The organism is Duganella sp. GW821-FHT07G03, from assembly GCF_059418605.1.
In genome coordinates this window covers 1-332823 of sequence record NZ_JBWKQE010000004.1, presented here as the reverse complement: position 1 = coordinate 332823, position 332823 = coordinate 1, and the positions used below count along the sequence as shown (strand labels likewise).

Here is a 332823-nt window from a genome sequence, read left to right as displayed (position 1 = left end):
CTTCGCCATCCAGTTTGAAGACCGGGTGCCGCAGGCTTAAACGAAAACCCGTTTACACAGAATACAGTACACCCCCGGTCTGCGCGGTCGTCACCGACACATCGTACGTGGCTGTAGTCACAACCTCATTTTCTTCAGTAATGACCCGGATATATACCTTGTGGGCTGTTGAGGCTGCATTAACAGGAACAGTCATATCAAAAAACTGTTCTTTATTAATTGGCTGATTGTGACCATCTCCCCAATTCCCTGGAGATGCCAAGTCATAGTCGACCGATTTGACCATCACCCCATCAACCCACAGCTCAGTGGTTGCAACGGTATCGCCGAGATAGCCGGCAGTTGTCTTTGCATATCCAGACATGCCGATATACATCGTGCCTCCCGCCGCCACTTGGCCTCCGGGGTACACTATCAATTCCCGGAAATTGACCCCGGCCATTGCCGAAGACGCCAGCCCCGACACAAGCAGGACGAGAACTCCTATTTGAAAGAGAAATTTTCTGATCGAAACCCAAAGAGTCGAAATAAAAGAAGTCTTGTTTTGTAGGCAGGAGGTCGTGGCTAGCATGGGTGATGACAAATAGGTGGATGAAAACAGCTTCGCGCGCCATATGGCTTGCAAAGCAAAAACACAAAATTCTTGTTTAAATTATTTCAATGATGCTAACATTGAATTATCGAAAGAAAAAAAATATTTTCTTTTTTAGAATATTAATTAACAACACAAAAAATTAAACTTGCCAAATACTTAATTCTAAAGTATTAACGTGTCGAGTCCCACACAAAGCCCCCATCGAAAGGATGGCTGTATGACGATTGCAAACTGGTGTGTTTTGGCGGCCTGCCTGCTGCCGACCGCGACGGTCGGACTGGCGAAGCTGGCGTCGGCCAAGCTGCCGTCGGGCGGCGGACGCTACAACAACAAGCAGCCGCGCGAATGGGCGGCCGGGCTGAGCGGCTGGCAGGCGCGCGCCAACGCGGCGCAGATGAACGGCTTCGAGATCCTGCCGCTGTTCATCGCGGCAGTCGTGCTGGCGCAGCAGGCGCACGCCGAGCAGGCGCGCGTCGACCTGCTGGCGCTGGGCTTTATCGGCGTTCGGCTGGCCTACATCGGCCTGTATCTGGCCAATGTCGATGCATTGCGCACCGTGGCGTGGTTTGCCGGCGTGGGCGTGGCCATCGCGCTGCTGGCGATGGGCTGACGCCCTCCCCTCACGCGGCCTTGGCCGGTGCTGCGGCGCTGGTGGCCGCCGCCACCGCCGGCTTGCGGATCAGCAGGATGACGCCGGCCGCCACCAGGCAGGCGGCGCCGGCGGCAAACAGCGCCGGGTTGTAGGTCAGCATCAGGGTGCGCACGCGGCCGGCGCCATACGCGGCCACGGCGGCGCCCAGCTGGTGGCCGGCAAACACCCAGCCGAACACCATGCCGGCCTTTTCCTTGCCAAACGTGGCGCCGGCCAGCCGCACCGTCGGCGGCACGGTGGCGATCCAGTCCAGGCCGTAAAACATGGCGAACAGGGACAGCCCGTACAAGGTGAATTCCGAATACGGCAGCCAGAACAGCGACAGCCCGCGCAAGCCGTAGTACATGCACAGCAGCTTGCGGTTGTCGTAGCGGTCCGACAGCCAGCCGGAGGCGATGGTGCCGACCAGGTCGAAGGCGCCCATCATCGCCAGCACCGAGGCGGCCGGCACCGCCGACAGGCCGGCGTCGCCGCACAGCGAGATGAAGTGCGTCTGGATCAGGCCGTTGGTGCTGAGGCCGCAGATGAAGAAGGTGCCGAACAATATCCAGAACACCCGATTATTGGCGACCCCGGCCAGCACCTTGAACGGCGTGGCGAAGGTGATCCGCATCGGCGGCGCCAGCGGCGCGACCGGCGTGCCGACCGCCGCGCCATACGGGGCCAGGCCCACGTCGTTGGGATGGTTGCGCATCAACAGCAACACCAGCACCGCCACCAGCGCGCACGCCAGCAACACCGGGATCACCGCCGTGCGCCAGCCGTAGTGCTCGATCAGCCAGGCGCCGATCGGCAGGAACACCAGCTGGCCGGTGGCCGAGGCGGCCGTCAGCATGCCCACCACCAGGCCGCGGTGGCTGTCGAACCAGCGGGTGGAAACGACGGCGCTGAGCACCAGCGCGGTCATGCCGGAACCGACCCCAAGCATGACGCCCCAGAACAGCACCAGCTGCCAGAACTGCGTCATCTGCGTGGCCAGCGCCAGGCCGCTGGCGACCAGGGTCAACGCGGTGACGACGACGTTGCGCAGGCCGAAACGCTCCATCAGGATGGCGGCGAACGGCCCCATCAGGCCGAACAGCACGAAACGCACCGCCAGCGCCGACGAGATCTGCTCGACGTCCCAGCCGAATTCCTTAGCCAGCGGTTGCAGCAGCGCGCCCGGCAAGCCCAGCGCGGCCGAAGAGCTGAGCCCGGTGAGGAAGGTGATGGCGACGATCACCCAGGAAAAATGCAGGCCGCGGCGTTGCAGCCAGCGGGATAAAGGTAGGGCGAACATGACGGTCCTCGCGTAGTCGGTGCGCGCGGAAGGCACGCTCGCACCGATTTTAAATGACGATCATCATGAATGCAAGCAAAAAAAGGGACCGCTGGCCGGCGGTCCCTGGCGGCCCGGAGGCCGGCGGGAGCAGCTTACTTGATGCGCAGCGAGCTTTGCACCTTGTTCACGCCCTTGACGTTGCGGGCCACGTCGACGGCCTTGTCCACTTCCGCCTGCGAGGGTACGAAGCCGCTCAGCATGACGGTGCCGTTGGTGGTTTCCACGTGCACGTCCAGCGATTTCAGCGCGGGCTCGGCCAGCAGTTCAGTCTTGACCTTGGTGGTGATCACGGAATCGGCCACGGTGTCCTTGGCCATCGCGCTCTTCTGCTTGGTTTCGCAGGAGGCCTTGTCGGTGCCGGTCATGGTGCTGCAATCGATGCCGGTCTGGGCGGTGTCGGCCATTTTCTTGCCGGCCTTGGCGTCATTGATGGCGGCCACGTGGACCGACTTGGCGGTATCGAGGCAGCTGTCCTTGTCGGCGCCGGTCATGGGCGCGCATTTGGCCTTGGCCAGGTTGTAATTGGCGTCCGCCACCTGGGTCTCGGCTTTCTGCACCGAACGCTTATCGTTCTTGTACTGCATGACGGCGTTCGCCTCGGTGTTGGCGCGGGCCACCTTGGCCTGCTCGACGCAGATATCCTTGGCGGTGCCCGATTGGCCGCCGCAAGCCGCCTTGGCACTCTTGTAATCGATCTCGGCCTGCTTGGTCGTGGCCTTGTAGGCCACCGTGTCGTTATTGGGCATGGTGGCGGCGAAGCTGGCGCTGGCGGCCGTTGCCATGACGAAGAGGAGAATTTTATTCATGATGTGTCCCTTTGTGGTGGTTGATGGACACATTAAACGCCCGCCGACGCCCCTGCTCTGTGCGGGAACGTACACAGTTGCGGAATTGGCCCGCGGGGGGCTATTCGCCGCGCAGCAAGCCCTGGCGCCACAGGCTGGCGGCCTGCTCGAACAGGGGCTGGGCGGGATTGAAGGCGGCGCCGGAGGGCGCCAGCTGCAGCCAGGCCAGCGTGCCGTGCGACCCGGCGGCGGACGCCGGCTGGCGCACCTGGCGCATCCAGGCGGCGACGGCGGCGTATTGCTGCGGATGGCGGTGCTGGGTCCAGGCCAGTGCGACCAGGTCGGCAAAGCCTTCCTCGCGCCGGGTCAGGCGCAGCGCCTGGGCTTGCTCCAGCGCCGGCCGGGACGATTCTTCAAAGCCGGCCGGCAGCACGTGCCACACGCCTTGCGCATAACGCCAGCAATGGCCGATCTCGTGCGCCACCATGGCTTCGATCATCAGCGCCTGCTGCTCGGCGGGCACGCCGGCGAGCACATCTTCAGCATTGGGATTGCCGCGCATCGACAGCACCAGCTTGCAGCGGCCGTCCTGGAAGCCCAGCGCCAGCGGCACGTCGGTGGGTCGGGCCTGCGGTTGCACGGTGATATCGATCGGCAGCTTGAGCTCCTGCTTGGCGTAGCCCAGCACGGCGGAGCCGGCGGTGAGCCAGCGGGTTTCCATATCGGTCAGCTGGGCGGCGGAGGCCAGGCCGGCGGACGACAGGAGCAGCAGGAATAAGGCGCGCTTGATCATGATGATCAAACTGTAGCATGGCGTGGGCAATATTTATTGCCATCAAGCAGGTTCTACAACAGATTATTTCTACGTAGAAAAAGATGAATGATTGAGGTTTTGAAACGGCGGCGCACCCGTTGCGGGCGCGCCGCCGGCGGAATTACTTGCCCAGCAGCGTGTTGGCGGTCTTGAATTCAGGACGGATGTCGTTCGGCACCGTCTTCATCTTGTCCAGCGCCTTTTGCACGTCGGGACGGATCACCACGTACTTGGCCATCATCTCCTTGGCGCGGGCGTAGTCGCCGGTCGCTTCGATGGTCAGGAACTCGCGGTCGAGGTCGATCACCGCCTGCTTGATCTTCTTGTAGTCCACCGCGAACGTGCCGTCGCCGTGCGAGATGAAGCCGCCCTTGTCGAGGATGTAGTTCATCTGGATCGCCATGCCGCGCGCGTGCGAATCGGTCAGGCCGAAGTGCAGCGTGCGGAAGGCCGAGGCCAGGAAGGTGGTGTACAGCTTGCGCTCTGCAACCGCGCCCTGTCCCAGCGTGCCGGCCAGCTGGCCCTTGTCCATCATGTAGGCCAGCGCGTACAGGCCGGTGATGTCGGCCTTGGCTTCTTCGATGGTCGAATAGGCTTCCTTCAGGTCCTGGCGCGGCGTCGATTCGGCGCCGTTGTTCCTGGTGATGTGCGGGCCCAGGCCGTGCGTGATTTCATGCGCCAGGATGTGGGTGAAGAAGGAGTCGAAGTCGACATCCTTCTGGTCGGCCGGCTTCAGCACCAGCTTGGAGATCGGCGTCAGCGTCGACTTGAATTTGGCTTGCTGCACGTTCTTCAGCATCACGCGCTTGGAACCGCGCTGGCTGATGATGCGCTCGTCGTTCGGCAGGTTGTAGGCGGCCGTCTGCACGCCCATGTTGCCGTCGCCGGCGCCGTACACCTGGTTGACCACCACCATCGGCGCCAACGCGCCGACCTTCGGATTGCGGTACTTGGCGTCCAGCGGCAGGTTGTCTTCCAGCTCCTGCATGTGCTTGGCGAAGAAGTCCAGCTTCTGCGTTTCCTTCTGGTCGCGGATGTTGACGTAGGCCTCGAACGCGGCCTTGTAGCCGAACAGCTCGTCGTTATAGGTTTCGTAAGGTCCGATGGTGATGTCGACCGGCGCATCCAGGTCCATCCAGGCGAAGTCGGAGGCCAGGTAGTCGTTGCTCAGGAAAGCGTCGGCGCGCAGTTGCAGGAACTTCTTGAGCGAGGCGTTATCGGTATCGGCGGCGGCTTGCTTCAGCAGCGCGGCGGCCTTCTCCAGCTCCGGCTTGTACTCGTCCGAATACTTGACGATGGTGAACTGGCCCGCCGCGTTCTTGCGGATGGTGGTGAAGAACCACTGCGCCTGCTCCTTGTCTTTGGCAGGCAACGCGTTCATCCAGGTTTCCAGGGCTTGCTTGGTCGCGCCTTCGGGATAGAAGTTGCCGGCTTCCGGCTTCTTGGCCGGGATGGCGATGCCGGCCAACTCGGCCGGCAGGAAGCTTTGATGGTCGTCCAGGATCGACCACGGACCTTTGTTAAGCCAGAAGTAGTTCAAGCGCGCCTTGCCCAGCGGCGTTTGATCCTTCTGCAGCGCGGACCACAGCGCCTCGTTGCCGGACCAGCGCTGGCGCAGTTGCAGCACGTCGATGATCTTGGCCGCTTCGATCAGCTTGGCGATGGCCTTCTTGTCGCCGGCCGAGAGTTGGCTGGTGTCGGCAGTCAAGGCGACCGGCGCGAAGCGCTTGGTCATCTTATCCAGATCGGTCACGCTGGCCGGTGCGGCATAAGCGGAGGCGCAGGCGATAGCCAGGGCCAGAGGGAGCAGTATTTTTTTCATTCGAACCTCAGGGTGGAGTGAGATCCGCATTGTAGTACAACGGATATCACTCCCTCCCCACTACCAGGCCCGATAGACCTGTCCCGTTTGAGCGCCATCGACGCTGCGCGCATACGACAACGCGACGCGGCTACCCTTGATCGGCTCAAAGCCGGTGAACAGGTCGCCGAACAAATGCACGGACTCCTGCAACACCGTCGGACTGACGGCATTGATGCGCAAGCCGCGCGGCAGCTCGATCGCGGCGGCCCGCACAAAGCCCTGCACCGCCGCATTGGCCGTCGATGCCGCCACCGCTCCACGGATCGGATGCTCGGTGTCGACGCCGCTGGTCAGCGTGATCGAGCCGCCGTCGTTGAGAAAATCCTGCGCCACCAGCGCCACGTTGACCTGCCCCATCAACTTGCCGTTCAGGCCCACATGGAAATGCTCCGGCGTCAGCTCGGCCAACGGCCCCACATGCAGCGCGCCCGCAGCCACCACCACCGCATCGACGCGGCCAACCTTGTCGAACAAAGCCCGTACCTGCGCGATGTCTTCGATGTCGACCTGATGCTGCCCGCCGCGCGCGCCGACCACCACGATCTCATGTCGCAGTCCCAACTGCTCGACCACGGCGCTGCCGATGGTCCCGGTGCCGCCGATCACGAGCACCTTCACGCCGACGCTCCCCAAGCGTGGTAGACCTGCCCGGTCTGCGCGCCATCGACGCTGCGCGCATACGCCAGCGCGACGCGGTGCGCAGGCAGCGGCTCGAAGCCGATGAAGAACGGGCCGTAGCTGCCCATCGATTCCTCCAGCACCGTCGGGCTGACGGCGTTGATGCGCAATCCACGCGGCAGTTCGATCGCCGCCGCCCGCGCAAAGCCTTCGACGGCGGAATTGACCATGGTGGCGCTGACGCCGTTGCGGATCGGCTCATCGGCCACGATGCCGCTGGTGAGGGTGATCGAACCGCCGTCGTTCAGGTATTCCTGCGCCACCAGCGCCACATTGACCTGCCCCATCAACTTGCTGTTCAAGCCCACATAAAACTGCTCCGGCGTGAAGCTGGCGAGCGGCGCGAAATGCAGCGAACCAGCCGCCACCACCACCGCATCCACGCGACCGATCTTGGCGAACAAGGCGCGCACCTGCGCGATATCGGCGATATCCGCCTGATACTGGCCGCTGGAGGCGCCGACCGTCACGATCTCGTGCCGCTGGCCCAGTTGCTCGACGACTGCCTTGCCGACCGTGCCGGCCGCACCTATGACGACTACTTTCATGCTGCTCTCCCTGTGAGTGAAAACACCAGTATCTGCCACAACGCCACAGGAATAAATGAGCTAAGATGACGATCATTACTAACCCACGATTAGCAATCACATGGACAAGCTGCGCAGCATGGAGATCTTCGTCGCCGTCGTCGACGCCGGCAATTTCACGGCCGCCGCCAGCGCCTTCCAGCTCTCGCCTGTCATGGTGGGCAAGCACATCGCCCACCTGGAGGCCACCTTGGGCGCGCGCCTGCTGACGCGCACCACGCGCCGCCAAAGCCTGACGGAAATCGGCGCCCAGTATGTCGAACAGTGCCGCGCCATCCTGGCGCAGATCGCCGCCGCCGAAACCGGCGCCGAAGCGATGCGCAGCGTGCCGCGCGGGCGGCTGCGCATCACCGCGCCGGTCTCCTTCGGCAGCGAATGGCTGGCGCCCGCGATCAGCGACTACCTGCGCCTGCATCCCGAAGTGGGCGTGGACCTGAACCTCAACGACCGCATGGTCGACATGGTGGAGGAAGGCTACGACGCCGCCGTGCGCATCGGCCCCCTGGACGATTCCGGCATGATCGCGCGCCCGCTGTTCAACTACGGGATGACGATCTGCGCCTCGCCGGCCTACCTGAAAAAGCACGGCACGCCGCTCACGCCGGACGACCTGGCGCGGCACGAATGCCTGGACTTCATGGTGGGGACGGTGGGTGTACGCTGGCGCCTGCAATCAGTACACGACGTCCGCGGCAAGCGCGAACTGCCGGCCAGCCGCTTCCGCACCAACAGCGGCCAGGCACTGCGCATGGCCGCGCTCAAGGATTTCGGCATCGTGATGCAGGCCGAGGTGCTGCTGGCGCAGGACATCGCCGCCGGACGGCTGGTGCCGGTGCTATGCGACTACCTGCCTCCGGCGCGGCCGATGCACCTGGTCTACCAGCGCGATCGCCGGGCCACGCCCAAGCTGACCACCTTCATCGACTTCATCGTGGAACGCTTCGGGCCAGCGGCAGCACTGCCGCTGGCCTCTTCCGCGTAGGGGACTACGCCCGGCATTGCACCGGGCGGAAAACACGTTACTGCGCCAGCGGCTTGATCGCGCCGTTCTGCGCCACCGTCGCCAGCTGCGCCGACGGCTGCCAGCCCGCGCCCAAGGCGCGCGCCACCGACACCGCCGCCAGCAGGCGCTGGGTGTTGATCTGCACCGCCGCGCGGTCGGCCGCCAGCGCGCTGCGCTGCGCATCGGTCACGTCCAGGTAGGTCGACACGCCGCGCTCGTAGCGCGCACGCGCCACCAGGTAGCCGCGCGCCGCCGCCACTTGCGAGGCCGACTGCGCCTCGCCCTGCAACTGGCGCTCCTGCACGTCCGACAATGCGTCTTCCACTTCACGCAGAGCCGTCAACAGCTTGGTCTCGTGATTGGCGATCGCCTCTTCATAGCGCGCTTTCGAAATGGCCAGGTTGGCCTTGTTGCGGCCACCGTCGAAGATCGGCAGCGACAGCGCCAAAGGACCGATGCTGAACTGGCGCGAACCGCCCTTGCCCAGTTCCTTCAAGCTCTCCGACGCGTAGCCGAAATTGCTGGTCAGCGTCAGCGAAGGATAGAACGCGCCTTCGGCCACGCCGATCTGCGCGTTGGTCGAACGCAGGTTGGCCACGCTGCCCGCCAGGTCCGGACGCTGCGCCAGCAGGCTGGCAGGCAGGCCGACCGGAATCGCCGGCGGTTGCGGCAGCACGGCGGCATTCGCTTTCGGCGCCGTCAGCAGCGCCGACGGCGAAGCGCCGACCAGCGTCGCCAGGCTATGTTCCAGCAGGTTGCGTTGGCGCTGCACTTCATGCAGGTCCGCTTGCGCATTGGCGCGCTCGATGCGGGCGCGCGACACGTCCAGCTCATTCGACAGGCCGGCGTTGAAGCGTGCCGTCACCAGGTCTTCGGTTTCGCGGCGGGTGTCCAGCGCGCCGTTCAGGATCGCCATCTCGGCGTCCAGGCCGCGCAGCTGCCAGTAGGTGGTGGCCAGTTGCGACGACAGCAGCAACAGCACGCCGTCGCGGTCGGCCTCGGCCACCAAAGCCTGCGCATCGGAGACTTCGACCAGGCGGCGCACGCGGCCCAGCAAGTCGACTTCATACGACAGCGCAGCGCCCACCGAGTAGTTGTTACCCTTGATCGAACGGCCGCCCAGCGCCAGCCCCTGTGAGGTCTCGGCCGAGGTGCGCGAGTTCGACACCGAGGTGTTGACGCTCAGCGACGGCTGCTGGCTGGAGCGCGACACGCCGGCCTGCTCCAGCGCGATCACCAGCCGCTGTGCGGCGGCCTTGATGCTCGGGTTGTCGCGCAGCGCGGTTTGTTCCAGGCGATTCAGGGTGTCGTCGTTGAACACGGTCCACCACTGCGCGGGCAGGTGTGCCTCGCTGGCGCCGGCTTGCGGCAGGTGGCGGAACGACGCGTCGGCGACGTTCTTCGGCGCGGCGAAATCGCTGCCGACGGTGGCGCAGCCGGTGACGGCCAGCGTTACGGAAACAGCGAGCGTCAGGCGCTTCAAAGCTGAATTCAACATGGTGTTACCTCACTTAAAATTTGATTGAAGACCGACGCTTAGTGCGCGCCGCCGCCACCGCCAGCCGAAGGGGCTTTGACTTTGTCCGAGAACCACAGCACGCCGATGCAACCGAACAGCACCATCGCGACCAGGAAGAAGCCATCGTTATAGGCCATCACATAGGCCTCGCGCCGCACGATGCCGTCGATCGCCTTGAGCGCCATGTCACCGGCGCTGGTGGCATCGAAGCCCTTGCTCATGAACGACTGCGTCAGCGCGGCCAAACGTTCCTGCGTGGCGGCCGCGAAGCCGGTCACCGATTCACCGATGCGCTGCGAGTGGAAATGCTCGCGCGAAGTCAGCGCGGTGGCCAGCAGCGCGATACCGATCGAACCGCCCAGGTTGCGGGTCATGTTGATCAGGCTCGATGCCGACGGCATGTCTTTCGGCGAGATGCCGTTCATCGCGAAGTTCGACAAGGTCAGCATCACGAACGGCTGGCCCAGCGCCCGCACCACCTGCGACAGCAGCAGCTGGTCATAGCCGGTGGTGGCGTCCATGTAGGCGTTCATCAGGCAGGAGCCGCCGAACAGCAGCAGGCCGAAGGAACACAGGATGCGGTTGTCGATCTTGGACGACAGCTTGGCCACGAACGGCATGATGAACAGCTGCGGCAGGCCGACCCACATGATGACTTCCCCGATCTGCATCGGCGAATAGCCGGCGATCTGGCCCAGGTACAGCGGCAGCAGGAACGAGGAACCGTACAGGCCCATGCCCATCGCCATCGACAGCGCGGTGGCGGCGAAGAAGTTGCGGTGGCCGTACAGACCCAGGTTGACAAAGGGCTGCTTGCGCGTCGCCCCCGTCACCATCCAGCCCAGCAGGCCGATGATCGCCATCGCCGCGAAAGTGATGATGAAGGACGAATCGAACCAGTCCTTGCTGTTGCCCTCTTCCAGGAAGATGGTCAGGCTGCCCAGGCCCAGGGCCATGAAGCCGATGCCCAGCCAATCGGCGTTGAACAGCTGCTTGAGCTGGACCTTTTCCTTGTCCAGGCCGATCGCGATGCCGCCGATCAGCAGCAAGCCAGGCACCCAGTTGATGTAGAAGATCGACGGCCAGCCATACAGCTCGCTCAGATAGCCGCCGAAGGTCGGGCCCATCGCCGGCGCCAGCGTCGCCGTCAGGCCGAAGATGGCCATGCCGGTGGCGCGCTTGGATGGCGGCAGTTTGCTCATCACCAGCGTCATCGCCATCGGGATCAGCGCGCCGCCGGTGAAGCCCTGCAGCATGCGGAACACGATCATGCTCGGCAGGTTCCAGGCGAAGCCGCACAAGGTGGAGAAGCCGAGGAACAGCGCGGTGGTGCCCATCATGTAGGCGCGCATGCCGAACACGCGGGTCAGCAGGGCCGTCATCGGAATGACGATGATCTCGGCCACCAGGTAGGCGGTGGCGATCCACGAGCCCTCTTCCTGCGTGGCGGACAAGGTGCCGAGGATGTCCTTCAGCGACGAGTTGGTGATCTGGATGTCGAGCACCGCCATGAAGGCGCCCAGCATGCCGGCGGCCACCGCCATCCAGGTGCGGCCGGAGACCTTCTCGCTCGGCATGATAGGCGCGAGCGCAGGTTTCCCCGCGCCGCCGGCCGGCGTATCGATTGTGGTGCTAGCCATGACAGGGCTCCTTAGTGCGCGGCTTTGGCTTCGGATTGCGAATTGGACTGATTGACGGCCACTTCGGCGATCGCCGACATGCCCGGCACCAGACGGCCGCTCAGGGCCTTGACGTCTTCCGGCTTGAAGGTGATCTTGACCGGCACACGCTGGACGATCTTGGTGAAGTTGCCGGTGGCGTTATCGGCCGGCAGCAGCGCGAACTGGGCGCCGGAAGCCGGTGCGAAGCTGTCGACTTTGCCGACCAGTTCATGGCCCGGAATCGCGTCGATGGAGACTTTGACTTCCTGGCCCGGCTTCAGGTCAGCGAGTTGGGTTTCCTTGAAGTTGGCGGTCAGCCAGACGTTTTCCTGCACGATGGCGGTCAGCTGCTGGCCGGCCGTCACGCGCTGGCCCACTTCGATGCTGCGCTTGCCGATACGGCCGCCCACTGGCGCCAGGATGCGGTTGTAGGCCAGCTGCTGCTGGGCGTCCTTCAATTGCACGCGCAGCACGTTGACCTGCGCCTTGAGCACGTCGCGCGCCGAATGGGCGGCGCTGATCTGGGCCTTGGCGGCCAGCGCGTTGTCCTTGCGGGCGGCCAGATCGGCCACGGCGCTGGCGCGGCCGGCGACGGCGCTGTCCAGCTCCGCTTTCGAGACGGCCTTCATCTGGCTGTTATACAGCTGGCCGTAACGTTCGGCGTCCTGCTTGGCGCGCACCAGCTGCGCTTCCGACTGCGCCACCTGGGCGGCGGCGGCGCTGGCCTGGGCCTGGGTCTGGGCGATCTGCGCGTCCGACTGCGCCACTTGCTGTTCGGCGGTGGCGATCTGCGCCTGGATCTGCTCGACCTTCACGTGCTGGTCGAACGGATCCAGCTCGGCGATGACATCGCCTTCCTTGACGATCTGGTTATCGTCGATCAGCACCTTGGTGACCACGCCGGCGATGCGAGCCGACACCGGATGCACGTGGCCGGCCACATAGGCGTTTTCCGTCTCGACGAAATAATGGCTGCGATACCACATGCGGCCACCGGCGGCCAACGCGGCCAGCGCGACGACGGCGGCGATCACCAGCACGCGGGTATTGGACTTGGCCGGGCCGGCCGGCGCAGCGACGGCGGGCGCCGCAGGCTGGGCAGCGGGTACGGCGCTGAGCACTTTTTGTTCTTGGGTGTGCTGGGTGGACATGTGCAGCTCCAAATAAATGAAATGGGAGAAGTGCATTATTAGCCCGAATTTCGGCAAAGTCAAGAAATGAAACGATTGCATTTCATTTTATTTTGGACTACGATGTCCGCATCCATTACCATGTCAGCCCATGAAGATCACCGCCAACGCCGCCGCCCTGGACGACCCGGATTGCCCGGAAGACGCCGCCAATGACTCCCCCGATTCGCCCTGCTACGGCAAGGCGGCCGGCCGCCCGCGCGCGGCCGACAAGGAAGCCCGCTTGCAATCGCTGCTGCACACGGCGACCAAACTGTTCCTGGAAAAAGGCTACAGCAAGGTCAGCCTGGAGATGATCGCGCGCGAAGCCCATGTCGCGGTGCGCACGATCTATGTCAAGTTTGGTGGCAAGGCCGGGCTGCTGAACGCCGTCATCACCAACGGACGCGCGCATTTCTTCGCCGGCATGTCGGACATGGAGGCGGACCCGCGGCCGTTCCGCGAGGTGATGGATGATTTCGCGCTGCGCTTCCTGGAGCTGGTGACAGCGCCCGCCTTCGTCAGCCTGCACCGCATGGTGGTGGCCGAGGCCAGGACCACGCCGGAGCTGGCCGACACTTTCTTCCAAGCCGGCCCGCTGCGCACCCGCCAGGAATTGATGCGCTTCTTCGGCCGCGCCGACATTCGCGCCGAGCTGCGTCCGGAAATACCGGTGGAGACGCTGGCGGTGCACGTACTGGCCTGCATCATGGGCGACACCATGGTGCGCATGCTGTTCCCGACCGATCATCCGCCCACCGTGGACGAGCTGCGCGCCCGCGCCACGCAAGGGCTGGACCTGTTCTTCCGCGCCGTGCTGCGTTAGAAGCTGTGCATTTTTATCATTTGCTCTATACTGTTTTTTTACCCACGGAGCAGACATGAGCAAATCGAATCGACTAGACTGGAGCAGGCAGGTAACGCTCATGAACGAGCGCATCAAAATGTTCCAGGCCAACCCAGGCCAGGAACAGCTCGACGCCGTCGTCCAGGAAATGCAAGCCTACGCTGAAGCCGCGCGCAACGGCGGCATCGAAATCCCGACCCGCTTCACCGTCAACTGACACACCGGCGCCCTGCGGCGGTCTACTCGGCCGCGTCGATCGCCTTGCGGGCCCAGACCAGCATCTGCTCGGGATCGTCCAGCAGGAACTCCGGCGCCGAATAGTATTTTCGGACCAGCACCGTGCCCTTCTTCGTCTCATAGGAAAACGGCGCCGCGCCTTCGGCCTCGAATTCGGCGCGGGTGGCGTCGCCCACGCGCAGGTACAGCGTGCTGCCGATCACCCACGCGAACTGCAGGCCGTGATATTTGAACGCGCGGCCGCCGAAAAACACCCCATCCGACACGGCCGCGCCCAGCGGCGCGAATTGCTCGCGCATCCAGCTGACAAATTCTGCGCTGGCGGCCAACTTATTTGCGCGACATCGCGACCAGCGCGTCCAGCACCTGCAAGGTCGCCTGGTCCAGCTGCGGACGCGGGATGCCTGGGTTGCTGGTGTCCACCATCGATGGATTGGTCGAGTAGCGGCCGTTGACGATCAGCGTAGGCGTGCTGTTGACTTCATACGTGCTGGCCACGCGGCCGGCGCTTTTCAGCTTGGTGATGACCGAGAACGAGTTATACATGGCCAGGTATTTATCCTTGTCGACGCCGTTCTTGACCGCCCAATCGACATTATCCGCATCGCTCTTCAGGCGGCGACGCTCGACGTGCCAGGTGCTCAGCAGCTTGGCGTGCAGCGACTCTTCCAGCTTCATCGCCTCCAGCGTCAGGAACATATGCGCTTCCGGATCGTTCTCGCCGGTCAGCGGCAGGTGGATGCGACGGAACACGATGCTGTCGCCCTGCTTCTTCACCCATGCCAGCATGGCCGGCTCCAGCGCGTAGCACGCCGGGCAGTGGTACATGAAGAACTCGATCACCTCGACCTTCTTGCCGTCGGCCAGCACCGGTTGCGGCGTTTTCAGGGTGGTGTACTCGGCGCCGTTCTTCGGCGCGGTGGGCGAGGCGAATGCGGAACCGGCCAGCAAGGCGACGGCGGCGACAGCGAGTTTCAGGCGAAGCATGGTTATCCTTTATGAAAAAATCTGCACAGCGAATATAACAGCTTCCATTACTGTGCGGCGGGCGGATTAAGGCTGCATTAAGTCGGCCGCGCCTCCAGGCCGGCGATGTCCTTCATCAGCGCGATCAGGCGCTGCGCGCCCAGGCCCAGCGGACGGTCGTTGAGCCACACCACGTCCACCCACAGGCGCACCTGGTTGCTCATGTGCGCGAAGCCTATGCCCAGCAGTTCGCCGCTATCCAGCAGCGGCGCCGCCAGCCGGTGCGGCAGATAGGCCCAGCCGACGCCGGCGCGCACCAGGCTCAGTGTCGCCAGATGGCTGTCGGTGCGCCACAGCTTGCGCGAGATGAGCACCCGCTCGTCCTCGATCCGCGCGTCGCGGCTGACGATGGCGATCTGGCGCATGTCGACCAAGTCCTCCAGCCGGAACTGGCCATTGCGCTCGCGCGCCTGCGGATGCTGGGGCGAGATCACCGCCACCAGCACCTCGCTGCCCAGCTCCTGGAAGCTTTCGCGCTGGTCGATCTGCGGCCGTTCGTAGATCAGCGCCAGCTGCGCCGAGCCGTCGTGCAGCATGCGCAGCGCGTCGTTCTGCGGGACCGACAACACGTCCACTTCCAACGACGGGAACTCCTCCGCCAGCCGCGCCAGCGGATCGCTCCACGGCGCCGACAGCAGCTCGGGCGCGATGGCCAATGTCAGACGCCGCTCCAGTCCCTGGTGCAGCGACAGCGCGTGCGCCTGCAAGCGGCGCAGCTGGCCGGCCATCTGGCGCGCTTCCGCCTCCAATGCGCGCGCCGATTCGGTGGGTCGCACCTCGCGCGAGGTGCGGTCGAACAGCTGCAAATCGAGTTCCGCCTCCAGGTTGGCGATCGCCATGCTGACGGCCGACGGCACCCTTCCCAGCGCCCGCGCCGCTGCGGAAAAAGAACCGTGATCCAGCACGGCGAGAAAGATGGCGATGTTATCGCTGGAGAAGGCCATATCCCATGCTGTCAGAAAAACTGACAGCTGTCGACTTTTTCAATCAGAAAATTGCTATTAAAATGGTTGCATCGTATTAAGGAGGAAACATCATGCAAGGATTAAAACGCAAAGTCGTCTACGTATCGCTGTTTGAATTGATCGCCGTCGGCCTGACCAGCAGCGTGCTGGTGCTGCTGATGGGGCATGACGCCGGCCACGCCAGCGTCGCCGCCGTCGCTTCGTCGCTGGTCGCGGTGGTGTGGAACTTCGTCTACAACGGCATGTTCGAAGCCTGGGAAGCGCGCCAGGCAGTGCGGGGCCGCAGTTGGATGCGCCGCGCCGCCCACGCGCTGGGCTTTGAGGGCGGCCTGGTAGTGATCCTGGTACCGCTGTTCGCCTGGTGGCTGGGCATCTCGCTGTGGGAAGCCTTTGTGCTGGACTTGGGGCTGGTGTTATTCTTTATGTTTTATACCTTTCTCTTCAGCCTGGCCTTCGACCGCATCTTCGGACTGCCAGCGTCGGCACAAGCTTGATTGATCACCCCGGAGTCCACATGGCATTGAAACCGTTCGCGTTCGCAGCACTGGTGTTGGCAATGAGTAGCGCAGGCGCCGCGGCGCTATCGCCTGTCGAGCAGAAGATCGTCACCGAGGTCAAGGCGCATTCGGAGCAAGGCTTGCAGCTGCTGGAGCGCTCGGTGAACATCAACAGCGGCACCATGAACCATGAGGGCGTGCGCGAAGTCGGCAAAGTGTTTCGCGAACAGTTCGACCAGCTGGGTTTCACCACCCGCTGGATCGACATGCCGCCCGCCGTCAAGCGCGCCGGCCACCTGCTCGCCACGCGCGAGGGCAAGCAAGGCAAGCGCCTGCTGCTGATCGGCCATCTCGATACCGTGTTTGAAAAGGACAGCCCGGTGCAGCTGTGGAAGCGCGACGGCGCCCGCGTGCGCGGCCAGGGCGTCAACGACATGAAGGGCGGCGACGTGATCATCGTCGAAGCGCTGCGCGCCTTGCAGCGCGTGGGCGCGCTCGATAACACCACGATCACCGTCATGTTCAGCGGCGACGAGGAGAGCGCCGGTGATCCGGTCGACATCTCGCGCGCCGACATGGTCGCAGCCGCAAAGCGCAGCGACATCGCGCTGGCCTTCGAGGCCACGGTGCGCGACAAGAGCGGCAAGGACACCGGCACCATCGGCCGCCGCGCCTCGTCGTCGTGGGATCTCGAAGTGAAGGGCAAGCAAGGCCATTCCAGCGGCATCTTCACCGAGAGCGCCGGCTATGGCGCCGTGTACGAAGCGGCGCGCATTGTCGACGGCTTCCGCCAGCAGGTGATCGAGCCTGACCTGACCTTCAGCCCCGGTTTGATTTTGGGCGGTACCGACGTCAGCCTCGATGCCACCGGTTCGAAAGGCCAGGCCGCCGGCAAGGGCAACGTGATCGCGCGCACCGCCACCGTGCACGGCGACTTGCGCTACCTGACCTACGAACAGCGCGACCGCGCGCACGCGAAGATGAAGGCCATCGTCGCGCAGAATCTGCCGAGCACCAGCGCCAGCATCAGCTTCCACGAATCGTATCCGCCGATGTCGCCGACCGCCGGCAACCTGGCCATACTGAAGACCTATTCGCAAGCCAGCAGCGATGCCGGCCTGGGCGAGATCCCTCCCCTGCCGCCAGGCCAGCGCGGCGCCGGCGACGTACAGTTCGTCGCCCCGCTGCTCGACAGCCTGGATGGCCTGGGCGCGACCGGCAACGGCAGCCACTCGCCCGACGAGGACCTGGAAATCGCCTCGATCGAACGCGCCACCATCCGTACCGCAATCCTGCTGTATCGTCTCACGCGCTAAAGATCAAACTGTGCTGACACCATCAGCGTGCCTCGACGGTGCGCTTCATCGCATCCAGCCCCTGCTCTATCATGGCGGCGACGGCGGGCGCCATGCTGTCGGGCAGCAGGTCGGCGATCCACACCAGCCGGCTGCCGTGCGCACCTTCGCCGAAGACCTGTGCGGAGGCGTTGTGATGGCTGAGCCGTCCGCCCGCCGCCGACCAGACCACGCGGTGGTCTTCGTCGCTGACGGTGACGATCACTTCCCGCACCACCATGCCGTTGGCAAAGGTCACCATGCGCGCCGCGCCGTCCGGCTCCAATTTGCAATCGGTGACGAAGCCCTTTACCAGCCGAGTATGCAGCGCGCCCACGTCGCGTAGCGCATCCCACAGCTGCTCCGGTGGGACGTCAATGTCGATTTCCTTGCGTATCGATGCCATATCGTTCTCCGTCATGCAGCGAGCCTCGGACCTGCCAGGGCGACGTCATAAGTGTAGCCCCCTATGTAGAAACTCGTCGCGAGCTTCAGGGGCAGTTCCGGCAAAGTGCCATTTGACGGGCTCCCCAAACTGACCGCCCCCCCTTTCTTGACGTCTGGCCGTACTGATAGGCAGCGATGGCTCGGTGCGCGAAGCCAAAGTAATCGAATCGAGCGGCGACCGCATGCGCGACCGTGCCTCGCTGCACGCCAGCACCAGCTGCAAGTTCACCCCCGCGTCGAAAGATAGCGCTACCCCTGTCTGGGCCGTGGTGCAATACAAGTGGATCCTGAACTGATGTTGGCTTGTCTGGCTGCCCGGCGCTGCGGTGCCGGCAGCTGGCAAAAAAAGTGACTAGAGTCAACTATTTCTTGAGGTTCTACAAATAGCCCCCTGTGCATAGAGGCGATCATGTAGGCAGATAATCCGCCCAACATGCAGGAGCCGCTATGAAACGGGTATCGCTATTCCGGGAAGAGGCCTTATCCGCATCCCGAGTCCAATGGCTGGGCGAGATCGTCCTGATCCGGCCGCTGACGTTCCGCATCCTCACCACTGCCGCGGCCATGATGGCATTGCTAGTCGCGGCCCTGTTCCTCCTCGGTAGTTACACCAGGCACAGCAACGTCAGCGGCCAGCTGATGTCGGACCTCGGTGTGGTGAAAGTCTACCCGCCGCAAGCGGGCATCGTGCTGCAAAAATTGGTGCGCGAAGGACAACCCGTACATCGTGGCGACCTGCTCTACATCGTCTCCAGCGAACGCCAAGCCATCAACCGCAGCGACATCCAGGAAGCCATTAGCCAGCAGGTGGCTCGACGGCAGCAATCGCTGCGCGATGAACTGGCACAGACACAACGCGTGCAGCAGGACGAGCAGACAGCCTTGCGTAAAAAGGCCGAAGCCTTGCAGATGGAGCAGGCCAATGTCGGCCACCAGCTGATGTCCCAGCACAGCCGCGTCGAACTGGCCGAGGACGCATTCAAGCGCGCAACGCAGTTGTGTGAACAAGGCTTTGTTTCCAAAGAGATCAAGCAGCAAAAACAAGCGGAACTGCTGGACCAGCATCTGCGGCTACAGGCGCTGGAGCGCGACGAGATCAGCCTCGGCAGGGAATTGTTAGCCGTCCGCAACGGGGCGGCTATTACGGGGCGATGTGGTTCGATGCCTCAGTTGGGGCGGCAGCCGGTCCAGTCGGGGCGGTTGTTGGCGCTGTGGCTTTCGGCGGCTTCGCATATGCTTATTACAAATGTTGCCTAAAAAAATAAGCTAACCAAACTCAGTTCTAGCCCTATGGCAAAGAGAGGGGATCCCCCCTCTCAATTACTCATTAATATATTTGAGGTAACATATGTCTACAACATCGTCCTCATCAAAATACACAATATCGCCGCTAATTTATCCACGCCCGCGTTGGCGTTATTTTCTTCTTTTCCAATCATGGCAGCAATTTGAATCGTGGTCGATAATTACCATATTAGCCATATTTATTTTATCATCAACACTTTATATATGCGACCCAAACATAGTTCCAATAGAAGGTTTAGCCATCGGGACCGGCATAGGTTCGTTGGTTTCTGTCTTTCTAGTTATTCCGACCAAATTTACGATATCAAATAGCCACCTAAGTCACAGGCAATATCTGAATCAAAAGCTTGAATATTTCGGATACATTAAGGAATCGGATTGCTCAAACGATGTCGTATTTCGTCAAAACCTACCTCGTCTTTTGCGCTGGGACGAGGGGAATATTACCGTTACCAGCGAACCAAAAACAATTACAGTCACTGGCCCTATGTGCATAATAAAAACAATCCGACATGATTTTATAAAGAATTTATTCACATAATTTATAGCTGCATAGCAATATCCGCTTGAACTGTTTCAATCTCAGCAGCTGTCACTTCACATTCACCTTTGCAGCGCCAACATGGCTGCAGCGGCCAGCGGGCCAAGTGCGGCGATCAAGCCATGAACGATCAACGCTAGCATGACGGCGCCCTTGGCCAATAGAGAGGCTCCCTTCCCGCCGTACAGGCGCGCTGTATCAGGGTACCAGGCGCCGATGCCGATCTGGATCACCATGCCGGCGACTATCGATACGGAGGGCTTATAGAAGAACTCGGCTGGCTTCACGAGACTCGCGTACCGCACAATCGACAGCAACAGCGGAAATCGAGACGATTTCTCGGCCGGAAGCCTCCGGCGGTCAAAATAGTTCGCGGACTCCGGGTATCGCCCCGATACAGCTGGCCTAACGCCGACACCGGATGATGAGCATAACCGCTGCCGCTAAGTCAGACCAGCGCTTTGCTTCCAGCTTCCTTCAGATTCGCGGTCGCCCGCGATACCCTTGCCTTCCGCCAATTCTTCCCCTTATCGGGCGAGCAGAGGACTTTCACCTCCAAGTTGGTGCGCCCTGCCGGGCGCACCAATAAAAAAACCGGGAACAAGTCCCGGTTTCGTGGTGTGGCTTTGCTTAGCGCTTGCGTGGCGGAGGCAGGTCGGTGCAGACGCCTTCGTACACTTCGGCGGCCATGCCGATCGACTCGCCCAAGGTCGGGTGAGGGTGGATCGTCTTGCCGATGTCGGTGCCGTCGCAACCCATCTCGATCGCCAGCGCGATCTCGCCGATCATGTCGCCGGCGTGCGTGCCGACGATGGTGCCGCCGATGATGCGGTGCGTTTCAGCGTCGAACAGCAGCTTGGTGAAGCCCTCGGCGCGGCCGTTGGCCACGGCGCGGCCGCTCGCGGCCCAAGGGAAGTGGCCCTTCTCGACCTTGATGCCCTTGGCTTTCGCTTCGTCTTCGGTGATGCCGGCCCATGCCACTTCCGGATCGGTGTAGGCCACCGATGGAATCACCTTCACATCGAAGTGCGACTTCTGGCCCGCTGCGGCTTCCGCCGCCACGTGGCCTTCGTGCACCGCCTTGTGCGCCAGCATAGGCTGGCCCACCAGGTCGCCGATGGCGAAGATGTTCGGCACGTTGGTGCGCATCTGGCTGTCGACCGGGATGAAGCCGCGATCGGACACGATCACGCCAGCCTTGTCGGCGGCGATCTTCTTGCCGTTCGGGCTGCGGCCCACTGCGACCAGCACCAGATCGTAGACCTGCGGGGCTGGCGCTGCGGCGCCGGCTTCCGCCGCTTCGAAGGTGACTTTGATCCCTTCCGGCAGCGCTTCAACGCCAACCGTTTTGGTCTTGGTCATGATGTTGTCGAAGCGCTTCTCGTTGAACTTCTGCCAGACCTTGACCGCATCGCGGTCGGCGCCTTGCATCAAGCCGTCCATCATTTCGACCACGTCGATGCGCGCACCGAAAGTCGAGTAGACGGTGGCCATTTCCAGGCCGATGATGCCGCCGCCGATGACCAGCATGCGCTTCGGGATCTGGCGCAGTTCCAGCGCACCGGTCGAATCGACGATGCGTGGATCTTCCGGCACGAACGGCAGCTTCACCACGGCCGAACCGGCAGCGATGATAGCCTGCTTGAACTGCACCACTTTCTTGGTGCCGTCGGCGGCAGTGACTTCGATGTGGTTCGCGCTCAGGAACTGGCCAACACCGGTGACAACTTGCGTCTTGCGGGCCTTGGCCATGCCGGCCAGACCGCCGGTCATGTTCTTGATGACGCCTTCCTTGTACTTGCGCACTTGGTCAATGTCGATGGTCGGCTTGGCGAAGGTGACGCCGGTGTTGGACATGTGCGAGGTTTCGTCGATCACGGATGCCACGTGCAGCAGCGCTTTCGATGGAATACAACCAACGTTCAGGCACACGCCGCCCAGCGTTTCGTAACGCTCGACGATCACGGTGTTCATGCCCAGGTCCGCAGCGCGGAACGCGGCGGAGTAACCGCCAGGACCGCCGCCCAGCACCATCATGTCGCAGTCGATGTCGACCTTGCCGGCGAAGCTGCTACCGGCTGGTGCGGCGATCGGTGCGGCTGGCGCAGGTGCGGCGGCCGGAGCCGGAGCTGCGGCGGCAGGCGCCGGTGCGGCGGCAGGAGCGGCAGCGGCGGAACCGGCGGCTTCTTCCACCACCAGCATCAGCGAGCCTTCCTTGACCTTGTCGCCAACCTTGACCTTGATCTCCTTGACCACGCCGGCGTGCGAGGATGGAACCTCCATGCTGGCCTTGTCCGACTCAACGGTGATCAGCGACTGGTCGGCCTTGATCGTATCGCCAACCTTGACCATCACCTCGATCACTTCAACTTCTGCGAAGTCGCCGATGTTCGGCACTTTCACTTCTGTGCTCATAGTCGCTCCTTACAGCAGAATTTTGCGCATGTCGCCGAGCACTTCGCTCAGGTACACGGAGAAGCGAGCACCCATCGCGCCGTCGACCACGCGGTGGTCGTAGGACAGCGAGGTACCCATCATCAGGCGAGGCTGGAATGCCTTGCCATCCCACACCGGCTTGATCGACGCCTTGGACAGGCCAAGGATCGCCACTTCCGGCGCGTTGACGATAGGCGTGAAGTGCGTGCCGCCGATGCCGCCCAGCGACGAGATGGTGAAGCTGGCGCCTTGCATGTCGGTCGGTTTCAGCTTGCCTTCGCGCGCTTGCAGCGACAGCTCGGTCATTTCGCGAGCGATCTGCGAGACCGATTTCTGGTCCGCGCCTTTGATCACTGGTACCACCAGGCCGTTCGGCGTGTCGGCCGCGAAGCCGATGTTGTAGTACTGCTTGAGGATCAGGTTTTCACCCTTCTCATCCAGCGACGCGTTAAATGCCGGGAATTTCTTCAGCGCGGCGACCGCAGCCTTGATGACGAAGGCCAGCATGGTCAGCTTGGCCGCGTCCTTGTTCTTGGCATTGGCGTTGTTGGTCTCGACGCGGAACGCTTCCAGGTCGGTGATGTCGGCATCGTCGAACTGCGTGACGTGCGGGATCATGACCCAGTTGCGGTGCAGGTTAGGACCGCTGATTTTCTTGATGCGCGACAGTGGCAGCAGTTCGGTCGGGCCGAATTTGCTGAAGTCGATCACCGGCCATGGCAGCACGCTCATGCCGCCGTTGCCGCCAGCTGGCGCAGATGCGCCGGCAGGTGCTGCGGTGGTACCAGCCATCACGCCCTTGACGTAGTTCTGCACGTCCAGTTGGGTGATGCGGCCTTTAGGACCGGAACCAGGCACCTTGCCCAGATCCACGCCCAGTTCGCGGGCGAACTTGCGGATCGACGGCGATGCGTGCGCCAGCTTGCCGGTTTGGACCGAGCCTTGCGACGCGGCCGCAACGGCGGCAGGAGCAGCAGGCGCCGGCGAAGGCGCAGCGGCAGCGGCGGCTGGAGCAGCGGCAGCAGCAGGTGCGGCGGCGGCAGGAGCCGGAGCGGCAGCACCGCCCGTAGCTTCAACCACCAGCACGACGGTACCCATGGCAACCTTGTCGCCAACCTTGATCTTCACTTCCTTCACCACACCAGCGTGCGACGAAGGGATTTCCATGCTGGCCTTGTCCGATTCAACGGTCAGCAGCGACTGATCGACCTTGATCGTGTCGCCAACCTTGACCATCACTTCGATGACTTCAACTTCCTTGAAGTCGCCGATGTCCGGCACCTTGACTTCGACCGGACCGGCCGAAGCTGCGGGAGCTGGTGCAGGTGCCGGCGCGGCAGCAGCGGCAGGCGCCGGTGCTGGAGCCGCGGCGGCTGGTGCAGCTGCGGCAGCTGCCGGAGCAGCGGCGGCTCCATCAGCTTCCAACAACAGCAGCAGCGAACCCATAGCCACCTTGTCGCCGACCTTGACCTTGATTTCCTTGACCACACCAGCGGCGGACGAAGGAATCTCCATGCTGGCCTTATCCGATTCAACGGTGATCAGCGACTGGTCTACTTTAATCGTATCGCCTACTTTGATCATCAACTCGATGATTTCAACTTCCTTGAAATCACCGATATCCGGGACATTAACTTCCACAATGCTCATAGCGTCTGCTCCGTTCTAATTATTGGGTCACCGGATTTGGCTTGTTGGCGTTCAGGCCGTACTTGACGACTGCCTGCTCCACCACCTTCGCGTCGATCTTGCCTTCTTCCGCCAGCGATTTCAGCGCGGCGACCGTGATGTAGTAACGGTTCACTTCGAAGAATTCACGCAGCGCGGCGCGGGTGTCCGAACGGCCGAAACCATCGGTGCCCAGCACGCGGTAGGTGCGGTCTTTCGGGATGAAGGCGCGGATCTGTTCAGCAAACGCACGCATGTAATCGGTCGTCGCGACGATAGGGCCGCTCGTATCCTTCAGAATCTGCGTCACGTACGGCACGCGTTGTTCCTTGGTCGGGTTGACCAGGTTCCAGCGCTCTGCGTCCTGGCCATCGCGGGCCACCAGCGTCAGCGACGGAGCGGACCACACGTCGGCGGCGATGTTCCAGTCGTTCTTCAGCAGTTCCTGGGCGAAGATCGATTCGCGCAGGATGGTGCCGGAGCCGATCAGCTGCACGCGCTGCTTGGCTTTCTTGTCGCCTTCCTGCAGCAGGTACATGCCCTTCAGGATGCCTGCTTCCTGGCCAGGCTTGATGCCTGGGTGCGGGTAGTTCTCGTTCATGATGGTGATGTAGTAGAACACGTCTTCCTGTTCTTCCACCATGCGGCGCAGGCCATCCTGGATGATCACGGCGATTTCGTGACCGAAGGTCGGATCGTAAGGCATGCAGTTCGGTACAGCCGCTGCGAACAGGTGGCTGTGACCATCTTCGTGCTGCAGACCTTCGCCGTTCAGCGTCGTGCGGCCGGCGGTGCCGCCCATCAGGAAGCCACGGGAGCGCATGTCGGCGGCGGCCCATACCAGATCGCCGATACGCTGCATGCCGAACATCGAGTAGTACGTGTAGAACGGGATCATCACGCGGTTGTTGGTCGAGTACGAGGTCGCCGCGGCGATCCACGAGCTCATGCCACCGGCTTCGTTGATACCCTCTTGCAGGATCTGGCCGGCCTTGTCTTCGCGGTAGTACATGACCTGGTCTTTGTCGACCGGCTCATACAACTGGCCTTGCTGGTTGAAGATACCAACCTGGCGGAACAGGCCTTCCATACCGAAGGTGCGCGACTCGTCGACCAGCACCGGCACGATACGCTGGCCCAGGCTAGGATCTTTCAGCAGCGTGGTCAGGATACGCACGTAGGTCTGGGTGCTCGATACTTCACGGCCTTCGGCGGTCGCATCCAGCACGTTCTGGAAGGCGCTCAGCGGCGGCACAACCAGCTTCTCGTCGGCTTGCATGCGGCGGGCCGGCAGGTAGCCGCCCAGCGCTGCGCGGCGCTCGTGCAGGTACTTGATTTCCGGCGCGTCGTCGGCAGGCTTGTAGAACGGGATGTCGGCCAGCTGGTCGTCCGGAATCGGGATCGAGTAGCGGTCGCGCATTTCGCGCACGGCTTCGTCGGTCAGCTTCTTGGTGTTGTGCGCGGTGTTGCGCGCTTCGCCGTGCTTGCCCATGCCGAAGCCCTTGATGGTTTTCACCAGCAGGACGGTCGGTTGGCCTTTGTGTTCCTGTGCGACCTTGAAGGCGGCGTAGATCTTGTGCGGATCGTGGCCGCCGCGGGTCAGGCGCCAGATGTCGTCGTCGGTCATGTTGGCGACCATCTCCAGCAGCTTTGGATGCTTGCCGAAGAAATGCTTGCGCACGTAGGCGCCGTCCTTGGCCTTGTAGTTCTGGTATTCGCCGTCGATGGTTTCCATCATCACTTTGCGCAGGATGCCGTCTTTGTCCTGCTTCAGCAGCGCGTCCCAACCCGGGCCCCAGATGACTTTGACGACGTTCCAGCCGGCGCCGCGGAAGTCCGCTTCCAGCTCTTGAATGATCTTGCCGTTGCCGCGCACCGGACCGTCCAGGCGTTGCAGGTTGCAGTTGACGACGATGACCAGGTTGTCCAGGTTCTCGCGCGCGGCCATGCCGATGGCGCCCAGCGATTCCGGCTCGTCCATCTCGCCGTCGCCGCAGAATGCCCAGACCTTGCGGTCGGTGGTGTCGGCGATCGAGCGCGCGTGCAGGTACTTCAGGAAGCGCGCCTGGTAGATCGCCATCAACGGGCCCAGGCCCATCGACACGGTCGGGAACTGCCAGAAGTCCGGCATCAGTTTAGGGTGCGGATACGAGGACAGGCCCTTGCCGTCGACTTCGCGACGGTAATGGGTCAGCTGCTCTTCGCTCAGGCGGCCTTCGAGGAAGGCGCGGGCGTACACGCCAGGCGAGGAGTGGCCCTGGATGTACAGCAGGTCGCCGCCGTGGTTTTCGCTCGGCGCTTTCCAGAAGTGGTTGAAGCCGATGCCCAGCATATTAGCCAGCGAGGCGAACGAGGACAGGTGGCCACCGAGGTCGCCGTCGACGCGGTTGGCCTTGACGACCATCGCCATGGCGTTCCAGCGCATCCACGAACGCAGCTTCTCTTCGTATTCCAGATTGCCTGGGCAGTGGGTTTCGAGGTGGGCCGGGATGGTGTTGACGTAAGCGGTATTGGCGGAGAACGGGATATCCGAGCCGCTTTGGCGGGCCAGGTCGATCAGGCGTTCCATCAGGTAGTGAGCACGTTCAGGGCCCTCTTGTTCCAGCACTGCGGCCAGTGCGTCCAACCATTCTTTGGTTTCTTGCGAATCAGGGTCGGTGTGTGCCGTTACCTGGTCAAGTTGAGCTGACATGTATTAAGTCTCCTGAGTTTGAGTGCTGACGGAACGCTGCTTAGCTGCTAATTATTTACCAATACTTCAATGCCGTGTGCGATTCTAACAGCACTTTTAGGCTTTTTCAAATTACGATACGTCATTTCATATTATGAAATCATCCCATGGGAATCTTGTGCGCCGCAGCATGACTAAAGCGCCGGAAACGAGGCGCGGGGCGCGCCGCCGCTTTATAATCCTGCTTTCCTCTCCAACCTGGTTAAATCATGCCTGCTCAACTGATCGACGGAATCGCCCTCTCCCAAAAACTGCGCGCGGAAATTGCTGCACGTGCTGCCGCCCTCACCGCACTAGGCAAACAGCCCGGCCTGGCCGTGATCATCGTCGGCGACGACCCGGCCAGCCACGTGTATGTGCGCAACAAAGTCAAGGGTTGCGAGGATGCCGGTTTCTACTCGCTCAAGGAGCAATATCCCGCCGACCTGAGCGAAGCCGCGCTGCTGGAACGCATCGCCGCGCTGAACGCCGATCCGGCCATCCACGGCATCCTGGTGCAAATGCCGCTGCCCAAGCACATCGACCCGCACAAGGTCATCGAGGCGATCTCCACCAAGAAAGACGTGGACGGCTACTCGGTGCTGAGCGCCGGCGAACTGATGGCCGGCCTGGACGGCTTCCGTCCGTGCACGCCATACGGCTGCATGAAGCTGATCGAAAGCACCGGCGTCAACCTGCGCGGCAAGCACGCGGTGGTCATCGGCCGCAGCAACACCGTCGGCAAGCCGATGGCGCTGCTGCTCTTGCAAGCCAACGCCACCGTCACCATCTGTCATAGTGCGACGCCGGACCTGGGCCTGTACACCCGCCAGGCCGACATCGTTGTGGCCGCAACCGGCCGCCGCAATACGCTGACCGCTGATATGGTGAAGCTGGGCGCGATCGTGATCGACGTCGGCATCAACCGCGACGAAGCGGGCAAGCTGTGCGGCGACGTCGATTTCGCCGGCATCAAGGAAGTGGCATCGCACATCACGCCAGTACCAGGCGGCGTGGGCCCGATGACCATCACCATGCTGCTGATGAACACCGTCGAAGCGGCCGAGCGCACTTAATACAACCGTATCGAACTTATTGGACTCAAGATGACTGATCAAAATCCCCTGCTGGACTTTAGCGGCCTGCCGCGTTTCGATGCGATCAAGCCCGAGCACGTCACCCCGGCCATCGACGAGCTGCTGGCCAAGAGCCGCGCCGTGGTCGAGCAACTGGAAGCGCCGTCCGAGCAGGTGACGTGGGATAACTTCGTCACGCCGCTGGAAAACGCCACCGAACTGCTGGGCCGCGCCTGGGGCATCGTCAGCCATCTGAACAATGTGGTCGATACGCCCGAGCTGCGCGCCGCCTACAACGACAACCAGCCGAAAGTGACCGAGTTCTGGACCGCGCTGGCCCAGAACGAGGCGCTGTTCGGCAAGTACAAGGCGCTGCGCGCGTCGGCCGGCTTCGACCGCCTGTCGCCGGCCCGCAAGCGCATCATCGACAACGCCGTGCGCGATTTCCGCATGGGCGGCGCCGAACTGCCTGCCGATCAAAAAGAACGCTTTGCCGACATCCAGGAAGAGCACGCGTCGGTGTCGACCCGCTTCTCCGAAAACGTGCTCGACGCCACCAACGACTACAAGCTGCTGGTGGCCGACGAAGCCGACCTGGCCGGCCTGCCCGCCGACGTCAAGGCCGCCGCGCGCGCCGCCGCCGAAAAGGAAAACAAGGCAGGCTACGAATTCTCGCTGCACTTCCCGTCCTACTTCCCCATCCTGCAATTCGCCGACAAGCGCGAACTGCGCGAGACCATCTACCGCGCCAACGCCACCAAGGCTTCCGAGCAAGGCGATGTGTTCAGCAAGAAGGAAGACTGGGACAACACCCAAAACATCGTCACGCTGCTGAAGCTGCGCGACGAGGAAGCCAAGCTGCTGGGCTACAAGAACTTCGCCGAGGTTTCTCTGGTGCCGAAGATGGCGCAGTCGCCGGACCAGGTGATCGCCTTCCTGGAAGACCTGGCCAAGCGCGCCCGCCCGTTCGCCGAGCAGGACCTGGCCGAGCTGAAAAAATTCGCGCAGGAAGAGCTGGGCATCGCCGAACTGAAAGCCTGGGACATCCCCTACGCTTCCGAGAAACTGCAGGAGCGCCGCTACGCCTTCTCGGCGCAGGAAGTGAAGCAGTACTTCCCTGAACACAAAGTGGTCGACGGCCTGTTCCGTTTGATCCAGAACCTGTTCACGGTCGAGATCAAACCGGACGACGCGCCGGTATGGCACAAGGACGTGCGCTTCTACCGTATCGAGCGCAACGGCAAGCTGATCGGCCAGTTCTACCTCGACCTGTACGCGCGCGCCGGCAAGAGCGGCGGCGCCTGGATGGACGACGCCCGCGGCCGCCGTGCCGAGGAAGAGAAAATCCAGACCCCGGTCGCCTACCTGACCTGCAACTTCACCGAGCCAGCAGTGGTCGATGGCGTCGCACAACCATCGCTGTTCACGCACGATGAAGTGATCACGCTGTTCCACGAATTCGGCCACGGCCTGCACCACATGCTGACCCAGGTGGACGAGCTGGGCGTGTCCGGCATCTCCGGCGTCGAGTGGGATGCGGTGGAACTGCCGTCGCAATTCATGGAGAACTTCTGCTGGGAATGGGAAGTGCTGGAACACATGACCTCGCACGTAAGCACCGGTGAACCACTGCCGCGCGCGCTGTACGACAAGATGCTGGCCGCGAAGAATTTCCAGTCCGGCCTGCAGACCTTGCGTCAGGTGGAATTCTCGCTGCTGGACATGCACCTGCACTACGACTACGACGCCAGCACCGGCCAGACCGTGCAGCAACTGATCGACGAAGTGCGCGCCAAGTTCGCGCTGATCGTGCCGCCGGCGTTCAACCGTTTCCAGAATTCCTTCGGCCACATCTTCTCCGGCGGCTACGCGGCCGGCTACTACAGCTACAAGTGGGCCGAGGTGCTGTCCGCCGACGCCTACGCGGCGTTCGAGGAAGCCAAGGCGCTGGGCCCGGAGGCCACCACCGCGACCGGCAAGCGCTACCTGCAGGAGATCCTGTCGGTGGGCGGCTCGCGGCCTGCGCTGGAATCGTTCACGGCCTTCCGTGGCCGCGAGCCCAGCATCGACGCGCTGCTGCGTCACAGCGGCATGGCGGCCTGATCATGAAGCGGCTGGCCGTCCTCGCCGCCGCGCTGCTGTGCCTCGGCACGGCCAGCGCCCAGGTGTACAAATGGGTCGATGACAAAGGCGTGACCCATTACAGCGACCAGCCGCCGCCGCCATCGGCGCCGACCAAAACAAAAGTCGAAGTGAAATCGTTTTCCACCGGTGGAGCTTCGGTGGAGTTGCCGCAGGAACTGGCCGACGCGGTGCGCAACCGCCCGGTCACGCTATACACCACGGCCCAGTGCGACGGCTGCAGCAACGCCCGCGCCATGCTGATGGCGCGCGGCATTCCTTTCAATGAAAAAACCGTTACCACCGTGGACGACCAGCTGGCGCTGAAGAAAGCCGGCGGCAACGGCCAGCTGCCCTTGTTGCTTGTGGGCCGCAGCAAGCTGACCGGCTTCGAACAAAACAGCTGGGATGTGTTGTTAAGCGACGCCGCTTATCCGTTGGAAAAACGCTTGCCACCGAATTATCAATACCCGGCGCCGGTTTCCGCCGCGCCGCCGCCACCGCCGGCACCCGAACCGGCACGCCCCGTGGAGGAGCTTGCCAAGCCCCTGCCGCCGGTCAATGCGCCACCCGGTTTCCAGTTCTAACATTGGCGTTCGGTAGCAACATCGGTGCCAGCGCCAAAAATAATTTTCGCATAAACTGGAATCAGGCAGCACCTCGCTGCATGCACTTCCCCTCTACAGAACAGAACAAACAGCTATGACACGCATCGATTTCCACACCAACGTGCCGGACAAAATCGCCTATGCCTGCCGCCTCGTGCGCAAGGCCTGGGGCGCGAACAAACGCGTGGTGCTAATGGCAGACGATGAGGCGCAACTGGCGGAACTTAACGCGGCGATGTGGACATTTTCCCCTGCCGACTTCCTGCCCCATGTGCTCGCTGGCGATGCGCTCGCCGCGCACACGCCAATCATTCTCACGGACAACGATGAGGCAGAATTACCACACAAAGAATTATTGGTAAATTTGTCGCGCCGCGCGCCTTCCGGGGTCGCGCAATTCGAGCGCATGATCGAAGTGATTTCCTCCGATGAGGATGACGCGGCCGCAGGCCGCAAGCGCTATGTCGCATACAAGCAGCAAGACTATCCACTTACCCACTTTGTCACAGGAAAATCATGAGCCAAGCCCAATCGTTTGACGCCAGTATCCCTGTATTGACGGAAGTTCTGAAGGCCGAGCCGCTGGGCGATGAACTGCTGCCCGGCGAGGCCGCTTCCGATACCCGCACCACCTTGTCCAAGCGCGCTGAAATGGCGGCCGAGCTGGAAGCCGACGCCATCGACAACTGGACCGATGCCGAATGGGCGATGATGGAACATCGCCTGTCCGAACGCATCATGCACCAGCTGCAATCGCGCGTCGATTTCGTGCTGGAGCAGCGCATCAAGGATTGCATGGCCGAAGTCCTGACCCACGCCCTGCACGGCCTGACCAACGAAATCCGCATCGGCCTGCACGACACCATCGAGAAAATCGTCGCCCGCGCCGTCTCGCAAGAGCTGACGCATCTGCAGGCCAAAAAGTAACAATCCCCTCCCCGGTCCGTGCCCACTTGGTGCACGGACCGCACTCTTCCAGCGCAGGACCGCCTCAAAACCGGGAAATGCCGACGCCGCACCCTCTCAAAAACTGGAAGCGCCATTTAAAAGTGCGAAACCCTGCGAATCTCCCTTTGCGTTAAGAATAATTTGTTGTACCTTTTGGCCTTGCAGAAAAATTCTGCGGCGCACATGAGACACCGTCGCTTATTCAACCATTGGAGAATGCATATGCTGTTCAAGACCAAATTCATTCCACTCGCCATCGCACTGGCTTTTGCTGGCAGCGCCGGCGCGCAAGAAGTGATCAAGATCGGCCACGTCGCGCCGGTCTCCGGTCCGTCCGCGCACCTGGGCAAGGACAATGAAAACGGCGCCAAGATGGCCGTCGAAGAATTGAACGCCAAAGGCATCAAGATCGGCGGCAAGCCGGTCAAATTCGTGCTGGTGCTGGAAGACGACGGCGGCGATCCGAAGCAGGGCACGGCGGTCGCGCAGAAACTGGTCGACGCCAAAGTCAACGGCGTGATCGGCCACCTGAACTCCGGCACCACCATCCCCGCATCGAAGATCTACTTCGACGCCGGCATCCCGGAAATTTCGCCAGCCACCACCCAGACCAAATATACGCAGCAAGGCTTCAACTCGGTGTTCCGCGTGGTCGCCAACGACGCCAAGCTGGGCGGCTCGCTGGGCAGCTATGCGGTCGGCAAGATGGGCGTGAAGAAGATCGCCGTCATCGACGACCGCACCGCCTACGGCCAGGGCGTGGCGGAAGAGTTTATCAAGGGCGCCAAGAAGGCGCTGCCGGGCGTGCAAATCGTCGGCAAGGAATTCACCACCGACAAGGCGACCGACTTCAACGCCATCCTGACCACCATCAAGGGCAAGAACCCCGACCTGATCTTCTTCGGCGGCATGGACTCGGTAGGCGGCCCGCTGCTGCGCCAGATGAAGGCGCTGGGCATCCAGGCCAAGTACATGGGCGGCGACGGCCTGTGCACCGAATCGCTGCCTAAGCTGGCCGGCGCCGACGCGGTCAAGGTCGTCACCTGCGCCGAAGCCGGCGGTGTGCCGCCTGAGCTGCAAAAGAACATGGATGATTTCCATGCGCGCTACAAGAAGAAGTACAACATGGACGTGCAACTGTACGCGCCGTACGTGTACGACTCGGTGATGACGATGGCTGCCGCGATGCAGGCCGCGAATTCGGCTGAGCCAGCCAAGTACCTGCCGTTCCTGCAGAAAATCAAGTATCAGGGCGTGACCGGCCTGATCGAGTTCGATGCCAAGGGCGACATCAAGGACGGCTCGCTGACCATGTACAACTACAACAACGGCACCAAGACCATCACTTCGGTGATCAAATAAATAAAAAAAGCCCCGTCGGCCTGAACGCGCTCAAGATCGCGCTCAGTGCAGACGGGGCTTTTTTGGCGCTGATTACTTCTGCGCCAGCACCCATTTCACCAGGGTCTTCGCTTCGGCGTCGGTCACTTGCGGATTGGCTGGCATCGGGATCGCGCCCCAGGCGCCGGAACCGCCCTTCATCACTTTGGTGACCAGCTTGGCTTCCGCGTCTTTCTGACCGGCGTACTTGGCGGCGACATCCTTGTAGGCAGGGCCGACCAGCTTGGTGCTCACAGCGTGGCAAGCCAGGCAGTTCTTCGCTTTCGCCAGGTCCATGCCCGCGTCCGCCATAGCGGCTTGCGACGCGAATGCCGATGCGACTACCATGCCAACCATCATCAAATTACGTTTCATTGTCTTCTCCAGGTAAGTGCTACTCAATTCTGCCAACAATTCTACCGTGTTTTGCTATTGAACATTAAACGCCATAGCGCTTATCTTCGTTGACCAATAATAGAATATTGCTGCCCGTAAAGCCGTTTTCTTTGTAAGATGACGTAACTGGAGGAGCACATCATGCCTATCATTTTGGTGATCTTAGTCCTGTGCGGGCTGCGGTATTTTGAAGTGTGGAAGTTCGCCCTGCTGTCCTGGTGGTGGATTATCGGGCTGATGGTGTTCGCCTTCGTGTGGTTCGAGTTCCTGGAACCGATGCTTGGCCTGGACAAACGCAAGGCGCACAACGAAGACGAAAAGCGCCGCAAGGCGCGCGTGAAGCAAAACTTCGACAAGAAGTAAAAAGAACTCCCGCTCCGGGCGGAGCGGGAGTGTGGCAGCCCGGCGCTCGCTTAGCGCTTGATCTGCGACAGATCGCGCACGGCGCCGCGATCGGCCGACGTGGTCAGCGCCGCGTAGGCTTGCAGCGCCTGCGACACGTAGCGCTGACGGTTGACCGGCTTCCACGCCGCATCGCCCTTGACGTCCATGGCCGCGCGACGCGCCGCCAAATCAGCATCGCTGATGCGCAGGTTGATGGTGCGGTTCGGGATATCGATATCGATCATATCGCCCTCTTCCACCAGGCCGATCGCGCCGCCCTCCGCCGCTTCCGGCGAAGCATGGCCGATCACCAGCCCCGACGAACCACCCGAGAAGCGGCCATCGGTCAGCAACGCGCAAGCCTTGCCCAGGCCCTTGGACTTGATGTACGACGTCGGATACAGCATCTCCTGCATGCCAGGGCCGCCCTTCGGACCTTCGTAGCGGATGATGACCACATCGCCTTCATGCACGGTATCGCCAAGGATGCCTTCAACCGCAGCGTCCTGGCTCTCGAACACACGCGCCTTGCCGCTGAATTTCAGGATGCTCTCATCAACGCCGGCCGTCTTCACGATGCAGCCGTTCTGCGCCAGGTTGCCGTACAAGACCGCCAGGCCGCCGTCCTGCGAATAGGCGTGCGCTTTGTCGCGGATGCAGCCGGTGCTGCGGTCGGTGTCGAGTGCATCGTAGCGTTCCGATTGCGAGAACGCCGTCTGCGTCGGCACGCCGCCAGGCGCGGCGCGGAACAGCTGGTGCACGGCAGGATCGTCGCTGCGCTTGATGTCGTTGCGTTCGATCGCATCGCCCAAGGTCGGCGCGTGGATGGTTGGCAGCGAGGTGTCCAGCAAACCGGCGCGCGCCAGTTCGCCCAGGATCGCCACGATGCCGCCGGCGCGGTGCACGTCTTCGATGTGGTACTTGTCGGTCATCGGCGCGACCTTGCACAGGCATGGCACTTTGCGCGAGATGCGGTCGATGTCCTTCATGTCGAAGTCCACTTCCGCTTCATGCGCGGCGGCCAGCAAGTGCAGCACGGTGTTGGTGGAACCGCCCATCGACACATCCAGCGCCATCGCGTTTTCAAACGCGGCCTTGGTGGCGATGGAGCGCGGCAGCACCGAGTAGTCGTCCTGCTCGTAGTGGCGCTTGGCCAGTTCGACGATCAAGCGGCCGGCGCGCAGGAACAGCTGCTCGCGGTCGGAGTGGGTGGCGACGATGGTACCGTTGCCCGGCAGGGCCAGACCCAGCGCCTCGGTCAGGCAGTTCATCGAGTTCGCGGTGAACATGCCGGAGCACGAACCGCAGGTAGGACAGGCCGAACGTTCGATCTCGGCGACGTCCGCATCGCTGACCGACTGGTCGCCGGCCTTGATCATGGCGTCGACCAGATCGAGCTTGATGATCTTCTGCTTGCCGTCGACCACCTTGATTACCTTGCCCGCTTCCATCGGGCCGCCGGAGATGAATACCACCGGAATGTTGAGGCGCATCGCGGCCATCAGCATGCCCGGCGTGATCTTGTCGCAGTTGGAGATGCAGACCATCGCATCGGCGCAGTGGGCGTTGACCATGTACTCGACCGAATCGGCGATCAGGTCGCGCGACGGCAGCGAGTACAGCATGCCGCCGTGGCCCATGGCGATGCCGTCATCGACGGCGATGGTGTTGAATTCCTTGGCCACGCCGCCGGCCTTCTCGATCTCGCGCGCCACCAGCTGGCCCAGGTCCTTCAGGTGCACGTGGCCGGGCACGAACTGCGTGAACGAGTTCACCACGGCGACGATAGGCTTGTCGAAGTCGCCGTCCTTCATGCCGGTCGCGCGCCACAGGGCGCGGGCGCCGGCCATGTTGCGGCCGTGGGTGGTGGTGCGGGAACGGTATTGCGGCATGATGTTTCTCCAGTGATAAAGGCGGGCTTAAGACCGCTGTCGTAGCATGACAGATTGCCTTTCCCCTGCCCCGGTGTCAAATATAGTATTTTCGACTCTGTGAGTCGTATAAAATATCACTGAATAGAATTTCAACAGTAAACAATATGAACATCGAACTGCGGCAACTGCGTTATTTCGTCACCGTCGCCGAGGAACTCCACTTCGGCAAGGCGGCGCTGCGCCTGCACATGACGCAGCCGCCGCTGTCGCAGACGATACAGGCGCTGGAGGAGCTGCTGGGCGCCTCGCTGTTCGAGCGCAACCGCCGCGGCGTGGCACTGACGCCGGCCGGCCTGGCGCTGCTGCCGGAAGCGCGCCGCATGCTGGCGCAATCGCAGGAACTGCCGCAGCTGGTGCAGCGCGCCGCCGCCGGCGAGGTAGGCAGGCTGACGCTGGCCTTCATCTCCTCAGCCGACTACAGCGTGCTGCCGCCCTTCCTGCGCGCCTACCGCGCCGCCTATCCGCAAGTGCAGATCACGCTGCAGGAAGCCACGTCGGACCTGCAACTGGACGATCTGCTCAACAACCGCATCGACGCCGGCCTGCTGATCCCACCGCTGCCGGACAAGGCCAGGCTGGAACTGGACTACCTGCCGGTGCTGAGCGAGCCGCTGGTGCTGGCCCTGCCGGCCGGCCTGCTGAAGAAGCAAGGCAAGCTGACATTGGCCTCCCTGCCGCCGCTACCGTTGATCATCTTCCCGCGCGCGATCTCGCCGGCCCTGTACGACGCCATCCTGTCGGTGTTCCGCGATGCCGGCATCACGCCGGAGATAGGCCAGCAGGCGATCCAGATGCAGACCATCGTCAGCCTGGTATCGGCCGGCATGGGGATGGCGCTGGTGCCGCAGTCCGTGTCCAACCTGATGCGGACCGGGGTAGAATACCGGGCGCTGCGCGACGCCACGCCGCTGGTCGAAACCGGCCTGGCCTGGCGGCGCGACAATGCCTCGCCGGTGCTGCGCGGCTTTTTGGAATTATTGAGAAAGAACACCCTATGCTGATACACCCGATGCCCGATCCGATCGCCCTGCAACTGGGGCCGGTGGCGATCCACTGGTACGGATTGATGTACGTTCTCGCCTTCGCCATGTTCATCACGCTGGGCCGCGTGCGCATCAAGCAGCCGCACATCGCCGCGCAAGGATGGAGGAAGGAAGACCTCGACGACATGCTGTTCTACGGCATGCTGGGCGTAGTGATCGGCGGCCGCATGGGCGAGGTGCTGTTTTACGAACCGGTCAAGTACTTTTCAAATCCGATAGAAATTCTGAAGGTCTGGCATGGCGGCATGTCCTTCCACGGCGGCTTCCTGGGCGTGCTGATCGCCATGGCCGTGTGGGCGCGCAAGAGCGGCCGCAACCTGCTGGACGTGTACGATTTCATCGCGCCGCTGGTGCCGCTGGGTTATGCCGCCGGCCGCCTGGGTAACTTCATCAACGCCGAGCTGCCGGGCAGAGTGGTCGGCGATCAATCGCTGCCGTGGGCGATGCTGTGGCCAGACAACGCCTACCCGCTGCATCCGAATCCCGTCTTCCTGCAAGGGCTGCGCCATCCGTCGCCCATCTATCAACTGCTGATTGATGGCCTGCTGGTGTTCGTCATCCTGTGGCTGTTCTCGCGCAAGGAGCGTCCGCGGCTGGCGGTCGGCGCAACCTACACGCTGCTGTATGGCTGCGCGCGATTCTTCACCGAATACTTCCGCACGCCGGACTGGGAAACCACCTTCCTCGGCATGCCAATCACCTCGGGCCAGGTGCTGTCGCTGCCGATGATCATCGGCGCGCTGGCGATGCTGGTATGGGCCTACACGGTCAAACAGAAGGGCCGCGCACCGGTCTGACAATCGAGCCCCCCAGCGTCATTCCCGCGAAAGCGGGAATCCATGCTGAGTATGAATTCAAGATGCGCGGCCAAAACAAGCTCAGTATGGATTCCCGCTTTCGCGGGAATGACGGCTACGCCAAGGCCTTGCGCAGCATGTAGGCGGCCAGGCCGTAGAGCACGACCGCGAAGATTTTCTTGAGGGTCTGCACCGGCAGCTTGTGCGCGGTGCGTGCACCCAGCGGCGCCAGTGTCACGCTGGCCGCCGCGATCACCAGCAACGCCGGCAGGTAAATGAAGCCCAGCGAATATTCGGGCAGCTCCGGCGTGCCCCAGCCATAGTAGATATTCGACAGCGTGCCCGCCAGCGCGATCGGAAAACCCAGCGCCGCGCTGGTCGCCACCGCGTTCTGCATCCTGACGTTACACCAGGTCATGAACGGAATCGACAGGAAGCCGCCGCCCGCACCCAGCAAGCCCGCCACCAAACCAATCACACCGCCGGCGCCAAACATGCCGACGCTGCCCGGCAGGCCACGCTGCGCAACGCCTTCCACAACGACCGCCTTTTTACCAAACAGTATCTGCGTGGCGGAGAAGCTCAGGAACACGCAGAACAAAATCGCCTGCCCCGCAGGACTCATTTGCTTGGCGATCCAGGGCCCGCACCACGCCCCGAGCAGTATGCCCGGCGACAGCAGCAGCGCCACCCGCCACAGCACCGCGCCATGCAGGTGATGCGCGCGCACCGACGACATCGACGTGAACAGGATCACGCCCAGCGAGGTCGCCACCGCCATATGAATGTTCACGCTCTCGGGAAAGCCCTTGGCGCTGAAGATCATCGTGATGAACGGCACCAGTATCATGCCGCCGCCTATGCCCAGCAAGCCCGCCAGGAAACCGCCCACGGCGCCCATCAGCAGCAGGACCAGCACCAGGCCGATATCCATCAAGCGCCTTTCTTGAGCAGCTTGACGATGGTGTTCCACTGCGCCGCCGTCACCGGCGTGATCGACAAACGGCTGCCTTTTTGCAGCACCACCATATCCTCCAACGCCGGTATGGTACGCATCTCGGCCAGCGACAGCAGCCGCGTTTTCTGCGTGCCCTGCACGTCGACCGAGATCCAGCGCGGCTGCTCCGGCGTGGCCTTGGGATCGTAGTACTTGCTGTCCTTGTCGAATTGCGTGGCGTCGGGATAGGCGCCGCCCACCACCCTCGCCAGTCCGGCGATGCCGGGCTCCGGGCAACTGGAGTGGTAGAACAGCACACCGTCTCCATTCTGCATGCCATCGCGCATGAAGTTGCGCGCCTGGTAGTTGCGCACGCCGAACCACGGCGTGGTCTGATCGGGCGACGCCATCACGTCGTCGATGCTGACTTCATCAGGCTCGGATTTCATCAACCAATATTGCATGGGTTTTCTCCAGACGAAAAAAAGCGGTTGCGCACTCACATGCTTGCAACCGCTTCTTAGTATAAGGCCCCGCCTGTGCCGTCTTTGCCGGCATCCCGAACCAAACGGTTCAAGGTGGTCACAGTTAGTTCAATTTCGGGTTCATCGGACTAGCGACGCTCACGCCCATCGAACAAAATTCCGCAACCGGTGCACATAAATGGTTCAAGGAATATATGGCAATCGCGAACACCGCAGGGTGAAACGAAGTTTACTCTCTTGTCCGCCGCAAAGGAAGGAGTTTAGCGAATTAAAACAGGGTTTCTTGCGGCGTCAGCGCGCTATCGAGCACTTTGTGCATGGCGCTGATCTTCGTCTGCACATCCAGTATAGACATCTCCGACAACGGCCCCACCGGCGATTTCACCGACAGGAACTCCGCCGCCATGCCCAGCGCCGCCATCACGGCGATGCGATCATTGCCCTTGACCTTACCGCCGTCGCGGATCGCCGTCATCTTCTTGTCCAGGAAGGACGCGGCCTCGCGCAGCGCGCGCTCCTCGCCTTCCTTGACGACCAGCCGATACGGTGAACCCATGATGGTGACATCGAGCTGTATCATCGTGCGTCCTCGTTTTCAGGCTGTTCTTCCTCTTCGGCGTCGCCGTCGAGCGCGGGGATTTTTTCCAGCAAGGCCTCGACGCGGCCGGTCGCCTCGCTCAACTTGCGCTGATAGCCCATGTTCTCCACCACCAAGGCGGCATTAGCTTGACGCAATTGTGCATTTTCCCGGCGCAGCGCCTGGGTCATCTCGGCCAGCTGGTCGATTTTGTCGGATAGTTCTTGGAAATCTGGAATCATCCCGCCACTATAGGCAGCGCGCGGAACGCCGTCAACCGAATCGCGCCCCCGGCCCGCATATTTGAAGGGCAAGCGCGCGATTTATTTCTTCACTGTCAACGTCCCGCCCAAAATTGCTACTTTGCCAGCAAGCGTGGCGTAATACTCACATAGCCCTCGATGCCGCTGGCCTGCCCCGGCTCCGCCTCGACGATCACATTGATCTCGCGCTTGCCGGCGCCGGCCGGCAGCGGCAGCTCGAACGCCGCCAGCGCGTAGCTGTCCTTCTTGCCGATCAACTGGCCGTTCAGCCAGACCTCCGCCTTGCCGCGCACGCCGGCGAAGCGGATCATGCCGCTGCCGTCGGCCAGGTCCTTGCGCGGCGTGAAGCTGGCGCGGTACAGGTGATACTTCGCTGCCGCCGGCGCGATCATCGGCGGCGAACCCCAGCCCCAGGTGTTCATGTCGAAGCTGGCCAGCTGCTGGTTCGGGTCGGGACGCTCGGCGCTGTCCGGCGCGATGCGCCAGCTGCGCACGAAGGTCAGCGGCGCTTCGGCCGCCGCCACGAATGGCTGCGCCGGTGTCGCCTTGACCGGAATGCTGATGCGCGCCGGCGCCAGGCCGGGCGCGGTGGCGGTCACGCTGATCGCCTCGGCGCCGTCGTAGTTGGTCTGCACGATCAGCTGCGCCAGGCCGTTGAACAGGCGGCGCGTCGCGCCCTTCTCGTCCTCGTGCGAATTCGGATCGCCGTTGCCATGACCGATGGAGCGGCCGCCGCCCGTCACCGCAAACGTCACCTGCGCATCGGCCAGCGGTACCGCGCGGCCTTGCGCATCCAGCGCGCGCACGGTGATCGGCATCGCATCGCGGCCATCGCCGGCCAGTTGCGCGCGGTCTGGCGCCAGTTCCAGCGCGACGGCGGCGCCGGTGGTCTCGACCGCAGTGCGCGCGACTTCCTTGCCGCCGTTGTAGCCGATCGCCTCCAGCTTGCCGGGCTCGTAGGCGACGTTGAAGCTGTTCATTCGGTAAGGGTCCGCTTTCTGCTCACCCAGCGGGCGGCCGTTCAGCAGCAGCTGCACGCGCTCGACGTTGGCCATCACCATCACGCGGATGTCCTTGCCCTCGCTGCCGCTCCAGTTCCAGTGCGGCGCGATGTGGATCAGCGGACGGTCCTTGATCCACTGTACTTGGTGAATGTAATAGGCGTTCTTCGGGAAGCCGTTCAGGTCCATGATGCCGAACACCGAGCTGACCGACGGCCATTCGTTCGGCGTCGGCTCGCCGCGATAATCGAAGCCGGTCCAGACGAAACCGCCCGCCACGTATGGCCGCGTGGCGATCGCCTCCCATGCGTCGCGATGGGTATTGCCCCATTCCGCCGCATCGTCGTCATAACTGGCGATCAGGTTCTTTTCGCGAACGGTCTTGAACTCGCCGCGCGTCATGTAGGCCGACGTGTCTTCGGAACTGGTGAACGGCTTGTTTGGATTTGCCTTGTGATAGCGGTCGTAATCGGGCACCTGGTAGTTGGAGCCCACCACGTCGACCGCATGCGAGACATTCAACGCCGTCAGGAAGCCGCCGTTCATCGCCGCCGTAACGGGACGGGTATCGTCCAGCGCTTTCACGGTGGCCGACATGCGGCGCACCATTTCGTAGCCAACTTCGGTGGCCTGCTCCGGCTCCTCGTTAAACACCGACCACAGGATCACGCCCGGATGATGGCGGTCGCGCTTGACCATCCACTCCAGCTGCCGCATGTAGTCCGGCGATGGATTGAAGTTGCGGTTCTCGTCCATGACGACGAAGCCCATGCGGTCGACCAGGTCCAGCACCTCGGCCGCCGGCGCGTTGTGCGAGAAGCGGATCGCGTTCACGCCCAGCTCCTTCAGCCGGCGCAAGCGATACGCCCACACCGAATCCGGCACCGCCACGCCTACGCCCGCATGATCCTGGTGGATGCACACGCCCTGCAACTTCACATGCACACCGTTGAGGAAGAAGCCCTGCGCCGCATCGAAGTGTATGGTGCGGAAGCCGGTATTCAGCGACACCTCATCGAGCGCCTTGCCATCCTGAAGAACGCGGGTAGTCACGCGGTACAGATTGGTTTTCTCCAGCGACCAGAGGGCAGGATTGACGACAGCCAGCGGCACTTGCACCGTGTTCGTACCCAGCGCGCCGATGCGGGTGGCGGAGCTCTGACGCGCCACCTGCTTGCCAGACGGGTCGAACACGGCCACTTCCACCGTCACTGCGCTGGTCTGCTTGCCGCTGTTGTTCAGCGTGACCTCGACCGGAATGGTCCAGTCCCTGCCCTTGCCCGCGCGCGGCGTCGCATGCACGCCGTCGGTCACGATATGCACAGGATCGCGCTTGACCAGCCACGCATGGCGATACACGCCCGCCCCCTCGTACCACCAGCCTTCCATGGCCTCGGCATCGGCGCGGATGGCGATGGTGTTCATCGCATCGCCGTAGCGCAGGTAGGGTGTAATGTCGATATAGCTGGAGTTATAGCCGGACCAGTTGCGGTTCACCACATTGCCGTTCACCCAAACGGTGGCGTGGGTGGCAATGGCGTCGAACTGCAATTCGAAGTGCCGGCCGCGATCGGCCGCTTCCACTCGCAGATAGCGCCGGTACCAGCCGATGCCGCGCGGACGATAGCCTTGCGAGACGTTGGCATTGGGATCGAACGGGCCTTCAACCGCCCAGTCGTGCGGCAGGTCCAGGTGGCGCCAATCGGAATCGTCGTATTCAGTACCGGCAGCACCGGCGGCATTGCCGGCCTTGGCGTTGCCATAGGATTCGCCGTGTCCCTTGATCGGCGGCTGGACGATATCGCCCAGGTGGAACAGCCAGCCGCGATCGAGCGACAGCCGCTCACGCCCCGACGTTGCGGCCTGCACGGCCACGCAGGCCGACAGCAGAAGGATGGCGGACCAAAGCCGCCGCCAGTTGAATGTGTACGATTTCAATCCGCGCCTCCGAATAAAAAAAACGGAGCAGCACCATCACGCACCGCTCCGCTAAAACCACGATAAAAACAGATTACAGCTTGAACGACAAACCAAGGTTGAAGCGGCGGCCAAACTCGGTCACTTCCTGCTGCACGGGGATGTTCGAGCTGGTATAGACGGCCTTCTGGTTGGTCAGGTTGTCGATACCGAAGCGCAGTTGCACGTTCGGCGTCAGCTGCTTGGCCAGGTTCAGCGTCAGATAGGTTTCGGCTTCGTTCTCGATCAGCTGGCCGGCGCCCCAGGTCGGATTACGCACGAAAGCACTGTGGTAGTTGGCGGAGATGCGCGCCTCGTAGCCTGCCTTCTCGTACCACAGCGTCACGCCGCCGTTGCTCTTCATCAGACCTTCGATCGGATAAGGATTCACGCTTGGCGTTTTCTCGCGGATGTTACTGGTGGTGTAGGCGTAGTTGCTGGCGATGCCCAGGCCGTCGAACGGCGCAGGCAGCGAAGTAAAGGCCTGCTGGTACACCAGCTCCACGCCGCGGATGTCGCCGCCGTCGCCGTTGACCGAACGGGTAAGAGTCGCAGGACGGCCGTTGACGGTGGTGGTGTCGCTGGTGATGGCGATGTAGCGCGATACCTTCTTGTAGAACGCGCCGGCCGACAGCAACGAACCTTTGCCGAAGTACCACTGGTAGGCCAGGTCGACCTGGTTGGCCATCATCGGCTTCAGTTCCGGATTACCCGCGCTGCCGCTGATCGGCTGGGTGCTATCCGACACCACATTCAGGTTGCGCGAGGCACGCATCTCGTCCAGCGGCGCCCGCGACATGGCGCGCGCCACGCTGAAACGCACCTGGCGTTCCTGTGCTTCGTCCATGTTGAAGATCAGGTTCAGGCTAGGCAGGATCTCGTTGTAGGAAGTGCCGCCTTCCACCGCCGTCGGCGCTGCGCCGTTGAGCGACTGCATGCCGTAGCCGGTCTGCGTGGTGTGCACCAGGCGCACGCCGACGTTGCCGCGATAGGTCTTGCCGAAGGCTTCGCCGTCCAGGTCACCCTGTACAAAGGCCGACGTGCTGCGCTCCTTGACCTTCCAGCCGGACAGCAGGTCGTTCTGCGTCTGCGGGCGGCCGTTCGGGTTAAAGGCGTCCGGGCCGAAGGCCGCGGAGGTCGCAGCGCCGAAGTCCTTCAGCGCGATGTACGAAGGGAAGCCGCTGACGTTGACGGTCTCGTAGGCCGAGGCGGGAATCGTCTTTGAATCGAGCTGCCAGGTGGTCTGGCGATAGCTCTTCTCGCGGTCGGTGGCGCGCACGCCCACCTTCAGGCGGCTGATGATGCGGCCTTCGATGGGACGCGATGCGCTCAGGCTCACCGCATTCAGCAGATCCTTGATATGGCCGTCGGTATCGACGTACAGGCTCGCCGCGCCGAAGTTGGCGGGGTTGCCGGTGTCCATGCCGAAGTTGTAGCTCTGGTGCTCGTTACCGGTGAAGTCCCAGGTGATCGTGGTCGGGTTGTTCGAAAACTGGCGCACGTCGCGCCACTGGCTGCTGCGCATCGCGTGGGACGTCGACAGGTCGCTCTCCACCTTCCAGTCGCCGACGTTGAACTTGCCGTTGATACCGCTGGCGGCAACACTGGTGTCCTGTATCCACAGGTAGTCATTGGTGACCATGCCGACGTTCTTCAGCGTGCCGCCGGCGACGTAGCCGTTGCGGATATCGAGGTTGCTGAAGTTACCCGACTCGTAGCCGTCCCAGTTACCCAGGTCGCCGGTCCAGTGCTGCAGGCCCGGTTCACGGATCGCGGCCTTGGCGTAGTAGCTGTCGGCGGTGATCAGTACATCGTTGGACGGTTTCCATTCGACCTTGCCAAGGACGCTGGTGCGTTTGTCCTTGCCACGTTTGACTTCATCCTGGAAGCCCCAAGGCGTCTTGTCTACCTTGCCGTCGCCGTTCAGGTCCGCCGAATGGTCTTCGTTGAAGCCCCAGTGGCGCACGTTCTTTTGCAGCGAAGGCTGGTCCTGGTAGCTGGCGGCCAGCGCCACGCCCAGCGTCTTGTTGTTGAACTGGTCGATGTAGACGCCACCGAGACGCGGCGCGGTCTTGTCGGCGCCGCCGATGTCCTTGGCCAGCGCGTAGTACAGCGCGTCCGCCTTCAGCGAAACCTGGCGGCCCGAATACTTCAGCGGCGATACGGTTTGCAGGTCGATGGAGGTGGCGATACCGCCTTCCGCCAGCTCGGCGTTCTGGGTCTTGTAGATGGTGGCGCCGCTCAGCGACTCCGATGGGAACTGCTCGAAACGCACAGCGCGGTTGGGCTCCGACGAGGCCAGCTCGCGGCCGTTCAGCGTGGCGCCGATGAAGCGCGGGCCCAGGCCGCGCGCGACGATCTGGCTGGCATTGCCGCGATCCAGGCCGGACGACATGCCCGGCAGGCGCGCCAGCGATTCGGCGATGGTGGTATCGGGCAGCTTGCCGATGTCTTCCGACGAGATCACTTCCACGATGCTGTTCGAAGCTTCCTTCGCGGCCAAGGCGTTGCGCACCGAGGCACGGATGCCGGTGACGTTCACTTGCTGAATATCGGCTGCGGCTTCCTGGGCAAACGCTTGTTGGACCAGCAGAGGGGACGTGAAGAGCGTGGCGATGAGCCAGCTCATTTTCTTGTGCTTCATGTGCATCTCCAGTGTTGTGTAGTTCCGTCTCTGATTAACGACTAGGACGAATAACTGGATGCTAGCGAAACGAAAGAAGCACTTCCAATAGCTTATTGAGTGCGCGCCATACCAAGTTCGTATATCACGCTTGAGTACACCTAAACAGGCCGGCGATAGTGAGGGTAGATGGCGGCTGCGGCATCGCGCAGCGCGAGCAGCATCGCATCGGCGCCAGGCGAGAGCTGGTGTCGTTTGCGCGTCACAATGCCGAACGAATCCATGCTGACGCCCAGGTCGAACGGCAGCACCGTCATCAGGCCTGCTTCCAGATACGGCTTCACGGCGTCCGCCGGCAGCGCGACGATCATGTCGTTGCTCATGAGGAGACTGGCAACGACGGGCAAATCGAGGGTCTCGACGGTTTCCGCCGGCTGCTCCAGGCCATGCGAAAGGAATAGCGCCGTCAGGCGGTCGCGCAGGATGCTGCCGGCGGGCGGCAGTATCCAGCACTGCTCCATCAGGTCTTCCAGTTTCAGGTCGGTGCGTCCGGCCAGCGGATGGCCGGCGCCAGCGATCAGCAGGTGCGGCTCGTCGGTCAGCGGTTCGAAATTGAGTTCATCGGCGGCCTCCGTGTCGAGGATGCGGCCCACCACCAGATCGAGCTCGCCGCCGCGCAGGCGTTCGACCAGCGCTTTACTGGTCGACATGCTGACCGAGACATGCACCCGCGAGTGGCGCGACTTCAGCAGGTTGATCGCCTTCGGCACCAGGCCGGTGGCCGGCGCCAGTACGGTGCCTATGCCCACGCGCCCGCGCAAGCCGGACAACAGCTCCATCACTTCCTGGTGTGCCGCGTCCATCTCCGCCAACGCCGCGCCGGCGCGCCGTATCAGTACTTTTCCGTACCAGGTCGGGGCGACACCGCGCGACAGGCGCTCGAACAGCTGAACGCCGAGCGCGTGTTCAAGCTCGCCCAATAATTTGGACGCACCGGGTTGGGTCAGGTTGGCGGCTTGCGCTGCGTGCGCAATCGATCCGTGCCGGCCCAATTCGACCAACAACACCAAATGGCGGGTTTTCAGGTGGGAGCGGACGAAGCGGTCGGAGCTTGAATCGGTCATAGAGGTGATTTTCTGGATCGCCCATCATAAGGGCGCGCCGGTGCAGCGTCAATCACCGTGGCGCGGACGTTGGGAATCGACGACGGCCGCTGGGCCATCGTCGAACGGGGTATCGGCCACGCCAGGCGCCAGTTCATCTGCCACGCCAGCCGGCAGTCCATACAGGCCACCGCGTGCGCCCAGCAACAGCAACTGCCTCAAGTCAGGGCCGCCGAAGGCCATGCTGGCCACCGGCTCGCGCGCCAGTTCGATCCGCCGGCGTGGATGGCCGTCGGCGTCGTACTGCGCCAACGCCCCGCCCTGCACGCTCCACAGCATGCCGGCGCCGTCGACGATGGCGGCACCGCGCTCCGGCGCCGGCGCAAACATGCGCACATCGCTGACCTTGGCGCGCTCCGCGTCGTAGACGCATTGCATGATGTCGCCCCTGGTGGCGTCGGCGAAGTACATGCGCGCGCCGTCCACGCTGAAGGCGATGCTGCGCGCCGCGACCACCACCGGCAAGGCCAGGCGGCGCAGCCCGTGGCGCGTCGAATACTGATAGAAGCTGCCGATCGGCCGCTGGTCGGCGCCGGTGTTAGCGGTACCAAAGACGAAGTTCCCGTGCCGGTCGGTGCGTCCGTCGCTGATGACGGTGCGCGCTTCGGCGGCGTCGATGGTCGCCAGCACCTGCGCCTGGAGCGGGCGGCCGGACTGGCCGGCGGCCGGCAGCTCCACCAGGCCGAGGCGCTTGCCCAGGCCAAGCAGCACGCGCCCGGAGCGGCAGCAGGCGATCAGCCCCGCGCTTTCCAGCAGGCGCACGCCGCTCGGCATGCTGTCCTGCGCGGGCCAGGCATACAGCTGGCCGCCCTGCGGGTCCGGCCAGCGCCAGCAGGCCGCCTGGGCGTCCCAGCGCAGCGCGCATCCGGCCTGGCCGACGCGTACCAGCATGACTCCGAAGCTGGCAGCGGGCGTAGTGGCGAGTGGCGTACTGAATTGGCTCATGCTGCGGGGGCTCCGGATAGATGACTTGACCGCGCCAGTCTAAGCGCCTCCTTCTCCTGGCAGACATGAATAAATCGCCCGCTGCCATGCCGATTTCGAATACCGGCGAGGCCCCGCCCTAGCTATGCGATATTGATATGCCTACTTACGAATTAATCATATTTCCAGTCTAGCGCGCAGGCTTAGACTGGACGCTGTTCCCGAACTCACTCTCCACACCTATGAAAATCATCAAACTGACGACCTACCGTGTACCACCGCGCTGGATGCTGCTCAAGATCGAAACCGATGAAGGGGTCGTCGGCTGGGGCGAACCGGTCATCGAAGGCCGTGCGCGCACCGTGGAGACGGCGGTGCAGGAAATGGAACCGTACCTGATCGGCCAGGACCCTGCCCGCATCAACGATCTGTGGCAAACCATGTACCGCGCCGGCTTCTATCGCGGCGGCGCGATCACGATGAGCGCCATCGCCGGCATCGACCAGGCGCTGTGGGACATCAAGGGCAAGGTCATGGGCAAGCCGGTCTACGAGCTGCTGGGCGGCCTGGTACGCGACCGCATGAAGATGTACAGCTGGGTGGGTGGCGACCGTCCTTCCGACATCATTGAGCACATCAGCAAGCTGCGCGAAGGCGGCTTCGACACCTTCAAGATGAACGCCACCGAGGAACTGGGCATGCTGGACACCGCCGCCGCCGTCGACAAGGCGGTCGAGCGCGTGGCCGAGATCCGCGCCGCCTTCGGCAACAGCATCGAATTCGGCCTGGACTTCCACGGCCGCGTGGCCGCGCCGATGGCCAAGGTACTGCTGCGCGAGCTGGAGCCGTATCGCCCGCTGTTCGTCGAAGAGCCGGTGCTGGCCGAACAGGCCGAGTATTATCCGCGCCTGGCCGAAACCACTTCGATTCCGCTGGCGGCCGGTGAGCGCATGTACTCGCGCTTCGAATTCAAGAACGTGTTCCATGCCGGTGGCCTGTCCATCGTGCAGCCGGACCTGTCGCACGCGGGCGGCATCACCGAGTGCCTGAAGATCGCCTCGATGGCGGAAGCCTACGACATCGCACTGGCGCCGCACTGCCCGCTCGGCCCTGTCGCGCTGGCGGCCTGCCTGAGCGTGGACTTCGTGTCCTACAACGCGGTGCTGCAGGAGCAGAGCATGGGCATTCATTACAACAAGGGCGGCGAGCTGCTCGACTATGTCCTCAACAAGGAAGACTTCCGCATCACCGACGGCTACATGAAACCGCTGAGCAAACCTGGCCTGGGCGTGGACGTCGATGAAGAACGCGTGATCGCCGCCAGCAAAAATGCGCCGGACTGGCGCAACCCGGTATGGCGTCATGCCGACGGCAGCGTCGCCGAATGGTAAGCGAATAAAGAAACGAGAGATCACATGCCATTTTTGTTACGCCGCCATTCGGGCGCCGCGCTGATCGCGGGCGTCCTGGCGGGCGCCGCCAGCGCCGATACGATGTTGTCCATCGACGCCAGCGCGGCCACGCCTGCGCCAAAAGCGGCAGCGCTGCACATGGGCAGTTCCGTCGCGCCCAACGGCGACAAGCTTGGCGCCAATGCGCGCTACCTGACCCGCAACGGCGCGCCGTGGCTACCGGTGATGGGCGAGTTCCACTACAGTCGCACACCCGCCTCGCAATGGGAAGCGGAGCTGCGCAAGATGAAAGCCGCCGGCATCGACATCGTCACCAGCTATGTGATGTGGAACCACCACGAAGAAGTGGCGGGAAAATTCGACTGGCAGGGCAACCGCGACCTGCGCCGCTACGTGCAGCTGGCCGCCAAGGCCGGGCTGGATGTGGTGGTGCGCGTGGGCCCGTGGGCGCATGCGGAAGTGCGCTACGGCGGCGTGCCGGATTGGGTGGTCAACGCCATGCCGACCCGCTCCAACGATCCGCAATACATGGCCTTGGTGGAGAAGCTGTACGCGCAGATCGGCGCGCAGCTCAAGGGCCAGTTGTGGAAGGATGGCGGCCGCGTGATCGGCATCCAGCTGGAAAACGAATACAACATCGATGGTCCCGGCCAGGGCGCCGCGCACATCGCCGCGCTGAAGAAGCTGGCGCTGAAGGCGGGCATGGATGTGCCCTACTACACCGTCACCGGCTGGGACGGCACCATCTATCCAACGGGCGAAGTGACGCCGGTGTTCGGCGGCTATCCCGACGAGCCCTGGGGCACCAGCACCAGGGAGCTGCCGCCGAAAGAGACCTACGCATTCCGCTTCGACACGCGCGTCAGCGGCGACCTGGGTGCGCAGACCGCCGCCCATGCGCCCGGAACTGCGGAGACGGACAAGGACGTGACACCTTTCCTCGGCGCCGAATATGGCGCCGGTTTGCCGTTCATGTACCGCCGCCGCACGGTGGTGTCGGCGGACGATATCGCGTCGATGCTGCCGGTGCAGCTGGGTTCCGGCGTGAACCTGATGGGCTACTACATGTTCCATGGCGGCCGCAATCCGACTGGCCTGGGCGGCACCTCGATGGAGGAGAGTACCCTCAGCGGCGGCTACAACGACACCACCATGATCAGCTACGACTTCCAGGCTCCGCTTGGGCCGGATGGCCAGCAGCGCAAGGTGCTGGAGAAGCTGCGTCCCTTCCATTTGTTCCTGCACGATTTCGGCTCGCGCCTGGCGCCGATGACGGTGCGTAAGCCGGATGCGTCGCCCGCCACGCCGGACGACCTGAAGACGGCGCGCTTCGCCGTGCGCAGCGAGGGCGATCGCGGCTTCCTGTTCGTGAACAACCATGTGCGCCAGTACCCGATGGCGGCGCAGCAGGCCACCCAGTTCTCGGTCAAGCTGCCCGGCCAGACGATCACATTGCCAGCCACGCCGGTCGATATCGCCGATGGCGCTTACTTCATCTGGCCGTTGAACCTTGATCTCGACGGCGTCAACCTCGCCTACGCCACGGCGCAGCCATTGGCCTTGCTCGACCAGGGCAAGGCCGGTGTGGTGGCGGTGTTCGGCGCCAGCGCCGGCGTGCCGGTGGAGCTGGCGTTCGACGCCGCGCTCGCGCCGCAGATCCACGCGGGCAGCGGGCAGCTTGCCGTCACTGGTAGCCGCGCGCTGCTACGCGGCGTGCAGCCAGGCGCCGGCGCGGCGCTGACCGTGCAGCGCGCCGGCAAGCGACCATTGACCATCGTCGTACTGACGGCCGAACAATCGCAGCAACTGAGCGTGGCGGAGCTGGGCGGCCAGCGCCGTCTGGCGCTGAGCGGCCAGCAAGCCTACATCGCCGACGGCGCGCTGCAAATGCGTTCGGCAGGCAGCAACAAGTTCCGCTTTGCTGTCTACCCTGCGTTAAGCGGCAAGCCAAAGGCAAGCACCACGACCCAGGCCTGGACCACCGCCGGAGCCGCCACGAACGCGAATGTCGCCCTGCGCGCCGCCGGCAACGACGGCATCTTCCAAACCTTCGAAACCGAACTGCCAGTGCGCGATCTGAAGGCAACGGTCACGCCGACGCGCGCGGCGCAAGAAGCGCCGCCGATCGTCATCGGTGGCGGCGCGAAAGCCGCCGTGCAGCCGCTGCCGGAAAACTTCAAGGCCGCAGGCGCCTGGCAGATCAACGTCTCGCGCGAACAGCTGCGCGGACTGGACGATGCCCTGCTGCAAATCGACTTCGTCGGCGACATCGGCCGCCTCTACTCGGGCACCCGCATGCTGGACGACTGGTACTACAGCGGCTACCTATGGCAATTCGGCCTGCGCCAGGCCAGCGCCCTGCTCGACCAGCCGCTGACCGTCTCCGTGCTGCCGCTGCGCGCCGACGCCCCGATCTACGTGCCCAAAGAGGCAAGGCCCGACTTTGCCGGCAAGAGCCAAATAGCCACCGTCCGCAGCGTCAGCGTGATACCCGTGTATCAGCTGCGCGTTACCCCATAATCAAAAAAATATAAACACTGGAGACCCACCATGAAACGTACCCTACTCGCCGCAGTAACCTTATGTCTGATGGCCGCAGCCCACGCCGCCGAACCGGTCAAGATCGGCTTCCTGGTCAAACAGGCCGAGGAGCCCTGGTTCCAGGACGAATGGCGCTACGCCGAACAGGCGGCAAAAGAGAAGGGTTTCGCCTTGGTGAAGATCGGCGTGCCTAACGGCGAGAAGATGATCGCCGCGATCGACAACCTGGCCGCGCAAAAGGCGCAGGGCTTCGTCATCTGCGCGCCGGACGTCAAGCTGGGCACCGCCGTCGAACGCGCCGCCAAGCGCAACAACATGAAAGTGATCTCGGTCGACGACCGCCTGGTCGACGGCAGCGGCAAACCTATCGCCTCGATTCCGCACATGGGCATCTCCGGCTACGCCATCGGCAAGCAGGTGGGCGAAGGCATCGCCGCCGAGATCAAGGCGCGCAAGTGGAATATGGCCGAAGTCGGCGCGATCCGCGTCGCCTACGACCAGCTGCCAACCGCCAAGGAACGCACGATGGGCGCGGTCGATGCGCTGAAAGCCGCCGGCTTCCCGGTGGCGAACATCGTCGACGCGCCGCAATCCAAGACCGATACCGAAAGCGCCTTCAACGCCGCCAACATCGCACTGACCAAGAACGCCCGCTTCAAGCATTGGGTGGCGGTCGGCCTGAATGACGAAGCGGTACTGGGCGCGGTGCGCGCCGCCGAAGGCCGCGGCATCAAGGCGGACAACATGGTCGGCGTCGGCATCGGCGGCGCCAAGGCCGCTGAAAACGAATTGAACAAGCCGGCGCCAACGGGCTTCCATGGCTCGGTAATGATCAGCGCCAAGGAGCATGGCTACCAGACCTCGGTCAATATGTACAACTGGATCACCGGCAAAGGCGTGCCACCGGCGGAAGTGCTAACCAAGGGCATGCTGATGACCCGCGCCAACCAGGCCGACGTACGCAAGCAAATGGGTCAGTGACATGACCGCGTACCTGCAATTTGACCAGGTCAGCAAGGTCTTCCCCGGCGTGAAGGCGCTCAATGGCGTCAGCTTCGCCGCGCACGCCGGCCAGGTCCACGGCCTGCTGGGCGAAAACGGCGCCGGCAAGTCCACGCTGCTGAAGATCCTCGGCGGCCAGTACAAGCCGGATGGCGGCCGCCTGCTGGTCGACGGCAAGGAGTGCCGCTTCACCAGCGCCAAGGACGCGATTGGCGCCGGCATCGCCGTGATCCACCAGGAGCTGCAATACGTTCCCGAACTGACCGTGGCGGAGAATATTCTGTTGGGCCGCATGCCCACCCGTTTCGGCCTGCTGGACAAGCCCAAGGCCCACAAGATGGTGGCCGAGAAGCTGGCCGCCATCGGCGTCGACCTGGCGCCGGACGCCAAGCTGGCCGACCTGTCGATCGCGCAGCGCCAGATGGTCGAGATCTGCAAAGCCATCATGCAGGACGCCCAGGTCATCGCCTTCGACGAGCCGACCTCCAGCCTGTCGCACCGCGAAACCGAGATCCTGTTCCGCCTCGTGAAGGAATTGCGCGCCGACGGCCGCACGCTGATCTACATCTCGCACCGACTGGAAGAGCTGTACGCGCTGTGCGACGCCTGCACCATCTTCCGCGACGGCCGCAAGATCGTCACCCACAACGTGATGGCCGACGTGCCGCGCGAGCGCCTGATCAGCGACATGGTGGGCCGTGAACTGAGCGACATCTACGACTATCGTACCCGCCCGCTCGGCGAAGAACGCCTGAAGATACAAGGCCTGAACGGCAAACACGTGAAAGGCCCGCAGAGCTTTTCCGTGCGCGGCGGCGAGGTGCTGGGCTTCTTTGGCCTGGTCGGCGCCGGCCGCAGCGAATTGATGCGCCTCCTGTACAACGCCGACGCGCGCAGCGCCGGCAGCGTGGTGCTCGACGGCGTGACCGTGTCGACCTCCGGGCCGTCCGCCGCGATCGCGGCCGGCATCGTGCTGTGCCCGGAGGACCGCAAGGAACAAGGCATCCTGGCCACCGCCTCGGTGGCGGAGAACATCAACATCAGCGTGTGCCGCCACGACCTGCTGGGCGGCCTGTTCCTGCGCCACAAGCGCGAAGCGGCGCTGGCCGAGGAGTTCATCGCCCGCCTGCGCATCAAGACGCCCAACCGCCAGCAGGAGATCCGCCTGCTCTCCGGCGGCAACCAGCAGAAGGTGATCCTGGCGCGCTGGCTGGCCGAACCCGGCCTCAAGGTGCTGATCCTCGACGAACCGACGCGCGGCATCGACGTCGGCGCCAAGAACGATATCTACCGCATCATTCACGAAGTCGCGGAGCGCGGCTGCTGTGTCATCGTGGTGTCGAGCGAGCTGCCGGAAGTGCTGGGCATCTCGGACCGCGTGATCGTCATGCGCGAAGGCGAAATCTGCGGCGAACTGTCGCGCGCCGACGCCAGTGAAACCGAAGTGCTGCGCCTGGCGCTGCCCGACTCGATCGCCCCCGCCCCCGCCGCCCCCCACATTGAAACGCCCGCACTTCCCACCCGGAGCATCGCATGAACGTCTCGCAATTGAATCCCGCCGCCAAGCCTGCGGTGTCCCAGGCCCAGCGCCAATGGCTGGTTGAATACAGCATGCCGCTGGCCTACGTGGTGCTGTTCGCGGTGTTGGCAGTCACCGTCGAGAACTTCTACTCGCTGACCAATGTGGTCGGCCTGATGCTGTCGGTGGCGCAGATCGGCATGGTCGCCTGCACCATGATGCTGTGCCTCGCCTCGCGCGATTTCGATCTGTCGGTCGGCTCCACCATCGCCTTCTCCGGCGTGCTGGGCGCCATCGTGCTGGAACAAAGCGGCAGCGTGCTGCTGGCGGTGGGCGCGGGCCTGGTTGCCGGCGCGCTGATCGGCGCCTTGAACGGCGTGCTGATCGCCTACCTGCGCGTGAACGCGCTGATCGCCACGCTGGCCACCATGCTGATGGTGCGCGGCCTGGCCTTCATCGTCTCCAAGGGCCAGGCGGTCGGCATCAGCAACGACGCCTTCATCAACTTCGGCGATACCCGCATCTTCGGCCTGCCGCTGCCGGTGCTGGTGTGCGCCTGCTGCTTCCTGGTGTTCGGCGTGCTGCTGAACCAGACCGTCTTCGGCCGCAACACGCTGGCCATCGGCGGCAATCCGGAAGCGGCACGCCTGGCCGGCGTGCGCGTCGAGCGACTGCGCGTGTGGATCTTCCTGCTGCAAGGCCTGGTCACCGCGATGGCGGGCCTGATCCTGGCCTCGCGCATCACCAGCGGCCAGCCGAATGCGGCGCAGGGGTTTGAACTGGATGTGATTTCGGCCTGCGTGCTGGGTGGTGTGTCGCTCCAGGGCGGCAAAGCGCGCATGTTCGGCGTGTTGATCGGTGTGCTGATCATGGGGACGGTGGAAAACGTCATGAACCTGCTCGACGTCGACGCCTTCTACCAGTATCTGATGCGCGGCGTGATCCTGCTCGCCGCGGTGCTGCTGGACCAGTTGAAGACCCGCGGCGAGCGCCGCTAGTCCTCAACCGTCCATACCGCGTGGCGCTTAGCTCGCCACGCCCACCAACTGCACGCCGGTGCTGCCGCCCGTGATGGACGCGGTCAGCAGATCGACAAAGGTGTGCATGCGGTCCACCGTCCACGTGGCAGCCATATCGTACGGGCTGCTGCCGTGGTCGGCGTGCGCCACCAGATCGTTGAAGTTGATCGCCGCCACCTGCTTGCCGCTGGCATCGACCAGGTCCACCTCGCTGATGTTGACCTTGGCATAATCGGACACCGTGAACTGCGCGTACGACTTGCCGCCGTCGACATAGTTGATGATCAGGTCGGAGCCGTCGATGTTCGCCTTGACGTGATCGGCGGCGATGGTGACGCTGCTGAACAGCTTGTTGCCGGTGAACTTGAGGATGTCGTTGCCGCCAGCCACTTCATGCACCGTATCCTTGCCGTCGCCCATGGACATCACATACGTGTCCTTGCCCGCGCCGCCGTACAGGGCGTCGTTGCCCATGCCGCTGTACAGGGTGTCGTCGCCGGCGCCGCCGAATAGGCGGTTGTTGCCGGCATACTTGTAGCCCAAGGTGTAGGCCAACATGCTGGCGATGAAGAAGTCGGCGCCGTGGAAGTCGCTCAGGTGCAGGTTGACGCCCAGGTATTTTCCCAGCCAGTTCACGCCGTCGCCGCTGGCGTTGGAGGCCGTCTTCAGCGCGCTGCCCATCCAGTCCGTGGCATCGGCCAGCGCCGTGCCGACGTCGGCGTCGGCCACGTAGTTGACGCCGCTGCTGATGCCGTTCACCGCCGTGGTCAGGCCGCTCTTGCCTGTGTCCAGCGCGGACTTGAGCGGCGAGGCGACGTCGATGCCGGAAGTGGACAGGCCGGTGGTGCTGGCGATGCCGGCCAGCGCATCGTTGCCGACGGAATTGAGGCCGTCGGCCAGCTTGCCGCCGCTGGCGGTCGCCTTGGCCAACTCGGCCTTGATGCTGTCGGCCACGCCGGCCCAACCCTTGCTGATCTCATCGGTGAAGGTGGTGTTCAGGTACTTGGTGATGGCGTCGAAGCCCTTGCCCGCATCGCTCCAGGCCGCGTTCAGGGCGTTGGCCTTGCCCACCAGCAGGTGGTCGATCACGCCCCAGCCCAGGCCCATCATGGTGTCGTTGCCGTTGCCGCCGCCGACGTAGGTGCCGGCATTGGTGGCGAAGATGGTGTCGTCGCCGTCGCCGCCCATGATCACATTGCCCACCAGGTTGAGCTTGCCCAGGTCGCCCTTGGCCAGCGCGCCGTACTGCGAGCGGATGAAGTTGGCGTTCATCGCCGCGCCGACCCAGTCGCCGGCCGACTCGTAGTCGTTTTCGACGATGGCTTCGGCCGCGTTGAACACGGTGATCTCGGCCAGGCCGATGATGGTGTCGTTGCCGGCGCCGCCCAGGGCGATGTTGTTCTGGCCTGACGAAACGATCAGGTCGTTGCCGTTGCCGCCCATGCCGATGGTGGTGGTGCCGGCCAGGATCAGGGTGTCGTTGCCGTCGCCGGCGTGCACGAAGTTCATGCCGGTGTCGATGCTGACCTTGGTCGAGCTGGTGGTCTGCGCCGAGTCCGAGCCTTCCACCGCCTCGGTGGTCGTGCTGGAGTAGCTCAGCTTGCTGCCGCTGTTGAGCACGACCAGGAAGTCGTCGCCCGAGTCGGCCAGCACCACGTTGTGGTCGCCGTAGACCACGGCCGTGTCGTTGCCGGCGCCGGTCCAGGCCAGGTTGAACTGGGTGCTGCCCTTGGTGGTGCTGGTGGTGGTCTGGTTCGTGCCTTCGGCTTCGTTGGTGGTGGTGCTGGTGTTGCCGCCGCCGTAGCTGACCATCACCAGCACGTCCTTGCCGCTGCCGCCGATGACGGCGTTGTCCTTGCCGACCACGGTTTCGACGTTGTTGCCGTCGCCGGCCACGATCAGGTTGCCGTTGACGTTGACCGACTTGGCCGCCGTGCCGAAGGCCAGCGCGGTGAGCACGTCGTCGCCGCTGCCGCCTTCGATCAGGTTGCCCTTGCCCAGCGCGGTCACGACGTTGTTGCCCTCGCCGGCCGACACCACGTTGTAGGTGCCGACCACGGTGACAACGTCGTTGCCGGCGCCGGTGACGATGCCGGACTTGCTGCCGATGGCGCTGACCACGTCGTTGCCGGCGCCGGTCAGCACCAGGTTGTTCACGCCCAACGCGGTGGCGACGGTGTCGGCGCTGCCGCCGACCAGCACGTTGTTCTTGCCGAACGCCGTCATCACGTCGTGGCCGCTCTGGCTGGACGCCAGGCCCGACAGGCCGGCCTTCGCCACCAGGTCGGTGGCGGCCACGCCGGAGGTCAGCGAATCGACCAGGCCGACGGCGGTCGCGCCGATCTCGGCGTAGTTGCCGCTGGCCAGCAGGTTGTTGGCGCCCACGGCCGTGATCGTGTCCGCGCCGGCGTCGCCCCACACCACGTTGCGCGCGCCGAACACGGTGACCGTGTCGTTGCCGCTGCCGCTCCAGACCACGTTGTTGGCGCCGATGCCGGTGACGACATCGTTGCCGCCGCCGGTGTAGACCACGTTGGTGGAACCGATGGCGCTGACCACGTCGTTGCCGTCGCCATGCGCCACGTTGCTGCCGATGAAGGAAGCGACGGCCTTGGTGGCGCCGCCGGCCACGCTGCCCAGCTTGGCGGTGACGTCGGCCAGGCCGTCGCCCAGGCCCGTGACGATGACGTTGACCGAGCCGGCCGCCGTCACCACGTTGTTGCCGGCCGTGTTGACGACGATGTTGTTGCCGCCCAGCGCGGTGGTGATGTTGTCGCCGCCGTTGGCCAGCACGATGTTGTTGCCGCCGGCCGCCGTGACCACGTCCTTGCCGGCGCCGGTGTAGATGACGTTGTTGCCGCCCACGGCCACCACGGTGTCGTTGCCGGCGCCGCTGTTGAGGGCGGAAGCGAGCTTGGCACTGGCGTTGTTGATGGCGGTGGCGGCCGCCTTGCTCGGCACGGCGTCGGCCAAGACCTTGGCCAGGCCGCCGGTGGCGGCCTTGACCATGCCGCCCAGTTCGGTCAGCACGACGTTGGCGCCGCCCAGCGCGACCACGGTGTCGCCGCCGACGGTGGTGGCCACCAGGTTGGCGCCGCCCACGCCGACCAGCGTGTTGCCGCTGCCGTTGGCCAGCAGCACGTTGTTCACGCCCACCGCCACGTCGATGTTGCCGCCCTGGTTGCTGACCAGCGCGTTGCTGTCGCCCAGCGCGGCCACCTTGTTGCCGGCGCCGCCGGTGTAGGCGATGTTGAGCAGGCCGCCCAGCACGATGTTGCTGCCGCCGCCGTCGTCGATCACCACGTTGGCGCCGCCGGCGACGACGATGTTGTCCTTGCCGTCGCTGGCGGTGACGCCGTTGGCGCCGCCCAGCGCGACCACCGCGTCGTTGCCGCTGCCGGCGTTGATGACGTTGGCGCCTCCGACCGCCTGGATCTTGTCGTTGCCGGCGCCGGTGCTGATGACGTTGGCGCCACCGGCGGCCGTGACCGTGTCCGCCTCCGTGCCCGAGGTCAGCACATTGGCCGCGCCGTTCAGCGTGACGTTGTTGTTGCCGTTGCCGGCCTTGACTTCGTTGGCGCCGCCGTTGGCCTTGATGGTGTCGTCGCCGGCGCCGGCCGTGATGTGGTTGTTGCCGCCGTCGGCCGTCACCGTGTTGGTGCCCTCGCCGGCGTCGATCACGTTGCTGGCCGCCTTGACGCTGATACGGTCGTCGCCGCCGCCGGTGTTGATGACGTTGCTGGCGCCGTCGGCCGTGACGGTGTCGGCGTCCTTGCCGGTGTTGATGACGTTGGACGCGCCGCCGGCGTTGATGACGTTCCAGCCGTCGCCCGCGTTGACCTTGTTGGCGCCGCCGTTGACGGTGATGTTGTCGTTGCCGCCGTCGGTGCTGATGGTGTTGGCGCCGCCGTTGGCGGTGATGGTGTTGTCGCCGCCGTCGACGTCGATCTTGTTCCAGCCGCCGTTGGCCGTCACGCGGTCGTTGCCGTTGCCGGCGGTGATCTCGTTGTAGGCGCTGTTGATCGACAAGTTATTGTTGCCGTCGCCCAGGTCGACGTCGGCCGCCGCGCCGGCCGCCACGGTGACCGTGTCGTTACCGGCGCCGCCGCTGATCTTGTTGTAGACGCCGACGTCGACGCGGATATTGTCGTCGCCGTTGCCGCCGTCGATGCGGTTGTAGCCGCCCACCCGCACGATGATGGTGTCGTTGCCGTCGTCGCCGTACAGGTTGTTGTAGGCGCCGGCCGTGACGGTGATGGTGTCGTTGCCGCCATCGCCATGAATGATGTTGGCGCCCAGCGAGCTGGCCGTGTAATTGTTGTCGCCGTTGCCCAGACTCTTCTTGGTGTAGCCCAGCTCGCTGATCTTCTTGGCGGCCGCGGCGATGTCGTCGCCCACCACGTCGAACGCATCGCCGATGCCGTTCAGGTCGCCGCCGATGTCCTTGATGGTGTCGCCGACCTTGTCGACCACGCTGACGATGGGCTTCTCTACGTGTTTCTTGAACCAGCTGCCGATACTCATCTTTACCCCTTGTTATGGTTTGGTACGCTTGCATTAAATCAAGGGAAAATGACAGCTTGGCAAACAGAACGATTACAAAGTTGTAATCAAACGCCAGGATTGACGGCGGCCGGGGCAGCGTCGACAATGCCGCCATGAGAGCGCTTTTAGTAGAAGATGAACAACGCATCGCCAGTTTTGTGTGCGCCGGCCTGCGCGAACACGGCTTCCTGGTCGACCATTGCGAAGATGGCAACCTTGGCTATGATTACGCGCTGGCGCGCGACTACGACGTGGTGTTGCTGGACGTGATGGTGCCGGGCCGCGACGGCCTGTCCATCCTCAAGGCCATGCGGCGCAAGGGGCGCAACATGCCCGTCATCCTGCTGACCGCCCGCAACGAACTGGACGATCGCCTGACCGGCCTCAACTTGGGTGCCGACGATTACCTGGCCAAGCCCTTCTACGTGGAGGAGCTGGTGGCGCGCATCCACGCCCTGCTGCGGCGCGTGAGCGGCGAGCGGCAAAACGTGCTGACCCTGGGCCCGCTGCGGCTGGACCGCCTGAGCCGGGTGGCCGAGGTCGACGGCCGCGCCGTCGAGCTGACCGCGCGCGAAATCAACCTGCTGGAATACCTGATGCGCTCGCCGGGCCGGGTGTATACCCGCACCCAGATCCTGGAGCACGTGTGGGGCTACGATTTCGAGCCGCAGACCAATATGGTGGACGTCTGCATCCAGCGCCTGCGCAAGAAGCTGGAGCTGCCCGACAGCGTGGCCATCGAGGCCGTGCGCGGCGTCGGCTACCGGCTGCGCAAGCCGGACGGCCCGGCGTGAGGGCGCGCTGGCCGCGCCTGCGCTCGTTCCGGCTGCGCATCGCCCTCGGCTCCACCCTCACCGCGCTGGCCGCCATCCTGCTGCTGTACGCCATGGCCAGCTACACCATCATCCAGCGCCGTGCCGCCATCATCGACCACATGCTGTCTGCCCACCTGGCCGGGCCCGGCTTCCAGGCCACGCCGCAAGCGCTGTGGCCAGCCACGGACGCCCAACTCAACGCCAGCTTCGGCGGCTTCGCCCCGCCCGACAGCGCGCCGCTGGCCCACGCCCTGCTGCTGGTGGAGGACGCCGGCCACGGCCCGCTGTATCGCAGCCCGGCCTGGCAGCGCGTGTTCGGCGACGCCCCGCTGCCGCGCGGCCCCGGCCTGCATACCGTCGAAGGCGGCGGCCAGAGCTGGCGCATCGGCAGCGCCGTGCACGGCTCCGTCACGATCTGGGTGGCGGTCAACCGCAGCCTGTCGGACGCCCAGGTGCGCGCCAGCCTGGTGCGTTTCGGGGCCGCCATCGGCGTGCTGGCCGTGGCCATGGGCGCGTTGGCCTGGTATCTGGCCGGACGCGCGATGCGGCCGGTGGAGCACCTGACCGGCGTCATGGTGCGGCTCACCGCGAGCGAGCTGGACCAGCGGGTCTCGGCCGCCGAGGAAGACCTGGAATTCGCCCAGATGGTCAGCGTGTTCAACGCCATGCTGGACCGCTTGCAGCGCAGCTTCCTGCAGGCGGCGCGCTTCTCCGGCGACGCCGCCCATGAGCTGAGGACGCCGCTGACCATCCTCCAGGGCGAGCTGGAACGCAGCTTCGCCCAGGCCGGCGCCGCAGCGGATCCTGTGCTGGAACAGGGCCTGGCCAATATGCTCGACGAAGTGCGGCGGCTCGACAGCATCGTGCGCAAGCTGCTGCTGCTGGCGCGGGCCGACGCCGGCCAGCTGGCCATTCCCATGTGCCCGGTCGACCTGCGCCCGACGCTGGACGAACTGGCCGAGGACATCGGCCTGCTCGACGACGAACGCCCGGTGCGCCTGGCCCTGCCCGAACACATCGCCGTGCGCGGCGACGCCGAGCTGCTGTGCCAGGTGTTGCAAAACCTGGTCAGCAACGCCATCAAATACGGCTTGCCGGGCGGCTGGGTCGCGCTGTCGGCCCGGCGCAAGGGCGAGCAATGGCGCATCGACGTCAGCAATGCATCACACGGCATCGCGCCCGAGCACCGGCACCGGCTGTTCGACCGCTTCTACCGCGCCGACCAGGCCCACCAGCGCCGCGTGCCGGGTGTCGGGCTGGGCCTGTCGCTGGCGCGCGACATCGCCGTGGCCCACGGCGGCAGCCTGGCGCTGGCCGAGGCGGAACCGGGCCAGGTGCGCTTCCGGCTGACATTGCCGGCCGCCTGAGCGCTCGCAGCGAACGCCGTCAAGCCGGCAGCGGCGCCTCGGCGCTGTCGGCCAGCTGGGCGCACAAGTCCTGCCAGTTGCCGTCACCGATCATGCCGGACGCTTCCAGCACGCCGTCATGGCCAACCATCAGGTAGGCCGGCGAGGCCTGCATAGCGTTCAGCAAGCGGTAATCGCGCCGCGTCACCCGCAGCACCCGCGACAGCGGCAAGGCGCCGCCCAGGAACTGGCGCAGGCGCCAAGCCGGCTCATAGCTGACGATCCAGATCGCCAACCCAGCCTGCTCGGCCGGCGCCAGCATCTGGCCGATCTCGGCCAGCTTGGTGCGGCACTTGGGGCATTTGCTCGACAGGAACAGCAGCGCCGCCGCCTGGCCGCTAGCGCCCAGGCGATGCGTTGCGCCGACGCCCAAGTCACGCGCCGCCACCTCAGGCACCGGCTCGCCTGGCCGCAGCGGCTCGGGCGTCTCGCGCTCGCGCCGGCTCGTTTGCAGCACTGACAGCGTCAACTTGAGATTCAGTGCCAGGCCGCAGGCCAGCAACGCCAGCGTAAGGTAGAGAATCTGGCTATCCATCGCTGGGGCTCAACAAGTGGACGATTTCATGGAAATGAACCGCGATCACGCACGCGAGCAAGCCCAGCGACGCCGCCAGCAGCGCGACGTGCAGCGGCAGCGCCTTCCCGGCCGGCAGCATCAGGCCAGCGGCTATCGCCGCGATGACCAGCCCATTGCGCAGCAGGTCCAGGCCGGACAGCGAGCGCTCCGCCTCGCCGAAACAGCTGCAGCGGACCACGCTTTGCGTATAAAACTTGTACCCGACCAGCGCCGTGAAGCCGCACAACATCAGCAGCGCGGCCAGCATGCCGACGCGCGCCGGGCCGCCGAGCAGCAGCGCGGCCACCGCCAGCTCCGTCACCGGTATCGCCGGCGCCACCAGCGCGCGCAACGCCGGGCCCATGCCGAACAGGCTGGCCAGATTGTCGCGGAAGCCGGCCATGTCGCGCAACTTGGCAGTTGCGGCGGCCAGCATCAGCAGGACGACGAAATAACGCAGGATCTCGCCCAGGAATTGGTCGACGTTCATCGCGGATAGCGCTCCCACTGTTTGCAACGTAGCAATAGTAGGAGCTTGGATAAACGTTGTCAACTTCGATAGTAAATAAACAAACATTCCATTTAAGGTACATATCTGCAGCATTTTTGCGCTTATTTGCGCACACACCAACCTTGCGCCTTGAAATACGGCAGGGTCGTCCCTATAATTGGCACTCGTTCCAAGGGAGTGCTAACAGCGCTCTCGGCCAAACTTTCCGCCTCAGCAACCCTGTTGGTGTGGCAACAAACTGTCCCATTGTTAATTTAAGGAGTTTTGTATGAACCTTCGCCCTTTGAACGATCGCGTAATCGTCAAACGCCTCGACCAGGAAACCAAAACTGCGTCCGGCCTGATCATCCCTGATGCGGCTGCTGAAAAACCGGATCAAGGCGAAGTACTCGCCGTCGGCAATGGCAAGATTCTGGAAGATGGCAAAGTCCGTCCGCTGGATGTCAAGGTAGGCGACCGCGTCCTGTTCGGCAAATACGCCGGCCAAACCGTCAAAGTCGACGGTCAGGAACTGATGGTCATGCGCGAAGAAGACATCATGGCGATCGTCGTCAAGTAATTGACACGCACGTTTGCAATCGTACTCACCTAATTCTGGAGAAACAACATGGCAGCTAAAGAAGTAATTTTCGGCGACGCAGCGCGCGCCAAAATGGTTGAAGGCGTCAACATCCTGGCTAACGCAGTCAAAGTCACCCTGGGCCCTAAAGGCCGCAACGTGGTGCTGGAACGTTCGTTCGGCGCACCTACCGTCACCAAGGACGGCGTATCGGTCGCTAAAGAAGTCGAACTGAAAGACAAGCTGCAGAACATGGGCGCGCAGATGGTCAAGGAAGTTGCTTCCCGCACCAGCGACAACGCCGGCGACGGCACCACCACCGCGACCGTGCTGGCACAAGCCATCGTGCGCGAAGGCATGAAGTTCGTTGCCGCCGGCATGAACCCGATGGACCTGAAGCGCGGCATCGACAAGGCAGTTGCTGCCACCGTCGAGCAGATCGCCATCCTGGCCCGTCCTTGCACCACCACCAAGGAAATCGCCCAGGTCGGCGCGATCTCGGCCAACTCGGACTACTCGATCGGCGAGCGTATCGCTGAAGCGATGGAAAAAGTCGGCAAAGAAGGCGTCATCACCGTGGAAGACGGCAAGTCGCTGAACGACGAGCTGGACATCGTTGAAGGTATGCAGTTCGACCGCGGCTACCTGTCGCCATACTTCATCAACAACCAGGAAAAGCAAGTCGCCATCCTGGACAATCCATTCGTCCTGCTGTGCGACAAGAAGATCTCGAACATCCGCGATCTGCTGCCGGTACTGGAACAAGTCGCTAAAGCCGGCCGTCCACTGCTGATCATCGCCGAAGACATCGAAGGCGAAGCACTGGCAACCCTGGTGGTGAACAACATCCGCGGCATCCTGAAAACCTGCGCAGTCAAAGCCCCAGGCTTCGGCGACCGTCGCAAGGCCATGCTGGAAGACATCGCAATCCTGACCGGCGGTCAAGTGGTTGCTGAAGAAGTCGGCATGACCCTGGAAAAAATCACGCTGGAAGAGCTGGGCCAAGCCAAGCGCATCGAAATCGGCAAGGAAAACACCATCGTCATCGACGGTGCTGGCCAGGCTGAATCGATCGAAGGCCGCGTCAAGCAAATCCGCGTGCAAATCGAAGAAGCGACCTCGGACTACGACCGTGAAAAACTGCAAGAGCGCGTGGCCAAGCTGGCCGGCGGCGTTGCGGTGATCAAAGTCGGTGCTGCCACCGAAGTTGAAATGAAAGAAAAGAAAGCCCGCGTTGAAGATGCACTGCACGCAACCCGCGCTGCCGTGGAAGAAGGCATCGTTCCTGGCGGCGGCGTAGCCCTGCTGCGCGCTCGCGCTTCGATCACCGTCAAAGGCGACAACCCGGACCAGGACGCAGGTATCAAGATCGTTCTGCGCGCCATGGAAGAGCCACTGCGCATGATCGTGCAAAACGCCGGCGAAGAAGCTTCGGTGGTGGTTGCAGCGGTTCTGGCTGGCAAAGGTAACTACGGTTACAACGCCGCCAACGGCACCTACGGCGACATGGTCGAAATGGGCGTTCTGGATCCAGCCAAAGTCACCCGTTCGGCACTGCAAAACGCAGCATCGATCGCTGGCCTGATGCTGACCACCGACTGCATGATCGCTGAAATCAGCGAAGACAAAGCTGGTGGCGGCATGGGCGGCATGGGTGGTATGGGCGGCATGGGCGGCATGGACGGCATGATGTAATTGCCGGCATAAGCCTCGCTGTACAGAAAAGCCAGCTTCTTCGGAAGCTGGCTTTTTTACATGAGGGCGATACTATCGGCTGGCCGAAAGCCTTTCTTAGTCTCACAAACAAGCTCAATGAACGACGACATTTCGACCGCAGACTTACTCAAAAGGCTAGAAGAGATCAATGTGCCTGACGCAAGGCACACTGTCTATTCGCGATATGACGAGCATGGTTTAAGAGATGCTACGTTACCGGACCATTACGCCGATATCGCTAAATTCCAGCTCTGCCCGGATGTACCAAAGGACGTTGTCATACAGTATGAAACTGCGAAAAACATTTATCTCTATGCTTGGTATGTGTACCGCTTTTATCCAATCGCTGAACAACAAGCACTATCTAGTTTAGAGATGGGGCTGCGTAAGCGACTTCCCGCCAGTTTACGAGATCAACAATTCCTCGATCTACATTCTGAGGATATGGCATACCAAAGAGTATCGCTGATATCGGGCGACTACAGATCCCATCCCCACGACCAAACGATGAGATTGTCCGGCGGGGCCGGCACGATTGAAAAGTTAAGATTGATCTAAAGACAATCCCTGCCTACAATCGACGTTCCTCAACTTTCCTTAGACGGGACCGCCATGCGTGCTTATCGCCTTCTTCCATTGCTGCTGTGTGCCGGCCTTGCCCATGCCCAGAAGATGCCGGCGCAGGATACCGTCAAAGGCGGCAAGGATCATCCGCTGCTGTCGCGCTTTGAAGGGTCGAAGATGGTCGGCTACGGTATCAAGGAATTCGACGAGGTGATGCTGCCAGCCGGTAAGCGCGGCGAGAACAAGGGCGGCCAGATGGCGTTCGACAGCTCGCTGCTGTTGGAAGGCAAATACACCCGCATGGCCTACAACTTCCCGCCTGAACGCTCGGCGCTGGAGGTGATGCGCAACTACCAGGCGGCGCTGGAAAAGGCCGGCCTGAAAACCGTGTTCGCCTGCGCCAAGGAAACCTGCGGCAAGGGCTTCGGCGAATTCTTCCTCGAAAAACGCGTCGGCGATCATTTCATCCAGGGTGCAGAGGCCAGCTGGGATCCGTTCAACTACGGCCGCGACGACGAGCGCTACCTGCTGGCCAAGGGCACGCGCCCGGACGGCTCGCTGGTCCACGTGGGTGTGTATTCGGTGGCGCCGGTGCAGGACAAGCTGGGCGGTATCTACGTCGAGATCGTCGAGGCCAAGGCGATGGAAGGCGGCAAGGTGTCGGTCAACCTGAACGCGGCCGACATGGCCAAGGGCATCGCGGCCGACGGCAAGGTGGCCGTGTACGGCGTCTTCTTCGACACCGACAAGACCGACGTCAAGCTGGAGTCCAAGGCCGCGCTGGCCGAGATGGCCAAGCTGCTGCAGCAGGATGGCAAGCTGAAGCTGTACGTGGTCGGCCATACCGACAGCCAGGGCGCGCTGGCGCACAACCTGGAGCTGTCGCAGAAGCGGGCGGAGTCGGTGATCAAGGTGCTGGCGGCGGACTACAAGGTCGACGCCAAGCGGCTGAGCGCCAAGGGCGTGGCCTCGTACGCGCCGGCGGCCTCGAACGATGCCGATGCCGGACGCGAGAAGAATCGCCGGGTCGAGCTGGTCAAGCAATAAACAAGTCGGCGGCGGAGGCTACAACGAGATCAGCGATGCGGCTTCCATTTTCCGCAATAGTTCTTCGCCCCTGGCCTCGTCGCATCCCGCCATCCGGTCGATCAGTGTATCCATCGCATTGGCGGCATTTCGGATGTAGACTTCGGCTGTCGTCCGGTCCAGATCATCAATGCGCTTATGCTCCGCTTCTTCGATAGCGGCCAAAATAGTCTTGGTAAGCACGATGCCTTCCGGCGTAGCAGGATTGGATGACCCATCGAAAAAGATATCGCGCTGCTGCTCTTCGGGTAAGCCTGCTTGATCCAAAGCTCGAATGCAATAATAAATCACAGAAAAGGCGGTATCTTCAGGTACGCATTCAACATAGGTAAGAATGTCCATGACTCGCTCCGATTCATAGCTCAATCGCATCAAAGAGACTTCTTGGCAATTTCTTGATGATGTACTCCTCAGAGAAAAGGCTAGCCCGCTGTGTCACCGATACCGACTTAAGCAAAGCAGCTACCGGCGCCGCCGGGATCACCAGCATAAGGGGTTTAAAATTGGCGGGATGAGCCCGCCGTATCAGCTTGAGAATTTCCCTGTACTGAGACGTACCAATCATACCTTCATTTAACCGACTAAAAGCGCCACGCTGAATACCAGCCCGGACGTTGTCTACTCTGGATGAATGCAGATCCAACGCATCCACATCCTTCATAAGACCCCAATACAGCATACGTGGGTTTGAGCTTGGCGGTACTGAGTTATACGGGTTCAGTCTCGACTGCGGGTCGAAGTAAGGCGTACACCAGGCATAGTGAATCTCGCCGTAGAAATACTGGCTGATTTCATACGCGATCCAAGTCGAGCAAGAGTAATAGATACTTTTGTTGTTCATTCCGCCGCCTCCTCCATCAAGCTCCACAACGCCTCGATGGCAGGTGTAGCATGCGGTGCGGCGGTACGGCCTGATCGCACTCAAAGGTGTGCTCGCCTGTTCAGGCGTCGCGATACTCCGCTTCCAGCTCCTCGCGGCGCGGGGTGTCGGCGATGTGCACGATCAGCGTCTCGCGCAGTTCGTGCGCGGGGTGCGCGGCGCGGTGCCTGGCGTACCAGAACGCTTCGCTCAGTTCCTCGTCCTCGTGCGCGGTGGTGATCAGCAGCTGTTCGTCCGGCACGTCTTCGTAGTTGACCGCTTCCAGGCTGGCGTCTTCGATCGCTTCGCGCCAGGCTTCGCATTCCTTGCCCCACACAAGCGCCAGCGCACAGCCGGACTCCACCAGCCAGCGGCTGGTTTCCCACATCGTCATCTCCGCCACGTCGGCCTCGACCACCACCACGGCTTTGAAGTGCGACAGGCCTTCCAGCGCGGGAAGATCGCTGTCCGGGGTGAGGTGTAAATAACGGATGACTGGCTTCTGCATGATGGGACCATAAAAAACGAATCCCGGATTCTAACAGGGAGGAGCCCGCCCCTCCCTGCCCTCACGGTTTAAAACGGATCCAGCGCGATGGTGAACTTGCCGCTCGCGTCGAGCGCGCCCATCGTATAGCCCTGCCAGCCCGGATACGCCTGCGGCTCCCAGTAGAACACGCCCAGCCCGTTCGAGCCCAGCGCCTTGGTCTTGCTCAGCAGATCGGCCAGCATGGCTTTGCTGGTGGCGGCCTGGGTCCAGTCCAGGCCCACTTCCGTCACCATCACCGGCTTGGCGTAGCGCGACACCATGTCCCACATATTGGTCGAGATCTTGTTGTTGTAGTTGGCCCAGTCCGACGCCGGCGGATAGTGCGACATGCCGATCACGTCCCACTTGGCGCCCGCGCCCTTCACACCATCGAAGAACCAGCGGAACACGGCGTTGTCATAGCCGTTGGCCAGGTGCAGGATCACCTTGGCGTCGGGATAGACCGCCTTGGTGGCGTTGTAGCCGCTGTTGATCAGCCCGGCCAGGTTGGCGAAGCTGGTGGTCTTCCCTTCCGGCCACAGCATGCCGCTGTTGATCTCGTTGCCGACCTGTACCCACTCGACCGTGATGCCATTGGTCTTCAGGTAGCTGAGGATCCCCTGCGTGTGGCTGTAGACGTCGTTGTTGAGCTGCGCCAGCGTGTGGCTGGCCCAGGCGGCGGGCTTGGTCTGCTGGCCGGGGTCGGCCCAGCCGTCGCTGTAGTGGAAGTCGATCAGGATGCGCTGGCCTTGGGCGGCGGCGCGCTTGGCTTTGTACAGCACGTCGGCGCCGTTGTTCCAGCCGCCGCTGGGGTTGACCCACACGCGCAGCCGGATCGAGTTCACCTGCAAGTTCTTCAGCAGCACAAACGGATCGGTCTTGACGCCGCTGCTGTTGTAGAACGAATAGCCGCTGGACTCCTGCTGGCTGACCCAGCCGACATCGGCGCCGTTGGCGAAGGTGGCGCACTGCGCGCCCAGGCTGAACGCCAGGCCGCAGAACGCGAACAGCAAATGCTTGAGCTTCATTATTTTTGTCTCCAGTTTTTTATAGTTTGAATGACACTCACTGCCGACCACGTGTGCGCACCTCCCCCCGCCGCGTCGCGCGGCATCTCTAAAAAACGGATAACGATGAGTGCCGCCGCTAGCCGAAGCGCGCGGCCGGCACGCCGGCCACGTCCAGCCGCACGGCGAACAAGGCGCCGGTCAGCGGGAACTCCTGCAACTGCTCGGGCGTGTTGTCCTCGCGCGCGGTGGTGATGAACAGCGTCTTCAGGTCGGCGCCGCCGAAGGTGCACGAGGCCGGATTGCGCACCGGCACATGGATGGTGTCCAGCAGTTCGCCGTCGGCCGAGTAGCGGCAGACGCGGCCGCCGCCCCACTGCGCGATCCAGACGCAGCCTTCGCTGTCGACCGTCATGCCGTCCGGCGAACCTTCGCCGTCGCCGAACTGGCGCCACATGCGCGGCGCGCCCAGCGTGCCGTCGACCGCCAGCGGATAGGCATAGGTGCGGCCTTCAAGGCTGTCGGTGTGGTACATGGTGGCGCCGTCCCGGCTGAAGGCTGGGCCGTTGCAGATGTGGTAGCCCTCGTCGGCCACCGTCAGCGACAGGTCGGTATCCAGACGGAACAGCAGGCCGATGGCCTGCGCGTAGTCGGTGTTGTGCATGGAACCGGCCCAGATGCGGCCGGCGCTGTCGGCCTTGGCGTCGTTCATGCGCAGGCCGCTGCCGGCCGGGAACGGACGCGCCAGGTATTCGATGCGCAGTTCCGGCTCCAGCCACACGCGAGCGATGCCGTCGCGCAGGCCGGCCATGAAGCCGTCGCCGTCGCGGCGCGCGACCAGCCAGCAGATGTAGTCGGGCATGGTCCAGCTGTGGCGCTGGCCGCCGTCCACATCCAGCGCGTGCAAGATCTGGTTTTTCAGGTCGACGAAATACAGGCGGTTTTGCTCCGCCACCCACAGCGGGCCTTCGCCCAGCTGCGCGCCGGCTTCCCAGATACATTGCACGTCATGCTTGCTCATCAGTTTTACTCCGAGTGTCGAATCCGCCATCATAAAGCTTAAGCGGTCAAAGCGCGCCATTTGCTCACGTAGGCCGCTGCCCGCTGCCCCAGTTCCTCCAGGCCGACGCCCGGCGTGTACAACTGGCCGCCGATGCCGAAGCCGGTGGCGCCAGCGCGCACCCAGCCTTCCATATTGTCCGGCGTGATGCCGCCGACCGGCCACATCGGCGTGCCGGCGGGCACCACGCTGTTGAACGCCTTCAGGCCGTTGTGGCCGACCATATCGGCCGGGAACAGTTTGAGCGCATGGGCGCCGGCGTCGAGCGCGGCAAACGCTTCGGTCGGCGTGGCGACGCCGGGCGCGCAGTACATGCCCAGCTCGGCCGCTCGGCGGATCACGGCCGGATTGCAGTTCGGCGAAACCAGCAGGCGTCCGCCCGCTTCGTACACGGCCTCGACGTGGCCGACGTTGAGCATGGTGCCGCCGCCGACCAGCGTATCGGGCAGCTGTTCCTTGACCAGCGCGGCGATGCATTCGATGGCGCCGGGACGGTTGAGCGGCACTTCCAGCGCGCGGAAGCCGGCCTGGTGCAGCACCTTGCCGACCGCGACCGCCTCCTCGGGTTGCAGGCCGCGCAGGATGGCGACCAGTGGTACGGTGGGGTGGGATGGAGTCATGTTCAAGCCTGGTGATGGAATTGGGAAATCGCGGCGCAATACACGCGATGCGGATCGAGCACGTCGCACTGCAAGCCGAAGTGGCCGGCGGCCACGGCGTAGCGGGCCGCCAACGCGGTCGAGCCGATGACGGTGATGCCGGCCGCGCCACCGCCCTCGGCCAGCGCGCGGGTGGCGGCGGCGAATTCGGCGCCGATCAGCAAGCCGCTGACCACGGCCGGCGCCTGCGCCTGCGGCGCGCTGCGCGAGACCACGCCGGCACGCACGCGGAACAGGGTATTCGATAGTGGTTCGTTGAGGACGGCCTGCCGCAGGCCGATGGCGTAACCCTCCGCATCCGAGGCGTCGCCGCCCATCATGGACGACAGGGTGCCGCGCGCCGACAGCATGGCGAACAGCTCGCCGGTCATGTAGGTCGACAGCGACTGGATCACGCCGTCGCGCAGCAGCACCCATTTGCTGTGGGTACCGGGCAGCACCAGCCAGCCATCGCGATGGCCGAGCGCCACCGCGCCCAGCAGCTGGGTCTCCTCGCCGCGCATGACGTCGACGGTGACGCCGTTGCGGTAGCAATAGCCGGGCACGATGCGGCAGCGGCCGGCCCAGTCGGCGTCGCTCACCGGCGCCAGGTGCTGCGGCAGGCGCCGCAAGGGCACGGCGCTGTCGAGGTAGGCGACTTCCTGCCAGCCGGAGGCGCTGCCGACCATGCCGGACATGATCACCGGCACCTGGCCGTCTATGCCCATGGCGTCGAGCAGGCCGGCCAGCGAATCGCCGAAGCGCTCGCGTCCGCCGACCGCCAGCATGCCCTGGTCATCCTCGTGTTCGGCCAGGCAGGCGCCGTGTTGATCGACCAGATAGGCCCGACGGTTGCTCGTGCCCCAGTCTATGCCCAGTATATTTTTTTCCACTATGCGATCCCTTTTACGACGCTGCCGCCATGGTACGAAAAAGACCGGCCCGCCTCCAATGAATTATCTCGCGGGAGTAATATCAAAATAGTATAGCCAAGGCCTGTTCAGGCCGGTAAAAGTTGCCCCTTGGATGCCTTTGGTTTAGTATGACCGCAACCAACAATCCAGGCATTCACGTATATGGCATCTCGCACCCCGTCCACCCGAAATCTGTTCATTGCAAGCGCCGTCGCCGGTGCGTTGCTGTTGGGCGGGGGTGTCTATTTCGCCGCCATCAAGCCGGCCGAATCCCAGGTCATGCCGGCGATAGCCAAGCTGCCGGCCAGCGCCAGCGGTTCGGCCTCGGCGTCGGCGTCCGCCAGCGCGACGGCAGCGCCGCGCGCGGCCGTCAATGTGGCGCCGTCGGCCTCGGCCGAAGTCCAGCATGTGCGCAGCAAGGAACAGGCCGCGGCGGCGCTGATGGCGCTGCCGGAACTGCAAGCGTGGTCGGCCATCGTGGAGAAGAATTCGGGTGGCAAATCGCACGGGGCGCTGATCGAGTACGATCCGGCCCCGCGCAAGCTGAACGGCAAGAACTACTGGCAGTTCAGCTTTGTGGAAAACAGCAGCGATGCGGCGCAGCGATGGGAGAGCTTCCTGGTCTCGTCGAGCGACGAAGAAATCCTGGTGGAAGACGCCAGCACCGACGAAGTCATCAGCCTGGCGCGCTGGCGCCGTGAAAAACACCCCGCCAAGCGCACCAGCATCGACGGCTAAGCGAGTTTCCGCTCCGCCTGCGGCGCGGCCTTGGCGGCTGCGCCCACCTGCCCTATCCACCACACCGAGAACAAGGTCAGGCCGGCTGCGATCCAGCCGTTCAGACCGTAGCCGACGATATGGCCGGCCGCATCGGTGTGCAGCATCAATCCCCCCAACAGCGCGCCGACGCCGCTGCCCACTTGCTGGATCGCCGAGTTAGAGCTGAGGAAGGCGCCGCGCTTGGCCGGCTCCGGCACCGTCGTCATCAAGGCCTGCATCGGAATGTTGCGGCCCGACAGAGCCATCATGAAGAACGGGAAGAACAGGATCACCGCCACCAGCGGGATCGCCGGCATGTGCGTCATGAACATGATCGGCAGGATCGAGAACAGCGCGATATAACGGTACACCCGCTGGGCGCCGGCCCGGTCCGACCATTTGCCTATCCTGCGCGCGCTGAACAGCGTGGCCACGCCGCCGGCCAGGTAGACAAAGGTGATCTCCGCCGGCTGCACGCCGATATTCTCCACCAGCACCGGCGAGATAAAGGGAATCACCAGCATGCCCGTCAACATATTCACGCCCGACAGCAGGAAGGCTTTCAGGTGGCCGCGCACGCGGTACAGGCCGATCAGATTGGGCAGCACCTCGGACAGCGGCACGCGGCGCGTCAGATGGCCGTCCAGCGCCGGCAGCACGCGCCAGGCGGCGAACCAGATCAGCAGCGAAAACACCACCAGCAGATAGAACGGCGAGGCCCAGCCGAAGTGCGCGGCCAGCATCACGCCGGTCGGCACGCCGGCCACGGCGGCCAGGCTGAACGAAGTCATCACGATGCCGGTGGCCGCGCCGCGACGGTCGGGCGGGATCAGGTCGCCGATGATGGCCATGATGATGGAGGCCAGCACGCCGCCGGTCAGGCCGGCAAAGGCGCGCGACAGCACCAGCAGGTGGAAGTTGGGCGCCAGCGCGCAGGCCAGGTTCGACAAGGTGAACAACGCGAACATCGCCAGCAGCAGGCGCTTGCGGTCGTAGCGGTCGATATACATGGAGGCCAGCAGGCCGGACAGGCCGGCGCACCAGGCGTAGGCCGACACCGCGCCCGACACGGCGGCCGGCTCGATGGCAAAGGCGCGCATCAGCTGCGGCGCCAGCGGCATCATCACCATGAAGTCCATGATGACGGTGAACTGGGTCAGCGCCAACAGCCAGAGCACGATACGCTCGCGCGCCGGCGGCAGTGGGATGGTTATTGTTGTCATGTGATGTAGGATTAGTCCAGTTGATTCACTTCGCTGACCGCGCGCTGCAGGATGGCGCGGATCTGCGCGGCGCGCTGGTCGCTGGCGCCGGGGCCATGGGCTTTGTCGATCACGGCGGCCTTCAGCTCATGCATCATCATGCGCAGATCGACGCGGCCCTCGGACGGCTCGCCCAGGCGCGCCAGGATGACGTCGACGAACTGGCGGTTCTCGGCCAGGAAAGCCTCGCCTTCGGGCGTGATGGTGTGCAGCTTCTTGTTGCCATCAGCCATGGCCGAGACATGGCCCATATCGAGCAGCAGGGACAGCAACGGATAGATGGCGCCCGGGCTGGGCGTATAGCCGCCGCCGGAAAGCTGTTCGAGCTCCTTGATGAGTTCATAACCGTGGCGCGGCTTTTCAGCGATCAGGTGCAGCACGACATAGCGCATGGCGCCGGCGTCGAACATTTTCGGTCCACGGCCGCGTCCGCCGCCGCCGCGATGGTGGTGATGGTCGCCATGCATGGCGTGATGGCGGTGTTGGTGATGTAAAAATCTAAACATTTTTAAACTCCTTACGATATAACAAGTTAAGATATAACTTATTAAGATATATCTTAACTTGTTTACGGAAGAGTTCAAGGACTTTTTTTATATAATTTACGCTTGACCTACACGCCACGTCAGAGTTCACGATGCTCCCATGCTCACAGTAAAACAACTTTCCAAGCTGGCCGGCGTCACCACCCGGACCCTGCACTATTACGACGAGATCGGCTTGTTGAAGCCATCGCGCGTCGGCGACAACGGTTATCGCTATTACGGCGAGGCGGCGCAGTTGCGCTTGCAGCAGATCCTGTTCTACCGGGAACTGGACGTGCCGCTGGCGGAGATCCGCAAGCTGATGGACCGCGACGATTTCGACGTCATGGCGGCTCTGCTCAGTCACAAGAAAGCGTTGCGCAATCAGGCCGAACGGCTGCAAGGCCTGATCGCGACTGTGGACAACACCATCCTCCACCTACAAGGGAAGCAGATCATGAGCAGCGAAGGTTTATTTTCCGGCTTGAACCAGCCGCAGCAACAGGCATACGCCAAGGAAGCGGAACAGCGCTACGACGCGGCCACGGTAAGGGCATCGACCAAACAATGGGGCGCGTACAGCAAGGCCAAACAGGACGCCATCATGGAGGAAGGGAATACGGTTTATACCGATATGGTCGCGGCCATGCCGCAGGGAGCGGACAGCGCGGCGGTGCAGGCGATCGTGCAGCGCTGGCGCGATCATCTGGAATATTTCTGGGTGCCGCAGGTGGAGCAGCTGACCAGCCTGGCCGCCACCTACTCCGAAGACCCGCGCTTCAAAGCCAACTTCGACAAGATCCACCCCGAGCTGGCGACGTTCATGCTGCACGCGGTGCAGCACTACGTCAGACTTGACCCCGTTGTTTAGCTGTCGAGGTGGGAGATCAGCAGGCGGCGGTTGTCGTCGCCGCCGTTGGCGGTCTTGTGCTCAACTACCAGGCGCGAGTTCTGCGTGTCCAGCGAAATGCCTACCGACAGAATGTCGATCAGCAGCAGTTGCAGGATGCGTGAGATCATCGACAGGAAGGTCGTACTGTCTTCGCTGTGGTCAACCGCCAGGCAGACGCTGGCTTTCTTCGCCAGCGGCGAGTTGCTCGACGTGATGGCGATGACGTCCGCCCCCGCCGCCCGCGCCGCATCGACCGCCGCTAACAGATCCGGCAGCTTGCCGGAATTGGAGATGGCAATCACCACGTCGCCCGGATTCAACAACTCGGCCGCCAGGGTCAGCAAGTGCGAGTCGCCATACGCCGACGTCGGAATGCGGAAGCGGAAGAACTTGTGCTGGCCATCCAGCGCCACCACGCGCGAATTGCCCATCGCGTAGAACTCGACCCGCTTGGCCTTGGCCACCAGCGCGATCGCCTTGTCCAGCGAACGCACGTCCAGCTGGTCGCGGAATTTCAAAATCGCGGAAACCGTATTGTCGATGACCTTGGCGCTCAGGTCGTGCGTGCTGTCGCTGACGCGCACCTGGCTGTGGCGCACCGGAATCGCACCGGTCAGGCTGCTGGCGAACTTCAATTTGAAATCGGCCAGACCGAGGAAACCCAGCGAACGGCAGAAACGGATCACGGTCGGCTGGCTCACTTCGGCCAGGCGCGCGATGTCGGCGATCGGTTCGTTCAACACCAGGCGCGGCTGCTCCAGCACCAGCTGCGCCACGCGCTGCTCGGCCGGCGTCAACTCGTGCTGCAGATGCTGCACGCGCTCCATCAGCGTGTTGGCCCCGCTGCGTCCGCGCAAGTGCTCGGACAAGATCGTCGCCACGCCGTAGAACGCCGGATTCGGCGTGGTAATCACATAAGTCGGAATCTCCGACAGGTAACTGGTGAAACGGCCCTTGGCCTCGAAGCGCGAACGGAACGGCGACGAGGCGAACCACTCGCCCATGCGCGGCACGATGCCGCCGCCGATGAACATGCCGCCGAAGGCGCCCAAGGTCACGGCCAGGTTGGCGGTGGCGCCGCCCAGCATGGCGCAGAAGCATTCCAGCACTTCCAGGCACAGCGGGTCCTTGTCGGTCAGCGCGCCGGCCATGATCTCCTGCGAAGTCAGGTCGCGCACCTGGCGTCCATTGCGCTTGGCGATGGCGCGGTAGATGATCTCCATGCCGGGGCCGGAAATCAGCCGCTCGGTCGATACGTGCGACCAGGTCTGCCAGGCGTACTGCAAAATCGAATATTCGCGCTCGTCGGCCGGCGCGAAGTTGGTGTGGCCGCCTTCCGAACCCAGCGTGACGAAACCGTCCACGGTCGGTATCACGCCCGACACGCCCAGGCCGGTGCCCGGCCCCAGCACGCCGATGACGGAATTGGAGGCCGGCTTGCCGCCGCCCACCTGCATCAGATCGGCCGGCTTCAGGCCCGGCAGCGACATCGCCAGCGCGGTGAAGTCGTTCACCACCAGCAGCGTGTGCAGGCCCAGCGCGCGGCGCACCTCGTCGGTGGAGAATTCCCAGTCGCGGTTGGTCATGCGCACGTGGTCGCCGCTGACCGGATTGGCCACCGCCAGCGCCGCGTGGTTCAGCGTGATATCGGAATGATCCGACAGGTAGGAGCGCAGCATCGCCACGATGTCGGTGTAGTCGTCGCACTTGAGCACGCGCACCGCGCGGAACTCGCCGGGCGCGGTCTGCAAGGCGAAGCGGGCGTGGGTCGCGCCGATGTCGGCCAGCAGGCGCGGGCCGTCGGCGAAGGCGGTGCGGTTCAGTTTTTGATCTACTTCAGCTTGTTTCATCGTCAATTCAGTCAAAACAGTTGGCGGAAGCATACCCGAAATACGTGATGTTAAGAAGGAAACCGGTACAAATACCGCCGTCTTATGCCGCGTAGCCGAACCAGGCGCCGAAGGCCGGCAGTTGCACCTGGCCGTCGACCACCGTGCCCGGCAGGCCGTAGCCGTCCATCTGCTCGGCGCCCACCGCCTGCGGCAGCGCGCAGCTGACCGGCTCCGCACCCAGGTTGAACACGGCGATGATGTCGCGTTCGCCCTCGCCCCCTGTACTGCGGCGCAGCGCCAGCACCGGTTCCGGCGTGTCGAAGAACTGGATCGCGCCGCGCGTCAGCTGCGGCAGCTTGCGGCGCCAGGCGATGAACTGGCGGGTGAATTCCAGCGATGACGCGGCATCGCCCTCCTGCAGCGAGGCCGCCTTGGCCAGGTGGTCCGGCGATACCGGCAGCCATGGTTTGCCTTCGGTGAAGCCGCCGTTGGCGCCGTCGGTCCACGCCATCGGCGTGCGGCAACCGTCACGGCCCTTGAACTCCGGCCAGAAGGTGATGCCGTACGGATCCTGCAGCAGCTCGAACGGCACGTCCGCCTCGGCGAAGGCCAGTTCGTCGCCCTGGTACAGGCACGGCGTGCCCTTCAGCGACAGCTGCATCGCCAGGATCATCTTGGCGAACGCCGCCGGCGCTGCCGGGCCGCCCCAGCGGGTCGCCACGCGCTGCACGTCGTGGTTGCCGACCGACCAGGAAGCCCAGCCGCCCTTGACGCGCGCCTCGAAATTCTCCACCTGCTGGCGGATGTAGTGCGACGAGCAGGTCGGCACCAGCAGGTTGAAGCTGTAGGCCATCTGCAGCTTGTCGCCGTCGGCGGTGTACTCGGCCATCACGGCCAGCGAATCGTCGGCGCCCACTTCGCCGATGGCGACCGCCTTGTATTCATTGAGCAGCGAACGCAGTTTTTGCAGGAAAGGCAGGTTCTCCGGACGGCTCTTGTCGTAGATGTGCGCCTGCATGCCGTAGGGATTGACGTCCGAGACGGTGGCGGTGTCGCGGTTGAGGGCCGGCGGATTGCTGCGCAGCTGCTGGTCGTGGAAGTGGAAGTTGCAGGCGTCCAGGCGGATGCCGTCGACGCCGCGCTCCAGCCAGAAACGCAGCGCGTCCAGGTGGGCCTGCTGCACTTCCGGATTGTGGAAATTGACCTGCGGCTGGCTGACCAGGAAATTATGTAAATAGTATTGACGACGGCGCGTGTCCCACTGCCACGACGAGCCGCCAAATACCGACATCCAGTTGTTCGGCGGATTGCCGTCCGGCGCCGGATCGGACCAGACGTACCAGTCGGCCTTGGGATTGTCGCGGTTGGAGCGGCTCTCCTTGAACCATGCATGCTCCTCGGCCGTGTGGGCCATCACCTGGTCGATCATGATCTTCAGGCCCAGGCTGTGCGCCTTGGCGATCATCACGTCGAAGTCGGCCAAGGTGCCGAACATCGGATCGACGTCGCAGTAATCGGAGATGTCGTAGCCGAAATCCTTCATCGGCGATTTGAAATAAGGCGAAATCCAGACGATGTCCACGCCCAGCGATGCGATATAGTCCAGCTTTGCCGTAATCCCGGGTAAATCGCCGATGCCGTCACCGTTGGTGTCGTTAAAGCTGCGCGGGTAGACCTGGTAAATGATGGCCTCGCGGTACCAGTCCTGGGCGTGCGGGGAAACTTGTGTAAGTTGCTTAGTCATAAGAAAATCCGGGGTTGGCAAAGCTGGATATAGGTTTGTAGACAATATACATCACGAATATGGTTTTTTCAATCCATGAGGCACTTGCGGATTAATACAATTAATCCATAAAAATCATTATCTTACGGATATTTACAAAAATTCGTCGGATAAAAATAGTAGTCAAACTACACAGAATCAGGAGAGAAAATAGTGAGCAACACCGGCAACGGGCCGATGCCCCGGCAAATTCCTTACATCATCGCCAACGAAGGCTGCGAACGCTTCAGCTTCTATGGGATGCGCAACATCCTGACGCCGTTCCTGCTCAGCACCCTGCTGCTGTTCGTGCCGCTGGCCGACCGCGCCAGCGAGGCCAAGCATGTATTCCACACCTTCGTCATCGGCGTGTACTTCTTCCCGCTGCTGGGCGGCTGGCTGGCCGACCGCTGGTTCGGCAAATACAACACGGTGTTCTGGTTCAGCCTGATCTATGTGGCCGGGCATGCCTGCCTGGCGATCTTCGAGGACAACCTCAAGGGCTTCTACTTCGGCCTGTTCCTGATCGCGTTCGGTTCGGGCGGCATCAAGCCGCTGGTGGCGGCCTTCGTCGGCGACCAGTTCGACCAGACCAACAAGAACCGCGCCAAGCTGGTGTACGACGCCTTCTACTGGATCATCAACTTCGGCTCCTTCTTCGCCTCGCTGCTGATGCCGGTGTTCCTGCGCGACTACGGCCCGGCCGTCGCCTTCGGCATTCCCGGCATCCTGATGGCGATCGCCACGCTGGTGTTCTGGCTCGGCAAGCGCAAGTACATCCACGTGCCGCCGGCCGCGCCGAATCCGAATTCCTTCAGCAGCGTGGCCCGCACCGCGCTGATGAGCAAGCAGCCCGGCCAATCGCGCCCCGGCCTGATGATGGCCGGCGTCGGCGCGCTGGGCGCGGTGGCGTCGCTGTGCATGGCGCCGCAGTGGGGCTTCGTCATCGCCGCCTGCCTGGCGCTGGTGCTGGTGCTGGCGTTTGGCGGCATCGGCGTGTCGATGCAGCTGGACCGCGCGCGCGGCCTGCATAGCGACGAGGCGGTGGAAGGCGTGCGCTCGGTGCTGCGCATCCTGATCGTGTTCGCGATGGTGACGCCGTTCCATTCGCTGTTCGATCAGAAGGCGTCGACCTGGATCGTGCAGGCAAATGCGATGAATAGCCCGCTGTTGAACATCTTCGGCTGGGAGTTCACGCTGCTGCCGGCGCAGATGCAGGCCGTCAATCCGATCCTGGTGATGCTGCTGATCCCGTTCAACAACCTGGCCTTGTATCCGATCATGCGCGCCATCGGCATCACGCCGACGCCGCTGCGCCGCATGGGCATGGGCATCGCGCTGGCCGGCGTGTCGTGGATCGTGATCGGCATGATCCAGTTGCAGATGGACGGCGGCGACAAGGTCTCCATCCTGTGGCAGCTGCTGCCGTATGCGCTGCTGACGTTGGGCGAGGTGCTGGTATCGGCGACGGGGCTGGAGTTCGCCTACAGCCAGGCGCCGGTGCCGATGAAGGGCATTATCCTGAGCTTCTGGTATCTGGCCATCACGGTCGGCAACCTGTGGGTGCTGATCGTCAACGCCGGCGTGAAGAACGACGCCGTCAGCGCGTACATCGCCGGCAGCGGCATGGGGGTGATCGCGTTCCAGATGTTCTTCTTCGCCGCCTTCGCCCTGCTGGTCGCAGCGATCTTCGCGCTGTATGCGATACGCTACAAAATGGTGGACAACTACCGCGCCGATACGCAAAAGGCCGCTTAAGAAGTCGCTGGTTTGAGGTCATAATTTGTGACCTCAAACCCCGGAACGGCATTCCTCGTATCAAAACTACAGATTTTGGATTACCATAACCGGCAAATACAGGGGTATTTGCCGGTTTTTTGTAGCCGCACTACCTAAATCTATAGTTTTGGAGGCGGCGATATGGGCGGTATGCATCTTGGGACGTGGCGGCGGATGGCCGGGGTTTCTGTTGGCGGCGCGCTGGCGTTGACTTGTGTGGCGGCCGCGGCCGCCGACGCGACACTGGCGGCATGCGATGGGCCGTTCGCTACCGTCCTGCAGCCAGCCGTCGCTGCCGATGCGCGGGCCTATTGGCTCAATCGCCAGCTGATCAAGTGGCCGGGCGCAGACGCTTCCGGCGGCGCTTTCAAACTCTATTACTCCGCTTCCGCCTCGCTGCATGCGACGCCTGGCGCGCGGGTGTCAGGCGCGGATGGCTCGCTGGCCTTGGCGCGCTTTGATGGCGGCTTGCCGTCCGATGTCGCGCAGCGCTTCAAGTTCGTCGGCAATGGCGCGGTACTGACACTGGCGGCAGCGGATACGGCGCGCCTCGGCGGCGCGCTGACGCAGCAGGTCATGCTGGTGCAGGAGGCCGACGACGGCACCGTGCGCGACGCCACCACGCTGCAAATCGCCGGCGCGCTCGATGACCTGTATGCCAGCGCCGCCAAGGCGCGCGATCTGGGCGTCAGCGTCGGCAAACAAACCGGCTTCAAACTTTGGGCGCCGACCGCGCAACGCGTGGCGCTGTGCACCTACTCCAGCGGTTCCGGCAAAGCCTCCGCCATCACCACCATGCAGCGCGACGACGCCACCGGCATCTGGTCCGCACACCTTGATGGCAATCGCTCCGGCCAGTACTACCAATACCTGGTGGATGTGGTGGCGCCATCGGCGGGCCTGGTACGCAACCTCGTCACCGATCCCTATTCGATCAGCCTGACCACCGACTCCAAGCGCAGCTACATCGCCGACCTGAACGCGGCCAAGCTGAAGCCCGCCGGCTGGGACAAAACCCCCGCCCCGAAAAAAGTGGCCGCCCAATCCGACATGACGGTCTACGAACTGCATGTGCGCGACTTCTCGATCAACGACAGCACCGTCAACACCGCCAACCGCGGCAAGTACACCGCCTTCACCGAAACCGGCTCCAACGGCATGAAGCACCTGGCGGCACTGAGCAAGGCCGGCATGACCGACATCCACCTGCTGCCCGTGTACGACATCGGCAGCGTGCCGGAACAAGGCTGCGTCACGCCAAACATCCCGGCCGGCCTGGCGCCGGACAGCGAAGAGCAACAAGCGCTGGTCGCCAAGACCCAGGCCACCGACTGCTACAACTGGGGCTACGACCCATACCACTACAACGCGCCCGAAGGCAGCTACGCCACCGACCCGGCCGACGGCGCCAAGCGCATCGTCGAATTCCGCCAGATGGTGCAGGCGCTGCACAAGACCGGCCTGCGCGTCGGCATGGACGTGGTGTACAACCACACCTTCATCGCCGGCCAGAATGAGAAGTCCGTGCTGGACCGCGTGGTGCCCGGCTACTACCACCGTCTGAACGCCAAGGGCGCGATCGAACGCTCCACCTGCTGCGACAACACCGCCACCGAAAACCTGATGATGGCCAAGCTGATGATCGACTCGGTCGAACAGTGGGCCGTGCAGTACAAGATCGACTCGTTCCGCTTCGACCTGATGGGCCACCAGCCGCGCGCCGCGATGGAGCAGCTGCAGGCCAGCGCCGACCGCGCCACCGGCCGCCACATCAACCTGATCGGCGAAGGCTGGAACTTCGGCGAAGTGGCCGACGGCGCGCGCTTCGTGCAGGCCTCGCAGCTGTCGCTGAACGGCAGCGGCATCGGCACCTTCAGCGACCGCGCGCGCGATGCGGTGCGCGGTGGCGGCGCCGGCGACAGCGGCGTGCAGATGATCACGCAACAAGGCTACATCAACGGCCTGGTGTACGACGCCAACGCGCAAGCGGGAACACGTCCCGCCAGCGACCTGCTGCAAGCGTCGGACCTGGTCAAGGTCGGCCTGGCCGGTTCGATCCGCAGCTACCCGCTGCAAACCTCGGACGGCAAGACGCAGCCATTGCAGGACATCGTCTACGGCGGCAACCCGCCGGCCGGCTACGCCAGCGAGCCGGGCGAAGTGGTCAACTACGTCGAGAACCATGACAACCAGACGCTGTACGACATCAACGCCTTCAAGCTGCCGCGCACCACCACCAGCGCCGAACGCGCGCAGGTGCAGATGCTGGGCGCCGCCATCAACGCCTTCAGCCAGGGCGTGGCCTACTTCCATGCGGGCTTCGATATCCTGCGCTCCAAATCGCTGGACCGCAACAGCTTCGAATCGGGAGACTGGTTCAATCGCATCGACTGGAGCTACCAGGACAACTACTACGGCACCGGCGCCCCGCGCGCGGAAGACAACGGCAAGGACTACGACCTGATTAAGCCGCTGCTGCGTGACGCCGCCATCAAGCCATCGCCGAAAGACATCGCCTACGCGCGCGACGCCTTCCGCGACTTGCTGGCGATCCGCGCCAGCAGCACGCTGTTCCGCCTGCGCACCGCCGCCGACATCAAGCAGCGCCTGCGCTTCCACAACACCGGCAGCGGCCAGGTGCCGACCGTGATCGTCGCCCACCTGGACGGCGCCGGCTACGCGGGCGCCAATTTCAAGTCCATCACCTACCTGATCAACGTCGACAAAGTGGCGCAGCGCGTGACGGTTGACGCGGAAAAGAACCACCACTACCAACTGCATCCGGCCCACACCAACATGGCCGCAGCGGACAAACGCGTGGCCCCGGAAGCCAAGTACGACGCCGCTTCCGGCACGTTTGCAATTCCGCCACGCAGCGCCGTGGTATTCGTAGAAAAGAAGTAAACACCGTGATATCTTTTCGGCTCACCGTCGAGCCGGAAAGAGATCATCATGAGATGCAACCATATCGCAGCGCTGCTTACGCTGACCTTTACGCTAACCCTGGTCGCATGCGGTGGCGGCGACTACAACGCGCCGGCAAACCATGTGCCGGTCGCCATCGCCGGACCGGCACAAGGCGTGACGGCGGGCAGCTCGGTCAAGCTGGCCGGCAGCGGCACCGATGCGGACCAGGACATCCTCAGCTACTCTTGGACACTGGCCAAACCCGCAGGCAGCACGGCCGCCCTGCTGAACTACCACGTCGCCACGCCAACCTTCTTCGCCGACCTGCCGGGCGTCTACGTCGCCACGCTGACCGTCAACGACGGCAAGCTCGATAGCGCGCCATCTTCCGTCATCATCACCGCGCAGTAGCTGGCGCAGCTTGTTTAGTAATCGGCCAATAAACATGACGGCCGCCCAGGCCTGTTGGTTGGCGGCGATGGCATAGCTGCTACACTGGTTTTCGCCAGTCACCACCGCCAAAATTATGAAACTGCACACGCTTGCGCTGCCCCTCTTCCTGTTCGCGCTGACCGCTTCCGCCGCGCCCGTCGCCGATCCCGTCGAATGGATCAATCCCCTGATGGGCACCGCCAGCAAGCCCGAACTCTCGAACGGCAATACCTATCCGACCATCGCGCTGCCGTGGGGGATGAACTTCTGGACGCCGCAGACCGGCAAGATGGGCAACGGCTGGGCCTACACCTACGACGCCGACAAGATCCGCGGCTTCAAGCAAACGCACCAGCCGTCGCCGTGGATGAACGACTACGGCCAGTTCGCCATCATGCCGGTCACCGGCAAGCCAAAATTCACGCAGGACGACCGCGCCAGCTGGTTCTCGCACAAGGCGGAAGTGGCCAAGCCTTACTACTACAGCGTCTACCTGGCCGACGCCGACGTGACCACCGAAATCGCGCCGACCGAACGCGCCGCGCAGTTCCGCTTCACCTTCCCGAAAACCGACGACGCCTATGTGGTGGTGGACGCCTACGACAAAGGCTCATACATCAAGGTGATCCCGGCGGAGCGCAAGATCGTCGGCTACAGCACCCGTTACGCGCGCGGCCCGCTGCCGAAGAATTTCAAGAACTACTTCGTCATCTACTTCGACAAACCCTTCACCACCACCCGCATCTGGAGCGGCGACAAACTGGTGAGCAACGTGATGGAACTGGCCAGCGACCATAGCGGCGCGGTGGTCGGCTTCAAGACCGCGAAAGGCGAGAAGGTCGGCATGCGCGTGGCCTCCTCCTTCATCAGCGAGGAACAGGCGGAGCTGAACCTGAAGCGCGAACTGGCAACCGACAGCTTCGACGCCACCGCGCAAAAAGGCAAGGAAGTATGGAACAAGACGCTGAGCCGCATCAGCGTGGAAGGCGGCAGCGACGACCAGACGCGCACCTTCTATTCCAGCCTGTATCGCATGCTGTTCTTCCCGAACAAGCTGTATGAGATCGACGCCAACAACCAGATCGTCCACTGGAGTCCCCACAACGGCAAGATCCTGCCCGGCTATATGTACGCCGGCACCGGCTTCTGGGACACCTTCCGCGCGCTGTATCCCTTCCTGAACCTGATGTACCCGTCGATCAACCGCGAGATGCAGGCCGGCCTGGTCAACGACTACATGGAAAGCGGCTGGCTGCCCGAATGGTCCAGCCCCGGCCTGGCCGACGTCATGATCGGCAACAACTCGGCATCGGTGGTGGCGGAAGCCTACATCAAAGGCCTGCGCGGCTACGACATCGACACGCTGTGGCAGGCGCTGAAGCACGGCGCCGACAACGAAGGACCGATGAGCGCCGTCGGCCGCGCCGGCGTCAAGTACTACAACGAACTTGGCTACGTGCCGTATGACGTCAAGATCAATGAGAACGCCGCCCGCACGCTGGAATATGCCTACGACGATTTCGCCATCTACCAGCTGGGCAAGGCGCTCGGCAAGCCGCAGTCGGAGATCGGCATCTACGCGCAGCGGGCGATGAACTACAAAAAGCTGTTCGACCCGGAGACGGGCCTCATGCGCGGCAAGAACAAGGACGGCAGCTTCCAGTCGCCCTTCAACCCGTTCAAATGGGGCGACGCCTTCACCGAAGGGAATAGCTGGCACTACACCTGGTCGGTGTTCCAGGACGTGAACGGCCTGGTGGACCTGATGGGCGGCCGCGAGAAGTTCGTCGCCAAGCTGGATCAGGTGTTCACGCTGCCGCCGACCTTCGACGAAAGCTACTACGGCGAAGTGATACACGAGATCCGCGAAATGCAGATCGCAAACATGGGCCAGTACGCGCACGGCAACCAGCCCATCCAGCACATGATCTACCTGTACGACTACGCGGGCGCGCCGTGGAAGACGCAGTACTGGGCGCGCGAAACCATGAACCGCCTGTACAAGGCCACGCCGGACGGCTACTGCGGCGACGAGGACAACGGCCAGACCTCGGCATGGTATGTGTTCTCGGCGCTGGGCTTCTACCCTGTGACGCCGGTGGTGCCGCAGTACGTGGTCGGCGCGCCGCTGTTCAAGAAGGTCACGCTGCGGCTGGAGAACGGCAAGACGGTGGTCATCAACGCCCCCGCCAACAGCGACAGCAAGCGCTATGTGAACGCGCTCAAGGTCAACGGCAAGCCGTATTCGAAGAACTGGTTGAGCCACGCAGGCCTGATGCAGGGCGCTGTGCTGGACTTCGACATGTCCGAGCAGCCGAACAAACTGCGCGCCACCGCACCGGCCGACGCGCCCTACTCGCTTTCGACCGACCGCTAACGCTTACTCCTGCCCGATCAAGACGACAGCGTTCTTCGTACCGAAGTTGACGCTGCCGCCCTTCACCACGGCGCTCTTGCCGGAGTAGTAGTCCTTGACCTTCTGGCCATTGGCGAACACGCCGTGCAGGTTGATGCTGGCGGCTTTGTCGGTCGGCAGGTCGAGCGCGACGACCACCTTGTCGTGCAGCGCGCCCTTGTCGTAGGTGCGCTTGAAGACGTAAGGCTTGGCTTGCAGCTGCTGGTGCACGCCGGCGCCCACCGACACATGGTCTTTGCGGAACAGTCCGATCTTGGCCCAGTGCGCGCGCACCTCGGCGATCTTGTAGCCGTCGCGCTGCACATTGCGCTCCAGCTCATCCCAGTTCATGAAGGAGCGCAGCTTGGCGTCGCCCACCGCTTCGGCCACGTCCAGCTTGCGCGCGGTTTCATCGCCGTAGTAGATCTGCGCCGCGCCGGGCGCCAGCAACAGCTTGCTCGCGCTTTCGAACGGCTTCTTGCGCGAGGCATCAAACGGCTTGTCGTAGTCGTGCGAGTCCAGGTAGTTCAGCACCGAGTAGCCATCCAGCGCACCGCCATGCAGCATATTCGAATAGCTGCTGAACAGCGGCTCGTAATCCTTCTGCGCGTCGTACACCAAGCCGAAATTGATCAGGCTATTGAAGCCGCTCTGATAGTAGTTGGCGCTCTGGCCGCCTCCCAGGTCGAACACCTGGCCCTGCGCGATGTTGTAGTTGTAGACTTCCGCCGTCGAATAGAACTTGTCGTCGCCGAGCTTCTTGTCCGGGTTGGCGCGCTTCCAGTCTTCGAAGGCGGCAGCGGCCACGGTGTTCAGCTCTTTCCAGACCTTGGCCTCGACGTGCTTGACGGTGTCGGCGCGGAAGCCGTCGACACCGTACTTGCGCACCCAGTCCGAATGCCACTTCATCAGGTAGTAGCGCGGCGCGCGCGGATAGCCGGTGCGGGCGAAGAACTCGTTCAATTCCTTCACCTCGCGCTCGAAGCGGCCTTCACGCTGCCACTTCGCCGCCAGGTTCTCGGGCAGCTCGACCGGCGTATCGCTGTCGGTGCGGAAGTCCGGCAGGTTCTTCACCAGCGTGCATTCGATGGTGGTCTTGGCGTCCTTGTAGGTGCACTGCGGATCGGTGCGCACCCAGTCGTCCGGCCATACGTAGTCGGTCGCCGTCACCGGGCCGGTCTGGTTCATCACCACGTCCAGCAGCACGCGGATGCCGTGCGCGTGGGCGGCGTCGACCAGGTTGCGGAAGTCGTTTTCCGTGCCCAGGTTGGCGTCGACCGCGGTGAAGTCGGCGGCCCAGTATCCGTGAAAGCCGTAGGACTTGCCGGTGCCTTCATCGGTGCCTTCGTGGATCTGCTCCACCGGCGGCGAGACCCAGATCGCGCTCACGCCCAGGCTGTCGAAATAGCCTTCATTGATCTTGTTGGTGATGCCGGCCAGATCGCCGCCCATGTAGCCGCGCAGCGGGCCGGCGTCCGCCTTGCGGCCGTAGGCGAGGTCGTTGCCGACGTAGGCGTTGTTGAAGCGGTCGGTCAGCATGAAATAGATGGTGGCGTTCTCCCACAGGAATGGCTTGCGGGCGGCCTGCTTGGCGGCCGGCGCGGCGATGGCCGAGGTGCAGGCCGTAGCCGCTCCAAGTGCCAGCGCCAGGGTCATTGCAAGGGGAGTCAATTTCATGCTGTCTTCCTTTATGGTGGTTTTATGTGGTGACGGTCGGACGCGCGCGTCCGGTCCATCCGGTGATGCCGCCAACCTGCTCGGCGATGAGTATCAATGCGGATAAGGCCTGCTGGGTTGGCAGGTGGTGGTAAGCCGGATCAGCTTCGTAGCGCTCCAGGTAGACGCGCAGGGTCGCGCCCTCGGTGCCGGTGCCGGACAGGCGGTACACGATGCGCGAGCCGTCGGTCATGACTATCCGTATGCCCTGCTGCGTGGCGTGCGAGCCGTCGACCGGATCGGTGTAGTCGAAATCATCGGCGAAATCGACCACGTAATGGCCCAGGTCCTGCCCCGCCAGCGTGGCCAGCTTGATGCGCAGGGAAGCCATGAGCTCATTGGCACCCTTGATCTCGACCGCCTCGTAATCGTGGCGCGAATAGTAGTTGCGGCCGAAGCGCGCCCAGTGCTCGCCCAACAGCTGTTCCACCGACTTGCCGCTGGCGGCCAGCAGGTTAAGCCAGAACAGCACTGCCCACAGGCCGTCCTTTTCGCGGATGTGGTCCGAGCCGGTGCCGTAGCTCTCCTCGCCGCACAGCGTGGCCTTGCCCGCGTCCAGCAGCGTGCCGAAGAACTTCCAGCCGGTCGGCGTTTCATAGCACGGGATGCCCAGCGCGGCGGCCACGCGGTCGGCCGCGCGCGAGGTCGGCATCGAACGGGCGATGCCTTTCAGGCCGGCGCGGTAGCCCGGCGCCACTGCCGCATGGGCGGCCAGCACGGCCAGGCTGTCGGACGGCGTGACATCGAATTTGCGGCCGACGATCATATTGCGGTCGCCGTCGCCGTCGGAGGCGGCGCCGAAGTCGGGGGCGTCGTCCGCCGCCATGATGGCGATCAGCTGCGCGGCGTTGACGGGATTGGGGTCCGGGTGGTGGCCGCCGAAATCCTCCAGCGGCACGCCGTTGATGACGGTGCCGGCAGGCGCGCCCAGCATGCCTTCGAGGATGGTCTTGGCGTAGGGGCCGGAGACCGCATGCATGCCGTCGAAGCACATGCGGAAGCCGCGCCCGAACAGCGCCTTGATGGCGTCGAAGTCGAACAGCCGCTGCATCAGCTCCGCGTAGTCGGCCACCGGGTCGATGATCTCCACTTCCATCTGCTCGATGCGCGAGACGCCGAGGCGGTCGATATCGATGGCTGGTGCGTCGCTGATGCGGTACTGCCTGATGCTTTCGGTGCGGTGGAAGATCGCCTCGGTCACGCTCTCCGGCGCGGGGCCGCCGGCGGCGATGTTGTACTTGATGCCGAAGTCGCCATCCGGCCCGCCCGGATTGTGGCTGGCCGACAGCACGATGCCGCCCAGCGCGCCGTGCTTGCGGATCACGCAGCTGACGGCGGGCGTCGAGAGGATGCCGCCCTGCCCCACCAGCACCTTGGCGTAGCCGTGCGCCGCCGCCATGTGCAGGATGGTCTGCACCGCCTCGCGGTTGTGGAAGCGGCCATCGCCGCCCAGCACCAGCGTCTTGCCGGCGCAGTCGCCCAGCGTGTCGAACACGCTTTGCACGAAGTTTTCGAGATAGGAAGGCTGCTGGAAGATGGTGACTTTTTTCCGCAAGCCCGAGGTTCCTGGCCGCTGGCCAGGGAACGCCTTGGTCGCTACAGTTTGTATGCTCATGTTCGCTCCGCACAGGTAAAGGACAGTATTCGCAACCCCTGTTGTACCTGTTCCGGCAAACGGGCGGCGCGCGAATACATGGTCAAGCGAACAATCCTACATCAGTGCCCGGCCGGTTCGGCGTTATCGCGGACGGCCAAGGTCAGCACACCCGCCACCATCATGCAGACGCCGCCCAGCATCAGGGTCTTGACGGTGTGGCCAGCGAACCAGTGCTTGGTGACGAAACCCAGCAGCAGGCCGCTGACGATCTGCGGGATGACGATGAAGAAGTTGAACACGCCCATGTAGTAGCCCATGCGCTTGGCGGGCAGCGCGCCGGCCAGGATCGCGTATGGCATGGTCAGGATGCTGGCCCAGGCGATGCCGACGCCGATCATCGGCACGAACAACAGGTTCAGGTCATGGATGGCGTAGACGCTGAACAGGCTGGCGCCGCCGATCAGCAGGCAGCTCATGTGCACGAACTTGCGGCTGGTCTTGCGCGCGAAGATCGGCAGGATGAAGGCGGCCAGCGCGGAAACGCCGCTGTAGACGGCGAACATCACGCCGACCCGGTTACCCGCTTCCTGGAACGCCACCGATTGCGCGTCGGCGGTGCCGAAGACGTTTTCGCCGATGGCGGAGGTGGTGTAGATCCACATCGCGAACAGCGCGATCCAGGTGAAGAACTGCACGGCGGCCAGTTGCACCATGGTCTTCGGCATCTTGGTGAAGCCGCCCATGATCTCCTTGAGCGCGTGACCCAGGCCCTTGGTGCGGCGCTGCTCGGCGCGGAAGGCTTCCATGTCCTCGGGCGGCGTTTCCTTGGCGGTGAGGACGGTCCACAACACAGCCAGGAAGTAGATGGCGCCGCCGGCGTAGAACGAGTAACGTACCGTGTCGGGGATCGCGCCGTTGAGCGGCACGTTGCTCACGCCCAGGAAGTCGGCGAAGATGGTCGGCAGCAGCGAGGCGATCACCGCGCCCCAGCCGATGAAGAAGGTCTGCATCGCGAAGCCGGCGGTCTGCTGCGAGGAACCCAGCTTGTCGCCGACGAAGGCGCGGAACGGCTCCATCGAGACGTTGATGGCGCCATCCATCAGCCACAGGACGACGACGGCCATCCACAGCGCGGTGGAATTGGGCATCAGGAACAGCGCGATCGACGCCAGCAGGGCGCCGATGAAGAAGAACGGACGGCGGCGGCCCCAAGTCGGATGCCAGGTGTTGTCGCTCAGGTAGCCGATAATCGGCTGCACCAGCAGGCCGGTGACCGGCGCCGCCAGCCAGAACAGGGACAGGTCGTCGGGATTGGCGCCGAGCGTGGAAAAAATCCGGCTGGTGTTGGCATTTTGCAGCGCAAAGCCGAACTGGATGCCGAAAAAGCCGAAGCTCATGTTCCATAACTGCCAAAACGACAGTATGGGCTTGCTGCTGGAAGATTGCATGCTGCGTGTCCCCGACTATTTCTGAAATTTGTAGCAAAATAACACGCAGCCCCGCACGTGTCAATTGAAAGAGTTTCCCAGTAAAATAAAGGAAACAAGCCATCCCAAGGGCAGTATTTTGTAGTCAAATGTAGCCAAACAACAAAATCATAACCACCTCCGAGACCATACACACATGAAAAGCAATTCCATCGCCAAACTGGCGGCCGTGTTGCCGCTGCTGGTCGTCAGCCAGGCCGGCCAGGCGCAGAACGCCGACCGCAAATTCGACAGCGCCACCCGCAACGGCGGCCAGCTGGAAGTCCACACCAGCGACGGCCGCTATGTCATCAAGCCCTACTCCGCCGGCATCGTTGAAACCACCTTCGTGCCGAACGGCGAGCAAATCGACCCGGCCTCGCACGCGGTGGTATTGGCGCCGGCCGCCGTCCGCACCACGCTGACCACAAAGGTCAACAGCATCGAATATGCCACACCTGGCATCGTCGTCACGATTACCAAGTCGCCGTTCCAGATTTCGTATGCCTACAAGGGCAAGCGCCTGGTCGCGGAAAAGCATGGCTACGTCAAGATCCAGGACGACCTGACCACCGGCAGCAAGGATATCAACAAGGGCGAGCCGCGCGAACTGGAAGGCATCGAGTTCGCGCTCGATAAGGAAGAAGCCCTGTACGGCGCCGGCGAACGGGCGGTCGGCATGAACCGCCGCGGCCACCGCTTCACCCTGTACAACAAGGCGCACTACGGCTACGACGACAAGTCCAAGCAGATGGGCTACGCGATGCCGGTCGCGCTGTCGTCGAAAATGTACGCGCTCCATTTCGACAATCCGCAAACCGGCTACCTCGATTTCGACAGCAAGAACAACGACAGCCTGACCTACGAAACCATCGGCGGCCGCAAGACCTACCAGGTGATCGCCGGCGACAGCTGGGAAGACGTGGTGGGCAACTACACCAGCCTGACCGGCAAACAACCGCTGCCGCCGCGCTGGGCCTTCGGCAATTTCGCGATGCGTTTCGGCTACCGCAACGAGGCCATCGCGCGCGACACCGTCAACAAATTCATCGCCGACGACATTCCGCTCGACGCCATCGTGTTCGACCTGTTCTGGTTCGGCAAAGAGATCAAGGGCACGATGGGCAACCTGGCCTGGGACAAGGACAGCTTCCCCAACGCCACCGGCATGATCGCCGACTTCCAGAAGAGAGGCGTGCAGACGGTGGTGATCACCGAGCCATTTATTCTCGATACGTCCAGCAAGTGGCAGGAGGCGGTCGACAAGAAGGTGCTGGGCACGGACGCCAACGGCGCGCCGCTGGCCTATGACTTCTACTTCGGTCACACCGGCTTGATCGACATCTTCGGCAAGCCGGGCAAGGACTGGTTCTGGAACATCTACAAGGGCCTGCGCGAACAGGGCGTGACCGGCGTGTGGGGCGACCTGGGCGAACCGGAAGTACACCCAGCCGCCATGCGTCACGCCACCGGCGGCGCCGACCAGGTGCACAATATCTACGGCCATCAATGGGCGCGGCTGGTGGCGGAAGGCTATCAGCAGGACTTCCCGACCGAGCGCCCCTTCATCCTGATGCGCGCCGGTTATTCGGGCACGCAGCGCTACGGCATCATTCCATGGTCCGGCGATGTCAGCCGGGGCTGGGGCGGCTTGCAGGCGCAGCCCGAGATCTCGCTGCAAATGGGGATGCAGGGCGCGGGCTATATGCACTCGGACCTGGGCGGCTTCGCCAATCCGGTGCTGGACAATGAGCTCTACACGCGCTGGCTGCAATACGGCGTGTTCCAGCCGATCTTCCGTCCGCACGCGCAGGACGAGGTGGCGCCGGAGCCGGTCTACCGCGAAGACCGCACCAAGGCGCTGGCGCGCGAGGCGATCCGCCTGCGCTATCGCCTGCTGCCCTACAACTACACGCTGGGCTTCGACAACAACCAGAAAGGCCTGCCGCTGATGCGCCCCATGCTGTACGAGGAGCCGGGCAACGCCAAGGTGCGCGCGATGTCGTCGACCTACTTGTGGGGCAAGGACTTCCTGGTCACTCCGGTGCTCAAGCAGGGCGCGACCACGGCCGACGTCTACTTCCCCGCCCGCAGCGCATGGTTCGATTTCTACAGCGGCGAGAAGTACGCCGGCGGCGCCACCGTATCGGTGAAGCTGAGCGAGGACCACGTGCCGGTCTACGTGCGTGCCGGCGCCTTCATCCCGATGGCGAAGGTGGTGCAGACCACGCGCGACTATTCGACCAAGCATATCGACCTGCACTACTATCACGACGCCTCGGTCAGCGCCGGCGCGGGCAAGCTGTATGATGACGACGGCAGCACCGCGCAAGCCTACGAACAGGGCAAGTACGAGCTGCTGCACTTCGCCAGCAAGCTGCAGGGCCGCAGCCTGTCGCTGCGCATCGAATCCGAAGTGGGCAAGGAGTACCAGCGCCCCGAGCGCAGCATCGCGCTGCAAGTGCATAACCTGACGGCCCACCCGTCGCTGGTGCGCGTGGACGGCAAGCCGGTCATCTTCGTCTGGGACGAAGCGGCCAAGGTGCTGAACATCGCACTGCCGGCCAGCAGCCAGGCCGCCCGGAGCGTCGCCATCACCCTTTAAACGTGTATGATTGCTGGCCATCGAATCGAATGGTTCGATGGCCAACAAGACCATATACGGAGATAGGGAGATGCCAGTGTCACCAAAAATCATCAGCACGCTGTTCGCGCTCAGCGCCATGACAGCCGCCAGCACCACCGTGCTAGCCGCCCCCGCAAAAAAACCCACCGTCGCAGAGGCCGAGCGCTTCCTGACCGACACCGAAGCCCACCTCAATAAGCTGAACAACGAACAGGCCAAGGGCGCCTGGGTCGGCTCCAACTTCATCACCGACGACACGGAAGCCATCGCCTCCTTCTTCGCCGAACGCTATCTGACGGCGGCCGGCGAAGCGGCCATCGCGGCGCGCCGTTTCAACGGCTTGAAGCTGCCGGCCGAATCGGCCCGCAAGATGATGCTGCTGCAGCAGACGCTGGTCTTCGCCGACGCCAAGGAGCGCGAAAACTACGCGCAATTGCAGGCGGCGATGAACGGCGCCTACGGCAAAGCCAAGTACTGCCCGAAGAAACCCGACGGCACGGCCGACGCCTGCATGGCGCTGGGCGAAATGGAAAAGGTCCTGGCCAAGAGCCGCGACGAGGCCAAGCTGAAGGAAATGTGGCTGGGCTGGCACGCGCAATCGCCGTCCTACAAACAGAAATACACCGAATACGTGGCGCTGTCGAACAAGGGCGCCAAGCAGATGGGCTTTGTCGATACCGGCGCCATGTGGCGCGCGCAGTACGACATGCCGCCGGAGGCCTTCTCGGCCGAGATGGAGCGCCTGTGGCAGCAGGTCAAGCCGCTGTACGACGCGCTGCACACCTACACCCGCTACAAGCTGCGCCAGACCTACGGCCCGGACGTGGTGCCGCTGACCGGCCCTATCCCGTCCCACCTGTTCGGGAATATGTGGAGCCAGAACTGGAACAATCTGTATCCGCTGCTGAAGCCTGCGACGGGCGCCAGCAGCTTTGACCTGAGCAAGGTGCTGGAAGACCGCAAGACCGACGCCAAGCAGATGACGCAATACGCCGAGCGCTTCTACACCTCGCTGGGCATGCAGAAGCTGCCGGAATCGTTCTGGGAACGCTCGCTGCTGACCAAGCCGCGCGACCGCGACGTGGTGTGCCACGCCTCCGCCTGGCCGCTGAACGAGAAGGACGACGTGCGCATCAAGATGTGCATCACGCCGACGGCGGAAGACTTCACCACGATCCACCACGAGCTGGGTCACGTCTACTACTTCCTCAACTACACCAAGCAGCCCTACCTGTTCCGCAACGGCGCCAACGACGGCTTCCATGAAGCCATCGGCGACACGGTCGCGCTGTCGATCACGCCGAGCTATCTGCAGAAGGTCGGCCTGATGGACCAGGCGCCGGACGCCGACGCCGACATCGGCCAGCTGCTGGAGCGCGCGCTGAGCAAGGTCGCGATCCTGCCGTTCGCCTACTCGGTGGACAAGTGGCGCTGGGACGTCTACTCCGGCAAGACCAAGCCGGCCGACTACGACAAGAGCTGGTGGCAACTGCGCGAGCAGTACATGGGCATGAAGCGCCCGGCGGCCATCGACGCCAGCGGCGCGGGCTTCGACGCCGGCGCCAAGTACCACGTGGCGGCGGACGTGCCGTACGCGCGCTACTTCCTGGCCGATATGCTGCAGTTCCAGTTCCACCGCGCGCTGTGCCGCGAAGCCGGCTACACCGGTCCGCTGCACCGCTGCTCGGTGTACGACAACGCCAAGGCCGGCGCCAAGCTGCAGCAGATGCTGGCGATGGGCGCGAGCAAGCCATGGCCGGAAGCGCTGAAGGCGATTTCGGGCGAGGACAAGATCGACGGCGGCGCGCTGCTCGACTACTTCGCGCCGCTGAAATCCTGGCTCGACACGCAGAACGCCGCCTTCGCCGCGGCTGAGAAGAAGTAAGCGCTCCTAGCGCACGCCGTAGTTAGGGCGCTTCACATTCATCGCCGTCTGGCAGTGGGCGGCGATGAAGTCTTCATGGTTCGGCATCTTGCCGGCGCAGTTCTCCACCACGGTCTTGATGGTGCGCAGATGCGCCTCGATCTGCTCCTGCGGATACAGATCCACCAGCGGATGATAGGACTGCGGCCGCAAGCCCTGCCCCAGCATCACCTGCAACCAGCTCACCGACGCAAACATCTCATCCTTCTCGCGGTAGAAGCGGCCGTGCTGCTTGAACAAGTCCATCTTCTGCTTCAGGCTTTCCGGCACCTCCATCGTGCGGCAGTAGTTCCAGAACGGCGTGTCGTCGCGCTCCGTCGCGTGGTAGTGCAGCACCAGGAAGTCGCGGATCTTGTCGACTTCGAAGTGCGCCTGGCGATTGAACTCGTCGATATTATCCTGGTTGAAATCGCGGTCCGGGAAAAAGCTCATCAGGCGCGCGATGCTCGACTGGATCAGGTGGATGCTGGTCGATTCCAGCGGCTCCATGAAACCGCTGGCCAGGCCGATCGCCACCACGTTCTTGTTCCAGAATTTCTTGCGCTTGCCGGTGACGAAGCGCAGCGGCTTGGGCTCGGCCAGCGGCTTGCCGTCCAGGTTGGCCAGCAGCTGCGCGGTCGCCTCGTCGTCGCTGATGTATTTGCTCGAATAGACATGGCCGTTGCCGATGCGGTGCTGCAGCGGAATGCGCCACTGCCAGCCGGCCGTGCGCGCGGTGGCGCGCGTGTATGGCGTGATCGGCCCGGTCGACTCGCACGGCACCGCCAGCGCGCGGTCGCACGGCAGCCAGTGGGTCCAGTCCTCGTAGCCGGTTTTCAAAGCGCCTTCGATCAGCAGGCCGCGGAAGCCCGAGCAATCGATGAACAGGTCCGCTTCGATGCGCTCGCCGTTTTCCATCATGATCGCCGCCACATGGCCGTCGCCTTCGCGCAAAATGACGTCGGCCACCTTGCCCTCGGTGCGCACTACGCCGCGCGCCTCGGCGAACTTGCGCAGGTATTTGGCATACAGCCCGGCGTCGAACTGGAAGGCGTGGGCGATGTGCGACACCGGTGAATTGCCGGCCTCGACCGCGCGCATGAACTTGTTCTGCGGCGCCGCCACCGCCGCCAGCGAGTAGGCGCCGAAGTCCGGCGCCAGCCCGGCCTGGTGCAGCTTGAGCCAGTAGTGGTGGAACTCGACCAGCCCCATGTCCAGGCCAATGCTGCCGAAGGTGTGGATGTAGTTCTCGCCCAGCTTGCCCCAGTCGACGAACTGGATGCCCAGCTTGAAGGTGCCCTGGGTCTCGCGCAGGAAGTCGTCTTCGTCGATGCCCAGCGCCTGGTTGAACAATTTGATCTGGGGGATGGTGGCCTCGCCCACGCCGACGGTGGAAATCTCGTCCGATTCGACCAGGCGCACCTGGTAGTGGCCGCCCAGCAGTTTGGACATGGCCGCCGCCGTCATCCAGCCGGCGGTGCCGCCGCCGACGATCAGAATCTGCTTGAGGCGGCGATCCGCCTGGTTTTGCTGCATCATTGTTGGTCTCCAGCTTTGTATGTTGTCCGATATTGTGCACGAAAAAAAACACCCCCTGCCGGCGACTGCTGACAGGGGGTGTTTTGGACCGGACTGAATTACATCTTGTAGTTCAGGCCCAGCAGCATGGTGCGGCCGTACTTGGTGTACTCGCCTGGTACTTTGAGGGTGCCGTTGCTGAGGATGGTCTGGTACGCGGTGTCGTTCGCGTTGATCACCTGGAACAGCAGCGACAGGCCTTTGTACTGGCCTTCCTTGAACTCGTAACCGAGCTGGAAGTCCACTTGCGCCGCGCCCTTGATATCGGTGAAGGTGCGATCGGCGCCGAAGCCGGTCACTTCGCCACGGAAGTTGGAGCGCTCGCTGCGGGTCACACGCGCCGAGTAGCCGGACTTCTCGTAGAACACCTGGACGTTCGACACGGTGCGCGACAGGCCTGGCAGTGCGCCGGTGGTGCCTGGACCGTCAGGAGCGATCTCGCTCTTCGTGCGGGAGATCGAGCCGGTGGCGCCGAAGCCTTCCAGGCCAGTCCACAGGACCTTGCCGTCGATGGAACCGGACAGCTCCACACCCTTGATCGAACCGCCCGTGCCGTTGGCCGGCTGGGTCAGGGTACCGATGTTCGTCTTCGGCGTCACGCCATCGTTAGGATAGCTGGTGAAGTCGAACGGCAGGATCTGGTCGTAGATGTAGGTCTTGAGCTTCTTGTAGAAAGTCGCGGCGCTGAAGTAGGTGCTCTTGTCGAAGTACTTCTCGTACGTCAAGTCGATCGCGTTGGCGCGCCAAGGCTTCAGGTCAGGATTGCCGCCGCTGCCGCTCCACAGCAGCTTGGTGGTGTCCACCGAAGCGCTCGACGATGCGCGCAGCTGGTCCAGACGTGGACGAGCCATCGTCTTGCCCAGGCCGAAGCGCACGTGCTGCTCGCTGCCCAGGTCGAAGTTCAGGTTCAGGCTAGGCAGGAAGTCGTTGTACGACGTGCCTTCTTCCGCGGTCTTCGGCTTGTTCAGGTTGCTGGTGTCGACGTTGAACGCGCTCGAGCTCTGGTTGGTGTGGATCATCTGTACACCGAAGTTACCTTTGACAGGCACACCCCAGGTGTCGTCGATGCCGACCTTGGCGTAGGCGGTCGACACTTTCTCGCTGACCAGCCAGTCCTTGTTGTAGATGTCCTGGTGAATCTTAGGCGTCAGCGTGTACACGCTGTTGAGTGCGCCCAGGATGTCGTAGGACATGATGCCAGGGATGCCGGCGAAGCCCAGCGAGGTCGGATCCTGGATCAGGTTGGCAGGCACGGAGATCGGTGCGCGGCCGTTCTTCAGGTTGACCAGCATCTCTGCCGATTCACGCGTCTTGTCGCGCTTGGTGAAGTTGACGCCCACGTCCAGGTTGCTGAACATGCCGTCCAGGCTGCGCTTGGCCGAGAAACGGGCCGATTTCAGCTTGTCGGTCACTTGCGGGTACTTGACGTAGCCGTCCTGGCCCCAACCGCCCGAATCGCTCAGCTTGACGACGGCCGGATTGGCGTAGTTCAGGCCGGTGGTCACTTGCGGCAGGCCGGTCTGGTTGTCGCGCACGATCTTGGCGCTGTCGGTGGTCGCTGCGCCGGCGTAGGTTTCCAGGATCATGTCCTGACGGTCCGCTTTCGAGTAGCTGAAGTCGGCGATGCCGGTCCAGTCTTCGTTCATGCGCAGCTTGTTGTTCCAGCCGAACGCGAACAGCTTGTCGCGGTTGGTGTTCAGGTCGTTACGCAGCACAGGCTTGATGCCGCCGACGGTCGCGCTCTGCAGCACCTGGGTGCCGCCGTAGCTGGCGAATACCGGGTTGGCGTAGGTCAGGTCGCCCATCCAGTTGCCGGTGCCGAACTGCATGCCACGGATGGTGGTGTCGGAATTGAATTTCGAGTAGTAGGTGTCAACCATCGACTGGAAGTCGCGGGTTGGTTTCCACTGCAGCACTGCCATCAGGCCGTCGCGGGTCTGCTTGGTCGAGCCGGCGTCGATTTCGTTGCCGGAGTTGGCCAGGCCGTTGGCGTTGCCGGTCTTAGGATCGAAGCCGTAGCCCCAGCTGCTCCACTTCTGGTATTGGCCAGGGGAGTCCAGGCGGGCGTAGCCCAGCGCCACACCCAGGGTGCGGTTGGCGAACTGGTCGATGTAGATGCCGCTCAGGCGGTAGCCCTTGTCTTTGTAGCCGGCGTTCTGCTTGCCCAGCGAGTTCTTCTCGCCGCGCACGTTGATCGCCATGGTGCGGCCCGGGAATTCCAGCGGACGCACGGTTTGCAGGTCGACGGTGCCCGACAGGCCCTGGCCAACCAGCGATGCGTCCGGCGTCTTGTAGACCACGGCGCCGTTGATCAGTTCCGATGGATACTGGTCATATTCAACGCTGCGGTTGTCGCCGGTGGACGCCTGCTCACGACCATTGAGGGTGGTGGTCGAGAAATCTGGCGCCAGGCCGCGGATGCTCAGCACCTGGGCACGGCCGGCCACGCGTTGCGCGGCCACACCTGGCAGGCGCGACAGCGATTCGGCGATCGACACGTCCGGCAGCTTGCCGATGTCTTCCGCGGAGATCGCTTCAACGATGGATTCGGAATTCTTCTTGACGGAGATCGCGTCTTCGATACCGCGGCGGATACCGGACACTTTCACCGTTTGGATTACCGGCGCGTCGGCGGCCTGGGCGGCGGTCGCGTCTTGCGCGTAGGACGAGCCGGAAATGGCGGACAGCAGCAATGCACAGCCGGCTGCTACCGGGCTCAACTTAAATGCAACACTAGTCGGAGCCGAGTTGGCGCCGCGCTGGTTGGCGGAATTCATCATCAAATGTCCCCTCACTCATCTAAAAATATACCCGCGACAACTACAGCCTGCTCTCGCTACATCGACTACACGGGTTCCAAGGATTGCAAACGTTCTAAAAGACGTTCTATGAAGAATTTTGTACTAAAACTAGATTCGGTGTCAATCAAACTTCAGTCTTGCTACGTCCACAGAGGGCCGCCAGCCCTTGCCCGCCCTGCGAAAACACCAATCGCGTTGTATTTCGGCTACAGCCAACCACCCATCATCATGTAGTGGAACTACATTTTTTGATCGAATACCACTTTACTTCGTAGCATTTCCAACGTCGGGCCGATGCAAAGCTTATTTCAAGAACAATTTTTAGAAAAAAGCAGCGAGGGATTGTATTAAAACTAGAAGTGCTCATTGGATGCACACCCGATTTCATAGTATTCTCGACGGGAAATTCATAGAAAAGAACCTGTAGTCCGACTACTTAACGGAGACCTCATGCACAAAATCCTCGCCGCCGCGCTGCTGTCCGCACTGCCGTTCATCGCCCACGCCGATAACTACCGCATCGAGCACATGGACCCGCCGCTGTGGTGGGCCGGCATGCACAATAGTTCGCTGCAACTGATGGTGCACGGGCCGCAGATCGCCGACCTGGAGCCCGCTTTGGCCTACCCCGGCGTGCGCATCGCCTCGGTGGCGCGGGTCGCCAACCGCAACTACCTGTTCGTCAACCTGGAAATCGCGCCCGACGCGGCGCCGGGCGCGCTCGACCTGGTGTTCAAGCGCGGCGGCCAGGCGGTGCACTACAACTACCAATTGCTGGCGCGGGCCGCCGGCTCGGCCCAGCGCGTCGGCTTCAACAGCGGCGACGCCATCTATCAGGTGATGCCGGACCGGTTCGCCAACGGCGATACGTCCAACGACAACGCGGCCGGCATGACGGAACGCGCCGACCGCGCGGCCCCCTCCGGCCGCCACGGCGGCGACCTGCGCGGCATGGCCGACCATCTGGACTACATCGCCGGCATGGGCTTCACCATGGTCTGGTCGACACCGCTGCTGGAATCGAACTCGTCGGCCTACTCCTATCACGGCTACGCGACAACCAACCACTACCGCATCGACCCGCGCTACGGCAGCAACGAGGACTTCCGCAGCTTTGTCGCGCAGGCGCGCGCCAAGGGGCTGGGCGTGATCCAGGACGTGGTGCTCAACCACATCGGCGACAAGCACTGGTGGATGCAGGACATGCCGGCGCCGGACTGGCTGACCTACCAGGGCAAGTTCGTGCCGACCGAGCATCACCGGGTGGCGCTGCAAGATCCTTACGCGTCGGACGAGGACAAGCGCAACTTCACCGAGGGCTGGTTTGTCGAGGGCATGCCGGACCTGAACCAGGCCAACCCGTTTGTGGCGACCTACCTGATCCAGAACGATATCTGGTGGATCGAGTACGCCGGTTTGTCCGGCCTGCGGGTCGACACCTACGGCTACTCGAACACCGAGTTCCTCAGCCGCTGGTCCGGCAGCATGATGGCCGAGTATCCGAAATTGAACCTGGTGGGCGAGGAATGGACGCCGCTGATACCGGTGGTGGCGCACTGGCAGGAGGGCAAGCAGAATTTCAACGGCTATCAGTCGCACATGCCGAGCATGATGGACTTCCCGCTGACCTACGCCATGCGCCGCGCGCTGGCCGCGCCGGACGGCGCCGAGCAAAACCTGACCAATCTGTACGAGACGCTGTCGCAAGACTATCTGTATCCGAACGCCGGCAACCTGGTGCTGTTCGAGGGTAACCACGACGTCTCGCGCATCTACAGCGAGCTCAATGCGGACGACAATCTGTTCCGCATGGCGATGGCCTTCGTGGCGACGGCGCCGCGCATCCCGCAGTTCTATGCCGGCAGCGAGATCCAGATGACCAGCACCACCAAGGATCGCGACGATGCCTCCTACCGCCGCGACTTCCCCGGCGGCTGGCGCGGCGACGCCGTCAACGCCTTCACCGGCGCCGGCCTGACGGCGCAGCAGGCGGCCGCGCAGGCGTATGTGAAGAAGCTGTTCAACTGGCGCAAGGGCGCGTCCGTGATCCATCACGGGAAGATGATGCACTACGGTCCCGAGCACAATACCTACGTCTACTTCCGCTACGACGGCGCCAAGAAAGTCATGGTAGCCTTGAACAAGAACAGCACCGACACCGTGCTGAAGACCGCGCGCTTCCACGAGATGCTGAGCGGCGTGCGCGCCGGCGTCGACGTCATCAGCGGCAAGCGCGTGTCGCTCGATGGCGAGCTCACCTTGCTGGCGCGCTCGGCGCTGATACTGGAGATCGAACCATGAGCTTCGCCCGTCGCCGCCTTGGCGCCCTGTCGCTGCTGGCCCTGCCCGCCATGGCGGCCGCCGCCACCACGCTGAGCACCAGCTATCCGACCTGGGACGGCAAGCTGGAGACCGTGCGCTACACCACGCCGGACGCCAGCGCCGCGCTGCGCAGCTACACGCAATCGACCACCATGCGCGTGCGCGACGGCGGCAAGCAGGAAATCAACTACGCCGAAGCGCAGGGACAGCCATCCGTCCGCAGCGGCAACCTGGCCTTCGACGCCCTGTTCACGCTGGCCGGCCTGGAAATGAAGCAGGACTCGGTCGGCGAGATCCGCGACGGCAGCTACAACGGCGGCAACCCCATCTCCTGCAACTGCTTCGAGACCGGCGAGTTGTGGCACTACGTGTGGACGCGCGACCTGTCCTACGCGGCCTCGCTGGGACTGGGCATGCTGGACCCGCGCCGCGTGCGCAATTCGCTGGAGTTCAAGCTGTCCGGCTATCGCGACGGCGTGCAGCCGGGCGCGCATGCCGCCGGCAGCGCCGATGGCTTGCAGATCATCCAGGACACCGGCAGCGGCGGCAGCTGGCCGGTCAGCACGGACCGCGTCAGCTGGGCCTTCGGCGCGGAGGAAGCCTTGAAGGCCTTGGCGCCGGACGAGCGCAAGGCCTTCGCGGCGACCGCATTGCGCGCCCTCTCCAACACGCTGGAGAACGACCGGCTGGCCGCCTACGATGCGGTCGACGGTCTGTACAACGGCGAGGAATCTTTCCTCGACTGGCGCGAGCAAAGCTACGCGGGCTGGATCGCGGGCGACTTGGCCAGCATGGCGACGTCGAAGGCGCTGTCCACCAACGCCGGCCATTACAAGGCGCTGACGCTGGCCGCGCAGCTGGCGAAGGAACAGGGCAACGCGGCGCTGGCCGACAAGTACGCGGCATGGGCGGCGGACTTGAAGCGGGCCATCAACCAGCGCCTGTGGCAGGCCGATGCCGGCATGTACAGCAGTCTGACGGCCGGCCATTTCGACGGCGCGGCAATGTACAAGTACGACTGGCTGGGACAGTCGCTGGCGATCGTCACCGGCATCGCCGACCGTCAGCAGGCCGAGAGCATCCTGGCGCATTATCCGCACGGGCCGCTGGGCGCGCCGGTGATCTATCCACAGCAGCCTGGCGTGGCGATCTATCACAACCGCACCATGTGGCCGTTCGTGACGGCCTACGGTTTGAAGGCGGCGGCGCTGACCGGCAACGTCGCCGTCGCCGACGTGGCCTACGATACGTTGATGCGCGGCGCCGCGCTGAACCTGTCGAACATGGAAAACCTGGAGTGGCTGTCCGGCCAGCCGATGCTGAAGGACCAGCAGGCGCAGGGCGACTTGAGCGGACCGGTGGTGGATTCGCGCCGCCAGCTGTGGTCCGTCGGCGCTTACCTGGGCATGGTGGTCGGCGAGGTGTTTGGCGTGCAGACCACTGGCGACGGCATCGCGCTGCGTCCGTTCGTGACGGCCAAGCTTCGGCGCGAGGCGTTTGCCGGCAGCGACGCCATCACGCTCAACCATCTCGCGCTGCGCGGCAAGCGCCTGCAGGTGCGCCTGTCGCTGCCGCCCGCCGCGCGCGGCGACGGCTACTACGAGGTCGATGCGGTGACCTTGAACGGCAAGCCGGCTGCGGCCACGCTGGCCTGGTCCGAGCTGGCAGCGGACAATGTCATCGAGCTCCGCCTCGGCAAGCTGGTCGCCGGCCAGCAGGCCAAGCGCAGCGTCAGCGCGCAGCCGCTGGCGCTCGACCCTGCGGTGTACTCGCCGCCCGAACCACGCATCGTCAAGCTGGAACGCGGCACCTACGATTTCCCAACCTTGCACCTTGACGGCGCCGGCAAGGGCGTGGTCTACAACATCTACCGCAACGGCAAGCTGGCCACGCAGCGCGTCAACGCCAAGACCTGGGCCGACCGCCGCGCCCCGCTGCTGGGCAAAGGCGAGAACGATAACCTGTGCTACTCGGTGGAGGCGATGTTCATCGGCTCCGGCAACCGCAGCCATCACAGCGCGCCGGTGTGCCTGAACGGCGGCGTGGAAATCGCCGCCGGCGATGCGCGGGTGCAGTCCAGCGTGGCCGCCGTCGATGGCCGCATCGCCGGCTGGGGCGCGCCGTCCGATACCTTCGCGGTGCAGGACATCCAGGTCGAGCGCGAAGGCAGCTACGCCTTGCAGCTCAAGTACCGCAACACCGCGCACCAGGTCAACCTGGGCATCAGCGGCGGCGTGAAGTGGATGACGCTCAAGGATGGCGGCGGCGCCATCGCCGCGCAAGGCGTGGTGCAGTTGCCGCATTCGCCGGCCAGCGCCGGATCGTCGTGGTCGACGCCGTTGAAGGCCGCGCTCAAGGCGGGCAACTACCGCATGGAGCTCAGCGATTTCTACAACATGAGCTACCTGAAAAGTAACACCAGCTACGCCGACGCGGGCGGCGTCAAGGGACCGTCGAACCGCTTCGATATCCACGGCGTCCGCATCATGCCGCTGGCGCGTGGCGCGGCGGCAGCGCCGGCTGCCAATCCGGCCGTCGCGGCCAGCGCGCCCAAACCGCCCATGCCGCCCTTGCCGCCGGCCGGCACGCTGCGCATCGTCGAGCAGTTCGCCTCGCCGCAGCTGGGCAACCAGCGCAGCCTGCGCATCTACCTGCCGCCCGGCTACGACGCCCATCCGCAGCAGCGCTATCCGGTGCTCTACATGCACGACGGCCAGAACCTGTTCGACGCCGCCACCGCGGCCTACGGCGCCGCCTGGGAAATCGGCAGCACCATGGACCGCCTGATCGCCGACGGCGTCGTCGCGCCGGCCATCGTGGTCGGCATCGACAACACCAAGGACCGCATCGCCGAATACACGCCCTGCTGCGATCCGCAATACGGCGGCGGCAAGCTCGACGCCTACATGGCCTTCCTCGTCGATACCGTCAAGCCCTGGGCCGACGCCCATCTGCGCACCTTGCCGGAGCGCGAACACACGGCCATCATGGGTTCCTCGCTGGGCGGCATCGCCTCGGTCTACATCGCCCAGCACCGCCCGCAAGTATTCTCCCGGGCGGCGGGCGTGTCGAGTTCGTTCTGGTGGAATCAGGGCGAGTTCATCGCCAAGGCGCCGGCGCTCCAGCCGGTCAAGTTCTACCTCGACGCCGGCACCGACGACGATGGCCTGGAGCACACGCTGAACATGCGCGACGCCATGCTGGCCCAGGGCTACCGCTTGAATGAAGACCTGCTGTTCTACGCCGCCGATGCCGCCATCCACAACGAGCGCTCGTGGGCGGCGCGCGTGCAGCGGCCGCTGGCCTGGTTCTTCCCCGCTAGCCGGCAGCCCTGACCGGCGCCTCCTGCCGCCAGCTGTGCAGCAGCAGCGCCTCCAGCTCCTCCGGCGCGACGGCGGCGCTCAGGCAGTAGCCGAAGGCCTCGTCGCAGCCCATCTCTGCCAGCTGGGCCAGCTGGTCGCCGGTTTCCACGCCGCCGGCGATCACCTGCATGTTCAGGGTATGGGCCATCGCGATGATGGCGCGCACCATCGCCCCCTCGTCCGCCACCCGGCCGTCGCTGTGACGGTCGGTCGGCTGTTTGGCCGCGCGGCGCAGGTCGTCGACGAAGGATTTGTTGATCTTCACCAGGTCCACCGGGAAGCGCCGCAGGTAGTTCAGCGACGCATAACCGGTGCCGAAATCGCTGATCGAAATGCGCATGCCCATCTGCTTGAACTGGCGCAGCACGGCTTCGCAATTCTGGTTCTTATCGATCAACATGCCCTCGGTGATTTCCAGTTCGATGTAGCGGCCCGGCAGCCCGGCCTGGTGCAGGATCTCGGCAAAGCTGTGGGCGATGTCCTTCTGGTAGAACTGGCGCGGCGACAGGTGCACCGACACCGTCAGCGGATGGCCCAGCTCCATCCAGCGGCGCGCCTGCGCGGCGGCGGTCGCCAGTACCCATGCGCCCACCGGCAGGATCAGCGCGCTGTCCTCCAGCACCGGCAGGAAGTCCGGCGGCATCACCAGGCCCAGCTCCCGATGGCGCCAGCGCAGCAGCGCCTTGACGCCGGTGATCTTCTGCTCATTCAGGTTCAGCTTGGGCTGGTAGGTCAGCACGAACTCGTCGTGCTCGAGCGCGTGGCGCAGCGCGGTCTCCAGCACCACCCGCGAATACGCCTTGGCCTGCATGCTGGGCACGAAGCGCAGCCCGGCGCCCTTGCCGCGCTGCTTGGCCGCGTACATCGCCAGGTCGGCCTTCTCGAGCAGCGCTTCGATATCGTGGTCGTCGTCGGGATAGACGGCGATGCCGATGCTGGCCGCCACCGCCAGCGTCTCGCCATGCACCAGGAACGGCGCGGCGATCGCGGCGTTGATCTTGTCGGCCACCTGCTGCGCATCGGCGGCGCCGCGCAATTCGGTCAGCAGCACGATGAACTCGTCGCCGCCCTGGCGCGCCACCGTGTCCACCTCGCGCACGCACTGGCGCAGGCGCTGCGCGAACTGCACCAGCACCTGGTCGCCGGCGTCATGGCCGAGGTTGTCGTTGATGGACTTGAAGTGGTCGATGTCGACAAACAGCACCGCCAGCAGGCTGCCGTGGCGGCGCGCGTAGGCGATGCCGTGTTCCAGTTGCAGCTGGCATTGCAGGCGATTGGGCAGGCCGGTCAGGCTGTCGTGGTGGGCGATGTGGTCCAGCCGCATTTCCGCGTCGCGGTGGGCTTCCAGCGCCGATTGCAGTTGCGCGCAGCGGCTACGCTGGGTGCGCACCCGCAGTTCGCCGTACCACAGCGCCAGCAGGCTGAGTGCGATGCCGGCCAGTACCGGCAATAGGCTGTTCATGCTGTCCCTCTCCGTCCGGTGCACCGGGGAAGAGGGAAGCATAATCAATTGCTCAACAGTTCCAAGCGTTTTCGCACTTTCAATTGAGCGGCGTCAAACGGCGCCGCGTGGGACGGCTGGCCCTGACCCTGCAACTTGAACACGCTGACCGCCGCCGCCAGGCTGGCCGCCTGCTGTTCCAGCGCATCGGCCGCGGCGGCGGCCTGTTCCACCAGCGCAGAGTTCTGCTGGGTCACGCTGTCCATCTGGCTGATGGCGATGCTGATCTGTTCGATGCCGTCGCGCTGCTCGCCGCTGGCGATCGAGATCTCGCCGATGATGGCGGTCACGCGCTGCACGCTGGCCACCACCTCGCCCATGGTCTCGCCGGCCTGGCCGACCAGGCGACTGCCCGCCTCCACCCGGCCCACCGAATCGCCGATCAACTCCTTGATTTCCTTGGCCGCCGCCGCCGAGCGCTGCGCCAGGTTGCGCACCTCGGAAGCGACCACCGCGAAGCCGCGCCCCTGCTCGCCGGCCCGCGCCGCTTCCACCGCCGCGTTCAGCGCCAGGATATTGGTCTGGAACGCGATCCCGTCAATGACGCCAATGATGTCGACGATCTTGCGCGACGATTCATTGATCGAGCCCATGGTGCGCACCATCTGCTCGACCGCGTCGCCGCCCCTGGCCGCCACGCTGGAGGCAGTATCGGCCAGCTTGCAGGCCTCGGCCGCGTTGATGTTGTTCTGTTGCACGGTGGTGGTCAGCTGCACCATCGCGGCCGCCGTTTGCTCCAGCGAGCTGGCCTGCTCCTCGGTGCGGCCCGACAGGTCCAGGTTGCCAGCGGCGATTTCCACCGCCGCGCCGTGGATGGCGTCGGTGCCCAGGCGGACCTTGCCGACGATGTTGCTGAGGTTGCCCTGCATGCGCTTGAGCGCGCCCAGCAAGGCGCCGATCTCGTCGGTGCTGTTGACGTGCACCTCACTGCTCAGATCGCCGGCGGCCACCGTCTCGGCCATGTCGACCGCCTCGTTCAGCGGCACGGTAATGCTCTTGATCAGCCACAGCACCGTGGCGCAGCCAACCACCAGCGTCACCAGCAGCGTGATGCCCATGGCTAGCATCGCGCGCGCGTGCTCCGCCTTGTTCTCGTCCTCCATCTCGACGATCAGGCGCTGCGTTTCCTTGCCGATGAAGGCGACGATGTCGTCGATTTTTTTGGTCGGCTCCCGGTCCATGCCCTTGACCAGCGCATCGACCACATGGGCGCTGTCCTGGTTGGCGGGATCGTATTTCTGCAAGGCCGACAGATAGCGCTTGACCAGTTCGTTCTGGGTGGCGATGGCGTCTTCCACCAGCGGCGTTTTCAAGTCCAGCCTGGTCAGCAGCGCGTTCAGCTTTTGCAATTCGGCGCGGGTGGTTTCACCGCCTTTGACGAAGGCCTTGCTGTATTTGTCGAAATTGGCCGGATCGTTGCCGCGCAACAGGGTGTTCTTCCACTCCTGCACCTGGATCTTGAATTCGACCTGGGCGCTGCGCGCCATGTCGATGGCCTGGGTCAGCGCTTGCATGCGCTGCATGGCGACGGTATTGCCGGCGTTGCTGGAGTCCAGCGCGCGCCAGCCGCCGATGGCGACCACCAGCAGCGCGACAAAGAAGAAGCCGCCCAGCAAGCCTAGCCGCACGCCTATCTTGAGATTGGCGAGTTTCATAAGTTGCCCTTTCGGTAAAAATTCAATGGGTACAAGATGACTGGCGCGCGCTGCTCGCCGCACGGCCATATGGCTTATAGTTTTGAATTGCTTCCGTTTTTTGGGGAGCTAGCAACTTTTAATTCTTGCTTCCATCATGCGCCCACGCGCAAAAAAATCCAAGCGGACTTGCCGATAAATCTATCGAATTCCCACAGTTGCAACACGCCAAGTAATTAATCCTGGAACTCGATGCGGTAAATATTGGTAGGACGTTCATGCGGCGGCAGATTGCGCAGCTCGACAAACGCCAGCCCCAGCTTTTGCAGCAGGCGGATGGAATTGAGATTGGCCGGCGCGGTCAGGCCCAGCAGGCGCTTCATGCGCAGCTGGTCGCGCGCGTAGGCCACCACGGCGGCGGCGGCCTCGTAGGTATAGCCCTGGCCGAACCAGGCCGGCCGGATCGCGTAGCCGATGTCGACGTCGTCCAGGCCGTCGCGCTTGATCAGGCCGCACAAGCCCAGCGCCAGGCCGTCGCTCTTGCGCTCCATCACGTACAGCGAGTGGCCCAGGCGCTCTTGCATCGCGCACGGCCCTTCGAGGATGGCGTCGCGCGCGCCCTCGATGCTGCGGATGCCTTTGTCGCCGATAAATTCCAGCCAGGTCGGGTCGTTGACCAGTTCGTAGTAAAACGCGGCGTCGTCGGCGCTTATGGTGCGCAGCGTGAGGCGTTCGGTGTCGAGTATCTTCATGCGTCGGGCCAATGGGAGGGATCGTCCAGCAACTGGTACATGACGTAGACGTCGACGTAGCCGAGGTGGGCGTGATAGTAGGCGCGCGGCAAGGTGCCGACGATGGAGAAGCCGAGCTTTTTCCACAGCAGCACGGCCGCGACGTTGGAGCTGACCACATAGTTGAACTGCATCGCCAGGTAACCTTGCGCGCGGGCGCGGTCCAGGCAATCGCCGCCCATCAACTTGCCCACGCCGACGCCCTGCGCCGCCGGGCTGACCATGAACGAGGCATTGGCCACGTGCGCGCCGCGGTCGCGCTGGTTGGCGACCAGGCGGTACATGCCGACCAGGCGGTCGCCGTTCAGCAGCGCCACAAACGACTGCACGCCGGGGCCGAACCAGTAGGCATGGCAATCGTCGCGGCTGGTGTCGGCGGCGAAGTAATAGGTGTCGCCGCTGGCGATGAGTTCCTGGAAGATTTCCCACATGGCGCCGAAGTCGGCTTCCGATGCGGGACGGATGGCGATTTCTTTCAAAGCGGCTCCAGGCGGATTAAACAATATTCAATTGTCATGGATTTCACGTGGCAAGTCCAGCCGGAAGTCGACCGTCTGCGGCCGGCCCGGCAGGCTCAGGCGCGCCCGCGCGCGCGGCGCTTCGGCGATCACCTTGCCGCGCCGCATCACCATGCGCCGCGCCGCGCGCAGGCGGATCGCCTCCACCGGATCGGCCGCGTCCAGCAGCACCAGGTCGGCATGGCAGCCGACCGCCACGCCGTAGCCGGACAGGCCGAGGATGCGGGCCGGCGCCGCCGTCACCGCCTGGTAGCAGGCGCGCATGGCGTCCTGCCCGGTCATCTGCGCCACGTGCAGACCCATGTGCGCCACCTCCAGCATGTCGCCCGAGCCCAGGCTGTACCACGGGTCCATCACGCAGTCGTGGCCGAACGCCACCTCGACGCCGGCCGCCAGCAGCTCCGGCACCCGGGTCATGCCGCGCCGCTTGGGATAGCTGTCGTGCCGGCCCTGCAGCGTGATGTTGATCAGCGGATTGGCGATCGCCGCCACGCCGGCCTCGCGTATCAGCGGCAGCAGCTTGCTGACGTAGTAGTTGTCCATTGAATGCATGGAGGTCAGGTGCGAACCGGCCACGCGGCCGTGTAGGCCGAGGCGGTGGCTGTGGTAGGCCAGCGTTTCGATGTGGCGCGACATAGGGTCGTCCGACTCGTCGCAGTGCATGTCCACCATCAGGCCCTGTTCGGCGGCGAACTCGCACAGGATGCGCACCGACTCGGCGCCGTCGGCCATGGTGCGCTCGAAGTGCGGGATGCCGCCCACCACGTCGACGCCCATGCCGATGGCGCGCTTCAGGTTGGCCAGCGCGGTCGGGCTGCGCAGCACGCCGTCCTGCGGGAAGGCCACCAGCTGCAGGTCGAGGTAGGGCGCGACCTGGCGCTTCACTTGCAGCAGCGCCTCCACCGCCAGCAGGCGGTCGTCGCAGATGTCGACGTGGGAGCGGATCGCCAGCAGGCCGCGCGCGGCGGCCCAGTCGCAGTATTGCAGCGCGCGCTCGACCAGCGCCTGCTGGGTCAGGTCCGGCTTGAGCTCGCCCCACAGCGCTATGCCTTCGAGCAAGGTGCCGGAGGCGTTGACGCGCGGCAGGCCGTAGCTCAAGGTGGCGTCCATGTGGAAATGGGCGTCGACGAACGGCGCGCTGAGCAAGTCGCCGCCGGCGTCGATCTCCTGCGCGCCCCTGAACGGCAGCGAACGACCGATGGCGGTGATGCGTCCGCCGTCGATGGCGACATCGACGCCCCGTTGTCCGTCGGCCAGGTTGGCGTTCCGTATTACCGTCTCGATCACCGCATCCATCCGCGCTCCCGGCTTATTTTTTGGTCCAGTATGAAAATTCCGACTCGTAGCAGATCGTTTCGATCTCCGCGATCTTGTCCTGCATCGCCGCCTGGGCGTCGAGGATGGCCTGATTGTAGACAGACGGGCCGATTTCACGCAAACAATAATCGAGCAGCAGGCGCGCCTTCAGCTCGCCGACCTCCTCGTCCATGTTTTCAGCGCAGTAGCGCTGGATCGACCCCAGCAGGCGTTGCTCGACTTCCTTGTTCAGTTTGATGGCCATGCGTGTCCTTTTTCATAGAATTGAATAACTTGTTGCGGCGCACTAATTCAGACTTTTTTCCCGTCGCGCCTTGCGATGCATCAAGATTCGCGCAGATTGTGTCCGTGCGGCATGTTTCCTTGTTGCGGCCTTTGCGACATGGCAGAAAAAATAACTTTCCAAGCCTAACTTTCACCGCTAGAATGGGCATATTGCAATGCATCATAATGCGCGCAGCGTGCACAGCTTTACCGACATTTTAATCGTCTCAGGAGAAACCATGTCTTCGATCACCGAACAGTTTTCCGCAGCTACGAAGTCCCAGTTGGAAGCCCAATTCAAGATCTTCAACACTTTTGCCAGCACCGCCGTCGACAGCGCGGAAAAGGTCATCGCGCTGAACATCAGCACCACCAAGGCTTCGGTGGAAAAATCGTCGGCCGCCGCGAAGAAGCTGCTCGAAGCCAGGGACCCGCGCGAGTTCTTCAGCCTGAGCTCCGCCGAGCCGGCCAGCTTCGACAATCTGCTGGCCTATGGCCGCGAGCTGTACAGCATCGCCTCCGGCGTCCAGAGCGATCTGATCCAGAGCGCCCAGTCCACCATCAAGCAAGTCTCCGACCTAGCCGCCGCGCCGGTGACCGCGCTCAAGGCCAGCGCCAAGCCTGCGCCTGCCGCTACCGCACCTGTTGCTGTGGCTCCTGCCGCTGCAGCGCCGGCCCCGGTCGCCGCCGCCCCGGTAGTGGTAGCGCCGCCGGTCGTCGTCAGCGCCGCCGCGGCATCGGCCAACGAAGCAGTCGCCACGCCGGAAGCCAAGGCCGCCAAGGCCGCGGTCAAGCCAAAAGCCGCGCCAGTCGAGGAAGCGCCAGCGCCGGTCGAAGTGAAGGTTGCCGCCGCCAAGCCAGCGTTCCCTGCGCCACCGGCCAAACCGGTCGCCGCCGTCGAAACCAAACCGGAATTGAAGTCGGTGCCGTCCGCCAAAGCCAAGCCGACCGGCAAGCAGCTCGACATGCTGAGCAGCACCAAAGCCAAGAAATAAGCAAACCCGTTGGGGGTCAGTTCCGGCATCGTGCCACGCGTGGCACGATGCCGGAACTGACCCCCAATAAAAGCTTGAAGCGAAAAAAAACCGACCCGAAGGCCGGCTTTTTTTCGCAAGCTGATTACTTCGAAGCAGCAGGAGCAGCAGCAGCCGAAGCGGCTGGAGCAGCAGCAGCGTCCGAAGCAGCAGGAGCAGCAGCAGCAGGAGCAGCAGCGTCAGCAGCTGGTGCTGGAGCTGGAGCAGCAGCTGGAGCAGCGGCTTCTGGAGCAGCTACTGGAGCTGGAGCAGCAGGAGCTTCTTCTTTTTTCGAGCAAGCAGCCAGAGCAACAGCCAGCAGGGAAACGATCAGCAGGGATTTTTTCATGGGGTTTTCCTTAATTAATTCAAAATTAAACACAATTGTTGCGATTAATAATTACCGGTAATTATCGCTCATTAGGTCGTCTTCGAAGGCTTTCGTAACCTGAAATGGTGCCTGCCAGACAACGGAAACTTCCTAACCGAATATTATAGCGATTTTTAGTGCGTCGCAATAGGACAAACAGCCGTAAGCACAACTATTTTGCGATATCGCAACATTTCGGTTTCGGCTCTACTTTAGCAGAATCCGCACCAAATACCAGCGTTCGCATCGAACACCGGCATTTTACCTTGAACTGACTCATAATCCAGTTGAGTTTGCGAACAAACCGGGTGTGGATTCTAACCAAATCGTAATAAAACGGTCGCTACTGGTTTGGGTATCTTCCGGCCCGTCAAAAACTGCTTCGCCACGGAAATGATCTGCGTGAAAACGGCGCACGATATCGCGATCGTCGGCGATGCAGAACGAATCGGTCAGCTGGCGCAGTTGCTGGCTGCTGCGGCGCACCTCAATCAGGTGGCCGTAGTCCTTGATCACGCGCAGGAAGCGGGGCGCGTCGCGCTCGACGGCGTGGCCATCGTGCGCCACCAGCTGCAAATGCCCGCCGGCCCTGAGGAAATGGCGCAACAGGGTGTCGGTGGCGCTGCTGCCCAGTTCCCAGATGGCGAAATCCGGGTCGAACATGGTCAGCTTGTGTTCGGCGCGGGTGATGCAGCTGGACACGTGCTGGAGAAACTCCGCCTTCGTGGTGAATGGAAAACTTTGCCGTTCCATGCTGCCTCCCTTTGCCAGTGTTTAGCCCAACTCGATCCAGCCGTCCGTGTACCAGGTGTACAGGGCGTCCATGACGTCGTCCGATGCCTGGCCCAGCGCCGCGCCGTCCAGCGCGCGGTTGTTGGCCAGCTGTTCCAGCGTGATCTTGTCGGCCCGGCTGACGGCGAACGATTCGCCGTTGATGAACACATGCTTGCCGCGGTACAGCATTTGCGTCTTGCGCGAGAGCACCAGGCCCTTTTTCGCTGCACTTTCGGCAAACTTGCCGACCACAAGCGGCTTGGCCGGAGCGGTGAAGAACACATTATGCTTGGGCTCGGACATGTATTCGCCCAGGAAGATGGTGATGTCTTCCTCGGTGAAGCGGACCTTGTTCATTTCCTCGACGATCGTGCTCAGCATGTGGCGCGGGATTTCCGCCGGCTTGGCGGTCGCTTCCAGTTCCGGATCGGCGTAGATGCCCGGCAGGTCGATCGAATCGGCCATGAATTGCAGGAAGCCTTCGCCCAGCTCCTGGTAGGACGGTGCGCGGAAGCCGATCGAATAGGTCTGGCAGTCGCCGATGGCGATGCCGTCGTGCGCGTAGTGCGGCGGCAAGTACAACATGTCGCCCGGATTGAGCACGAACTCCTCGTTCGGCTTGAAATTGGCCAGGATCTTCAGCGGCAGGCCTTCGACCAGGCTCAGGTCCTTCTGCGGTCCGATGCTCCAGCGGCGCTGGCCCTGGGCCTGCAGCAGGAACACGTCATAGGAATCGAAGTGCGGGCCGACGCCGCCGCCGTCGGTGGCGAAGCTGACCATCAGGTCGTCCAGGCGGGCATCGGGAATGAAGCGGAACTGGCGCAGCAGCGCGTCGGCCTTGGCGTCGAACAGGTTGACGCCCTGGACCAGCATGGTCCATTCCTTCTGGTCCATTGGCGGCAGGCTTTCCAGCGGGCCGTGCTGCATATTCCACTGGCCGTCGACATTGGTCACCAGGCGCGATTCCGCGTGGTTGGTCGTGGCCAGCTTGGTCAGCGCCTCCATGTTCAGCAAAGGCTTGAAGCCGGGGATGGCGTTACGGATCAGCAGCGGCTTCTTGTGCCAGTAGTCGCGCAGGAACTGCGCCGGCGTGATATCGCCGAGGAGAGGTAATTTTTTCATGCGCTCATTATAACCATGGCGGCGTCGATTGTCGGGCTGGCGGCGGTCGGCCCGGCGATCCAAGGTATAATTCCGGGGCTTATATACAGAAAGGAATTACAAAATGAAGATTGCCAAGAACACGGTCGTGACTGTGAATTACAAGCTGTCCGATGCCCAGGACAATCTGATCGAAGACGGTCGCCAGCCTATGGTCTACCTGCACGGTGGCTACGAGAACACCCTGCCAAAAATTGAAGAAGAGCTGGACGGCAAGGAAGTCGGTTATTCCTCCATCATCCAGATCGAGCCGGACGATGCGTTCGGCGACTACGACGCAGCGCTGGTCAAGGTCGAACCGCGCAGCCGCCTGCCGGAGCCGCTGGAAGTGGGCATGCAGTTCGAAGGCATGCCGGATGGCGACGAAGGCGAAGAAGCGATGATCTTCACCGTCACCGAAATCGCTGACGACAAAGTGGTCCTGGACGGCAATCACCCGCTGGCCGGCATGGCGCTGCGTTTCGCGCTGAGCGTAGCCGACGTGCGTGAAGCCTCGGAAGAAGAAATCGCCCACGGCCACGTGCACGGCGCCCACGGCCACCACCACGGTGACGAGGACGACGAAGGCGAAGAGGGCGATCACGTCGCCATCCACCCGATCCACTAAGCAGTGTAAGTTACGGCGTCGTCTCGGCGCTGCCGCCCTTGAGCGTGAACAGGGCGGCGGTGCCGGGTGCGACGCGCACCTCGGCCCATTCCGCGGCCAGGCTCATATGCCCCACATTGCCGCGCCAGACGATGGACGGCTCGGTCCCGGCGCCGCCCTGGGTATCGACCAGCAGCACCTTCCCTTTGAATTTTTCCGCCATCGCCCGTATCTGTCGGCGCGGTTCGGCGAAGCCATCCTGTTTCGACTGAAAACTCGGCAGCAGCGAGAAGCCATGCTCCGTCTGCACGCCGACATCGCCGTCCGAGAACAACACCAGGCCGTGCATCTTCTGCCGCTCCGCCAGCGTGAACAGCCGGTGCAGCCAGGCGCGGTTGGCCACCAGCCGGTCTTCATACTCGCTGTTGCGGCCCGCTTCGGCGCGGAAGTGGTTGTTATTGGCCGGCAGATTGATGGTGGCGAACAGCACCTTGCCGTATTCCCAGTGCGCGTTCTCGGCGTAGCTGCGGAACTTGGCGCTGGCCGACAAGCGCGTCAGCGGCAGGCGGCGTTCGCCCAGCGATTCGCCGTCGGCGTAGAACAATTCGCGCAGGCGGTTCAGGCGTTCGATGGCGTTCGAGCGGCCGATGGAATTGACGCAGCCGCTCCAGTCGCTGCCGGCCAGCGAGACGATCATCGGCGGCGCCGCCTCGCTCAGCAGCGCGCGGCGCTGGGCATACAGCTTGTCGCTGCAAGGCTCGGTGCTGGATTTGATGCCGGTGGCGACGATGAAGGCGGGCGCGGTCTGCGTGGCGTCGGCGATGGCGCGCCTGAGCACCGATTCATCCGGGCCACTCTTGAACGAGTGGCCGATCACGCCGAACTGGAAGCCGCGCATGGCCGGCTGCGCGGCCTGCGCATGGCTCGCTGCCAGCGCCGCCAGGCCGGCCGCCATCACGCCCACGGCAGCGCTCACGCGCCGCAGCAGCGATCCAGTGGTGGTGGGGCGGACGCGCCGCGGCATCATGCCTGCGCCGTCTCCGTCAGGCGCTTGAGTTGATACAGGCGTTCCAGCGCTTCGCGCGGGGTCAGCGCGTCGGGATCGAGATCGTCGAGCGCATCGAGCAGCTCGCGCATCGCCGGGCTGGCGGCTGCGGGCGCGCCGTGCGCCGGCGCATCGAGTTCCTCGTCGTCGGCGTCGGTGGTCGGCGCGGCGAACAGGTCCAGCTGCGGCGTGGCGTCCAGCGCCTGCGCTTCCAGGCGCGCCAGGTGCTTGCGCGCGGCCTTGATCACCGGCTGCGGCACGCCGGCCAGCTGCGCCACCTGCAAGCCGTAGCTCTGCGACGCCGGGCCGTCCTGCACCGCGTGCAGGAATACGATGCTGTCCTTGTGCTCGACCGCCGACAAGTGCACGTTGGCCGCCGTCGGATGGTTCTCCGGCAGCTGCGTCAGTTCGAAGTAGTGGGTGGCGAACAGCGAGAAGCTGCGGCTGGTGTCGATCAGGTGGCGCGCGATCGCCCACGCCAGCGCCAGGCCGTCGAAGGTCGAGGTGCCGCGGCCCACTTCATCCATCAGCACCAGCGAATGCTCGGTGGCGCCGTTCAGGATCGCCGCCGATTCTGTCATCTCCACCATAAAGGTCGAGCGGCCGCCGGCCAGGTCGTCGGTGGCGCCGATGCGGGTGAAGATGCGGTCGATCGGGCCGATGGTCGCGCTGGTGGCCGGCACGTAGCTGCCCACGTAGGCCAGCAGCGTGATCAACGCCACCTGGCGCATGAAGGTCGATTTACCGCCCATGTTAGGACCGGTGATCAGCAACAGGCGGCGGTCTTCGACGAAGCGGCAATCGTTGGCGATGAAGCGTTCGATCTGGTTCTCCACCACCGGATGGCGGCCCTCGGCGATGTTGATGCACGGCGTGTCCACCAGCTGCGGCGCGCACCAGTTGTGGCGCAGCGCGTGGTCGGTCAGCGAAGTCAGTGCGTCGAGCTGCGCCAGCGCCTTCGAGATCGTTTGCAGGCAGCCGATGAAGGGCGCCAGGTCGGCCAGCAGCTGGTCGTACAGCATCTTCTCGCGCGCCAGCGCCTTGTCCTGCGCCGACAAGGCCTTGTCTTCGAAGGCCTTCAGTTCCGGCGTGATGTAGCGCTCGGCATTCTTCAAGGTCTGGCGGCGGCGGTAGTCGTCCGGCACCTTGGTGGTCTGGCCGTGCGTGACTTCGATGTAGAAGCCGTGCACCTTGTTGTACTCCACGCGCAGGTTGGCGATGCCGGTGCGGGCCCGCTCGCGCGTCTCCAGGTCGACCAGGAACTGGCCGGCGTTTTCGGACAGCGCGCGCAGTTCATCCAGCTCGGCGTCGAAGCCGCGCGCGAACACGCCGCCGTCGCGCACCATTGCCGCCGGCTCCAATGCCACCGCGCGTTGCAGCAGGTCGAGGCAGGCTTCGGGCGTGGCCATGTCGGCGTGGATCGCGGCCAGCAGGCCGTCGTTATCAGTTAGCGCGCGTTGCATCGCATGGCGCAGCGCCGGCAGTTGCTGCACGCCGTCGCGCAGGCTGGCCAGGTCGCGCGGGCGCGCCGACAGCAGTGCGATGCGGGTGGTGATGCGTTCGATATCCGGCACCTGCGCCAGCGTGTGCGACAGCGTGCCGGTGGCGTCGGCCTGGCCCAGCGCGGCGATGGCCTGGTGGCGTGAGCGGGCGATGGCCTGGTCGCGGCGCGCGTGGTGCAGCCAGTGGCGCAGCAGGCGCGAACCCATCGCGGTGCGGCAGTGGTCCAGCAGCGAGAACAGGGTAGGGGATTCCTGGCCGCGGATGGTCTCGGTCAGTTCCAGGTTGCGGCGGGTGGCCGCGTCGAGGCCGATGAATTCGTTTTCGGTTTCGGTGGTCAGCGTGCGCACGTGTTGCAGGCCGCGTCCCTGCGTCGACTGGGCGTAGCGCAGCAGCGCGCCGGCCGCGCCGAACGCCGCGCCCAGGCCGTCGGCGCCGAAGCCGGTCAGCGTCGCCACGCTCAGTTGGTCGAGCAGCGCCTTGTGGCCGCCGACGACGTCGAAGTGCCAGTCCGGCACGCGGTTGACGTGGCAGCTCAGGGTTTCTTCGAACAGGTCAGCGTTATCGCCGCGCAGCACCTCGGCCGGCGCGATGCGCTCCAGCTCCTGCTGCATGCGGGCGGTGACGGTGCGGCTGTCGCCGGAGAACTCCATCAGCTTCAACGCGCCGCTGGCCAGCGACAGCCACGCCAGGCCGGCCGTGGCGACCTTGCGCTGGCTGATGATGCACATCGCCAGCAGCGGACGTTCGGCCTTTTCCGGCAGCAGGTCGGCGTCGGTCAGCGTGCCCGGCGTGACCACGCGCAGCACCTTGCGTTCGACCGGGCCTTTGCTGGTGGCCGGATCGCCGATCTGTTCGCAGATCGCGCACGACTCGCCGATCTTGACCAGCTTGGCCAGATAGCCTTCGAGCGAATGGAAAGGCACGCCGCACATCTTGATCGGCTGGCCGCCCGAGCTGCCGCGCGCGGTCAGCGTGATGCCCAACACGCGCGCCGCCTTTTCCGCGTCCGAGTGGAACAGCTCATAGAAGTCGCCCATGCGGTAGAACACCAGCATGTCCGGGTATTCGGCCTTGATGCTCAGGTACTGCTGCATCATCGGGGTGACTTTTTCGGTGGGGCTGTTCTTGACGGCGGCGGCGTTGATTTCGGTCGGGACGGTGGTCATTGGTTCTTTTTCGGCGATGCGTGAGTCTGGTTTTGCGACGGCTCAATCAGCCCCCGCGCGTAACCTGTCATTTTACCGCTTTCGGCCGTGCTACTGGTGAATTCGCGCTGCCGTTCTTGGTGGCGTACACTGGACTAACCCAAATGAGTGTCGAAGACTCGTTGAGAGCGGCAGTTGAGGAAGCCCGGGCAGGGCGGGACGGCTTTTTGGACTATGCTTTTCATACACGGGGAGGCGAGGTAAGGGTTTTGGCAGATGTCGTTCTGGAAAAGGACATGATCATCTGCAGAAACCTTTGCGTCTATGCGGCGTCCGACCCTCCTGGCATAAAAAAATCGACAATTGCAAGAGAGCTGCTTGCTGAATTTCGGGCCTTGCTGAAAGTCGGCAATGCCCTTGGATATGATGCGATGACCGTGCAAGGAAAGCGCACTGCCGGTAGTAGTTCTGCAAATGTAGGAAAGGCTGTAGATATCAGACGCAGGAGGAAGAAATGAATAAATCTGAAATCGGTGTCGAACTCGTAAAATCGAAGTGGCAACAGGCTAGCGATGTTGAACGGGAACAGGTCTTGTTGGAGCTGAAGCAGCTAGGGCTATCTATTACCGATGCGATACTGGCGCTGCGAAACTCGGGATTCTATTCGCTAGGCGAGGCGAAAGAATACATCTCGACCAGCCCTGCATGGCATGTTGAAGTCGAAAACGGCAAGGTTCTACATGAGGTAGCTTGGCAAGTCCTTGATAAATTCGTCGCTTCTCAACGTCAAAAGTCACGACAACCGTAACGTTAGCGATTTCCAAGAATGGTCACTGGGCTTTCATATGATTAGACATGCTTTTCTCCAGGCGACATCGGGAGCAGCAGCGCCCGCTGGCTGCCGCGCAGCAGGAACACGCCGTACAGGCAAAGCGGCAGCACCGCCAGCACCGCGGCGAACGGCAGCACCGACCCCTCGCCGGTCTTCGCCGCCGTCAGCGCCGACGTCACCAACGCAAAGTCCCACAGGCCGTGCACCACCACCATCGGCCACACCGAGCGCGTGCGCAGGCGGATGGCCGCATAGCCGACGCCCTGCAGGGAGGCCGCGACCGCTTGCCAGAGCGCGCTGCTGAAGTCACCGGTCGCCAAACCGTTGAGCGTGTGCACCACGCCGAACAGCAACGACGAAATCAGCACGGCCGGCCAGATCGCATGCCGGTCCAGCAGGCTTTGCAGCAGCACCGAACGGAACATCAGCTCTTCCGACACCGCGACCAGCGCCGTATTGCAGCCGACGATCAGCAGCACCTGCGATGGCGGCCAGCCGCCCGCCCACGCCACCAGCAGCATCAGCAGCGCATAGAGCAGCGGCGGCCAGACCAGCCACAGCGATTTCCATGATTCAGGCGCGCGCAGACCGGCGGCGCGGCGTTCGGTCGACGCCAGCGCCACCAGCAAGGAAAACAAGACCGCCAGCACCCAGGTCGGACCGACACCTGCGGCCACCGCATCAAACAACGATAGCTGCCGGCCGCCGCTGAGCAGCCTGCCGACGCCCAGGGTCAGGCCCAGCCACACCGCCAGCGCGGCTAGCGCCAACGGCAAAGTAATGCGGAGTCTTTTCATGTGTCTGGTTTGTGTTTTGTCTGCAGCAATAATACATGAACGCAATTTTGACGGCGGTCAAACGAAAGCCCTGCCAATCTGCCGCCTTCGCTTTCCCGCGTCTTGACTAACAGACAAATGGAAACTGTGTATTAAAGACAACAGTGTTGATGTGTGTTTGCGTCCGAAACGCCCGCGTTTCCGGTCCCCAGCAAAAAAAAATGACGGACAACGGTTGTGACAAAAAATTAATTAAGCAATACTTAAGTTGAAACTTTTGCATGTCTTGTTCGCAACACATGAATGTTTCACTGGGCATATTTTCCTTTAAATTAAGGGTATAGCAGGCATGAAAATTTCAGTGAACCCGTCACCGACTCCCCGCCTCAAAAAGGCCGGGGCAACGCTGCGTCCTACCGCTGGACGCGTGTTATTCGCCTTCATGGCATTGGGCTGGACCATCTCCAGCTCCGCCGCCGTCATCGCCAAGGATGGACCGACCGCCAGCCAGCCGACCGGCGACTTCTGGCAGGACGTGGGCGCCGCCAACGGCAGAACCGCACAGTCCACCAGCACCACCGGCCCGCGCCGCTTCCACGCCGCCAGCCTGAACCGCAAAGGCCTGAAGCAACTGGCCCAGTCGGCGCCGCTGGAGCGCAGCGAGGCCGCCGCCGTCAGTCCGCTGATCATTTCCCTGCCGCACCCGGACGGCGGCTACCAGCGCTTCGCCATCGTCGACTCGCCGATCATGGAAGCCGGCCTGGCCGCCAAGCACCCCGAAATCAAGACCTACGCCGGTAAAGGCATCGACGATCCCAACGCCAGCCTGCGCATGGACATCACCCCGCTGGGCCTGCACGCCTCGGTGCGCACGCCGGCCGGCGCCTGGTATGTCGACCCGCACACCGCGCTGGACGACAGCGTCTACAACAGCTATCACAGCCGCGACCTGGCCAACCGCCACGGCGCGCTGCGCGAAGCACCGTTGACCGAGGCGCAGATCGCCTTGTCGCAGGGCTTCTACCACGCCGACGACCAGGTCGAGGTGCGCGGCGCCGGCTTCACGCCGGGCGCCTCGGTCACCGTGTCGGTGCGCAACGAAGGCGACAGCGGCACGCGCCAGAGCCTGGTCGTCACCGCCGATGCGGAAGGGGTGATCAACAGCTCGTTGGTGGCCGATCCGTCGCGCAACACCGGCGCCTTTGAAGTCAGCGCCACCGACGGCAAGTCGACCAGCACCGTGGCCTACCACGTGGTGGACGACCTGGTCGTGGCCGGTCCGGTTTCCGGCAACCAGCTGCGCACCTACCGCCTGGCGCTGGTCACCGATCCGTCCTACGCCACCTATTTCGGCGGCCCGGCCAATGTCACGGCGGCCAAGGTCACGCTGATCAACCGCGTCACCCAGGTCTATGAAGACGAGACCGCGATCCGCCTGATGTTGATCAACAATACCGACGCCCTGAACCTGGACACGCCGGCGCTGATGACCGGCGCCAACGGCCCGTGCGGCGCCAACGCCTGCTTCACCGCGTCCCAATCGGCCAGCTGCGGCAGCGGCACGCTGTCGCGCAACCGCGTCGTCGCCGGCCTGCTGGCAGGCGCCGGCAATTACGACGTCGGCCATATCGCGCTCGGCCTCAACGGCGGCGGCATCGCCAGCCTGGGCGTGGTCGGCGGCAGCGCCAAGGCCCAGGGTTGCACCGGCATTCCCACCCCGGTCGGCGACTTCTACGCGGTCGACTACGTGGCGCATGAAATGGGCCACCAGTTCTCCGGCAACCACACCTTCAACGGCGTGATCAGCAATTGCTCGGGCGGCAACCGCAACGCCGGCACCTCGGTGGAACCGGGCAGCGGCTCGTCGATCATGGCCTACGCCGGCATTTGCGGCACCGACAACCTGCAAAACCATAGCGACGCTTATTGGTCGCAGCGCAGCTTCGATGAAATCGTCGCCTACACCTCGGGCGCGGAAACCAACGTCAACGAAGTGCAGATGCTGGCGCTGACCAATTTCGGCGGCACCCAGCAATTCACGCTGCGCTACAACGGCAAGGACTCGGCGCCTATCGTCCGCGGCAGCAATTTCAACGTCGGCGGCATCAAGAACGCGATCGAAGGCATCGCTGGCTGGCCTGCGGGCGCCACTGTCAACATCAGTTCCCTGAGCGACAACGCCGCCACGGTGACCTTCACCGGCGCGCTGGCCGGCACCAAGGTCGCGCTGCTCCAACTGGTCAATTGCAGCGGCGGTTGCAGCGGCTATGTCGGCGAGATCGTCGCCGGCGGCCCGACCACCCGGCGCGGTTCGCTGTCGTTCACCGGCAATACCACGCCGGTGGTGACGGTGCCAACCGGCTACACCATCCCGGTACGCACGCCGTTCGCCCTGACCGGCAGCGCCACCGACGGCGAAGGCGATACGCTGACCTACATGTGGGAACAGAACGATCGCGCCAACGGCAACGGCACCGGCTTGATCAGCAACGTCAAGACCAATGGCCCGCTGTTCCGCCAGTTCGGCGTGCGCGCCGTGGTCAGCAACGACGACGCCATCAAGTACGGCTCGCCGGGTGAAAACCACGTCAGCACCAATCCAACCCGCGTGTTCCCGGACCTGTCGCAGATCCTGGCCAACAACACCAACGCCGAAACCGGCGCCTGCCCGGTCGCCGCCACGACGCCGACCCCGGCCGACATCGAGTGCTACTCGGAGTTCCTGCCGACCGCCGACTACGTGGGCTACAGCGCCAACGCCAATCCGGCCGCGCTGAACTTCCGCCTGACGGCGCGTGACGGCCGTGGCGGCGTCGGCAACGCCAGCACCAAGCTGGTACTGGCGCCCAACGCCGGTCCCTTCCTGGTGACGTCGCCGAACACCGCGGTGTCGCTCGATGGCGGCTCTAGCCTGACCGTGACCTGGAACGTGGCCAACACCGACGCGGCGCCGGTCAACACCGCCAATGTGAAGATTTCGCTGTCCACCGACGGCGGCAACATCTATCCGTACACGCTGGCGGCCAGCACGGCCAACACCGGCAGCAAGGTCGTCACGCTGCCGCTGGTGGGCAGCAGCACCGCGCGCATCAAGGTGGAAGCGGTCGACAACATCTTCTTCGATGTGTCGAACGCCAACTTCACGATCCGCCTGGCGGGCGATGTCAACGGCGATGGCGCCGTCAACTGCGACGACCTGGCGATCATCAAGGCCGCGCTGGGCAAACGCACGGGCCAGGCCGGCTACGACGCGCGCGCCGACCTGAACAAGGATGGCGTGGTCGATGCCCGCGACCTGGTCGCCGAGTCGCAACGCATCGCAGGCGGTTGCCGCCTGTAAGCCGCCACACACTAGCGGCGCCGCCGCCGGCCCACAGCCGGCGCGGCGCCGATGCAGAAATCTCAGCCTGATGGGCAAAGGAAAATGAATATGTTGAGTTTGAATAAATGGAAATTCCAGGCCGGCGCCGCACTGCTGGCCGCCGCCTTCGCCGCACCGCCGGCCTACGCGGCCGATCCGGCGTTGAGCATCGTCGCCACGCCATCGAGCGGCGTGGTGGGCTCGACCATCGAGCTGGACATCCGCATCGCCGGCGTGACCGACCTGTATGGCTACAACTTCTCGCTGGCGTTCAATCCGGCTTACCTGCAGGCGACCGGCGCCGGCGAAGGCGGCTTCCTGGGTTCCGACGGCGGCGCCACCGGCTTCGGTGCGGCCGATGTGTCCGGCACGCCGGGGCTGGTGTCCTATGTGTACGGCAACAAGTTCGGCGCCGTGCCAGGCGTCAGCGGCGGCGGCAGTCTGGCGCACCTGCGTTTCAACGTGATCGGCGCCGGCACCAGCACGCTGAGCTTTACCAACGCGCTGTTCCTGAATTCAACGCCAGGCGACATCAACACGCAGCTGGGCACGCTGACGCTGGTGACCACCGCCGTGCCGGAGCCGCAGACCTACCTGATGCTGGGCGTGGGCCTGGCCGGCCTGGCGGCGCTGCGCCGCCGTAAAGTCGGCTAATGTTGCACCGCGCTGCCGCCTTGCCGCGGCAGCGCTTCTTCCTTCTTCAGCGGCAGGGAGCGCTGCGGGAATATTCATAAATTGTGAATGATTGCTTGATATTCAGAGTATTGATGGTCTTAAGTGTGAAGCATATAGTGACTACACGAACCCATCACTCAGGAGCCCAACATGAACACCAGCACCACGATTATCCGCCGCAGCCTGGCAGCCGCCGCCCTCGTACTGAGCACCGGCCTGGCCGCCGCTGCGGCCGCGCCGATCGACGTCAAGGTCGACGGTTTTGCCGACCAATACGCGCAAGTGAACGGCGTCAGGCTGCACTACAAGATCGGCGGCCACGGCAGCCCGGTCGTGCTGCTGCACGGCTATGGCCAGACCGGCCACATGTGGACGCCGGCCATGGCCGAACTGGTCAAGCACCACACCGTCATCGTGCCCGACCTGCGCGGCGCCGGCGGCTCGGAAAAACCGGCCGGCGGCTACGACAAGAAAACCATGGCGGTCGATATCCATGAACTGGTCAAAGGCATCAGCAGCGAGCCGGCCGCCGTGGTCGGCCACGACATCGGCCTGATGGTGGCCTACGGCTACGCCGCGCAGTTCCCGGCCGACACCAGCAAGCTGGTGCTGATGGACGCCTTCATTCCCGGCGTCGGCGACTGGCGCAACGCCTTCCCGGCCAAGGCCGTGTGGCACTTCCACTTCTACGGCGAGACGCCGCTGGCGCTGGTCCAGGGCCGCGAACGCATCTACTTCGAACACTTCTGGAACGACTTCTCGGCCGACAAGACCAAGTCGGTCAAGGAAGCGGACCGTAAGCTGTACACGGCGGCCTATGCGCAGCCGGGCGGCATGCGCGCCGGCTTCGCCTACTTCAGCGACTTCGAGCGTGACGCCGCCGACTTCGGCCCGATGTCGCAGACCAAGCTGACCATGCCGGTGCTGACCCTGGCCGGCCAGTACTCGGCCGGCGAATTCCTCGGCAAGCAGGTCGGCTCCGTGGCCACCAATGTGAAGAGCGTCATCGTCCAGGGCTCGGGCCATTGGCTGATCGACGAAGCGCCGGAACAAGTGGTGCCGGCGCTGGTGGAGTTTATTGATTTGTAATCCGTTTGTAATGCCGGCGTCATGTCCGGGTCAGGGGGCGGTTTCTATACTGGGTTTTTAACCCGAGAGGAAACCGCACCATGATCAAACCTACCCTTCTTGCCGCCGCAGCGATGCTGGCGGCACAAGTCGCACTGGCGGCGCCGCCGGTCCACAACGTCGTGCTGGTGCACGGCGCCTATGCCGACGGCTCCTGCTGGAACGACGTCATCGCCCGCCTGCAAAAGGCCGGCATGCATGTCACGTCGGTGCAAAATCCCCTGACCTCGCTGGCGGACGACGCCGAAGCCACGCGCCGCGTGCTGGCCCTGCAGGATGGCCCGACGATCCTGGTCGGCCACTCGTGGGCCGGCACCGTCATCAGCGAGACCGGCAACGATCCGAAAGTGGCGGCGCTGGTCTACCTGGCCGCGCGCGCGCCGGACGTGGGCGAGGACTACGGCGCACTGGCCGCCAAATTCCCGGCGCCGCCGGCAGCGGCCGGGTTGGTGAAATCGCCGGACGGCTACGCGCAGCTGAGCGAACAGGCTTTTGTGCGCGACTTCGCCGGCGATCTCGATCCGGCCCGGGCGCGCGTGCTGTACGCGTCGCAGGGACGGATCTCGCAAACGCTGTTCGCCGCGCGCACCACGCAGGCGGCATGGAAGAACAAACCCAGCTACTACGTGGTATCGCAGCACGACCGCACCACCTCGCCGGAGCTGGAGCGCTTTGTCGCCAAGCGCATGGGCGCGAAGACCATCGAACTGGCGTCCAGCCATGTGTCGATGATCTCGCACCCGGACGAGATTGCAAACCTCATCCTCGAAGCGGCCAAATAACTACAGCGCGCTGACCAGCACCGCGGTGCTGGCGCCGGCTTCCGTCACGGACAGGCGGTCGGCGCGCACGGCGGCATCGCTGGCCGCTTGCGTGCGCACCGGCCCTATCATCGTACCGTTGGCCATGCCCGCGTCGTTGGTGCGGAAGCTGCCCAGCGGCGCGGCCTGGCTGCCGACGGTAACGTTATAAACCGCATTCGGCTTCAGCTTGTACAGGAACACTTCCATCGCATCGACCACGCCCAGGTTGCGCACCACCGCGAAGCCCTTGCCTTCGCTGGCGGTGGCCTTGAACGGGATGTTGTGCGCATCCTGGTTCACGCGCGGCACCAGGTTGGAGCGGTCGTCCGCCGACGGCGCCACCTTCGACAAATACACCAAAGCCTGCGGCGCCTGCCCGCCCGGCATGGTGGCGACGACCTGGTTGCTGGCGCTGTCGATCACCTGCACGCCGTCGCCGTTTTCCAGTCCGACATAGAGACGGCTGCTGTCGTCCGAGGCCCAGATCCCGTGCGGCAGCGCGCCGGTGGCGATGGTCGCCAGCAGTCTAGCCTCTTTGCCGGTGCTGTAGACCTTGACCACGTTCTCGCCGCCTATCGTCACGTAGGCGCGCACTTCGCCGCCGACGGTGGCGAAGGCCAGGTGGTTGGTGATGAAGCCGGTGTCGATCACGCCCGTCACTTCCAGCGTTTGGGTGCTGATGCGGGTGACCTTGCCGACGTCCTTGTGCGTCATCCATATCTCGCCTTGGTCCGGCGTGAATTGCAGGAAGGGCGAGAACGGGCTGGCCACGCCGATGCGCTTGATGATGGCGTGCGAAGCGACGTCGATCACGTCGACCGTCGGCGTGAAGCTGGAGACCACGAAGGCCAGCTTGCCGTCCGGGTGGAACAGCACCATGCCGGGCCCGAGGTCGGTCTGGATGCGGCGGGTCTCCCTGAACGTGGCCGGGTCGATGACGGAGATGTAGTCCTCGCCGCGCACCACCACCCAGACCTCCTTGCCGTCGGCGCTGAAGAAGCCCTCATGCGGCGAGCGTCCCACGTAGGTCTTGCCTTTGACCTTGTTGGTCGCGGTGTCGATGAAGGTGACCGAGTTGGAGCCGTTGGCAATGGCGATCAGCGTCTTGTGGTCCGGCGAGAAGCCCAGGCCATGCACATTGATCTCGCCGCGATACAGCGGCGACAGCACGTCCGGCCGCGCGTTGCCCAGTTTGATCTGGCCCAGCAGCGTATTGCTGGCGGGGTTGAACACGGAAATCGTGTTGGTGTTCTGGTCCGCCGTGTAGACGCGGTCCAGCGCCGACGGCGCAGCGAAGGCGGATGCCGACAGCAGCGTGGTGATCGCCAAAGCGATGGTTTTCATTGTTTCTCCTTGTTGGTGTGGCGTTGCAGCCAGGCCTGCATCACCTTGATCTCGTTCTGCTGCTCGGCGATGATGCCGAGCGCCAGATTGCGCAGCTCCGGGTCCTGGGTGGTGAGCAGCAGGGCCTTGGCCATGTCGACCGCACCCTGGTGGTGCGGGATCATCATGGTGACAAAGTCATGCTCGCTGACGCCGTTCATCGGCGCCTGCTTCATGCCGGCGTCCATCACCGCCATCGCGTCGTCCATCAAGGCGGCGAAGGACTTGGCGGTGCTGGCAACGAATACCGGCGGCGCCGGGGCGCCGCCGTCGGCATGGTGATGGTGTTCCTGCGCGCCGGCGTGCGTCGCTGCCAGCGTCAAGGCCAGGACGACGGCGCCACGGAATGCATAGGCCATGTTATGTTTCCTCGTTGGGGTATGGAGCGAGCCAGTCTAGCGGCGCGCCGCTGACGGCAGGATGACGTGCAAATGACAGATTTGTAATCCAACCACCTCTGTAAAAAGCCGACAATGCCGCATCTGGAGAACATCATGAAGCTATTGGTTGTGGAGGACGAGCCCAAGGCGGGCGCCTATCTGGTCAAGGGCTTGCAGGAATCGGGCTATGTGGCCGACCTGGCGCGCAACGGCGTCGACGGCCTGGCGCTGGCGCTGGAGCACGACTACGACCTGATCGTGCTGGACGTGATGCTGCCGCAGATGGACGGCTGGGCGGTGCTGGCCAGGCTGCGCGAGCGCAAGCAGACCCCGGTGCTGTTCCTCACCGCGCGCGACGACGTGGCCGACCGCGTCAAGGGCCTGGAGCTGGGCGCCGACGACTACCTGGTCAAGCCCTTCGCCTTCGCCGAGCTGCTGGCCCGCGTCAAGACGCTGATGCGGCGCGGCCCGGTGCGCGAGATGGAGCTGATCCGCATCGCCGACCTGGAGATCGACGTGCTGCGCCGGCGCGTCACGCGCCATGGCGACCGCATCGAACTCACCGCCAAGGAATTCGCGCTGCTGCACCTGCTGGCCAAGCGCCAGGGCGAGGTGCTGTCGCGCACGCAGATCGCGTCGATGGTGTGGGACATGAACTTCGATTCCGACACCAATGTGGTCGACGTGGCGATCCGCCGCCTGCGCGCCAAGGTCGACGATCCCTACGCCGATAAACTGGTGCAGACCGTGCGCGGCATGGGCTACCTGCTGGAACTGCGTTCGTGAGCTGGGGCCGGCGCCCGCTGTCGTTGACCTTGCGGGTGGCGCTGCTGTTGTCGGCGGTTGCCGTGGCGGCCTTCCTGGCGGCCGGCGCCTACCTGTACACCACGCTGGCGCGGCAGATGGCCGGCCGCGACGACGTGGAACTGATCAACAAGGTGACGCAGATCCGCCGCATCATCGCCGGCCTGCCGTCGCCGCAGGCGATCGCACAGGACCAGCGGCCGTTGATGGAAACCCTGTCCGGCCACGATGACTTCATGCTGCGCGTGAACGGGCCCGATGGCGCGGCGCTGCTGCAATCGGCGCGTACCTCGCGGCCGCTGCCGCGCTTCGACAGCGTGCCGGCCCAGCGCGCGCTGACGCTGGACGATATCCACGACTGGACGCCGGAGGCCGGCGTCGGCCGCATGGTCAGCGCGGCCGGGCAGGTGGGCGGCGGCCAGACGGTGCGCATCACGCTGGCGCGCGAGCGCTCCGACCGCCTCAAGATCCTGCGCGGCTACATCGTCGACCTGCTGGTGGCGCTGTGCGGGGGGGCGCTGCTGGCCATCGTGCTCGGTTACGCCATTGTGCGCCACAGCATGCGCCAGCTGCGCGGCGTGATCGCCAAGGCCAACGACATCAACGCCAACCGTCTCAACACCCGGCTGTCGGTGGGTGACGCGCCGGTGGAGTTGCGCGAGATGGGCGAAGCCTTCAACGCCATGCTGGACCGGCTGGAAGACGGCGTGCAGCGCCTGTCCGGCTTTGCCGCCGACCTGGCGCACGACTTGCGCACGCCGGTCAACACGCTGATGGTGGAAACCCAGGTGGCGCTGGCGCGGCCGCGCTCGGCGGAGGAATACCAGGCGCTGCTGGCCTCCAACTCGGAGGAATACGAGCGGTTGGCGCGCATGATCGAAAACACGCTGTTCCTGGCGCGGGTGGACAACGCCCAGCTGGCCGTGCAGCGCGAGCCGCTGGACCTGCGCGCTGAGCTGCTGCGCATCCACGACTATTTCGAGATCCTGGCCGACGACGTCGGCGTGCGGCTGGAGGTCGAGGCCCCGGCTATCGAAGCGCAGCTCGATCCGGTGCTGCTGCAGCGTGCGGTCGGCAACCTGGTCTCGAACGCGCTGCGCTACACGCCGGCCGGCGGCGCGATCCGGCTGACGGCGCGGCGCGGCGGGCAGGGCATCGAGCTGGCGGTCGCCAACACCGGCCCGGGCATCGCGCCGCAGCACTTGCCGCATATCTTCAACCGTTACTACCGCGCCGACGCCGCCCGTTCAGGACAAGCCCATTCGGCCGGACTGGGCCTGTCCATCGTGCGCGCCATCATGGCCTTGCATGGCGGTAGCGTCCGGGTCGAGAGTGTAGAGGGCGCGCTGACCACGTTTTTCCTGCTGTTTAAATAATTTTAAAAAAATCTAAAAATATTTGTCGATTTGATGCGTGCTGCTTCGTCGTAGGGGTAGAGTGAGCGTTTTCACTCGCCCCAACCCATTTAAAGGAGAGCATCATGACTGCAAAAGTAGATCCGATTCCAGAAGGCATGCACAGCGTCACCCCCCACCTGGTGGTCGATGGCGCGTCAGACGCCATAGCGTTCTATAAAAAAGCGTTCAAGGCCGTTGAGACCGCGCGCATCCCCGGCCAGAACGGCAAGTTGATGCATGCCGCCGTCCGGATTGGCGATTCGACCGTCATGCTGGTGGACGAGATGCCCGACTTCGGCAGCGTCGGCCCCAAGAAGCTCAATGGCAGCCCGGTCACGCTGCACATCTACGTGCCCGATGTGGACGCCACCTACGCCCAGGCGATCGCCGCTGGCGCCACCGAGAGGATGCCGCCGGCCGACATGTTCTGGGGCGACCGCTACGGCCAGGTCACCGACCCGTTCGGCCACGTCTGGTCGATCGCCACCCACACCAAGGACATGACGCCGGAGGAGATGAACGCGGCGATGAAACAGCAAATGCCACCGTGCTGATCAAAGGAGAATGACATGCGTTTCATGATTATCGTTAAAGCCACCGAGGATTCCGAGGCGGGCAAGATGCCGAGCGTCGAGCTGCTGACCGCGATGGGCGCGTTCAACGAAGAACTGGTCAACGCCGGCGTGCTGCTGGCCGGCGAGGGCGTGCATCCCAGCTCCAAGGGCGCGCGCATCCTGTACGACGGCCCCAAGCGCACCGTCATCGATGGCCCGTTCGCCGAGACCAAGGAGTTGATCGCCGGCTTCTGGCTGCTGCAGGTGAAGTCGAAGGAGGAGGCCATCGAGTGGATGAAGCGCTGCCCGAATCCGTTCGATACGCCGTCGGAAATCGAAATCCGCCAGGTGTTCGAGATGGAGGATTTCGGCGAGGTGGCCACGCCGGAGCTGGTCGCGCAGGAAGAAGCCTTGCGCGCCCGCATGTGATGCTGCTACCTTAGCGACAAACAAGGAGTACGCGATGGAATTCATGATACTGCGCCGCGCCAATCAGAGCACCGAACGCGGCCAGCAGCCGCCGGCGCTGGAGCCGGGTACCTTTCTCAAACCCAGCACGGAAGCGGTGCGCCTGTTGCGGCGCGACGGCGAGTGGAGCGTGCTGCACGGGCCGTTCGCGCCCAGGGAGCTGGTGGCCGGCTTCACGCTGATCGAGGCCGAATCGAAAGAGGATGCCATCGAACAGGTGCGCTGGTGGCCCTTGTTCGACAGCGGCGCAGTGTATGAAATCCGCGATGCCGGTTGCCCCGGCAATTGCTTCGGCTTCGACGAACGCGGCACGGCGGCCGGCACGCTGCCGCGCCGCGACGAAGCCTTGACGCGCTATGTGATCTTCATCCGTTCCGATGCCGATCTGGAGGCCGACCTGGTGCCGCCGCCGGAAATCATCGACGTGATGAACGCCTACAACGAAGCGGGCGTGCAGCAGGGCGTGCTGCTGGCCGGCGAGGGCCTGATGGCCAGCGCCTCCGCCACCCGTATTCACTTCGCCAATTCGAAGACCTCGGTGGTCGATGGTCCGTTCGCCGAAGTCAAGGAACTGATCGCCGGCTACTGGATGGTGCAGGCGGCCTCGCTCGACGACGCCATCGCCTGGGCCAAGACCTATCCCTATCCGAGCCCCGGCGACCTGACGCTGGAGATCCGCGAAGCCTGCGAGCGCATCGCCCACCAGGAATTTACGCCGGAAATGCGCGTCGCCGAAGAACGCCTGCGCGCCGAGCTGCTGGAGAGCGGCCTGCGCGAAGCCTTCAGGAAGAAAGCCCGTGGCGGCTGACGTCCCCAAGATCGTCGAGGCGGTATGGCGGATGGAGTCCGCCAAGATCATCGCCGTGCTGGCGCGCATGCTGCGCGACGTCGGCCAGGCCGAGGAGCTGGCGCAGGACGCGCTGGTGATGGCGCTGGAGCGCTGGCCGGAAACCGGCGTGCCGGACCAGCCGGCCGCGTGGCTGACCACCGTCGCCAAGAACCGCGCGCTGGACCTGCTGCGGCGCCGCCAGCTGCACCAGGACAAGGAAGCCGAGCTCACCTACGAAATCGAAGGCGTGTTGCAGGACGCCGCGCCCAACCTCGACGCGGCGGTGGCCGACGCCCTGGAAAACGATATCGGCGACGACCTGCTGCGGCTGGTGTTCGTGGCCTGCCACCCGGTGCTGCCGACCGACGGCCGGGTGGCGCTGACCCTGCGCATGCTGGGCGGCCTGAGCACCGAGGAAATCGCCCGCGCCTTCCTGGTGCCGGAAGCGACGGTGGCGCAGCGCATCGTGCGCGCCAAGCGCACGCTGGCCGAGGCCAGGGTGCCGTTCGAGGCGCCGCGCGCGCACGAGCTGGTGGAGCGGCTGGCGTCGGTGCTGCAAGTGGTCTACCTGATCTACAACGAAGGCTATTCCGCCAGCGCCGGCGCCGACTGGATGCGGCCGGCGCTGTGCGAGGAAGCGCTGCGGCTGGGCCGCATCCTGGCCGAGCTGGCGCCGGACGAGGCGGAAGTGCACGGCCTGGTGGCGCTGATGGAAATCCAGTCCTCGCGCGCCCGCGCCCGCGTGGGGCCGAAGGGCGAACCCATCCTGCTGCTGGAGCAGGACCGCGCGCGCTGGGACCAACTGCTGATACGGCGCGGCCTGGCGGCGCTGGCGCGCGCCGAGCAAACCGGGCGCGGACTCGGCTCCTACGGCGTGCAGGCGGCCATCGCGGCCTGCCACGCGCGCGCGCGGTTGGCGGCCGACACCGACTGGCAGCGCATCGCCGCGCTGTACGACGCGCTGGCGCAGCTGACGCCGTCGCCGGTGGTGGAGCTGAACCGCGCGGTGGCGCTGGCGATGGCCTTCGGGCCGGCGGCGGGGTTGGAAGTGGTGGATGGCTTGATGGATGTGGCGGCGCTGAAGAACTACCACCTGCTGCCCAGCGTGCGCGGCGACTTCCTGTCCAAGCTGGGACGGCGCGACGAAGCGCGCCATGAATTCGAGCGGGCCGCGCAGCTGACGCAGAACGAGCGCGAACGCACGCTGCTGCTGGCGCGCGCCGCCGCCCAGTAATACTGTCAGTTCTATTTCGTCGGAGTGGATTGAGGCTGCTGCTGCTGCTGCTGCGCTTTTTTCGCCTGCTCGGCTTCCTTTTCCTGCTTCGCTTTTTGCTTGGCCAGATGGTGGCCGACCACGCACCCGCCGACCGCGCCAACCACGGCATGATGGCCGGCCACGTGGCCGGCAACGGCGCCTACCGCGGCGCCTTTGAGACATCCGGCCGCGTGGGCCGACTCGCTGATCAATGCCAGCGCTGTCACTGCTAATGCGAAATGCTTTTTCATGATATCTCCCGATTGGTCACCTGTGGTGTTTCGCCTGCGCCGGCGAAAGCACCTCCATTCTACAGAATTGTGGAGCGCGAAAAAAAAGCTGGCCCCCACGGGAGTTAAGGGCCAGCAAACCTTGGTACAACAACCTCGTTACAACCCTGCGATTACAGTTTGGCGCGCAGACCCAGGTAGAAGGTGCGGCCGTTAGAATAGAACGCGCGCGGCTGGTCAGGCGTTTCCGCGTACATCTTGATGGTGGTGTTGGTCAGGTTCAGCGCGTCGAAGGTGATCGACAGCTGCTCGTTGATCTTGTAGTTCAACGAGCCTGCCAGGTTGCCCGCGCCCTTCACGTGCTGGCTGGCGCCACGGTCCACGCCGGCCTTGTAGCTGGAGCGGTAGTTGTACGCCAGGCGAGCGCTGAACTTGGCGTCCTCGTAGAAGCCGGTGATGTTGTAGGTGCTCTTCGAGGAGTTCAGCAGCTCGGTGCCGTCGGCCAGCTTGCCGTCGGCGTAGGTGTAGTTGGCCAGCATGCCGAAGCTGCTGAACAAAGGCTGCTGATAGCTCAGCTCCACGCCCTTGTTCTTGCCGCTGGTGTTGAACGGCGACGTGATCTGGTACACGGTCTGCTTGTTTTGCTTGTTGTTGAAGTAGGTGCCGGACGTGGTGCCTTGCGCCACCACCGACACCAGGTCCATGTAGAACAGGCCGGCCGACAGCGAGGACTTCGGTGCGAAGTACCATTCGGCGCTCACTTCCGCATTGTTGGAGCGCACCGGATCGAGCTTGGCGTTGCCGCCGCTGCCGCTGAGCGCGTCGTCGTTCAGCGAGACCGAGCCGCCCAGCGCGCTGTAGTCGGGACGCGACATCGCCCGCGCCACCGCCGCGCGCACCACCAGGTCGCGGTTGACGTCGAACTTGATGTTCGCGCTCGGCAGCACGTCGTTGTAGGTGCGTTCGAACGGGGTCGGCGTGTACGGGCCGAAGGCCGAGCCGGTGATCGGCGCGGAACCGCCGGCCAGGTTGACGATCGAGGTTTGTTTGGTGCGCACGGCGCGCACGCCGGCGTTGCCGCTCCAGCTGTCGCCGGCCAGGTTGGCCATGCCGTAGAGCGCGGTGGTTTTTTCGTTGACCTTGAATTCATCGGTCCAGTTGTGGCGCACCACGAAATCGAGCAGGCGGTTGCCCGGCACCGCGCCCCATGCGCCGAGCGCCGCGCCGTCGTAGCGGAAGTAGGCCGACGACAGATTGCCGCCCAGGTTGGAGGCGAAGTCGCTCGGATATTGCTCGCCGTTCCAGGCCGGACCCGGATTGCTGAAGCCCAGCGGGCCCGGACGGGTTTCCAGCGGATGCTCGGCGCTGCGTTTGTGGTCGGTGAAGCGCGCGCCGAACTTGATCGATTCGAGCACGCCTTCGCCGATGCGCAGGTCGCCGTCGAGCTGGGCGTAGTGTTCCTTGTCGATCGACTGCGCTTCGCCGCCGCCGGCCCAGGCGGTGCTGCCGGGTTTGGTGGTCACGCCGCCAGGGTAGGAGACGTTGGCCGGGCTCAGGCCGTTCAACTGGTAGCTCATGCCGCCGTTGACGTTGTTCTGGTAGTAGACGTCGCCGTGGTCCCAGCCTTCGCCGTGGGTCAGGCCGGCCTTGCCGCTGAGGGTCAGGTCCTGCGTGGCGCGGTAGCGGAAGTTGAAGTCGGTGTAATAGGCTTCGCCGCCAGCGTCGGGACGGTAGATGTTGTCGACCTCGCCCGAGTTGCTGGCGAAGGTGGCGCCGGTGACGGTGCCGCCCTTGGTGGTGACGCCGGTCGGCACCAGGTTGTCGCGGTTGAAGGAGTTGGCCGGCGCCGCCAGCCAGTTGGTGTTCTGGTGCGGTGCGCTCAGCTTGGAGTAGAAACCGTTGACGTCCAGCGTCAGTTCCTTCGACGGCTTGAACTCGACGTCGAAGGCGCCGCCTTCGCGTTTTTTCTTTTGCTCGAACAGCGAGGCGCCGATGAAGGTCGGCACGCTCAGGCCGGCCAGCGCCGGATTGGCCTTGGCGGCCGCGCTGTCCGCGCCCACCTTGGCGTAGCCGAGGATTTCCTGGCCGTCGCGGCGCACGCTGGTCTTTTCGGAGAACGCCTGCACCAGCACGCCGGCGGTGTTGCTGTCGTTCTTCCAGGCGAACAGGCCGGAGAACTGCGGCTCGGTCTTGCTGGACAAGTCGTTGTACACCGCCTGCACCGACGCTTCCAGCGTCAGCGCCTTCTTGAATTCCAGCGGACGGCGGGTGATGACGTCGATCGCGCCGGAGACGCCGCCTTCGACCAGGTCGGCGGTCTGCGACTTGTGCACCACGACCGAGCTGACCAGTTCGGACGGCAGCAGCGAGAAGCTGCTGGAGCGGCCGACGTTGCCGCCGAACTGGTTGAGCACGAACCAGTCGCCGGTGCTGATGGCGTGGCCGTTGAACAGGGTTTGCTGCAGGGACGGGCTGGTGCCGCGCAGGCTGACGCGGTCGTTCTCGCCGAAGCCGCCTTCGCCGCCGGCCGACGACTGGATGTTCACGCCGGGCAGGCGCTGGATGGCGTCGGCGACGTTTTTGTCGGGCATCTTGCCGATGTCTTCGGCGGTCACCACTTCAACCACCGAGTCGGCATTGCGTTTTTGCTTGAGCGACTGCTCCAGGGCGGCGCGTACGCCCGAGACGGTCACGATGGCGGACGGGGTGTCGGCGTTGGCAGGCGGCGTCGCCTGTTGCGCCATGGCCGGCGTTGCGTAGACGGCGGCGGCGATCATCATGCCGACTGCGGCGGCGATCGGTGTCAGGCCGGTGCGGGCCGAGGTGGTGGTGCTTGCTGCGTGCTGTCGAAACGTCATTGCAAATCTCCAAAATTGCCCAGGACGGGCCTGTTCACTTCTTGTGATGATGAATCTCTCGCAAGATTCCCCCTTGCAAACCAAACAACAAAACCAGTTCGATGCCAATATACTGTAAACAATGATACCAAAGCGCTACCAGTTGTGAAAAATTGCGAAATTGTGGTGTTTTTTAGACAAACAATCGCTTAATATTCACCTGTTTGGTGCTAAATGTTAAAAGTACTTAAAGACGACCGTCAATTTTTGGTACTTAATTGGTACTAGTGTATGGCAAAGGGAATCGTATGGTGACATCCGCAGCGGCTGTCGGCCTTGCTGTTGAGCGCGGAGCAGGCGCGCCAGCTGGAGGCGCGCGAGGCGGATGCGGGGCTGGCCATCGAACGGCTGGGTTTCCTGTCCGACGGCCGGGTGGTGGAGTTTTGCCGCTCGTATTTCCGCGGCGATGCCTACGACTTCGTGGCGGAACTCAGCTCGGTCTGAAACCAGGCCAGCGCGTCTTCCCACAGCGGCTGCGCCCTGGCCTTGAAGTAGCCCATGTGGCCGATGGCGCCGATGCCGGCGCGGGCCGGGTCGATGGTGACGCGGGTGACGCGGGCGTTGCGGTAGCCGGCCATGAAGGCGTCGCGCGAGGCCGGGCCGGCCCACAGGTCGTCCAGCGAGTTGATCGCCAATACCGGCGTGCGCACCCGGTCGTAGCTGCCGCGGATGCCCGTCATCTCGGGATCGTCGAAGAAGTAGTGCGGGTAGCGGCACCAACCTTTCCATTGGCGGTAGACGCTGAGCGGCAAGTCTTCGCCCATGCCCAGCTTGCTCCACGCCAGATAGCCGTGCCAGCGCGTCAGCAGCGGGCCGAGCACATTCCAGGTGAACCAGACCTTGACCCGCTCCAGCGGCGGCATCCAGCCGTGCCAGCCGGCGCTGGTGCCGAACAGATAGCTGGCGGCGATCTTGTGCTGGTTGGGCAGCAGCCCGAGCGCGTGGCCGCCATAGGAATGGCCGACCAGCAGCAGCGGCACCTCATCGCTGGCCATGTGCTCGACGGCGGCGGCCAGGTCGAGCCGGCCCCAGTCCAGGAAATCCACGGCGAAGCCCTTCAGCGTGGCCGGCTTGGACAGGCCGATGCCGCGATAGTCCAGGGTCAGCACGCGGTAGCCGCGCGCGGCGGCGAACTCGGCGAAGCGGCGGTAGTAGCCCTGCGGCACGCCGGTGGCGTTGGCCACGACCAGGTGGGCCAGGGTCTCGCCGGCGGCGGGGTAGAGCGTGGCGACGATGGGGTAGCCGTCGGCCGCGTGGAGGGTGAGCTGCTCAGTTGCTTGCTTGGTCATTGCGGTGTCCTTGTAGTTGTGCGCGCAGCAGCGGGAACAGGGTGGCGCTGACCAGTTCCATCGGCGCCACGCTGCCGGCCACGCGCGCTTGCAGCAGCGCGCCTTCGTAGGCGGCCACGATCAGCGCGGCCAGGCCGGCGGCGTTGGCGATCCTGCCCGAGGCTTCGAAGGCGAGCGCCAGCCGGGCGCGGATGGCGGCAAAGCCGTCGGCCAGCGCCTGGCGGATGGCGACGTCTTCCACCGACGATTCCAGCGCCACCGTGGCCAGCGGGCAGCCGCGCTGGAAGCCGCTGGCGGCCAGTCCTTGTTGGGCGCGGGCGATCCACAGTTCCAGCGCCACCACCGGATCGGCGCCGGGCAAGAGTTTGTCGAGCAGGGCGCACAGATCGGCCACCTGCTGTTCGATGGCCGCCACCGCCAACTCGGCCTTGCCGCTGGGGAAGTGGTGGTACAAGCCGCCCTTGGGCGTGCCGGCCGCGGCCAGGATTTCGCTCAGCCCGACGCCGTGCAAGCCCTTGTGCTGCAAGGCGTTGCCCATGGCGCGGATCAGCCGGTCTCGGGTGGGTAGTGTGGTCATCGGTTTACTGTACAGACCGGTCGGTCTGTTGGCAAGTGAAAAAATAGTCCCGGCGGGCCGGGACCATGTCTTGTTAAGCCAGCGTGGCTTCGAGGATCTTGACCAGGGCTTCGATGCCGGCGGCGTCGGTCTGGTCGAAGCGGTTCGGCAGCGGGCTGTCGAGGTCGAACACGCCGACGATCGCGCCGTCCACGCCGCGCACCGGCACCACCAGCTCGGAACGCGAGTTGACGTCGCAGGCGATATGGCCGGGGAAGGCGTGCACGTCCGCCACGACGATGGACTTGCCTTCGACCACGGTGGTGCCGCAGACGCCGCGGCCCTTCTTGATGCGGATGCAGGCCGGCTTGCCCTGGAACGGTCCCAGCACCAGCTCGTCGCCCTTGAGGAAGTAGAAGCCGGCCCAGTTCAGGCCCGGCATGCTGTTGAACACCAGCGAACTGAAGTTGGCGGTGTTGGCGATCAGGTCGCTTTCGCCGTGGACCAGGCCGGTCAGCTGCGAGCGCAGGTCGTCGAACATGGCGCGTTTGGCTGCGGGAGTGTCGGTGCCGTAGGCGGTGTCGCTGAGGGTGAAAGTCATGATGATCTTTTAAAAAAAATTTGCCAGGACGATATGGTAGCCGTTTCAGCGACGACGCGCTGGCGATCAGCCCAAGGTTACGCTCGCCAGCCGGCGAAGCAGGGCGGCGGCCGGGTGGCCCTCGGCGACGATCAGGCCCAGGCCGGCGGCCAGTTCGTCGCCTTCCTTCAGCTTGCGGTAGGCCACGCCGCTGCGGCTGACCGCCGCGAACGAGGCCGGCAGCAGCGCCATGCCCTTGCCGGCCGCGACGTCGCTTAGCAGCACGTGGTGGTCGTGCGGCTCCAGCAGGAAGCGCGGCGCGAAGCCGTGCTTGCGGAACACCGCGTGGCTGTGGTCGAAGAAGGCCGGCTGGCGCGCCCGCTCGAACCAGTACACCGGCTGGTCTTGCAGGTCGGCCAGCGCCAGGCTGCGGCGCTTGGCCAGCGGATGGCGGCTCGACAGCGCCACCAGGGTCGGCTGTTTGCCCAGTTGCAGCACCGGCAGGTCGAAGGTCTTGGTCGGCAGCGCGATGATGGCCGCGTCCAGCCGCCGCGCGCGCAGGCGGGCGACCAGGCGCGGCGAGGCGTCGAACACGGTGTCCAGCGCCGCGCCGGCGCCACCGCCGAGTTCTGCCGAGACGCCGTCGGTAAAGGCGCGGTACAGGTCGGACTCCATCGACGATGTCATGCCCAGCCGCAGCCGCACGGCGGGCTGGCGCGCTTGCAGCGCCTGCTCGGCCTGGTCCAGCAGCGCCAGGATGTGCAGCGCGCGCGGCAGCAGCTCGGCGGCGGCCGGCGTCAGCGCCACGTGCTGGGTGTCGCGCTCGAACAGCTTGACGCCGAGGCGCTCCTCCATCTGCCGCACCGCGCGGCTCAGCGGCGGCTGCGTCATGTGCAGCTGCTCGGCGGCCTGGCGGAAATTCAGGCATTGCGCGACGGCGGCAAACATCTGTAAGGCGTGGGTGTCGAGTTTTCTCATGATACTGAAAAGGTATCACGATTTTGCACATTCCGTCCGCCGCGCACAGTGGCTAGACTCGCTCCCATCGACCAACAATGGAGTTCAGCATGAAGAAATTATCGGGTTTGGGTTTTGGCTGCATGGGCATGTCGGAGTTCTACGGCGCCACCGACGACGCGCAATCGCTGGCCACGCTGGAGGCCGCCTACGAGGCGGGCGTGACGCTGTTTGACACGGCCGATTCCTACGGCGTCGGCCACAACGAAGAGCTGCTGGGCCGCTTCCTGCGCGGCAAGCGCGAGCAGGTGACGCTGGCCACCAAGTTCGGCCTGGTGCGCAAGGCCGGCAACTACGAGCGCCGCATCGACAACTCGCCGGCCTACATCCGCGCAGCCTGCGAGGCCTCGCTGCGCCGGCTCGATATCGAGCATATTGATTTATACTATATACACCGTTTGAACCTGGCTGAAACCCCGCTGGAAGAGTCGATGGAAGCCCTGGCGCAACTGGTCCGCCAGGGCAAGATCGGCGCCATCGGCCTGTGCGAAGTATCGCCGGCCACCTTGCGCCGCGCCGCCGCCGTGCATCCGGTGGCCGCCGTGCAAAGCGAATATTCGCTGTGGACGCGCGACCCGGAAGACGGCGTGCTGCAAGCCTGCCGCGAAGTCGGCGCCGTGTTCTGCGCCTACAGCCCGCTGGGCCGCGGCTTCCTGACCGGCAAGGCGGCGCCGCTGGAAGAGGGCGACTTCCGCAAGCTCAGTCCGCGCTTTGCCGAGGAAAACCGGGCCGCCAACCAGCGCATCGTCGACATCGTGCGCGAGATCGCCGGTGACAAGGGCTGCACGCCGGCCCAGCTGGCGCTGGCCTGGCTGCTGGCGCAGAGCGACGACATCGTCCCCATCCCGGGAACCAAGCGCATCCCTTACATGCTGGAGAACCTGGGCGCGCTGCGCGTGCAGCTCAGCGCGGAGGAACTGGCCCGCATCGGCGCGGCGCTGCCGCCCGGTATCGCCGCCGGTGCGCGCTACCCGCAGGAAGGCATGAAGGGACTCAACTCCTGACGATCGACTCCTAGCCGTTTTCCGTGACACTCCTACGATCGTTGTAGGCAGCCTCCGATGGCGTGCGCGCGCCGCTCGCGCTACTCTTGGAGGCAGTGCGCCGCGGCCCACGCGCCGCGCGCGTTTGTTGACCATCGAAAACGGATAATATATGTCGACCAGAAAAAAGAACGCCGTCTTACCGCGTCAGGGGAAACAGAGAATATCGACCAACGGGGAAAAAGCAGTGCCCTACGGGCCGCCAAGGCTGTCGCCTGAAATCCAGGCCATGCTGATGGTGGGCGAGGAGCAGGTCATCATCAATCAGGAGGTGAACGACAATCTGTGCTTCATGACGGAATTCATCGATGGCGTTTGAACCGGCGCCATTGTGAGGGACATTCGGTTAGGCATACCAACCGGTACACGGAATGGTCCTACGTCGCTGTCTGCAAGCGTCCTATATTGTGCGGCTGGGTCGTGCACTACGATGACTGCTCCTGTGTAGCAAGCAGGATCAGTTAGCGGTAGTTTTCACGAGGAGACCATCATGGCGACTTCCAACCAAGGCAATGACCAAGGCAGCAAGCAAGGCGATAAGACTGGTAGCCAGCAGAAGGACACCAGCAAGCGCGGCTTCGCTTCCATGGATCCGCAACAGCAGCGTGAGATCGCGGCCGAAGGCGGCCGCGCGGCCCACGAGAAAGGCACGGCGCACGAGTTCACTTCGGAAGAAGCGCGCCGCGCAGGCAGCATGAGCCACAAGAACGATGCGCGTAGCAGCCAGAGCAGCACGCCCGGCAGCGCATCGCAGAGCGGCGGCAAGGAAGACGAGGAGGACAACAGCAAAGCCGGGCGTAGCGGTTCCAGCCGTTCGGGATCGTCGGGCGGTTCCAGCTCCAAGTCCTAAGCGCTGATCGGTAGTTGGCCGCCCGCACAGGTTTCCGTGCGGGCGGTTTTCGTCGTCTGCGTTACAGGCAGATCGTCGTATGCGGCCCCGTCTGCTGTGGCGTGCGGCCGCCGATGGCGGCCCTGGCCAGCTCGTACAACTGCTTCATCTTGCTGGCGCCGGCGTCCCAATATTCGGCGGTCTGGATGCGCACCCGCAGCAGCGCCAAGTGCGGATCGTCCAGGCCGCCGGGGAACCAGCTGCGCGTCATCGGGCGCCACAGCTCGCGCGCCTTGGCGCGGTCCTTCACCAGGCTGGCCTGGCCGAACACAGACAAGTACAGCTTGGCCGCCGGATCGCAAAAACTGATGTTGACGCCGGGATGCTGCGGCAGGGCGGTGGTGAAGTCGGCGTCGTCCGCAGTGAAAAACCACAGATTGCCTTCGTTGTCGATCTGCTGCACGGCCAGCGGGCGGCAGCTGAGCACGTTTCCGTCGTCGCAAGTGGTGACCATGCCGAAGCGCACCCCTTTGATCTTGGCGGCGAGTGTGTTGAGTTGTTCCTGGTTATAGAGCGGCATGATGCGCCTCCATGATGATAGTTGTGCTTCACCATAGCCGTCCTGCGACAAGAACACTGTGCGTAACTGCACGTAGCTTTACATTTGCGATACATGATGGCGATTGACTTTGCAAATGATAATCATTATCATCTACTTTTTCCCCATTGAAGGATAGCCCTTGAGCGCCCAAGCAGCAGCCTCCGCCCGCAACGCCAGCCGCGCCGTTTGGCTCAAGCATCTGCACCAATGGCATTGGGTCAGTTCGGCGATGTGCTTGATGGGCATGTTCTTGTTCAGCATTACCGGCATCACGCTCAACCATTCATCGCAGATTGAGGCCAAGCCGGCCGTCGTGCGCCAGCAGGCCAGCGCGCCGGCCGCGTTGACGGCGCAGCTGCGCGCCTACGCCGCCGGGCACGACGGCGCCAAGCAGCCGCTGCCGGCCGCCGCCGAGCAATGGCTGCGCGACACCTGGAAGATACAGGCCGGCGGCCGCGTCGCCGAGTGGGCCGCGGATGAAGTCTACCTGCCGCTGCCCAAGGCCGGCGGCGACGCCTGGGTGCGCATCGCGCTGGAGGACGGCGCCGCCGAATTCGAAAACACCGACCGCGGCTGGATCTCCTGGCTCAACGACGTGCACAAGGGCCGTAATACGGGCACCGCCTGGAACTGGTTCATCGACATCTTTGCCGGCGCCTGCCTGGTGTTCTGCATCACCGGTTTGCTGATCCTGAAATTCCACGCGGCCAACCGGCCGTTCACCTGGCCGATGGTGGGCCTGGGCATTCTGATTCCCTTTGTCATTGCGCTGCTGTTCATTCATTAAACTCACGTCAGGTCCTCCATGAAATTACGCTATTCCATCGCCCTCAGTCTGCCGTTGGCCAGTGCCACAGCCATGGGCGCCGAGCTGGCGCTCAAACTCGAAGTGCCGCAACTGAACGTGGCTGAATACCATCGTCCCTACATCGCCGCGTGGCTGGAGAACGCCGACCAGAAAGTGGTCGCCAACCTGGCCGTGCTGTACGACGTCAAGAAGAAGGACAACGCCGGCACCAAGTGGCTCAAGGACGTGCGCCAGTGGTGGCGCAAGAGCGGCCGCGACGTGGAAATGCCGATGGACGGCGTCAGCGGCGCGACCAGGGCGCCGGGCGAACAGTCGCTGACCTTCCCGGGCGCGAAGGCGGCGCTCGACAAGCTGCCGGCCGGCCAGTACACGCTGGTGGTGGAAGCGGCGCGCGAAGCCGGTGGCCGCGAAGCCGTCAAGGTGCCGCTGCAATGGCCGCCGAAGTCGGCGCAGAACGTGAGCGGCCAGGGCAAGGAAGAACTGGGCGCCGTGGTGGTACAACTCAAACCTTAAGGCCTGTCCATGAAACTGTATAAATCGTTGATCGCCCTGGCGCTGGCCGGCCTGTCGGCCGTGTCGCTGAACGCGCAGGCGCACAAGCCGTGGCTGCTGCCGTCGTCGACCATCGTCGAAGGCAAGGAAGCCTGGCTGACCGTGGACGCCGCCATTTCCGAAGGCCTGTTCGATATCGACCACCAGCCGCTCAAATTGGACGGCATCGTCATCACCGGCCCGGACGGCGGCAAGCTGGCCATGGAAAACGTCAACAACGGCAAGCTGCGCAACACCTTCGACCTCAAGCTGCCGAAGCCCGGCACCTACAAGATCGCGCTGGTGACGCAGGGCGTGTCGGGCAGCTACAAGAACAAGGAAGGCGAGATGAAGCGCTTCCGCGGCAGCGAGGAAACGCTGGCCAAGGATGTGCCGGCCGATGCGAGCGACGTCAAGCTGACGCGCATGCACAGCCGCCTGGAAACCTACGTCTCGACCGGCACGCCGGACCTGGCGGTGTTCAAGCCGACCGGCGTCGGCCTGGAACTGGTGCCGGTGACGCACCCGAACGATATGCGCGCGGGCGAGAAGGCCACCTGGCGCTTTCTGCTGGACGGCAAGCCGGCCGCCAACCAGGGCTTCAGCCTGATCCCCGGCGGCGTGCGCTATCGCGGCACCTTGGGCGAGCTGCGCAAGAACGCCGACGCCAACGGCGAAGTGACGTTCGAGCTGCCGGCGGCCGGCATGTACCTGGTCAGCAGCGCCTGGCCGGCCGCCGCGCCGCAAGCGCCGGGCCAGCCGCCGCAAATGCCGCCACGCCGCGTCAGCTACGCGGCGACGGTGGAAATCCTGCCGCAATAAGGCGCGGTACGCTCGCCATGCGCCGTGTATTGCTGCCCCATGTCGTGGACGACGAGCCGGCCCCCGCCGGCGGCGTGATCCGCGATTTCGGCGGGCGCAGCATGGGCACCAGTTGGTCGGTGCGGCTGGTGGCCGCGCCGGAGGATGGGTGCGCCCATCTGCGGCAAGGACTGCAGCAGCAACTGGACGCGGTGGTGGCGGAGATGAGCCACTGGGAAAGCGATTCCGACCTCGGCCGATTCAACCGCGCCGAGGCCGGCAGCTGGCGGCAGTTGCCGTCGGCGTTTTTCGATGTGCTGGCGTTCGCATTGGACGTGGCCTGCGCGTCGGGCGGCGCCTACGATCCCTGCGCCGGCGCATTGGTCAACCTGTGGGGCTTCGGCCCGCACGGCAGGTTCGACCAGCCGGATTTCGTGCCGCCGTCGGCCGCGCACATCAGCGCGGCGCTGGCGGCGCTGGCGTCGCAACCCGTGCTGCTGGAACGCGAAGGCCGCCGCGCCTTGCAGCCGGGCGGCGTGCAGCTCGATCTGTCGGCCGTGGCCAAGGGCTACGGCGTGGACCGGCTGGCGTATTTTTTGATGACGCAGGGTTACGCGCACTGCCTGGTCGAAGTCGGCGGCGAGCTGCGCGGGACTGGAGTCAAGCCGGACGGCCAGCCGTGGTGGGTGGCGCTGGAGCAGGTGGCCGATGGCGCCGATAGTGCAGCCTTGCAGCCGGACGAATTGGTGCTGGCGCTGCACGGCTTGTCGGTGGCGACCTCGGGCGACTACCGCCGCTATTTCGAGCTGGACGGCCAGCGCTATTCCCACACCATCGACCCGCGCAGCGGCATGCCGATCGCCAACGACCTGGCCTCGGTTACCGTGGTTCATCCGCAATGCATGGCGGCCGACGCCTGGTCCACCGCGCTGACGGTGCTGGGCTGCGAACACGGCCTGCGCCTGGCCGAGCAACAAGGACTGGCGGTGCGCTTCGTCGCCCGCCAGCGCGACGGCGGCTTTACCGAACACATGAGTACCCATTTACGCGGCATGCTCGACGAATGATCTGGACCAAGGACCCCACCCGCTTGATGCTGGTCGCCAGCCTGGCCATGAGCTATGCGCTGGTGTGCCTGGCGCCCTACCTGCGCACGCGCCGCAAGCGCGTGGCCGCGCAGCGCGCCAAGGCCGAAGCGGCCGCCACCCCCGGCTGGATCGTCGCCTACGCCAGCCAGACCGGCAACGCCGAGGAACTGGCCGGGCAAACGCTGGCGACCTTGCGGCTGGCCGGCATCGCCGCGCAGCTGAGCGAGCTGTCCGAGCTGCAGGCCGAGGATTTGCAACGCGCCGAGCGCATCCTGTTCCTGGTCAGCACCTACGGCGAGGGCGATGCGCCGGACGCCGCCGCCGCCTTCGCCGGCCGCCTGATGACCAACGGCCTGGCGCTGCCGCATTTGCACTACGCCGTGCTGGCGCTGGGCGACAGCGCCTACGCCCAGTTCTGCGGCTTCGGCCGCGCGCTGGACCAATGGCTGCAGGCGCAGGGCGCGCAAAGCCTGTTCCCGCGCATCGAGGTCAACCGTAGCTCGGCCGAGGCCATCGGCGCCTGGCGCCAGCAGCTCAGCCATCTGGCCGGTACCAGCGACGCGCCGGACTGGAGCGCGCCCGCGTTCGACCACTGGCGCCTGGCCGCACGCAAGCTGCTCAATCCGGGCAGCGCCGGCGCACCGGTCTACCACCTGGAACTGGAACCGCGGGACGGCGCGCTGCCGGCCTGGGAGTCTGGCGACCTGGTGCAGATATCGGCGCCGTCCGATCCCGAGCGCGCCCGCGAATACTCGATCGCCTCGATGCCGGCCGACGGCCGCGTGCATTTGCTGGTGCGCCTGCACACGCATGCAGACGGCAGCCACGGCGCCGCTTCCGGCTGGTTGACGCAGCAGGCCGCGCTGGGCGAGGCGATCCAGCTGCGTTTGCGCCAGCACCGCCGCTTCCGCCTGGAAGGCAACGCGCAGCGGCCGCTGATCCTGATCGGCAACGGCAGCGGCATCGCCGGCCTGCGCGGCCACCTGAAGGCGCGCGCGGCGAGCGGGAGGGCCCGCAACTGGCTGCTGTTCGGCGAGCGCAACGAAGCCCACGACTACCACTATCGCGACGAACTGGCGACCTGGCAGCTGCACGCCAAGCTGGAAAAACTGGACATGGTGTTCTCGCGCGACCAGCCCGAGCGCCGCTACGTGCAGGACAGTCTGGCCGAGCAGGCGGATGAGGTGCGGGCCTGGGTCGCGGCCGGCGCCGCCATCTATGTCTGCGGCAGCCTGGACGGCATGGCGGCCGGCGTGGACGCCGCGCTGGCCGCCGCCTTGGGCCGCGCAGCGCTGGACCAGCTGGCCGCCGCCGGACGCTATCGGCGCGACGTTTATTGACGTTTTATTACAACGCACCAATGAGGTGCAAATCCGGTTGTTCTGATGGTAATAAAATATTACGTTTTATTCATTGAAATATTTTCCAATATTGAAATTAAATTTTGTAAATTGGCGTAAATTTCGAACTTGTGATGTTTGTTCTAAATTTGTTTCAACTGTGTACCATATTGTACGGACAGGCCCGATAATTCCATTATCGAAGAGCAATGTTGGCCACTTCGACTTATAGCGTTGTTGGTATTGCTCTCGATTTCTATGTTTTTATTCGGGAGTTTGAATGGTATTGCAAGAAAAAATCGGCGTACGCTCCGTGCGCATCGCCCTGAGTGTGCTGACCGGCACCGTACTGATCGCAGGCCAGGCCTTTGCTGACGAGGCCATGCAGAAGGTTGAAATCACCGGCTCGAGCATCAAGCGCATCGCCGTGGAAGGCGCGCTGCCAGTGCAGCGCCTGTCGCAGGAACAAATCGCCAAGACCGGCGCCACCACCGTAGCCGACCTGATCCAATCGCTGCCGGCGATGCAGGGCTTCAGCATCGCCGCCACCGCGGCCGGCTCGAACTCGGGCGGCATCGTCTCGGCCTCGATCCACAACATCGGCGAGAGCTACACCCTGGTCCTGCTGGACGGCCGCCGCATTGCGCCGACCGGCTCGGGCAGCACCATCAACCTGAACTCCATCCCGATGAGCGCGGTTGAGCGCGTCGAGATCCTGACCGACGGCGCCTCCGCCCTGTACGGTTCGGACGCGATCGCCGGCGTGATCAACTTCATCCTGAAGAAAAACGCCCACGGCGGCACCATCGACGCGACCTGGTCACAGCCGACCAGCGGCCGTCCAGGCCAGTCGTACAACACCAACCTGACCTACGGCTTCGGCGACCTGCAGGAAGACCGCTACAACATCCTGGCGACCTATCGCCACGATGAGCAGAGTCCGGTCAAGGCGACCGACCGTTCGTTCGCGTCGACCTCCTACGTCCCGTTCGACTACAACGGCCACCACTACATCTACGACCGCACCAGCTCGGCGGCCGCACCGGCCAACGTCGGCGTGACCTTCAACAAAGGCCTGGCGCCTATCGGTTTCAGCCCGTACCTGATGCAGAACGGCAGCTGCCCGAAGCAGACCTACCTGAGCCTGAACAACACGGCTGACACCCACAACTGCTCGTTCGACTCCACCCCGGCCGTGGAAATCTCGCCGCAGAACAAGCGTGACAGCTTCTTCACCAAGGCCCAGTACAAGGCCAGCGACGACATCACCGTGTTTGCTGAAATGGCCCTGTCGCGCCTGGACCTGACCGCGCGCATCGCGCAGAACATCGCGCCGTTCACCATCACGCCGGGTTCGGAGCGCTACAACAGCTACGTGCTGCCTTACCTGACCGCCGCGCAGGCCGCCAACGTCAAGCAGGTGTCGGGCAGCTACCGCACCTACGACTGGGGCACCCGCGACAGCCAGACCATTACCGACGCCCAGCACCTGGTGGTGGGCGCGGACGGCGACATCGGCGCCTGGAGCTTCGGCACCGGCCTGACCTGGTCGCGCAACAAGCTCGACGAGCGCTATGTCGGCGGCTACGCGATGACCAAGGAATTCAAGGACATGTTGGCCACCAACGCCTTCAATCCGTTCGCGCCGATCGGCAACCAGAGCGACGCCACCAAGACGCAGATCGCCAACTCGATCTACCACGGTTCGGTGCGCGAAGCGTCGACCACCTTGAAGGGTGTGGACGCGCACGGTTCGCGTGAAGTGTTCGCGCTGCCCGGCGGCGCCGCCAACCTGGGTATCGGCGCCGACTACCGCGAGTACGCTTACCAGCAGACCCCGTCCGCTGACGCGGCCGGCGGCAAGATCTACAACCTGACCGCCCAGCCAGCCTTCGACATGAAGCGCGCCTCGTACGGCGTATTTGGCGAACTGCTGGCGCCGCTGACCAAGGAACTGGAAATGACCGTGGCCGGCCGCTACGACAGCATCGCCGGCATCGACAACCTGCTGGCCCACCGCAAGATGGGCGAGACCCAGTCGGCCAGCACCTACAAGGTGTCGGCCCGCTGGCAGCCGGTCAAGACGGTGCTGGTGCGCGGTTCCTACGGTACCGGCTTCAAGGCGCCTAGCATGACCGACATCGGCCAGCCGCTGGTCAGCTCTGGTGTAACGGCGAACAGCTATGCTTGCCCGTTCCCAGGCACCGATCAGTGCCGCCCCGGCAATGCGCAGTACAACATGCTGTCCGGCGGTAACGAGAACCTGAAACCTGAGCGTTCCAAGCAGTATTCGATCGGTTTCCGCGTCGAGCCTAACGCCTCGTTCTCGTTCGGCGCCGACCTGTGGGATGTGAAGATCACCGACGCCGTATCGTCGATCAGCGAGCAGCAGATCTTCGCCAACCCGGCCAAGTTCCGCGAGCTGTTCAGCACCTTCACCGAACCGTCGACCGGCAACACCTACTGGGCGATGAAGCGCCTGTCGATCAACATCGGCAAGACCCACAACCAGGGTATCGACTACGACCTGGTGGGCCGCCAGAAGTTCTCGTTCGGTCAGTTGACGGCCAACCTGAACGGCACCTACCTGATGAAGTCGGACTACACCCGTCCGGGCACCGACGGCGACTGGACCAGCGACCTGAACATCTTCGGCATCGACAACAGCGTAGCCTTCCGCCACATCGTGCGCGCCGCGCTGACGCTCGACACCGGCAAAGTCAGCAATACGCTGAGCGCCAACTACCGCAACGGCTACCAGGACGCGCAAACGACCGTGCGTAACGTCGACAGCGGCAAGGACGAGAGCATCCGTCTGTGGGTGCCGTCGTACCTGACGATCGACTGGCAGGGCAAGCTGGCGCTGACCAAGACCGCGTCGATCCGCATGGGCGTGAAAAACCTGCTGGACCGCGAGCCGCCGCTGTCGCTGCGCGCTTCGTCGGGCCACCAGGTTGGTTTCGACCCACGCTACGCGGACCAGATCGGCCGCACCTTCTACATGACCGGCGCGCTGGCGTTCTAAGCGGTTGATCCTGTAGTGTGATGAAGCCCTGACCGGTAGTATTGGTCAGGGCTTTTTTTATTCGGCGCTGGCTTGTTCGAGGCCGCGCGCCAGGCTGGAGATGCTGGGGTTGTCGATGAACACGCAGCGCTTGCCGGTGCGCTTGCAGTAGTCCTTGACCCGCCAGTAGGCGCTGTGGCTGATGCAGCCGGTCTGGCAGATCACCAGGTCGGCCGCCGCCAGGCTGGCGTCGAGGCGGTTGGCGTTGTCTTCCAGCCCGCCGTCGTGGTGGGCGAACTGCGCGCCTTCGCGTTCGATCAGCTCGCGGTAGGTGGCGACATTGCCGCTGCGCCCGCCCACGCACAGCACCGCGCGGTCGTTCAGGCTGAGCGGCATCCGCATCACATGTTCGACGACCTGGCGCGTTTCCTCCTGTAGCGGCGCCGGTTCCGCCGCCGTCTGCAGCTTCGCCAGTTCCAGCTTCAGCTCGGTGATCTGGTTGCGCATGGCGCGTTCGCGCTCATCCATCTGCAGCAAACGCTCGGCCAGTTTGGCGCGCGTTTCCAGGCCGGGAATGGACTCGCGCAGCTGCTCCAGTTCGGTCTTGAGTGTATCGATCATGCTGTCCTTGCCGACCGCCTGCGCGCGCTGCTGCATCAGCTGGGCCGCGTGTTTTTCGGCGTCCGCGCTCTTGTCGGTCAGCAGCGCGGCGGCGCGTTGCTGGGCCTTGGCCAGGTCGTGCGCCAGGCGCGCGTTGTCGGCCAGCGTGGCGTTGAATTTGTTGATGTCGGCGCGCACGCAGGCGCCGGCCTGGTGCTGCACCATGTGCAGGTCGCGGCACATCTGTTCCTCCAGCTCGGCGTTGCAGCGCGGATGCGTCAGGCCGGCCCAGAAGGCGCCGGCGACGTCGCCGTTGGCGACCGCCGTGTTCCACATCCCGGCGACCTGCGCGGTGCTCTTGGCGGCGCGGAAGCGCAGCAGCACGGCGGCGTAGCGGCGCTCCAATTCCTTTTGCAGCGCCTCCGACAGGCGGTTGCGGCTGCCGCACTCGGTGACGGCGCCGACGTGCACCTCGTAGTCGTCGGCCAGCACCTCGCCCGAGGTGACTTTGTCGACCAGCTTGCGCAGCACGCCCAGCGGGAAGCCGACGCCGACCAGCGGGCAATGGCAGGCATGGCCCAGTTCCCACAGCCGGCGGCGGCGCGAGGCGTGCGTGTCCTCCTGCGGCCGCAGCGCCGCCATGACGCTGGTGATGGCGGGCTTGAGCACCTGCTGTTCGGCGGGGCGCGCCGGCGCGGTGGCGGCGGGTGCCAAGGTGCCGGCCACCTGCGGCATGGCGGCGGCGATGATGGCCGCCAGCGGATCGTGTTTGTCGCACATGGGTGGGGCGCTCCTTAGACCGTGGCCGGCGCGATACGCGCGCGCGCCATGATGCGGCTGAGGAAGTTGCTCTTTTCCTGGGTGGGCAGATTGCGCTCGACCACGCCGGCCCACTGCTCGGACAGCTGCTGGCAGGTGGCGCTGAGCACCGGCGCCAGGTCCGGCAGGCTGGCCAGCGCCTTCAGGTGGCGTTCGATCACCGACGCCAGCTTGACACAGCCGCCCGCATCGTCGCTGCCGGCCGTGTAATGCGACATCAGATGCAGCACGGCGGACAGCATCAGTTCTGGATTGTGTCCGCCATGGGACGGGGCGAGAAAAATCGGATTGCTACGGTCTATGGCCATCAAACGCTCCTGGATGCAGTGAGGAAGTCTGGCTGGCTTGCGGCTGGCTACTCGGACGGGGCGGGCGCGGCGGCGCCCAGAGTGACCTCAGGCGGTCAGGATCAGTTTGTTGAGCTGGGTGATGCGCAAGCGGTAGACGCGGCCCGAATGCTCGATCTCGATTTCGCGGCCGTCGTCCATCAGCTTGGCGCTGGTGATGCGCTTGATCGGCACGATCGCCGGCGCGGCAACAATGGTCGCGGCGTGGGCGGTGATGGCGGGTGGAGTGGCGGGCAGGGCTGTGGTCATCTTGGAGTGCTCCCTAAATAAGAATGATTCGTATTTGCATTCATTATTGTGGAAGCACAGTAGGAATGCAAGTGTTATTTGGGGGGGGGGGGGGAGCAACGCTGGCGGCGGGCATAAAAAAGAGCCCGGCAGGAGTGACCGGGCCCAAGCTGGGTTCGCTAGCGCAGGAAGGCGGGATTGCTTACATCACAGCGCCGCCAGCAGTTGCGCCGGGGCGTCGCTCTCGGCGCCCTTGGTCTTGGCGGCCGCCAGCTGCTTGGCGCGGGTGCGCGAGGGCGGCAGGCGGCGCAGGGTTTTCAGCGCTTCCGGGTCTTTGATGCCGATGGTGCGCTGGTCCACGCTGATCAGACCGATCTCGTTGAAGGCCGACAGCGTGCGGCTGACCGTTTCCAGCGTCAGGCCCAGGTAGCTGCCGATTTCGTGGCGCGTCATGCGCAGGTTGAACAGCTTGCTGGAATAGCCCATCTGGGCGAAGCGCTCGGCCAGCGCCACCAGGAAGCGCGCCACGCGTGCCTCGGCGCTGAGCGCGCCCAGCATGCCGATCATGGCTTGCTCGCGCACCAGTTCGCGGCTCATGACGCCGTACATCATGTTTTCCAGCTCCAGATGGATTCGGCCCAGCGCCGTCAGCTTCTTGAACGGCAGCAGTATCAGGTCGCAGTCGGACAGGGCCACCGCCTCGGACGAGTAGTGGCGGGTGTGGATGCCGTCCACGCCCAGCATGTCGCCCTTCATCGGGAAGCTGAGCACCTGCTCGTTGCCGAACTCGTCGATGAGCACCGTCTTCAGGAAGCCGGAGTTGACGATGTACAAGGTATCGAAGGGCTGGCCGATGGTGTGGATGCGCTGGCCGGTCTTGAACTGCACGTGCTGGAACAGCAACTCCTCGTTGGTGACCGAACAGGCCGCCGGAATGTGCAACAAATCGCAGACTTCCTTCAGGTTCGACCAGAGCCGCCCCTGACGCTGACGGCCTGCCTCCATCGACGAGGACTGCATGGTCGCAGTGGTGGCCGGCCGAATTTCAGACGTTTGCGTAGACAGCATGTTGATCTCCTGTGTACAGGTATTGCTTTTCGAAAGGATGGGAACTGGGCTGTGCCGCGCTGCTTGGTTTCCTGTTGTGGTGTCGCACGGCATCGTGCTGCGTGTCTGTAGCCGTGCAGCATGTATGTATGGTTTCAGTATGCCAACGAGGGGGGGAGATAGATATCAGCAATGGCTGAATATGCGCGTAGGACGCAGCGCAGCAATGTAGGAGTTGTCCTAACGGCGGACGGGGAAATCAGGTCTTGAAGGGAGACAACAGACGATGAGCCACGGCATATTGCACCATCTCTGAGAGCGAGCTCATGCCCATTTTCTGCATGATGCGGGTCTTGTGGGTGCTGACGGTCTTGACGCTCAGGTGCAGGCTGTTGGCGATTTCCGTGATCGACTTGCCGGCCACCAACAGCGAAAAAACCTCGAATTCGCGGTCCGAGAGTTGTTTATGCAACAGGCTTTCGTTGGGCATCATGATGTTCAGCGCCAGTTGCTCGGCCACCTCGGTGCTGATGTAGGGGCGGCCGGACGCGACCTTGCGGATCGCCCCGACCAGCTGGGTGCCGGCGCTTTCCTTGGTCAGGTAGCCCTGGGCGCCGGCGCGGATGGCGCGCACCGCGTACTGTTCTTCTTCATGCATGGTCAGGATCAGGATGGCGAGCTTGGGCGCCTCCGCCTTGATTTGGCGGATCAGGTCGACGCCGCTGCGGCCGGGCATGGACAAGTCCAGCAGCAGCAGGTCGAAACCGCCCTGGCGCACATGGCCCAGGACTTCGAAGCCGTCGATGGCCTCGCCTACGATGTCGATGTCGGGAGCGCCGTCGAGGATGCGCTTGAGACCCTCACGCATGATGGTGTGGTCGTCGGCAATGACAATTCGAATCATAGAGATGCTTGAAGGAAAAAGTAATTAAAAGTAAGTATTATTGTGTTTGAACTAATCTTATGATCTTACTATAAAAAGCATCTCGACTGCTTTTTATTTGCTGCCGGGCTCCTTGATCAGGCGGTGCACCAACACCGGTGTTTTGGCGTGCGACAACACCTTGTTGGTTACACTGCCCAGTAGCAGCTGGCCCCAGCCGCTGCGGCCATGCGAGCCCATGAAGATCAGGTCGCAATGCTGTTTTTCCGCCACATCGACGATCTTCTGCGCCGCGCTTTCCGCAAACACCGTCAGCGCCTCGCACGGCACGCCGCGTTTGGCGCAGGAGTCGACCACGTCCTGCGTATGTTCCTTGCCGGCGCGCAGCATGGCGGCGCGGTATTCATCCTCGCTGGGGTAGCTGGGCGGGATGATTTCGACATAGATAGGGTACTGGTACTCGGGCGCCACGAACAACACTAGCACCTCGGCCTTCATCTGTTCGGCGAAGGCCACCCCGGCGCAGGCGGTTTTACTGGAAACGGCGGAACCGTCGGTGGTAATCAAGATTTTGCGGTACATGATGAACCTCCTTTTAAAACCAGCTGGCTGCTCTTAATTGTAGCCCCGATTCACATTATTGTTAGTATGGAAATACTTGATGATTATCAAATGAAAGCGCTTTACGCTGAGGCGCCCGTGTTGGCTTTCATACTTTTTACCTGCTTTTTTTGCACATGAGCACTACTTTTGTGTCTCAAGGCGTGTTTTGTCTATCTAACCAATGTTAGTATCTCCAAATACAACGAAACTTGGCTTGGACCCGGAGCGCAGGGCAGGCGACCCGACTCTGGGATTGAATAATCTGGCTGCGCCCTGCTACACTCGGGTAAGAGCGTTATATTGCCGAGCGTCATCACAAGCATGCAAGTTTAGGGCAGCAATTTTACAAATTATGGAGAAGCAGGGATTATGACCAACGCCGCTGACGATTTCGACGCACTATTTGATGAAGTGTCTGCTCAGAGCAAGACGGCAGCGCCCGCTCCAGCGCCTGCTTCCGCCGAGGATGACCTGGAAAGCCTGTTCGACGAAGTGGCATCGGCCCGGCCAGCGGATGCAGCGCCCGCCGCTCCCGCCCCGGCTCCGGTGGCAGCCGCACCGGCCGCAACGGCGGCCGAAGCCGGCGCCGACGGCGAAGACAAGCCGATGTTCGAGCGCCTGGGTGGCATCGTGCGCCTGCTGCACGATTCGCTGCGCGAACTGGGCTACGACAAGGCGCTGACCGAGGCGTCGTCGCAGATTAACGACGCCCAGGACCGCCTCGAATACGTCGCCACCCTGACCGAGCAAGCCGCCAACAAGGTGCTCAACACCCTGGACGAAGGCATGCCGGAGCAGGATGTGCTGTCGAAAAAATCCAAGGAAATGGAAAGCCGCTGGGCCGACCTGTTCGCGGGCAAGCTCAGCCTGGACCAGTTCAAGCAGCTGGCCGGCGACTCGCAAGCGTTCGCCGCCGCGGTGTCGGTGGCCACCGAAGCGGAAAAAGCCCGCCTGCTGGAAATCATGATGGCCCAGGACTTCCAGGACATCACCGGCCAGTTGATCAAGAAAGTCGTGACCATCACCAAGACGGTGGAGCACGAACTGGCAGAACTGCTGCGCGACAATGCACCACCGGCGGTACGCGAGAAAATCGCGCAAAAAGAAGTGTCCCTGATGTCCGGCCCTTCGGCTCCAGCCGTAGCGCTGAACCAGGACAATGTCGACGACCTGCTTGCTGACCTGGGATTCTAATGGACGATATGCTCAAGGATTTCGTCGTCGAGGCGATGGATCTTGCGGTCAACGTTGAAGAGCATCTGCTGCGGCTCGAACGCGACCCGGACAATAAAGAAACATTGAATGCGGTGTTCCGCTCCTTCCACACCATCAAGGGTGGCGCCGGTTTCATGGGCCTGCCGGCGATGGTGGCGGCATGTCACTTGACCGAGAACCTGTTCGACGCGCTGCGCACCGGCGCCGCGCCGGTGACGCCGATCGCGATCGAGGCGGCGCTGCAGGCGTCGGGCTTCGTGGCCGACCAGCTGGCCGAACTGAATAACGGCGCCGAGCCGGACAGCCTGTCGGCCATGCCCAAGGATCTGGAAGTCATCCTGACCGACGCCATCGAAGGCAAAACCACCGCTGCTCCGGCCAAGGCCGCCGCGCCGGCCCCGGCCGCCGCCGCAGCAGCAGCCGTCGCGGCCCCAGCCGCAGCACCAGCCTCCGCGCCGTCGCCCGATGGCCTGGACTGGGAAGGCATGTACGAAGCCGTGATGCCGGCCGGTAGTTACACCAAACCTGCCGCAGCGGCAGCGGCCCCGGCTCCGGCCGCAGCAGCAGAAACGCGTGCGCCGTCGGCCCCGTTGCCGGCCGCCGAGCTGGCCGCCGTGGTGGCCGCCGTGCACGCCGCCGGCCCGACCTCCAGCCCCGCCAAGCGCGAGGCCGCCGAAAAACGCGAAGAGCGTCCGCACGCCGCGCCGGCCAAGGAAGAATCGATCCGGGTCGACGCCGTCAAGCTGGACGCGCTGCTGGAAGTGGCCGGCGAATCGGTGCAGGCCGCCAACCAGGCCGCCGTGCTGCTGGAGCGCCTGCTGCAATTCAAGTTTGAGGGCCAGGCCCAGACCCTGATGGCGACGCTGGCGGAAACGCTGGAACGCGCCTCGCGCTACTCCACCGAACTGCAGCGCGCCACGCTGGCGACCCGCATGCAGCCGGTCGGCCGCCTGTTCCAGAAGTTCCCGCGCCTGGTGCGCGAACTGGCGAAAGACCTGGGCAAGGACGTCGAGCTGACCATCGAGGGCGCCGAGACCGAAGTCGACCGCGTGGTGGTGGACAGCCTGTACGATCCGCTGGTGCACATGCTGCGCAATTCGCTGGATCACGGCGTCGAATCGCCGGAAGACCGCCTTGCCGCCGGCAAGCCGGCCAAGGCCTATATTTCGCTCAAAGCATGGCAAGAAGCAAATAGCGTTATGATTGTGCTTCAGGACGACGGCAAGGGCATGGATCCGGTGGTGCTGCGCACCAAGGCCCAGCAAAAAGGCCTGATCTCGGAATCGGTGCAGCTGACCAACGACGAATGCTTCCAGCTGGTATTCTTGCCGGGTTTCTCGACCAAGGAAGTCGCGTCCAGCGTGTCCGGCCGCGGCGTCGGCATGGACGTGGTGAAGACCGCCGTGGAGAAGAACCGCGGCGCCATCCACATCGAATCGGCGCTGGGCAAGGGCACCAAGTTCGCCATCCGCCTGCCGATCGAGCTGTCGATCGTGCCGACCATGCTGGTCTCGACCTCGGGCGCCGCGCTGGCGTTGCCGATGGCCGTGGTGCAGCGCGTGGTCGAGTTGCCGGAAGTGTTCATGGAAGTGGGCGGCGCGCCGGTGCTGAAAGACCAGGGTCGTCCGTTGCCGGTCCGTTCGCTGGCCGATTCGCTGGGCTACGAGAGCTGCCGCGAGAAGGTGGGCATTGTTGTCGCTGCACCACAGCCGTATATTCTGGCGGTGGAAGCGGTCGACGGTACCGCCGACCTGGTGATTAAACCGATGACCGCGATTAGTGTCGAAGGCATTACCGGCACCGCGCGTTCGGCCGAAGGCGAACTGGTGCTAGTGGTGGGCCTATCGTTCCTAATGGACGGATGTCGAGGTAGTGTACGCATGGCGGCTTAGTCTCAGCACTAGGCCAGAAAGTCCAAAAGCCTGCGTTCACGCAGGCTTTTTTTTATTTGTATTTCCGAATTTGGCAAAAGGAGTCATAAAAAGTGTATCAGTAGGCGGAACTGCATCGGCTCACGAGGCCTGACAGCGGCGGCCGCTACCGCATTGCACAATATGGCATAATCGAAGTGGATCACTCACACAGGCAGCAGCGGTACTTATAACGAGTACTCATAAATTATGATGAAGACGCTTTACGACAAACTCTGGGAATCCCACGTGGTCAAGGCCGAAGAAGACGGCACCACGATCCTGTACATCGACCGCCACCTGGTGCACGAAGTCACCAGCCCGCAGGCCTTCGACGGCCTGCGCGAAGCCGGCCGCGCGCCGTGGCGCGTGTCCGCCAACCTGGCGGTGGCCGACCACAACGTGCCGACCACCGGCCGCGCCGACGGCATCGCCGATCCGGTCTCGCGCCTGCAGGTGGAAACGCTGGACAAGAACGCCAAGTCCTACGGCCTGACCTACTTCAACATGAACGACAAGCGCCAGGGCATCGTCCACGTGATCGGACCGGAACAGGGCGCGACCCTGCCGGGCATGACCGTGGTCTGCGGCGACTCGCACACCTCGACCCACGGCGCCTTCGGCGCGCTGGCGCACGGCATCGGCACCTCGGAAGTGGAGCACGTGCTGGCGACCCAGACGCTGCTGCAAAAGAAATCCAAGGCCATGCTGGTGCAGGTCGACGGCGCGCTGCCGGCCGGCGTCACCGCCAAGGACGTGGTGCTGGCCATCATCGGCAAGATCGGCACTGCCGGCGGTACCGGCTACTGTATCGAGTTCGGCGGTTCGACCATCCGCGCGCTGTCGATGGAAGGCCGGATGACGGTCTGTAATATGGCGATCGAAGCGGGCGCGCGCGCCGGCATCATCGGCGTCGACGACGTCACCATCAACTACGTCAAGGGCCGGCCGTTTTCGCCGGCCGGTCCGCACTGGGACCGCGCGGTCGATTACTGGCGCACGCTGCACAGCGACGCCGGCGCCAGGTTCGACCTGGTGGTCACGCTCAACGCCGCCGAGATCAAGCCGCAGGTGACCTGGGGCACGTCGCCGGAAATGGTGGTGGCGATCGACGGCCGCGTGCCGGATCCGGATTTGGAAAAAGACAGCGTCAAACGCGATGCGATGGAAAAGGCGCTGGTCTACATGAACCTGAAGCCGAACACCGCGATCGAGGACATCCGCATCGACAAGGTCTTCATCGGCTCCTGCACCAACTCGCGCATCGAGGATTTGCGCGCCGCCGCCGACGTGGTGCGCGGCAAGCACCGCGCCTCCAACGTCAAGCTGGCGATGGTGGTGCCGGGCTCCGGACTGGTCAAAGACCAGGCCGAGAAGGAAGGCCTGGACCGCATCTTCAAGGACGCCGGTTTCGAATGGCGCGACCCGGGCTGCTCGATGTGCCTGGCGATGAACGCCGACCGCCTGGAACCGGGCGAGCGCTGCGCCTCCACCTCGAACCGCAATTTTGAAGGACGCCAAGGCCAGGGCGGACGCACCCATCTGGTGTCTCCCGCCATGGCGGCGGCAGCCGGTATCGCCGGCCACTTTGTCGACGTGCGCACGCTGCGTTGATGTCTTAACCATCCCTAGAGACCCAACATGAAAAAACTATTCGCCCTGTCCATCATCGCGCTGATCCTGACCGGTTGCAACACCGTCAACGGCTTCGGCAAGGACGTCAAAAAGGTCGGTGAGTCGCTGGAAGGCGCCTCGACCAAAAAATAAACCGCAGCACGGCGGGCCGCGACGGTCCGCCGTCGCACAACCCGAACGAGAATCATGGATAAATTTACGATCTACGAAGGACTGGTGGCCCCGCTGGACCGCGCCAATGTCGACACCGACGCCATCATTCCGAAGCAATTTTTGAAGTCGATTCATCGCACCGGCTTCGGTCCCAACCTGTTCGACGAATGGCGCTACCTGGACCACGGCGAGCCGGGCCAGGACAACAGCGTGCGTCCGCTCAATCCGGAGTTCGTGCTCAACGAGGCGCGCTACCAGGGCGCCTCGATCCTGCTGACCCGCAAGAACTTCGGCTGCGGCTCCTCGCGCGAGCACGCGCCGTGGGCGCTGGACCAGTACGGCTTCCGCGCCATCGTCGCGCCGTCGTTCGCCGACATCTTCTTCAACAACTGCTACAAAAGCGGCTTGCTGCCCATCGTTTTATCCGAAACGCAGATCGACCATCTGTTCAATGAAGTCAAGGCCTTCCCCGGTTACCGTCTGGTGGTCGACCTTGAACAGCAGCGCATCTCCACCAGCAATGGCAGCGTCTCCTATCCCTTCGAGATCGACGCCTTCCGCAAATACTGCCTGATGAACGGGCTCGACGATATTGGCCTGACCCTGCGTCACGCCGACGCTATCCGCGGCTTCGAAGAGCGCCATCTGGCAACCCAACCTTGGTTGGCCAACGTCATCTAATCTCGAAAACTACTCATGAAAATCGCTATCCTCCCGGGCGACGGTATCGGCCCGGAAATCATCGCGCAAGCCGTCAAAGTCCTGAACGTACTGGGCGAACAATTTGAGCTGGAAAGCGCGCCGGTCGGCGGCGCCGGCTACGCGGCCCACGGCCACCCGCTGCCGGAAGGCACGCTGGCGCTGGCCAAGGCGGCCGACGCGGTGCTGTTCGGCGCCGTCGGCGACTACCAGTACGACACGCTGGAACGCGCGCTGCGTCCCGAGCAGGCCATTCTCGGCCTGCGCAAGCAGCTGGGCCTGTTCGCCAACCTGCGTCCGGCCATCCTGTACCCGCAGCTGGCCAACGCCTCGACCTTGAAACCTGAAGTGGTGTCCGGCCTGGACATCCTGATCATCCGCGAACTGACCGGCGACATCTACTTCGGCCAGCCGCGCGGCGTGCGCGAGTGCCCGGACGGCGCCTTCAAGGGCCAGCGCGAAGGTTTCGACACCATGCGCTACGCCGAAGGCGAAATCCGCCGCATCGCCCACGTGGCGTTCCAGGCGGCGCAGAAGCGCGGCAAGCGCCTGACCAGCGTCGACAAGGCCAACGTGCTGGAGACCTTCCAGTTCTGGAAGGACATCGTCACCGACGTCCACAAGGAATACCCGGACGTCGCGCTCGAGCACATGTACGTCGACAACGCCGCGATGCAGCTGGTGCGCGCGCCGAAGAAGTTCGACGTCATCGTCACCGGCAATATGTTCGGCGACATCCTGTCCGACCAGGCTTCGATGCTGACCGGTTCGATCGGCATGCTGCCGTCGGCCTCGCTGGACGCCAACAACAAGGGCCTGTACGAGCCATCGCACGGTTCCGCGCCCGACATCGCCGGCAAGGGCATCGCCAATCCGCTGGCGACGATCCTGTCGGCCGCGATGATGCTGCGCTACTCGCTGAACAAGGCCGAACAGGCCGACCGCATCGAGAACGCCGTCAAGCACGTGCTGTCGCAAGGCCTGCGCACCGCCGACATCTACGAAGCCGGCACCACCAAGGTGGGCACGGAACAGATGGGCGACGCGGTGGTCAAGGCTTTGGTATAAATCGTATAAATCATTCGAAGGAAAGAAAATGAAACTCGTAGGCTTGGTAGGTTGGCGCGGCATGGTTGGTTCGGTCCTGATGCAGCGCATGCAGGAAGAGGGCGATTTCGCCCACATCGAACCGGTGTTTTTCACCACCTCGAACCCGGGCGGCGACGCCCCGGCGATGGCGAAGAATGAAACCAAACTGAAAAGCGCGACCGACATCGACGAACTGAAAAAGTGCGAGATCATCATCTCGTGCCAGGGCGGCGACTACACCACCGAAGTGTTCCCCAAGCTGCGCGCGGCCGGCTGGAACGGCTACTGGATCGACGCCGCCTCCACGCTGCGCATGGAGAAGGACGCCGTCATCGTGCTGGACCCGGTCAACCTGCACGTCATCAAGGACGCGCTGGGCAAGGGCGTGAAGAACTACGTCGGCGGCAATTGCACCGTGTCGTGCATGCTGATGGGCCTGGGCGGCCTGTTCCAGCACAACCTGGTCGAGTGGATGACCTCCATGACCTACCAGGCGGCATCGGGCGGCGGCGCCCAGCACATGCGTGAGCTGCTGACCCAGTTCGGCACCATCAATTCGTCGGTGAAAGCGCTGCTGGACAATCCAGCTTCCGCCATCCTGGAAATCGACCGCCAGGTGCTGGCCACCCAGCACGGCCTGAGCGCCGAAGAGACCAAGCAGTTCGGCGCGCCGCTGGCCGGCAACCTGATCCCGTGGATCGACAAGGACCTGGGCAACGGCCAGTCGAAGGAAGAATGGAAGGGCGGCGCCGAGACCAACAAGATCCTGGGCCTGGGCGCGGACTTCGGTTCCAAAGCCATCCCGGTCGACGGCCTGTGCGTGCGCATCGGCGCCATGCGCAGCCATTCGCAGGCGCTGACCATCAAGCTGAAGAAGGACGTACCGATCGACGAGATCCACGACATCATCGCCGCCAACAACCAGTGGGTCAAAGTGGTGCCGAACACCCGTGAAGCGTCGGTCAAGGACCTGTCGCCGGCCGCCGCCACCGGCAGCCTGACGATCCCGGTCGGCCGCCTGCGCAAGATGAGCATGGGCGACGACTACCTGTCGGCCTTCACCGTCGGCGACCAGCTGCTGTGGGGCGCGGCCGAACCGCTGCGCCGCATGCTGCGCATCGTGCTGGATAAGTAAGCTTCCGCGCAATTGTTAAAGCAGAAGGGGTTTTCTCTATGAGCTCTCATAGGGAAAACCCCTTTTTTTAGTTTAAAGTATGCATAGACGTTACACATCCTCATGTATCACTAGAGAAACATCGTGCAAAGCTTGCATGCTCTGGAGCATGATGATATGTTGATATATCTGGGAAAGTAACATTTTCCCTCTGACAACCAGATGCCGCCCACTATGCACGTACCCACTCGCTCCAGCATTGTTTCCTTCGCGTTGAAGACGCTCACTGGGGCTGTCGCCAGTGCGGTGTTAGTGGCTTCCGCCAACGCCGCCGGGCTAGGCAAGCTGACGGTTTTATCGTCGCTGGGGCAGCCGCTGCGGGCGGAGATCGAACTGACCGCGGTCTCGGCGGACGAAGCGGGCGCGCTGGTCGCCAAGCTGGCGCCGGCCGAAGCTTTCCGCACCGCCAATATCGATTTCAATCCGACGCTGCTGTCGCTGCGTTTCGACATCGAGCAGCGCAATGGCCGCCAGTTGATACGCATAACGTCCAGCCAGCCGGTCAACGAACCCTTCGTTGACATGCTGCTGGAGCTGAACTGGACCGGCGGCCGCATGGTCCGCGAATACACCTTCCTGCTGGACCCGGCAGACATGCGCGCGACGCAAGCGCCGCAAGTGGCCGCGCCGGTGGACCTGGGCCGCACGGCCGCTCCTCCGGCACCCGCCGCCGCGCCGGTCGCGACAGCGCCGGCCGCCGCGCCGGTGGCGCCGAGCACGCCGGCGCCAGTGCGCCAGCCGGCCGCGCCGGCCAAGCCTGCCGTCAATGAATACACCGTCAAGTCCGGCGATAACCTGACCCGCATCGCCAACCAGGTCAAACCGGTCGACGTGTCGCTGGACATGATGCTGGTGGCGCTGTACCGCGCCAATCCGGAAGCGTTCTCCGGCAACAATATGAACCGCCTGAAGTCGGGCCAGATCCTGGCCGTGCCGGACGCCGACACGATCCGCAACAGCGCGCCGGAAGGCGAAGCGCGCGGCGTGGTGGTCGCGCACGCGGCCGACTTCAACGCCTACCGCGCCAAGCTGGCCGGGCAGGTGGCCAACAGCACGCCGGCCAAGGAGCCGGATACCACCCAGAACGTGTCGGGCAAGATCACCGCCAAGGTCGAGGAAAAGCCGAACGCCGTCAACGCCGCCAAGGACAAGCTGACCCTGTCGAAAACCACGTCCGGCGCGCCGGTCGCCGGCAAGACTGGCATGGCGGTGGAAGACAAGATCGCCCACCAGAAGGAACTCGACGAAGCCGCCGCCCGCACCAAGGAACTGGAAAAGAACGTCCACGACCTGGAAAACCTGATGGCGGTGAAGAACAAGGCCGGCGCGGACGCCGCGAAACCTTCCGCTTCCGCTTCGGCTTCCGCCTCGGCCTCGGCCTCGGCCTCGATGCCGGCATCGGCCCAGGTCGAAGCCTCGGCGCCGGCCAAGCCCAAGCGCTCGCTGGTGATCCCGCCGAAGAAACTCGAGCCTAGCCTGTTCGAACAGATGATGGACAACCTGCAATACGTCGGCCTGGCGGCTGCGGCCCTGCTGGCCGGCGCCGGCGCGGTGATCGCTTCGCGCCGCCGCAAGAAGTTCGAGGTGCCGAAGGAAGAGGGCAGCATCCTCGGCGACACCGCGATCCCATCGCAGGCGTTGATCGCCGAAGCGGGCGGCCAGAGCGTCGACACCAACAACAGCGTGTTCAATTCCAACTTTGCGCCATCGGCCAGCCAGCTCGACACCAATGAAGTCGATCCGGTGGCGGAAGCCGACGTCTACATCGCCTACGGCCGCGACGCCCAGGCCGAGGAAATTCTGAAGGAAGCGCTGCGCAGCCATCCTGAGCGCCACGCCGTGCGCCTGAAGCTGCTGGAAATCTACGTCACCCGCAAGGACGCGCGCGCGTTCGAGAGCCAGGCTTCCGAGCTGTATTCGATGACCCGCGGCCAGGGCGATGAGTGGGCGCAAGCCGCCGCCATGGGCCGCACCCTCGATGCCGGCAATCCGCTGTACGCCGAAGGCGGCGCTGCCGATGACGGCGCCGGCATGTTTGCCGCCGCGCCGGTCGTGGCCGCCGCCGGTGTCGCCGCCGGCGCAGCCGCGTTCAGCGCATCGGACTTCAGCAACGATTTCAGCGCACCGGCCCCCGCCCCGGCGCCGGACGCCGCTGGCCTGGACCTGGACCTGGGCTTCGAAGCGCCGCCTGCCGCCGGCGACAGCAATCTGATGGACTTCGGCAGCGAGATGGAAACCGCCTTGCCGCAGGCAGCCGATGCCTCGGTGTCGCCAGCCTCGGTGGCGGCGGAAACCGACAACATGATGGACTTCGACCTGGGCGGCCTGAGTTTCGAGCCAGCCGCGGCCGCACCAGCGCCGGCCCCTGCGGCCGAGGCGGAAGCCTCGCCGGAAGACGCCTTCAACCTGGCCTTCGATGCGCCGGCCGCGCCAGCCCCGGCACCCGCGCCCGCGCCGGCGGAGGACCTGAGCATGGACTTCGGCCTGGACCTGCCGGCCGAGACGGTGGCGCCTGGCTTGCCATCGGCCAGCACCGATCCGCTGGACCTCGACCTGATGAATTTTGAAATTCCGGAACTGCCGGCCGTGCCGGCACCCTCGCCAGCCCCGGCGCCGGCCGCCGAGTTCGACGCCGGCGACTTCAGCGATGCGCTGCAAGGCGCGGAAGAAATCACGCCGGCACCGGCGCCGGCCGCCCAGGAGTTCGACCTGTCCGGCATCGATCTCGACCTGGATACCGCGCTGGGCGCCCCGGCCGCGGCCGACGCCGCGCCAGCCCCCGCGCGCGACGACACGCTGTCGGCGCACCACATGGAAATGGACACCAAGCTGGACCTGGCGATCGCCTATCAGGAAATCGGCGACAAGGAAGGCGCACGCGAGCTGCTGGACGAGGTGCTGCGCGGCGGCAGCGACGACCAGATCGCCAAGGCCAACGCCATGCGCGCCCAATTGGGGTAAGGCCGCTCCGTATATAATGGCTGACTCTGACACGACATCGGGCAGCAATTGAAACGGATAGCAATCGGCGTCCAGTACGACGGAACCGCGTGGAACGGCTACCAGAAACAGGTGGACGGCCACACGGTCCAGGATAAGCTGGAACAGGCACTGGAGAAGTTCGCCAGGGTGCCGCTGGCCACCACCTGCGCCGGCCGCACCGACACCGGCGTGCACGCGCTCGAACAAGTGGTGCACTTCGACACCGAACTGGTGCGCGACACCCATTCCTGGGTGCGCGGCGTCAACGCCTTCCTGCCGCCGTCGATCGCGGTGCGCTGGGCCAAGCAGCTCGACGGCGACCCCGGCGTCAACGACTTCTTCCACGCCCGCTTCAGCGCCCGCGCCCGCACCTACCACTACGTGCTGTACAACAATCCGACCCGCTCGCCGCTGCTGGAAGGGCGCGCCGGCTTCTGCTTCCGTCCGCTGGACGTGGCGCTGATGCAGCAGGCCATCCCGCCGCTGCTGGGCTGGCACGACTTCACCGCCTTCCGCGCCGCGCAATGTCAGGCCAAGTCGCCGGTCAAGCTGATGCACGATATCCAGATCAAGCGCCACGGCGAGCTGGTGGTGTTCACCATCACCGCCAACGCCTTCCTGCATCATATGGTGCGCAATCTGGTCGGCTCGCTGGTCTACATCGGCACCGGGCGCGAGCAGCCGGAGTGGCTGGGCCAGCTGCTGGAAACCAAGGACCGCCACGCCGCCGCGCCGACCTTCATGCCGGACGGCTTGTACCTGGCCAAAATCGACTACGACCCCAAATGGGAACTGCCGCTGGAGACCACCAGCGCGCTCCCTTGGTTTTAAAGGATGAACATGGCACGCACGCGTATCAAGATCTGCGGTTTGACCCGCTTGGAAGATGTGCAAGCCGTGGTGGCGGCCGGCGCCGATGCGATCGGCTTCGTGTTCTACCCCAAGAGCCCGCGCTACGTGACGCCCGAACAGGCCGCCGAGCTGATCCGCGCCGTGCCGCCCTTCATCACCTGCACCGGCCTGTTCGTCAACGCCACACCGGACGAGGTGGCGGCCACTTGCAAGGTGGCGCCGATTGCGCTGATCCAGCTGCACGGCGACGAGACGGTGGAACAGTCCGCCGCCATCGCCGCGGCGGCCGGGCGACAGTTCATGCGGGTGTTCCGCGTCAAACCCGACACACTTCCGTCCGATTTGCTAGAATACGAGCAGCTATGCCGCGCCGCCAGTCCCTTGTTCACCAGCCTGTTGCTGGATACCTATGTGGATGCCTATGGCGGTGCAGGAAAGGGTTTTGATTGGTCTCTCATTCCAAAAGATCTCGCGCCTCGGGTCGTTTTAAGTGGTGGCTTGAGCGTACACAACGCGACTGACGCGGTGGTCGGTGTACGCCCCTACGCCGTCGACATCAGCAGTGGTGTCGAAGCGTCCAAGGGGATCAAGGACGCCCGCAAGATCGCCGACTTTGTCGCGGCGGTGCGGGCCGGAGATACCATGAACGAAAGCGAAATCCATCATGATGAACGCCCCAGCGAAGCCGTTGTTCCACGCTAAAGATTACAACCTCCCCGATACCAAAGGCCATTTCGGCCCCTACGGCGGCGCCTTCGTCGCCGAAACGCTGACCTACGCCCTTGCCGAGCTCAACGAAGCCTATGAGCGCTACAGCAAGGATCCGGAGTTCCTCGACGAATTCCGTTACGAGCTCAAGCACTTTGTCGGCCGGCCGTCGCCGATCTACTACGCCAAGCGCTGGTCCGAGCTGGCCGGCGGCGCGCAGATCTACTTCAAGCGCGAAGACCTGAACCACACCGGCGCCCACAAGATCAACAACGTCATCGGCCAGGCCTTGCTGGCCAAGCGCATGGGCAAGCCGCGCATCATCGCCGAGACCGGCGCCGGCCAGCACGGCGTCGCCACGGCCACCATCTGCGCCCGTTTCGGGCTGCAGTGCGTGGTCTACATGGGCAGCGAGGACGTCAAGCGCCAGGCGCAGAACGTCTACCGCATGAAACTGCTGGGCGCGACCGTGGTGCCGGTGGAGTCCGGCTCCAAGACCTTGAAGGATGCGCTCAACGAAGCCATGCGCGACTGGGTCACCAATATTGAAAACACCTTCTACATCATCGGCACCGTGGCCGGCCCGCATCCCTATCCGATGCTGGTGCGCGACTTCCAGTCGGTGATCGGCGAGGAGTGCCTGGTGCAGATGCCGGAAATGACCGGCCGCCAGCCGGACTGCGTGGTGGCCTGCATCGGCGGCGGCTCCAACGCCATGGGCATCTTCTACCCGTATATCGACCAGAAACAGGTGCGCCTGATCGGCGTCGAGGCGGCGGGCGAAGGGCTGGACGGCGACAAGCATGCCGCTTCGCTGACCAAGGGCTACCCGGGCGTCCTGCACGGCAACCGCACCTATCTGCTGCAGGATGAGAACGGCCAGATCATCGAGACCCATTCGGTGTCGGCTGGCCTCGACTATCCGGGCGTCGGACCGGAGCACGCCTACCTGAAGGACATCGGCCGCGCGGAATACGTGTCGATCACGGACGAGGAGGCGTTGCAGGCTTTCCACGATTGTTGTCATATCGAAGGCATCATCCCGGCGCTGGAATCGTCGCACGCGCTGGCCTACGCGGCCAAGCTGGCGGCAACCTTGCCTAAAGATCAAATCATATTGGCCAACCTGTCGGGCCGGGGCGACAAGGACATGCATACGGTAGCAGAACGTATGGGTTTGAACTTCAACTAAGGAAAACGACATGTCCAAAATCGCAGCAACTTTCAGCGCCCTGAAGGCGCACAACAAGACCGCGCTCGTCACCTTCATCACCGCCGGCGATCCGTCGCCGGAATCGACGGTGCCGCTGATGCACGCCATGGTGGCGGGCGGCGCCGACATCCTGGAACTCGGCGTGCCGTTTTCCGATCCGATGGCCGAAGGCCCGGTGATCCAGCGCGCCTGCGAGCGGGCGCTGGCCAACGGCGTCGGCATCCACGACGTGTTCGGCTACGTGGCGGAGTTCCGCAAGACCAACCAGACCACGCCGGTGGTGCTGATGGGCTACGCCAATCCGATCGAGCGCATCGGCGCGGCCACCTTCATCGCCAAGTCCAAGGCGGCGGGGGCGGACGGCGCCATCGTGGTCGATTACCCGCCGGAAGAGTGTGAGGAGTTCGCGGCCGCCATGCGCGCCGCCGAGCTGGACCTGATCTTCCTGCTGGCGCCGACTTCGACCGAGGCCCGCATCGCGCAGGTGGCCAAGGTTGGCGGCGGCTTCAGCTACTACGTTTCGCTCAAGGGCGTGACCGGCGCCGGCAATATCGACACGGTGGAAGTGGCGGAGCGCCTGACGGCGATCCGCAAGCACGTGCAGCTGCCGATCGGCGTAGGCTTCGGCATCCGCGACGGCGCCACCGCGCGCGCCGTGGCCGAGGTGGCCGACGCGGTCGTCATCGGCAGCCGCATCATCCAGGAAATTGAAAACGCCGGCAAGGACGGCGCCGTCGCCGCTGTGCAAACCTTCGTCAGCGGCATCCGCGCCGCGCTCGACGCATAAAACCGCGCCGGCACCCTTAGCCGGCATCAAGTCCCGACCGTTCACCTTGATACATAGTTAAGTACTGGCTATGTTGAAGGAGAGCGGTCGTGCGCTTCGAGTGGGATGTCCGCAAAGCCCAAATCAATCTCCGCAAACACGGAGTGAGTTTTGATGAGGCTAAAGATGCGTTCCGAGATCCGTATGCCCAATCATGGTTGGATTCTGAGCATGCCGAGTTTGAAGACCGCTACCAGCTATTGGCCCAAAGCCGGCGCCGCGATGTTTTATTAGTGATTAGCTATTGTTTCCCAAACGATGACAGGGTTCGCATCATTTCCGCTCGAAGAGCATCAAAATTGGAGCGGAAACAATATTCCGAGGAGCGATAAATGCGTAAAGAATATGATTTTTCTAAGATGAAACGTGTCCCCAACCCTTTTTTTGAAAAGCTGAGCAAAGAAGTCACGTTTCGCTTGGACTTCGATTCGCTGGCTTACTTTCAAAAAGTCGGCGACGCCTATGGCTTTCCTGTTGAAAAGGTAATGCAGCTATATTTGCAGAAGCTGGCGAGCGCTGGCGGGATACTCAACATCGGATTTCCCACGCTGGAAGAGCGGAAAGACATAGATGCGTACATAGAACGGCAGATCGAATGTGAGACGAGGGTGTAGTGGTTTACCTCTAAAACCCCGCCAATTTCATGACGAACCTTAAAAATTGTTGTACTGCAAAGTTCGACAGAGGGGCGAGAAACGGCTACACTTCGGCCACAAGTTAGCTGCAAGGAGAATTTATGAGTTGGTTGGAAAAACTGCTGCCCCCACGTATCCAGCGTTCCGACGCTGCCGCACGCAAGACCATGCCCGAGGGCCTGTGGGTCAAATGCCCGTCCTGCGAGGCCGTGCTGTACCGCACCGATCTGGAATCGAACCTGCACGTTTGCCCGAAATGCGACCATCACATGCGCATCCGCGCCCGTGAGCGCCTCGACAGCCTGTTCGACGCCGGCGGCCGCTATGAAATCGGCATGGACACCCTGCCGGTCGATACGCTGAAGTTCAAGGACAGCAAGAAATACCCTGACCGCCTCAAGCAGGCCATGGAAGCCACCGGCGAGACCGATGCGCTGATCGTCATGGGCGGCGCCATCATGAGCCTGCCGTGCGTGGTGGCCTGCTTTGAATTCGAATTCATGGGCGGCTCGATGGGCTCCGTGGTCGGCGAGCGCTTCGTGCGCGGCGCGCAAGTGGCGCTGGAGCAGAAAGTACCGTTCATCTGCATCACCGCCACCGGCGGCGCCCGCATGCAAGAGGGCCTGCTGTCGCTGATGCAGATGGCCAAGACCACCGCCATGCTGACCAAGCTGTCCGACAAGAAGCTGCCGTTCATCAGCGTGCTGACCGATCCGACCATGGGCGGCGTGTCCGCTTCGTTCGCCTTCATGGGCGACGTCGTCATCGCCGAGCCGAAAGCGCTGATCGGCTTCGCCGGCCCGCGCGTGATCGAAAACACCGTGCGCGAGAAACTGCCGGAAGGCTTCCAGCGCGCCGAGTTCCTGGTCACCAAGGGCGCCGTCGACATGATCGTCGACCGCCGCAAGATGCGCGAAGAAATCGCCCGTCTGATGGCACTGCTGCAGAATCAAGCTGTAGAGGTACTGGCCTAAGATTCGGCCAGTTCCCCACGCTACGGCGCGCAATCGGCTATCATGCCGGCCTGCGCGCCGTTTTTCATTTCTGAGCCCCCATCATGCCGAATCTCCCAACTACTTTGCCCGCCTGGCTTGCACTGCTTGAGTCGCGCCACGCCGAAACCGTCATCAATATGGGCCTGGACCGCGTGCTCGCCGTCAAGGAGCGTTTGCAGCTGAGCTTCAGCTGCCCGGTCATCATGGTGGCCGGCACCAACGGCAAGGGCTCGACCTGCGCCATGCTGGAATCGGTGCTGCTGCGCGCCGGCTACAAGGTCGGCCTGTACATCAAGCCGCACTTCCTGGACTTCAACGAGCGCGCCCGCATCAACGGCGAGCTGGCCAGCGACGACGTGCTGGTGGCCGCCTTCAACGCGGTCGAGGCGGTGCGCGGCGAGACGCCGCTGACCTACTTCGAATTCACCACGCTGGCCATCATGCACCTGCTGGCGGGCGCCGGCATGGATGTGGCGATCCTGGAAGTGGGCCTGGGCGGCCGCCTGGACGCGGTCAACATCGTCGACGCCGACGTCGCCATCGTCACCAGCGTCGATATCGACCATACCGATTATCTGGGCGACACGCGCGAGGCGATCGGCTTCGAGAAGGCCGGCATTTTCCGCGCCGGCAAGACCGCGATCTGCTCGGACCCGGTGCCGCCGCAATCGCTGATCGACCACGCCGCCGCCATCGGCGCCGACCTGTGGCTGATGGGGCGCGACTTCAACTATTCCGGCGACAAGCAGCAGTGGAACTACGGCGGCCGCTCGCAGCGCCGCAATTCGCTGGCCTATCCCAGCCTGCGCGGCGCCAACCAGATCCTCAACGCCGCCGCCGTGCTGGCCGCGCTGGAGGCGCTGAAGATGGAATTGCCGGTCGGCGCGCAGGAAGTGCGCACCGGCCTGGTGACGGTGGAGCTGCCGGGCCGCTTCCAGGTGCTGCCTGGCCGCCCGACCGTGATCCTGGACGTGGCACACAATCCGCACGCGGCCTCGGCGCTGAACCAGAACCTCGGCAATATGGGCTTCCACCCCTACACCTACGCCGTGTTCGGCTCCATGCACGACAAGGATATCGACGGCGTGATCGCCGCCATGTCCGAGCACGTGGACCACTGGTGCCTGGCCAACCTGCCGTCGCCGCGCGCGGCCAGCGCCTCGGAACTGGCGGCCAAGGTGCAAATCGTGCAGGAAGAAAAAGCCGAACGCACCATCAATATCTTCGACGATCCGGCCGCTGCCTATGCAAATGCGATCAGCCGAGCCGGGGAGAATGATAGAATTGTGGTCTTTGGATCTTTCCTCACGGTCGCCGGCGTCATGGCGGCACGAAAATCCGCATTCCATTGAACGCACAGGACTGAAATCACGCATGGGCTTGTTCTCGAAACTCGGTAAAAACAAGCAAGAGACCGCTGGTCAGGACAGCGGCTATTACACCAGCGCAGATGACCAGGCCGCGACGGAGCGCGCACGCGCCAAGCGCGCCTCGTCGGCGGATGGTTCCGCCAATTCCCGCCGCGGCAAAGACCGCGAAGCGGATGATCCGGTGTTGCCTGAAAAGAAACGCGCGCGCCGCCGCCTGGTGGGCGCCATCGCGCTGGCGCTGGGCGTCGCCATCGGCTTGCCGATGGTGCTCGATTCCGAACCGAAGCCGCTGGCGTCCGATATCGAAATCAAGATTCCCGCCAAGGACAAGCTGGCCGAGGCCGCTCCTGCGCCGGCCGCCGCGCCGGTAGCGCAGAGCGCCGCGCTGGATAGCCGGGAAGAAATCGTCGACGACGTCAAGCCGGCCAAGCCCGCCGCCGCGCCGGCCGCGCCGCTGGTGGTCGCACCGGTCAAGGTCGATACCGCCAAGCGCGACGCCGAACTGAAGGCCGAAGCCAAGGCCAAGGCTGAGACGATCGCCAAACTCAAGGCCGACAACGAAGCCAAGGCCCGCCAGGACGCCGACTACAAGCTGGAAATCGAACGCAAGCAAGCCGAAGTGAAGGCCGAGGCCAAGGCCAAGGCGGAAGCCGAGCGCAAGCTGGCCGAAGCCAAGGCCGCCAAGCAGGCCGACAGCGCCAAGCCGGCGGCGACGTCGGAAGACGCCCGCGCCCTGGCCATCCTGGAAGGCAAGGCCGCCGCCAAGCCGGCCGCCGCCGCCGCCGAAACCGGCCAGAAATTCGTGCTGCAAGTGGCCGCGCTGAGCGACCAGGCCAAGGTCGACGAGCTGCGCGAAAAATTGAAGAAAGCCGGCATCAGCTCCTTCACGCAAAAGACGCCGTCCGGTGACATCACCCGCGTGCGCGTGGGGCCGTTCACCAACAAGGACGAGGCCGAAAAAGTGCGGGCCAAGCTGAGCGCCATGGGCCTGAGCGGCCGTCTCGAAACCGTCTGATCCAGCAGGCGCCCGACGTGACGATATTTGATTATCTGGTGATGTTTGTATTGGTCGCATCGGTCATCATCGGCATGGCGCGCGGCCTGGTGAAGGAAGTGTTGTCGCTGGCGGGCTGGGTGGTGGCCTTCGTGGTCGCCAACGCCTACGCCGCCGTGCTGGCGCCCATGCTGCCGCCGGTGGTGCCGGGCGAGGTGTTGCGGCTGATTCTTGCCTTTATCGCACTGTTTATCGGTGTGAAGATTTTGACGGGCCTGTTGGCCATGGCGCTGGCCGCCTTGCTCGATGCCGGCGGCCTCAGCCTGGTTGACCGCGCGCTGGGCATGGTGTTCGGCTTCGGTCGCGGCCTTGTAATTGTGCTGGCCGGTGTCATCCTGTGTGGGATGACCTCGATACCGCAACAAGCATTCTGGAAGGATGCGCTATTGAGTCCGTTCGCGGAGACCGGAGCGCATACGGTGAAAGCCTTTCTTCCCGCTGCCATGGCGCAGCATGTGAATTTTTGAATTCTTTAAATCAGTAGCACCCAGTCCAGGAGCAACATCATGTGTGGCATCGTCGGCGTCGTTTCTCATCAACCTGTCAACCAACTGCTGTATGACGCATTGCTGCTGCTGCAGCACCGCGGCCAGGATGCGGCAGGTATCGCGACCAATCACAGCAGCATGTTCGCCATGCACAAGGCCAACGGCCTGGTTCGTGACGTTTTCCGTACCCGTAACATGCGTACGCTGCAAGGCAATTCCGGCATCGGTCACTGCCGCTATCCAACCGCCGGTTCGTCGAGCGAGGAAGAAGCGCAACCGTTCTACGTCAACGCCCCGTTCGGCATCACCCTGGCGCACAACGGCAACCTGACCAACTGGGAACAGCTCAAAAAAGAAATGTTCCAGAACGACCGCCGCCACATCAACACCGATTCCGATTCGGAAGTGTTGCTCAACGTGCTGGCCCACGAGATCCAGAAAGCCACCACCGGCATCTCGATCGACGCTGAAACCATCTTCAACGCCGTGACCGTGCTGCATCGTCGCGTGCGCGGCGGCTACGCTGCCGTGGCGCAGATCGCCGGCGTCGGCCTGCTGGCCTTCCGCGATCCGTTCGGCATCCGTCCGCTGTGCCTGGGCATCAACGAAACCGAGCTGGGCGCAGAGTACCTGATCGCTTCCGAGTCCGTGGCGCTGGAAGGCATGGGCTTCCGCTTCGTGCGCGACATCGCGCCGGGCGAGGCGGTCTTTATCGACGCCGACAAGCAGCTGCATTCGCGCCAATGCGCGGACAATCCGTCGCTGAACCCTTGCGTGTTCGAGTTCGTCTACCTGGCGCGTCCGGATTCCGTCATCGACGGCGCCTCCGTCTACGCCACCCGCCTGAAAATGGGCGAGTACCTGGCCGAGAAGATCAAGCGCGAATTCAAGGATGGCGAGATCGACGTCGTCATGCCGATTCCGGATTCGTCGCGTCCCGCCGCGATCCAGCTGGCGCTGGCGCTGAACGTGGAATATCGCGAAGGCTTCATCAAGAACCGCTACATCGGCCGCACCTTCATCATGCCGGGCCAGGCCGCGCGCAAGAAGTCCGTGCGCCAGAAGCTGAACGCCATCGCTTCCGAGTTCAAGGACAAGGTCGTGCTGCTGGTGGACGACTCCATCGTGCGCGGCACCACCAGCCGCGAGATCGTGCAGATGGCGCGCGAAGCCGGCGCCAAGAAGGTGATCTTCGCTTCGGCGGCGCCACCGGTGATCTTCCCTAACGTGTACGGCATCGACATGCCTACCCGCGACGAGCTGATCGCCTACGGCCGCAGCACCGAGGAAGTCTGCCGCGAGATCACCGCCGATCACCTGGTGTACCAGGATATCGACGCGTTGAAGCGCGCCATCTCCGACGTCAACCCGGCGCTGAAGAACTTCGAGGCTTCGTGCTTCGACGGCGTCTACGTCACTGGCGACATCTCCAAGGACTACCTGGACAAGCTGGAATACGCGCGCCACCACCCGAAGGCCGCCGGCCCCGAGGATGCTGGGCGCTCGCAACTGAATCTGAATCTCGCGACCGCCGAAGGCTGATGTCGCGCCCGGTGCGGATCATTCCGCACCGGGCTTTTTTTTTGACTGCTTGAACATGAACGACAAGAAAAACTACGGCTTCACCACCACCATCCTGCACAACGATCGCCAGAAGGGCATCGAGCACGGTTCGCTGCACAAGCCCATCCACACTTCGGTCGCCTTCGGTTACGCCGACGCGCGCCAGCTGGCGTCTGTGTTCCAGGGCAAGGAGCCGGGCTTCCGCTACGGCCGCCAGGGCAACCCGACCATCTCCGCGCTGGAGGACAAGGTCAACCAGATGGAGCAGGGCGTCGGCACGATCTGCTTCGCCACCGGCATGGGCGCGATCGGCGCCGTGTTCCAGTCGCTGCTGCGCGCGGGCGACCATGTGGTGTCGTCGTCTTTCCTGTTCGGTAACACCAACAGCCTGTGGCAGACCACCATGGCGCAGGGCGTGGCGGTGTCCTTCGTCGACGCCACCGACGTCGCCAACGTGGCCGCCGCCATCACCGAGCAGACCCGCGTGGTGTTCGTCGAGACCATCGCCAATCCGCGCACGCAAGTGGCCGACCTCAAGCGCATCGGCGAGCTGTGCCAGCAGCGCGGCATCCTCTACATCGTCGACAACACGATGACCACGCCTTACCTGTTCCGTCCGAAATCGGTCGGCGCCGGGCTGGTGGTCAACGCGCTGACCAAGTCGATCGGCGGCCACGGCAACGCGCTGGGCGGCAGCCTGACCGACACCGGCGCCTACGACTGGACCCGCTACCCGAACATCTACGAGAACTACAAGAAGGCCGCGCCGCTGCAATGGGGGCTGGCGCAGATCCGCGCCAAGGGCTTGCGCGACTTCGGCGCCTCGCTGGCGCCGGAGGCGGCGCACCACATCGCCGTCGGCGCCGAGACGCTGGCGTTGCGCATGGAGCGCACCAGCGCCAATGCGCTGGCGCTGGCCCGGCTGCTGGAAGCGGACGAGCGCGTGGCCGCCGTCTACTACCCAGGCCTGGCGTCGCATCCGCAGCACGCCATCTCCAGCGAACTGTTCCGCAGCTTCGGCTCGCTGCTGAGCTTTGAGCTGAAGGACGGCATCGACTGCTTCGACTTCCTGAACCGCTTGAAACTGGCGATTCCAGCCTCCAACCTGGGCGACACGCGCACGCTGATCATCCCGGTGGCGCACACCATCTTCTTCGAGATGGGCGCGGAACGGCGGGCGTCGATGGGCATCGCGGAATCGCTGATACGGGTGTCGGTCGGCATCGAAGATACCGACGATCTGTTGGACGATTTCACGTGCGCACTGGAAGCTTGCTGAGCATCGCGCCGAGTTGTGATAATCTAAGCTTTCAATTTTGCTAAGCGGGAGGAGGCGTTATGAGAGCAGCATGGGTATTTGCCTTGACCGTGCTGTCGACCAACGCCTGCGCCGACGAGCAGGCCCGCCGCCTGGCCCGCCAGGCCGAGATCGAGTACTACACCAGCCGCTACGACGGCGCCGATATTTCGCTGGCCCGTTTCAACTGCCAGCCTCCCAACATGCCGATGCGCCCGGCGCAGGCCGGCGGCCCTGCCATGACGCGGGCGCTGGCCGCGTGGCGCAGCTGCTACGACCAGTTCCTTGCGAATTACAATGCCGCACTCCCGGTGGGCAAGAGCATCCCCCCCGACCTGGCCGACCTGATGACGGATGATGAAATCGACGCCGCCCAGGCCTTGATGAGCGAGGTGTTCGTGCGCGTGGCGGACGAGGCCAAGCGCCAGGCGGACGCGGTCACCTTGTCGCAGGCGGCGTGGGAGGGCCGGCGCGGCGACATCGCCTTGAGCGCGCGCGAGCTGTCGCACCTGCCGGAGACCGCAGGCAAGCGCTAAGCTGCCGTTTGGCAGGAATTGATGCAATATTGTCTTTTGCGCACCGGCGTCGATTATGAAACCCTGGTTCGCCAGCGCATCACCGGCGCGCTGGGCATGGGCAGCACGGCGATCGCATTGACGCCGGCCATGCGCCAGCACCTGGCGACCGGCTACGACATGCCGGGCAGGGTGGCGTCCAACTGGGATATGCCGGCGCTGGCCGGCATGGGCGCGCTGCGCTCGTCGACGGCGGACCTGTTGAAGTTTGTGGGCGCGAATATGGGATTGCTGAAGACGCCGCTGTACGGCGCGATGCAGGCGGCGCACCGGCCGCGTCACGCGGTCGAGGGCAAGCCGGAGTTGTCGGTGGGGCTGGGGTGGCATGTGCTGGAGCAGCACGGCTCGCACATTGTCTGGCATAAGGGCGGCACGGGCGGCTACCGCACTTATATCGGCTTCGACACCAGTGCGCAGCGCGGCGTGGTGCTGATGTCGAACTCGCACATGGGCTCGGACGACATCGCCAGGCGGGCGCTGAACAGCGCCTTCCCGCTCATCGTGCCCAAGCCGATGGCGATGTAGAGCTTAGTGCCAGCTGCGCATCAGGCCGACCGCCAGGCCTTCCAGCGCGAACTCGTCCGCTTCAGGATCGACCTTGATGATCTTGAAGTCCGGGTTTTCCGGCAGCAGTTCGACCAGCGAGCCGGTCTTGCGGTAGCGCTTGACGGTGACGTCGTTGCCGATGCGGGCCACGACGATCTGGCCGTTCTTGGCACTGTCCACTTTTTTGACGGCCAGCAGGTCGCCGTCCATGATGCCGGCGTCGCGCATCGATTCGCCGCGCACCTTCAGCAGATAGTCGGGGCGGGACGAGAACATGGCCGGATCGACGCTGTAGCTGGTTTCCAGGTTTTCCTGCGCCAGGATGGGCGAGCCGGCGGCCACGCGGCCGATCAGCGGCAGCGACATCATCAGCGACACCGGCACCTTGGACGCGGCCGGCTCGGCGTGCACGCCCAGCAGGCGGATGCCGCGCGAAGTGCCGGCGGCGATCTCGATCGCGCCCTTGCGCGCCAATGCCTGCAAATGCTCCTCGGCCGCGTTGGCGGACTTGAAGCCCAGCTCATTGGCGATTTCGGCACGGGTCGGCGGGAAGCCGGTGTTTTCGATGGCATCCTTGATCAGATTGAGAATTTGTTCCTGTCTTGCGGTGAGCTTGATCATAGAGTGCTTTAGGCCTGTGTATATAGACAGTCTGTATTTTTGTACAGTGTGAAGCGAAATGCAAGGGAATTTGTTGCTTAGCACGAAATAATTTCATGGAGGCTCGCAAGGGATGGGATTTTGCGTCCGCCCCGGGGCTGGTCTTTTGGCGGAAAAGCTGATATAGTCGCGGGCTTACCTCTTCCCACACCTGTCTTGACGCCAGGGTGGGCTATATTCACAGTCCTTAAGGGAGTTTGCATGCGTCACTATGAAATAGTATTTATCGTCCATCCGGACCAGAGCGAGCAAGTGCCCGCCATGATCGAGCGTTACAAAGCCTCGGTAACCACCCGCGGCGGCGCCGTGCACCGTGTTGAAGATTGGGGCCGTCGTCAGATGGCTTACTCGATCCAGAAACTGGCTAAAGCACACTACATCTGCCTGAACATCGAATGCGACAACGAGACCCTGGTCGAGCTGGAAACCGCCTTCAAATTCAATGATGCCGTGCTGCGTCACCTGACCGTCAAGATGAAGAAAGCGGAAACCGCTCCTTCGCCGATGATGAAGTCGGTACAACGTGAAGATGCAGCGAAATCGCATCGCACCGAAGCTCCAGCAGTTGCTGCTGCTCCTGCGGCCTAATTGTTGCCAGGAACCGAGCTGAATCAGCTCCAGTTTATTGCTCTCATCGCCGAACGGGACGCCTTGCGCTACACCCCGGCCGGCATGCCGATCGTGAATGCTGTACTCCAGCACCGATCCCAGCAGATGGAGGCAGGCATCGCCCGATTGAGCGAGTTTGAAATTTCCGCGGTTGCCGCGGGCGAGATTTCAGGCCGCTTCAGTCAGGCGCCACTGGCAGGCATGTATCAGTTCACCGGTTTTCTGAACAAGAAGAATCGCAATAGCAAAAGCCTGGTGTTTCACATCATTGATTTTAGTGCTGTCCCAGACAGCTCAATTTAGATACAGGAGCCTAAAATGGCATTCGGTAAAAAGTTCGACAAAAACAAGCTCAAGCTGAAAGAAAAGCGCAAGCAACAGAATCCTTTGTTCAAGCGTAAGAAATTCTGCCGCTTCACCGCAGCAAACGTAGAACAAGTTGACTACAAAGACGTCGACACCCTGAAAGACTTCGTCCAGGAAAACGGCAAAATCATGCCAGCACGTCTGACCGGTACCAAGGCGCACTACCAGCGTCAAGTTGACACCGCAATCAAGCGCGCTCGCTACCTCGCGCTGCTGCCTTACACCGATCTGCACCACGCTTAATTGCGTCGTCTAGATAAGATCCTGGAGAAGAACTATGCAAATCATTCTGTTAGAAAAAGTCGTCAACCTGGGCAACCTGGGTGAAGTCGTTAAAGTTAAAGACGGTTACGCACGTAACTTCCTGATTCCGCAAAAAATGGCTCGCCGCGCTACCGCGTCCGCCGTTGCTGAATTCGAAGTCAAGCGCGCTGAACTGGAAAAAGCTGCTGCTGAAAAGCTGGCTGCTGCTCAAGCCCAAGGCGAGAAACTGAACGGCATGACCGTGAACGTTTCGCAAAAAGCTGGTGTTGACGGCCGTCTGTTCGGCTCCGTCACCAACTTCGACATCGCTGAAGCGCTGACCAAAGCTGGTTTCGCTGTTGAAAAAGCTGCCGTGCGCATGCCTACCGGTCCTCTGAAGACCGTTGGCGAGCACCCAGTGAGCGTCGCTCTGCACACCGACGTGGTGGTGGAAGTGACTGTTGCTGTCGTAGGCGAAGCTGCCTAATACTTTTCCAGACGGAAACGTCTGGTAAGTGTTGCAACACATTGAAAAAGCCGGGCTTGCCCGGCTTTTTTCTCGTCATAAATTTGTAATACGGCCCAAGCAAGCAGGTATAATTCGCGCCATGAACGCCCCCTCCGATCCGCAAGTAGATTCACTCCGCGTCCCGCCGCATTCCATCGAAGCAGAACAGTCCGTCATCGGCGGCCTGCTGCGCGATAATGCGGCGTTCGACCGCATTGCGGATATGATGCATCCGGAAGACTTTTACCGCTACGACCACCGCATCATCTTCGAGCAGATCGTCAAGATGATCAACAGCTCGCGGCCGGCGGACGTCATCACCGTGTTTGAAACCCTGACCCAGCTGGGCAAGGCGGAAGACGTGGGCGGCCTGGCCTACCTGAACGCGATGGCACAAAACACGCCATCGGCCGCCAACATCCGCCGCTACGCCGAGATCGTCCGCGATCGCTCCGTGCTGCGCCAGCTGATCACGGTCGCCGACGAAATCTCCGGACAAGCCTTCAGCCCGCAGGGCAAGGAAGTCAAGCAGATGCTCGACGAGGCCGAATCGAAGATCTTCGCGATCGCCGAGCAGGGCGCCCGCGGCTCGGCCGGCTGGACCGCCGTGCAGCCGCTGCTGACCCAGGTGGTCGAGCGCATCGACGAGCTGTACTCGCGCGAGAACCAGTCCGAGATCACCGGCGTGCCGACCGGCTTCATCGACCTCGACCGCATGACCTCGGGCCTGCAGGCGGGCGACCTAGTCATCGTGGCCGGCCGTCCCTCCATGGGCAAGACCGCATTCTCGGTCAACATCGGCGAAAACGTCGCGATCGAAGCCGGCCTGCCGGTGGCGATCTTCTCGATGGAGATGGGCGGCGCCCAGCTGGCGATGCGTATGCTGGGCTCGGTCGGCCAGCTCGACCAGCACCGCCTGCGCACCGGCCGCCTGAACGACGAGGATTGGCCGCGCCTGACGCACGCCATCCAGAAGATGAACGACGCCCAGTTGTTCATCGACGAAACCCCGGCACTGAACCCGATCGAGATGCGCGCCCGCGCGCGCCGATTGTCGCGCCAGTGCGGCAAGCTGGGCCTGATCATCGTCGACTACTTGCAGCTGATGACAGGCTCGACCCAGGGCGACAACCGCGCCTCCGAGATCTCGGAGATTTCCCGCTCGCTCAAAGGCCTGGCCAAGGAATTGCAGTGCCCGGTGATCGCGCTGTCGCAGCTGAACCGCTCGCTGGAGCAACGCCCCAACAAACGTCCCGTCATGTCCGACTTGCGCGAATCCGGCGCTATCGAGCAGGATGCGGACGTCATCATCTTCTTGTATCGCGACGAGGTCTACAACCCCGACTCGCCCGATAAAGGAACGGCCGAGATCATCATCGGTAAGCAGCGTAACGGCCCGATCGGCGCGGTGCGCCTGACCTGGATCGGCCAATACACCAAGTTTGGCAACTACACCGGTAACCTGGCGCTGTACCAAGGCGACTAAGCCGGCATCACTAATCTTTACGCCGTCCTTACCCGGGGCGGCGATCTGCAGTAATCAATGGAACGGAGAATAAAATGTTTGGACGTTTGATGCCCACCGAGGGCAAATTTTTTGACCTGTTTAACCAACACGCCGAGCTGTGCGTCAAAGGTGCAAAAGAAATGCTGGGCCTGATGTCCAATTTCGACGATCTGGAAAATCGCGTGCACGCGATCGAGAGCATCGAAAAGCAGGCCGACAAGATCACCTACGCCACCGTCGACCTGTTGCACAAGACCTTCATCACGCCGATCGACCGCGACGACATCCACAAGCTGATCACCCGCATGGACGACATCCTCGACCTGCTGGAAGACGCGGCCCAGACCGTCTCGCTGTACGACCTGCATTCGGTCACGCCGGAAGCCAAGCGCCTGGCCGAGCTGGTGCTGGCCTGCGCCGAGAAAGTGCGCGACGCCGTGGCCCTGCTGCACAATATGGACAACTCGCGCAAGATCGTCGCCATCTGCGAAGAGATCGACCGCCTGGAATCGGACGCCGACCACGTGATGCGCGCCGCCATGTCCAAGCTGTTCCGCGACGAACCGGACGTGCGCAACCTGATCAAGATGAAGGCCATCTACGAGATCCTGGAAACCGTGACCGACCGTTGCGAAGATGTGGCCAACATCATCGAAGGCATCATCGTCGAGAACGCATAAGCATAATCACTACACAAAAGAATAGTCCAACATGCATACCCTACAAATCAGCATCTACGTGCTGGGCATCCTGATCGCCCTGGCGCTGGTGTTTGACTTCATGAACGGCTTCCATGACGCCGCCAACGCGATCGCGACCGTGGTCTCGACCGGCGTGCTCAAGCCGCAGACGGCGGTGGCCATGGCCGCGTTCTTCAATTTCACCGCGATCTTCGTGGTCGGCCTGCACGTCGCGTCGACGGTGGGCAAGGGCACCATCGATCCCGGCATCGTCGATCAGTACGTGATCTTCGGCGCGCTGGTCGGCGCCATTGCGTGGAATCTGTTCACCTGGTACTACGGCATTCCCTCGTCGTCCTCGCACGCGCTGATCGGCGGCCTGGTCGGCGCCGCGGTGGCCAAGTCCGGCACCAGCGCGCTGGTCGGCGGCGGCCTGCTGAAGACGGTGCAGTGGATCATCCTGTCGCCGCTGATGGGCTTTGTGTTCGGCTCCATCATCATGCTGATCGTGTCGTGGATCTTCGTGCGCTCGACGCCGCGCCGGGTCGACAAGTGGTTCCGCCGCCTGCAACTGGCGTCGGCCGCCGCCTACAGCCTGGGCCACGGCGGCAACGACGCGCAGAAAACCATCGGCATCATCTGGATGCTGCTGATCGCGGTCGGCCAGGTGCCGGTCGGCGACACCGCGCCGCCGCTGTGGGTGGTCATTTCGTGCTACACGGCGATCTCGTTCGGCACGCTGTTCGGCGGCTGGCGCATCGTCAAGACCATGGGCCAGAAGATCACCAAGCTCAAACCGGTGGGCGGCTTCTGCGCCGAGACCGGCGGCGCGCTGACCTTGCTGATCGCCTCGCACTTCGGCGTGCCGGTGTCGACGACGCACACCATCACCGGCGCGATCGTCGGCGTCGGTTCGGCGCAGAAGATGTCGGCGGTGCGCTGGGGCGTGGCGGGCAATATCGTGTGGGCCTGGGTGTTCACGATCCCGGCCTCGGCGTTTGTCGCCGCGCTGGCCTGGTGGGTCGGTCACCACATCATGTAAAAAGCAAGGGAGCCTCGGCTCCCTTTTTTGATGTCAGGATTCCGGCGCGATGCCGAGCCGCTGGTAGGCCTCGGCCATGATTTGCTTGCGTTCAGCCTCGGTCAAGTCCGGCGGCAAGACCACGACGGTTTTCTTGCCGCTGCTTTTGCTCTTGATGACGTAGGTGTAATCGTCTTCCGGTTTGCGCGGGAAGAATCTTGGAATTGCCCATGCGCAGAAAATTGCTGCCGCCATGGAGCCGCCCATCCACGCGCCAATGTACAGCAAGCCGTCAACGACGTCTGTCCAATTCATTTTTTGAGTCCCCGCAAGATATCCAGGGTCACCGCGATTAACCACAGTATAGCGCCGATTAAATTGGACGTCGCCTCGTTACTGGTATCGGCAAAGGAAGATGCGCCCCGTGCCAGGCTCAGATAAAGGGCAGCTGCCCATGCCGTTAGGCCGATCCATACCGCGAGATTGGCTCTTTGCGCCCAACGGTCTTCATTGCGATCAAAGGAAATGGTCTCTGTTTTTTTGTCGCCTTGAATCTCTCTTGCTCGCGTAAATGGCAACATCATGCCAAGGGCCGCGCCACCGACGGTCGGCCCGATGAATGCGGTTGCGCTGATGTCGTGCGTACTTTGGCGTAGTAGAAATTCGAGAATTGCCATTAACCATGGGAATGCCCAGTTAAGAAGTCTAGTTTCCATGTCATCACCGCCGGAATTGGAGCAGTCAATGTAGGTTTTTTATCGCGTCGGCAGATTGATTTGGATTGCGTTAGAATCGCAAATTCTCCTGATGGGCATGCCATGTTGAAAATCGATTTTGCGCAGTTGATGCAATTGGCGCAGGCTTCGGCCGAGGTGACGGCGCCGTGTAGTTGCAGTACCGTGGCGCTGACGGCGTGGCAGCGCTTGCCGACGTCGCTGGAGCTGGACCGCTTCGAGGAAGTCGGCACCTTGATGGACGATCCGTACGACGAGCCGACCTTCGCCGAATATCACCCGCACGGCACGCGCTACGACAGCGAGGACGCGCCCATCGCGCCGCGCTACTACCCCTGCAACCTGAGCCAGGTTGCGCGCTGCCTGAACTGTGGCCGCCACTACCTGCGCTACAACGAGGCGGGCGGCTACTTCACCGAGCTGCGCATCCGCGCCTTGCAGCCGCAGCTACTGGTCGACGCCGCCCTGTAGTCCCAGCATGCGCGCCGCCATCGCCCGCGCCAGCACGGCCGGCGCGGGGACGGCTATCGGCAGATCCGTGAACGCCTCGTCGATCGCCAGGTTGGCCAGTCCGTGCGCCAGGCTCCATCCGGTCAAGGCCAGCTCCGGCCCGCGCGCCGCGTCGAAAGCGGTGGCCGCTACGACCAGCACATTGAACGCGCGCTCGGCCGCCTGCTTCAAATCCGGGTGGTGGGACTTCTGCGCCAGCATCGGGCCGAACATCAGGCGGAACTGCGCCGGCCGTGCGCGCGCAAATTCCACATACACCTCGCAGATATCCATCAGCCGCTCGCCCTGGGGGCGCGCATGGTCGCTGTCCGCCGTTGTCATGGCGGCAGCCAGTCCGGCGAAGGCGCGCGCCGCCACCGCCGCCAGCAGCTGCTCGCGGCTGGCGAAGTGATGATAGGGCGCCGCGTGCGACACGCCCGCCGCCTTGGCGACCTCGCGCAAGGTGAGTGCCTGCGCGCCTTCCTGGGCGAGCAGGGCGTCGGCGGCGTCGAGCAGGCTGTCGCGCAGATTGCCGTGGTGGTAGGGTTTGGTAGCCATCAAGTTATCTTGACACGAGAAAGATGTCATTGCACTATACAGATCTTTCCAGTGTAAAGATTGGAGTCTGTCATGTACCACTTGATCGTTGGCCGCAAGCTGCGGCGTGCTTTTGGGGATATCAACGCCGGCGCCTACGAGCGGGTGCTGCCGCAGTTCGCGCCCGCGCACCGCCATGTGATGCACGGCCATCATCCGCTGGCCGGCGAGCGCCGCACGATGGCGTCGACCGCGCAGTGGTATGCGCGCCTGGCGCGGCTGCTGCCGGGCTTGCGCTTCGAGATCGACGCCGTCGCCGTCACCGGCTGGCCGTGGCGCACGGTCGCCACGGTGACGTGGAAGGACCGCTTCACGCTGCCCGACGGCAGCACAGGGACCAACCAGGGCGTGCATGAATTCGAGCTGCGCTGGGGCCGCGTGCACAAGCTGGAGGTCCACTGCGACACGGCCAAACTGGAGCACTACTGCCGCGCCATGGTCGCCAGCGGCATCGCCGAGGCCGCCGCCGCGCCGATCAGCGACGCCTAGGAAATGTGCGGCAGCCACATGGTCATGCTGGCGCCGAAAATGCCCACCGCCATCGCCAAGGTCAGCAGCGCCAGGCCGGTCGCCGCGGCCAGCTTGCGGGTGGAACTGCCGCTGTCGCGCGCGCGCAGGTAGAGTTCCAGCAGCGCCAGCGGCAGCAGCGATTCGCCGAACACCAGGATGTTGAGCGCCGGGCCGGTGAAGGTCTTGGGATCGAAACCGACCGGGCCGCCGTTGACCAGGATCCAGAACAGCAGGCCGACGCGGAAAAACCAGCTGCCGCTCACCACCAGAAACAGCCGCAGCGCCCAGCGCCGGTGCAGGTCCAGCCGGCGCGCGAGCGCGTGCCGCACCGCCAGCGCGGCGCACAGCGTGATCAGCACCGCGTTCAGCGTGGTGCCCCAGTGCTGGGTCATGTCGCCGGCCGCGTTGCGGGTCCAGACCATGTAGGCGCCGGCGATGCCGGTGGCGACAGCGACCGTCACATAGATGCGTCCGTTCCAGCGGTGGAACACGGGGAAGCGCGCGCGCAGCGCCGGGATCAGCTGCAACGGTCCGGCCAGCGTGACGAGGGCGGCGATCGCCAGATGCGCGGCCAGCGCGGCATTGCCCACCCGGTCGCCGGGAACGTAGCCGACCGGCAGCACCTTGTTCCAGCGCATCCAGTCGCCCGCCACGGCCGCGCCGCCGTAGAACGACACGATATACGTCACGAAGATCGCCTGGCCGGCAACCATCACCGCGAACCAGAACGCGGCGGCGGCCTTCAGTGCCTGGCCGGCGCGCACGCGCAGCTTGCGGCCGTGGGGCATGGCGCCGTTCATCATCAGGGTATCCGACATCTCACTTCTCCTAGGTTGTGCTTCGCCGCACGCCGGCGCCGCAGCGGAATATCGCCGAAGGCGCCGGCGCCCGCCAGCCGTATCCGACCGGCGACGTGCTGTGCGCGACGAAGCACGGCCGATGCCGACGAGCGGCGCAGCGCTGCGGCGCCGGCAAGTGTTGCGGCTTAGCCGCAGCGACATGCATTTATTTCCACAGATGTAAGTCCGCTGCCTGCGGATGTACAATGGCTTGCAGGCTGAAAGGCCGTCAACCAAGGTGGAGGATGCATGACGGAGACGTCGCCGGCAGCAAGTTTGCCATTGTTGCCATTGATGGCAGCCGACCGCTCGGCGCGCAAGCGCGCGCTGGTGCTGACGCTGATTTCGGCGCTGGTGTTTTGCGCGCTGCTGCCTTACACCCAAGCGCCGTTGCCGGCGCTGGGCGCCTTCATCCCCATCTACGAATCGAGCCTGCTGCTCAACGACCTGATCACCGCCGCCATGCTGTTCGGGCACTTCAGCACCCTGCGCTCGAAATCGCTGCTGGTGCTGGCCGGCGCCTACCTGTTCACCGCCCTGCTCACCGTGCCGCACATGCTGACCTTCCCGGGAGTGTTCTCGCCGGACGGCTTGCTGGGCGGGCACAGCCAGGCCACCGCCTGGCTGTACGTCTTCTGGCACGCCGGCTTCCCCGCCTGCGTGGTCGTCTACACGCTGCTGGGCCATCGTGAACGCCAGCGGCCGCACGACCAGGCGCCGTCCCGGCTGGCGGCGCTGTGGGCGATCGCCGCCGCGTTGCTGGCCGCCGCCGCCTTCACCGTGCTGGCCACGGCCGGCCACGACTTGCTGCCGCCCATCCTGGTGGCGGGCCACTACACGCTGGCCGGCCGCATCGTACTGGCCAGCACCTGGGGCGCCAGCGTGGTCGCGCTGGCGGTGTTGTGGCGCTATTCGAGCCGTTCGCTGCTGGACTTGTGGCTGGGCGTGGTGATGGCCGCCTGGCTGTGCGACATCGGCCTGTCGGCGGTGCTCAACGCCGGCCGCTACGACGTCGGCTGGTACGCCGGCCGCATCTACGGCCTGTTTGCCGCCAGCTGCGTGCTGATCGTGCTGCTATTGGAAAGCAACAAGCTGTTTGCCCGCCTGGTGGTATCCCATGAGCACGCGCTGCAGCGCAGCGCCGACCTGCAACGCCTGAACCTGCAAAACGAGCAGCGCGCCACGCAGTACGCGCAAGCGCTGGACGAGCTGCACTTCAAGGAGGAGGAAATCCGCGCGGTGGTGCACAACATCGCCGATTGCGTGCTCACCACCGACGCCGCCGGCGTGGTGATCAGCGCCAACCCGGCGCTCGAGCGGGTGTTCGGCTACACCGCGGCGGACGTGGTGGGGCGCCACATCTCGCTGCTGCTACCGGAACTGGCGGCCGACAGCGACCATGCCTTCATCCGCGACGGCGAGGTCGAAGGCCTGCACCGCGACGGCCGCCAGCTGCCGCTGGAACTGGCGATGAACGATTTCGAGGTGCATGGCGTGCGGCAGTCGGTGGTGGTGCTGGCCGATATCAGCGAACGCAAGCAGTTCGTCGCCGAGCTGCGGCGCGCGCAGATCAACGCCGAGCAGGCCAACCAGGCCAAGTCGACCTTCCTGGCCAATATGAGCCACGAACTGCGCACGCCGCTCAACGCCATCCTCGGCTTCGCGCAGATCCTGGCGGCGGACAAGATGCCGGTGACGCCGGAAAAGCGGCGCGAATTCATCCAGCACATCCTCAAGGCCGGCAAGCATTTGTTGGTGCTGATCAACGAGGTGCTGGACCTGGCCAAGGTCGAGTCGGGCACGTTGTCGCTGTCGCTGGAGGCGGTCGAACTCGACGAGATCATGAGCACCTGCCAGCAGATGATGGCGCCGCTGGCCGACCAACGCGACCTGCGCCTGCGCTTCGTGCTCGAGCCCGGCGTGTATGTGCGGGCCGACCACACGCGCCTGAAGCAGGTGCTGCTCAACCTGCTGAGCAATGCGGTCAAGTACAACCGCAAGGGCGGGCTGGTCAGCGTGACCTGCATCGCCCTGTCGCCCGAGCGCATCCGGATCGCGATCCAGGACGACGGCGAGGGCCTCGCGCCCGCCCAGCTTGCCCAGCTGTTCCAACCCTTCAACCGGCTGGGCCGCGAAGCGTCGAGCGAGGAGGGCACCGGCATCGGCCTGGTGATGACCCGGCGCCTGGTGGAAATGATGGGCGGCACCATCGGCGTCAGCAGCACGGTCGGCGTCGGCAGCGTGTTCTGGATCGAGTTGAAGGCGGCCGCGGCGGTCCACGTCGCGCCAGGGTTCAGCCAGATCATGCCGGTGGGTCAGCTGGCCGCCGCCGGGGGCGGCCAGCGCACCCTGCTGTACGTGGAAGACAATCCGGCCAACCTGCTGCTGGTGCGGGAACTGATCGGCTTGCGCGGCGACCTCACGCTGTTGACCGCCAGCGAGGCCACCAGCGGCCTGCGGCAGGCGCGCGAGCAGCGGCCGGACGTGATCCTGATGGACATCAACCTGCCCGGCATGAGCGGCAACGAAGCGATGCAGCTGCTGCGCGCCGATCCGGCCACGCAGGACATCCCGGTGATCGCGTTGTCGGCCAATGCGATGGCGCACGATGTCGCGCGCAGCCGGCAGCAAGGCTTCCTGTGCTACCTGACCAAGCCGCTGAACCTGGACGAGTTTACCGAAGCGCTGAACGCGGCGCTGCGCGCGGAGCAGCGCGCCAGCCGCAGCCTGTAGCCGCGGCGCCGCGAGCGCTTGCCGGACGGTGGCGCGCAAATAGGCTATCATGCCGCCTCCTTACCCGTTGGATAGTCGTTATCATGAAAGTTCCCCGCAGCAAGCATTTTTCACCGCACCGGAGCAAGCTGGAAGCGTTGGTCAATGCCGTCCTGATGGGGGGCGTGGTGAGCGCGCTGAGCTACCGCTGCCGCCTGCACGGCCGCCTCGGCGTGACCCGCCACACGCTTACGCTGGCGCGCGACCGGCGCCTGCCGCGCCCGCTCAAGATCGCGTTTGCCTCCGATTTCCATGCCGGCCCGCCCACCCACGCCGGCATCTTCGACGATTTGTTCGCCAGCATCGCCGTCGAGCAGCCTGACGTGCTGCTGCTGGGCGGCGACTACGTGTCCGGCCCGGCCGCCAATGTCGCCGTGCTGTGCCCGGCGCTGGCGGCCTGCCGTCCGCCGCTGGGCAAGTTTGCCGTGCTGGGCAATCACGACCTGTCGACCGACGACGGCGAGATCTGCCGCCGCTTCGAGGCGGCCGGCGTGCAGATGCTGGTCAACCGCGCGCAGGCGCTGCCGGCGCCGTTCGACCGGGTGTCGATCTGCGGCATGGACGAACCCTGGACCGGCGAGCCGGACGCCGCCGCCACCTTTGCCGGCGTCGCCGACGCCGATGTGCGGGTGCTGCTGATGCATGCGCCGGAAGGCTTGCTGGAGCTGGCCGGCCAGCGCTACGACATCGCTTTTGCCGGCCACACGCACGGCGGCCAGATCGCCTTGCCCGACGGCACGCCGCTGGTGCTGCCTATGGGGCCGCTGTCGCGTCCCTTTCATTATGGACGCTTCCCGGTGGCCGGCAATGGCGAGCTGATCGTTAGTCGCGGCGTGGGGTGCAGCCGGATTCCAGTGCGCATCAACGCCGATCCGGAACTGGTGATCTGTACTGTGCAATAATTTGCCCACCATGCATACCGACATCCAACTCCAAATTGAAGATCCCACCGCCCGCGACTCCCTGCTGTTGATGGAGGAATTGTCGACCGCGCTCGAATCGATCACGGGCGACAGCGGCCGTTCCTCCTTCGACATCGACGACGTGGTCGGCCCGACGGGCCGCTTCGTGGTGGCGCGCGACGGCGCCGGCCTGGCGCTGGGCTGCGGCGCGCTGCGGCCGCTGGAGCCGGGCGTGGCCGAGATCAAGCGCATGTACGCGCGCCACGGCACCAGCGGCGTCGGCAGCGCGGTGCTGCGCTTCCTGGAGGACCAGGCGCTGGCGCTGGGCTACCAGGCGTTGTGGCTGGAGACGCGCCTGGTCAACCGTCGCGCCGTCGACTTCTACGAGGCGCGCGGCTACCACCGCATCGCCAATTACGGCAAGTACATCGGCAACCCGCTGGCGGTGTGCTTTGAAAAACAATTGCCTACTTGATGCAGACCGCCCGCACCATCTTGATGTCGGTGATGCCCAGCAGGACCTTCTCGATGCCGTCCATCTTCAAGGTCAGCATGCCGTCCTCCAGCGCGGCCGCCAGCAGCTGGGCGACGCGGGCGTGCTCCTGTAGCAGCTTCTTGACCTTGTCGCTGCCTATCATCAGCTCGTGCAGGCCGACGCGGCCCTTGTAGCCCTTGTTGCACTCGTCGCAGCCGAGCGCGCGGTACAGCGTGAACTTGCCGTCCTTGGCGTAGCGCTGGCGCCAGCCGGCCAGCACGGCGGCGCGGCCGGCGGCGCCGTCCTTGATGAAGTTTTCCGTATTGAGCAACTCCTCGCAGAACTCCGTCAGCAGCAGGTTCAGTTCCTCGTCGCCCGGCTGGTAGGCCTGCTTGCAGTTGCCGCACAGGCGCTTGGCCAGCCGCTGCGCCAGGATGCCTAGCAGCGCGTCGGCGAAGTTGAACGGGTCCATGCCCATGTCCAGCAGCCGCACGATCGATTCCGGCGCGCTGTTGGTGTGCAAGGTGGCGAACACCAGGTGGCCGGTCAGCGAGGCCTCGATGCCCATGCCGACGGTCTCCTTGTCGCGCATCTCGCCGACCATGATGATGTCCGGGTCGGCGCGCAGGAAGGCTCGCATCACGGTGGCGAAGTCCAGCCCCGCCTTGCGGTTGACCTGCACTTGGCGCAAGCCCTTTTGCGTGATCTCGACCGGGTCCTCGGCGGTCCAGATCTTGGTGTCCGGCGTGTTCAGGTAGTTCAGCACCGAGTGCAGCGTGGTGGTCTTGCCGGAACCGGTCGGGCCGCAGACGAAAAACAGGCCATACGGTTTCTCGATGGTGGCGCGCAGGCGCTCCAGGTTGAACGGCAGCACGCCCAGCTTGTCGAGCGGGATCGGTTCGCCGGCCGCCAGGATGCGCATGACGATGTCCTCAACCCCGCCGGCCGAGGGGATGGTCGCCACCCGCAGCTCGATGTCGAGCGGGCCGTATTTCTTGAACTTGATCTTGCCGTCCTGCGGCTTGCGCCGTTCGGAGATGTCGAGGTCGCACATGATCTTGACCCGCGCCACCAGCGCGCTGCGGTAGGAGGCCGGGATCTCGATGTAGGGCACCAGCGTGCCGTCCTTGCGGAAGCGGATGCCGGTCTTGCCCTTGCCGGGCAGCGGCTCGATGTGGATGTCCGACACGCCCTGGCGGTAGGCGTCGACGATGATCTTGTTGAGCAGCTTGACCAGCTCGTTCTCGACCGCTTCCGACACCTCGACCGAGCCGCCTTCGCTGTCGCCGTCATCGTCGTCCATGCCCGACAGCAGCTCACCGACGCTGCCGCTGTCGCCGGCGGCGCCGAAGAAGTGCTCGGTCATCATGTGGAATTCGCGGTTGCTGGTGACGCGGAACACCGGCTTGGCCTTGGGGAAGATCTGGTTGACGATGTGGGTGTTGGCCACCCGCTCCGGGTCCAGCGCCACCACCAGCATGCCGTCCTTGCTGTCCTCCAGCGGCATCCAGCCGGATTCCTCGATGTACTGGCGCTTCAGGTTACGCAGCAGTTCGACCGGCTTGATGCGGTCTGCCTTGAAGTGCTCGTACGGCACGCCGAAGTGCCGCTCCAGCGAGGCGCCGATGGCCGCCAGCTTGACCTGGAATTCATCGATCAGCACGTCCTCGATATCGTGGTCCTTCTTGCGGGCCGAACGGGTGGCCAGCTCCAGCTCGGGCGCCGACAGCACCGCGTCCGTCACCAGCCCGTCATATTTGGTGCGTACCATTTGCGGCGGCTTCAGGCGCTGGCTGAAGGCCACCGACAGGGTCTCGCACAGTTCCTTGACGCCGGCCTCGGCGATGGAAGAGAAGGGCGCGCGGTCGCGGTTGTTGATGAACTGGACCACGCCCAGCAGCTCGCGCGACTGCACCGCGATCAGCGGCGCCACCAGCATCTGCTTGGTGCGGTAGCCGGTGCGCTGGTCCACGCCCTGCTGGAAGCGCAGCTCCGGCGAGTAGCGCGACAGCTCGGCCTGGTCGTAGACGTCGGCGATATTGACGGTCCTGCGGGTCAGCGCGACGTAGCCGGCGATCGAGGCCGGCGTGACCGCCAGCTTGAGGTCGCGGAACGAGGTCAGCCCGGTCTTGACCTTGGAGACGATGTAGTCTTTTTCATGGTCCATCGCGTACAGCGTGAAGCGGTCGCAGTTGAACAGGTCGCAGAATTCCATGCCCAGGTCGAGCATGATCTCGTCCAGGTTGCTGGTGGCGTGGATCTTGGTGGTGACCGTTTGCAGCTTCTGGAAAAACGCCAGCCGCAGGTCGACATCGCTGGGGTGTGGACTGGGGTTGCCGGCGTCGTTCATGATCGCTTTCGCTAGGTCAGTGGAACTTCCATGCCTTCATACGCGAGGAAGACCTTCAGGTCGCCCAGCAGCGGCGCGTGGCGCGCCATCACATCGGCGAACACGGCTTCGAGTTCGTCGTCGCTGCGGGTCGGTTCATGATGGGTGCAGTATAGCGCTTTGGCGCCGGTGCGCAGCGCCATGGCGAACGCGGAATCGAAGGTGCCGTGGCCCCAGCCCCGCTTGGCCGGGTATTCCTCGCGGGTGTAGGAGCAGTCGACGATCAGCGCGTCGACCCCTTGCACCACGGCGTCGATGGCGGCGTTGCGCTCGTCCATCCATTGCTGGTAGGCGGCGTGTTGCGGATGGCCGGGCGGATGGATGTTGTAGTGCGGCTCGTGGTCGCCGGTGAAGAACACCGACTTGCCATGGCACTCGATGCGGTAGCCGAGGTCGGTCACCGGGTGGTTCATCACGACGTTGTGCACGGTGGCGTCGCCAACCTGGATCGGCTCGCCGATGGTCAGGGTCTGGTATTCGATGGTGGCGTCCATCTGGGTTTCGCTGACCGGGAAATAGCTGTTTTGCAACTGCACGCCCATCACATGCTCGATGCCGTTGCCGGTCACCGGGTCGGTCACGCCGTGCAGGCGCACGCGGCTGTCGCGCACGAACAGCGGCGTGAAGAAGGGCAGGCCGTGGATGTGGTCCCAGTGGCTGTGGGTGATGAAGATGTTGGCGTGGACCGGTGTTCTTTTGTTTTGCAACAGGGACTGGGCCAGCGAGAAGATGCCGGTGCCGCCGTCGATGACGATCAGGGTGTCGTCGTCGGTGCGTACTTCGATGCACGTGGTGTTGCCGCCATAGCGCGCCGTGCGCGGGCCGGGGGAGGGAATGGAACCGCGCACTCCCCAAAAGATAAATTTCATACTCAGTCCCTGTTCTTTTTTTGCTCGATACTCTGGTCGATGATAGCTTTTTTTTTCGACAACAGGGAAAAACCCGACACTGCCGGGGCTAATTTTGTGTCCTGCGTCATTTGCCGATGTACAACAGCTTATGCTAGCTATACACTTCGAAAGTGCGCCCAAGCGCCTGACAACCAGCGCAAGCCCATACAACAGGTATTGAAAAAACAACCATGCAAGAGTTGAATCAAACGCAGATCTCACAGCGGCTCGACCAGCTGACGGAACTGAGCGTCCAGCTGGGCAGCAGCCATGACACCGATACGCTGCTCGAGCGCATCCTGATCGTTGCGAAAAGCATGACCAACGCCGATGGCGGCACCTTGTACCGCCCCAGCGAGGACAAGCGTTATCTCGATTTTACGATCCTGATCAACGACACGCTCAAGACCCATCAAGGCGGCATCAACGGCGAGCCGATCAGCGCGCCCGGCGTGCCGCTGTTCGACGAGAACGGCGAGAAAAACCTGGCCTCGGTGGCGGCCTACGCGGCGCACTTCGGCCTGTCGGTCAACATCGAGGACGTCTACAAGGCGGACGTGTTCAATTTCTCCGGCATGGTCAAGTTCGACCAGCTGCGCCACTACCATTCGCAGTCGTTCCTGACGGTGCCGATGAGCGACCACGAGGGCGAGCTGGTCGGCGTGCTGCAACTGATCAACGCCAAGGACAGCGACACCGGCGCCATCCGCGCCTTCAGCCAGACCGACCAGCGCTTCATCGAGGCGCTGGCGGCGCAGGCCGCCGTGGCGCTGACCCACCAGCGCCTGATCGCCCAGCTGGAAGAGCTGCTCGAATCGCTGGTCAACCTGATCAACATCGGCATCGATGAAAAATCGCCCTACACCGGCCGCCACTGCCAGTTCGTGCCGGAGCTGACGATGATGCTGGCCGAGGCCGTGCACAGCACCGAGACCGGCCCGCTGGCCGACTTCCGCATGACCGAGCAGGACCGCAAGGAACTGTGGCTGGCCGGCCTGCTGCACGATTGCGGCAAGATCACCACGCCGGTGCATGTGGTCGACAAGGCCACCAAGTTGGAAACCATCTTCGACCGCATCGCTGTCATCGACACCCGCTTCGAAGTGCTGCTGCGCGACGCCGAGATCGATGCCCTGCGACGCAAGCTGGCCGGCGGCGACCACGCCGCCATCGATGCGGAACTGGCGCAGCTGCAGGCCACGCTGCGCGAGGAGCGCGACTTCATCCGCTACGCCAACGTCGGCGGCGAGGGCATGAAGACTGAGGACCAGGAGCGCGTGCGCCGCATCGGCCAGCACCGCTGGGTCGGCGTGGATGGCGCCGAGCAGGACTTCTTCAGCGACGACGAGCTGACCAATCTGACCGTCAAGTTCGGCACCTTGACCGACACCGAGCGCAAGATCATCAACAACCACATCTCGATGTCGATCCGCATGCTGGAGGCGCTGCCGTGGCCCAAGCACCTGAAGAACGTGCCGGAATACGCCGGCGGCCACCACGAGCGCATGGACGGCAAGGGCTATCCGCGCGGGCTGACCAAGGAGCAGATGTCGATCCAGGCGCGGGTGATGGCGATCGCCGACATCTTCGAGGCGCTGACCGCCAAGGACCGGCCTTATAAGAAAGGTAAGATGCTGTCGGAGTCGCTGCGCATCCTCGGCAACTTCTCGCTCAACGGCCACATCGATCCCGACCTGTTCGACATCTTCATCCGCAGCAAGATCTATCTGGTGTTCGCCCAAAAGAACATGGACGAAAAACAGATCGACGACATCGACGAATCCAAGATCCCCGGTTACACCCCCTGACGCCCAGACGCCCTAACCCCCGGAAGGAGCGCGCGTGCGCCTGATCCCCGCCAAGTGGACCAAGACCCTGCTGAAGTACGGCCCGCGCTGGCTGCTGGGCGTGCTCATCACGGCGGCCGGCGTGCTGTACACGCTCAGCATCTGGGACAGCGAGGCCGTGGCCCGCTTCGACAACCTGCTGGCCGGCGAGCGCATGAAGCTGGCGGCGCCGGTGCTGGACCCGCGCATCGTCATCGTTGACATCGACGGCAAGGCGCTGACCGAGTTCGGCCGCTTCCCGTGGAGCCGCAACGTGCAGGCGCGGCTGATCTCGCAGCTGACCGGCCACTACCAGGTCAAGGCGGTCGGCTACGATATTTCCTTCCCCGAGCCGGACACCAGTTCCGGCTACGGCGTGCTGGAGAAACTGTCCAAGCAGGAGTTGAGCGACGTGCCGGCGCTCAGGCAAAAGCTGGCGGAGTTGAAGCCCTCGCTGGACTACGACGGCCTGTTCGCCGCCGCGCTGGCCGGGCAGCCGGTGATCCTGGGCTTCAACCTGTCGCCGGACCAGGTCAAGGGCGAACTGCCCAAGCCGCTGTTCAGCGAACAGGACTTGAACGGCCGCGAACTGACGGCCTACAACGCCCCCGGCTACGAGGCCAACGTGCCGGTGCTGCAACGGGCGGCGGCCGGCGGCGGCAGTTTTTCCGTCTCCACCGATCCGGACGGCATCGTCCGCTCGGCCTACCTGATCCAGCAGGTCGGCGACAAATACTATCCTTCGCTGTCGGTGGCCACGGCCGGGCTCTACCTGGGCGCGCTGGCGATCAAGCCGCTGCTGACGGAATCGGTGGACCAGCTGTCGCAGAACCAGCTCGACAGCGGCGGCTACGATGGGCTGACGTTTTTGCTGCCGGACCATAAGCAGCGCGTGATCCCGGTCGGCGAGGCGATGACCACGGTGGTGCAGTTCCGCGGCACCGGCGGCCCGGCCGGCGGCGCCTTCCGCTACGTGTCGGCGGCGGACGTGCTGACCGGGCGCGCGCCGATGGCACTGCTGAAGGGCACGGTCGTGCTGATCGGCACCACCGCGCCCGGCCTGGTCGACTTGCGCGCCACGCCGGTCAAGGCCGAATATCCGGGGGTGGAAATCCACGCCAACATCATCAAGTCCATCCTGGACAACCGCTTCAAATCGCGGCCCTACTATGCTTTTGCGGTCGAGGCCGGGCAAATCCTGGCGATCGGCCTGGTACTCAGCTTTGCGCTGGCCGCCTTGTCGCCGCTGCGCTCCATCCTGCTGGGCGTGCTGGTGCTGGCCGCCAGCTTCGGCCTGAACTACTACGAATACGCCTCGCTCGACCTGATCTACAACCTGGCGATGCAGCTGATCGTGGTCGCCGCCGTGTTCGTGCTCAACGTGGCCTGGGGCTATTTCTTCGAGGTGCGCAAGGGGCAGGCGCTGGTGTCGCGCTTCGGCGAATACGTGGCGCCCGAGCTGGTGGCCGAGATGGCCGACGATCCCGAGAAATACAATATGGACGGCGAAAGCCGCGAGCTGACCGTGCTGTTCGTCGACGTGCGCGGCTTCACCACCATCTCCGAGGGGCTGACACCCAAGGCGCTGCGCGAATACATCAACCTGTACCTGACGGCGATGTCGGAAGACATCCGCGACAGCCACCGCGGCACACTGGACAAGTACATCGGCGACGCCGTCATGGCCTTCTGGGGCGCGCCGGTGGCGTTTGCCGACCACGCCAGCCGCGCGGTCGCCACCTCGCTGCTGATGCAGGCTTCCGCCCACCGCCTCAACGACGAGTTCATCGCGCGCGGCTGGCCGCCGCTGAAGATCGGCATCGGCCTGAATACCGGCTTGATGCACGTGGGCGACATGGGCTCGAAAATCCGCCGCGCCTACACCGTCATGGGCGACGCCGTGAACCTGGGCTCGCGGCTGGAAGGCATCACCAAGGTGTACGGGGTCGGCATCACGGTCGGCGAAGCCACCCGCGCCGCCGCGCCGGAATACGCCTACCGCGAGCTGGACCTGGTGCGGGTCAAGGGCAAGCACGAACCGGTGGCGATTTTCGAGCCTATTGTGCTGGACAAAGATCTCGATCCGGCCACCCGCAGCGAGCTGGAACGCTGGCATGCGGCGCTCGCTGCCGTGCGCGCGCAACAGTGGGATCAAGCAATGGCGATAATTGTTGATTTAAAGACATTATTGCCTGACCGCAGCCTGTATTCCTTATATACTGAGCGCATCGCCTATTATCGAACTCATCCTCCCGGCGTGGACTGGGACGGCGTCACCACGTTTGAAACCAAATAGTAAAAAAAGCGCAATCATGAAGGCGAAATAACTAAGCGCAATCTAGCCACAAGCAGGGAAAAAACTGTCCTCCAGACGGGAAAAAAAGTGGCGGCCTGAGCAAAGACGGCTACACTGAGAGGAATATTAGTTTCCTTGTGGCTATGCTTTGCAGGCGCTTTTCAGCCCTTCGGACCACCAACAATTCTGAATGACCGACTCGCGGCGCTCCGGGGCGCGCGGGCCCAGATCCACACCGGATAGAGGATGCCGTTATGAAAGCCGAGACCAGCCGCTCCCCACAACGCCGCGCGCACACCGCGCCGCTGCGCCGCAAACTGATCGCCGTGCTGGTGGCCGCCTGTTACACCGGCGCCCAGGCCGCGCCGGTCAGCCCGACCGTGGTGGCCGGGCAGGCCAGCTTCAACCTGCAGGGCAAGACTTATTCGATCACCAACACGCCCAACACCATCATCAACTGGCAAAGTTTTTCGGTGGCGGCGGACGAGATCACCCGCTTCATCCAGCAGAGCGCGGACAGCAAGGTGCTGAACCGCATCACCGGCCAGAGTCCGACTCAGATCCTCGGTTCGCTGCAATCGAACGGCAAGGTGTTCCTGATTAATCCGAACGGCGTGCTGTTCGGCGCCGGCTCGCGGGTCGATGTGAACGGCCTGGTGGCCTCCAGCCTGGCGATCTCGAACGCCGACTTCCTGGCCGGCAAAAACAACTTCAGCGGCGACGCCGCAGCGGGCAAGGTCAGCAACGCCGGCACGATCACCACGCCGGCCGGCGGCCAGATCTTCCTGGTCGCGCCGGCGGTGGAGAACAGCGGCGTGATCTCGGCGCCCAACGGCGACGTGGTGCTGGCGGCCGGCCACAGCGTGCAGCTGTTCGATTCCAGGGATCCGAATGTGCAGGTGGTGGTGTCGGCGCCGGTGGACCAGGCGCTGAACCTGGGGCAGATCGTGGCGCAGGGCGGGCGGGTCGGCGTGTATGGCGCGCTGGTGAGCCAGCGCGGCGGCATCAACGCCAACAGCGCGGTGCGCGGCGCCAACGGCCAGATCATCCTGAAATCCAGCGGCACCACGCTGCTGGAGGCGGGCAGCAGCACCAGCGCCACCGGCAGCAACCTGAACACCGGCGGCGATATCCAAGTGCTGGGTCCGCTGGTGGGCCTGACCGGCAACGCCGTGGTCGACGCCAGCGGCGCGGCCGGCGGCGGCACGGTGCTGGTCGGCGGCGATTACCAGGGCAAGAACCCGGCGGTGCAGAACGCCCAGCAAGCGTATGTGGGCAAGGACAGCGTCATCAGGGCCGACGCCACGGTGAACGGCGACGGCGGCAAGGTGATCGTCTGGAGCGACCAGGCCACGCAGATGTTCGGCAGCATATCGGCGCGCGGCGGCGCCAACGGCGGCAACGGCGGCTTTGTCGAAACCTCCGGCCACTATCTCGACATGCAGGGCACGGTCGACACCCGCGCGCCGAATGGCGCGACCGGCAAGCTGTTGCTGGATCCTAGCGATGTCTACATCGCCGCCGCCGCCGATTCGCCCGGAATGCCTAATTCGGTCGGCAATCTTAATCTGGTGCCGGGGGCAGGGGCCTTCCTGGAATCGGGCACCGTGCAGGATTCCCTGCTGCTGACCAGCGTGCTGCAAACGGCGCTGCTGGCCAGCGACGTGACGGTCAGCACGGGGAATGTGCATGGCAGCAGCGGCGGCGATATCTCGGTGCTGAGCGCGATCACTTTACCATCTAGCCGTACCCTGTCGCTGACCGCCGATCACGACATCATGGTCAAGGCCGCCGTCACCGGCACCGGCGGCAACCTGAATCTGACGGCCACCGGCAACATCGCGCTGCAAGCGGCGCTTAGCACAGGTGGTCTGGCGCTCAGTGCCGGTAGCAACAGCAGCATCACCGCCACCGACAGCGTGACCGTCAACGGCATCTTCAACCTGCAAGCCGGCAACTGGTCGCAAGTCGGCACGCTGCCGAACTTCAGCGCTACCGATTTCCGCATCGCCGGCAGCAGTCATTTCGTGCGTGCCATCAGCGGCGACGGCGCGACCGCGCCTTACCATCTGGTCGATATCTACGGCCTGCAAGGGGCGGGATCATTGTTGGGCAGCTATTCCTACGTGCTCGACAACGATATCGACGCCAGCCAGACGGCGCACTGGAATCTGGTCAGCGGCAGCACCTACTCCGGCTTCAAGCCGTTCGGCGGCATCGATTACGTCTATACCGGCACGTTCGACGGCAACCACAAGACCATTAGCGGCCTCTACATCAATCGCCCGACCACCAGCCAGGTCGGCCTGATCTCCAACATGGGCGCGGGCACCATCAAGGACGTCAAACTCAGCGGCGGTTCGGTCGAGGGTAACGACAACACCGGCGCGTTGGTGGGTAACATTAACCCGTATGCCACCGTCAGCGGCGTGGCGATCGAGACCGACGTCAGCGGTAACGGCGCCAATGTCGGCGGCCTGGCAGGTTACTCGAACGGCGCCATCAGCAATTCCTACGCGCTGGGCAATGTGACCGGCAAGACCTCCAGCAGCACCGGTAACACCGGCGGTCTGCTGGGCGGCATGGGGACGTGCGGGACCTTGAACGCGACGTACAGCAGCGGCGCCGTCAAGTCCAATAGCACCGCCGTCGTCAACGCGCTGGTCGGCGACGGCGCCAACCACGGCTCTGTGACCGCCAGCTTCTTCAAGACCGCCGGTGATACCAGCGACAGCGCCGGCGCGGTCGGCCTGACGGCGGAACACATGATGCAGCAGGCCAGCTTCAGCGGCTTTGACTTCGATGGCAGTTCGTCGGTATGGCGCATGTATGAAGGCCACACGATGCCGCTGTTGCGGGGTTTCCTGACGCCGATCACCATCACCGGCGGTGGCGCCAACAAGGTGTATGACGCCATCCCGTTCGTCTACTCGCCGGCGTTTAGCCACGCCGACATTTACGGTACGCTGAGCTACGCCGACGGAGTGAATTTCGGCACCCACAAGGTCGACGGCTTGTACTCGACCAAGTACGATGTTATCTATGATTCCTCGACGTCGTTGATCATTACCCCGCGCCACATCACCGCCACCGTGACCAGCGCCAGCAAGACCTACGACCGCCTGACCAGCCTGGTACAGGGCACGTCCGACGGCACCTACAGCATCAGCTACGGCAACACGGTGAACGGCGACACGCCCGGCATCAGCGGCACCTTTAACTTTGCCAGCAAGACCGCCGGCACCGGAAAGACCATCACCGTCACCAGTCCGACGCTGACCAATAACCCGCACGGCAACTACGCGCTGGATACGAACGAGGGCGGCAACGTCACCGGCACCGGCACCATCAATCAGGCCAAGCTGCCACTCAGCGGCCTGAGCGCCACTGGCCGCACCTACGACGGCACCACCGGCAACATCACGCTCAACGGCACCGCATCGGTGACCCCGATCTACGGTGACGACGTGACGCTGACCGGTACCATCGGCACCGCCACGCTCGAGAACAAGAGCGCCGGCGCGAGCAAGCTGGTGATCGTTGGGTTGGGGAACTTCGCCCTGAGCGGCGACGATGCCAGCAACTACCTGCTGGTCTCGCCGAGCAATCTGATGACCGAGATCGCCAAAGCCCCGCTCACCGTCGGCAACGTTACGGCCAACAACCGCGTGTACAACATGGACTGGAATCCGGCCGCCAGCCAGTACGGCACGCTGGCGACACTGAATGTGGCCAATGGCGCGCTGACCGGCGTGCTCGGCAGCGATGTGGTGACCGTGACCGCCGGCAGCGGCACCTTCGATAGCCGCAACGTTGGCACCGGCAAGAACGTGATGGCCACCGGCTTCACGCTGGGCGGCACCGACGGCGGCAACTACATGGTGACCGGCATGCCGAGCGGGCTGACCGCCAACATCACGCCGGCCACGCTGACGGTGACACTGGCCAGCCGCCAGTACAACAACAGCGCCAGCGCCACCTTGTCCGGCGCCACGCTGGGCGGCGTGCTGGGTATACCGGAGGGCCCGCTCAATGCGGTCTCGCTGTTCATCAACGAAGGCAGCAGCGTCAGCTATGCCGACAAGAATGTCGGCGTCAACAAAACCGTCACCATCGGCGGCAGCCCGCTCAGCCTGACCGGCGCCGACGCCGGCAACTACACGTTCGCCGGCGTCAAAGGCACGATCACCGCGCGTCCGGTATCGACCTGGACCGGCAGCGGCGGCGGCTTGTGGAGCGCCGCCGGCAACTGGTTGGACAACATCGCACCGGACGGCGCCAATGTACTGATGGCCGCCATCGGCAGCGGCGCCGGCACCATCACCTACGACGCCAGCGCCGGCAACACGACGCTGGCGAACATGGCGGTCGGCAGCGGCAGCCAGTTGGCGCTGACCGGCGGCGCGCTGACCGTCACCGGCAGCGGCGGCAAGTCCTACCTGACCGGCGCCACGCTCAACCTGAACGGCGGCAGCCTGGTGCTCAACGGCCTCATGGACGCCAGCTACCTGACCTTGGCCAGCGGCGTGCTGAGCGGCACCAACAGCGCCGCCAACCTCACCGTCAGCAACCTGACGCAAACCAACGGCAGCATCGACATGAGCGGTTCGCTCAACGTCTACAGCAGCGGCAACATCGCGATCGGCGCCGTGCGGGCGCAAAACGGCATCACCCTCATCGCGGGCGAGGGCGGCGGGGCGATCACGCAGACCGGCCCGCTGGTGACCGACAGTCTGCACGCGACGGCCTACAACGGCATCACGCTGACCAACACCGGCAACCATGTCGGCGCGTTCACGGCCTACAACGGCTCGGGCAGCATCCAGCTCAACAACACCGTCAGCAGCGGCGAGCTGGCGCTCGGTGTGCTGACCACCACCAACGGCAACATCATCATCGACAACCACGGCGGCATCCATACCGGCGGCACCATCCACGCCTACAACGGCAAAGTGTCGCTCACCGCGCACAGCCCGATCACCATCAACGACAGCCTGATCGGCACCGACATCGCGCTGTTGGCCAGCACCGATATCACCTTGGCCGGCGCAGCGGTGCTGAACGCGGCCAACTCGATCAATCTGGTGGCGACCAATAACATCGTGCTGGGCGGCCTGTTGAACGTGAGCTCGCCGACTGGCAGCATCTCGGCGGTCGCCACCAACGGCAGCATCAGCGTCGGTAGCGCCACCACGATCAACAGCAACGGCGCGCAAGTGGTGCTGGCTGCGCCTTTCGGCTCGGTGAGTGCCTCGTCCGTCACCCTGGGCAGCAACACCTCGCCGAGCATAGACTCCGGCAGTGCCGCCACAGCCGCCGCCCAAGCCTCCGCCGCCGCTGCCGCCAAGGCCGCGGCCGATGCCAAGGCTGCCGCCGACGCCGCCGCCGCCAAGGCCGCGGCCGACGCTGCCGCCAAAGCCGCCGCCGATGCCGCTGCCAAAGCCGCCGCCGACGCCGCTGCTGCGGACGCCGCCGCCAAGGCCGCCGCCGACGCCGCCGCCAAGGCCGCAGCGGATGCCGCCGCCAAAGCCGCAGCCGACGCTGCCGCCAAGGCCGCTGCCGCCCAGGCCGCTGCCGACGCCGCCGCCAAGGCTGCCGCCGATGCCGCCGCCGCCCAAGCCGCCTCCCAGGCCGCCGCCGATGCTGCCGCCAAGGCCGCCGCCGATGCCGCCGCCAAGGCTGCCACCGACGCCGCCAATGCCGCCGCCAATGCCGCTGCGGAGGCCGCCGCCAAGGCTGCCGCCGCTGCCGCCGCCAAGGCCGCCGCCGACGCCGCCGCTGCGGCAGCCGCCAACCAGACCTCGACGCCGGTGGCGCAGGCGTTGAACTCCACGGTCAACATCATCAACACGGTCACCCAGGTCCAGGGGGGCGTCCTCAAGGCGCCAGCCGTCACCACGCCGCCGGACACCAGCACCGCGTCCACCAGCACCACCAGCACCGGCAGCAGCGGTGGCACGACCAAACCGGACGACAAAGTGCCCGATGAAAAGGATAAGTCCGCCAACAAGGTCGACGTGCTCGCCAGCAAGAGCGAGCCGACCAAGAAGATGTATTGCAACTGATGCCGCGCCGGGCCGTTTGTGCGCCGAAATCCAACACTCGGCCCCGGCACTATCAATTTCAATCTTTCAAATAGGCATTGTATATAAGGGCTATGCTAGCATCGAAAGTGCGTGGCAAATTCCACGCGCCCCATACTACGAGCGAACCCATGAGATATAGCTTAACGCGCCTATTAGCAGGTTCCCTTCTTGCCGCCGCCGTGACATCGGCCTGGGCGGCCCAGCCGGCGGACGACAATGCCGTCATCCGTTTCGAGATCACCCGTTTCGAGGTCAAGGGCAACACCCTGTTGCCGCCGGCGCAGGTCGATGCGCTGCTGGCCAAGTTCGCCGGCAAGGAGCGCGATTTCGGCGACGTGCAAAGGGCGCTCGAAGCGCTGGAAGCGGTCTACCACGAGCGCGGCTACAACGTCGTGACGATCGAGCTGCCGGAGCAGGAACTGAACCGCGGCGTGGTGCTGCTGCGGGTGGTGGAAACGCGCATCGGCCGCATCAGTGTGAAGAACAATCGGTATGTCGACGAGAACAATATCCGCCGCAGCCTGCCCGCCTTGCAGGAGGGCCGGACGCCGGACCTGAAGGCGGTCTCGGCCAATCTGAAGCAGGGCAACGAGAGTCCGGCCAAGGAAGTCACCCTCAAGCTGCAAAGCGGTGAAAAGGACGACGAGGTCGACGCCGTGCTGGAGGTCAAGGATCAGTCCATCTGGAAAGCCATGGCCAACGTCGACAACACCGGCACCCAGCAGACCGGCAAGACCCACGTCGGCTTCATCCTGCAAAACGCCAACCTGTTCAACCGCGATCACCTGGCCTCGCTGCAGTACACCACCTCGGCCGAGGAACCGGGCCGCGTCAAGGTGTATGGCGCCGGCTATCACATCCCGCTGTACGCGCTGGGCGACTCGCTGGACTTCTTCGCCAGCTATTCCAACGTCGATTCCGGCACCGTGTCGGCCGGCGCGGTCAACCTGGCCGTCAGCGGCAAGGGCGCGGTGTACGGCGCGCGCTACAACCAGAGCCTGGCCAAGCGCGGCGAGCTCGAATCCAAGCTGAGCTACGGCGTCGACTACAAGGCCTTCAAGAACAGCGTGCAGTTGCAGGGCCAGGAGCTGGGCAACGATGTGACCGTGCATCCGCTGAGCATCGCTTACCAGGCCACGCTGCCGATCAAGCAGGGCGAGCTGAGCGGCCAGCTGACCTTGCTGCGCAATATCGCCGGCGGCGCCAAGGGCGACCAGGCCGCGTTCACGCTGGCCCGCGCCGGCGCCAAGGCCGACTACACCATGCTGCGCGTGGCCGGCAGCCTGACCCGCGCGCTGGCCAAGGACTGGCAGCTGCGCGCCATCCTCAACGGCCAGTACAGCAGCGATGCGCTGATCCCCGGCGAACAGTTCGGCGCCGGCGGCGCGACCTCGGTGCGCGGCTTCGTCGAACGCGAGATTTCCAACGACTCCGGCCTGGGCGTCAACCTGGAAGCCTACACGCCCAATCTGTGCACCCACGCCGACTGGAATTGCCGCCTGCTGGCGTTTTACGACACCGCTTACGCCAGGCGCAACCACGCGTTGCCCGAGGAGCTCACCAGCACCACCATCGCCAGCACCGGCGTCGGCGCGCGTTTCGTGCTGTCCACCTACGTCAACCTGCAACTCGATTTCGGCCACGTGGTCCGCGCCGGCGTGACCGGCCGCGACAACGCCAGCCGCCTGCACCTGCGTCTGGGGCTGGCGTACTGACCGCGTGCGGTTCACCCTGAAATGTACTGGAAATGAAAATGCCACAGCCAAATAACTCCCACCTCGTCCGGGCCTTGTTCCAGGGTTTGCTGTTGCTGGCGCTGTGCGGCGCGGCCGGCGCGGGCTGGGCCGCGCAAGTGGCGGGCACCATCGTGCAGCTGAGCGGGCCGCTGCTGGCCAAGAAGGCCGGCGGCGTGGTGCGCATCCTGTCGATGCGCTCCGAAGTCGAAAGCGGCGACACGCTGGTGACCGAGAAGAACACCTACGCCATGGTCAAATTCATCGACAACAGCGAGATCACGCTCAAGCCGGGCACCACCTTCAAGGTCGAGGACTTCAGCTACGACGCCGGCAAGCCCGACGCCGACAGCGCCTCGTTCAACCTGGTCAAGGGCGGCCTGCGCTCGGTCACCGGCCTGCTGGGCAAGCGCAACAAGGAGAAGTTCGCCATGAAGACGCCGAGCGCCACCATCGGCATCCGCGGCACCACCTTCATCGCCGACATCGTCGAGCCGAGCGAGGAGGCGCTGGCCTCGCGCCTGGCCTACAACCTGGCCAGCACCGCCGCGCTGGACCAGCTGGCCGCGCCGGTGCGGCCGCTGATGCTGGCGCAGCTGACACCACCGCCGCCGCCGGGCGGTGTGCGCCCCCCGGGCCTGTACGTGCAGGTGCTCGACGGCTTGATCCATGTGACCAACCCTTCCGGATCGAGCAACTTCAGCACCGGCCAGTTCGGCTACACGCCGAGCCTGAGGATACCGCCGGCCCTGCTGCCGGCCAATCCGGGCATCCCGTTCGCGCCGCCGCCGGCGTTCAACCAGAGCACCGGTCCCGCGGGCGGCGGCAACGCCCCGAACAAGTCGAACACCATCGATTGCGAAGTGCGCTGAACCGCCGCAGCGCAGCATCAGGGCCAGGTCTGCGACCTGGCCTTTTTTTTTTGTGCGCGCGGCATGGGCGCAGCCGGTCCCACCCCGTGCTGTGCCGATTTCCAGCCCCGCACGATATTTATCGGCATAGACGCAATGTTGTCCATAAATTAAATTCATGCCTCACTTGCATGACTGAAGAAATATGTAGTAACGATGCAAAATACGCAAGTTCGGCGGCGGAGGATGTTGCTCGTCAGCACGGTATTGATCGCGGACCAGTCGCGCAACAAGTGGTTTTAAGAAATAAACCTACCATCCGAACCGCAAGGAAAACAAGCATGAACTGTGAGACTGGTTTGCTCGACACCCTCAACCGTGTCCTGGTCGTATCGCCCTTCGAACTGCCCGACTACCGCCTGGTGTGCGACTTCATGCGCGCGGGCGCATTCGCCTTCCTCGATGCCGGCCGCGACTGGGAGCAGGCGCGCGGCGCGCTCGACAGGGTGATGCGCGCGGCCGACGGCCCGTTCGGCTTGCGCATCCCCGAAGGCGTGCGCTTGCCGGAGTCGGCGCTGGCGCCGTTGCGCGGGCGCGTCACGGTGCTGATGCACGCCTCGCCGGCCGCTTTCCATGCCGTGCCCGGTTTCCTCCACCTGGTGCAGGTGGTGTCGCTGGAGGAGGCCGAGCAGGCCGCGCGCCTGGGGGCCGACGGCCTGGTGCTCAAGGGCGCCGAGAGCGGCGGCCGGGTGGGCGCCTTCAACAGTTTCATCCTGCTGCAGCAGACCAGCGGCCGCCTGGCGCTGCCTTACTGGGCCCAGGGCGGCATGGGGCCGCATGGCGCGGCCGCGGCCGTGCTGGCCGGCGCGCAAGGCGTGCTGTACGACGCACAACTGGCGCTGATGGCCTCGACGCCACGCCAGCCCGAATGGCGCGCGATCTTCAGCGCCGTCAACGGCTCGGAGACGGCGGTGACGGGCGGTTACCGCCTGCTGCGCCACAAGCTGCTGCCCGACGTGCCCGAGGACGCCGACCGCGCACAGGTGCTGGCGCTGCTGGACGGCCCGGCCCCACCGCTGCCGGCCGGCGAGGACCTGGCGCTGGCCCGCTTGTTCCAGTCGCTGTACGGCGACGCCGCCGCGCTGGTGCAGGCCACCGAGCAAGCCATCGACGGCCACTTGCGGCAGGCCGGGCGTGAACCGCTGTTCGGCCGCGATTCCGCCTTTGCCCGCGAGTATGGCTTGCAGTATCCGCTGGTGCAGGGGCCGATGGCGCAGGTGTCGGACCGGCCCGGCTTCGCGGCGGCGGTGGCGGAGGCCGGCGCCCTGCCATCGATCGCGCTGGCCCTGCTGCCGCCCGAGCGCGCCCGGCCGCTGCTGGAGGAGGCGCGCGAACGCCTGCGCGGCAAGCGCTGGTGCGTCGGCCTGCTCGGTTTCCTGCCGCCGGAGCTGTACCAGGCGCAGGCCGAGCTGGTGCGCGCCGTGGCGCCGTCCTATGTGATCCTGGCCGGCGGAAGGCCGGACCAGGCCCGCGCCTTCGAGCAGCAGGGCATCGCGGTGTTCCTGCATTGCCCGACCGTGGGCCTGTTCGAGCGTTTCCTCGACAGCGGCATGCGCCGCTTTGTCTTCGAGGGACGCGAGTGCGGCGGCCACGTCGGGCCGCTGTCGTCGATGACCTTGTGGGAAGGGCAGATCTCGCGCGCGCTGGAATTCGAGGGCACGGCCGAACTGTCGCTGCTGTTCGCCGGCGGCCTGCACGACGGCCTGTCCGGCGCGCTCTTGGCCGCGATGTGCGCGCCGCTGGCGGCGCTGGGCGCCAAGCTCGGCATCTCGATGGGCACGGCCTATCTGTTCACCGACGAGGCGGTGCGCGAGGGCGCGATCCTGGCCGCCTACCAGGAGCTGGCCGTGGCCAGCAAGGAAACCGCGCTGGTGCAGACCAAGCCGGGCCATGTCACGCGCTGCCTGCGCACGCCCTACATCGATTTCCTGGAGGGCGAGCGGCTGCGCCTGCGGCACGCGGGCCATGACCGCGACGCCATCTTCCTGGCGCTGGAACAGCTCAACGCCGGCCACCTGCGCATCGCCTCCAAGGGCAGGAAACGCATCGACGGCGCGGTCGCCGAGGTCGGCGCCGAGACCCAGCTGCGCGAAGGCATGTACATGATCGGCGACGTCGCCTGCCTGCGCCAGCAAGTGCTCAGCATCGCCGAGCTGCACGCCGACATCGCGGCCGGCGCGCAGCTGCTGCGCGACTACCAGCCGCGGCCGGCGCCGCGCCGGCGCCGCGCCAGTCCGTCCTGCAACATCGCCATCGTCGGCATGGCCGGCATCTTCCCCGGCGCGCTGACGGCGCAGCAATTGTGGGCCAACATCATCGAGGGCAAGGACAGCGTCACCGAAGTGCCGGAGCAGCGCTGGAGCAAGGAGCTGTACTACGACCCCAAGTCGAGCGGCGCCGCCGGCGAGAAAACCAATTCGAAGTGGGGCGGCTTCATCCCCGACTTCCATTTTGACCCGGCCCAGTTCGGCATTCCGCCGCAAAGCCTGGGCTCGATCGATCCGGCCCAGCTGGCCGGCCTGCTGGTGGCCCAGCAGGCCCTGCAGGACGCCGGCTACGGCGAGCGCGCCTTCAACCGCGAGCGCACCTCGGTCATCTTCGGCGTCGAGCCGGGCGCCGACATCGCCGGCGCCTACGGCCTGCGCATCGCGCTGCCGCAATTGCTGCCGGAACCGGCGCTGGGCCAGGCGCTGGCGGCGTTGCCGCGCCTGACGGAAGACAGTTTTTCCGGCGTGCTGGGCAACGTGGTGTCGGGCCGGATCAGCAACCGGCTCGACCTGGGCGGCCAGAACTTCACCGTCGATGCCGCCTGCGCCTCGTCGCTGGCGGCGGTCGACGCGGCCATCAAGGAATTGCGCTACGGCGAAAGCGACATGGCCATCGCCGGCGGCGTCGATTTCCACAACGGCATCCATGACTACCTGATGTTTTCCAGCACCCACGCGCTGTCGGGCAGCGGCAAGTGCCGCAGTTTTTCCGCCACGGCCGACGGCATCGCGCTGGGCGAGGGCGCCGGCGCCGTGGTGCTCAAGCGCTACGAGGACGCGCTGGCCGACGGCGACTATGTGTATGCGGTGATCCGCGGCATCGGCGGCGCCAGCGACGGCAAGTCGCTGGGCCTGACCGCGCCGCGCCAGCAGGGACAGCAGCGCGCGCTGAACCGGGCCTACCGGCGCGCCGGCGTCTCGCCGGCCGAGGTCGGCCTGCTCGAAGCGCACGGCACCGGCACCGTGGTGGGCGACCGCACCGAGCTGGCGTCGATGGAGAGCGTGTTTGCCGGCGCCGGCAGCGCCCCCGCCAGTTGCGCGCTGGGTTCGGTCAAGACCCAGATCGGCCACACCAAATGCGCCGCCGGGATCGCCAGCCTGATCAAGGCGGCGTATGCCGTCGACCAGGGCTTGCTGCCGCCCACCTTGCACCTGCAGCAGCCCAACGCGTACTACCGCCAGGAGCGCAGCGCCTTTTATTTCCTGTCGCGTACCACGCCCTGGTTGGCGCCGGCGCGCGCGGCCGGCGTCAGCGCCTTCGGCTTCGGCGGCACCAACTACCACCTGGTGATCGACCGCGGCGACGCCGATCAGGTCGCGGCCACGCCGGCCGCGCCGCAGGTCTGGCCTTGCGAGCTGTTCCTGTTCCGTGGCGACAGCGCCGCCCAGGCCGCCCAGCAGGTCGCGCGCTTGCAGGCATGCCTGGCCGCCGGCCGCCAGCAGCGTCTGTGCGACCTGGCCTATAGCCACCATCTGGACAACGAGGGCGAGGGACCTGTGCGGCTGGCCGTGGTTGCCGCCAGCGTCGACGAGCTGGCGGCCCGGCTGGTCCGCGCCGCCCAGGGACAGGCCGATCCGCTCGGCGTCCATGTCGGCGGCGGTGCGCCGCTGGCCGGCCCGTTGGCCTTCCTGTTCCCCGGCCAGGGCAGCCAGTTCGCCGGCATGGGCGCCGACCTGTTCACCTACTTCCCCGCCACCCGCGCGCACCTGGCCGGGCAGGCGGCGCTGTGCGCGGCGATGTATCCGCCGAGCGCATTTTCCGATGAGCAGCGCGCCGCCCAGGCCAGCGCGCTGACCGACACCCGCATGGCGCAGCCGGCGCTGGCCGCCGTCAGCCTGGCGGCGGCGCAGGTGTTGCGCTCGCTGGGCATCGAGGCCGACCATCTGGCCGGCCACAGTTTCGGCGAAGTGAGCGCGCTGTGCCATGCAGGCAGCCTGGCCGCCGGCAGCTTGCTGCAAGTGAGCCGCCAGCGCGCCGACAGCATCCTGGGCAGCTTCGACGGCGACGACCGCGGCGCCATGCTGGCGGTCGAGGGCGACCAGGCGCTGGTGCAGGCGGTGCTGGGCCAGCTGGGCGAACTGGACATCGCCAACCTGAACGCGCCGCGCCAGACCGTGCTGGCCGGGCCGAGCGCCGCCATCGAGGCGGCCCTGGGCGCCTTCCAGCGGGACGGCGTGCGCGCGCGCCTGCTGCCGGTCGCCTGCGCCTTCCACAGCCGCGCGCTGGCCGGTGCGGCCGCGCATTTTTCCGCCTGCCTGGGGCAGTTGCCGCTGGCCGCGCCGGACCGGACCGTGTGGTCCAACCAACACGCCGCCCCGTATCCGCAGGACATCGCGCCGGCCGACCTGGCCGACCGCCTGGGCCGCCAGATCGCCGCGCCGGTGCGCTTCGACGCGATGATACGCGCCATGCATGAGCAGGGCGGCGTGCGGACCTTTGTCGAAGTGGGCGCCGGCGGCGCGCTGTGTGCGCTGGTCGGCAGCATACTCGATGGCGCCGCGGTCCAGACCGTGCCGCTGCTGCTGCGCGACGCGCCGCCGCTCAAGGGCCTGATGCAGGCGCTGGCCCGGTTGGCCACGCTGGGCGTGCCGCTGTCGCTGGGCGCGCTGTTCGCGCAGCGCCGCCTGCGCCGGCTCGAGCTGGCCGCGCCCAAGGCCTTGCCGGCCACGTTGTGGGCGGTCAACGGCCAGCATGCCTGGCCGCTTCAAGGCAAGCTGCCGGCCCATGCCTACGATCCGGCGCTGAGCAAACCGCTGGCGCTGGTGGGCGCGGCGCCGGCGCCGCTCGACGCGGACGAGCGCGCGGCGGTGATGCGCAGCTATTTCGACAGTCTCGATCACTACGTCCAGCAGCAGCGCGACGTGATGCTGGGCTACCTGGGCGCGGCCCCGGCGCCGCAGGCCGCGCCGCGTGCGCGCGCCAGCGCGGCGGCCGGCCCCGCCGCGCCTGCTGCGCCAGCCACCGCCAGCGCCATTGCCACGGCCGCGCCGCTGGCCGACCGCGCCAGCATCGAAGCCAGGCTCAGGCGCCTGATCTGCGAGCGCACCGGTTATCCCGAGGACATGATCGAAGCCGGTCTCGACCTGGAGGCCGATCTCGGCATCGACTCGATCAAGCGGGTCGAGCTATTGGCTGAAATCGGCCAGACCCTGGGCGTGGCCGATGCCGCGTCGTCCGGCCAGTTGGGCGACGGCGCAGCGCAGTTCCTGGAAGAAGTGTCCAAGCTCAAGACCTTGAGCGGCATCAGCGACTGGCTGGCCGCTTACGTGCAGCGCAACGCCGCGGCGGCGCCGCCGGCGGCGCAACCGGTCGCGTCCGCGCCGCAGTCCTGCGAGCCGGCCGCGATCGAAGCCCGGCTCAAGCTGCTGATCTGCCAGCGCACCGGCTATCCCGAAGAGATGATCGACGCCGATCTGGACCTGGAGGCCGATCTCGGCATCGACTCGATCAAGCGGGTTGAATTGCTGTCCGAGATAGGCCAGCAGCTCGGCCTGGCCAACGCCGGCGCGGCCGACCAGGCCGGCGAGGACGCGGCCCGCTTCCTGGAACAGGTCTCGAAGATCAAGACGCTGCGCGGCATCAGCGCATGGCTGGCCGCCCAGTTGACGCCGGCCGCCGCCCCGGCGGCCGCAGTCACCCCGGTCGCCGCAGTCGCCCCGGCCGCGCCGGCGGTGCCGCTGCGGGTGCTGGAGGTCAGCTATGCGGCCAAGCCGCTGCTGCCGTCGCCGCCCGTCAGCCTCGACGGCAAGACCTTGCATTGCGTGGGCGCCACGCCGGCGCAGTTCGAGGCCTTGCGCGCGCGGCTGGCCGCGCGCGGCGCGCGCCTGGAGCCGCTGGAGCGGGCCACGCTGGCGGCCGGGCTGGAGCTCGACACCAACGGCCTGCTGTATTTCAACCGCGACGACGACGCCTATCAGGACGTGCTGGAGCTGTTCCATGCCTTGCGCGCCTGCGACGCCAGCCGCATCGATACGGTGCTGGCGATCCAGCTCGACCCGGCGCCGCTGCGCCACGCCGATGGCCGCTACCACGCGCCCTCGGCCGGCAGCGGCGCCAGCGGCATGCTGGTGAGCCTGCGCTGGGAATGGCCCAAGGTGCGCATGATCCGTCCGCTGATCCTGCACGACGCCGCGCCGCTCGGCGCCGCGGCGCTGGCCGAGCGCGTGCTGGACGAAATCCTCAGCGAGGCCGAGATCCTGGCCCAGCCGGTGGCCTATTGCGACCAGCTGCGCCATGTGCGCCAGGCCTTGCCGCGCCGGCCCGAGCCCGAACCCGCGCTGCCGGCGGCCCTGCGGCTCGATGCCGAGGCCGTGGTCGTCATCGTCGGCGGCGCCAAGGGCATCACCAGCTGGTTCGCGTCCGCCTTTGCCGAGCGTTACCGTTGCCGCATCGTGCTGCTGGGGCGCTCGCCGCTGCCGGCCGGTCCCGATCCCTTCCCCGGCCTCGATACGGCGCGCCAGTTGCGCGCGGCCCTGCTGGCACAGCGGGGCGATGCGGCGCCGGCGCGCGCCATCGAAGCAGCGGTCCAGCAACTGCTGGCGGAAAAACAGATGCGGGCGACGCTGGCGGAACTCGAGGGCCATGGCAGCGAGGTCATGTACCGCAGCGTCGACGTCATCGAGCCGCAGCAGGTCGACGCCGCGCTGCGCGAGGTGATGGCGCGCTACGGCCGCATCGACGGCGTGCTGTTCGGCGCCGGCGTGCTCGACGACCGCTTCCTCAAGGACAAGCAGGAAGCCTCGGTGGCGCGGGTGTACCGGACCAAGGCGGCCGGCCTGGAAAACCTGCTCGACAGCCTGGACCGCTTGACGGAGCCGCAGTTCTTCGTGTTCTTCTCCAGCATTTCGGCGACGCTGGGCAATCGCGGCCAGACCGATTATTCGGCCGCCAACGCCTATCTGGACAAGCGCGCGATGGCGCTCAACGCCAGCCGGGACGGCCACTACCTGTCGGTCAACTGGGGGCCGTGGGAGGGCGCCGGCATGATCGACGCGACGCTGCAAAAGCACCTGGAGGGCATGGGCATCCACGCCATCCGCCGCCGCGAAGGCGTGGACTTCCTGTTCGACGAGCTGGCCGCCGGCAAGCGCTCGGGCCGGGTGATCGTCACCTGCGCCAGGGACGAGGCCTTGTTCTGGAACGAGGAAGCCGGGCCGGGTGCGCTGGCCGATATGGAGGGCGTGCACCATGGCGTTTAAGGCGGCCATCGTCGGCATGGCCTGCCGCTTTCCCCAGGCGCCCGACCTGGAATCGTTCTGGCGCAATATCCGCGACGGCGTGGACGCCATCGGCGCCTATCCGATGGCGCAGCGCTGGGGCACGCAGTCCGCCTTCTACGCGGCGGGCAGCGCGCCCTCGCTGGAACGCACGTATTGCGGGCGCGGCGGCGTGGTGACGGACCTGAGTTTCGATCCGCTCGCCTACGGCATCGTCCCGCGCGAGGTCGAGGAGGCCGAGGCGGACCAGTTCCTGATGCTCGACCTGGCCAGGCGCGCGCTGGCCGACGCCGGCATTGCGCGCAGCGGCCACGAGCAGCTGGCGCTGCCGATCGGCGTGATCCTGGGCCGGACCATGCCGATCGGCCCGGTGACGATGCGCTATCTGGACCGCATCAAGCTGCTGCCGCAACTGCGCCAGAGCCTGCGCGACAGCTTTCCGGGCCTGGCGCCGGACCAGCTGGACGCGTTCGCCGAGCGCTTCGTGCAGCAGCGCCAGGCCGGCTTCCAGAACAGCCTGACGCGCAACCTGGTGCCGGGCTTTGCCGCCTCGCGCCTGGCCAACCGGCTCAATCTGTGCGGGCCGAGCTACATCCTCGACGCCGCCTGCGCCTCGTCGCTGGTGGCGATCGAGAACGCCATGCTGCAGCTGGAGCAGGGGCGCTGCGAACTGATGTTGGCCGGCGGCGTGCACCTGCCGCTGACCCAGGGCTACTGGTCGATGTTTACCAATATCGGCGCGCTGTCGCGCCAGGAACAGATACGGCCGTTCGACCGCGGCGCCGACGGCCTGCTGCTGGGCGAGGGCGCCGGCCTGGTGGTGCTCAAGCCGCTGGCGGCGGCGCTGGCCCAGGGCGACCGCATCCACGCCGTCATCGAAGGCGTCGGCAGCCGCAGCGACGGTCGCGCCGAAAGCCTGCTGGCGCCGTCGTCCGACGGCCAGGTCGCGGCGTTCGCGGCGGCCTGGCGCCAGGCCGGCATCGATCCCGGCCAGGCCGGCTATATCGAATGCCACGGCACCGGCATGCCGCGCGGCGACGAGGTCGAAAGCGCCTCGCTGCTGCGCTTTTTCGGACCGTCGATGCAGGGGCGTCGCGTCGCGCTCGGCTCGGTCAAGTCGATGATCGGCCACACGCTGGGCGCGGCCGGCATCGCCAGCGTGATCAAGACCGCCTGCGCGCTGCGCGACGGCGTGCTGCCGCCGTCCCTACATTGCCGCGAGCTGCGGGCCGACCTGGCCGCCCAGGGCTTCCATGTGCCGGCGCACAGCCTGCCGTGGGCCGACGGCGCACCCCGCGTGGCCGGGGTGAGCGCCTTCGGCTTTGGCGGCATCAATGCCCATCTGGTGTTGAGCGGACCGCCGGCGCGGCCGGCGCGGGTCAGCGCGGCCGTCGCGCTGGAGCTGCGCACCTTGGCGTCGGAGGAGCTGGCGCTGGTGATGTCGCGGCCCGATCCGGCCAGCATGCTGGCGGACTTGGAGCGCGGCGCGTTGCATGCGGGCGCCGGCCCGTGCCGGCTGGTGCTGTTCGCGCCCACGCCCGAGCGGTTGGCCAAGGCCGGCCGCATCGTCGCCGCCGGCCTGGCCTGGCGCGGCAAGCAGGATATCTTCTTCACGCCCGAGGGCCTGCTCGGCGCCGGTGGCAAGCTGGCTTTCCTGTTTCCCGGCCTGGGCAACCAGGTCAACCCCGACTTTTGCGACCTGGCGCGGCGCTTCGGCCTCGATCTGCGCCAGCTGTCGGCCAAGCAGGGGGACGCGCTGGTCAGCAGCAGCCTGCAGACCGTGTTTTCCGCCCATACCCTGTACCAGGCGTTCGGCGTGCTCGATGTCGTGCCCGATGCGATCGCCGGGCATTCGCTGGGCGAATGGATCGCCTGCGTGTCGAGCGGCATGATCGGCGCGGCCGAGCTGGAAGTGCTGGTCGAGCGCCTGCTGGCCTTGCAGGACGGGGTGATGGGCAAGGGTTACTTCCTGGTCGCCGCCTGGTGCGGCGCCGATCGCCTGCGCACCTTGCTGGACGGCGTGGATGGCGTGGCCGTCGCGGTCGATAACTGCCCGGGACACAGCGTCATCTGCGGCACCGCCGCCGGCCTGGAACTGGCGCAATTGCGCCTGCGCGAGCAGGGCATCCTGTCGGTCAATATGGGCATTGAAGCGGCGTCCCACACGCCCTTCATCCGTGCCACGCTGCACAGCATCCGGCCGCTGGTCGAGGGCATCACGCTGTCCGAACCGGCGGTGCCGCTGTGGTCTTCCAGCCTGGCCGGGCCTTACCCGAGCGAGGCCGCAGGGATCAAGGAAGTCATCATCGACAACATGGCCTCGCCGGTGCGCTTCCGGGAGTTGATCGACCGGATGCATGGCGACGGTTTCCGCGTCTTCCTGCAACTCGGCAATGCCGGCCTGAGCGGCTTCGTCGCCGACACCCTCAAGGGCGGCGATTTCATGACGCTCGACGCCGCCGGCGCCGACAAGAGCACCGAGCAGATGATGCGCAGGGCGGCGGCCGGGCTGTTTGCGGAAGGGCGGGCGGTCGATTTCGAGCGCTTCGGCCTGCGCTGCCAGCCGGCGTACGCCAGCGGCCCGGCCGCGCCGGCGTCGCGCAGCGCGCCGATGTCGTTGGAACCGGGCCTGTGCGAACTGTCCGGCATGCCCGACCTGGGCTTCCTGGCCGCCGGGCTGAGCACGGCCGCGCCGGATGCGCCGGATACACAAGGCTATGGCGGCCTGCATGCGGCCAGCATGGAGCTGTTCCGCGCTGCGCAGCGCGACGTCATGACGGCCTTCGGCGCGGCCGCGCCGCCGTTGCCGCCAGCGGTCGCGGCGGCGGGGCCGGACGAGGTGGTCTATCGCCAGACCATAGCGATCGATCACGACCGCTACCCTGAGCTGTATGACCACGAGATCTACCAGTCCCACGTTGGCCGCCCGATCGCCGAGCGTTCAGCCGTGGTGCCGATGACGATGATGATCGAACTGGCGTGCGCGCTGATCGCCGAGTATCTGCCGGCCTGCAGCATCAGCGCGGTCCACAAGGTGTTTTCCTTCCGCTTCGTGGAGGTGCGCGGCCCGCTGGCGCTGGAGGCGCGCGTGTACCGCAAGGCGGCGAACCTGTATGCGGTGGTGGTCGAAGACCGCTTCTCCTGCCAGGTGGAAGTGAGCGAGCGGCCGGCGGCGCCGCCAGCGGCGGCCATGCCGGCCGCGCGCCCAGCCCACGTTCCGCCTTTCCCCTTGCAGCTCGACGAGATCTACCGGGACCGCTGGTTGTTCCACGGTCCGATGTACCAGGGCGTCAAGCACCTGGGGGCGATGGATGCGGCGGGCATCGACGGCGTGGTGATGGCGGCCGGCGGCCTGGGCGCGCTGGTCGACAGCGCCTTCCAGGTGGCCGGCGTGTGGTTCTGCTCGCACTACGATGTGGACAATGTGGTGCTGCCGCTCAAGATCGGCAAGCTGGAATTCTTTGCGCCGCTGGCGGCGTTGCGCGACCCGTCGCAGCGTTACGACTGCCGGGTCGCCACCCGCGCGATCAGCGAGACCGAGTTCGTGTACGACCTTGAACTGATACGGGATGGACGGGTCATGGTGCGTGTCAGCGCATTCACCGGCCGCCGCTTCAGCGCCGATCCCTCGCTGTTTGCCATCTTCCGCACGCCGGAGCGCCTGAACCCGATCAGCGAGCAGCTCGACGACGGCCTGTTTGTCTTCGATCTGGCGTTCCGCTCCAACTGGACGCGGGTGATGCTGACCAAGAGCTATCTGACCGGGAAGGAAATCGAGCGGGTCGAGTCCAGCAAGACGATCGCGCAGCGCAACGCGCTGCTGCGCGGCATGGTCGCGGCCAAGGACGGCCTCAAGCAATGGCTGGCCGAGCACCGCGACATTGCCACGCTGTTCCCGTCGGAGATAGAGATCGGCCATGACGAGCGGGGCGTCCCGCTGGGCCTGGTGGCGGGCCAGGCCGCGCCGCTGGCGCTGTCGATCAGCCACAAGCCCGACATCGCCGTGGTGCTGGTCGGCGGCGATCGGCGCGTGGGGGTCGACGTCGAGTTGATCGAGCCGCGCAGCGCGGCATTTGAACAGCTGAACTACGACGCCGAGGAAATCGCCTTCTTCGCGGCGCAACCGGCGGCGGAGCGCGCTTTCTGGCAAACCTTGTTCTGGACCGCGAAGGAAGCCTGGGGCAAATGCCAGGGGCATGGTCTGGCCGGCGCACCGCGCAGGATACGGGTGCGCGCGGTCGACCGCAGCGGCGCCGGCTGGAGCGGGCAGGTGGAGGGGGCACGCTTCAGCGCGCGCCGCCACAAGGACGGGTACGTCATCAGCTGGGTGCGCGAAGCAATGGAACACTAACAAAGGAACACTATGTCAAACAGCAAAGCATGGGCCGTGCAGGAAATCCGGGCCGCCGTCCACCAGGTCGTCGGCGAGCAATGGGCCGCCGAGATGGTGATTGAAAGCGACACCACCTTCAGCGGCGGCATGGAGCTCGACAGTATTGAAATCGCTAAGGTGATCGAGATCATGCTGAGGAAGTTTCCCGACGTTGATTTCGAGTCCTGGTTCGCCGGCATGGACATGGGCAAGATCGTCGGCCTGACGGTGGGCGATATCGCCGCCTTCATCGCCGACTCCAGCCAGGCGCGGGCCGCGTGAGCGACGCCGTGGCGGTGCCGCTGAACACCATATCGCTGGGGGATGCCAAGCGGCGGCCGATTCTGTTTGTGCATGGCATGGCCGGCAGCGCCGGCTTGTGGGTGCTCAGCTACGCGTTCAGGCTGATGAAGGACTATCACGTCGTCGCCTACGACCAGCGCGGCCATGGCCTGTCGCCGGCGACGCCGGGCGGCTACCGCCTGGCCGATCATGCGGACGACCTGGAACGGGTGCGCCTGCGCCATGCCGGCGACGTGCCGGCGCTGGTGGTTGGCTACAGTTACGGCGGCCATATCGCGGCGCAATGGGCGATGCGCTACCCGCGCTCGGCGGCCGGACTGGTGATCATCGACACGCCGCCGCTGCCGGTGTCGGCGCACGACATCGACCAGATGCTCGATGGCCTCAGCGCCGTGCTGGGCGGCGATTTTTCGCCCAGTGGCGGATTCATCGATCCAGTCAAGCAAACGCTGCGCGCGGACATACTGGGGCGCAGGCGCGCGGTGCTGAACGCCAAGTCGCGCCTGGATAATCTGAAAGCCACGCGCTTCCGGCAAGAGGTGCTGAGCGACCCGCCGTTCAGCGACGCGGCGTTGCGCGCCATCGGCTGCAAGACTGGCTTGATCTACTCCAGCCGCGCCGGACATCATGCGTATGCGCAGCGCCAGTGCGCCCTGATCGGCGATTGTGATGTGACCATCCTGGAAGGCGGGCATGACTTTGTCATCGAGCAGGCCGGCGCCGTGCTGGCGGCGCTGCAAGGCTTCCTGGCCGCGCTGCCGGACGCGGCATGGGAGCGCGAGGCCGCTCCAGTGCGCACGGCGAGCTAGCGATGGCCAGGATCGTTTGCGCGGCGCCGCCGCTGTTTGGCCACATGACGCCGCTGGTGGCGCTGGCCGATGGCTTGCGGGCGCGCGGCCATGAGGTGCTGGTGATCGACTATTTTGCGCGGCCGTTCCGGCTGCCCGAGGGACTGCGGCGGGCGGCGCTGCCCTCGACGGCCATCGAGCAGACGCTGGGCGGCGCCGTCGGCGGCAATCTGGTGGGCGACGCGCTGGACGCCTTGCAGGCATTCTGCCTGGCCGTCTTTGCGGACACGCTGCGCCTGTGCCAGGCGTTTGCGCCCGAGCTGCTGGTGTTCGATCAACTGCTGCCGCTGGCGCCGCTCCTGAGCCGGCAGCTTGGCTGTCCGTATCTGTACACGATCAGCTCGCCATTGGAATTCTTGCCGAAAGACGCTGCGGCGGCCTGCGTCAGCAAGGGGATGGCGGATGCCTTCAATAAGCTGTTCGCCGGGCTGGGCGCGACCTTGGCGAGCGCTTTGCTGGGCGGTGCGGACACGGTGAGCCCGCCGCTACACTACCTGTGCTTTGCGACGCCGGGATTTTGCGCGCCTGCCGGCGGCGGGGGCACCACCGGCCAGGTGCCGGTTTCCTTCATCGGCCCCGCCTTTTTGCCGCGCGAGCCGGACGCGGCCGACCGGACGCTGGCGACACGCATCGCCGCCTTCAAGGGGCGGAAGCTGTTCGTTTCGCTGGGCTCGGTGCTGGCTGGCATGGAACACAACCGCGCAGCGGCGCTCAAAATCTTCCGCAACATCGTGCTGTCCCACGACGAGGCCGATTGCCTGCTGCTGTTTTCCGCGCCCGACGCTCTGTTGGCCGAGGCGCTGGCCGGCCTGGAATGCCGGGCGACCATACTGAGCCGGCCGTTCGTCCATCAGTTCTATCTGATGGGGCTGTTCGACCTGGTGTTTGCCCACGGCGGCTACAACACCGTCGCCGAAGCCCTGTATCACGGGGTGCCGGTGATCGCCTTGCCCTTTGTGTTCGACCAGACCTGGATTGCGCAGCGGCTGGAGGCGCTGGGGGCCGGGACGCGGATCTCGCGCAGCCGCCATACGCCGCACATGCTGCGCGAGCACGCCGATCGCCTGCTGGGCGCGGTGGAGGTGCGCTCCGCGCTGGCCGCCTTGCAGGGCGACGTCCGGCATTGCGACGGCGCCGTGCGTGGCGCGGACGTGATCGACACGGTGCTCGCTTCGCTTGAAAAAAGCGCTTGACCTTCCCATCGTGGGATACTTGATGCTGTTGTCATCAAGTCGTCCATAGGGTTAGCCATGTCCACTTCCGCTGTTCCCGTTGCGCTGTCGTTCAACATCGAGGGCATGAGCTGCGCCTCGTGCGTCGGCCGCGTCGAACGCGTGCTGGCCGCCGTGCCGGGCGTGGACAAGGTCAGCGTCAACCTGGCCACCGAATCGGCGCGGGTGGAGTCGTCGCAGCCGCTCGATTTCGCGCTGCTGGCGCAAGCGGTCGACCAGGCCGGCTACCACGCCACGCCGGAACGCACGCCGTCGTCTCCCGCGCCCGCAGCGCCGGCGGCTACGCTGGCCCATCCGGGCGGCGGTCGCGCGGTGCTGCTGGCGGCCGTGCTGTCGCTGCCCCTGCTGTTGCCGATGCTGCTGGAACTGGCCGGCGTGCACTGGATGCTGGACGGCCGCGTGCAGCTGCTGCTGGCGACGCCGGTGCAGTTCTGGCTCGGCGCCCGATTCTATCGCGCCGGCTGGCTGGCGCTGCGCGCCCGCAGCGGCAATATGGACCTGCTGGTGGCGCTGGGCACCAGCGCCGCGTATGGCCTGAGCGTCTACCAGCTGCTGGCGTCGACCTCCGCCATGCCGCATCTGTATTTTGAAGCGTCGGCCGTGGTGATCACCCTGATCTTGCTGGGCAAATGGCTGGAGGCGCGCGCCAAGCGCCAGACCACGTCGGCCATCCGCGCCTTGCAGGTGCTGCGGCCCGAAGCTGCGCGGGTGCGGCGCGGCGCGCAGGATGTCGAAGTGCCGATCGCCGAGGTGCGTCCGGGCGAGCTGGTGGTGGTGCGGCCGGGCGAGCGGGTGGCGGCGGACGGTGTGGTGGTGGAGGGCGCCAGCCATGTCGACGAAGCGCTCATCACCGGCGAAAGCCTGCCCGTGGCGCGCCACGCCGGCGACCATGTGACGGGCGGCGCCATCAACGGCGAAGGCCTGCTGCTGGTGCGGGTGACGGCGGTGGGCGCCGAGAGCACGCTGGCGCGCATCATCCGCCTGGTGGAGGATGCGCAGGCGGCCAAGGCGCCGGTGCAGCATCTGGTGGACCGCGTCAGCGCGGTGTTCGTGCCGGTGGTGCTGGTGCTGGCGCTGGCGACCTTCGCCGGTTGGTGGCTGGCGAGCGGCGATGCCGAGCGGGCCATCATCAATGCGGTGGCGGTGATGGTGATCGCCTGTCCCTGCGCGCTGGGACTGGCGACGCCGGCCGCGATCATGGCCGGCACCGGCGTGGCGGCGCGTTATGGAATCCTGATCAAGGATGCGGAAGCGCTGGAGCTGGCGCACCGCATCACCACCGTGGCGTTCGACAAGACCGGCACGCTCACCGAGGGCAAGCCGTCGCTGGCGGCGCTGGAGCCGGTTGGCGTCGATGAAGGAAGGCTGCTGCAACTGGCCGCCGCCATCCAGCGCGGCAGCGAGCATGCGCTGGCACGCGCAGTCACCGATGCCGCCGCCGCGCGCGTCGCCACAGCCACCGCTGCGCCAACCGCCACCGGCGTTACCGCCTTGCCCGGCCGCGGCGTGGCGGCCATGGTCGACGGCGCACGCCTGATCCTGGGCAGCACGCGGCTGATGCAGGAGGAGGGCGTCGCACTCGACGCGTTGAGCGTCCGCGCCGCGGAACTGGAACGGCAAGGCCTGACGATATCCTGGCTGGCCGCTACAAACGCGCCGCAGCCGCCGCAGCTATTGGGCCTGCTGGCCTTCGGCGACCGCGTCAAACCGCAAGCCCGCGCCGCGCTCGAAGCGCTGCATGCGATGCACATCCAGACCATCCTGCTCACCGGCGACAACCAGGGCAGCGCCGACGCCGTCGGCAAGGAACTGGGCATAGGCCGCATCATCGCCAACATGCTCCCCGCCGACAAGGCGGCCGCCGTCGCCGGCCTGAAGACCGGCGACGCCTGCATCGCCATGGTCGGCGACGGCATCAACGACGCGCCCGCGCTGGCCGCCGCCGATGTCGGCATCGCCATGTCGAGCGGCACCGACGTCGCCATGCACGCCGCCGGCATCACGCTGATGCGCGGCGATCCGGCGCTGGTGGCCGCCGCCATCTCGATCTCGCGCCGCAGCTACAGCAAGATACGCCAGAACCTGTTCTGGGCCTTCATCTACAACCTGGTCGGCATACCGCTGGCCGCCTTCGGCCTGCTCAACCCCATGGTTGCCGGCGCCGCGATGGCGCTCAGCTCCGTCAGCGTGATCAGCAACGCCTTGCTGCTGCGCCGCTGGAAGCCGGACCATCAGAAAGGACCAGCATGAACATCGGACAAGCGGCAGCGGCCAGCGGCGTCTCGGCCAAGATGATCCGCTACTACGAAAGCATCGCCCTGATCCCGCCGGGCAAGCGCAGCGAGGCCGGCTACCGCATCTACGGCGACAGCGACCTGCACGCGCTGCGCTTCGTCAAGCGCGGGCGGTCGCTGGGATTTTCGCTGGACCAGATCCGCGAGCTGCTGTCGCTGTGGCAGAACAAGGAGCGCGCCAGCGCCGACGTCAAGATCATCGCCATGGGCCACGTGGCGGAGCTGAACCAGCGCATCGCCGAGCTGACCGAAATGCGCGACACCCTGCAAACACTGGCCGGATGCTGCCACGGCGACCATCGCCCCGACTGTCCTATTCTCCAATCGCTGGCCAACTAAAGTATAATCGCCCGGTTTTGGTGCCCGCGCGTCTGTCCAGACGCGCAGTTAAACGGGAAACATGGAGCTGGCCACGCCAGCCAACATGTGCTGCCCCCGCAACGGTAAACAAGCGTCGTCGTTGACGACAAATCCGCCTCTTCAAACCACTGTGCAGTCGCATGGGAAGGTCAGGCGGTGTCGCTTGCCAGCCCGGATACCGGCCAGGACAGGTGGAAATGCCCAGGCATTTCTTTTCAATCCGCTCACGGGGAAGTGAGCGGCTTGCATCTGTTGCGATCTACATCTATGCATCGATTTTGCGCGCCACGGCCTTGCCGACTGGCGGCCGTGCCTTGCGCACGCGCCGTCCAGGTACACCTGCGCCTGCGCCCCGATTTTTCCTCTCTGCCTACAGGACCCGCCTATGTTTAACCTGCCCGCCGACGCGGCCGTGCACTCCATCGAGACACTGCTGTATTCCATTTCCACCATCCTGTACCTGCCCGTGCTGCTGGGGATCGCGGCGCTAGTGCTGCATATGCTGGTGTGCTTCGGCACCTTCGGCGCCGAATGGCTGGAACGCCGCCGCGGCGTACGTGTGCTGGTCGCCACCGCCAAGCAGGAGATGGCCGCCGTGCTGACCGCGCAGGAAGGCGAGCCAGGACTGGACGCCCGCCTTGAACGACTGGTGCAGCGCGCCGACGTCAATGGCGTGCGCCGCCTGGACGGGGTACGCTTCGTGGTGCGCGTCGGCCCGGCGCTGGGGCTGATGGGTACCCTGATCCCGATGGGCATCTCGCTGGCCGGCCTGGCGCAGGGCAACCTGCCGAAGATGGCCGAGTCGATGACCACCGCCTTTACCGCCACCGTGGTCGGCCTGGCGTGCAGCGTCAGCGCCTATGTCCTGAGCCTGGTGCGCGAGCACTGGCTGCGCAGCGACCTGACCGAGATCGCCTACGCGGCCGAATCCCACCTCGCGGCGCAAGACCACAAGCCGCACCTGGTGCGCGCGGGAGCCTGAGATGCGCTATATGAACCGCCACCGCTACAGCCGCATCGGCGAGCATAACGAAGACCCGCTGGCCGGCGTCGCCAACCTGTTCGACGCCAGCATCGTCTTCATCGTCGCCATGATGCTGGCGCTGTTCTCGGCCTGGAACATGATGGACCTGCTGGACCCGAACTCCGAAGTCACCATCGCCAAGAAAAGCGCCGACGGCCATGTCGAGGTGCTGACCAAGAAGGGCGCCGAAATCAAGGTGAGCAAAGTGAGCGACAAGCCGCTGTCGGGTTCCGGCAAACGCCTGGGCACCGCGTATCAACTGCCGGATGGGAAGGTCGTGTATGTACCTGAATAAAAAATTGTGGGCGCTGCTGCTGTTGCTGGCGTCCTTGTGCGTCGGCGGTTATGTGCACTCGGCGCAGGCGCCGCGCACCTTGGCGCTGATGCTGGGCGATATCGAATCGCGCCCGGCGGTGCTGGCGGTGCGCGGCCTGCAGGCCGAGTTGAAAGAGCTGAACGTCGCCGTGCGCATCATCCCCGCCAACGGCATGACGCCGGCCGACCGCGCGGCCCTGACCAGCGCCGACGTGGCGATCGTCAATACCAAGGGCCGCCAGGCCATGGTGGCGCTGGGCGCCGAACTGCAGGCCTTGCAGAAGGCGCGCCGTCCTGTGTTCGCGGTCGGCGGCGCCATCGACGACAGCCTGCGCGAGCAGGGTGTGCGCGACGATAAAACCATACAGTCCTACCACAGCGAAGGCGGCGTGGAGAACATGGGCAACCTGCTGCGCTACATCCTGCGCAACCACTTCGGTGCCAGGCTGTCCGTCGCGCCGGTGCATGCGATGCCGGAAGTGGGCCTGTACGACGTGGCGGCCAACCGCACGTCCGGCAGCTACGAGCAGTACCTGCAAGGCTACGCCAGCTACAAGCCCGGCGCGCCATGGATCGCGGTGCCGTTCTATCGCGCCAGCCTGGTGGCGGGACAAACGCTGCCGCTGGCCGCCATCGTCGCGCGCCTTGAGGCCAGCGGCTACAACGTGCTGCCAGTGTTCGGCTATCCCTACGACGTGCCGCTGCGCTTCCTGCTGGACGAAAACGGCAAGAGCCGCGTCGAGCTGATTGTCGCATTGGGCATGAAGGTGGGCGGCACCGCCAACACCGGCGCGCTGCTGGACAAGATCGGCGTCCCGGCGATCAATGCCATCACCCTGAGCCAGCAGTCGTTGGCGCAGTGGCAGGAATCGAAGATCGGCCTCGATATCATCGAACGCACCTGGCAGCTGGCCGGCGCCGAAGTGGCAGGCCTGATCCAGCCGACCGTGGTCGCCAGCCGTGAACGCATCAGCGATGCGCAGACCGGCCTGGCCTACGTCGAAGAGACGCCGATCCCCGAGCGCATCGAACGCTTGAATGAGCGCGTCGCCAGTTGGATGGCCTTGCGTCTCAAAGCCAACGGCGACAAGCGCATTGCCATGCTGTACTTTAACTATCCGCACGGTTCCGAGACCATCGGCGCGGCCTACCTGAACGTGCTGCCGGAGAGCCTGTGGCAGATCGTCCAGCGCCTGAAGCAGGAAGGCTACCAGACCGGGAACGCGCTGCCGCCATCGCAGCAAGAGCTGCAAGGCGAGATCCAGCAGTGGGGCAACTACCCCGGCAAATCCAAGGGCGATTACATGGCGGGCCTGAAGCATCTGGCCGAAAGCGGCCAGGCGCTGCTGGTGCCGTTGGCCGACTACCAGAAGTGGTTCGCCACGCTGGCGCAGCCGCTGCGCGCGTCGATCGAAAAATCCTGGGGCAAGCCGGAGAACGCGCCGGTCCTGTGGCGTAACGCCAAGGGCGAGCCGTTCTTCGTCTATCCGGCGCGCCGCTTCGGCAATGTGCTGATGGCGCCGCAGCCCGGCCGCGCCTGGGAGCAGAACCTGGAGAAGCTGCACAATGAAGTCAGCATGCCGCCGTCGCACGAATACATCGCGTTCTATCTGTGGCTGCAAAAAGGCTTCCAGGCCAACGCCGTCATGCACATCGGTACGCACGGCACGCAGGAATGGCTGACCGGTAAAGAAGCCGGCCTGTCCGCAAGCGATCCGACCGAGGCGCTGATCGGCGCCATGCCCAACATCTATCCCTATGTGATGGACGACGTGGGCGAGGGCATACAGGCCAAGCACCGTGGCATGGCCGTCATCATCGACCACATGACGCCACCGTTCGACGTGGCCGGCCTGAATCCCGACCTGCGCGAACTGGGCGCGCTGCTGAACGACTACCGCGTGGCCGAGCAAAAAAGCCCGCTGCTGGCGCGCAGCCACCTGACGGCGATCAACCGCCTGGCGGCCAAGAGCGGCGTGTTGAAGGACATGAAAAAGACCGAACTCAAAACCGAAGCCGACATGGAAGGCCTGGAGGAATACCTGGACGATACCGGTAGCAAGCTGACGCCGTTCGGCCTGCACACCTTCGGCGTGGCGCCGAAGCCGGAGCTGCGCAATGCCACCGCGCGCGCCGTGGTCAGCCTCGACACCACGTCGACGGCGGAACAGAAAACCAAGCGTATCGCCCAGCTGGAAAACGACATCGAACGCAGCGCCGGGCTGGAACTGGAGCGCTTGATGCAGGCGCTGTCCGGCCGCTACATCCCGACCGGCGCCAGCGCCGACCTGGTACGCAATCCCGATGCACTGCCGACCGGCCGCAATTTCTTCGGCCTCGATCCGTCGCGCATCCCGAGCAAGACCACCTATGAAGCCGGCTACAAACTGGCGCAGCAGCTGGCGGAGGACTATCGCAAGCGCCACGGCGTCTGGCCGGACAAGTTGAGCATGAACCTGTGGGGCGTCGAAACCTCGCGCCACGAGGGCATCATGGAAGCGCAGGCGATGGCGTTGATGGGCGTGCGTCCGACCTGGGACGAGCGTGGCCGCGTGACCGGCGTGGAAGCGCTGACGCGCAAGCAGCTGGGCCGCCCGCGCGTGGACGTGACGCTGATCTCGTCCGGCCTGTTCCGCGACCTGTTCGGCAACCTGCTGACGCTGATGGACCAGGCGGCGCAGCTGGCGCAGAAGCAGGACGACAACGCTCCCGGCGAAGACGGCAACGTGATGCAGGCGCACAGCCGCAGGACCGTCGCCGCCTTGCAGGCCAGCGGCATCGGCGCCGAGGAGGCGCAGCGCATGGCGTCCGTGCGCATCTTCGGCCTGCCGAGCGGCGCCTACGGCACGCAGATCGAGAAGCTGATCCCGCTGACCAACGCCTGGCAGAACGAGAAGGAAGTGGCGGACGTCTTCATCAACCGCATGAGCCATCCGTTCGGCGCCGGCTACTGGGGCGACGACAAGGCCGATCCCGGCCAGCGCCGCGAGTTGTTCAGGCAGGCCATCAGCGGCAGCAAGATCGCGCTGCACAGCCGCTCCAGCAACCTGTTCGCGACGTTGGACAACGACGACTTCTTCCAGTACCTGGGCGGCACCGCGATGGCGATCCGCAGCGTGGACGGCAAGACGCCGGAGGTGATGGTCAGCGACCTGTCCAACCCGCGCAAGCCGGGCCACAAGACGCTGGAGCAGTACATGGGCCAGGAGATGCAGGCCCGCTACCTGAATCCGCGCTGGGCCGACAGCATGCTGAAGGAAGGCTATTCCGGCGCGCGCTACATCAACCGTGTGGTCGACTACCTGTGGGCCTGGCAGGTCACCGTGCCGGAAGTGGTGGACGGCGGCAAATGGCAGCGCATGTACGACACCTATGTGGAAGACCGCCACGGCCTGAAGGTGCGCGAGCGCTTCGCCAGCAGCGGCAACCTGCGCGCCTTCCAGGCCATCACCGACCGCATGCTGAGCGCGATCGAACGCGGTTACTGGAAGCCGAGCGACGCGGTGCGCGAAAAGCTGGTGCAGCAAAACGCGCAGGCGATCAAGGATGCCGGCGTGTCGTGCAGCGCCGATTCGTGCAGCAAGGCGACGATGAAAATCGCGCCGCAGTTCAGCGGCCAGTTCGTGCCCAACGTGGGCACCAACGCGGCGGTCGCGCGCGGTGCTGCGGCTGCCGGCCGTGCCGGCGGATCTGCATCATCGGCGCCAGCCGCGCAACCTCCGGCGCCAACGGCCACGCAGCAGCAGACCGACGCCGCCATGCAGAACGCGGTGGCGGACTTGCAGGCGTTGCAGGCCAAGGCACAGGAGCTGCCGCCGCCCACGCCCACGCCCGCGCACGCGAAGAACAAACCGGCCGAGCCGGCGCCGAAGGCCAAGGCAGATGCCGCCGACGCCAAGGTCAATGGCTTTGAAATGCAAACGCTGGCCAACCTGACGCCGGTGCAGAAGACCGTCGGCACGCTGGCGCTGCTGGCGCTGGCCGCCGCGCTGATCGGCGTCGGCTACGTCGGCCGCCGGAATAAATTGAGTAAATTGAAGGGGTACTTATGATCGTCAAATCCATCGTCGCGCTGGTGGCGGGCCTGCCGCTTGCATCGCATGCCGACGAGCAGGCCGCAGCCGCTGCGACCACCATGGCTGCGGTGGAAGTGCGTGGCCACTACGACAACGGCGTCGGCACCTCCAGCGCCGCCAGCCAGGGCTCGGTGACGGCGGCGCTGATCGCCAACCGTCCGGCGCTGCGTCCCGGCGAGCTGCTGGAGTTCGTGCCCGGCGTGATCGTCACGCAGCACAGCGGCGACGGCAAGGCCAATCAGTACTTCCTGCGCGGCTTCAACCTCGATCACGGCACCGACTTCGCCACCTTCATCGACGGCATGCCGGTCAATATGCGCACCCACGCGCACGGCCAGGGCTACACCGACCTGAATTTCCTGATGCCGGAGCTGGTGGACCGCATCAACTACAAAAAGGGCCCGTACTACGCGGACGAAGGCGACTTCGCCTCCGCCGGCGCGGCGCACCTGGGGCTGGCGAACAAGCTGAAGGAAAACACCGCCAGCGCGACGGTGGGCGGGCACCAGTACTACCGCGCCAACCTGACCGGTTCGACGCCGCTGGGCGAGGGCAACCTGGTCTACGGCGCGGAGCTGGGCCACAACAACGGTCCGTGGGTCAGCCCGGAAGCCTTCCACAAAAGCCTGGGCGTGCTGCGCTACAGCCAGGGCGGCGGCGACAAGCAGTTCAGCGTCACCGGCATGTTCTACCGGGGCGCCTGGTACGCCAGCAACCAGATCCCGCTGCGCGCGGTGCGGAGCGGCGAGATCAGTCCCTACGGCGCCATCGACACCAGCGACGGCGGCATCACCTCGCGTTACAGCCTGTCCGCCACACTGCGCCAGCGCACCAGCGACACGCTGTTGCAGGCCAATGCCTACGTGGTGCAATCGAGCCTGGACCTGTACAACGACTTTACCTACTTCCTCAATGATCCGGTCGACGGCGACCAGTCGCGCCAGACCGAGAAGCGCCGCATGGCGGGCTTCGACGTGGCGCAAACCTGGTTCGGAAAATGGGGCGGACTGGAAGTGAACAACAAGGTGGGCCTGCAAGGGCGTTACGATTACCTGTCGCCGCTGGCGCTGTACAGCACCGTCAAGCGCCAGATCACCGGCACCATTACGCAGTCGAAGGTCAAGGAGGCGAATGCGTCGGTCTACTTCGAGAACACGGTGCAGTGGCGCGAGTGGCTGCGCACCACGGCCGGTCTGCGCTACGACCGTTACCGCTTCGATGTCAGCAGCAATATCGCCGAGAATACCGGCAAGGTAGGCGAGGGCATGACGTCGCCGAAGATGTCTGTGGTGCTGGGTCCATGGGCCAAGACGGAATTCTTCATCAACTACGGCGAGGGCTTCCACAGCAACGACGCGCGCGGCACCACCGTGCACCTGACGCCGAAGGAACGCGAGCCGATCGACCCAGTCACGCCGCTGGTCAAGACGCGCGGCGCGGAACTGGGCATGCGTACCGAGATCGTGCCCGGCTTGCAAAGTTCGATGGCCTTGTGGAAGCTGCGTTCGGCGTCCGAGCTGGTGTTCTCCGGCGACGCCGGCGATACGGCGGCCAGCCGTGGCAGCTATCGTTCGGGCATCGAGTGGAACAACCACTACATCGCCACGCCATGGCTGTTGTTCGACCTGGACCTGGCCTACTCGCGCGCTCACTACACCGAGCATGACGATGTGGGCGACTACATTCCGGGCGCGATCGGCAAGGTGGCGTCGTTCGGCGCCACCATCACCGATATCGGTCCGTGGTCCGGCGCGTTCCAGATGCGTTACTTTGGTCCGCGTCCGCTGATCGAGGATAACAGCCAGCGTTCGGCGACGACGGCGATTGCGTATGCGCGGGTGGGCTACAAGATCGACCGGCGCTGGGCGGTGTCGTTGGATGCCTTCAATCTGTTCGACCGCAAGTCCAGCGATGTGGACTACTACTACCCCTCGCGCTTGCAGGGCGAGCCGGCCGAAGGCGTCAACGACATCCACTACCATCCGGTGGAGCCGCGCACCTTGCGCCTGACGTTGAAGGCTATGTTCTGACGAACATCCAGATGGTCAGCACGGCGCCGACGATCACGACGAAGCCGCGCATGACCTTTTCCGGCAGGCGGTGAACCAGCCATCCGCCGCACAAGCCGCCGGCGATGCCGCCCGCGCACAACGCCAGCGCGGCCGGCCAGCTGATCAAGCTGGAGGTGGCGAAGATCAGCGTGGCGGCGGCGTTCATCGCCATCGCCAGCACGTTCTTGGTGGCGGCGGCGGTGCGCACCTGCTGGCCGGCGATGGTCAGCGCGGCCAGCATCAGGAAGCCGATGCCGCCACCGAAGTAGCCGCCGTAGACGGCGATGCAGCTTTGCACCAGCACCAGCGTCCAGCGCGGCATGCTGCCGGCGGCGTGCAGCGGTTTCTTGCGGAAGCTGCCCCACGCGAACACGCTGGTGGCGAACAGCACCAGCCACGGCACCAGCCGCGCGAAGAACGACGGCGGCGTATTCAATAGCAGGATGGCGCCGAAGATGCCGCCGATGGCGCTGATGATCAGCATCTGCTTGAACGTCAGCGGTCCGACATCGCCTGCCAGATTGCGGCCGGCGTAGGCGGAGGTGATCTGGCTGGGGAATAGCGCGATGGTGGACGTCATGTTGGCGGCCAGCGGATTCAGGCCGGCCAGCAGCAGCGCGGGGAAGGTGATGAACGAGCCGCCTCCGGCCAGTGCATTCTGCACGCCGGCCATGAGACCGGCGGCGGCGACCATCAGGACGATGTGGATTTCAAGTGGCGGGACAGGCGGCATGGGGGCTCGAAAGTGTTCGGGTAAACGATTAATTATAACCGTGTACTGAATATCGTTCCTGGCGCTGTACGGATGTTGTTAATGCTACTATCTTGGCATGACAACACCCTATCAACTCTATTACTGGGACGGCCTGCAAGGCCGCGGCGAATTCGTGCGGCTGGTGCTGGAGGAAGCGGCGGCGCCGTATGTGGACGTGGCGCGGCACAAGCAGGGCATGCCGGCGCTGCTGTCCTGCCTTGATGGTGAACAGGTCGAGCATCCATCGTTCGCGCCGCCGGTGCTGCGCGCGGGCGAGCTGCTGATCGGGCAGACGGCCAACATCCTGATGTACCTCGGCCCCCGCCACGGCTTGGCGCCGCGCGCGGAGGCGGGGCGGCTGTGGGCCAACCAGCTGCAACTGACCATCGCCGACATGGTCAACGAGGTGCACGATACCCATCATCCGATCGCGGTCAGCAAATACTACGAAGAACAGAAGAAGGAAGCGAAGGCGCGCACCAAAGGCTTCCGCGAGGAGCGCATACCGAAGTTCCTCGATTACTTCGAGGGGGTAGTGGCGCGCAATCCGGGACGGGGCGGTTATGCGGTCGGCTCGAAGCTGACGTATGTGGACCTGTCGCTGTTCCAGCTGGTGGAGGGCTTGCGCTATGCGTTCCCGAAGACGATGGCGCGGCTGGAGCCGTCGTATCCGGCGCTGGTCGCCTTGCGCGACAAGGTGGCGCTGCGGCCCAACATCGCGGCCTACCTCAAGTCCAAGCGGCGGATAGCGTTCAATGAGGACGGCATCTTCCGCCGCTATCCGGAGCTGGACAAATAATCAGGCCGCGCTGGTGACGGGATAGCCCGCATCGGCGATGGCTGATTTCAACGGCGCCAGCAGGCTGGCGCTGTCTATCCTGACGGTCTTGCTGGCCAGGTCGATCTGCACTTTTGCGGCCGCATCGACCGCCTGCACCGCCTTGGTCACCGCGCCCACGCAATGGCCGCAGCTCATGTTTTCCACTTGCAGCTGATACATCGTCGTACTCCTCAAACTGTTTCGATGATCATACTGTAGCCCTTCCCGTCGTGGGAAGGTCAAGGATTACTTCGTCGTAGGGAAAGATCACGCGCTCTTCCCCGCAGGATTCAAGAACACCGGCCAGTACTAGCGCACGGATATCGGCTTCTACTTCATCCGCATCACGCCCCACGCGCCTTGCTGTTTCGCTGGCGGTCGCCGCCCCCGCGCCACAAAGTATCCTGACAATACTCCGACGATTTGGCGTCAGGACTTCATCCATCAATTCCTGTGTGACAAACGCCATTCTGGCCGACGTTTGCGGTACGCCTGCGTCCCATGCTTGAGAAAAATCTTCCAGGCAGTCCTCCAACGATCTGACTTCAAAGATAACCGTTTTCATGGTTCCACCTCGCAATATCCAGGTAAAAATCCTTTTTCAACTGCCCCAGCGTAGTGAATTTGTATGGTGTTTCTGTGGAGCCGAAATGGCGGTGGTCGCCTTTGGTTACTTCGTTGTCAAAGCGAACCACGCATTTGCTACCTACCACATATGCCAGTCGATATTTATAGGAGTGGAAGGTATTTGCTTGCCCGGAGCCGGGCAAGCTCCAAATGGCCAGTTCTGCGAATGCGGATGGCGACAGGTGGACGCGGTTTTTTAGAATTAGGGTTGCCTTCTTCGCGCCCATGGTGCCCCCGTAAATTGGGATTGTCAATTGAGCTAAACAGTAGCGCAATGTAGACAATTCGTATGAACTTTGATCAGCTATTCCGATCGCATGTCCAAGGGAGCGATATTTTTTTTGGGGGGGGCGCCTCAATCCTCGGGCGGATCGTTCAGTTTGGCCAGGTCCAGGCTGACCAGCGCCCAGATGCCGCCGGCGTAGTCCGGCTCGCGGGAGAGGAATTCCACTTCGGAGGGTTTGATTTCAAACGCCTTGCCCTGCTCGACCAGTTGGCCGACGTGGCCGTAGATGGCCTTGGTGGCGTTGCTCATGGCCTTGTCCACCGTGTCGCCGGTGGTGACGCAGCCGGGGATGTCCGGCACGGTGACACCGTACTTGGTGTTGCCTTTTTTTCGGATCAGGATAGGGATGTCCATGGTCTTACCTCGGGTGTGGTCCGAAAGTCTGGCGAAATCAATGACTTGCAGTGTCTAGTGTCATACAGGTTGCTGCCGGTTTCAAGCACTTTCGTGGCTGACGCCGCCATTATTGTGCAATGCATTAAAGATTGACATCAGAATCCGCCTACGATACTATTTAAATAATTCTTAAGAACATCTTAAGTTACTATAATGCAATTGTCCTTCCGGCCCCTCACCCCTGTGCCAGGCTTGCATTTCGCTTCGATCATCTCCACCTCTAGACAGGGATACGCATGAAATCCATCAAATTCGCCGCAGTTGCACTCGCTTTGGCCGCCTTTGGCAGCTCCAACGCCGCCGTCATCACTTTCCAGACCGGCAGCTCCAGCGCCGGCCCGCTGGCCACCGCGCAGGACTACAGTTCGGTGGTTGACGCGGCAGTCTTCGGCGGCCACTCGACCGTCCTCAGCAGCTACGACAACGTGTCCAATAATGGGCTGTTCGGCGCCGGCACGACCAATATCGCCTTCAAGTCGACCATCGATTTCGGCCTGAGCGCCGCCGGCACCTATTCGTTCCGCGCCGGCGTCGACTTCGGCCGCGGCGGCGCCGTGTTCCTGGACGGCCAGGCCGTCGCGTTGAACACCAATGACATGTGGTGGAACTACAGTTACAGCACCACCAATGGCTCGTTCCTGATCAACAACCAGGCCCTGTCGGCTGGCAACCACACGCTGACCATCTACGGCCTGGAAGGCTGCTGCGATGGCGGCCAGCAGGTGCAATACGCTGCCGCCAACGGCAATTTCCAGAGCTTCAGCGCCACCACGCTGGCCCCGGTGCCGGAACCTGAAACCTATGCCATGCTGCTGGGCGGCCTGGCCCTGGTAGGCGGCTACGCCCGTCGCCGCAACAACAAAGCCTGATAGAAAAAAGAAGCCCCGCCGGCATTGCTGCGGGCGGGGCTAACAGGTACGAGTTTATTCTACTACAGTTACAACACCTCGCTGGCGTGGTCGGCCAGGCGCGAGCGTTCGCCGCGCGCCAGGGTCACGTGACCGCTGTGCGACCAGCCCTTGAAGCGATCCACCACATACGTCAGGCCGCTCGAGCCTTCGGTCAGGTAAGGCGTGTCGATCTGCGCGATATTGCCCAGGCAAAGAATCTTGGTGCCCGGACCGGCACGCGTGACCAGGGTCTTGACCTGCTTGGGCGTCAAGTTCTGCGCTTCGTCAATGATCAGGAACTTGTTGACGAAGGTGCGGCCGCGCATGAAGTTGAGCGACTTGATCTTGATGCGCGAGCGGATCAGGTCTTGCGTCGCCGCGCGGCCCCATTCGCCACCGTCCGAATCGGACTTGTTGAGCACCTCGAGGTTGTCGTCGAAGGCGCCCATCCATGGCGACATCTTCTCTTCCTCGGTGCCCGGCAGGAAACCGATGTCTTCACCGACCGGCACCGTCACGCGGGTGACGATGATTTCGTTGTAGAGCTTGGTTTCCAGCACTTGCGCCAGGCCTGCGGCCAGGGCCAGCAGGGTCTTGCCGGTACCGGCCTGGCCCAGCAGGGTGACGAAGTCGCATTCCGGATTCATCAGCAAGTTCAAGGCGAAGTTCTGCTCGCGGTTGCGGGCGGTGACACCCCACACATTGTTCTTGTTGTGGCTGAAGTCGCGCAAGGTCTGCAGCACGGCGGTCTTGCCGTTGATCTGCTTGACCTGGCCGTAGAACGGCGTTTCGCCATTCTTAGGCTCGAGGAAGATGAACTGGTTGACCAGCAGCGAAGGCACGAACGGACCGGTGACGCGATAGAACGTCGCGCTCTGGCCGTTCTTGTTTTCCTGCCACGATTCCAGGTCCTTGCCGTGCTTGGTCCAGAAATCGTCCGGCAGCTGGACGATGCCCGAGTACAGCAGGTCGGTGTCTTCCAGCACGTGGTCGTTGAAGTAGTCCTCGGCCGGCAGGCCCAGCGCGCGCGCCTTGATGCGCATGTTGATGTCCTTCGACACCAGCACCACAGGGCGGCCTTCCTGTTCCGCTTCCAGCGAGCGGACCACGGACAGGATCTGGTTGTCGGCTTTACCAACCGGCAGTCCGACCGGCAGGTCTGCCGTTTGCAGGCGCGTCTGGAAGTACAGGCGGCCCTTGGCGTCCTTGTTGCCCAGCTTGGATAGCGGGATGCCGTTCTCGATGGCGTCGTCGTCGGTGTTGGAGACCAGCGCGTCCAAAGTGCGCGACACCTGGCGGGCATTGCGCGCCACCTCGGTCATGCCCTTCTTGTGGTTGTCCAGCTCTTCCAGCGTCATCATCGGCAGGTAGACGTCGTGCTCTTCAAAGCGGAACAGCGACGATGGATCGTGCATCAGCACGTTGGTGTCGAGCACGAACAGCTTGGTGGTGCCGGTCTGGTCGGCGTGACGGCTGGTCGACGACTTGATCGCCACTTCATGCGGCTTGTGCTTGGCCGGGTGCGGCGCCTCGGCGGTGATCGGCGTGACCTTGCCGCGTGCGGCAGGTACGGGCTTGGCCTTGGCGGCCGGCTTGGCCACGGCTGGCGCGATGCCGGCGGCGGCGTTCTTCAGTACGGCAGGCGCGGCCTTCAGTACGGCGGCCACGGCTTTGGACTTGGTGCTGGTTTTAGGGGTTTCTACTTTGGCTTTTGCTACAGGCACTGCTTTGACAGGCGCCGCTTTCTTCGGCGCGGGCGCGACTTCAGCCACCGCTGCTATAGCGGGAACTGGACGCGGCCCTGTCGCTTTTGGATAATCTTTCGCCAGAAGTAAAGTCGCTGGCTTACTAGGTAATTTTGGCAGTGGCATCAGGATCTCATTTGAAGAATATCTGGAGGAATCCGCCCATAGGCGCAGCGCGCTTCCTGGTGTGGGAAGCGTTGGGACCGGATGGGGTGGATGCTGGGTAAAACAGGTTTAAAGACTGCCGACGGGCGCTCATCATGCCCGGAGAAAGTACCGCGTGGTGGCCGGCTGGCCACCATGTAGGGTGGAGGTGTGAAATACAGTGATGACTCAAAATGACTGGATACGCTTGGTTCGGTTGAGCAACTCTGGAAGCTGCAACACGCATCCTGTAACTAAGCCTGACGCGCTACAAATTCCAGCACTTCATCGACGTGACCCGCTACCTTCACGCCTCTCCATTCTTTCACCAATTGACCATGAGCGTCAATCACAAACGTACTACGTTCGATGCCGCGCACCGTCTTGCCGTACATTTGCTTCATCTTCATGACGCCAAACTGCAGGCAAACCGCTTCGTCGGGGTCGGAAATCAGTTCGAAGGGCAGGCCCAGCTTGGTTTTGAAGCTTTCGTGCGAGCGCAGGCTATCGCGGCTGACGCCATAGATTTCGGCGCCGGCGGCCTGGAATTGCTCGTACAGGTCGCGGAAAGCCATGTTTTCGGTGGTGCAGCCGGGAGTGTTGTCCTTGGGGTAGAAGAACAGCACGGTATGGCGCGCCGGGCGGCCCGACAGCTGGAAGGTCTGGCCGCTGGTCATGGCGGCGGAGAAATCGGTTACAACGGTAGGGCTATCAGCCACAGGCAGTCTCCTGAACGGTAGGCATTAAGAACGGGCGGCGCCCTGTACGATCAGCTGTCCGGAACGACCCGGCAGCTCGCCCCAGGTGATCGGGCAAACCGGCAGGGTCTGATGCCGGACCTTCTGATGGTAATCGGCCATCGACGCCAGTTGGTAACCCTGCGCCTTCCATCCGGCCAACAACTGCTCGAATATGGGGGCGAGTTTTTGCCCTTCAAGCTCGGAATGCAAAGTATATACGTGGTCGCGGGTGGCGCCGGCCGTCAGCTTGAGCAGGAAGGCGGCGATGTTGCCGGTGCCGATGGTGACGCCGTCGATCTCGCGGCCCAGCAGCTCATCCAAGGTCGGCAGCGTGGTCGGTAGCTGGATGTGGGACAGCACCTTGTCGCCGTCGGACAGGCGGTGCGGACCGTCGGCCGGATTGGCCAAGGTGCCGTTCTCGTTGAGCACGCAGCGGCCGTCGGATGCGTAGGCGTAGCCGGCGGTGTCGTGCTCGGCGAAGGCGGCGTTGTTCATCTGCCAGCCGGCCGCGCCGTGGGTGCGCGGCGCGCTGCCGAACACCTGCGTGTAGCGGGCGGCGGCCTTGCGCATCATGTTGGTGGACCAGGCGCCGTCGCGCTTGGCGACGTTGTCCTGCCACAGCACGTGGTCCCAGGTGTGGATGCCGCATTCGAAGCCGGCGTCGCGCACGGAGTGCATCTGCCCGGCGCATTCCCTGCCGATGTCCGGACCCGGCAGCAGGGTGCCGTACATCAGCGTCTTGATGCCGTAATGCTCGACCACGGAAGTGCGCGAGACTTTGCTGAAGAAGCCCGGACGCAGTGCGCGGCGCAGCGCCCAGCCGGTGTGGTCCGGTCCCAGCGAAAACAGGAAGGTGGCCTGGGCGTTGTGCGCCTTGAGCATGGTCACCAGGTGCATGGTGCCTTCACGGGTGCCGCGGTAGGTGTCGACGTCTATCTTCAACACCATCAACGGCGCTTGCGGTTGCAAAGTCTCGGTCAAATCTTAGTCCATCAGTTTTTGTGCTTCGGCCACCTGGCCACGGTAGGCGTCGAAGATTTTCTTCAGCGCGTCAGCCATGGTGGTGGTCGGTTGCCAGTTCAGCTCTTCGCAGGTGTTGGTGATCTTCGGCACGCGGTTCTGCACGTCCTGGTAGCCGGTGCCGTAGTAGGCGCCCGACGTGGTCTCGACGATCTTGACCTTGGCGGCGCCTTCGGCGTACTCCGGGTACTGCGGCGCCAGCGCCAGCATCATGGTGGCCAGTTCGCGGATCGAGTAGTTGTTGACCGGGTTGCCGATGTTGTAGATCTTGCCCGAAGCGGCGCCATCCTTGTTGTCGATGATCTTCATCAGCGCGTCGATGCCGTCGTCGATGTCGGTGAACGCGCGTTTCTGCGCGCCGCCGTCGACCAGCGAGATGTTCTCGCCGCGCACGATGTGGCCGAAGAACTGCGTCACCACGCGCGACGAGCCTTCTTTCGGCGTGTGGATGGAATCGAGGCCGGCGCCGATCCAGTTGAACGGACGGAACAGCGTGAAGTTCAGGCCTTCCATGCCGTAGCCCCAGATCACGCGGTCCATCAGCTGCTTGGCGTTGGAATAGATCCAGCGCGGCTTGTTGATCGGGCCGCAGACCAGTTCCGAATTCTCGGGATCGAACTCGGCGTCGTGGCACATGCCATACACTTCCGAGGTCGACGGGAACACCAGGTGCTTGCCGTACTTGGCGGCCGAGCGCACGATGGGCAGGTTGGCCTCGAAGTCCAGTTCGAACACGCGCAGCGGCGCCTTGACGTAGGTCGACGGCGTGGCGATGGCCACCAGCGGCAGGATCACGTCGCATTTCTTGACGTGGTACTCGACCCATTCCTTGTTGATGGTGATGTCGCCTTCGAAGAAGTGCATGCGCGACTTGTAGGCCTCGTTCTCCAGCACGTCGGTGATGCGGTCGGTGCTCATGTCCATGCCGTAGACATGCCAGTCGGTCGTTTCCAGGATGCGTTTCGACAGGTGATGGCCGATGAAGCCGTTGACGCCGAGGATGAGGACTTTTTTCATGTGATAGTTACCCAGGTAATGTTCATTGTCCGCCGGCGGACAGGTCCGCCAGGCGGGATTGCAACTGCTCAGCCGTTACGGGTTCGCCGTCGGCCGTCAAGGCGGAAATCGTCAGCATGCGGCCATCGCCGCACACGCCAAAGATGCAATTATCCACTACTGTCAAGCCCGGTGGCAAACTTAGCGATACAACATTGCCGAAATTGCCAGACAATCGCGCCCGTTGCAGCACGTATCGTACACCGCCGATATCGGTGAAGGCGCCGGGGTAGGGCGGGGCCACGGCACGGTGCAGATTGTACACATCCTGCGCCGGCAGCAGCCAGTTGATGCGGCCGTCCTCGGGCTTGCGGCCGCCGAAATAGCCGCCCTTGGCCAGGTCGTTCTTCAGGCGCGGCGCCGTGCCGTCCAGCAGCGACGGCAGCACGCGCCACAGCGCCTGCTCGGCCGCCACGGTGACCTTGCCGAACACCTCGAAGGCGGTGTCGTCCGGCAGCACCGGCACTTCCATCTGCGCCACGATGGCGCCGGCGTCCGGCTTGACGGTCATCTCGTGCAGCGTGGCGCCGGTGACGGTGGCGCCGTGCAGCACCGCCCAGTTGACCGGCGCGCGGCCGCGGAACTCCGGCAGCAGCGAGCCGTGCATATTGAACGCGGGGGCCACCGCCAGCAGCTCGGCCGGCAGCATGTTGCGGTAGTAGAAGCTGAACATCAGGTCGGGCTTGATCGCCTTGACCTGCTCCAGCAGCTCGGGCGACTTGGCGTCGGCCGGCGTGATGTAGGGGATGCCTTCGGCCTGGCACAGCGAAATCACCGATTCGAACCAGATGTTTTCGTTGGCGCTGTCCTCGTGCGTGACCACCAGCGCGACATCGACGCCGCCGGCCAGCAGCACCTTCAGGCAGCGCACGCCGACGTTGTGGTAGCCGAAGACGACGGCGCGTTGCGGTTTGTTGAAATCAGTCATGGCCTCGGCCTACGGTACGTTTTTCCACACCGGCCGGCACGTCGAGCGACTGGCCGGGTTTTTGTTCCAGTATCGTTTGTACCACGTAGCGCGGGCGCGCGCGCACTTGCTGGAAGATGCGGCCGACGTATTCGCCCAGCAGGCCGATGCCGAACAGGATGGTGCCCATGAAGAAGAAGGCGATCGCGAACAGCGTGAACAGGCCTTCCGCTTCCGCGCCCAGGAACAGGCGGCGCACCAGCAGCACGAACACCAGCAGGCCCGAGGCCAGCGACAGCAGGATGCCGAACATCGAGAAGAATTGCAGCGGCACCAGCGAGAAGCCGGTGACCAGGTCGAAATTCAGGCGGATCAGGCTGTACAAGGAGTACTTCGATTCGCCGGCCGCGCGTTCCTCGTGCTCGACGATGATCTCGGTCGGCTTGCGGGAGAAGCGGTAGGCCAGCGCCGGCACGAAGGTGTTGACCTCGCCGCACTGGTTGACCAGGTCGATCACATTGCGGCCGTAGGCGCGCAGCATATTGCCCTGGTCGGTGATCTTGATGTTGGTGATCTTCTCGCGCAGCTGGTTCATGGCCTTGGAGGCGTAGGTGCGCCAGGCCGAATCCTGGCGCTTGCGGCGGATCGAGCCGACGTAGTCGTAGCCTTCGCGGATCTTGGCCACCAGGTTGCCGATTTCCTCGGGCGGGTTCTGCAGGTCGGCGTCGAGCGTGATCATGATGTCGCCGCGCGAGGCTTCGAAGCCCGCCAGGATCGCCATGTGCTGGCCGTAGTTACCATTGAACAGCACCACGCGGGTGACGTCGGGACGCAGGCGGAACTGCTCGGCCAGGATGGAGACCGAGTTGTCGCGGCTGCCGTCGTTGACGAACACGATCTCGTAGGTCGTGCCGAGCTTGTCGAGCGCCGGATACAGGCGGTCGAACAAGGACTGCAGGCCGGCCTGCTCGTTGTAGATGGGGATGACGACGGTAATTTCAGGTTTCATCAACGACACGCTCATTTGATCAAGATCGCTTTCACGGCGGCGACGGCACGGTCGACGTCGGCCGTGGTCATGGCATAGAACATCGGCAGGGTCACGGTCAGGCGGCCGATTTTTTCCGATACGGGGAACATGCCCTCCTTGAAGCCGCGCTCGCGGTACATGGTGAACAGGTGGATGGGCGCGTAGTGGTAGCCGGTGCCGATGTTGAACCGTTCCTGCATCGCGCGCATGAAGTCGGCGCGGGTGGTCGGGCCGTGATCGGGCAGCACGATCTGGAACAGGTGGTAATTGCTGGTCTCGAAGGCCTGCAGCGGCAGCTGGGCGCCGGACTGCGCTTCGAATTCGGGGCCGAACGCCTGGTAGTAGTGGCGCGCCAGGTTGCGGCGGTGCGCGGTGATGTTGTCGATGTTGGCGAACTGGCCCAGGCCGATGGCGGCCATGATGTCGCTCATATTGTACTTGCCGCCGAGGACGTCGACATCGATGCCGTCGACGCCGCTGCGGGTCACGCCCTGCAGGCGGTATTTCTCGGCCAGCTTGGCCTCTTCCATGTTGTTGAGCACCAGCGCGCCGCCTTCGCCGGTGGTGATGTTCTTGTTGGCCTGGAAGCTGAACGAGACGAAGTCGCCGAACGAGCCGATGCGCTTGCCGTTCCACTCGGAACCGAAAGCCTGGGCCGCGTCTTCGATCACGCGCAGATTGTGTTTCTTGGCGATGGCGTACAGGCGGTCCATGTCGACGGGCAGGCCGGACAGGTAGACCGGGATGATGGCCTTGGTACGCGGGGTGATCGCGGCTTCGACCTGGTCCAGGTCGATGTTGCGGGTGACCGGGTCGATGTCGGCGAACACCGGCGTGGCGCCCACCTCGATGATGACGTTGGCGGTGGCGACCCAGGAAATGGAGGTGGTGATGACTTCATCGCCGGCGCCGATGCCGGCGATGCGCAGCGCGATCTCCATGGTGCAGGTGCCGGAATTGAAGGTGCGCACAGGGCGGCCGCCAAAATACTCGGACATCTGGGCTTCGAAGGCGGCCACTTTGGGGCCGCTGGTGATCCAGCCGGAACGCAGCACGTCGCTGACGGCGGCGATGGTGGCCTCATCGATCGTAGGTTTCGAAAAAGGCAAGAAAGGTAAGGCAGAGGTCATGGGGGTCACTCTCGTTATTGATACGGCTGATGGCCGCATTCTAAATTGTTCGTCAGGTCCGCGCCAGCAAGGCGACGCCCACCAGGATGATGCCGATGGCGACCATGCGCTGCACCGTCAGCGCTTCGCCGAACATATACCAGGCGCCGACCGCGGCGACCACGTAGCCCAGCGACAGCATCGGATAGGCGATCGTCACGTCGACCCGCGACAGCGCGATGATCCACACCACCACCGACAGCACATAGCAGGTCAGGCCGCCGATGATGGGCAGCTGCATCGCCACCTTGAGGCCGACCGAGAACAGATTGTCCATGGTCAGATGGATCGCGCCGACGTTGTTGGCGCCCGCCTTGAGCAGCAGTTGGGCGAGGGCGTTCAGCAGCACGCCGGCGAAGATAAAACCGAAAGTTGCAATATTCATGAGTACTCTTGATAAGTTACAGGTTGGCCACGACAACGCGGCGTGTATCTTCAGCCACCACGCGCATGGCCAGGCCGTCGTCCTTCAGCTCTTCGTACTTCTCCGGGCTGAGGATGGCCAGTACTTTGACGCCTTGCTTGATGTGTTCATTCCACAGCACCACGAAGGCATCGACGGTCGGGATCGACAGCTCCGGCTGCTGGCGCAGGCCGAAGGTGAACTCATCCCAATAGTCGACCAGCACCACGGTGCGTTGCAGGTAGAAGGTCATCGACTGCTCGTAGGTGTTGACCGAATAGATCCTGGTGTCGGGCTTGAGCTCCGGCAGCATCTTCAGCGCCACCGCTTTGCCGGAGCGCATTTTGCCATAGGGTTCGAAGCCGGTCAGTATCAATTGGGTGGCGACGAAGCCGGCGATGGCCATGGTGAGCACGGTCAGGTCGCGGCGCAGGTGGCGCGCATGCAGCAGCGCCAGCGCGCCGCCGGCGGCGGCGACGATGCCGGCCATCAGCACCCACGGCTGGTAGGCTTCCAACAGCGCGGTTTCCTCGGGATGGCGCACCGCCATGGTGACCATCTGCGGCACGGCGGCCACGCCGGCCACGCCGATCAGCACCAGCAGGCCGGCGGCGATCATGCGGCTGCGGCGCGAGGCCTGCTCCAGGTCGACCGCGATCAGCAGGGCCAGCGCCGGGAAGATCGGCAGGATGTAGCCGGGCAGCTTGGAGCTGGAATAGCTGAAGAAGAAGAAAATGAACACGGCCCAGATCAAGAGCAGCAGCTTGGGCTGGAACACACCGTTGCGTTCGCGCCGCACGGCGCCCCACAACGCCTGCGGCAGCAGGCCCAGCCACGGCACGATGCCGGGCACCAGCATCACGAAGAAGTAGTACCACGCGCCTTCGCGGTGGTGGGTCTTGAGGAAGAAGCGTTCCCAGTGCTCGTGCACGAAGAAGAAGTAGGGCTGCTCGGGGTTGCGCAGCGCCACCAGCACGAACCACGGCGCGGCGACGGCGAAGAACAGCAGCAGGCCCTTGCCCAGGTGCAGGCGCTTCCAGATGGCGAGATCGCCCGACAGCGCCGAGTACAGCACCAGCACCGCGCCCGGCAACACCAGGCCGATCAGGCCCTTGGCCAGCACCGCCAGCGCCATGCCGGCCCAGCAGACCAGCATCCAGTTGCGGCGTTCGGCCGCGCCGGCGCCGTCGCGCTGGGCGACCATGACCGCGCACAGCACCACGGTCATCATGCCCGACAGGCTCATGTCGAGCGAATCGATCTGGCCGGAGGCGACCCAGAACAGGCTGGAGCCGAGCGCCAGCGCGGCGTAGAAGCCGGCGCGGGCGCCGAACACGCGGTTGCCGGCGTAGCCGGTCAGCAGCACGCCGCCCAGGCCGCACAGGCCGGTCCACAGGCGCGCCTGCCACTCGCCCAGGCCGAACACGGCGAACGAGGCCGCGTTCATCCAGGTTTGCAGCGGCGGCTTTTCAAAATACTTGATGCCGTTCAGGCGGGTGGTGATCCAGTCGCCGGTGCTGAACATCTCGCGCGCCATTTCGGCGTAGCGGCCCTCGTCGGGCGGCACCAGCGTGCGCACGCCCAGCACGTACAGCCAGACGATGACGAACGCGGCCAGCAGCGACCAGACGATTTTCTTGGAGTTGTACAGGTCGTTCATCAGGCGGGGTTGCCCTCGTGGTCGATCGAGTTGTCAATGATCAGGGCCAGCGTGACCTTGCGGCCTTCGCCCATCAGGATGTTGTAGGTGCGGCAGGCGGCCTGGCTGTCCATGCATTCGACGCCGATGCGGCGCATGGTCAGCGCGGCCGTCAGGCGCGGGTGGATGAAGCGCTGTTTGGCGCCGGTGCCGAGGATGACCACGTCCGGGCTGTCGGCGCCGATGGTGTCGAAATGCTCTGCGGTAATAGATTCGAAGGTGGGGGCGTCCCAGGCGCGCGGCGGGATTTCCGGCAGCACGATCAGGCTGTAGTTGTAGCGCTGGGCGTTGATTTCGACGCCGGTTTCATCGTAACCGGTCACAGTCTGGTATTTTTGAGTATCGCTGGCGTGGAGCTTCATGACAGAAATCGTGGGTTTAGTCGGCAAAAGAAGCGCCATTGTAGCGTTTTTCCGGGGTGATCCTGCGCTTTCCACCCCTTACAGGTTGATTAAATGGGATGCTTTCGGCAGAATGGATCTTTTCGCATTGCAGCACGGGCCGCCGGGGCGTTTTGGCAGTCCTGAGCGGTTTGCCTCACCTAGACAGGATTTTATTTTGCGACCGATTCAAAAATCGAACAAATTAGCGGAAGTCTGCTACGAGATCCGCGGCCCGGTGCCGGAAAAAGCCCGGCAAATGGAAGAAGAAGGCCATAAGATCACGAAGTTGAATATCGGCAACCTTGCCGTGTTCGGTTTCGATCCGCCCGATGAAATCGTCCAGGACATGAAGATCAACCTGCACAATGCTGCGGGCTACACCGATTCCAAGGGCATGTTCGCGCCGCGCAAGGCCGTGGTGCACTACACCCAGGGCAAGAATATTGCCAATGTGAACATCGAGGATGTGTACCTGGGCAACGGCGCGTCCGAGCTGATCGTCATGTCGATGAACGCGCTGCTCAACACCGGCGACGAAGTGCTGGTGCCGGCGCCCGACTATCCGCTGTGGACGGCGGCGGTGTCGCTGTCGGGCGGCACGCCGGTGCACTATGTGTGCGACGAGATGCAGGACTGGTTCCCGGACATCGAAGACATGCGCCGCAAGATCAATTCCAACACGCGCGCCATCGTCGTCATCAACCCCAATAATCCGACCGGCGCGCTGTACCCGGTCGAGCTGCTGCTGCAGATCATCGAACTGGCGCGCCAGCACCAGTTGATCATCTACGCCGACGAGATCTACGACAAGGTGCTGTACGACGGCGCCGAACACGTCTCTATCGCCTCGCTGGCCGACGACGTGCTGTTCGTCACCTTCAACGGCCTGTCGAAGAACTACCGCGCCTGCGGCTACCGCGCCGGCTGGATGGTGGTGTCGGGCCAGAAAGACCATGCGAAAGATTACATCGAGGGCCTGAACATGCTGGCCTCGATGCGCCTGTGCGCCAACGCGCCGGGCCAGTTTGCCATCCAGACCGCGCTCGGCGGCTACCAGTCGATCCAGGACCTGGTGGGGCCGGGCGGGCGCCTGCTCAAGCAGCGCGACCTGGCCTACAAGCTGCTCACCGATATTCCAGGCGTAACTTGCGTCAAGCCGAAAGCTGCGCTGTACATGTTCCCACGCCTCGATCCGAAGATCTACCCGATCGCGGACGACCAGCAGTTCGCCTACGAGCTGCTGGCCGAAACCAAAGTGCTGATCGTCCAGGGCAGCGGCTTCAACTGGATCGCGCCGGATCACTTCCGCGTCGTGTTCCTGCCGAATTCGGACGATATGATCGAAGCCTTCGGTCGTATCGCCAAGTTCATGGAAGGCTACCGGAAACGTCACGGCGCCAGCTTCTAACAAACAAGTGAAACGATTTATATGAAACCCATCAAAGTAGGTTTGCTCGGCGTCGGTAACGTCGGCGGCGGCACGTTCGACGTGTTGTTGCGCAATCAGGAAGAAATCCGCCGCCGCGCCGGCCGCGGCATCGAAATCGTCGCCGTCTCGGCCCGCAACCTGGAGCGCGCCAAGCTGCGCACCGGCGGCCAGGTCAAGGTGGTGGCCAGCCCGTTCGACATCGTCAACGATCCCGAGATCGACATCGTCGTCGAGCTGATCGGCGGCTACGACCAGGCCAAGGCGCTGGTGCTGCAAGCGATCGCCAACGGCAAGCACGTGGTCACCGCCAACAAGGCGCTGCTGGCCGTGCACGGCAACGAGATCTTCGCCGCCGCGCAAGCGAAGGGCGTGATGGTGGCGTTCGAGGCGGCCGTGGCCGGCGGCATCCCCATCATCAAGGCGCTGCGCGAAGGCCTGACCGCCAACCGCATCGAATGGTTCGCCGGCATCATCAACGGCACCACCAACTTCATCCTGTCCGAGATGCGCGACAAGGGCCTGGACTTCGCCACCGTGCTCAAGCAGGCTCAGGAGCTGGGCTACGCCGAGGCCGACCCGACCTTCGACATCGAAGGCGTGGACGCCGCGCACAAGGCCACCATCATGTCGGCGATCGCCTTCGGCATCCCGGTGCAGTTCGACAAGGCGCACGTCGAGGGCATCTCCAAGCTCAACGCCATCGACATCCGCTACGCCGAGCAGCTGGGCTACCGCATCAAGCTGCTGGGCATCGCCAAGCGCGCCAAGGTCAACGGCGTGGAAGGCGTGGAGCTGCGCGTGCATCCGACCTTGATTCCGGCCAAGCGCCTGATCGCCAACGTCGAAGGCGCGATGAACGCCGTGCTGGTGCATGGCGACGCCGTCGGCGCCACGCTGTACTACGGCAAGGGCGCCGGTTCCGAGCCGACCGCTTCGGCCGTGATCGCCGACCTGGTCGACATCACCCGCCTGGCCACGGCCGACGCCGTGCACCGCGTGCCGCACCTGGCCTTCCAGCCGAACGCGATGACCGATATCGAGATCTTGCCGATGGCGGAAATCACCACCAGCTACTATCTGCGGATGAACGTCAGCGACCAGCCGGGCGTGCTGGCCGACCTGACCCGCATCCTGGCCGACGCCACCATCTCGATCGACGCCATGATGCAGAAGGAGCCGGCGGAAGGCGAAACCCGCACCGACATCATCTTCCTGACGCACCAGACGCAGGAGAAGAACGTGATGGCGGCGATCGCCAAGATCGAAGGCCTGGCCACCGTGTGCGGCAACGTCACCAAGATCCGCCTGGAAAACCTGAGCTGATTCTAGCGGGGTTGGACGAAAAAAAACCGGGCAGCGTCTACGCACGCTGTCCGGTAAAGTCTTGCTCCTATTAACGGGGTACTACTTCCTGGTTACTGCTTACTTCGAAGCGACGGTCAGTTCGCTTTTCACTTCCTTCACGCCCGGCACGGCCGAGGCGACCTGGATCGCCTTGGTGCCGATGTCGGTGCTCGCTACCGAGCCGCTCAGCACAACCACGCCGTCGGTGGTGGTCACGCCGATTTGTTTTTGATCTGCCAGGGAAGCCTTGATTTTGCTGGTGATGGCGTCGTCATTGGTGGCGGTGCCGGTCTTGGCGGCGCCGGCCATCGCGGCTTCGGTCTGGGCGAAAGCGGTGCCGGTGGCGGCAGCGGCGCTCAGGGTGGCGGCAACCAGCAGGCGGGCGATCAGTTTGGTAGTCATCATGATTTGCTTCCTTTTTCAGTTTGAGGGTAAAACGTCAGTGACGTTATCCTCTCCTTCGCAAGCCCCGTGCCAGCTGCAATAAACTGTTTAAAATCAAACGCTTAAATGCGATTTTTCTGCTGAGCTCGGATCGGCCGTGGCATTTGCGCCCATATTGCCCCGGTTTTGTCGGGAGATGGCGACAAGCTTCCGCCGCCATTTCGTAAGTGCTTGATACGTCAGCGTTTATTCCTGTCGCTCTGCGGCGACAGCGGCGCCGTCGCCGCGGAACAGGCTGGCGTCCAGATCGTATTTTTGCAGCAGGCGGTAGAACTCCGTGCGGTTGCGCTCGGCCAGGCGGGCGGCGTCGGCGACGTTGCCATCGGTGAGTTTGAGCAGCTGGACCAGGTAGTTGCGCTCGAAGCGCTGCTTGGCTTCGGTGTAGCTCAGCACTTCCAGCGACGGCACCCGCAGCGCCCGCTGCACCAGCGACAAGGGCACCAGCGGCGCGGTGGCCAGCGCGCACACGTGCTCGACCACGTTGTACAGCTGCCGCACATTGCCCGGCCAGGCGGCCGTGGTCAGCGCCTCCAGCGCGCCGGGCGCGTAGCCGCGCACCGTCTTGCCGTACTTGGCGGCCAGCGATTGCAGGAACTGGGTCGCCATCGGCGCGATGTCTTCGCGCCGCTGCGACAGCGGCGGCAAGGTCAGCGTGATGACATTCAGCCGGTAGTACAGGTCTTCGCGGAACTGGCCTTCCTGCATCGCCGCGTCGAGGTCGCGGTGGGTGGCCGACAGGATGCGCACATCGACCGGCCGCGCCAGGTCCGAACCGAGCTGGCGCACCACGCGCTCCTGCAGCACGCGCAGCAGCTTCACTTGCAGCAGCAGCGGCATGTCGCCGATCTCGTCGAGGAACAAGGTGCCGCCGTCGGCCGCCTGCAGCAAACCCTCGCGGCTGGCCACGGCGCCGGTGTAGGCGCCCTTGACGTGGCCGAACAGTTCCGACTCCAGCAAGGCCTCGGGGATCGCGCCGCAGTTGACGGCGATGAACGGCGCCTTGCTGCGCCGGCTGGCGCGGTGGATGGCGTTGGCCAGCAGCTCCTTGCCGGTGCCGCTCTCGCCGCGGATCAGGATGCTGGCGTCGGAGGCGGCCACCAGCCGCGCTTCGGCCAGCAGCTCGTCCATGCACTGGCTGCGGCTGATCAGGCCGGCGCGCCAGGCGTGGTCGCCGCTGGCGGGGCCGGCCTCCGGCGCGGACAGGCTCAGCGCCTGCACGATGCGCTCCAGCAGCGTCTTGGCGTCGAACGGCTTGGTCAGGTAGGCGTAGGCGCCCAAGGTGGTGGCCTCGACCGCGTCGGGGATGGTGCCGTGCGCGGTCAGCAGGATCACCGGCAGCGCCGGCCAGGCGCCGCGGATTTCCTGGAACAGCGACATGCCGTCGCGGTCCGGCAGGCGGATGTCGCTGATGACCAGGCGCGGCAGCTCGATCGCCAGGCGCGCCAGCGCCGCCTCCGCGCTGCCGACGGCCGTCACGCGGTAGCCGTTGGCGCTCAGGCGCATGGAGAGCAGGCGCAGCAGGTCGGCGTCGTCGTCCACCAGCAGCAGATGGGCGCCCTGGCCGGCGGCGGCGCTGCGCGGGGCGCCGTTGTCGCCGGCCCGGGTCAGCGCGCCGGGTTCGCGCAGCGGTTTCAGGGCGTCGGCCGGCGCGCTCATTTGATCACCGCCTGCGGACCCGGCGCCGGACGGACCGGCAGCGTGCGCTCGATGGTCTTCAAGCCTTCCAACATCTCGTTGAGCTGGTCGATGCGGCGCAGGCTGTCCTTCTGCTGCACGGCCAGCTTGTCGGCATGCTCGGCCAGGCGGCGCGTCTCCGCGCAATTGCTCGACAACAGCTGGGCCAGCGCCTTGAACGGCTGCGCCTCGGTCTCGGCCGAGGTGGCCACGCTGTCGAGCAGCGCCTGCGCGCGCGCCAGGTCGCCGCCGCCGCGCGTCAGCATCAGCACCATGCCCATCTGGACCGCCACGCGCGGGCTGCGCTGTTGCAGGCCCAGTCCGCTCAACTCCTTGAGCATGTCGCCCTGGGTCATCTTGCGCAGCTGCTGATGGTAGCCGAGCAGCGGCCCGACTTCATCCGGCGGCGGTGGCGGCGGCAGTTCGACGATGGCCGGAGGTGGCGGCAGCGTCACTTCGGCCGGCGTCGGCAAGTTCGGCCGGGGCGAGCTCAGCGTGCAGGCGGCCAGCGACAGGCTGAGCACCAGCAACAGCAGGGGGGAAGCTACGTCATGTTTCATAAGCCAGTTCGATCCGGAAGTGCGCGCCCTGGTCGGAGGGCAGCAGTTGCAAGGCGCCGCCATGGGCGGCGATGTATTCGTGGACGATGGACAGGCCGATGCCATTGCCCCGGCGCGCGCCGCCCGGCTGGCGCGAGCCCTGGTAAAACGGCTCGAAGATGCGCGCCGCGTCGGCCGGCGCCACGCCCGGTCCCTGGTCGATGCAGTCGAGCAGCAGCTTGCCGTCCGACTGGGCCAGGCGGAACACGATCTGTCCGCCGGGCGGGCTGAAGCGCAGCGCGTTCGACAGCAGGTTGCCGGCGACCACCGCCAGCTTGTCGGCGTCGACGGCGATCGTCGCGGCCTGGCCTTCGATCGCCACGCTCAGCCCGGCCGCCTGCCATTGCAGGCGCTGGCCGGCGACCGACTGCGCCAGCAGCGCCGCCATGTCGGTCGGTTCGCGCTGCAGGTGGTGGGCGTCGAAGGTGGCGGCGTTGTAGCGCAGCAGCGCCTCGATCTGCGACTGCAGCGCCGCCGTGTTCTGGTTGAGGATGCCGGCGATCTCGCGCTGGTTGGGCGACAGCGCGCCGGCCACGCCATCCTCCAGCAGCGCCACGCCTTCGCGCAGCGCCGCCAACGGCGTCTTCAGTTCGTGCGAGATGTGGCGCAGGAAGCGCGCCTTGTCGGCCTCCAGGTCCGACAGCCGCTGGCGCAGCCAGTTCAGCTGCTGGCCCACGTGCTGCAGGTCGCTGGGGCCGCGCACCACGATGGTCTGGTCGTAGCGGTTCTCGCCCAGCCGGTCGATGGCCGATTCGATTTGCGCGAGCGGGCGCGACAGCCACAGGCCGAAGCCGCCCGCCAGCAGCGCCGCCAGCACGATGGATGCCATCACTTGTCCCTTCAACACGCCGCGCCGCTGGTCCAGCTCGCTGAGCAGCGCGCTGTTGCGGCGCTCCACTTCCAGTTTGACTTCGTCGGCCAGTTCGGCGTTCACCGCCGGCAGCGGCGCCAGCACTTTTTCCAGCGCCCGCTGGCGCGCGCCGGAACGCGGCCGCGCCGGCGCCTGCAGGATGTCCCACGCCTGTTCGCCGGCGTGGCGCCAGCGCTCGAAGGTGCCGGGCGGCGTGTAGGGCAGGGCGGTGGCCACCGCGTCCAGCGCGGTGCGCGCCTCGCGCCAGGCGTCGGCGTAACGCTTGCGGAAGGCGGGATCGTCCAGCACCAGGAACTGGCGCGCGCTGCGCGCCATCGCCACGCTGCGCTCGGCCAGTTGTTGGGTGTTTTCGGTCAGTGCCAGGGCGTGGCGTCCGCTGTCGCGGCTGTGGGCGGCGAGCCGGTCGAGGGTCCACAACGCGTGCAGCGAAGCGGCGCTCAGCAGCACGGCGATCAACAGGAAGACGCCCAGCAGCAGCTGGCGAAACGAAAGTTTCGTAAGCATCGTCGTTAAATAGTCTCTATATTGGCTGAATGATATGACCAAAGCGGCCCTACAGCCCGTTCGATTGGCTGCGTTGTTGTTCGGCACGGACGCGGAATTTTAGGTTGCGCATGGCAACACTATTCGATTACGCTGATTTGCAAATATGCTTGTGCCGATTGAACCTTTGGGGAGTGTCATGGCTAGTCTTCTGCGCCGTTTGTCTATTCAGCAAAAACTGATGCTCAGCATGGCGGCCTGCCTGTTGCTCTTTCTGGTGGTCTCGGCCACGCTCAGCGTGGTCATGACGGGCAACAGCATCCGCGAGCGCGTGGTGAACCAGGAGCTGCCGGCCGAGGTGGGCGAAATCCGCAACGACATCCTGCGCCAGATCGGCGAGCCGCTGGCGGCCACGCTGTCGGTCAGCGCCAACACCTTCCTGCTGGACTGGGAAAAAGCCGGCCTGCCGGACAGCGGCCTGCCGGCCTGGATCGCCTACGCGGCCAGCGTGCGCAAGGCCGCGAAGGCGGCGGCGGTGTCGTGGGTCTCCGGCAGCACCGGCAAGTATTTCGACGAAAAGGGCTACAGCCGCACGCTGGACAAGGGCGCCGCGGCCGACCAGTGGTTCTACAGCTTCCTGGCCAGCGGCAAGCCGTATTCGCTGAACCTGGACAAGGAACCGGGCGCCACCACCTACAACGTGTTCATCAATACCCGCTTCGACACCGGCGACGGCAAGATCGGCGTGGCCAGCCTGGGGCTGTCGGTCAACAAGCTGGCGGAAAACATCCGCAGCTACAAGGTCGGTGCCTCCGGCTTCGTGTACCTGGTGCGGCCGAACGGCATGCTGATCGTGCACCGCGATACCGCGCTGGCGGACGGCCAGCATTTCATGAAGGACCTGCCGGGCTTTAACGCCGAGTTGACGACCAGGCTGCTCGGCGGCCAGAACTACGCCAGCGCCAGCTACTCGCCGCCGGGCGGCAAGCGCCTAGTGGCGTCGTCCTTCGTGCCGGAGCTGAATATGTACGTGATCGCCGAAGTGCCGGAGTCCGAAGTGTTGGGCGCGGTCACGCGTTCGGTGACGGTGTCGGCGCTGGTGGGCGGCCTGGTGGGCGGCGGCATCGGCATGTTCGTGGTGTTCCTGGTCAGCCGGGCGATCGCCGCACCGGTGGCGCGCGCCGCGCACATGCTGGGCGAGATCGCCGACGGCAATGGCGACCTGAGCCGCCGCATGACGGTCGAGAGCGAGGATGAGGTCGGCGCATTGGCCGATGGCTTCAACCGCTTCGTGTCGTCGTTGAACGTGACGATACGCAAGGTGCGCGACAGTACGGAGACCATCGCCACCGCATCGAGCGAGATCGCCAGCGGCAATCACGACCTGTCGGCGCGCACCGAGGCGCAGGCGTCCAGCCTGGAGGAGACGGCGTCGGCGATGGAGCAGTTGACCGCGACCGTGACCCAGAACGCCGACAGCGCCAAGCAGGCCAACCAGCTGGTGCAGTCGGCCTCCGGTTATGCGACCGAGGGCGGCGAGGTGGTGGGCCGCGTGGTGCAGACCATGGTGTCGATCAAGGACAGCTCGCGCAAGATCGTCGACATCATCGGCGTCATTGATGGGATCGCGTTCCAGACCAACATCCTGGCCTTGAACGCGGCGGTGGAGGCGGCCCGTGCCGGTGAACAGGGGCGTGGTTTCGCGGTGGTGGCGTCCGAGGTGCGCAACCTGGCGCAGCGCTCGGCCAGCGCGGCCAAGGAGATCAAGGAACTGATCGGCGATTCGGTGACGAAGGTCGACGCCGGCAGCGTGCTGGTCGATGAAGCCGGCGTCACGATGAGCAAGATCGTGTCCTCGGTGGAGCAGGTGACCAGCATCATGGGCGAGATCGTCGCCGCCAGCCACGAGCAGAGCGAAGGCATCGCCCAGGTCAACCTGGCGGTGACGGAAATCGACAGCACCACGCAGCAGAATGCGGCGCTGGTGGAGCAGGCCGCAGCCGCGGCCAGTTCCTTGCAGGAACAGGCCGCGCATCTGGCGGAAGTGGTCAGCGTGTTCAAGCTGGAAGAGGAGCCGCGCGCCGGCGCCAGGCACCTGGCGCTGCGCTAGCGTTTAATGCCGGCCGCCACGCAGCAGTAGCTGGACGATGGACAGGCCGCATGTCGCCGCCAAATCTTTCGATTATGCAGCAACGTACCGTAAAGCGTCCGCAGGCCGTGGAAGGCCGCCGCAAAAACCTGGCGACAGCCGAGCAGGCGTTGGCCCGGTGATATATGATGCCCAGGTTTCCCAATGAGGCCACTTGAACATGTACATCGTTAATCTGACTTATCTGAAACCGCTGGCGGAATTAGAAGCGCACCTCGCCGCGCATCGCGCCTTCCTCGACGCGCAGTATGCACGCGAGGTATTTCTGGCGTCGGGCCCGAAGAACCCGCGCGACGGCGGCGTGATTATCGTGAGTGGACGCCTGTCGCGCGCGGAGCTCGACGGCTTGCTGGCACAGGACCCGTTCGCGCAGAACGGGATCGCCAGCTATCAGGTGACGGAGTTCGAGGCCACCAAGCACCATCCGGCGCTGGCGGCCTTGCTGTAATCAGGCGACTGGACCGACGTCCATGCCGTCGTACGATTCGAGCTGGTGTTCTTCGGCGAAGACGTAGAATTCCTGGTTGCGGGCATGCAGCGTGTCGGCCGTGTGCATCTCGGCTTTTTCAACATGCAGCCACCACAGCGCAGGCACGCTGGCTTCCGGCTTGGAGTCGTAGATGCCGACGATCTGATAGCCCTTGGCCTTCAACTGCTCGGCGGCGACTTCCAGTTTGCCCTTGACCGGGTCGGCGAAAAAATAGCCCCACAACAGCGGCTTGGAAATGTCCCACGGCGCGTTCTGCTTCATGTCGGCAAACAGCTCGACCATGTCTTCTTTGGTGATCATGTACTCATTCCTTATTGCGGTGATAGAACGACACGCCCACTCTTTCGATATGGGCCAGTAGCTCCGGGTTGTCGATCCGATCGCGGATCGACAAATCTATTTTGTAGGGCAGCAGCAGATCGTCCAGTTGATTCTCTATCTTGAGCAGCAGCGGCATGTTCAGGCCCGCTCCGGTCAAGCACAGATCAATGTCCGAGCCGCGCTTGAAATTGCCTTTGGCGCGTGAGCCATACAGAATTGCCTGTTCGACTTCGGGGTGTGCAGAAAAAACAGCACCCATGTTGTGCACAACACTGGCCTTCAACCCAAACACGAGCGGTTCCAGTTCAATCGACATCGGCGAGCTCCGTCATTTTCCGTTCGAACTCTGTGAACAGCACGAAGTAATGCTTCAATATCAGGCCGGCGATCTCGTCGGCGGTTTCCTTGTTATAGGTATGTGCCGATTGGTTGCGGCTTTTAATCATCTCCATCCAGGTTTCGCCGTCGCTGAGCAAGTTGTATTGAAACGCCTCACGCGTCGCGTCGCGGGAGCCGCTGATGTTGCTGTTGCCCTGATAGTGAAAATAATCCTTCATAACGTTCCACGCGAGTTCGTGAGTGAACTCAAACGCCTTGATCAGCCCCTGCTGCTCAAGCTCGTTCAAATTGCCGTGGTCTATGAATTTTTTCAGCTGCGCCAACGCGCGCCGGTAATTCGACAGGCGTTGCAGCCAGCGGATGTCCTGCTCGCTCATGATTTGCCCCGCACGCTACGTTATAGCGGGTATTTTACCGCAGCGGCGTTGGAGAGGTCAGTTGCGGGGGAAGGCTACCGTGACTTTCAATCCCTGGCCGCTGCCGGCGTCGTCCAGCGTGATGCTGGCGCCGTGCAGGGTGGCGATGTCGCGCACGATGGCCAGGCCCAGGCCGGCGCCGCCGGGATTGCGCTCCAGCGTCGCGGCGGCGCGGTAGAAGGGCGCGAACACCCGTTCGCGCTCGGCGGCGGCGATGCCGTGGCCGCTGTCCTCCACCTCCAGCACCACGCCGCCCGTGCCGGTGCCTGGCCGCACCCGCAGCGTCACCGTGCCGCCCTGCGGCGTGTAGCGCAAGGCGTTGTCCACCAGGTTGGCGATCATCTCGTGCAGCAGCAGGGCCTGGCCCTGGACCACGCATTCGCTGTCCGCCTCCAGCGCCAGGTCGATCTGCTTGGCCACCGCCGCCATCGCCATCTCCAGCCCGACCTGGCGCGCGATGTCGCGCAGCGAGGCGGGCTCCGACTGGGCCGCCGCGCCGTCGGCGTCGCCGCCGTGTTCGATGCGCGCCAACGTCAGCAGGCGGTTGGCCAGGTTGACCGTCGAATCGGTGGTGGCGGCGATGCTGTGGACGATCTCGCGCAGCGCCGCCCGCGTGGCCTGCGGATCGACGCCGGGACGGTCGCATTCGCGCAGCGCCAGTTCGGCCTGGGTTTTCAATACGGTCAGCGGTGTGCGCAACTGGTGCGAGGCGTCGGCGATGAAGCGGCGCTGGCTGCTGATCAGGATCTGCAGGCGCGAGCGCGAGCTGTTCATCGCCGCCACCAGCGGCCGGACTTCCTTGTGCACCAGCGTCGGATCGACATCGGACGAATCATTGAGGCTGCGCGTCTCCACCGCGATCTTCAGGCGCATCAGCGGTTGCAGCACCAGCCGCACCGCGAACCACACCAGCAGCGCCACCGCCAGCAGCAGCAAGGCTTGCCAGGCCAGCGTGTCGAACAGGATCTGGTTGGACAGGCCGCGCCGCGCCTCCAGCGTTTCGCCAACCTGGATCAGGGCGATGCCGCGCATCGAATCGTCGTACACCGGTTGCAGCAGCGCGGCGATGCGTACCGGCTGGCCGTTGTAGTTGGCATGATAGAAGCGCACCAGCGCCGGATAGGCCTCCGAGCGCGGAACGTTGGCCGGCACCGGCGGCAGATCGGCGTAGCCGGACACGGTCTCGCCGGTGATGCCGGTGACCTTGTAGTAGATGCGGCCCAGCGTATCGGTCTCGAAGCTGTCCAGCGCCACGTAGGGCACGTCCGCCACCACCTTACCGTCGACGATGGAGACGCGTTCCGCCAGCGCGCGCGTGGAGGCCAGCAGCGATCGGTCGTAGGCCACGTCGGCCGCGTCCAGCGCGTTGTGGTAGACCGACAGGGTGTTCAGCGCCACCAGCACCAGCAAGGGGCCGAGCAGCCAGCGCAGCAACTGGCCGCGCAGGCTGCCCAGCGGGGGGGCGCCCGGACCGAAGCGGCGCACCAGCTGGTCCAGCAGCGGCAGGCGGCGGCCCATTCCGGTCAAGGTTAGCCGCCCTTGGCGCCGCCGGCCGGCGCAGGGACGGGAGCGGTGGCGGGGCGGGGTTGCAGCAGGTAGCCGATGCCGCGCAGCGTAGTGATGACGGCGGCATCGGGCGCGGCGATGTCGAGCTTCTTGCGCACGCGGTGGATATACAGCTCGATCGCATCGAGGTTGGCATCGTCGGCCAGCGCGAACACTTCATCGAACAGCTTCTCCTTGGAGACGGCGCGTCCGGAGCGGGTGATCAGCGTTTCCAGCACCGCGTGTTCGCGCGGGGTCAGCGCCAGCGGGGCGCCGGCGTAGCTGAACATGCGGGTGACGGTGTCGAAACTGAGCGCGCCGCAGCTATGCACCAGCGCCTCGTTGCCGACGCTGCGCCGCAGCAGCGCCTTCACGCGCGCTTCCAGTTCGGCCAGTTCGAAGGGCTTGGCCAGGTAATCGTCGGCACCCAGGTTCAGGCCCTGCACGCGGTCTTCCAGGCCGCCGCGCGCGGTCAGTATCAGCACCGGAGTCTGGCCGCGCGGTCCGCCGCGCGCGCGCAGGCGCTTGAGCACTTCCAGCCCGTCCATGCGCGGCAAGGTCAGGTCGAGGATCAGCAGCGCGTAGTCCTGGGTGTGCAGCAGGGCGTCGGCGTCGGCGCCGTTGTCGGCACATTCCACCGTCAGGTTGGCGTCGCGCAGGGCTTTGGACAGCCAATGTGATAACTCGGTGTGGTCTTCAACTAACAGAATACGCATAAATTCTTGCCAACCATATGAAATAAGTTCAGTGTAAGGCCAGAATCATGGTCTCCGCCGCCCCAAAAGGGAAGCCCTTACCTGATTTGTGGTGCATGGACGACAGGTATCCATGCCGCGCTGTGGCAATGAGCGCAATGAAAGGCAATTGAAAGGAAGTGACTCCTATAGTGACAGCCTGATTGTAAAAATCAGGCGCCACAAATAACTATATCCTCTGGAGACCTACATGAAAAAATCCTCGTTGACCCTCGCTATCATGGCACTCGCGGCAGCCGCTGGCGGCGCCGCTCACGCCCAATCGAACGTGCAGGTCTACGGTTTGCTGGACGTTGGCGTTGAAACCGCCAACAACAAGTCGGCCACTGGCGGCAGCCAGACCAGCGTTATCTCGGGCGGCATGAACACTTCGCGTTGGGGCCTGCGTGGCACGGAAGACCTGGGCGGCGGACTGAAAGCCATCTTCAATCTCGAAGGCGGCATCCTGATGGACACCGGCGCACAGGACGGTGTTCTGTTCAAGCGCCAGGCCACCGTCGGCCTGGAAGGCGCTTTCGGCCGCGTGGTACTGGGCCGTTCGTTCAGCACCGTGTACGACACCGTGATCGCCTACGATCCGATGGGCTTCGCCCCGTACTACTCGTGGGCGACCTCGGGTCCGGCCACCGGCCCTAGCAAATACGGCTTCACCACCGCCTACGACAACATCATCAAGTACGCCGGCTCCACCGGCGACTTCAAGTTCGGCGCCAACTATGCCGCCGGCGAGCAGACCACCGGTGCGCAGGACAGCGCCAAATACGGCTTCACCGGCGCCTACAAACTCGGTGCCGTGAACATGATGGCCACCTGGGAACGCAACAACGGCAACACCGTCCCAGCCACCGGCGCGCGCGACAAAAACACCGTCTGGCACCTGGGTGTGAACTACGAAGACGGCCCGGTCAAGCTGTGGGGCGTGGTCCGCGACTACAAGCTGGTCGCCGGCAAGGCGCTCACCGCCGACGTCGACGCCACCACCACCTGGGCCGGCATCGCCTACAAGACCAACGACGTGACCACGCTGACCGGCGCGATCTACCACGTCAACGTCAAGAATGTCGCCGCCGGCAAGGACGCCGATCCAACCATGTACGTGGCGCGCTATCGCTACGCACTGTCCAAGCGCACCGACCTGCATGTGTCGGCTGCCTACGTCAAGGCCAAGAACGGCCAGCTGACCGGCCTGTCGCGCGACGATGCCGCTTTCGGCACCAGCCAGCACGGCCTGACCGTCGGCATGCAGCACCGCTTCTAAGCCAAGGATGGACCGCGGCATTTTGTGAAAAATGCCGCGGTCTGAAAGCGCTTTGAAAGCTTCACCGTTCTAAGATACCTACCAAGATGACTAAAGTTTTGCTGGCTTTGATTGCCGCGCTCTCACTGTGCGCGGCAGCGCAAGCTGCAAGCCTGGAGTGCATCGTGCCGTCCAAGCCGGGCGGCGCGATGGACCTCACTTGCAAGTTGGCGCAAAAGGGTTTGCAGGGCTTGAGCGGCGCGCCGAAGCCGCCGCCGTCGGATATGCACATCAGCTATCTGCCGGGCGGGATCGGCGCGGTGGCCTGGCATTCGCTGGTGTCGCAGCGGCGCGCGGAACCGAACACGCTGGTGGCTTTTTCGGGCGGCTCGCTGCTCAATCTGGCGCAGGGCAAGTTCGGCAAGGCCAAGTCTTCCGATGTGCGCTGGGTGGCGGCGCTGGGCGCCGACTACGGCATGATCGCGGTGCGCGCCGATTCGCCCTACAAGACGCTGGGCCAGCTGGTGGCGGCGCTGAAGGATCATCCTGGGAAGGTGCTGATCGGCGTCTCCGGCACCATCGGCAGCCAGGACTGGCTGAAGATGGCGCTGGTGGTCAAGACCGCCGGCGTCGATCCGAAGGTGCTGCGTTTCGTGGCGCTGGAGGGCGGCGGCGAAGCCTTCGCCGCCATGCACGCCAACCTGGTGCAGGCGGTATCGGGCGACGCCAGCGAAGCGACGCTGTATGCGGCCGGCGGCAATACCAGGGTGCTGGCGATTTTGGCCGAGCACCGGCTGCCGGGCGTGTTGGCCAATGTGCCAACGGCGCGCGAGCAGGGCATCGACGTGGTGTGGCCGATCATCCGCGGCGTCTGGATGGGGCCACAGGTGTCGGACGCGGATTACCAGCACTGGGTCGCCAATTTCGACCGTGTGCTGGCCAGTCCGCAGTTCGCGCAAATGCGCGCGGCGTCGGGTCTGTTCCCGTTTGGGTTGACCGGCGATGCGTTGACAGCATACGTAAAAAAGGCCGTAGACGATTACGGCAGGCGCGCCGCCGAACTCGGTCTGGTGCGCTGATGACCACTACATATAAAACGACGGAGACAAACATGATGTTGAAAACCACTTTGGCCGCTGCCTGCGCCACCCTGTTCGCCAGCGCTGCTTTCGCGCAGGTGCCGGCCGGCTATCCCGCCGACTACCAGAAGATCATCGACGGCGCCAAGAAAGAGGGCAAGCTGGTGATCTACGGCGCCACCGACAGCAAGGCCACCCAGCCGCTGATCAAGGATTTCAACGCGCTCTACCCAGGCATCACCGTCGAATACAACGACATGAATTCCACCGAGGTGTACAACCGCTTCATCTCCGAAGTGGCGGCCGGCGGCAACACCGCCGACGCCATGTGGTCGTCCGCGATGGACCTGCAAATGCGCCTGGCCTCCGACGGCTACGCGCTCAAATACAAATCGGTTGAAGCGTCCAAGATCCCCGGCTGGGCGGTCTGGGACGACCAGGCCTACGGCACCACGTTCGAGCCGGCCGCCATCGTCTACAACAAGCGCCTGGTGGACGCCAAGGAAGTGCCGCAGACGCACGCCGAATTCGCCAAGCTGATCACGCAGCCCAAGTTCAAGGACAAGGTCACCACCTACGACATCGAGAAATCCGGCGTCGGCTTCATGTTCATGACCCAGGACGCGCGCGAGAATCCGAAGTTCCTGGAACTGGAAAACGCCTTCGGCGAAGCCAAGGTGCGGGTGCAGTCGTCCACCGGCACCATGATGGAGCGTATCTCGTCGGGCGAGAACCTGATCGGCTACAACGTGCTGGGCTCCTACGCGCTGGTGCGCGCCAAGGCCGATCCGTCGATCGGCGTGGTGCTGCCGAAGGATTACACGCTGATCCTGTCGCGCGTCCTGTTCATCAACAAGGCCGCCAAGAACGTCAACGCCGCCAAGCTGTGGCTGGACTATATGCTGTCGCACCGCGGCCAGGTCGTCATCGCCAACGACTCCAAGCTGTTCGCGATCCGCGCCGACGTCACCGGCGAGACCACCTCGGCGGACCTGATCAAGACGATCGGCAAGGACAACGTCAAGCCGGTGCCGGTCCATCCTATCGTGCTGCAGTTCCTGGGGCCGGCCAAGCGCATGGCTTTCCTCAAGCAGTGGAAAGAAACCGCAGGCAAGAAGTAAATACTGACAGGCCAGCCTGCACGCCGCGCGCATTCGCCGCGCCGCGTGCCGGCCGCAACATCCCATCCGCCTCATCGGAATCACTATGCAAACTCTCACTCTCCCTGGCTCCGGCCGGCGCAGCATCAACTGGGCGCGCGGCGTCGTGGTGACGCTGGCGGCCATCGCCATCTTCCTGCCGCTGCTGCTGATCTTTTACCAGAGCTTTTTGAACGCGCCATTCTTCATGCCCGTCAAGGAGCTGGGCCTGGACGCCTACCGCTTCATCTTCGACGATCCCGACTTCACGGTGGCGTTCCGCAACGCCTTCCTGCTGGCCGCCGGCCTGACCGCCATCGCCGTGCCGCTGGGCGGCATGCTGGCCTTCCTGATGATACGCACCGACCTGCCGGGCCGCGGCTTCATCGCGCCGATGCTGCTGGTGCCGATCTTCGTCTCGCCGATGGTGATGGGCTTCGGCTACGTGGTGTCGATGGGACCCGTGGGCTTCTACTCGCTGTGGGCCAAGGACATCCTCGGCTTCATCCCGTGGAATATCTACTCCTTCACCAGCATCGTGGTGATCGCCGGCCTGACGCACGTGCCGCACGTCTACCTGTACGCGTCGTCGGCGCTGAAAAGCCTGGGTTCCGACGTCGAGGAAGCGGCCCGCGTGGCCGGCGCCTCGCCGCTGCAGGTGATGTTCAACGTCTCGCTGCCGATGATTACGCCGGCGCTGGCCTATGCCGCCGTGCTGGTGTTCTTCCTCGGCTTCGAGGTGTTCGGCCTGGTGCTGGTGCTGGGCGATCCGGAAGGTCACCTGGTGCTGGCGACCTATCTGTACAAGCTGACCAACAAACTGGGTACGCCGTCCTACCACCTGATGGCCGCCGTCGCCGTCTGCCTGGTGATGGTGACGATGCCGCTGGTGATGATACAGCGCTGGCTGCTCAAGTCGGCCAACAAGTTCGTCTCGATCAAGGGCAAGGGCGCGCGCTCGAAGTCCATGCCGCTCGGTAAATGGAAATGGCTGGCCTTCGCGCTGATCTTCGCCTGGCTGATGTTCACCATCATCATGCCGATGTCGGGCATCGTGCTGCGCTCCTTCGTGCAGTACTGGGGCGAGGGCGTCAACCTGCGCGACGTGCTGACGTTGCAGCACTTCCGCGAGATCATGGAACAGCCGGCGCTGATGCGCGGCATCCTCAACACCATCCTGATCGGCGTGATCGGCGGCGCCTTCGCGGTGATCTGCTACTGCGCCATCGCGCTGGCCATGCACCGCAAGCCGGACGGCGTCACCCGCTTCCTCGACTACAGCGTGCTGGTGCCGCGCGCCATTCCTGGCCTGCTGGCCGGCCTGTCCTTCCTGTGGGTGTTCCTGTTCGTGCCGAGCTGGCTCGATGGCATGTTGAAGGGGATGGACAACGGCGCGGCGCTGTGGCTGAGCGAGAACGCGATACCGCTGCTGCGCTCCGTGCGCTCGACCATCTTCGCCCTGTGGCTGGCGTATTCGGTGGTGTGGCTGGCCTACGGCATGCGTTTGATTTCCACCGCGCTGCTGCAAGTAGGCCCGGAACTGGAAGAGGCGGCGCGCGCGGTCGGCGCATCGCGCGGCCAGGTGACGCGCGACGTCACCATCCCGCTGGTCAAATACGGCCTGCTGGGCGCGTGGCTGATGGTGTTCCTGATCTTCGAGCGCGAGTACTCGACCGGCGTGTACCTGCTGTCGCCGGGCACCGAGGTGATCGGCGCGATGCTGGTGTCGCTGTGGGCCACCGGCTCCACCGACCTGGTGGCGGCGCTATCGTTCATCAATATTTCGCTGGTGGCCATCGGCCTGGGCGTGGCCCTGCGCTTCGGCGTGAAGTTACACAACTAAGTGCACAATTAAGTCAAAATAAAATGAAACGAGACCTCATCATGAATGAACTGACCGTCAACGACCTGCACCTGGACTACGGCACCGGCGCCCACGCCAACCAGATTCTGAAGGGCGTGTCCATGCACCTGCAAAAGGGCGAAGTGGTGGCGTTGCTGGGCCCTTCGGGCAGCGGCAAGACCACCTTGCTGCGCGCGGTGGCCGGGCTGGAAAGCCCGAAGCAGGGCACCATCGCCATCGGCGACCGCAATGTGTTCGACGGCGCGAAGAACTTTGAAATGGCGGCCGAACACCGCAACCTGGGCCTGGTGTTCCAGTCCTACGCGCTGTGGCCGCACAAGACCGTGTTCGACAACGTCGCCTACGGCCTCAAACTGCGCAAGATGGGCAGCAGCGAGATCAAGGACAAGGTCAGCGACGTGTTGAAGAACCTGGGCCTGGGCCATCTGGCCGAGCGCTTCCCGCACCAGCTGTCGGGCGGCCAGCAGCAACGCGTGGCGATCGCGCGCGCGCTGGTGTACAACCCGCCGGTGATCTTGCTGGACGAGCCGCTGTCCAACCTGGATGCCAAGCTGCGCGAAGAAGCGCGCGCCTTCCTGCGCGAGTTGATCGTGCGACTGGGCCTGTCGGCGCTGATGGTCACGCACGACCAGGCCGAGGCGATGGCGATCTCGGACCGCATCCTCTTGCTCAACAACGGCAAGATCGAGCAGCAAGGCTCGCCGCAAAGCATGTACGAAACGCCGGACACCCTGTTCACCGCCGAATTCATGGGCAGTAACAACCGCCTGCCGGCCAAGGTGGTGCAGCGCGACGGCGCCCGGGTGATGCTCGATATCGGCGGCAAGCCGTTGCAGGGCACCGCGCGCGGCGCCGGCGGCGGCGAACCGTCGACCATCATCCGCGTGGAGGAAGTGAAGGTCAGCGCGACGCCGGTGGAAAACGCCATCGAACTGCCGCTGCTGACCTGCATGTACCTGGGCGACCGCTTCGAGTGCCTGTTCAAGAGCGAGAGCGGACCGGAAATGAGCTTGCGCGCCTATTCCAAGTACAAGCTGGAAGCGGGCAAGTACTGGCTGCAGCTGCCGGCCGATAAACTCTGGGTGTTCTGACCCCGTCTCTGTCCCGGACCGCCGTTCTGGCGCGTCCGGGGTATACTTCGCTTTCGCGTCCTCTCGCGAAACATGCCCGCTACACTCCTGAAACAATCCGCCGTCTTGCCGCACTCGCTTTGCTCCGCCCAAAAACGTGAACTTTGGAGAGTTTAGCCCCGTGAACTGCACAGAAGCCGGGATTAAATGATAAATTAGTTGCTATAAGGCCATTTTTTTGAATTGAGCGCAAGAACTGTCGCTTATAATTTGAAAAGTACGTCGGCTGGCATTTCTGCGGCATGTGGGCATGAGGTCGTACCTTTTTTTCCTCTCTAAGCTCTGGATGACCAAATAACATGCGTACGAACGGTGTCAGTTTTTCTATTTCGCGCCACGCCGAATGGGCGCCGGGACTCGCTGCGCCCGAGGCCTGGGAGCAGTGGGCGCAGGCGCCGTTTGCGATCCTGGCCGGTGCGGAGCCGGGCGTCAAGGCGATGCCTGCGATGCTGCGCCGCCGCGCCGGGTTTCTCGGCAAGATGGCGCTGGAAGTCGCTTACCAATGCCTCGACGGCCGCAGCGATATCCCCACGGTCTTTTGCTCGCGTCACGGCGAGGTCGCGCGCGCCTTGGATTTGTTGAGCGACCTGGCGCGCGGCGAGCCCTTGTCGCCGACCGCGTTCAGCATGTCGGTGCATAACGCCACCGCCGGGCTGCTGAGCATTGCCCGCAGCGACCGCGCCAATCAACTGGCGCTGGCCGCCGGCGCGGCCACCATCGAACACGCCGTCATCGAGGCCTGCGGCCTGATGGCGGACGGCGCGCCGCAGGTGCTGCTGGTGGCCTGCGAAAGTCCTCTGCCGGAGCTGTTTGCGTCGTTCCAGGATTGCGACGAACAGCCGCATGCCTGGGCGTGGCTGCTGACGCCTGCGGCGGACGACGCGATTTCATTGAGCTGGAGCGCGAGCGCCGAGCCGGCGACGACCGGCATGCCGCCCGGCCTGGAGGTGGCGCGGTTCCAGCTGCGCGGGGCGCGGCGGCTGGATCGTTTCGATGGGCGCCTGCGCTGGCGCTGGAGCCGCGATGCGTGACCGCTTGCCGGCCATGCTGTCGCGGTACTGGCGCGTGTTCGCCACAGGCTTGAGTTTTCTGGTGTTCGGTATCAGCGGACTGCTGTTGCGGGTGCTGGTGTTCCCGGCACTGAACCTGGTCGTGCGGCAGCCGGAAGAACGCGTGAGCGCGGCCCGCACGCTGATACGGTGGGCGTTACGCGGCTATGTGGATTTGATGCGCGCGCTGGGCGTGCTGCGCTACGAAATCCGCGGCGTCGAGAAGCTGGACCGGGGCGGCCTGCTGATACTGGCCAACCATCCGACGCTGATCGATACGGTGTTCCTGATGGCTTTCGTGAAGAACGCCGATTGCATCGTCAAGGGCGCGTTGTGGAACAACCCGTTTCTGCGCGGGCCGTTGCGCGCGGCGGCTTACGTCAGCAACGAGGGCGGGCCGGAGCTGGTGGGCGATTGCATCGCCTCTCTGCGCCGCGGCAATAACCTGATCGTGTTCCCGGAAGGGACGCGCACGCCGGGCAGTGGCGTGATCAACATGAAGCGCGGCGCGGCCAACATCGCGGTGCGTGGCGCGCGCGACATGACGCCGGTGTTGATCCGCTGCGAACCGGCCACGCTGGCCAAGGGCGACAAGTGGTGGCGCGTGCCGCCGCGTCGTGTATTGATCAGCATCGACGTCCAGGATGACCTGGCGGTCGCAGCGTTTACAGAGGACGGCGCCAGCGACGTGATGGCGGCGCGCCATTTGACTGAATTTTTACAGAATTATTTTACCGGGAAGTGCCAAAGCCATGCTTGAACTGGAAGTCAAAGAATTGATCATCGATGTGCTGCAATTGGAGGACATCACCCCTGCCGATATCGATAGTGCGGCGCCGCTGTTCGTCGAAGGCCTGGGCCTGGACTCGATCGACGCGCTGGAGCTGGGCGTGGCCCTGCAGAAGAAGTACGGCATTTCGCTGTCTGCCGATTCGGAGGACACCCGCCGCCATTTCGCCTCGGTCCAGGCGCTGGCGGCGATGATCGATAGCCATAGAAAGAAATAAGGGAGCAGGTCATGATAGCTTTGAACGACATGAGCAAAGACCAGTTGCAGATCCTGGTGATCGATCTGCTGGCCGAGATGTTTGAACTCGACAAGGCCGACCTGAACGCCGGCTCGAAGCTCTACGCCGACCTCGATATCGACAGCATCGACGCGGTCGACCTGGCGGTCAAGCTCAAGCAGCTGACCGGCAAGCGCCTGCAGCCGGAGGTGTTCAAGACCATCCGCACCATCGGCGACGTGGTCGACGCGCTGGCCGGCATGACGGAGCAGGCGGCATAAGCGCGATGCCGATGACAGTCTTGACGGCGGCGCTGACGCTGCTGTATCCGTTGGCGATCTGGTTCGGCCATGGACGGGTGGAGCCGCGCTGGTTGGCCGGCCTGTTGCTGCTGGCCGTGGCCACGCGCCTGCCGGCGTTGAAGCTGAGCGGCGTGGCGCGCTGGTCGGCGGCGGCGGCGCTGGTGCTGGTGGCCTGCGCGGTCTGGAGCAATTTGCTGTTGCCGTTGAAGTTGTATCCGGTGCTGGTCAATGCGGCGTTGCTGGCGGGCTTCGGTTACAGCCTGGCGACGCCGATGTCGGCGGTTGAACGCATGGCGCGCCTGCGCGGCGAGGACTTCCCGCCGGTGGCGCAAGCCTATATGCGCAAGGTGACGCAGGTGTGGTGCGGGTTTTTCGTCATCAACGGCATGATCGCCTTCGCCACCGCAGTGTGGATGTCGGAGGCCGCGTGGTCGTTGTACACCGGCGTGATCTCCTATGGGCTGATGGCATTGCTGTTCGGCGCGGAGTATCTGGTGCGCCTGCGTTTCAAGCGGTTGCACCATGTCTGAGCGGATCGAAAACCTGTACGCCGCCATCACGGCGCGGCCCGCCGACGGTGTGGCCGGCTGGCGCGCCGGCGCGGCTGTCAGCAATGCGCGCCTGCTGGCGCGCGTGCGTGCATGGCATGCGCTGCTGCGCGGCCAGCCGGGCAGCGACTTCGCCCTGTACCTGGACGATAGCCTGGAATTCGGCGCCGCCTTGCTGGGCGCCTGGCATGCCGGCAAGACCATCTGGCTGAGCGCCGATACGCTGGAGGCCAGTTGCGCCGCCTTGCGCGCTTCGGTGGATGGCTTCCTCGGCCAGTTCCCGGCGGCGCTGCGGCCGCTGCAGCCGGCGGAATCGGACGACGTCTCCGACGCCGCGCAGATGGGCGGCGCCTTGCCGGTCGACTTGCCGGCGCTGGTGGTGTTCACCTCCGGCAGCACCGGCGCGGCGCAAGCCATCCCTAAAAAACTGTCGCAGCTGGCGAACGAAGTCGAAACGCTCGAGGTGCTGTTCGGCGCCGCCGCCGGCGACGCCGCCGTGTTGGCGACCGTCTCGCACCAGCATATCTACGGCCTGCTGTTCAAGGTCCTGTGGCCGCTCAGTGCCGGCCGCGCAATCCACGCGCTGAGCATCAGCTATCCGGAAGAACTGGTGGCCGGCATCGCCGCCGGTCCGTGCGTGCTGGTGGCCAGCCCGGCCCACCTGAAGCGCTTGCCGGAGCATCTGGACTGGCGCGGTGTGGCGCGCATGGTGCGGGCGGTGTTCTCGTCCGGAGGTCCGTTGGCGGCGGAGACGGCGCTGGCCGCCGGCGGCCTATTAGGCAAGGTGCCGGTGGAAGTCTACGGCAGCTCGGAGACGGGCGGCGTCGCCTGGCGCCAGCGCAGCGGCATCAGCGACGACGCCTGGCAGCCTTTCCCGACCGTCGCATGGCGCCTTGGCGCGGCGGACGACACGCTGGAAGTGCGCTCGCCGCATCTGGCCGACGACAACTGGCTGGCGCTGGCCGACCGCGCCGCGCGCGTCGGCCAGCAGCGCTTCCTGCTGCTGGGCCGCAGCGACCGCATCGTCAAGATTGAAGAAAAACGCATCTCGCTGAGCGCGATGGAAGCGGCGCTGCTGGCCAGCGGCATGGCTGCCGACGTGCGCGTCTTGCTGTGCGAACCGAGTGCCGGTGAACGCGAGCGGCTGGCGGCGTTCATCGTGCCGACGCCGGCGGGGCGTGCGTTGCTGGATGCCGAAGGCAAGCCCGCGTTCAATACCCGCCTGCGCGCCGTGCTGGCGACGGTGGTGGACGCGGTCGCGCTGCCGCGCCGCTGGCGCTACCTGGAGCAGATGCCGCTCAACGCCCAGGGCAAGACCACGCAAGCCGCCTTGCTGGCGCTGCTGGGGGGCGACGGCGATGACGGCGCGGCCGGCCGTCGTCCGCGCTTGCCGCAGTTGCGCGAGCTGGAACGCGAACTGGATCGCGAACCGCAGCGCATGCTGCTGGAAGTGAGCGCGCCCGCCAACCTGCTGTATTTCGACGGCCACTTCGATGCGGCCCCCGTGCTGCCGGGCGTGGTGCTGGTCGACTGGGCGATCCATTACGGCCGCCAGTATTTCACGCTGCCACCGCGGTTCAAGGCCATCAACGCGCTCAAGTTCCAGCAGGTGATCCAGCCGGAGATCCCGGTGCAGCTGGAACTGTTGCACGAGGTGGCCAAGGGCTGTCTGCAATTTCGCTATGTGTCCGAGGCGGGGCAGCACGCCAGCGGTCGCGTCATGCTGGGAGATTCTGATGTCTGATTTTAAACCCTGCATCGTGGTGCCGGTCTATGACCACGAACACGCGATCGGCACAGTGGTGGCCGGGCTGTTGCGCCACGGCGCGCCGTGCATCCTGGTCGACGACGGCAGCAGCGCCGCCTGCGCCACGGTGCTCGATGGGCTGGTGCGGCAGTATGCTGGCCAGGTTACGCTGGTGCGGCTGGCGCAGAACCAGGGCAAGGGCGTCGCTGTGCTGAGCGGCTTCCGCCGCGCGGCGGAGCTGGGCTACACCCACGTGCTGCAAATCGACGCCGACGGCCAGCACGAAACCGCCGACGTGCCGAAGTTCCTGGCGCAGGCCGCCGCCCGCCCGGACGCCATCATCGCCGGCCATCCGGTCTACGACGAATCGGTACCGAAGGTGCGCCTGTATGGCCGCTACGCCACCCACATCTGGGTGTGGATCAATACGCTGTCGTTCGACATCAAGGATTCGATGTGCGGCTTCCGCGTCTATCCGGTGGCGCCGGTCAACGCGCTGGCGGCGCGCTGCCCGATCGGCGCGCGCATGAACTTCGACACCGACATCCTGGTGCGGCTGTTCTGGGATGGCCTGCAGGTGGTGAACCTGCCGACCCGCGTCTGCTATCCGGCGGACGGCGTGTCGCACTTCCGCATGTGGAGCGACAACGTGCGTATCACGTGGATGCACACCAAACTGTTCTTCGGCATGCTGCCGCGTATTCCCCGCCTGCTGGCGCGCAAAAGGCAGGTCCGATGAGCGCGCGTAGTGTGCATTGGGCCTCCATCAACGAGATCAGTTTCGTGGCGGGCATGCAGCTGCTGTTCTGGATCTGCCGCGTGTTCGGCCGCTGGCCGTTTCGCGTGGTGCTGTATCCGGTGCTGGGCTGGTATGTGCTGACCAAGTCGCGGCCGCGCCGCGCCTCGCAGGCGTATTTGCGCCGCATGGCCGACTACACGTCCACCCCGGCGCCGGGCGTGCTGCGCCACTTCGCAGCGTTCGGCGAGAGCATCCTCGACAAGATGCTGCTGTGGGCCGGCCTGTTCAAGCTCGATACGGTCGACCTGCACGGCAGCGAACTGGTGGTCGACGCGATGGCGGCGGGGCGGGGCGGCCTGCTGATCTGCTCCCACCTGGGCAACCTGGAGCTGTGCCGCGTGCTGTCGCGCCAGCGCCGCGACCTCAAGCTGACGGTGCTGGTGCACACTAAGCACGCGCAGGCTTTCAACGCCATGCTGGCCCGCCTCAACCCGGACAGCCAGCTCAATTTGTTGCAGGTGACCGAGATGTCGCCGGCCACCGCCATCCTGTTGTCCGAGCGCGTGGCGCGCGGCGAGTTCGTGGTCATCGCCGGCGACCGCGTGCCGGTGTCGCACAATCCGCGCGTGGCGCTGGCCGATTTCATGGGCGCGCCGGCGCCGTTCCCGGTCGGCCCTTATGTGCTGGCCAATATCCTGCAATGCCCGGTGTACCTGCTGTTCTCGCTCCGCCATGGACGCCGCTCGGCGCTGTATTTCGAAGCCTTCCGCGACGTCGTGCGCATTCCGCGCCAGGGCCGGGACGCCACCTTCCAGCAATTGGCCGGCGATTATGCGCGGCGGCTGGAGCATCACTGCCTGCGCGCGCCCCTGCAGTGGTTTAACTTTTACGATTTCTGGCACCTACCCCAATTGGAACGACCCGATGCACCTCGCTGACATAGCCGAACTCAATTCCACGCCGCGTACCGTGCGCTTCGACCAGAACCGCCTGACGATCGAAGACATCGTCGACATCGCGCAGGGCCGTGCGGTTGCCGCGCTGTCCGACGATCCGGCCTTTCGCGCCGCCATCGCACGCGGCGCCGACTTCCTCGACCGCCTGCTGCGCGAGGACGGCACCGTCTACGGCGTCACCACCGGCTACGGCGATTCCTGCACCGTGGTGGTGCCGCCGGAACTGATCGCCGAACTGCCGCACCACCTGTACACCTACCACGGCGTCGGCCTGGGCGAGTACTTCACGCCGGCGCAGACGCGGGCCATCCTGGCGTCGCGCCTGGCGTCGCTGAGCAAGGGCTATTCCGGCGTCAGCGTCGAACTGCTGCTGCAGATCACGCGCCTGCTCGACGCCGGCCTGCTGCCGCTGATTCCATCCGAAGGCTCGGTCGGCGCCAGCGGCGACCTGACGCCGCTGTCCTACCTGGCGGCGGTGCTGTGCGGCGAGCGCGAAGTCTGGCGCGACGGCGCGCAGGTGCCGGCCGCGCAGGCCTTGCGGGAAGCCGGCATCACGCCGCTGCGCCTGCGCCCGAAGGAAGGCCTGGCGATCATGAATGGCACCGCCGTCATGACCGCGCTGGCCTGCATGGCCTACGACCGCGCCGCATACCTGGTCCAGCTGAGCACCCGCATCACGGCGATGGCCTCGTTCGCGATGGACGGCAACGCCCACCACTTCGACGAGGTGCTGTTCTCGGTCAAGCCGCACGGCGGTATGCAGCAGGTGGCGGCGTGGCTGCGCAGCGACCTGCCGACCGACCAGTGGGAACGCAACGGCAAGCGCCTGCAGGACCGCTACTCGATCCGCTGCGCGCCGCACGTGATCGGCGTGCTGGCCGACGCCATGCCGTTCTTCCGCTCGTCGATCGAGAACGAACTCAATAGCGCCAACGACAATCCGCTGATCGACGCTGAAAACGAGCGCGTGCTGCACGGCGGCCATTTCTACGGCGGCCACATCGCCTTCGCGATGGACGGCATGAAGAACGCGGTCGCCAACCTGGCCGACCTGCTGGACCGCCAGATGGCGCTGCTGGTCGATAGCCGCTACAACCACGGCCTGCCGGCCAATCTGTCCGGCGCCACCGGCGCGCGCGCACCGATCAACCACGGCCTGAAGGCCTTGCAGATCAGCGCATCGGCGTGGACGGCGGAAGCGCTCAAACTGACCATGCCGGCGTCGGTGTTCTCGCGTTCGACCGAGTGCCACAACCAGGACAAGGTCAGCATGGGCACCATCGCCGCGCGCGACTGCCTGCGCGTGCTGGAACTGACGGAGCAGGTCGTGGCCGCGCTGCTGATCACCGTGCGCCAGGGCGTGTGGCTGCGTTGCCAGGTCAACCCGGAACTGCAACCGCAGGCCGCGCTGGCGGCGATGCAGGAAGCGCTGGGCGCCGACATCAAGCCGGTCGAGGAAGACCGCCGTCTGGAGCCGGACCTGCGCCTGCTGCTGGAACGCATCCGCGCCAAGGCATGGGATCTGTATGCGCCGCACTAACAAGGAAAGCCGCTGGTTCGCGGAAGTCGAGATGCAGGTGCAGTTCTTCGACCTCGATCCGATGGAGATCGTCTGGCACGGCCGCTACGTCAAGTACCTGGAAGTGGTGCGTTGCGCGCTGCTCGACAAGATAGGCTACAACTACCCGCAGATGAAGGCGTCCGGCTACGCGTGGCCGGTGATCGACATGCAGCTGCGCTACGTCGGCTCGGCCACCTTCGGCCAGACGCTCAAGCTGCGCGCCGACATCGTCGAATGGGAAAACCGCCTGAAGATCGACTACCTGATCACCGACGCCGCCACCGGCAAGCGCTTGAACCGCGCCAGCACCACCATGGTCGCCGTCGATCTCGCCACGAAGGAGATGTGCTTCGTGTCGCCTCCCGTGCTGTTTGAAAAATTGGGGATAGAACCTACATGAAACTGACGATGAAATCGATACTGCTGGCGGTCGCTCTGGCAGTTCTGGGCCAGGCCCACGCCGCCGCGCCGGTCGCGAAGATCCAGGCCATGCTGGCCAAGCCGCCGGTCATGTGTGGCCGCTTCGACCAGAGCAAGCAGCTGGCCGGCATGAAGAAACCGCTGGCCTCCAACGGCCGCTTTTGCGTGGTCGCCGGCAAAGGCGTGTTGTGGCACACCTTGCAGCCTTTTCCCAGCACGCTGCGGCTGACGCGCGACGAAATCGTCAACTACCAGGGCGACCGTGTTGCGATGCGCCTGGACGCCAAGACCGAGCCGACCGTCCGCATGATCAACAACGTGCTGTTCTCGCTGCTGTCCGGCGACCTGGGGCAGCTGGAAACGCTGTTCGAGGTGGACGGCACGGTTGACGCCAGCAACTGGAACGTCGTGCTCAAGCCGCGCCAGGCGGGGCTGGAGAAGGCGATCGGCATTATCAAACTCGATGGCGGCGCCTACGTGAAGACCATCGTCATGGGCGACGTCGCCGGCGACCGCACCACCATCGTGTTCTCTGCGATCCAGGCCGGCGACGCCGCGATGACCAAGGAAGAGGCGGCGCTGTTTTGAACCGTACGCGCCAACTTGCGCTGCTGTGGGCCTTTGCGGTCTGCCTGCTGCTGGGGCATAACGCCTATCTGTGGCTGGTGCAGCGCATCGTGCCGGACACCGACATCATGGCGCTGCTGCCGGTGCAGGAGCGCGATCCCCTGTTGCAGCAGTCGTTCAGCCATATGGTCGATGCGGCGCAGCAGCGGGTGGTGGTGCTGGTCGGCGCGGCCGACTGGGAGGACGCCAGGCGCGCCGCCGACGCCTACAGCGCCGTGCTGGCCGCCCACAAGGACATCTTCGCAGCGACGCCGATCAACGAGCAAACCCAGAACGACTGGCTGTCGCTGTTCCAGCGCCATCGCCTGACGTTGATGACGACGCAGCAGGAAGCACAGCTGCGCACGCAGCCGCCGCAGTTCTGGCTCGAAGCGGCGCTGGGCAAACTGTATAGCCCATTCGGCGGCCCGAACCTGGGTACCTGGCAGGACGATCCGTTCGGCCTGTTCGCCGGCTGGCTGCAGGAGCGCGCACAGGAAACCCCGGTGCGTCCGCGCGACGGCCACCTGTTCGTCGCCGACGCGCAGCGCCAGTACGTGCTGCTGCCGTTGACATTGAAGGTGCCGGCGTTGTCGATGACGGCGCAGGAAACCGTGCTGCCCTTGCTGAAGCAGGCCCGCGACGCCGCCCGCAAGGCGGCGCCGCAAGTGGAGCTGATACAGGCCGGCGTGATCCTGCACGCGGCCAACGCCAGCGCCCAGGCCAGCGGCGAGGTGTCCACCATCGGCATCGGCTCGCTGCTGGGCATCGTGCTGCTGATGTGGTTTGCCTTCCATTCGTTCAAGCCGATTTCGCTGATCCTACTGTCGATCGGCATTGGCTGCCTCGGTGCGCTGTCGGTGTGCTGGCTGCTGTTCGGCCGCGTGCACCTGATGACATTGGTGTTCGGCGCAAGCCTGATCGGCGTGGCGCAGGACTACGGCATCTACTTCCTGTGCAACCGTCTCGCGGCCGACGAAAAACTGACGTCGCCGGCGTTGTTGAAACGCCTGCTGCCGGGCCTGGGCCTGACCTTGCTGGCGGCGGTGATCGGCTACATGGGACTGGCGCTGACGCCGTTCCCCGGCCTGCGCCAGATGGCGGTGTTCTCCGCGCTCGGCCTGGTGTTCGCCTGGCTGACGGTGGCGTGCTGGTTCCCGGCGCTGGTCGGCAGCCGCACGCTGAAGAGCGGGGCGCTGGTGCGCGTCTATGGTGCGGCCCTGTCACGCTGGCCGCTGCTACGCATGAACCGCGCCACCTTGCTGGTTGCCGTGGCGTTCGTGCTGGCGGCGGGCTATGGCGTCAGCCGCCTGGGTGCCAACGACGACATCCGCCTGCTGCAAAATCCGTCCAAGCACCTGATCGCCGACCAGCTCAAATTGAGCAAGCTGCTGGACGCGCCAACGCCGGTGCAGTACTTCCTGGTGCGCGGCGACTCCGTTGAGACGGTGCTGCAACGCGAGGAGGCGCTGAAGGCGCGGCTGGACCCGATGGTGGCGGCGCGGCGCATCTCCGGCTATCAGGCGATGTCGAACTGGGTGCCGTCCGCGCGCACGCAGGCCGCGCGTCGCCAGCTGATCGAAGAGAAGCTGCTGGCGGCGAATGGTCCGCTGCACGCGATCGCCGCGCAAACCGGCGAGGACTCGCGATGGGTCGTCGCCACCGCCGCCGGCCTGCGCACCGCCGCCGCGCCGCTGACGCTGGACGATTTCCTGAAGACGCCGGCCAGCGAGCCGTGGCGCCATCTGTGGCTGGGCGACGTCAAAGGCGCCTACGCCAGCATCGTCGCCTTGCGCGGCCTGTCCGGCGCCGCCGTGCCGCAGGTGCAACTGGCCGCCGATGGCTTGCAGGGCGTGCAGTGGGTCGACAAGGTGGCGGAGATTTCATCGGTGCTGGGCCGTTATCGCCAGTATATGAGCTGGGTGGTGCTGGGCGCCTACGTGGTGGTGTTTGCGCTGCTGTTCCCGCGCTACCGGCGCCGGACCTGGCGCGTGCTGGCGCCGACCGCGTTGGCCAGCATCGCCACGCTGGCCTTGCTCGGCTTCGCGTCGCAGAATCTCCAGCTGTTCCACGTGCTGGCGCTGATGCTGCTGCTGGGCGTCGGCGTCGACTACGGCATCTTCATGCAGGAGCATCCCGACCGGCGCGACCGCACGCCGTGGCTGGCGGTCGGCATGTCGGCCGCGAATACGATTTTGTCCTTCGGTTTGCTGGGACTGAGTTCCACTCCGGCGTTGCAGGCGTTTGGCCTGACGATGCTGCTGGGGACCGCGCTGGTCTGGTTGATCGTCCCTTGTTTTGGCTCTACTAACGAAAGCAAACATGACTGACGCATTGAGCATCGAAGCCGTAGAAATCCTGATCGTCGGCGCCGGCCCCGCGGGTTCCGTGGCCGCCGCGCTGCTGCGCCAGCAGGGGCGCCAGGTGCTGGTGCTCGAACGCGAGCAGTTCCCGCGCTTTTCCATCGGCGAGAGCCTGCTGCCGCAAAGTATGGCCTACCTGGAGCAGGCGGGCATGTTGCAGGCCGTGGTCGAAGCGGGCTTCCAGTTCAAGAACGGCGCGGCGTTCATGCGCAACGGCTGCTATACCGATTTCGATTTCCGCGACAAGCATTCGGCTGGATGGGGCACCACCTACCAGGTGCAGCGCGCCGATTTCGATCATGTGCTGGCCAAGGAAGCGGAGCGTTTCGGCGCCGAGGTGCGCTATCGCCACGAAGTGCTGAATATTGAACTGGGCACGGGCGGCGCTCCCGCGCTGGTCACGGTCAAGGGGGCGGACGGCGTGCAGTATCAGGTGAAGGCCGGTTTCATTCTGGACGCCAGCGGTTTCGGCCGCGTCCTGCCACGCTTGCTGGATCTGGAAACGCCATCCAATTTCCCGGTGCGCGGCGCGATCTTCACGCACGTTGAAGACGGCTTCCGTGGTGGCGATTTTGACCGCACCAAGATCCGCGTGACCGTGCATCCCGAGCATTGCAATGTATGGTTCTGGACCATTCCGTTCGCAGGCGGCCGCTGCTCGCTGGGCGTGGTGGCGGAGACCAGTTTCCTCGACCGCTACCAGGGCAGCGCCACCGAGCGCCTGCAAGCCATCGTGGCGGAAGAGCCGTCGCTGTCGGCGCTGCTGGCAAACGCCAAGTGGGATACGCCGGCGCGCCAGATCGTCGGCTACTCGGCCAACGTCGACAAGCTGTGGGGCGAGGGCTATGCCTTGCTGGGCAATGCCGGCGAGTTCCTCGATCCGGTGTTCTCGTCGGGCGTGACCATCGCCTTCAAGTCGGCCAGCCTTGCCGCGGCAGTGCTGGAACGCCAGTTCGCCGGCGAACAGGTGGACTGGCAGGCCGACTACGGCGCGCCGTTGCGCAAGGGCGTCGATACGTTTCGCGCCTTTGTCGAGTCGTGGTATGCCGGCGGCTTCCAGACCATCATCTTCCATGAGAAGCAGCAGCCGGAAGTGCGGCGCATGATTTCGGCGATCCTGGCCGGTTACGCCTGGGACCAGAGCAATCCCTTCGTCAAGGAGACGCCGCGTCGCTTGGCGGCATTGGAGGCCTTGTGCGCGCAAGGTTGATGCGCCGCTGCGCGCCGTTGCTGGCGGCGCTGCTGTTGGCCGCCTGCGCCACGACGCCGCCGCCGCAGGCCCGCCTGGGGTTGAAACTGGCGCCGGCGGCGCTGGGCACATCGATCAGCGTGCAGCAGCACTTGAAGGTGGAGCGCAACGGCCGCACCGATGATCTCGACGTCGCGCTGCAAGTGGAGCCGGACGCGATCGACGTCGTCGGCCTGGCGTTCAGCCAGCGCGTGCTGACCATGCACTACGACGGCAAGGAGCTGACCTCGTGGCGGCACGTGATGCTGCCGGCGCAGGTGCGCGCCGAGGACGTGCTGGAGGACATGCAGCTGACCCTGTGGCCGGCCGAGGCGATCGCCGCCGCGCTGCCGCCGGGCTGGCGCATCGCCGAGCAGGGGGCGCACCGCACCCTGTTCCTGGACGATCAACCGATCATGCAGATTTCCTACAGTGGCACGCCGCGTTGGAGCGGCACCGTGGTGCTGGACAATTTACGATATCGCTATAAGCTGACGATACAGTTTGCGGCCCCTACCGACTGAGAACGATGTATGTTGAAATTTTATTTGAATGCTTGCGGCATAGTCTGTGCGATGGGTGACAGCCCGGCGCAGGTCAAGGCGCGCCTGTACGCGGGCGAGACCGGCGTGGCGGCGACCGACAGCTGCTCGCCCGGCCGCGAGCTGCCGCTGGGCCGCGTGCGCGGGGAACTGCCGTCCGTGGGCCACCTGCCGCCATCGCAGCGCAGCCGCAACAACGCGCTGGCGCTGGCGGCGCTGGCGCAGATCCGTCCCCAGGTCGATGCCGCCATCGCGCGCTACGGCGCCGACCGCGTTGGCGTGGTGCTCGGCACCAGCACCTCCGGCATCGGCGAGACCGAGCTGGCCATCGCCCGCCATGTGGCCGAAGGCGCGCTGCCGCCGGACTTCTGCTACGGCCACCAGACCATGGGATCGCTGGCCGAGATGCTGGCGCGGGAACTGAACCTGGCCGGTCCGGCCTATGTACATTCCAGCGCATGCTCGTCGAGCGCCAAGGCGATGGCCGGCGCCGCGCGCCTGATCAAGATGGGCTTGTGCGACGTCGTGCTGACCGGCGGCGTCGATTCGCTGTGCTCCTTCACGGTGGCCGGCTTCGCCGCGCTGGACTCGGTCAGCGCGGCGCAGTGCAATCCGATGAGCGCCAACCGCGACGGCATCAACATCGGCGAGGGCGCGGCGCTGTTCCTGATGAGCGGCGAGGCCGCGACGCCGACGGCGGTTGCCTTGCTGGGCTGGGGCGAATCGTCGGACGGCCACCACATGTCGGCCCCCGACCCGGCCGGCGTGGGCGCGCGGCTGGCGATGACGCAGGCGCTGGAACGCGCCGGCGTGACGGCGGCGCAGATCGACTACATCAACATGCACGGCACGGCGACCCGGCAGAACGACGCGATGGAGTCGGGCGCGATCGCTGCCTTGTTCGGCCTCGAAGTGCCGGTCAGTTCCACCAAGCCGTTCACCGGCCATACGCTGGGCGCGGCGGCCGCGATCGAAGCGGCGTTGTGCTGGCTCGCCATGCAGGACGATAACCCGCAGGGCCGTCTGCCGCCGCACCTGTGGGACGGCGCGGCCGATCCGGCGCTGCCGGCGCTGAACCTGGCGGCGCCCGGCGCTGCGCTGGGCCGTCCGTTGCGCCATGTGCTGAGCAGCTCATTCGCGTTCGGTGGCTCCAATGCGGCGCTGCTGCTGGGGAGGACCGCATGACGATGCCCGATGTGCGCGAACTGGTGCCGCATACCGGCCAGATGATGCTGCTCGACCGCGTGCTGAGCGCGGACGTCGATGACCTGTGCGCCGAAGTGCGCATCCACGCCGGCAGCGTGCTGGGTGGGGAAGAGGGCGTCGGCGCCTGGGTCGGCATCGAATACATGGCGCAGGCGATCGCCGCGCATGCCGGCTGGCTGGCTTTGCAGCGCGGCGAGGCGGTCAAGGTGGGCTTTCTGCTCGGATCGCGCAAGTATGCCTGCGGCGTGCCGTTGTTCGCCAACGGCAGCGTGCTGCTGGTGCATGTGCATCGGGTGCTTCAAGGCGAGAACGGCCTGGGCGCGTTCGACTGCCGCATCGACGTCGCCGGCGGCGCCAGCGCGGTGGCGACGGCCACGGTGACGGTGTTCCAGCCAGATAATGTCAATCAATTTCTCAACGATGGAAACGCAGTATGAATCAGAATAAGTCCATGAGCGTGCTGGTGACGGGGTCGTCGCGCGGCATCGGCAAGGCGATTGCGCTGCGCCTCGCGCGCGACGGCTACGACGTGGTGCTGCATTGCCGCAGCCAGCGTGCCGAGGCCGACGCGGTCGCGCAGCAGATCGCCGAGATGGGCCGCGCGGTGCGCGTGCTGCAGTTCGATATCGGCGACCGCGCCGCCACCGCCGCCGCGCTGGAGGCGGACATCGCGCAGCACGGCTGCTACTACGGCGTGGTGTGCAATGCCGGGGTCGCGCGCGACAACGCCTTCCCGGCGATGTCCGGCGAGGACTGGGACATCGTGCTGAAGACGAACCTGGACGGTTTTTACAACGTGCTCAATCCGCTGGTGATGCCGTTGGTCCAGCGCCGCAAGCCGGGCCGCATCGTCACGCTGGCGTCGGTGTCGGGATTGATCGGCAATCGCGGCCAGGTCAATTACAGCGCGGCCAAGGCCGGCATCATCGGCGCCACCAAGGCGCTGGCGCTGGAGCTGGCCAAGCGCGCCATCACCGTCAACTGCGTGGCGCCGGGCTTGATCGAAACCGACATGACCAGCGAGGTGCCGATGGAAGAAGCGCTGAAGATGATACCGGCGCGCCGCGTCGGCAAACCGGAGGAGGTGGCCGCCGCCGTCAGCTTCCTGATCGGCGAAGAGGCGGGCTACATCACGCGCCAGGTCATCTCCGTCAACGGCGGCCTGGCATGAGCCGCCGCGTCGCCGTCACCGGCATGGCCGGCATCAGCCCGATCGGCAACGACTGGGCCACGATACGCGAGCGCCTGGGCCAATACCGCAACGCCGTGGTGCGCATGGCGGAGTGGGAGGACTACGAGGGGCTGAACACGCGCCTGGGCGCGCCGGCCGCGCCGTTCTCGCTGACTGAACGTTATAACCGCAAGGCGATTCGCAGCATGGGCCGCGTCGCGCTGATGGCCACGCGCGCCAGCGAATTGGCGTTGGCCGATGCCGGACTGCTGGAGCACCCGCTGCTCAAGGGCGGCGACATGGGCGTGTCCTTCGGTTCGTCGGCGGGCACGCCGAGCGCCATCGGAGACTTCGGCCGCATGATGGAGGAGCGCACCACCAAGGGCATCAACGCCACCACCTACATCAAGATGATGGCGCACACGGCGCCGGTGAATATCGGCGTCTTCTTCGGCATCACCGGGCGCGTGATCACCACGTCCAGCGCCTGTACCTCCGGCAGCCAGGGCATAGGCTACGCCTACGAGGCTATCCGCGGCGGCAAGCAGCTGGCGATGGTGGCCGGCGGCGCCGAGGAGCTGTGCGCCACCGAGGCGGCGGTGTTCGACACCCTGTTCGCCACCAGCACCCGCAACGACGCCGGCCACACCACGCCCCGGCCGTTCGACGGCGGCCGCGACGGCCTGGTGATCGGCGAGGGCGCCGGCTGCCTGATCCTGGAAGACCTGGCGCACGCGCAGGCGCGCGGCGCCGCGATCCACGCGGAGCTGGTCGGCTTCGGCACCAACAGCGACGGCTGCCACGTCACCCAGCCGAATGCGGCCACCATGCAGAAGGCGATGCAGCTGGCTTTGCAGGACGCCGGTTTGCAGCCGTCCGATATCGGCTATATCAACGCGCACGGCACCGGCACCCACCAGGGCGACATCGCCGAGTCGCAGGCGACGCTGGCGGTGTTCGGCGGCCGGACGCCGATCAGTTCCCTCAAGAGCTACACGGGCCACACGCTGGGCGCCTGCGGCGCGCTGGAAGCCTGGATCAGCATCGAGATGATGCGCGAGGGCTGGTTTGCGCCGACCATCAATCTGGACGCAATCGATCCGGCTTGCGCGGCGCTCGACTACATCGTCGGCGAAGGCCGGCAACTGCAGTGCGAGTACGTGATGTCGAATAACTTCGCTTTCGGCGGCATCAACACGTCGCTGATTTTCAAACGCTACGTCAAATAAGATGAGCGTCGCGGCCGCGCTCTGGATGACCGACGTCGACGGCATGGCGGACGGAGATCTGCTGCGCCTGCGCGGTTGGCTGTCGGCCAGCGAGGAGGCGCGCTGCCGGCGCTTTGTCCGCACCCAGCGGCAGCGCCAGTTCGTCGCCGGCCGCGTGCTGTTGCGCATGGCGCTGGGCTCCCTGCTGGGCGTGGCGCCGCGCGACATCGAATTGGAAGACAGGCCCGGAGCCGCGCCGTTGCTGAAGGCGCCCGTGCCGCGAGGACCGCTGCCAGGCTTCAGCATCGCGCACAGCGGCCGCTGGGTGGCATGCGCGGTGAGCGCGCAGACGGCGCTGGGACTGGATATCGAAGTGCGCGATGCGCGGCGCGATCTGGCGGCGCTGGCGGCGCAGGCCTTCGACGCGGACGAGCTGGCGCAGTGGGCGGCCTTGGATGAGGCGCAGCGTGTCGCCGGCTTTTACAGTTTGTGGAGCGGGAAGGAAGCGCGCTTCAAGCTGGGCGAGACGGCGCGGGCGCATCGGCTCGATTTGCCGCATGAGGAATTGTCGGTGGTGTTGTGCAGCGCGTTGCCGTTGAAGGTGCCGCCACGGATAGAGTTGATTACGCTGCCGTGATCAGCGCCACAGCCAGTTCCATATGCCCGGCAAGGGTGGTTTGACGCTGGCGTTGTCGACGGTGCTGGCCAGCGCGGCGCGTTCCAGTTCCTCGCGGTCGTCGTAGAAAGGCTTGGTGGCCAGCGGGACCTCGAGTTCGCGCGCGACGTCGAGCAGGATCTCCATGTACTCCTGGATGTGGCGCGAGGTGTAGGTGTTCACGTCGTGGAAGGTGACGACCACCGGCGTGCTGCCGTCAACCGTGGGCATGGCGCCGGCGGCCCAGCGTTTGCGGGTCTCGGCCAGGTGGGTGAGCATGTTGGAGCGCTTGTGCCAGCTGAAGTTGACGCCGTAGATCTTGCCATCGTTGGCACTGAGGTCGGTCAGCAGCATGCGCATGCCGTGCTGGTGGTAGGAGGCCAGCGTATCGGCATCGTAGGCCCAGAACGGCGGCCGCACCAGCTTGGGCGCGACGCCGGTGACGGTGGTCAGGTCGTCGACGCCGCGCTGCATCGATTCGTCCAGCTCCGCGCGGCTCATGAGGCGGTGGTTCGAATGGAAGGTGGTGGCGCTGTGCAGCGCGACCACATGGCCTTCGTCGTATTCGCGTCGTATCAGGGCCCGGCCGACCGCTGTGCCGCCGCCATGCCAGGCGCGGGTCTGGGTGAAGAAGACCGCCTTGATGTGGTCCTGCAGCGGATTCTTGGCCAGCGTTTCAAGGATATGCACGGTCGGATTGTCGCTGTCGGCCGCCGCCGGGCCGTCGTCGAAGGTCAGCAGGAAGCGTATTGGAGCGAGCGCCGCATCCTGGGGCGCGGCGCAAGGGCTCAACAACATAGCGCAGAGTACAAGCAGCAGGCGGGAAAAATGGTTGGACACGGGCGGTCGGCATGGCGCAAGGAATGGGACCGATATTGTACGTGGATTTCCCGCCGCAGCCGCATTCTTGAGGACAAGTGGCTTAGTCGTCCAGGCTCCACACATACTGCATCCTGGTCCAGGATTGCTGCGGCACGCCGTCCACGGTGCCGGGCTTGAACTTGCACAGGCCCAGGCCGGTCTGGGCCGCGCGGTCCAGTTCGCGGAAGCCGCTGGATTTCTCCACCTTCGAATCGGTCACCCGGCCGTCGGTGCCGATCAGCAGTGCCAGCGTGACGACGCCGGTATCGCCGTTGCGCAGCGCGGACTTGGGATAGTCCGGCTTGGCGCAGGCCTTGGCGTCCACCACCGCCGCCACCAGCAGCGGCGCCGCTTTCACCACTGTCTTCGCGCCCGGTTCGGCGATCCCCGGCTGGGATGGCTGGGAGGGCGGCTGCTCCGTCAGCGGCCGCGCCGTCACCGGCGGCGGGCTGGACGGCAGTACCGGCGTTTCCACCTGCGGCACGAAGATGTCCGGCGGGGCCAGCTTGGGCAGCGGCACCTCGGGCGGCAGCACTTTCGGTGGCGGCGGCACGGGCGCGGTCGGCGTCAGGTCGATCACCGATTCCCTGATTTTGAACACCGTCAGTTTGGAGCCGTGCAGGAAGGCCGCCAGCAACGCCACGTGCAGCAGGGCCACGACGGTGAGACCGGTGAGATTCTTTTTCTGATGCATATGTGCTCCTTGGTGGTGGGTGGGATTGCTATGTCTTGGAAGTATACTATTCCATGTCATAGCAAAATAAAAGGATATTTCTGGAATATTTTGCGCCGGGATGGTGTGGTATGCTTCCACTATCGGGTAGTAAATATTCCAGGAGGTAGCAGTGAAGAAGATACGGGTCATGCTGGCGGACGATCATCCGATCGTGATGACGGGCTTCGCGATGTCGCTCGAAGGGCAGGGGCTGCACGTGGTGGGGCAGGCGCGCACGCCGGAAGAGGCGCTGGAACAGTACCGGCAGCTCAAGCCGGATGTGGCGGTGCTGGACATCCGCTTCGGCGAGCAGCTGACCGGCCTGGACGTGGCCAAGCAGATCCTGGCGCAGGCGCCGGACGCCGCCATCGTCTTCCTCAGCCAGTTCGACCAGGATAGCCTGATCAAGGAAACCTACCGCCTCGGCGGGCGCGCCTTCATGACCAAGGATTGCGACCCGGCCGACCTGGCGGCGGCGGTGCGGCGCGCGCATGACGGCGAGTTGTACTTCCTGCCGCAGATCGCCGAGCGGCTGGCCAACCTGTCGGTGCGCGGCGACGCTTCGCCGCAGTCGCAGCTGGACGAGCGCGCGCTGGAAATCTTCACGCTGATGGCCGAGGGCCTGACCAACGCCGAGATCGCCGAGAAGCTCGACGTCTCCACCAAAACCATCAGCAACATCAGCCAGGCGGTGAAGGAGAAGCTTGGCGTGCACCGGCCGGCCTACATCACGCGGCTGGCCGTCAAGCACGGCCTGATCGAGCCGTAAGGACATGCGTTTCGATTTTTGGCGCCAATGGAGCGTGCGCGCGCGGCTGCTGTGCGTCACCGTCATCCCGCTGGCCTATATGTTCAGCACCTTCGTCTGGTACGCCTACCATTCGCGGCTGTCCGAAGTGCGCGAGGAGATGGCCGAGCGCGGCCCGCTGGTGGCCAAGGTGCTGGCCGAGAGCAGCGAATTCAGCCTGCTGTCGCGCCGCTACGATGATCTGCGGCTGACCATCAACGGCCTGCTGCGCTCGGACGCCAGCATCGATCGCATCGAAGTGCTGGACGCGCAGCGGCATGCGCTGGTGCAGGCCGCCGCGCACGCGCCGGGCCAGCCGGACGCCCGCTACTACGAGGCGCCGGTGCTCAAGCGGCTGATGTTCGTGACCATGCTGGCCGCCGACGGCAAACCTTACCTGAAGAACCAGCCGGCCGGCGCCAGCAGCGTCGCGGTCGAGACGATGGGCTATGTGCGGGTGACGATGTCGCCGTCGGCGCTGCTGCTCAAGCAGACGCGCCGCTTCTACGTCGAGCTGTTGGTGGCCAGCCTGGGCCTGATGGCCTGCGCGCTGCTGGCGTGGCAGCTGTCGACCGGCTTGAACGCGTCCTTGCAGGCGTCGATGCAGGCGCTGCGCGCGGCCGACGCCGAAAAGCGCCGCCTGATCCGCAAGGTCAACACCGCCGTCGAGGATGAGCGCAAGAGCATCGCGCTGGAGATCCACGATGAACTCAACGCCACGCTGATCGCCGCGCGGCTGGAGGCGCAGCGCATCGTCGACGTCAGCGAGCCGGGCGAGGTGCGCGAGCGCGCGCAGTCCATCATCAAGCTGGCGCTGGGACTCTACAACAGCGGCCGCACGCTGGTGCGGCGCCTGCGTCCCGAGGTGCTGGACATGCTGGGCCTGGACGGCGCGGTGGAGGAGATGGTGCGCCACTACGATCGCGCGCACGCCGGCTGCCGCTACAGCTTCCGCGCCGACGGCGACTTTGCGCGGCTGGAAAGCGGCATCGGCATCTCGGCCTACCGCATCATGCAGGAAGCCCTGTCCAACATCGCCAAGCACGCGCGCGCCACGCAGGTGACGGTGAGCCTGTCGCTGGACGGGGCGGGGCTGGGCATGGAGATCGCCGACAACGGCAGCGGCTACGACGCGGCGCTGGCCTCGCCCGGCATCGGCATCGTCGGCATGCGCGAGCGGGTGGCCGCCTTCGACGGCCGCATCGACATCAGCACCGCCATCGGCGCCGGCACGCGCATCGCCATCTTCATTCCGCAGGCATGAGCCCATTCGGTGTATAGTCAAACCGTGACTTCAACGCGAGATTCATTATGGAAACCGCAGTCGTTGCTGATACTGTCCGTCCGCAACTAGAGCAGTTGCTGGCGGCCTATTCGGAGGGCCGAATCAGCCGCAGCGAACTGGAGCAGTCCAGCGGGCTTTGGTTCGGCGAGATATTGAACGAGCTGGCCCGTCACGGCCTGCCTTTGCCGCGCGTTGACACCCGCTTGCATTTCAACGAGGCACAGCGCAATTTGTTCGAACGGGTGTTCGGATGAACATCGCCTTGATCGTGACGGACGCCGGGCCGCTCATTACGCTGGCGGTAGCCGATGCGCTCGACACGCTGACCTTGCTGGGTGTACGTGTCGTCATTCCGGACATGGTGCGGTTCGAGGTCACGCGCCACGCCGGCAAACCGGGCGCGCAGGAGCTGCTTGCGTGGCTGGATCTCAATCTCGACGCCGTGGAAATCGGCGACACCGAGGAGTATGCCGAGTTTTCAGCCTTGCTGGCGCTGAACCCGGCGCTGCGCACGCGCAATCGCGGCGAAATGGCTGCGGCCGAAATTTTGGCCCGCGAACTGGCGGATGGCATCGATGCCGGTCTACTGCTATTTGAAGACTCCGATGTTCGCAAGACCAATTTCCTGGTCCGTATTCCCGACAACGTCTTGATCCTGTCGACATCGACCTTCCTGCACGGCCTTCAGCGGCGGCAGCTGATTCCCGACGCCGAGCTGATCCTCGACCGTGCCACCGCGATACGCGGCCAGACCGCGCGTGCTGCCGGCGCGCTTGCCAGCAGCGGAGCCGAGGATATCCTGAGTGCGTGGTTGGATTGATCTGGCGCTAGCTTGTTGCTTGTCGGCATGTTTGGATCGCGTGGCATGGGGTTATAATCCGTTCAACCTTTCCGTAACACCCACCAGAACGGATGCCGCAGACATGAGCCAGCCCAATCAGTTTTCCCTGTTGACGCAACGCCGCTTCGCGCCGTTTTTCTGGACCCAGTTCCTCGGCGCGTTCAACGACAATCTGTTCAAGACCGCGCTGGTGGTGATGCTGACCTTCGATGCGATGAGCTGGACCACGCTGTCGCCATCGCTGATCACCAACCTGATCCCCGGCCTGTTCATCCTGCCCTACGTGCTGTTCTCGGCCACCGCCGGCCAGCTGGCCGACAAGTTCGAAAAGTCCGGCCTGACCCGCTTCGTCAAATGGCTGGAAGTGGCCATCATGTGCATCGCCGGCCTCGGCTGGATGACCCACACCCTGTGGCTGCTGGTCACCGCCGTGGTCGGCATGGGCGTCCACTCGACCCTGTTCGGCCCCGTCAAGTACGCCTACCTGCCGCAGCAGCTCAAGTCCGAAGAACTGATCGGCGGCAATGGCGTGACCGAGATGGGCACCTTCGTCGGCATCCTGCTGGGCGAGATCCTGGGCGCGGTGCTGGTCGTGCAAAAGCCCAACGGCATCGCCTTCGAAGCCGTCGCCACCATCGCCGTGGCGCTGCTCGGCCTGATCGCCAGCTACCGCATCCCGCTGGCGCCGGCGCCGGCGCCGGAGCTGAAGGTGAGCTGGAACTTCATCGGCGAATCGTTCCGCAACATTAACTTCTCGCGCAAGAACCGCGTGGTGTTCCTGTCCATGCTGGGCAACTCCTGGTTCTGGTTCTACGGCGCGCTGGTGCTGGCGCAGTTCCCGGTGTACGCCAAGGACTACCTGCACGGCGACCACAGCGTGTTCGTGTTGCTGCTGACGGTGTTCTCGCTGGGCGTGGGCAGCGGCTCGCTGCTGTGCGAGCGCCTGTCCGGCCGCAAGGTGGAAATCGGCCTGGTGCCGTTCGGCTCGATCGGCCTGTCCATCTTCGGCGCCGACCTGTATTTCTCCAGCCAGGGTTTCGCCGCCGGCGCCGCCGCGCTGGCGGCCGGCCCGCACCTGGACGCCTTCGCCATCATGGTGCAACACGGCATGTGGCGCATCCTGGGCGACGTGCTGTTGATCGGCATGTTCGGCGGCTTCTTCATCGTGCCGCTGTTCGCGCTGATCCAGACCCGCTGCGATCCGGCCCACATGTCGCGCACCATCGCCGGCATGAACATCCTCAACGCGCTGTTCATGGTGGCCGCGGCCGGCCTGGCCATCGTGCTGCTGGGGCAGGGCTTCACGATCCCGCAGCTGTTCCTGGTGACGGCGCTGCTCAACGCGGTGGTGGCGGTCTACATCTTCTCGCTGGTGCCGGAGTTCCTGATGCGCTTCCTGGCCTGGATGCTGATCCACACCGTGCACCGCGTGCGCCTGATCGACGCCGAGCGCATCCCGGCCGAAGGCGCGGCGGTGCTGGTGTGTAACCATGTCAGCTACGTCGACGCCATCGTCATCGGCGCGGCCAGCCCGCGGCCGATCCGCTTCGTGATGGACCACCGCATCTTCAAGCTGCCGCTGCTGGGCTGGATCTTCCGCACCGCGCGCGCGATCCCGATCGCGCCGGCCAAGGAAGACCCGTGGCTGATGGAGAAGGCCTATGTCGACATCGCCCAGGCACTGCACGAGGGCGACCTGGTGTGCATCTTCCCGGAAGGCCGCCTGACCAGCACCGGCGAGATCAACGAATTCAAGGGCGGCGTGTCCAAGATCGTCGAGCGCACCAAGGTGCCGGTGATCCCGATGGCGCTGCGCGGCTTGTGGGGCCATCTGCTCAGCCGCAGCGGCGCCAATGTGTTCGAGCGCGCCTTCCGCACCGGCCTGCGTTCGCGCCTGGCGCTGGCGGTCGGCGTGCCGGTGCCGCCGCAGGACGTGACGCCGGAAGGCTTGCAGGAACGCGTGCTGGAACTGCGCGGCGACTGGAAGTGAATGCCACTTACTAGTTGTTACAAAGTTATTGCAATTTTATATAGGTTTTCTTTAAACTAAGTATCGATGCCTTGCCAGGGCGTCGACTACTTTAGGGAAAACCATGAGCATACAAAAATATCTGCTGGCCGCGCTGTCCGCGACCGGCGTGCTGACGCTGGCCGCCTGCGGCGGCGGCGACTTCATACCCAACCCGTACCAGTTCCCGGACAAGGGCACGCCGGTAGCGTCGACGGTGACGATCGATTTCAACACCGGCATCGACGGCTGGCGTGCCGACGTCGCCGACTACACCAACAAGGACCGGCCGACCGAGGTCGCTTCCGGCTGGAAGGACTTGCCGGCGCCGCTGAGCGGCAAGGGCTACTACCTGGCCGCGCGCAACAACAGCGACGACGTGCTGAGCTACGTCACGCGCCAGCTGGAAGGCTTCGTGCCGACCACCAAATATTTGCTGAGCTTCGAGCTGCGCTACGCCACCGACGCGGCCACCGGCTGCATGGGCGTGGGCGGTTCACGCGGCGACAACGTGTACATGGTGGTGGCGGCCAACTACTACAACATCAATACGGTGGAAGGGCCGGTCGGCCAGTTCCGCATGAACCTGGACCGCGGCAACCAGGCCGTTTCCGGCAAGGACGGCAAGGTGCTGGGGACGCAGGGCATCCCGGGCCTGGACTGCGCCGGCGGCAAGTGGGCCAGCACCACCCGCAAGTCGAGCGAGGCGATCGTGGTGACCAGCGACAAGGACGGCCGCTTCTGGATCGCGCTGGGCGCCGATTCCGGCTTCGAAGGCAGCAACGCCTTCTACCTGCAGGGCGCGACCATCGACATCAAGCCGCTGTAAGTCAGCGCGCCGCCTGCACCTGTTCGCGGTTCTGGCGCGCGCCGGCCAGGCGCACGATCTGGTCCAGCTCCACCGGCTTGACCAGGTGGTGATCGAAGCCCGCTTCGCCGGAGCGGCGGCGGGCGTCGCCCTGGCCCCAGCCGGTCAGCGCGATCATCAGAATGCCGTCGGCGCCGGGGCGCTGGCGGATCGCCCGCGCGGTTTCGTAGCCGTCCATGCCGGGCATGCCGAGGTCGAGGATGATCAGGTCCGGCGGATGCTCGGCGCTGGCGGCGATGGCGCTGGCGCCGTCGTACACCGCGTGCGCGTCGAAGCCGTCGATCTCCAGCAGCGCCGCCAGCGAATCGGCGGCGTCCTGGTTGTCGTCCACCACCAGCACCTGCAACTTGCGGCCGTCGCCGTCGCCGGCGGCCGCCGGCAGGGCCGTGTCGCGCGCGGCGCCGCCCAGCACCGGCAGGCGGATCGCGAATTCGCTGCCCTGGCCGGGCCCGGCGCTGCTGGCCTCGACCGAGCCGCCGTGCATCTCGGCGAAGCGGCGCGCCAGGCTCAGGCCGATGCCCAGGCCGCTGGAGAACTGGCCGGCCACGGTCTTGCTTTGCTCGAACATGCGGAAGATGCGTGGAATCGATTCGGCGTCGAGGCCGATGCCGTTGTCGCGCACCGTCACCAGCAGCTCGTCGCCGTGGCAGCTGGCGGCCACCGCCACCCGGCCGCCCTGCGGCGTGAACTTGACCGCGTTCGACACGATGTTGGCGACGATCTGCACCACCCGCGCGTAGTCGGCGTCGAGCAGGACGTCGTCGGCCGGCAGCTGCCAGGCGATGGCGATGCGCTTGGCCTCGGCCGCTTGCAGGCACAGCTCGCCGACGTGGTTCATCGCGGCGGCCAGGCTGACCTGCTGGCGCTGCAGCGTGATCTTGCCGCTGGTGATGCGGGCCACGTCGAGCAGGTCGTCCACCAGCCGCGTCAACAGCCGCACCTGGCGCTCGACCATGTCGCGGATGCGCGCCACCGGCGGCGCGTCCGGATACATATGCGTGAGCAGCGAGACCGAGGTGCGGATCGGCGCCAGCGGATTGCGCAGCTCGTGCCCCAGGCTGGCGAGGAACTCGTCCTTGCGGCGCGCCGCCTCGCGCACCTGGTACTGCTTGTGGCGCGCGCGCAGCGTGGCGTGCACGGCCGTGATCAGGGTCAGCGTGCGCACCGGCCGCTCCATCAGGTTCAGGTTGCCCAGGCCGGCCACGGCCTGGCGCACCGTCGGCGAATCGGCGCCGCGGTGGGTCAGCAGGATGATGGGCAGGTCGGACCAGTCGGGCTGGCGCGCCACGTGCTCCTGCAGCAGCTTGTAGCCGCCCGGCGCCAGCGCTTCCTCCACCGTCAGCACCGCGCCCGCGCCCCGTTCCAGCTGCGCCGCCAGCTCGGCCAGCGTGCGGCAGACGTGGCTGTGGATGGCCGCCATCGCCAGCACCTTGGCCGCCAAGGTGGCGTCCTGGCCGGTCGGCGCGTAGATCAGGATGCGCGTTTCCATCGGCGTCAGCCGGCCGGATGCTCGCCGCCCACGGCCAGCGTTCCGTTGTAGGTGGGCACGCCGGTGAGGATGCCGTGGAAGTCGTTCAGCACCGGCCCGACGTCGATGCCGTCCTGGCCGATCCGGAAGCGGCGGATGGTGCGCTCGTGCGCGCTGCCGCGCTTCTTGAACACCGAGATCGCCTGCCGCACCTCGCCCTCGGCTTCGAAGTAGCGCAGCATGATGACGTTGTCGGCGATGTAGCTGGCGTCGATCGCGGTGGTCATGCCGCTGCCCAGCATGCCTTGCTGGACGCCGACCACGATGCTGACCACGCCGCGCTGGCCCAGGTAGGTCAGCAGCTCGTGCAGGTAGATGGTGAGGAAGCGCTCGTCCGGCACCGCGTTCAGGTAGCCGTTCAGGCTGTCGATGACGACCACCCGCACGCCGCGCTCGACCGCCTGCATCACCGCGTGCGAGAACTGGCCGGGCGCCAGCTCGGCCGGGTCGATCTGCTGGATCGTCAGCAAGTTGCGGTCGATGGCGTCGGCCAGCCGCATGCCGACCCCGGCCGCGCGGTTGAGCATATTGTTGCGCGCCTCTTCGAACAGGAACATCGCGCACGGCTCGCCGCGCTGGGTGGCGGCGTGCACGAACTGCGCCGCCAGCGTGGACTTGCCGGTGCCCGGCGGCCCCGAGATCAGCGTGCTCATGCCTTCTTCCAGGCCGCCGCCGATCAGCTGGTCCAGCGCCGGCAGGCCGCTCGAGAGCTGGCGCCGGTCGCTGACCACGCGGCTGGCGGCCGCCTCCAGGCGCGGGAACACGTGCAGGCCGCCGCTGATGATCTTGTAGTCGTGGGCGCCGCCGCGGAAGGCGATGCCGCGGTACTTGACCACGCGCAGCCGGCGCCGCTCGGCGCCGTAGGCCTGGTCGGCCAGCTCCAGGGTCAGCACCGCGTGCGCCACGCTGCGCACCTGCAGGTCGGTGCTGAGGGCGGTGCGGTCGTCGAGGAAGATGGTGGTGCAGCTGCGGCTGCCCAGGTATTGCTTGAGCGCGAGCACCTGGCGCCGGTAGCGCAGCGGGCTTTCCGCCAGCAGCTGCAACTCCGACAGCGAATCGAGCACCACGCGGCGCGGCTGGTGGCGCTCGATGGCGGCGACGATGCGCTGGATGGTGGTGCCCAGTTCGATTTCGGACGGATGGAAGATGGTGTACTGCTGCGCGGGATCGAGCACGTCCTCGCTGGGCAGGATTTCTTCGATGTGGATGCCGTCCATGGTCCAGCCGTGCGACTGCGCCACGCTCAGCAGTTCGACGGCGGTTTCGGCCAGCGTGATGTAGAGCACCGGCTCGCCCTGGCGCGCGCCATCGTTGAGGAACTGCAGCGCCAGCGTGGTCTTGCCCGTGCCCGGTTCGCCTTCGACCAGGTAGAGGCGGTCGCGCGTCAGGCCGCCGGCCAGCACTTCATCCAGGCCGGGCACGCCGGTCGAGAGAAACAGATGCGTAGCGCTGTTCTGTGCTTGCATGGGCGCAGTCCGAAAAATGGACGCCGCGCTCGCAAGGGCGCGGCGGATGTTCGGCTGATACTACCTGAAATGGCGGAAGCGGGATTTTCGATAGCAAACGTGCGCGGCTCGCTCAGCCTTGCAGGCGCTGCTGCGCGCTGTGCTGCTTGTCGATGTACATCGCGCGGTCCGCGCGGCCCAGCAGCATCTCGATATCCTGCGGGTCGTCCGGATGGTGGATGGCGATGCCGATGCTGGCGCTGAGCGAGACGGTGGCGGTCTTCAGGCGGAACGGCTGTTGCAGCGCCGGCCGCAGCTTGTCGGCGGTCTCCTGCGCGGCGTTGTCGCTGTGCAGGTTCTCGAGGATGACGATGAACTCGTCGCCCGCCAGCCGGCCCACGGTGTCGGTCTTGCGCACGATGTGCTGCACCCGCGCGGCGAACTGGCGCAGCAGTTCGTCGCCTTCCTCGTGGCCGTAGCGGTCGTTGATCTGCTTGAAGCGGTCGAGGTCGAGGAAGAACACGGCGCAGCTGTGGCGCAGGCGGCTGGCGCGCTGGATCGCCTCGGTCAGCGCGGCCATCAGCGCGCGCCGGTTGGGCAGGCCGGTGAGCGTGTCGCGCAGCGCCATCGCCTCCATCGATTCGAACAGCGTCTTGCGCTCGCTGATGTCGTGCAGGAAGGCGATGAACAGGTGGCCGCTGCTGCGCGGCACGTAGGCCAGCGACACTTCCACCGGCAGCTCCTGGCCGGCGCGGTTGCACAAGGTCAGTTCGATGCGACGGTTGAGCACGGTGTCGGCGCCGCAGTCGGCCAGCTGGCGCATGTCGCGTTCGTAGGCGCGGCGCAGCAGCGGCGGCAACACCATCGCCGCCAGCGGCTGGCCGATCACCTCGGCGCGGCGCCAGCCGAACAGCTGCTCGGCCTGGCGGTTCCAGTCCAGCACCACGCCGCCCGGATCGAGGGCGATGAAGGCGTCGTGGGCGTTGTCGAGGATGGCGCGCAGCTCGGCCGCGCGTTCCTGCAACAGCAGCTGCGTGCTTTGCTCCTGCGCCAGCGCGCGCTCCAGCAGCAGCGCCTTGCGCGTCATCTCGCGGGTGCGTTCGCCGACCGTCGACTCCAGTTTTTCGTTCATGCCGCGCAAGGTGCCCAGGTGGTCCTGCTCGTTGCGCACCAGCCCGGCCAGCGCCTGCGACAGCACCTGCGCCTCGTGGAAGCTGTCGACCAGCGGGATCGGCGGCAGCGCGCCGGGCGGCGTGTCGGGCGGCGCGGCCGAGCGTTGTTCGATGTTCTTGCTGAGCGCGTTGAGCGGACGCGTGAGCCGGCGCGCCGCCGCCGACGCCGCCAGCGCCATGGCCACGCCGAGGATGGCGCCCAGCAGCAGGATCTGGCGTTCCAGCGCGCGGGCGCCGGCCAGCGCCACGTCCTCCGGCTGGCGCACCAGCACCGACCAGGTCAGCGTGGCGGGATTGTTCAGATCGCCGGTGCGGGAAAAGCCGGTCAGGTAGCTGCGGCCGTCGGGCCAGGTTTCCTTCAGCGAGCCCGGCGCGCCCGATTGCGACAGCGCCAGGCTGGTGCTGCCGATGGTCTTTTCCTCGGTGCCCTTGGGGCCGAGCATGACGGTGCCGTCGCCGCGCACCACGAAGATGTCGGCCGAATACTGCTGGTCGGCCGGCGTCAGGATGGTCTGCACCAGGCGCCGCGCCCAGCTCCAGCTCATGTGCACGCACAGCACGCCGCGGTAGCTGCCGTCCGAACGCCGCACCGGGCCGGCCGCGTCGACGAAGCGCCACGGGTCGGCGCTGTACGGCAGCTTTTTGCCGAGCAGGCTGGCGGGGTGGAAATCGCCGGCGTAGAGCTTGTCGCGGCCGCCCTTGAACCAGGCGCGCATGCTGACGTCCTGGCCTTCGAGCAAGCCCTGGGTGGCGGCGTAGACGCTGCCGTCGGGATTGGCCAGGCCGATCCAGGCGTAGTCGGGGAAGGTTTTTTGCAGGCTTTCGAGCACCTGGCGGATTTCGGCGGGGGACTTGGCGTCGCGGATCTGCGGCAGCTCGGTCAGCAGCTGGACGTCGCCGGTGGCCTTCTGCAACACGCGGTTGAGCGAATCGCGCATCTGCCACGACAGCTGCTGCAAGCGCAGGCCCGCTTCGCGTTCGGCGTAGTCGAAGGCGAAGTGATCGACCAGCACCAGCAGCGACAGCACCGACATCAACACCGTCGCGGCCACACCCACTGTCACCAGCGTGGTGAGGCGCGGCCGGGCCGTGCGTGGGGAGGGCTGCGATGTCATGGCGCGGGCCAAAAAGATGTCTGGGGGAAATGAAATTCATTGTAGCACCGGGCGTGGCGCCTACCTCTATCCCCTGGAGAAATTCACCGCCGCACGCCACGCTTTGTCGTGTCATGGACGAAAAACTTTCTTGACTTAAATAGAATGATCGTTCATTCTACGAACTTATGCACATTTTTTATACAGAAAGTCCCACCATGGAAGCTCTTTTCTGCAGGACCGCAGCCCTGATCACCGCAGCCGTGTTCGTTGCCGGCTGCTCCAAAACCACGACCGAAGCACCTCATATGCAGGTGGCGGAAGTGGGCGTTTTTAAAGTGGCGCCGGAAGCGCTGCACATCACGACCGAACTGCCGGGCCGCACCGCCGCCTTCCAGGTGGCCGAAGTGCGCCCGCAGGTCAGCGGACTGATACAAAAACGCCTGTTTGTCGAAGGCGCCGACGTCAAGGCCGGCGTGGCGCTGTACCAGATCGACGCGGCCAGCTACCAGGCCTCCTACAACTCGGCCAAGGCGGCGCTGGCCAAGGCCAGGGCCAACCTGATGACCAGCGGCCCGAAAGTGGCGCGCTACAAGGACCTGGTGGCGATCGAAGGCGTGAGCCGCCAGGACTACGACGACGCCGTCGCCGCCAACGAGCAGGCCAAGGCCGACGTGGAATCGGCCGCCGCGGCGCTGGAGCAGGCCGCCATCAACCTCAAATACACCCATGTCGACGCGCCGATCAGCGGCCGTATTGGCCGCTCGGCCATCACGCCGGGCGCGCTGGTGACGGCCAACCAGACCGGCGCGCTGACCACCGTGCAGCAGCTGGACCCGATCTACGTCGACGTCACGCAATCGAGCGAGGACCTGCTGCGCCTGAAGCGCGAGCTGGAAAACGGCGGCTTGAAGCAGGCCGGCGGCCAGGCCAAGGTCACGCTGCTGCTGTCGGACGGCAGCAAGTACGCAGAAAGCGGCAAGCTGCAGTTCTCCGATGTGACGGTCGATCCGGGCACCGGCAACGTCACCCTGCGCGCGCTGTTCCCCAACCCCAAGCACGATCTGCTGCCAGGCATGTTCGTGCGCGCGGTGGTGGAATCGGGCGTCAACGAGCAGGCCATCGCCGTGCCGCAGCAGGGCGTGACCCGCAACGCCAAAGGCCAGGCGACCGCGCTGGTACTGAACAAGGAAGGCAAGGTCGAGCAGCGCCTGCTGGTCACCGGCGGCACCATGGGCGACAAGTGGCTGGTCAAGTCGGGCCTCAACGCGGGCGACCTGCTGATCGTCGAAGGCGTGCAGAAGGTCAAGCCGGGCGCGCCGGCCAACGCAGCCAAACCCGCCGCCGCCGTGGCCGTGGGCGGCGCCATGCCGTCCAACGCCAAGAGCGCCCAATAAAGGAGCATCACCATGTCACGTTTCTTTATTGACCGCCCGATCTTCGCGTGGGTCGTCGCTATCGTCATCATGCTTTCGGGCGTGATCGCGATCCTCGGCCTGCCGATCGCGCAGTATCCAAGCATTGCACCGCCGTCGATTTCGATCAGCGGTTCCTACCCGGGCGCCTCCGCCAAGACGGTGGAAGACGCCGTCACCCAGGTCATCGAACAGAAGATGAAGGGCATCGACGGCCTGCGCTACATGTCCTCGTCAAGCGACGGCACCGGCGGCATCGGCATCACGCTGACCTTCAAGAGCGGCACCAACCCGGACATCGCCCAAGTGCAGGTGCAGAACAAGCTGCAGCTGGCGACGCCGCTGTTGCCAACCATCGTTACGCAGCAAGGCCTGGTGGTCGCCAAGGCCACCAAGAACTTCATGATGGTGCTGGGCTTCGTGTCCGAAGACGGCAGCATGAAGCAGGCCGACCTGGGCGACTACGTAGCCGCCAACGTCATCGATCCGCTCAGCCGCGTGGAAGGCGTGGGCGACGTGACGCTGTTCGGCGCCCAGTACGCGATGCGCATCTGGCTCGACCCGGCCAAGCTGCAAAGCTATCAGCTGACGCCGGCCGACGTGACCGCCGCTATCACCGCGCAGAACACCGAAGTCTCGGCCGGTGAGCTGGGTGGCGCGCCCGCCATGCCGGGCCAGCAGCTCAACGCCACCGTGTCGGCGCAGAGCCGCCTGCAGACCGCCGAGCAGTTCGGCGCCATCCTGCTGAAGACCGCCGCCAGCGGCGCCACCGTGCACCTGCGCGACGTGGCCCGCATGGAGCTGGGCAGCGAGAACTACAACGTGCTGGCCCGCTACAACGGCAAGGCCGCCACCGGCGTGGCCATCAAGCTGGCCACCGGCGCCAACGCGCTCGATACCGCCAACGCCGTCAAGGCGCGGATCGCATCGCTGGAGAAGCAGTTCCCGGCCGGGATGAAGGCGGTGATCGCCTTCGACACCACGCCGTTCGTCAAGCTGTCGATCGAGGAAGTGGTCAAGACGCTGGTGGAAGCGGTGATCCTGGTGTTCCTGGTGATGTACCTGTTCCTGCAAAACTTCCGCGCCACGCTGATTCCGACGATGGCGGTGCCGGTGGTGCTGCTGGGGACTTTCGCGATCCTGTCGGCGTTGGGCTATTCGATCAACACGCTGACCATGTTCGCGGTGGTGCTGGCGATTGGCCTGCTGGTCGATGACGCCATCGTGGTGGTGGAAAACGTCGAGCGCGTGATGACGGAGGAGGGCTTGTCCCCGGTCGAAGCGACGCGCAAATCGATGGGCCAGATCAGCGGCGCGCTGGTGGGCATCGCGATGGTGCTGTCGGCGGTGTTCGTGCCGATGGCCTTCTTCAGCGGCTCCACCGGCGTGATCTACCGCCAGTTCTCGGTGACGATTGTTTCGGCGATGGTGCTGTCGGTGCTGGTGGCGATGATCTTCACGCCGGCGCTGTGCGCGACCCTGCTCAAGCCTGTGGCCAAGGGCCATACGGCGATCGACACCGGCTTCTTCGGCTGGTTCAACCGCAGCTTCGACCGCGGCAGCTTGAAGTACCAGGGCTGGGTGGGCGCGCTGCTGAATCGCAGCGGACGTTCGCTGATCATGTACGCGCTGTTGCTGGCGGTGCTGGCCTTCGTGTTCGTGCGCCTGCCGACGTCCTTCCTGCCGGAAGAAGACCAGGGCGTGCTGTTCTCGCAAATCCAGCTGCCGACCGGCGCGACCCAGCAGCGCACGCTGAAGGTGATCGAAAAAGTCGAGCAGCACTTCCTGAACGAGGAGAAGGATTCGGTGGCGTCGGTGTTCGCGGTGGCTGGCTTCAGCTTCAGCGGCAACGGCCAGAACACGGGTATCGCCTTCGTCCGCATGAAGGACTGGTCGGAGCGCAAGGGCGCCGGCCAGCGCGTGAACGCCATTGTCGGCCGCGCCATGGGCAGCTTCTCGCAGATCAAGGATGCGATGGTGTTCGCCTTCGCCCCGCCTGCGGTGCTGGAGCTGGGTAACGCCAGTGGCTTCGATTTGCAGCTGCAGGACCAGGGCGGTGTCGGCCACGAAGCGCTGATGGCTGCGCGCAACCAGATGCTGGGCATGGCGTCCAAGAATCCGGTGCTGATGGGGGTGCGTCCGAACGGACAGGAAGATACGCCGCAGTACAAGATCACCGTCGACCAGCAGAAGGCGACCGCGCTGGGCTTGTCCATCGCCGATGTGAACAAGGTGCTGAGCACCGCCTGGGGTAGCGCCTACGTCAACGACTTCGTCGACCGTGGCCGCGTGAAAAAGGTGTACATGCAGGGCCAGCCCGATTCGCGCATGTCGCCGGAAGACCTGGGCAAATGGTTTGTCCGCAATGCCGACGGTGAGATGGTGCCTTTCTCGGCCTTCTCGACCGGTCAGTGGATCTATGCGTCGCCACGCCTGGAGCGCTACAACGGCCTGCCGTCGACCGAGATTCTCGGCATGCCGGCGCCGGGCCAGAGTTCGGGCGTAGCGATGGCGGCAATTGAAGAGATGGCGGCCAAGCTGCCGCCGGGTATCGGCTTCGAGTGGACCGGCCTGTCGACGGAAGAACGCGACTCGGGTTCGCAGACCACCCAGCTGTATGCGATCTCGATCCTGATCGTGTTCCTGTGCCTGGCCGCGCTGTATGAAAGCTGGTCGATTCCGTTCTCGGTGCTGCTGATCGTGCCGTTGGGCGTGATCGGCACGGTGCTGGCGACGTATGTGTTCAAGCTGTCGAACGACGTGTACTTCCAGGTCGGCCTGCTGACCGTGGTGGGGCTGGCGGCGAAGAACGCGATCCTGATCGTGGAGTTTGCGAAGGAGCTGCAGGAGCAGGGCGTGGAACTGAAACAGGCGACCTTGCAGGCCGTGCGACTGCGACTGCGTCCGATCCTGATGACGTCCATCGCCTTCGGCCTCGGTGTGCTGCCGCTGGCGATCAGCAGCGGCGCCGGCTCCGGCAGCCAGAACGCGATCGGCGTCGGCGTGTTGGGCGGGATGCTGTCGGCTACCTTCCTGGGCATCTTCTTTGTGCCGGTGTTCTTTGTATTGGTGCGGGGCTTCTTCAGCAAGAAGACCGCCGCTCCTGTTGCGGCTGTGGAGGCGCATTGATTGTGGATAAATTCATGAAAAAATCTTTACTCACGATGGTGGCGCTGGCGATGTTGGCCGGTTGCAGCCTGGCGCCGGTGTACGAACGCCCGGCGCAACCGGTGGCGCAAGCCTGGCCGGCCGGCGACGCCTACAAAGGCGTGCCGGCAGCGGCGGCCGATGCCAAGCCGGTATCCGAAATCCAGTGGCGCGAATACTTTGCCGACGAGCGTCTGCGCCAGGTGATCGCACTGGCGCTGGTCAACAACCGCGACCTGCGTGTATCGGTGCTCAACATCGAGAAGGCCAAGGCGCAGTACAACATCGACAGCGCGGCGCTGCTGCCCAAGCTGTCGGCCAATGTCAGCCAGAGCGCATCGCGCACGCCTTCGACCATGACCGGCACCGGCGAAGCGGCCATCAACCGCCAGTACAGCGGCGGTTTGGCGATGGCGTCGTATGAGCTGGACTTCTTCGGCAAGGTTCGCAACCTGTCGGACGCCGGTTTGCAGACCTACCTCGGCACCGAGGAAGCGCGCCGCGCGCAGCAGATCACGCTGGTGGCCGAAGTGGCCAACGCCTACCTGACGTTGATCGCCGACCAGCAGCGCCTGAAGTTGGCGGCGGAAACGCTGCGCAGCCAGCAGACTTCCTATGACCTGAGCAAGAAGCGCTTCGATTCCGGCGTCACCTCCGGCGTGGACATGTACGAGGCGCAGACCAGCGTCGAATCGGCGCGCAGCGACATGGCGGTCTACACCGCGCAAGTGGCGCTGGACCAGAACGCGCTGACGCTGCTGGTCGGCAGCAGCGTGCCTGCGGACTTGCTGCCTGCCGGCGAGCTGGATGCGGTAACGCAGCTGGCCGCGATTCCGGCCGGCTTGCCGTCGGACCTGCTGCAAGCGCGTCCCGATGTGCAGGAGGCCGAGCGCGCGCTGCGCGCTGCCAACGCCAACATCGGCGTGGCGCGCGCCGCCTTCTTCCCCAGCATCTCGCTGACGGCGTCGGGCGGCAGCGCGAGCAGCACCTTGTCCGGTCTGTTCAAGGCGGGATCGTCGACGTGGAGTTTCGTCCCGCAGATCAATTTGCCGATCTTCGATGGCGGCGTCAATCGCGCCAACCTGAATATCGCCAAGGCCAATCGCGACATCTCGGTGGCGCAGTACGAGAAGGCGATCCAGGTGGCGTTCCGCGAAGTGGCCGATGCGCTGGCCCAGCGCGGAACGCTGGACGAACGCATCGCCTCGCAGCAGGCGCTGGTCGACGCGGCCGACAAGAGCTTCCGCATCCACGAGGCGCGCTACCGCAAGGGCGCGGATTCGTACCTGAACGCGCTGGTGTCGCAGCGCGCGCTGTACGCCGCGCAGCAGGGCCTGATCTCGGCGCGGCTGGGCAAATCCAGCAACGCCGTCACCCTGTACAAGGTGCTGGGCGGCGGCTGGCAGCCGGAAGTCGCGCAGCAGCGCGGCTAAGGTGGCCGGAGCGGCGGGCGCAAAGTGTTGCGCGCCCGCCGCCTCCGACTGCTGATAAATTGACAAAAATGGTCTGCTTCGCCACAGTACCGCCTCAGGCAAGTTCGTTACCCAAGGAAGACCCCATGACCGCACCCATCGTAAAACGACGCACCGACCCGGAACGCGCGCAGAACCGGCGCAACCAGGTGCTGGAGGCGGCCGCCGTCTGCTTTGCGCGCAGCGGCTTCCATGGTGCGAGCATGTCCGAGATATCGAAGCAGGCTGGCATGAGCGCCGGCCATATCTACAACTACTTCGACGGCAAGGACGCCATCATCCTGGCCTTTGTCGCGCGCGAGGCCGAACATGTATCGGGACTGTTGCGCGACCTGGCGACGCGCGAAGATCCATTGGAAGCGATACTGGAAGATGCACCCATCCATATCGACGAGTCGCTCGACCCGCAGCCGTGGAGCGTACCGCTGGAGATGTTTGCCGAAGCCTCGCGCAATCCCGTCATCGCCGCCAAGATGCGCGAAAACGAAGAAGTCTCGCGCGCGCAATTGCGCGACCTGGTCAAGCGCGGCCGCGAACAGCGCAACCTGCCGGTGAGCGACGTGCTGCTGGATGGCCGTCTCGACACGCTGATCTCCTACTTCCATGGACTGACGATACGCGCGCTGTACCGGCCCAATATGAACCGCGCCAGCCTGGTGGACGCCTTCCGCGTCGCCATGCGCGCGTTGCTGATGACCTGATTTGTCTCGTATTGTTTCCGTTCGCTGCACGCGGGCGGGGGCTGTTGTACCATGATCGCTCTCCCATTCCAGCCTATCGGAGCATCATGACATCCTACGTAATTCCCGCCCACGACATCGTCGGCCTGCCGGTCGCCGGTACTTCCGATCTGTTCCCGGTACGCCGCGTCTACTGCGTCGGCCGCAACTACGCGGCGCACGCGCGTGAGATGGGCTTTGACCCGGACCGCGAACCACCGTTCTTCTTCTGCAAACCGAACGACGCGCAAGCCGTTATCCCTGTGGCGCCAGGCGCGGTGCTGGACCTGCCGTATCCGCAGGTGACCAGCAACCTGCACTACGAGTGCGAACTGGTGGTCGCCATCGGCAAGGGCGGCAGCAATATCGCGGTGGAAGACGCGGCCGGGCATATCTTTGGCTACGCGGTGGGGCTGGACATGACGCGGCGCGACCTGCAATTTAAAATGCGCGACGCCGGCCGTCCCTGGGAGATCGGCAAGGCCTTCGATTATTCGGCGCCAGTCGGCTTGATCCACCGCGCGGCCGAAGCGGGCGATATCAACCGCGCCGCTATCGAGCTGGCGGTGGATGGCGTAACCAAGCAGTCGGCCACCATCGATCATCTGATCTGGTCGATCAGCGAGACCATCGCCAATTTGTCCACGCTGTTCGCGCTGGCGCCGGGCGACCTGATTTTCAGCGGAACGCCTGAAGGTGTGGGCGCCGTGGTGCGCGGACAGACGCTGGTAGGCAAGGTGGAAGGTCTGTCCGGTATTGCCGTTAAATTGGTGTAAATCGTTTATAGCAGTGCGTCGATCGCCGTCAGGGCGGCGAGGGCGCCCATCGCCAGCCCCACATCGAGCGGATTGGCGACATCCGATTCGCGCGGATTAATCCGTATCATGCGGCCGCCGTGATTCCGAAGCACGCGCTGGCTGAAGTGGCGTACCGACGGGATTACCGCGCCCGCGCCCAATTCGATCACCAGCGGGCGCTGCGCCGCTTGCAGCAGGGATTGCAGGCGCGCTTCCTGCATCACCGTGCGGCGTTCGTTCCATCCCCAATCGCCGAACATCAGGATATTCGGCCGCGCCATGCCGCCGCAGTGCGGGCAGAGTGGAGCCGCGTTCAGCAGACGGCAAGCCTCGGCGTCGACTTCCGGCACGAAGCTGTCGGCGCTCCAGATATCCGGGCCGCAGGGCTCCATGCATTGCAGGTGATGGATGGAGCCGTGGAATTCGTGGATGGGGTGTGTTTCGTATCCTGCGCACTGGAACTGCCCATCCACGTTGCTGGTGAAGACGCCGTAGCCGGCCTCCATGCCTTCGCCCCAGGCCTTGAGCAGGGCGAAGCCGGCGTGCGGCGTGGTGTTGCGGTAGAGCTGGAGGCGATGGCCGTAGAAGCCCCATGCCAGCGTTGGATCGGAGCGGAAGGTGTAGGGCGTGGCGATGCTGGAAAACTCCATGCGCGCGCGGCCGAGGGCTGGGTAGATCTGCCAGAAGCCTTCGTTGCCGCGAAAATCGGGCAGGCCGGAATCGACGCCCATGCCGGCGCCGGCGGCGATGATCAGCGCGTCGGCTTGTTTGACGAGGTCGGCGGCTTGGCTGAGGGCGGCGAGTTCGGCTGGGGAAGGCATGCAGGCTTTCGATGGCGAGCAGAATTACCTATCTTACTCCTGCGCGGGGGAGGCGATGTTGCATCGAAGATGAAAGCAAACATGACAAATACTTAAAGGCGCTGCTATAATTCCAAATTCGTCGGGGCGTAGCGCAGCCTGGTAGCGTACTTGCATGGGGTGCAAGGGGTCGGAAGTTCGAATCTTCTCGCCCCGACCAATAGAATCAACAGCTTAGGCCAGTCTTCGGACTGGCCTTTGTTGTTTTTACAAGTCTGTACCCCAACAAATACCCCAACAAACTTCTTTTAGCGGTCAAACCCCAGTCTCACGATTTTCTGCCGGTGTTGGGGTACAACTGCGGCTGGCCTGGATACGGCTTTCTACCCAGGCCAGCACCTCTTCCCGAACCCATGCCGAAGCGTGCCTGGTTATCTTAACCCGCGCCGGGAATTCGCCGCGCTTGGTGTAGGCGTAGACGGTGCTGCGCGACAGCCCGCAGATCGCCATCACTTCCGGCAGGCGGATCATTCGTGTGGTGCGGGGCAGGGGTGATCGTTTCATGTCTTCCTCCATTGTCCATGTGCTGCCAGTACTGTCCTCCGATTGCCGGGCAAGTGCGACCCGAAATTGGCCCCGTTTTTGGCGTCGATTCTTCGCCAGCTTCGTCGACAAATCAATCGAGGAGAATTTTGAGTTGGTGAAGCCGGCGCGATGCCAGGTGGAGGACAATATGCTTTTCGACGCGAAGGGATCGCCCTTCGCGCAACTTGGCATCACGCCAGGCGTAGCGCTCGTCACGCGCCCTTAGTCTCCACATTTGTTTTTAGATTGGCTTCGCCTTTGAGCTAGCCCGTGATCAGCCTGGATAGGCTGCATCCATATTGCGCATCCTTCCCTCGAGGGAGCTGCGCGTCACATCGTGCGCATTCACGCACCGTCACCACCTCACGCGGCGATCTGCCGCCGCGTGCATGTCCTGTGCGCCGCCCTAGTCCGCGGCGCAAACCGCGCGTCGTTACTGGCGGCCTGCTGCCAGTGACGACGCGCTAGCAACCAAGCGCTATATGGGCTCCTCCACGGATTTCTCAGTGACGGCGGCCAGTGACAGCGGATCTACCGCTATCAGCGCAGCAGAACGCTGCTTGCCAACCTTGCCCCTCGTGGGCCGACAACGTGTGCGAAGCACACCCCATGGACCCTGGGTAACTGGTCCCACCGCGATCAGGCTTCTACAAGGAGCGGATCGCGGCGCCATACGCGCATGCGGCGCGGGCAAGCAGTGAACATACCGCATAAACGGGAGTGGTGTCCCGGGGCCTTTACAAACCGTCCTTGCTGCGGCAAGCACGGTGGCCAGAAACACTCATCGGACTCGATTACACCACGTTTGATTTTAGGAGCATGCGATGCGCGACTTGAACTATCAACTCAAGCAGCTGTGCGACCGCAATCGCGATGGCAGCTATGCCACGCAGTCCGACCGTGCGCGAATACTCTCGCATGTGGCCAACCAGCTGCACGATCTCGGATATCGTCATATGAATGCTGACAGTCTGCGTCCCAAGCATGTGGACGCGCTGGTGCAGCAGTGGAAGGCCGATGGCGTCAGCGCCGGCACGATGAAGAACCGTATGAGCACCATGCGATGGTGGGCGCAGAAGATCGGCAAGGACAACATCATCGCGCGCGACAACGGCAGCTATGACATCGACAAGCGCACGTTTGTCACCAATATCTCCAAGGCCAAGGTGCTTGACGATGCACGCATGGCGAAGATCACGGATCCTTACACGGCGATGTCGCTGCGGCTGCAATCCGCTTTTGGTTTGCGGCGCGAGGAAAGCATCAAGATCGTTCCCGCGTGGGCCGATGGCGGCGATCGACTGAAGCTCAAGGACACCTGGACCAAAGGCGGCAAGTATCGCGAGATCGCCATTCGTACGCCTGAACAGCGCACAGTACTCAATGAGGCCAAGCGGCTTGTTGCTGCCGGTAGTCTCATCATGGCTAACTTGCGCTACCGCGATCAGCTTCAGCGCTTTCGAGCACAGTGCGATAAAGCAGACATCCACGGCGTCCATGGTCTGCGCCACAACTATGCGCAGGAACGCTACCGGCAGCTCACCGGCTGGCACAGCCCGGCGCGAGGCGGCCCCCGGTCATCGCAACTCGGGCCGGAGCAAGGACAACGGGATCTCTCGGCACGCTTGTTACTGTCAGAAGAAATGGGCCACGGTCGCGAACAAATTACGGCGGTGTACTTGGGCCGCTAGAGCAAGACAATGTCCTCAGTTTTGTGTGAACGAGCCTGCTGTGACAAATTGTGATTTTTACTTGATGGCAAGAATGCTATGCTGGCTGCGGAAGTGATATTCACTCGATGCGCCGAGTTCGGGCAGAGGCCGACATTTCGCTAATGAAGAGAACTCAATAAATCAATACTCATGACACCGCGAGAAATTCAAACTGTAATGCGAAAGCTTTTCTACTTCCGTATTTCGACAGTGGATGGGTACCGCCTGCTTACACAAGACAAGGTTCTCGATGTAAGTTTAGTCGATTCCTTGATTCAGGAGTATGCAGGAACGAATGAAGTCATCGTTTATTCAACCGCACGTCAGTGCTCTTTTGTTGCACGGCCTGAAGCGTTCAAAATAATTTGCGAGTATCAACGTAGTGCCCCTTCCACAGCGGTCCAGGTGGTTGCGTCAGACTTTTCCGGGCGGATTCTCGTTGAGCCAATAGGCACTGGAGTGGGAGAGCATCGTAAGGTGTTATCCTGACAGCCGATAGCATCCGGCCATCACCGGACCCTGGCGTAACTTGTGAGAACATGAAACATGGAAGTAATCCACGTTGTATCAGTTGACCCGGTTTCTCCGGGAGATGAAAGTGCGTCTGTGACACTCGATAGCGGCAAGGGGCAACTCGTCGCATTTTGTTGGCCATGTGGACTGCATGTTGGAGACGAGGTTGAGAATCGGCTTTCCACTCTGGAAGGAACCGCTCATGCCGCTTATTTTTCAGACTGACCAGCAGAAGAAATAGAAGCGTTGTCTTCAGAACGGATAGAGCGTACTGGTCATTATTCTTATGAAGGACGAGGCCGCGTCGTTGATGAGGCAGAGGGTCTTGTTGAAGTCAATGGGTTTGTAATCGAGCTAAGTAATGTGCACTGTGATGGCTATGTTGATTTTGAAATAAAGCGCCTTGATGTTCGTGTGTAGATAGGGCTGAAATCGGCCAAAATCGGCCCTTGAAGCCGAGATGTGAACAAGATAACGAACCTTTAAACGAACGCTTCATGCAGCCAACTTTCGAAACCATCAGGGCACTCAGGACGCACTTTGTAGTCGTCAAAAACTCTAGCGACGAATTTACCTTTAATGTAGACGAAGCCAAGTTAGGTAATGTCCGCGGCCCAGCCATACTGAAATTTTTTAGCCCTACACATGCGTGGGCCTCAGTATGGGACGACGCAAGCAGCGAATGGCGAGATGTTCTCGGATTTAAATTGCCTGAACACGGTGAAATTAATGAAGCGTTCGTCAAGGCCGTCGGGCGCCGGTTGAAGGTCAGTTTTACTGACAAGAGAACCCCGTTGCTTCGTTGGGGTTTCACCGCAAAAGATGTGAAAGCGATCGTGAAGGAATAGGCGACCGCTTTGGGGCTTCCACGTTGAGTGAAAATTCGTGAACTTTGCTGACGAGCAAGCTGCTATCCTGAAGAGTATTGGCTGAGTTCGGCCAGCAGCGAACCGTGACCTATAATATTAAAATATGGAAATTCATTTCAAGGATAAGTTCAAGGAAGGGCAATACGACCGCATCATTGCTGTTGGCGGTGATGGGGCTGATACTGCCGTTTCCACAAGTGTTGCCATTCTCGATAATGAAGGTCTACGAACCCGAGTGAACCTGCTATCCAGCGCGGGAGTCTCGTGCTTTCAAGACGTTCGATGTGTAGGCAGCGGTCGATGACGTCCAGCGTGACGCCGAGACTTTGCATCAGTGTGGCACCCGTCCTGCGCAAGTCATGCGCGGTCCACGCGCCGTGTTTTCCACTTTGCAGCACAAGACGATCATCCTGGCGGCGATGCGGCATCTTGGCGCGAGGCCCGCCGTCGCGGCCGTGCTTGAACATGGTTTGCCGGTCGCTGATTTGTTTGGTGATCGCTCGCGGCGAGATGTGGAGCGTGCCCATGTAGTTCGGGAAGCACCAGTCGGTGTCCCCGCTGCAATCGTACAAGCGGCGAAAATGGCGCAGCGCGAAATCGGATAGCGAGATCGTCAGGCTGCTGATGCGGTCCTTCACGTTTTCCTTTGGTATAAACCATTCCGCGCGCTCGAAGCTGACGTGTTCCCAGCGCGCCATGGTCAATTCGCCGACCCGGCACAAGGTCGACAGCATGATCCAGATCGCGCATTCGGTTGTGATTTCGATGGGCTGCACGGCGATGCGCCTGTTTGCCGCCTGCGCATATTCCTTCCGCGCGCGGTCGAGGACGGTGTGCAATTCGTGAATCTCGGCAGGGGAGAGCACCCGCTCGCGCACGCCGCGCGGATCGAAGTCCGGGCTGACGATGCGGCCGATCTCGATCAGATCCATCGGGTTGCCCTCGACCAGCAGGCGGCGCCATGGCTGCCGTTTCTGTGCCCAGTTCAGCATCTGCTTCAGGTTGTTCCTCAGCGAGACGGCGCTGCGGTTGGCGCCACGCGCCACCATGGTACGCAGCACGTGACGCAGATCATGCTCCGTCAGTGCGCGGACGGCGACGCCGCCAATCTTGGGCAAGACGTCGGCATTGAACTGTCGTTTCAATTCTGCGTTATTGTTCCTGCGCCGCACGCCGTCCAGCAGCCAGACGTCGAACATATCGCGCACCGTCAGGCCTGCCTCGCGTTGCGCCTCGACCTGGGCCAGCTTCGCTTCCAGCGCCTCCTGAACCTCGATCTTCTGCACCTTTTTTACCGTGGCAGGATCGGCTCCAGTGGCCGCGCGGTCGCGCGCGGCATCGCGGGCTTCCCTGATTTTCGCCAGGCTGTCATGCGGCCAGGAGCCGCATGAAATGTCGTGCAGCTTGTCGCCATGCCGGTAGCGGTAGTAAAACGGAATCGTGAGTTTGTTGTCGGCCTTCACGCGTACGCGCCCGAACAGTCCACCATCATCCCGGACGACGAGTCCGACTTGTTTCGTCGTAATCGCCAACAATTCCTTCTGTGTGATCCTAGGCATCTTGTATTCCAGAACGTCAGCCCTGCAATAGGCCGGAGTTTTTTACAAGGGGTCGCAAGAGGAGCAAAAAATACCCCAACAAATACCCCAACAAGACGCTCGGCTAGGACTGGATGAGTACGGATGGGTATAGACGCATGGTAGCGCCAAGCCATTGATTTTTAATGATGTTGCTCAATGGATGGACGTTCCTGGATGCTAAAGGAAGAGTTAACTCGGCCATGGGGTGCAAGGGGTCGGAAGTTCGAATCTTCTCGCCCCGACCAAAGAAAACGTAGTAAGAACAAGGACTTACGATTCGTCAGGATCGTAGGTCTTTTTTCTTTCTGTCGTTCGTGCCCTATCGGTGCCCTAGTTTTTTCTTCTGCCCTAGTAGTGCCCTACCACTCGGATGCCGGACTGGGATGCTTTGCTGCCCATGTGCGAAGCTGGGCAATCTGCTCCCGAATTCCCTTAATCCGATAGCGGTGGTGGAGCGTGTCAGTGATCCAGAGTTCGTCGGCTTCTAGTACATCTTCGTTCTCGAAACATATACCTAGCTCTGGGGCTGGGAGCCATTTCTTGTACTTCTGACGTTCAGCCAGCGTGATCCCCGTATCTGGGTTGAGAAGCACCCCAAAGCTTTCCACGATGGTTTGCCTTGCCAGCTTGCTTCGGCCAAGCTTCACGTACACAAGCGATTCAAGAATGATCGGGCGTCGGCCTGTGTTCACTACGGTGATGCTGATACCGGCATCGGATTGCGGCCCGCCTTCGAAGTAGGTGGAAGTCACCTGTAGGCTGGCGCGGTCGCGCCGATAGTTCAGGACGGACAGGGTGAAAGCGGCTATGGAGAGGGTGATAGCAACCCAAGGTGCGATGTCTTTGAGGTCGGCAAACGATGACATGACAGGCGGTGGCAGTGGGGACGATCCATGCTATCACCGGCCCATGAAAAAAGCCGCAGTCATTTCTGATTGCGGCTTCTAGGTCAGTGTAGGGTAGCTGACATCTTCATGCTGATGAAGTTGTTGAGTTGAGTATCTGTCCATCGTGTCTGCTTCGCGGATAATTTGAACGGCTTGGGAAAATCGGCTTCGCTCTGGACCTTGGCCCATACGCCCGATATGCTGATGCTCAAACGGGTACTCGATGCACAGTTCCATTTCCTGACGTCATGTTAGCTTGAAGAGCGAAGGCGCTTTTCAGGCCATTCTAATATAAATCAGGTTCCTGCCTGAGATGCTCTGTAAGCGTCCGTTCAGCCTGCCAATTTGAGCCAGCTCCGCGTTAAATGAGTGAAACGTTCAACGTTTTGCCAAGAGCCTTTGCAGCTTGTTCAACAAATTCAATTTTTGAGGAGTGAGTCAGGTCAAACAATCGATCTACTTGTGGCATGTGCACGTCGAGCCTGCGCGCAAGGTCTGCCTTGCGCATATTTTGTGCGTGCATTTCGTTCCATAGAAGGACCTTCGCAGTTCCTAGCGCTGACAGGCCCACAACGGCGTTACCTGTGTTGTTCGCTGATGGCAGCGGTATTGGGCGGCGTTCGTCGAAGTAGATCGACAGTGCTGATTCCAGCGCGTCACCTGCATTTGCCAGTGCGTCGGCGACGTCGTCACCGACAGAGTTTGCTTCAGGGAAGTCGGGGAAACCTACCAAGTAAGTACCGTTGGAGTCGGGCGTGAGAGTTATGGGGTAGTTCAACATATCATTCTCCGGTTGCTGTCAGACATTTTGGCTTTTTCATTTCAGCCCAAGGTCCTTTTTGATTTTTTCCACGAGTCCGGTTCCAATTTCTTTCGCTCCGTGATCCGGAAAGATGGTCGACTTTCCGTTAAGAGTGACTCTGTGGTGGCTGCCTCTGGCCGGTGTGAAAACCGCCCCTTGTCGGGCCAGCCACCGTCGGAACTCGCTGTACTTCATAGACCCTCTGCCTCGATGGCTGATAACTTCAATATACAACATATTTGTTGTGTCATGTGGATGCAAATCAAAGGGGAACCTCGCCCGGGGAGGCCTTGCCCCCGGGCCTGGCGAGCCACGGAATCCCACCTCCGGCGGCGCCCGGCAGCCGCTTGTCGCCCTCCCACCTCACTTGTTTCCTAAACAACGCTAAACTTCATGCAAACTTTGAAAGTTTGTAGAGCCACCATCGCTTCTTCTGTATAAATCTTTCTGGTTGGAATGCGGTCCCCATCGATATGCAAGCGGCGTTTGAGCCGTTTAGGAAAACTTCAGGGTTCGCGTTGCAATGCGGTAGCCAGCTGCCGCCAAATAATAAATACAGCCCCTCGTAGGGCACACGACCAGGAGACAGCACATGACGTTAAAAACCCCTCACGCTGCACGCCAGCGCCGCTGGACCAAGACGCCGATCGCCACGGCCTTGAGCCTCGGCCTGATGACCCTTTCCAGCGCCCACGCGCAAACCGCGTCCGCCGATAAACCGGCCGAGAAAACCGCCGACGGCAAGCCGATCGACTCCGTGGTCGTCACCGGCTACCGCTACGCGATCGAGAAAAGCCTCGACCAGAAGCGCAACGCCAACGCCATCGTCGACGTGGTCACCGCCGAAGACATCGGCAAGTTCCCCGACAAGAACGTGGCCGACGCGCTGCAGCGCGTGCCTGGCGTGATCATCGACCGCAGCGGCGGCGAGGGCAAGAACGTCAGCGTCCGCGGCCTGTCGTCGGAATTGACGCTGACTCAGTTGAACGGCAACTACATCGCCACGGCCGAGTCCAACGGCGATCCGACCCGCTCCTTCAACTACATGCTGATGCCGGCCAACATGCTGTCCAGCGCCGAACTGTTCAAGACGCCGGAAGCGCGCATCGACGAGGGCGGCATCGGCGGCACCGTGATCCTGCACACCCGCCGTCCGCTGGAAGTGAAGTCGGGCACCGGCTTCGTTTCCGCCGAGGGCACCTGGGCCGACACCAGCAAGAAGACCGACGGCCAGTTCTCCGGCCAGTACGCGTGGCACGACGAGGGCAACCGTTTCGGCGTGCTGGTCGGCTACACGCAACAGAAACGCACCACCCGCACCATGGGCGCCAGCACCGAAAACTGGCAATGGTATGGCGACGACTACGATGCCCATCCGGCCACCGACGTCAACGGCAAGCCGTCCAATATGAACAGCTACTGGTGGGGCCAGTCCGGCTTCAAGGACCAGAGCGGCAAGAAGTACACCAACTTCATGATGCCGACCGCAGTCGACTTCGACGTCAAGACCGAGGAGCGCGAACGCAAGGGCGGCCAGCTGACGCTGCAGGCCAAGCCGGTCCGCAACCTGACCGTCACCGGCAACTACTTCCGCTTCGACCTGTCGCAGAACTCGCAGACCAACACGCTGAAGATCCCGGAATGGAATCTGGCGCGCTACGACGGCGACGGCAACTGGGCGGGCGGGCGCATGCTCGACGGCCTGACCTTCGACCGCAGCGGCACCATCGTCACCGGCGCGCAATACAGCGCGCACCCCGGCAAGACCTACTACTGCAGCGGCGACCAGGCCAAGGCTGGCGGCCTGACCAACACCGGCGGCTTCGGTCCGGACGATTGCACCATCCCGACGCCGCAGATCACCGGCAGCTACAACCGCGAAAAAGCGTTGTCGCAAACCGCCGATATCGAAGTCGAATGGCACGGCGACTCGCTGGACGCCACCTTCAAGGGCGGCCGTACCTGGGCCGGCGGCGGTCCGGACCTGCAATTTGCCATGCCGATCAAGCCGCGCCTGCAAAACGCCGACGGCAGCTGGACCCTGGGCAACTACGCCAGCGCCTGGAGCACGGCCGGCAAGCCGAGCATGACCTTCTCGCCGGAACTGATGGCCAACCTGCAAAAGGGCATCGGCGAAATCGACCTCGGCTCGACCAGCTCGTCGTGGACCCACAACAGCACGCAGCAGAAATACGCCCAGGCCGACTTCACCTGGCACGCCGACACCAACTGGCTGGACTCGCTGCAATTCGGCGGCAAGTACCGCGACGGCGGCACCCACCGCAGCACCGGCAACAACTACTGGGTGTGCAAGGGCGCCGATCCGGCCAACTACGACAAGCGCTACCAGGCCGGCTGCGATCCGACCGCCAACAAGTTCCAGTCGCAGTTCCTGTACGGCCAATCGCTGGACAACCTGGCCGGCGGCATCAGCGCCAGCGCTTTCCCGGCGATTAACTACCCGGCCTACATCGGCTACCTGAACCAGACCTACGGCGCCATGCAGACCCGCAACGAAGACAACTTCGTCTACAACGTCAACGAGAAGATTTCCTCGACGTATTTGCAGGCCAACATCAAGACCGACCGTCTGCGCGGCAACGTCGGCCTGCGCGTGGTGCGCACCAAGCAGCATGCCGATTCGACCGACCGCGTCGACAACTACAACGACTACTTCTACAACGGCGCCAACGGCAGTCCGGCGCCTTGCCAGGCGGGCGGCGCGCCGGCGGTCGGCGCGCCTGCAGGCTCCGGCTGCACCAGCGGCTTCACCCGGCTGCCGGACAGCACCGCGCGCAGCTCGTCGTTCGTGCTCAGTTCGCTCGACCGCAACTACACCGACGTCCTGCCCAGCTTCAACCTGGCCTTCGACGTGCGCAAGGACCTGTTGCTGCGCATGGCCGCATCCAAGGTGGTGTCGCGGCCGAGCTATGGCGACATCGCGTCGCCGGGTGGCTTGCAGTACTACAGCCAGGAATACGTCAACGACCGCCGTCTGATCGGTGGCGGCGACAAGCAGGGCTGGTTCGGCGAAGGCAGCAACAAGCAGCTCGATCCGTACAAGGCGACCCAGCTCGACCTGGGCCTGGAGTGGTACTTCCACCGCGGCTCCGTGCTCGGCGCCGACCTGTTCCGCAAGAACGTCAGCAACTTCGCGGTGCCGGTGGTGCGCGACGTGACCATGAACGTGGGCGGCCAGACCGTGACGGTGCAGAACTACTCGACCAGCGCCGGCGGCCGTAACGGCGTCTCGCAGGGTATCGAGATGTATGCGCAGCACACGCTCGATTCCGGCCTCGGCTTCCAGGTCAACTACACGTACAACAAGACCAACCAGGCGGCCATCACCCTGAGCGACGGCACCGAGATCGGCAAGTCGCCGCTGGTCGGCAGCGCCAAGAACCAGGCCAACATCACCGTGTTCTACGAAACCGACAAGTATCTGGCGCGTGCCTCGTACAACCGTCGCGGTGAAGTGGTGAACGGTCTGGTCAACGGTTTGAACGTGTATTCGGAGCCGTACAGCCAGATCGACGTGAACGTGGCCTACAACCTGACCAAGGAACTGAGTCTGACCGCTTCGGTGCTGAACCTGACCAAGGAGGAGACCCGTTCCCACCTGGGCAGCGACACCAAGGATCGCTTCTACTCCAACGGTTACACCGGCCGCATCGCCTACTTCGGCTTGAACTACAAGTTCTGATCGCTTCCTCCCGCCCCCTCGCGCCCGCTGGTGCGAGGGGAGGTTCCCGTCGGCGCCTGCCTGTTTTGGCAAGCGCCGACTTTTTTGCTTCTGCAAGGGATAGAGAAAAATGACAAACAACCGTATCCAACGCGTGGTCGTGGTCGGCGGCGGCAGCGCCGGCTGGATGGCGGCTGCGGCGCTGGCCACCTACCTGGGCAAGCAGGCGTCGGTACGCCTGATCGAGTCCGAGGAGATCGGCATCGTCGGCGTCGGCGAAGCCAGCGTTCCGCACATCCGCATGTTTAACAGCCAGATGCTGGGCATCGACGAGACCGAGTTCGTCAAACGGACCCAGGGCACGGTCAAGCTCGGCATCGAGTTCAAGGATTGGTCGCGCATCGGCGACAGCTACATCCACGGCTTCGGCGTCATCGGCCGTTCGCTGGGGCCGCTGCCCTTCCACCAGTTCTGGCTCAAGCTGTTCCAGTCCGGCCGCGCGGCGGCCATCGGCGACTACTCGGTCCAGACGGTGATGGCGCCGCAGGGCAAGTTCGTGCCCGGCGTCGGGGATGCGCCGCCCAGTTCACCGCTGTCCGACATCGCCTACGCCTACCACTTCGACGCCAGCCTGTACGCGCGCTTCCTGCGCGAGTTGTCGGAGCAGCGCGGCGTGCAGCGCATCGAAGGCAAGATCGTCGGCGTCAACCAGCGCGCCGATGACGGCTATGTCGAATCGGTGACGATGGAAAATGGCGACGTCGTCGAAGGCGAATTGTTCATCGATTGTTCCGGCTTCCGTGGGCTGCTGATCGAGCAGACTCTCAAGACCGGCTACGTGGACTGGACGCACTGGCTGCCGTGCGACCGCGCGATGGCGGTGCCCAGCGAGCGCGTCGATCCGATCACGCCGTACACGCGCGCCACCGCGCGTGAGGCGGGCTGGCAGTGGCGCATACCGCTGCAGCACCGCACCGGCAATGGCTATGTGTATGCGAGCCGCTACCTTGGCGACGACGAGGCCGCCGCGACCTTGCTGGCCAACCTGGATGGCAAGGCGCTGGCCGAGCCGCGCCCGCTGCGCTTCACGCCCGGCATGCGCAAGAAGTTCTGGAACAAGAATGTGGTGGCGCTGGGCTTGGCCAGCGGTTTCCTGGAGCCGCTGGAGTCGACCAGCATCTACATGGTCCAGTCGGGCATCAGCCGCCTGCTGGCGCTGTTTCCCGGCCGCGATTTCAATCCCTTGCTGGCAGAGCGCTTCAACCGCGAATCCGCGTTCGAGTATGAGCGGGTGCGCGATTTCCTGATCCTGCACTACCATGCGACCGAGCGCAACGACACGCCGTTCTGGAACTACTGCCGCACCATGTCCATCCCGGACAGTTTGAAGGAGGCGATGGACTTGTTCCGTAGCGACGGGCGCTACTTCCGCAACGGCGAGGATTTCTTCGCGTTGCCGAGTTGGGTGCAGGTGATGTTGGGCCAGCGCATCATGCCGCAAAGCTACCACCCGATCGTGGACGATATGCCGGAAGAGAAGTTGGTGCAATACGTCGAGGGTATGCGCGCGACGTTGGCACGGTCTGTGGCGGCCATGCCGACGCACGCGGAGTGGATCAACCGGTATTGGAAGGCGGCCGCGCAGTAAGCATGTCGGGTGGCGGCTCGCTGCCGCCCCCCGGCATGTACAGCTTTATGGACGCTGCGGCTCGCGCAGATCGGCGGGCAGGGCGTCCGCTTGCGTGCCCCAGGTTTGAGCGGCGGCATCGCTGCCCAGCTTCATCTGGATCTGTCCACCGGCGTTGAGCTGCTCCCAGTCCAGCCAGACCTGTGGCCGTGGCTGGCCATTCCAGCGCACCTGCTCGATCGCCATCGGCGCCTTGCCGCTGGCCGCGTTGCTGTTGATGCGCAGGGTCTTGCCGTTGCCGACATCAATCTCGGCGCTGGCGAATTTCGGCGCGTGCAGCAGGAAGTGCCCGCTGCCCGGCATCGATGGATACAGCCCCAGCACGCTGAACACATACCATGCCGACATCGTCCCCAGGTCGTCGTTGCCGGTGACGCCGTTGGGCGCGTTGGTGAACAGCGTCTCGGCCGCGCGCAACACGGTGCTGGTCTTCCACGGCTGGCCGACCAGCGTGTACATCCACGGCGCGTGCAGGTCCGGCTCGTTGTTCGGGTTGTAGCGATACTGGCTGTAGTAGTTGTACGGCCCCATCACCCAATCCTTGCGCACCGCCTCATAGGGATTCTTGCGCAAGGCGTCGTAGGCGAAGAAGGCGTCGAGCCGGCGCGCGGTTTGCGCGCGTCCGCCCATGGCCGCCACCATGCCGCCCACGTCCTGCTGCATCAGCCATTGATATTGCCATGCCGTGCCTTCGTGGAAGCCGTGTTCGGCGCGCGGGCTGTAGCTGCCATCGAGTTCGGCGAACCATTTGCCGTCGGTCATGCGCGCGCGCGGGAAGCCCTTGAAGCCGAGTTCCTTGTCGTCCGCCGCTTCGTCCCATACCTTGTGCCAGTTGGCGGCGCGCTTGCGCAGCAGCGCGGCGTCGTCATGCTTGCCCAGCGCCTCGGCCATGTAGGCCAGCGCGCCATCGGCCTGCGCGTATTCCAGCGTGGCGGAGCCGCCGTGGTGCGGATCGACATCCATGCCCTTGGCGCGGAAGGCGCGGTCGTACTGCACGTAGCCGTTTTCCAGGTAGCTCGGATTGCCGGCCCGGCCTTCGCTGCGGCTGCCGAACGGCGGCGTGCCGAAGGCGTTTTCACGCAGCGCCGTGTAGGCGCGCTGCTCCTGGCCCTTCAATGCGCCGAAGCGCCACAGGTCGACCAGGAATGGCGTGACCGGGTCGCCCGTCATCACGTTCGATTCGAAGTTGGCGTAGCCCCAGCGTGGCAACCAGCCGCCTTGTTCGCGCGTCTTCAGCACCGAATCGGCGATGTCGCGCGCGCGTTCCGGCCGCAGCAATGCCAGCAGCTGGTTGTGGGCGCGGTAGGTGTCCCACAGCGAGAAGAACTCGTAGTAGGTGGAACCGCTGGCGTTGTGCAGGGCGTCGTCGTAGCCGCGATAGCGGCCGTCGGCGTCATTGCCCGTCAAAGGCTGCAGCAGCGCGTGATAGAGGGCGGTGTAGAACACCGTGCGTTGATCCTTGTCGGCGCCACCGATGCGCACCGTGTTCAACTCCTTCTGCCAGGCGAGCTGCGAGGCCTCGCGCATCGCGTCGAAGCTGCGCGGCTGCGTGCCTGCGTAGGCGTCGGCGTGCAGGTTGCGGCGCGCGCCTTCTGCATCGACGTGGGAGATGGCGCTGATGGCGGTGACGGCCTTGCCGTCTTTCAGGTCGAAGGTGAACCATGCGCCGTGCGGACGGCTATCGCCTTGCTGGCTCACGCCGCGCGTGCCGGGCGTGCCGCCGGCGTCGCTCCACACGCCGTGCGTGCTGAAGGGACGGTCGAACTCCATGCGGAACCAGGTCGCGTATTGGGCGCCGCCGCAAAAACTCTTGGTGACGATCTTGCCTTCGATGGCGCGGTCGCCGACTACCTGCAAGGTGCTGCCGACGACAGAATGGCGCTCGTTGGCCTGGCCGACGTTGACCAGCACGTGGCCTTGGCGGGCCGTATCGGCGAAGGTGTAGCGTTCGGCGCCGGCGCGCGTCAGGGCCGTGGTTTCGGCGACGATGCCGTCGTAGTCGGTGAGTTTGATCTTGAAGTAGCCGGCCGTGCCGACTTCGCCGTCATGGGTGTAGCTGGACGCGTACTTTTTTTGGTCGAAGCTGGCCGGCTTGGTGGTGTCGAACTTGGCGCCGGGGCCGATGTCGCCGGTCACCGGCAGCACCGACAATTGGCCGCCCTGTTCCCAGCAGCCCGCGCCGGACAGGAAGAAGTGGCCGAAGCCGCGGATTTTTGGGTCCAGGTAGCGCCAGCCTGCGTAGTGCTCACCGATCGGGCTCAGTTGCAGCATGCCGAAAGGGGCGGAGGCGCCGGGGAAGGTGTTGCCGTCGTCCTGGGTGCCGATGAAGGTGTTGACCGGGAAGCCCGATTCCGGCGCCGGCGCCGGTGCTGCGTCGGCCCAGAGGCTGGTCATGGCCAGCGCGATGCTGAGCGCGAGCTGGCTGGTGGTGCGGTGTTGCGTCATTGAGCGTCTCCAGTTGGTATTGTAGTTTTTCTGTTTATAGCACTTGAACCCTGCGGCGGCGAGGCCGGGGCGGCGCGGGCCGCAGAGTTTAGTGCGGTTTTAGTAAATATCGCCCTAGTCGATCGCCTTGAAGCGGATCGCGGCGCCGCCGCCGGCCGCCAGCCAAAGTGTCATCGTCTGGTCGCGTTGCACCGCTTTCTTTTCGATGACGATGGCGTAGGGATTGGTTTCCCAGTGCGCGTCCGGGCCATCGCGGTAGATCTCGGCCTGGTAGCGCTGGCCCGGCGCGAGGAAGTCGAGCTTGAGATCGAGCGTGCGCGCCGTTTCGTTGGTCAGCGCGCCGAGGAACCAGTCGCGGCCTCCGCGCTGCTGGCGGGCGATGGCCACGAACTGACCCACTTCGCCGGCGATGGCGCGGCTCTCTTCCCAGTCGGCCGGAACGTCGACGATGAACTGGAAGGCGTCGCGGCGCGCCTCGTAATTTTCGGGCAGGTCGGCCGCCATCTGGATCGGGCTATACAGCACCACGTACAGCGACAGTTCCTTGGCCAGCGTCGAGCGCACGCGATTCTCGGATTGTTCGCCGTTCGGCTTGAGGTTGAAGATGCCGGGCGTGTAGTCGAACGGGCCGGAAAGCATGCGGGTAAAGGGCAGCAGCGCCGTGTGCTCGGGCGGATTGGGCGGATAGCCCCAGGCGTTGTACTCCTGGCCGCGCGCGCCTTCGCGGGTGAGCCAGTTGGGATAGGTGCGGCGCAAGCCGGTGTCCTTGATCGGTTCGTGGGTGTCGATGCTGATGTGGCGCTTGGCCGCTGCGACGACGGAGTGCAGGTATTCGCCGGCCATGTACTGGCCATCGTGCCATTCGTAGCGGGTGATGCCTTCCGCATCCACGCGCTTGATGCGGGCGTTGTCGGTGACGTAGCCGGTTTTTACCTGCGTGACGTTGTTGTCGCGGTAGTAGTCGAACGCGCCGTCCATCTGGCCGGCATAGTGCGATACCGCGCCCGAGGTCTCGTGATGGCCGATCAGGCCCACGCCCAGCTTCTTGCCGTAGGCGGCGATCTGGCGCATGTCGAAATCCGGGTAGGGTTCGGTGAAGCTGAAGCGGTCGCCGTTGTCCTGCCATTCGCCGTCCCAGCCCACGTTCCAGCCTTCCACCAGCACGCCGGAGAAGCCGTATTTGGCGGCGAAGTCCATATAGCGCTTGGTCTCGGCCGTCGTCGCGCCGTGCTTGGGGCCCGAGGCCCAGGTCTTCTGCCACAGGTGCATGGCCCACCAGATGCCGACATATTTGCCCGGCTTGACCCAGGAGACGTCGCCCAGTTTGTTCGGCTCATTCAGGTTGAGGATCAGGTCCGAGTTCAGCAAGCCTTTGGCGTCGGGCGATACCTGCACCGTGCGCCACGGCGTCTTGAACGCGCCACGGGTCTTGACGCGGCTGCCGTCGTACCACGGCGTGAGGTCGGCCTTGAACACGCCGTCGTGCTGCTGGTTCAGCGTCATCGACGCGTAGTCGGTCAGCGCCGCCTCGTGGATCGACAGGTGCACGCCGGATGGCAGGCGTAGCGTGAACGGCGTTTCCACATGCGGCGCGTCTTTCAGCAGCGTGGAGCGGTACAGGTACTCCAGGCCGCGCCAGGCGCGCGCGGGGATCCACCAGGCGCGGGTCTTGTCGGCGTCGGGGATCTGGAACTCGGTGGTTTCGTCGACGATCTCGATCTCGCCCGGCATGCCCGCTTGTTCGGGCACTTCGTAGCGGAAGCCGATGCCGTCATTGAACACCCGGAAGCGCACCGTGAATTTGCTGCGCGCATCGAGCGCGCGCGCGAAGTCGACGCGCAGCTCGTTGTGCTGGTCGCGCACCAGTTTGCGCTCGCCCCAGGGCAGGGTCCAGGTGGTGTCGGCTTTGTCGCTGGCGGTGGCGGTGATGTTGTAGCCCTCGCCGAACGAGGCGCCGCGCTTGAACACCATGCCGAGGTGGGAGGGCGTGATGACCGGCACGCCGCGATAGGTGACGCGATAGGTCGGGTTGGCGCGGTCGTCGCTGACGCTGACCACCAGCGCGCCATCGGGCGAACTGACGCTGGTGTCGCGCGCGTGGGCGAGGGGGACGGCCAAGGCCAGGAGCAGGAGATAGGCAGGTTTCATTTTTAATGTTTAGCAAACGGCGCAGCCGCGCCCGACCGGATGCCGGGATTGCGGAGAAAGTGGTTTTGATTGCCGAATTTTCACACGCCTGGATGATGAAATTCGCGGAAAGCATAGTGGCACGGCACAGTTTAGTCACGATTACTAAACCGTGTCCGTTCATGGCGTGCTGACGTGTGCTGTCTTTGGTGGACAGGTCCGTTTCCGGTGGGACCGGAACGGAATGCTTCGAATCAGACGTCGTTTAGAACTTCAACCCAAGGCCGAAACTGGACGTTTTTGCATAGTTAAATGTGGGGGCGTCTTTCCCTATCAAATAGCTGTAATCCAGGCTGACCTCGTCGGTGAAATAGATGCTGAAGCCGAGTTTCGAGATCCGATAATATTTAGCCAAAGAAAGCCGGACGCGCGGCTTCTTCGGGCGACAACGTATCGGAGCGTTGCAGTTTCAATCCTGCATGCTTCAATTCCTGGAAAACTGTGGTGTCCACATTCAAGGTCCTGGTGGCGCTCCTGGCGACAACGACTCCGTCGTCATCAATAGCTGCGACACGCAGGTCGACGTCCATGCCAGGCTTGAGTGGAATACGTTGAAAACTACTTCCGGCTGTTGATTCAAGGGCGGAAAATTTCCCGGAAGGAGGCCTGAGCTTGCGGTGTCTCCAGTGTCTGCGCCGAGAGATCGAGCGCTAACAGCGTGACACACGCCAGCAATGAACGGCGGCCGTTCATACCAGATTTTCCTTAGCCAAATCCACGACGTCAGCTATCTTTATCAACTTATCCGCCTCCGCATACGCGGCGCGCATGTCTTCTTTGATATTGCAAGTCATGTCGGTTTCTTGTGTGTGGACTACACTGCGACGCGATTCAGGCCAGCCTCATAGTGGGGGATGGCCGACGGTCTCGATGTAGATGCGTATCCGCTCTATCAGAATGTCCACGCCTTCTGGCAGTTCGTTATGAGGACGTATCGATACCTGGAGCAGATTATCCGTGCGCAGCGTCGCTATGATTGCCTGGGCTTGAGGTGTGATGTCGAGGTGGCTCGTCAATCCAGCGCCAGCTCGGTCTGAACCAGGCGAGCTGGCGCTACGGAGTCCGAAGAGGGCGACGCTACCCAAAGATATCTCGCCGCCGATATGCACCCGCAGCACTGTGGCGTCAAACGTGCCTCGCATATTTTCCAGGGCGATGTAGACGCGCGAGGTCGTGCCGATTCCGCTCGTCAGGGCCAGGTCGGACATCGCCGCGCGATGCGCACGTACAGCTACCTCGGCGCCTGTGGAGCGGATGTGGCTGACGTCGTCGCACGATGCGATCACGACTGGCGCTGGTGTTGGCGGCAAATTTTCGTTTTGTTGTTTCATATGGGTACGAGGTGCCGGCGTTTATTGGACCGGTTTGTGTGGAGGCGAGAACCGGCCTGGACGATGCACAAAAACGGCTTGGCGAACACGCAGAAACGCGGTTCGACATCCCCTTAATTTCCAGGCAGGGGACATCGGCGGGTCCATGCGCTCACAATACATGAGTAAGGCAATCAAAGCCATGCCGGCAAGGTGCCATTGTGTCGGCGAATCGGCAAACCACATCAGCGCCCAACAGGAAGCAACACACCAGCTCCCATGTTCCAAACCGAAGCGAAAAGCGTCGATGTCTGCCTTCCGTCCAAACGCGCACAACGAACGGTGAGCATGGCATTGATTCAGGCATCGTTGCTTGAGCGGAGATACCTGCCACAGGAACGCCATCAATGCCGTCACGCCAAGCTGGAGCGACGCGTCCGGTATCGCTCTGCTCAGGGCCAGTGCCAGTGCTTTTGTGGCCAAACCGGCTATCAACCAGATCGCCACGTATGCTATCAAGAAAAGCGAAGCACTACGCCGCCGCCGGTCGCTAAACGAGCTAATCCGGATATGCAACAGCGGCTGGAGGCTCAACGGAGTCATCATGGCGCCGACCATCAACAGCCAGCCCACGCTCACCGACAGCATCCAGTCCACCGTTGATCCGGCAATCCAGCTTGAACCACACATGATTGCCACCGGCTCCGGTCCTGCCCAAAGAGACGGTGCAACGATGGTGGCCCACGCCGCCAGGCTTGCTGAGAGCAGGTAGCGCTGGATTTGCCTGGCTTCGCTTCTGTTATAGAACATCGTGGCGGCGTCTTAAATTGGCTGCCGATAAATGCTGACGCGGCCCACTTCAATCGGACTCGATTGCGCGAGCTTGTTTGCGTTTTCCACATCGACTTTAATCTGACCGGCGGACAATTTGTTTTTGACGAACAAAGTATCGACGAAGCGCGAGATGTCGAGGATGAACGTCAGGCCGGCGCCGCCATGCGCGCCATCCTTGACGCTCGCGCGGCGCAGGCCGAAGAGCGCCACGCTGCCGACGAACTGGGTGCGCTGCGCGGCCTGGTCGGCTTGCGGCGGCAAGTCGACATATACGCGTAGCACCGTTGCATCCTGCGTGCCACGGACGTTTTCCAGTTTCAGATACAGCTGATCCGGGAGCTGGGCGGTCGACGCAAATTCAAGACTGTTGACCACTTTCTTTTGAACGGTCTGGTGCAGCGCCACGTTAACCGAGATGGGCCCGCTCTTCGAGATCTGGATCGGACCTGTATTGGCCCCCAGCAGTTCGGCGGGCTTGGACGACGCCACACTGGCTGGCAGGGATAAAAAATCGCTCGTGGCTTTGAGCGCGCCCAGCGTGACCAAGCGATGCGCCAGGAAGTTCGTCGCTGGGTTCTGGAGCACGGCGGCGCCTGCATAGACGTAGTTCAGTCCTGCAAGGCTCTGCATTTCAGCCGGCGTATAGACCCACGGCTCGCTATCGGGCATGGGCATCACAAATTGCTGTGCCGGTCCGCTGAGCCACGCGGCGTCGGTTGGATTGGCGTTGCCGGCGTCGTTCCAGGAAGCCCACATCCGGTCGATATTGCAGTGGTGAAGATAGAAGACCGGGTCCAGCGCGGCAGTCCCCGGATCGGCCATCAAGCCATAGTCGGTGTCGCTGATGCCGCCGCCGACATAGACGTGAACCTTGTCATGAGGGTTACGTTCCATGTTCCCGTGCGGACCGCCATTGTGGGAGAATCCGGACTCCGGTCCACCGAATCCCGGCGTCGGCGTGGCGCCATTCGAGCCGGTATAGAGATTGTTTTGCATGCAGATGTCGGTGACGTCGCCGCTCTGGGGCGGTTGACCGTGCGCCTCTTCCCACGCTGGGGTCGGAACATAGATTTCGCCATTGTTTTTGGGGCCGTAGCGCATCGTCACAAACAGTGGGTTGGGCGTGCCGTCGGGCAGCGTGGTGGCGGTGAACGCCGGTGGAATGGCCGCCTCCGCGCCTTGCGCTCCGCCGAAGTAGTTCCAGTATGGCAGCGCCCAGGTGGCCGGTCCGCCGAGATTGACGATGTCGGCGCGCAGCTGCGCCTCCAGCGCCAGCAAGTAACCGCGATGCCAGGGCAGGAAATACCAGGTGCCGTGTTGGCACTGGTTCCAAAACTTGGTTTGGGTTGACAGGCTCGGCAGCGGCGTGGTCGGCACTTGAGGTTGGCCCTTCACAAATCCCCATGCTGGGAAAACGGGCGGGTCGGGGTACCAGACGTCGTCCGGATTGACGTACTCGCCGTGAATCGCTGCAAAGAACCACCAGCTGGCCGGGTCGTTGATCTCGCGCTCCATCATTTTTCCGACGCCTTTGGCGTACCACAGAAGGTCGGTATTGTTGAGAGTTCCGCCGTCATTCCAGGCGTTCTCGCGCGTAAAGTTGGTCATCTTTGTCTCGCTTTCTGTGGAGTGGATTGTGATAGGTATGTGACGCGCTTATTGGGAAGCGGCTACGGACGAAGCGTCAGCCAATAAGATGAAGCTCGCCGTGACGCCGGCGGGTGAGCCGTTGTGCGGTACGGCTCTCAGAACGGTTCCGACGAATGCCGGTACTTGATTGACGCTGGTTGGCCACACCGGGCAGAGAAATGCCTGGTAGTCGTATTCCCAACCCGCTGTTGGCGTGCCTGATCGGCCTTTGCCCACGAGCGCCAGTTTGATGGCGGCTTCCGTCTCGGTCAGCTGGCCTTGAATGTCGAGGACGTAATCGGTCGCCATCACGAATTGCCCGGAGACGGAATTTTCCTCCTGGGCCAGTGTGAAGACGCCTTCGCCGAAGATCAGGTTCAGCGCCTTGGTTGGATCGCCGCCCACCAGGCCGACATAGTTGAGATAGCTGCGATAGATCCAAGTCGACGATTGGAGGATCTGACGTGCATTGAGAGCAGCCGGCATAACACTTGAATTCATGGTGATGACCTCACTGGTTGAACAAAAATTGCGACGTGTGGAACCGGCGCGAGTCATCCCTACGCGGATGGAGACGGCGCTTGGTCGGTAGTTCGATAACGGTACGAAGTGTTCGCGGTGCTGTAACTCTTGGTGCGAGCGGCTGTGCAAAATGCGTGTTCGAACGAACACATGTGACTCCCCTGTTTTGCTGGCGGCAGGGATTTCCTAGGTGTGTAGGACTAATCTTACTAAATATAAAATTGATAATACTATCCAATTGTCTCGATTCGTCTTTTTCGCAACAGCGAGTGACTACGTGACCAGTTTTTCCAGGCGCCATACTTTCAAGTGCAAGTTGAAGTTGGCTGCTTTACAAAACTTCACGCGACGGAGATAAAGCGGCAATCGCCCGCCGGTTTAATGGCTGCTGTGCCATTCAACCGACGGGAACCCACCATGACAATATCCGCAGCGGCGCGACCCTTGATGGTCTTGCGCGATTTGAGCAAACGTTACGACAGCAGCGCCGGCAGCCTGATGGCGCTCGATGGCATCAACCTGGAGGTGCAGGCCGGCGAGTTCGTCGCCGTGGTCGGCAAATCCGGCAGCGGCAAGTCGACCTTGCTGAACCTGGCCAGCGGCATCGATACCCCATCCTCGGGCGAAGTCTGGATAGACGGCGCCGCCGTGCACGGCATGCGGCAATCGGAGCTGGCGCGCTGGCGCGGCCGCCATCTCGGCATCGTGTTCCAATTCTTCCAGCTGCTGCCGACGCTGACCGTGGCCGAAAACGTGATGCTGCCGATGGACTTCTGCGCCACCTACCCGGCGCGCCAGCGGCGTGCGCGGGCGCTGGCCCTGCTGGAGCAGCTCGATATCGGCGCGCAGGCCGACAAGCTGCCGTCGGCGCTGTCCGGCGGCCAGCAGCAGCGCGCCGCGATCGCGCGCGCGCTGGCCAACGACGCGCCCATCCTGGTGGCCGACGAGCCGACCGGCAATCTCGATAGCGACACCACGCGCCAGATCATGCAGCTGTTCGCCGGCCTGGTCGAGCAGGGCAAGACGGTGCTGATGGTGACGCACGAACGCGACTTCAGCGACTACTTCACGCGCGTCGTCACGCTGGCCGATGGCCGTATCGGCCGCATCGGCGCGCCGCACGACGGCGTGGCCGGCATCGACCACGGCGCCAACCGGGTGCGTCATGCTTAGCCCGCGCTGGCGCAAGTTGTTGCGCGATGTCGCGCTCACGCCGGGCCGCGTGGCGCTGATGGTGCTGGCGATGGCGGCCGGCGTGTGCGGGCTGGCCACCATGTTGAGCAGCTACACCATCCTCAGTCGCGAGACCACCCGCAACTACCTCGACACCAATCCGCCGTCGGCCACGCTGCAACTGGAGCGCATCGACGCGCCCTTGCTGGCGGCGATACGCGCCTTCCCCGGCATCGCGCAGGCGCAGGCCAGCGGCACGGTCGGCGTCACCCTGGCGGGCGAGGGCAAGGGCGCGGCGCTGCCGCTGACCATCTTCGTGGTGGACGATTTCAATCAGCTGCGCATCAACACCGTGTATCGCGAGCAGGGTGCGTGGCCGCCGCCGAACGGGTCGCTGCTGCTGGAGCGCGAGGCGCTGCGCCTGATCGGCGCGACCATCGGCCAGCGCATCGCCGTCAGTACCGGCCATGGCGCGCCGCAAGCGCTAATCATCTCCGGCACCGTGCACGATCCGTCGTTGCCGCCGGCCAGCCGCGGCCAGACCGTGTACGCCTATGCCACCCCGGCCACCGTGGCCGCGCTGGGCCTGGACGGCAACCTGCGGCAGCTGAAGCTGACCGTCAGCGAGCAGCCCATGAATGTGGACGCCATCGAAGCGACCGTGGCGCGGCTGGCCGTCTGGCTGCGGCAGAACGGCCACGCCGTGGAGCGCATCCGGATTCCGCCGCCGGGCGAGCACCCGCATCAAAAGGTCATGAGCTCGATCCTGGCGATGCTGCTGGTGTTCAGCGGCGTGGCGCTGGTGTTGTCGGCGGTGCTGGCGGCGACGGTGGTGGGCGGCATGCTGCAACAGCAGCGGCGCCAGATCGGCGTGATGAAGACCATCGGCGCGCGGCGCTCGCAGATCGCCGGCCTGTATCTGACGCTGGTGCTGGCCCTGGCCGGCGTGGCCACGGCGCTCGGCATGTCGGCCGGACTGGCGGCCGGGCGCGCGTTCGCGCGCGTGGTGCTGAACCAGATCCTCAACTTCACCATGCACAGCGGCGCGGTGCCGCAGTGGTGCTATCTGCTGATGGTCGCGGCCGGCGTGCTGCTGCCGCTGGCGATCGCCGCGGTGCCGATCGCGCAGGCCAGCGCGGCGACGGTGCAGGCGGCGATCAGCGACAGCGGCAGCCATGGCCAGCGTTACGCCGCGCCGGCGGCCTGGCTGGACCGCCTGCCGCTGGTCGACCGCAGCCTGCTGCTGGCGCTGCGCAACAGCCTGCGCCGGCGCGGCCGCCTGCTATTGACCCTGGGCTTGCTGGCGCTGGCCGGCGCCATGACCATGAGCAGCCTGAATATACGGGCCGCCTCCGAGCAACACCTGGTCGACGCGGCGGCGGAGCGCCACTACGACATCGAAACCGTGCTGGCCCGTCCGGCGCCGATCGCGCAGGTCAGCCAGCTGCTCGGGGCGCTGCCGCAGGTCGCGCTGGTCGAGGCCTGGGAGCGCAGCGGCGTGGCCCGCCAGCGCGCCGACGGCCTGGAGATCGAGCGGGTCTATCCGGACGGCGCGCACGGCACGCTGGCGGTGCAGGCGGTGCCGGAGCAGAACGCCACGCTCAAGCTGGAGATGCTGGCCGGCCGGTGGCTAGGCGCCGGCCAGCCGGACGAGGTGGTGTTGAACAGCGCGGCGCTGGAGTTCTTCCCGCAGGCGCGGGTGGGCGGCCGCATCGGCATCGCCGGCCATGGCCGCACGCTGACCTTGCGGGTGGCCGGCATCGCGCGCCAGGACATGACGGCGGCCACGGTGTTCGTCTCGGCGCCGACCTATGCGCGCATGGCCGGACGCCCGGGGCAGGCCGCCAGCTACCGCGTCGTGCTGCGGGCGCACGACGAGGCGGGCATCGCCGCGGCCGCGCGCCAGATCGGCAGCACGCTGGCCGCCGCCGGCATCGACGTCCGCATGAACCTGACGGAGACCATGCTGCGCAAGGAGGTCGACGGCCATTTCGATCTGCTGATCGCGGCCATGCTGTTCATCGCGCTGTTGATGGCGGCGGTCGGCCTGTTCGGCCTGGGTTCGGCGATGGGCAGCAACGTGGCCGAGCGCGGGCGCGAGTTCGGCATCATGCGCAGCATCGGCGCCAGTTCCGCCGTGGTGCTGCGCAATGTGCTGTGCGAGGGCGTGCTGGTCGCGGTGATGAGCGTGCCGCTGGCCTTGGCCTTGTCGCTGCCGTTGTCGGCGGCGATCGGCGCCTATCTGGGCGAACTGCTGTTCGGCTTGGCGTTTCCCTTGACCGTGTCGGGCGCCGGCGCCCTGGCCTGGACGGCGATGGTGCTGCTGGGCGCCTTGCTGGCCAGCGGCTTGCCGGCCTGGGCGGCGTCGCGCCTCAGCATTCAACAATCTCTTGCCAGTCTTTGAAAGGAATCGTCATGAAAAAATCCACCATGGTTGCGGCGCTGATCGTCGCCGCTTGCATCGGCCTGTATATCGGCGCGCAGTATCTCGATCTGGTCGGCCTGTTCAAGCGCATGCATGGCATGTGAGCGCCGCCAAGGGGCACTTCAGGCCGGCTTGAGCGGCAGCGCCAGCCGGCGCGCGACCAGGTGGCGTTCCATCAGCACCAGGAAGCGCGAGGCGCCCTGGTGGATCAGGCGCTGGTCGGTAAATTCCTGATGCTTGAGGAAGTAGTCCGATTCCAGCACGGTCAGGCCGACCAGTGTTTCCTCGCCGTGCTCGTCAACAGCCAGCGCGCCGACGATGACGAGGAAGGCGCGGCCGCGGCTTGACAGATTGAGCATGACGCTCTCCAATTGTTGTAGATCAAAAGAAGAGTGTAAGCGGCGGCGGCCGGCGTTCGTTGCGGACTTCGCTTGCAAGAGTGTAGGAGGAACGCCCGCCTAGGTGCCGGCGGCGACACGCTGTTGTATGTTTTCGATAATCTTGTCGGCGCGCATCTGGCGCAGCACGGCGGCCAGCTGCGGCACCAGCGCCGCGTGCTTCTTGTGCAGGTAGTGGTAGACCGGGAAGGCGGCCAGCGGCGGCGCCAGCATCACCACCTCGTCCAGCTTCAGTTGCTTGATCACGGCCATGCCGGACAGGCGGTTGCCGACCACCACGTCGGTGCGTCCCACCATCATTTTCTGGAAGGCCTGGGTCATGGTCGGCACCGCCTCGGTCTTCATGCCGATGGTGTTTTCCTGCACGATCTTGATGCCGCGCACGTGGCCGATGGTGTAGGGCTTGAGGCTGTCCCAGCCGTTGAGGATGAAGCTGGTGCCGTGCGTGAAGACCACGATTTCGTAGGTCAGCAGCGGCACCGGCACGATGACCAGGTTGGCGTAGCTGCGGTCCATGCCGAGCTTGCGATACAGCTCGCCGTCCATGCGGCCTTCGTTGGCGTAGATCAAGGTGCGCTCGCCGGGCAAACGGTGGACCGCGAGCTGGTAGCCCAGGCGGCTGTAGGCTTCGCGCAGCACCAGCTCGGCGACGTCCGTGGCCGGATCGTCGCCGACCAGGGTGGAGACGTTGACCACCAGCTTGGCCGGCGCCGCCATGGCGGGCAGCCAGGGCAGCAATGCCAGCCGGATCAGGGAGCGGCGCTTCATTTGGGTGCGCTTTCAGTCATGAAGCCAAGTCATCAGCATATACGCTGGCGGGGCGCTATGCCACTAGTATCGTGACGGCGCGAGTTTTGCACAAAAGCAACACTATCGCCCGCCGCCATCGACAGGCTGGCGTGCTCAAGCGTAGGATCGAAGTGCGCGCGGCGGCGCTCCGGTCGCCGGCGGCAAGCACGGTTCATCCCGTCGCTCCACCATAAGGAACACCCATGAAACGTTATGCCATTGCTGCGCTCAGTCTGTTGTCGTTCAGCTTGCCGGCGCTCGCCGCCGACAAGCTGGCCACGCTCGACCCCAAGGTGCCCTGTGTGATCGAGTATCCCAAGGCCTCGCTGATGAACGAAGAGAAGGGCACGGTCGTGTTGAGCCTGAAGCTGAGCGCCGACGGCAAGGTGCAGGAGTCCAAGGTGAACAAGTCGAGCGGCTTCAAGAACCTCGACAAGGCGGCCTCGACCAGCATCACCAAGTGCAAATTCCTGTCGCCGGGCGGGGATCAATGGCAAACCCTCGAGTACGTGTGGAAGCTGGAATAAGGCTAGGGACACAGCGCGCTGCCGGCCTGCAGGCCGAGCGACTCGGCGCGGGCGATCGCGGTCGCGGTCGGCAGCGTGGCGGTCAGGCTGAACCAGGGCATGACGCTCTGGTAGCTCACCGGGTCGCAGCTGTTGCCGTTCGGCGCGCACAGCCGCACGCGCACGAAGCGGATGCAGCTGGCGCCGTTCGGATCGGCGATGCAATTGAGGCGCGCGCGCGCCACGCAGGCCGGCAGGCTGCCGCTCGGGATGGGCGTGAGCGTCAGCGCGCCGTTGGCGGCGCGCGCCAGCGACAGGTAGTCGATGCGCAGGTGGGCGTCGGTGACGGGCTGGCCCAGCGTCAGCGTGCCGGGGCCGGTGCGCATCAGCGCCGTCTGGCGCACCTGGTCCATCACGGCCGGGTTGCTGAAGTCGCTCACGGCGGCCAGCGCGGCGGCGCGCCGCGTCACCTCCTGCAGGGTGCTGAGCAAATACATCGCGCGCGCCACTTCCATGACGGCGAACAGCAGCGTGAAAAACAGCAGCGACAGCAGGCTGAATTCGACCGTGATGGCGCCGCGCCGCCGCGCGCGTGCCGGGCTAGTTGCCGACATAATGCATCGATGCGGTCACGCTCAGCGGCAAGCCGCGCGCGCCCAGCAGGTTGTAGGAATAAAACGGCAGCACGTCGTCCTCCAGCAGGTCGGTCACCTGCACCGTGACCGTGGTGGGGACGAAGTAGCCGGAACACTGGCCGCCGTTGCAGCTGATGCTGACCAGGGGCGCGGCGCTGCCGGCGCTGCCGCCGTCGAGCTCGGCCACGACGATGGCGCGCGCGGCGGCCACCACGTCCGCCGTGCGGGTCGGCGACTTCAGGTCGACCTCGGCGCAGGAGGCCAGGTAGCGCGCGCCGTCGTGGCTGGCGCGCTGCATGATCTGGTAGTGATACAGGGCGCGGCCGAAAAACAGCGGCAGCGCCAGCAGCAGCACCAGGGTCGGCAGGATCAGCGCCATTTCCACGGCGGCGATGCCGCGCGGCCGGCGGCGCGGGGCGGGCCGGCTCATGGCAGCAGCTCGACGGCGCCGCCCAGCGCCTGGTCCGGCAGCGCGCCGGCGAATTCGGCGTTGAGGCTGGTGGCGGTGGCGGGCACCGTCATGAAGAACCGTCCCACCGCCAGCACGGTGGCGCTGACGCTGGCGCCGGCGGCCAGCGGGCAGGCCAGCAGCGCCACGTTGAGCACGCGGCGCTGGCGCAGGCCCGGCAGGTTGGCGGCCGACGGCGCCTGGTAGTTGGCGCCGGTGGCCGCCTGGTAGGGCGTGCCGACCGGGTAGCCGGCGGCGACCGGCGCGCCGGGCGCATACAGCGTGGCCCAGTTGCTGGCGGTGTAGCTGGTGTAGCCGTTTGCGGGCTCGGCGGCGCCGGCCACGTAGGCCGCATACGGCACGGCCTTGGCGTAGGACCACAGCGGGCCGTAGTCGGCGCCCGGCGTGCCGGCCGGCGAAGGCAGCGGATCGGCCACGGTCCACAGCTTGTGGTTGGCGGCGTCGGCGAAGGTCTTGGCGCCCTGGCCGTTGCGCGCCGTGCTCATCCACGGGATCGCGGTGTAGACATAGGCCTTGACATTGGTGTCGGGCGGCGCGCCGTTGGGCGAACAGGCGTTGCCGGCGTACTGGTCGAAGCGCGAGTTCAGCTGCGGGTACTGGGTGGCGAGCGGGAAGCCGCGCTTGACCGTGATGGCGCCGCCCTGCAGGCGCGGGATCTGCAGCTTGCCGGCGCACACATAGGGGGCGAGCACGCTGTCGGCGGTGTTGCCGGCGCTGCCGGCGGCGCCGGGCGGCGACAGCGGGTCGATGGCGAAATGTTCCGGCGCCAGGCCGTTCGGGTTCAGCTGCATCAGGTCGTAGCCGACGCCGCGCCGGAAGCCGTATTCCACCAGCTCGTTCAGCGGCGCCGGCGGGCCGGGATTGAGGCGGGCGGCGGCCGGCGTGTTCGACAGCGCGCACACCGCCAGCGGCGTGGCGGCGATGGTCAGGCGGCCGGCCAGCGCGTGGGCCGAGGTGCCGATGGCGTTCCAGCTGCTCGACAGCAGGCGGATGAACACGGTCTGCACCTGGCCGTAGTCGGCGTTGAGCAGGCCGCTGTCGCTGCGCGCGTACAGCAAGCCGTCCGGCGCGGCCTGGGCGGCGGCGGCGTCCAGCCAGAGGCCGGCCGCGTCGGGGGCGGCGCTGAAGCGCAGGGCGGCGCCGGACCAGGCGATCGGATACTGGCCGAACTGGTAGCGCAGGCCGGCGGCGGCGTCGGCGGCCTTGGTCAGCGCGCTGGCGACGCCGGCGGCGGTGCCGTTCAGTTCGCGCGCGGCGGCCAGCGCGGTGGCGTCGGCCAGCAGTTGCAGCTCGGCCTTGCGGGTGTACAACTGGCCCAGGTCGAGCGCCATGCCCACCAGCAGCAGCAGGCCGATCATGGCCACGCCCAGCATCAGGGCGAGGGCGCCGCGCTGCCGGCGCGGCCAGCGGCGGTTGGTCTCCATGCGCGGCCTCCTGGGTGTCGATACCGCTACAGTCTATCCAGCCGGAAATATTTGAACTTGATCGAAGACAAGCGCGACGCTCCTGACAGAAACTGTCACAGCCTGCCGTTAGCATTCTGTTCATGCGGCGCCGGGACAGCGCGCCGCGCTCACCCACCAGGAGAACCACCATGATCAGCCCTAACTTTGTTTTGTTGTACGTCGAGGATACGGTCGCCAGCGCCGCTTATTACGCCGACCTGCTGGGCCAGCAGCCGGTGGACGTGGCGCCGACCTTCGCGCTGTTCGTGCTGGCGTCCGGCCTGAAGCTGGGCCTGTGGTCGCGCGACCAGGTCGAGCCGAAGGCGCTGGCGTCCGGCGGCGGGGGCGAGCTGTGCATCAGCGTCGGCGACCGCACCGTGGTCAACGACATGCACGCCGACTGGTCGGCGCGCGGCGTGACCATCGCCCAGCGTCCGGTGGCGCTGGACTTCGGCTACACCTTCGTCGCCGTCGACCGCGACGGCCACCGCCTGCGCGTGTTCGTGCCGGAAGGCGTGTAAGCGCGGCGGCAGCCGGCCCGGCGCCGGCTGCCGCAATTGTCGGTTGACACTCAAAAACAATGGATGCTATATTCGTCGGCATCAATTGGTAACGTTTCCAAAGCTTGTTGCCTGTGCCGTGTCTCGGCGGTCGCGAAGTTGCCGGCGCCCTGTGCGGCGCCGGTTTTTTTGCCCGGGACGGCGGCAACGGCTAAGATCGCAGACCAGACCAGCACAGCGCCGGGGCACATCGGCGCACAAGGAGACAGCATGAGCAAACATCGTAGGGGCGGCGCGGCGGCGTCGCTGCTGGCCGCGCTGGCCGTGGCCCTGGCGGCCGGCGCCGGCCACGCGGCCGCGC

The 332823-nt window shown here is 64.4% G+C and carries 288 protein-coding genes, 1 tRNA gene, 1 other RNA gene, 1 pseudogene and 1 riboswitch; of the genes and pseudogenes, 162 read left to right on the top strand and 129 right to left on the bottom strand.

Annotated features, from left to right (window positions below):
- Nucleotides 1–52: 52 nt before the first annotated feature.
- Nucleotides 53–571, bottom strand: a complete 519-nt coding sequence (locus AC07OK_RS08655; RefSeq protein ID WP_494689920.1) for a hypothetical protein — start codon at nt 569–571, stop codon at nt 53–55.
- A gap of 241 nt (nt 572–812) precedes the next feature.
- On the opposite strand from AC07OK_RS08655, the gene AC07OK_RS08650 reads away from it, so the two are divergent.
- Nucleotides 813–1205 carry an MAPEG family protein gene (locus AC07OK_RS08650; RefSeq protein WP_494689919.1) on the top strand — a complete coding sequence of 131 codons (393 nt, stop codon included), beginning with the start codon at nt 813–815 and terminating at the stop codon, nt 1203–1205.
- A gap of 10 nt (nt 1206–1215) precedes the next feature.
- On the opposite strand, the gene AC07OK_RS08645 is transcribed toward AC07OK_RS08650, so the two are convergent.
- From AC07OK_RS08645 to AC07OK_RS08620, 6 genes are all read right to left on the bottom strand, one after another.
- Nucleotides 1216–2526 carry an MFS transporter gene (locus AC07OK_RS08645; RefSeq protein ID WP_494689918.1) on the bottom strand — a complete coding sequence of 437 codons (1311 nt, stop codon included), beginning with the start codon at nt 2524–2526 and terminating at the stop codon, nt 1216–1218.
- 134 nt (nt 2527–2660) lie between these two features.
- Entirely contained in the window at nt 2661–3374 is a 714-nt protein-coding gene (locus AC07OK_RS08640; RefSeq protein WP_494689917.1) for a BON domain-containing protein, read from the bottom strand.
- A gap of 100 nt (nt 3375–3474) precedes the next feature.
- Nucleotides 3475–4146, bottom strand: a complete 672-nt coding sequence (locus AC07OK_RS08635; protein ID WP_494689916.1) for a hypothetical protein — start codon at nt 4144–4146, stop codon at nt 3475–3477.
- Nucleotides 4147–4288: 142 nt separating this feature from the next.
- The gene (locus tag AC07OK_RS08630) at nt 4289–5989 is read right to left on the bottom strand and encodes a DUF8614 domain-containing protein (RefSeq protein ID WP_494689915.1); all 1701 of its coding nucleotides are present in this window, start codon (nt 5987–5989) and stop codon (nt 4289–4291) included.
- A gap of 60 nt (nt 5990–6049) precedes the next feature.
- Nucleotides 6050–6649 carry a short chain dehydrogenase gene (locus AC07OK_RS08625; protein ID WP_494689914.1) on the bottom strand — a complete coding sequence of 200 codons (600 nt, stop codon included), beginning with the start codon at nt 6647–6649 and terminating at the stop codon, nt 6050–6052.
- Nucleotides 6646–7257: a short chain dehydrogenase gene (locus AC07OK_RS08620; protein ID WP_494689913.1), complete on the bottom strand. Its 612-nt coding sequence runs from the start codon at nt 7255–7257 to the stop codon at nt 6646–6648. Before AC07OK_RS08620 ends, AC07OK_RS08625 begins: the two co-directional genes overlap by 4 nt.
- Before the next feature lie 100 nt (nt 7258–7357).
- Between AC07OK_RS08620 and AC07OK_RS08615 the strand changes: the two genes are divergently transcribed.
- A complete protein-coding gene (locus AC07OK_RS08615; RefSeq protein ID WP_494689912.1) occupies nt 7358–8278 on the top strand; it encodes a LysR family transcriptional regulator in 921 nt (306 codons plus the stop codon).
- Nucleotides 8279–8315: 37 nt separating this feature from the next.
- On the opposite strand, the gene AC07OK_RS08610 is transcribed toward AC07OK_RS08615, so the two are convergent.
- The 3 genes from AC07OK_RS08610 to AC07OK_RS08600 are packed head-to-tail and all read right to left on the bottom strand — an operon-like array spanning nt 8316 to nt 12630.
- Nucleotides 8316–9797, bottom strand: coding sequence for an efflux transporter outer membrane subunit (locus tag AC07OK_RS08610; RefSeq protein ID WP_494689911.1), 1482 nt, complete (start codon nt 9795–9797; stop codon nt 8316–8318).
- A 38-nt stretch (nt 9798–9835) separates the two neighbouring features.
- Entirely contained in the window at nt 9836–11458 is a 1623-nt protein-coding gene (locus AC07OK_RS08605; protein WP_494689910.1) for a DHA2 family efflux MFS transporter permease subunit, read from the bottom strand.
- A gap of 11 nt (nt 11459–11469) precedes the next feature.
- Nucleotides 11470–12630: an HlyD family secretion protein gene (locus AC07OK_RS08600; RefSeq protein ID WP_494689909.1), complete on the bottom strand. Its 1161-nt coding sequence runs from the start codon at nt 12628–12630 to the stop codon at nt 11470–11472.
- 130 nt (nt 12631–12760) lie between these two features.
- Here AC07OK_RS08600 and AC07OK_RS08595 point away from each other — a divergent pair, with 130 nt between their 5' ends.
- Nucleotides 12761–13474 (top strand): TetR/AcrR family transcriptional regulator, encoded by a 714-nt coding sequence (locus tag AC07OK_RS08595; protein ID WP_494689908.1) that lies wholly within the window; start codon nt 12761–12763, stop codon nt 13472–13474.
- Nucleotides 13475–13574: 100 nt separating this feature from the next.
- A complete protein-coding gene (locus tag AC07OK_RS08590) occupies nt 13575–13712 on the top strand; it encodes a hypothetical protein (RefSeq protein WP_494689907.1) in 138 nt (45 codons plus the stop codon).
- A gap of 22 nt (nt 13713–13734) precedes the next feature.
- On the opposite strand, the gene AC07OK_RS08585 is transcribed toward AC07OK_RS08590, so the two are convergent.
- The 3 genes from AC07OK_RS08585 to AC07OK_RS08575 form a co-directional block, all read right to left on the bottom strand.
- Complete coding sequence (locus AC07OK_RS08585) at nt 13735–14061, bottom strand: TfoX/Sxy family protein (RefSeq protein WP_494689906.1); 327 nt, start codon at nt 14059–14061, stop codon at nt 13735–13737.
- 1 nt (nt 14062) lies between these two features.
- Nucleotides 14063–14719, bottom strand: a complete 657-nt coding sequence (locus tag AC07OK_RS08580; RefSeq protein WP_494689905.1) for a thiol:disulfide interchange protein DsbA/DsbL — start codon at nt 14717–14719, stop codon at nt 14063–14065.
- A 77-nt stretch (nt 14720–14796) separates the two neighbouring features.
- Nucleotides 14797–15702 (bottom strand): LysR family transcriptional regulator, encoded by a 906-nt coding sequence (locus AC07OK_RS08575; protein ID WP_494689904.1) that lies wholly within the window; start codon nt 15700–15702, stop codon nt 14797–14799.
- A gap of 92 nt (nt 15703–15794) precedes the next feature.
- On the opposite strand from AC07OK_RS08575, the gene AC07OK_RS08570 reads away from it, so the two are divergent.
- On the top strand, nt 15795–16217 hold the full coding sequence (locus AC07OK_RS08570; protein WP_494689903.1) for a PACE efflux transporter: 423 nt from the start codon (nt 15795–15797) through the stop codon (nt 16215–16217).
- Between the two features lie 20 nt (nt 16218–16237).
- Nucleotides 16238–17536 carry a M20/M25/M40 family metallo-hydrolase gene (locus AC07OK_RS08565; RefSeq protein WP_494689902.1) on the top strand — a complete coding sequence of 433 codons (1299 nt, stop codon included), beginning with the start codon at nt 16238–16240 and terminating at the stop codon, nt 17534–17536.
- A 22-nt stretch (nt 17537–17558) separates the two neighbouring features.
- Here the strand turns inward: AC07OK_RS08565 and AC07OK_RS08560 are convergent, their stop codons facing one another.
- Complete coding sequence (locus AC07OK_RS08560) at nt 17559–17960, bottom strand: SRPBCC family protein (protein ID WP_494689901.1); 402 nt, start codon at nt 17958–17960, stop codon at nt 17559–17561.
- Between the two features lie 154 nt (nt 17961–18114).
- On the opposite strand from AC07OK_RS08560, the gene AC07OK_RS08555 reads away from it, so the two are divergent.
- Both AC07OK_RS08555 and AC07OK_RS08550 read left to right on the top strand, forming a co-directional pair.
- A complete protein-coding gene (locus tag AC07OK_RS08555; protein ID WP_494689929.1) occupies nt 18115–18297 on the top strand; it encodes a TonB family protein in 183 nt (60 codons plus the stop codon).
- Between the two features lie 151 nt (nt 18298–18448).
- Nucleotides 18449–19258 (top strand): HlyD family secretion protein, encoded by an 810-nt coding sequence (locus AC07OK_RS08550; RefSeq protein ID WP_494689900.1) that lies wholly within the window; start codon nt 18449–18451, stop codon nt 19256–19258.
- A 651-nt stretch (nt 19259–19909) separates the two neighbouring features.
- On the opposite strand, the gene AC07OK_RS08545 is transcribed toward AC07OK_RS08550, so the two are convergent.
- The 4 genes from AC07OK_RS08545 to aceE all read right to left on the bottom strand — a co-directional run bounded on the left by AC07OK_RS08545 (nt 19910) and on the right by aceE (nt 26643).
- A complete protein-coding gene (locus AC07OK_RS08545) occupies nt 19910–20134 on the bottom strand; it encodes a hypothetical protein (protein ID WP_494689899.1) in 225 nt (74 codons plus the stop codon).
- Nucleotides 20135–20477: 343 nt separating this feature from the next.
- Nucleotides 20478–22262, bottom strand: a complete 1785-nt coding sequence (gene lpdA, locus AC07OK_RS08540; protein WP_494689898.1) for a dihydrolipoyl dehydrogenase — start codon at nt 22260–22262, stop codon at nt 20478–20480.
- Nucleotides 22263–22271: 9 nt separating this feature from the next.
- Nucleotides 22272–23933, bottom strand: a complete 1662-nt coding sequence (gene aceF / locus AC07OK_RS08535) for a dihydrolipoyllysine-residue acetyltransferase (RefSeq protein ID WP_494689897.1) — start codon at nt 23931–23933, stop codon at nt 22272–22274.
- 19 nt (nt 23934–23952) lie between these two features.
- Nucleotides 23953–26643 carry a pyruvate dehydrogenase (acetyl-transferring), homodimeric type gene (gene aceE / locus AC07OK_RS08530; protein WP_494689896.1) on the bottom strand — a complete coding sequence of 897 codons (2691 nt, stop codon included), beginning with the start codon at nt 26641–26643 and terminating at the stop codon, nt 23953–23955.
- A 248-nt stretch (nt 26644–26891) separates the two neighbouring features.
- Here aceE and folD point away from each other — a divergent pair, with 248 nt between their 5' ends.
- From folD to AC07OK_RS08500, 6 genes are all read left to right on the top strand, one after another.
- A complete protein-coding gene (gene folD / locus AC07OK_RS08525; protein ID WP_494689895.1) occupies nt 26892–27737 on the top strand; it encodes a bifunctional methylenetetrahydrofolate dehydrogenase/methenyltetrahydrofolate cyclohydrolase FolD in 846 nt (281 codons plus the stop codon).
- 30 nt (nt 27738–27767) lie between these two features.
- Nucleotides 27768–29840, top strand: coding sequence for a M3 family metallopeptidase (locus AC07OK_RS08520; RefSeq protein ID WP_494689894.1), 2073 nt, complete (start codon nt 27768–27770; stop codon nt 29838–29840).
- A gap of 2 nt (nt 29841–29842) precedes the next feature.
- Nucleotides 29843–30445 (top strand): DUF4124 domain-containing protein, encoded by a 603-nt coding sequence (locus tag AC07OK_RS08515; RefSeq protein ID WP_494689893.1) that lies wholly within the window; start codon nt 29843–29845, stop codon nt 30443–30445.
- Between the two features lie 115 nt (nt 30446–30560).
- Nucleotides 30561–30986: a DNA polymerase III subunit chi gene (locus AC07OK_RS08510; protein ID WP_020701471.1), complete on the top strand. Its 426-nt coding sequence runs from the start codon at nt 30561–30563 to the stop codon at nt 30984–30986.
- On the top strand, nt 30983–31393 hold the full coding sequence (locus AC07OK_RS08505; RefSeq protein WP_494689892.1) for a DUF2486 family protein: 411 nt from the start codon (nt 30983–30985) through the stop codon (nt 31391–31393). Before AC07OK_RS08510 ends, AC07OK_RS08505 begins: the two co-directional genes overlap by 4 nt.
- Before the next feature lie 243 nt (nt 31394–31636).
- Nucleotides 31637–32776 (top strand): branched-chain amino acid ABC transporter substrate-binding protein, encoded by a 1140-nt coding sequence (locus tag AC07OK_RS08500; protein ID WP_116990533.1) that lies wholly within the window; start codon nt 31637–31639, stop codon nt 32774–32776.
- Nucleotides 32777–32848: 72 nt separating this feature from the next.
- On the opposite strand, the gene AC07OK_RS08495 is transcribed toward AC07OK_RS08500, so the two are convergent.
- Nucleotides 32849–33169: a c-type cytochrome gene (locus AC07OK_RS08495; RefSeq protein ID WP_217942150.1), complete on the bottom strand. Its 321-nt coding sequence runs from the start codon at nt 33167–33169 to the stop codon at nt 32849–32851.
- A 162-nt stretch (nt 33170–33331) separates the two neighbouring features.
- Between AC07OK_RS08495 and AC07OK_RS08490 the strand changes: the two genes are divergently transcribed.
- On the top strand, nt 33332–33553 hold the full coding sequence (locus AC07OK_RS08490) for a TIGR04438 family Trp-rich protein (protein WP_494689891.1): 222 nt from the start codon (nt 33332–33334) through the stop codon (nt 33551–33553).
- A gap of 50 nt (nt 33554–33603) precedes the next feature.
- Here the strand turns inward: AC07OK_RS08490 and ilvD are convergent, their stop codons facing one another.
- Nucleotides 33604–35466, bottom strand: a complete 1863-nt coding sequence (gene ilvD, locus AC07OK_RS08485; protein ID WP_494689890.1) for a dihydroxy-acid dehydratase — start codon at nt 35464–35466, stop codon at nt 33604–33606.
- A 146-nt stretch (nt 35467–35612) separates the two neighbouring features.
- On the opposite strand from ilvD, the gene AC07OK_RS08480 reads away from it, so the two are divergent.
- Complete coding sequence (locus AC07OK_RS08480) at nt 35613–36509, top strand: LysR family transcriptional regulator (RefSeq protein WP_494689889.1); 897 nt, start codon at nt 35613–35615, stop codon at nt 36507–36509.
- The gene (gene lgt / locus AC07OK_RS08475; protein WP_494689888.1) at nt 36503–37348 is read left to right on the top strand and encodes a prolipoprotein diacylglyceryl transferase; all 846 of its coding nucleotides are present in this window, start codon (nt 36503–36505) and stop codon (nt 37346–37348) included. The genes AC07OK_RS08480 and lgt overlap by 7 nt, the downstream gene beginning before the upstream one ends.
- 115 nt (nt 37349–37463) lie before the next feature.
- Here lgt and AC07OK_RS08470 read toward each other — a convergent pair whose 3' ends face one another.
- The 9 genes from AC07OK_RS08470 to AC07OK_RS08430 all read right to left on the bottom strand — a co-directional run bounded on the left by AC07OK_RS08470 (nt 37464) and on the right by AC07OK_RS08430 (nt 47298).
- On the bottom strand, nt 37464–38282 hold the full coding sequence (locus tag AC07OK_RS08470; protein ID WP_494689887.1) for a sulfite exporter TauE/SafE family protein: 819 nt from the start codon (nt 38280–38282) through the stop codon (nt 37464–37466).
- Nucleotides 38282–38749: an EVE domain-containing protein gene (locus AC07OK_RS08465; protein WP_494689886.1), complete on the bottom strand. Its 468-nt coding sequence runs from the start codon at nt 38747–38749 to the stop codon at nt 38282–38284. Before AC07OK_RS08465 ends, AC07OK_RS08470 begins: the two co-directional genes overlap by 1 nt.
- Nucleotides 38750–38811: 62 nt before the next feature.
- Nucleotides 38812–38992, bottom strand: a non-coding RNA gene (gene ssrS, locus AC07OK_RS08460) — 6S RNA.
- A gap of 46 nt (nt 38993–39038) precedes the next feature.
- The gene (locus AC07OK_RS08455; protein WP_020701461.1) at nt 39039–39350 is read right to left on the bottom strand and encodes a cell division protein ZapA; all 312 of its coding nucleotides are present in this window, start codon (nt 39348–39350) and stop codon (nt 39039–39041) included.
- Complete coding sequence (locus AC07OK_RS08450; RefSeq protein ID WP_494689885.1) at nt 39347–39661, bottom strand: cell division protein ZapB; 315 nt, start codon at nt 39659–39661, stop codon at nt 39347–39349. The genes AC07OK_RS08455 and AC07OK_RS08450 overlap by 4 nt, the downstream gene beginning before the upstream one ends.
- Nucleotides 39662–39705: 44 nt before the next feature.
- Nucleotides 39706–42549 (bottom strand): beta-galactosidase GalA, encoded by a 2844-nt coding sequence (gene galA / locus AC07OK_RS08445; protein ID WP_494689884.1) that lies wholly within the window; start codon nt 42547–42549, stop codon nt 39706–39708.
- A gap of 73 nt (nt 42550–42622) precedes the next feature.
- Nucleotides 42623–45211 carry a TonB-dependent receptor gene (locus tag AC07OK_RS08440; RefSeq protein WP_494689883.1) on the bottom strand — a complete coding sequence of 863 codons (2589 nt, stop codon included), beginning with the start codon at nt 45209–45211 and terminating at the stop codon, nt 42623–42625.
- A gap of 140 nt (nt 45212–45351) precedes the next feature.
- Nucleotides 45352–46314 carry a LysR substrate-binding domain-containing protein gene (locus AC07OK_RS08435; RefSeq protein ID WP_494689882.1) on the bottom strand — a complete coding sequence of 321 codons (963 nt, stop codon included), beginning with the start codon at nt 46312–46314 and terminating at the stop codon, nt 45352–45354.
- 48 nt (nt 46315–46362) lie between these two features.
- Nucleotides 46363–47298 carry an SMP-30/gluconolactonase/LRE family protein gene (locus AC07OK_RS08430; RefSeq protein WP_494689881.1) on the bottom strand — a complete coding sequence of 312 codons (936 nt, stop codon included), beginning with the start codon at nt 47296–47298 and terminating at the stop codon, nt 46363–46365.
- A 221-nt stretch (nt 47299–47519) separates the two neighbouring features.
- On the opposite strand from AC07OK_RS08430, the gene dgoD reads away from it, so the two are divergent.
- Genes dgoD through araH form a run of 5 tightly spaced genes read left to right on the top strand, consistent with a single transcriptional unit; the run spans nt 47520 to nt 54749 of the window.
- On the top strand, nt 47520–48668 hold the full coding sequence (gene dgoD / locus AC07OK_RS08425; RefSeq protein WP_494689880.1) for a galactonate dehydratase: 1149 nt from the start codon (nt 47520–47522) through the stop codon (nt 48666–48668).
- A gap of 24 nt (nt 48669–48692) precedes the next feature.
- Nucleotides 48693–51209, top strand: coding sequence for a beta-galactosidase (locus AC07OK_RS08420; RefSeq protein ID WP_494689879.1), 2517 nt, complete (start codon nt 48693–48695; stop codon nt 51207–51209).
- A 30-nt stretch (nt 51210–51239) separates the two neighbouring features.
- Nucleotides 51240–52211: an arabinose ABC transporter substrate-binding protein gene (locus AC07OK_RS08415; protein ID WP_494689878.1), complete on the top strand. Its 972-nt coding sequence runs from the start codon at nt 51240–51242 to the stop codon at nt 52209–52211.
- Between the two features lies 1 nt (nt 52212).
- Nucleotides 52213–53769: an L-arabinose ABC transporter ATP-binding protein AraG gene (araG, locus tag AC07OK_RS08410; RefSeq protein ID WP_494689877.1), complete on the top strand. Its 1557-nt coding sequence runs from the start codon at nt 52213–52215 to the stop codon at nt 53767–53769.
- The gene (gene araH, locus AC07OK_RS08405) at nt 53766–54749 is read left to right on the top strand and encodes an L-arabinose ABC transporter permease AraH (protein WP_494689876.1); all 984 of its coding nucleotides are present in this window, start codon (nt 53766–53768) and stop codon (nt 54747–54749) included. Before araG ends, araH begins: the two co-directional genes overlap by 4 nt.
- Nucleotides 54750–54776: 27 nt before the next feature.
- On the opposite strand, the gene AC07OK_RS08400 is transcribed toward araH, so the two are convergent.
- The gene (locus tag AC07OK_RS08400; RefSeq protein WP_494689875.1) at nt 54777–59294 is read right to left on the bottom strand and encodes a beta strand repeat-containing protein; all 4518 of its coding nucleotides are present in this window, start codon (nt 59292–59294) and stop codon (nt 54777–54779) included.
- Nucleotides 59295–59428: 134 nt separating this feature from the next.
- Between AC07OK_RS08400 and AC07OK_RS08395 the strand changes: the two genes are divergently transcribed.
- Nucleotides 59429–60109 (top strand): response regulator transcription factor, encoded by a 681-nt coding sequence (locus AC07OK_RS08395; RefSeq protein ID WP_494689874.1) that lies wholly within the window; start codon nt 59429–59431, stop codon nt 60107–60109.
- On the top strand, nt 60106–61497 hold the full coding sequence (locus tag AC07OK_RS08390) for a sensor histidine kinase (protein ID WP_494689873.1): 1392 nt from the start codon (nt 60106–60108) through the stop codon (nt 61495–61497). The genes AC07OK_RS08395 and AC07OK_RS08390 overlap by 4 nt, the downstream gene beginning before the upstream one ends.
- Nucleotides 61498–61516: 19 nt before the next feature.
- Here the strand turns inward: AC07OK_RS08390 and AC07OK_RS08385 are convergent, their stop codons facing one another.
- Nucleotides 61517–62071: a thioredoxin domain-containing protein gene (locus AC07OK_RS08385; protein WP_494689872.1), complete on the bottom strand. Its 555-nt coding sequence runs from the start codon at nt 62069–62071 to the stop codon at nt 61517–61519.
- On the bottom strand, nt 62064–62582 hold the full coding sequence (locus AC07OK_RS08380) for a MauE/DoxX family redox-associated membrane protein (protein ID WP_494689871.1): 519 nt from the start codon (nt 62580–62582) through the stop codon (nt 62064–62066). Before AC07OK_RS08380 ends, AC07OK_RS08385 begins: the two co-directional genes overlap by 8 nt.
- A gap of 289 nt (nt 62583–62871) precedes the next feature.
- On the opposite strand from AC07OK_RS08380, the gene groES reads away from it, so the two are divergent.
- The 4 genes from groES (at nt 62872) to AC07OK_RS08360 (ending at nt 66489) form a co-directional block, all read left to right on the top strand.
- On the top strand, nt 62872–63162 hold the full coding sequence (gene groES, locus AC07OK_RS08375; RefSeq protein WP_008451606.1) for a co-chaperone GroES: 291 nt from the start codon (nt 62872–62874) through the stop codon (nt 63160–63162).
- Nucleotides 63163–63210: 48 nt separating this feature from the next.
- Complete coding sequence (gene groL, locus AC07OK_RS08370; protein ID WP_217945760.1) at nt 63211–64857, top strand: chaperonin GroEL; 1647 nt, start codon at nt 63211–63213, stop codon at nt 64855–64857.
- Between the two features lie 117 nt (nt 64858–64974).
- Complete coding sequence (locus tag AC07OK_RS08365; RefSeq protein ID WP_494689870.1) at nt 64975–65436, top strand: hypothetical protein; 462 nt, start codon at nt 64975–64977, stop codon at nt 65434–65436.
- A 54-nt stretch (nt 65437–65490) separates the two neighbouring features.
- Nucleotides 65491–66489: an OmpA family protein gene (locus tag AC07OK_RS08360; protein WP_494689869.1), complete on the top strand. Its 999-nt coding sequence runs from the start codon at nt 65491–65493 to the stop codon at nt 66487–66489.
- An 18-nt stretch (nt 66490–66507) separates the two neighbouring features.
- Here AC07OK_RS08360 and AC07OK_RS08355 read toward each other — a convergent pair whose 3' ends face one another.
- The 7 genes from AC07OK_RS08355 to AC07OK_RS08325 all read right to left on the bottom strand — a co-directional run bounded on the left by AC07OK_RS08355 (nt 66508) and on the right by AC07OK_RS08325 (nt 71514).
- Entirely contained in the window at nt 66508–66870 is a 363-nt protein-coding gene (locus AC07OK_RS08355) for a hypothetical protein (protein WP_494689868.1), read from the bottom strand.
- Nucleotides 66871–66883: 13 nt separating this feature from the next.
- The gene (locus AC07OK_RS08350; RefSeq protein WP_494689867.1) at nt 66884–67369 is read right to left on the bottom strand and encodes a hypothetical protein; all 486 of its coding nucleotides are present in this window, start codon (nt 67367–67369) and stop codon (nt 66884–66886) included.
- 100 nt (nt 67370–67469) lie between these two features.
- Nucleotides 67470–67895, bottom strand: a complete 426-nt coding sequence (locus AC07OK_RS08345; RefSeq protein ID WP_494689866.1) for a DUF7684 family protein — start codon at nt 67893–67895, stop codon at nt 67470–67472.
- A gap of 68 nt (nt 67896–67963) precedes the next feature.
- Complete coding sequence (locus AC07OK_RS08340) at nt 67964–68944, bottom strand: glycoside hydrolase family 53 protein (RefSeq protein WP_494689865.1); 981 nt, start codon at nt 68942–68944, stop codon at nt 67964–67966.
- Nucleotides 68945–69062: 118 nt separating this feature from the next.
- Entirely contained in the window at nt 69063–69944 is an 882-nt protein-coding gene (locus AC07OK_RS08335) for an SMP-30/gluconolactonase/LRE family protein (RefSeq protein WP_494689864.1), read from the bottom strand.
- A 38-nt stretch (nt 69945–69982) separates the two neighbouring features.
- A complete protein-coding gene (locus AC07OK_RS08330) occupies nt 69983–70603 on the bottom strand; it encodes a 2-dehydro-3-deoxy-6-phosphogalactonate aldolase (RefSeq protein WP_494689863.1) in 621 nt (206 codons plus the stop codon).
- A 2-nt stretch (nt 70604–70605) separates the two neighbouring features.
- Nucleotides 70606–71514: a 2-dehydro-3-deoxygalactonokinase gene (locus AC07OK_RS08325; RefSeq protein ID WP_494689862.1), complete on the bottom strand. Its 909-nt coding sequence runs from the start codon at nt 71512–71514 to the stop codon at nt 70606–70608.
- 183 nt (nt 71515–71697) lie between these two features.
- Between AC07OK_RS08325 and AC07OK_RS08320 the strand changes: the two genes are divergently transcribed.
- Complete coding sequence (locus AC07OK_RS08320; RefSeq protein ID WP_494689861.1) at nt 71698–72273, top strand: hypothetical protein; 576 nt, start codon at nt 71698–71700, stop codon at nt 72271–72273.
- Here AC07OK_RS08320 and AC07OK_RS08315 read toward each other — a convergent pair.
- Both AC07OK_RS08315 and AC07OK_RS08310 read right to left on the bottom strand, forming a co-directional pair.
- A complete protein-coding gene (locus AC07OK_RS08315) occupies nt 72270–73517 on the bottom strand; it encodes an MFS transporter (protein WP_494689860.1) in 1248 nt (415 codons plus the stop codon). The genes AC07OK_RS08320 and AC07OK_RS08315 overlap by 4 nt on opposite strands.
- A gap of 11 nt (nt 73518–73528) precedes the next feature.
- Entirely contained in the window at nt 73529–74062 is a 534-nt protein-coding gene (locus tag AC07OK_RS08310) for a PadR family transcriptional regulator (RefSeq protein WP_494689859.1), read from the bottom strand.
- 139 nt (nt 74063–74201) lie between these two features.
- Between AC07OK_RS08310 and AC07OK_RS08305 the strand changes: the two genes are divergently transcribed.
- Nucleotides 74202–74951: a MerR family transcriptional regulator gene (locus tag AC07OK_RS08305; RefSeq protein ID WP_494689858.1), complete on the top strand. Its 750-nt coding sequence runs from the start codon at nt 74202–74204 to the stop codon at nt 74949–74951.
- On the opposite strand, the gene AC07OK_RS08300 is transcribed toward AC07OK_RS08305, so the two are convergent.
- Nucleotides 74948–76822, bottom strand: a complete 1875-nt coding sequence (locus tag AC07OK_RS08300; protein ID WP_494689857.1) for a glucokinase — start codon at nt 76820–76822, stop codon at nt 74948–74950. The genes AC07OK_RS08305 and AC07OK_RS08300 overlap by 4 nt on opposite strands.
- A gap of 82 nt (nt 76823–76904) precedes the next feature.
- Entirely contained in the window at nt 76905–78548 is a 1644-nt protein-coding gene (locus AC07OK_RS08295) for an alpha-amylase family glycosyl hydrolase (RefSeq protein WP_494689856.1), read from the bottom strand.
- Between the two features lie 216 nt (nt 78549–78764).
- Between AC07OK_RS08295 and AC07OK_RS08290 the strand changes: the two genes are divergently transcribed.
- The 4 genes from AC07OK_RS08290 (at nt 78765) to AC07OK_RS08275 (ending at nt 86061) form a co-directional block, all read left to right on the top strand.
- Entirely contained in the window at nt 78765–80324 is a 1560-nt protein-coding gene (locus AC07OK_RS08290) for a POT-type proton-dependent oligopeptide transporter (protein ID WP_494689928.1), read from the top strand.
- Nucleotides 80325–80519: 195 nt separating this feature from the next.
- Nucleotides 80520–83249, top strand: a complete 2730-nt coding sequence (pulA, locus tag AC07OK_RS08285; RefSeq protein ID WP_494689855.1) for a pullulanase-type alpha-1,6-glucosidase — start codon at nt 80520–80522, stop codon at nt 83247–83249.
- 48 nt (nt 83250–83297) lie between these two features.
- Complete coding sequence (locus AC07OK_RS08280) at nt 83298–83663, top strand: PKD domain-containing protein (RefSeq protein WP_494689854.1); 366 nt, start codon at nt 83298–83300, stop codon at nt 83661–83663.
- Nucleotides 83664–83778: 115 nt separating this feature from the next.
- A complete protein-coding gene (locus tag AC07OK_RS08275; RefSeq protein WP_494689853.1) occupies nt 83779–86061 on the top strand; it encodes a GH92 family glycosyl hydrolase in 2283 nt (760 codons plus the stop codon).
- A 3-nt stretch (nt 86062–86064) separates the two neighbouring features.
- On the opposite strand, the gene AC07OK_RS08270 is transcribed toward AC07OK_RS08275, so the two are convergent.
- From AC07OK_RS08270 to AC07OK_RS08260, 3 genes are all read right to left on the bottom strand, one after another.
- Nucleotides 86065–87756, bottom strand: a complete 1692-nt coding sequence (locus AC07OK_RS08270; protein ID WP_494689852.1) for an alpha-amylase family glycosyl hydrolase — start codon at nt 87754–87756, stop codon at nt 86065–86067.
- Nucleotides 87757–87778: 22 nt separating this feature from the next.
- Entirely contained in the window at nt 87779–89410 is a 1632-nt protein-coding gene (locus AC07OK_RS08265; protein ID WP_494689851.1) for an alpha-D-glucose phosphate-specific phosphoglucomutase, read from the bottom strand.
- A 101-nt stretch (nt 89411–89511) separates the two neighbouring features.
- Nucleotides 89512–90840, bottom strand: coding sequence for an MFS transporter (locus tag AC07OK_RS08260; protein ID WP_494689850.1), 1329 nt, complete (start codon nt 90838–90840; stop codon nt 89512–89514).
- 175 nt (nt 90841–91015) lie between these two features.
- Here AC07OK_RS08260 and AC07OK_RS08255 point away from each other — a divergent pair, with 175 nt between their 5' ends.
- Together AC07OK_RS08255 and AC07OK_RS08250 are read left to right on the top strand one after the other, a co-directional pair.
- Complete coding sequence (locus AC07OK_RS08255; protein WP_494689849.1) at nt 91016–93463, top strand: glycoside hydrolase family 31 protein; 2448 nt, start codon at nt 91016–91018, stop codon at nt 93461–93463.
- A gap of 70 nt (nt 93464–93533) precedes the next feature.
- Nucleotides 93534–95369, top strand: a complete 1836-nt coding sequence (locus AC07OK_RS08250; protein ID WP_494689848.1) for a M2 family metallopeptidase — start codon at nt 93534–93536, stop codon at nt 95367–95369.
- Between the two features lie 6 nt (nt 95370–95375).
- Here AC07OK_RS08250 and AC07OK_RS08245 read toward each other — a convergent pair whose 3' ends face one another.
- Both AC07OK_RS08245 and AC07OK_RS08240 read right to left on the bottom strand, forming a co-directional pair.
- Nucleotides 95376–96926, bottom strand: a complete 1551-nt coding sequence (locus AC07OK_RS08245) for a tryptophan halogenase family protein (protein WP_494689847.1) — start codon at nt 96924–96926, stop codon at nt 95376–95378.
- Between the two features lie 98 nt (nt 96927–97024).
- Entirely contained in the window at nt 97025–99745 is a 2721-nt protein-coding gene (locus AC07OK_RS08240) for a TonB-dependent receptor (RefSeq protein WP_494689846.1), read from the bottom strand.
- A 471-nt stretch (nt 99746–100216) separates the two neighbouring features.
- On the opposite strand from AC07OK_RS08240, the gene AC07OK_RS08235 reads away from it, so the two are divergent.
- Complete coding sequence (locus AC07OK_RS08235; RefSeq protein WP_494689845.1) at nt 100217–102067, top strand: glycoside hydrolase family 13 protein; 1851 nt, start codon at nt 100217–100219, stop codon at nt 102065–102067.
- Nucleotides 102064–105423 (top strand): alpha/beta hydrolase-fold protein, encoded by a 3360-nt coding sequence (locus tag AC07OK_RS08230; protein WP_494689844.1) that lies wholly within the window; start codon nt 102064–102066, stop codon nt 105421–105423. Before AC07OK_RS08235 ends, AC07OK_RS08230 begins: the two co-directional genes overlap by 4 nt.
- Here the strand turns inward: AC07OK_RS08230 and AC07OK_RS08225 are convergent.
- The 6 genes from AC07OK_RS08225 to AC07OK_RS08200 form a co-directional block, all read right to left on the bottom strand.
- Nucleotides 105407–106912 carry a putative bifunctional diguanylate cyclase/phosphodiesterase gene (locus tag AC07OK_RS08225; protein WP_494689843.1) on the bottom strand — a complete coding sequence of 502 codons (1506 nt, stop codon included), beginning with the start codon at nt 106910–106912 and terminating at the stop codon, nt 105407–105409. The genes AC07OK_RS08230 and AC07OK_RS08225 overlap by 17 nt on opposite strands.
- Nucleotides 106913–106956: 44 nt before the next feature.
- The gene (locus AC07OK_RS08220; protein ID WP_494689842.1) at nt 106957–108606 is read right to left on the bottom strand and encodes a methyl-accepting chemotaxis protein; all 1650 of its coding nucleotides are present in this window, start codon (nt 108604–108606) and stop codon (nt 106957–106959) included.
- A gap of 215 nt (nt 108607–108821) precedes the next feature.
- A complete protein-coding gene (locus AC07OK_RS08215; RefSeq protein WP_494689841.1) occupies nt 108822–109337 on the bottom strand; it encodes a GNAT family N-acetyltransferase in 516 nt (171 codons plus the stop codon).
- Entirely contained in the window at nt 109334–109855 is a 522-nt protein-coding gene (locus AC07OK_RS08210) for a GNAT family N-acetyltransferase (RefSeq protein ID WP_494689840.1), read from the bottom strand. The genes AC07OK_RS08215 and AC07OK_RS08210 overlap by 4 nt, the downstream gene beginning before the upstream one ends.
- Nucleotides 109856–109882: 27 nt before the next feature.
- Nucleotides 109883–111178 carry an amidohydrolase family protein gene (locus AC07OK_RS08205; RefSeq protein WP_494689927.1) on the bottom strand — a complete coding sequence of 432 codons (1296 nt, stop codon included), beginning with the start codon at nt 111176–111178 and terminating at the stop codon, nt 109883–109885.
- A 25-nt stretch (nt 111179–111203) separates the two neighbouring features.
- Entirely contained in the window at nt 111204–111455 is a 252-nt protein-coding gene (locus tag AC07OK_RS08200) for a DUF2164 domain-containing protein (protein ID WP_116990587.1), read from the bottom strand.
- Nucleotides 111456–111714: 259 nt separating this feature from the next.
- Between AC07OK_RS08200 and AC07OK_RS08195 the strand changes: the two genes are divergently transcribed.
- Entirely contained in the window at nt 111715–112470 is a 756-nt protein-coding gene (locus AC07OK_RS08195) for a phasin family protein (protein WP_494689839.1), read from the top strand.
- 124 nt (nt 112471–112594) lie between these two features.
- Here the strand turns inward: AC07OK_RS08195 and AC07OK_RS08190 are convergent, their stop codons facing one another.
- The 3 genes from AC07OK_RS08190 to AC07OK_RS08180 all read right to left on the bottom strand — a co-directional run bounded on the left by AC07OK_RS08190 (nt 112595) and on the right by AC07OK_RS08180 (nt 114754).
- Nucleotides 112595–112837, bottom strand: coding sequence for a hypothetical protein (locus AC07OK_RS08190; protein WP_116990225.1), 243 nt, complete (start codon nt 112835–112837; stop codon nt 112595–112597).
- Nucleotides 112838–113134: 297 nt separating this feature from the next.
- Entirely contained in the window at nt 113135–113611 is a 477-nt protein-coding gene (locus AC07OK_RS08185) for a DUF7931 domain-containing protein (RefSeq protein WP_494689838.1), read from the bottom strand.
- 21 nt (nt 113612–113632) lie between these two features.
- Complete coding sequence (locus AC07OK_RS08180; protein WP_494689837.1) at nt 113633–114754, bottom strand: ribosomal protein uL16 3-hydroxylase; 1122 nt, start codon at nt 114752–114754, stop codon at nt 113633–113635.
- A gap of 103 nt (nt 114755–114857) precedes the next feature.
- Between AC07OK_RS08180 and AC07OK_RS08175 the strand changes: the two genes are divergently transcribed.
- Nucleotides 114858–115400: an FKBP-type peptidyl-prolyl cis-trans isomerase gene (locus AC07OK_RS08175; protein ID WP_494689836.1), complete on the top strand. Its 543-nt coding sequence runs from the start codon at nt 114858–114860 to the stop codon at nt 115398–115400.
- A 10-nt stretch (nt 115401–115410) separates the two neighbouring features.
- Here AC07OK_RS08175 and AC07OK_RS08170 read toward each other — a convergent pair whose 3' ends face one another.
- Nucleotides 115411–116334 (bottom strand): hypothetical protein, encoded by a 924-nt coding sequence (locus AC07OK_RS08170; protein WP_494689926.1) that lies wholly within the window; start codon nt 116332–116334, stop codon nt 115411–115413.
- Nucleotides 116335–116402: 68 nt separating this feature from the next.
- Nucleotides 116403–119093, bottom strand: a complete 2691-nt coding sequence (gene mutS, locus AC07OK_RS08165; protein WP_494689835.1) for a DNA mismatch repair protein MutS — start codon at nt 119091–119093, stop codon at nt 116403–116405.
- Nucleotides 119094–119236: 143 nt separating this feature from the next.
- Between mutS and AC07OK_RS08160 the strand changes: the two genes are divergently transcribed.
- Nucleotides 119237–119590 carry a hypothetical protein gene (locus AC07OK_RS08160; protein WP_494689834.1) on the top strand — a complete coding sequence of 118 codons (354 nt, stop codon included), beginning with the start codon at nt 119237–119239 and terminating at the stop codon, nt 119588–119590.
- Nucleotides 119587–119880: a hypothetical protein gene (locus AC07OK_RS08155; RefSeq protein ID WP_494689833.1), complete on the top strand. Its 294-nt coding sequence runs from the start codon at nt 119587–119589 to the stop codon at nt 119878–119880. The genes AC07OK_RS08160 and AC07OK_RS08155 overlap by 4 nt, the downstream gene beginning before the upstream one ends.
- 41 nt (nt 119881–119921) lie before the next feature.
- Here AC07OK_RS08155 and AC07OK_RS08150 read toward each other — a convergent pair whose 3' ends face one another.
- The gene (locus AC07OK_RS08150; RefSeq protein ID WP_494689832.1) at nt 119922–120701 is read right to left on the bottom strand and encodes a CPBP family intramembrane glutamic endopeptidase; all 780 of its coding nucleotides are present in this window, start codon (nt 120699–120701) and stop codon (nt 119922–119924) included.
- 406 nt (nt 120702–121107) lie between these two features.
- On the opposite strand from AC07OK_RS08150, the gene AC07OK_RS08145 reads away from it, so the two are divergent.
- The 4 genes from AC07OK_RS08145 to AC07OK_RS08130 all read left to right on the top strand — a co-directional run bounded on the left by AC07OK_RS08145 (nt 121108) and on the right by AC07OK_RS08130 (nt 126626).
- Entirely contained in the window at nt 121108–124020 is a 2913-nt protein-coding gene (locus AC07OK_RS08145; protein ID WP_494689831.1) for a reprolysin-like metallopeptidase, read from the top strand.
- A gap of 90 nt (nt 124021–124110) precedes the next feature.
- The gene (locus tag AC07OK_RS08140) at nt 124111–124695 is read left to right on the top strand and encodes a cohesin domain-containing protein (protein WP_494689830.1); all 585 of its coding nucleotides are present in this window, start codon (nt 124111–124113) and stop codon (nt 124693–124695) included.
- Nucleotides 124696–124866: 171 nt separating this feature from the next.
- Entirely contained in the window at nt 124867–125805 is a 939-nt protein-coding gene (locus tag AC07OK_RS08135; protein ID WP_494689829.1) for an alpha/beta fold hydrolase, read from the top strand.
- Nucleotides 125806–125885: 80 nt separating this feature from the next.
- A complete protein-coding gene (locus tag AC07OK_RS08130; RefSeq protein WP_494689828.1) occupies nt 125886–126626 on the top strand; it encodes an alpha/beta fold hydrolase in 741 nt (246 codons plus the stop codon).
- On the opposite strand, the gene AC07OK_RS08125 is transcribed toward AC07OK_RS08130, so the two are convergent.
- Both AC07OK_RS08125 and AC07OK_RS08120 read right to left on the bottom strand, forming a co-directional pair.
- Nucleotides 126627–127991 (bottom strand): YncE family protein, encoded by a 1365-nt coding sequence (locus AC07OK_RS08125; protein ID WP_494689827.1) that lies wholly within the window; start codon nt 127989–127991, stop codon nt 126627–126629.
- Nucleotides 127988–128389, bottom strand: coding sequence for a DUF305 domain-containing protein (locus AC07OK_RS08120; protein WP_494689826.1), 402 nt, complete (start codon nt 128387–128389; stop codon nt 127988–127990). Before AC07OK_RS08120 ends, AC07OK_RS08125 begins: the two co-directional genes overlap by 4 nt.
- A 135-nt stretch (nt 128390–128524) precedes the next feature.
- On the opposite strand from AC07OK_RS08120, the gene AC07OK_RS08115 reads away from it, so the two are divergent.
- The 6 genes from AC07OK_RS08115 to AC07OK_RS08090 all read left to right on the top strand — a co-directional run bounded on the left by AC07OK_RS08115 (nt 128525) and on the right by AC07OK_RS08090 (nt 133696).
- Entirely contained in the window at nt 128525–129196 is a 672-nt protein-coding gene (locus AC07OK_RS08115; RefSeq protein WP_494689825.1) for a heavy metal response regulator transcription factor, read from the top strand.
- Nucleotides 129193–130590: a heavy metal sensor histidine kinase gene (locus tag AC07OK_RS08110; protein WP_494689824.1), complete on the top strand. Its 1398-nt coding sequence runs from the start codon at nt 129193–129195 to the stop codon at nt 130588–130590. The genes AC07OK_RS08115 and AC07OK_RS08110 overlap by 4 nt, the downstream gene beginning before the upstream one ends.
- Before the next feature lie 104 nt (nt 130591–130694).
- Nucleotides 130695–131165, top strand: coding sequence for a VOC family protein (locus tag AC07OK_RS08105; RefSeq protein ID WP_494689823.1), 471 nt, complete (start codon nt 130695–130697; stop codon nt 131163–131165).
- A gap of 15 nt (nt 131166–131180) precedes the next feature.
- Nucleotides 131181–131594, top strand: coding sequence for a YciI family protein (locus AC07OK_RS08100; protein ID WP_494689822.1), 414 nt, complete (start codon nt 131181–131183; stop codon nt 131592–131594).
- 34 nt (nt 131595–131628) lie between these two features.
- A complete protein-coding gene (locus AC07OK_RS08095) occupies nt 131629–132441 on the top strand; it encodes a YciI family protein (RefSeq protein ID WP_494689821.1) in 813 nt (270 codons plus the stop codon).
- A 31-nt stretch (nt 132442–132472) separates the two neighbouring features.
- A complete protein-coding gene (locus AC07OK_RS08090) occupies nt 132473–133696 on the top strand; it encodes an RNA polymerase sigma factor (RefSeq protein ID WP_494689925.1) in 1224 nt (407 codons plus the stop codon).
- Between the two features lie 11 nt (nt 133697–133707).
- On the opposite strand, the gene AC07OK_RS08085 is transcribed toward AC07OK_RS08090, so the two are convergent.
- Both AC07OK_RS08085 and AC07OK_RS08080 read right to left on the bottom strand, forming a co-directional pair.
- On the bottom strand, nt 133708–133968 hold the full coding sequence (locus AC07OK_RS08085; protein WP_494689820.1) for a hypothetical protein: 261 nt from the start codon (nt 133966–133968) through the stop codon (nt 133708–133710).
- 152 nt (nt 133969–134120) lie between these two features.
- Nucleotides 134121–136805: a TonB-dependent receptor gene (locus AC07OK_RS08080; RefSeq protein ID WP_494689819.1), complete on the bottom strand. Its 2685-nt coding sequence runs from the start codon at nt 136803–136805 to the stop codon at nt 134121–134123.
- Nucleotides 136806–137105: 300 nt separating this feature from the next.
- Between AC07OK_RS08080 and AC07OK_RS08075 the strand changes: the two are divergent.
- Nucleotides 137106–137288, top strand: a pseudogene (locus tag AC07OK_RS08075) (UTRA domain-containing protein); the annotation flags it as partial.
- Here AC07OK_RS08075 and AC07OK_RS08070 read toward each other — a convergent pair.
- The 4 genes from AC07OK_RS08070 to AC07OK_RS08055 form a co-directional block, all read right to left on the bottom strand.
- Nucleotides 137255–138133 (bottom strand): alpha/beta hydrolase family protein, encoded by an 879-nt coding sequence (locus tag AC07OK_RS08070; protein WP_494689818.1) that lies wholly within the window; start codon nt 138131–138133, stop codon nt 137255–137257. The pseudogene AC07OK_RS08075 and the gene AC07OK_RS08070 overlap by 34 nt on opposite strands.
- Nucleotides 138114–138710, bottom strand: a complete 597-nt coding sequence (locus AC07OK_RS08065) for a TetR/AcrR family transcriptional regulator (RefSeq protein WP_494689817.1) — start codon at nt 138708–138710, stop codon at nt 138114–138116. Before AC07OK_RS08065 ends, AC07OK_RS08070 begins: the two co-directional genes overlap by 20 nt.
- Nucleotides 138711–138783: 73 nt before the next feature.
- On the bottom strand, nt 138784–139290 hold the full coding sequence (locus AC07OK_RS08060; protein ID WP_494689816.1) for a GAF domain-containing protein: 507 nt from the start codon (nt 139288–139290) through the stop codon (nt 138784–138786).
- Between the two features lie 66 nt (nt 139291–139356).
- Complete coding sequence (locus AC07OK_RS08055; protein WP_494689815.1) at nt 139357–140247, bottom strand: LysR family transcriptional regulator; 891 nt, start codon at nt 140245–140247, stop codon at nt 139357–139359.
- Between the two features lie 89 nt (nt 140248–140336).
- Here AC07OK_RS08055 and AC07OK_RS08050 point away from each other — a divergent pair, with 89 nt between their 5' ends.
- The 3 genes from AC07OK_RS08050 to AC07OK_RS08040 all read left to right on the top strand — a co-directional run bounded on the left by AC07OK_RS08050 (nt 140337) and on the right by AC07OK_RS08040 (nt 142179).
- Nucleotides 140337–141290 carry an aldo/keto reductase gene (locus AC07OK_RS08050; protein ID WP_494689814.1) on the top strand — a complete coding sequence of 318 codons (954 nt, stop codon included), beginning with the start codon at nt 140337–140339 and terminating at the stop codon, nt 141288–141290.
- A gap of 151 nt (nt 141291–141441) precedes the next feature.
- Complete coding sequence (locus tag AC07OK_RS08045; protein ID WP_494689813.1) at nt 141442–141648, top strand: hypothetical protein; 207 nt, start codon at nt 141442–141444, stop codon at nt 141646–141648.
- 171 nt (nt 141649–141819) lie between these two features.
- Nucleotides 141820–142179 (top strand): KGG domain-containing protein, encoded by a 360-nt coding sequence (locus AC07OK_RS08040; RefSeq protein WP_494689812.1) that lies wholly within the window; start codon nt 141820–141822, stop codon nt 142177–142179.
- Nucleotides 142180–142240: 61 nt separating this feature from the next.
- On the opposite strand, the gene AC07OK_RS08035 is transcribed toward AC07OK_RS08040, so the two are convergent.
- Entirely contained in the window at nt 142241–142738 is a 498-nt protein-coding gene (locus tag AC07OK_RS08035) for a pyridoxamine 5'-phosphate oxidase family protein (protein WP_494689811.1), read from the bottom strand.
- A 160-nt stretch (nt 142739–142898) separates the two neighbouring features.
- Between AC07OK_RS08035 and AC07OK_RS08030 the strand changes: the two genes are divergently transcribed.
- From AC07OK_RS08030 to AC07OK_RS08005, 6 genes are all read left to right on the top strand, one after another.
- Nucleotides 142899–143546: a PepSY-associated TM helix domain-containing protein gene (locus AC07OK_RS08030; RefSeq protein WP_494689810.1), complete on the top strand. Its 648-nt coding sequence runs from the start codon at nt 142899–142901 to the stop codon at nt 143544–143546.
- 18 nt (nt 143547–143564) lie between these two features.
- Entirely contained in the window at nt 143565–144080 is a 516-nt protein-coding gene (locus AC07OK_RS08025; protein WP_116990198.1) for a DUF2271 domain-containing protein, read from the top strand.
- Between the two features lie 9 nt (nt 144081–144089).
- Nucleotides 144090–144920 carry a DUF4198 domain-containing protein gene (locus tag AC07OK_RS08020; protein WP_494689809.1) on the top strand — a complete coding sequence of 277 codons (831 nt, stop codon included), beginning with the start codon at nt 144090–144092 and terminating at the stop codon, nt 144918–144920.
- Nucleotides 144921–144937: 17 nt separating this feature from the next.
- Nucleotides 144938–145966, top strand: a complete 1029-nt coding sequence (locus tag AC07OK_RS08015; RefSeq protein ID WP_494689808.1) for an FAD:protein FMN transferase — start codon at nt 144938–144940, stop codon at nt 145964–145966.
- Nucleotides 145963–147327, top strand: coding sequence for a sulfite reductase subunit alpha (locus AC07OK_RS08010; protein WP_494689807.1), 1365 nt, complete (start codon nt 145963–145965; stop codon nt 147325–147327). The genes AC07OK_RS08015 and AC07OK_RS08010 overlap by 4 nt, the downstream gene beginning before the upstream one ends.
- Nucleotides 147328–147607: 280 nt before the next feature.
- On the top strand, nt 147608–150352 hold the full coding sequence (locus AC07OK_RS08005; protein WP_494689806.1) for a TonB-dependent receptor: 2745 nt from the start codon (nt 147608–147610) through the stop codon (nt 150350–150352).
- Nucleotides 150353–150409: 57 nt separating this feature from the next.
- On the opposite strand, the gene AC07OK_RS08000 is transcribed toward AC07OK_RS08005, so the two are convergent.
- From AC07OK_RS08000 to AC07OK_RS07975, 6 genes are all read right to left on the bottom strand, one after another.
- Complete coding sequence (locus AC07OK_RS08000; protein WP_494689805.1) at nt 150410–151711, bottom strand: DUF2325 domain-containing protein; 1302 nt, start codon at nt 151709–151711, stop codon at nt 150410–150412.
- Nucleotides 151712–151725: 14 nt separating this feature from the next.
- A complete protein-coding gene (locus AC07OK_RS07995) occupies nt 151726–152058 on the bottom strand; it encodes a hypothetical protein (RefSeq protein WP_494689804.1) in 333 nt (110 codons plus the stop codon).
- An 87-nt stretch (nt 152059–152145) separates the two neighbouring features.
- Nucleotides 152146–152346: a hemin uptake protein HemP gene (hemP, locus tag AC07OK_RS07990; protein ID WP_494689803.1), complete on the bottom strand. Its 201-nt coding sequence runs from the start codon at nt 152344–152346 to the stop codon at nt 152146–152148.
- 186 nt (nt 152347–152532) lie between these two features.
- Nucleotides 152533–153330 carry a Crp/Fnr family transcriptional regulator gene (locus AC07OK_RS07985; RefSeq protein WP_494689924.1) on the bottom strand — a complete coding sequence of 266 codons (798 nt, stop codon included), beginning with the start codon at nt 153328–153330 and terminating at the stop codon, nt 152533–152535.
- Nucleotides 153331–153631: 301 nt separating this feature from the next.
- Entirely contained in the window at nt 153632–154276 is a 645-nt protein-coding gene (locus AC07OK_RS07980) for a response regulator (RefSeq protein WP_008450985.1), read from the bottom strand.
- Nucleotides 154277–154369: 93 nt separating this feature from the next.
- Nucleotides 154370–154837, bottom strand: a complete 468-nt coding sequence (locus AC07OK_RS07975; protein ID WP_494689802.1) for a universal stress protein — start codon at nt 154835–154837, stop codon at nt 154370–154372.
- Nucleotides 154838–155227: 390 nt separating this feature from the next.
- Here AC07OK_RS07975 and AC07OK_RS07970 point away from each other — a divergent pair, with 390 nt between their 5' ends.
- The 22 genes from AC07OK_RS07970 to AC07OK_RS07865 all read left to right on the top strand — a co-directional run bounded on the left by AC07OK_RS07970 (nt 155228) and on the right by AC07OK_RS07865 (nt 177816).
- Nucleotides 155228–156052 carry a protein phosphatase CheZ gene (locus AC07OK_RS07970; RefSeq protein WP_494689801.1) on the top strand — a complete coding sequence of 275 codons (825 nt, stop codon included), beginning with the start codon at nt 155228–155230 and terminating at the stop codon, nt 156050–156052.
- Nucleotides 156052–157965, top strand: coding sequence for a chemotaxis protein CheA (locus tag AC07OK_RS07965; protein ID WP_494689800.1), 1914 nt, complete (start codon nt 156052–156054; stop codon nt 157963–157965). The genes AC07OK_RS07970 and AC07OK_RS07965 overlap by 1 nt, the downstream gene beginning before the upstream one ends.
- A 228-nt stretch (nt 157966–158193) precedes the next feature.
- Nucleotides 158194–159597: a 3-isopropylmalate dehydratase large subunit gene (gene leuC / locus AC07OK_RS07960; RefSeq protein WP_494689799.1), complete on the top strand. Its 1404-nt coding sequence runs from the start codon at nt 158194–158196 to the stop codon at nt 159595–159597.
- Nucleotides 159598–159624: 27 nt separating this feature from the next.
- A complete protein-coding gene (locus AC07OK_RS07955) occupies nt 159625–159750 on the top strand; it encodes an entericidin A/B family lipoprotein (RefSeq protein WP_008450980.1) in 126 nt (41 codons plus the stop codon).
- 54 nt (nt 159751–159804) lie between these two features.
- Nucleotides 159805–160452, top strand: coding sequence for a 3-isopropylmalate dehydratase small subunit (gene leuD / locus AC07OK_RS07950; RefSeq protein ID WP_492932247.1), 648 nt, complete (start codon nt 159805–159807; stop codon nt 160450–160452).
- Between the two features lie 15 nt (nt 160453–160467).
- Nucleotides 160468–161538, top strand: a complete 1071-nt coding sequence (gene leuB, locus AC07OK_RS07945; RefSeq protein WP_494689798.1) for a 3-isopropylmalate dehydrogenase — start codon at nt 160468–160470, stop codon at nt 161536–161538.
- 28 nt (nt 161539–161566) lie between these two features.
- Nucleotides 161567–162694: an aspartate-semialdehyde dehydrogenase gene (gene asd / locus AC07OK_RS07940; protein ID WP_332853786.1), complete on the top strand. Its 1128-nt coding sequence runs from the start codon at nt 161567–161569 to the stop codon at nt 162692–162694.
- Nucleotides 162695–162907: 213 nt separating this feature from the next.
- Nucleotides 162908–165694, top strand: a complete 2787-nt coding sequence (locus tag AC07OK_RS07935) for a motility hub landmark protein FimV (protein ID WP_494689797.1) — start codon at nt 162908–162910, stop codon at nt 165692–165694.
- 48 nt (nt 165695–165742) lie between these two features.
- Nucleotides 165743–166546, top strand: coding sequence for a tRNA pseudouridine(38-40) synthase TruA (truA, locus tag AC07OK_RS07930; protein WP_494689796.1), 804 nt, complete (start codon nt 165743–165745; stop codon nt 166544–166546).
- A 9-nt stretch (nt 166547–166555) separates the two neighbouring features.
- Nucleotides 166556–167269, top strand: coding sequence for a phosphoribosylanthranilate isomerase (locus tag AC07OK_RS07925; RefSeq protein ID WP_494689795.1), 714 nt, complete (start codon nt 166556–166558; stop codon nt 167267–167269).
- Nucleotides 167232–168467 (top strand): tryptophan synthase subunit beta, encoded by a 1236-nt coding sequence (gene trpB, locus AC07OK_RS07920; protein ID WP_494689794.1) that lies wholly within the window; start codon nt 167232–167234, stop codon nt 168465–168467. Before AC07OK_RS07925 ends, trpB begins: the two co-directional genes overlap by 38 nt.
- 10 nt (nt 168468–168477) lie before the next feature.
- Nucleotides 168478–169275, top strand: coding sequence for a tryptophan synthase subunit alpha (gene trpA / locus AC07OK_RS07915; protein ID WP_494689793.1), 798 nt, complete (start codon nt 168478–168480; stop codon nt 169273–169275).
- An 89-nt stretch (nt 169276–169364) separates the two neighbouring features.
- Nucleotides 169365–169646 carry a BrnT family toxin gene (locus AC07OK_RS07910; RefSeq protein ID WP_494689792.1) on the top strand — a complete coding sequence of 94 codons (282 nt, stop codon included), beginning with the start codon at nt 169365–169367 and terminating at the stop codon, nt 169644–169646.
- Nucleotides 169647–169928, top strand: a complete 282-nt coding sequence (locus tag AC07OK_RS07905) for a hypothetical protein (RefSeq protein ID WP_494689791.1) — start codon at nt 169647–169649, stop codon at nt 169926–169928.
- A 122-nt stretch (nt 169929–170050) separates the two neighbouring features.
- On the top strand, nt 170051–170923 hold the full coding sequence (accD, locus tag AC07OK_RS07900) for an acetyl-CoA carboxylase, carboxyltransferase subunit beta (RefSeq protein WP_116990177.1): 873 nt from the start codon (nt 170051–170053) through the stop codon (nt 170921–170923).
- Between the two features lie 83 nt (nt 170924–171006).
- The gene (folC, locus tag AC07OK_RS07895) at nt 171007–172296 is read left to right on the top strand and encodes a bifunctional tetrahydrofolate synthase/dihydrofolate synthase (protein WP_494689790.1); all 1290 of its coding nucleotides are present in this window, start codon (nt 171007–171009) and stop codon (nt 172294–172296) included.
- Between the two features lie 22 nt (nt 172297–172318).
- Nucleotides 172319–173329 carry an SPOR domain-containing protein gene (locus AC07OK_RS07890; protein WP_494689789.1) on the top strand — a complete coding sequence of 337 codons (1011 nt, stop codon included), beginning with the start codon at nt 172319–172321 and terminating at the stop codon, nt 173327–173329.
- Nucleotides 173330–173346: 17 nt separating this feature from the next.
- Entirely contained in the window at nt 173347–173835 is a 489-nt protein-coding gene (locus tag AC07OK_RS07885; RefSeq protein ID WP_494689788.1) for a CvpA family protein, read from the top strand.
- Nucleotides 173836–173874: 39 nt separating this feature from the next.
- A complete protein-coding gene (gene purF / locus AC07OK_RS07880) occupies nt 173875–175398 on the top strand; it encodes an amidophosphoribosyltransferase (RefSeq protein ID WP_494689787.1) in 1524 nt (507 codons plus the stop codon).
- Nucleotides 175399–175453: 55 nt separating this feature from the next.
- Nucleotides 175454–176698 (top strand): cystathionine gamma-synthase family protein, encoded by a 1245-nt coding sequence (locus tag AC07OK_RS07875; RefSeq protein ID WP_494689786.1) that lies wholly within the window; start codon nt 175454–175456, stop codon nt 176696–176698.
- A 59-nt stretch (nt 176699–176757) separates the two neighbouring features.
- Nucleotides 176758–177252 carry a hypothetical protein gene (locus tag AC07OK_RS07870; RefSeq protein WP_494689785.1) on the top strand — a complete coding sequence of 165 codons (495 nt, stop codon included), beginning with the start codon at nt 176758–176760 and terminating at the stop codon, nt 177250–177252.
- Nucleotides 177253–177273: 21 nt separating this feature from the next.
- Nucleotides 177274–177816 (top strand): serine hydrolase domain-containing protein, encoded by a 543-nt coding sequence (locus tag AC07OK_RS07865; RefSeq protein ID WP_494689784.1) that lies wholly within the window; start codon nt 177274–177276, stop codon nt 177814–177816.
- Nucleotides 177817–177819: 3 nt separating this feature from the next.
- On the opposite strand, the gene lexA is transcribed toward AC07OK_RS07865, so the two are convergent.
- Complete coding sequence (lexA, locus tag AC07OK_RS07860; RefSeq protein WP_494689783.1) at nt 177820–178458, bottom strand: transcriptional repressor LexA; 639 nt, start codon at nt 178456–178458, stop codon at nt 177820–177822.
- Between the two features lie 240 nt (nt 178459–178698).
- Here lexA and rpsF point away from each other — a divergent pair, with 240 nt between their 5' ends.
- From rpsF to AC07OK_RS07825, 7 genes are all read left to right on the top strand, one after another.
- On the top strand, nt 178699–179085 hold the full coding sequence (rpsF, locus tag AC07OK_RS07855; protein WP_026334223.1) for a 30S ribosomal protein S6: 387 nt from the start codon (nt 178699–178701) through the stop codon (nt 179083–179085).
- Between the two features lie 18 nt (nt 179086–179103).
- A complete protein-coding gene (priB, locus tag AC07OK_RS07850) occupies nt 179104–179409 on the top strand; it encodes a primosomal replication protein N (RefSeq protein ID WP_043482237.1) in 306 nt (101 codons plus the stop codon).
- A gap of 15 nt (nt 179410–179424) precedes the next feature.
- Nucleotides 179425–179715 carry a 30S ribosomal protein S18 gene (gene rpsR, locus AC07OK_RS07845; RefSeq protein WP_008450941.1) on the top strand — a complete coding sequence of 97 codons (291 nt, stop codon included), beginning with the start codon at nt 179425–179427 and terminating at the stop codon, nt 179713–179715.
- Nucleotides 179716–179749: 34 nt separating this feature from the next.
- Complete coding sequence (gene rplI, locus AC07OK_RS07840; protein ID WP_008450939.1) at nt 179750–180202, top strand: 50S ribosomal protein L9; 453 nt, start codon at nt 179750–179752, stop codon at nt 180200–180202.
- A gap of 121 nt (nt 180203–180323) precedes the next feature.
- On the top strand, nt 180324–181709 hold the full coding sequence (locus AC07OK_RS07835; protein WP_020701815.1) for a replicative DNA helicase: 1386 nt from the start codon (nt 180324–180326) through the stop codon (nt 181707–181709).
- Between the two features lie 74 nt (nt 181710–181783).
- On the top strand, nt 181784–182410 hold the full coding sequence (locus AC07OK_RS07830; RefSeq protein ID WP_494689782.1) for a DUF47 domain-containing protein: 627 nt from the start codon (nt 181784–181786) through the stop codon (nt 182408–182410).
- Nucleotides 182411–182441: 31 nt separating this feature from the next.
- The gene (locus tag AC07OK_RS07825) at nt 182442–183452 is read left to right on the top strand and encodes an inorganic phosphate transporter (RefSeq protein ID WP_217941835.1); all 1011 of its coding nucleotides are present in this window, start codon (nt 182442–182444) and stop codon (nt 183450–183452) included.
- 33 nt (nt 183453–183485) lie between these two features.
- Here AC07OK_RS07825 and AC07OK_RS07820 read toward each other — a convergent pair whose 3' ends face one another.
- Together AC07OK_RS07820 and AC07OK_RS07815 are read right to left on the bottom strand one after the other, a co-directional pair.
- On the bottom strand, nt 183486–183746 hold the full coding sequence (locus AC07OK_RS07820; protein ID WP_494689781.1) for a hypothetical protein: 261 nt from the start codon (nt 183744–183746) through the stop codon (nt 183486–183488).
- On the bottom strand, nt 183743–184147 hold the full coding sequence (locus AC07OK_RS07815) for a hypothetical protein (protein WP_494689780.1): 405 nt from the start codon (nt 184145–184147) through the stop codon (nt 183743–183745). The genes AC07OK_RS07820 and AC07OK_RS07815 overlap by 4 nt, the downstream gene beginning before the upstream one ends.
- A gap of 102 nt (nt 184148–184249) precedes the next feature.
- Between AC07OK_RS07815 and AC07OK_RS07810 the strand changes: the two genes are divergently transcribed.
- Nucleotides 184250–184636 carry a hypothetical protein gene (locus AC07OK_RS07810; RefSeq protein ID WP_494689779.1) on the top strand — a complete coding sequence of 129 codons (387 nt, stop codon included), beginning with the start codon at nt 184250–184252 and terminating at the stop codon, nt 184634–184636.
- On the opposite strand, the gene AC07OK_RS07805 is transcribed toward AC07OK_RS07810, so the two are convergent.
- Nucleotides 184613–185212, bottom strand: a complete 600-nt coding sequence (locus AC07OK_RS07805) for a TetR/AcrR family transcriptional regulator (RefSeq protein WP_494689778.1) — start codon at nt 185210–185212, stop codon at nt 184613–184615. The two genes, AC07OK_RS07810 and AC07OK_RS07805, sit on opposite strands and share 24 nt — an antisense overlap.
- A 72-nt stretch (nt 185213–185284) precedes the next feature.
- Between AC07OK_RS07805 and AC07OK_RS07800 the strand changes: the two genes are divergently transcribed.
- Entirely contained in the window at nt 185285–185740 is a 456-nt protein-coding gene (locus AC07OK_RS07800; RefSeq protein ID WP_494689777.1) for a nuclear transport factor 2 family protein, read from the top strand.
- On the opposite strand, the gene AC07OK_RS07795 is transcribed toward AC07OK_RS07800, so the two are convergent.
- The gene (locus AC07OK_RS07795) at nt 185737–186579 is read right to left on the bottom strand and encodes a DUF2306 domain-containing protein (RefSeq protein ID WP_494689776.1); all 843 of its coding nucleotides are present in this window, start codon (nt 186577–186579) and stop codon (nt 185737–185739) included. The two genes, AC07OK_RS07800 and AC07OK_RS07795, sit on opposite strands and share 4 nt — an antisense overlap.
- Nucleotides 186580–186849: 270 nt before the next feature.
- On the opposite strand from AC07OK_RS07795, the gene AC07OK_RS07790 reads away from it, so the two are divergent.
- The 3 genes from AC07OK_RS07790 to AC07OK_RS07780 all read left to right on the top strand — a co-directional run bounded on the left by AC07OK_RS07790 (nt 186850) and on the right by AC07OK_RS07780 (nt 190749).
- A complete protein-coding gene (locus AC07OK_RS07790) occupies nt 186850–189333 on the top strand; it encodes an MASE4 domain-containing protein (RefSeq protein ID WP_494689775.1) in 2484 nt (827 codons plus the stop codon).
- Nucleotides 189334–189416: 83 nt separating this feature from the next.
- Nucleotides 189417–190274, top strand: coding sequence for a metallophosphoesterase (locus tag AC07OK_RS07785; RefSeq protein WP_494689774.1), 858 nt, complete (start codon nt 189417–189419; stop codon nt 190272–190274).
- Nucleotides 190275–190284: 10 nt separating this feature from the next.
- Nucleotides 190285–190749 (top strand): GNAT family N-acetyltransferase, encoded by a 465-nt coding sequence (locus AC07OK_RS07780; protein ID WP_494689773.1) that lies wholly within the window; start codon nt 190285–190287, stop codon nt 190747–190749.
- On the opposite strand, the gene AC07OK_RS07775 is transcribed toward AC07OK_RS07780, so the two are convergent.
- Together AC07OK_RS07775 and AC07OK_RS07770 are read right to left on the bottom strand one after the other, a co-directional pair.
- Entirely contained in the window at nt 190742–193099 is a 2358-nt protein-coding gene (locus tag AC07OK_RS07775) for an ATPase, T2SS/T4P/T4SS family (RefSeq protein WP_494689772.1), read from the bottom strand. The two genes, AC07OK_RS07780 and AC07OK_RS07775, sit on opposite strands and share 8 nt — an antisense overlap.
- An 11-nt stretch (nt 193100–193110) precedes the next feature.
- Complete coding sequence (locus tag AC07OK_RS07770; RefSeq protein WP_494689771.1) at nt 193111–194007, bottom strand: MBL fold metallo-hydrolase; 897 nt, start codon at nt 194005–194007, stop codon at nt 193111–193113.
- Between the two features lie 212 nt (nt 194008–194219).
- Here AC07OK_RS07770 and AC07OK_RS07765 point away from each other — a divergent pair, with 212 nt between their 5' ends.
- The 16 genes from AC07OK_RS07765 to AC07OK_RS07690 all read left to right on the top strand — a co-directional run bounded on the left by AC07OK_RS07765 (nt 194220) and on the right by AC07OK_RS07690 (nt 231218).
- Entirely contained in the window at nt 194220–195836 is a 1617-nt protein-coding gene (locus tag AC07OK_RS07765) for an HD-GYP domain-containing protein (RefSeq protein WP_494689770.1), read from the top strand.
- Between the two features lie 34 nt (nt 195837–195870).
- Nucleotides 195871–198150: a CHASE2 domain-containing protein gene (locus AC07OK_RS07760; protein ID WP_494689769.1), complete on the top strand. Its 2280-nt coding sequence runs from the start codon at nt 195871–195873 to the stop codon at nt 198148–198150.
- A 254-nt stretch (nt 198151–198404) separates the two neighbouring features.
- Nucleotides 198405–204215 (top strand): beta strand repeat-containing protein, encoded by a 5811-nt coding sequence (locus tag AC07OK_RS07755; RefSeq protein ID WP_494689768.1) that lies wholly within the window; start codon nt 198405–198407, stop codon nt 204213–204215.
- A 149-nt stretch (nt 204216–204364) separates the two neighbouring features.
- On the top strand, nt 204365–205951 hold the full coding sequence (locus AC07OK_RS07750) for a ShlB/FhaC/HecB family hemolysin secretion/activation protein (protein WP_494689767.1): 1587 nt from the start codon (nt 204365–204367) through the stop codon (nt 205949–205951).
- A 32-nt stretch (nt 205952–205983) separates the two neighbouring features.
- A complete protein-coding gene (locus tag AC07OK_RS07745; protein ID WP_494689766.1) occupies nt 205984–206841 on the top strand; it encodes a FecR family protein in 858 nt (285 codons plus the stop codon).
- Between the two features lie 320 nt (nt 206842–207161).
- A complete protein-coding gene (locus AC07OK_RS07740; protein ID WP_494689765.1) occupies nt 207162–214346 on the top strand; it encodes an SDR family NAD(P)-dependent oxidoreductase in 7185 nt (2394 codons plus the stop codon).
- A complete protein-coding gene (locus AC07OK_RS07735) occupies nt 214336–218715 on the top strand; it encodes a beta-ketoacyl synthase N-terminal-like domain-containing protein (RefSeq protein WP_494689764.1) in 4380 nt (1459 codons plus the stop codon). Before AC07OK_RS07740 ends, AC07OK_RS07735 begins: the two co-directional genes overlap by 11 nt.
- A gap of 12 nt (nt 218716–218727) precedes the next feature.
- Nucleotides 218728–219018, top strand: a complete 291-nt coding sequence (locus tag AC07OK_RS07730; protein WP_494689763.1) for a hypothetical protein — start codon at nt 218728–218730, stop codon at nt 219016–219018.
- On the top strand, nt 219015–219848 hold the full coding sequence (locus tag AC07OK_RS07725) for an alpha/beta fold hydrolase (RefSeq protein ID WP_494689762.1): 834 nt from the start codon (nt 219015–219017) through the stop codon (nt 219846–219848). Before AC07OK_RS07730 ends, AC07OK_RS07725 begins: the two co-directional genes overlap by 4 nt.
- A gap of 2 nt (nt 219849–219850) precedes the next feature.
- Nucleotides 219851–221080 (top strand): glycosyltransferase, encoded by a 1230-nt coding sequence (locus AC07OK_RS07720; protein ID WP_494689761.1) that lies wholly within the window; start codon nt 219851–219853, stop codon nt 221078–221080.
- Between the two features lie 57 nt (nt 221081–221137).
- Nucleotides 221138–223369 carry a heavy metal translocating P-type ATPase gene (locus AC07OK_RS07715; protein WP_494689760.1) on the top strand — a complete coding sequence of 744 codons (2232 nt, stop codon included), beginning with the start codon at nt 221138–221140 and terminating at the stop codon, nt 223367–223369.
- Nucleotides 223366–223752, top strand: a complete 387-nt coding sequence (gene cueR / locus AC07OK_RS07710; RefSeq protein ID WP_494689759.1) for a Cu(I)-responsive transcriptional regulator — start codon at nt 223366–223368, stop codon at nt 223750–223752. Before AC07OK_RS07715 ends, cueR begins: the two co-directional genes overlap by 4 nt.
- Before the next feature lies 1 nt (nt 223753).
- Nucleotides 223754–223974, top strand: a riboswitch (cobalamin riboswitch).
- Between the two features lie 184 nt (nt 223975–224158).
- Nucleotides 224159–224755: a MotA/TolQ/ExbB proton channel family protein gene (locus tag AC07OK_RS07705; RefSeq protein ID WP_217941810.1), complete on the top strand. Its 597-nt coding sequence runs from the start codon at nt 224159–224161 to the stop codon at nt 224753–224755.
- A gap of 1 nt (nt 224756) precedes the next feature.
- On the top strand, nt 224757–225092 hold the full coding sequence (locus tag AC07OK_RS07700) for a DUF2149 domain-containing protein (RefSeq protein WP_116990142.1): 336 nt from the start codon (nt 224757–224759) through the stop codon (nt 225090–225092).
- Entirely contained in the window at nt 225079–229164 is a 4086-nt protein-coding gene (locus AC07OK_RS07695; RefSeq protein ID WP_494689758.1) for a cobaltochelatase subunit CobN, read from the top strand. The genes AC07OK_RS07700 and AC07OK_RS07695 overlap by 14 nt, the downstream gene beginning before the upstream one ends.
- On the top strand, nt 229161–231218 hold the full coding sequence (locus AC07OK_RS07690) for a TonB-dependent receptor (protein WP_494689757.1): 2058 nt from the start codon (nt 229161–229163) through the stop codon (nt 231216–231218). The genes AC07OK_RS07695 and AC07OK_RS07690 overlap by 4 nt, the downstream gene beginning before the upstream one ends.
- Here AC07OK_RS07690 and AC07OK_RS07685 read toward each other — a convergent pair.
- Nucleotides 231208–231972: a sulfite exporter TauE/SafE family protein gene (locus AC07OK_RS07685; RefSeq protein WP_494689756.1), complete on the bottom strand. Its 765-nt coding sequence runs from the start codon at nt 231970–231972 to the stop codon at nt 231208–231210. The genes AC07OK_RS07690 and AC07OK_RS07685 overlap by 11 nt on opposite strands.
- A gap of 97 nt (nt 231973–232069) precedes the next feature.
- On the opposite strand from AC07OK_RS07685, the gene AC07OK_RS07680 reads away from it, so the two are divergent.
- Nucleotides 232070–232792 (top strand): glutathione S-transferase, encoded by a 723-nt coding sequence (locus AC07OK_RS07680; RefSeq protein WP_494689755.1) that lies wholly within the window; start codon nt 232070–232072, stop codon nt 232790–232792.
- On the opposite strand, the gene AC07OK_RS07675 is transcribed toward AC07OK_RS07680, so the two are convergent.
- The 4 genes from AC07OK_RS07675 to AC07OK_RS07660 all read right to left on the bottom strand — a co-directional run bounded on the left by AC07OK_RS07675 (nt 232793) and on the right by AC07OK_RS07660 (nt 234080).
- Complete coding sequence (locus AC07OK_RS07675) at nt 232793–232993, bottom strand: heavy-metal-associated domain-containing protein (RefSeq protein ID WP_217941804.1); 201 nt, start codon at nt 232991–232993, stop codon at nt 232793–232795.
- A 28-nt stretch (nt 232994–233021) separates the two neighbouring features.
- Nucleotides 233022–233378 carry an HVO_A0114 family putative DNA-binding protein gene (locus tag AC07OK_RS07670; RefSeq protein WP_494689754.1) on the bottom strand — a complete coding sequence of 119 codons (357 nt, stop codon included), beginning with the start codon at nt 233376–233378 and terminating at the stop codon, nt 233022–233024.
- Nucleotides 233359–233667, bottom strand: coding sequence for a toxin-antitoxin system TumE family protein (locus AC07OK_RS07665; protein ID WP_494689753.1), 309 nt, complete (start codon nt 233665–233667; stop codon nt 233359–233361). Before AC07OK_RS07665 ends, AC07OK_RS07670 begins: the two co-directional genes overlap by 20 nt.
- 128 nt (nt 233668–233795) lie before the next feature.
- Nucleotides 233796–234080 (bottom strand): type II toxin-antitoxin system HicB family antitoxin, encoded by a 285-nt coding sequence (locus AC07OK_RS07660; protein WP_494689752.1) that lies wholly within the window; start codon nt 234078–234080, stop codon nt 233796–233798.
- Nucleotides 234081–234358: 278 nt separating this feature from the next.
- Here AC07OK_RS07660 and AC07OK_RS07655 point away from each other — a divergent pair, with 278 nt between their 5' ends.
- Complete coding sequence (locus AC07OK_RS07655) at nt 234359–234991, top strand: CCXG family PEP-CTERM protein (protein WP_494689751.1); 633 nt, start codon at nt 234359–234361, stop codon at nt 234989–234991.
- Nucleotides 234992–235059: 68 nt separating this feature from the next.
- On the opposite strand, the gene AC07OK_RS07650 is transcribed toward AC07OK_RS07655, so the two are convergent.
- The 10 genes from AC07OK_RS07650 to AC07OK_RS07605 all read right to left on the bottom strand — a co-directional run bounded on the left by AC07OK_RS07650 (nt 235060) and on the right by AC07OK_RS07605 (nt 245287).
- The gene (locus tag AC07OK_RS07650) at nt 235060–236883 is read right to left on the bottom strand and encodes a PhoH family protein (protein ID WP_494689750.1); all 1824 of its coding nucleotides are present in this window, start codon (nt 236881–236883) and stop codon (nt 235060–235062) included.
- A 272-nt stretch (nt 236884–237155) separates the two neighbouring features.
- Complete coding sequence (locus tag AC07OK_RS07645; protein ID WP_494689749.1) at nt 237156–237620, bottom strand: peroxiredoxin; 465 nt, start codon at nt 237618–237620, stop codon at nt 237156–237158.
- Nucleotides 237621–237644: 24 nt separating this feature from the next.
- A complete protein-coding gene (locus AC07OK_RS07640) occupies nt 237645–238589 on the bottom strand; it encodes a polysaccharide deacetylase family protein (protein WP_494689923.1) in 945 nt (314 codons plus the stop codon).
- A gap of 36 nt (nt 238590–238625) precedes the next feature.
- A complete protein-coding gene (locus AC07OK_RS07635) occupies nt 238626–239678 on the bottom strand; it encodes a bifunctional UDP-4-keto-pentose/UDP-xylose synthase (protein ID WP_494689748.1) in 1053 nt (350 codons plus the stop codon).
- Nucleotides 239679–239700: 22 nt separating this feature from the next.
- Entirely contained in the window at nt 239701–240645 is a 945-nt protein-coding gene (locus AC07OK_RS07630) for a formyltransferase (RefSeq protein WP_494689747.1), read from the bottom strand.
- A complete protein-coding gene (locus AC07OK_RS07625) occupies nt 240638–241633 on the bottom strand; it encodes a glycosyltransferase (RefSeq protein ID WP_332853745.1) in 996 nt (331 codons plus the stop codon). Before AC07OK_RS07625 ends, AC07OK_RS07630 begins: the two co-directional genes overlap by 8 nt.
- Nucleotides 241634–241644: 11 nt before the next feature.
- Nucleotides 241645–242784 carry a DegT/DnrJ/EryC1/StrS family aminotransferase gene (locus AC07OK_RS07620; RefSeq protein WP_494689746.1) on the bottom strand — a complete coding sequence of 380 codons (1140 nt, stop codon included), beginning with the start codon at nt 242782–242784 and terminating at the stop codon, nt 241645–241647.
- A 52-nt stretch (nt 242785–242836) separates the two neighbouring features.
- Nucleotides 242837–243208 carry a DMT family transporter gene (locus AC07OK_RS07615; protein WP_494689745.1) on the bottom strand — a complete coding sequence of 124 codons (372 nt, stop codon included), beginning with the start codon at nt 243206–243208 and terminating at the stop codon, nt 242837–242839.
- A gap of 16 nt (nt 243209–243224) precedes the next feature.
- Complete coding sequence (locus AC07OK_RS07610; RefSeq protein WP_494689744.1) at nt 243225–244886, bottom strand: glycosyltransferase family 39 protein; 1662 nt, start codon at nt 244884–244886, stop codon at nt 243225–243227.
- Nucleotides 244886–245287: an Mth938-like domain-containing protein gene (locus tag AC07OK_RS07605; protein WP_494689743.1), complete on the bottom strand. Its 402-nt coding sequence runs from the start codon at nt 245285–245287 to the stop codon at nt 244886–244888. The genes AC07OK_RS07610 and AC07OK_RS07605 overlap by 1 nt, the downstream gene beginning before the upstream one ends.
- Nucleotides 245288–245483: 196 nt before the next feature.
- On the opposite strand from AC07OK_RS07605, the gene AC07OK_RS07600 reads away from it, so the two are divergent.
- Complete coding sequence (locus AC07OK_RS07600) at nt 245484–246716, top strand: pyridoxal phosphate-dependent aminotransferase (RefSeq protein ID WP_494689742.1); 1233 nt, start codon at nt 245484–245486, stop codon at nt 246714–246716.
- 21 nt (nt 246717–246737) lie between these two features.
- Nucleotides 246738–248060: a homoserine dehydrogenase gene (locus AC07OK_RS07595; RefSeq protein ID WP_494689741.1), complete on the top strand. Its 1323-nt coding sequence runs from the start codon at nt 246738–246740 to the stop codon at nt 248058–248060.
- Nucleotides 248061–248159: 99 nt separating this feature from the next.
- Here AC07OK_RS07595 and AC07OK_RS07590 read toward each other — a convergent pair whose 3' ends face one another.
- The 4 genes from AC07OK_RS07590 to AC07OK_RS07575 form a co-directional block, all read right to left on the bottom strand.
- Nucleotides 248160–248486 (bottom strand): BON domain-containing protein, encoded by a 327-nt coding sequence (locus AC07OK_RS07590; protein WP_494689740.1) that lies wholly within the window; start codon nt 248484–248486, stop codon nt 248160–248162.
- Between the two features lie 225 nt (nt 248487–248711).
- On the bottom strand, nt 248712–250181 hold the full coding sequence (locus AC07OK_RS07585; protein WP_494689739.1) for a sigma 54-interacting transcriptional regulator: 1470 nt from the start codon (nt 250179–250181) through the stop codon (nt 248712–248714).
- Nucleotides 250178–250759 (bottom strand): hypothetical protein, encoded by a 582-nt coding sequence (locus AC07OK_RS07580; protein ID WP_494689738.1) that lies wholly within the window; start codon nt 250757–250759, stop codon nt 250178–250180. Before AC07OK_RS07580 ends, AC07OK_RS07585 begins: the two co-directional genes overlap by 4 nt.
- Nucleotides 250749–252173, bottom strand: coding sequence for a sensor histidine kinase (locus AC07OK_RS07575; protein ID WP_494689737.1), 1425 nt, complete (start codon nt 252171–252173; stop codon nt 250749–250751). The genes AC07OK_RS07580 and AC07OK_RS07575 overlap by 11 nt, the downstream gene beginning before the upstream one ends.
- Before the next feature lie 178 nt (nt 252174–252351).
- Here AC07OK_RS07575 and AC07OK_RS07570 point away from each other — a divergent pair, with 178 nt between their 5' ends.
- Complete coding sequence (locus AC07OK_RS07570) at nt 252352–254262, top strand: methyl-accepting chemotaxis protein (protein ID WP_494689736.1); 1911 nt, start codon at nt 252352–252354, stop codon at nt 254260–254262.
- A 199-nt stretch (nt 254263–254461) separates the two neighbouring features.
- The gene (locus AC07OK_RS07565) at nt 254462–254749 is read left to right on the top strand and encodes a YciI family protein (RefSeq protein WP_494689735.1); all 288 of its coding nucleotides are present in this window, start codon (nt 254462–254464) and stop codon (nt 254747–254749) included.
- Here the strand turns inward: AC07OK_RS07565 and AC07OK_RS07560 are convergent, their stop codons facing one another.
- From AC07OK_RS07560 to AC07OK_RS07540, 5 genes are read right to left on the bottom strand one after another with little or no spacing between them, the layout of a single operon-like run.
- The gene (locus AC07OK_RS07560) at nt 254750–255091 is read right to left on the bottom strand and encodes a ribonuclease E inhibitor RraB (RefSeq protein WP_494689734.1); all 342 of its coding nucleotides are present in this window, start codon (nt 255089–255091) and stop codon (nt 254750–254752) included.
- A 4-nt stretch (nt 255092–255095) separates the two neighbouring features.
- A complete protein-coding gene (locus tag AC07OK_RS07555) occupies nt 255096–255428 on the bottom strand; it encodes a nucleotidyltransferase domain-containing protein (RefSeq protein WP_494689733.1) in 333 nt (110 codons plus the stop codon).
- The gene (locus AC07OK_RS07550; protein WP_494689732.1) at nt 255418–255828 is read right to left on the bottom strand and encodes a nucleotidyltransferase substrate binding protein; all 411 of its coding nucleotides are present in this window, start codon (nt 255826–255828) and stop codon (nt 255418–255420) included. Before AC07OK_RS07550 ends, AC07OK_RS07555 begins: the two co-directional genes overlap by 11 nt.
- Before the next feature lie 57 nt (nt 255829–255885).
- Nucleotides 255886–257385 (bottom strand): sensor histidine kinase, encoded by a 1500-nt coding sequence (locus AC07OK_RS07545; RefSeq protein ID WP_494689922.1) that lies wholly within the window; start codon nt 257383–257385, stop codon nt 255886–255888.
- 11 nt (nt 257386–257396) lie between these two features.
- Entirely contained in the window at nt 257397–258128 is a 732-nt protein-coding gene (locus tag AC07OK_RS07540) for a response regulator (RefSeq protein ID WP_494689731.1), read from the bottom strand.
- Nucleotides 258129–258357: 229 nt separating this feature from the next.
- Between AC07OK_RS07540 and AC07OK_RS07535 the strand changes: the two genes are divergently transcribed.
- The 24 genes from AC07OK_RS07535 to AC07OK_RS07420 all read left to right on the top strand — a co-directional run bounded on the left by AC07OK_RS07535 (nt 258358) and on the right by AC07OK_RS07420 (nt 281906).
- Nucleotides 258358–259425: a porin gene (locus tag AC07OK_RS07535; protein WP_494689730.1), complete on the top strand. Its 1068-nt coding sequence runs from the start codon at nt 258358–258360 to the stop codon at nt 259423–259425.
- A gap of 86 nt (nt 259426–259511) precedes the next feature.
- A complete protein-coding gene (locus AC07OK_RS07530) occupies nt 259512–260483 on the top strand; it encodes a Bug family tripartite tricarboxylate transporter substrate binding protein (RefSeq protein WP_494689729.1) in 972 nt (323 codons plus the stop codon).
- A gap of 32 nt (nt 260484–260515) precedes the next feature.
- Nucleotides 260516–261604: an ABC transporter substrate-binding protein gene (locus tag AC07OK_RS07525; protein ID WP_494689728.1), complete on the top strand. Its 1089-nt coding sequence runs from the start codon at nt 260516–260518 to the stop codon at nt 261602–261604.
- Nucleotides 261605–261689: 85 nt separating this feature from the next.
- Complete coding sequence (locus tag AC07OK_RS07520; RefSeq protein WP_494689727.1) at nt 261690–263465, top strand: ABC transporter permease; 1776 nt, start codon at nt 261690–261692, stop codon at nt 263463–263465.
- Between the two features lie 41 nt (nt 263466–263506).
- Nucleotides 263507–264577: an ABC transporter ATP-binding protein gene (locus AC07OK_RS07515; RefSeq protein ID WP_332853722.1), complete on the top strand. Its 1071-nt coding sequence runs from the start codon at nt 263507–263509 to the stop codon at nt 264575–264577.
- A 338-nt stretch (nt 264578–264915) separates the two neighbouring features.
- A complete protein-coding gene (locus tag AC07OK_RS07510) occupies nt 264916–265647 on the top strand; it encodes a beta-ketoacyl synthase chain length factor (protein ID WP_494689726.1) in 732 nt (243 codons plus the stop codon).
- The gene (locus tag AC07OK_RS07505) at nt 265640–266425 is read left to right on the top strand and encodes a lysophospholipid acyltransferase family protein (protein WP_494689725.1); all 786 of its coding nucleotides are present in this window, start codon (nt 265640–265642) and stop codon (nt 266423–266425) included. Before AC07OK_RS07510 ends, AC07OK_RS07505 begins: the two co-directional genes overlap by 8 nt.
- Nucleotides 266418–266672, top strand: a complete 255-nt coding sequence (locus AC07OK_RS07500; RefSeq protein WP_043481206.1) for a phosphopantetheine-binding protein — start codon at nt 266418–266420, stop codon at nt 266670–266672. The genes AC07OK_RS07505 and AC07OK_RS07500 overlap by 8 nt, the downstream gene beginning before the upstream one ends.
- Before the next feature lie 11 nt (nt 266673–266683).
- Nucleotides 266684–266953: an acyl carrier protein gene (locus AC07OK_RS07495; protein WP_494689724.1), complete on the top strand. Its 270-nt coding sequence runs from the start codon at nt 266684–266686 to the stop codon at nt 266951–266953.
- Between the two features lie 5 nt (nt 266954–266958).
- Nucleotides 266959–267504 (top strand): COG4648 family protein, encoded by a 546-nt coding sequence (locus tag AC07OK_RS07490; protein ID WP_494689723.1) that lies wholly within the window; start codon nt 266959–266961, stop codon nt 267502–267504.
- Nucleotides 267497–269266, top strand: a complete 1770-nt coding sequence (locus AC07OK_RS07485) for an ApeI family dehydratase (RefSeq protein ID WP_494689722.1) — start codon at nt 267497–267499, stop codon at nt 269264–269266. Before AC07OK_RS07490 ends, AC07OK_RS07485 begins: the two co-directional genes overlap by 8 nt.
- Nucleotides 269259–270008 (top strand): glycosyltransferase family 2 protein, encoded by a 750-nt coding sequence (locus AC07OK_RS07480; RefSeq protein ID WP_494689721.1) that lies wholly within the window; start codon nt 269259–269261, stop codon nt 270006–270008. The genes AC07OK_RS07485 and AC07OK_RS07480 overlap by 8 nt, the downstream gene beginning before the upstream one ends.
- Nucleotides 270005–270946, top strand: coding sequence for a lysophospholipid acyltransferase family protein (locus AC07OK_RS07475; protein ID WP_494689720.1), 942 nt, complete (start codon nt 270005–270007; stop codon nt 270944–270946). The genes AC07OK_RS07480 and AC07OK_RS07475 overlap by 4 nt, the downstream gene beginning before the upstream one ends.
- Nucleotides 270933–272504, top strand: a complete 1572-nt coding sequence (locus tag AC07OK_RS07470) for an HAL/PAL/TAL family ammonia-lyase (RefSeq protein ID WP_494689719.1) — start codon at nt 270933–270935, stop codon at nt 272502–272504. Before AC07OK_RS07475 ends, AC07OK_RS07470 begins: the two co-directional genes overlap by 14 nt.
- Nucleotides 272491–272925 carry an acyl-CoA thioesterase gene (locus AC07OK_RS07465; RefSeq protein WP_494689718.1) on the top strand — a complete coding sequence of 145 codons (435 nt, stop codon included), beginning with the start codon at nt 272491–272493 and terminating at the stop codon, nt 272923–272925. Before AC07OK_RS07470 ends, AC07OK_RS07465 begins: the two co-directional genes overlap by 14 nt.
- An 8-nt stretch (nt 272926–272933) precedes the next feature.
- Nucleotides 272934–273533 carry a LolA family protein gene (locus tag AC07OK_RS07460; RefSeq protein WP_494689717.1) on the top strand — a complete coding sequence of 200 codons (600 nt, stop codon included), beginning with the start codon at nt 272934–272936 and terminating at the stop codon, nt 273531–273533.
- Nucleotides 273530–275881, top strand: a complete 2352-nt coding sequence (locus tag AC07OK_RS07455) for an MMPL family transporter (protein WP_494689716.1) — start codon at nt 273530–273532, stop codon at nt 275879–275881. The genes AC07OK_RS07460 and AC07OK_RS07455 overlap by 4 nt, the downstream gene beginning before the upstream one ends.
- Nucleotides 275874–277124 carry an NAD(P)/FAD-dependent oxidoreductase gene (locus tag AC07OK_RS07450; protein WP_494689715.1) on the top strand — a complete coding sequence of 417 codons (1251 nt, stop codon included), beginning with the start codon at nt 275874–275876 and terminating at the stop codon, nt 277122–277124. The genes AC07OK_RS07455 and AC07OK_RS07450 overlap by 8 nt, the downstream gene beginning before the upstream one ends.
- Entirely contained in the window at nt 277124–277666 is a 543-nt protein-coding gene (locus AC07OK_RS07445) for a DUF3261 domain-containing protein (protein ID WP_494689921.1), read from the top strand. The genes AC07OK_RS07450 and AC07OK_RS07445 overlap by 1 nt, the downstream gene beginning before the upstream one ends.
- A 9-nt stretch (nt 277667–277675) precedes the next feature.
- On the top strand, nt 277676–278869 hold the full coding sequence (locus tag AC07OK_RS07440; protein WP_494689714.1) for a beta-ketoacyl-ACP synthase: 1194 nt from the start codon (nt 277676–277678) through the stop codon (nt 278867–278869).
- A complete protein-coding gene (locus AC07OK_RS07435) occupies nt 278866–279327 on the top strand; it encodes a hotdog family protein (protein ID WP_494689713.1) in 462 nt (153 codons plus the stop codon). The genes AC07OK_RS07440 and AC07OK_RS07435 overlap by 4 nt, the downstream gene beginning before the upstream one ends.
- Nucleotides 279324–280061: a 3-oxoacyl-ACP reductase FabG gene (gene fabG / locus AC07OK_RS07430; protein ID WP_494689712.1), complete on the top strand. Its 738-nt coding sequence runs from the start codon at nt 279324–279326 to the stop codon at nt 280059–280061. Before AC07OK_RS07435 ends, fabG begins: the two co-directional genes overlap by 4 nt.
- Nucleotides 280058–281290: a beta-ketoacyl-ACP synthase gene (locus tag AC07OK_RS07425; RefSeq protein WP_494689711.1), complete on the top strand. Its 1233-nt coding sequence runs from the start codon at nt 280058–280060 to the stop codon at nt 281288–281290. Before fabG ends, AC07OK_RS07425 begins: the two co-directional genes overlap by 4 nt.
- 1 nt (nt 281291) lies before the next feature.
- Nucleotides 281292–281906, top strand: coding sequence for a 4'-phosphopantetheinyl transferase family protein (locus AC07OK_RS07420; RefSeq protein WP_494689710.1), 615 nt, complete (start codon nt 281292–281294; stop codon nt 281904–281906).
- Here AC07OK_RS07420 and AC07OK_RS07415 read toward each other — a convergent pair whose 3' ends face one another.
- Nucleotides 281907–282722 (bottom strand): polysaccharide deacetylase family protein, encoded by an 816-nt coding sequence (locus tag AC07OK_RS07415; protein WP_494689709.1) that lies wholly within the window; start codon nt 282720–282722, stop codon nt 281907–281909. It lies immediately after the preceding gene.
- 124 nt (nt 282723–282846) lie between these two features.
- A complete protein-coding gene (locus AC07OK_RS07410; protein ID WP_494689708.1) occupies nt 282847–283479 on the bottom strand; it encodes an energy transducer TonB in 633 nt (210 codons plus the stop codon).
- 151 nt (nt 283480–283630) lie between these two features.
- Between AC07OK_RS07410 and AC07OK_RS07405 the strand changes: the two genes are divergently transcribed.
- The 6 genes from AC07OK_RS07405 to AC07OK_RS07380 all read left to right on the top strand — a co-directional run bounded on the left by AC07OK_RS07405 (nt 283631) and on the right by AC07OK_RS07380 (nt 289250).
- Entirely contained in the window at nt 283631–284269 is a 639-nt protein-coding gene (locus AC07OK_RS07405; protein ID WP_494689707.1) for a response regulator, read from the top strand.
- A gap of 4 nt (nt 284270–284273) precedes the next feature.
- Nucleotides 284274–285551: a sensor histidine kinase gene (locus tag AC07OK_RS07400; RefSeq protein ID WP_494689706.1), complete on the top strand. Its 1278-nt coding sequence runs from the start codon at nt 284274–284276 to the stop codon at nt 285549–285551.
- Nucleotides 285552–285598: 47 nt separating this feature from the next.
- On the top strand, nt 285599–285826 hold the full coding sequence (locus tag AC07OK_RS07395) for a hypothetical protein (protein ID WP_494689705.1): 228 nt from the start codon (nt 285599–285601) through the stop codon (nt 285824–285826).
- The gene (locus AC07OK_RS07390; protein WP_494689704.1) at nt 285823–286392 is read left to right on the top strand and encodes a PIN domain-containing protein; all 570 of its coding nucleotides are present in this window, start codon (nt 285823–285825) and stop codon (nt 286390–286392) included. Before AC07OK_RS07395 ends, AC07OK_RS07390 begins: the two co-directional genes overlap by 4 nt.
- A 103-nt stretch (nt 286393–286495) precedes the next feature.
- Nucleotides 286496–288403: an MFS transporter gene (locus tag AC07OK_RS07385; RefSeq protein ID WP_494689703.1), complete on the top strand. Its 1908-nt coding sequence runs from the start codon at nt 286496–286498 to the stop codon at nt 288401–288403.
- A gap of 103 nt (nt 288404–288506) precedes the next feature.
- Nucleotides 288507–289250, top strand: a complete 744-nt coding sequence (locus tag AC07OK_RS07380) for a hypothetical protein (RefSeq protein WP_494689702.1) — start codon at nt 288507–288509, stop codon at nt 289248–289250.
- A gap of 1 nt (nt 289251) precedes the next feature.
- On the opposite strand, the gene AC07OK_RS07375 is transcribed toward AC07OK_RS07380, so the two are convergent.
- The 3 genes from AC07OK_RS07375 to AC07OK_RS07365 all read right to left on the bottom strand — a co-directional run bounded on the left by AC07OK_RS07375 (nt 289252) and on the right by AC07OK_RS07365 (nt 294549).
- Nucleotides 289252–290778, bottom strand: coding sequence for a hybrid sensor histidine kinase/response regulator (locus AC07OK_RS07375; RefSeq protein WP_494689701.1), 1527 nt, complete (start codon nt 290776–290778; stop codon nt 289252–289254).
- Between the two features lie 5 nt (nt 290779–290783).
- On the bottom strand, nt 290784–292283 hold the full coding sequence (locus AC07OK_RS07370; protein WP_494689700.1) for an ATPase domain-containing protein: 1500 nt from the start codon (nt 292281–292283) through the stop codon (nt 290784–290786).
- Nucleotides 292284–292395: 112 nt separating this feature from the next.
- Nucleotides 292396–294549, bottom strand: coding sequence for a diguanylate cyclase domain-containing protein (locus tag AC07OK_RS07365; protein ID WP_494689699.1), 2154 nt, complete (start codon nt 294547–294549; stop codon nt 292396–292398).
- Between the two features lie 197 nt (nt 294550–294746).
- On the opposite strand from AC07OK_RS07365, the gene AC07OK_RS07360 reads away from it, so the two are divergent.
- The 5 genes from AC07OK_RS07360 (at nt 294747) to AC07OK_RS07340 (ending at nt 302057) form a co-directional block, all read left to right on the top strand.
- On the top strand, nt 294747–295925 hold the full coding sequence (locus AC07OK_RS07360; RefSeq protein WP_494689698.1) for an efflux RND transporter periplasmic adaptor subunit: 1179 nt from the start codon (nt 294747–294749) through the stop codon (nt 295923–295925).
- A 12-nt stretch (nt 295926–295937) separates the two neighbouring features.
- Entirely contained in the window at nt 295938–299072 is a 3135-nt protein-coding gene (locus tag AC07OK_RS07355) for an efflux RND transporter permease subunit (protein WP_494689697.1), read from the top strand.
- 14 nt (nt 299073–299086) lie between these two features.
- Nucleotides 299087–300523 carry an AdeC/AdeK/OprM family multidrug efflux complex outer membrane factor gene (gene adeC, locus AC07OK_RS07350; RefSeq protein WP_494689696.1) on the top strand — a complete coding sequence of 479 codons (1437 nt, stop codon included), beginning with the start codon at nt 299087–299089 and terminating at the stop codon, nt 300521–300523.
- A gap of 125 nt (nt 300524–300648) precedes the next feature.
- Complete coding sequence (locus AC07OK_RS07345) at nt 300649–301263, top strand: TetR/AcrR family transcriptional regulator (protein ID WP_494689695.1); 615 nt, start codon at nt 300649–300651, stop codon at nt 301261–301263.
- Nucleotides 301264–301349: 86 nt separating this feature from the next.
- Complete coding sequence (locus tag AC07OK_RS07340) at nt 301350–302057, top strand: fumarylacetoacetate hydrolase family protein (RefSeq protein ID WP_494689694.1); 708 nt, start codon at nt 301350–301352, stop codon at nt 302055–302057.
- 5 nt (nt 302058–302062) lie between these two features.
- Here AC07OK_RS07340 and AC07OK_RS07335 read toward each other — a convergent pair whose 3' ends face one another.
- Nucleotides 302063–302899: an SIR2 family NAD-dependent protein deacylase gene (locus AC07OK_RS07335; protein ID WP_494689693.1), complete on the bottom strand. Its 837-nt coding sequence runs from the start codon at nt 302897–302899 to the stop codon at nt 302063–302065.
- Between the two features lie 122 nt (nt 302900–303021).
- Between AC07OK_RS07335 and AC07OK_RS07330 the strand changes: the two genes are divergently transcribed.
- A tRNA-Pro gene (locus AC07OK_RS07330) sits at nt 303022–303098 on the top strand.
- Between the two features lie 95 nt (nt 303099–303193).
- Here AC07OK_RS07330 and AC07OK_RS07325 read toward each other — a convergent pair.
- A complete protein-coding gene (locus tag AC07OK_RS07325) occupies nt 303194–303679 on the bottom strand; it encodes a helix-turn-helix transcriptional regulator (RefSeq protein ID WP_494689692.1) in 486 nt (161 codons plus the stop codon).
- A 608-nt stretch (nt 303680–304287) separates the two neighbouring features.
- Between AC07OK_RS07325 and AC07OK_RS07320 the strand changes: the two genes are divergently transcribed.
- Nucleotides 304288–305154, top strand: coding sequence for a phage integrase N-terminal domain-containing protein (locus AC07OK_RS07320; RefSeq protein WP_494689691.1), 867 nt, complete (start codon nt 304288–304290; stop codon nt 305152–305154).
- 1031 nt (nt 305155–306185) lie between these two features.
- On the top strand, nt 306186–306536 hold the full coding sequence (locus tag AC07OK_RS07315; RefSeq protein ID WP_494689690.1) for a hypothetical protein: 351 nt from the start codon (nt 306186–306188) through the stop codon (nt 306534–306536).
- A gap of 173 nt (nt 306537–306709) precedes the next feature.
- Here AC07OK_RS07315 and AC07OK_RS07310 read toward each other — a convergent pair whose 3' ends face one another.
- From AC07OK_RS07310 to AC07OK_RS07295, 4 genes are all read right to left on the bottom strand, one after another.
- The gene (locus AC07OK_RS07310; RefSeq protein ID WP_494689689.1) at nt 306710–308116 is read right to left on the bottom strand and encodes a tyrosine-type recombinase/integrase; all 1407 of its coding nucleotides are present in this window, start codon (nt 308114–308116) and stop codon (nt 306710–306712) included.
- 380 nt (nt 308117–308496) lie between these two features.
- Complete coding sequence (locus tag AC07OK_RS07305; protein WP_494689688.1) at nt 308497–309003, bottom strand: hypothetical protein; 507 nt, start codon at nt 309001–309003, stop codon at nt 308497–308499.
- Nucleotides 309004–309385: 382 nt separating this feature from the next.
- A complete protein-coding gene (locus AC07OK_RS07300) occupies nt 309386–309805 on the bottom strand; it encodes a type II toxin-antitoxin system HicB family antitoxin (RefSeq protein WP_494689687.1) in 420 nt (139 codons plus the stop codon).
- A 36-nt stretch (nt 309806–309841) separates the two neighbouring features.
- A complete protein-coding gene (locus AC07OK_RS07295; RefSeq protein WP_494689686.1) occupies nt 309842–310021 on the bottom strand; it encodes a type II toxin-antitoxin system HicA family toxin in 180 nt (59 codons plus the stop codon).
- A gap of 397 nt (nt 310022–310418) precedes the next feature.
- On the opposite strand from AC07OK_RS07295, the gene AC07OK_RS07290 reads away from it, so the two are divergent.
- On the top strand, nt 310419–313529 hold the full coding sequence (locus tag AC07OK_RS07290; protein WP_494689685.1) for a TonB-dependent receptor: 3111 nt from the start codon (nt 310419–310421) through the stop codon (nt 313527–313529).
- Nucleotides 313530–313638: 109 nt separating this feature from the next.
- Entirely contained in the window at nt 313639–315156 is a 1518-nt protein-coding gene (locus AC07OK_RS07285) for a tryptophan halogenase family protein (protein ID WP_494689684.1), read from the top strand.
- A gap of 45 nt (nt 315157–315201) precedes the next feature.
- Here AC07OK_RS07285 and AC07OK_RS07280 read toward each other — a convergent pair whose 3' ends face one another.
- The 7 genes from AC07OK_RS07280 to AC07OK_RS07250 all read right to left on the bottom strand — a co-directional run bounded on the left by AC07OK_RS07280 (nt 315202) and on the right by AC07OK_RS07250 (nt 324101).
- Nucleotides 315202–317640: a GH92 family glycosyl hydrolase gene (locus AC07OK_RS07280; RefSeq protein WP_494689683.1), complete on the bottom strand. Its 2439-nt coding sequence runs from the start codon at nt 317638–317640 to the stop codon at nt 315202–315204.
- A gap of 114 nt (nt 317641–317754) precedes the next feature.
- Nucleotides 317755–319788, bottom strand: coding sequence for a glycoside hydrolase family 97 protein (locus AC07OK_RS07275; protein ID WP_494689682.1), 2034 nt, complete (start codon nt 319786–319788; stop codon nt 317755–317757).
- A gap of 386 nt (nt 319789–320174) precedes the next feature.
- Nucleotides 320175–320357 (bottom strand): hypothetical protein, encoded by a 183-nt coding sequence (locus tag AC07OK_RS07270; RefSeq protein ID WP_494689681.1) that lies wholly within the window; start codon nt 320355–320357, stop codon nt 320175–320177.
- Nucleotides 320358–320669: 312 nt separating this feature from the next.
- Nucleotides 320670–321158, bottom strand: coding sequence for a DUF7868 domain-containing protein (locus AC07OK_RS07265; RefSeq protein ID WP_494689680.1), 489 nt, complete (start codon nt 321156–321158; stop codon nt 320670–320672).
- A 21-nt stretch (nt 321159–321179) separates the two neighbouring features.
- A complete protein-coding gene (locus AC07OK_RS07260) occupies nt 321180–321947 on the bottom strand; it encodes a copper chaperone (RefSeq protein ID WP_494689679.1) in 768 nt (255 codons plus the stop codon).
- Nucleotides 321948–321959: 12 nt separating this feature from the next.
- Nucleotides 321960–323579, bottom strand: a complete 1620-nt coding sequence (locus tag AC07OK_RS07255) for a tyrosinase family protein (RefSeq protein WP_494689678.1) — start codon at nt 323577–323579, stop codon at nt 321960–321962.
- 48 nt (nt 323580–323627) lie between these two features.
- A complete protein-coding gene (locus tag AC07OK_RS07250; protein WP_494689677.1) occupies nt 323628–324101 on the bottom strand; it encodes a hypothetical protein in 474 nt (157 codons plus the stop codon).
- A 438-nt stretch (nt 324102–324539) separates the two neighbouring features.
- Between AC07OK_RS07250 and AC07OK_RS07245 the strand changes: the two genes are divergently transcribed.
- The gene (locus AC07OK_RS07245) at nt 324540–325295 is read left to right on the top strand and encodes an ABC transporter ATP-binding protein (RefSeq protein WP_494689676.1); all 756 of its coding nucleotides are present in this window, start codon (nt 324540–324542) and stop codon (nt 325293–325295) included.
- A complete protein-coding gene (locus tag AC07OK_RS07240; RefSeq protein WP_494689675.1) occupies nt 325288–327699 on the top strand; it encodes an ABC transporter permease in 2412 nt (803 codons plus the stop codon). The genes AC07OK_RS07245 and AC07OK_RS07240 overlap by 8 nt, the downstream gene beginning before the upstream one ends.
- 143 nt (nt 327700–327842) lie before the next feature.
- On the opposite strand, the gene AC07OK_RS07235 is transcribed toward AC07OK_RS07240, so the two are convergent.
- Both AC07OK_RS07235 and AC07OK_RS07230 read right to left on the bottom strand, forming a co-directional pair.
- On the bottom strand, nt 327843–328079 hold the full coding sequence (locus AC07OK_RS07235) for a hypothetical protein (protein WP_494689674.1): 237 nt from the start codon (nt 328077–328079) through the stop codon (nt 327843–327845).
- 99 nt (nt 328080–328178) lie between these two features.
- A complete protein-coding gene (locus AC07OK_RS07230; protein WP_494689673.1) occupies nt 328179–328886 on the bottom strand; it encodes a substrate-binding periplasmic protein in 708 nt (235 codons plus the stop codon).
- Between the two features lie 224 nt (nt 328887–329110).
- Here AC07OK_RS07230 and AC07OK_RS07225 point away from each other — a divergent pair, with 224 nt between their 5' ends.
- Nucleotides 329111–329434, top strand: a complete 324-nt coding sequence (locus AC07OK_RS07225; RefSeq protein WP_494689672.1) for an energy transducer TonB — start codon at nt 329111–329113, stop codon at nt 329432–329434.
- Nucleotides 329435–329436: 2 nt separating this feature from the next.
- On the opposite strand, the gene AC07OK_RS07220 is transcribed toward AC07OK_RS07225, so the two are convergent.
- From AC07OK_RS07220 to AC07OK_RS07210, 3 genes are read right to left on the bottom strand one after another with little or no spacing between them, the layout of a single operon-like run.
- Nucleotides 329437–330027: a TadE/TadG family type IV pilus assembly protein gene (locus AC07OK_RS07220; RefSeq protein WP_494689671.1), complete on the bottom strand. Its 591-nt coding sequence runs from the start codon at nt 330025–330027 to the stop codon at nt 329437–329439.
- On the bottom strand, nt 330014–330478 hold the full coding sequence (locus AC07OK_RS07215; RefSeq protein WP_494689670.1) for a TadE/TadG family type IV pilus assembly protein: 465 nt from the start codon (nt 330476–330478) through the stop codon (nt 330014–330016). The genes AC07OK_RS07220 and AC07OK_RS07215 overlap by 14 nt, the downstream gene beginning before the upstream one ends.
- Nucleotides 330475–331941 (bottom strand): pilus assembly protein TadG-related protein, encoded by a 1467-nt coding sequence (locus AC07OK_RS07210; RefSeq protein ID WP_494689669.1) that lies wholly within the window; start codon nt 331939–331941, stop codon nt 330475–330477. Before AC07OK_RS07210 ends, AC07OK_RS07215 begins: the two co-directional genes overlap by 4 nt.
- Nucleotides 331942–332111: 170 nt before the next feature.
- Here AC07OK_RS07210 and AC07OK_RS07205 point away from each other — a divergent pair, with 170 nt between their 5' ends.
- Nucleotides 332112–332483 (top strand): VOC family protein, encoded by a 372-nt coding sequence (locus AC07OK_RS07205; RefSeq protein WP_494689668.1) that lies wholly within the window; start codon nt 332112–332114, stop codon nt 332481–332483.
- Nucleotides 332484–332823 lie beyond the last annotated feature (340 nt).

What these genes read in the sequence shown, in the direction of transcription:
- AC07OK_RS07505 (WP_494689725.1), top strand. Translation starts at nt 265,640, where the DNA reads ATGCGTGACCGCTTGCCGGCCATGCTGTCGCGGTACTGGCGCGTGTTC.
- AC07OK_RS08635 (WP_494689916.1), bottom strand. Translation starts at nt 4,146, where the DNA reads ATGATCAAGCGCGCCTTATTCCTGCTGCTCCTGTCGTCCGCCGGCCTG.
- AC07OK_RS07670 (WP_494689754.1), bottom strand. Translation starts at nt 233,378, where the DNA reads ATGAAAACGGTTATCTTTGAAGTCAGATCGTTGGAGGACTGCCTGGAA.
- AC07OK_RS08080 (WP_494689819.1), bottom strand. Translation starts at nt 136,805, where the DNA reads ATGACGTTTCGACAGCACGCAGCAAGCACCACCACCTCGGCCCGCACC.
- AC07OK_RS07630 (WP_494689747.1), bottom strand. Translation starts at nt 240,645, where the DNA reads ATGACTGATTTCAACAAACCGCAACGCGCCGTCGTCTTCGGCTACCAC.
- AC07OK_RS08005 (WP_494689806.1), top strand. Translation starts at nt 147,608, where the DNA reads ATGGTATTGCAAGAAAAAATCGGCGTACGCTCCGTGCGCATCGCCCTG.
- AC07OK_RS08495 (WP_217942150.1), bottom strand. Translation starts at nt 33,169, where the DNA reads ATGAAACGTAATTTGATGATGGTTGGCATGGTAGTCGCATCGGCATTC.
- AC07OK_RS08100 (WP_494689822.1), top strand. Translation starts at nt 131,181, where the DNA reads ATGCGTTTCATGATTATCGTTAAAGCCACCGAGGATTCCGAGGCGGGC.
- AC07OK_RS08125 (WP_494689827.1), bottom strand. Translation starts at nt 127,991, where the DNA reads ATGAAAACCATCGCTTTGGCGATCACCACGCTGCTGTCGGCATCCGCC.
- AC07OK_RS07525 (WP_494689728.1), top strand. Translation starts at nt 260,516, where the DNA reads ATGATGTTGAAAACCACTTTGGCCGCTGCCTGCGCCACCCTGTTCGCC.
- AC07OK_RS08040 (WP_494689812.1), top strand. Translation starts at nt 141,820, where the DNA reads ATGGCGACTTCCAACCAAGGCAATGACCAAGGCAGCAAGCAAGGCGAT.
- AC07OK_RS08480 (WP_494689889.1), top strand. Translation starts at nt 35,613, where the DNA reads ATGAACATCGAACTGCGGCAACTGCGTTATTTCGTCACCGTCGCCGAG.
- folC (WP_494689790.1), top strand. Translation starts at nt 171,007, where the DNA reads ATGCCGAATCTCCCAACTACTTTGCCCGCCTGGCTTGCACTGCTTGAG.
- AC07OK_RS07785 (WP_494689774.1), top strand. Translation starts at nt 189,417, where the DNA reads ATGAAAGTTCCCCGCAGCAAGCATTTTTCACCGCACCGGAGCAAGCTG.
- AC07OK_RS08250 (WP_494689848.1), top strand. Translation starts at nt 93,534, where the DNA reads ATGCCAGTGTCACCAAAAATCATCAGCACGCTGTTCGCGCTCAGCGCC.
- AC07OK_RS07380 (WP_494689702.1), top strand. Translation starts at nt 288,507, where the DNA reads ATGAGCATACAAAAATATCTGCTGGCCGCGCTGTCCGCGACCGGCGTG.
- AC07OK_RS07690 (WP_494689757.1), top strand. Translation starts at nt 229,161, where the DNA reads ATGATCGTCAAATCCATCGTCGCGCTGGTGGCGGGCCTGCCGCTTGCA.
- AC07OK_RS07825 (WP_217941835.1), top strand. Translation starts at nt 182,442, where the DNA reads ATGCATACCCTACAAATCAGCATCTACGTGCTGGGCATCCTGATCGCC.
- AC07OK_RS08095 (WP_494689821.1), top strand. Translation starts at nt 131,629, where the DNA reads ATGGAATTCATGATACTGCGCCGCGCCAATCAGAGCACCGAACGCGGC.
- AC07OK_RS07555 (WP_494689733.1), bottom strand. Translation starts at nt 255,428, where the DNA reads ATGTCGATTGAACTGGAACCGCTCGTGTTTGGGTTGAAGGCCAGTGTT.
- AC07OK_RS07615 (WP_494689745.1), bottom strand. Translation starts at nt 243,208, where the DNA reads ATGAATATTGCAACTTTCGGTTTTATCTTCGCCGGCGTGCTGCTGAAC.
- AC07OK_RS08360 (WP_494689869.1), top strand. Translation starts at nt 65,491, where the DNA reads ATGCGTGCTTATCGCCTTCTTCCATTGCTGCTGTGTGCCGGCCTTGCC.
- AC07OK_RS07720 (WP_494689761.1), top strand. Translation starts at nt 219,851, where the DNA reads ATGGCCAGGATCGTTTGCGCGGCGCCGCCGCTGTTTGGCCACATGACG.
- AC07OK_RS07445 (WP_494689921.1), top strand. Translation starts at nt 277,124, where the DNA reads ATGCGCCGCTGCGCGCCGTTGCTGGCGGCGCTGCTGTTGGCCGCCTGC.
- AC07OK_RS07635 (WP_494689748.1), bottom strand. Translation starts at nt 239,678, where the DNA reads ATGAAAAAAGTCCTCATCCTCGGCGTCAACGGCTTCATCGGCCATCAC.
- AC07OK_RS08025 (WP_116990198.1), top strand. Translation starts at nt 143,565, where the DNA reads ATGAAATTACGCTATTCCATCGCCCTCAGTCTGCCGTTGGCCAGTGCC.
- AC07OK_RS07255 (WP_494689678.1), bottom strand. Translation starts at nt 323,579, where the DNA reads ATGACCAACTTTACGCGCGAGAACGCCTGGAATGACGGCGGAACTCTC.
- AC07OK_RS07535 (WP_494689730.1), top strand. Translation starts at nt 258,358, where the DNA reads ATGAAAAAATCCTCGTTGACCCTCGCTATCATGGCACTCGCGGCAGCC.
- AC07OK_RS07955 (WP_008450980.1), top strand. Translation starts at nt 159,625, where the DNA reads ATGAAAAAACTATTCGCCCTGTCCATCATCGCGCTGATCCTGACCGGT.
- leuB (WP_494689798.1), top strand. Translation starts at nt 160,468, where the DNA reads ATGAAAATCGCTATCCTCCCGGGCGACGGTATCGGCCCGGAAATCATC.
- AC07OK_RS08175 (WP_494689836.1), top strand. Translation starts at nt 114,858, where the DNA reads ATGAAGATTGCCAAGAACACGGTCGTGACTGTGAATTACAAGCTGTCC.
- AC07OK_RS08355 (WP_494689868.1), bottom strand. Translation starts at nt 66,870, where the DNA reads ATGGACATTCTTACCTATGTTGAATGCGTACCTGAAGATACCGCCTTT.
- AC07OK_RS07970 (WP_494689801.1), top strand. Translation starts at nt 155,228, where the DNA reads ATGACCAACGCCGCTGACGATTTCGACGCACTATTTGATGAAGTGTCT.
- AC07OK_RS07830 (WP_494689782.1), top strand. Translation starts at nt 181,784, where the DNA reads ATGTTTGGACGTTTGATGCCCACCGAGGGCAAATTTTTTGACCTGTTT.
- AC07OK_RS07400 (WP_494689706.1), top strand. Translation starts at nt 284,274, where the DNA reads ATGCGTTTCGATTTTTGGCGCCAATGGAGCGTGCGCGCGCGGCTGCTG.
- AC07OK_RS07235 (WP_494689674.1), bottom strand. Translation starts at nt 328,079, where the DNA reads ATGCTCAATCTGTCAAGCCGCGGCCGCGCCTTCCTCGTCATCGTCGGC.
- rpsR (WP_008450941.1), top strand. Translation starts at nt 179,425, where the DNA reads ATGGCATTCGGTAAAAAGTTCGACAAAAACAAGCTCAAGCTGAAAGAA.
- lgt (WP_494689888.1), top strand. Translation starts at nt 36,503, where the DNA reads ATGCTGATACACCCGATGCCCGATCCGATCGCCCTGCAACTGGGGCCG.
- AC07OK_RS08590 (WP_494689907.1), top strand. Translation starts at nt 13,575, where the DNA reads ATGAACGAGCGCATCAAAATGTTCCAGGCCAACCCAGGCCAGGAACAG.
- AC07OK_RS07585 (WP_494689739.1), bottom strand. Translation starts at nt 250,181, where the DNA reads ATGAGCGCGCCGGCCGACGCCCTGAAACCGCTGCGCGAACCCGGCGCG.
- AC07OK_RS08170 (WP_494689926.1), bottom strand. Translation starts at nt 116,334, where the DNA reads ATGGCGGCCGGCCTGGCGGCGCTGGCAGCGAGCCATGCGCAGGCCGCG.
- AC07OK_RS07700 (WP_116990142.1), top strand. Translation starts at nt 224,757, where the DNA reads ATGCGCTATATGAACCGCCACCGCTACAGCCGCATCGGCGAGCATAAC.
- AC07OK_RS07305 (WP_494689688.1), bottom strand. Translation starts at nt 309,003, where the DNA reads ATGTCATCGTTTGCCGACCTCAAAGACATCGCACCTTGGGTTGCTATC.
- AC07OK_RS08155 (WP_494689833.1), top strand. Translation starts at nt 119,587, where the DNA reads ATGAATAAATCTGAAATCGGTGTCGAACTCGTAAAATCGAAGTGGCAA.
- AC07OK_RS07475 (WP_494689720.1), top strand. Translation starts at nt 270,005, where the DNA reads ATGAGCGCGCGTAGTGTGCATTGGGCCTCCATCAACGAGATCAGTTTC.
- AC07OK_RS07975 (WP_494689802.1), bottom strand. Translation starts at nt 154,837, where the DNA reads ATGTACCGCAAAATCTTGATTACCACCGACGGTTCCGCCGTTTCCAGT.
- AC07OK_RS07595 (WP_494689741.1), top strand. Translation starts at nt 246,738, where the DNA reads ATGAAACCCATCAAAGTAGGTTTGCTCGGCGTCGGTAACGTCGGCGGC.
- AC07OK_RS08575 (WP_494689904.1), bottom strand. Translation starts at nt 15,702, where the DNA reads ATGGCCTTCTCCAGCGATAACATCGCCATCTTTCTCGCCGTGCTGGAT.
- AC07OK_RS08260 (WP_494689850.1), bottom strand. Translation starts at nt 90,840, where the DNA reads ATGCAATCTTCCAGCAGCAAGCCCATACTGTCGTTTTGGCAGTTATGG.
- AC07OK_RS07740 (WP_494689765.1), top strand. Translation starts at nt 207,162, where the DNA reads ATGAACTGTGAGACTGGTTTGCTCGACACCCTCAACCGTGTCCTGGTC.
- aceF (WP_494689897.1), bottom strand. Translation starts at nt 23,933, where the DNA reads ATGAGCATTGTGGAAGTTAATGTCCCGGATATCGGTGATTTCAAGGAA.
- AC07OK_RS08300 (WP_494689857.1), bottom strand. Translation starts at nt 76,822, where the DNA reads ATGAAACAAGCTGAAGTAGATCAAAAACTGAACCGCACCGCCTTCGCC.
- adeC (WP_494689696.1), top strand. Translation starts at nt 299,087, where the DNA reads ATGAAAAAATCTTTACTCACGATGGTGGCGCTGGCGATGTTGGCCGGT.
- AC07OK_RS07370 (WP_494689700.1), bottom strand. Translation starts at nt 292,283, where the DNA reads ATGCAAGCACAGAACAGCGCTACGCATCTGTTTCTCTCGACCGGCGTG.
- AC07OK_RS08645 (WP_494689918.1), bottom strand. Translation starts at nt 2,526, where the DNA reads ATGTTCGCCCTACCTTTATCCCGCTGGCTGCAACGCCGCGGCCTGCAT.
- AC07OK_RS07295 (WP_494689686.1), bottom strand. Translation starts at nt 310,021, where the DNA reads ATGAAGTACAGCGAGTTCCGACGGTGGCTGGCCCGACAAGGGGCGGTT.
- AC07OK_RS08615 (WP_494689912.1), top strand. Translation starts at nt 7,358, where the DNA reads ATGGACAAGCTGCGCAGCATGGAGATCTTCGTCGCCGTCGTCGACGCC.
- AC07OK_RS07300 (WP_494689687.1), bottom strand. Translation starts at nt 309,805, where the DNA reads ATGTTGAACTACCCCATAACTCTCACGCCCGACTCCAACGGTACTTAC.
- AC07OK_RS07675 (WP_217941804.1), bottom strand. Translation starts at nt 232,993, where the DNA reads ATGTATCAGCTGCAAGTGGAAAACATGAGCTGCGGCCATTGCGTGGGC.
- AC07OK_RS07620 (WP_494689746.1), bottom strand. Translation starts at nt 242,784, where the DNA reads ATGACCTCTGCCTTACCTTTCTTGCCTTTTTCGAAACCTACGATCGAT.
- AC07OK_RS08335 (WP_494689864.1), bottom strand. Translation starts at nt 69,944, where the DNA reads ATGAGCAAGCATGACGTGCAATGTATCTGGGAAGCCGGCGCGCAGCTG.
- AC07OK_RS08230 (WP_494689844.1), top strand. Translation starts at nt 102,064, where the DNA reads ATGAGCTTCGCCCGTCGCCGCCTTGGCGCCCTGTCGCTGCTGGCCCTG.
- AC07OK_RS08655 (WP_494689920.1), bottom strand. Translation starts at nt 571, where the DNA reads ATGCTAGCCACGACCTCCTGCCTACAAAACAAGACTTCTTTTATTTCG.
- AC07OK_RS08650 (WP_494689919.1), top strand. Translation starts at nt 813, where the DNA reads ATGACGATTGCAAACTGGTGTGTTTTGGCGGCCTGCCTGCTGCCGACC.
- AC07OK_RS07415 (WP_494689709.1), bottom strand. Translation starts at nt 282,722, where the DNA reads ATGTTGTTGAGCCCTTGCGCCGCGCCCCAGGATGCGGCGCTCGCTCCA.
- AC07OK_RS08520 (WP_494689894.1), top strand. Translation starts at nt 27,768, where the DNA reads ATGACTGATCAAAATCCCCTGCTGGACTTTAGCGGCCTGCCGCGTTTC.
- AC07OK_RS07310 (WP_494689689.1), bottom strand. Translation starts at nt 308,116, where the DNA reads ATGCCTAGGATCACACAGAAGGAATTGTTGGCGATTACGACGAAACAA.
- AC07OK_RS07560 (WP_494689734.1), bottom strand. Translation starts at nt 255,091, where the DNA reads ATGATCACCAAAGAAGACATGGTCGAGCTGTTTGCCGACATGAAGCAG.
- AC07OK_RS08580 (WP_494689905.1), bottom strand. Translation starts at nt 14,719, where the DNA reads ATGCTTCGCCTGAAACTCGCTGTCGCCGCCGTCGCCTTGCTGGCCGGT.
- AC07OK_RS08010 (WP_494689807.1), top strand. Translation starts at nt 145,963, where the DNA reads ATGATCTGGACCAAGGACCCCACCCGCTTGATGCTGGTCGCCAGCCTG.
- AC07OK_RS08130 (WP_494689828.1), top strand. Translation starts at nt 125,886, where the DNA reads ATGATCAAACCTACCCTTCTTGCCGCCGCAGCGATGCTGGCGGCACAA.
- AC07OK_RS08160 (WP_494689834.1), top strand. Translation starts at nt 119,237, where the DNA reads ATGAGTGTCGAAGACTCGTTGAGAGCGGCAGTTGAGGAAGCCCGGGCA.
- AC07OK_RS07480 (WP_494689721.1), top strand. Translation starts at nt 269,259, where the DNA reads ATGTCTGATTTTAAACCCTGCATCGTGGTGCCGGTCTATGACCACGAA.
- AC07OK_RS07435 (WP_494689713.1), top strand. Translation starts at nt 278,866, where the DNA reads ATGACGATGCCCGATGTGCGCGAACTGGTGCCGCATACCGGCCAGATG.
- AC07OK_RS07980 (WP_008450985.1), bottom strand. Translation starts at nt 154,276, where the DNA reads ATGATTCGAATTGTCATTGCCGACGACCACACCATCATGCGTGAGGGT.
- AC07OK_RS08315 (WP_494689860.1), bottom strand. Translation starts at nt 73,517, where the DNA reads ATGACAACAATAACCATCCCACTGCCGCCGGCGCGCGAGCGTATCGTG.
- AC07OK_RS08245 (WP_494689847.1), bottom strand. Translation starts at nt 96,926, where the DNA reads ATGATGCAGCAAAACCAGGCGGATCGCCGCCTCAAGCAGATTCTGATC.
- AC07OK_RS07650 (WP_494689750.1), bottom strand. Translation starts at nt 236,883, where the DNA reads ATGCCACTGCCAAAATTACCTAGTAAGCCAGCGACTTTACTTCTGGCG.
- AC07OK_RS08395 (WP_494689874.1), top strand. Translation starts at nt 59,429, where the DNA reads ATGAGAGCGCTTTTAGTAGAAGATGAACAACGCATCGCCAGTTTTGTG.
- AC07OK_RS08380 (WP_494689871.1), bottom strand. Translation starts at nt 62,582, where the DNA reads ATGAACGTCGACCAATTCCTGGGCGAGATCCTGCGTTATTTCGTCGTC.
- AC07OK_RS07440 (WP_494689714.1), top strand. Translation starts at nt 277,676, where the DNA reads ATGTTGAAATTTTATTTGAATGCTTGCGGCATAGTCTGTGCGATGGGT.
- AC07OK_RS08560 (WP_494689901.1), bottom strand. Translation starts at nt 17,960, where the DNA reads ATGGCATCGATACGCAAGGAAATCGACATTGACGTCCCACCGGAGCAG.
- AC07OK_RS08605 (WP_494689910.1), bottom strand. Translation starts at nt 11,458, where the DNA reads ATGGCTAGCACCACAATCGATACGCCGGCCGGCGGCGCGGGGAAACCT.
- AC07OK_RS07395 (WP_494689705.1), top strand. Translation starts at nt 285,599, where the DNA reads ATGGAAACCGCAGTCGTTGCTGATACTGTCCGTCCGCAACTAGAGCAG.
- AC07OK_RS08550 (WP_494689900.1), top strand. Translation starts at nt 18,449, where the DNA reads ATGAAACGGGTATCGCTATTCCGGGAAGAGGCCTTATCCGCATCCCGA.
- AC07OK_RS08365 (WP_494689870.1), top strand. Translation starts at nt 64,975, where the DNA reads ATGAACGACGACATTTCGACCGCAGACTTACTCAAAAGGCTAGAAGAG.
- AC07OK_RS07680 (WP_494689755.1), top strand. Translation starts at nt 232,070, where the DNA reads ATGACAACACCCTATCAACTCTATTACTGGGACGGCCTGCAAGGCCGC.
- AC07OK_RS08265 (WP_494689851.1), bottom strand. Translation starts at nt 89,410, where the DNA reads ATGAGCATACAAACTGTAGCGACCAAGGCGTTCCCTGGCCAGCGGCCA.
- AC07OK_RS07610 (WP_494689744.1), bottom strand. Translation starts at nt 244,886, where the DNA reads ATGAACGACCTGTACAACTCCAAGAAAATCGTCTGGTCGCTGCTGGCC.
- AC07OK_RS07835 (WP_020701815.1), top strand. Translation starts at nt 180,324, where the DNA reads ATGAACGCCCCCTCCGATCCGCAAGTAGATTCACTCCGCGTCCCGCCG.
- AC07OK_RS08340 (WP_494689865.1), bottom strand. Translation starts at nt 68,944, where the DNA reads ATGAAGCTCAAGCATTTGCTGTTCGCGTTCTGCGGCCTGGCGTTCAGC.
- AC07OK_RS08290 (WP_494689928.1), top strand. Translation starts at nt 78,765, where the DNA reads ATGCCCCGGCAAATTCCTTACATCATCGCCAACGAAGGCTGCGAACGC.
- AC07OK_RS08350 (WP_494689867.1), bottom strand. Translation starts at nt 67,369, where the DNA reads ATGAACAACAAAAGTATCTATTACTCTTGCTCGACTTGGATCGCGTAT.
- purF (WP_494689787.1), top strand. Translation starts at nt 173,875, where the DNA reads ATGTGTGGCATCGTCGGCGTCGTTTCTCATCAACCTGTCAACCAACTG.
- AC07OK_RS07800 (WP_494689777.1), top strand. Translation starts at nt 185,285, where the DNA reads ATGTACCACTTGATCGTTGGCCGCAAGCTGCGGCGTGCTTTTGGGGAT.
- AC07OK_RS08140 (WP_494689830.1), top strand. Translation starts at nt 124,111, where the DNA reads ATGTTGAGTTTGAATAAATGGAAATTCCAGGCCGGCGCCGCACTGCTG.
- AC07OK_RS07510 (WP_494689726.1), top strand. Translation starts at nt 264,916, where the DNA reads ATGCGTACGAACGGTGTCAGTTTTTCTATTTCGCGCCACGCCGAATGG.
- AC07OK_RS07390 (WP_494689704.1), top strand. Translation starts at nt 285,823, where the DNA reads ATGAACATCGCCTTGATCGTGACGGACGCCGGGCCGCTCATTACGCTG.
- AC07OK_RS07375 (WP_494689701.1), bottom strand. Translation starts at nt 290,778, where the DNA reads ATGGAAACGCGCATCCTGATCTACGCGCCGACCGGCCAGGACGCCACC.
- AC07OK_RS07810 (WP_494689779.1), top strand. Translation starts at nt 184,250, where the DNA reads ATGTTGAAAATCGATTTTGCGCAGTTGATGCAATTGGCGCAGGCTTCG.
- AC07OK_RS08055 (WP_494689815.1), bottom strand. Translation starts at nt 140,247, where the DNA reads ATGAGAAAACTCGACACCCACGCCTTACAGATGTTTGCCGCCGTCGCG.
- AC07OK_RS08465 (WP_494689886.1), bottom strand. Translation starts at nt 38,749, where the DNA reads ATGCAATATTGGTTGATGAAATCCGAGCCTGATGAAGTCAGCATCGAC.
- araG (WP_494689877.1), top strand. Translation starts at nt 52,213, where the DNA reads ATGACCGCGTACCTGCAATTTGACCAGGTCAGCAAGGTCTTCCCCGGC.
- AC07OK_RS07280 (WP_494689683.1), bottom strand. Translation starts at nt 317,640, where the DNA reads ATGACGCAACACCGCACCACCAGCCAGCTCGCGCTCAGCATCGCGCTG.
- AC07OK_RS08510 (WP_020701471.1), top strand. Translation starts at nt 30,561, where the DNA reads ATGACACGCATCGATTTCCACACCAACGTGCCGGACAAAATCGCCTAT.
- lpdA (WP_494689898.1), bottom strand. Translation starts at nt 22,262, where the DNA reads ATGAGCACAGAAGTGAAAGTGCCGAACATCGGCGACTTCGCAGAAGTT.
- AC07OK_RS08600 (WP_494689909.1), bottom strand. Translation starts at nt 12,630, where the DNA reads ATGTCCACCCAGCACACCCAAGAACAAAAAGTGCTCAGCGCCGTACCC.
- AC07OK_RS07470 (WP_494689719.1), top strand. Translation starts at nt 270,933, where the DNA reads ATGCACCTCGCTGACATAGCCGAACTCAATTCCACGCCGCGTACCGTG.
- AC07OK_RS07580 (WP_494689738.1), bottom strand. Translation starts at nt 250,759, where the DNA reads ATGAAACATGACGTAGCTTCCCCCCTGCTGTTGCTGGTGCTCAGCCTG.
- AC07OK_RS07205 (WP_494689668.1), top strand. Translation starts at nt 332,112, where the DNA reads ATGATCAGCCCTAACTTTGTTTTGTTGTACGTCGAGGATACGGTCGCC.
- AC07OK_RS08430 (WP_494689881.1), bottom strand. Translation starts at nt 47,298, where the DNA reads ATGAGCCAATTCAGTACGCCACTCGCCACTACGCCCGCTGCCAGCTTC.
- AC07OK_RS07685 (WP_494689756.1), bottom strand. Translation starts at nt 231,972, where the DNA reads ATGCCGCCTGTCCCGCCACTTGAAATCCACATCGTCCTGATGGTCGCC.
- trpA (WP_494689793.1), top strand. Translation starts at nt 168,478, where the DNA reads ATGTCCAAAATCGCAGCAACTTTCAGCGCCCTGAAGGCGCACAACAAG.
- AC07OK_RS08225 (WP_494689843.1), bottom strand. Translation starts at nt 106,912, where the DNA reads ATGAACAGCCTATTGCCGGTACTGGCCGGCATCGCACTCAGCCTGCTG.
- asd (WP_332853786.1), top strand. Translation starts at nt 161,567, where the DNA reads ATGAAACTCGTAGGCTTGGTAGGTTGGCGCGGCATGGTTGGTTCGGTC.
- AC07OK_RS07745 (WP_494689766.1), top strand. Translation starts at nt 205,984, where the DNA reads ATGAAAATGCCACAGCCAAATAACTCCCACCTCGTCCGGGCCTTGTTC.
- AC07OK_RS07640 (WP_494689923.1), bottom strand. Translation starts at nt 238,589, where the DNA reads ATGGTGTTGAAGATAGACGTCGACACCTACCGCGGCACCCGTGAAGGC.
- AC07OK_RS08120 (WP_494689826.1), bottom strand. Translation starts at nt 128,389, where the DNA reads ATGGCCTATGCATTCCGTGGCGCCGTCGTCCTGGCCTTGACGCTGGCA.
- AC07OK_RS08015 (WP_494689808.1), top strand. Translation starts at nt 144,938, where the DNA reads ATGCGCCGTGTATTGCTGCCCCATGTCGTGGACGACGAGCCGGCCCCC.
- AC07OK_RS08320 (WP_494689861.1), top strand. Translation starts at nt 71,698, where the DNA reads ATGGCATCTCGCACCCCGTCCACCCGAAATCTGTTCATTGCAAGCGCC.
- AC07OK_RS08310 (WP_494689859.1), bottom strand. Translation starts at nt 74,062, where the DNA reads ATGTTTAGATTTTTACATCACCAACACCGCCATCACGCCATGCATGGC.
- AC07OK_RS07575 (WP_494689737.1), bottom strand. Translation starts at nt 252,173, where the DNA reads ATGCTTACGAAACTTTCGTTTCGCCAGCTGCTGCTGGGCGTCTTCCTG.
- AC07OK_RS08255 (WP_494689849.1), top strand. Translation starts at nt 91,016, where the DNA reads ATGAAAAGCAATTCCATCGCCAAACTGGCGGCCGTGTTGCCGCTGCTG.
- AC07OK_RS08270 (WP_494689852.1), bottom strand. Translation starts at nt 87,756, where the DNA reads ATGAAATTGACTCCCCTTGCAATGACCCTGGCGCTGGCACTTGGAGCG.
- AC07OK_RS08455 (WP_020701461.1), bottom strand. Translation starts at nt 39,350, where the DNA reads ATGATACAGCTCGATGTCACCATCATGGGTTCACCGTATCGGCTGGTC.
- AC07OK_RS07240 (WP_494689675.1), top strand. Translation starts at nt 325,288, where the DNA reads ATGCTTAGCCCGCGCTGGCGCAAGTTGTTGCGCGATGTCGCGCTCACG.
- AC07OK_RS07905 (WP_494689791.1), top strand. Translation starts at nt 169,647, where the DNA reads ATGCGTAAAGAATATGATTTTTCTAAGATGAAACGTGTCCCCAACCCT.
- AC07OK_RS08200 (WP_116990587.1), bottom strand. Translation starts at nt 111,455, where the DNA reads ATGGCCATCAAACTGAACAAGGAAGTCGAGCAACGCCTGCTGGGGTCG.
- AC07OK_RS08330 (WP_494689863.1), bottom strand. Translation starts at nt 70,603, where the DNA reads ATGACTCCATCCCACCCCACCGTACCACTGGTCGCCATCCTGCGCGGC.
- AC07OK_RS07225 (WP_494689672.1), top strand. Translation starts at nt 329,111, where the DNA reads ATGAAACGTTATGCCATTGCTGCGCTCAGTCTGTTGTCGTTCAGCTTG.
- AC07OK_RS08295 (WP_494689856.1), bottom strand. Translation starts at nt 78,548, where the DNA reads ATGACTAAGCAACTTACACAAGTTTCCCCGCACGCCCAGGACTGGTAC.
- AC07OK_RS08215 (WP_494689841.1), bottom strand. Translation starts at nt 109,337, where the DNA reads ATGAAGATACTCGACACCGAACGCCTCACGCTGCGCACCATAAGCGCC.
- AC07OK_RS08235 (WP_494689845.1), top strand. Translation starts at nt 100,217, where the DNA reads ATGCACAAAATCCTCGCCGCCGCGCTGCTGTCCGCACTGCCGTTCATC.
- dgoD (WP_494689880.1), top strand. Translation starts at nt 47,520, where the DNA reads ATGAAAATCATCAAACTGACGACCTACCGTGTACCACCGCGCTGGATG.
- hemP (WP_494689803.1), bottom strand. Translation starts at nt 152,346, where the DNA reads ATGACCACAGCCCTGCCCGCCACTCCACCCGCCATCACCGCCCACGCC.
- AC07OK_RS08630 (WP_494689915.1), bottom strand. Translation starts at nt 5,989, where the DNA reads ATGAAAAAAATACTGCTCCCTCTGGCCCTGGCTATCGCCTGCGCCTCC.
- AC07OK_RS08415 (WP_494689878.1), top strand. Translation starts at nt 51,240, where the DNA reads ATGAAACGTACCCTACTCGCCGCAGTAACCTTATGTCTGATGGCCGCA.
- AC07OK_RS07285 (WP_494689684.1), top strand. Translation starts at nt 313,639, where the DNA reads ATGACAAACAACCGTATCCAACGCGTGGTCGTGGTCGGCGGCGGCAGC.
- AC07OK_RS08060 (WP_494689816.1), bottom strand. Translation starts at nt 139,290, where the DNA reads ATGACTTTCACCCTCAGCGACACCGCCTACGGCACCGACACTCCCGCA.
- AC07OK_RS07220 (WP_494689671.1), bottom strand. Translation starts at nt 330,027, where the DNA reads ATGTCGGCAACTAGCCCGGCACGCGCGCGGCGGCGCGGCGCCATCACG.
- AC07OK_RS07210 (WP_494689669.1), bottom strand. Translation starts at nt 331,941, where the DNA reads ATGGAGACCAACCGCCGCTGGCCGCGCCGGCAGCGCGGCGCCCTCGCC.
- AC07OK_RS07780 (WP_494689773.1), top strand. Translation starts at nt 190,285, where the DNA reads ATGCATACCGACATCCAACTCCAAATTGAAGATCCCACCGCCCGCGAC.
- AC07OK_RS08180 (WP_494689837.1), bottom strand. Translation starts at nt 114,754, where the DNA reads ATGAAAAAATTACCTCTCCTCGGCGATATCACGCCGGCGCAGTTCCTG.
- aceE (WP_494689896.1), bottom strand. Translation starts at nt 26,643, where the DNA reads ATGTCAGCTCAACTTGACCAGGTAACGGCACACACCGACCCTGATTCG.
- AC07OK_RS07550 (WP_494689732.1), bottom strand. Translation starts at nt 255,828, where the DNA reads ATGAGCGAGCAGGACATCCGCTGGCTGCAACGCCTGTCGAATTACCGG.
- AC07OK_RS08595 (WP_494689908.1), top strand. Translation starts at nt 12,761, where the DNA reads ATGAAGATCACCGCCAACGCCGCCGCCCTGGACGACCCGGATTGCCCG.
- AC07OK_RS07340 (WP_494689694.1), top strand. Translation starts at nt 301,350, where the DNA reads ATGACATCCTACGTAATTCCCGCCCACGACATCGTCGGCCTGCCGGTC.
- AC07OK_RS07655 (WP_494689751.1), top strand. Translation starts at nt 234,359, where the DNA reads ATGAAATCCATCAAATTCGCCGCAGTTGCACTCGCTTTGGCCGCCTTT.
- AC07OK_RS07450 (WP_494689715.1), top strand. Translation starts at nt 275,874, where the DNA reads ATGACTGACGCATTGAGCATCGAAGCCGTAGAAATCCTGATCGTCGGC.
- AC07OK_RS07730 (WP_494689763.1), top strand. Translation starts at nt 218,728, where the DNA reads ATGTCAAACAGCAAAGCATGGGCCGTGCAGGAAATCCGGGCCGCCGTC.
- AC07OK_RS07315 (WP_494689690.1), top strand. Translation starts at nt 306,186, where the DNA reads ATGCAGCCAACTTTCGAAACCATCAGGGCACTCAGGACGCACTTTGTA.
- AC07OK_RS08000 (WP_494689805.1), bottom strand. Translation starts at nt 151,711, where the DNA reads ATGTGCGACAAACACGATCCGCTGGCGGCCATCATCGCCGCCGCCATG.
- AC07OK_RS07765 (WP_494689770.1), top strand. Translation starts at nt 194,220, where the DNA reads ATGCAAGAGTTGAATCAAACGCAGATCTCACAGCGGCTCGACCAGCTG.
- AC07OK_RS07590 (WP_494689740.1), bottom strand. Translation starts at nt 248,486, where the DNA reads ATGATGACTACCAAACTGATCGCCCGCCTGCTGGTTGCCGCCACCCTG.
- AC07OK_RS08505 (WP_494689892.1), top strand. Translation starts at nt 30,983, where the DNA reads ATGAGCCAAGCCCAATCGTTTGACGCCAGTATCCCTGTATTGACGGAA.
- AC07OK_RS07755 (WP_494689768.1), top strand. Translation starts at nt 198,405, where the DNA reads ATGAAAGCCGAGACCAGCCGCTCCCCACAACGCCGCGCGCACACCGCG.
- AC07OK_RS07870 (WP_494689785.1), top strand. Translation starts at nt 176,758, where the DNA reads ATGAGAGCAGCATGGGTATTTGCCTTGACCGTGCTGTCGACCAACGCC.
- groES (WP_008451606.1), top strand. Translation starts at nt 62,872, where the DNA reads ATGAACCTTCGCCCTTTGAACGATCGCGTAATCGTCAAACGCCTCGAC.
- AC07OK_RS07490 (WP_494689723.1), top strand. Translation starts at nt 266,959, where the DNA reads ATGCCGATGACAGTCTTGACGGCGGCGCTGACGCTGCTGTATCCGTTG.
- trpB (WP_494689794.1), top strand. Translation starts at nt 167,232, where the DNA reads ATGATGAACGCCCCAGCGAAGCCGTTGTTCCACGCTAAAGATTACAAC.
- AC07OK_RS08105 (WP_494689823.1), top strand. Translation starts at nt 130,695, where the DNA reads ATGACTGCAAAAGTAGATCCGATTCCAGAAGGCATGCACAGCGTCACC.
- lexA (WP_494689783.1), bottom strand. Translation starts at nt 178,458, where the DNA reads ATGATCAAGCTCACCGCAAGACAGGAACAAATTCTCAATCTGATCAAG.
- AC07OK_RS07385 (WP_494689703.1), top strand. Translation starts at nt 286,496, where the DNA reads ATGAGCCAGCCCAATCAGTTTTCCCTGTTGACGCAACGCCGCTTCGCG.
- AC07OK_RS07515 (WP_332853722.1), top strand. Translation starts at nt 263,507, where the DNA reads ATGAATGAACTGACCGTCAACGACCTGCACCTGGACTACGGCACCGGC.
- AC07OK_RS08090 (WP_494689925.1), top strand. Translation starts at nt 132,473, where the DNA reads ATGGAGTCCGCCAAGATCATCGCCGTGCTGGCGCGCATGCTGCGCGAC.
- AC07OK_RS07275 (WP_494689682.1), bottom strand. Translation starts at nt 319,788, where the DNA reads ATGAAACCTGCCTATCTCCTGCTCCTGGCCTTGGCCGTCCCCCTCGCC.
- AC07OK_RS07530 (WP_494689729.1), top strand. Translation starts at nt 259,512, where the DNA reads ATGACTAAAGTTTTGCTGGCTTTGATTGCCGCGCTCTCACTGTGCGCG.
- AC07OK_RS07805 (WP_494689778.1), bottom strand. Translation starts at nt 185,212, where the DNA reads ATGGCTACCAAACCCTACCACCACGGCAATCTGCGCGACAGCCTGCTC.
- accD (WP_116990177.1), top strand. Translation starts at nt 170,051, where the DNA reads ATGAGTTGGTTGGAAAAACTGCTGCCCCCACGTATCCAGCGTTCCGAC.
- AC07OK_RS08065 (WP_494689817.1), bottom strand. Translation starts at nt 138,710, where the DNA reads ATGACCACACTACCCACCCGAGACCGGCTGATCCGCGCCATGGGCAAC.
- AC07OK_RS07565 (WP_494689735.1), top strand. Translation starts at nt 254,462, where the DNA reads ATGTACATCGTTAATCTGACTTATCTGAAACCGCTGGCGGAATTAGAA.
- AC07OK_RS07230 (WP_494689673.1), bottom strand. Translation starts at nt 328,886, where the DNA reads ATGAAGCGCCGCTCCCTGATCCGGCTGGCATTGCTGCCCTGGCTGCCC.
- AC07OK_RS08045 (WP_494689813.1), top strand. Translation starts at nt 141,442, where the DNA reads ATGTCGACCAGAAAAAAGAACGCCGTCTTACCGCGTCAGGGGAAACAG.
- araH (WP_494689876.1), top strand. Translation starts at nt 53,766, where the DNA reads ATGAACGTCTCGCAATTGAATCCCGCCGCCAAGCCTGCGGTGTCCCAG.
- AC07OK_RS08440 (WP_494689883.1), bottom strand. Translation starts at nt 45,211, where the DNA reads ATGAAGCACAAGAAAATGAGCTGGCTCATCGCCACGCTCTTCACGTCC.
- AC07OK_RS07485 (WP_494689722.1), top strand. Translation starts at nt 267,497, where the DNA reads ATGTCTGAGCGGATCGAAAACCTGTACGCCGCCATCACGGCGCGGCCC.
- rplI (WP_008450939.1), top strand. Translation starts at nt 179,750, where the DNA reads ATGCAAATCATTCTGTTAGAAAAAGTCGTCAACCTGGGCAACCTGGGT.
- AC07OK_RS07660 (WP_494689752.1), bottom strand. Translation starts at nt 234,080, where the DNA reads ATGGACATCCCTATCCTGATCCGAAAAAAAGGCAACACCAAGTACGGT.
- AC07OK_RS07890 (WP_494689789.1), top strand. Translation starts at nt 172,319, where the DNA reads ATGGGCTTGTTCTCGAAACTCGGTAAAAACAAGCAAGAGACCGCTGGT.
- fabG (WP_494689712.1), top strand. Translation starts at nt 279,324, where the DNA reads ATGAATCAGAATAAGTCCATGAGCGTGCTGGTGACGGGGTCGTCGCGC.
- AC07OK_RS07545 (WP_494689922.1), bottom strand. Translation starts at nt 257,385, where the DNA reads ATGGGCCGCCGCCTGCCGCTGCTGGACCAGCTGGTGCGCCGCTTCGGT.
- leuC (WP_494689799.1), top strand. Translation starts at nt 158,194, where the DNA reads ATGATGAAGACGCTTTACGACAAACTCTGGGAATCCCACGTGGTCAAG.
- AC07OK_RS08275 (WP_494689853.1), top strand. Translation starts at nt 83,779, where the DNA reads ATGAAACTGCACACGCTTGCGCTGCCCCTCTTCCTGTTCGCGCTGACC.
- AC07OK_RS07865 (WP_494689784.1), top strand. Translation starts at nt 177,274, where the DNA reads ATGCAATATTGTCTTTTGCGCACCGGCGTCGATTATGAAACCCTGGTT.
- AC07OK_RS07365 (WP_494689699.1), bottom strand. Translation starts at nt 294,549, where the DNA reads ATGACATCGCAGCCCTCCCCACGCACGGCCCGGCCGCGCCTCACCACG.
- AC07OK_RS07995 (WP_494689804.1), bottom strand. Translation starts at nt 152,058, where the DNA reads ATGGCCATAGACCGTAGCAATCCGATTTTTCTCGCCCCGTCCCATGGC.
- AC07OK_RS07425 (WP_494689711.1), top strand. Translation starts at nt 280,058, where the DNA reads ATGAGCCGCCGCGTCGCCGTCACCGGCATGGCCGGCATCAGCCCGATC.
- AC07OK_RS07820 (WP_494689781.1), bottom strand. Translation starts at nt 183,746, where the DNA reads ATGAATTGGACAGACGTCGTTGACGGCTTGCTGTACATTGGCGCGTGG.
- AC07OK_RS07875 (WP_494689786.1), top strand. Translation starts at nt 175,454, where the DNA reads ATGAACGACAAGAAAAACTACGGCTTCACCACCACCATCCTGCACAAC.
- cueR (WP_494689759.1), top strand. Translation starts at nt 223,366, where the DNA reads ATGAACATCGGACAAGCGGCAGCGGCCAGCGGCGTCTCGGCCAAGATG.
- AC07OK_RS07290 (WP_494689685.1), top strand. Translation starts at nt 310,419, where the DNA reads ATGACGTTAAAAACCCCTCACGCTGCACGCCAGCGCCGCTGGACCAAG.
- AC07OK_RS08640 (WP_494689917.1), bottom strand. Translation starts at nt 3,374, where the DNA reads ATGAATAAAATTCTCCTCTTCGTCATGGCAACGGCCGCCAGCGCCAGC.
- AC07OK_RS08135 (WP_494689829.1), top strand. Translation starts at nt 124,867, where the DNA reads ATGAACACCAGCACCACGATTATCCGCCGCAGCCTGGCAGCCGCCGCC.
- AC07OK_RS08385 (WP_494689872.1), bottom strand. Translation starts at nt 62,071, where the DNA reads ATGGATAGCCAGATTCTCTACCTTACGCTGGCGTTGCTGGCCTGCGGC.
- AC07OK_RS08400 (WP_494689875.1), bottom strand. Translation starts at nt 59,294, where the DNA reads ATGAGTATCGGCAGCTGGTTCAAGAAACACGTAGAGAAGCCCATCGTC.
- AC07OK_RS08610 (WP_494689911.1), bottom strand. Translation starts at nt 9,797, where the DNA reads ATGTTGAATTCAGCTTTGAAGCGCCTGACGCTCGCTGTTTCCGTAACG.
- AC07OK_RS07985 (WP_494689924.1), bottom strand. Translation starts at nt 153,330, where the DNA reads ATGGAGGCAGGCCGTCAGCGTCAGGGGCGGCTCTGGTCGAACCTGAAG.
- AC07OK_RS08035 (WP_494689811.1), bottom strand. Translation starts at nt 142,738, where the DNA reads ATGCCGCTCTATAACCAGGAACAACTCAACACACTCGCCGCCAAGATC.
- AC07OK_RS07705 (WP_217941810.1), top strand. Translation starts at nt 224,159, where the DNA reads ATGTTTAACCTGCCCGCCGACGCGGCCGTGCACTCCATCGAGACACTG.
- AC07OK_RS07215 (WP_494689670.1), bottom strand. Translation starts at nt 330,478, where the DNA reads ATGAGCCGGCCCGCCCCGCGCCGCCGGCCGCGCGGCATCGCCGCCGTG.
- AC07OK_RS07500 (WP_043481206.1), top strand. Translation starts at nt 266,418, where the DNA reads ATGCTTGAACTGGAAGTCAAAGAATTGATCATCGATGTGCTGCAATTG.
- AC07OK_RS07795 (WP_494689776.1), bottom strand. Translation starts at nt 186,579, where the DNA reads ATGTCGGATACCCTGATGATGAACGGCGCCATGCCCCACGGCCGCAAG.
- AC07OK_RS07935 (WP_494689797.1), top strand. Translation starts at nt 162,908, where the DNA reads ATGCACGTACCCACTCGCTCCAGCATTGTTTCCTTCGCGTTGAAGACG.
- AC07OK_RS08420 (WP_494689879.1), top strand. Translation starts at nt 48,693, where the DNA reads ATGCCATTTTTGTTACGCCGCCATTCGGGCGCCGCGCTGATCGCGGGC.
- AC07OK_RS07245 (WP_494689676.1), top strand. Translation starts at nt 324,540, where the DNA reads ATGACAATATCCGCAGCGGCGCGACCCTTGATGGTCTTGCGCGATTTG.
- AC07OK_RS08305 (WP_494689858.1), top strand. Translation starts at nt 74,202, where the DNA reads ATGCTCACAGTAAAACAACTTTCCAAGCTGGCCGGCGTCACCACCCGG.
- AC07OK_RS07750 (WP_494689767.1), top strand. Translation starts at nt 204,365, where the DNA reads ATGAGATATAGCTTAACGCGCCTATTAGCAGGTTCCCTTCTTGCCGCC.
- groL (WP_217945760.1), top strand. Translation starts at nt 63,211, where the DNA reads ATGGCAGCTAAAGAAGTAATTTTCGGCGACGCAGCGCGCGCCAAAATG.
- AC07OK_RS07345 (WP_494689695.1), top strand. Translation starts at nt 300,649, where the DNA reads ATGACCGCACCCATCGTAAAACGACGCACCGACCCGGAACGCGCGCAG.
- AC07OK_RS08570 (WP_494689903.1), top strand. Translation starts at nt 15,795, where the DNA reads ATGCAAGGATTAAAACGCAAAGTCGTCTACGTATCGCTGTTTGAATTG.
- AC07OK_RS08070 (WP_494689818.1), bottom strand. Translation starts at nt 138,133, where the DNA reads ATGACCAAGCAAGCAACTGAGCAGCTCACCCTCCACGCGGCCGACGGC.
- AC07OK_RS08345 (WP_494689866.1), bottom strand. Translation starts at nt 67,895, where the DNA reads ATGCAGAAGCCAGTCATCCGTTATTTACACCTCACCCCGGACAGCGAT.
- AC07OK_RS08240 (WP_494689846.1), bottom strand. Translation starts at nt 99,745, where the DNA reads ATGATGAATTCCGCCAACCAGCGCGGCGCCAACTCGGCTCCGACTAGT.
- AC07OK_RS07790 (WP_494689775.1), top strand. Translation starts at nt 186,850, where the DNA reads ATGACGGAGACGTCGCCGGCAGCAAGTTTGCCATTGTTGCCATTGATG.
- AC07OK_RS07925 (WP_494689795.1), top strand. Translation starts at nt 166,556, where the DNA reads ATGGCACGCACGCGTATCAAGATCTGCGGTTTGACCCGCTTGGAAGAT.
- AC07OK_RS07355 (WP_494689697.1), top strand. Translation starts at nt 295,938, where the DNA reads ATGTCACGTTTCTTTATTGACCGCCCGATCTTCGCGTGGGTCGTCGCT.
- AC07OK_RS07265 (WP_494689680.1), bottom strand. Translation starts at nt 321,158, where the DNA reads ATGAAACAACAAAACGAAAATTTGCCGCCAACACCAGCGCCAGTCGTG.
- AC07OK_RS08470 (WP_494689887.1), bottom strand. Translation starts at nt 38,282, where the DNA reads ATGGATATCGGCCTGGTGCTGGTCCTGCTGCTGATGGGCGCCGTGGGC.
- AC07OK_RS07815 (WP_494689780.1), bottom strand. Translation starts at nt 184,147, where the DNA reads ATGGAAACTAGACTTCTTAACTGGGCATTCCCATGGTTAATGGCAATT.
- AC07OK_RS07715 (WP_494689760.1), top strand. Translation starts at nt 221,138, where the DNA reads ATGTCCACTTCCGCTGTTCCCGTTGCGCTGTCGTTCAACATCGAGGGC.
- rpsF (WP_026334223.1), top strand. Translation starts at nt 178,699, where the DNA reads ATGCGTCACTATGAAATAGTATTTATCGTCCATCCGGACCAGAGCGAG.
- AC07OK_RS08115 (WP_494689825.1), top strand. Translation starts at nt 128,525, where the DNA reads ATGAAGCTATTGGTTGTGGAGGACGAGCCCAAGGCGGGCGCCTATCTG.
- leuD (WP_492932247.1), top strand. Translation starts at nt 159,805, where the DNA reads ATGGATAAATTTACGATCTACGAAGGACTGGTGGCCCCGCTGGACCGC.
- AC07OK_RS08085 (WP_494689820.1), bottom strand. Translation starts at nt 133,968, where the DNA reads ATGAAAAAGCATTTCGCATTAGCAGTGACAGCGCTGGCATTGATCAGC.
- AC07OK_RS07250 (WP_494689677.1), bottom strand. Translation starts at nt 324,101, where the DNA reads ATGAATTCAAGTGTTATGCCGGCTGCTCTCAATGCACGTCAGATCCTC.
- AC07OK_RS07520 (WP_494689727.1), top strand. Translation starts at nt 261,690, where the DNA reads ATGCAAACTCTCACTCTCCCTGGCTCCGGCCGGCGCAGCATCAACTGG.
- AC07OK_RS07540 (WP_494689731.1), bottom strand. Translation starts at nt 258,128, where the DNA reads ATGCGTATTCTGTTAGTTGAAGACCACACCGAGTTATCACATTGGCTG.
- AC07OK_RS07460 (WP_494689717.1), top strand. Translation starts at nt 272,934, where the DNA reads ATGAAATCGATACTGCTGGCGGTCGCTCTGGCAGTTCTGGGCCAGGCC.
- AC07OK_RS08435 (WP_494689882.1), bottom strand. Translation starts at nt 46,314, where the DNA reads ATGACCGATTCAAGCTCCGACCGCTTCGTCCGCTCCCACCTGAAAACC.
- AC07OK_RS08500 (WP_116990533.1), top strand. Translation starts at nt 31,637, where the DNA reads ATGCTGTTCAAGACCAAATTCATTCCACTCGCCATCGCACTGGCTTTT.
- AC07OK_RS08020 (WP_494689809.1), top strand. Translation starts at nt 144,090, where the DNA reads ATGAAACTGTATAAATCGTTGATCGCCCTGGCGCTGGCCGGCCTGTCG.
- AC07OK_RS08565 (WP_494689902.1), top strand. Translation starts at nt 16,238, where the DNA reads ATGGCATTGAAACCGTTCGCGTTCGCAGCACTGGTGTTGGCAATGAGT.
- AC07OK_RS08515 (WP_494689893.1), top strand. Translation starts at nt 29,843, where the DNA reads ATGAAGCGGCTGGCCGTCCTCGCCGCCGCGCTGCTGTGCCTCGGCACG.
- AC07OK_RS07465 (WP_494689718.1), top strand. Translation starts at nt 272,491, where the DNA reads ATGCGCCGCACTAACAAGGAAAGCCGCTGGTTCGCGGAAGTCGAGATG.
- AC07OK_RS08490 (WP_494689891.1), top strand. Translation starts at nt 33,332, where the DNA reads ATGCCTATCATTTTGGTGATCTTAGTCCTGTGCGGGCTGCGGTATTTT.
- AC07OK_RS07360 (WP_494689698.1), top strand. Translation starts at nt 294,747, where the DNA reads ATGGAAGCTCTTTTCTGCAGGACCGCAGCCCTGATCACCGCAGCCGTG.
- AC07OK_RS07770 (WP_494689771.1), bottom strand. Translation starts at nt 194,007, where the DNA reads ATGAAATTTATCTTTTGGGGAGTGCGCGGTTCCATTCCCTCCCCCGGC.
- AC07OK_RS07775 (WP_494689772.1), bottom strand. Translation starts at nt 193,099, where the DNA reads ATGAACGACGCCGGCAACCCCAGTCCACACCCCAGCGATGTCGACCTG.
- mutS (WP_494689835.1), bottom strand. Translation starts at nt 119,093, where the DNA reads ATGACCACCGTCCCGACCGAAATCAACGCCGCCGCCGTCAAGAACAGC.
- AC07OK_RS07260 (WP_494689679.1), bottom strand. Translation starts at nt 321,947, where the DNA reads ATGTTCTATAACAGAAGCGAAGCCAGGCAAATCCAGCGCTACCTGCTC.
- AC07OK_RS07570 (WP_494689736.1), top strand. Translation starts at nt 252,352, where the DNA reads ATGGCTAGTCTTCTGCGCCGTTTGTCTATTCAGCAAAAACTGATGCTC.
- AC07OK_RS07625 (WP_332853745.1), bottom strand. Translation starts at nt 241,633, where the DNA reads ATGAAACCTGAAATTACCGTCGTCATCCCCATCTACAACGAGCAGGCC.
- ilvD (WP_494689890.1), bottom strand. Translation starts at nt 35,466, where the DNA reads ATGCCGCAATACCGTTCCCGCACCACCACCCACGGCCGCAACATGGCC.
- AC07OK_RS07665 (WP_494689753.1), bottom strand. Translation starts at nt 233,667, where the DNA reads ATGGGCGCGAAGAAGGCAACCCTAATTCTAAAAAACCGCGTCCACCTG.
- AC07OK_RS08150 (WP_494689832.1), bottom strand. Translation starts at nt 120,701, where the DNA reads ATGAAAAGACTCCGCATTACTTTGCCGTTGGCGCTAGCCGCGCTGGCG.
- AC07OK_RS08220 (WP_494689842.1), bottom strand. Translation starts at nt 108,606, where the DNA reads ATGAAACTCGCCAATCTCAAGATAGGCGTGCGGCTAGGCTTGCTGGGC.
- AC07OK_RS07735 (WP_494689764.1), top strand. Translation starts at nt 214,336, where the DNA reads ATGGCGTTTAAGGCGGCCATCGTCGGCATGGCCTGCCGCTTTCCCCAG.
- folD (WP_494689895.1), top strand. Translation starts at nt 26,892, where the DNA reads ATGCCTGCTCAACTGATCGACGGAATCGCCCTCTCCCAAAAACTGCGC.
- AC07OK_RS08620 (WP_494689913.1), bottom strand. Translation starts at nt 7,257, where the DNA reads ATGAAAGTAGTCGTCATAGGTGCGGCCGGCACGGTCGGCAAGGCAGTC.
- AC07OK_RS07965 (WP_494689800.1), top strand. Translation starts at nt 156,052, where the DNA reads ATGGACGATATGCTCAAGGATTTCGTCGTCGAGGCGATGGATCTTGCG.
- AC07OK_RS08185 (WP_494689838.1), bottom strand. Translation starts at nt 113,611, where the DNA reads ATGGAACGGCAAAGTTTTCCATTCACCACGAAGGCGGAGTTTCTCCAG.
- AC07OK_RS07605 (WP_494689743.1), bottom strand. Translation starts at nt 245,287, where the DNA reads ATGAAGCTCCACGCCAGCGATACTCAAAAATACCAGACTGTGACCGGT.
- AC07OK_RS07335 (WP_494689693.1), bottom strand. Translation starts at nt 302,899, where the DNA reads ATGCCTTCCCCAGCCGAACTCGCCGCCCTCAGCCAAGCCGCCGACCTC.
- AC07OK_RS08050 (WP_494689814.1), top strand. Translation starts at nt 140,337, where the DNA reads ATGAAGAAATTATCGGGTTTGGGTTTTGGCTGCATGGGCATGTCGGAG.
- AC07OK_RS07695 (WP_494689758.1), top strand. Translation starts at nt 225,079, where the DNA reads ATGTACCTGAATAAAAAATTGTGGGCGCTGCTGCTGTTGCTGGCGTCC.
- AC07OK_RS08190 (WP_116990225.1), bottom strand. Translation starts at nt 112,837, where the DNA reads ATGAAAAAATCCCTGCTGATCGTTTCCCTGCTGGCTGTTGCTCTGGCT.
- AC07OK_RS07270 (WP_494689681.1), bottom strand. Translation starts at nt 320,357, where the DNA reads ATGGACGTCGACCTGCGTGTCGCAGCTATTGATGACGACGGAGTCGTT.
- AC07OK_RS08195 (WP_494689839.1), top strand. Translation starts at nt 111,715, where the DNA reads ATGTCTTCGATCACCGAACAGTTTTCCGCAGCTACGAAGTCCCAGTTG.
- AC07OK_RS07495 (WP_494689724.1), top strand. Translation starts at nt 266,684, where the DNA reads ATGATAGCTTTGAACGACATGAGCAAAGACCAGTTGCAGATCCTGGTG.
- AC07OK_RS07420 (WP_494689710.1), top strand. Translation starts at nt 281,292, where the DNA reads ATGAGCGTCGCGGCCGCGCTCTGGATGACCGACGTCGACGGCATGGCG.
- AC07OK_RS07410 (WP_494689708.1), bottom strand. Translation starts at nt 283,479, where the DNA reads ATGCATCAGAAAAAGAATCTCACCGGTCTCACCGTCGTGGCCCTGCTG.
- AC07OK_RS08280 (WP_494689854.1), top strand. Translation starts at nt 83,298, where the DNA reads ATGAGATGCAACCATATCGCAGCGCTGCTTACGCTGACCTTTACGCTA.
- AC07OK_RS07320 (WP_494689691.1), top strand. Translation starts at nt 304,288, where the DNA reads ATGCGCGACTTGAACTATCAACTCAAGCAGCTGTGCGACCGCAATCGC.
- pulA (WP_494689855.1), top strand. Translation starts at nt 80,520, where the DNA reads ATGGCCGGGGTTTCTGTTGGCGGCGCGCTGGCGTTGACTTGTGTGGCG.